Genomic DNA, 372,820 nt, shown 5'->3' with positions numbered 1-372,820 from the left:
GTGAGCGCCAGCGCCGCGGGCAGCGACAGGCCCAGCCCCGCCATGGCCAGGGCGATGAGCAGCAGGCAGGCCGGCGCCACCAGCGAGCGGCGCAGATTGTCAAAGAGTTTCCAGCGGTTGATGGTGCCCAGCGGCCATTGGCGCGACCGCAGCAGGAAGGGCAGCAGCTGCCAGTCGCCGCGCGCCCAGCGGTGCCCGCGCGAGGCGGCGGCGTCGGCGTGGTCGGGGTCGGGCTCGATCAGGGTCACGTCGGTCACCACGGCGCAGCGCACCAGGGCGCCTTCGAGCAGGTCGTGGCTGAGCACCTGCTCGGTCGGCAGGCGTTCGCCCAGCACGGCGTGCAGCGTGGCCACGTGCAGCAGCCCTTTGCCGGTGAAGCTGCCTTCGCCAAACAGGTCCTGGTACACGTCCGAGCTCATGGCGCTGTAGGGGTCGATGCCGGCCTGGCCGTCGAACAGCCATTGCCAGGCGGTGCGCCCGCCCTCGCCCGCCAGCGGCAGCACCACGCGCGGCTGCAGGATGCCGTAGCCCTGCAGCACGCGGCGGCCGCTGGCGTCCAGTCGGGGCTGGTTGTCCGGGTGTTCGGCCACGCCGACCAGGGTGCGCAGGCGCCCGGGCGGCAGCTGGGTGTCACTGTCGAGCGTGAAGAGGTAGCGCGTGTGCGGCGCCATGCGCGAGAGTTCGCCGAGCTCGAAAAAGGGTCCGGGCGACCCGGTGGCCAGCGCGGCCACCAGCTGCTCCAGCTTGCCGCGCTTGCGCTCCCAGCCCAGCCACTGGCCTTGCGTGGCGCTCGGGCTGCGCTCGCGGTGCAGCAGCAGGAAGCGCGGTGGGCTGCCCGGCGCCACCGGGTAACGCGCGTTGAGCGCCGTCAGATGGCTCTGGGCGTGGGACAGCAGGGCCTGGTCTTCGGGCCGGTGCTCGGTGTCGGCATCGGACCAGTCGCTGAGCAGCGCAAACTGGGCGTGGGCTTCGGGGTTGGCCAGGTGGTGCAGGTGCAGGCGGTGCACCGTCTGCGCGATGCCGGCCGGGTGGTTCAGCAGCGCCGGCACCACCACCATCACCCGGGCCTTCGGCGGGATGCCCTCGGCCAGCAACAGGCGCGGCAGGTGCGCGGGCTGGAGCGACTCGCCGATCAGGCGGTTGACCACCGCCACCACGGCTTCGGACGCGGGCAGCAGCACCACCAGCCCCACCAGCACGCTGCCGAGCTGGAACGGCCAGCCCGCGTCCAGCCAGCCGGGCCGGTGCAGCAGCCAGGCCACCAGCAGCAGCGTGCCCACCAGCATGGCGCCGAGGTAGGTGGGCGTGCGCGAGAAACCCGCCACCGAGCGCCACAGACCCGCCACGCGGTGCTTCAGGCCGAGGGCCTGCTCCAGCGTGGCGCGGCCTTCGCCGCGCAGCCAGTGGCCGGCCAGCTCGGCCGGGCCGGTCGCGCTGGCCATCAGGCCCAGCAGCACCTGGGCCACGGCGGCTTCGCCCTGCCCGCTCTGGGTGGACAGGCGCTCGATGCCGTGCAGCGTGGTGTCGCGCGTGGCGTCGTCTTCGGCTTCGAACACCGGCGAGTCCAGCATGACGCGGACGACGCGGCTGGTGCGCGCCACGATGCCGGGCCAGTCGGCCGCGCCGATCAGGCGCAGCGCGGTCACGGCGTTGCCCACGCTCAGGTGGTCGGCGGCCTGCGCGGCGTGGTGTTGTGTCTGCAGCGCGGCCAGGTCGGGCACCACGCCCTGCAGCCACTGGCGCACCTGCGCCATCGGCGAGTCGCCGGCCGCGGTGGCGTGCCCCACCAGGCTTTGCGCCAGGTTGGACAGGAAGACATCGCCCACACCGCGCTGCTCCATGAGCACGTGCATCTCCTTCACCGCATCCAGCGAGAGCTCGTCGACGCGGCTGGCGCACAGGCTGGCGAGGTCGCGCGCGGCCTTGTGGCTGGCGATGCGGTCGGCCAGGCGGCGCAGGTTCTCCACCAGCACCACGCGCAGCGTGGTGGGCAGCGCCCACAGCTCGCCCTGGCTGAGTTCGCGGGCGTCCTGATACGCGTCCAGAAAGTGGACCAGCAGGGTTTCGTCGAAGGCGCTGTCGGTGTGGGCGACAAAGGCCCAGGCCACGCCGTAGATGCGCGGCAGCCCCACCAGCGGGGCGTCCTGCAGCACCGGCAGCGAGCGGTAATAGCGCGCCGGCAGGCCTTCGCGGATTTCCCGCAGCTGGCTTTCGATCAGGTGGAAGTTGTCAAACAGCCATTCGGCCGCCGGGCTGATGTCGTGGCCGTCGTGGGCCTCGACCGCGATGTACTGGTAAGCCGCCCGCAGGCTGCGGATGTTGCTCTGCAGGCGCGGGTAGAACGTGGCCTGACCGAAGCTGGCCCGACCCGCCCGGTGCGATTCGCCCAGGCTGCGCCCGTGCTGCTCAAACCGTGCAACGCCAAAGAGCTCGGAGCGGATCGGTTCGAGCGCGACGCCGCGGGCGGCGTCCAGCATGCGCTCGATCTTCTGCGGTACCCAGGCCCACTGCGCTTGCAAGCGCGCGGTCGCCACTTACAGCATGAGCCAGGAGCCACCAAACATCAGGGTGAGCACCACCGCCGACGTGATCACGCGCCCGGCCAGCAGCCCCTGGAGCTCGTCGGCGCCGCTGCGCAAGGTCTGCAAGGGCCCGCGCTGGGCGCCGCAATGGACCAGGTGATCGCCGAGCGCCGTGCGCTCCAGCGCCGAGAAGTCTGCCGGGTGGCCGTACGAAGAGGTGTCCCAGCTGGGGGACATGGAAGGAATCTTGGACATGGTCTTCTCCGTGAGCGGGTGAGGGGAAACCTGCTGTGGCTTCCGTGTCAACCCTTGTAAGTCCAGGCGCCCCGCCGGTCTGTGCGGCGCCGAACACACCGGTCTTTTGCACGGCACCCCGGGTGTTCGTCAGCGCACAGACAAGGCGCGTTGAAGGCCCTAACTTGAAGCCCGACCCGCAACGTTTCCCACACAAAGGACACCCCATGACACATCCATCACACCGTTTTTCCCTTCGGCAGACAGCCCTCTCGCTGGCCGCCGTCGCCACGCTGGGCCTGGCTGGCTGCGTCGCGCCCTACCCGGTTTACGAACAGCAGCCGATGACACAGGCCCCGGTGCAGGTGCAGCCCTACCCGAGCCAGCGCGAAATGACCCGTGAAGAGCGGCGCGAAGAGCGACGCGACTTCCGCCGCCGCCAGAACGAGCCCCTGTTTGAGGCCGAGGTGCTGTCGGTCCGCGCCGTGATGGGCCAGTCCCAGCAGCGCTGCTGGATCGAACGCGAGCAGGTGCAGCAGCGCCCCGCGCCCAATGTCGGTGGTGCGCTGGTCGGCGCCGTCATCGGCGGCGTGATCGGTCACCAGATCGGTGGCGGCAGTGGTCGGGATCTGGCCACGGCAGGCGGTGTGGTGGCGGGTGCGGCCATCGGTTCCCAGGTGGGCCGCGACCGCTACGGCAACCCGGTGAGCACGCAGGACGTGCAACGCTGCAGCACCGTCAACACCAGCAGCGAACCCGCCTACTGGGACGTGACTTACCGCTTCCGCGGTATCACGCACCGCGCACAGATGCTCTCGCCTCCCGGCCGCACCGTCACGGTGAACCGCGACGGCGAACCACGAGAGTAGAGGTTTCCCCCCGCAGCGCTTCGCGCTACCCCCCAGGGGGCGGCACTGGCCGTCCGGCAAAGCCGGCCCGGCGGTGCCCTGGGCTGGGGCGCTCCGTCTTCCTGAGAACCTGGATTTTCGACCGATGGAATGCAACATCGCTTCTCGCTGCGGCAGGCGCTGTCCGGCGGGGGCGATGTTCCGGGGTGGCTGTGGCCGCCCGTCTGGGGCCGGGCGCGCGAGTGCGCGCTTCGTTGACTGACTCGCGGCCACTGTCTGAGCGGAGAGAGCGCAGCGAACGCAGCGAGTTTGGCCGCGCAGGCCCCGGGCGGGTGGACACAGCGGAGTCGGCGCACTGCGCCGACCACCCCGGATGAGCCCCCACCGGGCAGCGCCTGCCGCAGCGCGAGGGACGTTCCTGCACCCGCAACAAGCCCTCAGCGCAGCGAAGACCCCAGAACCTCAACGCCAAACCCGCGGTAGCCGATCAGCGTGCAACTGGCATCGAACATCGGTGTGCCGCTCACGCGGTACTGCCGGACCACACCGCCGGGCATCACACGGCTCAGCACCATGTCGAGGAACGGGCGGCGCGCCGCGATGCGGGCTCGCAGCGCCTCGCGTTCGGCCAGATTCCAGCCGTCGTCGCTGTGCTCGGTCCCAGCGCCATCGTTCAGGGTGTCCACCTGCAGGCCCAGCATCTCCAGCACCGGACCCGACACCTTGGTGAAGTGGCCCTCGCCGTCCTGCTCCCAGTACCAGTCGGTGGCCAGCTCGGTCAGGGCGCGGTATCGCGCCTCGCTCTCGCGCAGCTCGGCGGTGCGTTCCTGCACCACCTGTTCCAGGTATTGGTTGTGCCGCGCCAGTTGGCGGTGCAGCAGACGCACCTCGATCAGGTTGCTGATGCGCGCCTTGACCTCGACCATGTCGAACGGCTTGCTGATGAAGTCCTTGGCACCGGCCTGCAGCGCGCGCAGCTTGTGGCCCGGCTGGGCGGTGATCACCAGCACCGGCAGGTAGTCGTCGTCGGCGGTGCTGGCCTTGAGCCCTTCCATCACCTGGAAGCCGTCCATGCCCGGCATCTGCAGGTCGAGCAGGATCAGGTCGAACGGCGCCTTGCGGTGCATGGCGCAGACCTTGTCGGGCTCCATGGTGCTGGACACCCGGGTGTAGCCGGCCTCCTCCAGCATGGCTTCCAGCAGGGCCACGTTGGCCGGCTGGTCGTCCACGATCAGGATGCGGGCATTGAGCCGTTCTTGCTGGGTGAGGTTCATGCGGGTTCCTGGTGCGCGGCGGGACCGCTCGTGGTTTCGGCGACCTGCAGCGCAGCGTCGAGCGCGTCCATGAGCTGAGCGACCTTGATGGGTTTGGTGAGGTAGTTGAAGAAGCCCGCCTCCAGCCCCTTCTGGATGTCGCGCGGCACGGCGTTGGCGCTCAGCGCGATGACGGGGATGTGGGCGGTGTCCGGGTCGGCCCGCAGGATCTTCAGCGCTTCGATGCCGCTGATACCGGGCAGGTTGATGTCCATCAGGATCACCTCGGGCTGGTACACGCGGGCGAACTCGATGCCCAGGCTGGCATCGGCCGCGCCGAGCAGGCGCATGTCTTCGCGGCGCGCGACGATCTGCTCGACCAGCTCCAGGTTGGCCGGGTTGTCTTCCACGTACAGCAGGGTGTGCTGGTGTGTGCCGGGAAGCGCTTCGGGGCGCGGTGCGTCGGTGGGCAAGGCGTCGTCCAGCGCCACCATCTGCGGTGCTTCGGTCAGCGCCATCTCGATCCAGAACACGCTGCCCACGCCGGGCGTGCTGTCGGCACCGATCTGGCCACCCATCAGGTGCACCAGCCGCTGCGTCACCACCAGACCGATGCCGGTGCCCTCTTCGGCGCCGGATTCCTGGCCCAGCCGGTTGAAGGGCTGGAACAGCTGGGCCAGCTGTTCGGACGCCAGACCGGGACCGGTGTCGCGCACGCTGATGCGCACCGAATCCGGTGGGCTCAGCGTGCAGGCCACCGTGACATGGCCGCCGCGCTGGTTGTATTTGATGGCGTTGAACAGCAGGTTGATCAGCACCTGCTTGAGGCGGGTGCGGTCGGCCTTCACGTAGCGCGGTGACTCCAGCCGCGCGAACACCATGCCGATGCCGCGCTGCTGCGCCTGCTGCTCGACCATGGCGCGGCACTCGGCCAGCACCTCGGTAAGCGAGACCGGCTCGCCCGAAAGCGAGAGCTTGCCGGACTCGATCAGCGCCAGGTCGAGGATCTCGTTGATCAGCTCCAGCAGGTACCAGCCGGCCTTGAGAATCTGCCCGATGCTGCGCTGCTGCGTCGGCGTGGGCGCGGGCGTGCCCGACTCGACCAGCTGCGCAAAACCCAGGATGGCGTTGAGCGGCGTGCGCAGCTCGTGGCTCATGCTGGAGATGAAATCGGTCTTGGCCAGGTTGGCTTTTTCGGCCGCGACCACGGCTTCGTTGAGCTGCTGCTCCACCCGCTTGCGCACCGAGTTGTCGGTGCCGATCAGCAGGTAGCCAATGATGTCGCCGTAGTCGTCGCGCAGTGCGGTGATCGACACGATGGCCGGGAACCAGCTGCCGTCCTTGCAGATGTAGGTCAGCTCGTAGATGTCTTCGATGCCGCGCGAGGCCTTGAAGGCCAGGGCCTCGAAGCCGGGCGCGATCGGCGTGTCCAGCTCCAGGCTCAGGGCCGTCGCGCGCGCATGCACCTCCAGCGGGTCGTGCATGTCGCTCGGGCGCACGCGGTTGACCACCTCGTCGGCGCGGTAGCCCAGCATGCGCTCGGCACCCACGTTGAAGAGCTGGATGATGCCTTTTTCGTCGGTCGCGATGATCGAGAAATTGGCGCTGTTCAGGATGGCGTTCTGCAGCGCGCCGGCCTTGAGCAAGGCGCTGCGCCGGCTGGACTCGGTCGGTTCACCCGATTTGCCCGGCAGTTCAGGGGCATCGTGGCGGGTATTTGTCTCGGACATCAGGATCTCGGGTGGGTGTCGCCCGTGGCGACATGGGCGGACACTAGCGACCCCCGCGGGCCGCGTCTGTGCGCTGGCCCACACAGCCGCCAGCGCAGCGGGTGATGCCGATTCAGAGCGGACTGCGCCCGCTGATCACACGCAGCAGCACCATGACGACGGCGATCACCAGCAGGATGTGGATGAAGCCGCCCAGGGTGGTGGAGGTGACGAGCCCCAGCAACCAGAGGATGAGCAGGACGACGGCGACGGTGTAGAGCATGGTGATTCCTTGTGTTGAGGTCAGGTGGGAGGACTGCGGTGCCTGCGGCTCCACAGCAGGGCAACACCAGCGATGGCGGCGACCGCCAGGCTGGTCTTGGGATGGCGGCGCACCACGGCCATGGCAGCGCCCAGTGCCTGGGTTTCCAGCGCGGGCCGGGGCGCACCCGGCGTGCGCTGCAGCATGCCCTGGGTCAGGGCGCCGAGCGCGAGCGATACCACGGGCTGGGTGCCCAGGCCTTGGAGCACGGGCCACAGCGATCCCGCCAGCCAGCCAGCGGAAGCCCGTTCAGCCTGGTTCCGGCGGTCCTGTTCGAACCAGCCGGACAGGCGCTCGCGGTTGCGAGCCAGCCGGTCGCGGGCCAGCACGGCCCGCGCACCGGCCGTGAGCGGCGTCGCCGCCGTCTCGGGCGTGACCGGACTCATGGTGTGCCCGGGATGCGCAGGAGCGCGGCATCCTCGGCCAGTTGAATGCGCAGATGGGCGAACCATTCCTCTTCCTCGCGGTCCTGTGCGAGCCACAGGGCCCACAGACCGAGCGCGGCCGGCAGCACGGGCGTGAGCACGAACAGCCAGGGCGCGCGAAAACCGGCATCGGGCAGCGAGGCCCACAGCAGCACGGCCACGCCCAGCAGCACGGCGGCCACCACCAGGCAGGCGGCGCCCGCCAGCTGGAGCGCCAGGCGCCGTTTCAGGCGCGCGCTGCCGATGGTCAACTCTTCGCCCAGCAGGCTTGCGTAAGCTGCCGCGTGCTCCGCCAGCAATAGGGGCTGTGAAGCCGCCAGGCGGAACACGGGGTGGATCATGGCGAGGGCTCCGGGATCAGCGACCGTTGTGACCGCTGTGATGGCGGCTGAACAGGGCCACCAGGCCCATGAGCGCAGCGCCCACGGCGGCGGCCATCAGCATCGACTTGACGGGCTCGTGCTGGATGTAGCTGGCGGTGGCGTCTTTCACGTGCAGCGATTTCTCGCGCAGCTGACCGGCGCCGTCGCGCACGGCGTCCATGCCGCGGTGCGCCAGCGCTTCGGTATCGCTCACCAGGTGGTGCAGCGCGTTGCTGGTCTGGCTGCGCGCGCCGTCCAGGTTGTTGGCCAGCTGGTCGATGCCCTGCTGGGCCGCACGCTGGGTGGTCCGGATCGCTTGCTCGGTGGAGTTGGCGACCGAGGCGGCCAGCGAAGAGGCGTCATCGCCCAAGGTGGTGACGGGATTGCTCATGGCGTTCTTTCAGTGGGTTGAAGTGAAGGGCAACAGGCCGTTCACCTGCGATTGCGGCGATAGCGCTCTTCGTCGGTTTCGATCTGGTTGCCGATGACACCGCCGATGGCTGCGCCACCCAGGGTGCCCAGCGCGCTGCCGTCGGTGAGCACGGCGCCTCCGACGGCACCAACACCCGCACCGATGGCGGTGTTCTGGTCCTGGCGCGACATGCCAGCGCAGGCACTCAGGCCCGCGACCAGGGTCAGCGAAGCGGCCAGCGTCAGCCAGCGGGATTCAAAAGGAATGTGTGTGTTCATGGGGTGACCTCATCAGGTTGGAGAGGCAATGCCGGGGCCGAAGCCCGCCGGTCATTTCATGCGCATGTCGTTCTTGATCGACTTGACGCCGGGCACGCCCTGCGTGACCAGCACGGCGCGGTTGATGTCGGCTTGGGAGTTCACAAAACCGCTGAGCTGAACCGCGCCCTTGAAGGTTTCGACATTGATCTCGGCCGATTTGAGCGAGGCGTCCTTCAGGATCTCGGTCTTCACGCGGGTGGTGATGACGGTGTCGTCCACGTACTGGCCGGTGCTCTCTTGCTTGGCGCCTGCAGCGCAGCCGGCGATGCCGGTGAAGGCCGCGGCGGCGAGCAGGAGGATGGCAAAGCGTTGGTGGGTTGTTTTCATGGAATGCTTTCTGTGCAGAGGTTGAACGGGCTGCGCAACCGGGGGCTGCACCGCATGGCGGACCGGGTTCATTTCCAGTGCCATTGGCGCCACAGTAAAGCCTGACCCGCGAACAGTCTGTGCGCTGCCGCACTCAAACTCAGGGGTATTGAAGGGGCGGCCGTTCAACGCCCTGCCGGGGCGCGATCCGCAACGCATGAAGAGCGCGGCCCAGCCAGCACACACCGTGGAGCTGGCTTTGCCAGGCCACTGGTGTGGTCCCCCCTTGGGGGGAAGACGCGAAGCGGCGCAGGGGGGTTATCGCGTCCTTACGGGCTGCCCGTCAGCAATCGTGCTGCCCGGATAGAGCAGCACGGTCTCACCCGCCTTCACGCCGTCCTTCACCCAGGCCATGTCGGCGTTGCGGTCGTGGATCTGCACCGCGCGTGCACGCGCCTTGCCAGCGTCCACCACGAACACGCGCCACCGCTCGCCATCGCGCACCAGCGCCGCGCTGGGCACGAGCACGGCATCGGCCTGCGACGACACGGTGATGCGCGCGTCCACGCGGAAACCGTCGCCCAGCCGCGCGGCGTCCGAGGGCACCGTCGGCAGCGCCACGACCACGTTCACGCGCTGCTCTTCGATGCCCAGCGCCGACACCTTGGTGAAGGCCACCGGCTCCACCCGCGTCACCGTGCCGGGCAGCGGCGCGGCGCCGCTGCCGGTGGTCAGCAACACCGCGGCCCCGGGCAACACCTGCCGCACCTCGCCCGAGAGCACGTCGATCACCGCTTCCATCGCCGCCGTGTCGCCGATCTCCAGCAGCGACTGCCCCGCGGTCACGGGGGCCGCGCTGTCCAGGTGCAGCTTGAGCACCTGGCCGTTCACCGGGCTTTTGATCTCCCACAGGCCGGCTGGGCGTTCGCCCGCCGTGGGCACAGCCTGGGCCAGCGCGGCGCGGGCTTCGGCCACCGCGAAGTCGGCCATGGCCTGCTCGGCCTGGGCCGCCGTCAGGGCCTGCTGCGCCGAGCGCCGGGCCAGATCGCTCTGGTCGCGGGCCGACGGGGCGATGAAGCCCCGCTGGGCGAGCTGATCGGAGCGCCCCGCCTCCAGCGTGGCCTGCGCCAGCGCGGTCTGTGCGCGTTGCACCTGGGCGGCGGCGGCACGGCGCGCCGCGTCGGCACTGCCCACGCGCTGCTGCAGCACCGTGCGGGTGCGGGCGTCGATCAGTTGCGGTGCGGCGGGTGCGAGCCGGGCGACCACGTCGCCGGCCTGCACCGCATCGCCCACCTTGAGCGTGGGGCGCTGCAATTGGGCCAGGGTGGGCGCGGTGATCACGTAGCGGTTCTTCAGCCGCAACTGGCCGTCTTCCTCGACCACCTGCTCGAATTTCCCGGAGGTCACCTGCGCCACCTCCACGGTGATCGGCCGGGGCCGGTACACCGCGTAAAGCAGCGCGGCGGCGGCCAGCAGCGCCAGCCCGACGATGGCCCAGCGCCGGGGTGTTTTCCAGGGGCTTTTTTGTTCGTTCATTCGCGTACCTTCAAGACAGAAACCAGGTCCAGCCGGTCGATCTGGCGGCGCACCAGCAGCGCGCTGACCACGCCCGCCGCCAGCACGATCAGCGCGGCCGAGGCGTAGGTGGACGGCTCGATCACAACCGGAAAATCGATGCTGTCGGACGCCATCAGCCGCATCATCAGCGAGGCCAGGCCCCAGCCGGTGAGCGCGCCGATGGGCAGGGCCACCAGCAGCTCGGCGCCGAGCTCGGCGAGCAGCAGCACCGAAACCTCGGCCCGCGTCATGCCCAGCACACGAAGGCTCGCCAGTTCCCAGGCGCGCTCGGAGAGCGCGATGCGCGCCGCGTTGTAGATGATGCCCACCGCCATCGCCACCGCAAACAGCGTGAGGATGCCGCTGAACACGCCCATGTTGCGTGAGGTGGTCTTGTTGAACGCGGCCATGGAGCCGGCCTTGTCGAACACCGAGTTGATCACCGGCGCAGCCTTCACCGCGCCCCAGAACGCGTCCATCGCCAAGGGGTCGACCTGCAGCGCGGCGTCGGCCACGCCGTGGCCGTCGCGCGCCAGCGCGTTCATCGCGTCCAGGTTCATGTAAAGCAGTTTGCCGAACATGGTGTGCACGATGTCCACCACCGGCACCTCGACGCGCTGCTGGTTCCAGAGCCGGAACTGCAGCTCGACGCGGTCGCCCACGCGCGCACCGAGCGCACGCGCCAGCAGCGAAGACAGCACCACACCGTGCGACGGCATGGCCACCGCGCCGCGGGTTTCGTCCACCACGCGCATCAGCTGCGCGTCGCTGCGGTAGCCGGTGAGCGCCGTGTCTTCGCTGCGCCCGTGCAGGCGCACACGGACCGGCTCGGTGCGGTAGGGCTCGGCGTCGATCACACCGGGCAGGCGCTTGAGGTCCTGCACCACAGTCAGCGGCACCGGGCGGTGGAAGTTGACCAGCACGTCGCCCTGCTGCACCTGGCGGAACTGCACGTCGACGATGTGCGCAATCGCGTCGATCCAGAAGGCGCCCGAGATCTGCAGCGCCACCGCGAGTGCGATACCGGTCACGGTGAAGGCCGCGCGCATCGGGCGGCGCTCGAAGTTGCGGATCACCATCATCGCGCCGGTGCTGACGAAGCGGCGCAGCCCCAGCCGTTCCACCAGCGTGGGCTGGTAGGCCGGCGGCGCGGGCGGCTGCATGGCCTGCGCCGGCTTGAGCCGCACCACGGCGCGGATCGCGTTCCAGGTGCCCGCCGCAGCGGCGGCCGCCGCGAGCAGGGTCGACACCACCACCAGCCAGACACTGGTCTCGTAGGCCAGGCCGTTGAAGCGGAACACTTCGTCGTACAGGCCGAGCATGCCGCGGCCGATGAGCTGGCTCAAGGCCAGCCCCACCGCCACGCCGAGCCCGGCGATGGCCAGCGCGAGCTGGATGTAGTGCCATGCGATCGCGCCGTCGCTGTAGCCCAGCGCCTTGAGCGCCGCGATCTGGCTGCGCTGCGTGGCCACCTGGCGGCTCAGCACCACGTTGAGGATGAACATCGCCACCGCCAGAAAGATGGCGGGCAGCACCGTGCCCATGACCTTGAGCTGAGCGAGTTCGTCGCTCACGATCTTGGAAGACAACTGCTTGTCGCGCCCGGTTGCGCCGAAAGCACCGTAGGGTTCCAGCAAGCGGTCCACCTGCGGCAGCACCCGCACCAGCATCGAAGTACTGGCCTGGCCCGCGTCGAGCCGCAGCGACACCTGGTTGAAGGCGCCCTGCATGTCGAAGGCCTGGGTCATGCGCGCGCCGTCGATCCACCAGATGCCGAACGACTGGTCGTCGGGCGCGCCGCCCTGCGAGGCGAACACGTACTCGGGCGAGGCGGCCGTGCCCACCAGGTGCACGCGCTCGCGCTTGCCGTTCAGGATCGCGTGCACCGTGTCGCCAGGGTTCAGCCCGCGCGCCGCGGCAAAGCGGTCGCTCACCAGGGCTTCGAGCGCACCGTCGCGCTCGGGCCAGCGCCCGCGCTTGAGCGTGAGCGCGTTCAGGCCCTGGCGGCCGGCGTGGGCGCGCGCGAGGTCGAGCCCGATGAAACGCCCGGTGACCGGCGGCAGCACGCCGGGCAGGTCGATCTGCGCGTCGAACACCACGTCGAGCTTGACCTCGGCCACGCCGTCGAGCGCGGCGAGGCGCTCGCGCAGGTGCACCGGGGCGCGCTTGACGCTGGCGAACACATCGGCCAGGCGGTTGTCGCGGTAGAAGTGATCGCGCGAACCCTGCAGCGACTGGTGCACCGAGAACATGCCCACGAAGCCGGCCACCCCGATCGCCACCACCATCGCAATGGTGACCACCTGCGCGCGCAACCGCTTCAGGTCGCGCCAGAGCTTGATGTGGATGGCCTTCATGCGGGGTTCACCAGCTCAGGCTGGACGCGGGCAGCTTGTTCGCATTGACGCGGGTCTCGACGATGCGGCCGTCGGCCAGGCGCAGCACGCGGTCGGCCATCTCGGCGATCGGCGCGTTGTGCGTGATCACCACCGTGGTCGTGCCCAGTTCCCGGTTCACATGTTCGATCGCCTGCAGCACCATCACGCCGGTGGCGCAGTCGAGCGCGCCGGTGGGTTCGTCGCACAGCAGCACCTCGGGGTTCTTGGCGATGGCGCGCGCGATCGCCACGCGCTGCTGCTCGCCGCCCGAGAGCTGCGACACGAAGTGGTTCATGCGCTCGCCGAGGCCCACCAGCGCGAGTGCGTCTTCGGGCTTCATCGGGTCTTCGGCGAGGTCGGTCACCAGCGCCACGTTTTCGCGCGCGGTCAGGCTGGGAATGAGGTTGTAGAACTGGAACACGAAACCCACGTGTTCGCGCCGGTAGCGCGTGAGTTCGGCGTCGCCTGCGCCGATGAGTTCGTGCGTCTCGCCCGCGTGCGTCCAGCGCGCCGAGCCGGCGGTGGCCGTGTCCAGCCCGCCCAGGATGTTCAGCAAGGTGGACTTGCCGCTGCCCGAGGCGCCGAGCAGCACCACGAATTCGCCGCGCACGATGTCCAGGTCCACACCGCGCAGGGCATGGACCGCGGCTTCGCCTTCGCCATAGACCTTGGTCAGGCCACGGGCGGTGAAAACGGGTTCGACGGGGGGCGGGTTCGAGGTGTCCATGGGGTGCGGAAAACAAGTTGCGCTCAGCATACGCCCGACCACGCGCGCCGACGGTGTGGCATCCGCGACAAGCGCCTGCGTGCCGGGCTTTTACCAGTATTTCAACCCGGGCGGCCGGTCGCCCTGACCTGCGTCAAGGACCGGGGGCCTGCCACTCGCGGAAGAAGCGGATGCGTTCGCCATGGTCGGGGTGGCTGGCGATGGCGATGGGCAGCGACACGCCGCTGCCTTCATGCTCGCCCTGTTCATCCGCCGGCTGGACGGCGCCCTCTTCGGCCAGCATGCGCTCGAAGAAGATCGCCATCACCGCCGGATCGATACCGCTCGCGTGCAGCATCTGCGCCGCGTGGGCGTCGGCTTCGCGTTCGGCATCGCGCGAATACGACTGCGTGGCCAGCGTGGCCGGCACGGTGGCCAGGAAACCACTGGCGTCACCCAGCACCACACCCACCAGCGCGCTGACCAGGCTGGCGCGCACCATCAGGTCCAGCCCGTGGTGGTGCTGCACATGGCCCAGCTCGTGCGCGAGCACGCCCACGAGGGCGTCGGGCTGGTCGTCCAGCAACTTCACCAGATCGTCGGTCATGACCATGCTGCCACCGGGCAGGGCAAAGGCGTTGGCGCCCAGGATCTCGCTCTGGTGAAATCCGAGTTGCCAGGCCGGTGCATCGCCCTCGGGATGGGCCTGTTCAACGACCCGGGCAAAGCGCTGGCGCAGCGCTTCCTGCTGCGCTGCGGGCAGTTGGCTGGGTTTGAGAAACAGGCGATCGAGCTGCGCCAGGCTCTGCTCGCCGATCTGGTTTTCCAGCGACTGCGGCACCAACCCAGCCAGCGTGACACTGAGCCAGGGCACGCCCCAGACCCAGGCCGCGGCAAGAAACACCACGGTGCCTGCCATGGCCGCGAGCGTGGCGCGCCAGCTCTGCATCCAGCCCACCACGGCGCCCTCGCGCAGTCCACTGGCCTGGAACCAGGCGTCCCACTCGGTGGCGTTGGCGTGCTGGATCAGGCCACCGTCGGGCAGCTCGGTCTGGCGCTGGCCGTGGCTGCGGCGTTCGGGCCAGCGCACGCCGCCCAGCGGGTACCGGTGTTCGACGAGTCCGTCGTGCGTGCGCAGCAGCAGCTCGTCGCCCTGCACCCGCAGGCTCACCGAGCGGCCACGCGGGCTGCGCCCGTCAAACCACTGGGTTCGAATCACAGCAGGCTCGTCCGGCGCCATCACAGCCCCATGTCGATGCCGAAGAAATCACCCGCCGCATCACCCAGCACACCCCGGCCCGCCGGCTGCGCTTCGGCCACCCATTCGTCCACGTCACCCTGCACCACCAGCGACATGGCTTCGAGCTTGACGCGCGCCAGGCGCACCTTGGCAAACGGCCAGTAGAGGCCGAGCGTGAGCGCGATCAGCAGCCAGTTGACCAGACCGACGCGAAACAGCGGGCCCAGGCGCAGGTCGCTCTGGAACTCAATCTTCGGGCTGCGGGTGTTGGCCCAGAGCAGGTTCTGCAGGCGCGAGGTGGTGTACGAGCCCACGATCAGCGGCATGAGCACATAGGCCATCAACACGATGACGCCAAAAACCACCGCGGCCAGCAGGCCGGCGAGCGCACCGCCCCCGCTGCTCAGCTCGGCCCAGTTGGTCATGCCCATGAGCATCAGCACGCCGAACGCCGCGCCCATGACGCTGCCGACCACCAGCATCACCGCCAGCGACACGCCCAGGATCTTGAAGAACAGGCCATAGAAACGGCCGGCGCCGACGGTGAGCTCGGTGCGCTCCTGTGCGAAGGCGTAGCCCCCGTGCTGGTACCGCTTGATGCGCGCCCAGAGCCAGGGCAACAACAGCACAAACGCCAGCACCACGGCCCCCACCACCGCGGCGGCGTAGCGCGCGGTCTCTTCGGCGATCTCTTCGCCCTCGACGGGTTCGGGCAGCAGGCCGACAAAAGCCAGCGCCGGCAGGAACATCGGCAACATGGCCAGGTAGGCCGACTTCGTGTCGCCGACAAAATTCAGGCGCACGCCGCGCCAGCTGGTGTTGCGCAGGCGGAACTGCAACGACGAGCGCCACAGCAGCGGCCACAGCCCCATGAACACCACCAGCGCAGCCCAGGAAAACGCCGGCATGAAGTTCGACACCGCCCAGTAACCCACACCGAGCACGAGCACCAGCAAATAGCCACGGAACATCTTCCACGGGTCGGCATGAAAACCCAGCGGGTCACCGCCGACGAGCGTGTTGTTCTGGAAGTAGGCCATGCGCCGCGCGCGCGCGAAAGGCAGGTAGAGGGTGAGCGTGACGAGGGTCAGCAGCAGGTTGACGATCCAGATCCGGAAGTACTCGCTGCCCGATCCGGTGAAGCGGATGTCCAGCGTCTGCGGCCGGTGGGGCGGCGCCGGCGGCAACGCGCCCATCATCACCGTTTCGGCGAAATCTTCTGACTCCCTCATTCCCCGGCCCCTTGTAGTGAAAAGTGGCAGGAATGCTACCACCGGGTTCCGGTCTCACAGGGCCCTCGGGGCGCCCCGGAACAAGGGGTATGGGCTACTGCCAGAGCGATTTCACGCGCGCATCGCGACCGCAGCTGTAGCGGTAGTAGTTGTAGCGCACCGAGTTCTTCTTGTAATAGTCCTGGTGGTAGTCCTCAGCCAGGTAGAAGGCGCTGGCGGGCGCGAGCTCGGTGTGGATCGCCTTGAACCGGCTGCTCATGAGCAGCGCGTCACGGCTGGCTTCCACCACCTGGCGCTCGGCCGGATTGCCCCAGTAGATGCCGCTGCGGTACTGGCTGCCGATGTCGCAGAACTGGCGGTCTTTCACCGTGGGGTCGATGTGGCGCCAGAAGTATTCGACCAGCTCCGCGTAGCTCACCTTGGCCGGGTCGTAGATCACGCGCACCGCCTCGGTGTGGCCGGTGTGGCCGCTGCTCACCTGCTCGTAGGTCGGGTTGACGGTCTTGCCCGCGGTGTAACCCGACTCCACTTCCGTCACGCCGGCGAGCTTCTCGAAGTCCGCCTCGATGCACCAGAAGCAGCCACCGGCAAAGACCGCCGTGGCGGTGGCCGCCTGGGCCGTCGCGGCCACAGCGCTCAGGCAAGCCGAGAGGGCCAGCGCCCGGAAGGTTTTGTTCATGTGGGGGTTCTCCGGTTAGGGCCTGTTCAGGTGCGCAGGGCCGGCAGCGCAGCGCCCTGGGGCACAAAGGCCAGCGCCACGCCGTTGTTGCAATAACGTTTGCCGGTGGGCTTGGGGCCGTCGTTGAACACGTGGCCCTGGTGTCCGCCGCAGCGGCTGCAGTGGTACTCGGTGCGCGGGTAGATCAGCTTGAAGTCGGTGGAGGTGCCGAGCGCGCCGGGCAGCGGTTGCCAGAAGCTCGGCCAGCCGGTGCCGCTCTCGTACTTGTGGGCGGCGTCGAACAGCGGCAGGTTGCAGGCGGCGCAGACATAACGACCCGGACGCTTCTCGGCGTTGAGCGGGCTGCTGCCGGCGCGTTCGGTGCCGTGTTCGAACAGCACGTCGTAGGCCGCTGGCGACACGATCGCCTTCCACTCGGCCGCGGTCTTCTTCAACGGAAATGGGGGTTCGGCGGCGTGCGGGGTTGCGGCCGGCAAGCCGACCGCGGCCAGCACGGCGCCCAGTTGCTTCAGCAGGGTTCTGCGTTCCTTCTTCATCTCGGTGTCCTCGGGTTGGGTAGGGATGAGTCGGGGGGAGGAACAGAACCTTACAGGAAGGCGCACAAATACCGCGGCGGCTCCGCGGAGACCCTGGCAGCAGTGGATGCGTTGAAGGTCCGTCGTCGCGCACCGGAGAACCGGTTCACACCGGGAACGACGAACGCCGTGGTGTCCACAGTTCACTGGCCAGGGCGCGCCGCAGTTGACCGACCAGTGTGGCCGCGGAAAACGCCCGATCGGCCAGGGCGTCGCAAGCCACGGTCACCCGCTGCAGCCACGGCGCATCGCCCGGAAAGCCCAGGGCATCGCACAACAGCGGCCAATCGGGCGCGTGACACAGGGTACCGGCCACCAGCAGCACACCATGGCCCTGCCGCCGCTGGGCCAGCCCCACCACTTTGCGGCCCTCCCCGTCGGTGAGTTCCCAGGGCGCCAGGCTGCCGAAACACGCCCAACGCACACCGCCGCCCCAGCGCTGATTCCCGCGTTCAACGCCTTCGGGCGGTACCGACATCGTGGCCACGCCCAGCCCGCTCAACACAACCGCATGCAAGCGCCCCAGTTGCCGGTATCCCTCCAGCCCGTTGGTCGCCCAAACGTGGTCCGGCGGCAAGGCCACGGAAACGCTGACCATCCAGGGTCCGCTCAACACGGCACCGCCACCCGATGCGCGCTCCACCAGATCCACGCCCCGAGGCGGCAGGCGCGCTGCGATGCCGTCCCGCAGGGCACGCTGCGAACAGCCCAGCACAACGGCAGGCCGGCGGTGGTTCCAGACTCGGAAATCCGGGATGGAAACCGGCCGCTCCAGCTGCTGGCGGTTCCAGTCCTGCTCCTGGGCCGTGGTGTCTATGGCAGGCGCTCCAGCGTTGCAATGGGCTGGCCCCGGTGAAAGGTGTGACCCGCAGTCACCAGGATGTGTGTCACGCGGCCGTTCATGGGCGCTTCAATGTCCTGGCTGGCCTTCACCAGCACCACCGTGGCCAACGGTTGGCACTGACGCACGGTGTCCCCCTCCTGCACCAGCCACCGGTCCACCAGGGCCTCGACCGAGGCCTCGACCCCCTCCCAAGCTGCGTCCGGCAAGGTGATGTTCATCACACCTCCAACGGCTGGCGCACCGAGGCGGTCATCAGCTCGCGCACAGCCGCCACCAGGCCGCCCACCTGCGGAATCACAAAACGCTCCAATGGACGGCTGTACGGAATCGGCACATTGGGCACGGCCACCCGTTTCACCGGCGCCTTCAGCTGCACGGTATCGAGGTTTTCGGCCACGATGGCGGCGATTTCACCGGTGACGCCAAAGCCCAGGTAGTCCTCGTCGGCCACCAGCAGGCGCCCGGTCTTGCGCACCGAGCGCAGCACCGCCTCGCGGTCCAGCGGCACCAGCGTGCGCAGGTCGATCACCTCCACGCTGATGCGCTCGGCCACCAGTTCCTCCGCCGCCAGCAGCGCCTTCTGCACCATCTGGCTGAGGGTGACGATGGTGACGTCGCTGCCCTCGCGCGCCACGCGCGCCTGGCCAAACGGAATGGTGTACGCCGCCTCGGGCACCTCGTTGCTGCTGCCCTCGAAGTACGCCATCCAGGGCAGACCCATGATGCCCTTGTGGTACATGAAGAGCACCGGGTTGTCGTCGCGGATCGCCTGGATCATCAGACCCTTGGCGTCGTAGGCGTTGGACGGCACCACCACCTTCAGCCCCGGCATGTGGGCGAAGGTGGCGTACAGGCATTGCGAGTGCTGCGCAGCATCGTTGTAGCCGCCACCGATGGCCGTGGTCAGCACCACCGGCAGCTTGATGTGGCCGCCCGCCATGTAGGTGTTCTTGGCCAGGTGGTTGTAGATCTGGTCCATGCAGACGCCGAAGAAGTCCACGAACATCAGCTCGGCGATCGGCCGCATCCCCGCGGCAGCGGCCCCGGTGGCGGTGCCGATGAAGGCGGTCTCGGAGATCGGGGTGTCCATGATGCGATCCGGACCGAACCGGTCCAGCAGGCCACCGGTGGCACCGAAGATGCCGCCGTACCTGCCGATGTCTTCGCCCATCACGAAAACCGTGTCGTCGCTTTGCATTTCCTGGCCAATGCCCTCCGCGATGGCCTGCGCCATGGTGAGCTTGCGGGTGTTGCTCATGTCGTGCTCCTGGTGGGATTCGGTGGCGGATCGGCTCAGACAAAGACGTCCTGCAGGGCATCCTGCGGCTCGGGGTCGGGGCTGTTGCGCGCGAACTCGAACGCATCGACCACGCGCCGCCGGGCAAGCGCGACCAGATTGGCTTCCTCGGCGTCGTTCATGTAGCCCTGCAGCTTCAGATGGCTGGCCATCCGCGGGATCGGATCGTTCTTGCGCAGGTTGGCCACCTCGTCTTTCGGACGGTAGACCTCCGGGTCGCCCTGGAAGTGGCCGAGGTAGCGGTCGGTCTTGACCTCGATCAGGCTGGGGCCTTCACCCCGGCGCGCACGCTGCACCGCCGGACCGGCGGCCTCATACACCGCCATGGCGTCGTTGGTCGCGACCTTGATGCCCGGCATGCCATAACCTGCGGCACGGTCGGCCACCCATTCGATCGAAGTGGCGCTGGACTTGGGCACCGAGATGGCCCACTTGTTGTCCTCGCAGACAAAAATAACCGGCAGTTTCCACAAGGCCGCGAGGTTGAGAGACTCGTGCACCGCGCCCTGGTTGGCCGCCCCCTCGCCAAAGAAGGCCACCGCCACCCAGTCCTTGCCCAGCTTCTTCGCCGCCAGCGCCGCGCCGCAGGCCGGCGGCAAGCTGGCACCGATGATGCCGCTGCAGCTGAACCGGTTCACCGGGTCGAACAGGTGCATGTGCCCACCCTTGCCCTTGCCCAGTCCGGTGGCCTTGCCGAACATCTCGGCCGCCATGCGGCCCAGCGGCACGCCCTTGGCGATGGCAAAGTGGTGGGGCCGGTGCGTGCCCACCACCGTGTCGGTCTGCTTCAGGTGCGCGCACACGCCCACCGCCACCGGCTCCTGCCCCGCGGCGAGGTGCATCTCGCCCGGTACCGGCCCCGAGCCGATGTCAAACGCAAGCCCTTTCTGGATCTGCGGCGGCAGCTTGCCTTCCAGATAGACCGTGGCCATGGTCTCCTCGAAATGCCGTATCTCCAGCATTTTTTCGTACATCCACAGCTCTGCTTCTTTGCCTGCTTGCATGGGTACCTCCTGGTCGAAAAAACGAACCGGGGTGCAGCCGGTCGCCAGACCGGACGCACGACAGCGCCACGAGACAGCTTATGGACGAACCGGGTCTGCGCATTGAGTCCGCTCAATGCAGACCATCGAAAGTCGCACGCATCGACACCCGCCTGGCTACGATGAAGTGGCGGCCCGCCGGCATGGCCAGGCATGGGACAACACTTCTTTGAGGCACCTGGCAGAAAGGCGATCGGATGCAACCCCATCAAAAGGTCCAGTGGAATCTGGGCTACTGGCTCCTGGCGCTACTGGCCCTGACGTGGGCCCAGTCCGTCTGGCAAACCGCGCGCACCGTGGAAGCCGTGCCCTACAGCGCGTTCGAGCAGGCACTGGCCGACGGCCGCGTGGCCGAGGTGATCATTGGTGAAACCACGATCACCGGCACCCTGAAGACGAGCGAACCCGACGGCAAGACCACCATCGTCGCCAACCGGGTCGAAGGCGATCTGGTCGAGCGCCTCTCCCGGCACGGGGTGCCCTATCGGCGCGTGGTGGAAAGCACCCTGTTGCGGGACCTGCTGTCCTGGATCGTGCCCGGCCTGGTGTTTGTCGGGGTGTGGTTCTTCCTGATCCGCCGCGTGCTGGACCGGCAGGGTGCGGGCGGATTCATGAGCATTGGCAAGAGCCACGCCAAGGTCTATGTCGAGAAGGACACCGGCGTCAGGTTTGCGGACGTGGCCGGTGTCGACGAAGCCAAGGCCGAGCTGCAGGAGATCGTGACCTTCCTGAAAGACCCGCAGGGCAGCGGCCGACTGGGTGCACGGCTCCCGCGGGGTGTGTTGCTGGTGGGGCCGCCGGGCACCGGCAAGACCCTGCTGGCCAAGGCTGTGGCCGGCGAAGCGGGCGTACCGTTCTTCAGCATCTCGGGCAGCGAGTTCGTCGAAATGTTCGTGGGCGTGGGGGCAGCCCGTGTGCGCGACCTGTTCGAGCAGGCCCGCACCCGGGCCCCCGCCATCATCTTCATCGACGAACTCGATGCGCTGGGTCGCGCACGCGGAGCGGTCTCACCCATCGGTGGCCACGACGAACGCGAGCAGACCCTGAACCAGTTGCTGGCCGAGCTCGACGGCTTTGACAGTTCATCGGGCCTCGTGCTGCTGGCCGCCACCAACCGGCCCGAGGTGCTGGACCCGGCCCTGCTGCGCGCCGGCCGCTTCGACCGCCAGGTGCTGGTCGACCGGCCCGACAAGGCCGGCCGGGTTCAGATCCTGAAAGTGCACACCCGAAAGATCCGTCTGTCGCCGCAAGTGGACATGGAGCAAGTGGCCCAGCTCACCACCGGTTTCTCGGGGGCCGACCTCGCGAACCTGTGCAACGAAGCAGCACTCGCCGCCACGCGGCGCGGCGCGCCCGACATCGCCCTCGAAGACTTCACCACCGCCGTCGAACGCATCGTTGCCGGGCTGGAGAAGAAGAACCGCGTGCTCAACCCGCGCGAACGCGAGGTGGTGGCGTTCCACGAGATGGGCCATGCGCTGGTCGCCATGGCGCTGCCGGGGAGCGACACCGTGCACAAGGTGTCCATCATTCCGCGCGGCATCGGCGCACTCGGCTACACCATCCAGCGGCCCACCGAAGACCGCTTCCTCATGTCCAAGGCGGAGCTGGAACACAAGATCACCGTGCTGCTCGGTGGCCGGGCGGCGGAGATGCTGGTGTTTGGCCAGTTGTCCACCGGGGCCGCTGACGATCTGGTCAAGGCGACCAACATCGCACACGACATGGCCACGCGCTACGGCATGGTCGACACGCTGGGCTACGTGGCCCATGAGCCCCAGCGCCCCGCTTTTCTGGACGTGCCGGGCCTGGTGCAAAACGGCTGGCAGCCGGGGCCTGAAACCCTGCAGCGCATTGATGAAGCGGTGCGAAGCACCGTGATGCAGGCCTTCGAGCAGGCCACCCACCTGCTGCAGGAACGGCGTGAGGTGCTGGAGCGTTGCGCCCGTGCGCTGCTTGAGCAGGAAACGCTCGATGCAGACGCATTGCGCGCTCTGACCAGCCCGCCCGGCGCCAGGCAGCCAGCCCCCGAAGTTCAGGCCAGTTGAGTTCGGGCCGGCGGGTGGTCGCGCCCGCTTGCGGCCCCGGTTCTCACGAAATGGTGAGTCGTCTGGCGGTGGACGTTGTCTTCTTGGGCAGCGTGAGTTCCAGCACGCCGTTTTCGTACTTGGCGACGGACTTGGCCTGGTCCACCGGCTGATCCAGCCAGAGGCTGCGGCTGGCATAGCCGTACTGCCGCTCCGAGCGGATCACGCGGTCGTCTTTTTTCTCTTCGCTTTCTTTCTTCACCTCGGCCGAGATGCTGACCTTGTTGTCGTCGATGTCAATCTGGATATCTTCCTTGCGCACGCCCGGGATATCGGCCTTGAGCTTGTAGTCACCATTGCTTTCAACCAGCTCGACCTTGATATCGGGAGCCGGCTCGACACCACGGGACACCCAGGGACGCAAAAAATTGCGGAACGCATCTTCAAAAGGGTCCGCCGCGAACAGGTCCCGGATTTTGAGCTCGTTCATGAAATTCTCCTTCTGAGGGTTGGAAAACTGAAGAGAGGTCTATGGATCTCCTCAGGCAAAAAATACTGAGCGCGTGGAGGGTTCCGGGCATTGAGTGTGCTCAACAAAAACGCCGAACCCGATGCCGAAACCGACCCAGATCAACCCGTGAAAGTGGCCCGCCTCCAGTACCCAGTCTTCAGTCGCTGGCGGACGAACCGCGTGGCGAACCCTTGCCGCGCATCGGCTGGGTGCCCTCCAGGTGCCAACACATTGAGCGGACGCAATGAATGGGTGAAAACAGCCTCGTATGTTCGCCCGGTGCAGACATGACACCGCAAAGCCCTGCACATCCACTCACCCTCTTCTCAGGAGACCCGAAATGGCAAGACAACAGGCAACCCCCAAGACCCCGGCTCGCGCAGCGAAGGCCATGCGCACGACCACAACACCGGACGCGAACGAAGGCACCGAGGCGACCGCGGCACCATTTGATCGCGAGCTAGCCATCCGCGAGGCCGCCTACGCCTGCTACGAAGCGCGCGGTGGTGAGCCTGGTCACGAACTCGACGACTGGCTCACAGCCGAGGCTCAGGTGCAGCTGGCCCACGACAATCCGGATTTCGACAGTGGTGTTGAACAGGTCAGACACTGAGCGACAAATGCAAGGGTTGGCCGACATGGCAGGGGACTCCACGGGTCATCGGCAGGTCACCAACGGCATGCCCGTTGCGCATACTCAATTCCAGGCCGACAAGCGGTGAAAAAATAACTCCTGTGCTGTCACACAGAATGTTTGGACAAGGGCCGCAGGAGGAACTTCGCATGACCGCCAAGCAACTGCTCTTTCGCGACGAGGCCCGCGACAAGATCCGCCGCGGTGTCGATGCCCTGGCCGAGGCCGTGAAGGTCACGCTCGGCCCGCGCGGGCGCACCGTGATCCTGGACCGCGACTACGGCCCGCCGCAGATCGTCAACTCCGGTGTTCTGGTGGCCAAGTCGGTGGAACTGGAGAACCGCTTCGAAAACATGGGTGCGCAGCTGCTGCGGGAGGTGGCCTCGCGCACCAGCGAGATGGCGGGCGACGGCACCACCACCGCCACCGTGCTCGCGCACGCCATGATCCAGCAGGGCCTGCGCTACCTGGCCGGCGGCATGAACCCGATGGACCTGAAGCGCGGCATGGAGCAGGCCATTGAAGCGGTGGTGGCCGAACTTCACCGCATGGCGCGGCCCTGCGCCAGCTCGCAGGAGATCGCGCACGAGGCCTCGATCTCGGCCAACAACGACCGCTCGATCGGCGAACTGCTGGCGCGCGCGATCGACAGCGTGGGCCGCGAGGGCGCCATCTCCATCGAAGACGGCTCGGGCTTGAGCAGCGAGCTGGAGGTGGTGGAAGGCCTGCAGTTCGACCGCGGCTTTCTCTCGCCCTATTTCATCAACAACCCCGAGCGCCAGAGCGCCACACTGGAAGACGCGGCCATCCTGCTGTACGACAAGCGCCTGTCTTCGCTGAAAGACCTGCTGCCCTTGCTGGAAGAGGTGGTCAAGAGCGGCCAGCCCCTGCTGGTGGTGGCCGAAGAGATCGACAGCGAAGCGCTGGCCACGCTGGTGATCAACACCATGCGCGGCACGCTCAAGGCCTGCGCGGTGAAGGCCCCCGGCTTTGGCGACCGGCGCAAGGCCATGCTGCAGGACATCGCCGTGCTCACCGGCGGCACCGTCATCAGCGATGAACTGGGCCTGACGCTGGCCAAGGCCCAGCTCGCCGATCTGGGGCGCGCCAAACGGGTGGAGGTGGGCAAGGACGACACCACGGTGATCGGTGGCGCCGGCACCACGCATGCGATCCAGGAACGGTTGGCCAGCATCCGCAAGGAACGCGAGGCCGCCACCAGCGACTACGACAAGGAGAAGCTGGAAGAACGCATCTCCAAGCTCTCGGGTGGCGTGGCACTGATCAAGGTGGGCGCGGCGACCGAGACCGAGCTGAAGGAACGCAAGATCCGCGTCGAGGACGCGCTGCACGCCACGCGCGCGGCCATCGAAGAAGGCATCGTGCCCGGTGGTGGTGTGGCGCTGCTGCGCGCCCGGCGTGTGCTGGCCAACCTGCACGGCACATCGCTGGACCACGACTCCGGCATCCGGCTCATCACACAGGCGCTGGAGGAGCCGCTGCGGTGCATCACCCGCAACGCCGGAGACGAACCTTCGGTGGTGCTGCAGCGTGTGGACGATGCCAACGACCCGGCCTTCGGCTACAACGCGGCCACGCGCACCTACGGCGACCTGCTGCAGATGGGCGTCATGGATCCCGCCAAGGTCACACGCCTGGCCTTGCAGAACGCGGGCTCCATTGCCAGCCTGGTGCTGACCACCGACTGCATGATCGCCAACGCGCCCGCGCCCAAGGCTCAGCAGGACATGGGGATACCCGGGGCCACCATGCCGGATATCTGACATGGCCATGTTCAACGAGGCCGTGCTTCTCCAGGAGTCCTCACTGCCGGGCGATCTGGCGGTTCCGGCGCGGGCTCGGGGCCTGGTGCTGTTCGCGCACGGCAGCGGCAGCAGCCGCCTGAGCGAGCGCAACCGCTGGGTGGCCCGCGCACTGCAACGGCAGCGGCTGGCCACCCTGCTGTTCGACCTGCTGACACCGATCGAAGCGCAGGACCGGCACCATGTGTTCGACATAACGCTGCTGGGCCAGCGCGTGCAAGAGGCCACGCGGTGGGCCAGGCAACGCGCGGACACCGCGGGCTTGCCGGTGTGCCTCTTCGGCGCGAGCACGGGTGCGGCGGCCGCGCTGGTGGCCGCGGCAGATCGGCCCCAGGACATCGCCGCGGTGGTCTCCCGCGGTGGGCGCCCGGATCTCGCCCAGGGCCACCTGCACCGGGTGCAGGCCCCGACGCTGCTGATCGTGGGCGGCGACGACGTGGACGTGCTGGAACTCAACCACTGGGCACTGGGTCAGCTGCGCTGCACCAAACGCCTGGAAGTGGTGCCGGGCGCCACCCACCTGTTTGAAGAACCCGGCGCGCTGGAGAGCGTGGCCGCGCTCGCGGCCGAGTGGTTCCTGACGCACTTGCCCGCGCCGGCCGGCACCTGAGATCCACGCTGCCCCTGCCGCGGGGTCTGCGCCACCGGCCTACAGCACCTGGATGCTCAGCAGCACCAGATCGGAGTGGCCGCCCTTTTCGGTCACCCGACGCAGGGAAATTTTCAGATTCTGTTGCCCCAGCGCAGGGAACTCCCGCGCCAGTTCAAGTGCCGTGATCGTGCGCTCGGGTGACCCCATCGCATCGAGCCATTCGTGCATGGCGGCGAAGTCCCACTGCCCGGCGCCGGTCTGGAAAAGACTCTTCCCCACATCGCCGACCGGATTGCCGCCGAAACGGCTCCAGTAGGCGCTGTTGGCGGTCACGATCTGCAGCTGCCGGTCCAGCACCACCAGCGGTTCGTGCACCGTGTCCACGATCGCTTCCGCCAGGTCGCGGGCGCGGCGCGCGGCGATGGCCTGCACCCGCTCGGTCACGTCGTTGAAGGTGAGCACCACGCCTTCGATGACGTTGTCCATGGTGCGGTAGGGCTGGATGCGCGCCAGGTACCAGACGCGGCCCGCCTGCACCTCGCGCTCGATCGGGGTCAAGGTGTCCAGCACGGAGCGCGCGTCCGCGAGCAGGTCCACCTCCTTGAGCTCGCTGCGGATGTCGGCCAGCGGACGGCCCAGGTCGGTGGCCACCAGGCGATACACGCTGGTGGCGTCGTGTGTGAAGCGGCGGATCATCAACTCGCGGTCCAGGAAGATGGCCCCCACACTGATGTTGTCCAGCAGGTTCTTCATGTCGTCCTGCATGCTGGTCAGTTGCTCCACCTTGCTGTGCAACTCGGAGTTGACCGTGACCAGTTCCTCATTGACCGACTGCAATTCTTCCTTGGAAGTTTCCAGCTCCTCGTTGGTGGACTGAAGCTCTTCGTTGGTGGATTGAAGCTCCTCGTTGGTGCTCTGCAGCTCTTCGTTGGACGCCTGCTGCTCCTCGACCATCGCGCCCATGCTCTGCTTGCTCAGCACCAGCTCGCGTTCGAGTTCCTCGATGCGCAGGGCTTCGGCCGACAGGCTCGATTTGCTCCTGCGCCCGCCGCGGCGAGGCACCGGCCGTTCGATTTCGCGAAAACTCACCAGCAGCAGCTTGTGGCCCTGGCCGGACCCTGGCAGCACGCGCACGCTCAGGCCCACTGTCTGGGTTTGGTCGGGGCTGTGCACTGCGATCTCGCGGTCCAGGGTCGGCAGACCTTCGGACTGCGCCTGGTGCATGGCCTCGCGCAGCTCCAGCGCCAGGCCTTCGCGCGCCATGTCGAGAATGTTGTTCGACGGCTGGCCCGGCGCCAGGCGCAGGTATTTGCCCGTCTCGCCGTGCACGAAGAGGATGTCGCCGTTGAGTTCGGTGAGCACCGAAGCCGGCGCAAAGGCCTGCAGCAGCGCGCGCCGCGCCAGCTCGGTCACCGAAGTCTCGCGCAACAGCCGCGGCCTGGCCGCGCCCGATTCGGACGGGGTGCCCTCGGGAGTCCAGGCGATACGGCTGTTGAGCAGGGCTCGGCGCGAGGCCAGGGTGGACTTGGCACGGTAGATGTTGAACTTGCGATCGACCGTTTCAAACAGGTCCTGGTGGCTGCCAATGCTTTCCGAGGGCGACAGGCACAACACGCCGCCAGGCTTGAGCGCGTAGTGGAAGATCGGCATCAGCCGGTCCTGCAGCTCGGGCTCCAGGTAGATCAGCAGGTTGCGGCACGACAGCACGTCAAGACGGGTGAAGGGCGGGTCCTTGATCACGCTTTGCAGCGCAAAAATCACCATCTCGCGAATTTCTTTGCGCACGCGGTAGCCCTTGTCTTCCTTCAGGAAAAACCGGCGCAGGCGCTCGGGCGACACGTCTTCGGTGATGTTGGGCGGGTACAGGCCGGTGCGACCGATGGCGATGGCCTCGGCGTCGATGTCGGTGCTGTAGATCTGCACCGGCAGATCGAGGTGCTGCTCGTCCGCCAGTTCGCGCAACAACATCGCCAGCGAATAGGCTTCTTCCCCGGTGGCACAACCGGCCACCCAGATGCGCAGCGGATCACCCATCGTCCGGTCCGCCATCATGCCGGGCAGCACGTTGGCCTTCAGATACCCGAAAATTTCGGGATCGCGAAAGAAGCTGGTGACGTTGATCAGCAGTTCGTGAAACAAGGCCTGCACCTCACCCGGGTGCTCGGCGAGGTAGCGCTCGTAGGCCGGGATGTCAGCCAGCCCGTGCTGGGCCATGCGCCGCGCGATGCGGCGGCCCAGCGTGCTCTTTTTGTACTGGGAAAAATCGTGGCCGGTGGCCGAGCGCAGACGCATCAGCACGCGCGTCAGGCGCTTGTCGGCCGCAGCGGCGCCCTGGTTCTGCGCCATGAGACGGCGCAACCGCGCGTCGGCCTCCAGCGCCTTGGGCATGTCCTGCACCGCCAGCACCTGGGTGGCGAAACCCGCCTGAATGGCGCTGGTGGGCATGCCGTCGTATTTGGCGGTGGCCGGGTCCTGCACGAGGCAAAGGCCACCGGCGCCGTGGATCGCCCGCAGGCCCAGGGTGCCGTCGGTGCCAGTGCCAGACAAAACGATGCCGACCGCGTACTCGCCCTGGTCTTCGGCCAGCGAGCGGAAGCAGCGATCAATGGCCATCTGCCCCCCGCCGCGCGAGCGCGACGACACGCTCAGGCACAGCGCACCGCGCGTGATCACCATGTCGTGGTTGGGCGGAATCACATACACGCGGTTGGGCTCGATCGGCATCTGCTGGACCGCCTCGACCACCGGCATGGCCGTGCTGCGCTGGAGGATTTCCGAAAGGATGCTGGTGTGCGTGGGGTCCAGGTGCTGCACCAGCACAAAGCCCATGCCGCTGTCCGCCGGCATGGCGCGGAAGAACTGCTCGAAAGCCTCCAGCCCGCCGGCTGAAGCGCCGATCGCCACCACGGGAAAGGTGCTGAATGCCGGGTGGGCAACCCCGTTGGCGTCACGAGTTGCCCTTTGATCGGTGTCGCCGGATGGGCTGGCGGTCGGATTCTTGTGGGTTGTCATCGCACCTCTCAAAACCATCGAATGCCCCAAGCTGGCGCCTGGGGTCTCAATTGTCGTCGACAGGAGGATCGATGAGTTCGCTGCCCAGCCGGTGTTCCAGCCCAAAACGGATCAGGGCTGCGGTGCTGTCCAGCTTGAGTTTTTCCTGGATGCGCTTTTTGTGCGTGCTGATGGTCTTGATCGACAAGTGCAGCGAGTCGGCAATGTCCACCGGGCGCTGCCCGTTCACGATGCGCTGCAGGATGTCGAGTTCCCGGTTGGTGAGCATCTGGAGGTCGGGCACCGGACTCTGGCCGTTGAGCTGCTGCACCACCCGCTCGGCCAGCAGCGCCGAGAGGAACACCCCGCCCGAAGCCACCTTGCGCACGGCGGCCACCAGCTCGGTGGCCGCGCTGTCCTTGGTCACAAAGCCATTGGCACCCGCCTGCAGCGCGCGGATGGCGTACTGCTCTTCGCTGTGCATCGTGAGCACCAGCACCGCCACCGACGGAAACTCGCTCTTGATGCGGCGCGTCAGTTCGAGCCCGCTCATGCCCGGCATGGACAGGTCGACGATGGCCAGGTCAAAAGGCTGGCGGCGCAGGCATTCGATCGCCTGAAAGCCGGTGCCGGCCTCGGTGATGCTCCACTGGTTGGCCTGCGGATCGATCAGCCGCTTGAGGCCTTCGCGCACCACCGTGTGGTCGTCAACCAGCAGCAGGCTGAGCCCGGATTTCGTCGTCAGTTCGTTCATCGGGCATCTCCGTGCCCGGTGTCGGTGTGTTGCGGCTTCGTCAGAGGCATGAACAGTTCCAGGTGGATCCAGCCCAGGGGGTCGCGAGGAAGGTCAATCGCCAGGCGGCCGCCCATCGCCCGCGCCCGGTGCTCCAGGATGCGGGCGGCTTCCGGATCCAGCGGCGGGGTGCCGGGCGTGGCCTGCTGTTGCCACCGGGAACGCAGCACCAGCACAAAATGGTCAGGACCGCAGTGGGTTCCGATGTGAAGTTCGGTGCTGCCCGCGTCCAGCACCAGCAGGGCAATGGCCTGCTGGACAAAACGGTAGAGCGCCAGCCGGGTCTGCTCGCCCAGGTCCGGGGCCACAGCGTCGAGCGACAGCGTGAACGACAACTCCACGCGGCGGGCGATGTCGTGAACAAGCCATTCGATGGCGGCAGCCAGCCCCAGATCGTTGAGCATGGGGGGCCGGAGTTCCTGCGTGATGCGGCGCACGGTGGACACCGCATCGTCGAGCGAAGCCAGCAGGCCGCCAAGGCGCTCGCGGTAGACCTCGCTTTCCTGGCCGGACGACAAGCTCACCAGTTCCATCTTCAGCGCGCTCAGGCGCTGCCCAAGGTCTTCGTGCAGTGCCAGCGCCACCCGCTGCCGCTCTGCCTCGCGCGCATCCGCGTCCTGGGCCGCAACACGTTGGTCAATGCCGGCGCGGAACCGCTCGGTGACGTCGGTCAGCGTGACCCACAGCGCGGGCTCCTGGCCCGGCAGGGTCATCTGCTGGCAGTCGATCTGACCATGCCAGGTATCTGGACTGTCCACTCTCTGCAGCGCCAGTTCAATGCGTTGCGGACCCTCCTCACCCAGCACCTTCCGGGTGTACAGGTGCCAGCGATCGCTGTCGGAGGGCGACACGAAGCGCGAGAAACTGCAGCCCTTCAACTCGGCGCGGCGCGCTCCCACCAACGTTGCACCGGCCCGGTTGCACTCCAGGATGACGCCGCTCCGGTCGAGCGTGAAATAGCCCACCGGCGCGAAGTCGAACAGGTCCTGGTAACGGTCACGTGCTGCCGACAGGTCGGACTTTGTGCGTCGCAACTCTTCGTTCTGCGATTCCAGCTCGATCTGGTGGACATGCAGTTCGTGGGCCAGCTTGTCGACGAGGCCGTCCGGGGGGTGGCTTTGGGATGGCATGGCTCAGCTCAAGGTGTCAAAGGGGGCGGCGCCAGCAAGCAGCTGCAACAGGCTCTCCGCGCTCTCCAGCGGTTCCCCGGTGCTGTCCGTGCCGGACATGGGCAGCTTCACGACCATGCTCGCACCGCCACCCGGCAGGTTGCCCAGGCTCAATTCTCCACCGAGCATGAGCACACGCTCGCGGATGCCGATCAGGCCAAACGATTTGCCCGGCACCCGGAGCGGCTGCTCGGGAAACCCGGCGCCGTTGTCTTCGACACGCAGCTCGATGGACGAGCCCGTGTGGACGATGGAAATCGCCACACGGGTGGCGTTTGCGTGACGCACGATGTTGGTCAGGGCTTCCTGCACGATGCGGTAGAGCGCTGTCAGCACCTTCTGTGGCAACTGGTCCGGCAGCGGGTCGCAGCGCAGCGAAACCTGCAACCCCGCCCGCCGTTCGTATTCATGGGCCAGCCATTCGATGGCCGCGTTCACACCCAGGTCGTCCAGCATCAAAGGTCGCAGATCCATGGAAATCCGCCGCGTGGCGGCCATCGTGTCGTCAACCATCTGGATCATGGATTGGGTGCGCGCCGAAGGGACACATGGTGTTTCGGTGCCCTCCAGCACCGACAACTCCAGCTTCAGGGCCGTGAGCCGCTGACCCAGCTCGTCGTGCAGCTCGCGGGCCATGCGCCGCTGCTCCTCTTCCCGCGTGTCCACCAGGCTCGCGGCGAGGTCCCGCAGGGTGCGCCGCGACGCCAGCAGCGCCCGCCGCTCCTGCGATTGCTTCGTGATGTCGGAGAGCACCATCTGCACCAGGGTGCGCGAGTGATCCGGCAGTGCAGCGACCACCATCTCGACATCGCGGGACGAGCCATCATGGCGGGCGATCTTCCCGTGCATGGGCAGCACCTCGTCCTCCGAGGCCAGCGCGTGGGCCACCTTTTCGCGCACCTGCTCGTGGGTTGCGGGGTGCAGCAGCGCATAGATCGACTGCCCGGTCAGGCTTTCGCGCTGCGCCACGCCGAACAGCCGGGCACAGGCGCTGTTGGCATAGACCACCGACTCGCCTTCGGTGATCCAGATCGCCACGGGCAACAAGTCAAACAGCATGCGCATCCGGCGATTGAGGTGGTCGACCTGGGCCGCGAGCTTCTGTTCGTTGCTCACATCGCGCAGCATCGCCGTGAAGTAGCGATGGCCGCCCAACTTGCTGGAGGCTTCCACCTGGCAGATCGCGGCCTCCAGGGGGAACACGGAGCCATCCGCGCGCAAGCCCATCAGTTGTCCACGCTCGCTCATGGGGCGCTCGGCGACCTCAGAGGCCATGAACTTCTGCACATGCGCCCTGTGCAATTCGCGCAAGGCACCCGGAATCAGGACCGACAGGTCCTGCCCCAGCAGCTGCGCGGCGGGCTGGCCAAACATGCGCTGCGCGGCCGGGTTGATCATCACGATATGCATCGCCTCGTCGATGGTCACGATGCCTTCCAGTGCCGCATGGATCGCACCTGACTGCACAGCAGCATCCATCTCCGTGGGCTCTGTTGACGAGTGGGGGTCGTACATGCCTGCTCCTATTTCAGATTTTTTTATCATAGTGGGACCTCTCATCTTCGGGGGCGCTGATCTGCGGGTGGATTGAGCAAAGTCATTGCAAACCAAAGACCAGGGAAGGTCCATGGTCAGCATTCCAGAATACTCCTACGCGGTATCGGAAAAATTCCCCTATCCATGCCGCGGTTTCCGGGTTCATCTGAATGCCGAGTCCGATAGCCGGGTGGGGCGGTTTGTCTCATGCTGAGCGTTGACTTCTCCTGCCAGCAAGACACCTGAGGAGTTCCCGATGAACTGCGCAGATCCAACGATGGCCGCCAAGGCAGCGCCCCGGTCACGCCCATGAACGCACCCCAAGGCACCCGAACCTGTCTCTACGACAGCGCCAGCCTCGACACCGTCATGGATCGCATGGCACAGCAGGCGGCCGGACTGCTGCACGGCCGCGGCCCGGTGGCGGTGGTGGGCGTGCTGCGCCGGGGCGCGCCGCTGGCCGACCGCCTGAGCCAGCGCATGGTGCAGCGCCATGGCCTGGTCCCGCCGCTGCGGCTGGACCTGTCGGTCAAGCGCTACGCCGACGACCTCACGCTGTTGTTCCCCGACACGCAGTTCGCCGAAGCGCCGCACCACGCCGCGCTCGACCTGCGCGACCACACCCTGCTCGTGGTGGACGATGTGCTCTACACCGGTCACTCCGCGCTGAAGGTGGTGGACTGGCTGACCCGCAAACGCCCTGCGGCCGTGCACCTCGTGGTTCTGGCCGACCGCTGCGTGACCACGTTGCCGCTGCATGCCGACGTGGTGGGGCTGCGGCTGGAAGTCGCGCCCACCGACATCATCGAATGCCATGTGCCCCCCTACGAGCCGGACTTCAGCGTCCAGTTGCTGCGGCCAGCGCCCGCAGGCTGGGCCACTTGAAAGGACCCACCATGTTCCAGGACCGCGAAGACGCTGCCCGCCAGCTGGCGACCCGCCTGGGCGCCTACCGGGGCCAGAAACCGCTGGTGCTCGCCATTCCCCGTGGCGCGGTGCCCATGGGCAAGACCCTGGCCGGTCTGCTTCAGGGCGATTTCGACGTGGTGCTGGTGCGCAAGCTGCACGCGCCCTACCAGCCCGAACTGGCCATCGGCGCCATCGACGAGAGCGGCTGGAGCACCATCGCACCCTATGCGGCCGAGGTCGGCGCCGACCCACACTACATCGCCGAAGAAAAGCGCCAGCAGCTCCGGGCGCTCGATGCGCGCCGTGCGATGTATTCGCCGCTGCGCACCCCCATCGACCCGGCCGGGCGCGTGGTGATCGTGGTGGACGACGGCCTGGCCACCGGCGCGACCATGATCGCCGCGCTGCACAGCGTGCGCCAGCGCCACCCGAAGCGGCTGGTCTGTGCCGTGCCGGTGTCGTCGATCGAAGCACTGGAGCTTGTCCAGCCCCTGGCCGACGAGATGGTCTGCCTGCACGCCCCCGAAGACTTCCAGGCCGTCGGCCAGTTCTACCGCGACTTTCCCCAGGTGGAGGACGACGAGGTGATCGCGCAGCTCAGGGCCTGAACCGCCTGCGCATTCAGGCCGGCGCGTCCATGCGCAGCACGGCCGCGCCCTGGAAAGCGCCGCGACGCAACTGGTCCAGCGCCTCGTTGGCCTGCTCCAGCGCGAACACGTGCACCTCGGTCTGCAGCGGCGCCTGCCGCACCAGTTCGAAGAACTCGTCGCCATCGCGCCGCGTCAGGTTGGCCACCGAGCGCAGCGAGCGCTCGCCCCAGAGCCAGGCGTAGGGAAACGAAGGGATGTCGCTCATGTGGATGCCCGCGCACACCACGCAGCCGCCCCGCTCCACGTGCCGCAGCGCGGCCGGCACCAGCGCACCCGCCGGGGCAAAGATCAGGGCCGCGTCCAGCGGTTCGGGTGGCGTTTCATCCGAGCCACCGGCCCAGGTCGCGCCCAGGCTGCGCGCAAACGCCTGGCTCTCGGCGTCGCCCGGGCGCGTGAGCGCGAACACCTCGCGGCCCTGGCGCCGCGCCACCTGCGTGATCAGGTGCGCCGCCGCGCCGAAGCCGTACACCCCGAGCCGCTGCGGATCGCCCGCCATGCGCAGCGCGCGGTAGCCGATCAGCCCCGCGCACAGCAGCGGTGCCAGGTGCTCGGGCGCGGGTTCCTCGGGCAGCGCGAAGCCATAGCGCGCATCGGCCACGGTGTACTGCGCGTAGCCGCCGGGGATCTGGTAGCCGGTGAAGCGCGCCCGTTCGCACAGGTTTTCCCGTCCGGCACGGCAGAACCGGCAGTGGCCACAGGTCCAACCCAGCCAGGGCACGCCCACGCGTTGTCCGACCTGCCAGCCCTGCACACCGGCCCCCAGCGCCACCACCCGGCCCACGATCTCGTGGCCGGGAATCATGGGCAGCACCGGGTCGGGCAGCTCGCCGTCCACCAGGTGCAGGTCGGTGCGGCACACGCCGCAGGCTTCCACCGCGATCAGGATCTGCCCGGCGCCGGGCTCTGGCACCGCGCAGTGCGTCAGGCGCAGGCGGGTACCGGGCCGCTCCAGCACCATGGCGCGCATTGTGTTGCTCATCTCGTGGCCCTTTCGTCGCCATGTGCGGGAGGGGTCATGGGTGTGTTGCAGCGGCAGCCCTGGTCAAGACAACGCCGCACGGAGCATGCGAAACCCATGCAGTCTCGAGCCCGATTCTCGTGATTTCCGGATACAAAAGTTCGGCCGTGACGAGATCGTCGTTGAATTCCAAAGTTGTCTTTCGGAATACTCCTACTCCGTATAGGTAAAACTCCCTGACCAATAGCGCTGTTTCCGAGCTCATCTGAATGCCCAGTCTGATAGCAGGAACGCGCGCTTTGTCAGATGCTAAAAGCTTCAGACAACGCCAAGAAGTCCCTTTCAGGAGCCACCCGATGAACTGTCCGGACCCATTCCAGATCACCGACCAGAGAACTCCGCATGGCCTGATACCCACGAAGTCTGTTGGGGCCACCATCGCCGATTTGTTGCAACTGTCCGGCGTTCCGGCCGGCTCTTCGGATATCGCTGCGCGCCTACCTGTGACCATTCGCAAGGTGCATACCGGCGAGAGCCTGGTACACGAGGGCGCACCAGCCGATGCCCTCTTCTTCGTCCGCGCAGGCACTTTCAAGGTTTTCCGAACCGACAAGGACGGCTACGAACAGGTGTTGGCCTTTGCCATCCGGAGCGAGTTACTGGGATTTGACGCGCTTTGCATGGCCACATACCCGGTGGCCATTACCGCCCTGGAGGAGTCTGCCGTCTATGTGGTCCCGAGGTGCGACATACCACGCCTGTGTGAAGCGCTTCCGGCCTTTGGCCTGATGCTGCAGCGCTCCGGAAGCCTCACCCTCGCGCGCAGCCGCGAACTCGTGGACATCATGGCGGCGGTCGCGTCCGAGGTGCGCTTGGCGCGTTTCCTTATCCAGCATTCCCGACGCATGGCGGACTGCGGTCAGTCGCCGCGCCGCTTTCTCCTGCGGATGGGGCGGCGCGAGATATCCAGCCTGCTGGGAGTGGCGCACGAAACTGTCAGTCGCAGCTTCACCACCCTCTCTTCACTGGGTCTGGTCCAAGTGTGCGCTCGCGAGGTCGAGATCCTGGACATGGACGGACTCGGCGCCTTCGCTCGCAGCACGCGGCGGCAACTGGATGCGCCCGCGCCCCCCCGCGCTCGAACACCGGCTCACCGCGTGCCTGCGCAAGGCAGGTACGCGCAGGCTCTTAGCCTCGCAGCTTGATACCACCCGCACCTGACCATGACCGCGCTTCAAACCGGATCGCGTCGCGCATGGAGCGCCTCTCGCTTCCACTGGCGCTGGAATGGCCTGGAGGACGGGCGGAAAAGGCGGGGACGCAGGTAACGGCACAAACCGAGTCTTCTGGCCTGGTTGCACATCGACCACCGGGGTTCCCGACTCAGCCCACCGCAGCGCGTAGGCGACCTGCTTCTCTGAAAATCTCGACCTCTTCATCGCTTCTCCTGGCGCCCCTTCGATCATGCCGAAAGCAACCGTACCTCCATGGCCGGAATTCGGGCATGACGTCAACTGAGCCGCGCGGAAAACCAGCGCCTGGATTGAGCATGCTCAATGACGCCCATCCCCGGTCGCAGCACACTGCAACTGCCGATCGGGGAATGTGATGCAAGTCCGTTGACGAGCGGTCAGGTGAGGTTTCCCCTCAGAGGGAAAGGTCGTGGTGTCTCCGACACCACGAGGGGTGAAGGCACCCTCAGACCGGCAGGACGGTCACACGCGATGCCGGGGACCTTCACAGGGCCCGCCACCCGTCAGGGTTTGGCGGGCCTTCTTTTTTGGTGTTGGGTCACCAACCCACGCATGGACAGGGACTCGAAATGACCGACATTGCCATCGATTTCGAAACCGACACTTTCCCGCTCCCACCCCCGGTTCTACCGGTACAGGCTACGCTGGTCGATGCGCTGCGTCAGAGAACGAGCAGCCGCAGCTTTTCCAGAGACCCGTTGTCGGCCGAACAGATTTCGGCCTTGCTCTGGGCCGCCTTCGGCATCAACCGGCCTTCCAGTCATGGCCGCACCGCGCCATCGGCACACAACTGGCAGGAGATGGATCTCTACGTGGTTCTGGCGCAAGGCAGCTTCCGCTACGACGCGCTGTGCCATCGCCTGAATCTGGTGAAGGCCGAAGACCTGCGAGCGATCACCGGCACGCAAGACTTCGTGGGCAGCGCGCCCCTGACCCTGGTCTATGTGGCCGACTTCGCGAAGGCAACGCCGGCTTCACCGGAAGAGCGCCATTTCCTGGTGGGTGCGGACGCGGGGTGCATTGCCCAGAACGTCTACCTCTACTGCGCCAGCGCGGGTCTGGCGACGGTGGTCCGCGGTCTGGTTGACCGCCGGCTGCTGGCGACCCGGCTGGGCCTGAAACCCTCGCAACGCATCGCACTGGCGCAAAGCGTGGGCCTGCCGGCCCTTCAATGACCCCTGTACCGCCCGCTTCCCGAAGTCAACCCGGAGAAAGCCATGCGTGAACCACCGAATGCCGCAGACAGCCGACTCTGCCAGCGCCATCAGTTGATTGAACGCAATTGCACAACCGCCGAAAGGAGCACGATAAGCGCTCGGTCACTCCACTCAAGACGGCTCACAAGGAGGGCACCATGCAAGTCAGCGCCATCTGCAACCGGGATATTGTCACCATCGACGCGCAGCGTTCGCTCATGGAGGCCGCTCGCATGATGCGCGACCACCATGTGGGAACGCTGGTCGTTACCTGCAGCGATGCCAGGGGCGAACAGGTGTGCGGCATCGTGACCGACCGCGATCTGGTCGTTGACGCACTGGCCCGCATGCCGCTGGAGCTGGACATAGAAGTGGGCGATCTGGCCCATGTGGACCTCACGCTGATTGCCGAAAATGCCAGCCTGGACCAGGCGGTTGTCGCCATGCAGGACAGCGGCGTTCGCCGCCTTCTGGTGACCGATGGTGAGCATCACCTGAGTGGCATCATTTCACTGGACGACGTGATCGAAGCCTGTGCGAAGCAGGTCGGCGGACTGGCAAAGATCATCCGCAACGGCATGGACCGCGAACTCGCGATGCACACGCCGAAGGCCGAGTTGGACAAAGCGCCCAGCCTGCCGGGTGCGCCGGAAACCAGCCAAGGACATTGGACCCGCGTGGTGGTGTGATCGCACCAAGTGTCGGTCCTGGCAGCGGCTACGCGCCGGCCCTACTTCACCAGCAGGACCGGCGTCTTGGCAAGATGGACCACCCGCTGTGCAACCGAGCCCATGAACAGGCCTCCGATGGCGCCCATGCCACGGGTACCCATCACGATCTGGTCCACGCCGAGCTCTTCGGCCGCCCGCACGATCTCGGTGGCTTCCGTCCCACTGGGGTCCCGCGTGGCACTGACGGTCAGGCCACTGGCACGGGCCAGTGCAGCGGCTTCCTGAAGCACCCGGGCCTGCTGGGTGAGCACCGCGGCTTCCAGTTCCTGCAGCGCATCGGGTGGCAGTTCAGCGTAATAGATCGGGTCGTTCCTCACGTTCACGAGGATCACCTCCAGCTGTGCTGAAGCACGCGCCAAAGCTGCAACAGCCTCGATGGCGTTCTTCGCGTGCACAGAACCATCCACTGCGATCAGAAATTTCAGCATGACGAGCCCTTGTTGAATGCCTCTCGAAGAATCCACCGCCACAGCCGGGGGACGGGTACACATGCATTCTGGGCATCCCGTCGACGCTGCGATTGAGCCTGCTCAACGCTGGACGTCATACGCCGCCTGGAGGGGTGCCTATGGGGTCTGGCCCTGTCAAGCCGCCGGACCCGACCCACGCCCTGGAACCAACATGACGAAACAATGGATTCTGGTTGCCAACAGTTCCATCGCCCGCATCTTTGTCAGAAACTCGCGCAGCGAACTGAAGGCGGCTCTCAGCCGCCCCGTGGACCAACGCGTCGAGGTGGCCCAGGACATCGATTTCTCGGCATTCGACGTGCGTGAGATCGAAACGCGGATTCAGGGGATTTCGCGGCCAGCATTCTGAGTGCCGGCCAGCGTGTCACCCCAGGGCCGGGCACGCCGGAGCATCCCGCTGCAAACGACCCTGCAGGCATGGCTGTGGGCCCTGAATCCCCACCAACCGACGAATGGATCAGCAAGCTTTCGGAAACCGGGATATGCTGCACTGCAACATGACCGCTTCCACCGCGCCCATCCAGCTCAGTCTCGAGGATCTTCTCGGCGACCTGCAACACGCTCGCCGCAGCGGCGACATGAGCCGTCTGGCCTTGTTGACCTACTGTGAAGTGCGGCGCTGGGCCCGCCAGGCGGGGGAGCAGGCACTGGCCGAACGCTCCACCGCGCTCATCACACAAAGCCCGCTCGCCAGCCGCAACGAGTTCATGGCACAGGTGGACGCGCTCATCGCCGATCTGCAACAGGTCCACGCCCGCATCTCGGGTCCGCTGGCGCACGCCCACGCCTGACCCGTTCGCGCTGGGACCCGCCAGCGAATTACGCCCCGGGCACCTAGACTCCGCACAGCGAGCGATCACACGCTCGACCACGGAAAGAGCCCCATGTCGCACCCCAACCCCTCCGCCACACCCGCCGCGACCCGCCCCCGCACCGAACAGGACCCGCGCGCGTCGCGCCACAACGAAACCGCAGCACGCCATGCGGTGGCCGATGTGCCCCGGGCCAGGCCAGACCAGACGGTGGCCGAGGTGCTGGACGCGCTGCTGGCGCAGCCCAGCGAATGCATCGACCTGGTGTGCGTGCTCGATGCCGGTGACCACTTGGTGGGCGTCGTACCGCTGGCAGCCCTGCTCGCACTGCCCCGTGACACACGGGTTGGCCAGGTCGCCAACCTCCATTTTCCCAAGGTGCACGACGAAACGGACCAGGAGCGCGTGGCATCGCTGGCGCTGCACCACGAACTCAGTGCGATCCCGGTGACCGACGCCCAGGGGCGCCTGGTGGGCGTGGTGCCGGCCCCGGCGCTGCTGCACATCCTGCGGCGCGAACACGTGGAAGACATCCACCGCTTCGCCGGCATCACGCGCGAGACACTGCATGCGCGGGAGGCGATCGAAGAGCCGCCCCTGCGGCGCCTGCGGCACCGGCTGCCCTGGCTGTTGCTGGGCTTGGTGGGCAGCGTGCTGGCAACCTTCATCGTGGTCAGGTTCGAGCGCGCGCTGTCAGTGAATCCGGCGATCGCGTTCTTCGTGCCCGGACTGGTGTACCTGGCCGACGCCATCGGCACACAAACCGAAGCGGTGGCGGTGCGCGGGCTCTCGCTGAGCCACGCCCGCCTGTCCACGCTGATCGGTGGCGAATTGCGCACCGGCGTGCTGATCGGGCTGGTGCTGGGTGGTTTGACGCTGCCCGCCGTGTGGCTGGCCTTTGGCGACTGGTCGCTGGCTTTCGCGGTGTCGGGTGCGCTGGTGGCGGCGGGCGGCATCGCCACCACCATCGGGCTGGCGCTGCCCTGGCTGTTGGGCCGGCTGGGCAGTGACCCGGCCTACGGCAGCGGCCCGCTGGCCACCATCGTGCAGGACCTGCTGAGCCTGCTGACCTACTTCCTGATCGTCAGCGCAGTGGTGCTGTAGCACGGCAGACCAGCCGCCGCCCCGCGCCCAAGGTGATCCCGGGTGAAGCAAGACAAAACCCGGCACACTCCTTCCATGACCGCTGCCGCACCCACCGAACGCCCCAAATCCACCACCCCCACCGCGCTCGGCGGCCTGCGCCCGTTCATGCGACCGTACCGGTTGCAGATAGGGCTGGCGGTGCTGTTCCTGATCGGCGCCGCGGCGGCCACGCTGCTGTTTCCGGTGGCGCTGCGCCACCTGATCGATGGTGGTCTGGTGTCGGGCGACCGCGGCACGCAGGCGGTGGCGCTACGTGGGCATTTCCTGCAGCTGTTCGGTGTGGCGGTCGCGCTGGGCCTGTTCTCGGCCGCGCGTTTCTACCTGGTGAGCTGGCTGGGCGAGCGCATCACCGCGAACCTGCGCAACGCGGTCTACAGCCACGTGCTGCGCCAGAGCCCGCAGTTCTTTGAAACGACACAAACCGGCGAGGTGCTGAGCCGCCTGACCACCGACACCACGCTGGTGCAAACGGTCGTCGGATCCTCACTCTCCATGGGCCTGCGCAACGCCTTCATGGGCGTGGGCGCGGTGGTGATGCTGGTCTGGACCAACCCCTATGTGATGCTGCAGGTGTCGCTGATCATCCTGCTGGTGGTGCTGCCGAGCATGTGGTTCGGCCGGCGCGTGCGCAAACTCTCGCGCGCCAGCCAGGACCGCGTGGCCGACTCCAGCGCGATCGCCGCCGAGGTGCTGAACGCGATCCCCATCGTGCAGAGCTACACCGCCGAAGACCGCGAGGCGCAGCGTTTTGCCGACTCGACCGAGCAGGCCTTCGGCACCGCGGTCAAGCGCAGCCGCGCGCGCGCCGGGCTGGTGGCTTTCATCATCATCAGCACGGCGGCCCTGCTGCTGTGGGGCCTGTACCAGGGCACGCAGGCGGTCATTGCGGGCGAGATCACCGCCGGCCACCTGGGACAGACCGTCGTCTACATCATCATCCTCGCTGGCGCGGTGGCCGTGCTGGGCGAGGTCTACGGCGACCTGCTGCGCGCCGCGGGCGCAAGCGAGCGTCTGATGGAGTTGCTGAGCCTGGAGTCCCCGGTGCAGTCGCCCGGGGCGCCGGTGCCAGCGGTCACACCACAGGGCGGCAGCGCGCTGCGGTTTGAGGACATCACGTTCCACTACCCCTCGCGCCCGGCCCAGGCGGCGCTCGCCGGTTTTTCACTCGAAGTGAAGCCCGGCCAGACCGTGGCATTGGTGGGCCCCAGTGGTGCCGGCAAGAGCACGGTGTTCGGCCTGCTGCTGCGCTACTACGACCCGGCCTCGGGTGTGATCGCGCTCGACGGTGTGCCGATCCACCAGCTGAGCCTTCACGAGCTGCGCTCACACATCGGCATCGTGCCGCAGGACCCGGTGATCTTCTCCAGCAGTGCGCTGGAAAACATCCGCTACGGCAAACCCGGCGCCAGCGACGATGAGGTGCGCGCCGCGGCCCACGCGGCTTTTGCCGACGAGTTCATCGCCCAGCTGCCCGAGGGCTACAACACCTTTCTCGGCGAGCGCGGTGTGCGCCTCTCAGGCGGGCAGCGCCAGCGCATCGCCATCGCGCGCGCCATGTTGAAGAACCCGCCGCTGCTGTTGCTGGACGAAGCCACCAGCGCGCTGGACGCACAGAGTGAACGCATGGTGCAGGCCGCGCTGGAGTCGGCCATGAAGGACCGCACCACCCTCGTGATCGCCCACCGCCTGGCCACGGTGCAGCAGGTCGACCACATCGTGGTGCTGGACCATGGGCGGCTGGTGGAGCAAGGCACACACGCGGAGCTGGTGGCGCAGGGCGGGGTGTACGCGGGTTTGGCTGCGCTGCAGTTCAACGCTTGAACCTTGCGAAGGGGTCCGGGGACTGGTGAGCCAGCACCTCGCGCAGGCCGATGGCGTCACCCCCGTTCTCCGGCCCACGCTCGCCGTCGGCCACCCATGCGGGCATCGGCTACTGCGTCAACACTGTTTGTGCGTGCGGCCTCTGTGGCAACGGCGAATGGGGCCTGCGCCCGGGGGAACCGCCATCGACCTCAAAGACAGAAGGGTGTGCCTGCTGGTTCGCTCGAACATCACTTCGGGGGCAGGTGGTTTGGGTGGGCGGGCGCAGTCCCCATTCGCGGTTGCCCACACCGACGTAAGCCACCACGGTGTTGAAGAAGGGGTGGGTGCGCGCCCGTGCAGACACCCGCGAGGTGTGACGGAGAACGAACACCCGGACCACCTGCCCCTGCCAGCCCGGTCCGAGAGCCGAAGGAGGCCATCGCCCCACTCAAAACTGGAAGACTCAGACGTGGTGGCAAGCCACCTGCCGACCTTCCAGAGGCCGCAACAAAGGCAGCTCACTTTCACAGCGCGCATCCGCCTTCGGGCAGCGCTTGTGGAAGGCGCAGCCCGTGGGCGGGTTGAGCGGGCTGGGCAGCTCGCCGTGGATCTTGATCTTCTTCTGGCGCTGCGCCGGGTCGATGGACGGCGTGGCCGAGAGCAAGGCCTGGGTGTATGGGTGCAACGCGTTGGCGAAGATGGTTGCCTTGGGTCCGGCTTCGACCACACGGCCCAGGTACATCACCATCACATCGTTGGCGATGTGCTCCACCACCGCGAGGTTGTGCGAGACGAACACATAGGCGGTCTGCAACTGCTCCTGCAAATCCATGAACAGGTTGAGCACCTGGGCCTGGATCGACACGTCGAGCGCCGAAGTCGGCTCGTCCGCCACCAGGATCTTCGGCTGCAGCACCATGGCGCGCGCAATCGCGATGCGCTGGCGCTGGCCGCCGGAAAACATGTGGGCATAGCGGTCGTAGTGTTCGGGGCGCAGGCCCACGCGCTTGAGGCTCTCCAGCACCTTGTCCTTGCGCTCGGCGGCGCTCAGCGTCGTGTTGAGCAGCAGGGGCTCGCCGATCTGGTGGCCGATCTTCTGGCGCGGGTTGAGCGACGCATAGGGATTCTGGAACACCATCTGCACCTGGCTGCGCAGGCGCTTGTATTGCACACGGTCACCCGGCGTCACCCATTCGTCGCCCACCTGCAGGCGCCCACCCGTGGGCGGCTCGATCAGGGTGAGCTGGCGCGCCAGCGTGCTCTTTCCGCAGCCGGATTCGCCCACCACGGCCAGGGTCTGCCCGGCCGTGAGCGTGAACGACACGTCGACCAGGGCCTTGACCGTGACCTTCGGTTTCATGAAGCCCTGCGACACGCCGTAATGGCGCGTCAGCGATTCGGCCTGCATCACGGGCGCCGTGGGCGCGGTCATCGGGGTGGCGTTCATAGCGTCTCCTGCGCCGTCATGGGGTAGAAGCAGCGCACCAGAACGCCGTCCTGCGCCAGCAGCTCGGGGCGCTCGACGTGGCAGCGGTCCTGCGCCTTGGGGCAACGCGGCGAGAGCAGGCAACCGGTGGGCCGGTCGAACTGGCCGGGCACGATGCCGGGCAGGGTGTGCAGGCGGCGCGCGCCACGGCTGTGCTCGGGCACGCTGCTGAGCAGTGCGTGGGTGTAGGGGTGTGCCGGTGCGGTGAACAGGCGCTCCACGGCGCCTTGCTCCACCTCCTGGCCCGCGTACATGACCGCGACGCGTTGCGCCACCTCGGCCACCACGGCCAGATCGTGCGTGATCAGGATCAGGGCCATGTTGTGCGCCCGCTGCAGCTGCACCAGCAACTCCATGATCTGGGCCTGGATGGTCACGTCCAGCGCGGTGGTGGGCTCGTCGGCGATCAACAGTTTGGGGTTGCAGGCGATCGCCATCGCGATCATCACGCGCTGCGCCATGCCGCCGGAAAACTGGTGCGGGTAACTCTCCAGCCGGTGCGCGGCCCCGGGGATTTCCACCATCTGCAGCAGCTCGATGGCGCGCGCCCGGGCGGCCGCGCCGCGCAGGCCCATGTGTTCGCGCAGCACCTCCTCGATCTGGAAGCCCACAGTGAAGCTCGGGTTGAGCGAGGTCATGGGGTCCTGGAAGATCATGGCCATGTCCTTGCCCAGGATCTTGCGGCGCTGGCGGTCAGAAATGGTCTGCAGGTCGTGCCCGTCGAACCGCAGGCGATCGGCGCTGACATGGCCCTGTCCGGCCAGCAGGCCCATGACGGCCATCATCGCGACCGACTTGCCCGAACCCGATTCGCCCACGATGCCCAGCACCTGGCCCTGGTCCAGCTGCAGGTCCAGTCCGTCCACCGCGCGAAAGGCACGGCCCTTGGCGCCGAATTCGACGCGCAGGTTTTGAATGTCAAGAAGACTCATGCCAAATCTCTCAAGGGTTGCACCGTCACCGGCGCGAGATGTCTGAGCCAAGGATGCGGCGGAACCGGCTTTGCCGGGCCGCATCGCATCGCCCCCTTGAGGGGGTCGCGCGCAGCGCGGCGGGGGGATTTCATGATGCGGATTTGAGTTTGGGATCGAGCGCATCGCGCAAGCCGTCGCCCACCAGATTGATCGCCAGCACCGACCACAGGATGGTCAGGCCCGGCAGCGTCACCACCCACCAGGCGCGCTCGATGTAGTCGCGCGCCGAGGCGAGCATGGTGCCCCACTCGGGCAGCGGCGGCTGCACGCCCAGCCCCAGGAAGCCCAGCGCCGCGATCTCCAGGATGGCCGCAGAAAAGCTCATGGTGGCGTGCACGATCAGCGGCGCCGTGCAGTTGGGCAACACGGTCACGAACATGAGCCGCAGCGTGCGCGCGCCCGACAGGCGCGCGGCGGTCACGTAGTCGCGCTGCAGCTCGCCGATGGCCGAGGCGCGCACCAGCCGCACGTAGGCCGGCAGCGACACCAGCGCGATGGCGATCATGGCGTTGAGCAGGCCCGGGCCCAGGATGGCCATGATGGCCACCGCCATCAGCAGCGAGGGCAAGGCCATCACGATGTCCATGGCACGCATGATCGCGGCGTCCACCCACTTGCCGGCGAACGCGGCCACCAGCCCCAGGATCACGCCCGGGATCAGCGCCAGCACCACCGACACCAGGCCCACCAGCAAGGACAGCCTCGCGCCATGGATCAGGCGCGAGAGCAGGTCGCGGCCGAGCTCATCCGTCCCCAGCAGGAACTGGCTGGTGCCACCGGCCCACACCGGGCCTTGCAGGAAATGCTCGCGGTATTGTTCGATCGGGTCGTGCGGCGCGACCCAGGGCGCGAAGATCGCCAGCAGGCCCACGATGGTCATGAACACCAGGCCCGCCACGGCGCCTTTGTTTTGCGAGAAGGCTCGCCAGAATTCCTTGAAGTTCATGACTGCACCCGGATGCGAGGATTGGCCACACCGTAGAGCAGGTCCACGATGAAGTTGGTGACGACGACGAGCGTGGCCACGAGCAGGATGCCGTTCTGCACCACGGGGTAGTCGCGCCGGCCGATGGCGTCGATCAGCCACTTGCCGATGCCCGGCCAGGAGAAGATGGTTTCGGTCAGCACCGCGCCGCCCATCAGCGTGCCCACCTGCAGCCCTACCACGGTGAGCACCGGGATGAGCGCGTTGCGCAGCGTGTGCACGAAGATCACGCGCATGGGCGAAAGGCCCTTCGCGCGCGCCGTGCGCACGTAGTCTTCGCGCAGCACTTCCAGCATGCTGGACCGCGTCATGCGCGCGATCACCGCCAGCGGAATCGTGCCGAGCACGATGGCCGGCAGGATCAGGTGGCGCACCGCGTCCCACAGCGCGCCGCTGTTCAGCTCGGGATCGGCACGCTCGGCCAGCCAGGCGTCGATCAGCATGAAGCCTGTCTGCGGCGGCACGTCGAACATCAGGTCGAGCCGGCCGGACACCGGCGTCCAGCCCAGCCCCACCGAGAAGATCAGGATCAGCAGCAGGCCCCACCAGAAGATGGGCATGGAATAACCGGTGAGTGCGGCCGTCATCACCGTGTGGTCCAGCCAGCTGCCTCGCTTGACGGCGGCGAGCACACCCGCGATCAGGCCCAGCACCAGGGCCAGCAGCAGCGCGCACAGCGCCAGCTCCAGTGTGGCCGGGAACAAGGCCTTGAATTCGCTCCACACAGGGGACTGTGTCTTGAGCGATTGCCCCAGGTCACCCTGCACCAGTTGACCCAGGTAACGGCCGTACTGCACGTACAGCGGCTGGTCCAGACCGAGGCGTTTGAGGGCGGCGGCGTGCAGCTCCGGGTCGAGCGTGCGCTCGCCCACCATCACTTCGACCGGGTCGCCGGGGATCAGCCGGATCAGGGAAAAAGTCAGCAGCGTGACGCCCAGGATCGTGGGGATCAGCACCAGCAACTTCTTGAGGAGGTATCTCAGCATGAGGGAGCACCCCTTGTTGTTTTCAACATGCGTAAAAAAGAGCAGACGTCAAGAACTTGACGCCTGCAAATTGACCGGTGTGGCCGATCCAAGAATGCGAGCGGCCCTGCATCGCCAAGCCGCTCGCATTGCCCTCAGGCGCAGCAGGCTACACGCAGTGAGCCTGCTGCCGGACCACCCAGAACGCGGCGGAACCGGCTCCGCCGGGCCGCTCGCGTTGCCCCCCCCCGGGGGGGTGACGCCGCAGGCGGCGCGGGGGGGATCACTTCACACTGACACCCTCGAAGTTGTAGTCGCCAAACGGGCTGATCTTGAAGCCGTTGAGCTCCTTGCGCATGGGCTGGTTCACCGTGGAGTGGGCGATGGTGGACCACGGCATGTCCTTCTTGAACACCTCCTGGGCCTTCATGTACAGCTCGGTGCGCTCCTTCTGGTTCACGCTGTTGCGCGCCTTGAGCACGTAGCCGTCGAACTCCTTGCTGCAGTAGCGCGCGTAGTTGGAGCCGCCGATGGCTTCGCAGGTGAGCAGCACGCCGAGGAAGTTGTCAGGGCTGGCGTAGTCGCCGGTCCAGCCGATCAGGCCGGTGTCGTGCTCGCCTTGCTTCAGGCGCTTGAGGTACTCACCCCACTCGTACTGCGTGATCTTGGCCTTGATGCCCACCTTGGCCCAGTCGGCCTGGATCATCTCGGCCATCAACTTGGCGTTGGGGTTGTAGGGGCGCTGCACCGGCATGGCCCACAAGGTGATTTCGGTGCCCTCGGCCACGCCAGCTTTCTTCAGCAGCTCCTTGGCCTTTTCAGGATTGAAGGCGGCGTTCTTCAGCTTGGCGTTGTAGGACCACAGCGAGGCCGGGAACGGATTGGAAGCCTCTTGGCCCTGCCCCTGGTACACCGCGTCGATGATGGCCTTGCGGTTGATCGCCATGTCCAGCGCCTGGCGCACTTCCACCTTGTTCAGCGGCGCCTTTTCGGTGTTGTAGCTCAGGTAGCCGATGTTGAAGCCCGGTGCCGTGTCCATCTTCAGCTTGGGATCGGCCTTCATGGCCGCAATGTCCTGCGGTTTCGGGTAGGACATGATGTGGCACTCACCGGCCTTGAGCTTCTGGAAGCGCACCGAGGCGTCGGTGGTGATGGCGAAGATCAGGTTGTCCACCAGCACGTCCTTGGCGTTCCAGTAGTCCTTGTGCTTGACGTAGCGGATCTGCGCGTCCTTCTCGTAGCGGCGCAGTGCGAAGGGGCCGGTGCCGATGGGCTGCTGGTTGAGCATGCTGGCCTTGCCTTCGGCCACCAGTTTGTCGGTGTATTCCTTCGACAGGATCGAGGCAAACGGCATGGCGATCTTGACCAGCAAGTCGGGGTCGGGCTTCTTGAGCTTGATCACCACCGTCAGGTCGTCGGTCTTGGTCACCGACTCGGTGTTGCTCTCCAGGCCCACGTCGGAAGCGTAGGGGAACTGGGCCGGATACGCCTTGTTGAACGGATGGTCCTTGTTGACCATGCGCTCGATGGTGAAGATCACGTCATCGGCGGTCATGTCACGGCCCGGCTTGAAATAGTCGGTGGTGTGGAACTTGACGCCCTTGCGCAGCTTGAAGGTATAGGTCAGCCCGTCGGCGGAAATGGTCCAGGATTGCGCCAGGCTGGGCTCAACATCGGTGCCGCCCTTCTTGAACTGCGTCAGGCGGTTGAACATGGCGTGACCGGCGGCGTCGAAGGTGTTGCCGCCCGTGTATTGCGCGGTATCAAAACCCTCCGGACTGCCTTCGGAACAGTAAATCAGCGTGCCGGCAGCCTGCGAGGCCATGGCCACCGCAGACAGGCCCAAAGCCAGGGTCAGTTTCTTCAGTTCAAACATCGGTCATCCTTCGTTGTTGCGGGGACAGCGGTATGCGCCCCTTGTTAAGGAAAAATTCATTATCGGCACAAAACGTCACGGTGCTGTCACTTGCGGTGGTGCCACCCGTTCAAAAAGCGAAAGCTCCACTTGTCACCCGTCAAACCTCGCAAAATCGATGCCGTCGCACGACCCACCCACCCAAGGAAGAAAACCCATGATCCGCTGGGAAGCCCACAGCTGCCTGCCCCTGCACCCCGATGCCAGCTTTGAACCCCTGGAGCGCTACCGCGCCGCGGGCGTGCACCACGTCTGCATCAACGTGGGCATGGACATGAACCCGCTGAGCCAGATCCTGCCGGTGCTCGCCGCTTTCCGTGCGCGGCTTCGGGCCGAACCCGCGCGCTATCTGATCCCGTGCACTGTGGCCGACATCGAACACGCGCGCAACACGGGGAAACTCGCGGTGGGTTTTGACCTGGAGGGCGCCCTGCCCCTGCTGGAACGCCCCGAGATGGTGGCGCTGTACCGCGACCTCGGCGTGCGGCAGATCCACTTCGCCTACAACCGCAACAACAGCGTGGCCGGCGGCTGCCACGACGAACCCCAGGGCCTGACCGCACTCGGGCGCCAGATGGTGCAGGCCGTGAACGGTGCGGGCGTGCTGATGGACTGCGCCCACACCGAGCGGCGCACCACCTTGGACATCATGGCCCACTCGCGCCACCCGGTGGTGTTCAGCCACGCCAACCCGCTGGCGCTGGCCGACCACGGCCGCAACATCACCGACGAACAGATCCGCGCCTGCGCGGCCACCGGTGGCGTGGTCTGCATCTCCGGCGTGTCGAAGTTTCTGGGCTGCGATGCACCCCAGGCGAGCGACCTGGCACGCCACGTGGCCTACGTGGCCAACCTGGTGGGCGCGCAGCACGTGGGCCTGGGCCTGGACATCGGTTTTTCCCAAGCCGGGCTGAACGACGATCCGCCCGGGGCTTTCGATCCGGGCTTCTGGTGGCCCGCGCAGGCGGGCTACGGGAGAGGCATCAGCCAGATGCGCTACGCGCCCATCGAGACCTGGCAAACCCTGCCCGACGCCCTGCGGGCGGTGGGCATGGGTCCACAGGAAGTGAATGGTGTGCTGGGTGACAACATGGTGCGCGTGGCGCGCCAGGTCTGGGGCGCGGAGGCCGACTGAGCACGCCACCCCGCCAGGAAGGTTATGCATCCGTCGCATAAAGGCATGGCAACACAGCCTTGGACAGTCGCCACCGTGCTCCGTACAGTCGCACCGGTTGACCCACCGTTCCGGGTCAGCCCATTCCCCCAGGAGACAACGCACCATGTCACAAGCACCACACCCCGCCGGCGCCGCGGCCAACAGCCCAGCCGCCTTCACCAGCGCCCTGCCCTCGTACCTCGACCCCAACAACCTCGGTCCCTGGGGCATCTACCTGCAGCAGGTGGACCGCGTGGCGCCCTACCTGGGCAACCTGGCCCGCTGGGTGGACACGCTCAAGCGCCCCAAGCGCACGCTGATCGTGGACGTGCCGATCCACCTGGACGACGGCTCGATTGCGCACTTCGAGGGCTACCGCGTGCAGCACAACACCTCGCGCGGCCCGGGCAAGGGCGGCGTGCGTTTCCACCAGAATGTGACGCTGTCCGAAGTGATGGCGCTGTCGGCCTGGATGTCGATCAAGAACGCGGCGGTCAACGTGCCCTACGGTGGAGCCAAGGGTGGCATCCGCGTCGATCCGCGCCAGCTGTCGATCGGTGAGCTGGAGCGCATCACGCGCCGCTACACCAGCGAGATCGGCATCATCATCGGCCCGACCAAAGACATCCCCGCGCCCGACGTGAACACCAACGAACAGGTGATGGCCTGGATGATGGACACGTATTCGATGAACGAAGGCTCCACCGCCACCGGCGTGGTCACCGGCAAGCCGGTGGACCTGGGTGGCTCGCTCGGTCGCCGCGAAGCCACGGGCCGCGGTGTGTTCACGGTCGGCGTCGAAGCGGCCAAACACACGGGCATGGACATCAGCAAGGCGCGCGTGGCCGTGCAGGGCTTCGGCAACGTGGGCGGCGTGGCCGGCAAGCTGTTTGCCGAAGCCGGCGCCAAGGTGGTGGCGGTGCAGGACCACGGCGGCACGATCTACCGCGAAGCGGGCCTGGACGTGCCGTCCCTGCTGGCGCACGTGTCGCGCGTGGGTTCCGTGGCGGGATTCCCGCAGGCCGAGGTGATCGCCAACGACGCCTTCTGGGATGTGCCCTGTGACATCCTGATTCCGGCCGCGCTGGAGCAGCAGATCACCGAAGCCAACGCCGGCCGCATCCAGGCGAAGATGGTGATCGAAGGCGCCAACGGTCCAACCACGCCACAGGCCGACGACATCCTGCACGAGCGCGGCATCCTGGTGTTGCCCGACGTGATCGCCAACGCCGGCGGCGTGACGGTGAGCTACTTCGAATGGGTGCAGGACTTCTCCAGCTTCTTCTGGAGCGAGGACGAGATCAACGAGCGCCTGGTGAAGATCATGAAGGGCGCGTTCGCCGCAGTCTGGCATGTGGCCGAAGAAAACAAGGTCAGCCTGCGCACCGCCACCTTCATCGTGGCCTGCAAGCGCATCCTGCACGCACGCGACCTGCGCGGACTGTATCCGTGATCACCCCTGCGCCGCCTGCGGCGTCACCCCCTCCAGGGGGCGATGCGAGTGGCCCGGCATAGCCGGTTCCACCGCATCCTTGCCGAAGGCGCGAACGCCGGAGGCGCATAGGAACAGGCGAGGGGAAGTTCAACCCAGGGCACCGCAGAACCGGCTTTGCCGGGCCGCCAGTGCCGCCCCCCCTGGGGGTGACGCCGCAGGCGGCGCAGGGGTGGGCACAGTGCTGCGGCGCAGGGGGAGCCAACTATTGCAAGGTTTCCTTGAGCGCCGGCAGCGACGGGAGTGGCATCACCTCGATGCCCTCTTCGATCAGCTCCAGCGCCACTTCGGGGCTGGTGCGGCCGCGGATGTTGCGCTGGTCCATCTCGCCGTGGTGCATGGCACGCGCCTGATCGGCAAAGCGCTCACCCACGTCTTCCGAGTTCACCAGCAACTGGCGCATGGCCCTCAACAACTGGGCCTGCAGCTCCGAACCGGGCGCTGTATGACCGAGTTCAACGCCCTGACCGGGCTCGACCGGCAGGGCCTTGGTCTTGTCTTCGCGGCCGGCCCGCAGGTTCAGCCGCGGCGCAGACAGCATTTTCTGGATCTGCGTATCGCCGCACAGCGGACAACCCACCTGGCCACGCGCGAGCTGGTTGGTGAAGTCGTCTTCGGAACCGAACCAGCCTTCAAATTCGTGCTGGTGGGCGCATTGCAGGTTAAGGACCTTCATACCTTGGATTATCTGGCAATGTCCGCGGGCATGTGGCCCGACCAGTCGAGCGCCCATTCACCGCGCAGGACGTTCTGCAACCAGAGCATGCCAACCAGGGTCTTGCAGTCGAGCACCTCGCCACCGCGGCACCAGGCCTGCAGCTCGGCGGGTGTGGCGGTGAACACGTCGAGAAATTCGCCTTCGTCCAGATGACGCTCGCCCAGGGTGAGCCCGCGTGCAAACCAGATGTCGATGATCTCGTCCGAATAGGCGATGGTGGGCGCCAGCCGGCCGGCAAAGGCCCACTCCCGGGCGCTGTAACCCGTTTCTTCGCGCAGCTCGCGCTGTGCGCAAGCCAGGCTGTTTTCACCCGCATCGAGCTTGCCGGCAGGGAATTCGATCACCACGGTCCGCATCGGATGGCGGAACTGGCGCTCCAGCACCACCCGGCCGTCGTCCAGCAAGCCAATGACCATGACGGCCCCGGGGTGCAACACGTACTCCCGCGTGGCTTCATGACCGGAAGGCAGGCGCACGGTGTCGCGCACCACGTGCAGGAAATGCCCTTTGAGCAGCTCGGTGCGAGAAACCGGCGTCTCGCGCAGGTGGACATCCGCGGTGGGCATCTGAGCCGGCATGACGGGCACCGTCAGCCTCGCCTGTGGTACAGGTAGCGGTACACAAAGCCTGGAAAGGCCAGCGTGAGGAACAGCGCCGCGGTCGTTGCGTAGAACTCCCAGCCCTGCGGGTAGATCTGTCCGGCGGACTGTTCCAGCGCCAGTCCCAGCGCCCCGACCAGCAGGTAACACACCACCAGCTCACCCACGCGCATCCCCAGGGTCTTGGGCCGTTTGCGCGGAATCACGGCGAACCAGCGGTCGTTGAGAAACGGCAGGTTGGCCCCCACGAGGGCGGCCAGCAAAACCAGCCAGACAGACATTGAATGGGTCATATGGAGCAGTAAGACCCGATGGGGACCGGCCGGTTCAACGAACCGGCACCCGGCATCAGGATTTCAGGCCAGCAAGGCGGCGATGGCCTGGGCACACAAGGTCATGAGGCCACCGGGCACGATGCCCAGCACCAGCACCAGCGCACCGTTGAGGGACAGCACCGAACGGGCGTCCGCACCGGCCACAATGTCAGCGGTCTGCGTGGGTGCATCGAAGTACATCACCTTGACCAGGCGCAGGTAGTAGAAGGCACCCACCAGCGACATCATCACCGCGAACACGGCCAGACCGATATAGAGCGGATGGGACGAGGCCAGCAAGGCCTGCAGCACCGAGAGTTTGGCGTAGAAGCCCACCAGCGGCGGCACGCCGGCCAGCGAAAACATGCAGATCGCCATGACACCGGCGTACAGCGGGCTGCGCTGGTTCAAGCCAGCCAGGTCGGTGATGTTTTCCGATTCGAAACCGTTGCGCGAGAGCAGCAGGATGACGCCGAAGGTGCCGAGCGTGGTCAGCACGTAGGTGATGACGTAGAACATGGACGAGCTGTAGGCGTTGGCCATGTTGCCGCTGTCACCCGCCACCACACCGGCGAGCAGGCCCAACAGCATGAAGCCCATCTGCGAGATGGTGGAAAACGCCAGCATGCGCTTGAGGTTGGTCTGGGCAATGGCGGCGAGGTTGCCCACCAGCAGCGAGACCACCGACAGCACCGCCAGCATCTGTTGCCAGTCCACCGCCAGCGGCAGCAGGCCCTCGACCAGCAGACGGATCACGATGGCAAACGCCGCCAGCTTGGGCGCGCCACCGATCATCAGCGTGATGGCCGTCGGAGCGCCGTGGTAGACGTCGGGCACCCACATGTGGAACGGTACGACGCCGAGCTTGAACGCGAGACCGGCCACCACGAACACGAGACCCAGCACCAGCACCTGGGCCGAACCCTTGAGCGTGGCTTCTCCACCGGCGATGGCCTTGAGCACTTCGGCCAGGTCGAGCGAACCGGTGGCGCCGTAGACCATGGACATGCCGTAGAGCAGGAAACCGCTGGCCAGCGCGCCGAGCACGAAGTACTTCATGGCGGCTTCGATGGCCTGCGGGTCGTCCCGGCGCAAGGCCACCAGCGCGTAGCTGGAGAGCGTGAGCAGTTCCAGGCCCAGGTAGATGACCAGGAAGTTGTGCCCCGAAATCATGACGAACATGCCGAGCAGTGCGTAGAGCGCCAGGGAGAACATTTCTCCGCCGCGGGCCAGCATGTCGCGGTCACCAGCGTAGCGGCGGCCATAGACCAGCGTGGCGAACATGGCCAGCGCCGCAAAGCACTTGAGCCATTGCCCCATCGGGTCGCTCACCACCATGTTGTTGAAACTCCGCAGTGTTTCGCCGCTGGCCGCACTCGCGCCCAGCAGGTAGGCGACCACTGCGAGGGTCAATAGCGAGAGCACATAGGTGGTATCGCGCAAGCGTGACTTGACACCCACGTCCACCAGCGAGATCACGGCGGACATGACTAGCAGAAAGATTTCCGGGTAGGCCACCACCCAGCTGATTGGCTCATTCATGAGAAGACTCGCATTGTTGTAGGGGGCGGCAGAGGTCAGTTCAGCTTGGAGATGGCCACGTGGCGCAACAATTCAGCCACCGAGGCGTCCATCACGTCGGTGAAGGGCTTGGGATGCACACCCATGTAGAGCACGGCGATGCCGAGCACGGCCATGACGAGGAACTCACGCGAACCAATGTCGGTCAGCGCCTTGACGTGGTGGTTGCCGGGCGTGCCCAGGTAGACGCGCTTGAACATCCACAGCGAATAGGCGGCACCGAAGATCAGGGCGGTAGCGGCAGCAGCGCCGATCCAGAAGTTGGCCTTGACGGCGGCGAGGATGACCATCCACTCACCCACAAAACCCGCGGTCCCCGGGAGGCCGCAGTTGGCCATGGTGAACAGCAGCGCGAACGCGGCGAAATTGGGCATGGTGTTGACCACGCCGCCATAGGCGGAAATTTCACGCGAGTGCACCCGGTCGTAGAGCACGCCGATGGACAGGAACATGGCGGCTGAGACGAAACCGTGGGCGATCATCTGCACGATGCCACCGGCCACGCCCATGTCGCTGAAGAGGAAGAACCCCAACGTCACGAAGCCCATGTGGGCCACCGACGAATAGGCCACCAGCTTCTTCATGTCCCGCTGGACCATGGCCACCAGACCCACGTAGACCACGGCCACCAGGGACAGCGTGATCATGAGCCAGGCCCATTCGTGCGAAGCGTCGGGCAGGATCGGCAGCGAGAAGCGCAGGAAACCGTAGGCACCCAGTTTCAGCATGATGGCGGCCAGCACGGCCGAGCCACCGGTGGGCGCTTCCACGTGCACGTCGGGCAACCAGGTGTGCACCGGCCACATCGGCACCTTCACCGCGAAGGCGGCGAAGAAGGCGAAGAACAGCAGCGTCTGTGCCGTGACGCCGAGCGGCAGCTTGTGCCAGGTGGCCAGATCAAAACTGCCACCCGACTGGGTGTACAGGTAGATCAGGGCCACCAGCATGAGCAGCGAACCCAGGAGGGTGTAGAGGAAGAACTTGAACGCGGCGTAGATCTTGTTCGGGCCGCCCCAGATACCGATGATCAGGTACATCGGGATCAGCGTGGCTTCGAAGAAGACGTAGAACAGCATCGCGTCCAGCGCAGCAAAAACGCCAATCATCAGACCCGAAAGGATCAGGAAGGCGCCCATGTACTGGTTGACACGGCTGGTGATCGATTCCCAGCTGGCAATCACCACCACGACGGTGATGAAGGCGGTCAGCAGCACCAGCCAGAGCGAGATGCCGTCCACACCGAGGTGGTAGTTGACGTTGAATCGTTCGATCCAGACACCCTGTTCCACGAACTGCATCGCAGCCGTGCCGAGTTCGAACCCGGTGTACAGAGGCACGGTCACGGCCAGTGACACCAGCGCACCAACCAAGGCCATCCAGCGCACGGCGTTCGCGTGTTCGTCCCGGCCCAAGGCCAGCAGCACGACGCCAAAAAGAATCGGCGTCCAGATCGCAAGGCTCAGCAAACCCATCTTGTTCTTCCTCTTATTTCGCGAGCCAGACGAAGTACGTCATGAACAGCAGGATGCCCACGATCATCATCAGCGCATAGTGGTACAGGTAACCGGTCTGCATGCGGCGCACCACGGCAGACACGCCACCGACCAGCTTCCAGCTGGCGTTGACCACGCCGGTTTCGATCACGCCCTGGTCGCCGCCCTTCCACAGTCCGATGCCCAACATGCGCGCGCCCCGGGCAAGCACGTTTTCGTTGAACCAGTCCATGTAGTACTTGTTCTCCAGGAGGGTGACGATCGGCTTGAAGGTGCGACCAATGGCAGTCGGCAACGCCGGATTGACCATGTACATGTACCAGGCGGTCACAGCACCACCCAGCGCCAGGTAGAACGGCGCGGTGGAGAAGGCGTGCAACGCCATGGCCAGCGGGCCGTGGAACTCTTCGGCGAACTTCTCCATCGCCGGATGCAGTTCGAGGTTGATGTGGATCGCGTCCTTGAGGAACTCGCCAAACAGCATCGGCTGGATCGTCATGAAACCGATCACCACCGACGGGATCGCCAGCAGCAGCAGCGGCACGGTCACCACCCAGGGGGTTTCGTGTGGCTTGTGTGCTTCGTGGTGACCGTGGTCATCGTGATGGCCGTGGGCGTCCGCATGGTGGTCGTCGTGGTGGGCATCCGGGTTCTGGTCGTAACGCTCCTGGCCATGGAACACCAGGAAGTAGAGCCGGAACGAATAGAACGCCGTGACAAAGACGCCAGCCAGCACCGCGAAATAGGCGAAACCCGAAGCCGGCAGGTTGCTGAAATGCACCGCCTCGATGATGCTGTCCTTGGAGTAGAAACCGGCGAACAGCGGTGTGCCGATCAGCGCCAGCGTGCCCAGCAGCGAGGTGATCCAGGTAATGGGCATGTACTTGCGCACACCGCCCATCCAGCGGATGTCCTGGTTGTGGTGCATGCCGATGATCACGGAGCCGGCCGCAAGGAACAGCAGGGCCTTGAAGAAGGCGTGCGTCATCAGGTGGAACACCGCGACGCCGTAAGCCGAAGCGCCCAGCGCCACCGTCATGTAGCCGAGCTGGGACAGCGTGGAATAGGCCACCACGCGCTTGATGTCGTTCTGGATGATGCCCAAGAAGCCCATGAACAGGGCCGTGATGGCACCGATCACCATGATGAAGTTGAGCGCTGTGTCCGACAGTTCAAACAGCGGCGACATGCGCGCGACCATGAAAATGCCCGCCGTCACCATGGTGGCGGCGTGGATCAGCGCGGAGATCGGGGTCGGGCCTTCCATGGAGTCGGGCAGCCACACGTGCAGCGGGAACTGGGCCGACTTGCCCATGGCGCCGATGAACAGGCAGATGCAGATCACGGTGATCAGCAGCCAGTCGGTGCCGGGGAAGCCCAGCGCGCCGAGCTCGGGCGCCTTGGCGAATACCTCGGAGTAGTTCAGCGTGCCGGTGTAGGCCACGATCAGGCCGATGCCCAGGATGAAGCCGAAGTCGCCCACGCGGTTGACCAGGAAGGCCTTCATGTTGGCGAAGATCGCCGTGGGCTTGTTGAACCAGAACCCGATCAGCAGGTAGGACACCAGGCCCACCGCTTCCCAGCCGAAGAACAGCTGCAGCAGGTTGTTGCTCATCACCAGCATGAGCATGGAGAACGTGAACAGCGAGATGTAGGCGAAGAAGCGGTTGTAGCCGGCGTCTTCTTCCATGTAGCCGATGGTGTAGATGTGCACCATCAGCGAGACGAAGGTGACCACGCACATCATCATGGCGGTCAGGCCATCGACCATGAAGCCGATTTCCATCTTCATGCCGCCGATCACCATCCATTCGTAGATGGTTTCATTGAATCGGGCGCCGTCCACGGCCACGCTTTTGAGCGTCATGGCCGAAAGGATGAAGGCGATCAGCACGCCCAGGATGGTCAGTGTGTGCGAGGTGCGGCGCCCGATGACGTTGCCGCCAAAGGTGGTGCCCAGGATGCCGGCCAGCGCCGCGCCCACCAGGGGCGCCAGCGGAACCGCCAGGAGTGTGCTTGCAGAAAGGGTGGTGCTCATTTTTTTGCCTGTTCTTTCCCTGTCTTCACCCCTTGAGGGTGTTGAGTTCTTCGACGCCGATGGACGACTTGGCCCGGAACAGCAACACCAGAATGGCCAGACCGATGGCCGACTCGGCCGCCGCCACCGTCAGGATGAAGAACACGAACACCTGCCCATGCATGTCCCCCAGGAAATGGGAGAACGCCACAAAGTTCATGTTGACCGCCAGCAGCATGAGCTCGATGGCCATCAGCAGCACGATCAGGTTCTTGCGGTTGAGGAAGATGCCGATGACCGACAGGGCAAACAGGATCGCCCCCACGGATAGGAAATGTCCCAGTGTGAGGCTCATGCCTGGCCCTCCTCGTTGCTCAATGCCACCGGAGCGGCCTTCTGTGTGGCGGTCATGGGCAACACAACCAGGCGATCGCTGGCGCGCACCTTGACCTGCAGGCCCGGATCGATGGCTTTGCTGTCCTTGCGCTGGCGCAGCGTGAGCGCGATCGCGGCGAACATGGCCACCAGCAGGATCACGGCAGCCACTTCGATGGGGTACAGGTACTCGGTGTACAGCAGCTTGCCCAGCTCTTTGGTGTTCGAGTAGTTGGCCGGAACGGCAGCGATACCCTCTCCCGTGACCGTCGGGAAACCGACCCACAACACCGCAATGATCTCGACCGCCACCAAGGCGCCCAGTGCCGCAGCCAGCGGGAAGTTCTGCCAGAAGCCCCAGCGGTCATCGTCGAGCTTGATGTCGAGCATCATCACCACGAACAGGAACAGCACCATCACCGCGCCCAGGTACACCAGCACCAGGGTCAGTCCCAGGAACTCCGCCTTGAGCAACAGCCACAGGGCAGCCGCCTGGGAGAAGGACAGCATCAGGTACAACACCGCGTGCACGGGGTTGTGCGCGGTCACCACGCGGTAGGCGGCGAACAGCAGCACCGCAGCGAACAGGTAGAAAAAGCCGGTCTGGTAATCCATGGTTCTTGTCTTTCGCCAGCTTCAGCGGTACTTCGCGTCGGCCGCCTTGGCCGCTGCGATCTCGGGTTCGTAGCGGTCACCCACCGCCAGCAGCATGTCTTTGGTGAAGTAGAGGTCGCCGCGCTTCTCGCCGTGGTATTCGAGGATGTGGGTTTCGACGATCGCGTCCACCGGGCAGGCCTCTTCACAGAAGCCGCAGAAGATGCATTTGGTCAGGTCGATGTCGTAGCGGGTGGTGCGGCGCGTGCCGTCGGAGGCGCGCTCACCGGCTTCGATGGTGATGGCCAGGGCCGGACACACGGCCTCGCACAGCTTGCAGGCAATGCAACGCTCTTCACCGTTTTCATACCGGCGTTGGGCGTGCAGACCGCGGAAACGCGGAGACAACGGCGTCTTCTCTTCCGGGAACTGCACCGTCACCTTGCGACGGAAGGCGTAACGACCGGTCAGGGCCAGTCCTTTGACCAGCTCGACCAGCAGGAAGCTCTTGAAAAAGTCGCCGATGGAAAACGGCGCGACGACCGAAGGCGATGCGGAAGGGGATACGGTGGTGGACATGGTCGTTCGCCCTGCTTATTTCCAGATGTTCCACGAGGTCTGCATCAGACCGCCGACGAGCAGCAGCCAGACCAATGTCACAGGAATGAAAATCTTCCAGCCCAGACGCATGATCTGGTCGTAGCGGAAGCGCGGGAAGGTGGCGCGAATCCAGATGAACATGGACACCACGACAAAGGTCTTGATGCCCAGCCAGATCCAGCCGGGAATCCAGTTGAAGAGCGCGCTGTCGATCGGGGGCAACCAGCCGCCCAGGAACATCAGGACCGCCAGGATAGACACCAGCCACATGCTGGCGTATTCAGCCAGGAAGAAGATCGCGAAGCCCATGCCCGAGTACTCGACCATGTGACCGGCCACGATCTCGGCCTCGCCTTCCACCACGTCAAACGGGTGGCGGTTGGTTTCGGCCACGCCGGAAATCAGGTAGACCATGAAAATGGGGAACAGGGGCAGCCAGTTCCAGGACAGGAAGCTCAGACCCATGTCCGCGCCCATGCCACGCGCCTGCGAAGCCACGATTTCACCCAGGTGCAGGCTGCCAGCGGTCATGACGACCACCAGGAAACAGAAGCCGATGGCGATCTCGTAGCTCACCATCTGGGCCGAGGCACGCAGCGCACCCAGGAAGGCGTACTTCGAGTTGGAGGCCCAGCCCGCGATGATCACGCCATAGACCTCGATCGAGGTGATCGCCAGGATCACCAGCAGGCCCGCGTTCACGTTGGCGATCACGGCCTCAGGGCCGAAAGGAACGACCACCCACGCGGCCAGGGCCGGCATGATGGCCATGATGGGGCCCAGGCGGAACAGGCCCGGCGCCGCGGCGCTGGGGCTGATGATTTCTTTGGTCAGCAGCTTGATGGCATCGGCAATCGGCTGCAACAAGCCAAACGGACCCACACGGTTCGGACCCAGGCGCACCTGCATGAAGCCCAGCAGCTTGCGCTCCCACAGCGTGAGGTAGGCCACCGCGCCCATCAGGGGCGCCAGCACGGCCACGATCTTGACCATGCCCCAGATCACCGGCCAAGCGGCCGTGGTCCACCAGGGAGCCGCGATCAGGCCCAAGCCACCGTTGTACATCGCGTCGATCATGCGTGTGCTCCTTCTGCTGCGCGGGCATCGGCCGTGAGCTGCAGCGAGCTGGCGCGCCGCACCAGCGAATCCAGTTGGTAGATGGACGCCACGCAGGGCTGGCTGGCGGCAGGATTCATGTCGATGAAAGCCGCTCCGGCGTTGGACAGGCGCGAAGCCTCCACCACGCTGCCAGCCGTCAGGCCCGGCAAAGCGGCGGCAAGCACGGCCTGCGACGAGTCGGCATCAAAACCAGGCAGGCCGAGCAGGTTGCCCAGCACGCGCAACACCTTCCAGGCCGGACGGGTATCGCCCAGTGGGCGCACCACGGCGTGGAAACTCTGCAGCCGGCCTTCGGCGTTGACAAAAGATCCGGAGGTCTCGGTGAACGGGGCGATGGGCAGCAGCACGTCGCTGATGTCCAGGTTGGCCTTGAACGGGCTGAGCGTGACCACCATGCCGGCGTTGGCCAGACCCTGAGTCCCCACCGCACTGTCAAAGGCCGGCTCGTTGTTCAGCAGCAGCGCCGCCTTGAGCCCGCCACCGAGCATCTGACCGGCGTTCAAGCCGCCCTGCCCCGGCAGGGCGTTCACCAGCTGGGCGCCCACGGTGTTCGCGGCTTCGCTGAGGTAACCCACCACAGCGCCGGTCTGCTGGGCGATCCAGTTGGCCAGCGACAGCAGGCTGGAGGCCTGGACATGGTGCGCGGCCGCGTTGCCCAGCAGGATGGCCTTGTGTTCACCACCGAGCAGCGACTTGGCGATGGCGCGAGCCGCATCGTTCACCTCGGCGGCCACCGGTGCCAGCACGCCCGTTTCGGCGCCCACGGCGTTGGCGATGCCGGCGAGGGCCGACACCCAGTTCGCACTGTCGGCCAGCACGGTGTTCTTCACCGGCATGGCCCAGTCCTGCGACTGGGCGTTGAGCGCGCTCACCTGACCGCCCTTGCGAGCCGCCTGGCGGATGCGCTGGGCAAACAGCGGATGGTCCTTGCGCAGATTCGATCCGACCACCAGCACGCGCTGCAGACCCGACAGGGCTGCGATCGGCATGCCCAGCCAGCGGGCCGCGTTGGGCGATGCCGCGTTGAAGAAGTCGGCATGGCGCAGACGCGTATCAATGTTCTCGCTGCCGAGGCCGCGCACCAGCGCACCGGCCAGGGCCAGCTCTTCCACTGTGCTGTGCGGGCTGGCCAGCACACCGATGGCGCCAGCGCCGTGGTCCGCCTTGACCTGCTTCAGGCCATTGGCCACGTATTCCAGCGCGGTCTGCCAGTCGACCGTTTTCCACTCGCCGCCCTGCTTGAGCATGGGCGCGGTGAGGCGGTCTTCGCTGTTGACGGCTTCGTAGCTGAAGCGGTCGCGGTCGGCAATCCAGCACTCGTTGACGGCATCGTTTTCCAGCGGCACCACGCGCATGACCCTGTGGTTCTTCACCTGAACGATCAGGTTGGCACCGGTGGAGTCGTGCGGGCTCACGCTCTTGCGACGCGAGAGTTCCCAGGTGCGGGCGCTGTAACGGAACGGCTTGCTCGTGAGCGCGCCGACCGGGCAGATGTCGATCATGTTGCCCGACAGCTCGGAATCCACCGACTGCCCGACAAAGGTTTCGATTTCGGCGTGTTCACCGCGGTGCGACATGCCCAGCTCCATCACGCCGGCCACTTCCTGGCCAAAGCGCACGCAGCGGGTGCAGTGGATGCAACGGCTCATTTCCTCCATGGAAATCAGCGGACCGACGTCCTTGTGGAACACCACGCGCTTCTCTTCTTCGTAGCGCGAGGCACCGCCGCCGTAGCCCACGGCCAGATCCTGCAACTGGCATTCACCGCCCTGGTCACAAATGGGGCAATCCAGCGGGTGGTTGATGAGCAGGAACTCCATCACCGACTGCTGGGCCTTGATGGCCTTGTCGGACTTGGTGCGCACGATCATGCCCATGGTCACCGGCGTGGCGCAGGCGGGCATGGGCTTGGGGGCCTTTTCCACTTCCACCAGGCACATGCGGCAACTCGCCGCGATGGACAGCTTCTTGTGATAACAGAAATGGGGAATGTAGGTGCCCGCCTTTTCGGCCGCATGCATGATCATGCTGCCCGGTGGCACTTCGACCTTCTGGCCGTCGAGTTCGATTTCAACCATAGTTTCTCGTCTCGTTTCAGGCGGTGGCGTCGGCCTTGATCATGGCCGCGAACTCGGGCCGGAAATGCTTGAGCATGGCGCGCACCGGCATCGCCGCCGCATCGCCCAGGGCGCAGATGGTGCGGCCCATGATGTTTTCAGCCACGTTGTCCAGCAGCGCCATGTCGGAAGCCTTGGCTTCGCCGCGCTGAATCTTGTCCACCAGACGCCAGAGCCAGCCCGTGCCTTCGCGACAGGGCGTGCACTGCCCGCAGGACTCGTGCATGTAGAAGTACGACAGGCGCTTGAGCGACTCGACCATGCAGCGCGAATCGTCCATCACGATCACGGCACCCGAACCCAGCATCGAGCCGGCCTTGGCGATGGAGTCGTAGTCCATGGTGCAGTCCATGATGATGGACGCGGGCAACACGGGGGACGACGATCCGCCAGGGATCACGGCCTTGAGCTGACGGCCCGTGCGCACACCGCCGGCGAGCTCCAGCAGCTTGGCGAACGGCGTGCCCATCGGCACTTCGTAATTGCCCGGCAGGTTGACGTCGCCACTGACCGAGAAGATCTTGGTGCCGCCGTTGTTGGGCTTTCCGCATTCGAGGTAGGCCGAACCACCGTTGCGGATGATCCAGGGCACCGCTGCGAAGGTCTCGGTGTTGTTGATCGTGGTCGGCTTGCCGTACAGGCCGAAGCTGGCCGGGAACGGTGGCTTGAATCGAGGCTGGCCCTTCTTGCCTTCCAGCGATTCGAGCAGTGCGGTTTCTTCGCCGCAAATGTAGGCACCGAAGCCGTGGAAAGCGTGCAGCTGGAAGCTGAAGCTGCTGCCCATGATGCCGTTGCCGAGGTACCCCGCGGCACGCGCCTCTTCCAGGGCAGCTTCGAAGCGCTCGTAGACCTCGAAAATCTCGCCGTGGATGTAGTTGTAGCCGACGTTGATGCCCATGGCATACGCCGCGATCGCCATGCCTTCGATGACGATGTGCGGGTTGAACATCAGGATGTCGCGGTCCTTGCAGGTGCCCGGCTCACCTTCGTCCGAGTTGCACACCAGGTATTTCTGACCCGGGAACTGGCGCGGCATGAAGCTCCACTTCAAGCCACTCGGGAAGCCCGCGCCGCCACGCCCGCGCAGCGCGGATTCCTTGACGGTCGCGATCACCTGGTCCTGCGACATGCCGGCCAAGCCGGTTTCGGGATTCGGTGCCGAACCATCCTGACCCAGGATCTTGCGCAGGGCCTGGTAGCCACCGCGCGCTTCGTAGTCCTTGAGCGACCAGTTGCTGCCGTTCAGGTCCTTGTAGATCTGCGGTTCGATGTGACGACCATGGAAGCAGGTCTGCACGCCGGTGGCGCTGAACTGGGAAATCACCTGTTCTGCGTTCATGCTTTGCCCTCTGCGGCCTTCAGGCCGTCGACCAGCTGATCGAGCTTCTCATTGCTCATGAAGCTGCACATGTGGCGGTCATTGACCAGCATCACCGGTGAATCGGCACACGCGCCCAGACACTCGCTCTGCTGCAGGGTGAAGAGGCCATCGGCCGTCGTTCCACCCATCTGCACGCCGAGCTTGTGTTCCAGATGCGCCAGCGCCTTGCCGCCATCGCGCAACAGGCACGGCAGGTTGGTGCAGACGTTGAGCTTGAACTTGCCCACCGGCTGCTGGTTGTACATGTTGTAGAAGGTCGTGACCTCGTGCACGGCCATGACCGGCATGCCGAGGTAGTCGGCAATCGCCTTCTCGGCTTCGAGGGCGACATAACCCTGCTCTTGCTGCACGATGGACAGACAGGCCATCACGGCCGACTGCGCCTGCTCGGGCGGGAACTTGGCCACTTCGCGGGCGAAACGCGCCAGCGTGGCTTCGGACAGCTTCATCGCCTGGACGGCGCCGCCGGGGGTCTTGTGCTCAGAGATCATCGGTCAATCTCTCCAAAAACGATGTCCATGGTGCCGATGATGGCGACGGCGTCGGCCAGCATGTGGCCACTCGCCATTTCGTCCAGGGTGGACAGGTGGGCGAAGCCGGGCGCGCGGATTTTCAGACGATAGGGCTTGTTGGCGCCGTCGCTCACGAGGTAGATACCGAACTCGCCCTTGGGGTGCTCGACAGCCGCATAGGCCTCACCTTCGGGAACGTGGAAACCTTCGGTGAAAAGCTTGAAGTGGTGGATCAGCTCTTCCATGCTCGACTTCATCGCTTCGCGAGAAGGCGGCGCCACCTTGTGGTTGTCGGTGATGACTGGGCCGGGGTTGACGCGCAGCCAGTCCACGCACTGCTTGATGATGCGGTTGGACTGCTTCATCTCTTCCATGCGGACGAGGTAGCGGTCGTAGGTATCGCCGGTCTTGCCGACCGGGATGTCGAAGTCCATGCGGTCGTACACGTCGTACGGCTGCTTCTTGCGCAGGTCCCAGGCGATGCCCGAACCGCGCAACATGGGGCCGGTCATGCCGAGGTTGAGCGCACGCTCGGGTGTCACCACACCGATGCCGACCGTGCGCTGTTTCCAGATGCGGTTGTCGGTCAGCAGCGTGTGGTATTCGGCCAGGTAGGTCGGGAAACGCTGGGTGAAGTCGTCGATGAAGTCGAGCAAGGAACCCTGGCGGTTCGTGTTGAGCTCGGCCATCGCCTTGGCGTTGCGGATCTTGCTGTGCCGGTACTGCGGCATGGTGTCTGGCAGGTCGCGGTAGACACCCCCCGGGCGGAAGTAGGCGGCGTGCATGCGCGCACCCGAGACCGCTTCGTACATGTCGAACAGGTCTTCGCGCTCGCGGAACGCGTAGATCAGGATGGTTGAGCTGCCGCAATCGTTGCCGTGCGAGCCGAGCCACATCAGGTGGTTGAGCAGGCGGGTGATCTCGCTGAACATCACGCGGATGTACTGCGCACGGATCGGAACCTCGATACCCAGCAGCTTCTCGATGGCCAGGCAGTAGGCGTGCTCGTTGCACATCATCGACACGTAGTCCAGCCGGTCCATGTAGGGGAGCGACTGGATATAGGTCTTGTGCTCGGCCAGCTTTTCGGTGGCGCGGTGCAGCAGGCCGATGTGTGGATCGGCGCGCTGCACGACTTCGCCGTCGAGCTCCAGCACGAGGCGCAACACGCCGTGTGCGGCCGGGTGCTGCGGCCCGAGGTTCAGGGTGTAGTTCTTGATTTCGGCCATTTCAGTGCAGGCCTCCGTAGTTGTCTTCGCGAATCACGCGCGGTGTGACTTCACGCGGTTCAATGGTGACCGGCTCGTAGACCACCCGCGCGCGCTCGGCGTCGTAACGCATCTCCACGTGCCCCGAGAGCGGGAAGTCCTTGCGAAACGGGTGCCCGATGAAACCGTAGTCGGTCAGGATGCGGCGCAGGTCGTTGTGGCCTTCGAACACGATGCCGTAAAGGTCAAATGCCTCGCGTTCGTACCAGTTCGCCGACGCCCAGAGCGTGCTCACGGAATCGATGACCGGGAAGTCGTCTTCCGGGCAGAACACCCGCACCCGCACCCGCTGGTTCAGGCTGACCGACAGCAGGTGCACCACCGCAGCAAAACGCGGACCCTCCCAACGACCGTCGCCGTAGGTCTGGTAGTCCATGCCACACAGATCGATCATTTGCTCAAATCGCGCTTCGGGCGCGTCCCGCAAGGTCTGCATCACCGCGAGATAGTCGGGCGCAGCCACCACCAGAGTGAGCTCTTCACGCTCAACATCAAGGGATATCACGCGCTCACCCAGCAAGGCAGCAAGGGTGTTTTTCAGCGCTTGGGGATTGGAGGCGTAAAGGTTGGCGGTTTCGCTCATGGACCGTCTTTCTGACAGAAGCCTGTGGGCCGGTGCGGCGCTCAGGCGCGCGCGATGGTGTTGGTGCGACGGATCTTCTGCTGCAACTGGATGATCCCGTACAGCAAGGCCTCGGCAGTCGGCGGGCAGCCGGGCACGTACACGTCAACCGGCACGATGCGATCACAACCACGCACCACCGAATAGCTGTAGTGGTAATAACCGCCGCCATTGGCACAGGAGCCCATGGACAGCACCCAACGCGGCTCAGCCATCTGGTCGTAGACCTTGCGCAGTGCGGGCGCCATCTTGTTGCAGAGCGTGCCGGCCACGATCATCAGATCGGACTGGCGCGGACTGGCGCGGAACACCTCGGCGCCAAAACGGCCCAGGTCGTAGCGCGCAGTGGCCGCGTGCATCATTTCAACGGCGCAACAAGCCAGACCAAAGGTCATGGGCCATAGCGATCCCGTCTTGGCCCAGTTCACCACCGAGTCGTAGCTCGTGGTCACGAAACCTTCTTTGAAAACGCCTTCGATCATCTTGCGCTCCGGTGCGTCGGTGTCTTGTCAGTGGTGCGAGGGATGTGTGTCATTCCCAGTCCAGCGCGCCTTTTTTCCACGCGTAGACAAAGCCCACGAGCAGATCCACCAGGAAGATGACGCCGACCCAGAACCCAGTGGAACCAATGTCGGTGAGGGCCACAGCCCAGGGGATGAGAAACGCGATTTCGAGATCAAACAGAATGAAGAGGATGGCCACCAGGTAGTAGCGCACATCGAACTTCATGCGGGCATCTTCGAAAGCTTCGAAGCCGCATTCGTAAGGCGAATTTTTCTCTGCGTCTGGACGGTTGGGGCCGAGGATGTAGCCCAGAACCTGCGGGATGATCCCGACGGCAATACCCACCAAAATGAACAAGAGCACGGGAAGGTATTGTTCGAGACTCATCTTGGGTAAGTTCCGCTGACATGGCTCACGGGCCATGTTGTCCAAAGATTGGTGCCGACGGCGAGACTCGAACTCGCACAGCTTTCGCCACTACCCCCTCAAGATAGCGTGTCTACCAATTTCACCACGTCGGCTGGGTCTGCATTGTCTGGCTCACGAGGGACCGTGTGAGCCTTGCTGACAACCCATAGAGTTTACCCTGAAACCCCCCTGTTTTTCGGAGGGTGTATCGGATTTTCAAAAGGAAAGGGTTGGATTGCTGCAGCGCAAAAACACAGGCGCGGTGCGGCTTCCCGGCCTGTTGTACTCCCCCCGGTTATTTTCCAGGGATCTGTGCAGCACCAGTCGCCGGGACTGCGGCGGGCGCAGCCGCTGCGGGCGCTTCGGTGCCCGCGGGAATCTGCTGTGCAGCGGGCTGCTGCGCGGGAACGGCGCTCTCGAGCACACTGCCCGAAGGCGCCGCGGTGCGCAGGTTGCCAAAATACGCCAGACCCAGCGTGCAGACCAGGAACACCCCGGCCAGCACAGCCGTTGTGCGCGACAGGAAGTTCGCACCACCCGACGCACCAAACAGACTGGCCGAGCCAGCGCCACCACCGAAGGCAGCGCCCGCATCGGCACCCTTGCCGTGCTGCATCAGGATCAGGCCGATCATGCCGATGGCAGCCAGGATCTGCACCGCCTGAAGAATGGTCAACAAAACGTTCATGTTTTTCTCCGAAAGGGAAAGGATCGTGGGCGACGCTCAGCGAGCCGATGCCACGATTTGAAGGAAGTCGGCCGCCTTGAGCGATGCACCGCCGATCAGGCCGCCGTCGATATCGGGTTGCGCCAGCAGACTGGCGGCGTTGGCCGCGTTCATGCTGCCGCCGTAGAGGATGTGCACCCGCTTGGGGTGGGTGGTAGCTGCTGCAAGCTGGGCACGCAGCACCGCATGCACCGCTTGCGCCATCTCGGGCGTTGCGGTCTTGCCGGTGCCAATGGCCCAGACGGGTTCATAAGCAACAACGATCTCGGTGATGCAGTGCCCCACCGTGTGAATCGCCGCCGCGAGCTGGCGCTTGACCACGGCTTCGGTCTCACCGGCCTCGCGTTGCGCCAGGGTTTCGCCGACGCACACGATGGGGGTGACGCCGGCGGCCAATGCGCGCTGCGCCTTGGCCGCAACCACCTCGTCCGTCTCACCGTGGTACTGGCGGCGCTCCGAGTGACCGACGATGGCGTAGCGGCAACCGAATTCCTTCAGCATGGCCACGCTCACTTCGCCGGTGTAGGCGCCCTGCTCGTGCGCCGACACGTCCTGCGCACCCCAGGCAATGGGACTGCCCTGCAAAAGTGACTGCAATTGAGCCAGGTACGGGGCGGGTGCGCACAACGCCATGTCCGCTGCGGGTTCGGCGCCCTGCAGGCCTTCGAGCATGGCCTTGACCAGCGCTTCGTTGGCGGCCAGCGAGCCGTTCATTTTCCAGTTGCCTGCGATCAGTTTTTTCATCTTGGTCTCCGTGGGACTCATGCCCAGGTGAGGACAATTTTTCCGATGTGCTGGTTGGTTTCCATCAGGACGTGCGCCTGCGCAGCGTTCGAGGCTTCGAACACGCTGTGGATGACGGGCTTGACCCGACCTTGTTCCAGCAACGGCCACACCTTTTCGCGCAGCGAGGCGGCAATCGCCGCCTTGAAAGCCACCGGGCGCGGGCGCAGCGTGGAACCGGTGATGACCAGGCGGCGACGCAGCACCAGACCGGCATTGAACTCGGCCTTGACACCACCCTGCACCGCGATGATCACGAGCCGGCCGTCTTCGGCCAGGCACTCGACCTCGCGCGCCACGTAGCTGCCAGCGACCATGTCCAGAACAACGTCAACACCCTTCCCGTCCGTGAGCTCGCGCGCCACGGCCGAGAAGTCTTGCGTCTTGTAGTTGATGGCATGGTCGGCACCGAGCGCCAGGCAGGCGGCGCACTTCTCGTCGCTGCCGGCTGTGGCGATCACACGCGCACCCAGGGCTTTCGCCAGCTGGATCGCGGTCACACCAATGCCACTCGTGCCACCCTGGATCAACAGGGTTTCGCCCGGCTGCAAACGCGCCCGGTCAAACACATTGCTCCACACCGTGAAGAAGGTCTCGGGCAGCGAAGCCGCCTGAACGTCGTCAAAACCCGCCGGGACCGGCAGGCACTGACCGACGGGAGCCACACAGCATTCGGCGTATCCGCCGCCAGCGACCAGTGCACACACCCTGTCGCCAACCGCGAGGCCGGCTGCCGCCATCGCATCGGCATCACCCGACTCGATCACGCCCGCCACTTCCAGGCCGGGCAGGTCGGAAGCGCCAGGCGGTGGCGGGTAGGCACCGCTGCGTTGCAACACGTCGGGCCGGTTCACGCCCGAAGCACGCACGCGGATCAACACCTCGCCCGCACCCACGACCGGCATCGGACGCTGGGCCAGACGCAGAACCTCAGGTGCGCCAAAAGCGCTGATCTCAACCGCTTGCATGGCTCGGACCCCGCCGCTTATTGCTGCTGTTGCTGAGCTTGCTCGGCAGGCGCAGCGTTGCGGTCGATCAGCGCCTTCATGGACAGCTTGACGCGACCCTTTTCGTCGGTCTCCAGGACCTTGACCTTGACGATCTGGCCTTCGGTCAGGTAGTCGGTCACGCGCTCGACGCGCTCGTGGGCGATCTGGCTGATGTGCAGCAGACCGTCTTTGCCGGGCAGCAGGTTGATCAGGGCGCCGAAGTCCAGGATCTTGGTGACCGGGCCTTCGTAGACCTTGCCGATTTCGACTTCGGCCGTGATCTGCTCGATGCGGCGCTTGGCTTCGTCGGCCTTGGCGCTGTCGGTCGAGGCGATGGTGATGGTGCCGTCTTCGTCGATGTTGATCTGGGTGCCGGTCTCTTCGGTCAGCGCACGGATCACGGCGCCGCCCTTGCCGATCACGTCACGGATTTTCTCGGGGTTGATCTTCATCGTGAACAGCTTGGGCGCGAAGTTCGAGACTTCGGTCTTGGCTTCGCCCATGGCTTCCTGCATCTTGCCCAGGATGTGCATGCGGGCTTCCTTGGCCTGGGCCAGTGCGACCTGCATGATTTCCTTGGTGATGCCCTGGATCTTGATGTCCATCTGCAGCGCAGAGATGCCGTTGGTGGTGCCGGCGACCTTGAAGTCCATGTCGCCCAGGTGGTCTTCGTCACCCAGGATGTCGGTCAGCACGGCGAAGCGGTTGCCGTCCTTGATCAGACCCATGGCGATGCCGGCCACGTGCGCCTTCATGGGCACGCCAGCGTCCATCAGCGCCAGGCAGCCGCCGCAGACCGAAGCCATCGACGAGGAGCCGTTGGACTCGGTGATTTCCGAAACCAGGCGCATGGTGTAGGGGAAGTCTTCCTTGCTCGGCAGCGCGGCGATCAGCGCGCGCTTGGCCAGACGGCCGTGGCCGATTTCGCGGCGCTTGGGCGAGCCAAAACGGCCGGCTTCGCCGGTGGCAAAGGGAGGCATGTTGTAGTGCAGCATGAAGCGGTCTTCGTACTCGCCAGCCAGCGCGTCGATGCGCTGGGCATCGCGGTCGGTACCGAGCGTGGCCACCACCAGCGCCTGGGTTTCACCGCGCGTGAACAGCGACGAACCGTGGGTGCGGGGCAGCACGCTGTTGCGGATTTCGATGGCGCGCACGGTGCGGGTGTCGCGACCGTCGATGCGGGGCTCGCCGGCCAGGATCTGGCCACGAACGATCTTGGCTTCGATCTCGAACAACAAGGCTTCGATGGCCACGCTGTCGAAAGCCACGCCCTCTTCTTTCAGGGCCGACATCACGTCGGCGTAGGCGCTGCGGCAAGCCTGGGTGCGTGCCTGCTTGTTGCGAATCTGGTAGGCGGCCTCGAGCTTGGCTTTGGCCAGGCCGTCGATCTTGGCGATCAGGGCCTCGTCCTTGGCGGGCGGCTGCCAGTCCCAGGCTGGCTTGCCGGCGTCGCGCACCAGCTCGTTGATCGCAGCGATCGCGATGTTGCCCTGCTCGTGACCGAACACCACGGCGCCGAGCATGACTTCTTCGCTCAGCTGCTGGGCTTCGGATTCCACCATCAGCACGGCAGCCTGGGTGCCGGCGACCACGAGGTCAAGCTGGCTGTCCTTGAGCTGGGTCTGACCCGGATTGAGCACGTACTGGCCGTTCACATAGCCCACGCGCGCAGCGCCGATGGGGCCGTTGAACGGGATGCCGCTGACCGACAGGGCGGCCGAGGTGGCGATCATGGCCGCGATATCGGCCTGCACTTCGGGGTTCAGGCTCACCACGTGCACGATCACCTGGACTTCGTTGTAGAAGCCTTCGGGGAACAGCGGGCGGATCGGGCGGTCGATCAGGCGGCAGGTCAGGGTTTCCAGCTCGCTGGGGCGGCCTTCGCGCTTGAAGAAGCTGCCGGGGATCTTGCCGGCGGCGTACGACTTTTCGGTGTAGTCCACCGTCAGGGGGAAGAAGTCCTGGCCGGCCTTGGCCTCGGTCTTGGCGACCACGGTGGCGAGCACCACGGTGTCATCGATGTTGACCAGCACGGCGCCGGTGGCCTGGCGGGCGATTTCACCGGTTTCCATGGTGACCGTGTGCGGGCCCCACTGGAAGGTCTTTGTGACTTTGTTGAACATGCTCATGGTTCTCTCCTATGGACCACCCGCGAATCAAGGGGTGGCATGGCGTGCAGACAATCTGCACAAAACCCGGAGGAACAACCCAGAACACGATGCCATTCCAGAGGGGCTGCCTGCGTGCGACTGGGCACACAGCGCCTTTGGAATGACACAGCTTCGCTCTGTTGTCGCTGCTCCGGAATCAAAAACAGGAACTGACAAGCAAAAAACGCCCGAGCCAGCGAACCAACTCAGGCGTTTTGCGTGTCATGGCGTGGGCCAAATTACTTGCGCAGACCCAGTTTCGCGATCAGGGCGATGTAGCGGTCGGCGTCTTTGGACTTCAGGTAGTCCAGCAGCTTGCGGCGGCGGCTCACCATGCGCAGCAGGCCGCGGCGACCGTGGTGGTCCTTGGCGTGGGTCTTGAAGTGGGGGGTCAGTTCGTTGATGCGTGCGGTCAGGATGGCGACCTGCACTTCGGGACTGCCGGTGTCGTTGGCAGCGCGGGCGTTGTCGGCGACAACGGCGGCTTTGATGGATTTTTCGATCATGTCGGATTCCTAGGGGTTACATGCGTCCCGCCGCAGCCTGCCAGCCTCTGAACGGGGTTCAGATCCGGCCGCCGCAACGGGCGTGAATCGCCATCCAAAAAGACGGCAACCGGCAAGTATAGCGCACGACGCCTGCCCTGTTAAGCCCAGGACAGGATCAGCGGCAGGGGCGCCGGCTCGCTCAACAGCGCCCCGCCGCCCGCAGCAGCGCATTGCATTCACCGCCCCCGGTGGCGGGCACGGCGGATGGCCTGGGCTGGCCGCCCCGGCCCTGGCTACCCACCATGGCGGTGCAGATGGCGTCCGAATGGGGTGTCTGGCCCAAGCTCATGGCCTTCTGAAACCCGGTGGCCGAGTACATGTAGCAGCGGTATGTCACCCTGTCGCGGGTGTTGACCGTGTAGTTGATGCGCCCGCCGGTCTCTTCGCTGCGATCGGTGATGGTGAACTGGCCGACGGATCGCCCGATGGCCTGCGCTGTGCGCTGCTCCAGGCCGCTCTGGTCGATGGTGGCGGCGCAGCCGGACAACAGCGCCAGGGCCATGGTCAGGGGTGTGATCTGTCGAATGCTCATGAACAACTCCGGTGGTTTCAGTGGATGAAGCAGTTGGCCTCGGGCACGGTGCGGAACGCCCCCCAGTGAGCGGCCACGCGCGCGTTCGCCTCGGAGCGCGAGAAGCTCACGCTGCCCAGCCTGGCCGGGCCGGCCAGTTGCGATGCGCCCGCGCATTCGCCGCCGGCGCAGGCGCTCAAGCCCAGGGCGGTGGCGGTGGCGGTGGCGGTGGCGGTGGCGGTGGTCAGGGTGCACGAACGTGCTCCGCCGGGAAAGGACAACCAGGGCATCATGGAAAGATCCTCTGCAAATGAAGCGGGATGAAGAATGGGAAAGGCACGCGAGCTGTCTGCACGCTGCGCCAGGAAGCCGGGGTTTGGGCCTCTGGAGCCGCGATGTGTGCGGGCATCACCCGCCCGACATCCAGCCTGCAGGTCGGCTGCGCTGAAGGCCAGCGCGGTGTCCCCGACGGCCGGTCCGGACACGGTTGCGTCGACGTCGGCCACCCGGAACTCCAGCTGCGGCAGCGGAGGCCGCGGCCACGGCGGGCTGGTCGCCATCGGTGATCACTGGTGAATGCATGAGAGGTCGGTCTGTGCGGGGCTGAAAGAAGGAATCGACAACAGCCCGGATGCTATCCATGCGCATCACCGCAGGGAATTGCGATAAATCGCAGACCGCTTATGCAAATACGTATGGACCAAATGGACTGGAACCTGTGAGGGCTTTTCTGGAAACAGCGGAAACGGGTCCGCTGCCGGCCGCCGCGCGCAAGCTGGGGTTGACCCAACCGACGTTCAGCCGGCAGGTGGCGGCCATCGAGCGCGAACGGCGGTGTGACCCTGTTCGAGCGCGTGGGCGAGGCCAGGGCGCTCACCACCAGCGGCATGGACCTGCTGGAACACGCCCGAGCGATGGGCGCTGCTACCGAAACCCTGGGCCTGGCTGCCCATGGCCGCTCACAGGCGGTGGGAGGTGTGGTCTCGGAGTCTGCGAGCCATGCGGTCGCTGCGCGAACAGGAACCGGGCATTGCCATCGAGGTGATTTCGTCGGATACGGGTGGTGTTCGACGCGCTCGCTCGGGGATTGGCCCCTACTTGGTCAACCACGCCCGCAGTCGGTCCACGCCCTGCGCCAGGCGCTGCGGGTCGCGGCTGGCAAAACACCAGCGCAGCCAGCCCGCGGCCTCGGGGCCGAAAGCGCTGCCGGGCGCCAGACCCAGGCCGGCTTCGAGCACCAGGCGCTTGGCGGTGTCCAGGCAGTCGTTGTGCCCGTCCAGATGGAAGAAGGCGTACATGCCGCCCTTGGGTTCGGCCAGGGTCACGCCGGGCACGGCTTTCAGCAGCGGCACCAGCGTGTCGCGGCAGGTCTGCAGGTGGGCCACCAGTGCGGGCGTGACTTCCGCACCCCGCTGCAGCGCCACCGCGGCGGCGCGCTGGACGAACACCGGCGCGCACGAGGTGTTGAACTCGATCAGCTTGCCCACGGCGTGGGTCAGCGACTGGGGCAGCACCAGCCAGCCCAGCCGCCAGCCGGTCATGAGGAAGCTCTTGGAAAAACTGTGCGCGACGATGAGCCGGTCTTCGGGTTCGGACACATCGAGAAAGCTCGGCGCCGCGCCGTTGGGCGAGTCGGGCGCGAAATACAGGCGCTCGTACACCTCGTCGGCCAGCACCCAGGTGCCGGTGCGGCGGCAGTGGGCGAGGATGGTGGCCTGCTCGTCGCGGCTCAGCGTCCAGCCGGTGGGGTTGTTGGGGGCGTTGACGATCAGCATCCGCGTGGCCGGGGTGATGGCGGCGAGCAGCGCCGCCATGTCCAGTGCCCAGGCACCCGCGTTGTCCCCCTGGTCAACCACCCGCAGCGGCACGGTCCTGACTTTCGCGCCCATGATCTGCGGCTGCGCCACCAGATTGGGCCAGGCCGGCGTGACCACCACCACCTCGTCCCCCGCGTCCACCAGCGCCTGCGACGCCAGCATCAGGCCGTTGACGCCGCCGGAGGTGACGGCGATGCGGTCGAACCAGTGGTCGGTGTTGTGCTGGGGATGCAGGCCGTGGGTGTAGACGGCGATTTCCTGGCGCAGCTCGGTCAGACCGAGGTTGTGGGCGTAGAAGGTTTCGCCCGCGTGCAGCGAGGCGATGGCCGCCTCGCGGATGAAGGCCGGCGTGACCTCGTCGCTCTCGCCGAACCAGAACTTGAGCACATCGCTGCGGCCCAGCCCTTCATTGGCCACCTCGCGGATGCGCGACTCTTCCAGACTCTCCACCACTGCCCGCATGAAAGCTCCCCAATGACAGCCCTCGATCAGGGCCGGGCCATGTTACAGCTGTGCGGCTGCTCGGCCTGCTGCGGCGTGAGCTGGCGGATGACGCGAAAACCGTAGCCCGAACCTTCCACATCGAATTTCACGCCCGGCGCGCCCTGGCGGTCCATCACCGCCACGGCCAGCGGCTGCTGGAACTGGTGGTCTGCGGCGCGCATGCGTGCGGTCTGGCCGGCGAGCTTGACTTCGACCTTTTCCAGTTGCGCCGCCACGGCGGCCGCGTTGACCGAGCCCGCGCGTTCGATGGCCTGCGCCAGCGACTCGACCATCAGCTGCATGCGCATGTGCACGTAGTCGTCGGCCGGGTTGGGGAAGCGCTGGCGGAACGACTGGTAGAACGCTTCGGAATCCTTGGTCGGCACGTTGGGGAACCAGTCGGCCACCGCCACCACCTTGCCGATGCCGGCGTCGCCGATCGCCGCCGGCGCGCCCAGGGCGTTGCCGTAGAAGGTGTAGAACGAACCCTCGAAACCGGCCTCGCGCGCGGCTTTGACCAGCAGCGTCAGGTCGTTGCCCCAGTTGCCGGTCAGCACGGCCTGCGCGGCGCTGGCCTTGATCTTGGCGGCGTAGGGCGCGAAGTCCTTCACGCGCGCCATCGGGTGCAGCTCGTCGCCCACGATCTTCACGTCCGGGCGCTTGGCGGCCAGCTGGCTGCGGGCTTCGCGCAGCACCGACTGGCCAAAGCTGTAGTCCTGCCCGATCAGGTAGATGTTCTTCAGGTCCTTGTCTTCGCGCAGCACGTTCATCAGCGCGGTCATGCGCATGTCGGCGTGGGCGTCGAAGCGGAAATGCCAGTAGCTGCATTTTTCGTTGGTCAGCACCGGGTCCACCGCCGAGTAGTTCAGGAACAGCACCTGGCGCGACGGCTCGCGCTCGTTGTGCTTGTTGATGGCATCGATCAGGCCCGAGGCCGCTGCCGAGGAGTTGCCCTGGGTCACCACCGTGATGTCGCGGTCGATGGCCGAGCGCAGCGCCGACAGCGCCTCTTCGGTCTGGCCCTTGCTGTCGAAGCGTTCGATCACCAGCGGACGGTTGCCGCCGGGCAGCTTCACGCCGCCGCGGGCGTTGACCCGCTCGGTCGCCCAGACCAGATTGCGGTAGACCGCCTCGCCGGTGTTGGCGAACGGGCCGGACAGGCCCTCGATCATGCCGATGCGGATGGGGGCGGCTGCGGATGCCGCCGGGTTCTGGGCCAGCACGGCAGTGGCACAGGAGGCCGCCAGCAGCGCGGCGGCCAGCACGCGGCGGCGCATCAAGAGGGGAAATTTCATGGAAAAGGTCTCCGTTGTTCAATACCTGCCGGCGGGACTGCCCGGTGCCAAGTGTCACTTGAGCGACAGGCCAGGGCAGTGTAATTCATAATTACAACGACTACCCCGCCCGGGTATTTCACCCGGGGGCGGTTTCAGGCGTGATGTTCAGCCGAGCTCCGACAGCGGCCAGCGCGGCCGCACGTCGAAGTGGTAGGCCGGCGCAGCCGCCGCGTCGGGCAGCAGCCCGGCCTGGAAACGCAGGCCAGCGGCGAGCGCGATCATGGCGCCGTTGTCGGTGCACAGGTGCAGCTCGGGGTAGTGCACGCGCACACGCCGCTTCTGGCACGCGGCGTTGAGCTGCTCACGCAGCAAGGCGTTTGCACCCACCCCGCCGGCCACCACCAGGCGGTTCAGCCCGGTGGATTCGATGGCCGCGAGCGACTTCTTCACCAGCACCTCGACGATGGCCGCCTGCACGCTGGCAGCCACGTCGGCGATCTGGGCCGCGTCCAGCGCTTCGGCCAATTGCGGCGTGGCCGGGCCCTCGGGTCGCGCGTGCGCGAGCCGCTTCACCTGGGTCAGCACCGCCGTCTTCAGGCCGGCAAACGAAAAATCCAGGTCGCCGCTGTGCAGCAGCGGGCGCGGGAACTTGTAGGCGGTGGCGCTGCCCTGCTCCGCCCGCTTCGCCAGCGCCGGGCCGCCGGGGTAACCCAGCCCCAGCAGCTTGGCCGATTTGTCGAAGGCCTCGCCGGCCGCGTCGTCGATGGTTTCGCCCAGCAGCTCGTAGCGGCCCACGCCGTCCACCCGCATCAGCTGGGTGTGGCCACCGGAAACCAGCAGCGCCACAAACGGAAACTCGGGCGGGTCGGCGCTCAGGAACGGCGACAGCAGGTGCCCTTCGAGGTGGTGCACCGGCACCACCGGCTTGCCCAGCGCCATGGCCATCGCACACGCCACGCCGGAACCGACCAGCAGCGCACCGGCCAGGCCCGGGCCGCGGGTGTAGGCGATGGCGTCCACGGCCGACAGCGGCAGGCCGGCCTGCGCCAGCACCGCGTCGGTGAGCGGCAGCACGCGGCGGATGTGGTCGCGGCTCGCGAGCTCGGGCACCACGCCCCCGTAGGCCTGGTGCATCTCGATCTGGCTGTGCAGCGCATGGCCAAGCAGCCGCGGCACGGCGCTGCCGCTGGCGTCCACCAGGGCCACGCCGGTTTCGTCGCAAGACGATTCGAATCCCAAGATCAGCATGGCCGGGAGTGTACGTGGCGTCACAATGCCCCTTCGGGCGCTGTCTGCTTCCGCCTCACCGACTGGCGGCATGTTTGTTGCTCCAGTCCCGCGTCACCTCTACACCTCACATGAAATCGGGTCTCAACTTCCTCATCGCCGCCAAACGCTGCGAGATCGACGCGCTGCGCCAGCTCTCGCTCACCAGCGCGCTGGTGAACGTGACCGGGCGGCTGGTGCACGGCCTGCAGCGCGAACGCGGCCTGACCAACCTGTTCCTGGGCTCACAGGGCACCCGCTTCGCCGAGCCGCGCCGCCAGCAGATCACCGAATGCCAGGCCACCGAAGCCGAGCTGCGCCGCTGCTTCGACAGCCTCGACACCCAGGCCGCGCACCTCGGCCACGGCGCGCGCCTGTTCAGCCGCATCGCCTATGTGCTGCACGGGCTGGACGCCCTGCCCGCCCTGCGCGAGCGCATCGACACCCAGGTCTGGACGGCGCGTGACACCACCGAGGCCTTCGTGCGCCTCATTGCCGGCCTGCTGGCAGTGGTGTTCGAAGCCGCCGACAGCGCCAGCGACCCCGCCATCTCGCGCCAGCTGGTGGCGCTGTTCAACTTCATGCAGGGCAAGGAATTTGCCGGCCAGGAGCGCGCTGCCGGTTCGGCCCTGTTCGCCAGCGGCCGCGCCGACAGCGCCGGGCAACAGCGCCTGCTGCACCTGATCGATTCGCAGGAACGCTGCCTGCAGGTGTTCAAGGAATTCGCCAGCGACGAGCTCGCCACGCTCTGGGCCACCGCCGACCGCGACACCGTCGACGCCCGGGCCGAGCTGGAGCGCCTGCGCCGTGTGCTCTGCACCGCCGCCGACGGCAGCCCGCTCGACGCCAACCAGAGCCAGCCGTGGTTCGACTGCTGCAGCCTGCGCATGGACCGCATGAAAACGGTGGAAGACCGGCTGGCCGACAGCCTGCAGCGCCTGTGCGAGCACAAGACCCAGGCCGCCCTGACCGAGCTGCTGGCCTTCGAGGGCATCCACCCGGTTGCGGTCCAGCCCGACGACGCGCTCTCGTTTTTCCACGACCCGGTGCCCGACCACGTGAGCGGCACCAGCCCGGCGCAGGCCTATGGCGTGCAGCTGGACCGCTCGATCCTCGATCTGGTGCAGGACCAGGCGCGCCGCCTGCAGGCTGTCAGCGACGAGCTCGACACCGTGCGCGCCAGCCTCAACGAACGCAAGCTCGTCGAGCGCGCCAAGGGCCTGCTGATGGCGCACCGCAACCTGAGCGAGGCCGAGGCCCACAAGACCCTGCGCCAGATGGCCATGAACCAGAACCGCCGCCTGATCGACGTGGCCGAAGCGGTACTGTCCATGGCCGAGGTGCTGCCCGAGCGGCGGCGCTGAAACCACGCGCGGTGCTGCAGCGCACAAAACCCGTGCCGCACCCCGCCGGTGCACCAAGCTGAGGCCCGACGCACCGGGTTCTGGCCCTGTGGCGGGCATCCGAAGCACCTGCCGGGCCGCCTGCATGGACCGTTTTTTCCTTGAATAACAAGGCTCTTCGTCAGATCACCCGATGGCGCCGGCCATCTGGCACGGTCCCTGCTTGATAAAACGCAAAGGGTGAGCGCCAAAGGCGGCGCGATCCCGAAGTCTCCCGAGACACACAGGACAACGGCGTCCATTTCAAGCCCGCACCAAGCTGGGCTGGAAATGGGCGCCGTTTTGTTTTTGGCCACCGCTTTTTTAATCAGCAAGGAGTTGGACATGACCGCAAGCAGCACCACACCCACCGTGGCGACCGTGCCCGAGACACCGGCACAGGCCTCGCGCCGCGACTTCATCAAGAAGGGTGCGGCCACCGCCACCTTCTTCTCCACCCTGGGTCACAGCGGCGTCTGGGCCGCCGGCTCCGACGCCCCGGAAAAAGAAGAAGTCAAGATCGGCTTCATCCCCCTGACCGACTGCGCCAGCGTGGTGATGGCTTCGGTGCTGGGCTTCGACAAGAAGTACGGCGTCAAGATCATCCCCAGCAAGGAAGCCAGCTGGGCCGGTGTGCGCGACAAGCTGGTCAACGGCGAGCTCGACTTCGCCCACGTGCTCTACGGCCTGGTCTACGGCGTGCACATGGGCACCGCCGGCCCCAAGAAAGACATGGCCGTGCTCATGAGCCTGAACAACAACGGCCAGGCCATCACGCTCTCGAAAGCACTGGCCGACAAGGGCGCCGTGGACGGCCCGTCGCTGGCCAAGTTCATGGCCGCCAACAAGCGCGACTACACCTTCGCCGGCACCTTCCCCACCGGCACGCACGCCATGTGGATGCACTACTGGCTGGCCGCCGCGGGCATCAACCCGCTCTCGGGTGCGCGCCTGATCACCGTGCCGCCGCCACAGATGGTGGCCAACATGCGCATCGGCAACATGGACGGCTTCTGCGTCGGTGAGCCCTGGAACCACCGCGCCATCATGGACGGCGTGGGCGTGACCGCCAACACCACACAGGACATCTGGCGCGACCACCCCGAGAAGGTGCTGGGCACCACGGCCGAGTTCACCAAGAAGTACCCCAACACCACGCGCGCCGTGATGATGGCCGTGCTCGAAGCCAGCCGCTGGATCGACGCCGGCCTGCAGAACAAGATGAAGATGGCCGAGACCGTGGCGCAGAAGTCCTACATCAACACCGGTGTGGACGCGATCAACCAGCGCATCCTGGGCCGCTACCAGAACGGCATGGGCAAGACCTGGGACGACCCCAACCACATGAAGTTCTTCAACGACGGCAAGGTCAACTTCCCCTACCTGTCCGACGGCATGTGGTTCCTCACGCAGCACAAGCGCTGGGGCCTGATCAAGAGCCACCCCGACTACCTCGGCATCGCCAAACAGATCAACCAGATCGATCTGTACAAGTCGGTCGCCAGCGCCATGAACATCAGCGTGCCCAAGGACCCGATGCGCAGCAGCAAGCTGATGGACGGGATCGTCTGGGACGGCAAGGACCCCGCCAAGTACGCCGATGGCTTCGCGATCAAGGCGTGACCCACCCCCGCCGCGCTTCGCGCGGCCCCCTCAAGGGGGCAACGCTGGCGGCCCGGCGAAGCCGGTTCCGCGGCGTTCTGGGTTGTAGGCACTTCGCTCCAAGTTTTGCACTGAAAGGACATTGACCATGGTCAGCGCCGTTTTTCACTCCCCGCTGGAGGCCATCGCGCCGCCCGCTTCCTCCCATGCCAGCCCCGTTGGAAAAGCCATGAGCCCACCCAAGACCGAAGCCCCCGCTGCACCCGCCGCGGTCAGTGCCCGGCCATCGGCCGCGAGCCGCGATCTGCGTGGCTTCTGGATGGCGGTGTTGCCGCCCGTGCTGGGTCTGGCCTGCCTGGTGCTGGTCTGGCACCTGATCGCCAGCACCAGCAACAGCGGCATCCCCAAGCCCGCTGAAACCTGGGCGCAGGCGCTGCAGGTGTTCTCCGATCCGTTTTACAGCAACGGCCCCAACGACCAGGGCGTGGGCTGGAACGTGCTGGCATCGCTCAAGCGCGTGGCCATCGGCTTCGGCCTGGCGGCAGCGGTCGGCATTCCTGCCGGTTTTGCCATTGGCCGCTTCGAGTTTCTGAGCCGCATGTTCAACCCGCTCATCAGCCTGCTGCGCCCGGTCTCGCCGCTGGCCTGGCTGCCGATCGGCCTGCTGGTGTTCAAGGGCGCCGACCCGGCCGCCATCTGGACCATCTTCATCTGTTCGATCTGGCCCATGATCATCAACACCGCGGTGGGCGTGCAGCGCGTGCCACAGGACTACATGAACGTCGCGCGCGTGCTCAACCTCAGCGAGTGGAAGATCTTCACCAAGATCCTGTTCCCCGCCGTGTTGCCCTACCTGCTGACCGGCGTGCGCCTGGCGGTGGGCACGGCCTGGCTGGTGATCGTCGCGGCCGAGATGCTGACCGGCGGTGTGGGCATCGGCTTCTGGGTCTGGGACGAGTGGAACAACCTCAACGTCTCCAGCATCATCATCGCGATCTTCGTCATCGGCATCGTCGGCCTGCTGCTCGAATTCGCCCTGATCAAACTCGCCACCCTGTTCACGTTTGAAGAGGTAAGGACTTAACCACCCCCGCGCCGCGCCCAACGGCGCGTCACCCCCTCAAGGGGGCGCCACCAGCGGCCCGGCAAAGCCGGTTCCGCGGTGGCCCCGAACAAGGAGAAACCCATGAGCAACACCCACACCACCAAGTACATCGACATCCAAGGCGTCGAACAGACCTTCAAGACCAAGAAGGGCCTGTTCCCCGCGCTCAAGGACATCAACCTCACGGTCGCCAAGGGCGAGTTCGTGGCGCTGATCGGCCACTCGGGTTGCGGCAAGTCCACCCTGCTCAACCTGATCGCCGGTTTGACCACGCCCACCAGCGGTGTGCTGCTCTGCGCCGACCGCGAGATCGCCGGCCCCGGCCCGGAGCGCGCGGTGGTGTTCCAGAACCACTCGCTGCTGCCCTGGCTCACCTGCTACGAGAACGTCTTCCTGGCGGTAGAGCGCGTGTTCAGCCGCACCGAAACCCGCATCCAGCTGAAGGTGCGCACCGACGCCGCGCTGGCCCTGGTGGGCCTGACCGCCGCCGCGCAGAAACGCCCCGGCGAAATCTCCGGCGGCATGAAACAACGTGTGGGCATTGCCCGGGCGCTGTCGATGGAACCCAAGGTGCTGCTGATGGACGAACCCTTCGGCGCGCTGGATGCACTGACCCGCGCCAAGCTGCAGGACGAGCTGCTGGAGATCGTCGCCAAGACCCACGCCACCGTGGTCATGGTCACGCACGACGTGGACGAAGCCGTGCTGCTGTCCGACAAGATCGTGATGATGACCAACGGGCCGGCCGCCACCATCGGCGAGGTGCTGCACGTGGACCTGCCGCGCCCGCGCAACCGCGTGGCCCTGGCCGACGATCCGCGATACCAGCACCACCGCAAGGCCGTGATCGACTTCCTCTACACGCGCCAGGCGCACGTCGAAAAAGCGGCTTGAACTGGCAGGCGGCTCGCGCCGCAACCAACCCAAAAAGGGGCATGCTTTCGGGCATGCCCCTTTTCTTTGCGCCACCTGCTCATCGCGACACAAGCTTGGTGCACAGCGGGCCATCCGCGCCCCTTGAAACGCCCCTGAATCGGGCATGAAATCTGCTTGATACGGACAAGGCTAACGAAGGCCTTTTCAGTCGCAGCAGACGGCCGGCTCCGGCCGCCTGGCGCACCCCAAACACCGCACCCGGCCGTCTGGCCCGGACGCTCAGCGGCTTGGGTTTCCATCCCCTCCCACCTCTCTCTCAAAGGTTCACGCCATGGCGGGTTTCCGTACGTTCCTGAAAAGCGGGCACACACCGACGCTGTTTGCAGCGTTCTTCTACCTCACGTTCTCGTTCGTGATCTGGGTCATGAACGGCGCCATGGCGCCCTTCATCAGCGAAGAGTTCAACCTCACGCCGGCCCAGAAGGGCCTGCTGCTGTCCATCCCCATCGTGGCGGGCGCAATCATGCGGTTCCCGCTCGGCCTGCTGGCGCAGTACGTGGGCCGCAAGACGGCGACCCTGGTCGAGCTGGCGCTGATCTGCTTCACGATGGCGTACGGCTACTTCTTCGTGCAGAGCTACGACGACATGCTCAAGATGGCGCTGTTGCTGGGCGTGGCCGGCGCCAGCTTCGGCGTGGCCATGTCGCTGGGCTCGGGCTGGTACCCGCCCAAGTACAAAGGCCTGGCCATGGGCCTGGTGGGCGCGGGCAACGCCGGCACCGCCATCGCCGCGCTGCTGGCGCCGCCACTGGCGCAGGCCTACGGCTGGCAGACGGTGTACGGCTTTGCGGCCATCGCCTCGGTCGTGCCCATGCTGGTGGTGGCCTTCATGGCCAAGGAGCCGCCCGACCGCGACGAACACGCCAAGATCAAAGACCACCTGGCCTGCCTGCTGGAAAAAGACGGCTGGGTCTTCAGCCTGATCTACGTCGTCACCTTTGGCGGCTTCATCGGCATCACCACCTTCCTGCCCACCTACTACTACGACCAGTTCGGCGTGAGCAAGGTGCAGGCCGGTCAGCTGACCATGCTCGCCGCGCTGATGGGCGCGGTGGTGCGCATCTTCGGCGGCTGGATTTCCGACCACTGGGGCGGCGTCAACACGCTGACCGTGGTGCTGGTCGTGGTGTCGTTCGCGCTGGTGGGTGTGGGCCTGTCGTCGCACTCCATCGTGCTGACCACGCTGCTGCTGATCGTCTGCTTCGCCGCGCTGGGCGCGGGCAACGGTGCGCTGTTCCAGCTGGTGCCGCTGCGCTGGCCCACCTCCACCGCCGTGGCCGGCTCCATGATCGGCGAGATCGGCGCGCTGGGCGGCGGCCTCGTGCCGGCCATGATGGGCCAGTCCAAACAGCACACCGACAGCTTCCTCACCGGCTTCGTGATCATGGCGGTGTTCTCGGTGCTGATGCTGGGCGTGATGCGCACGATGCAGGTGCGCTGGACGCGCACCTGGGCAGAAAAGGGAGGGCGTGCGCGCACGGCCTGAGGAATACCGCTCCGTTGGCTTGCGGTTAAATTGCACGGGTTCGCGCCGCCGCACGGCGGCGCGCCTTCCAACCCCTTGCACTCCGGAGTTGCCCGCATGGCGTCCCCCATCCGCATCATTTCTTCCATGGCCACCAAGCAGGTGCTGGCCGACCTGATCGCCCTCTACCGGCAGGTGCACCCGGACACGGTCATCGAACTCGAATCCGTGGGCGGTGTGGACGCCGCCAAACGTGTGCAGGCCGGTGAAGCGTTCGACATCGTGGCCCTCGCGTCCAACGCGGTGGACCAGCTCGTCGCCGACGGCAAGGTCGTGGCGGGCAGCACCGTGGAGGTGGTGCGCTCCGGCGTGGCGCTGGCCGTGCGCAGCGGCGCGCCGCACCCCGACATCGACAGCGAAGCCGCCGTGAAACATGCCGTGCTCGCCGCGCGCACCCTGGGCTACTCCACCGGCCCGAGCGGCGTGCAACTGGCCAAGCTCTTCGAGCGCTGGGGCATCGCCGAACAGATCAAAGACCGCATCGTCACCGCCCCGCCCGGCGTGCCCGTGGGCTCGCTGGTGGCCAAAGGTGAAGTCGAGCTGGGCTTCCAGCAGCTGAGCGAACTCATGAGCCTGGAAGGCATCGACGTGCTCGGCCCGCTGCCCGCCGACATCCAGATCATCACCACCTTCTCGGCCGGCCTGGCCACGGCCTCCACGCAGCCCGACGCGGTGCGCGCGCTGCTGGCGTTCCTCGTGTCGCCCGCGACCGCACCCACCAAACAACGCAACGGGATGGAGGCCGCAGGCTGATCCGGTCAGCGTTGACACACGGTCGCTGAAAGCCCGCCCTTGAATCCGCTGCTGAACTGGCTGCGTTCGTTCTACCCGGCCCCGCTGACCATCGGTCGCGGGGAACTCTGGCTGAGCAGCGTGGGCGTGGGCCTCGGGCTGCTGTGCACCGACTGGCTCAGCCGCCACGCGCTGGGCACGTCCAGCGTCTGGTTCATTGCGCCCATGGGCGCCTCGGCCGTGTTGCTGTTTGCGGTGCCGGCGAGCCCGCTGGCGCAGCCCTGGTCCATCCTGGGCGGCAACGTGCTCTCGGCGCTGATCGGCGTGGCCTGCCACCAGTGGCTGGGCGCCACCGGCCTGGCCGCGGCGGTGGCGGGCACGGGCGCCGTGGCGACCATGTTCGCGCTGCGCTGCCTGCACCCACCCGGCGGCGCGGTGGCGCTCACCGCCGTGCTGGGCGGCCCGGCGATCCACGAACTGGGCTTCGGTTTCGCGCTCTGGCCGGTGGCCGCCGATTCGGCGGTCATGCTGGCGCTGGCCCTGCTGTTCAACAACGCCATGGGGCGCAGCTACCCGCACCACGGCGTGACCAAGAGCCGTCCCCACGACACGCGCGACCCGCTGCCCACCCAGCGCGTGGGCTACAACAAGGAGGATCTGGACGCCGCGCTGGCCTCGTTCGGCGAGCTGCTCGACATCGACCGCCACGACCTTGAAGAAATCATGACGCGCGCGCAACTGCACGCGCAGCGCCGCCACTGGGGCGGCGTGCGGTGCGAGGACATCATGTCGCGCGACGTGGTGAGCGTGGGCCCCGGTGATTCGGTGGACGAAGCCTGGGCGCGCCTGGCACACCACAAGATCAAGGCGCTGCCCGTGGTGGATGCCGGCAACCAGTTGGTGGGCATCGTGTCGCTGCACGACTTTTTCATCGGCCAGAGCGCGCCGGCCCCCAGCCGCGTGCCGCGCATGAACACCGCGCGCCGGGTCGAAGACATCATGACCCGCAAGGTGCGCACCGCCCGCCCCGAACAGGCCATCGCCGACCTGGTGCGCGGGTTCTCCGACGGTGGTCTGCACCACATGCCCGTGCTCGACGCGCAGGACCGTCTGGTGGGCATGGTCACGCAGTCGGACCTGGTGGCCGCCCTGTTCATGGCTCCCGCCGGCCCGGCCTGAAACCCGCGGTGAATCCCCCGCGCGGCGCGGGGACGAAGGCCTCAAAAATGGCCTTGGGCGCCATACCCGACTACATTAGTCAACTATGAACGCCGCCACCACCACCCCGACCCAAGCCGTCCAGACCGGCCCCAAGACCTCCATCGACAAGCACAAGATCCGCTTCCTGCTGCTGGAGGGCATCCACCCTTCGGCCGAGGTGGTGCTGCGCGCGGCGGGCTACAGCCAGATCGAGAGCCTGCCCGGCGCCCTGCCCGACGATCAGCTCTTGGCCAAGATCGCCGACGCGCATTTCGTGGGCATCCGCTCGCGCACCCAGCTCACCGCCGAGGTGCTGAGCCACGCCCAGCGCCTCGCCGCTGTGGGCTGTTTCTGCATCGGCACCAACCAGGTTGACCTGGCCGCGGCGCGCGAGCGCGGCATCGCCGTGTTCAACGCGCCGTTTTCCAACACCCGCTCGGTGGCCGAACTCGTGCTGGCCGAGGCCATCTTGCTGATGCGCGGCATCCCCGAGAAGAACGCCGTGGCGCACCGCGGCGGCTGGTTGAAATCGGCCAGCAACTCGTTCGAGATCCGCGGCAAGACCCTGGGCATCGTGGGCTACGGCGCCATCGGCACGCAGCTCTCGGTGCTGGCCGAGGCCTTGGGCATGAACGTCGTGTTTTTCGACGTGGCGACCAAGCTGCCGCTGGGCAACGCCAAACCGCTCACCAGCCTGGATGAGCTGATGGCCACCGCCGACGTGGTGAGCCTGCACGTGCCCGAAACACCGGCCACGCAATGGATGATCGGCGCGGCGCAACTCGCGCGCATGAAGCCCAGCGCCGTGCTCATCAACGCCTCGCGCGGCACCGTGGTGCAGGTGGACGCGCTGGCCAGCGCGCTGCAAAACCAGGCCCTGCTCGGCGCCGCCATCGACGTCTTCCCCGAAGAACCGCACAGCAACAAGGACATGTTCGAGTCGCCCTTGCGTGGCCTGGACAACGTGATCCTCACGCCGCACATCGGCGGCTCCACGCTGGAGGCGCAGGAAAACATCGGCATCGAGGTGGCGGAAAAACTGGTGAAGTACAGCGACAACGGCACCTCCACCTCGGCCGTCAACTTCCCCGAAGTCGCCCTGCCCGCGCACCCCGGCAAGCACCGCCTGCTGCACATCCACCGCAACGTGCCCGGCGTGCTCTCCGGCATCAACCGCGTTTTTTCCGACCACGGCATCAACATCTCGGCGCAGTACCTGCAGACGCGCGAAGACGTGGGTTACGTGGTGATGGACATCGACGCCGCGCACTCCGAGCTGGCGCTGGCCGAACTCGCGCGCGTGCCCGGCACGCTGCGCAGCCGCGTGCTGTTCTGAAAGCCGGCGCAGCGGCCCGCCAGCCAACAACAGAATGCCAACGAGCGCCAGCGCACAGACCCGGGTTGCAACCGAAGCGAACCATCGGACAATGATCCTGGCGCGGCACCGCGCCTCCCCAAGCAGGAGCCCCTCATGTCCGAGTCATTGCACCCCACACCGGGCGACAGCCCCGCCCTCACCAACGCCGAGCTGGTGCAGCTGCGCGTGCGCGTGATCGCGCTGGAAAACATGGTCATCGCCCTGCTGGCGAACGCACCGCCCGAGCAACAGGCGCTGGTGCGGGAAATGGCCAGTTACATCTCACCCCGGCCGGGCTACACGCCCCACACCGTCACCATGCACGCCGCAGACCAGATGCGCAGCCTGGTGGATCGCGCGGACCGGTTCCAGCCCATGCAGGCGAGCTGAACCCGCTTCCAGCCGCCTCCGGTATGGCGGGAGGGGTTGCTGGCGTACCTCCAGCAACTCAGGGCGCGCGATCGCGCACGTAGACGATCGCCTCCGCCCGCGTGCGCACGCCCAGCTTGTCGAAGATGCTCGACACCTGGTTGCGCACCGTTTTCTCGCTCTTGTTCAACTGCTGCGCGATGGCCGGGTTGTCCAGGCCTTGGGCCACCAGGCGCAACACCTCGCGCTCGGCCGGTGTCAGCGCCACATCACCGGCGCCGTCGGTGGCATCGGCCGGCGCATGGCCGAGAAAGCCGCGCAGTTCGGCCAGGAAGGTGGCCCACGCCGGCTCGGTGTCCAGCAACACGTGGTTGTCGCTCTCCAGCGGCACGAAGCGTGCCCCCGGGATCAGTGCCGCCAGCCGCAGCCCTTCGTCGAACGGCACACGCGCATCGCCGCGCGCGTGCAGCACCAGCGTGGGTACGCGCAACTGGCGCGCCAGGTCGGTCACGTCGACGCGGTGGAAGGCCTCGAGCGTGCGCGCGGCGTTCTCCGGGCTCGCCGTCAGACGCTCCAGCTCGTTCCACCACTGGTGCTGCGCCGGCGTGCCGCCGGGGATGAACTGGTTGGTGAACACCTGGCGGAAGGCGGCGTTGTCGCGCCCCCAACCCAGGCGGATCAGGTTGACCAGGGTCTGTGCTTCAAGCCGCTCGGCATCGCTGGTAGCGCGTTGCAGCGCGCCGCGCGCGTAGGCACCCGGCAGGACCAGATGAGACACCTTGTCGGGGTGTCGCACGGCGTAGGCGATGGCCACCGCACCGCCTTGCGACATGCCGATCAAAGGAAAGCGGCGCAGACCCAGGCTGTCGACCACGGCCTCCAGATCGCCGACCCAGGCGTCAAGCGAGAAGTCGGCCACCGCGCTGTCGGACAGGCCGCAGCCGCGCTGGTCGTAGCGGATGTAGTGGTGATCGCGCGCGAGCTCGGCCAGCCAGGGCCGCCAGACAGGGCTGTGCAGGTCGTGTTCGACATGGCTCAGCCAGTGCGCAGCCCGCAGCAGCGGCGGGCCGGAGCCGATCGAGGCGATCGCGATGCGCGTGCCGTCGGCCGCGGTGCAGAAGCGCAAGCTCTGGCGCAGGTTCGGAGGCGGACGCTGGACAGCGGGCATGCGCGATTGTCTCGCGCATGGGTCGCCCGTCCTAGACCCAGGCGCGCGCCATCCTCCACCCGATGGAGGGAGTGGGACATCCGCCCCATGCGCCAGCACGCGCGCCGGTGGATCCTTCGATCACGTCGACAGGACGTATCCAACCCCGAGAGGAAACACCATGCAAACCCCATCCACCCCCCTGGACATCCCGCGCTACGCCAAGACCATCGAAGTCTCCAAGCGCATCCGCTGGGACATCGACCGCGACGTGATCCGCGGCCGCAGCTTCGACCTGGCCCACACCTTCCTGCCCGACGGTCTGTCGCTGGCCGACGAACTGCCCTTCCTGAGCCCGGCCGAGCACCGGTTCCTGAGCCAGGTGCAGGGCCGCACCTACGCCAACATGTTCGGTCTGGTCGAACGCTTCATCAGCGCCAAGATGCTGGAGGTGAGCCGCGAACACTGGCTCGGCGACCAGACCGCGCTGGAGGCCATCGTGCGCTTCACCGACGAGGAGCTGAAACACCAGGCGCTGTTCCGCCGCATCGAACGGCTGGCGGGCGCCGACATGCCGGCCGGCTACCGCTTCGACGTGTCACCCAACGACGTGGCCGGGTTCGTGCTGGGCAAGAGCAGCTGGGCCGTGCTGGCGCTGATCTGCCACATCGAACTGTTCTCGCAGGCGCACTACCGCGCCAGCATCGACGCCGCCAAGGACCTGTCACCGCTGTTCAAGGACGTGTTCCTGTTCCACTGGAAGGAAGAGTCGCAGCACGCCATCATCGACGAGCTGGAATGGGCGCGTGAAGACGCCCGGCTGGCGTCCGACGCCCAGCGCGATGCGGCGGTGGACGACCTGATCGCGCTGGTCAGCGGGGTCGACGGCATCCTGCAGGGGCAGGCCCAGGCCGATGCGGCGTACTTCCTGACCGTCTGCGGCATGGCCCCGGACGGCGAACGGGCCGCGCAAGTGAACGCCACGCTGCTGAAGGCCTACCGCTGGCAATACATCGTCTCCGGAACCCTGGAGCCGCGCTTCCAGAAGCTGCTGGGCGGGCTGGTCAGCGCGGCGCAGATGGCGCGCATCCAGGCCGCGCTGGCGCCACTGAGCTACGCGGTGCCGGCGCGTGCAGAAGCCCTGCAAGCGATGGGCGCGACGGTGCACTGACGCCCCCCTGCCACTCAAGCCTTCACTTCGACCACCTGTTCGAAGCCGCCGAAGATCATGCGTTTGCCGTCGAAGGGGATGGGCGGATTGCCGGGCGTGGATGGATCCATGCGCGGGTCTTCCGTCATCTTCTTCATGCCGGCGTCGCGCGTGGCCTTGTCCGGCCATTCAACCCACGAAAAGGCCACGGTCTCCTCGGCCGTGGCCTGGACCGCGCGGCGGAAGTCGGTGACCTTGCCATCGGGAACATCATCGCCCCATCCCTCGATCACCCGAATGGCGCCCAGCTCGATGAACAACGAGTCGAAATGGCGCGCGTGTTCGATGAACTTCTGCTTGTTGGCGGTGGGCACCGCGATCACGAAACCATCGATGTATGACATGTCTTCACTCCTGTTGGGTTGATCGGTCAGCGAGCACGCCTGTGGGCGCCTCGTACCCCTATGACGAACAACGGGGTGCCAAATCGACATGGCCTGCCCGACGGGAGGCCACTCGCTCTTTGGCGGCGCTGCAGGAGCAGTACCGCTGCAGCATGTCTGCCACGTCGGCCGCCGCTACGCTCGCGGCGATCTGCCGTCGTTCTCGACCGGCCGATGAACGGCAGGCCAACAACATCGCAGCCATCTTGCCCGCGCCGACAATGCGTTTTGCGCATGCACCGCGCGGCATCAAAAAGGGCCGTCCCCATGACCTTCCGTCCCGCCAATTTCGATCCGTCCATCGATCCCACGGCCGATCAGGTGCGCGCATTACGTGATGCCGGCCCCGACGGCCCGGTGGTAATGCTCAATCTTCTGAAGTTCCGCGAGCAAGCGAACTACCCCGAAGGGTCTCCCCACGCGCCCTGTTCCGGTCCCGAGGCCTACCGCAGGTATCAGACGGCATTCGTGGAAACCGTGGGCGACGTCAGCCATGCCGAGGTGGTATGGGAAGGGAAGATCGACAGACCCTTCATCGGCGATGCCAGCCAGGACTGGGACAAGTGCCTGCTGGTCCGCTACCCGAGCCGCCAGCACTTCCTCGCGATGATGGCCAACGACGCGTACCGCGAGGCGCTGGTCCATCGCTACGCGGGCCTCGAGCGCACCATTCTCTTGCAGATGCAGGGCTGACGACTCGGCCTGCGAGCAAGGAGGCGTGGTACGGCCTGGGCCTCGCGGCTGGACCGTTTTCCCTGTGGACGCGATCTGCCGCCTGAGTGCGTGATGATCGGTCTACCAAGTGCGCGGCGATCGGAGGGCAGTGACTTGGTGCTGCGGCCTGCAAGCCGGCCGGCAGACTTTGCCTTCGTGGCAACTGGAGCAGACAAGGGTGAGCACAGTCGGCCACGAGCGGACCCTCGCGAACGACCGCGTTGGCTTCACGGGAGTGAAGGAGGGGCGTTTGCTCTGGACGGCACTGCAAGCCGGGGCCTCTTCTCTGCTCGACCAGCGCAGTGGCCCGCATCAGTTCCTGGTGCGGGCGGGTGGCTGGTTCGGCAGCGCTTGGGCTCGGCTTGCTCGCGTCTCGCGTGGCTGTGCGTTCAGGTCATAGGCCCAGCGCCGTGAGCCCTGGATGGTCGTCCGGGCGTCGGCCGAGCGGCCAATGGAACTTGCGGTCTTCGGCCTTGATCGGCTGGTCGTTGATGCTCGCGTGGCGATGCGTCATCAATCCCTGTTCGTCGAACGCCCAGTTCTCGTTGCCGTGGCTGCGGAACCAGTTGCCGGCGTCGTCGTGCCACTCGTACACAAACCGCACCGCGATGCGATTGCCGTCGAAGGCCCAAAGCTCCTTGATCAAGCGGTAGTCCAGCTCCCGCGCCCACTTGCGCTCCAGCAGGGCTTGCGCCTCGGCGCGGCCCCGAGGGAACTCCGCCCGGTTGCGCCAAGCCGTGTCGGAGCTGTAGGCAAGCACGATGCGTGCGGGATCGCGGCTGTTCCAGCCGTCTTCGGCAAGGCGAATCTTCTGAATGGCCGTTTCACGGGTGAACGGCGGAAGCGGGGGGCGGGTGTCCATGGCAGTGGCTTTCAGTAGATGGTCAGGATGGGCCGCAGAGCGGCGGCATGTAGACAGATCTGTCTACGTGCGAATTCTTGCACATGTAGACAAGTCTGTCTATATTGCAGGCATGACCCCACGCACTGATGTCAACATCGTCGACCTGCCCGCGAGAGAACGCATCCTGCGCACGGCGCACGACCTCTTCTATGCCGAGGGCCTTCGAGCCACCGGCATCGACCGCGTCATCGCCGAGGCCAGCGTGACCAAGGTGACCTTCTACAGACACTTCCCGAGCAAGAACGACCTGATCCTGGCGTACCTGAACCGTCGACATGACCTGTGGATGACGTGGTTCACGGAGGCTTTGGCCCGCTACGGCGGCGCGTCACGAGGCGCACAGGCGCTGCCGCCAGTGATGAACGAATGGTTCAGCAGCCAGGCGCTCGGCGGTTTCCGCGGCTGTGCCTTTCTCAACGGCGTCAGCGAGATGGGGCCCGCGATACCTGCGGTCGTTGAGGCAACCCGGCTGCACAAGCAGCAGATGACCGATGCCATCGAAACCTTGTTGCCGCCGTCTGGTCAGCGTAGGCAGACGGCCGAGGCCTTGGCCATCGCCGTGGATGGCGCCATCGTGCAGGCCCAGTACAGCGAGGATCCGGTGCTCGCGCTGCGCGCGCTCCAATTCACTGTCGATCAGTTGAACCACAAAGCCTGAATGCGACTGGAGGTCAGCCTGCTCTGCGCATTACAGCCTTGGCAGTGATGGGCTGAGAGATGCGTTCCGGTAAGTGCCACCCCACGCCCTGTCGGTGATCTCGCGCGCTCAAGGGCTGCTTTCCACGGGTCAGTATCCCTGACGCCAACGGCCGCAACGGGTCGACAACCGTCCCCCGCAACACGCGATCAATCCATCACATCCCAGCCATGCTGAACAGGCGGACGCACCGCCCGCCCTACTTCGGCAAAAACAGCAACCAATACACCAGCAACAGGTTGAACAGCACGCTGAAGCCCAACAGCAGTTTCCACAGCATCGTCGGGTCGCGTTGCAGCAGCGCCGACGCGGGCGGCACGGTGAGCGGGCGTGAGGCGCCGCGCTCGAGCGCGAGCAGGAATTCCTCGGCAGTCTCGAAGCGCAGCGACTTGTCGCGCGCCACGGCTTTGAGCACCACGTGGTCGAGCCAGATGGGCACTTCGGGGTTATGGCGGCTGGGGGCGGTGGGGTCGCGGTAGTAGCGGCCGAGCTGGTAGGGCAGCACCTCGCCGTAGGGCAGCTTGCCGGTGAGCAGCTGGTAGAGCGTGACGCCGAGCGCGAACAGGTCGCTCTGGGCGTCGGGCAGTTCGGGTTCGCCTTCGGTGGCGTGGCCATGGGCGGATTTGCCTGCGGCCTTGCCGTGGTGGCCCCACTGCTCGGGGTTGATGTAGCTGGGCGTGCCGGCGTGCAGCCGGCGCATGCTGTCGGGCTCGCGCCCGCTCAGGGCCACGCCGAGATCGAGCACGCGCAGCACGCCGTCGTCGCCCTGGTGCAGGTTGGCGGGTTTGATGTCGCGGTGGATCACGCCCTGGCGGTGCAGCAGGCCGAGCACGCGCAGGGTCTGCATGGCGGCGCTGACGGCCTGCAGGGCGCCGAGTTTGTGTTGCTGGTCGAGGGTCTGCTGCAGGGTTTCGCCGCCGTGCCAGTCGTAGAGCAGGTAGAAGGCCGAGCGCGACTGGCCGGTGGGCAGCTGTTCGTGCACCTGGACCAGGTTGCCAGCGGCGCGGGACGACACCATGCGCCGGGCGAGCCAGGCTTCGTGCGCGAGCATGGCGCGTTCGTCCTGGTCGTGCGCGCGGGCGGGGTGGAGGGTCTTGAGGGCGTAAAGGCTCTGGGTGGCGGGGTCGCGCAGCTGGTAGAGGAGGTTGATGCCGTTGTCGGCCACGAGCGCGGTGACGGTGAAGCCGTCGATGGCTTCGCCCACGCGCAGGCGCGGCGGTATGGGCAGGCTCTGGGCGGCGCGGTTGGCGTCGTGCAGGTTGGCGTCGAGCAGGCCCAGCACGCGCACCACGACGGCGGTGAGGTTGTCGTCGCTGCCGGCGGCGTGGGCGGTGTCCACCAGCCAGCGGGCGGCTTCCTGCGCGGTGGGCAGGGCGGCGCATTCGCGCCAGCGGCGCTCGGGCAGGCGGCCGTGCACGCCGTCGGTGAGCAGCACGAAGCTGTCGCCCACCTGCAGCTCGCCCTGCAGGTAGTCCACGACGAGGTGGTCTTCGGCGCCCACGGAGCGCAGCAGCTGGTGTTTGAAGTCGGGGTGGTTGACGACGTGGTCGTGCGTGAGCTGCTGGGTCTGCCCGTCGCGCAGCAGGTAACAACGCGAATCGCCCACATGGGCCAGCGTGTACGACTGGCCGCGCAGCACCAGCGCGGTGAGCGTGGTCAGGCCCATGGCGGGGTGGCGGCGGCGGTTGATGCCGGCGAGCCAGGCGTTCTGGGCGCCAATGATGCGGTCGAGCGCGACGGTGGTGTCCCAGGTTTCGGGGGTGCCGAAGTAGTCGCGCACGAGGCTGGTGACGGTGGTCTGCGCGGCTTCGCGGCCCATGCCGCCCGCGCTCACGCCGTCGGCGATGGCGACGATGGAGCCCATGTCTTCCTGCCCCTCGGCGGGCAGCATGGCGGCGCAGAAGTCTTCGTTGACGGCTTTGCGGCCCGTGAGGGACACAAAGCCGATGTCGAGTTCAAAGGCCATGCGTCAGCCCATGAGCATCTGCATGCTGCGTTCGTATTGGGCGGAGAGCTGCTCGAACAGGTCAAGCAGGCTTTCGCTGGCGGTGGCCAGGCCCTCGAGCCGCAGCAGGCGGTCGCGGCCGGCCGGGCGGTGCACGTGGTCGGCGCCCGCCAGCAGCGCCTGCCAGCCCTGGGTGGCGTCTTCCAGCGTGCGGCGGATCTCGGGCGTGGACAGGGGCAGGCCATTCAGGTAGGCCAGGCCCTGCTCAAACGCCTGTCGCGCGGCTTCCATGGCGGCCTGGTGTTGCAGCAGGGGATCGCCACGCTCCAGCAGACCCAGTAGCGCCAGCTTGGCAAAGCGCTGCGACAGCATGCGCTGGCGCCCGGCCATGTTGAGCATGCGCAGCGGGCTCACGGAACCGGCGCTCTCCAGGCTGGCGGTCAGGCGTTCGGCGTCCTGCAGCAGCTGCTCGGCGAGCGCGTTGATGGGGCCCACCTGGTCTTGCGCGGGCTCGGCCTTGAGCGCTTTCTTCAGGACTTTCCAGGTGGCCACCACGCGGTCCAGCAGATCGCCAAAAGTGGGCTGCGAGAGGTTCTTGCCGAGAAGCGCGAGGTTGGCGTCGATGCGCTGGGCCGACTCGGTCTGCAGCGTCAGGTGGCGCGCGGCCTGCACGCCCGCGAGCCGCAGCAGCCAGTGTTTGACCAGGCGCTGCGACAACATGCGCAGCTGCCCGGCGCGGTTCACGCCTTCGGCGAAGTGTGCCGACTGGATGATGTGCTGCGCCACCTGGCCGAGGCGCTGGTTGCTGTGCATCGAAGCGGTGCGCAGGATCTCGAAGGCGGCGTCGTCGCTGACCTGGCGCGCGCTCATCAGGATGCCTTTGGCGCGCTCCACGGCCTTGCGCTCCTCAAAACGCGTGGTGACGTCCTTCAGCTCGTCGAGCAGGGCCTGCTCGCGCTTGAAGCGGGCCAGCGCCAATTGAATCAACGGACGCAGGCGCTGCGCGCCATAGCCGTTGACCACCCAGGCGTGGATGCCCGAGGCCACCGCGCGCTCGATGTGGGCGGCGTCGCCGTCGTGCGTGAATACGATCACCGGGCACGGCGCCACGCTGGCCAGCGTTTGGGTGGTCTCAAACAGCGCGTCGCCGGGCTGCGGCACCTCGCCAATCACCAAGTCTGGTGCATGGCGCACCACGCCCTGCACCAATTTGCTGCCGGCATCCAGCACGGCGAGCACCTGGACCCCACAGGCTTCCAGGTCGTTCACCAGCGGTTGAGGCCTCGCGGAACCTTCGAGAAAAACCAGCGCAGAAGTCATATGAATCAAGGACTTGGATAAACCGGAGGATGGCACAAACGGGTCACGCAGCATCGCCGCGGGCGCCCCACTGTGCCACCCGCGGCGAGCGCCGGATCATATGGCACAGCTTTTGCATTGACTGTGGCGAGCGTGACGAAGCGCTCGACCCCGACCGCAGCGTCGTGGGCTCTGCATACAACGACGTGTGCAGCGTGATACCGGTTTTGCAACTTGGCAAGCCCGGCTTTGGCCAACGGCCACTGAATCTGCATTTTCCCCAGACCTTTCCTGGTGCCGCATGGCGCCCGTGCGCCTCTGCGCCGGCCATGGCTTGCACCCCCCTTTTGCGAATCACAACTGGAGTAGCCGCGATGAAAAAATCTAAATTGGTGATGGTGGGCAACGGCATGGCCGGTGTGCGCACGCTCGAAGAGCTGCTGAAGATCGCGCCCGAGTTCTACGACATCACCGTCTTCGGCGCGGAGCCGCACCCCAACTACAACCGCATCCTGCTGTCGCCGGTGCTCGCGGGCGAGCAGACGCTGGAAGAGATCGTGCTGAACGACTGGTCCTGGTACACCGACCACGGCATCACCCTGCACGCCGGCTACAAGGTCACCGAGGTGGACCGCATCAAGCGCATCGTGCACGCGGTCGGCCCCAACGGCGAGAAGGTGTCGGCCGAATACGACCGCCTGATCATGGCGACCGGCTCCAACCCCTTCATCCTGCCCATCCCCGGCAAGGACCTGGAGGGCGTGCTCGCCTACCGCGACATCGCCGACACCCAGGCCATGATCGACGCGGCCACCACCTACAAGCACGCGGTGGTCATCGGCGGCGGCCTGCTGGGCCTGGAAGCGGCCAACGGCCTGATGAAGCGCGGCATGAGCGTGAGCGTGGTGCACGTCGCGCCCTGGCTGATGGAGCGTCAGCTCGACGACGTGGCCGGCAAGATGCTGCAGGCCTCGCTGGAAGAGCGCGGCATGAAGTTCCTCATCGGCGCGCAGACGCAGGAGCTGGTGGGCGACGAGGACGATGGCAAGGGCGGCCGCGTGAAGGCGATCCGTTTCAAGGACGGCACCGAGCTGCCGGCCGACCTGCTGGTGATGGCCGTGGGCATCCGCCCCAACACGGCACTGGCCGAGAGCATGCGCCTGCATGTGAACAAGGGCATCGTGGTGAGCGACACCATGCAGACCGTGACCGACCCGCGCATCTACGCGGTGGGCGAATGCGCGGCCCACCGTGGCATCGCCTACGGCCTGGTGGCGCCGCTGTTCGAGCAGGGCAAGGTGCTGGCCACGCACCTGGCCGAATTCGGCATCGGCCGCTACACCGGCTCGCTCACCTCCACCAAGCTCAAGGTCACAGGCATCGACCTGTTCAGCGCCGGCAACTTCACCGGCGGCGACGACACCGAAGAGATCGTGATGAGCGACCCCTCGGGCGGCGTCTACAAGAAGCTCGTGATCCAGGGCGACAAGCTGATCGGCGCCTGCCTCTACGGCGACACGGTGGACGGCAGCTGGTACTTCAAGCTGCTGCGCGATGGCCGCAGCGTGGCCGACATCCGCGACAAGCTGATGTTTGGCGAGAGCAACATCGGCGACGTGGGCCACCAGGGCCAGAACAAGGCCGCCGCCATGAAGGACAGCGACGAGGTCTGCGGCTGCAACGGCGTGACCAAGGGCACCATCTGCAAGGCGATCCGCGACAAGGGCCTGTTCACGCTGGACGAGGTCAAGAAGCACACCAAGGCCAGTGCGTCCTGCGGTTCCTGCACCGGCCTGGTCGAGCAGATTCTCATGTTCACCGCCGGCGGCGACTACTCGGCCACGCCCAAGCTCAAGGCCATGTGCGGCTGCACCGAACACGGCCACGAGGCGGTGCGCGAAGCGATCCGCACGCCGCTGGCCGACGGCAGCAAGCTGCTGACCACCGCTGCGGTGTTCTCGCACCTGGGCTGGAAGACGCCCAACGGTTGCGCGAGCTGCCGCCCGGCGGTCAACTACTACCTGATCAGCACCTGGCCCAAGGAGGCGAAGGACGATCCGCAGAGCCGCTACATCAACGAGCGCTCGCACGCCAACATCCAGAAAGACGGCACCTACTCGGTCATCCCGCGCATGTGGGGCGGCGAGACCACGGCCGACGAACTGCGCCGCATCGCCGACGCGGTGGACAAGTACAAGATCCCTACTGTCAAAGTCACTGGCGGCCAGCGCATCGACCTGCTGGGCGTGAGGAAGGAAGACCTGGTCAACGTCTGGAAAGACATCGGCATGCCCTCGGGCCACGCCTACGCCAAGGCCCTGCGCACGGTGAAGACCTGCGTGGGCAGCGAGTGGTGCCGCATGGGCACGCAGGACAGCACGCAAATGGGCAAGGACCTGGAGAAAGCCATGTGGCGCATGTACGCGCCGCACAAGGTGAAGTTCGCCGTCTCGGGCTGCCCGCGCAACTGCGCCGAGGCCGGCATCAAGGACGTCGGCATCATCGGCGTGGACTCGGGCTGGGAGATGTACGTGGCCGGCAACGGCGGCATCAAGACCGAGGTGGCGCACTTCTTCGTGAAGCTCAAGACCGCCGAAGAGGTGATGGAGTACACCGGCGCCTTCATGGAGCTGTACCGCACCGAGGGCTGGTACCTCGAACGCACGGTGCACTACATCAACCGCGTGGGGCTGGACTACGTGAAGAAGCGCATCCTCGACGACGCTGCCGGCCGCAAGGCATTGTGGGAACGCCTGCAGTTCGCGCTCGACGGTGAACCCGATCCCTGGTTCGACTTCAAGGAAGCGGCCGTGGACACGCGCCAGTTCATCCCGCTCGTGCCCGCCTGAGGACTGTCGCCATGCAACGCCGACATCTGATGATCCTGGCCGCAGCAGCGGCCGCCACCCCGGGCGTGCAAGCCCAGGTGGTGGACCTCAACGACGCCATCAACAAGGCCGGCCGCCAGCGCATGCTTTCGCAGCGCATGGGAAAGGCCTGGCTGGCGCTGGTGCACAAGACCCAAAGCGCCAACGCGCAGGTGGTGCTCGACAAATCGATGGTCCTGTTCGACCGCCAGCTGGTCGAACTCAAGGCCTACGCGCCCTCGAACGACATCCGCGACACCTACATCCAGCTCGAAGGCGCCTGGAGCGACTACAAGACCGCGCTCGTGGGCGCCGCGCCGGGCAAGCCGGGCGCAGCCGCCGTGCTGCAGGCCGATGCCCGCGTGCTGGCGCTGGCCCACCAGGGCACGCTGCAGTACGAAGCCGCCTCGGGCCGCCCGGTGGGCAAGCTGGTCAACGTGGCCGGTCGCCAGCGCATGTTGTCGCAGCGCATGGCCAAGTTCTACTTCGCCGCCACGCTGCCGGTGGAGGCCCAGACCGCCACCACCGAAATCGGCAAGGCCCGCACCGAGTTCCTGAGCGCCATGGACCTGCTGCGCAACGCCCCCGAGGCAACCAGCCGCATCCGCGACGAACTGGCGCTGGCCGACGGCCAGTGGTTCTTTCTCGACCAGGCCCTGCAGCGCATGCAGACCTCGGGCGCCGCCGCCAAACCTTTGTCCGACGTGTTCGTGACAAGTGAAAACCTGCTGAGCGTGATGGACCGTGTGACCGGTCTGTACGCCGCCATCAAAACCTGAGGACCCCGACATGAACCCATGGAAAGCCATCTGCCGCGTTGAAGACATCCCCGTGCTCGGTTCGCGCCGCGTGGCGCGCGACCAGGGCCTCGATGTCGCCGTGTTCCGCAACGACAAGGACGAGGTGTTCGCCCTGCTCGACCGCTGCCCGCACAAGGGCGGCCCGCTCTCACAGGGCATCGTGTTCGGCACCAGCGTGGCCTGCCCGCTGCACAACTGGACCATCGGCCTGTGCACCGGCCAGGCCGCCGCGCCCGACGAGGGCTGCACGCCGAAGTTCACCGTGAAGGTCGAAGACGGCCAGGTGTTCCTGGACGCCAACGAACTGGCCACACAAGCCATCGATCTGAGCCGCCCCATCGCCGGCCCGGCCCGCCGCACCACCTGCGCATGACCATGAGCACGTCCATCACCCGATCTACCTGCCCCTACTGTGGTGTGGGCTGTGGCGTGCTCATCGAAACCGAGGGGCAGCAGATCACCGGCGTGCGCGGTGACCCGGACCACCCGGCGAACAACGGCCGGCTCTGCACCAAGGGCACCACGCTGCACCTCACGGCCACGCCCGAGCTGACGCGCCAGACCCGGCTGTTGCAACCGCTGCAGCGCCTGACCCGCCAGGCCACCCCCACGCCCATCGACTGGGACGCGGCGCTGGACCTGGCCACCGACCGCTTCGCGAACACCATCGCCACACACGGCCCCGATGCCGTGGGCTTCTACATCAGCGGCCAACTGCTGACCGAGGACTACTACGTCTTCAACAAGCTGGCCAAGGGCCTGATCGGCACCAACAACGTCGACACCAACTCGCGCCTGTGCATGAGCAGCGCGGTGGCCGGCTACAAGGCCACGCTGGGGGCCGACGCGCCACCCGCCTGCTACGACGACGTGAACCACGCCGCCTGCCTGTTCATCGTCGGCAGCAACGCGGCCTACGCCCACCCGGTGCTGTTCCGCCGCATCGAAGAAGCGAAGAAAAAGAACCCGGGCATGAAGGTGATCGTGGCCGACCCGCGCCGCACCGACACCGCCGAGCTGGCCGACCTGTTCCTGCCCATCCAGCCCGGCAGCGACGTGATGCTGTTCCACGGCCTGCTGCACATCATGCTGTGGGAAGGCTGGATCAAGGCCGACTACATCGCCGCACACACCACCGGCTTCGACGCGCTCAAGGCGCTGGTGCGCGAGTGCACGCCCGAGCACGTGGCGCAGGTGTGCGGTGTGCCCAAGGAAGATATCTACACCGCAGCGCAGTGGTTCGCCACCTCGCATGCCACGCTCAGCCTGTATTGCCAGGGCCTGAACCAGAGCAGCAGCGGCACGGCGAAAAACGCGACCCTGATCAACCTGCACCTGGCCACCGGCCAGATCGGCAAACCCGGCGCCGGCCCCTTCAGCCTGACCGGCCAGCCCAACGCCATGGGCGGGCGCGAAGTGGGTGGCCTGGCCAACCTGCTCTCGGCCCACCGCGACCTGGCAAACCCCGCGCACCGCGCCGAAGTGGCCGCGCTCTGGGGCGTGGCCGATGTGCCGTCCAAACCCGGCAAGACCGCCGTGGAGATGTTCCAGGCCGCGGCCGACGGCGAGATCAAGGCGCTGTGGATCGCCTGCACCAACCCGGCGCAGTCCATGCCCGACCAGGCCACCGTGCGCCGCGCGCTGGAGCGCGCCGAGTTCGTCGTGGTGCAGGAGGCCTATGCGAGCGCCGCCACCTGCGACTTCGCCGACCTGCTGCTGCCCGCCACCACCTGGGGCGAAAAGGAAGGCACGGTCACCAACAGCGAACGCCGCATCAGCCGCGTGCGCGCGGCCGTGCCCGCGCCCGGCGAGGCCCGGCACGACTGGCGCACCGTGGTCGACTTCGCTCAGCGGCTCGAAGGCACGCTGCGCCCCGGCCTGCCCACGCTCTTCCCCTACCCCGACGCCGAATCCATCTGGCTCGAACACCGCGAGTCCACCCGCGGCCGCGACCTCGACATCACCGGCCTCTCCTGGCCGATGCTGGACGCGCAGGGCCCGCAGCAATGGCCGCTGCGCGAAGGCGAAACACAAGGCCAAGTCCGCCTCTACGCCGACGGCATCTTCCCCACCGCCGACGGCAAGGCCCGCTTCGCCGCCCTGCCCTGGCAGCCGCTGGCCGAGCCGCGCGATTCGCGCTACCCGTTCTCGCTCACCACCGGCCGCCTGCGCGACCAGTGGCACGGCATGACGCGCACCGGCACCATCGGCCGCCTGTTCGGCCACGTGGCCGAGCCCGCGGTGCAGCTGCACCCTCAGGACATGGAGCGCCGGGGCCTCACCGAAGGCGACCTCGTGCACGTCACCAGCAAACGCGGCTCCATCGTGCTGCCGGTGCAGGCCAGCAAAGAAACCGGTCTGTCGCAGGCCTTCATCGCCATGCACTGGGGCGCGGAATACCTGAGTGGGCGCGGCAGCAACGGCGAGCCGCTGGCGGGCGTCAACGCGCTGACCACCTCGGCCCACTGCCCAACGTCGAAACAGCCCGAGCTCAAACACGCGGCCGTCAAGATCCTCAAGGCCGAGCTGCCCTGGAACCTGCTGGCCGTGGCCTGGCTGCCCGCCGACCGGGCGCTCGCTGCGCAGGCCGAGCTGCGCGCGCTCATGCCCTCGTTCGAGTTCGCGTCGTGTGTGCCGTTCGGCCGCGAGCGCACCGGCGTGCTGTTCCGCGCCGCCGCGCACGAAGCGCCCGACGTGGCCACGGTCGAGCGCATCGAGGCCCTGCTCGGCCTGGGCGGCACCGACGCGCTGCGCTACGTGGACAAACGGCTGGGCCAGCGCCGCACCGCGCGCCTGCTGCGCACCGAAGGCGCCACCCGGCTCGAAGGTTTTGTGCTCGCGGGCGACGTGCGCGCCGAAGCCTGGATCAAACCGCTGCTGCAAGACGAGCTGCCGGCCGAGGCCTACGGCCGCCTGCTGCTGATGCCCGGCGCCAAGGCGCCGGTGGCGGTGGTGGCCCGGGGCAAGCAGGTCTGCACCTGTTTCAACGTGAGCGAAGACGACATCGGCGCGCAGCTGCAGACCAGCCGCGGCAGCGACAACCAGCGCCTGGCCGCACTGCAGAGCGGGCTCAAGTGCGGCACCAACTGCGGCTCCTGCATCCCCGAGTTGCGGCGCCTGGTGCGCGCCCACCCGGCGACCGGGCATGTGCTGCAGGTGACCTGACCCCCACGGACAGCCTGCATATAACCCGAAGTCATCAGGCTTGCCGGACAATCGCCCAACATGAGCATCAGCCACTACATCAAGGACATCGGTCGCGGCAAGGACGGCGCGCGCGCGCTCCAGCGCGAGCCGGCCACCGACCTCTTGGGCCAGGTGCTCGACGGCAGCGTGACCGACCTCGAAATCGGCGGTTTCTGCCTCGCCATGCGCATCAAGGGCGAGACACCGCAGGAGATGGCCGGCTTCCTCGACGCCACGCACGCGCGCCTGCAGCGCGTGCCCGACAACGGCCTCACCACCGTGGTGCTGCCGAGCTACAACGGTGCGCGCAAGCTGCCGGTGCTCACACCCCTGCTGGCCCTGCTGCTGGCGCGCCGCGGCGCGCCGGTGCTGGTACACGGCACGGCCACCGAAGACCGCCGCGTGACCAGCGAGGCCGTGTTCGCGGCACTGGGTATCGCAGCGGCGCGCAATGTGCCCCCGCTCGGTGCGGGCGAGCTGGCTTTTGTGCCCACCGAGGTGCTGCTGCCCGGACTCAAGCGCCTGCTCGACGTGCGCCGCGCGGTCGGCCTGCGCAACCCGGCGCACAGCCTGGTCAAGCTCATGAACCCCTGCCAGGGCCGGGCGCTGATCGTGGGCAGCTACACCCACCCCGAATACGCCGTCTCCATGGCTGAAACTTTCGCCCTGACCGGTGCGCACGCGCTGCTGCTGCGCGGCACCGAAGGCGAGCCGGTGGCCGATGCGCGCCGCACGCCGCAGATGGAAGCCTTCCGCGACGGCCAGCGCCACCTGCTGCAGGCCGCGCAGGACGGCCCACTGGCCAGCCTGCCCGATCTGCCGCGCGACGTGGACGCGGCGAGCACCGCGGCCTACATCCGCTCGGTGCTCGACGGCGAACGCCCGGTGCCCGCACCGATCGCGCTGCAGGTGGAACACATCTTGCGAGAAGTGCAGCGTCAGCCCACAACACCGACCGCAGAGACAACTGCCGTTCCAGAGGTCAGCCCACCATGAACATGCCCGCCACCGTCAACGCTTCCACCACCCGGTTCGACCCCGGCACCGTCACGCTCGTCGGCGCCGGCCCGGGCGACCCGGAACTGCTCACCATCAAGGCCGCCAAGGCCATCGCCGCTGCCACCGTGCTGCTGGTGGACGACCTGGTCAGCGACGCGGTGCTGGAGCACGCATCACCCAAGGCGCGCATCGTGCACGTGGGCAAACGCGGCGGCTGCAAGAGCACGCCGCAGGCCTTCATCGAAAAGCTCATGATCATGGCCGCGCGCGAAGGCGAAGTCGTGGTGCGCTTGAAGGGGGGCGACCCCTTCATCTTCGGCCGCGGCGGCGAAGAGGTCGAACACCTGCGCGAAGCCGGCATCGAGGTGCAGGTGCTCAACGGCATCACCGCCGGCCTGGCCGGCCTGACCTCGCTCGGCGCGCCGCTCACGCACCGCGATCACGCGCACGGCGTGGTCTTCATCACCGGCCATGCCAAGCCCGGCATCTCACACGAATCCCGCGGCACCGACTGGCAGCAGCTCGCCGCGACCGCGCGCGATGCCAAGCTCACGCTGGTGATCTACATGGGCGTGTCCAGCGCCGCGGCCATCCAGGCCGACCTGCTGACGGGCCTGCCCGCCAGCACGCCGCTGGCCATCATCCAGCACGCCAGCCTGCCCCAGCAGCGCCACGCGCTCACCACACTGGGCGAGCTGCCCGCCACCATCGCGCGCGAACAGCTCGGCAGCCCGGCCGTGATCGTGGTCGGTGATGTGGTGCGCGGCGTGGCCGCCATCGCCCAACCCGAGACCTTCCGCGACGCCCCCGATCGACGGGTCGCCAACCTCCGTTTCTGAAGCTTCGCAGCCCGCGCACAGCGCCGTCACGCCGGCGGGCGAGCGTCGCTCAGGAGCGTGGGTCGGGCGCTGCGGCGGGTCTCGGCGAAGACGCTGGTGCCGAGCCAGCGCCACAGGCTTTGCGCCTCGTGATGCGCCCCTTCCACGCGCAGGTCCCGGCTGCTCAGCACCTCTTGCGGTGAGCGGTCGCCGGTCCAGACTTCGGTCAGCGCCCGCACCGTCGAGTCCACGACCAGGGTGAGTTCGCGGCCGGGGTCGTCGCGACACAGATCGGCCGCACCTTCTTCGACCACCAGCCACCAGGTTTTTTCACCCGACCGGGCGTCACGGAACCGGAAATGCACCACCACGGCGTGCGGCGGGCACTCGTCCAGGCGCACGAAGCGCCGGATGTCCCACATCAGCAGCCCCGCGTCCAGCTCGTCATCGCGCAGGCGACTGCCGATCCAGCGCGCACCCCAGTGGCCCAGGGCCATGATGATGGGGCGCAGCTCTTCGCCCGCGTCGGTCAGGGCGTATTCCCAGACCTTGCCCACCGCGCTGCGCCGCACCACACCGATCTCCTCCAGGTGCCGCAGGCGCTGCGCCAGCAGGCTGGTGGACATGCGCGGGACGCCGCGGTGCAGGTCGTTGAAGCGCCGGCTGCCACACAGCAGTTCGCGCACGACCAACGGTGTCCAGCGCTCACACAGCGCTTCGGCGCCCCGCGCCACGGTGCAGAACTGGCTGTAGCTGTCCGTCATCGGGTGCCCCTCGGTTCCGGCTGCTGATCGGCAAACGCTTCAGATTCTGGACTGGTCAAACCGGCCTGTCACGCGCAATCTGGGGCCGTCTCCAGCCCGGAGCGTCCCCAAGGAACAAGTCATGACCACCGTCGCCATCATCCAGCGCCCGCCCGTGTTGCTCGACCAGCGGGCCACCCTGGAACGGGCCATCGAATCCGTCGGCGAAGCCGCTGCGGCGGGTGCCACGCTGGTGGTGCTGCCGGAGTCGTTCATTCCCGGTTATCCGGCCTGGATCTGGCGGCTCGCTGCCGGCAAGGACGGGGCCCTGATCGGGCAGTTGCGCACCCAGCTGCTGGCCCATGCGGTGGACCTGGCCGCCGGCGACCTGCACCCGCTGTGCGAGGCGGCGCGCCAGCAAGCCGTCACGGTCGTCTGCGGCCTCTGCGAAGTGGAGCGCGCCACCGGGGGCGGAACGCTCTACAACAGCGTGGTGGTGATCGGACCCGATGGCCAGGTGCTCAATCGCCACCGCAAGCTCATGCCGACCAACCCGGAGCGCACGGTGCACGGTTTCGGCGATGCCTCGGGCCTGCGCGCCGTGGACACGCCGGCCGGTCGCATCGGCACGCTCATCTGCTGGGAAAACTACATGCCGCTGGCGCGCTACGCGCTCTACGCCCAGGGGGTACAGGTGTATGTGGCGCCCACCTACGACTGCGGCGACGGCTGGATCAGCACCCTGCGGCACATCGCACTGGAAGGCCGGTGCTGGGTGATCGGAAGCGGGGTCGCGCTGCGCGGCAGCGACATCCCCGATGACTTTCCCGGCCGCGCCCAGCTGTTCCCCGACCCGGACGAATGGATCAACGCCGGCGACTCCGCGGTGGTGGACCCGCAGGGCCGGCTGGTCGCCGGACCCATGCGGTGCGAGACCGGCGTCCTGTACGCCGAGATCGACACCGCGCGCGTGGCGCCGGCGCGGCGGGCGCTCGACGTCAGCGGGCACTACGCGCGCCCCGACATCTTCCAGCTCCGGGTGAACCGTGCGCCCGCAGCGGCCGTGCACTTCACCGACGACGACAGCGCCCGTGCCGAGGCGCAGGCGGTTCCTTCACCCTCCCACTGACCTTCAGGAGACACACCATGAACATGCATCTGACAGGCATGGACGGCGGCCCGGTCGAGATCGAGCCCGAGGCCTACCAGACATTCAAGACCGGCTTCAGGGGCGTGCTGCTGGCGCCGCAGGACGCGGCCTTCGACGAGACGCGCAAACTCTGGAACGGCATGATCGACCGCCGCCCCGGGCTGATCGCGCGCTGCACCGGCACGGTCGATGTGGTGCAGGCGGTGCGCTTCGCGGCCCGGCACCGGTTGTTGCTGTCGGTGCGCTCGGGCGGCCACAACATCGCCGGTCTGGCCACCAACGACGGCGGCCTCATGATCGACATGTCGCTGCTGCGCGGCATCTGGGTGGACCCGGCGGGGTGCACGGCCTGCGCGCAGGCCGGCTGCACCCTGGCCGACATGGACCGCGAGACGCAGCTCCACGGCCTGGCGGCGGTGCTCGGCTTCGTGTCCACCACCGGCATCGCCGGGCTCACGCTGGGTGGTGGCTTTGGCTACCTCACCCGCCGCCACGGCTGGACCTGCGACACCCTGGTCTCGATGGAGGTGGTCATGGCCGACGGCCAGGTGGTGCGGGCGTCGGCCGACGAGCACGCCGAGCTGTTCTGGGCCCTGCGCGGCGGGGGCGGCAATTTTGGCGTCGTCACCGCCTTCGAGTACCGGCTGTTCCCGGTCGGGCCCGAGATCGTGGGCGGCGCCATCGCCTGGCACGGCGCCGACGCGCGCCAGGTGCTGCAGGCCTACCGCGACGTCAGCGCCCGGGCGCCGCGGGAGATGACCAGCGTGGCGGTGCTGCGTGTCGCCCCGCCCGCGCCCTGGCTGCCGCCCGAGATCCACGGCCAGCCGATGGCCGCGATCTTCGTCTGCCACACCGGCGACATGGCCGAAGCCGACGCCCTGCTCGCCCCGCTGCGCGAGGTGGCCCGGCCGGTCGCCGACACGGTGATGCGCCGGCCCTATGTGCAGATGCAGAGCCTGCTCGACGCCACCCAGCCCAAAGGCCGGCGCTACTACTGGAAATCGCACTACCTTGCGCACATCGAACCGTCCCTGATGGACCTGGCGGTGGAACACGCCGGGCGCATCGCGTCGCCGTTTTCGGCCCTGCTGATGTTCCAGATCCAGGGCGCGCTGGGCGAGCAGAGCGCCGGCCATTCGCCCGCCGGCAACCGCGACGCCGCCTACGTGCTCAACATCGCAGCGTCCTGGGAGAAGCCCGAGGAGGACGATCTCCAGCTGCGCTGGGCACGCGACTGTTTCGAGGCCACCCGGGGCTGCTCCACCGGCGGAACCTACATCAACTTCCTGACCGAAGAAGAAGGTGCCGAACGCATCCAGGCCGCCTACGGCAGGACCAACCTCGACCGGCTGGCGGCGCTCAAGGCCCGCTACGACCCACACAACCTGTTCCGCGGCACCAAGGGCCTGACCGGTTGAGCCGCGATGGATCTGCCGCAGGCACTGCCGCTGTCGCGCGCCGCCTGGGCGTTCCGCGAGCGCAAAGCCGTGCGCCAAGCTGGTGCGCCGTGCGCCGCCAAAACACGCTCAGCGGTGGCCCGGCGATTGCTTGGTGTCGACCATGACACCCCTCGCCACCCGAAGCCCCGCCCCATCGCGCCAGGACACGCCGGACCACATCGCCGGCCTGTCGCTGGTCAACCTCGCCGCGCGCCAGCGCATGCTCTCGCAGCGCATGATCCTGCAGACCGTGCTGGCCGCCAGCGGTGACGCCGAGTGGCTTCGCGCCGCCCAGCGCAGCCTGCGCATGTTCACCGAAAGCCAGCAACACCTGCAGGCCACCACCGCACAGCTCGATCCCGCCAGCGCGCGCAAGATCACCGAAACCTACCAGGGTCCGCGCGGGGTCGGCCCCGTCGTGCAGGCTTTCATGCAGCTCATGCGCAGCGCGCTCGACCAGATCGAGGTGCACAGCCCGCGCGTGTCCGCCACCACGGCCGAGCTGGTCGGTCACACCGATCGCATCCTCGAAGCCCTCAACACCGCGACCACCGCGTTCGATGAGGTCGCCAAAGCCCACTCGGACGCCCTGATGAAGGAACTAGTGGGCATCGTGGACGACATCCAGAGCGTGGCCAAGGAGGCCAAGGTGGTGAGCTTCAACGCGCAGGTCATGGCCGCGCGGGCCGGGCAACACGGCAGCGAATTCGCCGTGGTGGCCAACGTGCTGTCGGACATCACCGGCGAAATCGACCGGCTCACGCGCAAGGCGGCGGTTCTGGCCGAACGCAGCAGAAGATAAGGAGTCACTCCCGCCGTGCTTCGCACGTCCCCCCTCGAGGGGGCGGCGCCAGCAGCCCGGCGAAGCCGGTTCTGCGGCACCCCTGAGCCGGGCCACCTCGCTCTCATCGAATCGTTCACCGGTCCGTGCGCCTACACTGCGCGCCATGCAAGATTTCGACGCCATCGTCATCGGCGCGGGTGCGGCCGGTCTTTTCTGTGCCGGTGTCGCGGGCCAGCGCGGCCTGCGTGTGCTGGTGCTCGACCACAGCGAGAAGGTGGCGGAAAAGATCCGCATCTCGGGCGGGGGCCGGGCCAACTTCACCAACCGCGACATCGACCCGCGCGCGCCGCACAAACACTTCCTGAGCGAGAACCCGAACTTCTGCCGCTCGGCGCTCTCGCGCTACACGCCGGCCGACTTCATCGCGCTGGTGCAGAAATACGGCATCGGTTTCCATGAGAAGCACAAGGGTCAGTTGTTCTGCGACCGCTCGGCCGAAGACCTGATCGCCCTGCTGCTGGCCGAATGCGAGGCCGGCGGCGTACAACGCTGGCAGCCCTGCGGCGTCAAGGCCCTGCGGGTGGGGAGCGACGGCTCGTACCAGATCGACACCGAGCGCGGCACGGTGTCGAGCCGTGCGGTGGTGGTCGCCACCGGCGGCCTGTCCATCCCGAAGATCGGCGCCACCGATTTCGGCTACCGCATGGCGAAGCAGTTCGGCCTGCGCACCGTCGAGCCGCGCCCCGGTCTGGTGCCGCTGACCTTTGACGGCGAAGCCTGGGCGCCCTACGCGGGTCTGTCCGGACTGTCGTTGCCGGTGCTGATCGAGACCGGCGACAAGAAGACCCGCATGTCCTTCGCCGAAGACCTGCTGTTCACCCACCGCGGCCTCTCCGGCCCAGCCGTGCTGCAGATCTCCAGCTACTGGCGCGAAGGCACGCCGATCCGCATCAACCTGGCGCCCGAGATGGACCTGCCCACGGCGCTGGCGCGCGCCAAGGCCACGTCGCGCAAGCTGATCGCCAACGAGCTGGCCGCCCTCGTGCCCAGCCGGCTGGCCGATGCCTGGGTGGCGCAGGACAAGGATTGGCAGCGCCCCATCAGCGAAGCCTCGGACAAGGCCCTGGCCCGGCTGGCCGAGCGCCTCTCACGCTGGGAGCTCACCCCCACCGGCAGCGAAGGCTACAAAAAGGCCGAGGTCACGCTCGGCGGCGTGGACACGCGCGAGCTCTCGTCCCAGACCATGGAGTCGAAGCAGCCTGGGCTGTACTTCATCGGCGAGGTGGTGGACGTGACCGGCTGGCTGGGTGGCTACAACTTCCAGTGGGCCTGGGCCAGTGCCCACGCCTGCGCCGTGGCCCTTGCGGTACAGAAAACCGCCTGAGACCTGCCGTTGGCGTCACAGAATGCCCGCAAAGGGCTGGAAAATCAGCGCGACAAGGCTATAATCCAAGGCTTTGCTGGCAAACCCCCGTCGGCCAATACTAGTTAACAGGCGGGGGAACTTTGCAGAAACGATGCCTGGGCCCGATCTTCCCGTTCATCCTCTTTCTGTGCATTCTGGAATTTCCTCTTCAATGACGACCATCCGTGTAAAAGACAACGAGCCCTTTGACGTCGCTCTGCGTCGCTTCAAGCGCACCATCGAAAAACTCGGCCTGCTGACCGACCTGCGCGCCCGCGAGTTCTACGAAAAGCCCACCGCTGAGCGCAAGCGCAAGAAGGCCGCCGCCGTCAAGCGCCACTACAAGCGCGTGCGCTCGATGCAGTTGCCCAAGAAGCTGTACTGATCGCTGGCCCGGCCCTGCCGGGACGCACAAAAAAACCCGCTCGGGACGCTGCAGCGGGTTTTTTTACGCCTGTACGGTCCGGCCCAGCCGCGCCTGCAAGGCATCCGCCGCCTCGACCAGCGCCGCTTCGAAGGCGCCCCGCAGCGGGTGTTCGGCCCGCCAGCTAGGCCGGATCAGCGCCACGTGGAACGGGATGCTCACCGACAGTGGCCGCACGACCAAACCCTCGCCCGTCAGCTCCAGCGCCGTCAGCGGGTTGACGATGCCCAGACCCAGCCCCTGGCGTACCAGCGCACACACCGACACCGCGCTCGGCGTCTCCAGCCGCAGGTACCGCTCCACCCCGGCGGCAGCGAACAGCGCGTCCACCTGCTGCCGGTAAGGGTCGGTCGGTGCGAAGCTGATGAAGGACTCGCCCGCGAAGTCGCCCGGCACCAGCCGCGCCTTGCCCGCCAGCGGATGGCTGGCGGGCAACACCGCCACCTCGTCCGCCACCAGCAGCGTCCTCAGGCTGCAGGCGGCCGGCGCCTCAAAGCGCTCGGAGAGGCCCAGGTCGAAGCGCTGCTCCGACAACGCCGCCTCCAGCTGGGGCGACTCGATGGGCGTCAGGCTCACGGCCGCGGCGGGCTGTCGCTGCACAAACCGCCGGACCGCGTCGGGCAGCAAGGCGTGCGACAGCGCGGGCAGGCAGGCCAGCTGCAACCGCCCCTGGGCATAGGCCTGCAAGGCCACCGCCGTGGCCGCGATGCGCTCCAGCCCCACGTAGGACTGCTCGACCTCCTCCATCAGCGCCAGCGCCCGCACCGTGGGTTTGAGGCGCCCCTTGATCCGCTCGAACAGGGCAAAACCCAGCACCTGTTCCAGCCGCGCCAGCTCGCGGCTCACCGTCGGCTGCGAGGTGTGCAGCAGCTCGGCCGCGCGCGTGACGTGGCCGGTGCCCATCACGGCGCGGAAGAAGTCGATCTGGCGGTGGGTCAGTTTCATATCAAATTTGAATGACCATCCAATTATCTGGCATTGCTCAATATGAATGAAACCCGGATCATCGGCGGCATGAATCCCTTTGCCCCCGCCCTCCTCCAGACCCTCGCCCGCCAGCACGGCACCCCGCTGTGGGTCTACGACGCGGCCACCATCCGCCAGCGCATCGCCGAACTGCGTGCCTTCGACACCATCCGTTTCGCCCAGAAGGCCAACTCCAACACCCACCTGCTGCGGCTGATGCGCGAGCAGGGTGTGGTGGTCGACGCGGTGTCGCGCGGCGAGATCCTGCGAGCCCTCGCGGCCGGCTACACCGCGGCGCCCGATGCCCAGGGTGCCTCCGGCATCGTCTTCACCGCCGACCTGTTCGACGCCGCCACGCTGGCCACCGTGGTGCAGCACCGCGTGCCGGTGAACGCCGGTTCCATCGACATGCTGCACCAGCTGGGCGCGGTGTCACCGGGCCACCCGGTCTGGCTGCGCATCAACCCCGGTTTCGGCCACGGCCACAGCAACAAGACCAACACCGGCGGCGAACACAGCAAACACGGCATCTGGCACACCGAACTGCCCGCCGCGCTGGCCGCGGTGGCACAGCACGGTCTGCAGCTCGTGGGCCTGCACATGCACATCGGCTCGGGCGTGGACTACGGCCACCTGCAGCAGGTGTGCAGCGCCATGGTGGATCTGGTGAAAAGCTGCGGCGCGGATATGCAAGCCATCTCGGCCGGCGGCGGCCTGTCCATCCCCTACCGCGAGGGTGAAGCGCCCATCGACACCGCGCACTACTTCAGCCTCTGGGACGCGGCGCGGCGCGAGATCGCCGCCCACCTCGGCCACGCGGTTCACCTGGAGATCGAACCCGGCCGCTACCTGGTGGCCGAGGCCGGCGTGTTGCTGACCGAGGTGCGCGCCACCAAGCCCATGGGCGGCAACCGCTTCACCCTGGTGGACGCGGGCTTTTCGGATCTGATGCGCCCGTCCATGTACGGCGCCTTCCACGGCATGAGCCTGATCCCGGCCGATCAAACGCCTCGCGCCACGGTGGAGACGGTGGTCGCCGGCCCGCTGTGCGAATCGGGCGACGTGTTCACCCAGGCCGAAGGCGGCGTGGTGCTCACGCGCGAGCTGCCCGAAGCCCGCGTGGGCGACCTGCTGGTGCTGCACGACGCGGGCGCGTACGGCGCGTCCATGTCCAGCAACTACAACACCCGGCCTTTGGCAGCGGAGGTGCTGGTGGACGGCGATGCGCAGCGCCTGATCCGGCGCCGGCAGACGGTGGACGAGCTGCTGGCGCTCGAAAACACCTGATCCACAAGACCGTCTGCGAAAATCGCAGGTTTTGCGATTGAACGAGAGCACACCATGAGCCTGAAAGAACAGATCACCGAAGACATGAAGGCCGCCATGCGCGCCAAGGACAGCGAGCGCCTGGGCACCATCCGCCTGCTGACCGCCGCGATGAAGCAGAAGGAAGTGGACGAACGCGTGGAGCTGGACGACACCATGGTCATCGCCATCGTCGACAAGCTGATCAAGCAGCGCAAGGACAGCGTCGAAGCCTTCACCAAGGCCGACCGCATGGACCTGGCCGACAAGGAGTCCGCCGAAATCAAGGTGCTGCAGGCCTACCTGCCCGCGCGACTGTCGGCCGAAGAAGTGGCCGCCGAGGTCAAGGCCATCGTGACCGAGCTGGGCGCCACCGGCCCCGGCGACATGGGCAAGGTCATGGGCACGGTCAAGACCCGCCTGGCCGGCAAGGCCGACATGGGCCAGGTCTCGGCCGCGGTGAAGGCCGCCCTCGCGGGCTGACCCTTTTCCCCGTCAGCGCGGGCACAGCCGACCGAAGCGAAGTGCCTCCCTCCCAGAGCGCGGCGGAACCGGCTTTGCCGGGCCGCATCGCGCTGCCCCCTTGAGAGGGGGTCGCGCGCAGCGCGGCAGGGGTGGGCCCATTCAGCGCAGGATCAGCGCCGTCCCCGCGACCGCCAGCACCGCCCCGCTCCAGGCCCCGACCGCCGGGCGGCGGCGGTAGACCAGCCACAGCAGCGGCAGGATCAGGATCGGCGTCACCGACGAGAGCACGGCCACCAGCCCGGCCTGGCCGTGGCGCATGGCCTGCAGGATCAGCGTCATGCCCAGCGCCATGGCCACCGCGGCACTCAGGAACGTGAGCCAGGCGTCTTTCCAGCGCACCGGTGCCCGGGCCCGCGCCGCCGGCCAGCCTGCCGCCAGCAACAGCCCGTGTGCAGCCAGCGCCAGCGTCATGCGCACCGCCGAAGCGGCCACGGCGTCGATGCCGGTGCTCATGAGCGGCTTGAGCATGAGCGTGGCGACCGACTGGCACAGCGCGGCCAGCAGGCCCAGCGCCACACCCACCGCCAGCCGGCCGCGCGTCTGCTCCCAGCGGTGCGATTCGTCGTCGCGCTTGCCCCAGACGATGGCCAGCATCACGCCACCCACCAGCAGGCTGCTGCCCAGCAGCGCCCAGCCCCAGAGCACCTCGCCCAGCCAGGCCCAGGCCAGCACGCCGGAAAACAGCGCGTGACAGGCGAACAGCACGCCCGAGCGCCGAGGCCCCAGCCGGTTCATGCAGGCGAACAGCGCGGTGTCACCGATGAAGATGCCGATCACACCCGACACGCCGAGCAGCCAGAAGGCCGAGGGATCGAGGCTGCGCCAGCCGCCACTGGCCACCGCCAGCGCCCACAGGATGGCGCTGGCAAACAGCATGCGCCAGCGGCTGAACGCGAATGCACCCAGACGCTGGGCTGGCGGTGCAGAGAACAGACTGGAGATCGCCCAGCAGGCGGCCGCGAACAGGGCCAGGACTTCGGGACGCACAGCCCCTCAGCCGAAAACCGCCAGATCGGTCGCCAGCGAGCGCCCGCCGAAGGCCAGGAATCCGCCAGGCATCAGCTGCCCGCCACCTTCATGCGGTTCACGAGGATCGAGCCCACGGTCTTGGCACCGTAGTTGTAGGCGTCGGCGCCCACGGCCTCGATGCCCTGGAACATGTCCTTCAGGTTGCCGGCGATGGTGATCTCGTGCACCGGGTAGGCGATTTCGCCGTTTTCCACCCAGTACCCGGACGCACCGCGCGAGTAATCGCCGGTCACGTAGTTCACGCCCTGCCCCATCAACTCGGTGACGAACAGGCCGCGGCCCAGCTTCTTCAGCATGGCCTTGAGGTCGTCACCGGGCTGGGTCAGGCGGCTGGTGAGCACGAGGTTGTGCGAGCCGCCCGCGTTGCCGGTGGTGCGCATGCCGAGCTTGCGCGCCGAGTAGGTGGAGAGAAAGTAGCCCAGCACCTTGCCGGCGCTGAGCACCTTGCGTTTCTGTGTGCGCACACCTTCGTCGTCAAACGGCGCGCTGCCCTTGCCGTTGATGACATGCGGGTCTTCGACGATGTCGAGGTGTCTGGCCATCACGCGTTTGCCCAGGCTGTCGGCCAGGAAGGTGGTCTTGCGGTAAAGCGCGCCGCCGCTGGTGGCTTGCACATAGCCGCCCAGCAGTCCCGCAGCCAGCGGCGACTCGAACAGCACCGGGCATTCGGTGGTGGCGATCTTGCGGCCGTTCAGACGCGCCAGCGCGCGCTCGGCGGCGTAGCGGCCCACGGCCTGCGGGCTGGCCAGGTCTTCGGGGGCGCGCATCGAGCTGTACCAGTGGTCGCGCTGCATGTTGGCCCCCTTGCCGGCGATGGGCGCCACCGACAGGCTGTGGCGCGAGCTGGCGTAGCCGCCGCTGAAGATGCCGGGCTTGCCGCGTTCACCGCCGCGCATGTGGGCGGTGAAAAAGTGCGACTGCTGGGCCGACACGCCGGCGCCTTCGCTGTTGCTGATTTTCTTGCTGGTGGCGAAAGCCGCGGCCTCGCATTCGAGCGCGATGCGCAGCGCGTCTTCGGAGTTGATCGCCCAGGGGTGGAACAGGTCCAGGTCGGGGTAGCTGTCGGCGATGTCTTCCGGGTCGGGCAGGCCGGCCACCGGGTCTTCGGCGGTGAAGCGGGCGATGTCGTAGGCCGCCTGCACCGTCTGGCGGATCGCGTCGGGCGAAAAATCGGAGGTGGACGCGTTGCCGCGCTTCTGCCCCAGGTAGACGGTCACGCCGAGCGACTTGTCGCGGTTGCGCTCCACGTTTTCCAGCTCGCCCTTGCGCACGCTCACGCTCAAGCCCGCCCCTTCGGACACCTCGGCGCCCGCGTCAGAGGCACCCAGCTTTTTGGCGTGCCCAAGCGCCATGTCGACCAGTTCCTCGAACTGGCTCCGGGCGTACTGGAAGCCCGCGAGCGGCTGGCTGGCATGGGCGGCGGAAGAAGAAAGGGCTTGGGACGGGGTGTTGGGGGCTTTTTTCATGTCGACGGCTATGATACTTGCCGCCCCCTCTGGCTGCTGCAGGCCCTGCACAAGCCCATTTGAAGAAACCCGATGTCCCGCAAACCCACCAAAGGCTATTTCGTCCGTGGCCAGTTCGTTGCCGAGGGCAGCGAACTCGACCTGGAGCTCAAACGCGAGCTCAAGGGTTCGGTCGACATGAGCAAGACCGACCTGAAGAAGGAGAGCGACCGCCTCCAGTTGCTCGGCGAAAACCTGCTCACGCTCAACGCGGGGTTGATGACGCGCCTGATCGAAAACAACGGTCTGCCCGAGAAGCTGGTGGATGCCGTGAACGATGCCAAACGCATCACCAACTTCGAAGGCCGGCGCCGCCAGATGCAGTTCATCGGCAAGCTCATGCGCAAGCTCGACGAAGCCACCGTGGCCGCCATCGAAGCAGCCATGGAAGAACAGCGCAAGCCTTCGGCCCAGGCCACGCTCGCGCTGCACCAGGCCGAACAGTGGCGCGACAAGCTGATCGCCGACGACAACGCGCTCACGCGCTGGCTGGAGCAGGACCCGGCGGCCGACGTGCAGCACCTGCGCGCCCTGATCCGCCAGGCGCGCAAAGACGCACAGGCCATCACCGAGCGCCCGGGTGAAGCCCTGCGCCACGGCAAGGCCTACCGCGAGATTTTCCAGACCGTGCGCACCGCCCTCACCCCCGCCGACGAATCGGCGGACGGCGCCGACGACACCCAGGAAGACTGATCCATGACCGACCACCTCAACCACGATCCGGTGCGCATCGGCATCGTTTCCATCAGCGACCGCGCCAGCAGCGGCGTCTACGAAGACAAGGGCCTGCCGGCGCTGCAGGACTGGCTCACGCGTGCCTTGAAAAACCCGATCACCTTCGAGCCGCGCCTGATCCCCGACGAACAGGCCACGATCAGCGCGACGCTGATCGAACTGGTGGACGCCGGCTGCGCCCTGGTGCTCACCACCGGCGGCACCGGCCCGGCCAAGCGCGACGTGACGCCCGAGGCCACGCTGGCCGTGGCGCACAAGGAGATGCCCGGTTTTGGCGAGCAGATGCGCCAGATCAGCCTGGCCTTCGTGCCCACCGCCATCCTGTCGCGCCAGGTGGCCGTAATCCGAGACAAAAGCCTGATCATCAACCTGCCGGGCCAGCCCAAGGCGATCGCCGAGACGCTGGAAGGCCTGAAAAACCCGGATGGCAGCCAAAAGGTCAACGGCATCTTCACCGCCGTGCCCTATTGCATCGACCTGATCGAGGGACCCTACCTGGAAACCAATGACGAGGTTTGCAAGGCCTGGCGACCAAAAAACGCCGTTCGTCCGGCTCGCTGAGGGCCATCTGCCTTTACGCACCACGGGCATTGTCAAGACAAAAAAAACCGGTTTCAGGGAAGTTTCTATGCCTGTCTATCGCTGCAACCAGTGCGGCCATGTGAGCGAATCGCCCGTCGCTGGCACACAAGTGCCATGTTCCGCGTGCCAGGCGCCCTGCTCTGTCTTTGATACGGCGTTCTACGTCCGCAAGTTGATTGAGCGCTACGCGGCGGCCATGCGGGAGGTCAAGGCCCTGCAAGCCGAAGAACGGCGATATCCTGAAAATGGCACGGCCACGGCGCCAGAAGAAGCCTCCGTGGCAGAAGCCGGGGAAGAGGCGGGCAACAACGACAACCTGGCCACGGCAGCGCAACACGCGCCCATTGAGAAGTGGCTCAAATCGCTTCAGATTGAAGCCCAGTTCGACCACAGCAATGTGGATACGAGCGGCTATTTTGATGAAGCTGCGCAGCAGATCGGGCGTCAATACGACCTGTATGGTGAGCTCGTCCAGCGGGTTGCCTACGCTTATCGCAAGAGTCACACCGGGCTCAACATCGACCTCACGGGCATGAGTCAGAAGGACGCGCAGGCTTTGAACAACCTGTGCAGGCAGCTCTACAGCCACACGCTGTTCTCACGCTACTTCTACCAAAAGCAGGAGAAGGTGGTTCGGCTTTCACTGCAGCCAGCGCCCAAGGTACGCCAGTTTTTTGCAGGTGCCTGGCTGGAGTGGTATGCGCTGCTGGAGCTGCTGGAATCCTTGCAGAACAAGAAACTGGCCTTCTCTTGCGCTCGGGGCGTGAACGTGCTGTTCCCCAACGAGGATGTGCATGAACTCGATGTCGTGGCGCTGCCCGCTGGCCAGTCGCCGATCTGTATCGAATGCAAGTCTGGTGAATTCCGCCGAGATATCGACAAGTACCAACGCCTGCGCAAGCGCCTGGGCGTCGAGCGCAGCCGATTCATCATCTGTTCGACGGACATCACCGATGAACAGGCGAGCAGCCTCACTGCCATGTACGACCTCACCTTTGTCAGCCTGCAGACCTTGCCTCGCCACCTGGCCAGCATCGTCTGACCCAACCCAGAACGAACCCCATGAAAATCACCAAAGACACCATCGTCACCATCACCTTCCGCGCCACCGATGCGCAGGGCAAATTGCTGGAGGACGGCAAGGAGCCTCGTGCCTACCTGCATGGCGGCTACAACAACACCCTGCCCGGCATCGAGAAGGCGCTGGAAGGCCAGGAGAAGGGCTTTTCGGCCCAGTTGGTGCTGCAGCCCGAAGACGCCTTTGGCGCGCGCGATGAAAGCCTGGTGCACAGCATTCCCAAGAGCGAGTTCCCGCCCGGCGTGAAGGTGGGTGGTCAGCTGCAGGGCACCGACGACCAGGGTCGTGAGCAGGTCTTCACCGTCAAGAAAATCAAGGGTGACACGGTGCACCTGGACGGCAACCATCCGCTGGCCGGGCAGGTGCTGCGCTTTGCGGTGAAGGTGGTGGACGTGCAGGCCGCGTCGGCCGAAGAAGTCGCCCACGGCCACGCGCATGGCGCGCACGGCCATCACCACTGAGCGTCGCGAGACCGGCCCCTTTCCCCCACCTTGCGCGCCGTCATCGATTTCCCGGACACGGCCCCGCAGGCGGTGTCGGGGGGCCGCTTGCGGGCCAGCTTTGACCAGCCCATCGAGGTCGTTGAGGCCTGGTCCCTGGCCGATGTGCTCGAAGCCGTGGAGCGGGTACAGGCCCATGCGGAGGCGGGCCGCTGGTGCGTGGGCGGTCTGGCCTACGAGGCCGCGCCGGCCTTCGATGCCTCGCTGCCCGTCCTGGCACCCGATCCCCGCTGGCCGCTGGTCTGGTTCGGCGTGTACGAGGCCCCGCTGACCACACCCCTCCCCTTGTCGGACCGGCCCCGCGCGGCGCGCTGGACCCTGCCCGAATCGCGCGCGCACTACCTGGCCCAAGTGGAGCGCGCTCAGCAGGCCATGGCCGCGGGCGACTGCTACCAGATCAACCTGACCACGGCCCTGGCAGGCACGCTCACCGGCGAACCCTCGGCCTGGATGCAAGCCCTGCGCGCGCGGCAACCCGAGGGTTACCTGCTGTGGCTGGACGGCGCCCACCGGCATGTCCTGAGCGCTTCACCCGAGCTGTTTTTCGACTGGCAACCCGACGCGCAAGGTAGCCGCCTGCAGTGCCGCCCCATGAAGGGCACCGCGGGCCGGGAGGGCGACCCCGTCCTGGACGCGGCGGCCCGCGAGCGCCTGCTGGCCAGCGCCAAGGAACGCGCCGAAAACGTCATGATCGTGGACCTGCTGCGCAACGACCTGAACCGGATCGCGCGGCCGGGCTCGGTGCGGGTGGACCGGCTGATGGAGGCCGAGGCATGGCCCTCGGTCTGGCAGATGACCTCCAGCCTCTCGGCCCAGGCCCGTGGGGGCACCACGCTCACCGACGTGTTCCGCGCCCTCTTTCCCTGCGGCAGCATCACCGGCGCCCCCAAGCGGCAGGCCATGCGCTGGATCACCCGGCTGGAGTCCGGGCCCCGCGGCTTCTACTGCGGCGCGCTCGGCGTGGTCCGCCCCGGTGGGCATGCCACCTTCAACGTGCCGATCCGCACCCTGGCGCTGCATCACGACCCGGTCACGCCCCCGGCGTGGCAGGCCCGCTATGGCGTGGGCAGCGGGCTGACCGTCTACGCCGACCCTGCCTCCGAATGGGATGAACTGATGACCAAGAGCCACCTCCTGCACCGGGCGAGCGAACCCTTCTCGCTGCTGGAAACCCTGCGCCTGGAAGACGGCGAGTACTGGTTGCTGGAACGCCACCTGCAGCGCCTGCAGGACAGCGCCCGCCACTTCGGTTACCCCTGCGATCCGTCCGTGCTGCGTGAGCGCCTTTCACGACAGGCCGAGGGACATGCCAAGGACCTGTGGCGCGTGCGATTGACCGTGGACGCCCAGGGCGCGATCGATGTGCAGGCCTTCCCCATGGCCGACACGGCACAGCCGGTGCGCGTGGCGCTGGCGCCCGCACCCCTGCCCACGGGCGGTGAGTTGCAGGAGTTCATCCGGTACAAGACCACACGGCGCGCGCACTACGAGGCACTGGCCCCCACGGACCCGGCGGTGTTCGACCACCTGCTGGTCAACGAGCGCGGTGAGATCACCGAGTTCACCCGGGGCAACGTGGCGATTCGGCTCGACGGCGTGTGGCTCACGCCCGCGCTCTCCAGCGGACTGCTGGCAGGAACCTACCGGGCCGCGTTGCTGGTCGAAGAACGCCTCGGCGAGGCGGTGCTCACCACCGGGGACCTGGCGCGGGCGCAGGGCCTGGCCTTCTTCAACGGCCTCAGGGGCTGGCTGGATGCGGTGCTGGTGCCGGGTGCGGACGCGCCACCGGAATCGGCCAACGCACCGCGCGGCGCGTGATTTACTTGCCCACCAGCTGATTCAGCTTCTCGGCCTCGAAGCACTCGCTGCGAGCCGCATCCGAAGGCACACAGTCGCCCTTCTGCTGCGAAGACAGTTTCTCGATCGCCTGCCACAGCAAGGCAATCTGATGCTCCTGTCCGGAAGCGCTGTCGATCAACCCACGCATCGCCTGCGACAGCGGGTCGTCTTCCTGCGTGATGCCGTAGGCCTGGAACTTCGGGTGCGCTTCGGTCACGTCGGCACTCTCGCCGGTTTTGCTCGGAATGATGCGCGCCGGAATGCCAACCGCCGTGGCGCCCGCGGGCACCGGCTTGATCACGACCGCGTTGCTGCCGATCTTGGCGCCGTCGCCCACCTCGAAACCGCCCAGCACTTTCGCGCCCGCGCTGACCACCACGTCCCTGCCCAGCGTCGGGTGCCGCTTGGCGCCTTTGTAGAGCGAGGTGCCGCCGAGCGTCACGCCCTGGTAGATGGTGCAGCCGTCACCGATTTCGGCCGTCTCGCCGACCACCGTGCCCATGGCGTGGTCGAAGAACACCCGGTCGCCGATCTTCGCGCCCGGGTGGATCTCGATGCCGGTCAGCCAGCGCGCGATGTGCGAGGTGAAACGCCCCAGCCACTTGAAGCCATGCGTCCAGCACCAGTGCGCCGGGCGGTGCAGCCAGACGGCGTGCAGACCGGGGTAGCAGGTGATGACCTCCCAGGTGCTGCGCGCCGCGGGGTCGCGCTCGAGGATGCACTGGATGTCGGAGCGGAGTCGGGCAAACATGGAACGGGCCGTCGGTTTTCTGTATCGGGTCGGCCAGTCTAGCGCTTTGCCTGCGCGGCGGTCTGCAGCATGGCCTTGGCCACACCACGCAGGATGTGGATTTCTTCTTCGGTCGGTGCAGCGCGGTTGAAAAGCTGGTTCAGGCGCGGCATGAGCTTTTTCGGCGCCTCGGGGTCCAGAAAGTCCACCGCCACCAGCGCCTGCTCCAGGTGTTGCAGCATGCCGGCCAGGGCCTTGGCGTCGGCCAGCGGGCGTTCGGGCGCGCTGGCGGGTGGCAGGGCGTAGCCGCCCAGCGCCTGGCGCCAGTCGTAGGCGATCAACTGCACCGCGGCGGCCAGGTTGAGCGAGCCAAACTGCGGATCGGTGGGAATGCTCAGGCAGGCGTGGCAGCGGTAGACGTCCTCGTTGCGCATGCCAAAGCGCTCGGAGCCGAAGAGGAAGGCCACGCCGCCGGGGCGGGTGGACGCAGGGGCTTCGGGTGTGCCCAGCAGCGCGGCAAAGTGTTCGCGCGGGTGGCGCGTGGGCGGGCCGAAGTCGCGCGGCGTCATGGCGGTGGCGCACAGATGCTCTATGCCGTCGAGCGCTTCGTCCAGCGTGTCCACGATGCGCGCCTTGGTCAGCACGTCGTTGGCGCCGCTGGCGCGCTGGATGGTCTCTTCGCGCCGCAAGACGTTGGCCCAGCGCGGTGCCACCAGCACCAGGTCGTCAAAACCCATCACCTTCATGGCGCGCGCGGTGCCGCCCACGTTGCCGGCGTGGCTGGTCTGGATCAGGATGAATCTCGTCTTCATTTGGAATCCCCCCGCGCCGCTTCGCGTCACCCCCCAGGGGGCCACACCAGCAGCCTGGCAAAGCCAGTTCTGCGGTGTGTGCTGGGTGGGGCACTTGCTCCGGTGAGGTGTTTGGTGTGTTGAAACGGTAAAATCCCCGATTGTCGCTGCCCCGCATCGCCTGGGGTCCAGCCTTCCCGCTCTTCCACTGTCACGCTCGCAGCCCGCTGCGGCGCAAAGGTTCACAACTTATGTCGTCCACACTCCACCCCATGCTCAACGTGGCCATCAAGGCCGCTCGCCTTGCCGGCACCATCATCAACCGCGCCGCGCTGGACGTGGAGTCGGTCCGGGTCTCGGCCAAGCAGACCAACGATTTCGTGACCGAAGTCGACCACGCGGCCGAAGCCGCGATCATCGACACCCTGCTCACCGCCTACCCCGACCACGCCATCTGGGCCGAAGAGTCGGGCAAGCGCGATGGCAAACACGGTGGCGCAGACCATGTCTGGATCATCGACCCGCTGGACGGCACCACCAACTTCATCCACGGCTTCCCGGTCTACTGCGTGAGCATCGCGCTCATGGTGGGCAACAAGCTGGAACAGGCCGTCATTTACGACCCGAGCCGCAACGACCTCTTCTGCGCCACGCGCGGGCGCGGCGCCTACATGAACGACCGCCGCATCCGCGTGGCCAAGCGCATCGCCATGCGCGAGTGCCTGTTCTCCACCGGTTTTCCGTTCCGCCCGGGCGATGCCTTCCCGACCTACATGCAGATGCTGGGCGACGTGATGCCCAAGTGCGCTGGCGTGCGCCGCCCCGGCTCGGCCGCGCTCGACCTGGCCTATGTGGCCGCCGGCTTCACCGACGGCTTCTTTGAAATGGGCCTTTCGCCCTGGGACGTGGCCGCGGGCGCGCTGCTGGTGACCGAAGCCGGTGGCCTGGTCGGCAACTTCACCGGCGAAGCCAACTTCCTGGAACAGAAGGAATGCCTGGCCGCCAACCCCAAGATCTACGGCCAGCTCGTCAGCACGATCGGCAAGTACAGCAAGTTCGCCAGCGCGGGCGACAAGGCGGCTGTGCGTCAGGCCAGAGGCCCGCTCGCGGCTTCGACCGAAGAAGCTGATGCCAGCGGCCACAACGAGCCGTCTGGGGACGATGCCCCGCCCACCGAGCAAGCCGCTCCCTTCTGAAGCCGCGAGGCCTCAAGGGCCTCAGCGCAGAGGCAACGTCCACCAGAACGTGGCGCCTGCCCCCGCCGTTGCGTTGGCCCAGATGCGTCCGCCGTGGCGCTCGATGATGCGCGCCACGATGGCCAGGCCGACGCCGGTGCCCGGCACCTCGGAGCCCGCATGCAGGCGCTGGAACAGGCCGAACAGCTTGCCGGCATGGGCCATGTCGAAACCCATGCCGTTGTCACGCAGGTAAAAGGCCTGCCGCTCCGCGTCAAAGCCCAGCACCAGCTCGGGCCGCGCCTGGTGGCGTGAGTACTTCAGCCCGTTGTCCATCAGATTGACGAGCACCTGCCGCAGCAAGGTGGCGTCGCCCATGACCGCGGGCAAAGGCTGCAGATCGATGCGCGCCTGCGGTACATCGGGCGCCAGGGTATCGACCACCGAGTGCGCCAGCGCATTCATGTCCACCGGCACGGCGTCCAGATCCACCCGCACCACGCGCAGCAGCTCCAGCATGTCGGTGATCATCTGGCCCATGCTGCGCGACGAGCGGGCGATGCGCCCGAACATGTCGCGAGCCAGCGGGCTCAGGTGCTCGCCCTCTTCTTCCGCGATCAGCGACGCAAAGCCGTTGACCGAGCGCAGCGGCGCGCGCAGGTCGTGCGCGATGGAGTACGAGATCGCCTCCATGTCCTTCATGGAGCGCTCCAGTTCGGCGGTGCGCTCGGCCACGCGCCGCTCCAGGGTGGCGTTGAGCGCACGCACTTCTTCCTGAGCAGCCACCCGGTCGGAGATGTCGAGGTGGGTGCCCGACATGTACAGCGCCTTGCCACTGTCATCGCGCCGGTGAACCCGGCCGCGGTCGTTGATCCAGACCCAGTGACCCGCCTTGTGGCGCATCCGGACGTCGCACTCGTAGTAGGGCAACTCGCCCGACCAGTGCCGCTGCAACACCCGCTGCGCCCGCTCCAGATCCCTGGGGTGAACCAGATCGCGCCAGGTGTCGAACGTGGTGGGCTGCAGTTCCTCGACCGTGTAGCCCAGCATCTCGGCCCAACGGTCGTTGATCGTCATGGCCCAGGTCTCGATATTGGTTTCCCAGATGCCCGGACGCGTGGCCTCCAGCACCCACTGCAGCCGCTGCCGCTCCTCGCGCAGGGCGTCCTCGGTTTCGACATAGGAGGTGACATCGGTGTAGGTGCGCACCATGCCTCCCTCGGGCAGCATGCGGGTGTAAATCTCCAGCACCCGGCCGTCGTGTGTGCGCCGCAGATACGTCTCGGGTGGCACCACTCGCGGCTCCTGCCCGAGAACGGCCCGGAGCGAGACATCCACCAGGCTCAGGTCTTCCCCAAAATCGCCCCGGTTCACCTGAAACGCCGCCACCTCGCTGAAGAGCGGCTGGCTGGCCAGCAACGCCTCCGGCAGGTCCAGCAGCGCCAGCATGCGCTGGTTGTAGAACCGCACCCGCCCGTCCGAGTCCACCATGGTCAGCCCCTGGCTCATGCTGTCGAACGTCACTTGCAGCGCTGCGCTTTTTTCGACCAGCAGGGCACTCGTGGCCTGGAACTGCAGGCGCGCCCGCTTGCGTTCGGCATGCCCGCGCCAGGCCAGCACCAGCTGGCGCACGGCGCCCAGCAGCGGCTGCAGAAACTCCACATCGGTGGGGCTGTAACCACCGGGCTGGTTCGCCAGACCGACCATCGCGACCAGGCGGTCGCCCACAGCGATCGGAATGCCCAGAAAGCTCGTCATGTCCGGGTGGCCGAAAGGCAGTCCACCCGATCGGGGATCGTGGGCCGGGTCGTTGGCGATCACCGTCTCGCCGGTGAGCATGGCGTGGCCGAACAGGGTCTTGAGGTTGCGGAACTCCATGCCCGCATCGACCTGCGCGTCGTACAGGCGCCGCGAGGCTTCGTCCCAGGCGATGTCGGTGATGGCGTGGGTCTTGAGGTAGGGCTGCTCGCGCATGTCGTACATCACCTCGCCCACGAACCCGTAGCCGCTGCCGGTCACGCTCAGGAACGCGTCCAGCAAACCTTCAAAGGCATGCCGCTTGTCATCGGCTTCGATGAAAACCGCTTGCGCCTGGCGCACCGCGTCGAGCATGCGGTGCTGGCGCTCCAGTGCCTGGGCCGCGATCCGGGCCTCGGTGACGTCGAAAGTGAATCCGTGCCAGAGCACCGACCCATCGGCCTCGCGCTGCGGCACCGCCTCCGCGCTGTACCAGCGCAGCCCTGCGCGGGGCAACTGGATGCGATAGACCTGCCGCCACAGGGTGAGATCGCGCGCGGACGCATCCAGGGACGCCACCATCTGCGGAAGATCGTCCGGGTGCACCCGTTCATAAAAGAGTCTGGCGTCGCGCGCGAGGTCGTTGGGGTCCAGTTCCACCATCTCGTGCACCGCGTCGTTCACATACGGAATCGTGCTGCTGCCGTCGGGGTATCGGCGTATCTGGTACACCAGACCCGGCACCCGGGCCGCGATGTTCTGGATGAACCGCAGCTGGCCCGCCAGCGCCTGGGTGGCTTCGCGCTCGGCCGTGATGTCCTGGACCACACCGAAGTCGGTCTGCGGATTGCCCGCTACCGCGGTCTGGCTGATGCGGGTGCGCAACCAGCGCTGCTGGCCATCGGGCCGCTGCCAGCGGTATTCCACCTCGCGACCGTCTTTGGCCTCGCGCGCGCGTTGCCAGGCCGGCATGTCCTCCGGGTGGATGCCGGAGCGGCCTTCGCGGCGGCTCATCAAGGGTGTTGGATCCAGGCCGGTGATGGCGAACAGACCGGGTGACCAGAGCACGTCCTGGTCGTTGGGGGCATTGGTCCAGTGGCCCACGCACGCGAGCTCTTCGATGGCGCCGTGCAGTTCCACCTGTTGCTGCAGCTCCCGGTTGGCCGTCTGCAGGGCGAGTTCGGTCTCCTGTTCCTTGTCGACTTCCGTCAGGTACACCAGCAAGAGTGGCTCGCTACCCATATCGAGCCGCCGGGTTCGAAGACAGATGCGCCGGGTTTTGTGGTGGCTCAAGCGCAGATCGACCACCTTGTCTGCCTGTGACAACGAAGCCACATAGCAGGCGCGGTCCGCAGCGTCAGCCCAGTGACCCAACTCGACCGTCGTGCGGCCCAGCGCCGCCTCGCGGGGCACGCCACACAGTTCAACCCAGGCATCGTTCACGGCCAGGAGCCGGCCGTCCGCCATGCGACTCAGGCTGGCCGCCACGGGCATGGACAGGAACATCGCCTCAAAAAGCGACGGATCGGTGACACAGGCGGCCAAGGAAGACGAGGCAGGCGTCTCGACCGGGCAGTCGCCAGTCGTCAGATGGGTCTCGTTTTCTGGCATGGAGGATAAAGGCGTTTCGCACACGGTGTGCTGCGACAACTTCCTCGCATTCTGTCTCAATTTCTGCACCCGGGTCGGTGGAGCTGGGGCGGGAAAGGCGCCTATTTCCCGGACCCTGCGTCCGCCCGGCGCACCGCCGTTGACGCAAGGGAGGGCAGAGCTGAAGTCAACGCGGTCAAAGGCGCCGCTCGTCAGAACTGGCTGTAGATCTGAACGCTTGCCGTGTAGCGCCGCTTTTGTTCCGGCAACTCACGCAACGCATAGGCGAGCGTCACGCGCGCCGACAGGTAGCGCCCCATGGCCGCTTCCACGCCCCAACCCAGGCTGGTCAGGCGCTTGGTCTTGTCCTGGGTGGAGTCGGGCGGCAGAATCTGCCGGACCTGACCGGTGTCCACGAAGAAAAAGCCCGCGGCCGAATACGCCTGACCGCTGCCCTCGGCGGACGGACCGGTGATCGGGTGGTGCAACTCCAGACTCAGCAAAGCACCCTGGTCACCCGAAAAGGCCCCCACCGGATAACCGCGCACGCTGCCTTCCCCACCCAGGAAAAAATGCTCGCTGGAAGGCAACTCATCGCTGCTGGTGTGCTGCGCCGACAGCGCACCACGCAAAGCCCAGCCGGCGGCCAGAAACTGCGTTCGGCGCAGCGCACCCCGGCCCACCGTGTAGCGTTTGCTCACACCAGCGGTTTTTGCATCGCCCTTGTAGAGCGAGTAGCTCGTCAGCCACTGGCCCGAGTCATCGGCAGACTGGTACTCGAGACCCAGTTGCACATCCTGCGTGGCGGTACTGGACAGAAAGACACCACTGACCTTGTTTTCCACATCGCGCTTGCGCAGGCTGGCGAGCAGGTCGATTTGCGAGCGCTCCCCAAAGTGGATCGGTTGACGCAGCGACAAAGCGGTCGAGGTGGACTCGCCCGTGATGCCCAGGGAGGCAAAGGGCCCGTACTTCAGCTGGGTATCGTCCTGGTTGTGGGCGAGGTTCAGGCGCCCGCCCGAGCGACTGACCGGGATGCCGTAGTCAACGGAATAGCTCTTGAGACCGCTGGCGGACATCGCGGCCAGACTCAACGAATCCCGCCAACCCAGCAAGCTCTGGTTGGAATAGGACAAGCCCACCCGGGTTTCCCCCGTCACCTCGCTGCCCAGGTTGTCGACGCCGATGCGGAAGTTGTGCTGCTTGGGTTCGATGATCCCGATTTCCAGATCGGTGCTGCCAAAACTCTGTCCCGGCTTGAGTTCCGCGCGCAACTGCGCGGTGTTCGTGCGGTTGAAGCGCAAGAGACTGGTCTGCAGGGTGGGCAGATCCACCAGCCGGCCGGGCTCGGCATCCACCCGGCTCAGGACGTAGCTCGCGCGCGTGGATTCGTTGCCCTTGACCCGGACTTCACCCAGCTTGCCTTCGACCAGCTGCAGGGTGATGTTCCCGCTGGAAACATCCTGTGGCGGGATGATGGCGCGCGCGGTCACCACACCGCGCTCGCGGTAGGCCGCGTTGACCTGCTCTGCCAGGCGCTGCAGGTCGGCAAAGCTGACTTCCTTGCCCACGAACGCATCGGCCAGCGCCTTGAGCTCTTCGGCAGAAAGCACCTCGGACGCGGGCGCAAACTTCACCGCATTGACCTTGAAGCGCACCTGGCTGGCCACCGGCGCGGTCGCAGGCGCTTTCGGCGCTTCGATCACCGGCGCCACGGCCGGTGTGCGCTCCAGGCGCTCCTGCTCCAGGCGGCGCTGATCTTCCTCGATGCGGCGTTGCTGCAAGGCGCCCGGATCGGCCGACGGAGGAACGACAACCTGGGCGTAGGTCGAACACGTGACAAGGGCCGCCGCCGCTGCACAGCTGAGTTTCATCAGTTTTCTTCTTTGCATTTGGAGTTATTGGAATCGCCAGCACCTTGGCCCGCTTCAGACCCGCATTCGTCACCACCATTCACCGGCGTGCCCACGAAGGTCACCAGACCGGCCAACGCTTCGGCATCGGGTTGACCGTTAAAGAACCCGTCCGTCGGCGATGGCAAGGTGCCCAGCACCGAGAGTTCGCGATCGCCCAGTTCGGCCGCACTCAGGTTATTGCCATTGGGCGAAATCACCTCGTGACCCGGGCCTCGCGAGATCACGAAAGCCCCCGTCAACACCCGGTTGCCGGTGAGACCAAAGGCAAACGGGCTGCCTGCCGAGTAGAGCTGGACATCAAACGGCTGGATGCTGCGGTCGTTCTGATCGATCAACAACGTGGTCCTGGGGTTGCTGATGGTCAGGCGGTTGCCCACCCGCATGGCGTCAACAAACAGGTCACCGGCCAACACATTGACGTTGCCGGTGGAGGTGGAAAACTCCTGGAACCGGAAGGCAAACGGACTGTTCAAGGCCAGTTCCACGTTCGACGCCATGCCGCCGCCAAAGCCGGTCACCGACCCGCCCACGTCGCCCGCGCCGGTGCTGTTGACGTTCGCTGCAATGTTCTGGCCCGCCAGGTTCAGCCGGCTGCCGACGTTGAGCGTGCGAGCGGTCACCGAACGCGGCGCGCTCAGCGAAACCACATCGGCACTCGCCGTGCCCACGTTGACGCTGCCACCGGTGGAGCCGGCCACAAAGCTGCCGTTGGTGGCGGTGCCCGTGCCCACGTCGATGTTGCGCCGGGCGCTCAATGTGATCGACCCCCGGCGAGCCAGGAGAGTGCCAGCATCGACAGCGCCCCGGGCGCTGGCCAGCGTCACATCTTCTGCGGCCACCACACGATTGGCGGTCACGCCCTGTTGGCCCTCCATGGTCACCGAACCCCGCACCGAGCGGGTGTTGTCGGCGGTCACGGTACCGCGGGTGCTGATCAAAGACACATCGCGGCCCGCCGTCACCGTGCCGGTCTCGATGTTGCCAGCGGTCTCCACCGTGAAGGCGCCGCCCGTGCTCACCTCTCCGGTGCGGATGTCGCCTTCCTCGCTGTCGTACACCACCGTACCACCCGCCGTCGTGCTGCCGGTGTTGATGTCGCCCCGGGCGATGAAGGTCACATTGCCGGTCGTGGCCACCGTGGTGTCGGCCGAGATGGCGCCCGAAGCGGCGCGCATCGTGACATCCTTCCAGGCCTTGGTGACGCCGGCATCGATGTCGCCGCCGTCGGTGTTCAACACCACGCTGCCGGCGGTGCTTTCGACCGTGCCCGTCTGCACACCGGCCTGGCCGTCGACGCTCACGTCACCTCGTGCCGTCAGGCTGCCCAACCGGACATGCCCCGCCGCACTGGTCACCTGGACCGTCCCGCCCGCCACCGTGGTCGTGGCTTCGATATCGCCCAGTGCACTGAGATTCACGTTGCCATCCGTGGCGGTTGTGGTGCCCGCAGTGACCGTGCCCGCTGCCGCTGTCATCGTGACGTCCTGCTGTGCCTTGGTGGTGTCAACCACCACGTTCCCGGCGTTGGAGTTCAGCACCACGCTGCCCCCGGTGCTCTCGACCGAGTTGACGTCGACGCCGGTCTGGCCGTCCACGTTCACCAGACCCGTGCCCGTCACCGAATCAAGGGTCACACGGCCCCCCGTGGACGCCACGCTCACGCTCTTGTCCGGGCCCTGGGTGCCGGCACCCGTGCTGGTCACCGATTGGCCGGTGATGTCGCCGTCTGCGGTGATCTGCACGGCGTCGCCCGCGCTCACCGCTTCGATGTTCACCCCACCGACAGCCGCCAGCGCCACGCTCCCTTGAACAGACGAGGCATTGAGATCGCGCACGCGCACGTCCAGCGGATTGCCGTCCGAGCCCACGCCCAGCAGGCCCGCCACGGTGAACTTCGCCGCCGGTGCGGTGTCTGCGATCACATCGAGACGGGTGTCTCCACCGTCCAGCACACGCCCGCCCGTGCTCACCACCCGCACTGCGCTCGCGGTGCCGTTGCCGCTCTCGATGCCGGTGATCACGGCGTCACCCACCGTCTCGACATCGATCGACCCTGTCCCGGAGCGAACACGCGCCGCGGCAACACCGTTGTCTTCCATGGTCAACGACCCGGCCCGGATCTGGATGTCCGCTGCGGTCGAGTTCACATCGGCCTGCGTGGTCAGGGTGGTCTGGCCGCCCGAGACCAGGCTGATGCTGCCCAGCCCGGTCACGGTGCCGTCGACCTTCATGCTTTCGGCCGCCGACAAGACCGTGGCCCCACCCGAAGTCGACGCCCCCACGTTGAAGTGCTCACCAGAAGGGCCGTTCAGGTAAATCCCCTGACCCACCGTGTCCGCGGTGGCCACGACATGCCCGTCGGGGTTCACGCCCACATCCAGCGCGTTGTCTTCCTCCCCGATGCTGCCCGTGCGCGACACCAGCGTCACGTTGTTGCTGCGGATGTTCACCGCAGGCGTGACCACCGAGTCGCCCGGCATGTCCAGGATCGAACCCACCGCATCCAGACTCACGTTGTTTCGGGAGAAGATGGTGTCCACCGTCAGGTCCGCTGGCGTCTCGATCCAGATGTCACCGGCCGCGCGCGCGATCAGCGATGAGCCCGCGGTCGGGTTGATGCGCAGGGCCGATCCCGCCGCACCGATGCCGCCGTTGGCCGCTTCCAGGATGATGTTGTCACCCACCACGTTGTTCGTGCCGGCCACGGTCGCGGCATTGATCAGGGCCCCCGCCACCTTGATCCGCACGTTGTCGCTCGCGGTGACCTGGTTGATGCGCAAGTCTTTCTCGGACCCGATGAACGCATCCCCCGCAGCCGCGCTGGCGGTGAGCGCTCCGGTTCCGGTCTCCACGTTCACCGCGCGGGGCCGGATGATCGAGATCACGTTGCCGGTCACCGTCGCATCGCCACGCTCCGCCGCCGCCAGCGCCGCCTTCTGATCGGCTGTCAACGCGGCCAGGAAAGCGGCAATCTCCGCGGGTGTCGCACCGGTTGGCAAGGTGATGTCGACATTGGGGTTCATCGAGCCGATCGACGTGCCCGCGACCAGCGTGATGTTGTTGCCCTTGACGTTGGGTTCCTTGACCGAGGTCACCGTGTCGGTGATGTTCTTCAGCAGACCGGCACCCACCGAGAGCGCGAGCTGGGCGTCGGTCCAGGTGGCCCCGGTGCGGATTTGTGTTTCTTCGCCGGTACCGGTCGCCACCGAAGCGTCGTACGCAAAACCGCTGTCAAAGGTCGTGGTCAGGCCGCCCACTTCCGCGTGCAAGGCGTGGTACTGATCCGTGCGGCTCTGGGCAAACTCATCGATCTGCAGGGGTGTCAGACCAGCGGCCTCCAGCGCGCTGCGCTCGCCCACGGAGACGGCGTAGACATACCCCGGATCGTAGACCGCACCCTGATCCGCCTGCCCCTTGCGCAACTGCCAGTACTGGCGGTAGTTGTTGTTCTTGCCGCTCTCGAAGGCCGCGACCGCCTCGTTGGCTTTTTCCACCGATGGCGCACCACGCAGGCGCAGTTCGTCCCAGAGATTGGCCAACTCCGTCTCGGTCCGGGTGTCGATGGTCTCGAACGGGTTGTTGTCGATCACGGCACCGCTGGTCTCGATGCGCACGTCACCCGTTTTCGACTCCGCCGAAATCAGCAACAGGTTGCCGTTGTAGATGGCGGGGTTGGCGGCGTCCGCGAGGTTGCGGATGCTGATCGAGTCGCGTGCCGTCGCCAGCAAGCCGTTGTTGGACCACTGCGACATGTTGGTGGTGTAGCCGGTCCGCACGGTCAGCGGCGCGCCGGTCAAACCGATGCCGCCGTTGTTGGACAGCAGCTCCACGCGCCGGCCCTGGACGTAGGACCCCGCTGCGGCGTCGACGATGTTCTTGTCGGCCTCAAGCACCACATTGCTGACGCCAGCACCGCCAATGGTGCCCACGTTCAGGTTGCCCACCATCTCTTTGATGTGCACCTCGCCCGCGCTGGAGGTGGCGTTGAGCCGGCCGCTGTCGCTGATGTTGGTCTGGACCGCCTGCGTTCCGGAACCGATGCCCGTACCCGCCGCCAGATTGACGTTCACGCCGCTGATGATGTTCAGGTCACCGTTCTGCGTGATGCTGCCCCCCGAGCTGACGCTGGTTTCACCACTGGCGTTGTTGATGGCGCCGTTGAGCACCACATCACCGACCGAAGCCACATTCACCGTGCCCTGATCGAATCCGATGAATTCGATGCCGATGCGCTGGTCGGCCTTGACGCTTTCGGTGATCGTGGTCTTGGTGGCCGTGGTGACCGTGAATTCCTGGTAGTGGGTGGCGTTGGCGCACAGCGTCCACCAGTTGCAGTCACGCCATGAGTTGCCGGGCGTCAGCACGGGGGCTGCGGTGTTGATGGTCTCCTGGTCGCCGCCGGTAATGGTCGAGGCACCATACACGGCACTGGTGGCCGGGGAGTAAACCGTCGAGTTGTCGCCCGACACCACTTGAAGGTACTCCGCCTGCGACAGCGGGTCGTTGCTGCGGACCTGCGAGGCGATGCGGTATTCGTCCAGCACTTTGCTGCTGAGAATGGCGCCGCCAAACCACCCGTTTTGCGAGTAGCGGTAGTAGTCCACACGACCCTCGTCGTAACCGACGGTCATCGTGTAGCGCAAGCCGGCCTGCGGGTCGTAGAAGGCGCTGCGTGACCCACCGGCACCGCGCAGGAACTGGGTGGTGGTGATGATGGGAGCGCCACTGGCGTCAACGCCACTGATGTTGGTGATGTTGATTTCACCCTGCACACCCTTGCCGGTGTCCAGCAGGTTGACCCACATGGGCAGGCTGCTTTCGTTGTCGACCTTGATCTGACCGTAACCATCCATCACCCGCAGCTTCCCGCCGCCGACCTGGTTGGTGTTGAAGATCTGGCCGAACAATTCGATATAGCCGCCCTGCACGCGCACGCCGCTGAGTTCGAGGCGGTTTTCCTTCGCGTTGTAGCTCACCTTGATGTCTTCCCAGGCGCCTTGCTGGTTGCCGCTGAGTCCGCTCACGGTGGCACCGCTGACCTGGAAATACTCCGAGCCCAGCACCGCTTGTTGAGCAGGCGTCAGGCTGTTGTAGTGCGCCTGTGCCTCGGCAAACGACATGTTCACACCACCCACCGACACGGTGGCGCCGGCGGGAATGCGCACACCCCACTCCGGGATGCCGCTCTGGATGGTGCCGTTGATGTTCAGGTAGCGGGCGGCGATCAGCACGCTGCCGTTGGCCACGATGCCCGACCCCACCGCCTCGGGCGTGCGGGAGATCTCGGCGATGTTGTCCGGGAAGGCCAGGTTGGGATCGCCATTGGTGGTCGTCAGCGGGGCGCCGGCCACATGGCTGAACGTGTTGCTGTAACTTTGAACGAAGTCGCCATTGCGCGTCTTCACTTCCACATCGTCGGCCCGGATGCTGGCCGTCTGCTCGATGCGGATGCTGCCCGCGGCGCTGTCGATCTTGACCAGGCCACGCAGGTTGCTGATGTCCCCCTTGAGGATGATGTCTGGGGCCACCGTGGCCGCGCCGCCCGCCAGCGTCTGGCTGCTGTAGAAGGGATCCAGCGGGTCGTACTTGCTTTCGACCACGATCTTGGGTTTGCCCGGCAAGACCGTGCTGCCACTGAAATCGGTGGTGCTGTCCGCCGTGAAGATGTCGAAACCTGCACCCCCGGCGGCGCCATTGATGCCGTTGATCTGGGTGTTGTCCTTGACGTCCACGCTGTTGAAGTAAATCCTCCCGCCCTCATCCGCCGGGATGGTCAGGTCGTTCAGGATCAGGAAGCTCGGGCCATTGTTCGTGATCCTGATCTCGGCGTCACCCGGCGCGTCCAGCACGCCATTGCCTTGCAGCTTGTCGCCCCGAACATAGATGTTGCCCAGCTTGGCCTCTGCATCGCTGATGGTCAGGAACTTCGCCGTTGGACCAAGGGCGGCCACGTCGCTGTACACGTCGTTGGTGATGTCGGTCTGCACATTGACGATCTGCCCATCCAGACTGGTGATGCGGGTGGTCAGCAAGCCGATTTCGGTCGTGTTCGCCTCGATCGTGTCGGTGTTCGCCTCGATGGTGCTGGTGTTTGCATTGATCGTGTTGTTGTTGTTGTTGATCGTCGTGTTCTTGGCATTGATCTGATTCTGGATGGCCTGGCGACCCGCTGTGTCGTCTGCGTCCAAGGCATCGCGCTGAGCGATCAGGGCCGTCACCTCGGTCTGCAGCGTGGCATTCTGGCTGCTCAGGTTGGTGTTGGCCGTGGTCAGGTTGGTGTTGGTCGTCGTCAGGCCCGTGTTGGCCGTGGTCAGGTCGGTCTTGGTGGTCGTCAGACCGGCCTTGGTCGCGGTCATGGCTGTCACCGCTTCCTGCGCCGCCTCCTTGGGACTCAAACCCGCCACGCCCGCAAATCCGCCGCCCAGGGGGTCTGGCTGGAAACCCAGTTCCACCAGCTTGCGCTCCAGGAAACGGATCTCGGACTGGTAGGCCGCCACGGCGATCGCCGCGTCGGATCCCGCCGAACCACCGGAGTATTCCCGGATCAGCTGGTTCAACGCGTCAATGCGGTCAAGGATGTCTTGAGCCAGACTCGCGACGCCCGTGTTGGCAATGCTGATGCCATCGGTCTTGGCGACAACGTTGCCGTTGATGTCAATCTCAAGATTCTGCTTGCGGTGCGTACCCACATGGATCTCGCCGTTCACCGTCACACCTGAAGTCTGGGTCTTCACCGAGTTGCCCGTGCGGGTCTCGAAGGACACATCGCCACCGCCAAACGCGTTGCTGATGGCGCTGCCCACCGCCGCGAGCGCTTCGCGGTAGAGATCCTTGCCAATGCCGACACCCGATGCCGTTGCACCGCCCTTTTCAGCGAACAGTGCGACGTCGCTCACCGAGTTCAACACCGCACCATCGGCGATGGTGATCTGGCTGTCGGTTTCAATGACGGCATCGGCGATGGGATCGCGGTTCACCGGGATCGCGGTGTTGTTGAACACATCGGTTCTTGCAACGACCGAACCCGAATTCAATCCCGTGTTGGAACCCGTCTCCGGGTTGTACAGCGTGCTCGCACCGGCATTGAGGCGGATGTCGTTTTGCGCTTCGAGAGAAGCCGCACCGATTTCAATGCTGTTGCTCGCCTTGAAACGCGAAACGGAGTCGCCCTTGGGTGCCACGCCGACCAGACCCCAGACGTCAACCGAAGTCTGGGTGGAGATGTCGGCAACAGAGCGGGCGCCCATCATCAGGTCACCGGTTGCGCTCAATGCAGCGCCATCGCCCACCTTGACTTTGGCCACATTGGTGTCTGCGAGCACCTTGGAACTGCCGCTGGCGGCCGAAACCGCGCCGCCCGAAGCCATCTTCACCCGGTCTTCGGCGGTCACATCGTTCCACGCATCGAACTTGTAGGCGCCCGGGGCCATGAAGCTGCCCGTCTGTTGCACCGTTGCACCGGCACCCACCTCCGCCACCGCGCTGTTGGTGATCGTGGTCAGGCTGTCGGCAGCGGGCACATCGGCCAGCCCGCCCGAGGCGGAATTCACGTTCCAGCTCGGCACGGCGATGGCCGCGCCCGTCACCGAGGTCACGCCCGGCAAGTTGGCCGTGCCAGGGCCACCTTTTTCAACCGTGTTGCTGGCCTGCACCGATACGCTGTCAGCCTCCACATAGCCGTTGGCACCCACCGTGGAGCTGGTCGTTGCACCGCTGCTGTTGGTGGCCTTGGCGCCGCTCACGCCGATCAGGGAAGCGTTGGTGCTCTGCATCCAGGCATCAAACAGGCCGTCGTAACTGGAGCGCATCACGAACGCATCCACATCGATCTTGCGTCCATCGCCGCCCACGTTGTCGCCACTGCCGGTGCTGGCGCGGGTCTGGCTCGTCGACACCGTTTTGGCTTCAGAGAATGGCGCTGACACCAGGCCACCACTGCCCGCGATGCCGTGCGCAAAGTTGGTGTCCGAGCTGTCGGCCAGCACGCTGAGTGCGGGACCGGTCAGCTTGACGCCGTTGCCCACGGTGGCTTCGGTCAAGGTGTTCGAGGAGGCCTGGGAATAGTCCGCACCGACGGCCAGCAAGCCACCCACCGAAATGCCCACGCCCGAAGACACCTGCTGGGTGTGGCTGTCGGCGTGCACGGTGGTGGCGCCGCCCATGGTCAGCGTGGCGTTGTCGCCAATGGCCGATCGGGTGGTGCCAGCGCTCTCGGCTTTGGCCAGCGTGGCGTTGATGCCGAACAACACACCGCCCGACGCACCAAAGGCCTGAGCGGCCGTGGTGGGGCTGGCGCCGACCAACCGCTGCGCGACCACATCGAGCTTGTCGCCGGAGATGCTGGCATCGCCATCGATACGGGCTTCGACATTCGAGGTGGTGCTGGCGGTCGCCAGCGATGCGCCCACGGAACCCGCACCAATCGAGACACCCTTCGCTTCGGCACGGGTCTCCGGGGTGGCCTCTGCGGTCACGCTCACGTCGTCCTGTGCGACCACCTCCGCGCCACTGCCCATGACGGCGGATACACCCGAAGTGACTTCCGCCGTGGCCACGGCCCCCGACCCCGAGACGATGCCCGCCGCACCGGCGGTGGCGCTGGCAGAGGCCACCGAACCGTCGCTTGCCGAGATCGTCACATCGTTGACCAGCTTGCCAGCGGTCTTGCCCACATCCACATTGGGCTGGAAGTAGGCCGATGTGCTGCCACCAAAGGTGGCGCTCGCCACCGACGCACCAATCGCCAGACCACCGGCTGCAGCGCCGATGGTGGTGGCGGAAGCCCTGCGATCCGTTTCGGCGTTCACCAGCAGTTCATCAGCACGCTCAATGGAAGCGTTGCTGCCCACATAAGCCCGCGTGGTGCTTGAATCCTTGAGCACCGACACCGCGGCGCTCACGCCGATCACACCGCCCGCACCCGCCGTGCTGCGCACCCGGGATCCGGTCGCGTTCAGGTTGCCGGCGGCGGCCGTGATGCTCACGTCGCCGGCGGCATCGACCGCGGTCGACGAGCCCACAAACGCCTCGGTCGTGCTGTGGGTGATGCCCACGCCCACGGCGGCGCCAATGCCCACCGCACCGCCCGCCGCCCCGACGACTTCCAGGTCGAGCTGGGTCTTGTCGGATGCGGTGACATCCACCTGGCCACCCGCCGTCACGCGGCTGTTGTTGCCAATGAAGGCCTGGGTCTTGTCCTGAGAAGCCGTCGAGCTGCTGTTCATGTCACCGGCGACGCCGAGCCCGGCCGCCTTGGTGTTGACCGTCGATTTCGCGCCCGTCAGGTGCGCCGAACCGCTCACATCGTCCAGCTGCGAGCCCGCATTGGTCTGTTGGGCCTGCTGGTCGGCGCGCCCGGCCGTGGCACCATCGCCCAGGCCCTCCTGGGCTTCATCATCCAGGCTGGCGCCGATCACCGCCACCGACGCCGAACCGGCGCCGCCGAACAGGGCGCCCGCCGCGATGGCGATGGCGGTGGACTCCACGTTCTTGCTGGAAGCCGCCGTGACGCCCACATCGCGATCGGCATCCACCAGCGTGCTGTTGCCGATCGACGCGGTGGTCGTGTTGCGCACGATGTTGGTGTCGGACATGGCACCCACGCCAAATCCGCCCACGGCACCCGCCAGGCCACCGCCCTTGAGGTTCACCGTGTCGCTGGCGCTCACCTTGACGTCTTGTGCCGCGCCACCACGCGTCTGGTTGACCCGCGTGTTGTCACCGATCGAGGCGGTCGTGCTGGACGTCAGCACCTTGACACCCACCGATCCGGCCACGCCCACGCCGCCGGCCGCGGCGCTGCCGGTCACGCTGCTCATGGCGGCGCTGGATGTCGCCGCCACTTCGGTGGTGCCACCGGCGTTGAGCGTCGCGGCCTCGGCCGGCGACGCTGCGCCTTCCACATAGGCCTGCGTGGTGTTGTCCACCACGCCGACCGACACCGCGCCCGACACCGCCACCACGCCGCCCGATCCGGCGAGTGTGTACATGTCGATGGCCGTGTCCTGATCCGCGTTCACACGCAGGTCGCCGGTGGCATCCACGTTGGCACCGGCATCGATGCCGGCCGTGGTGGTGTTGGCCACCGAGGCCACACTCACCGCCGCACCAATGCCCGCCGCGCCCACCGACACGTTGGCCGTGGCGAGGAACAGGTCTTCGCTCGCCTCGGCGCGCACGTCGACGTTGCGTGCCTTGACGTCGGCGTCGCCGATGGTGGCGCTGGTCTGCTTGTCCACCACCACGGTGTTGACCGAGCCGCTCACGCCGGCGATACCGCCGGACATCGTGCCCGAGGCCATCACCACCAGGGTGTCGTCCGTGGCGCGCACGCGCACCGATGGCGCGGTTCCGACTGCATCGGCGCCCACGGGGGCACCCGCTGCATCGGTCTTGTTGACCTGGGCGCCATCGCCGATGCGCGCCTGGGTGACCGAAGAAATCACGTTCGAGGTCACCGTGCCGGTGACGCCGGCCGCGCCCGCGGCGGCCACGCCGAGCGAGGCGGTGATGATCTTTTCACTGCCCACGGCCGTGACCGAGAAGCCCTTGACCTGCTCGGTGCCCCGCGTGCCCAGACCGCCGGCGATCCCGGAGATGGCATTGCCTTCCGAGTCCCTGGTGGTTTCCGGGTTGCTGGTGTCGCTGGCGTCGCCACCGCCATCGCCGCTGGCACTCATGTTGAAGCTCGCGCCGTCGTTGACGTCGCCGTCCTTGACACCATCGCCATCGACATCCAGATCGCCCTTGCCCGTCGGCGCCGTTGGCAAGGCGCGCGCGGTCGTCTGGTCGATGCTGCCGTCGTAAACCGTGGCGCCGCTGACCGCATTGCCGCGCGCGTTGACCGACGAGTTGTCCCCCAGATAGGCGAGCGTCTCACTGGTGATCACGTTCACCCCGACCGCGCCCCCCACGGCCGCGATGCCGGAGCCCGTGGCGCTGGCCGACACGCCCATCAACAACGTGTCATCGGCCGCCGAAATGGCCACGTTGCCATCGGAGTCGATGTGGGCCGCTGTCTTGGTCGCATCGTCTTGCGCTGAACCGATGAAGGCCTGGGTGTTGTTGTCGATCACGTTGACCGCCGCCGCACCGCCCACGCTGGCCGCACCGGATCCCTGGACCGAGATGCCCGCGCCGATGATCTGCTGCTGCGAGTCCGCCGCCACGCGCACGTCCAGGTCGGCATCCACGCTGGCCCCTTCGCCGATGTGGGCGCTGGTGTTCTTGGACAGCGTGTTCACGTTGAGCACGCCGCCCACCGCCGCCGCACCACCGCCGCCGCCGGAGCCGGCCACCGTGATCAGTTCGCTGTCGCTCTGGGCTCGCACCAGCACCGACCGGTTGCCGGAACCCGCCACCGACTGGTTGATCTGGGCCGCGCCGATGGCGGCCACCGTTTCCGAAGAGATCACATTGATCGCCACCGAACCGCTCACGCCGGCCGCACCGCCGCCCGCAGCCGATACGCCGATGTTGAGCACCGACTCACGGGTTTCAGCGTTCACGTCCAGCGTGCGCCCGGCGTCCACGTGCGCGCCATCGCCCACCGTGGCCGCCGCTGAATCGCGCAGCAAGGTCACACCCAGCGTGCCGGCCACACCGGCCGCACCGCCGCCCGCCGCACCGCCACCCACCTGCAGGACCTCGGTCGTGTCGCTGGCGGCAACGGTCACATCGCGTCCGGCCTTCACCGTGGCGCCCGTGCCAATGGAAGCGATGGTGTTCTGGTCCGGCACCGGGGCCGAATCGGACACCGCATTGCCAACGGCCATCTTGCCGGTCTGGCTGTCCAGGTCGCTCTTGGTCTGCTGGGATTGCGCCGAGCTGCCGAGCATGTCGCCCACCTTGCTCTTGCCCGTTTCGCTGTCGGTGTTGGTGACGGTGTTGCCCAAACCGCCGCTGGAGTCACCATCCAAAACCATCCCCACGGCCACGATGGAAATCGCACCGGCCACGCCCGCGGCGCCACCACCGGCGCCGGCTGCGGCCACCGAATCGATCAGCTTGTCGGACGAAGCGTCCACGCTGACGTCCTGGCTGGCAGATACCTGCGCGTTGCTGCCAATGTAAGCCTGTGTCGTGTTCTGGGCCACGGTGACCGCCACCGCCGCACCCACGCCCGCCGCGCCACCGCCGGCGGCCGCCCCCGTCACCGACAGGCTTTCAATGCGGTCGGTCGCCTTGACATCCACGCCCTGCCCTGCGGCCGCCAGCGTCTGGTTGACCTGGGCGTTGCTGCCAATGCCGGCCTCGGTGTTCGAGGTCACCACGTTGACGCCGATGCTGCCGGATACACCCGCCGAACCACCGCCCGAGCCCGCCACCGTGATGGTGTTGACGCTCTCCGTGGAATCGGCATGGACCGATGTGATGCCCGTGGCATTCGTTTCGGCGAAATTGCCGATCCGCGCTTGGGTGGTGCTGGCATTCACCGCCACGCTCAGCGAAGCGCCCACGCCTGCGGCGCCGCCGCCGGCGGCGCCGCCCGAAATCATCCAGCTGTTGGCGAACTCGTCCGCTTTCACGGACAGATTCCCGCCCGTCACGTTCACCTGGGCCGCGTCGGCCACCGAAGTGCCATCCTCGATGAGCGCCTGGGTGGTGTTGGCAATGCCGACACCCGCCACCGCACCACCGACGCCCACGCTGCCGCCTCCGGCGAGACCGACCGTGGTCGACAAGGTGGAGTCCAGCGACGCCGCTTCCACTTCAACCGCCTTTTTGGCGTTGACCAGTGTGTCCTTGCCAATCTTCGCCGTGGTGGTCTTGGCGATCACGCCCACGTTGGCCGCCGCGCCGACGCCCGCGCTGCCACCGCCACCTGCGCCACCGGCCGTGTTGATCAGGCTGGTTTCATCGATCGCCTTGACGCGCACTTCCTGGTCCGCGTGCGCCAGGGTATTGGTTTCATTGATGCGCGCCGACCGGCCGATCGAGGCTTCGGTCGTGTTGGCGATCACGTCGGCCGACACCGTGGCCGCCACACCGGTGGTGCCGCCGCCGCCCGCACTGAAAACCGTGGTGATCAGTTCTTCCCGGTTGTACGCCGTGACCGACAGGCCCTTGGCGAGTTCGGTCTTCTTCGCGCCCAGGTCCGCCGGCTCGATCGAGGTATCGCCTCCGGTGGTTTCGCCGGTGTACACGGTGCGGGCGTCGCCCAGGCCGCGTGCATTGACCACGGCGCTGTCGCCGATGGTGGCCCGGGTTGTTCCGAACAAGGTGGCCACGCCGATCGATCCGCCCACGCCCGTGGTGCCGCCGCCAGCGACACCGCCGGCCGCCAGAACCGCCTGGACGTCGTCCTGCGCGTTCACGCCCACGTTGCCGTCGGCATCCACGCCGGCCTGGCTGCCGATCATGGCGTGCACATCGTTCTTCACCACGGCCACCGACACCGCGCCACCCACGCCGGTGGTACCACCGCCACCGAAACCGACCGTGACCGAGGTCAGGTCTTCCGAGGCCGAGGCGTCGATGACCACGTCCTTCTTCGCGTTGACCTGTGTGCCCGCGCCGTCGGCAATGCCAGCCGTCACGGTTTTCGCCATCACGTCCGTGTCCAGCGCCGCGCCCACGCCGGTGGTCCCGCCGCCAGCGCCACCGCCGGTGATCGCCAGAATCGTCGTGTCATCGCTCGCCGTGATGGCCACGCCCTGATCCGCGCTCGAATACCCGGCATCGGTGTTGACCTGCGCACCCTGGTTCACCAGGGCCGTGGTGTCGCCCACGATCACGTTGACCGACAGCGCACCGGCCACCGCCGTGGTGCCCGCACCCGCGCCCGCCACCACCGCGGAGGTCACGCTCTCGTCGGCCTGCGCGGCAACCGTCAACTGCTTCGCCGCCGAGACATCGGCGGCACCGATGGTGGCCGATGTGGCATTGGCCAGAATTTGCGCGGCGATCGACGCACCGATGCCCGTCTGGTTTGCCGCCGACACACCACCGGACACCATCACGCCGGTCACGTCGGTTGTGGCCTTCACGGACACATCGCCCAGGGCCTTCACCGCGGCCCCATCGCCGATCAGGGCTTCGGTCTTGCCCAGTGCGACCACCACGCCCAGCACACCGGCCACGGCGGTGCCGCTGGTCGAGGCGCCCGCACTGACGCCCACGTTGGTCATCTCCTGCAAGGATTCGGCCTGGACCTTCACGCCCGCGCTGGCGCCATTGGCGAGCACGGTCGAGTCGGCACCGATGGCGGCGCGCGTCTCGTCCAGGTTGACGGTGTCGGCGTTGGAAATGCCCACACCGGTCTGCTTGGCGCCGGCGGCTGCACCGGCGATCGTCACGGACTGCATGTCCGAACTGCTGGAAACGTCCACCCCCAGGGATTGCGGCCCGGTGCTGCCGATCGTGGTGACAGCGACGCCCTCACCCAGCTCGGCGATGCTCTTGTTGGTGAACACATTGACCGCAAACGCGCCGGCCACCGCCGTATCGCCCTGGGAAGCGGCGCCGGCGATGGCTTCGGTGTAGTAGTTGTTCGAAGCCAGGTAGTCCGCCGGATCGAAGGTGTCGAAGTCGAGATTCTTGACGCCATCGACGGTGAGGTTCTTCGCGGCCGGCGTCGACACGCGGTTCTTCGTCGCCAACACGGTCAAGGATTCGGCGTTCACCGCGGTCGGGTCGAACGTGTCGCTCTCATCGGCGTCGCGCCCCACCACCGCGTGGTTTTCGTTGAGGGACACCAGCACGGCAAATGAAGCGCCCACGCCGGTCTTGCTTTCACCGCCCTTGGAGAGCGCGCCCGCGCGGGCCTGCGCGGAAATCTTGCTGGTGTCGGTTGCCGTGACCGACACATGCCCCACCTCGTTGCCCGCCGAACCCAGCGTGGCACCTTCGTCGATGGAGGCAAGTGTCTGGTTTTCGTTGACCACCAGGGCCAGTCCGCCGGCCACGGCCGTACCGCCGCCGCTGGCGCCCGAAACGGCCTCGGCGCTCATGGCGGTCTGGAAGGCCGCGTCGCGGTTCTGGCGCGACGCGGCATTGATGTTCACATCCCCCGCCTGGCTCACGGTGGTGCCCGCGCCCAAGGTGGCCTGGGTGACGTTATGGGTCGCCGTGACCGCCACGGCCACGCCCACGGCGTCATCTTCCGACACGGCTTCGCCGCTGGACTTCGTGGTGTAGTTGGTGTCGGACTGCGCGTCGAGCTTGAGCTCGCCGGTACCGGCGTTGATGTTCAGGCCCTGCCCGATCTCGGCCCGGCCCTGGTTGCGCGCCACGCTCACGCCAATGGCGGCGGCCACACTGATCTTCTTGCCCTGCTGGTCCTTGCGGGTCTGCTCGGACGCCTGGGTCGGCTTGTCGGTGCCCGGGGTGCTGCTGCTGGTGTCCGGCGTCTTGGCCTCTGGTGAACTGGTGTCGACAGTCGAGGCACCCGCGTTCTTGTTCTTGGCGAAATCGAGCTGGTTCTTTTTCTGCTCGTCAGCGGTGGTGTTGGCTTCCGGTTCTTCTTCACCCGTGGTGGCGTTGGTCTTGGCCTTCTTGGCGCCTTTGGCACCCGCCGTGGTTTCGGTCGTGATCGAGGTTTCAGACAACGCTATCAGTTCGACCCCGGTGGAGCTGTCGATGTCGCGCTGCAGTTCGGCCGACACATCGTCCACCGCAATCGCCGCCGCCAGCGACGCGCCCACCGCCGTGTCGCCCTGCGCCTGGGCCGTGGCTTTCGTGGTCATCACGTTGCTCTGCTCGGCCGAACTGCTGAACGCACCCGACAGATTCAGGCCCGTGGCCGATGCACCGACGCGTGCCTGCGTGGTGTTCACACCGATCGACACCGCCACCACGGGCGTGATCGAGGTCTTGGCGCCGGCCGAGCCACCCACGAGCTCGGTGCTCATGGTGTGGTCGGCCCTGGCGTTCACCGCCATGTTGGCGCCGCCCGTGAGCACCGCCTGGTCGGCCACCTCGGCCACCGTCTTGTTGACCGCCACGTTCACACCGATGGACGCACCCACGCCCACTTTGGCGGTGGCGCCCGTGCCTTTCACGTCCGCCGCGGCTTTCACCGTGCTGGTCGACGCATTGCCGGCTTCGATCAGGATGTGGCCCGCGTTGGCGTTGGCGGAAGCACCCGTGCCACTGGCATCGGTATCGCCTTCCAGTCGGGCCTGGCTGCTGTTGTCCACGATGTTGATGGCCAGCGAACCCGCCACGCCCACATTGCCCGCGCCCGCGCCACTCTTGGCATCGGCCACGAAGTCGTTCTTCGCCGTGCCATCCATGCCGGCCTGGATCGTCAGGCCTTCGGTGTTGACGACAGCGTTGTCGCTCACGATGGCCGTGTTTTTGGCGGTAGCGGCGTTGACAGCCACGGCCGCGCCAATGCCCACATCGGTGCCGCCGGCATCGGTCTGGCTGCCATCGGCCAAGGCCTTGGCATCGGTTTCGGCCAGGCTGGTCACGCTCAGGGCACCGCCCGTGCTGGTGATGCTGCGGCCTTTGCCGATCGACGCTGTCGTCTCTGAATTGGCCACATTCACGCCCACGGCAGCGGCCACGGCCACGCCTTCACCCGTGCCGTCGCCGTTGCTGTCGGCCTCTGCCTTGCCCGCCTGATTGCCGGTCTTGTTGGCCTCGACGTTCGTGTCGAGCTTCCCGCCGGTCTTGCCGCCCGTGGTCTCGGGCGCATCCGGTGCCTTGTCGGCGTTGGCCTTGCCCTTGTCTTTGGCCGAGTCGCCTTGTGCGGCGACCTGCTCGTCCACACTCTTGCCCGGCGCACCACCGGCTTCAGCCGGTGCATCGCCGTTTTCGTCGGCTTCCTGTCCGCCAGCCACGCTGGCCGTGGCCGAAGTGTCGCTGCGGGCCACCGACATGGCGCCCACCTCCACGCCCCCGTCGGCGCTGATGTCGCGCTCGACCGAGGCGATCACCGTGTCGTTGGCAATGCCCACCGCAATCGAGGCGCCCACCGCCACCTGGTTGCCCTGGGTCTGGCCCGTGGCCACCGTTGTCTGCTCGCTGCTGTGGTCGGCCTGGCTGCTGTACGCACCGCTGATGCCCAGACCCGTCGTGTTTTCGCCCAGGCGCGCCACCGTGGTGTTGTCCCCGACGGAAACGGCCACCACCGGCGTCACGGAGATCTTGGCACCCGAGGCACCGCCCTCGACGCTCGTGCCCATGGTGTGGTCGCTGCTGGCGTTCAGCCCGAAGTTGGCCCCACCCGTGATCGCGGCCTTGTCGGCCACTTCGGCCACCGTCTTGTTGGCCACCACGTTCACGCCAACCGACGCACCCACGCCCACTTTGGCCTCTGCACCGGCCTCAACTTCGGCTCCGGCGGTCACCGTGCTCGTCGAGGCGTTGCCCGCTTCGATCAGGATGTCGCCCGTGCCGGCATTCACCGTGGCACCCACGCCAAAGCCCGCACCTGCGGTGTCGGTGTCGCCCTGCACCAAGGCCGTCGTCGTGTTGGCCACCGTGTTGATCGCCAGCGAGCCGGCCACCCCCACCTTGCCGGCGCCCGCGCCACTCTGGGCCTCGGCCACGAAGTCGTTCTTTGCCGCGCCATCCATGCCAGCCTGGACCGTCAGGCCTTGCGCGTTGACGTTGGCGTTGTCGCTCACGATGGCCGTGTTGGTCGCCGTGGCCGCGTTCACGGCCACCGCCGCGCCGATGCCCACGTTGGTGCCACCGGCGTCGGTCTGGCTGCCGTCGGCCTTGGCCGCCGCGTCGGTCTCGGCCGTGCTGGTCACACTCAGGGCGCCGCCCGTGCTGGTGATGCTGCGGCCGGTGCCGATCGACGCCCTGGTCTCGGAGCTGGCCACGTTGATGCCCACCGCGGCCGCCACGCTCACGCCGCCTTCGCTGGTCTCGGCCTTGGGCGCTTCGTCGCCGGTCGGGTTGGTGGTTTTGTCGAGTTTCTTGCCGGTCTTGCCACCCGAGGTCTCGGGTGCCGCAGGCGCCTTGTCGGCCGTTGCCTTGCCTTTGTCCTTGGCCGAGTCGCCTTGAGCGGCGACCTGCTCGTCCACACTCTTGCCCGGCGCTCCGCCTGCTTCTGCCGGCGCATCGCCGTTGTCATCGGCTTCCTGCCCACCGGCCACGCTGGCCGTGGCCGAGGTGTCGCTCCTGGCCACCGATGTGGCGCCCACGCTCACACCATCAACGGCGCTGACGTTGCGCTCGACCGAAGCGATCACCGTGTCGTTGGCCATGCCCAGCGCCAGCGAGACGCCCACGGACACATCGTTGCCCTGGGTCTGGCCCGTGGCGACGGTGGTCTGTTCGCTGCTTTGATTCGCGTCGCTGCTGTAGGCACCCGTCAGGTTCAGCCCCGCCGCGTTGTCACCCAGGCGCGCGATCGTGGTGTTGTCCCCGATCGAGACCGCCACCAACGGGGTCACGGCAATCCCGGCGCCCGCGGCGCCGCCCGTGACGTCCGTGCCCATGCTGTGTGCGCTCTGGGCGTTCAACCCGAAGTTGGCACCCCCGCTGATCACCGCCAGGTCGGCCACCTCGGCCACGGTCTTGTTGGCCACCACGTTCACGCCCACCGACGCACCGACGCCCACTTTGGCGCTGTCGCCCGTGCCTTGAACCTCGGCGCCAACGGTCACCGTGCTCGTCGAGGCGTTGCCCGCTTCGATCAGGATGTCGCCCGTTCCGGCGTCCACGCTCGCACCGGTTCCGCTGCTGTCGCTGTCGCCCTGGATCAGGGCGGTGGTCGTGCTGGCCAGCGTGTTGATCGCCAGCGAGCCGGCCACGCCGACATTGCTCGCCCCAGCGCCGCTCTTGCTGCTGGTCGCGAAGGTATTCGACTCGCCAGCGGGCACCGTGGCCTGCAAGGTCAGCCCATTGGCCTGGACCTGTGCGTTGTCGCCGATCAGGGCCGTGTTGGTCAGCGCGCCGATGTTGAGCGCAAAAGCGGCGCCAATGCCGACATCCGCGCCTTCGCCCACCGTGCTGCCATCGGCATCCACGGTCGATGCGTTGCTGGCCACACTGGAAACCGTGGCCAGCCCGGTGGTGTTTTGCAGGGCGCTGGATCCAATCGAAGCCTGCGTCTGGCTGTTGAGGCTGACGATCGCCACGGCAGCGGCCACATCGACACTGCCCCCCGATGTCGAACCTTCGACCTTGTAGTCGTCGAGCGCCTTTTCGGTCTCGCTCGGGCCGTCCGCCAGCTTCTCGGCCTCTGTCTGCTTGGTGGCCCCCTTGGCCGCCGCCTTGGCGGTATTGACCACGGTGTTCTTGGACTCCGCACTCACCTTGAGCGAAGCCGCCTGGGTGGTTGCGCTGTCTTCGATCGAGGCCTTGGTCACGGTGGTCAGCACCGTCAAAGCAACCGTTCCGCCCACGGCCGCCGGTTGGCTGGCGGTGATGTCGGCCACGGTGGTGGCTTCTACGGTGTTCTTGGCCGACAGTTCGAGCGCCGCATCTGTCGTGACAGAGGACGATCCGCCCACCTTCACCGTGGCGGTGCTGTTGATGGTGCTGATGGCCACCGCCGCATCGGCCGGCAGCGCGAGGCCCAGGCCGGTGGGCTTGACGTTGGACGTGACAGTGGACTCGGCGTTCAGCGTGGCGTTGCCGGTCGAACTCAGCACCGATGTGCCCGCCACGTTCACCGTGGCGCTTGAATTGACCACGCTGATAGCGAGGGGCGTGCTGCCCAGCGGGCTGGTGTCGACCGAGGCCTTGGCGCCGATCGCCAGTGTGCCGCTGGCAGAAACGGCGGTGTCGGTCAGGCTGATCGAGGCCGTGGCGCTCGGAATCGCGAGCGGCAGCGGCACCAGCGCACCGGTGTCGTCGTAGTCCGATTGCGCTTGCACTGAGACTGACGCGCCCATGATCGTGGCGCCGGTGGCCGTGATGCTCGCATTGCCACCGCCGCCCAATGCGCCACCCGGAGCGCGGGTGGCATTGATGGTGATGTCGCCTCCGTTGAAGCCGCTGTCGGCCGATGCAATCAGCGTGCTGCCGGTGTTGAGCGTGATGCTGCCGGCCTGCAGGTTCAGGTTGCCGGAGTTGCCCACTGATACCGCCGTCGTTTGATTGGCTGTATCACCCCCGTCCACGTTCCGGGTCGACACCACCACGCCGGCGTTCACCGTGATCGTGTTGTCCGCCACGATGTTGTGGTTGGCGCCACCGGAGTAGTAGTCGGCGCTGACCGTGACCGTTTCCGGGTCGATCAGCACGGTGCCCATCGTTCCGGTGGTGGAAGATGCGCGGAACTGGCCACCGGCCAGTTCGACATTTTTCCTGGCGCTGAACTCGATCGCGCCGCCATCGCCCGTCGCACCGGCCGACGTGTTGACCAGCGCGCCGGTCTGGGCCACGGCGCTGTTGGCGGCCATCATGTAGACGGTACCGCCGCTGGAGTTGTTGCCCAGCCCGGCCGCAGAGATGTTGGCGCCCGATTCCAGCGTGATGTTGTTGCCGGCCTGGATGGCGATCTGGCCACCGCTGACACCCTCGCTGCCCTCGTTCCGGATCACGCCCGACACCGAGACGTCCTGGCTGGCCTGGATGTCGACGCTGCCGGTCTGGTTCTCGCTGTCTTCTTCGGCTGCGGACGCCACCGGTGCGACGGCCGCTGCCGGATCGTCTTCGGCCACCACCTGGATCCGGCCGTCCACCTCGACGATCTTGGTCCCGGCGGCCAGCCCGTTGACGTTGACCACGTCGCTGAAATCGGGCGCCAGTCCGACGAACTTCGCGCCGCGATAGACCGTGCCACTGATCCGGACACTGCCGCCCCGGAACCTCACGCCACCCATGGCATTGACCGTGCCATCGATCGTGATGGCGCCGCCTTCGTCCGGTGCGGAGCCATCCAGCAGCGCCCCGACTGACAGGGCGTCGATGTCACCTGTGTCGGTGAAAAAGGTGTCGAGGAAAGAGCGTGTCGGCGTCGACACCGTGAGACTGCCCACGTTGACCACCCCGCCCGACCCCACCAGGAAACCATGGGGGCTGGCGAAGAAGACGTTGCCACCGATCTTGTTGCCCTTGATCGAGTTGAGCATGCCATTGATCGTGACGCGCGAATCGGTGACCATGTTGATCAGGTTGGCGCTGCCCCCCGGCAGGTGCATGTTGACCACCTGCCCGCCCCCTACCGCAAAAGTAGAAAACGAGTTGAAGGCGTTGGACCCGCTGGTGGTCGAGGTGTGCACGCTGGTTGCGCCCCCGCTGGCGCTGACCGTGGTCTGGGTGCGTCCGTCGGGCTGGATGTTGTTGGGGCCGGCTGTCGCGGGTGGCCCGAGCACGAAGCCTGCGTTGAGCGCCAGCAGCGCTGTCATCCTCCGGCGTCCGGTGCCAGATTTGCCTCGCCCCCTCGCGATCTCGGCGACCGCGGTCCAGATCATGAGGGCATCGTTCCAGACAAGGCGGTACAGGCGGTTGACAGACGAATGGCGGTGCATGACAGGGTTCCTTCACATGCACCGCAGTGCCGTTACTTACATTTGGAGACAAAGCTCACGCTTTTGTTGCCCTCAGGATACATACCTTGGTCCTACGGCACAAGCACAACATCCCCCAAAAGGATGAACATTTGACGAAATGGCTTGTAACACCAGTCACATTCAGGTACGTAACAGCGATGGAGGCGCTCGGCGAGGGGCGCGGCGATCAAATGGCAGGCGGCACGGCATAATTTGTCCGTCCTCACCTGCGGTGACAATCAGTCAGGAACCCATCGTCCGATGGCCGGATGGCCAGGCTGGACTCAAAGGGGGATGCCCTGAAAGTGGCCTATGGACGCGCCGGTTGCGAACAGGCGTCCTTTCGGCTCCATGAAATCCCCCGGCCCCCTCAGGGCCACAACGGGGTCAGCCTCATGGAGCACCCAAACACCCCGCCAGGAACTGGCAGAAAATTTTGTTGGATGAGCGGCGTTGATGCGCGAAAACAGGCAACCTGAAGGAGACGGCGAAGCGCCATCCCGGCACACACCCATGATGCAGCAGTACCTCGCCATCAAGGCCGGGTACCCGCACACGCTGGTTTTCTACCGCATGGGGGATTTCTACGAGCTGTTCTTCGGCGACGCCGAAAAGGCCGCGCGCCTGCTCGACATCACGCTCACGCAGCGCGGCCAGTCGGCCGGCGAGCCGGTGGTGATGGCCGGCGTGCCGTTCCACTCCATCGACAACTACCTCGCGCGCCTCATCAAGCTCGGCGAATCGGCCGCCATCTGCGAGCAGGTGGGCGACGTGGCCACGGCCAAAGGCCCGGTGGAGCGCAAGGTGGTGCGGGTGGTCACGCCCGGCACGCTGACCGACAGCGAGCTGCTCTCCGACAAGACCGAAGCGGTCCTCATGGCCGTGCACCCGGGCGCGCGCACCGGCGTCGGCCTGGCCTGGATGTCGGTCACCCAGGGCATCGTGTTCCTCGCCCAGTGCGCGAGCGACGAGCTGGCCGACTGGATTCCGCGCATCGCGCCCGGTGAACTGCTCTACAGCGCCGAAGTCACGCCTGCGTTTGAAAAGAACGTGCAGGCGCTCGCGGCCCAGCCGCTGGCCAGTGGCCAGCGCACCGTGGCCGTGCTGCGCCCGGCCTGGGCGTTTGACGGCGCCTTGGGCGAACGCAAGCTGCTCGAACAACTGGGTGCCGCCAGCCTGGCCGCCTGGGACGCGCAGGGCCTGAGCGACGCGCACGCCGCCGCCGCCGCCCTGCTCGACTACGCCGAACACACGCAGGGCCGCGCGCTCAGCCATGTGAAGAGCCTGCGCGTGGCGCGCAGCGACGAGCTGATCGACCTGCCGATCACCACGCGGCGCAACCTCGAACTCACCCACACCCTGCGCGGCGAGACCAGCCCCACGCTGTTCTCCCTGCTCGACGTCTGCCAGACCGGCATGGGCAGCCGGGCGCTGCGCAGCTGGCTGCTGGAGCCGAAACGTGATCGCTCGGAAGCGCGCGCACGGCTCGACGCCATCGGCCTGCTGCGCGGTGGCCTGGGCCAGACGCTGCGCAGCGCGCTGAAGGGCGCGAGCGACGTGGAACGCATCACCGCGCGCACCGCGCTGCGCCAGGTGCGCCCGCGCGAACTGGTCGGCCTGGGTCAGACGCTGGGCCGCGCGCAGCAGCTCGCCCAGGGCCTGCAACACGGCCTGCCCGCGGGCGGACCGGCCCTGCTGCTGCAGATTGCGGCCGACCTCACACCACCCGCCGGCTGCGCCGAGCTTCTGCTGGCCGCGCTGCTGCCCGAGCCGGCCGCGCTGGTGCGCGACGGTGGCGTGATCAACCACGGCTTCGACGCCGACCTCGACGAGTTGCGATCCATACAGACCAACTGCGACGGCTTCCTGATCGACCTCGAAACCCGCGAGCGCGCCCGCACCGGCATCGCCAACCTGCGCGTGCAGTTCAACAAGGTGCACGGCTTCTACATCGAGGTCACGCAGGGCCAGATCGACAAGGTGCCCGACGACTACCGCCGCCGCCAGACGCTGAAAAACGCCGAGCGCTTCATCACCCCCGAGCTCAAGGCCTTCGAAGACAAGGCGCTCAGTGCACAGGAACGAGCACTGGCGCGCGAGAAGTGGCTCTTCGAACACCTGCTGGACGAGCTGCAGGCTTACATCGACCCGCTCACCCGCCTGGCCCGCGCACTGGCCGCGCTGGACGCGCTGTGCGCGCTGGCCGAACGTTCGCTCACGCTCAACTGGAGCGCGCCGCAGTTCGTCGCCGAGCCCTGCATCGAGATCCGCGGTGGCCGCCACCCGGTGGTCGAGGCGCGCCTGAACGAAACCACCGGCGGCAGCTTCATCGCCAACGACACCGTCATGGGCCCGAAACAGCGCATGCAGGTCATCACCGGCCCCAACATGGGCGGCAAGAGCACCTACATGCGCCAGGTGGCGGTGATCGTGCTGCTCGCCAGCATGGGCAGTTACGTGCCGGCGACGGCCTGCCGCCTCGGCCCGATCGACGCCATCCACACCCGCATCGGCGCGGCCGACGACCTGGCCAACGCGCAGTCCACCTTCATGGTCGAGATGACCGAGGCCGCGCAGATCCTGAACGCCGCCACGCCGCAGAGCCTGGTGCTGATGGACGAGATCGGCCGCGGCACCTCCACCTTCGACGGCCTCGCGCTGGCCGGCGGCATCGCCGCGCACCTGCACGACAAGGCCCGGGCCTTCACGCTCTTCGCCACCCACTACTTCGAGCTCACCGAGTTCCCGGCCGGCCACCACGCTGCAGTGAACGTGCACGTGAGCGCGGTCGAGGGCGGCGGCAAGAGCGGCATCGTGTTCCTGCACCAGATCGAACCCGGCCCGGCCAGCCGCAGCTACGGCATACAAGTTGCAAGACTCGCCGGCGTGCCGGCGGCGGTGGTGCAGCACGCGCGCCACGCGCTGGCCGCACTGGAAAGCCAGAGCGAACAGAGCCGCAGCCAGGTGGACCTGTTTGCCCCGCCGCCGCCAAGCGCCGAACCTGAAACCCATCCCTTGCTGGCCGCCTTGCGAGGCATAGATCCCGACGCACTGAGCCCGCGCGAAGCGCTGGACCAGCTCTACCAACTCAAGAAACTCAGCCTGCAACCATGACCTATTGCGTCGCCGTCAAACTCAACGCCGGACTGGTTTTCCTGTCCGACTCGCGCACCAACGCGGGCCTGGACCAGATCAGCACCTTCCGCAAGATGATCGTCTACGAAAAGCCGGGCGAGCGCTTCATGTGCCTGCTCTCCGCCGGCAACCTGAGCATTTCGCAATCGGTGCGCGAGATCCTGCAGGTGGAACAGGTGGAGGACATCGACGGCGGTGAGCCCATCACCATCTGGAACGCCAAGAGCATGTTCGACGCCGCACGCGTGCTCGGCTCGGCGGTGCGCCACGTGTACGAACGCGACGGCGAATCGCTCAAACGCGCCGGCGTGGAGTTCAACGTCTCCATGATCTTCGGCGGCCAGATTCTGGGCGAAGGCATGCGCCTGTTCCAGGTCTATTCGGCGGGCAACTTCATCGAGGCCACGGCCGAGACGCCCTTCTTCCAGGTCGGTGAATCCAAATACGGCAAGCCGGTGCTCGACCGCGTGATCACGCCCGAGACCCCGCTGGACGAGGCCGCCAAGTGCGTGCTGGTGTCCATGGATTCCACGCTCAAGTCCAACCTCTCGGTGGGTCTGCCGCTGGACCTGGCGGTGTACGAGGTCGACCAGCTGCAGAGCGACAAGATCACCTGCATCGACGAAAACAACCCCTACTTCCGCATGGTCCACAACACCTGGGGCCAGAAGCTGCGCGAGGTGTTCGACAGCATCGAGCACCCCACCTGGGACGGTAGCCACACCGAGGTGCCGCTGATCTGCGGCAGCGCGCGCAACCAGCCGCTGAAGAAGATCAGCAACTCCAAAGAGAAACTGATCTGATCAGGCCATGTCCCTGATCATCTTCTCCCACGCCAACAGCTTCCCCGCCAGCACCTACGGCGTGCTCTTCAAGTCGCTGCGCGCGCGCGGCTATGCGGTGCGTGCGCCCGAGAAATTCGGTCACGACCCGGCCTACCCGGTCACCAGCAACTGGCCGCACCTGGTGCAGCAGCTCGCCGATTTCGCGGCTCCGGAGATTGAACGCCACGGCCAGCCGGCCTGGCTGGTCGGTCATTCGCTGGGCGGTTTCCTGAGCCTCATGTGTGCCGCGCGCCACCCGGCACTCGGCGGCCACGGCGTCAAGGGGGTGTTGCTGCTGGACTCGCCCGTGCTGGGCGGCTGGCGCGCCCGGGCGCTGGAACTGGCCAAGCGCACCCAGCTGGTGGGCTCGATCTCGCCCGGCAAGATCAGCCGCAAGCGCCGCAACGCCTGGCCCGATGCGCAGGCCGCTTTCGACCATTTCGCCCACAAGAAGGCCTTCGCCCGCTGGGAACCGCAGGTGCTGCGCGACTACATTGCACACGGCACACACGACGAGACCACCGCACAAGGCACGCGCCGGGTGCTGGGGTTCGAGCGCGATGTCGAAACCGCGATCTACAACACCCTGCCCCACAACCTCGACCGGCTGCTGCGCCGCCACCCCCTGCCGTGCCCGGTGGCCTTCATCGGCGGCACCGAATCGCTGGAGATGAAACAGGTCGGCATGGCCATGACGCACCGGCTGGTGGGCCGGGACCACCCCGAGCGACTGCTCATGGTGGAAGGCAGCCACCTGTTTCCGATGGAAAAGCCCCAGGAAACGGCCGCCACCATCGACGCCGCCCTGCGCAGCCTGGGCGCCTGACCGGGACAAACAGCGAAACTGCACCGGGTTTCCCCTGCTGTCCCCTTCACCGCCCGGACCCCGGCTCCGGTATAAATGGGACAGGCGTGTACCGCACGCTGGCCCCGGCACACCCCACCCACTTCATGACGATCCCTGCGTCAAGCGCCACACCGCCCATCGCTGCCTCGTCGTGGCAGCGCCTGCTCGACTGGGAACCCCAGTCCCGCAGCGCCTGGCAACGCTTCACGGTGGCCATCCTGCTCACCCTGCTGGCGGCCTGGCTGCGTGTTGCCCTGGCACCGGCGGAGTCGGGCGGGCGCTTCATCACGCTCTCGCTGGCCGCGGCCCTGGCCGCGCTCTACGGCGGATTCTCCGCCGGCATGCTCAGCACCCTGCTCGGCATGGTGCTGATCAATTTTTTCCTCGTCAAACCCTACCTGTCGTTCGCGTTCGACAACCCGGGCGAAGCCTTCTGGCTCAACCTCTGGCACCTGCTGACCCAGCTGGTCGTCGTGGGCGCCATCTGGCTCATGCAGCAGAGAAACCAGCATCTGCGGGAAGCCAGCGAGCTGGCCCGCATCAGCCAGCAGCGCTTTCTCGACACCTTCGAACACGCTTCCGCCGGCATCTCGCACGTGGCACTGGACGGCCGGCTGTTGCGGGTGAACGAGACCTTTTGCCGGATGGTCGGCTACACCGCCGACGAACTGTTGTCCATGCGGTTCCAGGATCTCACCCACCCCGGCGACATCGACCCGGATGAAAAGTTCATCAAACAGGCATTGGCAGGCACACGGGACAGCTACGCGCTGGAAAAGCGCTACATCCACAAAGACGGCCACACCGTGTGGGCGCACCTGACCGTGGCGCTGATGCGCCGGCAGGCCGGGCTGCCCGACTATTTCATCTCCGTGGTGCAGGACATCTCCAACGTCAAGGCCGCCGATGAGGCCGTTCGCACCAACGAGCGCCTGATGCGCCAGGCGCAGGCCCTGGCGGGTTTTGCCAGCTGGGAGGCCGACATCGCCGCCGACCGCTTCCGCGCGCTGAGCGGTTCGTTCCAGCGCCTGGGCCTGCCAGGCGCGGAGCTCACTGGCGCGGAGCTGCACAGCTTCACCCACCCCAAGGACCAGCAGCGTCTGGTCCAGGAGTGGATGGACGCGGTGAAAAACACGGGGGCCTACAACTCGACCTACCGCGCCCGCATCGACGGCACCGATCGCTGGTTCAGCGTGCGCGCCGAATTCGAGCGTGACGCCGAAGGCCGGGCCGTGCGCGCCTTTGGCGTCACGCAGGACATCACCGAGCGCAAGCGCGCCGAACACCAGGTGCGTCGCCTCAACACCTCGCTGGAGCAACGCATCCAGGAGCGCACGCGCGACCTCAAGGCCGCCTACGACGAACTGGAGAGCTATTCCTACGCCGTGGCCCACGACCTGCGTTCGCCGTTGCGCATCATCAACGGTTTCGCCCAGGCGTTGGACGAAGACAACCCCGCGCTCGACGACACCAGCAGAAACCACCTGCAGCGCATCATGGGCGCCAGCAAGAAGATGGGCCTGCTCATCGACGGCCTGCTGCAGCTTTCGCAGATCGGTCGCGGCGAAGTGACGTGCCAACCCGTCAACCTCAGCGCCATCGCCACACGCCTGCTGGAAGAACTGACCGCCGAGTCACCGCAAAGATCGGTCTCCTGGTCGGTGGAACCCGATCTGCACGCCTCAGCCGATCCTTCGCTGGTCGATGCCCTGCTGCAGAACCTGTTGCACAACGCCTGGAAATACACCGCCACCACACCGCAGGCACACATCCGGGTGTTCGCCCGCGAGGCGGACGGTCAGACCCACTTCTGCGTGAGCGACAACGGTGCGGGTTTCGACATGAGCCGCGCCGACAAGCTGTTCCAGCCTTTCCAGCGACTGCACCAGCCGCACGAGTTCAGCGGCCTGGGCATCGGTCTGGCCACGGCGCAGCGCATCGTGCAGCGCCACGGCGGCGTGCTCCAGGCCGAGGGCGCGCCCGGTCAGGGGGCCACGTTCTGTTTCACGCTGCCCGGCGAAGCATCGCCAGATTCGCTGCCCTGAGGTGTTTCAAGCTTTCCAGTCGACCCAGCCGAAATGGGCGGTCAGCAGGATCAGCGCACCAAAGGCGATGCGGTACCAGGCGAACGGAACGAAGCTGTGGCTGGCCACGTAGCGCAGCAGCCAGCGGATGCACACCCAGGCGCTGAGGAACGCGAACAGCAGGCCCACGGCAAACAGCGGCAGATCGGCCATCGAAAGCATGTCGCGCGCCTTGTAGAGGCTGTAGGCGCCGGCGCCGATCAGGATCGGGATGCCCAGGAAGAAGCTGAAATCGGTCGCCACCTTGCGCGACAGGCCGAACAGCATGCCGCCGATGATGGTGGAGCCTGAGCGGCTGGTGCCGGGGATCAGGCCGAAGCACTGCGCCAGACCCACCTTCAGCGCGTCCAGCGGGGTCAGGTCGTCCAGATCGTGCACGCGCACACGGGCCTGCTGGCGCCGCTCCGCCCAGAGGATGACAAAGGCCCCCAGGATGAACGCGGTGGCCACCACCGTCGGCGTGAACAGGTGCGCCTTGATGGCCTTGCCGAGCAGCAGGCCCAGCACCACCGCGGGCAGGCAGCCAATGAACACGTTGAGGGTGAAGCGCTGCGCCGTGGGCTGCGAGGCCAGGCCCAGCAGCGTGGCGCGCAGGCGTTGCCAGTACACGATGATCACCGCGAAGATCGCCCCGGTCTGGATCGCGATCTCGAACACCTTGGCCCGCTCGTCGTGGAAATCCAGCAGGCTTCCGGCCAGGATCAGGTGACCGGTGGAAGAGATCGGCAGGAACTCGGTCAGGCCCTCCACAATGCCCATCAGGGCGGCCTTGATCAGCAACACAACATCCATACAGCATCCGGCGCGCGGGGCGCGCGTCACAAAAAAAGAACAGGCCAACCGCTGGCCTGTTCATGGCGTTCTATCGTACCCGCTGGCGCTGCCGCACCCAGCAGGCGGCGCAGGTTCAACGCGGCAAGGGGTCGAGCTGCAGTTCCAGCCCGCCGGGCACCACGCGCAAGGCGCCGGGCTGGTAGCCCCGGCGCCCGACCGCCTCCAGGTCTTCGGGCTTGAGGCGGTGCACCACCAGATCCGGCAGCAAGCCCTGAACCAGCGCACCACCCAGGCGCTTGAAACGCGCCGCATGCGCCGGCGATGCGTCGGGCAGATCCATGTTTTCCAGCCGCACATCGGTGAGCCGCACCGTGTTGTCGACCGGTTCCAGGCGCAGGCCGTAGCTCAGGCTGAGCGTGCCGCGCTGCGTGCGCGTCTCGACCAGCGGCATGCCCACGGTGAAATCCAGCTGGGTGCCGATGCGGTTCTCCGCCGGCATCAGCCGCAGCCTGGGCGTGTCCAGCGTGACGTCGAACAGCTCCAGGTAGCGGTTGCTGCGCGGGAACTGGCGCGCGATCGCCTCCATCAGCTTCTTCTCGGAAATCTTGACCGTGCGCGGGCCCGGTTGCAGGGCCGCGCAGCCGGTCAGTGCCCCGGTGGACAGCGCGCCAGCCACCAGCATCCCGGACCAAAGCAGCTGTCGTCGGACGGTGTCGGGCATTCGGTGTTCCTTGCAATGGGGGTGGGTCGCGCCCATTGTAGGAACACCACGGCCCGCAAGCGGTTCAGGGCTTCAGCGCTTCGACCGCGGCCCAGGTGTCGGCGCGGTGGCGGAACTTGCGCACCAGTCCCTGCTGGTTGAAATACCAGAGGTGGACCTCGTCCGGCTCGGGCACGACACGACCCGTGGCCTTGACCCGGGCCCGGACATCGATGACGCCCACCACGAGGTCGCCCTGCCCCAGGATGGCCTTGGGCGAAAACTCCGTGATCTCGACCTGCTCGGCGAGCACCTGGAAGAACCCGGTCACCGCCGCACGGCCCTTGCGCGGCTGCAGCCAGGGCACCGGCGCGCCGTTGCTGCCGTATTCCCATTCCACGTCCTCGGCCAGGCGCTCCAGGATTTCGGGGATCGCCCCGCGCCCGAACGCCGCGTACATCTGCTCCACGCGTTCCACGTTGTTCATGATCGGTCTCCGGTTGTGAACCACATGCCGCAGAAGCCCGGGCGGCACGACCGGGATCGGCGAGGCGGCCGTTCGGGCCGGCGGCGCCTGTGGACTGCGGCAAAGCGCAGTGCGTCGACAGGGATACAGGCATCCACCATACGGTCGAACCCACCTGCCCGAACAGATGCCCGGGTCTGCACCGGGGTTGTTCCGACCACCGCCTGCCGGCTCTGCCGTCTGCGCCCGCAGGCAGCATTTCACACCCGCATTCCGTCGTTTCATCTCAAGGGGCTCGCGCCCACAAGGGGCCAACGGCACAGTCACGCCACGGTCCCCGCAACGACCGGCCAACCCAGGAGCCACCCATGAACGCCAGCACCTCTTTCTCGCTCTCGCCCGACCAGGAGCGCCTCGCGCAACGGCGCGTCAAGGCCCGCCTGGGCTGGTACACCCACGCCGTCATCTACGTCTGCGTCATCAGCGGCCTGACCGTGCTGGGCTGGTGGCAGGGCCACCTGTGGCCGGTGGCGCCGGCCCTGGGCTGGGGCTTCGGCTTGCTGATGCACGGCCTGGGCGTGTTTGGCTTCGGCGCCGGATCGGACCTGCGCCAGCGGCTGGTGGAGCAGGAACGCCAGCGCCTGTACGCCGCCTCCAACGGAAAACAACCATGACGAACCGCCCCGACCCTTCCATCGCCTGGTGGACCCTCACCCTGCTCTGCCTCGGCGTGGGCGCCTACGCCTGGTTGCTCTACGGCCTGCTGCCCGAGGTGCCGGCCACCGCGCCCGAGTTCCAGGCCAGCTTCGCGCGCCACCACCCCGCCGTGTTCTACGTGCACGTGATGGCCGCCGCCCTGGCGCTGCTGATCGGCCCCTGGCAGTTCCTGCCCGCGCTGCGCGCGCGGCATCCGCGCCTGCACCGCTGGCTCGGCCGCGTCTACCTCGGCGGCGGCGTGCTGGCCGGTGGCGTCTCCGGCCTGCTGCTGGCGCCCAACACCTTCGGTGGCCCGGTGGCCAACCTGGGTTTTGGCGTGCTCGCCCTGATCTGGCTGTTCAGCGGCTGGCGCGCCTACCGCGCCATCCGCCAGAGCCGGGTCGACGAACACCGGCGCTGGATGCTGCGCAACTTTGCGCTCGCCTGCGCGGCCGTGACGCTGCAGCTCTACCTGCCGTTGTCCTTCGTCAGCGGCCTGCCTCTGGCACCGGCCTACGCCGCCATCGCCTGGCTGTGCTGGGTGCCCAACCTGCTCTGGGCCGAGTGGCACATCTGGCGCACCGCGCCAGCGCCCGTCGCAGCCCGGCGGGGTGCTTTCGCAGGCTGAGGTCAGCGTGCCAGAATCGTCCGCGTCCCACCAACGGCTGCTGCTGCCCATGACCCTGCGCCCCGACCCCGCCCTGCTGCGCTGGCTGCCCCCCGACAGCCGCCGCGGCGTGGCGCAGCGCATGGGCATCGTCTGGGCCGTGGCGCTGCTGATCGCGCTGTTCCAGTGGGGTTCGGGCCACAAGAACCACAGCCTCGACGCGGCCCTGGTCTACAGCTACGCCATCAGCACCGCCATCTGGTTCCTCACCGACCCAGGCCGCATCGCACTGCACCGCCTGCTCGGCACGCAGGGGCCGCACTACTGGGGGCTGTCGCTGCGCATGATGGCCTACCTGCTGGCGGGCGTCGTGGTCGGCTACACGCTCGGCACCTTCGTCGGCGATGCCTACACCGGCCACTCCACCTGGGAGCTGCTGACCGTGTCGCCCCTGCGCTTCTTCGGTTTCTGGCTTTCCACGCTGGGCATCAGCCTGGGCTTCCTGTTCAGCTTCTACCAGCGCGCGCGCAACCAGGACCTGCAGCGCCAGGCCACCGAAGCACGGCTCAAGTTGCTGGAAACCCAGCTCGAACCGCACATGCTGTTCAACACCCTGGCCAACCTGCGCGCGCTGATCGCCACCGACCCGCCACGCGCTGTTCACATGCTCGACCGCCTCAACGACTACCTGCGCGCCACGCTGCGTGCCTCGCGCACCGACGGATCGAGCGGCAGCCACACCCTGGCCGACGAGTTCGCCCGTCTGCGCGACTACCTCGAACTCATGGCCGTGCGCATGGGGCCGCGCCTGTCGTACACGCTGGACCTGCCCGAGGCGCTGCAACGGCATCCGGTGCCGCCGCTGTTGCTGCAGCCGCTGGTGGAAAACGCCATCCGACACGGGCTCGAACCCAAGCTCGACGGTGGCCGCATCGACATCCGCGCCCGCACCGACGGCGCCGGGCAGCTGCTGCTGGAAGTGATCGACACCGGTGTCGGCATGGACACCGGCGGTGCCCCACCGAGCGGCAGCGGCTTCGGTCTGTCGCAGGTGCGCGAGCGCGTGGCCAGCCTGCCCGGCGGCGGACGCGTGGACCTGAGCGCGCAACCCGGCCACGGCGCCACGGTGCGCATCCACTTGCCCTTCGTGAACACACCCCAGCCATGAACGCCACCGCCCTCATCGCCGAAGACGAACCGCTGCTGGCCGCGGCGCTGCAGGCCGAACTCGCGCGCGCCTGGCCCGGGCTGCAGTTGCTCGCCACCGTGGGCAACGGTGCGGCCGCGGTGACGCAGACGCTGGCGCTGCAACCGCAGGTGCTGTTTCTCGACATCCGCATGCCCGGCCTGAGCGGCCTGGAAGCCGCCGTGCAGTTGGCCGAAGAATGGCCGGAAGGAGTCCCGGGCGCGGCGCCTTTCCCGGCCATCGTCTTCGTCACCGCCTACGACCAGTACGCCGTGCAAGCCTTCGAAGCGCAGGCGGTGGACTACCTGCTCAAGCCTGTGCAGCCCGAGCGCCTGGCGCGCACGGTGCAGCGCGTGCAGCAGGTGCTGGCGCAGCGCAACCCCGCCGAGGTCGCCGCGCCGCTCGAACACACGCTGACCCAGCTGCGCGCCCTGCTCGCGCCCGCAATGGCGGCCACGCCCAGCGAGCCCCTGCGCGTGATCCAGGCCAGCGTGGGTCAGCAGATCCGGCTGGTGCCGATCGACGAGGTGCTGGTGTTCGAGGCCGCCGACAAATACGTGCGCGTGCTCACCGCCAGCGAAGAGCTGCTGATCCGCACCCCCCTCAAGGACCTCACGCCGCAGCTCGACGCCAGCCTGTTCTGGCAGATCCACCGCGGCACCGTGGTGCGCTCCACCGCGATTCACAGTGTCAGCCGCGACGAAGCCGGCAAGCTCAGCCTGCGTCTGAGAGGGCGCACGGAGTCGTGGCCCGTGAGCCGGCTGTACGCTGGGCAGTTCAAGGCGATGTGAATGCCTGGCCTGTCGGGGTCTTGGTCGATGCGATGCGGGGGAACATCGGTCTTGTTCTCTCTTGCACCTCGCGATGCCAAGGCGTGTGCGCTCAGGCCACATCGCTTGAGTAAGGCGGTCGGTGCTTTGCACCGACTTCCCTGCGATGCTCGCGGCCGTGGCCCGTCGCACAACTCGCTGCGTTCGCTTCGCTCTCTCCGCTCAGACAAGTGCGACAAATCAGTTGACGAAGCGCGCTGCGCGCGCGGCCACGGCCACTGCGCTTCTCGGCGCCTCACACGGCGCGCTGCGGCCTGAGCGCACACGCCTTGGCAGAAAAGGTGTTGGCGCGCCACCGGGGCGTAACCATTCATCTCCTGCTGCGGCAGGCGCTGTCCGGTGGGGGCGATGTTCCGGGGTGGCTGTGTCCGCCAGCCTGGGGCCGGGCGCGCAAGTGCGCGCTTCGTTTCATGCTCGCGGCCATTGTCTGAGCGTAGAGAGCGCAGCGAACGAAGCGAGTTTGGCCGCGCCGGCCCCAGGCTGGTGGGCGCAGCGGAGTCGGCGCAACGCGCCGACCACCCCGGATGAGACCCCCACCGGGCAGCGCTTGTCGCAGCGCAAGGTGACGCACCACCAAGAAAAAACTAAAAACTGCCGGTGAACCGGTACCGCGCCGCCGGGTGCCACATCGCCGCCACCGACGCCACCTGCCCCTGTGAATGCGTCTGCCGGCGCAGCACCAGACACGGCTCCTCGGGCGCCATGTGCAGCATCTCGGCCACATCGCGCGACGGCAAGCAGGCCTCGATGACGAAGCGCACGCCCTGCAGCGGCGCCACGCGCATCAGGTAGGCGTTGGGCGTCTGGCTGGCGAAGTCTTGCGCAAGGTAGTCCGGCGCCACCGACGGGTTGACGTAGCGGTCTTCGACCTGGATCGGCTCGCCGTCCTCGAAGTGCACCACCACCGAATGGAACAGCGGCTGCTCGGCCTTCAGCCCGAACTGCCGCCCCAGCGCCTCGCCGGCCTTGGTGCGTTCGAGCTTATGCAGCTCGCTGCGGTGCACGTGGCCGCGCGCGGCAATCTCCTCGGCGATGTTGCGAATCTCGACCAGCGTGGCCTGGTACTTCTGCTGCGCCACGTAGGTGCCCGAGCCCTGCACCCGCTCCACGATCTGCTCGTCGCTCAGCTCGCGGATCGCGCGGTTCACCGTCATGCGCGACACGCCGAACTTGCGCGCCAGCGCCTCTTCGCCCGGGATCGCCTCGCCCTCCTGCCAGGTGCCGCTCTGGATCTGCGCCAGCACATGCTGCTTCACCCGCAGATAGGCGGGCTTGCGGTCGTCGGCGGCCGCGGCAGGCAAGGGGGTGGAACCGTTCGACATAGGGTTTTTACGGGGGTATCAACCGATGAAGTGGTATTGACAGGAGGGATTATGGCCAGATAAAGTTGTATATACATATCGTAGACAATAATTTCGATATGTATAGCCATACCGCCGAGACAGACCCGAGGAAACCGCCCATGAACACCCGCACCGCCACAGCGTCCAGCCCGCCCGTCCCCGCCGCCGCCTTCCTGCGCCTGCTGGCCTACAGCAGCATCGGCCTGGTGATGTTTTTCCTGCCGCTGGAGATCGCCGGCAAGACCACCATCCTGTTCGACCACGCCGCCACCTACCTCGCGCAGCAGCAGCGCAGCCTGTCGATCGCGCTGGTGCTGGCGCTCATGGCCTGGGGCGCGGCCGCGCCCTTCGCCCGGGGCAGCTGGCGCGCCAGCACCACCACCGCCGTGTTCAGCGTGCTCAAGGTGCTGGGCCTGGTGCTGGCGCTGATGTATCTGTTGAAACTCGGGCCCGCACCGCTGTTCGAAAAGGACATGCTGCCCTTCCTGTTCGACAAGCTCGCGCTCACCGTCGGCCTGATCGTGCCGCTGGGCGCGGTGGCGCTGGCCTTCCTGGTCGGCTTCGGCCTGCTGGAGCTGGTCGGCGTGCTGATGCAGCCCGTCATGCGGCCGATCTGGCGCACGCCGGGCCACTCCGCCATCGACGCCGTGGCCTCCTTCGTCGGCAGCTATTCGGTCGGCCTGCTGATCACCAACCGCGTCTACGTCGAAGGCAAGTACACGGCGCGTGAAGCGGCCATCATCGCCACCGGCTTTTCCACCGTGTCGGCCGCCTTCATGATCATCGTGGCCAAGACGCTGAACCTGATGGACGCGTGGAACTTCTACTTCTGGTCCACCTTCGTGATCGCGTTCGCCGTCACCGCCATCACCGCCTGGCTGCCGCCGATCTCGCGCATGGACAACAGCGGCGGCGTGAGCGACACCCTGCCCGCCGGGCGCAACCGCTGGCAAGCCGCCTGGGACGCCGGCCTGGCCCAGGCCAACGACGCACCACCCCTGTGGCGCGTGCTGCGCGACAACCTGCGCGACGGCCTGGCCATGGCCAGCGCGGTGGTGCCCACCATCCTCGCCGTCGGCCTGATCGGCCTGCTGCTGGCGCGCTACACCCCGGTGTTCGACGTGCTGGGCCTGTTGCTGCTGCCCTTCGTGTGGCTCGGTGGCCTGGCCGAACCGGTGGCCACCAGCAAGGCCCTGGCCTCGGGCCTGGCCGAGATGTTCCTGCCGGCCCTGATGCTCAAGGGCGCCGACCCGGTGGTGCGCTACGTCGCCGCCGTGGTCTCGGTCAGCTCGGTGCTGTTTTTCTCCGGCTCGATCCCCTGCGTGCTGGCCACGCGCATCCCGATCTCGCTGCGCCAGATGGTCGGCGTCTGGTTCGTGCGCACCGCGCTGAGCATCCTGCTCGCCGCCGGCGCCGGCCACATCGCCTTCGCCCAGGGCTGGATCGCCTGATCCCACCCCCTCTTCACCCCACCGATTTCTTCAAGGAGTTCCCCATGAACACCAACACCGACCCCCGCCTCGACCCCACCCGCGTCATCCGTGCGCCGCGCGGCAACACGCTGACCTGCAAGAACTGGATCGCCGAAGCCGCCTACCGCATGATCCAGAACAACCTCGACCCCGAGGTCGCCGAGAACCCGCAGCACCTCGTGGTCTACGGCGGCATCGGCCGCGCCGCGCGCGACTGGGCCTGCTTCGACCAGATACTCGCTTCGCTGAAAGACCTGAACGACGACGAGACCCTGCTGGTGCAATCAGGCAAGCCGGTGGGCGTGTTCAAGACGCATTCGAACGCCCCGCGCGTGCTGATCGCCAACAGCAACCTGGTGCCCAAGTGGGCGAACTGGGAACACTTCAACGAACTCGACCGCAAGGGCCTGTTCATGTACGGCCAGATGACCGCCGGCAGCTGGATCTACATCGGCAGCCAGGGCATCGTGCAGGGCACGTTTGAGACCTTCGTCGAAGCCGGCAAGCAGCACTATGGCAACGATCTCTCGGGCCGCTGGATCCTCACCGCCGGCCTCGGCGGCATGGGCGGCGCGCAGCCGCTGGCGGCCACACTGGCCGGCGCCTGCTCGCTGAACATCGAGTGCCAGCAGAGCAGCATCGACTTCCGCCTGCGCACGCGCTATGTGGACAAGCAGGCGCGCGACATTCACCACGCGCTGGAGCTCATCAAAGAACACACAGCGAAGAAGGAAGCCGTGTCCATCGCCCTGCTGGGCAACGCAGCCGAGGTGCTGCCCGAGCTGGTCAAGCGCGCGAAAGCCGGTGGCATCCGGCCCGACCTGGTCACCGACCAGACCTCGGCGCACGACCTCATCAACGGCTACCTGCCGGTGGGCTGGAGCGTGGCGCAATGGAAGGCTGCGCAGAAAGACCCGGCGCAGCACAAGCGGCTGACAGATGAAGCCGCACAAGGCTGCGCGGTGCACGTGCAGGCCATGCTCGATTTCCAGAGCATGGGCATCCCCACGGTGGACTACGGCAACAACATCCGCCAGGTCGCGTTCGACCAGGGCGTGAAGAACGCGTTCGATTTCCCCGGCTTCGTGCCGGCCTACATCCGCCCCATGTTCTGCGAGGGCAAGGGCCCGTTCCGCTGGGTCGCGCTGTCCGGCGATCCGGAAGACATCTACAAGACCGACGCCAAGATCAAGGAACTGTTCCCGAACAACCACCACACGCACCGCTGGCTCGACATGGCGCGCGAACGCATCGCCTTCCAGGGCCTGCCCGCGCGCATCTGCTGGCTCGGCCTGGGCGAGCGCCACATCGCCGGCCTGGCCTTCAACGAGATGGTGAAGAACGGCGAACTCAAGGCCCCGATCGTGATCGGCCGCGACCACCTCGACACCGGCTCGGTCGCCAGCCCCAACCGCGAGACCGAGGCCATGAAAGACGGCACCGACGCGGTGAGCGACTGGCCGCTGCTCAACGCCCTGCTCAACACCGCCGGCGGCGCCAGCTGGGTCAGCCTGCACCACGGTGGCGGTGTGGGCATGGGTTACTCGCAACACTCGGGCATGGTGATCGTGGCCGACGGCACCGACGCCGCGGCCGAGCGCCTGGCGCGTGTGCTGGTGAACGACTGCGGATCGGGCGTGATGCGCCACGCGGATGCGGGCTATGAGCTGGCGATTGCCACAGCGAAAAAACAAGGGCTCAAGTTGCCCATGATCGGATGACACTTCACACCATGACCACCTCCCTCACCCTCCACCCCGGCCAGATGAGCCTGGCCAATCTGCGCACCGTCTGGCAACAGGCCGTGCGCGTGGAACTCGGCGGCGAAGCCCAGGCCGCCATCGCGGCCTCGGCCGCCGCCATCCACGCCATCGTGCACATAGGCGACGCGGCCTACGGCATCAACACCGGCTTCGGCAAACTCGCCAAGACGCGCATCCCCGACGACCAGCTGGAGCTGCTGCAGCGCAACCTGATCCTGTCGCACTCGGTGGGGACAGGCGAACCCATGAGCGACGCCACCGTGCGCCTCGTGGTGCTGATGAAGGCCGCGAGCCTCTCACGCGGTTATTCGGGCGTGCGCCCGGTCGTGATCGACACCCTGCTCGCCCTGCTCAACGCCGGCATCACGCCGCGCATCCCGGTCAAGGGCTCGGTCGGCGCATCGGGCGACCTCGCGCCGCTGTCGCACATGACGCTGGCCCTGATGGGCGAAGGCGAGGTGCGCATGAACGGCGAGTGGCTGCCCGCCGCTGCGGCGCTGAAAGCCGCCGGCATCAACCCACTCACGCTCGCGGCCAAGGAAGGCCTGGCGCTGATCAACGGCACCCAGGTCTCCACCGCGCTCGCGCTGCATGGCCTGTTCATGGCCGAGCGCCTGCTCGAAGCCGGCACGGTGACCGGCGCGCTCAGCGTGGACGCGGCCAAGGGCAGCGACGCGCCGTTCGACCCGCGCATCCACGCCGTGCGCGGCCAGCCCGGCCAGATCGCCGTGGCCGCCGCCACGCGCGCCTTGCTCGCGGGCAGTCAGATCCGCCTCTCGCATGTGGTGGACGACGAGCGCGTGCAGGACCCCTACAGCCTGCGCTGCCAGCCGCAGGTCATGGGCGCCTGCCGCGACCTCATCAACAACGCCGCGCGCACCCTGCTCACCGAAGCCAACGCCGTCACCGACAACCCGCTGGTGTTCACCGACACCAACGAGGTGCTCTCGGGCGGCAACTTCCACGCCGAGCCGGTGGCCTTCGCGGCCGACACGCTGGCCCTGGCCATCGCCGAGATCGGCGCGATTTCCGAGCGCCGCATCGCGCTGCTGATCGACAGCACGCTGTCGGGACTGCCGCCCTTCCTGGTTGACAACCCCGGCCTCAACAGCGGCTTCATGATCGCCCACGTCACGGCCGCCGCGCTGGCCTCGGAAAACAAGTCGCACGCCCACCCCGCCAGCGTCGACAGCCTGCCCACCAGCGCCAACCAGGAAGACCACGTGAGCATGGCCACCTACGCCGGGCGCCGCCTGGCCGAGATGGCCGACAACACCGCCACCATCCTCGGCATCGAATGGCTGGCCGCCGCACAGGGCGTGGACTTTCACCGCCCGCTCGCCACCTCGCCGCGCCTGGCGCAGGTGCACGCCGCTCTGCGCGCCGAAGTGCCGTTCTACGACAAGGACCGCCTGTTCGCGCCTGATATCGAGGCCGCCCGCCGGCTGGTGCTGGAGGGTGCGGCCGGTGCAGCGCACCAGGACCTCTTCGCTTCCGTCTGGGCGGGCTGAACACGCGATGACCTCCGCGCGCAGCATCACCGTGGACAGCGCCCCGGCCACGCCGTGGCGCAACGGCGGTGGTGTCACGCGCGAGCTGCTGGCCTGGCCGGACCCGGCGGACTGGCGGCTGCGCATCAGCGTGGCCGACATCGCCGCAGACGGTCCGTTCTCGGCCTTCCCCGGCGTGCGCCGCTGGTTCACGCTGCTCTCGGGTGAAGGCGTGGCGCTGGACTTCGCCGAACAATCGCTGGCGCTGCGCCCGGGCGATACGCCATTGGCCTTCGACGGCGCTGCGGCGCCCGGCTGCCGCCTGATGGGCGGCCCGGTGCGCGACCTCAACCTCATGGTTCGCGGCGGCGCGGGCGGCATGGCCACCGTGTCGCCCGGCACCGCCTGGCAAGCGCCCGCTGGCGCCCAGGCCGGCCTGTTCGCGCGCGTGGCCGGCCGCTGGTCCAGCGGCGACCAGCAGCGCTCCCTGCCCGCCCTCAGCCTGCTCTGGTTCGACGCACCACCGCCGGGCGACTGGCGCTTTGAACCGGACGTCCCCGCACCAGCCATTGGCTGGTGGCTGCACCACATTCCCGAAGGCGTGACCCCATGACCACCACCCTCTGGCACAACGCCCGCATCGCCACGCTCGACCCCGCCCACGGCGCCAACGGCTGGGGCCTGATCGAAGACGGCGCCCTGCTCACCGCAGGCGGCCAGATCGCCTGGGTCGGCCGCAACCGCGGCCTGCCGTCACACGCCCGACCCGCTCACGAAATCGACCTCGGCGGCGCGCTGATCACCCCCGGCCTGGTGGACTGTCACACCCATCTGGTCTACGGCGGTCAGCGCGCGGCCGAATTCGAACAGCGCCTGAATGGCGCGAGCTATGAAGCCATTGCGCGCGCCGGTGGCGGCATCCGCTCCAGCGTCGCCGCCACCCGCGCCGCCAGCGAAGAGGCCCTGCTCGCCAGCGCCACGCAGCGCGCCCGCTGCCTCATGGCCGAGGGTGTGACCACGCTGGAAATCAAGTCGGGCTATGGCCTCTCGCTGGAAGCCGAAGCGCGCTGCCTGCGCGTGGCGCGCCGGCTCGGTGTTGATCAGCGCCTGGATGTGAGAACCACTTTCCTCGGCGCCCACGCCCTGCCACCCGAGTTCGAAGGCCGGCCCGACGACTACATCGCCGCCGTCTGCGCCTGGCTGCCCGACCTGCACGCCCAAGGCCTGGTGGACGCGGTGGATGCCTTCTGCGAGCACATCGGCTTCAGCCCCGCACAAACCCGCCGTGTTTTTGAAGCCGCCAAAGCCCTCGGCCTGCCCGTCAAGCTGCACGCCGAGCAGCTGTCCGACCAGGGCGGCGCCGCGCTCGCGGCCTCGTTCGGCGCGCTCTCGTGCGACCACCTCGAACACCTGAGCGAGGCCGGCATCGCGGCCATGAAAGCGGCCGGCACCGTGGCCGTGCTGCTACCGGGCGCGTATTACTTCCTGCGTGAAACCAAGCTGCCGCCCATCGCGGCACTGCGCGCGGCCGGCGTGCCCATGGCCGTGTCCACCGACCACAACCCCGGCACCTCGCCGGGCCTGTCGCTGCTGCTCATGGCGAGCATGGCCTGCACGCTGTTCCGCCTGACGCCGCTCGAAGCGGTGCAGGGCATCACGCTGCACGCCGCGCGCGCGCTCGGCCTGACGGACCGCGGCCAGCTCGCCGCCGGCCAGCGCGCCGACTTCGTGGCCTGGGAGCTGGACCACCCGAACGAACTGGCCTACTGGTTTGGCCGCAACCCCTGCCGCCGCGTGATCGCGGCGGGCCTGGAGCGCACATGAATCCGACAGAAACTTTTGCATGGCGTGGCCGTGACGACGCCGAAGAAACCGGCGTCAGCACCCGCTGGCACCATCGCGTGCAGCCCGCCGCTGCACACAGCACCGGCGGCGTCACGCTGATCGGTTTTGCCGTGGACGCTCGCGCTGCGCGGTGCGCTGGCCAACCTGCCGGTGCTCGGTGAACCGGCGCTCTGGGACGCGGGCGATGTGGGCTGCGCCGACGGCGCGCTCGAAACCGCGCAGGCGCAACTGGGCGAGCGCGTGGCCGAAGCCATGGCGCGCGGCAGCCTGCCGCTGGTGCTCGGCGGTGGCCACGAAATGGCCTGGGGCACGTTCCAGGGCATCGTGCAGGCCCGGCCCGACGCCAGCCGCCTGCTGGTGGTCAACCTCGACGCGCACTTCGACCTGCGCGTGGCCGCCCAGGCCAACTCGGGCACGCCGTTCCGCCAGATGCACGACTGGTGCGCCGAGCGCGGCCAGACCTTCAACTACCGCGTCTTCGGCATCAGCCGCTTCGCCAACACCCAGGCCCTGTTCGACCGCGCCCACGCCATGGGCGTGCGCTACTGGCTCGACGACAGCCTGCAGGACGCCGCCGGCCTGCGCGATGCGCAGCAGGCGCTGGCGATTGACCTCGCGCGCAGCGACGCGGTGTACCTCACGGTGTGTCTGGATGTCTTGCCCGGTGCGCAGGCGCCGGGGGTCTCGGCGCCAGCGCCGCTGGGCGTTCCGCTGGCGCAGGTGGAGCGGCTGATCGATCAGGTGCTGGCGTCGGGCCGCGTGGTCGCGGCCGACATCGCCGAACTCAACCCGTCGCTGGACCGCGATGGCCTCACCGCCCGGGTGGCGGCGCGGCTGGCGGCGCGCATCGCCCGCAGCCGCGGCGCCTGATCGCTCGAAGCAGCCGGTATCTATTCAATAAGCCGATCTGAAAGGACATATGAAGAATGAAATATGATATTCGGTTATCTATTCATATTTTCATTCAATGCCCGCCACCAACCCGCCTGAAAACGCCGCACTGACCCGCCTGCGCGAACTCGGCGGCGTGGCCAGCAGCGCCGAGCTGCAGGCCCGGCTGGGCGTGAGCCAGGCCACCGTGTCGCGGCTGCTCGCGCCGCTGCTGCGCAGTGGCCGGGTGCTCAAGGTGGGGGCCGCGCGCTCTCAGCGTTACCTGCTGCCGCGCGCCATCGAAGGCGTGGGCAGCGAAGTGCCCATGATGCGGGTGGACGCACAAGGCCGGGCCAGCCCCTTCGGCCGCATGGTGCCGCTGCCCGGCGGGCGCTTCTGGGTCGACGAGGTCGACGGCCTGAGCCAGCTGCACGACGGCCTGCCCTGGTTCCTGAACGACATGCGCCCGCAGGGCTTCATGGGCCGCACCTTCGCGCTCGCCCACCCCGAGCTGCGCCTGCCCGACGACCTGCGCTACTGGAGCGATGACGACGTATTGAAGGCGCTGGTGCAGGCCGGCGACGACCTGCCCGGCAACCTGATCGTCGGCCAGCCCGCGTTCGAGCGCTTCCACACGCTCGCGCAGCGCGCCTCGCGCGTGAGCGACCCCGAGCTTGAGTACCCGGCGCTCGCCGAGCAGGCCATGCAGGGCACGCTGCCCGGCTCGTCGGCAGGCGGCGAACAGCCCAAGTTCTGCACCGTGTTCAACGGGCAGGCGGTGATCGTGAAGTTTTCGCCCGCGGGCGATGCCCCGGCCGACCAGCGGATGCGCGACCTGCTGGTCTGTGAACACCTGGCGCTGCACACGCTGGCGCAGGCTGGCCTGCCGGCGGCGCAAACGCGCATCGTGGCGGCGGGTGGTCGGGTGTTTCTGGAAGCGCAGCGTTTCGACCGCACGGCGCGTGGCCGCATCGGCATGGTCTCGCTGCTGGTCTACGACTCGGAATACGTGGGCCAGATCGACGACTGGGCCGCCACCTCGCTGCGCATGGTGCAGCGGGGCCTGCTGACCGAAGAAGACGCCAGCCACCTGCGCGTGCTCGAAGCCTATGGCGCGCTGATCGCGAACACCGATCGTCACTACGGCAACATATCTTTGCTTCTGGACAACGACGACTGGCGCCTCTCGCCCACCTACGACATGCTGCCCATGCTGTACGCGCCGGTGAACGGCGAACTGGTCGAGCGCCGTTTCAGCGAACGGCCCCTGCACCCCACGGCCAACACCCTGGCCGAATGGCCGCAGGCCCGTGAACTGGCCCTGCGGTTCTGGGCTGCGGCGGCGAGCGACGCCCGCATTTCAGAGGGCTTTCGCGCCACCGCCCGGGCCAACCACGGCACGCTGCGCCAGCTCTGAGCGGCTGGGCGCAGCGGGCCCGTCAGTCTTCAGCGGCGGCGGTCGTCGTCGTCCCAGCGACCATCACGGTGGTCGTGGCGGTCATGGCGCCAATCGCGGCGGTCGTGGCGGCGGTCATGGCGCCAGTGTCGGCGGTCGTCCCAGCGCGGACCGTAGCCCCGGCCCGGGTGGCCCGGGTAGTAATACACCGGCGCTGGCGCCACCACCACCGGCCGCACGTAAGGGTACGGATACGGCTGGTGCTGGATCACATAGGGCTGGTAATACACCGGCGGTGCGTTCGTCACACCCACGGCCACACCGGGGGCGTGCAACCCGATTGAGAATTGGACGTTGTCGCGCGCTTGCGCGGTACCGGTGGTGGCGGCCCAGCCGGCGGCAGCCAGCGCCAACAGCGCCAGACCCTTGGCCAGTCCCGAGCTGCGGCCCCATGGCGTTTTGAAAGTCATCGTGTTCATCGTGGTTGCTCCTGTTGACGGTGCCTGTCTGGTCACCGTGTGTCTATTACAGGAGAATCATCCGCGTTCTGTACCGCATGCACAGTCAAAGACGTTGCCAAAAGTAACGCACGACCGTCAGAAAGGGAGGTAAAAAATGACCGACATCACCACACGGCCGCAGGAAGTGCTCGACTTCTGGTTCGGCGACGGCCTGCTTCGCGACTGGCCCACCAGCGACCGCAATGCGCTGTGGTTCGGCGGTGGCGCCGCGCAGGACGCGCTGATCACGCAAAACTTCGGCGCCCTGGTCGAGAGCGCACTCGGCGGCGGGCTCCACGACTGGGAGGCGCAACTGGCGTCGCGCCTCGCGCTCATCGTGGTGCTCGACCAGTTCACCCGCAATATCTTCCGCGGTCAGGCACGCGCCTTTGCCGGCGACGGCCGCGCGCAGCAGCTCGTGCTGCAGTCCCTCGCGCTGGCGCAAGACGCCGAACTCCCGCGCGTGGGCCGCGTGTTCCTCTACATGCCGCTCATGCACGCCGAGCGGCTGGAGCTGCAGGACGAATGCGTCGCCCGCTTCACCCACCTGCTCGCCACCACCACGCCCGAGCTGCGCGACACGCTGGCCGGCAACCTGCGCTACGCCTACCAGCACCACGACATCATCAAGAAATTCGGCCGCTTCCCGCACCGCAACGCCGCGCTCGGCCGCGTGAGCACGCCCGAAGAAGAAGCCTTCCTGAAAGACGGCCCGCGCTTCGGCCAGTGAAGGCGCGCGGTGCTATCGTGGCGAGCCCCCTGGCCCACGCAACCGACGCCATGCCGAACACCCTGGTCATCCACGCCCACCCGCACCCGCGCCGCTCGCTCGTCACGCAGCGGCTCCGGCGCGTCTTTGACAACGCGCCCGACACCACCGTGCGTTCGCTCTACGAGCTCTACCCCGACTTCGACATCGACGCCACCGCCGAGCGCGAAGCGCTTGCGGGCGCGCAACTCGTGGTGTGGCTCACGCCGATCCACTGGTACAGCGTGCCCTCGCTGATGAAGCACTGGTTTGACCAGGTGCTGGTGCACGGCTGGGCCTATGGCGACGGCGGCAACGCCCTGCGCGGCAAGACCGTCTGGTGGGTCGCCAGCGCCGGCGCCAGCGCGTCGGCCTACACACCCGGCGGTGAACACGGCCGCCCCTTCGCCGACTTCATCGCGCCCATCGAACAGACCGCCCGCTACTGCGGCATGCACTGGCTGCCGCCCTACGTGGTGCACGCCGGTCACATGGTCAGCGACGCCGAGCGCGAGGCCAGCTGCGCCCCGCTGGTGCAGCACCTGCAAGCCCACCGCAGCGCGCTCGCCCTGTCCACCGCCGAAGGGGCCGCAGCATGACCCAGGGCATCCTGTTCCTGCTCGCCGCGCTGGTGTTCGTGCCGATCGCGGTGAAGCTCGGCCTGGGCTCGGTGCTCGGCTATCTGGTGGCCGGCATCGTGATCGGGCCGGTGGGTTTTGCGCTGGTGAGCGACCCGGCCGCCATCCTGCATGTGTCCGAGCTCGGCGTGGTGCTGATGCTCTTCGTCATCGGGCTGGAACTGGAACCCAAGCGCCTGTGGGCCATGCGCGCGGCCGTGTTCGGCGGCGGCGCGCTGCAGATGCTGCTTTGCGCCGCGCTGCTGTTCCCTCTCGGCCTGATGCTGGGCTGGACCTGGCAGGCCGCGCTGGTGGGCAGCCTGGCGATGGCGCTTTCCAGCACCGCCATCGTCGTCGGCCTCCTGCAGGAGCGTCACCTCATGGCCGTGCCCGTGGGGCGCAACGGCTTTTCGATGCTGCTGTTCCAGGACATCGCGGCCATCCCGCTGCTGGGTCTGGCCGCGGCGCTGGGCACACAGTCCGCGCCCGACGTGAACGCGGGCCATGGCAGCGGCGGGCCGTTGCTGCAGATCGCCGCCGTGGTGGGCGTCGTGCTGGCGGGCCGCTACGTGGCCTACCCCGCCATGCGCTTCATCGCGCGCATGCAGGTGCGCGAGCTGTTCACCGGCTTTGCGCTGCTGCTGGTGCTGGGCGTGGCCCTGCTGATGCAGACCGTGGGCCTGTCCATGGGACTGGGCGCCTTCCTGGCCGGTGTGCTGCTGGCCAGCTCCGAATACCGCCACGCGCTGGAGAGCGACATCCTGCCGTTCAAGGGCCTGCTGCTCGGCCTGTTTTTCATCGCGGTCGGCATGAGCATGCAGCTCGGCCTGGTGCTCACGGCGCCGCTGCAGGTGGGCCTGGGGCTGGTGCTGGTGGTGGCGTTGAAGGCGCTGGGCCTGTGGCTGCTCGGCCGCGCGGTCGGCCTGCGCGGCAGCCAGCGCAAGCTGCTCGCCGTGCTGCTTTCACAGGTGGGCGAGTTTGCGTTCGTGGTGCTGGCCGCGGCCAAGGCCTCGGCGGTCATGCCCGCGGCCGATGCCGACCTGCTCACCCTCATTGCCGCGCTGTCCATGGTGAGCACGCCCTTGCTGCTGATCGCCTACGACCGTTGGGGCTGCCCCGAAAGCGAGACCCGCCCCGCCGACACCATCGAAGACGAACACCCGCCCGTGTTGCTCGCCGGCTTCGGCCGCTACGGCCAGATCGTGGCGCGCGTGCTGCTGAGCGCGGGCATCAGGCCCACCGTGATCGACCACGACGCCGACACGGTGGATTCCGCGCGGCGCTTCGGCTTCAAGGTGTATTTCGGCGACGCCACCCAGCCCGACCTGCTGCACGCCGCCGGCATCGCCCACGCGCAGGCGGTGGTGATCGCCATCGACGACCCGGTGCAGTCCAACCAGCTGGTGCACGAGCTGCGCCAGTCACACCCGAACCTGCCCATCCTCGCCCGCGCCTACGACGCCGTGCACGCCATGGAGCTGGAAGAAGCCGAGGTGCACCACGTGCAGCGCGAAGTGTTCGAAAGCTCGCTGCGCAGCGCGCGCGCCACGCTGGAGCTGCTGGGCTTTGACCGCTTCCAGGCGCGCGAACTGGCCGACGACTTCCGCCGCTATTCGAACCACTTCCTGAAAGCCGCGCGCGCCAGCCGGCACGATGAAGACGACTTCGTGCAGCGGGTGCGCGAGTCGCGGGAACAGTTTGAGAAACAGATGCAGCAGGACCTGCAACGCCAGGCCGGCCAACGCGCCGGGACCGGCTGGATCCAAAGTGACTAGGGCCTGTTCACACGGCTTTTCCTAGGCGTGGCCGAGCACCAGCAGCGTCAGCGCCGCCCCCACCAAGGCGGCTATCAACAGCGCCAGCACCTGCATCGGCACCGAACGCTCGACCGGCGCCGGCGCGAGTTCGGCGGCCTCCGTGCGGCTCCAGGGAATGCCCTCCACATCCGTGCCCTCTGACCGCGGTTCACCCGCGCCCACCCGCGTGGGGCTGCCGGGCAAGGCCCAGCTCGCCCACAGCGCATGGGCCTGCGCCGGCACGATGGCGCCCTGGTTGACCGCGTTCTCCACGTCGGACCAGCCCAGCTGCACACGCACCGACGGCAGGAAAACATCCTCCATCTGGGTCGCTTCCCAATGCGTCTGCTCGTCCATCATCACCGTGTCCGGGTTGTCCGTGTTCATTCTTTTTGCAACCTTTTTCATTCGTCCTCAGGCCAGACCCGACGATAGCGGAAAACGCCCGCCACTGGCACCCGGATGAACGCCCCTCGTCGGCTGTCCCGGGGCGCACCCGCGGCATATTGCACACCGCAGACGATTGTGGGCTCCAAAAGCCGGCTTTATGTGACACCTGCATGGCGCCCGCCGCGCGCGGCATAACCTGCCCCGCGCCCTTTCTAGAATGCGCCATGACCCCGCCCCTGCCCGCCCTGCTCGACCAGATCCACACCGAAGCCCAGGCCCTCTACGGCAAGGGCCGCGTGGCCGACTACATCCCCGCGCTGGGCGAAGTGCCGCCGCGCCAGTTCGGCATGGCCGTGGCGCTGGTCAGCGGCGAAAGCCACACCGTGGGCGATGCGCAAGTGCCTTTCTCGCTGCAGAGCATCACCAAACTCTTCACCTTCGTCATCGCCCTCAAGCTCATGGGCGAAGGCCTCTGGCAGCGCGTGGGCCGCGAGCCCTCGGGCGCGGCGTTCAACTCCATCGTGCAGCTCGAAACCGAAAACGGCATCCCGCGCAATCCGTTCATCAACGCCGGCGCGCTGGTCATCACCGACATCCTCACCAGCCGCTACGCGCACCTCGACTACGCCCTGCTCGGCGCCCTGCGCCGCCTGGCCGACGAGCCCAACCTGCACTGGAACCCGCGCGTGGCCAAGAGCGAGCGCGACACCGCCCACCGCAACATGGCCATGGCCTACTTCATGAAGAGCCACGGCAACTTCCAGAACGCGCCCGAGCTGGTGCTCGACAACTACTGCCGCCAGTGCGCCACCGAGATGAACTGCCAGCAGCTCGCCCAGGCCACGCTCTTCCTCGCCAACGGCGGGCGCGACCTCGCCATGGACGGCCAGCCCGACGAACTGTTCCTGGGTGCCGACGACACCCGGCGCGTCAACGCCCTGCTGCTCACCTGCGGCGCCTACGACGCCGCGGGTGACTTCGCCTACCGCATCGGCCTGCCGGTGAAAACCGGCGTGGGCGGCGGCATCGTGGCCGTGGTGCCCGGCGTGGGCACGGTGGCCGTGTGGTCGCCCGAACTCGACGCCAAAGGCAACTCGGTGCTCGGCGCCTTCGCGCTGGAGCGGCTGGTGGCACTCACCGGCTGGGGCCACACCACGCTCTGACGCCTGCGCGGCCTGGCCCGGGGCGAAACGGGGGGTTCTGGACTTTGTTCACTGCTTTATGTAGCAGAATGAACTACAAAATTTCAAAACCCTTCGCCATGCAAAGCCCCAGCCACCCGACCCTTGCCCGCCTTTCTGCGCTGCCTGTCACCGCGCTCCTGGCCCTGACCGTGACCGTGAGCGCTTGCGCCGCCGGCCCCAAGGCAGCCCCAACCGCCACCCCCGTCACCCACCACTGCAAGCCCCAGGAAACCGTGGGCTTCTCCTGCGAGCTGCAAGACCGGCGGGTGCTGTCGTTGTGCGGATCGTCGGATTTCGACCAATTCAAGGGGGAGGCCAAGGACAACCCCGGGTATGCCTATGTCGCCATTGGCACAAAGCAGGGCCAAGTGCAGTTCACCTACCCCCCCAACCCCGAGGACTACAAAAAGCACATGTATTTCTGGGTGTCCATATCCGCGTGGCCTCACATGTTTGTGGCAACGGACAAAGGGTCGTTTATGCACTTCAGCCTGGATATCGAGTCACCAGCCGATGCAAATCCAGAGAACGCGCCTGAAGGCTGGCCACTGAGCGCAATCAAAAGCGGGTCGCTCTGCGCCCGCCGGATCAACCGGGACCACATTGATTCCTACATGGCTCAGATGATCAACAAGGCTGATTGGGAACGCTCCCGCAACAAAAGCACAGGCCAATGACGCCGGAGGTTGAACCATGGCGAACCCGGACATCCCTCACCTGAACAGCGAACAGCAACGCCAGCGCGCAGAAGCGCTTCTGGTGACGGCCTACCTCAGCGGCATCACCGACCCGCGCGAGCTGGCCAACTTCATGGGGCAGGTGCAGCATGAGAGCCAGAACTTCACGCGACTGGAGGAGAACCTCAACTACAGCGGCAGCCGTTTGTATGACGTGTTCCCAAAGCGCAATGGTTTGACGCGCGAAGGCGCTCAATCCATCGCCAACATACGGGACAGAACTGAACGGCAACATGCCGTGGCAGAGCAGGTATACGGAGGCGAATGGGGGAAAGCCGGCCTGGGCAACACCGAGGCAGGCGATGCGTTCACCTTCCGGGGGCGCGGCTACATACAACTCACGGGCAGGAGCAACTACACCGACTCTGGCCCGAAGCTGGGACTGGATCTGGTGCGCCACCCGGAGCTGGCCGCCAATCAGCAAAACGCCGAACGGATTGCGGTTCAGTACTGGAAAGACAACGTCCAACCCGTGCGCAGCGCCCGCACCGACGCCACCCAAGCCGGCTCCATCATCAACACCGGCGGCATCGGGGGCGAAGTCAAAGGCCTTCCCGAACGCCAAGCCAACGCCGCCGCCTGGGAAAGCAATCTGAATCAGGGCTATCTCGAAGCAGCCCTAAAACGCCACCCACAGGCGCAGGTAACCGCCGCCGCGGACCCGCTCAACCAGCCCCTGCAACTCAAACCCACCCACCAGCTCTCCCCCCAAAGCCTGCAGCTGATCCAGCAGAGCGAGCAACAAGTCCGCGCCATCGCCGACCGCCACCAGTTGCCCTGGAACCCCGGCCTGGACAACACCGTGCACGCCGTGGCCCAACAGGCCCGCGAGCAGGGCCTGACCGGCATCACCCACATGAAGGTCCAAAACGGCCAGATCCGGTTCGCCCAGCACGACGGCTACGCCCTCCGGGAGGGCCAGCTGGACGCCCGCTCGGCCGCCAACACCGACGCGCGCGCGTCCCTCACCCGCATGGCGCAGGCCGACCAACGCCCGGCGCACGGCAGTGCCTTCAGCGCCACACCGGCCCGCGCCGCAGAATCGCCCACCATGACGATGTGACGGCGCCCCTAGAATGGGCGAATGAGCTCCAACACACCTCCATCCCCGTCTAAAAACAACGCTGCCGCCCCCAATGCCGAGGGCGAGCACAAGGTCAGCAACTTCCTGCGACAGATCATCGAAAACGATCTGGAAAAAGGCACTTACGCAGGCCGCCGCTGGGCCGGCACCCCGGGCGACGCCGCCCACCACGCCGCCGGCCAGCCCGACCCGGCCAAGATCCGCACCCGCTTCCCCCCCGAGCCCAACGGCTACCTGCACATCGGCCACGCCAAGAGCATCTGCCTCAACTTTGGCCTGGCGCGCGACTACGGCGGCGTCTGCCACATGCGCTTTGACGACACCAACCCCGAGAAGGAAGACACTGAATACGTCAACTCCATCCTCGACGCGGTGCAGTGGCTCGGCTTCAACTGGGAAGCCAACGGCCAGAGCCACCTGTTCCAGGCCAGCGACTACTTCGACTTCATGTACCGCGCGGCGGAATACCTGATCACCGCCGGCCACGCCTATGTGGACGAACAGACCGCCGAACAGATGCGCGCCGCCCGCGGCGACTTCGGCAAACCCGGCGTGGACAGCCCGTTCCGCAGCCGCACGCCCGCCGAGAACCTGGCCCGCTTCCGCGAAATGCGCGACGGCGCGCACGAAGACGGCAGCATGGTGCTGCGCGCCAAGATCGACATGGCCTCGCCCAACATCAACATGCGCGACCCGGCCATCTACCGCATCCGCCGCGCCACGCACCACAACACCGGCGACAAGTGGTGCATCTACCCCATGTACACCTTTGCGCACCCCATCGAAGACGCACTGGAGCAGATCACCCACAGCATCTGCACGCTGGAGTTTGAAGACCAGCGCCCGTTTTACGACTGGCTGATGGACCGCCTGTGCGAAGGCGGCCTGCTCGCCCACCCCGCGCCGCACCAGTACGAATTTGCCCGCCTCAACCTCACCTACGTCATCACCAGCAAGCGCAAGCTCGCGCAGCTCGTGTACGACCACAAGGTCAGCGGCTGGGACGACCCGCGCATGCCCACCATCGTCGGCCTGCGCCGCCGCGGCTACACGCCCGAAAGCATCCAGCTCTTTGCCGAACGCATCGGCGTCACCAAGAGCGACTCCTGGATCGACTACAGCACGCTCGAAGGCTGCCTGCGCGAAGACCTGGAAAACAAGGCCCACCGCGGCATGGCCGTGCTCGACCCCGTCAAGTTGGTGCTCACCAACTGGGCCGAGGCCTTCGGCGCTGACGACTACACCGAAGACTGCACCCAGCCCGCCCTGCCCCACCACGCCGTGCCCGAAGGCCAGACCCCGCCGCCCGACCGCGTGTTCAAGATCGGCAAGGAAGTGTGGATCGAACGCGAAGACTTCGAAGAAGTGCCGCCCAAGGGCTACAAGCGCCTGTTCCCCGGCAACGTGGTGCGCCTCAAAGGCGGCTACGTCATCGAATGCACCGGCTGCGCCAAGGACGCGAACGGCACCGTGACCGAAGTGCACGCCAAGGTGATCCCCGGCACCAAGAGCGGCACCCCCGGCGCCGACATCGTGAAAGCCAAAGCCGCCATCACCTGGGTGAGCGTGGCCAGCGGCGTGAGCGCCGAAGTGCGCCTGTACGACCGCCTGTTCAGCGACCCCAACCCCGACGCCGGCGGCAAAGACTTCATCGAAGCCCTGAACCCCAACAGCCTCAAGGTGGTCACCGCCTACGTGGAGCCCTCACTGGCCTCCGCCCAGCCGGATCAGAAATTCCAGTTCGAGCGGTTTGGGTATTTTGTGGCGGATCGGGTGGATCACGTGGCTGGGAGCAAGCCGGTGTTCAATCGGGTTACGGGGTTGAAGGATTCGTGGGCGAAGTAACAAAACAGCTTTTTCTCAACTAAAAACCCGGTGTTGCTATTCGCAACACCGGGTTTTTTATTGAATAAAAGTTGCCAACGCATAAAACCTCTGCCAAACACCCAACATCCTTCTAAAAAATTAAAAATTAACCAATGAGGAAAATATTAATCTTTACTTCTCCAATCCTTGGTATACAGCAAATTATTATGACTCAAACGAATCACCATAAATTTAGCCAGCAGTCGCTCAGTCAGAGAACCATATTTTTTCGCCTCATCGAAAGACAAGAATATCTGCCTTCGTTTTACAGACGCCAAAATTCTTAGGATTCGAATAGTGGCAGGAACTTCAATATTCTTATAGATTATTGAGTCATGAATGAAGAATGGTAATTTTGTCAGAGAAAGCATAGCAACATCGAACCCTACTAGTCCAGCATACGTCTTCCCGGTCCCAGTATCATCGGGAGATATAAAACTATATGAGCTCGGGCTCTTGAGTCGCAATTCTGAACTATTCCGTCGCGGCCCATATACAACTTTATTAAATGCCGCAAGTTTTGAATTAATGCCACCCTCAATACTCAAAAATATGTTTTCAAATATTGAGTTCAATCTTTGATTAGAACTCTTTATTTCAGCATCCAACTGCGCCTTATGATCATAGTATCCATTTTCCAACGCAGCCCTATCAGTCTTCTCTTTCAAGTCAAGGACTTTTTGAAACAGATCATCCGGCACACCTTTAGAGCGTAAAGCAATTTGAACTTCATCATCCAGTGCAGACAACTCTTTGCCAACAGTTTTTTCGTGATCTACCGCGGAGATCAATTCCTCTTTTAGTTCCCTCTTAACAATGCCGCCAATTTGATGATGAAACGCCTCAACCCTTTCAATTCTTTCAACATTGACGCCGGGAAAAAACTCCTTCACGAGTGCAATGTTGGCAGACAATCTCGGCGTGATACCTGAAATCTCCCTCTGGAGTCTTCTGATTTTATTTTGAAGATCAGTCCTCAAAATGCCAAGCTCATTCTTGCGTAGCTGAATTTTTTTCAGATTTTCATCAAACAGAGTTTCATATACAGAGAGGGCTCCGCCAAAGCCTTGTTTTAACCTTTCAATCTGAACTACTCCATCAGCAATAGTTCCACCATTCTCCTTGTATTGAGTCTTGTTGACACTAGGAATGAGCTCGGCCTTCATTGAGTCAGAAACTAGCTTTCTTCTATCCCGCTGTTTTTCAAGCGTCTTTTTCTCAGCGCTAATTTCATCGCTCCGCTCAAAAAGATCAATTAGTCGACCAACCGCTATGCTCATTGACTCTTGAACATCCCCATCAAACGGGTGATCCGGTCCAATTCACCCTTACCCCAGATTCGAGCGAATGGACTGACCAGCGAGCGAAACGAGCCCTCAGACCCGTCAAGTCCATAAGAATTCTTTAGCCATTCGCGAAACTCTTTGATTGATTGTTCACCTTGCCGGGCATAATCTTTATCACACCTGAACACCAAACTTGATTGGTCTGTAGATCGCGAAAAATGATATATAACACCAGCAAACTGAAAGGCAAAGTCATAGTGGTGATGCCCCAGAGCCTTTATCACACCTGCCTTGTCATCCGTAAGACTGTCTCCTCCAAATGAAAAATCAATGACCATTAACGCCGTAGATTTTCCGATCGAGTTCTTTGCATCGTCATCACCTAATACAACATTTAGACCCTCATGGAATGAGATCTTCGATTGTCGAAAAAATGAGCAAGCTATTTCTTTAAGCATACACAACCACTCCAGAATCAACCTCAACATCAAGAACGTCTAAAACATACAAAACATCCATTGCATGCAAAAATTCGGCTGCGTCGTAAAACTCATCTTTCGTTCGGAGAAATATATCTAAGACCGTCTCTCCGTCGTTCCTGTTGAGCAAGATGTTCTTCATCTTGAAAATAGTGGACTCTTCAAGCCGGGTAAATTTAGTTGGGATCAACATCAAAGACCTCGCAGTTTTGGACAAAGAATGATGTCAACACCTTTGCAGCAAGTATTGGCTTTCCCGCTCTGTCACTTATCCATTGAGCAACATAATTAAAGACCAAATCTTTATTTCCTGGATTTTGCTTGCTCATTTCCAAGTAAAAAGTCTTTATTTGATTCTGCAAAATTCTAACAGCGACTTGGTCTTGTTGCTCAAGAAAACGCAAATGATCTCGAATTCTCACGTAAAAGCTGATGGCATTCTGTTTGATCTCGTGTTTTTGAAGTGGACTCATTCCGGTCTTCAGCTTCTTATCAACAGTCGCCACATCAAAATTCGGAGACCCTAAGTTCAAATCATCAAAATCAAATCCAACTATCGCATCCAGAATTTCACACACCTCTGATTGAATGACATATTGAGATGCAGTTAGCTTTGCCTTACTAACATCCAAGAAGTCATCTTTTATTTTTTGCAGCTTAGCTAACTCAGCAAGCTTAAAGTCCTTGTCGTACCTAGTGTGACATGTGGGACAAAGCGCAATAACATTCTCCAAGGAATTCAAATCAGTGGGCACCGGGTAACCAGTCAGAGCTTGCGCCTGCGCCGCTGTTGGATTCAATGGGTAAATGTGCGCAACCTCATATCCCTTCTTTGGCTTATTCGACCCGGGCTTTTTGAACAAAATAGGCATCATGCAGAGCGGGCAAGCTCCTTTTGTTTCCGCGTAGAGAATGCTGTGCTCTTCGTCACTATAGATATCTCTTTTATTTGCCATTCAAAATCCTACCCAGCGTTGTGATTGATACGGATCGAAAATTAAAACCGAACTTTGGTCAACGAATCCTATGAGAAATTACAGAGTTTAGCTATCGAATCGGTAGCTTGATCAAAAAGCACGCTCATCCAACCATCTCCCATTTGTCGTTTGGATTGCTGTACAGGAACGGTACACCGCCTTCACGGCTGGTTTCCTTTACCCAAAGTCGAAATTGTGTGCCCACAGGCGCCGACTCACGCATCGCGCGAGAGCATTCAACGCGCATCGTTGTAGGAAACCCCTGACCAGCAACCGGGCGAACTCGAATCTTGGCTGATGACGACTCGCCTCCTGCACGAAACGTTTCAACGATCACAAACATATGAACTTCCCTTCAGCGTTGATCGATTGCTAGTCAGGTACCCGGTCTGTTTCTCATGCGGCCAACCGTTGCCCAAACCGCCCGTCCCCACCCAACCCGATGATCAGCCGCTGCGTGGCCCGCGTGGCGCCCACGTAGAACAGCTTGGCTTCTTCGCGCTCGTCTTCGCCCGGGGCGGGCGTATGGCCCGCGCCCACCAACGCCACCACCGGGAACTCCAGCCCTTTGCTGGCGTGCATGGTCAGCACCTTGATGGTGTCGGCCGCCGGGTCGAAGCTGCCCCCGCCTTTGCGCACCTGGTGCGGCACGCCGCGCAGGGCAAGCACGTCGACGCACAGGTCCATCTCGCTTCAGTGTCTGAAGGTATCGGGGTCAGGCTTCAACCAGCGGCACTCAGGGCTTGGTGCGTCCCTGGTTCGCTGTTGGGCTGACCCGGGCCTCGTAGCCGCCTGGCCCGCCGGTGACGGTGTAGGTCATGTAGCGGATATTGCCGTTGATGGAGACGGTCAAAGTACTGTCTGTTCTTTCAACAATGGTGCCCTTGGCCCCTTCGCAGTAGCCCGAGGTGCAATAGGTTTCCCAAGCTTGGTTCACCGCCTGATCGCGAGGATTGGGCGGCGCGGCTGATACACAGGCGGCGAGCAAAAAGGCACTGAGCGTCGCAAACGAAAACCAAGTAGCCGTTTTTTTCATGATCTGTACTCCAGATGGGTGTGAACTCACGGATGACATAGGGATCGCATCTCGGGTGAATGATTAGGACGGGCGGACGAACAAACAGTATCAGCTAGCCATCACTTCTTCGATATCAGAAGCGGAGAAGTTCAGAATTTTTCCGATCTGCTTGATATAGAGCTTTTCGGTGATATGAAAGCGCCCATCCAGTTTTGCCAAGAGGGTCAGGTTGACCAGTAGTGCAATAGCTTCATCTGGTGACCTCTCTAGCGATTTGATGTCGAAGTATTGACTTTCAAGATTGCCTAGACTTGAGATTAAATCGATTTTTTCACCGTGCGTGATGTCCGCTTTATCGATGAAATTTCCAATAAATTCACTCTCCAAATCATCCACTTGGCCATCAATTTTCGCCAGATTGATTAAAATTTGAATTTTTGCATATTCGCTGGAACGAGCTTCATTATTATTCTCTTCTGCGGATATATCCAGAGGTGTGATTAGCTCGATGTCGGTGACATCGTCATTTTGTACAATTTGTTTACTAAAGAGCTCTTTGGACTTATTCCCGATTTTCCTTGTCATGTAGTTGGACCACGCGGCCATCGCTGCGGCACCCACCCCTGGAAGCCACTTGCTGATGGCCGACTTCAGGGCCTGCTGAGTGATTTTTCCACCCAAAATAACAATCAGCTTCTGAAACACTTGTAAGCTTGCCCGCTTCACTAAGAGCTTGCTACCCTGAACTACTAGCAGCCCTCCGGCGGAGGTGCCCATTGCGGAAACGAACACAGCGGCTAGAAGCTCTTTGGTGATAGCCTCTTTTTGACCATGTGCAGCAGCAACGTCATAAATCAATCGAATTTGATTTCTCGTGACCAATACTAACTCGGGGACAATGGCAAGCATTCCAATCGGCCCTGGAACCAAGCTTGAGCCACCCGATATGGCCGCATTAGCCAAAGCCGATGATCTTACAATTGAATCGATCGAGTCAAGGTTTGGAATCTTTCCAGGGTTTTCCTGATAATACTTATTTCTCTCAATAATTACTGCATCAAACGCACTCTCAAGATTTTCGGTAATTTTCGCTTGAATATTTTGCGTAGCGGATTGTTTGTTAGTCATAAGTATCGGGATTTTAGATAATATATTTGCCGCAATAGCTACGAATGTAACTAGGATTTTGGACTGTGTTCTTGCTAGTCTAAAATGTTTGGGGTCAGACTCCAATTCATCACAAAAGGCATCATCGCGAAACTCGCTTCATGCGAATCTGCATGTTGTTGAGTACGACCCCGTCAGGTCGAGTGAATGGCACATCTTTTGTCTCGACGTAGCCCAAAGTTCGCACTAAGTCGCTCAGCTTCTTAAAGCCAAAGTTGCGGGAGTCGAAAGATGGGTCGATTTTCCCGATGTAGCCGCCCACCCCACCCAGGGGTGCCCAGCCATCCTCTCTCGCATTGGCATCAATTGCCGCAATCACCAGCGGTTGAACCACGGCAATCTCAGTTGCGGGCACTGCACTTGGCTCTGCCTCGGGTGTTTCAGCAGGTTTCAGCTTGAGAATTTCTGTGTAAATGAACTTGTCGCATGCCGCGACGAAAGGTTCGGGCGTATGCCGTTCACCAAACCCATATACCGCCAAGCCTGCCTCTCGAATGCGAGTGGCCAAGCGAGTGAAGTCGCTGTCCGACGACACCAAGCAGAATCCATCAACAAGGCCCGCGTGCAGAACATCCATCGCGTCGATGATGAGCGCTGAATCAGTCGCGTTCTTGCCTGTGGTGTAGCGGAACTGCTGCATGGGCTGAATAGCGTTGGCATGGAGTACGTTCTTCCACTGCTGCAGATTGGGCGTTGTCCAATCACCGTAAGCCCGCTTGATGGTGGCGGTGCCGTAGCGCGAGACCTCCGACATGAGTTCGTGCACCAGCGACGCTTGCGCGTTGTCGGCATCGATCATCACTGCCAGCCGCTCGTTGTTTGGCTTTGTTGCCATCTTCGTTTTCCCCCTTTGTCTTCTTTGAAATCGCTCAGACAGCAAAGCGGTTTGCAAACTGCCCGCTGCCACCCAACCCAATGATCAGCCGCTGCGTGGCCCGGGTCGCGCCCACGTAAAACAGCTTGGCTTCTTCGCGCTCGTCTTCACCCGGGGCGGGCATGTGGCCGGCGCCCACCAGCGCCACCACCGGGAACTCCAGCCCTTTGCTGGCGTGCATGGTCAGCACCTTGATGGTGTCGGCGGCCGGGTCGAAGCTGCCCGCGCCTTTGCGCACCTGGTGCGGCAGGCCGCGCTGGCGCAACACGCCGGCGCATTGATCCATCTCGCTGTAGTGCCGGCAGATGATGGCCATGTCGCCCCAGGCGTGGCCTTCCTGGTGGGCGGAGCCCAGGAGCTCGGCCACGCGCGTGGCTTCGGCCCGCAGGCTGGGCAGGCGGATGATGAGCGGCGCCTCGCCGTCGCGCCCGCAGCTCACGGGCTTGAGCATGGGGATGCCGTCTTCGTCTTTGTCTTCGGCGGTCAACAGGTCAGCGGCCACGAGGCTGGCGGTTTGCAGAATCTGCCGCGTGTTGCGGTAGTTGATCTTGAGGATGGTGGTGCGCCCCTGCGCCTGGATGCCCACGCTCTTGAAGCTGAACTGCTTGCTGCGGCTGCGCTCGTAGATGCTCTGCGCGTCGTCGTACAGCACGAGCAGGCTGTTGGTGGCGGGGTCCACCATCTGCGTGATGAGCCTGAGCCACTCGGGCGCGAAGTCGTGGCCTTCGTCGATGAGCACGGCCTGGTATTGCCCGCTGGGGATCTGGCGGCGGTCCACACCGCTGATGACGCGCTGGACCATGTCGGCCATCTTGTCTTTGACCGACTGGTTGTTGGCGGGCAGGGTCTGGCCAAAGGCGACGAGCTGGTCGCGGCACCATTTGTGAAAGTGAACGGCGTGCACGCGGTCGGCAATGCCTTTGGCGGCCATCACGCGGGCGAGCTGCTTGGCCAGCGGCTCGTTGTAGCAAAGCATGAGGATGGGTTTGCTGGCCGCGGTGTGGGCCTTGGCCAGGTGCTCGGCGCGGTAGGCCAGCAGCATGGTCTTGCCCGAGCCGGCCACGCCGTGGATGACGCGGTGCCCGTCGCCCAGGCTGCGCGCCAGCTGCTCTTGCTGGATGTCCATCACACGCATGATGCTGGGCAGGTCGGCGGCCTCGTCGCCCGCATCGGCGGCGAACAGACTTTCCTGGGTGCTGACCCGCACTTCAGGAAACATGATCCAGCGCACGCGGTCCAGCTGCGGCAGCGACATGACGCCGCCCATCATGAATGGGAACATGTCCCACAGGCGGCTTTGCAGCGCCTCCGGGTCGACGTGTTCGCCCATCTCGTCCTGGCAGACCACGCGGTGCGGCTCGATGGCGTGGGCGAGTTCGGCTTTGTCGAACTGCACGCGGGTGATGTTGGGCAGCACCACGCCGTAGCTCCACGGAAAAGCCAGCTTGCCCTGGTGCCGGCCTTCGGGCTGCACCAGTTGCGGGTCGCGCTCCAGTGCCTTGACCACCTGGTGCGCGTACTGCCGCGCCTGCTCCAGCGGGTTGGCAATGGTCTTGGGGCCGTTGTCGCCGTGGATGTCCCAGGTCTGTTTGTTGGCCTGGATGAGGGTGGAGAACCGGAAGTCCTTGACCTCCAGGATCAGGATGCCCCGGCGCGGGTGCATGACCACAAAGTCCGGGTGCTGGTGCTTGGGGCCGACGGCCACGTCGTACCAGAGCAGGTAGTCGGCATCGAGCTTGTCTTCAAGCCGATCTGCGGTGCGGCGCTCGCCCGGAGTCATGCGCGAGACGCAGCTGCCGAGGGCTGGTATCAGTGTGGCCATGAGTTGTAAGTATTTGCTTCCCTGGGGCGGATGATGCCGCAAGTGCTGGCACACAATCTGGACGACCTGCCAATTTCAGCCGCAAGGCTCGGGCGGGTGATGTTGTATGCGGAGGCAAGAAGGGTGAATGTCGGGGCACATATCACTCTCTTGAAATTATCAGAACGGATATAAAATGAAACGCATCCAGTGGCTGGGAACCAGTCTCAATGTGGTCAGGGAGTTTCCTGAAGACGCACGCGCGGCGGTGGGTACGGAGCTGAGGCAAGTTCAGAACGGGTTGATGCCCAGCGACTTCAAGCCCATGCCCACTGTGGGTGGTGGCGCCTTCGAGATCAGGGTCCGTGCGGGCAATCAGTACCGGGTGATCTATGTGGCCAAGTTCGCGGAGGCGGTGTACGTGCTGCACGCGTTCGTGAAGAAGACGCAGAAGACCGCACCGCCCGACCTGGAGTTGGCCCAAAGCCGCTACGCGGCGCTGTTGAATGCAAGAAAGGAAGGCAAGAAGCCATGAGCAAGAAGCTGAATGTGGTGGTGGGCAGCGACAACGTGTTCCACGACTTGGGCTTTGCCGAGCCCGCGGCGCAAAACCTGTTGCTGCGCGCCGATCTGGTGGCGCACATCCGCAAGGTGATCGCCAAGCTCGGCATCACCCAGGCCGAAGCCGCCCAGCGCGCGGGCGTGAGCCAGCCGCGCATGAACGATCTGGTGAAAGGCCGCACCCACAAGTTCACGCTGGACGCGCTGGTGAACGTGGCGGCGCAGCTGGGCTACACGGTCAAGCTGTCGGTGAAGAAGGCGGCTTGAACCATTGCCGATGGACCACGGATACCTGAGTAAACATGCAACTGAAGTCGTCCACAGAGGAAGCGCCCATGCCCATCACCGCAAAATCATTGCGCGAACAGGCGCTGCAGCTCCCGCCAGATGAGCGCCTGGCGCTGGTGGATCAGCTCCTGGACACACTGGATGAGCCGGACGCTACTCTGGATGCCATGTGGGCGAAAGAGGCTGAATCGCGGCTGGCCGCCTACCGCCGAGGGGAGATTCAGGTGGCGTCCTTGTCAGACGTGATTGCGAAGTACCAAGTCAATTCCAGTTCGGCATGAACGTCCGCAAGTCGCATCAACGGGGGTCACCCGCATTCAGACGGCCAGGAGAGCGACATGAACAACCGTTTTTTGACCATCACCCTGCAGCCTGACTGGCAAGCCGGCCTGCGCGCAGCGGCTGTGGCTGCGCAGAAAGGCACTTACCAGGGTGAGGTGCTGAACTTCGAGAGCCCGGGTCATTTCTTCGGCATGCTGACCGAAAAACGCTGGGAGCTGGTGCGCACCGCGCAAGGCAAGGGTGAGCTGTCGGTGCGCGAGCTGGCCCGCCAGGTGGGGCGCGATGTGAAGCGGGTGCATGAAGACGTGGTCGCGCTGGCTGAGCTGGGCCTGCTGGAGCGCACCGAAGCCGGGGGCGTGGTGTGCCCTTTTGCGTCGCTGCACATCGACATGCATTTGAAGGCGGCTTGAGCGCCGCAGACAAATGCGTCAGTGCAGCGTATTCGCCATGATCTGGTGCATTTCCTGCTCCAGACCCTGCGACGGAATGACGACCATCTGCTTGCCGCCGAATTCGGCCGAGTAGCGCGGCGTTTCGCTGGCGTGCTGGTAGGCCTCGCCGAGCCGCACAATCATCTTGCCGACTTCGACTTGCGTCAGATGGTGTTCTTCGGCGAATTCCTTGAGGCCGGTGACCTTGCCATCGTGAATCCAGGCAATGCCAAAGTTCTTGGGTGGCTTGCCGAGGAATACAAAGGCTTCGTGCTCTGCCGGAACCACTTCGAGGTGGTCATGCACCTTGTGCGCCAGCTCTTCCAGCGGCGCTTTCATTTCATCGAGCTGGGCCAGCGCCTCGTTGCCAGCCGGCAGCGGCGGATAGTCCACCTTGCCGCCAAAAAACTTGTCCAGTAGTCCCATGTTGTTCTCCTTTCAGAAGAATAAAAGAGAGCCTGACAACTGCCCGCGGGCGCGGAGCGGGAGGGCACAGAGAGGGCGGAGAGGTCGCCAGACGGTTTCACCATAGACCATCAGGGCGATTTTTTCAAACCGGATCGATGAAATGGTTTTTCAAAGGCCCGCTGGCCGGCCCGGTATGTTGGCGCTGTAGATCAACTCCACCGTGGCGCCGTCGACCATCTGGAGCTGCACCGTCATGCGCCTGAACGCCCACTTGAGGTCGACCGTACCGGGCGCCGCATTCTCCCGCGCCTTGGTGCTGATGGGCAGGCCGTAGCGCGCGCGCAGCGAGGTCTGCAAGGCCCGCAGCAGCGCCTGGGTGCGCTCGCGGGTGCCGGGCTGGGCGCGCAGGTGAATGCGCTGCAGGCGCTCGGACTCGAAATGGAAGGTGGCGGCGAAGTCCTCGTCCGCAATCGGCGTGCTCGGGATTTCGAGCAAGGCGCTGCGGTCCGCCGCGCGCTGGCTGGGTGAGGTTTCGCGGGCGTCGGGCATCAGGGCGCGGATCTCGGCCGGGCTGGCGAGCATCGGTGCGTCGCGCCACAGGGTCTGGGCCGACACACCCAAGGCCATGCCGGCCAGCACGAGAAAGGTCAGGAAGTGCTTCATGGCGCCAAGTGTGACGCAACCGCCCGGTTCCGTTCAGGTCAGTGCTTGAGCACCTGTCGGATGGTGGCGGCCAGTTCGCTGGCCACGAATTTGGCCACGTAGGCGTCGGCGCCCACGGAGCTCACGTGCGCTTCGTTGGCCGTGCCCGTCAGGGACGAATGGATCACCACCGGGATCGATTTGAAGCGCGGGTCCTGCTTGATGTTGCGCGTCAGCGTGAAGCCGTCCATCACCGGCATTTCCAGATCGGTCAGCACCAGCGCCACTTTGTCGTGGGCGGTTTTGCCTTCGGCATGGGCCTCTTCTTCAATCGCCTGCAGACGGTCCCAGGCTTCCTGGCCGGTCTTGGTCATGACGTAGGGCGCGCCCATCGCGCCCAGCCCTTGTTCGATCATCATGCGCGCCACCGGCGAGTCGTCGGCCGCGAGGATGATCGAGCCCTCGGGCAGGTGCACCGCAGTGCCCACCGACTGCGGGGTGATGGCTTCCTGCGCGGTGGGCATGACGTTGCGCAGGATCTGCTCCACGTCCAGCACCTGGACCAGGCGGCCCTTTTCAGCATCGCCGTCGAGCTTGGCGATGCTGGTCACCAGACCGCCGCCATTGCCTTCTGCGGCCAGCACGTTGCCCCATTCGAGCCGCACGATCTCGGCCACCTCTTCAACGGCAAAGGCCTGGGTGGTCCGGGCGAATTCGGTCACCATCAGGATAGTGAGCCCGCGTCGGGGTACGCAGCCCACCACAGCGGGCAGGTCGATCACGGGGATGATCTGCCCGCGAATGTTGGCAACGCCGAGTACGTGGGCCGGTGCGTTCGCGATGGCGGTGATGGTCGGCATGACCAGGATTTCGCGCACCTTGAAGACGTTGATGCCAAACAGTTCGCGGCGGTCCGTACCCGGCGCTTCGCCCAGACGGAACAGCATCAGTTCAAACTTGTTGCTGCCTGTGAGGTTGGTGCGCTCTTCGATGTCGTGCAACGCGGTGGTCATGTGAGGGGATGCTCCAGTTTTAGGTTCTCACAGGATATGGGCAGAGGCCATTTGCCAAAGCGCACATGAGCCCCGCAAATGCTCCGCAGTTTGGGTTTTAGCTGGCAGGGCGACAATGTGTCCATCAACCGCGTGACGCCTCAAGCTGGAGCCTGCATGCCCCGCCCCCACCACCACGTCTACGTGGTCGAACTCTCCAAAGACGTGCTGCAGGAACGCAAATTCCGCAAGTGCAACCCCGGCTATGTGGACGGCAAACCCTGCGTCTACGTGGGCATGACCGGGCTGGACCCGGATGTGCGCTTTGACAAACACAAGGCCGGCATCCAGGCCAATGCCTACGTTCAGAAATACGGCCTGCGCCTGCTGCCCGACCTGTACGAGGGCTTCAACCCAATGCGCTACGAGGACGCGCAGGAGCGCGAGGTGGAGATCGGCATCGACCTGCGCTCGGCCGGGTTTGGGGTGTGGCAGGCCTGACGGCTGACGCAGGTTTTCTGCCTGATGGATACTCCCGGGTGTAGCTGCGTGTGGATCTCATGCCACCGAGCCGGCTTTCCAACCCAAGGAGATGTATGGACTTTTCAGGATTTTTTCAGCAGTACTGGCCGCTCTTGCTGGTGGCGCTGTGGTTTGGCTACAAGTGGTGGAGCGCACGAAGGGTGGTGGCGATGTTGCCGGAGCTCAAGCGAAATGGCGCCATGCTGGTCGACGTCCGTTCCGAGGCGGAGTTCGCTGGCGGGAACGCCCCGGGGTCGGTCAACATCCCGCTGCCGGCGCTGGGAAGCCGGCTCAAGGAAATCCCCAGCTCGGCACCCGTGGTGCTGTGCTGCGCCAGCGGAACGCGCAGCGGGATGGCGAAGATGATGCTGAAGAAGAACGGCTATGGCCAGGTCTTCAACATCGGCAAGTGGACCAACCTGTTGCGCTGAGGGCTTGGCCCCGGGGGTCCGCTGGAAGTCAGGCCCTGTGTCTGCTGCCCGACTGACCCCATCTGCATGCACCAAGGGCATGGATGCGCTTCGCTCGCTTGACGGTTCGCAAGGTGCATGGAGCGCCTGAGGGCCATCCTGCAGGTTCCCCCTTCAGGAGCACACCATGAAACTGTCTTATATGGCCAGCCTGGCCGCCTTGTTCATAGCCTTGCCCGCAGCGGCCCAGCCATCCACGCGCCCCATGGGGCCGGGACCCATGCCCGTCTTCGCCGACTTCGATGGCAACGGCGACGGCCGCATCACCGAGCAGGAGTTCATCGACGCCCGCAGCAAGCGCATCGCCGAGCGCGCCAGCGAAGGCCGCGCCATGCGCGGTCTGAGCCAGGCGCTGGACTTCAAGGAGATCGACACCCATGGCGACGGTGGCCTCAGCCGCGAAGAGTTCGATGCGAACCAGATGCGCCACTTCCAGAATCGTCCCATGCCGCCAGCACGTTGAACACGAACTTTGGCAGGTTTGGGGGTGGCAACCGTAGTGGTGCGTCCCGCCACTGGATCGGACGCGTCCAATCTACAATTATTTGTTTCTCATACTTGACAAATATCTATATTTGAACAAAATGAGAAACAAATGCCAGCCAAACCACCACTCTCCTCCGAACAAAGCGCCGCCCAGCTGCATGCGCTGGGCGAGCAGCTTCGTGCGCGCCGCAAGGTCCTGCGGGTGAGCAGCACAGCGGCTGCAGAGGCGGCGGGCATGTCGCGCGTGACGCTGCACCGGATTGAAAAAGGCGAGCCGTCGGTGACGGCGGGCGCCTGGGCCAATGCGATGGCCGCACTGGGCATGAAGCTGCTGGCGCGCAACGACGAGGACACCGATGCCACGGGCGGAAGCCCCCAGCCAAAGGAGCTGGCCGACTGGATACCGGTGCGCGTGCGCCTGGCTGACTACCCGCAGCTGAAGGCACTGGCCTGGCAGGTGCACGGCACCGACACGCTCACGCCCATGGAGGCCCTGGGCATTTATGAGCGCAATGCGCGCCATCTGGACACGGCGGCCATGTTGCCAGCCGAGCTGGCGCTGCTGCAGGCGCTGCGCACGGGTCTGGGTGGTGGTTCTGCGGTCGTAGGTACACCCGATGTTTGAACGCCCGCACCACCAGCGCATTGCACATGTGCTGGCCGCGCTGGACGGCGAGGTGCTGCGCCAGCATGGCTGCCTGTTTGGCGGCGGTACCTGCATCGCCCTGCGCCACGGCGAATACCGCGAGTCGGTGGACATCGATTTCCTGGTGTCAGACGCTGCAGGCTACCGCGAACTGCGGCAGTTGCTCACGGGCATCGAGGGCATCAACGCCGTGGTTCGGACAGGCGCTCAACCGCTGGTGATGTTGCGCGAGGTGAGGGCCGATCAGTACGGCCTGCGCACGGTGCTGCAGATGGACGGCCAGGCCATCAAGTTCGAAATCGTACGCGAGGCACGCATCGAGCTGGAAGCGCCGGGCAAGGACGATGTGGTTTGCGGCATCGGTACGCTCACGCCGCTGGATCTGGCCACATCCAAGCTGCTGGCCAATTCGGACCGGCAGGCGGATGACGGCGTGTTCAGCCGCGACGTGATCGACCTGGCGATGATGGGCCAGCGCTTGCCGGCGTTGCGTTTGGCGTTGGCCAAGGCACAACAGGCCTATGGCCCCGCGGTGTCGCGCGATCTGGGCAAGGCCATCGACCGCCTGCAAGAACGCCACGGCTGGCTGGAGCGCTGCATGCAGGCCATGGCGATAACCCTGCCCAAGGCGGTGCTCTGGCAAAAGATTCGCGCCCTGCGCAAATTGTTGAAGCCGGTCTGAAAAGCTGAACGCCACCGCTCGAAACAAGCCGAGCGCTTCAGTGCGTGGCGCCACCAGCCAGCAGTGTGTCTTGTGGAGTAGTCAGTGCGGCGCGCACCGCCACGCGCAGACCCCGCACCACGTCGTCCAGCGCCATGCTGGGTGTGCCCTGCTCGGGCAGCCAGGGCACGTGCACGAAGCCGCCGCGCGTGTGGCGCAGTTCGGGGTTGGCGGCGATGGTGTGCATGAGGCCGTAGAACACGTGGTTGCAGACGAAAGTGCCCGCGGTCTGTGACACCTCGGCGGGCAGGCCTTCGCGCTGCAGCGCGGCGAGCATGGCCTTGATGGGCAGGGTGCTGAAATAGGCGGCGGGTGCGCCGGGCGCCACGGGCGCGTCGATGGGCTGGGCCCCGGCGTTGTCGGGGATGGGGGCGTCATCCACGTTGATGGCGATGCGCTCCAGCGAGAGGGCGCTGCGGCCACCGGCCTGCCCCACGCAGATCACCAGCGCGGGCTGGTGCTTGACCAGCAGCACGTGCAGCGCGCGCAGGGCTTCACCAAACACGGTGGGCAACTGGGCCGCCACCACCGCATGCCCTGCCATCTGCCGGCCATGCAGCGCACGCACGGCGAGCCAGCTGGGGTTGATGGCATCGCCACCGAAGGCGTCGAAGCCCGTGAGCAGCACGCGGGGCCGGGAGGGGCGGGTTGGGGTGTACATGCGCGGCAGGGTGTGTCAGGCTGGCAAGGATATGCTGATCAGGCAGGAGCGCCAGGGGCGCGTCACCCGAAGGAGTTTTCATGGCAACCCGCAAGAAACCGGCCACCAAGGTCGAACCGCCCGAGGATTCGGGCTCCCACCTGATCAGCCAGGCGATCCTGTCGCTGGTGGGCCAGGTGCCCAGCTCGAAGGAGCGCAAGAGCCAGACGCCCGCGGACGATGCGCGCAAGAAGGCCAACGCCGCGGCGGCCAAGGCGGCGCTGGCGGCTGGCGCGCTGGCGCTGCCGCCGGGTCCGCTGGGCTGGTTGACGCTGTTGCCCGAAATGGTGGGGGTCTGGAAGATCCAGAAGCAGCTGGTGGCCGACCTGGCGGCCCTGTACGGCCAGCGATCCACGCTGACGTCCGAGCAGGTGGTGTATTGCCTGTTCCAGCACACGGCGGCGCAGGGCGTGCGCGATCTGGTGGTGCGCGTGGGCCAGCGCACGCTGGTGCGGCGCGCTTCGCCGATGCTGATCCGCGCGATCACGCGGCGCATCGGCACAAAGCTGGCGCAGCGGCTGCTGGGCAAGGGCGTGGCGCGCTGGGTGCCGATCGTGGGCGCGGTGGGTGTGGGTGCCTACGCGTATGTCGACACGGCACAGGTGGCGGCCACGGCGATCGACCTGTTCGATGGCGTGATCGAGGTGGAGGCGGTGGAGGTCTGATCGACAGGGCTCCACGCTCGAAAGCCTTGGCGCGTCAGCGCTGCGCGAGCACGAAGTCGATGGCCGCGCACACCGCCGCGGCCTGCGCGGCGTTGCACTGCTCGGGCGTCGCCCGCGGGCTGTCGGGGTAGACCTCGGTGGTCGTGGTGTAGCGGGCGCCCGTGATGCTGGCGCACAGGCCGAGCGACTTCAGCGGGTAGCGGATCACGCCGCGGTCGAACTGGGGCGAGCCGATGAGGCCGCCCTGGGCATCGGACGGCGCGATGTGTGTGACGCGCTCCACCGCCGCGATGATGGCCTGCTGGAATTCGGGCTGCGGGTTCTCGGTGTCGTCCACGAGGTAGAAGCCGTCTGGGATGTGCACGGGGGTGTAGGGCACACCATCGCGCGCCGCCTTCGCCGGGCTGAACTCCGACGCATCGGTGTCGGTGGTTTCGTGCAGGTCGATGTGCACGGCAAACTGGCCCAGCAAGGGCGCCACCAGCCGCATCAGCGCGGCGGATTCCTGCGCCGCGCTGGGTTCCTTGAACGAGCGGTTCGGGTCGATGGCGTCGAAGTTCCAGCGGTGGATGCGTTCGTAGCCCCACGGGCTCACGCAGGGCGCTACCAGCAGGTTCACCCGGCCGGCGTAGACCTCGGCGTGCTGGTCCAGAAAATCCAGCGCACCGTGCACGCCGCTGGTCTCGTAGCCGTGCACGCCACCCGTCACGAGCACGCCCGGCAGGCCGGCTTGCCATTCAAGGCTCTGCAGGGCAAAGAGCGGATACACATCGCTCCCATACAACACCTCCCCATAGGGCAACACCTCGAAGCGCGCACGCAGCCGCTCGAACACGGTCAGCACATCATCGGCGTAGCTGCGCTGGCGCACCAGCTGCGCGCGCCAGGCGGCCACTTCAGCGGGTCCCCAGGCCTGGCCGGGGGTGCCGATGGGATAGAAGGCTGGATGGGTCATGGGTGGTGTTTCCGTCTTTGGCCAGGGCACTCAGGGCTTGGCCACACGCTGGCGGATGTCTTTCAGCTTGGCCTGCAAACGCCGCTGGTTGTCCGGGCCGGTGCGCAGCAGCATCTTTCGCCCGGCCGACAGGGACTCCAGGGCCGGGTCGGCCAGTTCGTAGCGCACCCAGGGGCGCGTTGACGGGACGGTGCCTTTGACGTCCACGAGGGTGACGGCCAGCGGTTCGGTGGGCACCGGTGTGGCGATCAGGTGGTCGAGCACCTGGACCAGCCGGTCGTTGAAATAGCGGCCCGGAAAGCCCAGCTCTTCGTAGGCCTGCTGAAACAGGGGGTAGAGGCTGCGGTACAGGTCCACGGCCTTGCCGGTGTCCACCGATTCGATCATCAGCACCAGCGGCACATAACGCTGGCTGTTGCCGGGGTGGATGGTATCAACGCCGTTCTCACCGCGTTGCGTGGTGAAACGCTGGGGCGTGGGGATGACGGGCCAGACCATCACCGGCGCCTGCGAGCGCGCCAGGTTATCCACCGTGGCCACCGCCCGCCGCACGAAGCCGTCGAGCTGCAGGAAAGTGAGCAGGTTCTTGCGGCTGAGCAAGCCCGAGAGCAACCCGCTGACGTGTTCGTCGGAGCCGTCCAGCGCGGGCAGCGCGGTGGGCTCGCTGGCGGCATCGGCCACCGGCGCCTCGACGGGGTGCTCAATGGCGGGGGCTGTGGGCTCGGGGACCGCGGGCGCAGGTGGCGCTTCCGGTGCGGCGGCCGAGGGCGCAGCGACCGGGGCCAACGGCGCCTGCACGGGTTTGAAGTGCTGCCAGCCGAAGTAGCCCGCCACGGCGAGCGCGACCAGGGCAGCGATGAGTACGGGGAGCCGGGAAGTCGGTGGGTTCATGCCTCGTCACCTGGTTGGTGGTTGGGAGGCTGCCCATCCTACACCGCGGTTTTCATGAGCCAGCGCTGGCGCGCAAGCTTGCGCACAGCGGCCGTCTATGAACGGCACAACAAAATTTCGCATGGTTTACATGAATCGGGAAGAATCGGAGCCACTGCGAAAACCCCGAACCAGCATGAACTTCACCGAGCGACTCAAGACCCTGCCCGCCACCCACCACCTCGCCGCGCTGCAACTGCTGGACGCCCACGGCGCGGTGTTGGCCACGATTGAAAACAGGCCGGGCCAGACCGGTTCGCTGGCGGTGTACGCCGCCCTGGCCGCGATGCACGGCGGCCGCATCACGCCCGAAGCCGCGGCGCTGGGGCTGGACTGGTACGCCGAGCACACCTCCGATGCGCGCACGCACCCGGGCAAACACCCGAACATCGACCGCCTGCTGGTCTGGGCACAAGGCACGGCGAGCTACGCGGTGCGGCCGGTGCCAGCGGCAAGCGCCTGAGGTTGCGTTCAGTCAGCCCAGCTGACCACAGGGCCGAGCCTGCGTTCGGCCAGGAACACGGCCTCGCGCAGCGAGAGGGCCGCGCCGCCGTCCAGCCAGGGCACGGGCGTGTGGGGTTTGTCGAAGCGGATGTAGAAACACTCCACGGCGTGATCGGTGGCGAGTTCGGGCGGGTCGTCGGCGTTGCCGGTACCAAACAAGGTGTGGTGGCGCACGATGCGCACATGGCAGGTGGTCACGCCGCCGTAAAACCACAGCCCTTGCTTGACGGGTGAAAGTTGGTCAACGTCGTTCATGTCGCTGCCCCTTTGAGAGTGAACACCGGAGACGCCAGCCGTGCCACCAGGCGCCTGGCTTTGCGGACCATGATAGGCACAGGTGGCTGTTGCGCCAAGGTGGCTTTCACCCGGCTTGTCGAAACCGGCCACCCCCGTTCGTCGTACCCTTGTGGACGCGCGAGCTGACTGCAGCACCGTCCCGCATCCATCGAACCGCCACCCAGGAGATTCCCCATGACCACCGGCACCGTCACCCTGCACCGCGTCTTGACCGCACCGCCCGAACGCGTCTACCGCGCCTTCCTCGACCCCGACGCGATGGCCAAATGGCTGCCGCCGCACGGCTTCACCGGCCGCGTGCTGGAAATGGACGCGAAGGTGGGCGGCGTCTACCGCATGCAGTTCACCAACCTGAGCAGCGGCCACGTGCACGCCTTTGGCGGCAAGTACCTGGAGCTGGTGCCCAACGAGCGCATCGTGAACACCGACGTGTTCGACGACCCGAACCTGCCCGGCCAGATGATCACCACCATCACGCTCAAGGCGGTGTCGGTGGGCACGGAGCTGACCGCGGTGCAGCAGGGCATTCCGGCCATGATCCCCACCGAAGCCTGCTACCTGGGCTGGCAGCAGTCGCTGCAGTTGCTGGCGCTGCTGGTGGAGCCGGAGATTCCGGGCTGAGCGCGGTCCCGCCCGCGTTTCAGCGCGCGGTCATCGCCAGCGCCTGCAGGCGCTGGTGCGGCTCGCTGGCCCAGTCCAGCGGCAGCTGCTGCCGGATGCTGAGGTAGTGGTCGGTGAACACGTCGAGCCAGGCGGCGAGCGTGTCGGCGGCACGCTGTTCTCCGGCCAGTTCGAAACACAGCGCGGCCACTTCGGAGGTGCAGAAGTGGTGCTCATGCGTGGAGCGGCGCAGCCGGTAGTTGGACACCTGTTCGGGGTGCAGGCTGAGCACGGGCAGGCGGTCCAGATACGGGCTCTTGCGAAACATCTTGCGCGCCTCGGACCAGGTGCCGTCGAGCAGGATGAACAGCGGGCGCTTGCCGCCCTGCCCGGCTTCCTGGTCCTCGGCAGGCGGCAGCGCGGTCAGCACACGCCCGGGTTCCACGTAGTCACCGGGGAACACCACATAGGGTTGCCACTGCGGATCGGCCAGCAGCGCCAGCAGCGCCGGGTCCACCGCGGTGCGGGCCCAGCCGAAGGCCCAGGTGTCGGCCACCACGTCGGCGATCAGCCAGCCGGTGTTGCTGGGCTTGAGCGCTTCGATGTCGCCCATGATCAGGCACACGCCCGCTCGGGTGGGCACCTGCGGGCGCAGCGCGCAGATGCAGTGGCTGGCAACGAGGCGGCAGCAGGGGCAGCGCCCCAGACCGGAGCCGCGGGCCACGTAGGGCTTGGAGCTGACGGCCAGGCGGGCGGTGCGCAGGCGCGAGACGGCGTGAGCGTTCACTGGAGTACCTTCGCCCCGCGGGCTGCGGTGCGAGCTGGCTTGGGAACGGCCCGGCGCGGCGCTCATGCGGTGCACCCGGGCGGGGTGAAGGTGAAGGGGCGGGACATGCAGGGACTGTATGCCAGCCGGAGCGGCAGCGCCCGGTGGCGTCTCTCGCCTTCTCAGGCCCGGGCTCTTTCGCGCGCGGCCACCAGCAGACCCGTGAGCAGGCACACGCCACCGGCCAGCTGGCTGGCGCTGAGCGTGCGGCCGTAGACGAGGGCGTCGAAAGCCACGGCGCTGGCCGGGTACACGAACTGCAGCACGGCCATGCGCCCGGCCGACAGGCGCGCCACGCCGCCATACACCAGCACATAGGCCAGACCGGTGTGCACCACCCCCATGCCCGCCAGCCAGCCCCAGGCGGGCCCGGGCGCCGGCCAGCCCTGCGTGAGCGGCCACCACAGCAGCGCCACGGTTCCGGCCACGCATTGCCACCAGGCCATGACCAATGCGCTGGCGCCGGTGGCACGGCGCAGCAGCAATGGGGCCACGGCGTAGGCCAGCGCGGCGCCGAGCGCGAGCGCGATGCCCTGCAGGTAGCGCGCGTCGGCGCTCTGGTGCCCGAACGCGTGGTCCAGCCCGCCGGTGGCCAGGCCCAGACCGAGCAGCGCCACCAGGGCGGCGCCCCACTGGCGGCGGCTCACGCGCTCGCCCAGCCAGAGCGTGCCCGCCACCATGATGAGGAAGGGTTGCACATGCACCACCAGCGTGGCCACCGACATGGACGTGCGCGGCACGGCCTCGAAGAACAGGGTCCAGCTGAGCACCATGAACAATCCGCCCGAGATGGCCAGCGCGGCATCGCGTCGGCTCAGCAACAGTTCACCCCAGCGGCGCGAGAGCGCGAACCACAGGGTGAGCGCGAGCAGCCCGAAGGCGCAGCGGAACCACACGGCGGTGAGCGCGGGCTGGCCGGCTTCTTCGATGAAGATGCCGAGCGTGCCCAGCAGCAGGCCGCCGCTGACCATGAGCCACTGGCCCTGCGTTTCACGCTCGCGATGCGTGGCCGTGAAGGCAGGGGGGCCGGTGAAGGCCGGGGCGTTTTGCGAATTCATGGGCCGATGTTCCCGGGATCGCATGAACGGGTAAAGCGGATAATTCACATTCCATTCATTCGATAATCGAATTCAATCAAAACGCCCATGGCCCGCACCGACCTGCAGATGGACTGGCTCCGCGCCTTTGTGGCGGTGGTGGACAACGGTTCGCTTTCGGCGGCGGCGCCGCAGGTGCACCGTTCGCAATCGGCGGTGAGCATGCAGTTGCTGAAGCTGGAAGAAGCCGTGGGCGGCGCGGTGCTGCGCCGCGGACCGCGGCACCTGAGCCTCACACCGCTGGGCACCGAGCTGCTGGGCTATGCGCGGCGCATCCTGGCGCTGCACGGCGAAGCGCTGACGGCGCTCACCGGCCCCACGCTCTCGGGCCAGGTGCGCCTGGGCGTGCCCGATGACTACGCCGCCAGCTACCTCACGCCGGTGCTGCGCAGTTACGCGGCACGCCACGCGGCGGTGGAGATCGTGCTGGACTGCGAACAGTCCACCTCGCTCATTCCCAAGGTGCAACGCGGCGAACTGGACCTGGCGCTGGTCTCGCGCGACCACCAGCGTCGCGGCACCCTGCTCTTTCACGAGCCGCTGGTGTGGATCGGGGCGCCCCAGTTCGAGGTCTGGCGCAACACGCCGCTGCCGATCGCGGTGTACGAGCCCAGCAGCCTGGCGCGGCGCTCGACCATCGCGGCGCTGGAGGCGCAGGGGCGCGCCTACCGGGTGGTCTACAACAGCTCCAGCCTGCCCGGTCAGCTGGCGGCGGTGGAAAGTGGGTTGGCGATCGCGGTGCTCACGCGCTGCAGCGCGCCGCCGCACCTGGTGATCCTGGGGGAGCGCCAGGGCTTGCCACCGCTCGATGCCATGGCGGTGGCGGTCTACCGCAGCAAGGCCTCGCGCACGAACCCGGCGGTGGATGCACTCCACGAGCTGGTGTTGCAGACCCTGAGCAAGCCCGCCTGAGCGGTGATGGGGCCTCCTGCGCGTCGCGTGCGCAAACAACCCGGATCTGCCATCATGCCGCGCATGAACGACGCCACCACCCCTCCCCCCGACACCGTCATCCACGGCTGGCACGCCCACGTGTATTTCAACGCCGACACGCTGGCGCAGGCGCGCACGCTGTGCGAAGCGGCCGCCGCCCGGTTCCCGCTGAAGATGGGCCGCGTGCACGAGAAGCCGGTGGGCCCGCACCCGGACTGGAGCTGCCAGCTGGCCTTCAAGGCCGCCCTGTTCGCCGACGTGATCCCCTGGCTGACGCTGCACCGCGGCGGTCTGGTGGTGTTCATCCACCCGATCACCGGCAACGATCTGGTGGACCACCGCGACCGCGCGCTGTGGATGGGCGCGGTGCGCCCGCTGGACCTGAACGTGTTGCCCGAGCGCTCGGTGACCTACGACCTGTAAGCCTTGAAGCAGCCCATGAACATCACCTCGCTTGAAGCGCTGCGCGCGCTGTACGACCCGGTGCGCGAGCGCTCGGCCCTGAAAGAACTGCCGCAGCTGGACGTGCACGCCACGCGCTTCATCGGCCTCTCGCCGCTGGTGGTGTTGTCGAGCGCCGGGGCGAACGGCGCGCTGGACGCGTCGCCGCGCGGCGGTGAGCCGGGCTTCGTGAAAGTGCTGGATCCGCAGACGCTGCTGATCCCCGACGCGCCGGGCAACAACCGGCTCGACACGCTGGAAAACATCGTGCAGACCGGCCAGATCGGCCTGCTGTTCCTGGTGCCGGGCATGGACGAGACGCTGCGCGTGAACGGCCGCGCGATGCTCACCACCGACGAGGCCGACCGGGAGCGCTGCACCGACGCGCGCCGTGTGCCCAAACTCGTGATCCGCGTGACGGTGCAGGCGTCCTACCTGCACTGCGCCAAGGCGCTGATGCGTTCTTCCCTCTGGGACGCGGGCCGCCAGGTGGAGCGCTCGGTGATGCCGAGCATGGGCGAGATGCTGCGCGACCAGATCGGCGACCGCCTGAGCGCGGACGCGCCGGTGGAGACACAGGCGCAGATGCTGGAGCGCTACCGGCAGACCTTGTGAGACTGCTCCACCCGATCCCGCGGCCCCTTGGTCCGCCTGTTCCGCCTGTTCCGTTCACGGACACCTGCTGTGGAACGGCACAGGTGCCTGGCGACCCCGCGACGCGCACCCGCAGATAAAAAGCGCCATCAAATCAGGGACGTTCTCATATTGAGAAAAACCTTGGCGAATCCGTGCGCGATGGCATGGAAATTGACTCGTTGGCCACGCCTGTCCTTTTTGGGACGGGCGTTTTTTTATTCCACCAACGAGGAGACATCAATGACTTTGTTATTTGCACTGGCCATTTCCATCGGCCTGCTGGCCGTCGCCGCCACCTGGCTGTTTTTTGGGCCACTGGCCGCTTTTCAGATGCAGGTGTGGCAAGCCTTCGTGGCCTGGGCCAGCTTCTTTCACAACGGCGGCAAATCGGATGGCCTGGTGAAGACCGTGGTCTGCATGTCGTTTGGTGCGCTGGTGGGCATGGCCTCGGTGATGCTGATCGGGTCGCTGGGCGCGCTGGGTGGCCTCGCGGCACCCGTGGCGGTGGGCCTGGGTGCGGCGGTGATTGTGCTGGCGGCGCACCTGCCGTTTCTGTCGACCATCCCGTCCAGCGTGTACGGCTTCGCCAGCGTCGCCGGCCTGATCCTGCTGGGCAAGGACATGACACCCACGGCCGCGATCCTGCCCACCATCCTGTCGATCGCCGTGGGTGCGGGTTTTGGCTGGTTGTCTGAGCAGTTGGCCGGCAAAATGACCAAGCCCGCCTGAACGGGCACGCACAAACCCCGGGCGGGGGAAGGTGATCCCGCCCAATATGAAAAAGCGTGACAAAACGGGGGGGCACATCCCCCCCGGACTCCACGGGCAGCGCCGCCATAATCGGCCGCATGCCTGTTTCTGAAATCGCCATCTGGTCGGCCATGCTCGGAGGTCTGTTGACGCTGGCGGCGCTGGCGCTGGGCGACGCACTGGGCAGCCGCAGCCGGGGCTCCATACGCAACCTGCTGTTCGTGGTGCTCACCGGCGCGAGCTGCGTGGTCATGACGGGTTTGCCCGAGGCCTTGTTTCCGTTTCTGCCCGGGCACCCGCTGATGGTGCTCAAGGCCAGCCTGGGGCCGCTGGCGGGTGGTGTGGCCCTGTATTACCTGGGCAGCTGGCTGGGCGGGGAGCGCGAAGACCCGCTGGTGCACCGCCTGACCGCCTGGGGCGGCGCTGCCGTGTTCCTGGCCGCGGTGGTGCTGGCGCTGCTGGCCAGCCAGGTGTCCAGCGACCAGTTCCGCCCGGTGCTGCTGGCGGCGGCGGTGGTCAACATGGTGCCGGTGTTGCTGGCGATGGTCGCGGTCATCCGGGCCACCCGGCGGGGCGACCCGCTGGCGCGCTGGATGTTGCTGGCGATCGTGTGCCTGGCGGCCATGGTGAGCGGCCTTTACCTGCGCGGCCTGGACGCACCGGGCCTGGGCTCGGGCTTCTGGTTGTTCACGGCCGTGATCACCATGGTGTATTTCCTCGCGGCCACGGTGCTGGGCATTTTGCGCAACCGGCACAACCGCAAACTGGCCCGCCTCTCACGCGTGCAACAGGGCGCCGACCCGGTCACCGGGCTCCACACCGGTTCGGCCCTGATCGCCGAGGTGGAACACGTGTTCTGGCGCACCGCCCGTCAGCAGGGCGAGTGCTCGGTGATCTGCGTGAACGTGAGCAACCTCTACGAGCTGACCGATTCGGCCGGGCCGGGTGTGGAACACCAGATCCTGGTGACGCTGGCGGCGCGCGTGCGCCGTGCCGCCGGTTTTCGCTGTGTGGTGGGTCAGTACCACCCGCGCTGTTTTGTGGTGGTGATGTTCACCGACAAACACGCCGCACCGCTGAACGAGACGCTGGCCCATCTGCGGTTCATGGTCGGTGAGTCGCTGTCGGTGGTGGATGAAAAACAGGTGCACCACACGTTCCAGCCGCGCCTGGGCATCGGGGTCGTCACGCACGCGCCCGCACACGCCAAGCCGATGGACATCCTCAACGAGGCCGAGCGCCTGGCGCTGGCGCAAATCGCCAACTGGTCCCGCCCTCAGGGACCCGATGCGACCACCGAGCACGAGATCGTGACCGCGCCGCAACCACTGCGCTGAGGCGCGCGGACAACTACTTTTTTTCGACCGGGTTCGCCGTCAGCCAGTTGGCCGGGTAGGCGCGCAGGAACTCGCGCGCCTTCTCGGGGTGGGCGGCGTTGAGCCAGGCGTCGTAGCCCCCTTCGTTCAACACCGCGGGCATGCGTTTTTCGCTGCCGGGCTGCTGGTAGCGGTGCATCAGGGCGTGGCTGTTGGCGTTGACGGTGAGCAGGGTGTAGCTGACGATGGTTTCGCCGCCGGCGCCGGTCCAGCTTTCCCACAGGCCCGCCACGCCCATGGGCTGACCGTCGACACGGCTGATGCGCGTGGGCACGGCCTTGCCGCTGCGAAAGTCGTCTTCAAAAAACGCCATCATCGGCACGATGCAACGCTGCCCGGCAAGCCAGGCTTCGCGCAGGTTGTTGGAGGTGGTCACGGTTTCCGAGCGCGCGTTGACCAGCTTGGGCGAACGCAGCTTGGCGTCCGACGCCGATTTCACCCAGCGCGGCACCAGGCCGAACTGGCCGACCACGAGCTCGCGCACCAGCGGGGGCGATGGCTGTGGTTCCTGCGGTTCCGCCGGTTCCACAGGTTCGGCCACAGCAGCGGCCGCCTTGCGGATGAACACCCCGGGCATGCGCGGCCAGAGTTCGTGCCCCACAGGAGAATCGGGGGCCTCGACATGGAAAACATCGGGAAAAAAGGAGGCGAGCCGCAGGCTCTCGGTATGAACGGTCATGCGGCCATGCTAGCCGACCACGCGCCGCACCACCCGCGGCGCACCACCGGTCCGATCGGTGGCATGCTCGGCGTGCCCGATCTTCCAACCAGCGCACCCGCCTCCCATGCTTCAGAACCCCCTTGTGCCACCAGCTCTGTCGACCCGCTCCCGCCGCTCCGTGGTGCGGGGGGCCGCGGGCGCCGTGGGGCTTCTGCTGTTGGGAAACTGGCGCCTGGCCTCAGGGGCCGGGGAAGCGGCGACCGAGGCGAACCTGCCCCAGGTGGCGCCGGTGCCGGGCGGCATCGTTCGCCTTTCGCTGGGGCCGTCGCAGGAGCGTCCCCGGGCCTGGGCGGGCGAGGTCCCTCTGCTGGTGCTGGGTGACCCGATCGAATGGTCTGCGCTGGTGGGCATCCCGCTGTCGGCCACGCCGGGCGAGGCGCGCATCGTGGTGCAGATCGACGGCCAGGCGCCGCGCGAACAGGCCTACACGGTGGTGCCCAAGCGCTACGCCGAGCAGCGCCTGACGGTCGAGCCGAAGACGGTGGACCTCTCACCCCAGGACCTGGCGCGTTTCGAGCGCGAGCGCGACCACCAGCAGACGGTGATCACCGCGTTCAGCGAACCGCTGCCGGCGAGCCTGCGCATGCGGGTGCCCACGCCAGGGCCGCGCTCCAGTTCCTTCGGGCTGCGGCGTGTGTTCAACGGCCAGTCGCGCAATCCGCACAGTGGCATGGACATCGCCGCACCCAGCGGCACCCCGGTGGTGGCGCCGCTGGCGGGCCGGGTGATCGACACCGGTGACTACTTCTTCAACGGCCAGACGGTCTGGCTCGACCACGGTGGCGGCCTGTTGAGCATGGTGTGCCACCTGAGCGCGATCGACGTGGCAACCGGCGATGTGCTGGACGCGGGCCAGCGCCTGGGCGCCGTGGGCGCCACCGGCCGTGTCACCGGGCCGCACCTGCATTGGGGCGTGATGCTCAACCGAGCCATGGTGGACCCGGCGCTGCTGCTCGCCGAATGACGGACCGCGCCCGACCATGCTGATCCGCTTCAACAAGCCCTACGGGGTGCTCAGCCAGTTCACGCCCGAGGGGCGCTGGCGCGGGCTCAAAGACTTCATCGACCGGCCCGGCGTGTACGTGGCCGGCCGGCTGGACGCCGACAGCGAAGGCCTGCTGCTGCTCACCGACGACGGCCAGGAACAGGCGCGCATCGCCGACCCGCGCCACAAGATGGAGAAAACCTACTGGGTGCAGGTGGAAGGTGTGCCCGACGAAGCCGCGCTGGCCGCCCTGCGCCGCGGCGTGACGCTCAACGACGGCCCCACCCTGCCGGCGCGCGCCCGCGCCATGCCGGAGCCGCCAGGGCTGTGGGAACGCGACCCGCCGATCCGTGTGCGCAAGGCGGTGCCCACGGCCTGGATCGAGCTGGTGATTCGCGAAGGCCGCAACCGCCAGGTGCGTCGCATGACGGCGGCGGTGGGTTTCCCCACGCTGCGCCTGATCCGCGCTGCCATCGGGCCCCACAACCTCGACGGACTGGCACCGGGCACCTGGCGCTGAATCGCCGGCCGGCGACCCGCCAGGAGCCCGGTCTGGCCAGAAACACCCGCGGTCAGGTACCCTGCACCACACCCCGGTATGTTCGACAGCGGACAGATCGCACCGGGTTGGCCCCCTACACTGGGGCCCGACGAAAAACCGCAAAGGACTGCCCATGCCCTCCCGCTGGCGACACACCGAACGCCACCGAACCGACCGCATCGGCTGGCTGCGCGCCGCCGTGCTCGGCGCCAACGACGGCATCGTCTCCACCGCCAGCCTGGTGCTGGGTGTGGCGGCGGCGAGCGCCGACCACAGCAGCATCCTGCTGACCGGGGTCGCCGGGCTGGTCGCGGGCGCCATGTCGATGGCCGCGGGAGAGTATGTGTCGGTGCATTCGCAGGCCGACACCGAGGGGGCCGACCTGGCCCGCGAGCAGGCCGAACTCGATGCCGACCCGGCCGCCGAACACCGTGAACTCAGCGCCATCTACGCCGGGCGCGGGCTGGACGCCGAACTGTCCCGGCAAGTGGCCACCCAGCTCATGGCACACGACGCACTGGGCGCCCATGCGCGCGACGAACTGGGCATTTCAGACACCCTGAGCGCGCGGCCGGTGCAGGCCGCGCTGGCCTCCGCCGCCAGCTTCGCAGCGGGTGCGGCACTGCCGCTGGCGGTGACGGCGCTGGTGCCCGGGCCGGGCCTGATCGGCTGGGTGGCCGCCACCTCGCTGCTGTTCCTTGCCCTGCTCGGCGCCCTGGCCGCACGCGCCGGCGGTGCCCGCATGGGCCTGGGCGCCTGGCGCGTGTGCTTCTGGGGGGCGCTGGCCATGGCCATCACGGCCGGTGTGGGCGCCCTGTTTGGCGCTGTGGTCTGAACCGCCTCTTCAGAAATACCGAACCAGCCATGAACCCCACCTCGCCACCACCCCCCCGCAACGCGACCGCCACGGTGGACCCGCTGTTCCTGGCCGCGCCGCGCGTGTCCACCTTCCTGCGCAGCTACGCGCTCACCAACGCCAGCGGTTTCTTCTTCCAGCGCGACGAGCGCCTCTACCTCGTCACCAGCCGCCATGTGGTGATCGACGAAGCCACCAGCCACCTGCCCGACCGGCTGGAGATCGAGGTGCACCTGGACGCCAGCAACCTCACCCGCTCGACCGGGTTTTCGATGCTGCTCTACAACCAGGGCGCGGCGGTGTGGCGCCAGGGCCGCGACGGCGGCAGCGAGATCGACGTCGCCGTGCTGGAGCTGGACCGCAGCCAGCTGCCGGCCGGCGCGATCATCCGCGCCTTCACCCCGGCCCACCTGCAGACTTCGTTTGCCAGCGTGCCGGTGGACGCCTCGCTGCTGGTGGTCGGTTTTCCGCTCGGCTTTCACGACGCCGTGCACCACCTGCCGGTGGTGCGCCAGGCGGCAATCGCTTCGCCCTATGGCATCCGCTTCCAGGGGCAGGGCTTCTTCCTGACCGACGCGCGCACCCACCGCGGCACCAGCGGCGCGGCGGTGGTGATGCGCGACACCGCGCCCACCCCCGAGACGGCCGAGTTGCCCTGGAAGCTGCTGGGCGTGCATTCGTCGCGCATGGACATGGGCAACCGCGACCGCGTGCTCGACGAGTCGCTGGGCCTGAACTGCGCCTGGTACGCCGACATCCTGCTGACCCTGACCACGCCCCGAACCACCAGCGACCCGGGCTGACCGCCGATCAGAGGTTCCCGAACGCCACCCTGCGGTACTGGCTGAATGCCAGTGCCTGGTGATAAATTGCCAGATTGCCCCGCCCCCCAGCAACCCCCATGGCCACCCTGCCGTTCAGTCCCGCCGCCGACCGCAACAAGCAACCGATTCTGGAAGCCTTGCGCGAGCTGCTGCCGGCCCGGGGCCGGGCGCTGGAGATCGCCTCGGGCACCGGACAACACGCCGCCTGGCTGGGCGCCGGCCTTCCCGGCTGGGAGTGGCAACCCACCGAAGCGAACAGCACCGCCCTGCCCACCATCGCGGCCTGGGTGCGGCAGGCCGGGGCCAGCAACGTGCGCCCGCCCTGTCTGCTCGACGTCATGGAGCCGCAGTGGCCGAGCGACGAAGAGACCCTGGCCAGCGCTTTCGCGCGGCCCTTTGACGCCATCTTCTGCGCCAACATGCTGCACATCTCGCCCTGGACCGCCTGCAAGGCGCTCATGCAGGGCGCACGCCGCCATCTCGCAGCCGACAGTGGCCTGCTGCTGATCTACGGCCCGTTCCTGGAACACGGTGTGCCCACCTCGCCGGGCAATCGGGACTTCGACGCCAGCCTGCGCACGCAGAACCCGGTCTGGGGCCTGCGCCAGCGCGAAGCGGTGGAAGAAGAAGCCACACGTTGCGGACTGCGCCTGCGCCAGCGGCTCGCCATGCCGGCGAACAACCTGCTGCTGGTGTTCGGGTTTCACTGACCCCGGTGCGTCCACCCGGCGGGCCGAAGCCCGGCCGGAACTTCGGGCCGCACGGGCCGCTCCCAAACAGGCCGTCTTTTGAAGCAGGCTCCGCATGCACCCACCGCACCCGCTTTCGCCAGCCCCGGTCGCACCGGACCGCCGCCGCTGGCTGGCCGCTTCGGCGCTCGCCGCTGGCCTGCCCGCCTGGGCCACACGCGCCGCGGCACAGCCCGCGCAAAGCCTCCTGACCCGCCCCATTCCCGCCAGCGGCGAAGCGCTGCCGGTGGTGGGGCTGGGCAGCTGGATCACCTTCAACGTGGGCAACGACCCGGTGGCGCGCGATGCGCGTGCCGAGGTGGTGCGCGCTTTTTTCGCCGAGGGCGGGCGCCTGATCGACAGCTCGCCCATGTACGGCTCCTCGCAACCGGTGATTGGCCATGCGCTGGCGAAACTGGGCCACCCGGCCACGCTGTTTTCTGCCGAAAAGGTGTGGGTGGGTGACGCGGCACGCGGGGCCGGGCAGATGGCCGCTTCGCGGGCGCACTGGGGCGTGCCGCGCTTCGACCTGATGCAGGTGCACAACCTGCTGGCCTGGGAGGAACACCTGCCGCGGCTGCAGGCGATGAAGGCCGCGGGGCAGCTTCGCTACGTCGGCATCAGCACCTCCGAAGGCCGCCGCCACGCCGAGCTGGAGCGCATCCTGCGCACGCAAGCGATCGACTTCGTGCAGCTCACCTACAACCTGCTGGACCGCGAGGCCGAGCGGCGCCTGTTGCCGCTGGCGCAGGAACGGCGCATCGCCGTGATCGTGAACCGGCCGTTCCGCCAGGGGGATCTGCTGGACCAGCTGCGCGGCCACCCGCTGCCGGGCTGGTCGCGCGAGATCGATTGCGACAGCTGGGCGCAGGTGGCGCTGAAATTCGTGGTGTCGCACCCGGCCGTCACCTGCGCCATTCCCGCCACCAGCCAGGTGGCCCATCTGCGGCAGAACATGGGCGCGGCGCGCGGACGCCTGCCCGACGCCACCCTGCGCGCGCGCATGGCGCGGGACGTGGCGGCGCTGTGAACACCCACGCGCTGCACGGCACAGCCACCCCGAGCCAGCCATGAGCGAATGGTGGACCTACCGACCGGCCGATCTGCTGATGTTCGCGCCGCGCACCTATTGGCGCCTGTTCGAGCTGCAGAATCAGGCGCTCTGGCCCATGCCGTTGCTGACCACGCTGGTCTTTCTGGCCGTGGGCCTCGGCCTGCTGCGGCGCAACGACACCGCGCTGCGGGCGGGCATCGCGGCGCTGGCGTTGTGCTGGGCGCTGGTGGCCTGGAGTTTTCACCTGCAGCGCTACGCGCCCATCAACCCGGTGGCCACGGTGTCGGCCGGCGTCTTCGCCGTGCAGGCGCTCGGTCTGCTCGCACTGGCGGGCTCCGGCGGTCTGCGCACCACGGCCCACCCCCTGCGCTGCGAGATCGGCCTCGGCTTGCTGGCCTGGGCGCTGCTGCTGTACCCGCTGCACGCACTGGTCGCGGGCCGTTCGCTGGTGCAGGCCGAGGTGTTTGGTTTTGCGCCCGACCCGACGGCGATCGGCAGCCTGGGTCTGCTGCTGTGCGCGGACGCGAAAGGACGCTTCGCGCGCGGGCTCCTGGGTGCGCTGCAGGGGGTGGCGGTCGCCTGGTGCGTCGTCAGCGCGGCCACTTTGTGGACCATGGCGTCACAACAGGGCTGGGTGCCCTTGATCGCCGCCGTGATCGCGCTGGCCGTGCGCTGGCACTGGCCCCACCCATGGGACCGGCGGCCAACGGGCATCGCCAGCCGCCGATGAAGGGCGCTGGCGTGCCGCGATCCGGTTATCTGGGTGCGGGCATCGGCGCTGGCATGGGGGCTTGCATCGGCGCTTGCATGGGGGCCTGCATTGGCGCCGGCGCCGGAACCACGGTCACCAGTTCCCGCAACACACCGCCGGCGGCCACGGAACCCGTTTCATTGCCTTCGCCCCGCGCCCTGCGCTCGCAGAGCATCTTGTCGTCGGGCGGCAGATCCTTGCAACGCTGGAGAGCGTTGCGGGCCAGCTCTTCGGGCGAGGTCCCGGTCGACCGACGGCCCTTCAGGGCTTCGGCGCGCACCGCACCGGCCTCGCGCAGGCAGGCCGTGCGTTCGTGCATCGATGCACTGTCGAGACAGGCGGCGCGGTCTTGCTGGTAGGCCGCATCGATCGCCGAGCGCGACTGCGCGGAAGCGCCAGGCGACAACATGAGCAGGGCAGCGGTGGCCAGCAGACCGCGGGTCATGGGATGGGACAAGAGGGACATACGGTCTCCTTTGGAACAGGGATGAAAGCGTGCGGTGGCGAGCCACCGCATCACCGGAACAAGGTAACGCCCGCGCGGCGTTCCGTCTGTGCACCAGCGCACAGTGCACGGCAAACGCCGAGCCGCCCGCAGCGGCGGTTCAGGAAGGCATGGCATGTGTGACTGGCGGCGCCTGGAACCCGAACACCTGCTGCAGCGATTTGTGTTCCGGCAACACGTAAATCACGGCATGCCGGCCCGAAAACATCGGGCGGATGTGCGCGTCGTAAAAGTCGGCCGGCACGTTGATGCAGCCGTACGAGATGCGCTTGTCGGCGACGGAGGGCGACGCGAGCCGCTCCAGCCGGCGCTCGGTGGGTTGGGTGGTGCGAACCCGGTGCATCGACACGGCGGCACCGTGATCGACCCACACCACGTCTTCGCCGGTGTGGTTGCGGCCTGACATGCCCAGGAAGCGACCCGCGGGCGTGGTGCGCTCCTCGGGCCTGACCTCGGCGATGGGCCGCGAGCCGATGCCCGGCACGGAGTCGTCGCCCGGCGCCGAGCCCAGCAAGACCGGCGTGGCATCGCGCAGGCGCGCCGCCGCGTCAAACACATAGAGCCGGGCCGCCTTCTTGTCGATGACGACAAACGGCTGGCCACGGTGGTCGCGGGTACCGGCCACCCAGTGGACCACCTGGCGGGTCTCGGTCGAGGCCCCGGTGGTGCCCAAGTCGGGCAGCAGGCCCGCGCTGACCGGAGCGGCCTGCAGCGAGACCCGGTGCGCCGGCGGCATCACCAGCGCCAGGATGGCGACGCCGGCCAGCACACCGCGCTGGATGTCCTCGATCAGGCTCGGGCGGACCGCGTCCGGCGGTCCGGGCGATGGGGTCTGCGCAGAGCTGCCCATGGTGGAACGGCGGGTCACGCCAGATCGAAACGGATCGACCTGGCGCGCCCTTCCCTCGGGTCAGTTGCGGTCGGCGCGGATCACCGGTTCGCTCATCTCGGCGGCGGGGGCCGCGGCGTCCGGTGCGGGTGTGGCGGCGGTGGTGTCCGCAGGCGTGGTCATGGGTGTTTGCGCCTCGGCGGCCGGTGCGGGTGCGGTCTGGGCGTAGGCCCAGCCCACGGCGCCCACAATGGCCAGGGCGGTCACCGATGAGGTGAGAAGTCTGGATGCGGTCATGACAGTTTCCTTCAGCGTTGCTGCACGTGGCAGGGGAATGGTGAAACCCGCCGGAAAAACCGGTTGGGTTCCGCTTGGAACCGGTCATGGGGGCGTGGTTCGCTCCGAACAAAGGTCGTTACGCGTGGTTCGTTTTGAACAACGGGACTTACATAAAAGTACACAGCCAGCGCGGTGCGAACCGCCCCTCGTCATCAATACTCGGGATGAAGGTCCGGTCTTGTTCCAGGCGCCCACCGCTGGACAACCGGAGGGGTCAAGAATGGCCGCATCACATCCCGAGGGCATCGCAGATGGCACAAACCGCACGCATTGTTGGAAAGGTCGAGTACCGCGAAGGCGACGGCCCGAACATCGCCATCCGCCCTGGACCGGTGGAGGTGGTTCAGGGGCTGAACGACGTCACGCTGAGCTGGGTCGATGAAGAGACCCACGGCGTGGCGGCGATGCCCCTGGCCGATTTCAAGCGCTACGTGGCCGAAGGCCAGATCCGCCTGGACGCCTGACCCGGGTCATTGCGCCTCTGCGACCCGCCGGGTTGCCCGCGAGGTCGCTTCGGTCGCCTGAGCACGCCGCAGGAACCCACGGTTGACGGGGCTGTGCGGCCGCAGCGCCAGGCGTTCGTGGGCCAGGGCTTCGGCCATGCCGGTCTGGCCCGCGCGCAGGGCGGACTCGGTCAGCGTCCAGTCGATGATGTCGCGTTGCGCGTGGCTGCCGCCGAAGCGGTTGGCGATGTGCCGCGCGCGGTAGAGGTGTTGCACCGCGCGCTCGTGCTCGCCGCGCCAGTGGGCGACAAAACCTTCGATCAGGTCGTGCCCGGTGTCGGCCGCCCAGCGCGAGACCTCGCTGCTGCCGTCGGCGCTGCGCATGGCGTCGCGCAGGCGCCGCACATCGTGTGCGCGGTCGGCGCCCAGGTAGGCCATCACCGCGTGCCAGTCGTTGAACGGGTAGAGGCGGCCGTCGGCGTGTGCGTCCCAGGTCTGCGCCAGCTCGGTCCAGCGCCCGCCCACGTCCACCCCCGCGAGCTGCAGGCGCCACAGCAGGGCCGAGGCGTCCACCAGGTCCAGCACCACGGCGCTGGGCGTCTGGCGCACGGTGCCGTCGTAGAGCGCGAGCACGGCGTCCGTCTGGCCCAGTTCCAGGTGGCAGAGCGCGCCGTGCCAGGCGTTGTGCACCTTGAAGAAGTTGTCATCGCCCGCCCAGTAGGGCTGGCGCGCGGTCATCCAGCCGATGCCGTCCTGCGCGCGGCCCTGCATTTCCATCACGTGCGCCACCGCGTGGTGCGCCCAGCAGTCCAGCGGCTGCGCATCGAGCGCCTCGCGCCCCACCGCTTCAGCGCGTGCGTAGTCGCCACATTCTTCGAGGCCGAACGCGTACATGCCCAACACGATGGCGTGGCCCGGCATGTCGGCCGACCAGTGCGGCAGCACGCGCGCGATGCGGTCGCGCAGGTTGCGCGCGCTGGCGCGGTAGAAGTCGATCAGGTGCCCGGCCTGCAGCGCCACGATGTCATAAGGGTGCTGCACGTTGTGCCGGTCCATGGCCAGGGCGGCCTCGGTCCATTCGCCCTGCAGCACGCGCTGGATCACCGCGACGTGCGAGGCTTCGCGTTCGTTCATCGGCAGTTGCCGGAGCGTCTGCATCGCTTCCTGCGCCATGGCGACGGCACCGGGCTCGGTGGCCAGCGCCAGCAGGTGGGCCTGGAGGATGTGCGCCATGGCAAACCGCGGCGCGGCAGCGGTGGCCTGCGCCAGGCGGGCCATGGGGTCGCCGCGGTAGAGCTGGAAGGCCGTGACGGCCTGTTCGTAGAAGGTCAAGGCTTCGGTGGTGGCGCCGCTCAACGCGTGGCCCTGGGTGTCGGTGATCATGAAGAGGCTCCTGGTGTGTCTCACTGTTTGCCGGCCCTCATGGCAACGGGCTGCTGGCCGGTGTTGCGCCTGCGGGGCCGGTGGAGGTACTCTAGAAGTTCGCCGGCGCGCGGACAATGTCCAGGGCGCCGGCATTTGTCGCCGAAACGCCGCCATGCTGGAACCGCGCCCCGCCGATCCCCTGACCGACATCCTGCGCGCCATGCGCCTGACCGGTGGCGTGTTTCTGGAAGCGGCCTTCACCGCGCCGTGGTGCGTGGTGTCCCGGGTGTCGCCCGAGGACTGCGCGGGCTACCTGCCACTGCCGCGCCACATCATTGCCTACCATTTCGTGTGCGAGGGCGAGCTCTCGGTGGGTGTGGACGGGGCAGCGCCGGTCACCGCGCGCCGCGGCGAGATCGTGATCCTGCCGCGCAACGACCACCACCTGCTCGGCAGCGATCTGGACATGGCGCCGATCGATGTGAACGACCTGTTCGAACCCGGCGACGCCAGCCGGCCCGGGCGCCTGGTCTATGGCACGACCGCCACCGCGGACACGCGCTTCTTCTGCGGCTTCCTGTCGCACAACCAGCCGGACGACCCGCTCATCAGCGCCCTGCCCCGCGTGCTCAAGTCGCGGATGGAGGACGCGGCCGCGAGCGACTGGGTCGAGAGTTCGTTGCGCTTCGCCTCGCGCCGGCCAACGCCGGACGAGAAGCTGTCGCCGGCCGTGCTCGGCAAGCTGGCCGAGCTGCTGTTCATCGAGGCGGTGCGCCAGTACCTGCAGGACGACCCCGCCACCACCGGCAGCGGCTGGATCGCCGGGCTGCGCGACCCCCGCGTGGGCCGCGCCCTGGCCCTGCTGCACGGCCAGCGGGACCGCGCCTGGACCACCGAAGACCTGGCGCGCGAGGTGGGGCTGTCGCGCTCGGCCTTTGCCGAACGCTTCACCGGTCTGGTGGGCGATCCGCCCATGCGCTACCTGGGCAAGTGGCGCCTGCAGCACGCGGCGCGGCGCCTGCTGGAAACCACCGAGCCCATCGCGCGCATCGCCGGGGAAGCGGGCTACGAGTCCGAGCCGGCGTTCCACCGCGCCTTCAAGCGCGAACACCGGATGACGCCCGCCAGTTGGCGGAAACAACACGCGATGGCCGGCGACGCCTGAACCGGCTGCACGCCAACACGGCGGGCTCGTTCAGCGGTCCAGGGCGTCGAGCTGGCTGGCGATCTCGCCCATCTCAGGTCGCGCGGCCGGGTCGGTGTGCAGGCAGGCGGTGGCGAGACCGGCCAGACGGTCCAGCGTCGGCGATGCCGTGGCGCCAGCGCCCTGCGCATGGGCCACCAGTTCCTCCAGCAGGCAGCCGAAAGCGCGCACGTCCAGCGCCAGCAGGGCGCGGCGCAGCGCGGGCTGGTCGTCGGGCAGCAGCGTCGCACCGCCGAGATCGCTGAGCATGGCGTCGCCGCTGACCGGGTTCCAGAGGATGTTATGGGCGTAGAAATCGCCGTGCATCACGCCGCGCTGGTGCAGGTGGGTCAGCGCGCTGGCCATGGTGCGGGCCACACGCAGCGCGGCGCCGGCGGGCAGGGTGAAGCCGGGCGCGTACACGTCGCGTGTGCAGCTGTCGAAGCTGGGCGGGCCGGCGAGGTTCACCAGCTCGGGCGGCAGCAGCGGCAGCAACATGCCGCGCGCACCTTCGGGGTGCTCGCCCAGCTCGGCGCTGGGCGTGCACAACGCCGGGTGTTGCCCTGCGGCCTGGCAGGCGGCGAGTTCGTGTTCGGGCAGGCCGTCGCTGGTGACCGCTCCCTTGAACAGCTTGAGCGCCAGCGCTTCGCCCGCTGCGTCTTCGAGGTGCACTCGGTGAATGTGGCCGGAAGCGCCCTCGCCCAACCGCTCGGCCATGCGCAGCCGGCCCCAGGCGATGCGGGGCAGCGGCGCGGGTGCCGCGCGGTGCCAACCCAGCGGGTTGCCCGCCAGGGCGAGCCAGGCCAGGCGCGGCAGTCCGGTGAGCCAGCCGGGCAGCGTGCTGAAGCGGTTGGCCGACAGGCGCAGCAGCTCCAGCCGCTGCGCGTTGGCCAGCCCCGGCGGCAGTGCGTCGAGGCGGTTGCCCGCGAGCATGAGCTTCTGCAGCGCCGGGCGCTGGCCCAGTTCGGCGGGCAGCTGTTCGATGGCGTTGTCGGTCAGGATGAGCCAGCGCAGCTTGGTCGGCAGCGCCGCAGCGGGCACGTGCTGAATGCGGTTGGCCTTGAAGCCGACCATCTCCAGCGCCGCGCAGTCGCCCAGCGATGCGGGCAGGTGGGTGAAATGGTTGCTGGAGCAGAAAACGATCTTCAGCCGGTGCAGGCGTCCCAGGTCGGGCGGCAGTTCGCGCAGGCGGTTGCCGGTGAGGTTGAGAATTTCCAGCGTGTCGGCCAGGCCGAACACCTCGGGGGGCAGTTCGGTCAGGCCGCAGCTCAGGTCGAGCCGGCGCGTGCCGGCGAGCGCGCCGCTGCGCAGTTGTTCCAGGGTGTGCATGCAGGTGGACGGTGTAGGACCGCCCGGGTGGGCCGGGCGAAACGCCTGATTATCGAAGCCGGGCGGTCTCAGCGCGCGTTGGCGTTCTCAGGGCGGGTCGGCGTCGGGCTGGTAGACCAGCAGCTCGCCGGGCTGGCACTGCAGGTACTCGCAGATCTTCTCCAGCGTATCGAAGCGCACGCCCTTGACCTTGCCCTGCTTGAGCAGGGACATGTTGGCTTCGGTGATGCCGACGAATTCGGCCAGGTCTTTAGACTTGACCTTGCGCCGCGCGAGCATGACGTCGAGTTGAACCACGATGGCCATCAGACGAAGCCCTCGTTTTCCTCGGCCAGCGCCTGCCCCTGGCCGATGACCGCCGCCATGAGCCACACCAGGCCGGCGAAGAAGAAGGTGAACAGGTGGTTGGAGCCGATGCCCAGCGCGAGGTGGCGCATGCCCGGCGGGTTGTGCAGCGTGAGCAGCACCGAGGTGGCGGCGGACGCGACGATGGCGGCCAGCGCGGCCGCGGCCACCCAGCCCGCGAAACGGCGCAGCAGGTCGGTGGCCTGCTCGGTGAACACCTGGCCCTGCGCAAACTGCTCAAAGCAGCGCTTGGCCTGCCACAGGCCCACGAGCAGCAGGGCCAGCGGCAGCCCCATGACCCCCGCGCCCACCAGCCGCTGCCAGGGCTGCAGGGGCGCACCGATGGCCGAAGCGGGCAGGTTGGCGTGGCTGGCCAGCTGCTCGCCGCCGGCCACGGCCCAGTACCCCACCAGCGCCGCCGGCAGCAGAAGGATCAGGGCCCAGCAGGCCCAGACCATGAGCCGGCTGGTGCGGCGGACATGTCGCAGCGGGTCGGCCGGGTGGAGGGTGCGGTGGTTGCGGTGGGTGGGATGCATGCTGGACTCTCTTGACATGAGGAGATGGGTCGAATGAATGGAGTGATTGTTGATTGACAATAAATTATTGTTTTACGACAATTTATTCTCGTTCAACAAACTCTGTCAAGCCCCATGAAGCGATTTTTCACCTGTCTGGTCCTGTCGGCGGCGCTGGCCGGCTGCGGCGGCATTCCCCTGCGTTCCCTGCCCCGCCTGGTGCAGTTGTCCGAGTCCTTGCTGGAGGCCAACCCGGCCGAGTTCATGGTGGCGCTGCAGGTGGACGCGCGGCTGGTGCCGCCGCCGGGCGCCGTGCCCCTGCTGGTCGTGAAGATCACACCGCGCGAGCCCGGCGCGTTTGAACCCGTCGACAAAAAACTCCCGCTGCAGCTGGCCGTGGCGTCGAGCGCCACGCTGGGTCTGAAGGCACCACCGGCCGGGCGGCGCTGGCTGCTCTACAGCATGCCCCCGGCCACGCAGGCCGAGCTGCGGCGCGTGCAGGCCCTCGTGCGGCAGGCGCAGGCCGCACCCGACAAGAAACGCGGCGGCAGCCTGGGCGTGGGGGTGGAGCAGGACTCGCTGGCGGTCACCGACCCGGCGCTGTCCCGCACCCGCTGGGACACCTGGCTGCGGGTGCGCCAGAGCGAGGGCTTTTTCGAGGTCTGGTCCGGCACGCCCGAGCAACTGCGCCAGGCGGCGCAGAAGCGCTGAGCCTCGGCCGACACCCCCGCGACGTGCACCGGGATGGCCTGAAACGGGCCGCGCGCAACGCCACCGGGGTCTTGCCGCCGGCGTCCGACGCGCCGCAAAGCGCCACGGATAATCGGCGCCCATGGATTCCACTCTTTCCCTCTTCCCCCTGGGCTGGCAGCACTACCTGCTGGGCGGCCTTTTCATTGGCGCTGGCGTGGCGCTGCTGTTCGTGTTCACCGGCCTCGTGGGCGGCATGAGCTCGGTGTTTTCCTCCACCTGGTCTTACCTGCTGCGCCAGCCCTACTTCCAGCAGGCGCGCTACACCGGCTCGCGCGGCTGGCGTCTGGTCTACGCGGCCGGGCTGGTGCTCGGTGCGCTGGTGTGGTGGCTGGGCTTTTCCGACGGCACGCCACTCACCACCGAAGTCCCGGTGTGGGCCCTGCTGGTGGGCGGCTTTCTGGTGGGCTATGGCGCGCGGCTGGGCAACGGCTGCACCTCGGGCCACGGCATCTGCGGCCTGGGCTCGCTGCAATGGCCTTCTCTGCTGGCGGTGCTGACCTTCATGGCCACGGCCTTCATCACGGCCAACCTCGCTGCGGGGTGGATGGCATGAGCACAGCACAGAAGATGACGCTGGGCCAGTTCCTCGCCGTGCTCGCGGGTGGCGCGCTGTTCGGCTTTGGCCTGGCGCTTTCCACCATGGTGCGGCCCGAGGTGGTGCTGAGCTTCCTGCGTTTCCAGGACTTCGGACTGATGCTGGTCATGGGCGGCGCGGTGGCGGTGACGCTGCTGGCCTACCTGCTGTTGCCCCGCCTGCTGGGGCAGCCCCTGCTGGGCGGCTATTTCCACCAGCATGTGGCGCACTGGAACCGCGACACGCTGGTCGGCTCGGCGCTGTTTGGCGTCGGTTGGGGTCTGTGCGGCGTGTGCCCCGGACCGGCCATCGCGGGCCTGGGCACCGGCAACTGGAGCCTGCTGTGGGCGCTGGCCGGCATCGCCCTCGGCGCGCTGGTGCAGGGCCTGCGGGCGAAAGCCTGACCTGCTCACCCCGCGGCGCGGAACCAAAGCATGGCCGCGCAGCTCCACCTGTCCCCAACCCATCGCATTCAGCCACCATGCTCAGAACCCTGAAAGACCTGTTCGATGCCTTCACCGCCCCACCGGCCGGCCAGTCGCCCGCCGATGAGGCGCACGCCCTGCAGCTGGCCACGGCGGTGCTGCTGGTCGAGGTGATGCGGGCCGATCCGGCCATCAACGACGCGGAACGGGACGCGGTGCTGCTCGCGCTGCGCGGCAAGTTCTCGCTCCGCGACGACGAGCTGGAGCGCCTGCTGGAGCTGGCCCATGAAACCGCCCACACCGCCTACGACTACCAGCGCTTCACCAGCCTGCTCAACGAGCGCTTCACGCAGGCGCAGAAGATTCAGGTGGTCGAGGCGATGTGGCAGGTTGCGTACGCCGACGACCACCTGGACGCACACGAAAACCACGTCATCAGCAAGGTGGCCGGTCTGCTGCACGTGACACACGGCGAATACATCGCGGCCAAGATGCGCGCCCGGGAAGCGGCCCAGCCGGCGCCCTGAGGCGGCCAGGCGAACAACTGGCTACCCGGCTTTGCATGTTGAGCGTCGCGCCTTTACCCGGGCGACACAAGCGGCTGTCAGGATTCGCTCACCCCAACCCACCGGAGTTATCCATGACATCCAGAACCCTCATCAGTGCCCTTGTGGCCGCCACGCTCGGCCTCGGCTCGCTGTCGGCCTTTGCCCAGTCGAACGACCGGCGCACCGACAGGCACACCGATGTGCGCGTCGTCGTGCAACCGGTCCAGCACGTCGAGCGGCGCGACGACCGCCGCGATGACCGCTTTGAACGCAGGGAGGACCGCCGTGATGACCGATTCGACCGCCGCAACGACCGTCGCAATGACCGCTTCGACCGCCGGGACGACCGCCGCGATGCACGCAACGACCGGGACTTCCGGCACCACCGCTACTACAACGCGCGCAGCCCCGAGTTCCGCCGCGGTCACTACATCCCCTATGAGTACCGCCATCGCCAGTACTACGTGGTGGACCACCGTGGACACCGCCTGGCACCACCCCCGCGGGGTCACCAGTGGGTGCAGGTGGGCTCCGACTACGTGCTGATCGCGATCACGACCGGCCTGATCGCCAACATCATCCTGAACCACTGACACCCGCCTGGGCATCGGGGGCCACGCCCCCGGTGTCCGATGTCTGCGATGATGGCGGCCTCGCCGGGCCACACCTCGCCAAAACCATGATCTTCAGACACCTCTCTCTCGCCGTTCTGGCCTCGTCCACGCTGCTGCTCGCGGCGTGCTCCAAAGAAGAGGCCGCTGCGCCGGCCGTGTCCACCGTGGCGCCGGCCCAGGCCTACGACGCGGTCGCCGCCAGCGCCAAGGGCTTCACCGTGGGCGCGCTGATGGGCGCCAACCCGGTCTACGTGCTCTTCGACCCACAGTGCCCGCATTGCAGCCAGCTCTGGAAAGCCAGCCAGCCGCTCAACACCAAGGTGAAGTTCATCTGGGTGCCGGTGGCCATCATCGGTCCCAAGAGCCTGCCGCAAGGTGCCGCACTCATGCAGTCCAGCGACCCCGTGCAGGCCATGAGCGCCCACGAAGCATCGCTGCTCGCCGGACAAGGCGGCATGTCGGCTTCGGCGAATGTGCCCGCCGACGTGGAGGCAGCGATCAAGTCCAACACGCAGTTGCTCGACAGCCTGGGCGCCGACTCGGTGCCCTTCATCGTGGCCAAGAACGCGCGCAACGGTCAGGTGGTGACCAAGGCCGGCGCGATGGCCACGCCAGCGCTGGCAGAACTGCTCGGCGTGTCGGCCCCCTGATGCGGCCGCCCGGTCTGCCAGCAGGGGCGCTGGTCGCTTAACATTGGCGTCTACCCGCCGCGCACAGCGGTCACCAACGGAGATCCCCATGGGCAAAGAACAACGCAACGAAAAGCTGTCGAAAAAACCGAAGAAGGACACATCGGCGCCCAAAGGCCCGTCCACTTCGGACCGCCCGACGCCACCCGTCACGGCCGTGTTGCCGCGCGGCAAAGAGAAGAACAAGTGACCCGGGCTTTCGCATGAAAGCCACCTGGAACGGCGTCGTCGTGGCCGAAAGCGACGACACGGTGATCGAGGAAGGCAACCACTACTTCCCCGAAAGCGCCCTCAACCGCGCCTACGTCACCTTCAGCAACCACCGCACCAGTTGTCCCTGGAAGGGCCAGGCGAGCTATTACTCGCTGCTGGTCAATGGCGAACTCAACGCCGACGCCGCCTGGTACTACCCGGACCCGAAACCCGAAGCGGAACACATCCGCGGCCGCGTGGCGTTCTGGAAGGGCGTGAAGGTCGAAGCCTGACGGGACCCTGTCACCTGCGCCCTGCAGCGCCAGGGGTTCTAGCCGGCCTTGAACCGGGGCCAGCGCTGCAGCAAGGCGCTCAGGGCTTCGCGATGGACCGGTTTTCTCAGATGGCCCAGCGTGTTCAGGCCGTGCGCGCGTGCCAGCCGTTCGGCCGTGTCGATCACCCGCGGATCGGGCCCCACCACCAGGGCCAGGGCGCCGGCATAGTGGATGTGCGCCAGGTGGCCGATCAGTTCAACACCGTCCATGTGGGGCATGTTGAGGTCGATCAGCAACAACACCGGCGTGGTATCGACCAGGTCCAGGCGCTCCAGCAAACTGCCGCCTTCGGTGAAGCGCTCGCTCCCGTGCACGCCCAGCGCCTGCAGCTGCTGCTGCAAGGCGTCGAGCTGCACAGGATCGTCGTCCACACAGATCACCCGCCCCACCGGATCGCCACCGCCGGTTTGCAGATGGCGGAAATGCCGGTGCACCGCATCCACCGCTTCACCCAGCCCGGGCATCAGGCGGTGAACGGCTGCACCGTCGTTGTCGCGCCCGGCGGTCTCCATGCCCTCGAACTGCTGGCCCACGCCCAGCGCCCCCACCGCTCGCGATGACGACTTCAGGCGGTGGGCGGTCATGCCCACGGCGCGCCAGTCTTCCGCGGCGACGGCGTGGGCGATTTCGGCCATGGCGGCGTCCAGGCTGCCGAGGTAGCGCTGGCGCAGTTCCAGCTGCACATCGGCTTCCGGTCCGACCAGGCGCTCCAGCGCCTGGTCATCAAACGCCGGCCTGTCGGTGCCGGGTGGCGGCGCTGCAAACCCGTTGGGCGTCGAAGCGGGCGGCGGCGGTGCGGCACTGGGCGCCGAGGTCTGTGTCAGCCAGTAGCGCAGCGTGTCCTGCAGCAGTGTCAGGGGCACGGGCTTGCTCAGGTAGCCGTCCATGCCCGCGGCCAGATACCGCCCGTCTTCGCTGCCCATCTGGTTGGCGGTGAGGGCGATCACGGGCAGGCGCCGGCCCGGGGCTTCCTCGCGGCGGATCGCGGCGGTGAGATCAAACCCGTTGAGCAGGGGCATGTGCAGGTCGGTGAGCAGCAGGCCGTAGCGCGCCGGGTCGGCGCGCCAGCACGCCAGCGCCTCTTCGCCATCGCCCACCTGCTCCGAGGCCAGGCCCATCAGGTCGAGCTGATGACCGATCACCTTGCGGTTGATCAGGTTGTCTTCGGCGACCAGGATGACGCGGCCCTGTGCCACCGCGAGACCACGGTCGACGGCGTCGTGGCTGGGCACGAAGGCGGCTTGCTCGGGCTCGGACAACAGGTCGGGCAACTCGCGCCCCGTGGCCAGCAGCACCGCGCGCAACAGCTGCATGCAGCGCAGCCCTTCGCCATCGAGCTCCACGCGCCCGGGCCCGAGTGTGCGCAGCTCGGTCTGCATGCCGCGGCACACCTCCACGCGGGGCAGGAGGGTGACCAGTGCACCGTCGGTCTCGGCACCCGGCGCCATCAGCCCGCGGTCCAGGATCCACACCACGTTCTCGCCGGCGTTCACCGCCGGCCCGGGCAGCGTGTCGTGGACCGTGGCCGTGCCGCCCGCGGCCACCACGTAGGTGGCCCAGTCGCTGGCCCGCTCGGGGTCATCGAGCCAGAGATGACAGTGCAGGCCGTTCAGTTCGGTGCGCCGGTGCGCGCCGGGCACACCGGTCAGGGGCAGGTCGACGCAGAAGACCGCGCCCGCCCCGGGCTCGCTTTGCACACCGATCGAGCCGCCCATGGCGTCCACCAGCCGCTGGCAGATGACGAGCCCCAGACCGGTGCCGCCGTAGGTGCGTGTGGTGGCGGCTTCGCCCTGCACAAACGGTTGGAAAATGCGCCGCTGCACCTCCTCGGACATGCCGATGCCGTTGTCCGACACCACCAGACGAACACCCCCGCCGGGGGCCGGCAGCGCGCGCAGGGAGACGCGGCCGGGGCGGCCGAGGTCGGCAGAAAACTTGATCGCGTTGCCCACCAGGTTGAGAACGATCTGGCGGATGCGGGCAGCGTCGCCCAGCACCTGCGGGGGCAACGCCGGGTCGACGAAGGCGTGCAGCCGCACGTCGCGCGCCGACGCCATCGGGCTGAGCACATCGCTGGCTTTCTCCACCAGGCTGCGCAGCACCACCGGCACACACTCCAGCTCCAGGCGACCGGCTTCGATTTTGGAGAAATCCAGGATGTCGTCGATCAGGGTCAGCAACACGAAGGCGGACTCGCGCAGCGTGTCGGTGAGGTCCTTCTGGTGCGGTGTGAGGCCGGTTTCGCGCAACACGTCGGCCAGCCCGATCACGCCGTTCATGGGCGTGCGGATCTCGTGGCTCATGGTGGCCAGGAACGCGCTCTTGGCCGCGCTCGCCATCTCGGCGGAGCGGCGCGCGCGTTCCAGCTCGCCGGTGCGCTGTTCCACCAGTTCTTCGAGGTGGTTGCGGTAGCGCTCCAGATCCTCGGACATGCGCCGCTTCTCGGTGATGTCTTCTTTCACCGCGAGGTAGTTGGTGATGCGCCCGTCGGGACCGCGCACCGGTGAGATCACCGCGTATTCGATGTAGTGGCTGCCGTCCTTGCGCCGGTTGCTGAGGAAACCGCGCCAAGGCTGGCCGGCCTGCAGGCGGGCCCAGAGTTTGCGGTAGCGGCTACGGGGTGTCATGCCCGACTGCAGCAGCCGCGAGTTGCGGCCCAGCAGCTCTTCACGCGAGTAGCCCGAGGAGCGTGTCGCGGCCTCGTTGACGTATTCGATGTTGGCGGCCAGATCGGTGATGACGATGGACTCCGAAGCCTGCTCGGCCGCCATCGACAGCTTGCGCAGCCAGCCTTCGTCCTCGCGGCGGCGGCTGATGTCGCGCAAGACCCGCATCTGGTTCCCGTCGTCCAGCGCTGTGATCACCTCTTCAAAACAGCGCATCTCGCCATCGGGGTGCCAGTAGTCCCGCTCGGTGCCCTGCGCGCCATTGACCCGTTGAAACGAATCGCCGTCGGGGGACGACCCACCGGGCGCGCCGACAAACAGGCGCTTGATGGACCGGTTGCTCAGCTCGGCCGCGCTGCGCCCGAGCAGCCGCTCGGCCTGCGGATTGACATCGAGAATGCGCTCCTCTGAATCGACGATCAGGACGCCGAAAGGCAATTGTTTGAAGACCTGGTTGCGCGCCTGCCTGGCCACCTGCCGTTCGGTGACGTCAAACATCACGCCGTTGACGATCATGCCCGGGCCGTTGGCCGGCATCTCGACGCGGACCACGTCCTCGATGTGCCGCCACCCGCCGGACGCATGGCGCAGCCGGTAACGCAGCGCAAAAGGCTCGCCCGCCTCCAGGCCTTCCGCCTGTTCGTCGAGCACGCGTTCGCGGTCATCGGGGTGCAGGGCACGCAACCAGGCATCGGGCTGCTCCAGCCACTGCTCGGGGGTGTAGCCCAGGTCGCGGATGCGTGGGCTCACATAGGGTGTCGAAGGGGCACCGTCGAGCACATCGCGGTAGACGATGCCGGGCAGGTGTTCCGCCAGTTGCCGGAACGCCGCCTCGCGCTGCAGCAGTTGCTCCTGCTGGCTCTGGCTCGCGAGCCAGTGTTCGATGGCCTGCGCCATGTCGAGCATCAGCCCCCGTTCTTCGGCGTCCAGCGTGCGCGGTTGCCGGTCCATGACGCACAGGACCCCGACCTTGCGACCGCCGTGCCGGATCGGCGCACCCGCAAAAAACACCAGACCCAGGGCACCCGTGACGCTGGCGTCGGATGCAAAGCGCGCATCGAGCCGGATGTCGGGCAAAACCAGCACGTCGTGGTCGGGCACGGCGTGGGTGTAGGCCGGCAACCCGACGTCGGACCCACCGTGTTCGATCCCATGGCCGGCCTTGAACCACTGGCGATCCTCATCCACCAGGCTGACCAGTGCCATCGGGCTGCGCAGCGCGTGCGCAGCGACGCGAACGATGTCGTTCAGCGACTGGTCCTGCGTCGTGCGCAGCACACCCCGCGTGCGCATGAACGACAGCTGGGACAACTCGGCGACGGGCAACAAGGTGGTCACGGTACGGAAAGAGATCGGTGGGCATCCGCGCGGCGGACGGCATCGCCGCCGGAAACCATCACGAAGCGTGATGGTGTGCCATGAATATGCGATGAAAATCCCTGCCTGGATGTAGGGAGTTCTGCATACAAGTCGTTACACGCGGACGGATGCGTGACTTTTTCCCTGCAAACCGCGGTGCCGGTCGACCGGGGCACTCACATCTCGTCGGCGCTGATCAGGCCTTCGCGGATCGCCAGGCGCACCAGGGCCGGCACATCCGACACTTCCAGTTTGCCCATCAGGCGGCTGCGGTAAGAGTCCACGGTCTTGGGTGAGAGGTGCAGCAGCTCGGCGATGGCGTTGCTGGAATGACCACGCACCACCAGCAGGATGATCTGTCGCTCGCGGGCCGACAGCTGGCCCAGCGCACCCGGCCGCAGCGTCTGGGTCAGCGCCTTGGCGGCCAGTTCGTCCACGCCGGGGCCGAGGTAACGGCCCTCGCGCACCACGGTGCCCACGGCGGCCAGCACCGTCGATGCGGGCGAGCCCTTGAGCACATAGCCGGCCGCCCCCATGCGCAGGGCCTCGGCCACGTGGTGCGGCTGGGCCGACATGGTGAGCACGATGGTGCGCGTGGCGAGCTTGCGCCGCGGCAGTTGTTCCAGCAGTTCCAGCCCCGAACGTTTGCCCAGGTTCAGGTCGAGCAGCAGCACCCCGGGCGTCAGGCGCTGGATGTCGGCCAGCGCGATGGTGGGGTCGTCGGATTCCCCCACCACGCGATGACCGCCGTGCTCCAGCACCACCCGCAGGCCGTCGCGCATGAGCGCGTGGTCGTCAACGAGGTAGATGTCGCTCACTGAATGACCCTCCGCCCTTCGCCCTGCGGGCTGCGGTGCGAGCTGGCTTGGGAACGGCCCGGCGCGGCGCTCATGGCGTGGCCACTTCCCGCGTGAGCTCCACCACCGTGCCACCCGCCGCCCCGCGCTCCACCAGCAGGTCCGCGCCAATGGCCGCCGCCCGTTCGCGCATGCCGACGATGCCCAGGTGTCCGGGGCGCCCCTGCAGGTCATCGTCTTCAATGCCCTTGCCGTTGTCCTCGATCCGCATGCGCAGATGCCCGGCGTCGCCGTCGAGCGACACCCTCACCCTCGTGGCCTGGGCGTGCCGCACGGCGTTGCCGATGGCTTCGCGCGCGATCATGAAAGCGGCGTATTCCACCGCATCGGTCCAGCGGATGCCGCGCACCGAGGTGCCCAGCTCCAGCTCGACCGCCAGCCCCAGGTCGCTGGCGGGCGAAGCGCGCAGTTCGTTGTCCAGCGCCGCGGCGAGGCCCTGGTCTTCCAGCAGGGGGGGGCGCATCTCGCGCAACACATCGCGCACGTGGGCGATGGCACTGTCGAGCATGCCGGAGGCCTTCGCCAGAGGCCCGGACGCCGCGTTCTGCGCCGGGCCCGGGCGCGCCATGGCCACGTCCAGGTACAGCCGCGCGCTGCTGAGCTGCTGGCCGAGCTGGTCGTGCAGCGACTGGGCGATGCGCCGCGTCGTGAAGCGCTCCTGCGCCATCAGCCGCTGGGACAGATCGGACAAGGTCGCCTTCGACTGCTGCAGTTCATGTTCGGCCTGCTTGCGCGCCGTGATGTCGGTGATGTAGCCGGCGACATGGTCTCCGGCGGGGTACAAGCGCACCTCCAGCCACAGGCCCCAGGGCTGGTACCAGTCTTCCACCACCTCGGATCGTCCACTTTCGCGCGCGCGCCAGTACGCGGCCTCGAAACGTGTTCCCCGGGAATCGGGAAACACGTCCCAGACGATGTGACCCAGCATGTCCTGAGGAGACGCCACGCCCACCAGGCGGGCGGCCCGGTCGTTGGCATACACCAGGCGCTGATCGGGTCCGGCCGACACGAAGGCGTCGGTCACGCGGCTGAGCACGTCCTGCAGCAGCCTGTGGGCGGCGTCGCGCTCCAGCTCCACCCGCTGCTTGGCGGTCACATCGTTGATCAGGCCGATCCGGGCCGAGCGCCCTTCAAATTCGATGTTGCGCCCGGTGATCTCCACGTCAATCACGCGACCGTCCTTCAGCCGGTGGGGCCAGGGGCCAGTGACCTGGTGTGCCACGGAAGGTGCCTTCAGCTTCGCCTCCATGATGCGCTCCAACCCGTTCACCAGATCGGGCGGCGCCACCACCGGCAGGCGCATCGACAGGAACTCATCGCGGCTGTAGCCGTAGTGCGCCACGGCGGCGTCGTTGACGGCGAGGAACTCCAGCGTCTCCAGATCGAGCACCCACATCGGCTGCGGGTTGTTCTCGAACAGCAGCCGGTATCGCTTTTCGCTCTCCTGCAACTGACGCCGCACCGTCACCATGTCCGTGATGTCGCGGGCCATGCCGAACACACCGATGGTGCCGGTCTCATCGCGCAAGGGGCCCTTGATCGAATTGAAGGTGCGACGACCTTCGCTGGTATCGACCTCGTACTCCAGGGTCTCGATACGGCCCTCGCGCATGATGCGGCGCTCGTCCTCCCAGATCTTGTCGGCCTGTTCGACGGGCAGCAGATCCTGGATCCGCAAACCCAGCATCGGCGTCACGCCCTTGCCGACCATGCGCTCGGTTTCCTGGTTGACCAGCAGATAGCGCCCCTGCCGGTCCTTGGCAAAGATCGCATCGGGCGAGCTGTCCATCCAGGCCTGCAGCAGGGCCGCGGTTTGCGCCTCCCGCCGCAGGGCCTCCAGCTCGACTTCGGCCAGCCGCTGCATGCGCGCGTGCACGCGCCGGAGGAACAGGAACAGCAGTCCGGTGGTCACCAGCACGAACAGCAGGCCTTTCCAGGCCTGGGCCGCGGCGAGCAACTCGATGTTCTCGAACAGCAGCTCCACCAGTGCGTCGGACCACAGGATCCAGAGCACGGCCACCACGCCGTAGCCGGCGACCACGCGGCCAAAAGGGGCGAATGAGGAGGCGCTCATGGGCGGTGTATGGGTTGAAGGCATGGTTGGGACCGGGGTTCCGGCGGTACCGAAAGCTGCGCCATTTTCGCTGTTGGACGGCCTCCGCGGACGCGTGGTCTTCCGAGAGGGTATCGGCCGCGCGCACCAGCGACTTGAAGCCTGCGCCACCAGCGCCATGGGCAGTGACTACACTGCATGCCTTCTGCGCTCCGGTTTCGCCATGGATATCTTCACACTCAGCCTGCTGGCCTTTGCCGGTGCCTTCATCCTCAAGACCACAGACCAGCGCCAGCGCATCCTGCTGCTGGGGCGCCATCTCGGCCAGTTCCAGATCGAAAAACTGATGGAACGCCTGAGCGAGGGCTACATGCGGGCACTGAGCGAAAAAGACCCCGAGCGCCGCCAGCAGATCTGGCAACTGCAGGCGTCCACCGAAGCCTCGTTGGCCAGCCAGTTCCAGCGCTTCGCCGCTGGTCTGGCCAAGGACGCGGCCGCACCGTTCCGCGTCAACCGCATCGCCCTGCCCTACGCCGACCGCTGGTTGCCGGGCGCCAGTTTCGACCTGCGTGAAGCCATGCGCATCCACGCCCGCGGCATCCAGCAAACGGTGGACAACACGGCGCAACGCAGCGAACGCGACCGCGCCTACACCCTGCTGGCCGAGCTGTACCTGATGCAGCACACCTGCCACTGGTATTGCCGGACCCGCGCGACCGCCTCCGCGCGCGTGCTCGCCCGCCACCAGACGCCGTATGCCCAACTGGTGGCCTCGGTGTCGCCGGAAACGCGCCAGGCCTACAGCGAGCTGGTGGGATTCAAGGGCTGAGCTCGTCGTCACCGTCCCCCGGTGACAGGCGGGCCATGGCTTCGTCCAGCAAGCTGTGCAGGGCCACCACGCGCTCCACGCCGAGCGCCCGGTTGATGCCCTCTTGCGCCACACGCCAGCGCCGCTGGGCCTCGGCCCGCTTGGCCTGACCGGCCTCGGTGGCGCTGATCAGGTGGCTGCGCGCGTCGACACCCGGCCCCACCGCCAGCCAGCCCGCGGCCACCAGCGGCTGCAGGTTGCGCGACAGGGTGGAGGTGCTGACCTTCATTTCGGCGGCCAGGTCCACGGCCCGGATCGGCCCGAGCTTGACCACGTAGGACAGCAGCGAATACTGCGTGCCCTTCAGCCCCGACTTGCCCACCTCGCTGTCGTAGTGCTGCGCCACGCGGCGCATCAGCTGGCGCAGCTTGAGGTTGGTGCAGCCCTGCGGCTTGACCGCAGCGCCTGTGGGGTTTGACGCGGTGGTGACAGGGTTCATGCGGTTGATTGTATCTACAATTAATGCATATACAACTGTTATGGAGCACCCATGAGCGCCAACGACAACCTGGAAACCTGGCTGGCCCAGGAGCAAGAAATTCAGCAGCGCCTGGCCGCCGGCCCCGGGCCCGGTGTGGCCCGACCCGAACAGATCGCCGGCAAGACCGGTCTGGAAGTGATGCAGGCTTTGCTGCAGGGCGAAATTCCCTATGCCGCCATCGCCCAGACGCTGGACTTCCTGATCGTCGAAGTGGGCGACGGCAGCGCCATCTTCCAGGGCACGCCGGGCCCGCAGCATTTCAACCCCATGGGCACGGTGCACGGCGGCTGGTTCGCCACCCTGCTCGACTCCGCGCTGGGCTGCGCGGTGCACACCAAGATGCCGCCCGGCCGCGCCTACACCACCGCCGAGCTCAGCGTGAACATCGTGCGCGCCCTCACGCCCAAGGTGCCGCGCGTGCGCGCCATCGGCCGCGTGATCCACTGTGGCCGCCAGCTCGCCACCGCCGAGGCGCAACTGGTCGGGCCCGACGGCACGCTCTACGCCCATGCCACCACGACCTGCCTGGTATTCGACCTGCAGCACAAACCCGCGGGCGGTGCGACGACATAATCGCGGTCCACGAACCGACCCGAGAGAACCCGACATGCGATTCCTTCACACCATGCTGCGCGTGGGCAACCTGCAGCGCTCGATCGACTTCTACACCCAGGTGATGGGCATGCAACTGCTGCGTACCTCGGAGAACCCGGAGTACAAATATTCGCTGGCCTTTCTGGGCTTTGAGGGTGGCAACCCCGGCCAGGCAGAGATCGAACTCACCTGGAACTGGGGCACCGACAGCTACGACATGGGCACGGCCTATGGCCACATCGCCCTGGGCGTGCCCGACGCCTACGCCGCCTGCGAAAAGATCAAGGCCGCGGGCGGCAACGTCACGCGCGAGGCCGGCCCGGTCAAAGGCGGCAGCACCGTGATCGCCTTCGTGACCGACCCCGACGGTTACAAGATCGAGCTGATCCAGCGCGCGGAAACCGAAGGCGGTGCCGGCTTGCGCTGATGCGCAGCCTGCACTGCAGGCGCCCACAAAAAAGCCCGGACTGCCGGGCTTTTTTTTGCGGGCGCGAGACACGAGGATCAGTCGACGATCATCACTTCCACGCGGCGGGCTTCGGCGTCGTTGCCGGTGCCGGTGGCTTCTTCGGGTTTCTTGAGTTCCAGCGAAGCGGCGGCCACGCCAGCGCCCACCAAGGCGTCGCGCACCGAGAGGGCGCGCTTCTTGGCCAGCTCGGCGTTCTGGGCCGGGTTGCCGGTGGCGTCGTGGAAGCCGGACAAGACCAGGCGCTTGCCCCCCTTGGCGGCGGCGATCGCATCGCCCAGCGCGTCCAGCGCGCCGGAAGCCAGGTCGGCTTTTCCGGAGGCGAAGTAGAACGTGACCACGCCGTTTTCGATCACCACGCTGGCGTCGTCGGCCACCATCGGGACAACGGCGGCGGGTGCGGCGCTGACGGGTGCATCGGCGGCGGCTGGCGCGTCGGCAACGGGCGCGGCCACCACAGCGGTTGCCGCGGCGCTGCCGGTGCCACGGGCTTTCTGGATGCCGAAGCCCACCGACAGGCCCACGGCCAGCAACACGGCAGCTATCAACACCGCCGCGACGACGCGGCCTTCCTGATCGTCATCTTGAGAAGACATGGTCAAACACTCCCTGAAAAACAATGGGCAAGAGAAAATCGGCACTGTTCGCAGCCGGCCAGGGCAATGACCCCCAAGGCCTGTGCGACCAACCCCGCATTCTAAATGGCCCCACCTGACATGCATCCTGCCCAAAGCATCCCCCGAGCCCGCCGACCCGACACCTGGGACCCGGCCCGCCGCGACGGCGCCCGGATGATGGCCGACACCCTGGCCGAATGGCGCAGCCAGGGGCCCACGCCCGACCTGTGGGTGTTCGGCTACGCCTCACTGGTCTGGCGGCCCGAGTTCGACGCCGCCGAACAGCGCCTGGCCCGGGTGCACGGCTACCACCGCTGCCTGCAGATGTGGAGCCGGGTCAACCGCGGCACACCCGAGCGGCCCGGCCTGGTGTTCGCGCTGATGAGCGGCGGCAGCTGCACGGGACTGGCACTGCGGGTGCCCCACACCCAGGTTGAGGCGCTGTTTCCCACGCTCTGGGCGCGCGAAATGCCCAACCCCGTGTACGACCCGAAGTGGCTGCACTGCCAGACCGCACAAGGCCCGGTGCAGGCGCTGGCCTTCACGCTGTCGCGCCGCAGCCCCAACTACACCGGCACGCTCGACGACGAACGCTACCGCGACATCTTCACGCACTGCCGAGGGCGCTACGGCAGCACGCTGGACTACGCCCGCCAGACGCTGCACGGCCTGCGCGCCCACGGCATCGAAGACCACGCGCTGGAGCGCCTGCTGCGGCTGGCCCCGCCCGAAGCAGCCGATTGACCGCGCGCAAGCACCACGCTCCCCTGGCTGCCTATACTGGCCGCATGAACATCGCCGACCTGCGCAAAAGCTACGAAAAAGCCGAACTCAGCGAATCCGCTTCCCAGGCCGATCCGCTCAAGCAGTTTGACCAGTGGCTCACCGAAGCCATCCACAGCGAAGTGCCCGAACCCAACGCCATGACGCTGGCCACCGTGGGCTCCGACCTGCGGCCGAGCACGCGCGTGGTGCTGATCAAGGGCTACGACGAACAGGGCATCGTCTGGTACACCAACTACCAGAGCCAGAAAGGCCGCGAGCTGGCCGGCAACCCATACGCCGCGCTGCAGTTCCACTGGGTTGAGCTGGAACGCGTGGTGCGCATCGAAGGCCTCGTCGAAAAGGTGAGCGACGCCGAGAGCGATGAATACTTCAAGAGCCGTCCGCTCGACAGCCGCATCGGCGCCTGGGCCAGTCCGCAGAGCGAGGTGATCGAGAGCCGCACCGTGCTGGTGACCAACGCCGCGAAATACGGCGCGCAGTTCCTGCTGCAGCCCCCGCGCCCGCCGCACTGGGGCGGCTACCGCCTCAAACCCGACAACTGGCAGTTCTGGCAAGGCCGCAAGAGCCGGTTGCACGACCGGTTGCGCTACACGCTGCAAGGCGATGGCGGTTGGCTGCGGGAGCGGCTGGCGCCCTGAACGGAGCACCCCCCGCGCCGCTTCGCGTCACCCCCCTCAAGGGGGGCGATGCCTGTGGCCGGGCAAAGCCCGTTCCACGGCATCCTGGGTTCGGGCACGCGCTCCGGCTGCGGCCTCACATGCGCTGGATGCCTTGGCCTGATACCGCGGCCAGTGCTTCGTCAGTCACCCGCTCGGGTGCAATTTCAGATAGCGGTACCAAAACAAACGCCCGCTCCCCCATGCGAGGGTGCGGCACGGTCAGCGTTGGCGAATGGATGCGCGCGCTGCCGTACAGCAGCAGGTCCAGGTCCAGCGTGCGCGGCGCGTTGCGGTAGGGACGCTCTCGCCCGGCGCCCTGCTCGATCGCTTGCAGGGCGGTGAGCAGATCGGGTGCGGTGAGCGTGGTGGCGATCTCGGCCACCGCGTTGAGGTAGTCCGGGCCGCTGGAGTCGATGGGCGCGGTGCGGTACAGGCTGGAGGCCCTCACCAGCCGGACGCCCGGGGTTTCAGACAAGCGCTGCAAGGCTTCTCGCAAGGCCTGCGCCGGATCGCCGAGGTTGGCGCCCAGCGCCACAAAGGCCGTAACTTCAGCGCGCTGTGGCATGCCCAAGGCCTGCACGGATCGAGATCAGTCGCCGGAACCTTCGGTGGCGCCGCCCTGCCCGGCCGCACCACCTGCGCCACCGGGTTTGCGACGGCGGCGGCGGCGCTTCTTGGCGGGTGCCGTGCCATCGGCGGAGGCGCCCGCTTCGGCTGGCGCGTTGTCGTCGTCGCCGTCTTCGTCGTTGTCAGCCTCACCCGCCGTCCGGAAGCGTGTATCCGGCTCGGTCGCGCTGGCCGGGTGATCGGCATCGCTGCGCTTCACGCGGCGCGCGCCGCCAGCTCCGCCTTTGGGCTGGTTGACCTTGCGCTGCGCATCCACCATGTCTTCGCGGATTTCGTCGCTGGCGTTCTGGAAGGTCTCCCACCAGTGGGCGAGTTCTTCTTCGATTTCACCCACCTGGGCGCGCAGGCGCAGGAAGTCGAAGCCGGCGCGGAAGCGCGCCTGGTCCACCAGGCTGAACGGCGATGTGCCCACGCGCTTGTCAAAGCGCGGCTGCATCATCCAGATCTCGCGCATGTCGGCGCCCAGCTTGCCGCGGCCCGACACGTCACCAATGCGGGACTCGAACACCTCGTCCACGGCGTCCTGCAGGGCGCCAAACGCCGGCGGCGGTCGCTGGTTGCCGCGCGGCTGCAGGCGCTGACTCCAGCCCTTGCGCACATCGGCCCACAACACGCAGGCCAGCAGGAAGCTCGGCGCCACCGGCTTGTTCTCGCCCACGCGGCGGTCGGTGTCCTGCAGGGCCAGTTTCACGAACGGATCGTCGGCGCGCTCCACCACCACGTCGAGCAACGGGTAAATGCCGGTATTCAGCCCCAAGGCCCGGAGCTGCTCGACGCTGGCCAGCGAATGCCCGGTCTGCAGCAGCTTGAGCATTTCGTCGAACAGGCGGCTCTGCGGCACGTCGGCCAGCAGCTTGTGCGAGGAAGCCAGCGGCGCCAGGGTCTTGGCGTCGAACTTGAAGCCCAGGCCGCTCAGCTTGGCGGCAAAACGCACGGCGCGGATGATGCGCACCGGGTCTTCGCGGTAGCGCGTGGCGGCGTCGCCGATCATGCGCAGGGTGAGCTTCTTGGCGTCGCGAATGCCGTTGTGGAAATCGACCACGACCTGGGATTCCGGGTCGTAATACATGGCGTTGATGGAGAAGTCGCGGCGCGCCGCGTCCTGCTCGATCGGGCCCCAGACGTTGTCGCGCAGCACACGCCCGCTGGCGTCCACCGCGTGTTTCATGCTGGCGAGCTCACCCTTGCTGGTGCGCTCGTTGCCACTCACCTGCTCGGCGTCGGCGCTGTCGAGGTAGGCGCGGAAGGTCGAGACTTCGATCATCTCGTGCTCGCGGCCACGGCCATAGACCACGTGCACGATGCGGAAACGCCGCCCGATGATGAAGGCGCGGCGGAACAGGCTCTTCACCTGCTCGGGCGTGGCGCTGGTGGCGACGTCGAAGTCTTTCGGACGCAGGCCGAGCAACAGGTCGCGCACCGCGCCGCCCACAATGTAGGCCTCGAACCCGGCCTGCTTGAGCGTGTGCACCACGTCCAGCGCGCGCTGGTCCACCAGGCTGCGGTCGATGCCGTGCACCGACACCGGCACGTCTTCGCGTTTGCCGAACTTGGAGGTCTTGCTGCTCTTGGCGCCACTGGCTTTGCCGAGCAGCTTGTCGATGAATTTTTTGATCATTCGAATAGGTTCAGGATGCGCCAGCCCCGCTCGCTGGCGATGGGCCGGAGCCGGGCGTCCGGGTTGGTCGCGACGGGCTCGTGCACTTTTTCCAGCAGCGGCAGGTCGTTGATGGAGTCGCTGTAGAAGGTGCTGTGCGCCACGCTGGCCCAGGAATGGCCGCGCGCAGCCAGCCATTGTTCCACACGCGCGACCTTGCCCTCGCGAAACGACGGCGTGCCCCGGATCGCACCGGTGGGTTCACCCTGCGCATCGCGCTCCAGATCGATGGCGATCAACTCGTCCACCCCGAAGGCTTCGGCGATCGGACGGGTGACGAATTCGTTGGTGGCGGTGACGATGATCACCGTGTCGCCGGCGTCCTGGTGCTGGCGCACGAGATCGAAAGCAACGGGTTTCATGGCAGGGCGGATCACCTCGTCCATGAAGCGGCGGTGCGCGGCGTCGGATTTTTGAGCGCCGTGCTCGGCCAGGGGCGCCACGGAGAAACGGATGTATTCGTGGATGTCCAGCGTGCCGGCCTTGTACTGCTCGTAAAAGGCGTCGTTCGCCCGGGTGTGGGTTTCGGCATCGCGCCAGCCCAGTGTCACGGTGAACTGACCCCAGGAATAGTCGGAATCGATGGGGATGAGGGTGTGATCGAGGTCAAAGAGTGCGAGGCGCATCGGGTGTCATTCGTTTTCCAGCATGGATTTGATCAGCGGGATGGTGATCGCGCGCTGGGTGCGCAGGGCGTAGGCATCGAGCTGGTCGAGCAGCATCATCAGGCTGGAGAGGTCGCGCGAGAAGCGTGTGAGCATGAAGTCCATGACCTCGTCGCTGAGGAACACGCCGCGCTCGTCGGCCGCCCGGCGCAGCACGGCGCGGCGCTCGGTCTCGCCCAGCGCGTGCAGCTGGAACACATGGCCCCAGCCGAGCCGGGTGCGCAGGTCTTCGCGCAGCTGCAGGTCGGCCGGCGGCCGGTCGGCGGCGGCCAGCACCCAGCGCGCCGGCCCGTGAGCCGGGCTCTGGGCGTTGACAAACCAGTTGAATGCGGCGGCCTGCTGCTCGGCGGTGTAGAGCTGGCAGTCGTCGAGCAACACCACCTCCCAGTGTTCGTCGTATTCGGCGGGGTGCAACGTGGCGGCGTCGATCCAGCCCACCCGGCTGCCGTGGTCGCGCAGGGCTTCGCGCACCGCGCGCAGCAGGTGCGTCTTGCCGCTGCCGCCCTCGCCCCACAGGAAGGTGGGCACGGGCGAGCGCAGCGGGTTGTCGGCCCACAGGCGCAGGTGGGCCAGCGCGGCTTCGTTGCCCGCGGCCACAAAGTTGGCCAGCGTGGGCACGGGCGCCAGGCCAATGTCCAGCGCCATCTGTTTCATGGGGGGATGACCGCTGCTCATGCCGTTCCATCCTGCCCGGGCATGGGGTTGGCCGCTGACGGCTGCCCCGCGCCCTCCAGGTAGAGCTCACTGGACAGGTAGCGGCTCTTGGCCCGGCGGATCGCCACCAGCAACACCGCGCTGGCCGGCAAGGCAATCAGCACGCCCACGAAGCCAAACAGGTGCCCAAAGGCCATCAGGGCAAAAATGACGGCGATGGGGTGCAGGCCGATGCGTTCGCCCAGCAGCCGCGGCGTGACGTACATGCTCTCGACCACCTGGCCGACGGTGTACACCGCCGCCACCAGCGCCACGCCCAGCAGCGCCTGAAACTGCAGCACGGCCGCCAGCAGGCCCATGACCAGCCCCAGACCAAAGCCCAGGTAGGGAATGAACACGGCCAGCCCGGTGAAGACCCCGATGGGCAAGGCGAGCTTCAGACCCACCAGGGCCAGCCCCACGGTGTAGAACACCGCCAGCACCCCCATCACCAGCAACTGCCCACGCAGGTACTGCCCGAGCACGGCATCGGTTTCGTCCAGAAAACCCTGCACCGCCGCACGCCAGCGCGGCGGGATCAGGCCCTTGCTGCGTTCGACCAGATTGGCCCAGTCGAGCAGCAGGTAATAGGCCACGATGGGCGCCAGGATCAGATTGCCAAACACGGCAGCGAGCGCACTGCCACCGATGCGCAGCGACGACAGCAGACCCTGGATGAGTTCACTTTCGTGGCCGGTGATGAGTTCCTGCATCCAGCCGCGCACCAGCGACACGTCCACCTGCAGATCGACCCCGAAACGGGCCAGCAGCGGCACCAGCCGGGTGTTGACACTGTCCAGCAGCGCCGGCACCTGATCCTTGAGCAGGGGCACCTGCTTGGTGATCACCGGCACGATCAGCAACACCACAGCCAGCATCACCAGCGACAGCATCGTGATGGCCAGGCCGGCGCCGAGCCAGCGCGGGATGCGCCGCGCGTGCAGCCGCTCGACCAGCGGGTGCAGCGCATAGGCCAGCACGGCGGCCAGCAGAAAAGGCATGAGCACCGGTGCCAGCAGCGACAGCAGCAGCCAGCTCACCAGCGCGATGGCGGCCCACGAAGCGACACGGATCTGGTTGGGCGTGAAAGTCATGAACAGGTGTGTCGGGGGTGAACGATCGGGCTGCAGGGGCAAACCCTTAAAATCTGGGGCAAATTCTAGTCCGCCACCCCGGGTGGACCCGCAACCGACCGCCAAACCCCGCTGCCCCACCTTGGTGGAGGCTGCTCCATCGACGTTTTCCCCGTCCCAACGCCCGGCCCCGCCGCCGGCACACGCACCCCATGACCTCCAGCAACACTCCCCTTTCCTACAAAGACGCCGGCGTTGACATCGTCGCGGGCGACGCGCTCGTCGAACGCATCAAGCCGCTGGCGAAGAAGACCATGCGCGAAGGCGTGCTGGCCGGTATCGGCGGTTTTGGCGCGCTGTTTGAAGTGCCCAAGCGCTACAAAGAGCCGGTGCTGGTGTCGGGCACCGATGGCGTGGGCACCAAGCTCAAGCTGGCTTTTGAATGGAACATGCACGACACCGTGGGCATCGACCTGGTCGGCATGAGCGTGAACGACGTGCTGGTGCAAGGCGCCGAGCCGCTGTTCTTTCTCGACTACTTCGCCTGCGGCAAGCTGGACGTGGACACCGCCGCGGCCGTGGTCGGCGGTATTGCCCTGGGTTGTGAACTCTCGGGCTGCGCGCTGATCGGCGGCGAAACCGCCGAGATGCCCGGCATGTACCCGGCCGGCGAATACGACCTGGCCGGTTTCTGCGTCGGCGCCGTCGAGAAGGCCAAGATCCTCACCGGCCAGAGCGTGAAGCCCGGCGACGTGGTGCTGGGCCTGGCCTCGCACGGCGTGCATTCCAACGGCTTCTCGCTGGTGCGCAAGTGCATCGAACGCGCCGGCAGCGACCTGCCGGCCACGCTGGACGGCCAGCCGTTCAAGCAGGCCATCATGGCGCCCACCCGCCTCTACGTGAAGAACGTGCTGGCCACCCTCGCGAAGCACCCCGTCAAGGCCCTGGCCCACATCACCGGCGGCGGCCTGCTGGAGAACATCCCGCGCGTGCTGCCCGAGGGCACGGCTGCCCACCTGAAGAAAGGCAGCTGGCCGCAGACCGAGCTGTTCGCCTGGCTGCAGAAGACGGCCGGCATCGACGACATCGAGATGAACCGCACTTTCAACAACGGCATCGGCATGGTGGTGGTGATCGCCGCCGAGGAAGCCGCCGCCTGTGCCGCCACGCTGCGCGAGCTGGGTGAGACGGTGTATCAGATCGGCGTGATCGCAGCCCAGGGCGAGGGTGCGGCCGTCACGGTGAACTGAAGCCACCCCGCTTCGTGCTCAGGAAGGCCCGGCAACGGGCCTTCGCCGTTTCCGGGACCCAACACAACCAGGGAGCGAAGTGTCCGAAAATTCCCTGTCCATGACGACTGTCATGGGCATCTGGAAGACAATGGTCTTGTCCTGAAATGATCGGTTCCTGTCTGGCACCGAGCAGACACCCGTACCGGCCATCGGCATGATCAAGGCTTCAACAACCCCGACGGAGCCCCCATGAAAACCGCCCTGCTGGTCATCGACGTGCAAGAGTCCTTCCGCCACCGCCCCTTCTTCACCGAACGGGACCTGCCCGCCTACCTGGCCGCGCAGAACGCGCTCATCGCAGGCGCCCAGGCGGTTGGCATGCCCATCGTTCGCATCTTCCACGTGGACGGGCCGCAGGTTCCGCAAAACCCCTTCTCGCTGGAGTCGGGCGCCGTGCGGCCGCTGGACGGGCTGGCGCCCTTTGAAGCCGCCGCGACCTTCCACAAGTCGCGCCACAGTGCGCTCGTGGGCACCGGGCTGGAGGTTTGGCTGAACCGGAATGCCGTCCAGCGCCTGATCGTCAGCGGCATCCGCACCGAACAGTGCTGCGAAACCACCACCCGGCACGCGGCCGATCTCGGCTACACGGTGGACTTCGTGACCGACGCCACGCTGACCTTTGACATGGTGCAGCCCGACGGCACGCCGCTGCCGGCCGCCGACATCACGGCCCGTACGGCCACGGTGCTGAAAGACCGCTTCGCGCGCCTGTGCAGCGTGGCCGAAGCGGTAGCGCAACACTCATGAGCATCGCAACACTGACGGTGGCGATCCTGGCCTTCGATGAGGTCGAGGCGCTGGACTTGGCGGGTCCTTACGAGGTGTTCACCACCGCGAGTCGCATGGCCTTGCGCGAAAGGCCTTCAGACCCGGCACCGTTCGCGGTGTTCAGCGTGGCACGCGAGCGCCAGCCCGTGCACGCCCGCGCTGGTTTGACCCTGCTGCCCGACCACGGTTTTTCCGATACACCGCCGGTGCATGTGCTGATCGTGCCGGGCGGTGTCGTGGACGGGGCCATGCGCTGCGCCGAGACTTTGCGCTGGGTGGCGCTGGCCAGCGAACGCGCGCAACTGACGGCCTCGGTCTGCACCGGTGCCTTCGTGCTCGCGGCCAGCGGCGTGCTCACCGGCGGCCCCGTCACCACCCATTGGGAAGACCAGACCGACCTGGCCCGAGCCTTCCCTTCGCTGGACGTGAAAGCGGGCGTGCGCTGGGTCGATCAGGGCCGGATCGTCACCTCCGGCGGCATCAGCGCCGGGATCGACATGAGCCTGCACCTGGTGGCGCGGCTCGCGGGCGAAGCGCTGGCCCTGCGCACCGCGCGGCAGATGGAGTTCCAGTGGACGCGAACGTGAGCGGGCCGATCCGCGTGTCCTTCGTGCTGCTGCCGGGCAGCCTGATCCTCGACTGGGCGGGTCCGGCCGAGGCGTTGCGCATCGCCAACCAGTGCCTGCAGGCCAGCGGCCAACCCGCCGCGTTTGATCTGCGGTTCATCGGTCCGCAGGCGCAGGCCACCAGCTCCGTGGGCGCCTGCATCAGCGGCATCGAACCCCTGCCCGATAGGGTTTCCGAGGCTCCGTCCGCACCCCACTGGGTGGTGTTGCTCGGTCAGCCCGGCGACACCGTCGACGTGCGCAGCCCAGGCGTGCCGGAGCTGCTGCACTGGCTGCGTGGGCTGCGGCTGCAGGCAGGTCTGCTGGAGCTTGTCACGGTGTGCGCGGGCGCGATCCTCGCCGCACACGCCGGCCTGCTCGACGGCCACCGGGCAACCACGCACCACCACCACCTCGACGAATTGCGCCAGGTGGCGCCGCGCTGCGACGCGGTGGCCAACCGGGTGTTCGTGCTCGACGGTGCGGTCAGCAGCAGCGCGGGCGTGACCACCGGCATCGACCTGTTCCTGCACCGCATCGCGGCGGTCTGTGGCCCGGCGCTCGCGGCCCGCGTGGCGCAGACCATGGTCGTCGCGCTGCGGCGCGGCCCCGGCGACCCGGAGCTGTCGCCTTTCCTGCGCCACCGCGCCCACCTGCATCCGGCCATCCACCGGGTGCAGGACGCCATCGGCCAGCAACCGCAGGCCGACTGGTCGCTGCAGCGCATGGCCGAGGTGGCCTGCACCTCGCCGCGCCACCTCGCGCGCCTGTTCATCACCCACGCGGGCATTGCCCCGCTGGCCTACCTGCGCAGCATCCGGCTCGATCTGGCCGACGCCGCGCTGCGATCGGGCCACAGCGTCACGCTGGCCGCCGAGCTCGCCGGCTTCAGCTCCGACACCCAGCTGCGCCGCACCTGGCACCAGCTCGGCAAGGCGGGCTCACCCGCGCACCGCGGCCACTGAGCCTGGAAACGGCCGTTGTCCAGGCTGATTACAGCAACACCTCAGACGGCAGCACATGCACCCCTGGCGTGGCGGCCAGCGCGGCCTGCAGCAGGTGGTGCGCGATGCGCTGGGCGGGGACCACGCGGTAACGCCGCGGCAACAGCGGCTGCACCCACTGGGAGATGCGCACCGCGAGCTGTTCGGCCGGCCGGCTCTCCAGCCGCACGCCCCCGATCAGGCCCGGGCGCACCAGTGTGAGCGAGGGGTAGCCCACGGCCTGCAGATCGCGCTCGGTCTCGCCCTTGGTGCGGGTATAAAAAACGCGCGAGGCCGCGTCCGCGCCCAGGGCCGAGTTGAAGGCAAAGGCCCGCGCGCCGTGGCGCCGCGCGAGGTAAGCCACCTCCAGCGGGTGGTCGTGGTCCACCTTGTAGAAAGCGGCCTGTGAGCCGGCCTTGGCGATGGTGGTGCCCAGGGTGCAGACCACGGCGTCCACCGCCCACCAGTCGGCGTCTTCGGGCAGGCGCTCGAAGTCCACCAGCGGATTGAGCAGCTTGGGGTGCGGCGCCAGCGCCTTGCGGGTCGGGGCGACCACCTGGGCCACAACTGGGTCGGCCAGGGCCTGCTGCAGCACGGCCTGCCCCACCAGGCCGGTGGCACCGACCAGCATCAGACGCGTCATCCGCGGCAGCTCAGTTCAACGCGCGGCGCAGTTCCTGCAGCCGGCGGTCCATGGCGTCGCGATCGAGCGCGTCGTCGGTGTGGGCGATGTAGATTTCCAGATCGCTCACCGCAAGGCGGGCGTCACCCATTTCGGCCCAGGCCAGGCCCCGGTCGCGGTACTCCGTCCAGGCATCGGGCAGCAGCACGAGCAGGCGGTCCTGCACCGCGATCAGGCGCAGCCAGTCTTCCTGCGTGCGGTGGATCTCTTTCAGGTTGCGCAACATGCGCGAGAGGATTTCGCGCGATGGCGCCGCCTGCAGGTAGAGGCCGACCGGCACGTCGAAATCGTCCACCAGTCCGTTGCGCCGCTTGTAGGGCTCCAGCCGCTCGGACAGGTCTTCGCGGCTGAGCGACTGGCCGGTGAACGGATCGATCACCACCTGGCCATTGGGCAGGTTGACCTTCACCATGAAATGCCCGGGGAAGTTGACGCCCCGCGCCTTCAGGCCCAGGCCCTGCGCCAGCTCCAGCCAGAGCACACCCAGGGTGATGGGGATGCCGCGCCGGGTCCGGAGCACCGCGTTGAGGTAGCTGTTGTCGGGGTCGTAGTAATTGTTGACGTTGCCGCCAAACCCCATGTCGCGAAAGAAAAACTGGTTGAGCGCCCGCAGCCGCTGCAGCGGGTCGGTGGCGTCGTCGCAGCGTCGGCGCACGCGGGCCAGCAACTGGTCCACGTCGCCCAGCACTTCCTGCACATCCATCTCGGGGTATTCGTCCTGCGCGATGGCGGTGGCGGCTTCCAGCAACGGCAAGCCGTCATCGTCGGCCACCAGCGCGGCGAAGTAGCCCAGGGGCGTGGGCGTGGGGAATTCAAAGGCTGAAGGCATGGTCAGGGCGGCGGGCAGACCGCTGAACGGCGGGGTGCCGGTGCAGCGGATTTCATTTTCGGACGAATTGGCGAAGTTTCAAACCGGCCACGGTCAGGCTCAGGAAATAGACCAGGGCAGCGCCCACCACGCACAGGGCCAGCAGGCCCACGCGCTGTAGCAACTGACCCTCGAACCCCAGCCAGTTGAAGTGCGCGGCAGACCACATCAGGAACACGGACATCAGCGCGCTGGCGGCGACCACCTGCAGGGCAAAACGCGCCCAGCCGGGTGTGGGCGTGTAGGCCCCGCGGCGCAGCAGGCCGATCAACAGCCACAGCGCGTTCACCATGGCCCCGATGCCGATGGCCAGCGCCAGCCCGGCGTGGGCCAGGTAAGGCACGAACAACAGGTTCATCAACTGGGTCAGCAGCAGCACCACCACCGCGATCTTCACCGGCGTGCGGATGTCCTGGCGGGCGTAAAAGCCGGGCGCCAACACCTTGATGGCGATCAGCCCGATCAGCCCGGCACCGTAGCCCATCAGGGCACCGGTGGTCTGCTGCACGTCGGCCGCGGTGAAGGCACCGTAGTGGTAGAGCACGGCCACCAGCGGTTTGGCAAAAGTCAGCAACGCCACCGCGCAGGGCACCGCCAGCAGCACCACCAGACGCAGACCCCAGTCGAGCAGGTTGCTGTAGCGCTGGGCATCTTCGGCCGCTTTGGCGGCCGCCAGCTGGGGCAGCAGCACCACGCCCAGCGCCACGCCCAGCATGGCGGTGGGAAATTCCATCAGGCGGTCGGCGTAGGTGAGCCAGCTCACACTGCCGGTGGCCAGGTGCGAAGCGATCTGGGTGTTGATCAACAGCGAAATCTGCGCCACGCTGACCCCCAGCAGGGCCGGCAGCATCAGCGTGGTCACGCGGCGCGTGCCGGGGTGGTTCCAGGCGGTTTTCAGCGACGACCAGCGCAAACGGATGCGCGGCATCATGCCCAGCCGCAGCAAGACCGGGATCTGCACGCCCAGCTGCAACGCACCGCCCAGCAACACCCCGCCCGCCATGGCGTAGATGGGCTGGATGCCCAGGCTCTTGAACCAGGGTGCGCCCCAGTACGCGGCCGTGATCATGGCCACGTTGAGCAGCACCGGCGTGGCCGCCGGCACAGCAAAGCGCTTCCAGGTGTTCAGGATGCCGGCCGACAGCGCCACAAACGACATGAAGGCGATGTAGGGGAACATCCAGCGCGTCATGAAAACGGCGGCCTCGAAGCCGTCAGGGCTCTGTTTCAGGCCGCTGGCCATGGCCCAGACCAGCACCGGTGCCCCGGCCACGCCCAGCACGCAGGTAGCGGTCAGCGCCCAGGCCAGCACGGTGGCGATCTGGTCCACCATCTGGCGGGTGGCGGCGTCGCCCTCCTTTTCGCGCACACCGGCCAGCACCGGCACGAACGCCTGGCTGAACGCGCCTTCGGCAAACAGCCGGCGCAGCAGGTTGGGAATGCGGAAAGCGACGTTGAACGCGTCGGTCAGGGCGCTGGCACCAAAGGTGGACGCCATCAGCAGTTCGCGCACCAGCCCGGTGATGCGTGAGGCCAGCGTCAGCAGGGAGACCAGGGAGGCGGATTTGAACAGGGACACGGCCGCCAGTGTAACCATGCGCACCCCACGCCCGGCAGAGACGCTACCCAGGCAGGCGGCGCCATGCTAAAATCGCGGGCTTTGCTGGGCATCATCCCCAAACATCTGAAGGAAATTCACCATGGCAACCAAGCCGAAGAAAAAGAACCCCCGTCTGGCATCTGGCCGCAAACGCGTCCGCCAGGACATCAAGATCAACGCCGCGAACACCTCGCTGCGCTCCAAATACCGCACCGCCGTCAAGAACGTTGAAAAAGCGGTTCTGGCCGGCGACAAGACCAAGGCCACCGAACTCTTCGCCAAAATGCAAGGCGTTGTGGACATCATTGCCGACAAGGGCATCTTCCACAAAAACAAGGCCGCTCGCGACAAGAGCCGCCTGTCCGCCAAGGTCAAGGCACTGGCACTCGCCACCGCCTGACCACCCCACCGGCCTGATCCGTCAGGCCACCAGCCCGGACCCCCTCGGGGTCTGCCGTTTGAAACGGGTGCGCTGCCAGCAAAGAAAAGCAAAAAACCGCCTTCGGGCGGTTTTTTGTTGCCTGTCCAATGCTCAAGTGACGTGGGTCAGGTGGTTCAGGGTTTTGCGGCCGGCTCCGGCAGCACGCAGCCTTCGGACACCTGCAGGTCGTTGTCGCGCGCAAAGTGCATGACGAAGTCCCAGGCCATGGGTTCGGCTTCGCGCAGATCGGTGTGCACGATGACGACTTTCACGCCGTTCATGACCGTGGGCACGCACCAGGGCGAATACGCAATGTGGCTGCCCTGCCGGACCACGCCGCCGCCGGGGCGGAACTGACTCATCACGCCGGCCAGACGTTCGGCCCAGTCGCTGGGGCGAAAGGTGCGGCCACTGCGTGTGACGCCCTGGATGAACACTTGTTTGGCAGTCGGTGAAACCATCGGGGAAGCCTTCGGATGGAGGGCCCTGGAAGGGACGCATGGCCACCGCCAGACCGAGGATCGCTGGCCGGGGTGGATGGCAGGTATTCTATCTTATATAAGACCTGAACTCAGGGATAACCCGGGGCTCCGGTCGGTTGACCACAGGCTGCCATGGCTTCATGACAGCGATGCGGAACAAGCAATGATGATGCCCGCTCCTGCCCCTAAAATCGCTTTTCAACGGCTCAACCTTCGTTGAGCCGCTTTCTTTTGGCCCTTCCCACCGGAGTCCCGCATGAATGCCGCCGCCACCGCCGTCCCCTCGTCGCCCCACGTGATGAACACCTACGGCCGCCTGCCGATCGCGATGTCGCATGGCCGAGGCTGCCGCGTCTGGGACGTGAACGGCAAGGAGTACCTGGACGCGCTGGCCGGCATCGCCGTCAACACCCTGGGCCACGCCCACCCCAAACTGGTGCCCGCGCTGCAGGACCAGGTGGCCAAGCTGATCCACTCGAGCAACTACTACCACGTACCCAACCAGGAAGTGCTGGCCCGGATGCTGGTGGAACGTTCGGGCATGACCAACGTGTTCTTCTGCAGCTCCGGCCTGGAGGCCAACGAGGCCGCGCTGAAACTGGCGCGTAAGTACGGCCACGACAAGGGCATCGAACGCCCGGAGATCGTGGTCTACGAAAAAGCCTTCCACGGTCGCAGCATCGCCACGCTCTCAGCCACCGGCAACCCCAAGGTGCAGGCCGGCTTCGGCCCGCTGGTCGAAGGCTTCATCCGCGTGCCGCTCAACGACATCGAAGCCCTGAAGAAAGCCACCGTGGGCAACCCCAACGTGGTGGCGGTGTTCTTCGAGACCATCCAGGGCGAAGGCGGCGTGAACCCGATGCGCGCGCAGTACCTGCAGGAGGTGCGCGCGCTGTGCGACGCGCAGGACTGGTTGCTGATGATCGACGAGGTGCAGTGCGGCATGGGCCGCACCGGCAAGTGGTTCGCCCACCAGTGGGCCGGCATCCAGCCCGACGTGATGCCGCTGGCCAAGGGCCTGGGCTCGGGCGTGCCCATCGGCGCGGTGGTGGCCGGCCCCAAGGCCGCGAACATCTTCCAGCCGGGCAACCACGGCACCACCTTCGGCGGCAACCCGCTGGCCATGCGCGCCGGGGTGGAGACCATCCGCATCATGGAAGAAGAGGGCCTGCTGGAAAACGCGGCCACCGTGGGCGCGCACCTGCGCGGCCGGCTCGAAGCCGCCCTGCTGGGCAAGCCGGGCGTGAAAGACATCCGTGGCCAGGGCCTGATGCTCGGCATCGAGCTGGACAAGCCCTGCGGCGTGATCACACAGCGCGCGGCCGACGCCGGCCTGCTGCTCTCGGTCACGGCCGACAGCGTGATCCGCCTGGTGCCGCCGCTGATCATGACCACCGCCGAGGCCGACGAAGTCGCGGCCATCCTGTTGCCGATCATTGCTGCATTCCTGGCAGAAAACGCATGAACCTCCGCCACTACCTCCAGTTCAAGGACCTGAGCGCCGACGAGTACGCCTACCTGCTCACGCGCGCCGCCTTCATCAAGCAGAAATTCAAGGCCGTCGAAAAGCACCAGCCGTTCGCCGATCCCGACCGCACGCTGGCCATGATCTTCGAGAAGGCCAGCACGCGCACGCGCGTGAGCTTCGAGGCCGGCATGTACCAGCTCGGCGGCTCGGTGGTGCACCTGACCACGGGCGACAGCCAGCTCGGCCGCGCCGAACCGATCGAAGACAGCGCCAAGGTCATCAGCCGCATGGTGGACCTGGTGATGATCCGCACCTACGAACAGAGCAAGCTGGAGCGCTTCGCGACGCACTCGCGCGTGCCGGTCATCAACGGCCTGACCAACGAGTTCCACCCCTGCCAGATCCTGGCCGACCTGTTCACGATGGTCGAGTACCGACCAGCCGCCAGCGGCAACCCGCTGGATGCCCTCAAGGGCAAGGTCGTGGCCTGGGTCGGTGACGGCAACAACATGGCCAACACCTGGCTGCAGGCGGCCGAGCTGCTGGGCTTCACGGTGCACGTGAGCACGCCCAGCGGCTACGAGGTCGACCCGAAGCTCGCCGGCGTCTCCAACCCGACCTGCTACAAGGTGTTCAAGGACCCGAAGGAAGCCTGCAAAGGCGCCGACCTGGTGACCACCGACGTCTGGACCAGCATGGGCTACGAAGCCGAAAACGAGGTGCGCCGCGCCGCGTTCGCAAAATGGTGCGTGGACGAAGCGATGATGGCCGTGGCCAAACCCGACGCGCTCTTCATGCACTGCCTGCCCGCGCACCGCGGCGAAGAGGTGAGCGCCGAAGTCATCGACGGCCCGCAATCGGTCGTCTGGGACGAGGCGGAGAACCGCATGCACGTGCAGAAGGCGCTGATGGAATACCTGCTGCTGGGGCGCCTGGCCTGATGCGCCGGGCCAGCGCAGCGCGGTCATGAGCGCCGCCCGGCCATTCCGAAGGCAGTGCGCACGGAGGGTCGTCCAGTGAGCGCCTGCACGGCCTGCGGTGCCTGCTGCGCGAGCTTTCGCGTGGACTTCTCGGTCCACGAGACACAGGCCGAAGGGGGCAGCGTGCCCGACGGGCTCGCCGTCACGGTCACCGACACCATCAGCCGCATGCGCGGCACCGACCACGGGCAACCCCGTTGCGCGGCGCTGTCGGGCCGCATCGGCGAACGAGCCATGTGCGGCATCTACGAGTGGCGACCCAACCCCTGCCGCGAGTTCGAAGAGGGCAGCGACGCCTGCGCCCAGGCGCGCCGCCGCCATGGCCTGCCGCCGCTGGGTGACTCGCCGGAACACTGAACATGCAAGCCCTGCTCGACACCATCGCCAGGATGGTCATGCCCACCGATGCCCAGCGCGTCTTCCACGGCCGGGGTGGCCTGCACCCGGGCTGTGAAGCCTGGACGCTGGATGCCTACCCGCCGGTGTGGGTGCTGACCAAATTTGGAGAGGCCAGCGACGACGAACTGGCCACGGTGTCGGCCGCACTCGCCGCGCGCCACGAACTGCTCGCACCCGGTGAGCCGCTGAACTGGGTGTTCCAGAGCCGGCACGAGGGCCGCAGCGAAACCCGGCTGAAGGCCGGCAGCGTGCCCGAACCCCACGTGGTGACCGAACGCGGTGCGCGCTACCTGGTGCACGTGCTCAAAGGGCAGAACCACGGCCTGTTTCTCGACATGGCCGAAGGGCGCCAGTGGGTGCGCGAACACGCCGCGGGCGCCAAGGTGCTCAACCTGTTTGCCTACACCTGCGCCTTCTCGGTGGCGGCGCTGCAGGGCGGCGCGAAGCAGGTGGTCAACGTGGACATGAGCGCGGGGGCCATCGCCATCGGACAACAGAACCACGCGCTCAACGGCCTGCAGGCCGGCGCCAGCTTCCTGGCCCACGACATCTTCAAGACCTGGGGCAAGCTCACGCGATCAGGGCCTTACCACCTCATCGTCGTGGACCCGCCGAGCTACCAGAAAGGCAGTTTCGTCGCCACGAAGGACTACGCCCGCCTCATGCGCCGCCTGCCGGACCTGCTGCGGCCCGACGGCGAGGTGCTGCTGTGTCTCAACGCGCCCGAGCTGGACACCGCGTTTCTGCAGAACCCGATGCGCGAAGCCGCGCCCGAACTGATATTCGTTGAACGCCTGTCCAACCCGGCCAGCTTCGCCGACGTGTCACCCGAGCGCGCCCTCAAGGTGCTGCGTTACCGGGCGCCCGGGCTGGATGCGCCTCGCGCTCAGACCCGGGGTTTGCCGGACGGGCAACCCGAGCAGGCCGAGCAGGCACCGCAAGCACCCGGAGGCTGACCACCCCCGGTGTTCCCGCTGGCCTCACCCGCGGTGCCCCGTTGCAGCCAGCGCCGCAGGCTCGGCCGCAGCACATACGCCAGCGCCACCAGCACACACACGCCGACGATGAGGCCCTGAACGCTCACGGGGTTACCTCCGCGCTTCGCACTGCGGTGCGAGCTCCCTTCGGAACGGTCGGGCGGGAGCTCATGTGGCGCCCCATGCCCCGGCGACCCGGTAGGTGATCCAGGCCATCAGGTAGGCCAGTGCAAACAGGTAGGCCGCCACCCCCAAGGCATGGCGCCAGCGCCCGGTTTCACGCCGCACCGCCGCCAGCATGGCCACGCACTGCGGCGCATAGACAAACCACACCAGCAACGCCAGCGCCGTGGGCAAGGTCCATTGTTCGGCGATCAGGGCGCCCAGGGCCTCGTGCACTTGCTCACCTTGAGCGGACAAGGCGTAGACAGTGCCCAGGGCCGCCACCACGACCTCGCGCGCCGCCATCGCCGGGATCAGCGCCACCACGATGCGCCAGTCAAAACCCAGCGGCGCGAACAGGGGCTCCAGCACGCCACCCAGGCGGCCGGCGAAGCTGTGCGCCACGGCTGACCCTGTGAATCCCTCGGGGGCCGCCGGGTAGCTGGAGAGAAACCACAGCAGCACCATGAGCGCCAGGATGATGCCGCCGACCCGGCGCACAAAAATCAGCCCCCGCTCCCAGAGACCACGCGCGATGTTGCGCGCGCTCGGCCAGCGGTAGGCCGGCAGCTCCATCAGCAGCGGCGTGGGCTGGCCCTTGCCGCTGTGGCGAGACACCACGTAAGCCACGAGCATCGCGCTGACGATGCCCATGACGTACAGCGCAAACAGCACGAGCCCCTGCAGGTTGAACAGCCCCCCTACCGTGCGCTGCGGGATGAAAGCGCCGATCAACAAGGCGTACACCGGTAGCCGCGCCGAGCAGGTCATCAGCGGGGCCACCAGGATGGTCAGCCAGCGGTCACGCCAGTGGGTGATGGTGCGTGTGGCCATGATGCCGGGCACGGCGCAGGCAAAGCTGGACAGCAGCGGAATGAAGGAGCGGCCCGAGAGCCCCACCAGCCCCATCCAGCGGTCCATGAGAAACGCCGCGCGCGGCAGGTAGCCCGAGTCCTCCAGCACGAAGATGAAGAAAAACAGGATCAGGATCTGCGGCAGGAACACCAGCACACCGCCCACGCCCGCGATCACGCCGTCAACCAGCAGGCTGCGCAGCGGACCGTCGCTCATGTGCGTGGCCACCTGCTGGCCCATCAAACCGATGCCCGCTTCAATCGCGTCCATCGGCCAGGCCGCCCAGGCAAACACCGCCTGGAACATGAACAGCAGCAACAGCGCCAGCAAGGCCATGCCCCACAGCGGGTGCAGCGCAAAGCGGTCGATGCGGTCGCTCAGGCCCCAGCGCTTCGCAGGCACCTGCAGGGTCAGCGCCAGCAGTTCGCGCACCCGCTGGTTGAGCGCCACCGGGTCCACCCCGCCGGCGTCGGCCGCGGCAGGCAACGGTGCGGCAAGCCCCTGGGTGAACAGGGCATCCAGTTGCTCCAGCAAGGCGCGCGCGCCGTCTTTCTGCACGCTCACGGCGGGCACCACCGGCATGCCCAGTTCAGCGGCCAGCGCCACGGTGTCGATGCGCATGCCCTGCGCCTGCGCCACGTCGGCCATGTTGAGCACCAGCACCATGGGCAGTCCCTGCGCCTGGGCTTCCAGCACCAGCCGCAGGTTGAGCTGCAGGTGCGTGGCATCGACGACGCAGACGAGCAGATCGGGTCGGGCCTCACCGGCCAGCCGCCCCTGCACCACGTCGCGCGTGACCTGCTCGTCCTGGCTCAGCGGGTCCAGGCTGTAGGTGCCCGGCAGGTCCAGCAGTTGCGCGCGCCGTCCCTGCGGCGTGGTCAGCCAGCCCTGCTTGCGTTCGACGGTCACGCCCGCGTAGTTGGCCACCTTCTGCCGGTGGCCGGTGAGCAGGTTGAACAGCGCGGTTTTGCCGCAGTTCGGGTTGCCGAGCAGGGCCAGCCGGGGAGCCGCGGCGCTCATACTTTTACGGCCCACCGCACCTGCAGCAACGCCGCTTCGTGAGCGCGCAGGGCAAAGGTGGACTGCCCCACACGCACCGCGATCGGCCCGCCGCGCAGCCAGCCCCGCGACACCACCCGAACCGATTCGCCGGGCAGGAACCCGATCTCTGCCATCCGGCGCAAGGTCTTGCGGCTGTCGTCGTCGCGCGCCGGAGCAAAGGCCTGCAACACGCCCGGCGTGTGCAGCGGCCCCTGGTGCAATGCACTCACCCGATCGGCAGGCGCCAGATCATCGTCAACGGGCAAAGGCCAGGAAACCGCTTGGGGAGTGGAGAGGGACACGGTCACATCCATGAATGAACAGAAGTGTGCAGAGCGTACACAAACGAGATTGGTTCTCATTTGCTTTAAATCAAACTTTCACAAAAACCCGGAACGGCACAGGGCATCCTGTCTGGTGGTGTGAATGCCCTATTTTGTTTAGACCTAAAATAATTTCCCTCCGTTGGAAATAACCGACACCATGGTTTTTTCACCGGTGCTACCTTCGCCGGACCATGAAAAAGCTCTGGGACATTTCCCCTCCCGTCAACGCCAGCACGCCGGTTTTCCCGGGCGATACGGCCTACGCCCAGCAGTGGGTGGCGAGCATCGAACCGGGCTGCCCGGTCAACGTGAGCGCCATCACGCTCTCGCCCCACGTGGGCGCACACGCCGACGCCCCGCTGCACTACGACCCCGCGGGCGCCGCCATCGGCGCGGTCGATCTCGACGCCTTTCTCGGTCCGTGCCGCGTGATCCACGCCATCGGTTGCGGCCCCTTGGTGCGGCCGGAACACCTGGCTCACGCGCTTGACCGGCTTCCACCTCGCGTGCTGGTGCGGGTCTACGAACACATGCCGCAAGACCGCTTTGACAACGCCCTGCCGGCTTTTGCCCCGGAAACGGTTGCACTGCTGGCCGACCGCGGCGTGAAGCTCATCGGCATCGACAGCGCCAGCATCGACCCCGCCGACAGCAAGACACTGGAGAGCCACCAGGTGATCCGCCACCGCGGCCTGCGCGTGCTGGAAAACCTGCTGCTCGACGATGTGCCCGAAGGCGACTACGAGCTTATCGCCCTGCCCCTGAAACTGACCACCGCCGACGCCAGCCCGGTGCGCGCCGTGCTTCGTGAACTGTGATTACCCCAGGAGACAAAAATCCATGACCACCCTTCAAGACTGCCAACAGCTCGATGCCCAGGATCCGCTGCGCGACCTGCGCGACCTCTTCACCCTCCCCGATGCCACCATCTACCTCGACGGCAACTCGCTCGGCGTGATGCCCGCCGCCGCCCCGGCCCGCGTGGCCGACGTCGTGACCCGCGAGTGGGGCACCGACCTGATCCAGAGCTGGAACAAGAACGGCTGGTTCGCCATGCCGCAGAAGGTGGGTGACAAGATCGCGCGCCTGATCGGCGCCGCACCGGGCACCGTGGTGGCCACCGACAGCACCTCCGTCAACCTGTTCAAGGTGCTCTCGGCCGCGCTGCACCTGGCCGCAGCCGACGCACCACAGCGCCAACGCATCGTGAGCGAGCGCAGCAACTTTCCGACCGACCTCTACATCGCCGAAGCGCTGTGCAAGGAACGCGGCTACGAGCTGGTGCTGGTCGAGCCCGAGGAGATCGCAGGCGCGCTGAACGATCAGGTCGCGGTCCTGATGCTGACCCACGTGAACTACCGCACCGGCGCCCTGCACGACATGCCCGCCGTGACCGCAGCCGCCCACGCCGCCGGCGCACTCATGGTCTGGGACCTGGCGCACAGCGCAGGCGCGGTGCCGGTGGACCTGACGGGCGCTGGCGCCGACTACGCGGTCGGCTGCGGCTACAAATACCTCAACGGCGGCCCCGGTGCGCCTGCCTTCGTGTGGGTCAACCCGAAACACGCCGACCGTTTCTGGCAACCGCTGGCCGGCTGGTGGGGCCATGCCACCCCGTTCGAATTCACGCCCGACTACCGCCCCGCGCCGGGCATCACGCGCTACCAGTGCGGCACCCAGCCCATGATCAGCCTGGCGGCGCTGGAGTGCGGCGTGGACACGCTGCTCGCGGCCGAAGCCCAGGGCGGCATGACGGCGCTGCGCAGCAAGTCGCTCGCGCTGACCGACCTGTTCATCCAGCTCGTCGAAGAACGCTGCGCGGGTCATGGCCTGGGTCTGGCGACGCCTCGCGAACATGCGCAGCGCGGTTCACAGGTTTGCCTCACCCGAGACGAAGGCGCCTACGCCATCGTGCAGGCGCTGATCGCGCGCGGCGTGGTGGGCGACTACCGCGCCGGCGATGGGGGCCGCCACAAGGACATCCTGCGCTTCGGCTTCACGCCGCTGTACATCGGGTTTGTGGATGTCTGGAACGCGGTCGAACACCTGAAGCAGGTGCTCGAAACAGCGGAGTGGAAACGACCAGAGTTCAACCGCAAACACGCCGTGACATGAAGCACCCCCTGCGCCGCTTCGCGTCTTCCCCCTCCAGGGGGACCACGCCAGCGGCCCGGCAAAGCCGGTTCCGCGGCGTGTGCTGGACCGCGCTCCCCTCTATCGACAAGGATCTTTCATGACCTGCCCCCACCACAACACCAGCGCCCCGACCTCGGCCACCGAAGCCATCGTCGCCGAAGAAAAGGCCCAGCTCGACTTCAGCCGCGACATGAGCTACGGCGACTACCTGCAGCTCGACGCCATCCTCAGCGCACAGAAACCGCTCTCGCCCGCTCACGACGAACTGCTGTTCATCGTGCAGCACCAGACCAGCGAGCTGTGGATGAAGCTCATGCTGCACGAGCTCACCGCCGCGGTGAAAAACATCGCCGAGGACGAACTCAACGCCGCCTTCAAACAGCTCGCGCGCGTGAGCAAGATCATGGAACAGCTGGTGCACGCCTGGGACGTGCTGGCCACCATGACGCCACCCGAATACAGCGCCATCCGGCCCTACCTCGCCAACTCCAGCGGCTTCCAGAGCTTCCAGTACCGCTGCATCGAATTCGCGCTCGGCAACAAGAACGCCGCCATGCTCAAACCCCACGCACACAGCCCCGAGCGGCTGGCGATGGTGCAGACCGCCTTTGAGGCCCCATCGCTGTACGACGAGGCCCTGCGCCTGCTCGCGCGCCGCGGCATCGCCGTGCCGGCGAGCCATACGCAACGCGACTGGACGAAGCCTTATGAGTCCAGCGATGCGGTGGAACAGGCCTGGCTGCAGGTCTACCGCAACCCCAGGGAACACTGGGACCTGTACCAGCTGGGCGAAGAACTCACCGACCTCGAAGACGCCTTCCGCCTCTGGCGCTTCCGCCACGTGACCACGGTCGAACGCGTGATCGGTTTCAAGCGCGGCACCGGCGGCACGGGCGGCGTGAGCTACCTGCGCAAGATGCTGGACGTGGTTCTCTTTCCGGAAATCTGGAAGCTCCGAACAGACTTGTGAAGGTTCCGGCCTGCGGCATCATGGCGCCATGAACGCTCCCACGCTCGCCGACCTGCGCCGCTACGCCGTGGCCCGCAGCCTCTTCACTCCCACCACCCTGCCCAAGGCCATCGAACGGTTGGGTTTTGTGCAGGCAGACCCGATCCGTTCACCGGCCCGCGCGCAGGACCTGACGCTGCGCCACCGGGTCAAGGCGTACCGGGTGGGCGATCTGGAGCGGCACTACCCGCGGCTGGCGGTGGAAGAGGATTTTTTCGTCAACTACGGCTTCGTCACGCCCACGCTGCACGCCCGCATGCACCCGCGCACCGCGCGCGCCGAGTGGCCGCCCGAGCGCATGGCGCAAGCCCAGGCGGTGTGGGCCTTCGTTCAGGAGCGCGGCGAAGTCCACCCGCGCGAGGTGGACGCGCATTTCGCACACGGCCACACCACCAACGGCTTCGGGGGCCAGTCCAAAGCCAGCACCCAGCTGCTCGACGGCATGCACTACCGCGGCTGGCTGCGCGTGGCCCGGCGCGCGAACGGCACCCGGCTGTACGCGGTGCACACCCCGCAGGAAGCGCCTGCCGACGTGCCCGCCACGCTGGACGCGCTGGTGGACACCCTGGTGGCGAAGTACGCCCCGCTGCCCTCGCCCGGCCTGCGCCAGCTGGTGGGCCTGTTGCAGCACGCCGTGCCGCAGTGGAAGGGCCAGTTGCGTCCGGCGCTGCAGCGCGCCTGCGCGCGGCTGCCGCACGCTGAAGTGGGCGGCACGACCTGGTACTGGCCCGAGGAAGAAGACCCGCGTTCGCGCCGCTGGAGAGCGCCCGAGGGTGTGCGCCTGCTGGCGCCGTTCGACCCGGTGGTCTGGGACCGCGACCGTTTCGAACGCCTGTGGGATTGGGCCTACCGTTTTGAGGCCTACACACCGCCAGCCAAGCGCGTGCGCGGCTACTACGCCATGCCGCTGCTGTGGCGCGACCAGGTCATTGGGTGGGGCAACCTGTCGGTGGAAGGTGGGCTCCTGCGTTCGGACCTGGGTTTCGTGCACGGGCAGGCGCCCGAGGACGCCGAGTTCCGCGAAGCGTTGGACACCGAGATGTCGGCCATGGCCACCTGCCTGGGCGTCGAGCGGAATTGAACCGGTCGGGGGATCAGGGTTTTATGTTGTTCTTCTGAATCACCTCGGCCATCGCGGCCGTGTCCTTGCGGATGCGATTGGCCAGGCCTTCGGGCGAGGTGCCCGCCACCTGCCAGCCCTGGGCCAGGATCTTCTGCCGTATCTCGGGCCGGCGAACGATGTCGGCCAGCAACACCGCGAGCCGGTTCACGTGCGCCTTGGGCAGGCTGTTGGGCGCGGCCACGGCGTTCCAGATTTCCAGCTGCAAGTCCTTCACACCGGCCTCGGCCAGGCTGGGCACGTCGGGCACCACGCTGCTGCGCCCGGCCGAGGTCACGCCGATGGCCTTGAGCTTGCCCGCGCGCACCTGGGCCATGGCCAGGCCCGGCGGCAGCAGCGACATCTGGATCTGCGCGCCGAGCAGCGCGGTGATGACCTGCGGGTTGCCCGGGTAGGGCACGTGCACCGGCGCGATGCCGGCGCGCGATTTGATGAGCTCCATGCCCAGGTGGGCCACCGTGCCCACGCCCGGCGTGCCGTAGTTCCAGCGGTCGCCCGACTCGCGCGCGGCGGCGAAGAAAGCGGCGCCGCTGGTGGCGGTGTCGCCCGGCACGCTGAGCACCAGGGGCGCCACGGCGAGCAGCGAGACCGGCGTCAGGTCGGCGAGCGGGTCGTAGGGGGTGGCCGGGTTGAGGATCTTGGCGATCGTCAGGTTGCCGTTGATCATGAGGCCGATGGTGTGGTCGTCGGTGGCACGGGCCACCTGGCTGGCCGCGATGTTGCCACCCGCGCCCGCTTTGTTTTCCACCACCACCGGCTGACCCAGTGCCTGCGACAGCGGCTCGGCGATCAGGCGCGCCATCAGGTCGGGTGACGAGCCGGCCGGGAAACCGACCACCATCTTCAACGGCTTGCTGGGCCAGGGGGTCTGGGCGAACACGGTGGACACACCGCAGGCCATGGCGATGGCGGCGGCGATGACATGGCGGCGTTGGGGTTGGAACATGCGTCGATTCCTCAAGGTGAACAACAGGCCCGCAGATTAACAGGCGAGGTGCTGCACCAGCGCGCCCGCTCACACCGCAGGACTGACCTTTTGCAGGGCGCGGCCGCGTTGTATCGAACCGGCGCGACATGCCCCACCCAGGATGCGGTGGAACCGGCTCCGCCGGGCCACTCGCATCGCCCCCTGGGGGGGTGACGCCGCAGGCGGCGCGGGGGGGTTTACACAGGTACAGGCGGCCCGCGGTAGAGCCAGGGGTTGTCCAGCAGGTTTTCACCCAGCAGGCCCATGGCGGTGTTGCGCCCCCAGCGCAGCAAGCCGTCGGCGTGGAAGATGGTGCCGTTGCGCTGCGAGCGGCTTTGCACACGGGCGTTGCGTTGCCAGCGGGTCTGCGCATACCGCGCAAACAGGGCTGGCCAGTCCACAGGTTCGGCCACGGGCTGCGTCTGCAGCAGCCGGCCGAGCGTCCAGGCGTCTTCGATCGCCATGGCCGCACCCTGCGCGAGGTAGGGTCGCAAGGGGTGCGCGGCGTCGCCGAGCAGGGCCACGCGCCCCTGCGCATGTTCCTGCGCACTGGCCACGGGTGCGCGGTCGTTCAGGGCCCAGAGCTTCCAGTCGGTCACCGCACCCAGCATGTCCTTGAGGTCGCCGCACACCGGGCCCAGCGCGCGCTGCAGGTCGGCGCTGCGCGCCTCGTGGCTCCAGCTCTGCGGATCGCTGCCGGGCGGGCCACCATGGCCTTGCCCGAGCACGCCGTGCACCACCGCCACGACGTTGAACCACTCCCCGCGCTTGACCGGGTAATGCACCACATGCAGCTGAGGCCCCAGCCAGGCGGTCACGCACGAAGCACGCAAGGCCGCAGGCAGGTCTGTTGCGCGCACCATGCCGCGGTAGGCCAGGTGGCCACTCACGCGCACCGGGTGGGCGCCCAGCATCTGGGTGCGCACCCGGCTCCACAAACCGTCGGCCCCAACCAGTGCCGCGCCCTGGAACACCGAGTCGTCTTCGCAGGTGGCGCGCACCGAGACCTGGGTCGGCTCGTACGCCGTCAGGCGTGCGCCCAGGTGCAGGCGCACGGCGTCCTGGCGTTGCACGGCCTGCAACAGCAGTTCGTGGAGGTCGGCGCGGTGGATGGTGGCGTAGGGTTGGCCGTAGCGGGCGCGGATCATGGCGCCCAGCCGCAGGCGACCCAGGTGCACACCCCGGTGGGCGTCACGCACCCGGAGTTCGTCGGGGAAAGCGGCGCGGGCGTGCAATTCGTCGATCAGGCCCCAGTCGTCCAGCACGCGCACCGCGTTCGGACCGAGCTGCAAGCCGGCGCCCACTTCACCCAGGGCACCCGATTGCTCCATCACATCGACCGAGGCACCCGTCCTCGCCAGCGCCAATGCACAGGCCAGCCCACCGATGCCACCCCCCGCCACCAAGACATGCGTATTCATCGGCGCATTTTGCCGTGCGCCCAGTCCCGGTCTTTTGACACAGCGCAGGAATCGGCTGCGCTGGCGCGCTGCCCGGGCCAGCGCAGCGGGGCTACAGCACGCGGTTGAACCAGTAAAGCGACAGGCCCGAGGCGAGCAGCACCAGCAGTGCGGCCACCAGCGCCAGCAGGCCCGAGATCTCGGTTTCCTTTTTCTCCACCGTGAGCCGCGTGCTCAGGGTCTCGTAGACCTTCTTCAGGTTCTCGGCGGTTCCGGCGTAGAAGTACTCGCCCTGGGTCGTGCGGGCGACTTCCTTGAGGGTGTCTTCGTCCAGCCGCACCCGCATGGACCAGCCTTCAAAACCGATCACCTCGCCGCTCACGGTGCCCACGCCCACGGTGTACACGCGCACCCCCCGGTCAGCGGCCATCTTGGTGGCCTCCTCCGTGTCCACGCCGGTGGTGCGCTGGCCGTCGGTGAGCAGGATGATGGCGGCCGAGGTGTAGGAGCCGGGGGGCACCGGTTCGAACGCTTTCTTCTCGGTCTGGGGCTGGTCGATGGCGCGACCCTGGGGCGCAAACGGATCGTTGTGGCGTCCAAAGGTCATGTTGCCCAGGTCGATGCCCTGGTCCGGGAACAGCTCCGAGAGCGCCACCACGATGGCACTGCCGATGGCGGTGGCGCGCTGCAGCTGGAACTTGTCGATCGCGGTCACCAGGTCTTCGCGGCTGAGCGTGATGGGTTGCACCACCTGCGCCGTGCCCGCAAAGGCCACGATGCCGACGCGCACGTGGCGCGGCAACTCGGCCAGAAAAGCCTTGGCGGCGTTCTGCGAAGCGACCAGTCGGTTCGGCTCCACATCGGTGGCGCGCATGCTGCCCGACACATCCATGGCGAGGATGATGGTCTGCTGGGTCGACGGCAGCAGGATGGTCGCCATGGGCCGGGCCGAGGCCAGCAGCATGGCGGCAAAGGCGAACAGCAGCAGCACCGGCGGCACGTGCCGGCGCCAGCCCGGGCCTTTGCCCATGGCCTCGCGCACGATGGACAGGCTGGCAAAACGCAGGGCCGTCTGCCGGCGCCGCCGCAGCAGCCACCAGTACAGCAACACCAGCAGCGGCAGGATCAGCAGCAGCCAGAGCAACTGGGGCCATAGAAAGGACACCGGCGACTGGGCCAGCAGGGCGTTGAGGCTGTTCATGCGCGTGCTCCGAGGTGCGCCGGCAACGGGCGGCGCGGTTGGGCGCGGCGCTTGCGCATGTCCACAAAACGCAGGACGGCGTCGGCCAGGTCGTCGTCGGTGGCGAGCTCCAGGGTGTCCACGCCCGCGCGGGTCAGGCTCTCGCGCAGCTGGGCTTCGCGCTGCGCGGCGATGCGGGCAAAGCGCTGGCGAAAGCCGCTGTCGTGCGTGTCGACCAGCAGTTGCTCGCCGGTTTCGGCGTCGCGCACGGTGACCAGCCCCAGGTCGGGCAGGTTCAGTTCCAGCGGGTCGAGCAGGCGCACGGCCACCACATCGTGGCGCCGCGCGAGTTCACCCAGCGGTTGCTCCCAGCCGGGTTCGCTGATGAAGTCGGACACCACGAACACCGTGCAGCGCTGGCGCACGGTGTGGGTGGCGGCGCGCAGCAGGTCGGCCAGGCGGGTCGTGCCGTCTTTGCCAGCTGTCTTGCTGCCCGAGAGGGCCGGGGGGCGACGGATCATCTGCATCAGTTGCAGCACCTGGTTGCGCCCACCGCGCGCAGGCAGCACCGCGTCCACCACCGGTTGACCACGCGAACCGTACAGCACCGCGCCCACGCGGTTGCCGTGGCGGCTGATCAGTCGCGCGAGCACCGCCACGAAGCCCAGCAGCACCTGGCTCTTGCGCTGCTCGCCCGAGCCGAAATCCACCGAAGGGCTCAAGTCGAGCAGGAACCAGGCCGCCATCTCGCGGTCTTCGGTGAACACGCGCACATGCGGCGTCTGCAGCCGCGCGGTGACGTTCCAGTCGATGTGGCGCACGTCGTCGTGGTGCTGGTATTCGCGCAGGTCGGCCAGGTCCAGGCCACTGCCGCGCATGAGCGTGCGGTAGTCACCCTGCAGCAAACCATCAAGCCGGCGGATCACGGTCCACTCCAGCTCGCGCAGCAGCGCGTCGGCCCGCGCCGCCTGCGCGACCACCGGCGGCTCAGGGGCTTGGGAACGGGATTTGAACAGGCCGAACAACATGGTGGTGCCTCTGTTTCAGGCGGCCTTTTTCTCGTGCTCCAGCGGCTTGGCTGGCGGTGTGACGGTGTCCATGATGCGGGCAATCAGCGCATCGCTGTCCAGCCCCTCGGAGAGGCCCTCGTACGACAGCACGATGCGGTGGCGCAGCACGTCGGGCACCAGATCGCTCATGTCTTCGGGCAACGCGTAGTTGCGCCCGCGCAGCATGGCCAGCGCGCGCGCGCCCTCCACCAGGCCGATGGTGGCGCGCGGGCTGGCGCCGTAGGTGATGAAGCGCGCTGTGTCTTTCAGGCCGTGTTTCTCGGGCGTGCGCGTGGCCGACACGAGCCGCACCGCGTACTGCACCAGCGCCGGGTCCACATAGACCTGGCGGCACAGCGCCTGCAGTGCGGCGAGCTGCTCGGTGGTGGCCACCGCCTGCACCTGCACGGCCGGACCGGTCACGCGCTCGACGATGACGAACTCCTCTTCGTCGGTCGGGTAGTCCACCAGCACCTTCATCATGAAGCGGTCGACCTGGGCCTCGGGCAGCGGGTAAGTGCCTTCGGTCTCGATCGGGTTCTGCGTCGCCATCACCAGGAACGGGCTGGGCACCTTGTGCGACTCGCCGGCGATCGTGACCTGCCGCTCCTGCATCACCTCCAGCAGCGCGCTCTGCACCTTGGCCGGCGCGCGGTTGATCTCGTCGGCCAGCAGCAGGTTGGCAAACACCGGGCCGAGCGCGGTGCTGAAGTCGCCTGTTTTCTGGTTGTAGATGCGCGTGCCCACCAGATCGGCCGGCACCAGGTCGGGCGTGAACTGGATGCGCTTGAACTGCCCCTGCACCACGCTGGCCAGCGTCTTCACGGTCAGCGTCTTGGCCAGCCCGGGCACGCCCTCCACCAGCAGGTGGCCCTGCGCCAGCATGGCCACCATGACGCGCTCCAGAAAGCGGTCCTGGCCGACCACCACGCGCTTCACTTCGTACAGGATCTGCTCCATGAGCTGGGCGGTGTCGGGGGCGTTGTTGTCGCTCATGAAGCACTCCTGTTCAGAATGGGGGAAGACCGACGGCGCCGGCAGCGCTTTCAATCGGCACGGCAAAGCCGATACCGACAAAGGTGCGGTGGTTGGTGGGGTTGAGGATGCCGGTGACGATGCCGACCACCTCGCCGTCCATGGTGACCAGCGGCCCGCCGGAATTGCCCGGGTTCGCCGCCGCGTCGAACTGGATCAGGTTGTCGATCTCCTGTTCGCCTTCGGGCGACTTGAAGGCACGACCCAGCCCGGATATGACACCCGCTGAGGTGGAAGGGCCGATGCCGAACGGAAAGCCCACTGCCACCACGTGGTCACCCGCCACCAGGTCCCCGGTGCTGCGCAGGGTGGCGGCGTGCAGGTCGTCGGGAATGGTGTGGGCCTGCAGCACGGCCAGGTCGTTTTCCGCCTGCACACCGGTCACGGTGGCCGCCGATTCGGAGCCGTCGGCAAACACCAGTTTGACGGTCTGCGCAGACTGCACCACGTGCAGGTTGGTCAGGATGACGCCCTTGTCGAGGATCACCACGCCGGTGCCCACGCCGTGTTCCACCTCTTCGCCCTTTTTGTCCTTCACGAAAGACATCACGCGGACCACGGCGGGGCGGATCTTCTCGGCCGCACGCGCCGCCGCCGAGGGCAGGTTCTGGGTGGTGAGCGTGCGCAGCACCGCGGCATCGATGTCTTTCTGCGTCAGCGCCCTGGCGCCCACCGGGCCTTGCGTCCAGATGCTGGCCAGCAACAGCGCACCGAGCAGGGCCAGCGCAGCCCACATCACGCGCGGGTTGATCGCTGCACGGGCCAGGCCGGCACGCCAGCCGCGCCGGGCAACCCGGATGGGCATGGGCCCAGACACAGGAGCGTCAGCGCTCCCGGATTCAACCGCATCCGCCGGGCGCCCGCCCGCTGGCGCAGGGCCGGCGCGGGCCGATCGGCTGTAGAGGGCAGGCTTGCGCACGGCGGCTCCTGAAACGCTGGGGGCGATGTGGCACATCATGCCGCGTTGCGGCGCGTGGCTCAAGCTCCCAGCAGTTGCCTGAGCACGTAGGGGAGGATTCCGCCCGCGCGGTAATAGTTCACTTCCACCGGCGTGTCGATGCGCAGTGTGAGCGCGACCTCGCTGCGCTGCCCGTCGGGGCGCGTGATCACCATCGTGGCCTCGCTCTGCGGCAGCAGTTGCGGGTGGGGCAACACGTCGATCCGCTCCTCGCCGGTGAGCCCCAGGCGCTCCCAGCTGTCGCCGGGTTTGAACTGCAGCGGCAGCACGCCCATGCCCACCAGGTTGCTGCGGTGGATGCGCTCGAAGCTGCGCGCCACCACCGCCTTGATGCCCAGCAGCTGCGTGCCCTTGGCCGCCCAGTCGCGGCTGGAACCGGTGCCGTATTCCTCGCCCGCGAACACCACGGTGGGCAGGCCCGCGGCCTGGTAGCGCATGGCGGCGTCGAAGATGCTCATCTTCTCCGCCGCACCGCCGCCCTGGTACAGCGTCCAGCCGCCCTCCTCGCGCGAGCCGTCGGGGCCCGGCGGCAGCATCAGGTTCTTGATGCGCACGTTGGCAAAGGTGCCGCGCATCATCACCTCGTGGTGGCCGCGGCGCGCGCCGTAGCTGTTGAAGTCGGCCTTCAGCACGCCACGCGCCAGCAGCCACTGTCCCGCGGGCGAGCGCTCCTGGATCGAGCCCGCGGGGGAAATGTGGTCGGTGGTGATGGAGTCGCCGAACAGGGCCATGACGCGCGCGCCGCGCACGGCCGGGGCCTGCTCGGCCGGCTGGGTCAGTTCAAAGTGTTCGAAGAACGGCGGCTCGGCGATGTAGGAGCTGACCGGCCAGGTGTAGGCGTTGCCGCTCACGCCATGGATGCGTTCCCAGAGCTTGCCAGGCTCGGTGGCGACCCGCGCGTAGTTCTCGCGGTAGGCCTTGCCGTTCATCGCGAACCGCATCAGCTTGTGGATCTCGTCGCTGGTCGGCCAGACGTCGCCCAGGTACACCGGCTTGCCGCCCTTGCCCAGCCCCAGCGGTTCGGTCATGAGGTCTTTCATGACGTTGCCCGCGATGGCATAGGCCACCACCAGCGGGGGGCTGGCCAGGAAGTTGGCCTTGAGGTTGGGGTGGATGCGCGCCTCGAAGTTGCGGTTGCCCGAGAGCACGGCCGCGCACACCAGATCGTTCTGCGTGATCACGGCGTTGAGCTCGGGCGTGAGGTCGCCGGCGTTGCCGATGCAGGTGGTGCAGCCATAGCCCGCGAGCGAAAAACCCAGCTTCTCCAGGTAGGGCAGCAGGCCGGTGGCCGTGAGGTATTCGGTGACGATGCGCGAGCCCGGGGCCAGCGAGGTCTTGATGTGCGGCTGCACCTTCAGGCCAGCCTCCACCGCCTTCTTCGCCAGCAGGCCGGCGGCCAGCAGCACGCCGGGGTTGCTGGTGTTGGTGCAGCTGGTGATGGCGGCGATCAGCACGTCGCCGTTGCCGATGGACAGCTTTTTCAGCACGGCGTGCGACTGCGGCTCGGCCCCGGCATGGGCCGTGGCGCGCGCTGGCTTGTTGGCCTCCATCTCGGCCACGAAGCGCGGTGCGCCGGCCGGGGTGGGTGTCGCCTTCTCGGGCGCCGGGGGGTCGGCCGGTTCGCCCAGCTCGGGCTGGTAGCGCGTGAGCAGCAATTCGGCCGGGCGGTTGAAGCCGTTCTGTGCGTTGGGTTTGCTGAAGAGATCGGCGAACTGCTGCGCCACCTGGCCGAGTTCGATGCGGTCCTGCGGGCGCTTGGGGCCGGCCAGGCTGGGCGTGACCTGGCCCAGATCGAGCCGGACCACCTGCGAATAATGAATATCGCCCGAGGCCTGCGAAGCCCCCGCGGCGCCGGGCACGCCGAACAGGCCCTGGGCGCGGAAGTAGGCCTCGAAGGCTTCGATCTCGGCCTTGCTGCGGCCGGTGCCACGGAAATAGTCGAGCGTCTTGTCGTCCACCGGGAAAAAGCCCATGGTGGCGCCGTATTCGGGCGCCATGTTGGCAATCGTCGCGCGGTCGGGCAGCGCGAGCGAGGCCGTGCCTTCGCCGAAGAACTCGACGAACTTGCCCACCACCTTGTGGCTGCGCAGGATCTCGGTCACGGTGAGCACCAGGTCGGTCGCGGTGCAGCCTTCGCGCAGGCGGCCGGTGAGCTCGAAGCCCACCACGTCGGGCGTGAGGAAGTACACCGGCTGACCCAGCATGGCGGCCTCGGCCTCGATGCCACCCACGCCCCAGCCCACCACGCCGATGCCGTTGATCATGGTGGTGTGGCTGTCGGTACCCACCAGGGTGTCGGGGTAGTACAGGCCGCCCTTCAGGTGCACGCCGCGCGCCAGGTACTCCAGGTTCACCTGGTGCACGATGCCGAAGCCCGGCGGCACCACGCCAAAGGTGTCAAAAGCCTGCATGCCCCATTTCATGAACTCGTAGCGCTCGCGGTTGCGCTGGAATTCCAGCTTCATGTTGAGGTCCAGCGCGTTCTTCGTGCCGTAGTAGTCGACCATCACCGAGTGGTCCACCACCAGGTCCACCGGCACCAGCGGCTCGATGCGTTTGGGGTCCTTGCCCAGGCGCTGGGCCACGCTGCGCATCGCCGCGAGATCGGCCAGCAGCGGCACGCCGGTGAAGTCCTGCAGTACCACACGCGCCACGGTGAACGGGATCTCCTGTGTGCGCGCCGCGCTCGGCTGCCACTGCGCGAGCTGCGCCACATGTTCCGGCGTCACACGCTCGCCATCGCAGTGCCGCAGCACGCTTTCCAGCACGATGCGCAGCGACACCGGCAGGTATTTCACCCCCGGGTACTGTTTCGCCAGCGCCGGCAGCGAATAGAAACGGCCGCTTTTGCCCGAGGCGGTCTTGAAGGTCTTGACCGTGGATGCGAACGGATGGGCGTAGACGGCGCTGGGGGACATGCCTGGCTCCTGAGGGAATCGTCGGTGGAAACTCGGGCCATTCTGTCAGCAGCCTGTTTCACCGTGCTGCCAGTAATGGCATGTCGCGCGGTCGTGCGTCCGCCGGCCTGGCCCGGTCGGCAGCGCGCCCAGGTCGGCGACCGCCCGGGTCGGGCGTGCGCCTGGGCAGGACAAAACCGAATCAGTTCCGGCCGCGGTTGTGCTCTTCGTCCTTGGGCTTGCGTCCCGGATCCTTGCGGGACGGCGGTGCGGCGCGACAGCCCGGTGAACCGGGTTCGCAGGCCTGGGCGGACCGATCGTTCTTCGACGGCTGCCGCTGGGACGGCCCGTCGTTGGAGCGCCGATCGTTGTCGGAGCGCGGCCCGATGCGGGCCGGCTGCTCGCGCGAAGACTCACGGCGCGAATCGGGGCGCGCGTCAGGCTCGACACGCCGCTGCAACACCGGTGCCGGGGCTTTCAGGTGCTGGCGCGACACCGCCTCGCGGGGCACGTACCGGTCGTGCTCCGAGCGGATCGTGCGCTGTTGCTCGACCGCGCGGGGATAGCGGTCGCCGGGGTATTTCTGCTGGTAGCGCGGCAACGGGGCCGCGGCGGGTGTCTTGCGGCGGTCCCAGCGGTCCCATCCGGGTCGGCGCTGCGCCCAGTCACGCCCCCAGTGTTCGTCCCACCGGGGCGGCGCGTCCGCGCGCCAGCCGCTGAAGTAGCTGGGCGGGTGGCGGTAATAACGCACGGGGATGCGCAGCACGAACAGGGGCACGTAGTCCCGGCTGGTCAGCTCCCAGGGGCCGTTGTACCAGCTGCTGGCGTACCAGTTGTCGTCGGTGTAGACCCAGTACAGGCCATCGTAGAAAAAGTAGTTGGCGCTCGCCTGGGGGTCGTAATAGACCGGGTACCCGGGCACCACGACCAGCGTCGGGTACGAAGGCACGTTCACCCCGATCTGGATACCCACACTGACCTGCGCGTGCAGCGCCGTGGCGGGAAGAATGGACAGCGCCAGCGCGATGCCCAGGGTGCGAAGCGAGGTGTTCATGCGAGCCCCTTTGAATTCAAGACAACCGGGCGCAGTCACCTCCAGGGTGACCAGAGGCCTGTTCACCCCATTTTCAGGTTTGAACAGGCCCGTTGAAGGCCGTCAGATGCGGCCCATCAGCAGCAGCACCACCAGGATGATCAACACCAGGCCCAGCCCGCCGCTGGGACCGTAGCCCCAGCCTTTGCTGTGTGGCCAGGTCGGGAAGGCGCCGATCAACATCAGGATCAAGACGATGAGAAGGATGGTTCCGAGGCCCATGGCAGTCTCCTTGTATGACGTGGAAAAGACTCAGTTCGCGGGCGCCGCAGGACGGGGCACCACGATGACGGTGTCGCCGGTCTTGCCGGTATCGCCCGTGCTGCCTGTATTGCCCTGCGCGCCGGTGTCACCCGTGCTGCCCGTGTTGCCCTGTGCGCCTGTATCGCCGGTGCTGCCTGTACTGCCGGTGTTGCCTGTGAAGCCTTGATCGCCGGTGGCGCCGGTGGCACCCTTCGCACCGGATTCGCCAGCAGGACCGGCGGGGCCGGGCACCGTGACGGTGGCGGGCGGCGTGTTGACCACCACAGGTTCGCGGTCACAGGCGGCCAGACCGATTGTGGACAGAAGCGCCAGCAGCAAGAGGGAGTTTTTCATGGGGATTCCTTGAGTGTCAACGGGTGTGGTTCGTGCGGTTGCACCGCTCACACGGATCACCGGTTGGACCAAACTGTCCAATCGGCATGAACCGAGCGTAGCGACCGCTTCGCACCGGGTCTGTGCGCTGGCGAACACGGGCCCGAATTCAGGGCCGCAACCGCCGGTTTGCGGGACAATTCGGGGGTGAACCCCAAAGCCCCCGAACTCCTGCTCCCCGCCGGCACGCTGCAACGCATGCGCGCCGCCTACGACTTTGGCGCCGATGCCGTGTACGCCGGGCAACCGCGCTACTCCTTGCGCGCGCGCAATAACGAGTTCCGCATGGAACAGATCGCACAGGGCATTGAAGAAGCCCACGCGCGTGGCAAAAAATTCTTCGTCACCAGCAACCTGATCGCCCACAACGACAAGCTGCGCACCTACCTGCGCGACCTGCAGCCGGTGGTGGAGCTGCGGCCCGACGCGCTCATCATGGCCGACGCCGGCCTGATCATGCTGGTGCGCGAGCAGATGGAGAAAGGCCTCTGGCCCGAGGTGCCGATCCACCTCTCGGTGCAGGCCAACACCACCAACAGCGCGGCGGTGAAGTTCTGGCAGAAACAGGGCGTGAGCCGCATCATCCTCTCGCGCGAGCTCAGCCTTGATGAAGTGGCCGCGATCCGCAACGACTGCCCGGACATCGAGCTCGAAGTCTTCGTGCACGGCGCGCTGTGCATCGCGTATTCGGGCCGCTGTCTGCTCAGCGGCTACTTCAACCGCCGCGACCCCAACCAGGGCACCTGCACCAACGCCTGCCGCTGGGAATACAAGACCCAGGCCGCGACCACCGACACCGACACGGGTGAAGCCGTTCCGCTGGTCCAGCTCGACGGCTTCAACTTCGCGCAGGAAGACGAAGAAGCGGCGAGCGCCTTCTCCACCGTGGGCAACGGCCAACGCCACCCCGAGGCCAACAAGGTCTGGCTGATCGAAGAAGCCGGCCGCCCGGGCGAGCTCATGCCCATCATGGAAGACGAGCACGGCACCTACATCATGAACAGCAAGGACCTGCGCGCCGTCGAGCACGTGGGCAAGCTGGCGGCCATGGGCATCGACTCGCTCAAGATCGAGGGCCGCACCAAGAGCCACTACTACGTGGCGCGCACCGCGCAGGTCTACCGCCGCGCCATCGACGACGCCGTGGCCGGCAAGCCCTTCAACCCCGAGCTGCTGCTGGAGCTGGAAGGCCTGTCCAACCGCGGCTACACCGGCGGCCTGATGGAGCGCCGCCCGGCGCAGGACTACCAGAACTACATCACCGGCCACTCGGCCAGCCAGCGCAGCCAGTTCGTGGGCGAGGTGCTGCAGGTGCGCGAAGACGGCTGGACCGAGGTCGAGGCCAAGAACCGCTTCGCCGTGGGCGACCGGCTCGAAGTGATCCACCCGAGCGGCAACCGCGTCGTGCAGCTCGACGCCATGCGCAACCAGGACGGCGAGGCCATCGAGGTCGCGCAGGGCAGCCCGATCCGCGTCTGGGTGCCGCTGGGAGCGCCGACCGAAGGCGCACTGATCGCGCGGTTGATCTGAGTTCGAGGGGTCAGGCGACCGCCAGGCTCTGCGCCTGACGGCTGCCGGCCCACTCCAGCTCGGCCAGCCCGAACACGAACGCCGCCTGCAGCAGCACCCACACCGCGCCCAGCGTGGTGAGCGCCAGGCCGGCGCCCCAGACCGCCCACACGCTGGCGGCCACCCACAGGAAATTGCCCGCCGCAAGCAGGCGCACGCCCGCCGCCGGAGGCCGGGTCCGCGACGCCAGCGCGCCCGACAGCAGCGCCGCGCCACAGACGATCACGCCCGACACCTGCAGCCAGGCCAGGGGCAGGCCCAGCCACTCGGACAACAGGTCTGAAAACCCGAAATGGGCCACGGCCATGCCCAGGCCGCTGGCGGCGTCCAGCCAGAGCACGCGACGCAACGCAGAAACCGACAGATTCAACATGGTGAACTCCTTGAAGGGGTTGAAAGGAAGGAACGGGAGCCGCCATGCTCGGCCCGCGCCCGCACCGGGTCCATGACCCCGCAGGTCATGGACCGTCGGCGCGCCCGCTCTACCATGTGCCCATGCACGCGCCCACCGCCCTCGCCGCTCCACCCACGCGCCGCACCAGCGTCGGCGACCACCTGCGCCACTGGCGCCAGCTGCGCCGCCTGAGCCAGCTCGACCTCGCGGCCGAGGCCGAACTGTCCACGCGCCACCTGAGCTGCGTGGAAACCGGCAAGGCCAGCCCCAGCCGCGAGCTGGTGCTGCGGCTGTGCGAGCGGCTGGCGGTGCCGCTGCGCGAGCGCAACGCCTGGCTGGTGGCGGCGGGTTACGCGCCCATGTACCGGGAGCACGCCATGGACGACCCCAGCATGCTGGCCGCGCGACGCGCCGTGCAGCACATCCTGGACAGCCACCAACCCTGGCCCGCCGTGGCCTTTGACCGGCACTGGAACCTGGTGATGGCCAACCGCATGGTCGCGCCGCTGCTGGCCGGCGTGGCGCCCGAGCTGCTGCAGGGGCCCGTCAACCTGCTGCGCATCAGCCTGCACCCGGGCGGCCTGGCGCCGCGCATCGCCAACCTCAACCAGTGGCGCGAACACCTGTTTGCCCGCCTGCGCCAGCAGATCCACCAGACCGGCGACGAAGGGCTGGCCGACCTGCTGACCGAGCTGATGGCCTACCCGGCCCAGCCCGCTGACGCCGCGCAGCTCCTCGACGGCGAACACCCCGGCGTGCTCATGCCATTTTTGTTCCAGACGCCGGGCGGCACGCTGCACCTCATCAGCACCACCACCGTGTTCGGCTCGCCGGTGGACATCACCCTGCAGGAACTGGCGCTCGAAACCTTCTTCCCCGGCGACGAAGCCACGGCCGACGCCTTGCGCGCGATGGCCGCTGGGCTCGGCAACTGAGGGTTTGTGGCAGATCGTGTGGAAGCAGGCCCGGCAGCGCCTCCCAACCGGTCCCCTTGAACGGCGCTCAGCTTTTCTCTGCCCCGGTCGATACAGTGATTCAAGACCACCCGGCACGGTGCGGCGGTGGCCAACGGACCGCAGGAAAGGCTGGATCGTGCTTTCGTGGGAATGGATGGCCCCGTTCTGGTCGGCGTTCATCGTCGAGGCGAACGGGGTCGTGTTCCTGAACCTGCCGGAGTCCCAGCTGCCGGGCCTCAAGGACCAACAAACCCACCTGCGGTGATCGCATGACAACCCCCACCTTCCGCCCCGTCCGTCGCCTGCTCCTGGGCGTTTTGTGCAGCGTGCTGCCCATCGCCTTCGCCGGCACCAGCGACGAAGTGGCACCACCCGACTGGGACCTTTCGAAGGACGGCAGCCTGATTCTCCACCGCAGCGCCCGCGTGGCCTGGCCCCGCTGCGTGGAGGGCATGCAATGGAGCGGCCAGCGTTGCACCGGCCAGGCCTTGCAGCTCGACCACGCCGAAGCGCTTGCGCGGGTCAAGGCGCGCGAGAAGGCCGAAGGCATGGCCTGGCGCCTGCCCCACATGAAAGAGCTGCAGCAACTGGCCCACCAGAACACCCGCCCTGCCCCGGCGGGACAGACGCTGTTGCCAGCGGTCGGTCAAGGCTGGAGCTGGACCGCCTCGACCACCATCAGCACCCCGTCGTTCAACACCTACAGCTACAACAACATCCAGCGCGGCCTGAACGGACAGAACACGAACCAGATGAAGTTCCTGCACGGCTGGGCCGTGAACACCGCCACGGTGCAGGCCCAAGACGACGTGCTCAAACGCAGCAAATTGCTGGTGCGGCTCGTGCGGCCGTGGACGGAATAGCCCCCGCAGCGCCCGCCCGGTGCCAGAATCTGGCCACCGCAGCCCCTGCGCAGCCAGCACCACGCCCGCCCCACGCCCCATGAGCCCGACCCCCGCCATCGCCTCGGCCATCCTCTCGCAGCTCGCGGCCATCGCGCAGCGGCACCCCGCGCCCCGGGTGCGCCGTCTGCACGTGCCCCGCCGACCCGATACCGCGGGCGTCGCGGGTGGGCACGACGCCGAGTTCTGTGCCATCGAACTGGAAGACGGCGGATTTGGCCTGTCCTATGTGTTGCTGGGCGACACGCTGGCCGCGCTGCTGCGCGCGCACGGCGACGGCGACCTGCCCTTGCAGGGCGCAGACCCGCTGGCCCTCGCGCAAGGCCTGACCGGTGGCAGCGCGGTCGAGCGCGCCATTGCACTGGCCGCCGTCAACGCCCTGACCGACTCGGTCTGGCGCCGGGTGGGCTACGAGCCACCGCCCGCGGGCAATTCGCTCGGCGACGTGCAACTGACCGCGCAGGACCACCTGGGCATGATCGGTTTTTTTCCGCCGCTGGTGAAACGCGTGGCCGAGGCCGGCGGGCGGCTCTCGGTGGTGGAAATGAACGCCGAGATGGTCGCGCGCCAGCGCGAGCGTTTCCCGAACGTGCACATCACGCTGGACCGCGCCGACCTCGCCCCCTGCAACGTGGTCGTGGGCACCTCGACCATGTTGCTCAACGACACGCTGGACGCCATGCTCGCCGCGGCGCCGAACGCGAAGCGCTTCGCGGTGATCGGCCCTTCGGCCGGGCTGTGGCCGGATGCCCTGTTCGAGCGCGGTGTCACGCTGCTGGGCGGCACGCGGGTGACCGATCCCGGGGCCTTCAGCGAAGCCATGGCCGTGGGCGCATCGTGGAGTGAAGCCACACGCAAGTTCGCCATTGCGCGCGACGGCTGGCCGGGCTGGCGCACGCTGACCGGCCTGCCCTGACCAACCCCTGCCGGCCCGCATCCACCGCGGCCCGCACCGCAACGGCACCTACAGCCAGCCGGGCCAGGGCCTTGTCCGAGGCTTCGCTGATGGGGCGCTGCCAATCCTTGTCCTGCGCCACCCAGGCATCGGCCAGCCGGCTGGGCACGAGGGCGGCCAGCTCGTTGGCGATCAGAAGCGCCCGGCCCGGTGCTCCCGGGCCGCCTGCAGCGCCTGCGCCACCGCCACCGCCGATGCGGCCCCGGGCAGACCCGGCGTCAGCCGGACCGAGGGCCCGGAGGCCGCCTCGCGGGCATGCAGCGCGTGAAACGCCGTCGTGGCCCGTCCGCTGCTTTGTGTGTAGAGCAGCTTGTGGAACAGGTGATCGAGCGACGCCAGCGGGAACACCCGCGTCCGGCGCCACATCCAGGACGCCAGCTCCCGCTCCACACCGTCGTCGCGCACCCGCAGGCGCCATTGCCGTGTACCCGCGTGCAATACAAACAGCAGCAGGAACGCCACTCCCCACCAGAGGCAGGAGCCCAGCGCATCGGACCAGGAAGCGCGTGGACCCGACGTCCACCGCAGCCCCGAGAGAACCACCACCGGCACCATCGCCAACGCGGCCGCCCAGCGCCACCCGCTCTGCCGGAACCGCATCTCCCAGGCATCGGATTGCTCGACCACCTGGACCTGGTCCGGCCATGGCAGTGGCGATGAAGCATCGCCGGCCGACCACCCTTCGTGGCGCGGCGGAATCGCCTCCTCGTGCCCCCAGAGCGCCCGGCGGTCAAACCGGTCGGGCGCTGCCATCGGGTGGCCCGCAGACCGGGCTGGCGTCTCCTGAACCGGCACGTCGTACGACACCTCGACAGCCCCCTCCGCGGTCAGGATTTCCAGCCGCCAGTCGACCCGTTCCCCCGAGCGCCGGCCGCCGTGCGTGGGCGCATCGGCGGGCAGCTCGAAGCGCGCGTGCCACCGCTCGCCGCCGGCCATGTCCGGCATCGCCGTCGCAGCCCGCTCAAAGGCCTCCACCTGCCGTTCCTGGGTGCCGGAGCCGGAATCGTCCACCCGGTACTGCGCGAGCCGCAGCCGCCGGCCAGCAGGCGCTGAGTTCTGCAGCGCGCGGGACGCCAGCGCCAGCTCCACCTCGAAGGACTCCCCGGCCTGGGGACTGGCCGGTACGAAGCGGACCGAGGTCCCGGCAAAGCGCCACGCCAGCACAGACTGCCGCCAGGCCAGCGTGAGCAGGCCGATACCGATCACCACGAAGACCGACACAAAGACCTTGGCCCACCAGGGCGAACCGCCCATCCAGAACAGCGCCGCCATCGGAAACGAGATGCCGCACCAGAACAGCGCAAAAACCCAGAGCACGCGCTGGCTGCGGCTGGCCGAACTCCGGGCGACGGCGGCATCCAACACGCCGCCATCACGCCCCGACAGCGCGCGCCAGAACACCCACAAGGCCCCCAGGCCAACGCCCGTGAACACCAGCGCAAACGGCAGGTGGAAGATGGTCTTGGCCCAGCGGATGTGAGGATCCAGCACCGACCTCGTCGGGTCTGCGGGGTCCACCCAGACCGTGACCGGTTGACCCCGGTCCCGGGCCGAACTCAGGCGCGCGTGCCATTGCTGGTGCCAGTCCCCGATGTTGTCCGAACCGGCTGCCGGGTCCAGCCCGACGCGGGAGGATTCGTGGGTGCGGCCAGCGGCTGTGTACCGGTAGCGGGCCTGGACCGCATAGGTGGTGCTGTCGCTGCCCTGGTTCGATGTGAGCTGGCTCGACAGCACCTCGGCCGGCACCGCCTGCCAGGACCGGACCTCCCAGGCGGCGCTCATCGTGCGGGCCAGTGGCAGCACGCCGAAATACAGCCCGCCACCGCCAAACGCCAGGGCAAACACCGCGCTGAACAGCAGGGTGCCCAGCCGCGCTGCGATGCTCCATGGCGCCTGTGATGTCCTCATGCGGTCAGCATAACAAGGCGCCTGCGCTCGCCGGGATGGCGACGCATCGGCAAAAAAAAACGGCCCCGGAGGGCCGTTCTCAATCGCTCAGCGCGTGGACGATCAAGCCGTCACGCCCTTGGCGGTTTCTGCGTACTCTTCGATCTGGTCGAAGTTCAGGTACTGGTAGATCTTGCTGCCGTCCTTGTTGATCACGCCCATGTCGGCCTGGTATTCGGCCACGGTGGGAATGCGGCCGATCTTGGAGGCGATGGCGGCCAGCTCGGCCGAGGCCAGGTACACAAACGTGTTCTTGCCCAGGCGGTTCGGGAAGTTGCGGGTCGAGGTGGAGACCACGGTCGCGCCTTCACGCACCTGCGCCTGGTTGCCCATGCACAGCGAGCAGCCCGGCATTTCGGTGCGGGCACCGGCGGCACCGAAGACGCCGTAGTGGCCTTCCTTGGTCAGCTCCGAAGCGTCCATCTTGGTCGGCGGGGCGATCCACAGCTTGACCGGGATGTCGCGCTTGCCTTCGAGCAGCTTGGAGGCGGCGCGGAAGTGACCGATGTTGGTCATGCAGGAGCCGATGAACACTTCGTCGATCTTGGCGCCAGCAACTTCGCTCAGCAGCTTGGCGTCGTCCGGGTCGTTCGGGCAGCACAGCACAGGCTCGGTCAGTTCGTTCAGGTCGATCTCGATCACGGCCGCGTATTCGGCGTCCTTGTCGGCTTCGAGCAGGCTCGGATTGGCCAGCCAGGCTTCGACTTTCTCGATGCGGCGCTGCAGCGTGCGCGCGTCGGCGTAACCGTCGGCGATCATGTTCTTCATCAGCACGATGTTGCTGGTGAGGTATTCCTTGATCGGAGCGGGGTTCAGCTTCACGGTGCAACCAGCGGCCGAGCGCTCAGCGGAAGCGTCGGACAGCTCGAACGCCTGTTCGACCTTCAGGTCGGGCAGGCCTTCGATTTCCAGGATGCGGCCGGAGAACACGTTCTTCTTGCCGGCCTTGGCCACGGTCAGCAGACCGGCCTTGATGGCGTACAGCGGAATGGCGTGCACGAGGTCGCGCAGCGTGATGCCGGGCTGCATCGTGCCCTTGAAGCGCACCAGCACCGATTCGGGCATGTCCAGCGGCATCACGCCGGTGGCGGCGCCGAAGGCCACGAGGCCGGAACCGGCGGGGAAAGAAATGCCGATCGGGAAGCGGGTGTGCGAGTCACCGCCGGTGCCCACGGTGTCGGGCAGCAGCAGGCGGTTGAGCCAGCTGTGGATCACGCCGTCGCCCGGGCGCAGGGCCACGCCGCCACGGCTGGAGATGAACTTGGGCAGTTCGCGGTGCGTCTTCACGTCGACCGGCTTCGGGTAGGCCGCGGTGTGACAGAAGGACTGCATCACCAGGTCGGCGCTGAAGCCCAGGCAGGCCAGGTCTTTCAGCTCGTCGCGCGTCATCGGGCCGGTGGTGTCCTGCGAACCCACGGTGGTCATCTTCGGCTCGCAGTAGGTGCCGGGGCGCACGCCCTGGCCTTCCGGCAGGCCGACCGCGCGGCCGACCATCTTCTGCGCCAGCGTGAAGCCGGCTTTGGTCGCCACGGGTGTGGTCGGCAGGCGGAACAGCGTTGAGGCGGGCAGCCCCAGGAACTCGCGTGCCTTGGCGGTGAGCGAACGGCCGATGATCAGGTTGATACGGCCGCCTGCACGCACTTCGTCGAACAGCACGTCGCTCTTGAGCTTGAACTCGACCACGGTTTCGCCGTTGCGCACGATCTTGCCGTCGTAGGGCATCACGTCAACGACGTCGCCCATTTCCAGCTTGGACACGTCCACTTCGATCGGCAGCGAGCCCGAGTCTTCCTGGGTGTTGAAGAAGATGGGGGCGATCTTGCCGCCCAGCGTGACGCCGCCGAAGCGCTTGTTCGGCACGAACGGGATGTCTTGACCCGTGGCCCAGATCACGCTGTTGGTGGCGGACTTGCGCGAAGAGCCAGTGCCCACCACGTCGCCCACGTAGGCCACGAGGTGGCCCTTCTTCTTCAGGTCTTCGATGAACTGCATCGGGCCGCGCTTGCCGTCTTCTTCGGGCTTGAAGGCAGCGCCTTCGCGGGTGTTCTTCAGCATCGCCAGGTAGTGCAGCGGGATGTCGGGGCGGCTCCAGGCGTCGGGCGCGGGCGACAGGTCGTCGGTGTTGGTTTCGCCCGGCACCTTGAACACGGTGACGGTGATTTTCTTGTCGACTTCGGGGCGGCTGGTGAACCACTCGCCGTCGGCCCAGCTCTGCATCACGTCCTTGGCATGGGCGTTGCCGGCCTTGGCTTTTTCGGCGACGTCGTTGAAGAAGTCGAACATCAGCAACGTCTTCTTCAGCGCGGCGGCGGCCACGGCGGCGACTTCGGCGTCGTCCAGCAGCTCGATCAGCGGGTGCACGTTGTAGCCGCCCACCATGGTGCCGAGCAGCTCGGTGGCCTTGGCCTTGGAGATCAGACCGACCTTTTCATCGCCGTGGGCGACCGCAGCCAGGAACGAGGCCTTGACCTTGGCCGCATCGTCCACGCCCGGGGGCACGCGGTGCGTGAGCAGGTCCATCAGGAACGCGTCTTCACCGGCCGGCGGGGCCTTGATCAGTTCGATCAGGTCGGCGACCTGCTTGGCTTCAAGCGGCAGCGGCGGAATGCCCAGGGCGGCGCGTTCGGCAGCGTGGGCGCGGTAGTCGGTCAGGAAGGTCGACATGGTTTTCTCCAGAGGGGTGGGGAAGGAACTGTTATGGGGGAAAACAGGGTGCGTGGGGACCAAGCAAACTCAGTGCCGCACGGCTTGGACCGCCGCCAGGGGCGCCGGTGGGGCTGATTCGAACCAGTGGCGCACGGATTCGGGCACGGCATGCCCGGTCTGGTGCGCCCGTTCGAGCACCTGCCAGTAGAAGCGGTAACTCGCACGGTCGTGCAGACGGCCGTCGAACTGCACCGGGGCCCAGTCGGCGGCAGCGGCGCGTTCGATGATGCCGGCAGCCGTGTGGATCTCGCGGTCTTCGGGCGCAAACGCGGCCAGGATCGGCCGGATCTGGTCCGGGTGGATGCTCCACATGCGGGTGTAGCCGAGTTCGCGGGCGGCCTTGTGCGCAGCGGTCTGCAACGCGGCCGGGTCCTTGAACTCGGTGACCACGTTGTGCGAGGGCACCTTGCCGTGTGCGTGGCAGGCCGAAGCGATCTCGATCTTGGCGCGCAGCACCAGCGGGTGGCTGAATTGACCGGTCACGCCCATGCCATCGGCCGGGATCGCGCCACCATGGGCCGACACAAAATCCATCAGGCCGAAGCTGAGCGACTGCACGCGCGGGTGCGCGGCGATGTCAAAGGCGCGGTGCACCGCGGCGGGCGACTCGATCAGCACATGCAACGGGAGTGAGGTCGCACCGGCGGCGTCCATGGCCGCGACAGCACGCTGCACATCGGCCACCGACTCGACCTTGGGCACCATCAGGTGCGTCAGGCGGGATGCGGCCTGGCCCGCGATGGTGGACACATCGGCGTCGAACGCCGGGTGGTCCACCGGGTGCACGCGCACGGCCACGCGGGCTTCGGGCGCGGCGGCCAGGGCCAGTCCGGTCACCAGCGCCGCGTGATCGGCCTCGCCGCCCACGGGCGCACCGTCTTCGCAATCCAGCGTGACGTCAAAGACACAGGTACCGAACTCGGCCGTCATCTCGGCCTGCAAATGCAGGCTCTTTCGCATCCGCAACTCCACCCCGCTGTAGTGGTCGCAGACCGGCAGCGCGAACGCGCCGGCCTGGGCACCGAGGAGGATGTCGCGCGGATGGATCACGCCGTGGTTACCAACGGGTTACAGCAGGTGCTTGACGCCGTCCTGCTCGCCCTGCAGCTCGGCCAGGGTCTTGTTGATGCACTCTTGCGAGAAGGCGTCGATGTCCAGGCCTTCGACCACGGTGTATTCGCCGTTGGCACAGGTGACCGGGAAGCCGAACATGACTTCCTTGGGGATGCCGTACCAGCCTTGCGACGGGATGCCCATCGTGACCCATTCGCCGTTGGTGCCCAGGGCCCAGTCGCGCATGTGGTCGATGGCGGCGTTGGCGGCCGAGGCGGCGGAGCTCAGGCCACGTGCTTCGATGATGGCCGCGCCGCGCTTGCCGACGGTGGGCAGGAACACGTCCTTGTTCCAGACCTGGTCGTTGATCATGTCCTTGACCGAAGCGCCGTCGATGGTGGCGAAGCGGTAGTCGGCGTACATCGTGGGCGAGTGGTTGCCCCACACGGCCAGCTTCTTGATGGACGACACGGCCTTGCCGGTTTTGGCGGCCAGCTGGCTGGCGGCACGGTTGTGGTCCAGACGCAGCATGGCGGTGAAGTTGCCCGGCTTCAGATCGGGGGCGGCCTTCATGGCGATGTAGGCGTTGGTGTTGGCGGGGTTGCCGACCACCAGCACCTTGACGTCGCGCGAAGCGACGGCGTTGAGTGCCTTGCCCTGGGTCGTGAAGATGGCGCCGTTGATGGCGAGCAGCTCGGCACGCTCCATGCCGGGGCCGCGCGGACGCGAGCCCACCAGCAGCGCGTAGTCGGTGTCCTTGAAGGCGGTCATCGGATCGCTGTGGGCTTCCATGCCAGCCAGCAGCGGGAAGGCGCAGTCTTCCAATTCCATCATCACGCCCTTGAGCGCCTTCTGGGCCTTCTCGTCGGGGATTTCCAGCAGTTGCAGGATCACAGGCTGGTCTTTGCCCAGCATTTCGCCCGAGGCGATGCGGAACAACAGGGCGTAACCAATTTGACCTGCGGCACCGGTGACGGCAACACGAACGGGCTTCTTGCTCATGGTGAAAACTCCAGAAAAGGACGTTGGATAAATGAAAAGCGGACGGGACGAACCCCGAGTCCGGGACCTCACAAAGCGCGGGTAAACCCGCAAACCGTGAATCAGGCTCAGCCTTGGAGTGTACCCTCGCAAACCCTGATTGGTCAATTTGTCTTATGTCTTATATAAGATATCATTGACCTCGTCGCCGGACACCCACGGTGACACCATCGAGTTCACAAAACCATGGCAACCCCACCCGCCTTTCTGCCCGATCCGTCATCAATGGACACCCGATCCACAGGGGATCCGGGTGCACAGAACAGCGGCGACGCCATCGGTTCACCCGGTCAGGGCGCCCCTGCGTTCAGCCCGCTGTACCAGCAGATCAAGACCCTGATCCTGCGCAGCCTGCAGGCCGGCGAGTGGAAACCGGGCGACATGATTCCCAGCGAGTTCGACCTGGCCGCGCGCTACCGGGTGAGCCAGGGCACGGTGCGCAAGGCCATCGACGAACTTGCCACCGACAACCTGCTCGTGCGCCGCCAGGGCAAGGGCACCTTCGTGGCGACCCACGCCGAACAACACATCCAGTACCGCTTTCTGCGCCTGTTGCCCGACACCGGCACGCTGGAGGCCCAGGGACCCGCCGAGCGGCGCATCATCGAGTGCCGCCGTCTGCGCGCACCGGCGGAAGTCGCGCGCCAGCTCGCCTTGCGCACCGGCGATCCGGTGCTGCAGGTCCGCCGGGTGCTGGCTTTCGGCGGCACGCCGGCCATTCTGGAAGACCTGTGGTTGCCCGGAACAGCCTTCAAGGGACTCACGCTGGAAACGCTGGCCGAAGACAAGGGCCCCATGTATGCGCTGTTCGAGACCCAGTTCGGCGTGCGCATGGTGAGGGCCGTCGAAAAGCTCAAGGCGGTCAACGCCGATGCCGATACCGCGGGCTGGCTCGACATCGAAGCCGGGCATGCCCTGCTCAGTGTCGAACGGCTGGCCTACACCTACAACGATGTGCCCATGGAACTGCGCCGCGGCCTCTACCGCACGGAAACCCGGCACTACCACAACGAATTGAGCTGAGTGCCATGGTCTGCATCACCATCAACACCCGCCACACTCGCCCAGTGTCAGGCAACGGTATGCTGCGTTGCAATAGAATTTGCGGGCCCGTGGTCTGAGTTACCAACGAGTTACAAGAAACCTTCCAACCTCCCTGCATCCTCACCGGAAGAAAGCCCACCATGACCGAGTTGACCAAGAAGCGGCCCGAATTCCGCAACATCAACGCCTTCACAGACCTGACCACCTACCGCCTGCCACTGGCGGGTTGGGTGTCGATCCTGCACCGCGCCAGCGGTGGCCTGATGTTCATCCTGTTGCCGCTGATCGTCTGGCTGTTCGACACCTCGGTGTCGTCCGAGCTGTCCTTTGAACGCTTCAGCGCGGCCTTCGCCGCTGGCATCGGTTTCGTGCCGGGCTGGTTCTTCAAGCTGGTCGTGCTCGCCATCATCTGGGCCTACCTGCACCACCTGATCGCCGGCCTGCGCCACCTGTACATGGACGTGGCCCACGCCGTCAGCAAAGAGTTCGGCAAATCGTCCGCCATCGTCACGCTGGCCCTGAGCATCGGCCTCACGCTGGTCCTGGGCGCCAAGCTGTTCGGCCTGTACTGAGCACGGTCATCAAGAGGAACAACCCCATGTCTGTCAACTTCGGTTCCAAGCGCGTCGTCACCGGCGCCCACTACGGCCTGCGCGACTGGCTCGCCCAGCGCGTCACCGGCGGCCTCGTCGCCCTCTTCACGTTCATCGTGCTCGCGCAGGTGATTTTTTCCAGCGGCCCCATGGGCTACGAAACCTGGGCCGGCATCTTCGCTGCCCAGTGGATGAAGGCCCTGACCTTTGTCGTGTTCGTGGCCCTGGCTTGGCACGTCTGGTTCGGCATGCGCGACATCTGGATGGACTACGTCAAGCCCGCCGGCATCCGCCTTGTGCTGCACATCTTCACCATCGTCTGGCTCGTGGCCTGTCTGGGCTGGGCTGTTCAAGTTCTCTGGAGGCTCTGAAGCCATGACCGTTACTGCAAATCTCCCCAAGCGCCAATTTGACGTCGTGATCGTCGGCGCCGGCGGCTCCGGCATGCGCGCCTCGCTGCAACTCGCCCGCGCCGGCCTGAAAGTGGCCGTGCTCTCCAAAGTGTTCCCGACCCGTTCGCACACCGTGGCGGCCCAGGGCGGCGTGTCCGCCTCGCTCGGCAACATGAGCGAAGACAACTGGCACTACCACTTCTACGACACCATCAAGGGTTCCGACTGGCTGGGCGACCAGGATGCGATCGAGTTCATGTGCCGCGAAGCGCCCAAGGTGGTCTACGAGCTCGAGCACTTCGGCATGCCGTTCGACCGCAACCCCGACGGCACGATCTACCAGCGCCCCTTCGGCGGTCACACCGCCAACTACGGTGAAAAGCCCGTGCAGCGCGCCTGCGCCGCAGCCGACCGCACCGGCCACGCCATGCTGCACACCCTGTACCAGCAGAACGTGCAGGCCCGCACCACCTTCTTCGTCGAATGGATGGCGCTCGACCTGATCCGCGACGCCGACGGCGACGTGATCGGCGTGACCGCGCTGGAAATGGAAACCGGCGAGACCTACATCCTCGAAGCCAAGCAGACCCTGCTGGCCACGGGTGGCGCAGGCCGCATCTTCGCCGCCTCCACCAACGCCTTCATCAACACCGGCGACGGCCTGGGCATGGCGGCGCGTGCTGGTGTGCCGCTGCAGGACATGGAGTTCTGGCAATTCCACCCCACCGGCGTGGCCGGCGCGGGCGTGCTGCTGACCGAAGGCTGCCGCGGCGAAGGCGCGATCCTGCTCAACAGCGAAGGCGAACGTTTCATGGAGCGCTACGCGCCCACCCTGAAGGATCTGGCCCCGCGCGACTTCGTTTCGCGCTGCATGGACCAGGAAATCAAGGAAGGCCGTGGCTGCGGTCCCAACAAGGACTACGTGCTGATGAAGCTCGACCACTTGGGCGCCGAAACGATCCGCAAGCGCCTGCCCTCGGTGGAAGAAATCGGCCACAACTTTGCCAACGTCGACATCACGCGCGAACCGATCCCCGTGGTGCCCACCATCCACTACCAGATGGGTGGCATCCCGACCAACATCAACGGCCAAGTCGTCACGCCCGATGGCAGCGGCTCGCAAAAAATCGTCAACGGCCTCTACGCTGTCGGCGAATGCGCCTGCGTGTCGGTGCACGGCGCCAACCGCCTGGGCACGAACTCGCTGCTGGACCTGCTGGTGTTCGGTCGCGCCGCCGGCAACCACATCGTCGAGAACAACAACAAGCTTCAGGCGCACAAACCCCTGCCCGCCGACGCCGCCGACAAGACCCTGGCCCGCCTCGCGCGCCTGGATGCATCGAGCGAAGGCGAATACGCCCAGGACGTGGCCAACGACATGCGCGCCATCATGCAGCAGCACGCGGGCGTGTTCCGCACCCAGGCCAGCATGGACGAAGGCGTCACCAAGATCAACGCCCTGCGCTCGCGCGTGGCCAAGATCACCCTGGGTGACAAGTCCAAGGTGTTCAACACGGCACGCATCGAAGCGCTGGAAGTGGACAACCTGATGGAAGTGGCGCAAGCCACCATGACCTCGGCCGCGGCCCGCAAGGAATGCCGCGGTGCGCACACCGTGAACGACTACGAGCGCCCCGCCGACGACGCCCAGTTCCCGCTGGGTCGCAACGACGCCGAGTGGATGAAGCACACGCTGTGGGACAGCGCCACCAACAGCCTGTCGTACAAGCCCGTCAACTTGAAGCCGCTGACCGTGGAGTCGGTGCCCCCGAAGGTTCGCACCTTCTAAGCACCCACCCAGAACCGAACCAGCCCGGAGAAAAAACACCATGGCCCTTCGCACATTCAAGATCTACCGCTACGACCCGGAAAAAGACGCCAAGCCCTACATGCAGACCATCGAGGTCGAGCTGGACGGCCACGAGCGCATGCTGCTGGACGCGCTGATGAAACTCAAGAAGGTCGATCCTTCGATCTCGTTCCGCCGCTCCTGCCGCGAAGGCGTCTGCGGCTCGGACGCGATGAACATCAATGGCAAGAACGGTCTGGCCTGCCTGACCAACATGAACACCCTGCCCGGCGTGATCACGCTCAAGCCGCTGCCAGGCCTGCCGGTGGTGCGCGACCTGATCGTGGACATGACGCTGTTCTTCAAGCAGTACAACAGCATCAAGCCCTACCTGATCAACGACACGCCGCCGCCCCAGACCGAGCGCCTGCAGAGTCCTGAAGAGCGCGAAGAGCTCAACGGTCTGTACGAGTGCATCCTGTGCGCCAGCTGCTCGACCAGCTGCCCCAGCTTCTGGTGGAACCCCGACAAGTTTGTCGGCCCGGCCGGCCTGCTCCAAGCCTACCGCTTCATTGCCGACAGCCGCGACGAAGCCACCAGCGAGCGCCTGGACAACCTGGAAGACCCGTACCGCCTGTTCCGCTGCCACACCATCATGAACTGTGTGGACGTCTGCCCCAAGGGACTGAACCCCACGAAGGCCATTGGCAAGATCAAGGAAATGATGGTGATGCGCTCGATCTGAGCGCAGCGCCCGAACCACTATGGATGCCAGCACCTGTGACGCCCTGCTCGATCAACGCGCTCTGAGCAAGCTGCGCTGGCGCTGCCGCCGTGGACTGCTCGAAAACGACCTGTTCATTGACAGCTTCTTCGCCAGGCACGAATCTGGCTTGACTGTCAGGCAGGCTGAAGCTCTGGGGGTTTTAATGGATTTGTCCGACAACGATCTGCTCGATCTGTTGCTGGGAAGAAAGCCACCCCAAGGCGAGCTGGCCCGTGACGACGTCACGCACGTATTGGGCATGCTTCGCGCAGCCCGGCTACCCGTTTAAGCCCCTCAAAAGGAAACCGAATGAAACTCGTAGACAACAAAGCCACCTTGTCGTTCTCCAACGGCAGCCCCAGCGTCGATATGCCGGTGTATGCCGGCAGCATCGGTCCGGACGTGATTGACATCCGCAAGCTGTACGCACAGACCGGCATGTTCACCTACGACCCCGGCTTCCTGTCCACCGCGTCCTGCCAGTCGGCCATCACCTACATCGATGGCGACAAGGGCGAATTGCTGTATCGTGGCTACCCCATCGAACAGCTCGCCACCAACTGCGACTACCTCGACACCTGCTACCTGCTGCTCAACGGTGATCTGCCGAACGACAAGCAACGCGGCGACTTCCACAAGCTCGTGATCAACCACACCATGGTCAACGAGCAGATGCAGTTCTTCCTGCGTGGCTTCCGCCGCGATGCCCACCCCATGGCCGTGCTGACCGGCCTGGTGGGTGGTCTGTCGGCCTTCTACCACGACAGCACCGACATCAACAACCCGGAGCACCGCCACGTCGCGGCCATCCGCCTGATCGCCAAGATGCCCACCCTGGTGGCCATGGCCTACAAGTACGGCGTGGGCCAGCCCTACATGTACCCGAAAAACGACCTGAGCTACTCGGGCAACTTCCTGCGCATGATGTTCGGCACCCCGTGCGAGGAGTACAAAGTCAACCCGGTGCTCGAACGCGCACTGGACCGCATCTTCATCCTGCACGCCGACCACGAGCAGAACGCCTCCACCTCCACCGTGCGCCTGTGCGGTTCGTCGGGCACCAACCCGTTTGCCGCCATCGCTGCCGGCGTGGCCTGCCTCTGGGGCCCCGCTCACGGCGGCGCCAACGAAGCCTGCCTGAACATGCTGGAAGACATCCAGCGCCAGGGCGGCGTGGCCAAGGTCGGCGAGTTCATGGAAAAGGTCAAGGACAAGAACTCCGGCGTGAAGCTGATGGGCTTCGGTCACCGCGTCTACAAGAACTACGATCCCCGCGCCAAGCTGATGCAGGAAACCTGCGACGAAGTGCTGAAGGAACTGGGTCTGGAAAACGACCCCCTGTTCAAGCTGGCCAAGGAACTGGAGCGCATTGCCCTGGAAGACGAGTACTTTGTCTCGCGCAAGCTGTACCCGAACGTGGACTTCTATTCCGGCATCGTGCAGCGCGCCATCGGCATCCCGGTGAACCTGTTCACCGGCATCTTCGCCCTGGCCCGCACCGTCGGCTGGATCGCCCAGCTCAACGAAATGATCAGCGACCCCGAGTACAAGATCGGCCGTCCGCGCCAGCTGTTCACGGGCGCCGAGCGCCGCGACGTCCCCGCTGGTTTCAAGCGATAACCCCCGAGCCGCCTGCGGCGTCTCCCTTCCAGGAAGCGCCAGCAGGGCCTGGCAGAGCCGGTTCCGCGCCGGCCTCGTCACCATCACAAAACCCGCCATCGGCGGGTTTTGTTTTGGCGGGGTCACCCATCGCAAAATGCGATGATCAACCTGCGAACAAGGTGAGAAAATTGGCAACTCATCGTCATTCACGACGAGTCAGCCATGAACACCCCGGACCGCAGCTTCACCCGCCGCCTCGACCTCACCTCGCTCCAGCTCTTTGTGGCGGTGTGCGAGCGCGGCAGCATCGGCAAGGCGGCCGAGCAGGAATTCATGGCCACCTCGGCCGTGAGCAAGCGCCTCTCCGATCTTGAAAGCGCCGTGGGCACCACCCTGCTTTACCGCCATGCCCGGGGCGCCAGCCCCACGCCCGCCGGCCAGAGCCTGCTCCACCACGCGCGCTCGGTGCTCTTCAGCCTGGACAAGATGCAGGGCGAGCTGTCTGAATACGCCGATGGTGTGCGTGGTCATGTGCGCATGCACGCCAACATCTCGGCCATCGTCCAGTTCCTGCCCGAGGACCTGGGCAGCTTCACCCGCCTGCACGACCAGGTCAAGATCGATCTGGAGGAACACCTGTCCAGCGAGGTGGTGCGGGCCGTGCAGGAAGGCGCGGCCGATCTGGGCATCTGCCACACGGGGGTGAGCGGCCCCCTGCCCGACCTGCAGACCCGCCCCTACCGGCAGGACCAGCTGGTGCTGATCGTTCCGCAGGTGCACCCCCTCGCGGGCGAGGAACAACTGGCCTTTGCCGACAGCCTCGACTGGGATCATGTGGGACTGCACGCCAACAGTTCCATCTACCAGGCCATGCACCAGGCCGCCACCACCGCCGGCCGCGGCATCCGGCTGCGCATCCGGGTCACCGGGCTGGACGCCATGTGCCGCATGATCCACAACGGTCTGGGCGTCGGCCTGATGCCCCGGCGTGCTTTCGAGCTGATGCACGGCGTGGGCGAGCTCACCTGTGTGGCGCTGACCGATGACTGGGCCACCCGGCAGATCGACCTGGTGGCCCGCGATTTTTCAACCTTGCCCGTCACCGCCCGGCTGCTCGTTGCCCACCTGGGCGAGCAGTCCGGGCAACACACCGTTACAGACCCCCACGCATAAAATTCCATCAGCAAAGGAACCCCACCCATGGCACGCACGCTCTACGACAAGATCTGGGACGAACACGTCGTCCACACCGAGGAGGATGGCACGTCCGTCCTCTACATCGACCGCCACCTCGTGCACGAAGTGACCAGCCCGCAGGCGTTTGAAGGCCTGCGCCAGGCGGGCCGCAAGGTCTGGCGCGTGAGTTCGATCGTGGCCACCGCCGACCACAACACGCCCACCACCGGTTGGGAACAGGGCTACGACGGCATCACCGACCCGATCAGCAAGGAACAGATCACCACGCTGAACGACAACATCGCCGAATTCGGCGCGGCGGCTTTCTTCCCCTTCATGTCCCAACGCCAGGGCATCGTGCACGTGATCGGCCCGGAGAACGGCGCCACCCTGCCCGGCATGACGGTGGTCTGCGGCGACAGCCACACCAGCACCCACGGGGCGTTTGGCGCACTCGCGCACGGCATCGGTACCAGCGAGGTCGAGCACGTCATGGCGACGCAGACCCTGCTGGCCAAGAAGGCCAAGAACATGCTGGTGCGCGTGGACGGGCAACTCGCCAAGGGCGTGACCGCCAAGGACATCGTGCTGGCCATCATTGGCAAGATCGGCACCGCGGGCGGCACCGGCTACACCATCGAATTCGGCGGCAGCGCGATCCGCGCCCTGTCGATGGAAGGCCGCATGACGGTGTGCAACATGGCCATCGAAGGCGGTGCCCGCGCGGGTCTGGTGGCGGTGGATGAAAAAACCATCGAATACGTCAAGGGTCGCCCGCTCTCCCCCACCGGCGTGGAATGGGAGCAGGCCGTGGCCTACTGGAAGGGTCTGCAATCCGACGCCGATGCGAAGTTCGATGCCGTGGTGGAGCTGGACGCCAGCAGCATCGTGCCGCAGGTCACGTGGGGCACCTCGCCCGAGATGGTGCTTGGCGTGGACGCCCGCGTGCCCGATCCCGAGAAGGAAAAAGACCCGAACAAGCGCGGCGCCATTGAGCGTGCGCTCACCTACATGGCGCTGGAGCCGGGCAAGGCCCTGAACGACATCTTTGTGGACAAGGTGTTCATCGGCTCCTGCACCAACAGCCGCATCGAAGACATGCGCGAGGCCGCAGCGGTGGTGAAGAAGCTGGGCCAGAAAGTGGCCAAAAACATCAAGCTGGCGATGGTCGTTCCCGGCTCCGGTCTGGTCAAGGAACAGGCCGAGCGCGAAGGCCTGCACGAGATCTTCAAGGCTGCCGGCTTCGAGTGGCGTGAACCCGGCTGCTCGATGTGCCTGGCCATGAACGCCGACCGGCTGGAACCCGGCGAACGCTGCGCCTCCACCAGCAACCGCAACTTCGAAGGCCGCCAGGGCGCTGGTGGCCGCACCCACCTGGTTTCCCCAGCGATGGCCGCCGCCGCAGCGATCCATGGCCATTTCATTGACGTGCGCACCATCGCCTGATCCTCCGTCCCGAGTCCTCATCAAGGAGTCCTCACATGTCCTCGACCAAACCCCTGCTCACCCTGCTGGCCACCGGAGCCCTGATGTCCCTGGCCGCCTGCAACACCGTGCAAGGCGTCAAACAGGACGCGCACGTGGTCAAAGACAAGGCCGTGGAAGTCAAGGACGCGGTCGTTGACAAGGCCATTGAGATCAAGGACAAGACCGTCGAAGGCGGCAAGGCCGCTGGTCAGGCCGTCGGCTCCGGGCTGGAGAAGGCTGGCGACGCCGTCAAGGACGCGACCCACTGAGGCCAGCCCAGCAACACACCCCACACCATCATGCAGAAATTCACCATTCACCAGGGCCTCGTGGCCCCCATGGACCGCGAGAACGTCGACACCGACGCCATCATCCCCAAGCAGTTCCTCAAGTCGATCCGCAAGACCGGCTTTGGTCCCAACCTGTTCGACGAGTGGCGCTACCTGGACAAGGGCGAGCCCGGCCAGGACCCCGCCACACGCCAACCGAACCCGGACTTCGTGCTGAACCAGCCGCGCTACGCTGGCGCCTCGGTGCTGCTGACCCGCAAGAACTTCGGCTGCGGCTCCAGCCGCGAACACGCGCCCTGGGCCATCGACCAGTACGGCTTTCGTGCCGTCATTGCACCGAGCTACGCCGACATCTTCTTCAACAACTGTTTCAAGAACGGTCTGCTGCCCATCGTGCTGCCCGAGGCCACGGTCGCCCAGCTGTTCGACGAGGTGTATGCCTTCCCGGGCTACCAGCTGACGATCGACCTGGAGCGCCAGGTGATCGTGAAACCTCAAGGCGAAGAAATCCCGTTCGAGGTGCAGGCCTTCCGCAAGTATTGCCTGCTCAACGGGCTCGACGACATCGGCCTGACCTTGCGCCACAAGGACAAGATACAAGCCTTCGAAGCCCAGCGTCTTGCAACGAAACCGTGGCTCGCCCACACCATGGTGTCCTGATCGGACACCCCATCAACTCCAGACATTCATCTCATGAAAATCGCAGTTCTCCCGGGTGACGGCATCGGCACCGAAATCGTGGCCGAAGCGGTCAAGGTGCTCAAGGCACTCGACCTCCCCTTCGAAATGGAATCGGCCCTGGTGGGCGGTGCCGCCTACGAGGCACACGGCCATCCACTGCCCGAGTCCACGCTCAACCTGGCCAAGGCGGCCGACGCCATCCTGTTCGGCGCCGTCGGCGACTGGAAGTACGACAAGCTCGACCGCCCCTTGCGCCCCGAGCAGGCCATCCTGGGCCTACGCAAACACCTGGGCCTGTTCGCCAACTTCCGTCCCGCCATCTGCTACGAGCAGCTGGTGGGAGCGTCCAGCCTCAAGCCCGAGCTGATCGCGGGCCTGGACATCCTCATCATCCGCGAGCTCACCGGCGACATCTACTTCGGCCAGCCGCGCGGCCGCCGCGTGGCCACCGACGGCCATTTCCCCGGTGCCGAAGAAGCCTTCGACACCATGCGCTACAGCAAGCCGGAGATCGAACGCATCGCCCATGTGGCCTTCCAGGCCGCGCGCAAGCGCAACAAGAAAGTCACCAGCGTGGACAAGGCCAACGTGCTGGAGACCTTCCAGTTCTGGAAAGACGTGGTCACCGAGGTGCACGCCCAGTACCCCGACGTGGAACTGCAGCACATGTACGTGGACAACGCCGCGATGCAACTCGTCAAGGCGCCCAAGGCCTTTGACGTGGTCGTCACCGGCAACATGTTCGGCGACATCCTGAGCGACGAAGCCTCCATGCTCACCGGCTCCATCGGCATGCTGCCCTCGGCCTCGCTGAACTCGAAAAACCAGGGCCTGTACGAGCCCAGCCACGGCAGCGCGCCCGACATCGCCGGCAAGGGTGTGGCCAACCCGCTGGCCACCATCCTGAGCGCGGCCATGATGCTGCGCTTCAGCCTGAACCAGGAAGCCGCTGCGCAACGCATCGAAGCCGCCGTGCAAAAGGTGCTGGTGCAAGGCCTGCGCACGCCCGACATCTACAGCGAAGGCACCACCAAGGTGGGCACCGCACAGATGGGCGACGCGGTGGTCAAGGCGCTGGGCTGATCGCACAGCGCCAGACACAGGCAGCCCGCAGGCTGCCTTTTTTGTGCCCGCGTGTCAGTTTCGCCCAAGCGGCCATCCGGTACAATCTCCACCCATGTTTGCCGCCCACCCGTTCAACCCGAACAAAGCACCCGCCGCCCTGGCCGGTGTGGTCGTGCGCGCAATCACCATCAAAACCACGACCATTAAGGGCTGATCCAGCCTGGTTCGTCGTGCGCCCTCCCCGGCCAGACGAGCCGGGCAAGTCGGTCTGGTCTGGACCTGTTTTATCTACTTGAAAGGGCGTTTGAAATGAGCAAGTTGGTTGGTTTGGTCGGCTGGCGCGGCATGGTTGGCTCGGTGTTGATGGATCGCATGGTCGCGGAAAGCGACTTCGACCTGATCGAGCCGCTGTTCTTCTCCACCTCGAACGCCGGCGGCAAGGCTCCGGCGATGGCGAAAAACGAAACCACGCTGCAGGACGCGCACGACATCGCGGCACTCCAGCGCTGCGACATCATCATCACCGCCCAGGGCGGCGACTACACCAGTGAGGTCTTCCCCAAGCTGCGCGCCGCAGGCTGGAACGGCCACTGGATCGACGCCGCCTCCACGCTGCGCATGGAAAAGGATGCCGTGATCATCCTGGACCCGGTGAACATGCCGGTGATCAAGGTCGCGCTGGCCAACGGTGGCAAGAACTGGGTTGGCGGCAACTGCACCGTGAGCTGCATGCTGATGGGCGTGGGTGCGCTGTACAAAGCCGGGCTGGTGGAGTGGATGAGCACCCAGACCTACCAGGCGGCATCCGGTGGTGGCGCCCAGCACATGCGCGAACTGCTGACGCAGTACGGCACGCTGAACGCCGAAGTGAAAGCCTTGCTGGACGACCCCAAGAGCGCCATCCTGGAGATCGACCGCAAGGTGATCGCCAAGCAGCGCAGCCTGACCGGCGCCGAGACGGCCAACTTCGGCGTGCCGCTGGGTGGTTCGCTGATCCCCTGGATCGACAAGGACCTGGGCAACGGCATGTCCAAGGAAGAGTGGAAGGGCATGGCCGAAACCAACAAGATTCTCGGCATGGGTGAGGGCTTCGGCTCGGCCGCCATCCCGGTGGACGGTTTCTGCGTGCGCGTGGGTGCGATGCGCTGCCACAGCCAGGCGCTGACCTTCAAGCTCAAGAAAGACGTGCCGACTGCCGATATCGAGGCCATGATCGCTGCAGACAATCAGTGGGTCAAAGTGGTGCCCAACACCCGCGAAGCCACCATCAAGGACCTGACGCCCGTGGCGGTCACCGGCACCATGACGATTCCTGTGGGTCGTATCCGCAAGCTGGCCATGGGCCCGGAATACGTGGGCGCCTTCACCATCGGCGACCAGTTGTTGTGGGGCGCTGCCGAACCGCTGCGCCGCATGCTGCGTATCCTGCTGGACGCCTGAGTTCGCGATGGGAGGAACGGTTGTGGCCCTCCACCAAGGTCCACTTCCCGTTGTGCAACAACAACGTCCGCGGGGGTTGAACGCGCGCCACACGCAAGCCGGGAAACTCAAGCGAATTCTCAGCTTGTCACCGTAATGCGTTGATGTTATGGTCAATTCTCGGTTTTTTACGTCGAGGTCAACGTGCCAATTCACACCCGCCACACACCATCCATCCGAACCTGCGCCACCGCCGGCGATACCGGTTCAAAAGGACTTGCGCGGTTACACGCCATAGCGGCCGCGGTGGTTTTGTGCACCGGCCTGCTGCAGGCCAGCGATGCTCAAGCCTTGGCATTGGGGCGCATGGTGGTGCAATCGGCGTTGGGGGAGCCTCTTCGAGCCGAGGTTGATGTGCTTGAAATCACGGCGGAGGAATCGGCCAGTCTGCGTGTGGGCCTGGCCGCAGCAGGCGCGTTCCGCGCAGCCGGCATGGACTTCAATGCTGCGCTGGCCGACCTCCAGGTCGTTCTGCAGCGCCGCCCCGATGGCCGCGCTTTCCTGCGCCTGACAGGCAGCCGCCCAGTCAATGAGCCTTTCATGGACATGATCCTGGAGGCCAACTGGGCATCGGGCCGCATTGTGCGCGACTACACGCTGTTGTTTGACCCCCCCAACCTGCGCCCGCCCGTGCCAGCACCTTTGGCGCCCGCAGTGACAGCACAGACGACGCCTGCACCGGTCACTCCGCCTGCGGCGCCATCGACCGCGGCCGTCCGGCCACCAGAGGCTGTCTCTGCACCGGTCGCCCGCGCACCAGCCCCCGCCCCTGCCCCGCGTCCGGCCGCACCGACATCTGCCGCGCCCGATGCCGACGCTGGCACCGCCGAGCGTGTGCGGGTCAAGGCAGGTGACACCGCTGGACGCATTGCGGCCAGCAACCTGCCCGCCAATGTGTCGCTTGATCAGATGCTCGTGGCCATGTTGCGGGCCAACCCCAATGCCTTCATTGGCGGCAACATCAACCGAATCAAGGCGGGTTCCCTGGTGGAGCTGCCCGATGAGACGGCTGCAGCAGCCACGCCAAGCGGCGAGGCGCGCCAGATCATCGCAGCGCAGAGCAGCGATTTCAATGAGTTCCGCCGTCGACTGGCGAGCCGCGTCCCCGCAGCCGAGGTCGCCGCCGCAGACCGGCAAGCCGCGGGTCGTGTGCAGGCCGAAGTCCAGGACCAGAAGCCAGCGCCTGCAACCCAGGACAAGCTGACGCTGTCCAAGGGTGCCGCGCCAGGTCAGTCCGCACCGGAAGCCAAGATCGCTGAGGAACGTCGCGCAGGCGAAGCGTCAACCCGGGTCGCTGAACTCTCCCGCAACATTGAAGAGCTGAACAAGATCGCTCCAGCCGCGGCGCCAACGGCCGCCGCTGGCAGCGCTCCGGCTGCGCCGGACGCGTCGAAGCCGGCGGCGGTTACCCCGGAAGTGGTTGCAACGCCTGCAGTGACACCTGCGCCCGCGACCCCCACTGCACCCGTTGAACCACCGGCGCCGCCCGTTGCACAAACACCTGCGCCAGCACCCGCGCCCAAACCCGCTGCACCGATGCCTGTTCCGGCAGTCGATGAACCTTCCTTCATGGGACAGTTGCTCGGCAACCCATTCGTGCTGCCTGCGGCCGGTGGATTGCTCGCACTGCTCGCAGGTCTGGGCCTGTACCGCATGCGCCAGCGCAAGAAGACGTCCGCCGCGGACAGCTCCTTCCTCGAAAGCCGGCTGCAACCCGACTCGTTCTTTGGCTCCAGCGGTGGTCAGCGCATCGACACCGCCGAAGCGTCGGCCTCCGGCTCTTCCATGGTGTACTCGCCCAGCCAACTGGACGCCGCGGGTGACGTGGATCCGGTTGCCGAGGCCGACGTCTACCTGGCCTACGGTCGCGACCTTCAGGCCGAAGAGATCCTCAAGGAGGCCATGCGCAGCACCCCCACACGCGTGGCTATCCACAACAAGTTGCTGGAGATCTACGCCAAGCGCCGGGACACCAAGGCTTTTGAAGTGGTGGCCACCGAAGCCTACGGTCTCACCCAGGGGCAAGGGGCTGAGTGGGAACACGCCTGCGGTCTGGGCAAAGAACTGGATCCGAACAATCCGCTGTACCAGCCTGGCGGCAGTCCGGCGGCCAAACCGGGCGCAGTTGTTGCAGGTAGCGCCAACACGATTCCCTTTGGCAACAGCACGCTCTCACAACACACCACCCCCGGGGCACCCATCGGCGCCGACGCTGACGCCGACCTCGGTCTTGACCTTGATCTGGACATCGGGCTGGATGAACCTTCGGCACCGGCCGAACTGCAAATGCCCGCCCGGGTGGAAGCCCAGATGTCCAGCCTGGACGATCTGGCGCAAACGGAGGCGCTCACCAGCGCCCCCGGCGAGGTCAGCGATCTGGCCTCCCGTCCGATGGACTTTGACCTGGATTTCCCCTCGGAGCCTGTGCCTTTGTCGTCGCCAGCGCCAACGGCGAAACCCGTGGTCGCGTCGGCGGAACAGTCCACATTTGACGACAGCGAAGTGCTGCCGGCGTTCGATTTTGATGAACCCTCGTCGCCATCGGTCCAGAGCAGCAACGGACAGGACCACGGCACATCCACAGCCCATCCGCCCACGGCCGAACTGCTGTCCTTTGACCTGAGCGACATTGAACTGGAGTTGAGTGAGCCTGAGCCAGCCACGGGTGAAGAACCCAACAGACTGAGTGCGGAAAATCCGCTGGAAACCAAGCTGTCCCTGGCCGAAGAGTTCCGGGCCATCGGTGACCTTGAAGGCGCGCGATCACTGGCCGAAGAAGTGTTGGCCGAAGCCTCCGGCACTCTGCGAACCAAGGCAGGCACCTTCCTGGCCGACCTCGCCTGACACAAGCCCGCGGTCTGCATTCACCTTTGATCACGGCCACATCTGTCGGCGCTTCACCCCATGAAGCGCCGTCTGTGCGTATCGCGCTGGGGGTCAGCTACCACGGCCATGCCTACGATGGCTGGCAGAGTCAACCCAGCGGCCGCACGGTGCAGGACCGGCTGGAACGGGCTCTGACCGAATTCACAGCGCTCGACAAAGTCAGCACGCTGTGTGCCGGACGCACCGATGCCGGCGTGCACGGACTCATGCAGGTGGTGCATTTCGACACCCCGGTCGTCCGACCGGACAACGCCTGGGTGCGCGGCACCAACCGCTTTCTGCCACCCGACATTGCCGTGCAATGGGCGCAACGCGTGCCAGCCAGCTTTCACGCCCGTGCCAGCGCCCGCTCGCGCCGCTACGCCTATGTGCTGCTTGAATCCCCGGTCAGACCCAGCATCGACCATGGCCAGGTGGGCTGGGTGTTCCGGCCGCTTCAGCTTGAATCCATGCAGCAGGCGGCGCAGGCGCTGGTGGGTGAACACGACTTCACCTCGTTTCGGGCCTCGGCATGCCAGGCTCACAGCCCCGTCAAGCTGATGCAACGCATCGACATCACGCGGCGCGGCGCCTACTGGCGCTTCGAGTTCGAAGCATCCGCCTTCCTGCACCACATGATCCGCAACATCATGGGCTGCCTGATCGCCATTGGCAGCGGCAACCGCCCGGTGGGCTGGATGGCCGAGGTGCTGGCGGCGAAAAGCCGCGACGCGGCGGCGCCCACCTTCTCCCCGGACGGGCTGTATTTTCTGGGTCCCGTGTACGATCAATCGCTGGGCCTGCCCACGCGCACACCGGCGTTCGACTGGCTTCCCTGACCCACCCCCGCGGCGCTTCGCGCCACCCCCTCAAGGGGGCGACACTGGCGGCCCGGCAAAGCCGGTTCCGCGGTGTCCTTGAACAAGTCACTTCTGCTGATGAAACCCTTTCGAACTCGCATCAAGATCTGTGGCCTGACTCGCGAATCCGACGTGGACACCGCCGTCCAGGCCGGTGCGGACGCGGTCGGTTTCGTGCTCTACCCCCAGAGCCCGCGCTTCGTCTTGCCGGAGCGTGCTGGTGAACTGGCGTGCTGCTTGCCGGCTTTCGTCACACCGGTGCTGTTGTTCGTGAACGCCAGCCCCGAATTCATCGCCCAGGGTACTGCTGCCGTGCCCAATGCCCTGCTGCAATTCCACGGCGACGAAACACCCGATGACTGTCTGGCCACTGGCCGCCCGTTCCTGCGCGCGGCGCGCATACCCACCGGCCCCGCCGGGGCGGGCTTTGATCTCCTAAAATACGCGCAAGACTTTTCTGCCGCCCAGGCTATCTTGCTCGACGCCCATGTCGAGGGTTTTGGCGGCGGAGGTCAATCATTCGACTGGAACGCTTTCCCTTGGTCACATCCGCTTCTAAACGCCAGCTCTCGCCTCGTTTTGTCTGGTGGACTCACGCCTGCAAACGTGATCGATGGCATCAGCCGCGTACGGCCCTGGGCCGTTGACGTGAGTTCCGGCGTCGAGGTGTCGAAAGGCATCAAGGACGCCGACAAGATCCACGCATTCGTCGCCGCCGTGCGCGCGGCCGACACCCTCTTATCGCGTCCGAGCTGAGCCCGTTTCCGGGTCGCTCGGGCCATTAAACCGAGACACCCCATGGACACCTACCAGCAACCCGACGCCCGCGGCCACTTTGGCATCTACGGTGGCAGTTTCGTGAGCGAGACGCTCACGCACGCCATCAACGAGCTCAAGGCCGCCTATGCGAAATACCAGCACGACCCCGAGTTCCTAGCCGAATTCAAGAGCGAACTCGCGCACTTCGTGGGCCGCCCTTCTCCGGTCTACCACGCCGCGCGCATGAGCCGCGAGCAAGGTGGCGCGCAGATCTTCCTGAAGCGCGAAGACCTGAACCACACCGGCGCCCACAAGGTCAACAACACCATCGGCCAGGCCATGCTCGCCAAGCGCATGGGCAAGCCGCGTGTGATCGCCGAAACCGGCGCCGGCCAACACGGCGTAGCCACCGCCACCATCTGCGCCCGCTACGGCCTGGAATGTGTGGTCTACATGGGCAGCGAAGACGTCAAGCGCCAGAGCCCCAACGTCTACCGCATGAAGCTGCTCGGTGCCACCGTGGTGCCGGTGGAGAGCGGCAGCAAGACGCTGAAAGACGCGCTCAACGAAGCCATGCGCGACTGGGTCGCCAACGTGGACAACACCTTCTACATCATCGGCACCGTGGCCGGCCCACACCCCTACCCGATGATGGTGCGCGACTTCCAGAGCGTGATCGGCGAAGAATGCCTGGTGCAGATGCCGGAGATGCTCAAGGCCGCCGGTTGCTCGGGCGAACAGCCCGATGTGGTGGTCGCCTGCGTGGGCGGCGGCAGCAACGCCATGGGCATCTTCTACCCGTACATCGACCACGCCGCCACGCGCCTGATCGGCGTGGAAGCGGCGGGCGAAGGCCTGGAGAGCGGCAAACACTCGGCCTCGCTGCAGAAAGGCAGCCCCGGCGTGCTGCACGGCAACCGCACCTATGTGCTGCAGGACGACAACGGCCAGGTCACCGAAACGCACAGCGTCAGCGCGGGTCTGGACTACCCCGGCGTCGGCCCTGAGCATGCGTTCCTGAAAGACATTGGCCGTGCCGAATACGTCGGCATCACCGACAAAGAAGCACTGGAGGCCTTCCACTATCTGTGCCGCACCGAGGGCATCATTCCCGCGCTGGAATCGAGCCATGCCGTGGCCTACGCCATGAAGCTGGCCAGGACCATGAAGCCCACACAATCGATCCTGGTCAACCTCTCCGGTCGGGGCGACAAGGACATCGGCACCGTGGCCGACCTGTCGAATGCCGATTTTTATTGCCGACCGAGCTGCCGTGGGCAGTCCGTCAAAGGCGGCATGGACACCGCCACCATCAAGGTGACCAAATGAGCCGTATCGAAAATACCTTCGCCGAATTGAAGGCGCAAAACCGCAAGGCACTGATCCCCTTCGTCACCGCCGGCTTCCCGTATGCCGACATCACGCCCGATCTCATGCACGGCATGGTGGAAGCTGGCGCCGACGTGATCGAACTGGGCGTGCCGTTCTCCGACCCGTCGGCCGACGGCCCGGTGATCCAGAAGGCGGGCGACCGCGCGCTGGCGCTGGGCATCGGACTGACCCAGGTCATCGCCATGGTGAAAACCTTCCGCGAACGCAACGCCACCACGCCCGTGGTGTTGATGGGTTACGCCAACCCGATCGAGCGCTACGACCAGAAACACGGCGTCGGCAGCTTCGTGCGCGATGCCTCGGCTGCGGGCGTGGACGGCGTGCTGGTGGTGGACTACCCGCCGGAAGAATGCGAGGACTTCGCCGCCGCCCTGCGTGCCGCCCACATGGACCTGATCTTCCTGCTGGCACCCACCAGCACCGACGAGCGCATGGCGCAGGTGGCACGCGTGGCCAGCGGCTACGTGTACTACGTGTCGCTCAAGGGCGTGACCGGCGCTGGCACGCTGGACGTGGGCCAGGTTGAAGCCATGCTGCCGCGCATCCGCGCGCATGTGAGCATCCCGGTGGGCGTGGGCTTTGGCATCCGCGACGCCGAAACCGCCAAGGCCATCGGCAGGACCGCCGACGCGGTGGTGATCGGCAGCAAGATCATCCAGCTGATCGAGAACGAACCACATGAAAAAGTGGTGACGGTCGCCATGCATTTCCTGCGCACCATACGAAAAGCGCTGGACGCATAATTCGACCACTTCGCCGGGCCACCCGTGCCCGGCAACCAGCGAAGGAGACCCTATGTCCTGGCTCGAAAAACTGCTCCCTCCCAAAATCACCCACACCGACCCGACCGAGCGCCGCAGCGTGCCTGAGGGCCTGTGGATCAAGTGTCCGAGCTGCGAGGCCGTGCTCTACAAGACCGATCTGGAAAAAAACCAGAACGTCTGCCCGCACTGCAGCCACCACCACCGCATCGGTGCGCGCGCGCGCCTCAACGCCTTCATGGACGCCGAAGGCCGTTATGAAATCGGTCAGGAGGTGCTGCCGGTCGACGCCCTGAAGTTCAAGGACAGCCGCAAGTACCCTGAGCGGCTGAAAGAAGCGCTGGAGACCACGGGTGAAACCGACGCGCTGGTCGTCATCGGTGGTGCGGTGCAAGGCGTCAGCCTGGTGGCGGCCTGCTTCGAGTTCGACTTCATGGGCGGCTCCATGGGCTCGGTGGTGGGTGAGCGTTTCGTTCGCGGCGTCGAGGAAGCCATTGCCCAGAAAGTGCCCTTCGTCTGCTTCACCGCCACCGGCGGCGCGCGCATGCAGGAAGGTCTGCTCTCGCTGATGCAGATGGCCAAGACCAACGCCGCGCTCACCCGTCTGGCCAAGAAGGGCCTGCCCTACATCAGCGTGCTGACCGACCCGACCATGGGCGGCGTGTCGGCCGGCTTCGCCTTCGTGGGCGACGTGGTGATCGCCGAACCCAAGGCGCTGATCGGCTTTGCCGGCCCACGCGTGATCGAGAACACCGTGCGCGTAAAGTTGCCCGAAGGCTTCCAGCGCGCTGAGTTCCTGATCACCAAGGGCGCGGTCGACTTCATCTGCGACCGGCGCGAACTGCGTGCCACGGTGGCCAGTTGCCTCGCCATGCTGCAGCGCCAGAGTGCCGACGCGGTGGTTGCCGATTGAAGGAACCACCGGAGGCAGCCCCGCTGGCGCTGTCGCAACTGCCCCTGTTTCCGCTGCAGACCGTCCTGTTTCCCGGCGGCTGGATGCCCTTGCGCATTTTTGAGGTGCGCTACCTCGACATGATCAGCCGTTGCCACAAGGCCGGTGCGCCTTTTGGCGTGGTCTGCCTGTCCGAAGGCAGCGAAGTGCGGCGCATCGATCCCAAGGCCCCGCCCCACGGCGATGCTTTTGAACGCGAGGTGTTTTACCCGGTGGGCACACTGGCGCGCATCGAACAGCTGGAGCGGCCGCAGCCCGGACTGCTGGTGATTCACTGCCGCGGCCTGCAACGCTTTCATGTGACCGCCAGCCACCAACTGCCGCACGGCCTGTGGGTGAGCGACGTGCAACTTGACGACACAGAACCTGTGATCCCCGTGCCCGAACATCTCGTGCCCACGCGCGATGCGCTGCAGCGCCTGCTGCACAACCTGCAGGAACGCGAGCCCGACGACATGAACGAGCTGCCGTTGCAACCGCCCTACCAGTGGGACGACAGCGGCTGGGTGGCCAACCGCTGGGCCGAGCTCCTGCCCGCACCGGCCGAACTCAAACACCGGCTGATGACGCTGGACAACCCGATGCTGCGCCTCGAATTGATTTCGGATCTGCTCGACAAACTCGGCGTCGAGCGCTGAACCTGCCGCGCAGCGGCGCAGGGGGTTATGGCAAAGTGCCCAGCGCGTGCATGTAGCGCTCGCTGACCATCAGCGTGTCCCAGTACATGCCCGCAGCGCGCGGCAGCAGCGCAAGACGGCGTTCTTCGCTGGCGGGGTTGGGCTGCCAGTGGCCCTCGATCACCGCTTTGGACAGGTCTTCAATGGCGGCATCGATCGGCGCTCCGCCTTCCACCACCGACTGGTTGCACAACACCACCATGTCACCACCCGCGGTGAGTGCGGCCAGCGCGGCTTCGGCGAAGCTCACGTCGCGCCCGTCGATGTGGCGCGCCGCTTCCATGCTGAGGTCGTCGCTGAAGATGGCGCCGGTGAAACCCAGCTGGTGGCGAAGAACGTCCTGCAACCAGCGCTGCGAAAACCCGGCTGGCCGAGCGTCCACCTTGGGATAGATCACATGAGCTGGCATCACGGCTTGCAGGCTGCTGGAGAGCCAACCGTAGGGCGCGGCGTCTTCGGCCAGGATGACCTTGAGGCTGCGGTTATCGACTGGAATCGCCAGGTGCGAATCCGCCTTGACGAATCCATGGCCGGGGAAGTGCTTGCCGCAGTTGCCCATGCCGCTCTGCTGCAGGCCCAACATCAGGGACTGGGCCAGCAGGGTGACCACGCGCGGATCGCGCGCGAAGGCGCGGTCGCCGATGACCGAGCTTTCGCCGTAATCCAGATCCAGCACCGGGGCAAAGCTCAGGTCCACGCCACAGGCACGCAACTCGGCTCCCAGCACATAGCCAGCGGCCGTGGCGGCGTTGGTCGCGCGCATCGCGGGGCCACCCTCGCCTTCGCCCTTCTTCGGCGCCGACAGCCACAGCGCGCCGAAAGCGGCCATGGGCGGCAGGTGCGTGAAACCGTCGGTGCGAAAGCGCTGCACGCGCCCGCCTTCGTGATCCACCGCAATCAGCAGGTCGGGCCGCACGGCCTTGATCTGGCGGCACAGCCGGGTCAGCTGCGCGCGGTCCTGCCAGTTGCGGGCAAACAGGATGACACCGCCCACCAGGGGATGGGCCAGGCGCTGGCGTTCGGCGGTGGTGAGGCTGTGGCCAGCGACATCGATGATGAGTGGGGCGTGTTGGTGCATTTTTTGGAGGCAGGTGGTCAGGTTTCGTGGACAGGTCGCCCGGAGACGGCACCCGCCGGTGGGGTGTGGGCATCGTCCTTCTCAACCACCACGAAGCTGGCGGCGTAGTCGGTCTCGTCGGTCACGGTCACATGGGCACGCAATCCCTGCGCTTCAAACCAGGTCTTGAGATCGTCGTGCAACACGATCACGGGCTGGCCGCTGGGCAGGTTGGCGATTTCACAGCGCCGCCAGGTCATGGGCAAACGCATGCCCAGACCAATGGCCTTGGAAAACGCTTCCTTGGCAGAAAAACGCGTCGCGAGGTAGCTCAGGCCGCGGTGCGGCCATCGCGCGCTGCGCCGCTGCCAGACGAGGAATTCGGCGTCGCTGAGCACCTTGCGTGCGAACCGCTCACCCTGGCGTTCGAAGGTCGCCGAGATGCGTCGGATGTCGCAGATATCGGTACCAATGCCGAAGATCATGGGCGGGTCAGGCGAACGCCTCGTGAATGCAACGGTTGTACTCGGCGATGGTGGCGGCGTAGCCCAGCTCCAGCGCATCGGCGATCAACGCGTGACCGATCGACACCTCGCTCACGCCCGGTACAGCGCGCAGGAAAGCCGTGAGGTTGTCACGGTTGAGGTCGTGCCCGGCGTTGACACCGAGGCCCGCATCCAGAGCGGCCTGCGCGGCGGCGCGAAAGCGTTCGAGCTGCGCAGCGCGTTCAGGCGTGTGCCATGCGGCGGCGTAGGGTTCAGTGTAGAGCTCCACCCGGTCCGCACCCACGGCTTTGGCCGCGGCCATCTGCGCGGGGTCGGCGTCCATGAACAGGCTCACGCGCGCGCCCAAGGCACGGGCTTCGGCCACGACGGCCTGAAGGCGCTCGGCATCCTGCGGGAAGGTCCAGCCGTGATCGCTGGTGAACTGGCCTTCGCTGTCGGGCACGAAGGTCAGCTGGTGCAGCGGCAGGCCCTTCGCCTTCACCTCGCGCGCGACATCCATGAGGTTGTGAAACGGGTTGCCTTCGATATTGTATTCGCGATCGGGCCAGGCCTTGAGCAGTTCCGCCAGATCGAACACATCGTGGGGCCGGATGTGGCGTTCATCCGGACGGGGATGCACGGTGATGCCGTGTGCCCCGGCCTGCAGGCACAAGCTGGCCGCCCGAGTGACCGACGGGATACCCAGGTGCCGGGTGTTGCGCACCAGGGCGACCTTGTTGAGGTTGACCGACAGCGCGGTGCGGGAAATGGAAGCCGTGGTCATGGCGTGGTCTGGAAGTTGGTGGAGGCCGCTTCGGGCGATGCCCGAGGCCGGCCCATGGCCTGCACATCCAGCATCAGCTGACGGGTCTTGAACACCCGCACGCCGCTATGGTAGTGCAGCAGGTTGCGCAACTGCGGCTGCAGCGCCTGCTGGCAACCGACACAAGCGCGCAGGGTGGCGATGAGGGGATCGGCCTCGTCCAGGGCGATCTGGAGCGAGCACCACTGCTCCCCGGACAGTGCATGGGCATCGTCGCCATGCGCCACACGCAGACCACTCTCCGGACCCAGCACGTAAAACACCCCGTCCTGCAAGGCCGCCAGCGTATTGCCCTCGTGCGCCAGATCGGGCAGCAGGCCGATGTCGCGCAACAGCAGCAACTCGAACGCGCGCAGGATGAGCTGTTGGGCATCGGCCCGCTCCGCCAGCAACTGCACCGCCAGGGTGTAGTGGTCGTACAAGGCGGCGTGCGGATCGTCACGGGCCAGCAGGCGCATGAGCAGTTCGTTGAGATAACAGCCGGAAAGCAGCGCTTCGCCGGTGGGCATGACATGCCCGCCCTGCCACTGGGCGGATTTGAGCGTGCGCACCTCGGCGTCACCGCCCCAGCTCAGGTGCAGCGGTTGCAACGGCAGCAGCACCGGGCGGAACTGGGAGGTGGGTCGTTTGACCCCTTTGGCCACCAGCGCAATCCGGCCATGGTGGCGTGTGAACACTTCCAGCACCAGGCTGGACTCGCTCCAGTCGTAGCGGTGCAGGACGAAAGCAGGTTCTTCAGAAAACCGGCGCGTGGCCATGGTTCGCTTGCGGAGACTTCACTCGTAGCCAAACGAGCGCACGCGCGCATCGTCATCGGCCCAGCCCGAACGCACTTTGACCCACAACTCCAGAAACACCTTGCAATCCCAGAGTTTCTCCAGTTCCTGACGCGCCTCGGTGCCTATGCGCTTGAGCTTCTCGCCCTTGTCGCCGATCACCATGCCCTTGTGACCATCGCGCTCCACCACGATGGTGGCTGCGATGCGCCTGAGCTGACCTTCCTGCTCGAACTTGTCGATGATGACGGTAGAGGTGTAGGGCAGCTCGTCGCCGGTCAGGCGGAAGAGCTTTTCGCGCACCATCTCGCTGGCCATGAAGCGCTCGCTGCGGTCGGTGAGCTCTTCGGGATCGTGCATCCAGGGTTGCTGCGGCAGGTATTTCTCACAGATAGCAAACAGGCGCTGGATGTCCTTGGTGTTCTTGGCCGACATCGGCACGAACTCGGCAAACGCGTGGCGCTCCTGCATGGAGCGCAGCCAGGGTGCGAGGTCGCCACGCCTGTGCACCAGATCGAACTTGTTGGCCAGCAGCACCACGGGCACGTTCGCCGGCAGGAGGTCCAGCACCTTGGCATCGGCCAGGTTGAAATGCCCGGCTTCCACCACGAACAGGATCAGGTCCACATCGTTCACCGCGCCGAGCACAGTTTTGTTGAGTGCCCGGTTCAGCGCATTGCCATGCCGGGTCTGGAACCCCGGCGTGTCCACGAACACGAACTGCGTCGGCCCGACGGTGCGGTATCCGGTGATGCGGTGCCGTGTGGTTTGCGCCTTGCGCGAGGTGATGCTGACTTTCTGGCCCACCAAGGCATTGAGCAGGGTCGATTTGCCCACGTTGGGCTTGCCCACGATGGCCACAAAGCCGCAGTGTTGAGCCGCCGGTTCAACAGGCACAGGCTCGAGCACCGCCGCCTCGGGCTCGGCTGATTCAGCCTCGCCGGGTTTCCCCAGGGCCCGGGCCAGCATGGCGTCGAGCTCAGGATTGGCAACGGCCTCGATAGGCTGTGATGGTGCGGACTTGGGAGGGGATTTTCGGGACATGGATTCGTGCCGGCGGGTCAACGCCAGGAGCAAAGTGGGAAACAGCGCAAGCGGCGTGTTTCAGAAACGGTGGGGCGGGTCACTCCGCCATGAGGTGCTGCAACATGGCCGCCGCTGCGGCCTGCTCACCCGCGCGACGTGAAGCACCGATGCCGCGTTCGCTGCGGCCGGTTTCCGTCACGGTGCATTCGACATCAAACGTCTGTTTATGGGCTTCACCCAGGGTGGCCACCACGCGGTAGACCGGGAGTTTCATTTTGCGCGCCTGCAGCCACTCCTGCAATTCGGTCTTCGGGTCCTTGCCCATGGCGCTCATCTGGGCATTCAGTTCGACATCGCCGTAGAGCCTGCGCACCATCGCGGCAGCAACCTCAAACCCCGCATCCAGGTACACCGCGCCGATGATGGCTTCAAGCGCATCGGCCAGGATCGACGGCCGCTTGTGGCCCCCTGAGCGCTTTTCACCATCGCCAAGGCGCAGACAAGCGGAGAGCCCGAGCACGGATGCGATCTGGAACAGCGTGTCCTGCTTGACCAGGTTCGCCCGCACCCGCGAGAGATCGCCCTCGGGCAACTGGCTGAGTTTTTCGAACAACAGGCCAGAAATGGCCAGATTGAGCACCGAGTCGCCCAGAAACTCCAGGCGCTCGTTGTGGTCGGATGTGAAGCTGCGGTGCGTCAGCGCTCGCTCCAGCAGACGCGGGTTGGCAAATGGGTGCTGGAGGCGCTTTTGCAGCGCGATGAGTTCCGGGTTCAAATCAGGCAGCACCCTTTGCACAAGGCCCTGCTCACTTGGAGCTGCCCGTGTACTTCATCACCAGGTAGGCCGGACCCATCAGTGGGATTTCGCGCTGGTAGTCGAATGAAACCACCACCCGGTCACCCTGCTTGCTCACTTCCAGGTCCTTGCCGGTGATGGTGGTGATGTCATCTATCGTGGCTGCCTTGTCAAAAATGCTGCGCACCTCGGCCACGGTGGTGCCCTCTGATGCCTTTTGAACCGCTTTCTCCACCGCCATGAACTCGATATAGGTGGGCACAAACTGCGCGAAGATCACGCCCGCAAAGGCCAGCAGGATGCCGACGATCAGCAAACCAAAAAATGTCAAGCCTTGTTGCCCTTGCTTCAGTTTCATGGTTCTTTTCTCCAAAGATGGTCAAACTCACTCAAACGATCCGATGCGCCCAAGATCCCCGAAATTCATCCAGACAAAAAAGGCCTTGCCCACAATGTTGGCCTCGGGCACAAAGCCCCAGTAGCGCGAATCCAGGGAATTGTCCCGATTGTCGCCCATCATGAAATAGTGCCCGTCAGGCACTTTACAGACCACACCCTCCACCGAGTAGCGGCAGTTGTCCTTGTAGGCGAACTCCGTGGTGCCCGAGACGAAAGCCGGCCGGTCCTCGTCATTCAGGGTCTTGTAGTTCCGCCCTCCCAGGCTTTCCCCGAACTGTTTGGCGTACCTCATGACATCGCTGTCAAAAAACTCGGGCTCCTGGCTCCGCGGCACGGGCTGCCCGTTGATACTCAGTTGCTTGTTGAGATAGGCCACTTCATCGCCAGGAACACCCACCACTCGCTTGATGTAATCCAGACTGGGTTGCGGGGGATAGCGGAACACCATCACATCGCCACGCTGCGGCTCGTTGTTCGCGATCACCTTGGTGTTGAACACGGGCAGGCGGATGCCGTAGTGGAATTTGTTCACCAGGATCAGGTCACCCACGCGCAAGGTGGGGATCATGGAGCCGGACGGAATCTTGAACGGCTCGAACAGGAACGAACGCAGCACAAACACAGCCAGGATCACGGGGAACAGGCCTGCCGTCCAGTCCAGCCACCACGGCTGCATCAGCAACCGCTGGCGAGCAGGTTCCATGTCGACATCGGTCCCGCCAAAGCCTTGTTGCTGCAGGGCCGCGGCGCGGTCACCTTGAGCTTGCTGCAAGCGCTGCGCATCGCGCTGGCGCTGCGGCAGGAAAACCAGCTTCTCGGCCACCCAGTACAAACCGGTGATGACCGTGGCCAGCATCAGCAACAGGGCGAAGTTGCCTTCGACATAACCAAAGAAAAATGCCCCCGCATAAGCGGCAAAGGCGGCCAGGACCACCGCCGTGATCGCACTCATCGTGGATTGCATCAGTCTTGCACCTGCAAAATCGCGAGGAAAGCCTCTTGGGGCACTTCAACCGAGCCAATCTGTTTCATGCGCTTCTTGCCTGCTTTTTGTTTCTCAAGGAGTTTGCGTTTGCGGCTGATGTCGCCACCGTAACATTTTGCCAGCACGTTCTTGCGCAACGCCTTGATGGTTTCGCGCGCGATCACATTGCCACCGATGGCCGCCTGGATTGCCACGTCAAACATCTGGCGGCTGATGATCTCGCGCATCTTGGCCACCACGGCACGACCCCGGTATTGCGATTGCGAGCGGTGCACGATGATGGACAGCGCATCGACCTTCTCGCCGTTGAGCAGGATGTCGACCTTGACCACATCGGCCGCGCGGTACTCCTTGAACTCATAGTCCATCGACGCGTAGCCACGGCTCACCGATTTGAGCTTGTCGAAGAAGTCCAGCACGATTTCTCCCAACGGCATGTCGTAGGTCAGCATGACCTGTTTGCCGTGGTAGGCCATGTTGAGCTGCATGCCGCGCTTCTGGTTGGCGAGCGTCATGACCGCGCCGACGTATTCCTGTGGCATGTAGAGATGCACGGTCACGATGGGCTCGCGAATCTCTTCCAGCCGGCCCTGGTCGGGCATCTTGGACGGGTTCTCGACCATGATGACCTCGCCATCGGGCTTGACCACCTGGTAGACCACGCTCGGCGCGGTGGTGATCAAGTCCTGATCGAACTCGCGCTCCAGCCGCTCCTGCACGATCTCCATGTGCAGCAGGCCCAGAAAGCCACAGCGGAAGCCAAAGCCCAGCGCCTGCGACACCTCGGGCTCGTACATCAGCGCGGCGTCGTTGAGCTTGAGTTTTTCCAGCGCGTCGCGAAGGCCGTCGTACTGGTTCGCCTCAGTCGGGTACAGACCGGCAAACACCTGTGGCTGCACTTCCTTGAAACCGGGCAGCGCCTCTTCGGCCGGACCGAGGTTGTTGGGCAGCTTCTTTTCCAGCGTGATGGTGTCGCCCACCTTGGCCGCCTGCAGCTCCTTGATGCCTGCAATGATGTAGCCCACCTCACCGGCCTTGAGCGCGTCTCTCGGTTCGTTACCGGGCGTGAAAACACCCAGGTTGTCGGCGTTGTAGACGGTATTGGTGGCCATCATCTTGAACCGCTCGCCCTTGAGCAGCTGACCGTCGACCACGCGCACGAGCATCACCACGCCCACATAGGCGTCGTACCAACTGTCCACAATCATGGCGCGCAGCGGTGCGTTGGGATTGCCCTTGGGCGCCGGTATGCGCGCAACGACGGCCTCCAGGATGTCTTCCACACCCATGCCACTTTTGGCCGAACAGGGAATGGCGTCGGTCGCGTCGATGCCGATCACGTCTTCGATCTCGCTCTTGGCATTTTCGGGATCGGCGTTGGGCAGGTCCATCTTGTTGAGCACCGGCACCACCTCCACACCCAGGTCGAGCGCGGTGTAGCAGTTGGCCACGGTCTGCGCCTCAACGCCCTGGCTGGCGTCCACCACCAGCAGCGCACCTTCGCAGGCTGAGAGGGAGCGGCTCACTTCATAGGAGAAGTCCACGTGACCCGGTGTGTCGATCAGATTCAGGTTGTAGACCTGCCCGTCGCGCGCCTTGTATTGGAGCGCGGCGGTCTGCGCCTTGATGGTGATGCCACGCTCCTTCTCGATGTCCATCGAGTCCAGCACCTGCTCGCTCATCTCGCGATCGGACAGGCCGCCACAGAGGGAAATGATGCGGTCGGCCAGCGTGGACTTGCCGTGATCGATGTGCGCGATGATCGAAAAATTGCGGATGTGGTTCATCAAGAAAAACAGCTCTACCAGGGGAACAAAGTGCCCACGCACAAGGCTGCGGGGAACCATAAAAAAGGGCGCGTCAGCTGTTGACGCGCCCATAACCAACAATCAATGGCAACTGCGATAGTTGGGACTTCATTGTAGGCAAAAAGCCCGGAATTCAAACCCGACAAACGCTCACCGAGACTTGTTGCAGCGCAGCAACATGAAACTTATCCACAATTCATTCACAGGAAATTCGGTGCTCTTGTGAAGCATCTGTGGATGACCGAAGCCATTCGGGCGCGATTCTCACATCGTGGACCGATGCGGTGCCTCGACGACGGAATCGATCCGGAACTGGCCCGATTTTATCGAATTCGGTCAGGAGAAACCGGGGAATGGTGAGTAATCACTCACAACGATGGTGGGCAGACCGGGTACTTCGGCAGACAAGCGGTGTGTGGCGTGCCAGCCACCCCAACCCACAAGCCCTAAATCCCATAAAGATCAGTGGGTTTTTGGCCTCAATTGGGGTGGATTCGAGTTTCGCCCGGCCTCATCGACTCGGGCGGATCACCGCGTACTGTGCCCAATCGCCGCGACGGAACAGCACATTGACCGGGCGTGACTTGTCAAGTTTCACCAGCGCGGCCTCGAGTTCAGCGACGTTGCCGGTGTCCGTGTTGGCGACGGCAACGATCACATCGCCTTCGCGCAAGCCAGCGCGCGCAGCCGGCCCTTCAGCGCTCTCCACGCGCACACCACTCTTGAGGTTCAGCTCTTTCTTGAGCGCCGGGGTGAGATCGGAGAGCGTCAAACCCAGCGCCTTGGCTGTCCCCGCTGGCTGTGGCTTGGCGGGCTCGGGCGCCGACGGGCGCGAGGCTGCGCGCTCGGGCTCCAGCTCGGCCACCGTGATGCTCAGCTCGCGTTGCGAACCGCGACGGAACACCGTCATACGACTCTTGCTGCCGGGTCGCGTATTGCCCACCAGCCGTGGCAGGTCCACCGACTTGTCGATCTCAGTGCCATCGAAACGCAGGATGATGTCACCCGGCTCCAAACCCGCTTTGGCTGCTGGCGAATCGTTTTCGACACCGCGCACCAAGGCGCCCCGAGGCCGCCCCAGGCCAATGGACTCGGCCACTTCCTTGCTGACCTGATCGATCTGCACACCGATGCGCCCCCGAGTCACGCGCCCGGTCGCACGGAGCTGGTCGGACACGCGCACCGCCTCATCGATCGGGATGGCAAACGAAATCCCCTGGAACCCCCCCGAGCGTGAATAGATCTGGCTGTTGATGCCCACCACCTCACCCCGCATGTTGATGAGCGGACCACCCGAGTTGCCGGGATTGATCGCCACGTCGGTCTGGATGAAGGGCAGGAAGTCCCCTGTGTCACGCTTCTTGGCACTCACGATGCCGGCGGTCACCGAATTCTCAAGTCCAAAGGGCGACCCGATGGCCATCACCCATTCGCCGACGCGAAGACGGTTCACGTCACCGATCTTCACGGCACTCAGACCACTTGCCTCGATCTTGACCACCGCCACATCGGTGCGCTTGTCAGTACCCACCACCTTGGCCTTGAACTCACGCTTGTCCGGCAGGGTGACAATCAGCTCGTCAGCGCCTTCCACCACATGCGCGTTGGTCATGATCAGCCCGTCACTGCTGAGAATGAAGCCCGAGCCCACACCGCGAGGCTGCGCCTCTTCGGACGGACCCCGTTCCGCACGCGGGCCGCGAGGCGTCACGCCGGGTGGGATGGGAATCCCAAACCGGCGGAAGAACTCCAGCATCTGCTCATCTGTTCCGGATGCCCCTTCTTCAGGAACACTGGCGCGCTCCAGCGTGCGGATGTTCACCACCGAGGGCCCAACCAGATCGACCAGATCGGTGAAATCAGGCAAGCCACGCACACTGGGCGCGGAGAAGACGCCTTGTGCGGACAACGGCACAGGCGACAACAGCGCCATGGCGCCGGCCAGCGCCACCATCCCTGCGGTGGCCACGCTAACGAAGGGAGTGCGATTCGATTTACTGAATGTCATGTTGATCCTGTTCAGACGGGCAAAACAGCTGAAAACACAAGGGCAAAGGGAACATCCGGGTGCCCGCTCCAACGGGCCGATACTTCAACGCGTTCGCTGAAGTGCCTGGGCGAACCGCTGAAGGGTGACCGGTGGCACTTCCCCCAGGACGGTCAACCAATGGTTGCCCAGTCGCATGCCCAGCGAATGGGTGGCGCCCATCACGGCGCTGGTTTCAGCGCCATGCCGGCGTGCGTCGAGTGGCTCGACAAACAGGGAGACCGAAGCCAGCCCGTCCGAAAAAATGCACTGCATCGGCACGGAAGAAACTTCGTTGGCCTCACCGGCATCCCGGGTGTGGCAGCTCATGCGCAGGAAGCCTGGAACCACATCCTTGAATTGCCATCCTTCGGCCTCGGGCGTGGTCTTTTTCACCACCGGTCGATACACCTCATAGCCGCGGGTGTCTTTCATCATCTTGCGCAGCTTGTCCATGCGCACGGGTGCATCCAGCTGGAGTTCGGAATAGGCGAGCTGCTCCAGCACGACATCCTTTTCACCCAAGGTCTGCAGCTTCACGACCAGACCGGTTTTCTGTTCAGACCAGATACGAAAGCCAAACCGCAAAGGGTCTCTGGGGAGAATCTCGACCACATCGGCCAGATGCCCGGCCACACGCTGCACCCCAGTTTCACGCACCTCGTAGTATTTGGGAATGGCGTTGGCGGGCGTGCGCAACAAATCGGGAAACAACCCCAGCGACTCGCGCTCCTCGATCCACGCGGTTTTGGCGTCGGGAACAAAGGTGATCACTTCGTTGTTGCGGCGGATGGTGGTCCGTGGTGCGCCGGTGAGCGTCTCGATGCGCTCCATCTGCTGCACGCCATCACAGACATGCCAGATGCGCGAGGCCGACATCACCGAGCCCGCCGACACCACCAAGGTGCCGGTGTAGGCCCGCTGCCGCGATGCTTCCTGCATTCGGACGAGCCACTCATTGACACTGCGCGTCGGCACCGCGGCCCCACCCTGCGACTGTGCCTGCACCAAGGGCTGCCAGAGTCCCAAGACCAGCGCCACCAGGACCAGCCCGGACCAAGGTTGCAGCCGTGCACCCCGACCTGAACAGGTCCGGGATGGGGCCACGCCACGCGACAGAAGCCGACCGAACGACAGGTGAGAAACCATGTGCATCAGCGCTGCGGAGCGGTGTCGTAGGTGGCGTTGCGCAGGAAGCCCGCCGGCATCTGCAGCGCAGACATGCCGCCATACTGCCGATGCTCCGCCAGCATCTGCTCAAGCCGCGCATCGCGAATCAAGATGCCCTGCCCGGTGCTCACCGCCACATTGGTTGACCCGGTATCAGAGGCGGCAACCACCGGTTTCGCCGGATCTGTGGGTGGTGCGACCTGCGCCAGCTGGGGCCCTGAAACGGCTGGGTCACCCGGAACCGATGCCCCCTGAATCACGCTCCAGCTCACGGCAACAACGGCCGCCAGGGAGGCCAGACCCGCCGCCATCTTCCAGCGCATCACCGGGTCGTTCGCCGCCGCTCCACGCACCTGAGCCATCACGACCGGGCTCGCTGGCCGGCTCTGGGGCCGCTCGGCAAGCTGGAGTCGCGCACTGATACCGGCCACAAAGGCCTGCGGCGCGACGTTCGACACGGCAGGCGCCGTGCCACGCAGCACATCGCCAATCACCTGGTAGGCATGCCAATCGGCGTGCAGCTCGGAACGGTGGTCGGCATCGGCCAGAAGGGCGTCCAGCTCGTCCGCACCGATCTCACCATCGGTCAACGCAGACAGTGCACCCGCCAGATCGCTATCCGGATCGGAATGAAATGGCACACCAACCCTCGCAGGTTGGCGCACATTCACGTTGTCTTGTTCGGCATTCATGGTTGACATCCAAAAAACTCAAGGGTTCAAGCCCCGTTCACACCGCACCGTATTCGGCATCACCAGCGTTTGCCGGACTGGCGCTCCAGCATCGGTTTGATGCGGCCCGATATCGCTTCGCGCGCCCGGAAGATGCGAGAACGCACCGTACCGATGGGGCAATCCAGTGCCAGCGCAATCTCTTCGTAGCTCAAACCGTCCATTTCCCGCAAGCTGATCGCCATGCGCAACTCTTCCGGCAAAGCGTCCATGGCAGCGTTCACCGCCTCGGCAATTTCCTTGCTGGCCAACACCGCTTCGGGCGTCTCGTGATCAACCGCGTTGGAATTTAGTTCGCGTTCGGAGGAGGAAGTTTCATCATCCTCCGCTGATTTCATCTGGGACTGGAAGATCAGCGGGTCGCGCTTGAGTTCCAGCAGCTGCTTTTTCGCCGTGTTGACGGCGATCCGGTAAAGCCAGGTGTAGAACTGGGCGTCACCCCGAAACTGCGCCAGCGCCCGGTAGGCCCGGATGAAGGTCTCCTGGGCGATATCCTGCACCAGATCAACATCGCGCACCATGCGCCCGATCAGGCGCTCCACCCTTCTCTGGTATTTGATGACCAGCAGCTCGAACGCGCGCTGCTCCCCGGCAAGCGTGCGTTGCACCAGCATGACATCGCTGTCGGGCGGCGGGGGGGCGGTGTGATCTTCGGGTTGTGTCATGCGGCAGGAGCGGGCCGCAGAAATATACCCCAAGCCTGACGATGCCTGAGCGCACGGTCACGCGGGACAGGGAAGTCATGGTTCCGGCAAGGTCGGAACGCGCTGCAATCGGTCATTGGATCGCACAGCCCTGCCGCTGGTGCGCCATCAACGCACGACGAAATTCGTTCCAGCGCAAAGGATCGCGAGCCCGCTCGACCCAGGCCCAGCTGCTGGCGGCGTCCGGGTTGTGCAAACGCAGCAGCACATGGTCTTGCAGATCCAGCACGGCATCGACCCGTAGCAAAGTCACACCGTCTTTGTATGCCTCGCTGTGCCAGACCCAGGCACCTGCAAGGGACGGTCCGACCACTGAATCGGCCAGCGCATCCCACCGCAACAAACCTTCCGGTGTTCGCTGCCAGCTCCACGTGGCGAAGCCCATCCAGAGCAGCCACAAGACAACGCCCGTCATGAGACCACCCGCCTCGGCGGTGGTTCCGCTCACCCACCATCCGCCGGCCACAGCCGCCAAACCCGATGCTCCCAGGCCCAGCATCCACCAGCGGTACAAAGCACAACGCCCCACCGGATACCGAACCGATGGGGCGTTGCGCATGATCAGGCCGTCAGAGCCCTATGGCTGTCAGCAGGCTCAGACGCGTTTGAAGACCAGCGTTCCGTTGGTGCCACCAAAACCAAAGTTGTTCTTCATGGCGAAGTCGATCCTCATGTCACGCGCGACGTTGGCGCAGTAATCGAGATCGCACTCGGGATCCTGATTGAAGATGTTGATGGTTGGCGGACTCTTCTGCTCTTTCAGCGCCAGGATGGTGAACACGCTCTCGATACCACCAGCACCGCCCAGGAGGTGCCCGGTCATGGACTTGGTCGAGTTCACCACCGTCTTCTTGGCGTGATCACCCAACGCGGCCTTGATGGCGTTGGTCTCGTTCACATCACCGAGCGGCGTGGATGTGCCATGGGCATTGAGATAGTCCACCTGATCGGCATTCACACCCGCGTTGCGCAAGGCATTGATCATGGCGCGGCGTGGGCCGTCCATGTTGGGCGCCGTCATGTGACCCGCGTCAGCGCTCATGCCGTAGCCGACCAGTTCGGCATAAATCTTGGCACCACGTGCTTTGGCGTGCTCGTACTCTTCCAGCACCACCACACCCGCACCTTCGCCCAGAACAAAACCGTCACGGTCCTTGTCCCAGGGGCGGGACGCCGTGGAGGGATCGTCGTTGCGGGTGGACAGCGCACGCATGGACGCGAAACCACCCACTCCCAATGGCGAAACGGTGGCTTCGGAGCCGCCGGCCACGATCACGTCGGCGTCGCCGTACTCGATCTTGCGCGCGCCTTCACCGATGCAATGCAACCCGGTGGTACAGGCGGTGACGACCGCGAGGTTGGGTCCTTTGAAGCCGAAGCGTATCGATACATGACCCGAGATCATGTTGATGATGGAGGCCGGCACAAAGAAGGGCGAAATGCGGCGGGCGCCGCGGTTCGTGAACTCGGTGTGCGTCTCTTCGATCATCGGCAGGCCACCGATCCCGGAGCCAATGATGCATCCGATCCGGGTGGCTTCTTCCTCCCCCAGCGCATCGCCCGTGGGCAGACCGGCATCAGCAACCGCCTGAGAGGCCGCAGCGATACCGAAATGGATGAACGTATCCATCGTGCGCGCTTCTTTCGAAGACATGTACGACTCGACACTGAAGCCCTTGACCTCGCCTGCGATCTGGCAGGAAAAGCTGGACGCGTCAAACTTGGTGATGCGATCGATGCCGGGCTTCCCGGCAAGAATGTTGGCCCAGGACTCAGACACCGTGTTACCCACGGGGCTGATGCAACCCAGGCCGGTCACGACAACGCGACGACGACTCATTGAATTCCCCCACGCATCAGAGTGCGTGAAATGCAATGCCCTCCCCGGGGAGCCAGACCCCAAGGGAAGACCCTGCGTTGGACCATGAAGGATCAGGCCTTCTGGTGCGCCATGGCGTAGTCGATGGCGTTTTGCACCGTGGTGATCTTCTCTGCGTCTTCGTCCGGGATCTCGATACCGAATTCGTCTTCCAGGGCCATCACGAGTTCCACCGTGTCGAGCGAGTCGGCGCCCAGATCGGCCACGAACGATTTTTCATGGGTGACCTGGCCTTCTTCCACACCGAGTTGTTCGGCAATGATTTTCTTAACACGTGCTTCGATATCGCTCATAAGTCCCTCTGAGGGTGGTTGGATGACAGACCGTCATTTTAGCCGGGCTAGGGAGAGGCCCCTAGGCGGCCCGCCGGACGGCTTTGTCGGCGTCGAAAATGGAATGGGATGCCTTGCCCGTCAGGACATGAACATGCCACCGTTGACATGCAATTCCTGACCGGTGACATATGCGGCCTGAGGGCTCGCAAGGTACGCCACAGCGTGCGCAATGTCGGCCGGTTTGCCCAGATGACCCAGCGGGATCTGGACCAGCAGCGCCTTTTGCTGCTCTTCCGGCAATGTTGCCGTCATGTCGGTTTCGATGAACCCCGGCGCCACGCAATTGACCGTGATGTTGCGGCTGCCCAGCTCACGGGCCAGCGCGCGCGTCATGCCCGCCACACCGGCCTTGGCCGCCGCGTAGTTGGCTTGTCCGGGGTTGCCCGATGCGCCCACCACGCTGGTGATGCTGATGATGCGGCCATAGCGCTGCTTCATCATGGGACGGATCACGGCGCGGCTCATGCGGAACACGGCCTTCAGGTTGGTGTCGAGCACGGCATCCCAGTCATCGTCCTTGAGGCGCATGGCCAGCATGTCGCGCGTGATGCCGGCGTTGTTCACCAGCACCTGCAGTCCACCATGCGTCTTGGTGATGTCATCGATCAGCGCCTCTGCGGCAGCGACGTTGTTCACATCCAGCGTTGCGCCGCGGCAGCCTGCAGCGGCTCCGGGCACACCCGCGAGCGCCTGCGAGATCTTGGCGGCGCCTTCGTCGCTGGTGGCGGTTCCGATCACGATCAGTCCGCGCGCCACCAGTTCGTGGGCAATGGCCGCACCGATACCGCGCGTTGCACCCGTGACCAGGGCCACCTGGCCCGCAAATTTGATTTCAGACATGTCTTGGTTCTCCGAACGTCAGGCCAGCAGGTTCTTCACTTCGGCCAGTGAAGCCGGATCGTAGAGCGCGGCACCTGTCAGACCCGCATCGATGCGCTTGACCATGCCGGCCAGCACCTTGCCGGGGCCGCATTCCACCAGCGTTGTGAGACCGCGCTCCCGGATGGCGCTCACACATTCAACCCAACGGACCGGCCCGAAAGCCTGGCGGTACAGCGCATCGCGGATGCGATCCGCATCGGTTTCCACAGCGACGTCGATGTTGTTGACCAAGGGAATCAGAGGCGCAGCAAAAGCTGTTGCAGCCAGCTGTTCTTTCAGCTTGTCCGCCGCAGGCTTCATGAGGCTGGAGTGGAACGGCGCAGAAACCGGCAGCGACAGCGCGCGCTTGGCACCGTTGGCCTTGAGGACCTCGCAGGCCTTTTCGACCGCCGCCTTGCTGCCGGCAATCACGGTCTGGGCTGGATCGTTGAAGTTCACCGCCTCCACAACCTCCAGGCTGGCGCCACCGAACGTGGCCTGTGCCTCCGCACAACCCGCAATAACCTTCGCCGCATCCATGCCCAGGATGGCCGCCATCGCACCGGTTCCCACAGGCACCGCTTCCTGCATCGCCGCCGCCCGGAAGCGAACCAGTGGGGTTGCCTGCGCCAGACTCAAGACACCAGAGGCCACGAGCGCCGAATACTCGCCCAGTGAATGCCCGGCAACCACCGCAGGGGCTGCGCCACCTTCGGCGCCCCAGACGCGCCAGGCGGCCACGCCCGCCACCAGCATCACCGGCTGGGTGTTGGTGGTCAGGCCCAGCGCTTCCTTGGGGCCTTCATGGATCAGATGCGCCAGATCCTCGCCCAAGGCATCCGATGCCTCCTGCAAGGTTTCGCGCACGGCAGGGTGGTCACCCCAGGCGTCCAGCATGCCCACAGATTGGGAACCCTGGCCCGGAAAGAGAAATGCAAAAGAAGTCATGACAATGCTGAACGGTAAATGGGGCGTCTGACCGGCTTGGCGGCAGACAGACCCAAAAATTCAAAGATCGAGCAACACGGCGCCCCATGTGAAGCCGCCGCCGACGCCTTCGAGCAAAAGGGTGTCGCCCTTTTTCACCTGACCAGCACGCACCGCATGGTCGAGAGCCAGCGGGATCGATGCCGCCGAGGTGTTGCCCTGCTCGTCCACCGTCACCACCACCTTGTCCATGGGCAGCTTCAGTTTCCGTGCCGTACTCTGCATGATCCGGATGTTGGCCTGGTGAGGAATCAGCCAGTCGATATCGGCCTCGCTGCGCCCCGCCTTGGTCAGCACAGCCCGCGCAGTGTCCTCCAGCACACCCACCGCCAGCTTGAACACCGCCTGCCCATCCATCTTGAGCAGTGGGTCCCCGAGAACCTTGCCGCCAGACACATGCCCCGGCACACACAGGATGCCGGCGTGTTTTCCGTCCGCATGGATATCGGTAGCCAGAATGCCGGGAACATCGCTGGCCTCCAGCACGACCGCTCCCGCGCCGTCTCCGAACAGCACACAGGTGGTCCTGTCGCTGAAGTCGAGCAAACGGGAAAACACTTCAGCACCGACCACCAGCGCCTTTTTTGCGGTGCCCGTGCGAATCATCGCGTCAGCCACCGTGAGGCCGTAAATAAAGCCGCTGCAAACGGCCTGCACGTCAAACACAGGACACCCCGAGATGCCCAGTTTGTGTTGCAGGATGGCCGCCGTGGACGGGAACACCATGTCCGGTGTCGACGTGGCCACGATGATCAGATCGATTTCGTTGCCATCCACCCCCGCGGCATCCATGGCCTTTCGACAGGCCTCGGCGGCCATGTCGCTGGCAAAAACGCCGTCAGCGACGAAATGGCGCGCCCGGATACCGGTGCGCTCGACAATCCACTCGTCGCTCGTCTCGACCCCGCCGGCGGCCAGTCGTTCGACCATGTCGGCATTGGTCAGACGCAGGGGCGGCAGGTAGCTGCCAGTGCCGGAAATGCGGGCGTAGCGTGTCATGCTGGTGAAGGGTGAGCGAATTAGAGGGTGGGAATGCTTTTGATCTCGCTGGGAACCCCGGCTGGCGACAGCAAGGGCGCAGCGTGGGCAATGCGTTCCTGCACACTGCTCAGCAAACCATTATGGGCCGCATCATAAGCCCGCCCCAGCGCTTGCTCGAAAGCGAAGGCATCGGCCGATCCATGGCTCTTGAAAACAAGCCCGCGCAGACCCAACAGTGCAGCACCATTGTATCGACGGTGATCCACCCGCTTTTTAAACGATGATAAGACCGGATAGGCAATGATCGCTGCCATTTTCGTGAGAATGTTCTTTGAGAACGCTTCACGGATGAGGCCACTGATCATCGTGGCCAGACCTTCGCTGGCCTTGAGCGCCACATTGCCCACAAAACCATCGCACACCACGATGTCGGCGCTGCCCTTGAAGATGTCATCGCCCTCCACGTTGCCGAAGAAATTCAGATCACCGGTGTTCGCCGCATTTCGCAACAGGACACCCGCTTTTTTGATGACATCGCTGCCTTTGATCACTTCTTCACCGACGTTGAGCAAACCCACGGTGGGTTCGGGCTTGCCGGTGATCGCGACCACCAGAGCCGACCCCATGACAGCAAACTGCAACAAATGCTCGGCCGTGCAATCCACGTTGGCGCCCAGATCCAGGACCGTGGTCGCGCCACCGCGTGCGTTGGGCAACTGGCTGGCAATCGCCGGCCGGTCAATGCCCTCAAGGGTCTTGAGCAGGTAGCGGGAAATGGCCATGAGCGCACCCGTGTTGCCGGCCGACACCGCCGCTTGCGCAGCTCCATCCTTGACCTGCTGGATCGCGACCCGCATGGAAGAATCTTTCTTCTTGCGCAGCGCAACTTCAATCGGATCGTCCATGGCGACCACTTCGCTGGCGGGCACCACGCGACAGCGCACGTTGTTGAGCAGCTGAGGCCGGGCCTTCTTCAACACCTCGGGCTGACCCACGAGCAGCAGGTGGGCCTGCGGATGGCTGGCCAAAAAGGCCTCACAGGCCGGCAAGGTCACCCCCACACCAACGTCTCCACCCATGCAATCCACAGCAACGGTGATCATGCAAACTTCTCAGTGGTGGCGCCCCAGACGCCACAAGAATGAAAAAAGCCCGCATGGCACATGCGGGCCTGTTCAAGAACAGCGGTCACCACCCCGGACGCGGTATCGCGACGGGGTCGGAGACCCGCCGTCACTTTAGGCTTCGGACTTGTTCTTCAGTACCTGGCGGCCACGGTAGAAACCGTTGGGGCTGATGTGGTGACGCAGGTGCACTTCACCGGTGGTCGGCTCAACGGCAATGCCGGGCACGTTCAGCGCGTTGTGCGAGCGGTGCATGCCGCGCTTGGAAGGGGACTTTTTGTTTTGCTGGACGGCCATGGTGGGCTCCTGAATTCAATAGGGTCAATCGGGGTGCGCCTAGGGTTCGCCTACCACCATATTCGTGTACACCGTACACCTCACAGTGAAATCGATACCAGCGCAAAGCCAAGCATTATAGCCCGAAGATCCCCCTGCGTCACTTTTTCAGGCGGGACAACGCCGCAAACGGGTGCGGGCGCTGTTCTTCTACAGGGCCGTCTGCGGCGGCCACATCGCCGGACTGCATGGACACCGGCACCGGACAGGCGTCGTGCATCGGCACCAGCGGCAACGCCATCAACAGCTCATCTTCCAGCAATTCATACAGGCTGGGACGCGGCTCCAGCGGCAACAGGTCTTCTTCGCAGTCATTGTCTTCTGCCGCGGCCGTGGCTTCGTCGGCCACGAACCGAAACCAGCGATCCACCTGAAGCGGGGCTTCCACCGCTCCCAGACAACGCTGGCAGGTCAAGGGCGCCACCGTTTCCGCCCGCAAATGAAGCCACACTGCAGGCTCGCCCCCCCCGGATGCCGCACGCAAAGCGCCATGCGCCTGCCAATGGACACCCGGCAGATCGGCCGCGCCGCTCTCGGGGTGCAACTCGTCTTTCAGGCGCTCAAACAGCCCCATCGGGTCGTCCGCAGTCACACTGGCACCGGCCTGGGCAAAAGCTCGCACGTCCAGCCGGACCGGGTTCCACGCAGTGTTCGGATTCGGTTTCATGGAGGGCAGTGTAAAAGAATGCGGGGACAATACCGGCATGCCCTTGCACATGCCCACCCCTGAAAACCACTCGAAGAAGCGCCTGATTCTGGGCTCCACGTCGCCCTACCGGCGCGAATTGCTGGCGCGACTGGGCATCGCCTTTGATGTCGAACGCCCTGAGGTCGATGAAACCCCGCAACCGGGCGAAAAGCCCGCCGCACTGGCCATGCGTCTGGCACTGGCCAAGGCGCGCGAGGTGGCCCGGCACCACCCCGAAGCGGTGGTGATCGGTAGCGACCAGGTCGCCGACCTGGACGGCGAACCCCTGGGCAAACCCGGCAATCACGAGCGCGCGGTCGACCAGCTTCGCCGAATGAGCGGCCAGACGGTGGTTTTCCAGACTGCGGTGGCCGTGGTGTGCCTGTCCAGCGGTTTTGAGCAGAGCGATCTGGCCGCCGTCCAGGTGGCATTTCGCACACTGACCGAGGCGGAAATCGAGCACTACCTGCGGACCGAGCAGCCCTACGACTGCGCGGGCAGTGCCAAGAGTGAAGGCCTGGGCATCGCCTTGCTGGAACGCATTGAAAACGACGATCCGACCGCGTTGGTCGGCCTGCCACTGATCCGCACCTGCCGAATGATCCGCGCTGCGGGAGTACCCATTCTGTGAAGCCAGCGCAACCCACGCCCGGTACGCTGTATCTGGTGCCCACACCGTTGGACTTTGGCTGCCTGCCGGAAGGTGCGCATCCCGCACCCATCACCGAATGTCTGCCGATCGAAACGGTGGCGGTCGCGGCGCGGCTGACCCACTGGATCAGCGAAAACGCCAAGAGCACACGCGCCTTTCTCAAGCGTGTGGAAGCGGTGAACGGGCTCGCCGCACCGCTACAAGCCCAGACCATCGTCGAACTCCCCCGGCAGGCGCACAAAAAAGGCGACCACACCCCGGCCGCAGAGGGCGACAGCCAGGCCAAGGCCCTGCTCGCACCGGCATTGCTGGGCCACGACATTGGCCTGGTCAGTGAAGCCGGCATGCCTGCCATTGCCGATCCCGGCAGCTCTGTGGTGCGCGCTGCACACACCCTGGGCATGCCGGTGGTGCCCCTCGTCGGTCCGGTATCGCTGATGCTGGCCCTGGCGGCCAGCGGACTGAATGGACAGGGATTTGCTTTCGTGGGCTACGTGCCTCAGGAAGCCACCGAGCGCACCAAACGCCTGCGCGAACTGGAAGCGCTGGCCTTGAAAACCGGGCAGACCCAGATCCTGATCGAAACGCCTTACCGCAATGCAGCCCTGCTGCAGGCCTTGCTGCAGACCCTGCACCCGCACACGCGGCTGGCCGTCAGTTGCGGTCTCATGTTGCCGCAACAGGTCACCCGCAGTGCCCTGGCGAACGAGTGGAAGAGCCGATCACTTCTGCAGGGCATGCCCCTGGACGCGCCGGCGGTCTTCCTCATCGGCCGTTGAGGAGCGCTCGACGCCCCCCCCTCCCAAGGTCAGCCCAGCGCCTTGACCATGTGGGCACGGACCGCTTCGCGCAGCGACGGATCGGCCAGCGCCAGGTCGATGGTCGCTTCTAGAAAACCCGTCTTGCTGCCGCAGTCGTAACGCCGACCTTCGTAGCGGTAGGCGTACACCTTCTCGGTGCCAATCAGCGCCGCAATGCCATCGGTGAGCTGGATCTCGCCCCCCGCACCACGGGGTTGGCGTCGGATGCTTTCAAACACGGCGGGCGTGAGGATGTAACGCCCGGCCACAGCCAGGGTGGACGGCGCCACTTCGGGCACGGGCTTTTCCACCATGCCGAACACCTCGGCCATCGCCTCGTTGACGCCATGTACATCGACCACACCATAGCGCCGGGTGTCCTCGCGCGGCACGTCCTGCACCGCCAGCACCGTCCCGGGGCTTTTTTCGTAGGCCGCCACCATCTGCTGCAACACCGAAGGGCCGCCCGACAGACCCACCATCAGGTCGTCGGCGAGCAACACGGCAAACGGGTCATTGCCCACCACGCGCTCAGCGCACAGCACCGCATGACCCAGGCCCAGCGGGCGCGGCTGGCGGATGAACACGCAATCCATGTCATCGGGCTTGATGTCGTGTACCAGCTTGAGCAGGTCGGCCTTGTTACCACGCTCCAGTTCGTGTTCCAGCTCGAAAGCCGCATCGTAGTGGTCGCCGATGGCCCGCTTGTGGCGCCCGGTGATGAAGATCATTTCGCGGATGCCCGCCGCGTAGGCCTCGTCCACCGCGTACTGGATCAGCGGCTTGTCCACCACCGGCAGCATTTCCTTGGGGATGGCTTTGGTGGCCGGCAGGAATCGGGTGCCCAGGCCACCGACGGGAAAAACAGCTTTTTCAATTTTCATAATCACCCTGTTCACTGATTGGAGTTGAGTCAATAACCTACTTGAATTGCAATCCGCTCGAGCGGGCCGCCAGGTACATGCCCTCGCCGACGCTGGCACCCAGCTGCCGGGCCAGGCGCATCCCCAGATTCTCGCGCTGCGTGTAGTCCACCACTTCTTCGGCCTTGACCACCTCGCGCGCCACGTAATCGAGACTGCCCAGCCCATCGACGAGCCCCAGCGCGATCGCCTTCTGACCGCTCCAGACCAGGCCGCTGAAGGTGTCCGGCGTCTCCTTGAGCCGGTCGCCACGCCCGGCCCGCACGACGGTGATGAACTGGCTGTGAATCTCGCCGAGCATGGACTGGATATAGGCGGTCTGTTCCGCATCCTGCGGACTGAAGGGATCGAGCATGGCCTTGTTGGCGCCCGCCGTCATCAGGCGGCGCTCGACGCCCAGCTTGTCCATCAAGCCAGTGAAGCCGAAACCATCCATCAGCACGCCGATGCTGCCCACCAGACTGGCCTTGTCCACATAGATGTTGTCAGCGGCGGCGGCAATGTAGTAGGCGGCCGAGGCGCAGGTTTCTTCCACCACCGCATAGACCTTCTTGTTGTGCAGCGCCTTGAGCCGGGTGATCTCGTCGTTGATGATGCCGGCCTGCACCGGACTGCCACCGGGCGAATCGATGAGCAAAACGACGGCTTGTGCGCCAGCGTCTTCAAAAGCCGCATTCAGCGAAGTGACCACGTTGTCGGCACTGGCCTCGGCACCGGCCGCAATTTCGCCCCGAATCTCGATCAGCGCTGTGTGGGGCGTACTCACGGACGCAACGCCAGCGTCCGAGCGGAACACCATCCACAGCACCGCACCGGCCAGCAGCAGCCACATCAGCCGCCAGAAAACGGTCCAGCGTCGCGCCGCGCGCTGCTCCGCCAGGGCGGCAAACGCCAGTTTTTCCAGCGTCGCGCGCTCCCAGCCCACGTCGGAGCGGTGCCCGGTAGCGCCTGGAGATGGTGTTCCCACCAGATCGTCATTCATGTTTCGAAGCTCTCAAAATAAGGGCGGTTTCAACAGGTATTGTGACCGCCAGTGCACGACGCCATCGCGCTCGACCAGTCCGATCTTGATCAGCCCGCCGCGGCAGGGATCGCCGCGACAGGCACCGGTGGTGGGTTCGTAGATGGCGCCGTGGCTGGCGCAGATCAGCCAGCGGCCACTGTCGTCAAAAAAGCGGTCCGGCTGCCAGTCCATTTCCATCGCAACGTGGGCACAACGGTTGAGGTAGGCGTGTGCTTCGCCCTGGTACCGAATGGCAAAAGCCCGACAGGTCTGCCCGGCGTAAACCACATCGAACGACACAGCCAATCCCGAGTCCACGAGATCACGGCTGTTGCACAACGGATGGAGAGGATCCTGCTCCGACGCGTCCATGCGAGGCAACCGCTTCAGGCGTTGGCTGCGAGCCAGTCGCGCAGTTCCTGCACCGAATGCGCCACGTGCAGGGGTGAAAACTCGGCAAAGGTGCCCGGTTCGTGAGCCCCGTAGCTGACGCCCACGCTCGCGCAGCCGGCGTTGAGCGCCATCTGGAGGTCGTGCGTGGTGTCGCCAATCATCAGCGTGCGCGCGGGATCGACCCCGAACTCTCCCATCAGCTCGTGCAGCATGAGCGGGCTGGGTTTGCCTGCGGTTTCGTCCGCTGTGCGCGAGCCGTCAAAGACACCGTGCAATTCCACCGTTCGCAGGGCGGTGTCCAACCCTTGGCGGCTCTTGCCCGTAGCCACCGTCAACCAGTGGTGCCTCTGTTTGAGCTCGGCCAAAAGCGGCAGGACGCCTTCAAAGAGGCTGATGTCGTTTTGGTGTTGCTGGTAGTGGTACCGGTAGCGCTCGCCGAGCAAAGGATATTGAGAAGGCGGCACATCGGGTGCTGCGTGAGCCAGCGCCTGCATCAGACCCATGCCGATCACATAACTGGCCGCCTGATCGGTGGGCAGGCGACCACCCACGTCCGTCACAGCAGCCTGGATGCACCGCACGATGAGGGCGGTGGAGTCAAAAAGCGTGCCATCCCAGTCGAAGGCAATCAGGTCAAATTGGCGCGGGCGCATGCGGCTGAAAAAAGTTTGAGACGGGTTTGCATTATCGATGCCCCGCATGACGACACGATGGCGTCGGACCACCGCTTTTCCCGAGCTGGGGCGATACAAAGAACAAAGGCACCCGAAGGTGCCTTTGCCAAAGCCGTATCCGGATGATCAGATGCGGAAGTCTTCGATGCTCTTGCCCGATGCCAGCACGGCGCGCACCCACTCGGGCTTGCGGCCCGGACCACCCGCCCAGAGCTCCCCCTGAGGGCCACGGAATTTTGCCACGGCGGTGGATTTGGACTTGGCAGGCTTCTTGCCGCCCGATGCACCGCCCAGATCGGCCACCGTGATGCCAAATTGTTTCATTTTGGCTTTGATGTCGGCGATCGTCGAAGCGAGTTCGCTTTTGCGGGCTTCTTCTGCCTGTGCCATCAAAGCCTGTGCCTGCGCCATGAGTTCTGCGTAATTTGCCATTGATCGTCCTTTTGAGTTTGCGGATTGTCTTGGTATGGATTCTGCATCCCAACGATGCAGGTTCTATTGTATAGGGTTATGACGCTGGATGCAGCGTATCAGGCAGCCAGTTTTTTAATTCCGGCGGCAATTCCGAATACAACTCGACACTTTCACCGCTAATCGGGTGCGTCAGCCGCAACCGCCAGGCGTGCAGAAACATGCGCTTGAGGCCCACGCGGCTCAATTGCCGATTGATTTCGAAGTCACCGTATTTGTCATCCCCAGCAATCGGATGACCGGCATGCGCCAGGTGAACACGGATCTGATGGGTGCGTCCGGTCTTGATGGTCACCTCCAGGAGACTGAAGCCGTCGGGGCATGCGGTCGCCAGGGCCGCAGGCGCAGGCATGCGACCGGCGACCTTGATCAGCGAGACCGAACGCATGCCGTCGGGATCATCGGGGCTCACCACTTTCACCCGCCGCTCGCCATCGGGCAACAGGTATTTGTGCAGTGGCTGGTCCAGCACCTTGAGGCGCGCTGGCCAGACCCCTTTGACCAAGGCCAGATAGGTTTTCCCGGTTTCCCGCTCCCGGAATTGATCCTGCAGGCCTTTGAGGGCCGATTTCTTCTTGGCAATCAGCAGCAGGCCGCTGGTTTCGCGGTCCAGCCGGTGCACCAATTCGAGCAAACGCGCGGCGGGGCGAGCCTGCCGCATTTGCTCGATCACGCCAAAGCTCACCCCGCTGCCACCGTGCACCGCCACCCCGGCAGGCTTGTCAATGGCCATGAACGCGTCATCTTCATAAATCACGGGGAATTCGCGGGCGGGCGCCGGATTGGCCGCTTTTTCTTCCACACGTTCAGACAACCGGATCGGCGGAATACGCAACACGTCGCCCGCGGCCACCCGGTCATCAGCCCCGACGCGCCCCTTGTTTCGCCGCACCTCGCCCGAACGGATGATGCGGTAGATGTGCGTTTTCGGCACGCCCTTGAGCAATCGAATGAGAAAATTGTCCAGCCGCTGGCCGGCCGATTCTTCGTCAACAGTGAGGAATTGGACCGCCGCGGCGGTCTGGACAGATGGCTTGGCGTTCAAGGAAAACCCGCTGGAAATACCGGCCCCATGGACAGTGGGAGCACACTATAATGTGCTGTGCCAGTCGTGTGCTGTAAGTGATTGATTTCCTTGAGTTTAAGGCAGTCACCGCAGGCAGGCTCCTCCTGCCCCAGAGGCCGGGGACCCGATTGGCCACAAGTTGCCTCCCGCTGCACCCTGTACCGGCGCCCGCTCCCGAAGCCCTCTCTGAAGAGGCTGGAGCCGCACCGGTCAGGTTGAAGCAGCGGGCGAATCCGTGAGAAAAACTGCGAACCCGAAAACGGAATACCCCAATCGGCCAGCCACGTTCCCGAGAAGCCACCGGCACTCGGTGGATTGGCTGGTTGAGGATGAAGTGAAGCCAGAGACATCACCGGCAAGATCCATGTCGTCGACAGCCATCAAGCCTTCCCTGCTCACCCAAGTCCACGCGCCTACGCCCTGACCCGGCGGTTCAACGCGGCACACACAGCGTGCCCCGTTCCGAACGCTCCCGATCACCTGGCCAACACCGGGTGGGTACCGGGTCGGTGGCTCTCCGGCAATTCCTCCCCCCGTTCGCGCTTTTCCGCTGGTTCACGGCAGGTCGGCGCCTGGGTTCAACCCGGCGCCATGTCAGTGTCAGACCGAAGGAAACGCATCATGAAACGCATGCTGATCAACGCCACGCAGGCCGAAGAGCGCCGCCTGGCGATCGTGGACGGGCAGAAACTGCTCGACTACGAAATCGAAATCGAAGGGCGCGAACAGCGCAAGGGCAATATCTACAAGGCCGTCGTCACGCGCGTCGAGCCGTCGCTTGAAGCCTGCTTCGTCGACTACGGCGAAGACCGCCACGGCTTCCTGCCGTTCAAGGAAATTTCGCGCCAGTATTTCGCTGCGGGCGTGCCGGTCAACCAGGCCCGCATCAACGACGTGATCCGCGAAGGCCAGGAGCTGCTGGTCCAGGTCGAAAAGGAAGAGCGCGGCAACAAGGGCGCAGCCCTCACGACCTTCGTCAGCCTGGCTGGCCGCTACGTGGTGCTGATGCCCAACAACCCGCGCGGCGGTGGCGTGAGCCGCCGCATCGAGGGCGAAGACCGCCAGGAGCTCAAGCAGGCGCTCGACCAACTCGAATACCCCAACGGCATGAGCATCATCGCGCGCACCGCCGGTATCGGCCGTGAAGCGCCCGAACTGCAGTGGGACCTGAACTACCTGCTGAAATTGTGGACCGCCATCGACGGCGCCGCCCAGGGCGGCAAGGGCGCCTACCTGATCTACCAGGAATCCAGCCTGGTGATCCGTGCCATCCGCGACTACTTCAACAGCGACATCGGCGAGATCCTGATCGACACCGACGACATCTTTGAACAGGCGCACCAGTTCATGAGCCACGTGATGCCCGAGCACGGGCACCGCGTGAAGCGCTACCGCGACGACGCACCGCTGTTCAGCCGTTTTCAGATCGAACACCAGATCGAAACCGCTTACAGCCGCACGGTGAACCTGCCCTCCGGCGGCGCCATCGTGATCGACCAGACCGAAGCCCTGGTGGCGGTGGATGTGAACTCGGCGCGCGCCATCAAGGGCGGCGACATCGAGGAAACCGCGACCCGCACCAACCTGGAAGCCGCCGACGAAGTGGCGCGCCAGGCCCGCCTGCGCGATCTGGGCGGTCTAATCGTGATCGACTTCATCGACATGGACGAGTCGAAGAACCGCCGCGAAGTCGAGAACCGCCTGCGCGACGCGCTGCGCCAGGACCGTGCCCGCGTGCAGTTCGGCTCCATCAGCAAGTTCGGCCTGCTCGAAATGAGCCGCCAGCGCCTCAAGCCCATGCTCAGCGAAGGCTCGTCCATCCCCTGCCCGCGCTGCGGTGGCTCGGGCCACATCCGCGACACGGAAAGCTCGGCGCTGCAGATCCTGCGCATCATCCAGGAAGAGTCGCTCAAGGACAGCACGGCCGCCGTGCTGGTGCAGGTGCCGGTCGAAGTGGCCAGCTTCCTGCTGAACGAGAAGCGCACCGAGATCACCAAGATCGAACTCAAGCAACGCATCAACGTGCTGCTGGTGCCCAACAAGTCGCTCGACACGCCCAACTACAAGCTGGAACGCCTGAAGCACGACGACCCGCGCCTGGACAACCTCGACGCCAGCTACAAGCTCGCTGACGAACCCGACGAAGCCACCGGCTTCACGCGCCGCAGCCAGGAGCGCACCAACAAGCAGGAACCGGTGATCAAGGGCGTGCTGCCCGACGGTCCGGCGCCTGTGGCCGCACCCAAGCCGGAAGCGCCTGTTGCGACTCCGGTGGTCGCACCCGTTGCCGCAGCGCCCGTGGCCAAGGTGGCTGCACCGGCTGAAAAGGGTTTCTTCGGTTGGCTCAAGAGCCTGTTTGGCGGTGGTGATGCGCCCGTGGTCACGGCACCGCCGGTGGCTGCACCCGATGCCAAGACCGCTGAGCGCAACGAGCAGCGCCCCGACGGGCGCCGCGAAGGCGGTCGCGACAGCCGTGGCCGTGGTGGTCGCAATGGCAACGAAGGCCGCGCGCCGCGTGAAGGCCGTGAAGGTCGCGAAGCCGGCCGCAACACGCGGGGTGGCGAAGGCCGCAACGTGGAAGGCCGCCCAGAAGGCCGCGAAAGCCGTGAGGGCCGTGAAGGCGCCCGTCGCAACGAAGGTCGGGTGGACGGTCGCGGCGAGGCACGTGGCGAACCGCGTGGTGAATCGCGCAATGGCGGTCGTCGTGACAACCGCCGTGATGCGGCCCCGCTGGACCAGACCCAGGGCACCGAAGTGTTGCTGAATGCCGCGCCGGCGGCGACTGGCGAGACGCCCGACATGGCCGAAGGCCAGCGCCGCGAGCGCCGTCCGCGCAACGACAACCGCCGCCGCCCCCAGGGTGCGGAAGGCGTTGAGGTCGCGCAGCAGGGTGGCATGGACAACGCAGCGCCGCGCCTGGAACCGGACGCCCGTGCCAGCGGCGCAGAAATGCCCGCGGCCGAAGGTGATGCCGACAACGGTGGCCAACGCGCACCCCGCGAACGCCGCAGCCGCGACCGCTATGGCCGTGACCGCCGCGAGCGCGCTCCGCGCGATGCGGCCGAGCAGGGTTCCGAGACCGAAGCCGCGCCAGCGATGTCTGTGGCGTCGGTGGATGAGGTGGCCACCGAAGCACCCGTTCGCAGCAGCTACTTCAGCCTGCCGGTGGAGAGCAGCCCGGTCGCGGTCGAAGAAGTGGTGGCCGAAGTCACACCCGTCGTGATCGAACCCGTGCCGGTGCTCGCCACGCCAGCTCCCCGGCCCGTGGTAGCCCCCGACGTGCGGAAGAGCGTGCCCGCAGCGGCACCCGCAACCCGCGGTCTGCCCAAGGTAGAGCCCTACACGGTGTCGATCGACGAGTTGAACCAGGTGGCGGCAGCCAGTGGCCTGGAGTGGATCAATTCCGATACCGACAAGGTGGCCCAGGTACAGGCAGCGATCGCCGCCGAACCCAAACCCATCCACGTGCCGCGCGAGATCAAACCCGCGGTGGTTCTGGACGAAGGCCCGCTGGTGCTGGTGGAAACGCGCAAGGACCTGCGCAGCATGCCGCTGCCGTTTGAAACCCAGTGACGGGGTGAATGGCCGCGGGTAACCGCGGTCTGATCCAACAAAAAACGCCGGCTTCAAGCCGGCGTTCCTGTTTCTGACTGACTGTCTGTCTCTGGTGATGGCCGTAGCGGACCGCCCACCACGTCAACCTGTGTGGCACCCCGCCACCCGAGCCCCTCAGTCCAGCAAGGCGGCCTTTTTCCAGGCCGCCTGGGCGGCAGCGACGTCGCCGCGCTCTTCGGCCAGGGCCGCGAGCGAGCGCCAGGTTCGTCGCAGCAGGGACGGCTCGGCCAGGCTGTGGCTGGCCTGCCCGAGCAACTGGGCGGCCTTGCCCCAGAGCTGGCGCTGCATGAAAGCCTGGCCGGTCAGGTACTGGAGGTAAGCGTTGTTGGGTAGCTGGCGCTGTGCCTGCTCCAGCCGCGCGAGCCAGGTGGCATCAAGCTGGGCCAGTCCGGGCTCCATCGCGCGCACCAGCTGGCGCTGCTGCGCGGCATCCAGCTCGGCAAACTTGTTCCACACCGGCTCCAGCCAGCTGAGCACCAGCGCCGTGGTGGACGCCTGGTCCCCATCCACAGGTTCGCCGGGTTGCATGCCCAAATGGTTCGCGCGCTGGGCCGCCGCCAGAGCCAGCTCGGGCATGGCGCGCTCACTGGCATCCAGACGGCTCCAGAGCGCCTGCAGCTGCGAGAGATCGTGCGATTCACCCAGGGCATCGAGTGCCAGCCCGCGCACGATGCTGCGCGAAGCATCCGGGGAAAACGCGCGGTGCTTGGCCAGCACCCGGGCCGTTTCCAGCGCTTCACTGGTGGCCCCACCCAGGCGGGCAATGCGCAACTTCAGACGCAGCGCCTGGATGCGACGCGCCGCACCTTGCGGCAGCTCGGCCAGGCGGCTTCGTGCGGCGTTGGCGTCACGGTCCTCGACCGCCCAGCGAACCGCGCGCAGCAACGCGCCTTCGTGGGCCTCGGGTGCGCTCCTGGCGAGCCTGGGATGCAGTGCCGATTGCAGGTGTTCGTCTCTGGCCTTGCGGTTTTGCAGCGACTGCGCGCTCTCGGCGACCAGCAAATGGGCCAGCAACAGCAACTGGTGCCGCCGGGGCCACTGGGCCGACGGCAAGGCATTGAGCTGTTCGAGCGCTGCCAGTCCCGCGGCCTGCGAACGCACAAAACGACCCGACAGCTGATACGACAAAGCGTCGAGCACCGACCCGACAGCCGCACGCTCCACCTGCTGTGCCCGCCAGCGCTGGGCCTGCGCCGGCAACTCACGCAACACATTGATGGCCCTGAGTGCGAGGTACACCAGCACAAAGCCGGCGATCAGGCAGAACACCACAAAGTTGAACGAGACATCAAAACGGTACGGCGGCCAGAACAGCGTGACCATGGCCTGGTTGTGGCCCACCAGCAGCGCCAGCGCCACCGCCAGCGCACCGAGTCCCAGCAGCCAGAACACGCTGCGCATGGCACCCCCCTGCTTGTGATCGGTCATCACCGGCCTCCCGCGGCTGCGGCCAGGGCCGCGAGGCTTTCGTCGGGTCGCGGCAGCTCAACCGTCGACAGCTCGGTCCGCAGTTGGCCCAGGGTCTTCTGCGCCGCCATCACCTGGGGCGCCGTGGTGTCAAAGTACCGACCCAGCGCCGCTTCGGTGGATTTCAGGTCGGCCTCGACGGCGTTGAGCTGACGGCTCATCAAACCAAGCCGCGCATTGAGCAGCCGGAGCTTGATGTTTTCCCGCAGGAAGAAAGCCTGCTCGGGGGCGAGCAGCGCGGCCTCCGGTCTGTCAATGCGGCTGACGCGCACCAGTTCACGACCGCTTCGTGTCACATCGGTCCAGACGCGCTGCCAGAACGATGACCAGGCCTCGGAAACACGCGACCAGCCGCTGTCCTGCACAGGCTGGGAGGGTTCCGCCGGATCCGGAGCCTCGGCTTTGGCAGCGGGCGGGCGCACGGCCCCCTTGCCGGGCGCGCCAATCGGCGCCGGTCGGGCTTTGTTGCTGGCCGTCTTCACACCGACGTCGTTCTGCACCGGCCAATCGTCCACCTGGCGGGCCAGCTCATCCACCCGCAACACCAGCGTGGGCACATCGGTCAGCGCGGCACCCCGGATGCGTTCGATGTCTCGCTGGATGGCGCGCTGCACCGGATTCAGGCGCGGCTGCGCGGCCCTGGCGATGCGCTGATCGGCGGCCTGCAAGGCCGACACCAAGGGCTGCACACTGCCCGTGAGCTGGGTCTGCTGAAACCCGAGCCGCAGAGCCGATTCAATGTCCTGCACCAAGTTGTCATCGCGGGAACGCGAAAGCGCCAGCATGAGTTCTTCGAGCTGGCTGCGCTGCAAGGTCACTTCGGACAATTTGATCTCGGCCACCGCCAGGCGCGCCTGCAGTTCCTGCGTGAGAGCCTCCGCCTGTTTCGCCACGGTGCGCACCTCCACCGCTTGCTCCGTGCTGTCCTGGCTGCGCCGCGCCAGCTCCTGCTGCGTGAACCCGAGCTTCTGCCAGATCAGGCCGGCCAGCACCAGCGAGAGTGCGGCCACCACAAGCGCCAGCACCGACATCCAAGACAGCGGATGGCGGGCGTGCACCACCGGTGGCGCAACCACGGGCGCAACTCCCCCCACCGCCGCGGCGGACGCCTCTTTGACTGGGCTTGGGGGACTGTCGGGGGTATCTGGGTTCATGCGGGACTCCAGTTCGATTCTAGGGCCCGCAACACGTCTGGCAAGGCGGGCCGGGTTTCGATCACACGGCCAAAACCGGCGGCCTTCGCACTGGCAGCGATGCGGGGATGGGTGGCGATGGCGCAGGCAAGCGTCCAGTCTGTGTGGGGTGCGGCCGTTACCAGGTGGTTGACCGCCTCCGAACTGCTGAACAGCCAGGCGCTGCCGGCGGATGCCGCGGCACGGGCCACCGCCGCCTGCGCAGCCGTCCAGCGAGGGGCCGACCGCTCGTAGGCTACGCAGCTTTCCACACGGGCACCGGCGGCTTCACATTGCTGGATCAACCAGTCGCGGCCGTTGCCGGCGTGACGGTTTTGCGGTGGTGGCGATGCTGCCATTGCGGCCCCTTCGGGCGAAGCGCCCCTGACCACCAGGATGCGCCGGCCCGCTCGCACCTGTGGCGCCACCACCGGCCACAGCGCTTCGGAGTCGAACTGCCCGGCATCAGTCGGAGGCGAATCGATGCGCGTTGCGCCCAGTCCCAGACCGCTCAGCGCCTGGGCCAGCACGCGTGCGGTGCCCGGACCGGGCGCCCAGAACCGGGTGCCGCGATCGGGCCGTGTGGGTGGTCGCACATCCCGCGCAAAAAAATGGCCGACAGCGGCCCCGCTCACAAAGAGCAAGGCGTCCATGTCCAGCCAGTGGGCGCGCCAATGCCGCAACAAGGCCAAGGTCGCTGCGTCCTGTGGTTCCGCGATGTCGATCAGGGGCAGCGCCTGGGCCGGCCAGCCCTGCGCCTGCAAGGCCTGCACCCAACTCGCCGCTTCGGCCGCGGGGCGGGTCACGATGAGCCGCTCCAGCGGGCTCACAACGGGCGCCGTGCCGGGCACACCAGACAAGGCGTCAAGCCCCCGCCGCTGGCGGCCGGGCGCCGGCTGCACGCAGGGCCTGCGCCACACGCTGCCCCAGGGCTTCGGCCTGCTCGAGTGTCTGCACATCGGCCTGATCACTCACCTGCACCAAGGACAACGCACCTTCCGGGTCCCCCCAGGCCGAGCGCAACACCAGCTGGCCGGCGTCACCGCCAGTCCACTCGGCGTAGGCCGCCAGCGGCATCGAGCAGCTGCCGCCCATGGCGCGCGACACCGTGCGCTCAGCGGCCACCCGCAGCCAGGTGGGCATGTGCACCAGCGGCTTCAGGGCATCCACCAGATCGCTGCGATCCGCGCGCACTTCGATACCGAGCGCGCCCTGGCCGGCAGCAGGCAACGAGTCGGTGGGTTCAAAAATGTGGCGGATGCGCTCGCCCAGTCCCAGGCGTTTCAGGCCGGCAGAAGCCAGCACGATCGCGTGGTACTGGCCCTCGTCCAGTTTGCGCAGGCGCGTGTCCAGATTGCCCCGCAGCGGCTCGATGCGCACGTCGCTGCGGCCCAGCGCGTCCAGCGCTGCCCGCAACAACACCAGCCGGCGCAGGCTGGAGGTGCCGACCACGGCCCCCTCGGGCAACTCGGCCAGCGTCGCACAGCCGGGCGACACCCAGGCGTCGCGCGGGTCTTCGCGCTCCATCACGCAGGCCAGCGCAAACCCCGCGGGCAGGTCCATGGGCACATCCTTGAGCGAGTGCACGGCGATGTCGGCGCGGCCCTCATCCAGCGCCACCTCCAGTTCCTTCACGAACAGCCCCTTGCCGCCCACCTTGGAGAGACTGCGGTCCAGGATCTGGTCACCCAGGGTCGTCATGCCCAGCAACTCGACGCGATGGCCCAAGTCTTGCAAGAGGGCCTTGACGTGTTCGGCCTGCCACAACGCCAGACGGCTTTCGCGCGTGGCGATGGTGATGGACAGCGCGGAGGAGGGGTTTGAAATGGCCACGATGAAGATTCAAAAAAAGATCAAGCGCCCGGCCTGCGCCGGGAGCGTTTTCGTACCCGCTTGGTAACGGGAAAAGCAACTTTGGATGCTAGCATGACCCCTGCCCAAAAAATCAGCAACCCAAGCCTCAGCGCACCCCTGCCCACCATGAGCCGAACGCCTGCCCGATCCGCCGCCCCGTCCAACCGCTCAGGTGCCGGACGTGCCAAGTCCGGCCCCGACAAAGACCAACCCCTGATCGACGACATCCGCCTGCTGGGTCGTGTGCTGGGTGACGTGATCCGCGAGCAGGAAGGCCAGGCCGCCTACGACCTGATCGAGCAGATCCGCCAGCTTTCGGTGGCCTTCCGCCGCCACGCCGACCAGGACGCCGACAAGGCGCTGAAGAAGCTGCTCAAAGGCCTCTCGGGCCAGCAGACGGTGAGCGTGATCCGCGCCTTCACCTACTTCAGCCACCTGGCCAACCTGGCCGAAGACCGCCACCACATCCGCCGCCGCGCGGTGCACGACCGCGCCGGCGACCTGCAGGAGGGCAGCCTGGCCATGACCCTGCAGCGCCTGAAAAAGGCCGGCATCGCGCCGTCCGACGTGGTGCGCACGCTGGCCGCGGCCCACATCTCGCCGGTGCTCACCGCGCACCCCACCGAGGTGCAGCGCAAGAGCATTCTGGATGCCGAGCGCGCCATCGCCCACCTGCTGGCCGAACGCGAGCAGTTGCTGCCGCGCGACCACGCCGACTTCGAAGCGCAGCTGCGCGCCCGCGTGACGCAGCTCTGGCAAACGCGCCTGCTGCGCTTCACCAAGCTCACCGTGGCCGACGAAATCGAAAACGCACTGAGCTATTACCAGGCCACCTTCCTGTCGGAGATCCCGCGCATCTACCGCGACCTCGAAGAAGGCCTGGAAGATCAGGACGTGGCGCCCTTCCTGCGCATGGGCCAGTGGATCGGCGGCGACCGCGACGGCAACCCCAACGTGACCGCGCAGACCCTGGAGCTGGCGCTGCACAGCCAGGCCGACCTGGTGCTGCGCCACCACCTCACACAACTGCACCACCTGGGTGCCGAGCTGTCGGTGTCGGCCATGCTCGCGAGCGTGAGCCCGGCCATGAAGGCACTGGCCGAGCGCTCTCCCGATCAGAACGCCCACCGCCAGGACGAACCCTACCGGCGCGCGCTCACCGGCATGTACGCCCGCCTGGCCGCCACGCTGACCGCGCTGACCGGCGGAGAAGCCGCGCGCCACGCGGTCGCGCCGCAAGACGCTTACCCCAGCGCCGCCGACCTGCTGGCCGATCTGCGCACCATTGAAGCCTCGCTGGTGGCGAACCACGGCGCGGCGCTCACCCGCTCCCGCCTGCGCCCGCTGATCCGCGCGGTGCAGGTGTTCGGCTTCCACCTGGCCACCATCGACCTGCGCCAAAGCTCGGACAAACACGAGGAAGTGGTGGCCGAATTGCTGGCCACGGCGCGCATCGAGGCGGACTACAGCGCGCTCGACGAAATGGGCAAACGCGCGGTGCTGCTGCGCCAGCTGAACGACGCGCGGCCCCTGCGCGTGCCCGGCACGCCCTACTCGGCCCACACCCTGGACGAACTGGCCATCTTCGATACCGCGCGCAGCGGCCGCAAACGATTCGGCGCTCAGGCCATCCGCCACGCCATCATCAGCCACACCGAAACCGTGAGCGACCTGCTCGAAGTGCTGCTGCTGCAGAAAGAAGCGGGCCTGATGCGCGGCCTGCTCGCCGAAGACGCGGTGGCCGACCTGATCGTGGTGCCGCTGTTCGAAACCATCGAAGACCTGCGCAACGCCGCACCCATCATGCGCGACTACTACGCCCTGCCCGGCGTGCGCGCCATGGTGCACCGCGGGCTGCACGACGGTTACTGCGAGCAGGACATCATGCTCGGCTACTCGGACAGCAACAAGGACGGCGGCATCTTCACCAGCAACTGGGAGCTGTACCGCGCCGAGATCGCGCTCGTGGAGCTGTTCGATTCGCTCAACAAGGACCACGAGAAAACGATCCAGCTGCGCATGTTCCACGGCCGCGGCGGCACGGTGGGCCGTGGCGGTGGTCCGAGCTACCAGGCCATCCTGGCCCAGCCCCCCGGCACGGTGCGCGGCCAGATCCGCCTGACCGAACAGGGCGAGGTGATCGGCTCCAAATACGCCAACCCCGAGATCGGTCGGCGCAACCTGGAAACCCTGGTCGCCGCCACGCTGGAGGCCACGCTGCTGCAGGCCACGCGCAACGCCCCCAAAGCCTTCCTCGACACCGCGGCCGAGCTCTCGACCGCAAGCATGGCCGCTTACCGCGCCCTGGTCTACGACACCCCGCGCTTTGCCGAATATTTCTTCGCCGCCACGCCGATCCGTGAGATCGCCGAACTCAACATCGGCTCGCGTCCGGCCTCGCGCAAGGCCACGCAGAAGATCGAAGACCTGCGCGCCATTCCCTGGGGCTTCAGCTGGGGCCAGTGCCGCCTGACACTGCCGGGCTGGTACGGCTTTGGCTCGGCGGTGCACAGCTTCCTGCACAAGGATGGCCCCAAGGGGGTGGCCAAGCAAAAGGCGCAGCTGCAGAAAATGGTGAAGCAATGGCCGTTTTTCAGCACCCTGCTCTCCAACATGGACATGGTGATGGCCAAAAGCGATCTCGCGCTCGCCACGCGCTATGCCGAGCTGGTCGAAGACAAGCGCCTGCGCACCAAGGTGTTCACCGCCATTGAAGCGGAATGGCACCGCACGGCCGATGCGCTGGCGCTGATCACGGGCGAGAAGCAGCGCCTGGTCAACAACGCCGCACTGCAGCGATCCATGCGCCACCGCTTCCCCTACATCGACCCGCTGCACCACCTGCAGGTCGAACTGGTGCGCCGCTACCGGGCGGGTGAGAACCACGCGGACCGCGACGAAAAGGTTCGCCGCGGCATCCACATCTCGATCAACGGCATCGCGGCCGGGCTGCGGAACACTGGATAACCCCCCCGCGCCGCCTGCGGCGTCACTCCCCTGAGGGGGGCAACACCAGCGGCCGGGCAAAGCCCGTTCCGCGGTGTTCTGGGTTGGAGTCACCTCTGCTGTTACGGGGTTTGCTGGTCCGTTCTGCGCGTTGAACCCTTCAAACCTAAAATGAAGCCGTGACCCACATCCTCAACGCCGATCTCCATTGCCATTCCGTCGTCTCTGACGGCACCCTCAAACCCGAGGAACTGGCGCAGCGTGCCAAAGCCAACGGCGTGGAACTCTGGTCACTGACCGACCACGACGAGATCGGGGGCCAGGACCGGGCCATCGCCGCCGCGCGACAGGCGGGGTTGCCCTACCTCACCGGTGCAGAAGTGTCCGTGACCTTCGCCAACGTCACCGTGCACATCCTGGGCCTGGGTTTCGACCACGCCAACCCGGCGCTGGTCGAAGGCCTGCGCCACACCCGTGGCGGGCGCGAGCAGCGTGCGCGCGCCATGAGCGACGACCTGGCGCGCGTGGGCATCCCGGGCGTCTACGAAGGCGCACTCAAATACGTCGGCAACCCGGAACTGATCTCACGCTCGCACTTCGCGCGCTACATCGTGGAGGCGGGCTATAGCACCGACACCAATGCCGTGTTCCGGAAATACCTGGCCGAAGGCAAACCCGGTTACGTGCCGCACCGATGGGCCACCCTGCGCGACGCCGTGGGCTGGATCACGGGTGCCGGAGGTGTGGCCGTGATCGCCCACCCCGGCCGCTACAACCTCACCGCCAACGAAGAGTTCGCGCTCTTCTCCGAATTCAAGGCCCACGGCGGTCAGGGCGTGGAGGTGGTGACCGGCGCCCACGGGCCGGCCGACTATGTCAAATACGCGGGGTTCTGCAGCGAGTTCGAACTGCTCGCCTCACGTGGCAGCGACTTCCACAGCCCGACCGAAAGCCACACCGATCTGGGCAAGCTGCCCGACCTGCCGGGCAGCGTCACACCGGTGTGGGAGCAGCTCGCAGCGCGTTTCCACTGATGAGCGCCGCCGTTGCCCGACCCGGCGCGCAGGCCGCGTTGGGCATCACGTTCCTGGTGATGGCGGTGGCCTGCTTCGCGGTGCTGGACACCGCGGTCAAGTACGTCGGTGCCTACGTGCCCATCCTGGTGGCGGTCTGGTTCCGCTACGTGTTCCAGGCCGTGGCGGTCAGCACCGTCATGCTCCCCATGCGCGGACGCAGCCTGCTGCTCACCCGGCACCCGCGCTTCCAGGTGCTGCGCGGTTGTCTGCTGCTGATGGTCAGCGTGCTGTCGTTCATCAGCGTGCAATACATGCCCGTGGGCGAATTCACCGCCTTTGTCATGACCACGCCGCTGGTGGTCACCCTGCTGGCGGCGCTGTTCCTGAAAGAGCGCGTCGCACCCATGCGCTGGGCCCTGGTGGGTGGCGGTTTCGTGGGTGCCCTGCTGGTGTTCCAGCCGGGTGGTGACGTGATCGGCTGGGCCAGCCTGTTGCCGTTGCTGATGGTGGTCACCTATGCCTGGTTCCAGATCCTCACCAGCCAGATGGCACGCACCGAAGACCCGATGACCATGCACTTTTACACCGGCTGGGTTGGCGCACTGGTGGCCACTGCGATTCTGCCCCTGGTCTGGCAAACCATCCCGGACACCAACACCTTCGCCCTGCTCTGCCTGGTGGGCCTAATGGGCACGGTCGGTCACTTTCTGCTCATCCTCGCGTTCGCGCGCGCGCCAGCGTCCACACTCACGCCTTACCTGTACACCCAGATCGGGTTTGCCATGTTGTGCGGCTGGCTGGTGTTCAACCACATTCCGGGTCGGCTGGAACTGACCGGCATCGTGCTCATCGTGGTCTGCGGTGCCACCGCCAGCTGGATCACCGCGCGCGAACACCGCCTGCCCGTGGAACCACCCGAGGCCTGAACCAGCGGTGCCGTGGTTGTGCCCACGGGCCGCGCACAATACGCACCATGTCCCAGTATTTCGAAGTCCATCCCGAGAACCCGCAACCCCGGCTGCTCAAGCAGGCGGTGCAACTGCTCGAACGGGGCGGCGTGCTGGCGGTACCCACCGACTCCAGCTACGCGCTGGTCTGCCACATTGACGACAAGGCTGCGGCCGACCGGCTGCGCCGCATCCGCCAGGTCGACGACAAACACCACCTCACCCTGCTTTGCCGCGACCTGAGCGAGCTCGCCAGCTACGCCAAGGTGGACAACCGCCAGTACCGCCTGCTCAAGCAGGCCACGCCGGGCCCCTTCACCTTCATCCTCGAAGCCAGCAAGGAGGTGCCGCGCCGACTGAGCCACCCCTCGCGCAAGACGATTGGCCTGCGCGTGCCGGACCACAACGCCCTGCTGGCCTTGCTGGACCTGCACAACGGCCCCCTGCTGGCCACCACGCTGATCCCGCCCGGCGAGGCGCATCCCCTCAACGATGCGCAGGACATCCGCGATCGTTTCGAACACGATCTCGCTGGCGTCATCGATGCCGGGGCCTGTCCGCTCGAACCCACGACCGTCGTCGATCTCACGCCCATGGGCACGGGCGGAGAACCCGAGCTGGTGCGCGAAGGGCGCGGGTCGCTGGCCACACTGGGCCTGTAAACCCGATACCTGCGCCGCGGGGCCCTGCAGCCACGGGCACCGCACCCCATCTGGGACAATAGGTCTTTTCCCGCCCAACGCCCCTCATGGATTTCGCCCAGATCATTCAAACCGTTGCCCTGTACGCCCTGCCGGTGCTGTTTGCCATCACGGTGCACGAAGCCGCTCACGGCTATGCGGCAAGGCACTTCGGCGACAACACCGCCCACATGCTGGGCCGCATCACGCTCAACCCGCTCAAACACATCGACCCGGTCGGCACGATCGCGATGCCGCTGTTGCTGTACTTCGCCACCTCGGGCGCCTTCCTGTTTGGTTACGCCAAGCCGGTCCCGGTGAATTTCGGGCGCTTGCGCAACCCGAAACGCGACATGGTCTGGGTCGCCCTGGCCGGCCCGGGCGCCAACCTGGTGCAGGCGGTGATGTGGACCGTGGGCCTGTACCTGCTGGTGGCCGCCGGGGTAGAAGAACGCTTCTTCCTGGAGATGTGCCGCGCCGGCGTGCTGGTGAATCTGGTGATGTTTGCCTTCAACCTGTTTCCGCTGCCACCGCTGGACGGCGGGCGCATTCTGGTGGGCCTGCTGCCCAACCACCTCGCTTACCCGGTCTCGCGTGTCGAACCCTGGGGCTTCTTCATCGTGATGGCCCTGGTCATCACCGGCGTCGTGGGCAACCTCTGGCTGCGCCCGCTGATGATGTTCACCGGTGGCGCGATCGAGTTGCTGCTGACGCCGCTGCGCTTCCTGCTGTTTTAATTCCAGACCTTCTTGTTCATGAGCACCCAACGCGTCCTCACCGGCATCACCACTTCGGGCACACCGCACCTGGGCAACTACGTGGGCGCCGTCCGCCCCACGGTGCGCGCCAGCCGCCTGGCCGCGGTCGAGAGCTTCTACTTCCTGGCCGACTACCATGCGCTGATCAAGGTCGGTGACCCAGCGCGCGTGCAGCGTTCCACGCTGGAAATCGCCGCCACCTGGCTGGCCTGCGGCCTGAACCCGGAGAAGGTCACGTTCTACCGCCAGTCCGACATCCCCGAGATCCCCGAACTCACCTGGCTGCTCACCTGCGTGACCGGCAAGGGCCTGCTCAACCGGGCCCACGCCTACAAGGCCTCGGTCGACAAGAACACCGCCAGCGGCGACGAGCCCGACAACGGGGTCACCGCCGGCCTCTTCATGTACCCGGTGCTGATGGCGGCCGACATCCTGATGTTCAACGCCCACCAGGTGCCGGTGGGCCGGGACCAGATCCAACACATCGAGATGGCGCGCGACATCGCGTCCAGCTTCAACCACCTCTACGGCGAACACTTCACCCTGCCCGAAGCGGCGATTGAAGACCACGTGGCCACCCTGCCCGGGCTCGACGGCCGCAAGATGAGCAAGAGCTACGACAACACCATTCCGTTGTTTGCCCCCAAGGAACAGTTGCGCAAGCTCATCATGGGCATCGTCACCGACTCGCGCACGCCCGGCGAGCCCAAGGACACCCAGGGCTCGGCCCTTTTCCAGCTCTACCAGGCCTTTGCCAGCGCTGAAGAGACCGCCGTTCTGGCCAAGGCCTACGCCGACGGCATCGCTTGGGGCGACGCCAAGCAGTTGCTGTTCGAACGCCTGGACGCGGAAATCGCCCCCATGCGCACCATCTACGACGAACTGATCCAGGACCCGGGAAAAATCGAACGCACGCTGCAAGCCGGTGCACACAAGGCGCGCGCCATCGCCACACCGTTCACTGCGCGGCTGCGCCATGCGGTGGGCCTTCGCCCGCTGGACAGCCGGCCGACCGCGACCAAGGCGACCAAAGCCTCTCGGGCGGCGGCACCCAGCTTCAAGCAATACCGGGAACAGGACGGCCAGTTCTATTTCAAGCTGCTCGACGCCCAAGGCCACCTGCTGCTGCAAAGCACCGGCTTTGCGTCGCCGCGGGAAGCGGCACAAACGGTCACCCGTTTGCAGCAGCAAGGTGCTGGCGCCATCGCCGAACTGCAAAGCCAGCTGATCGTGGCGGCCGATCCGCAGGTGCTGGCACAGGCCCTCGGTTGGTTTTCAACGCCAGCTGACTGACACCGCCGACCGGGTTACACATTCGCGAACCTGCGACAATAGCGGTCGGGAGCGAACGCCCACCAGGCACGACCCCAACAAGGCAGCACACCGCGGTGTTTACCGAGTTCCCAACTTCATGGAACCCGGGCATCAAAAACTAAAAACAAGGTGTACAAAAGTGCGCTTTTTGCTATCGCCAAAAGCTGCCAATGCCGATATGCTGTCACTCTGAATACAAAACTTAAACAGCACATCCTGCCATGAGTATCTTTGTCATTGACGATCATCCGCTGATGCGCGAGGCAGTCGTCATGCTTCTGCGTCGTCTCCGGTCTTCCACCCAGGTGGTTGAACTGGAGCGACTGGCCACCGTGAGCAAGGCGATCGCTGAACACGGGGAGCCTGAGCTGGTCTGCCTCGACCTGAAGCTGCCCGACACCCACGGCGTTTCCGGTGTGCGCGAAGTGCGCCAGATGCTGCCCGACACATCGCTGATCGTGCTGTCCGCGTCGCCAGCTTCCGACTACGAAGACCTGGCCCGGGAAGCGGGTGCCGATGCCTACGTCGAAAAATCGGCCGGTGCCGCCCAGATCGGCAAGGTGCTGCGCGAATTCCTGACCGAAGAACCCGAAGACGAAAACGCACCCACCATTCCTGAGAAGCTGTCCAAACGGCAGAAGCAGTTGCTCGTCATGCTGGACCGCGGACTGTCCAACCGCGACATCGCCGAACAACTGCAGATCAGCGAACACACCGTCAAGGTGCACCTGTGGCGCCTGTTCCGCCGCCTCAACGTCAAGAGCCGCTCTCAGGCCAGCCATCTGGCGCGCACCGCGGGCCTGCTCGACCTCTGAGCTTCGCTGGTATCCCCTGAAGCGGGCTGCTTCAGCCGGAAGCCTGTGCCGCCGACCCCGGCACCACGACATCCGGTGTTGTCGCGGTCTCCAGCGCTGACTTCTCTGACTTCTGCGTGTAGGCGGGCAGCAGCACACGAAATACACTGCCCCGCTCCGCTTCGGAGGACAGCGCCAGCTGGTAACCCATCAGCGTGGTCAGCTTGGAAACGATGGTCAGGCCCAGACCCAGACTGTCTTCGGTTCCCTGGTGTTGCGACACCCTGAAGAACTCCTGAAAAATCGCCTGCTGGTGTTCGCGCGCAATCCCCACACCGGTGTCCCAGACTTCAAAGACCAGCACGTCCTCCCGGCGCCTCAGGCCCAGCAGCACGCCACCGCGCCGCGTGTGACGAAACGCGTTCGACAACAGATTGCCCAGAATCCGGCGCAACACCACCGGATCGGCCCACAGGGTCGTGGGCTTGGCATAGGTCCTGAACTTGAGAGACTTGCCCGCCGCAACGGGCTCAAACTGCGTGGCCAGCTCGGCGAAAAGCTGCAACACGTCGACGTTCTGCAAGCGCACCTTGTAGTTGCCCGCATCGATGCGTGTCAGGTCAAACAACGAGTCAAACAGCTCGTTGATGGCCCGGGTCGATTGAAGTATCCGTGGCGAGATATCGCGCGCCATCTCCGGCTCGGTGGCCAGCCAGTCTGCGTACAGGCTCAGGGCATGCACCGGCTGACGCAGGTCGTGAGCAGCCGAGGCCAGAAACCGGTTCTTGGTCGCGACGGCCCGGATCGAAGCGCGCGTCTGCTGGGTCAGCGAATCGATCAGCTCCTGGTTGGAAAACTGCAGTTCGAAACTGGCGCGGTAGATCTGATGCAGGCGATTCCCCGCCACCAGCAAAAGCCACCAGAACACCATCAGCAAAGCCATCAAAGCCAGGCTCTGCTCCGCCATGGGTGTTGGATCGGTGGCCCGCAAGGTGTTGAGCGCAAGGCCCAGGAAGACCGAGAGCACGAGCGCATGCACATACCGGCGAAACACCGGCAAATAGGCACTGAAGGCCGTCAAGGTGAGCAAGCCCTGCCCCAGCACCACGATGCCGCAGACGAACTGCGTCGCCGGACTGGCCTTCAGATAGCTCAGCATCACCCCGCCACCCCAGAGGAAACCCATGACACCCCAGGTCCACTGGTAGCGCTCGACAAACGCCATGCGCTGCGGCCCTTCGGAGCTGTCGTAGCGCAACTGGTAGATCCCGATCAGCCGGTAGCGGTAGACCAGCATGGTCACCAAAAGCCCCGTCCAGATCAGCAAGGAAACAAAGTCCACCTCACCGGCCATCATGAAAATCAACACCGGCAGCGCCAATGTCGCCGCCAGCAGCGATGGGACCATGTTGTCCATCAGGACCCCGATCAACTGGGCGTTCACCCACTGGTCTCTCACCTCGGGCGAAGCGGGCAGATGCTGGTGGGTCGCGGGTTGGGTGTCGACAAGCATGAATAACCACGAACAGACGGTGGACCATTGTCACACCGGAAGGCCTGAAAAATGCAGCGCCCGTCTCCTGCTAGAATACTGAGCTTCGACGCGGAGAGGTGGCAGAGTGGTCGAATGCACCGGATTCGAAATCCGGCGTACAGTTTCAACTGTACCGAGGGTTCGAATCCCTCCTTCTCCGCCACAGACAGGTTTCCGGACTTCCCAAGGAGTCCACAAGACCACCCACAAGCCCCGTACTCCGGGGCTTTTGTGTTTCTGGATGTCCCCCGGTGTCCGCTCAGCCAGCGCTTTCATGGAGACACATCGGGGACACAAACAAAAAAATCCCCTTCACAGCCGCGCCGCGAGGGGATTTTTTGCTGGTGACTCAGCGCCCCACGGGTGCTCAGCTGTCGTTGGCCAGCAGGCGGAAGCCTTTGCCGCGCATGCAATGCGCCACCATGAGTTCCTGTTCCGATTTGGCGACCTTGTTCAGGCCCACCTGAAAACGGCACTCTGACAACTGGGTGTAGGTGTCATCCGAGGAGACGTTGGGCTTGGCCCAAAAGGGTTTCGAAGATGCACAACCCGCGAGCACCAGCACCGCGATCAGCATCCCTGCGTTCTTGATCATCAAAATTCCTTGGAGAATAAACAGGCGGGGGGAGCATATCAAACGCGCCATCCGCCTGTTCACGCCAGGGGCATATCGATCAGGCGGCTATGCCTGGATTGCCCTGCATGCCTTCCACTTTGGGGGTGTTGAGCTTGCGCGTGGTGATGGTTTTGTGGCTCTTGAAATAGGTCTCCATCACGTCCCAGATCGGCTCGCCCTTGGCACCTTCGGCCACCGGCGCCCAGCCGGCCACCTTGTAGGTCTTGCCCGCTTCGATGGTCTTGCCCTTGAGCATCATGTTGCTGATGCGCTTGCCCGAGCCGGCCTTGGGGTCGCAGGTGTAGGCCAGACCGCCCACGCGCACCATGTCGCCGCCCTGCTGGTAGTAGGGGTCGGGGTTGAACAGGTTGTCGCAGACGTCTTCCAGCACGGTCTTGATGGTCTCGCCGCTCATTTCGGTGAGCGTGCTGGTCGGGTAGGTGATCGCCACCTGGTCCATCATGAGTTCGCGCGTGATCGCCTGGCCCGGCAGGATGGTGGTACCCCAGCGGAAGCCGGGCGAGAACGCCATGTCGGCGCCCTTGACTTCCATCAGCGCGTCGACGATGAGCTGGTCCCACGAGCCGTTGAAGTTGCCGCGGCGGTACAGCAGGCCTTCGGACACGGCGAGCTTCTCGTCCAGCTTGGCCTTGTAGGGCGCGCGCACCTTGTCGATGTAGGTCTGCATTTCGGTATCGGCCGGCAGCAGGTTGGCGAACACGGGCAGCAACTTGTAGCGGAAGTCCTGCACCTTGCCACCGCGCACGTCGAAGTCGAGCACGCCGAGGAACTTGCTGTTGGAGCCGGCGTTGGTCACCAGGGTCTGGCCCTTGGCGTTTTTCACCACGATGGGCGCGGGCATGCCATCGTGCGTGTGGCCGCCGAGAATGGCGTCGATGCCGGTCACGCGCGAGGCCATCTTGATGTCCACGTCCATGCCGTTGTGCGAGATCACGACCACCGCCTGCGCGCCCTTGGAGCGCGCCTCGTCCACCATCTTCTGCATGTTCTCGTCCTGGATACCGAAGGTCCAGTTCGACACCATGTAACCGGGGTTGGCGATGGGCGTGTAGGGGAAAGCCTGACCGATCACGGCCACCGGCACGCCGTTCATTTCCTTGATGACGTAGGGTTTGAAAACCGGGTCACCGAAGTCGTTGGTCTTGACGTTCTGCGCCAGGAAGTCGAGCTTGCCGGCAAAGTCCTTCTCGACGATCTCCTGCACGCGCTTTTCGCCCAACGTGAATTCCCAGTGCGGGCACATGGCGTTCACGCCCAGCAGCTTGCAGGCGTCGACCATGTCCTGGCCATTGGTCCAGAGCGCGGTGGCACTGCCCTGCCAGGTGTCGCCACCGTCGAGCAGCATGGCGTAGGGGCGGCTGGCACGCATCTGCTTGATCAGCGTGGCCAGGTGCGCGAAACCGCCGACCTTGCCGTAGGTCTTGGCTGCGCTTTCGAAATTCAGGTAGGTGAAGGCATGGGCCTCGGGGGTCCCGGGGCGGATCTTGAAGTGCTTGAGCAGGCTCTCGCCCACGATGTGCGGTGGGCGGCCCACGGCTTCGGCCACGCCCAGGTTCACATTGGGCTCGCGGAAGTAGATCGGCATCAGCTGCGCATGGCAGTCGGTGAAGTGCAGGAAGCTGACGTTGCCGAACTTGGGCAGGTCGTACATCGCCTGGCCCGCGCCGGGCTTGCCGGCCAGCACATCCTTGTGGTCCAGAGCCATGCCGCCCGCGCTGGCCACGGCGAGCACCTGCATGAATTCACGACGACTGAAGCTCATAAACATTCCTTAACAATTGATTGCTGATATTTGCGCCAAATTTTTTTGCCGACATCCTGCTCCCGGTTCATCACCGGGAGCAGGCCGCACCACAGGTCAGGCGTCCTGTGGGCGTGGTTTTCTCTACTTGTTGACGGGCGATGCAGGGTCCAGCAACAGCGCCATCACGTCCTTGATGTTGTTTTCGCTCAGGATGCCCTTGTGGCCAGCGCGCGGCATTTGCGAGCAGGCGTTGTAGGCACGCGCGTTCCACAGCTTGCCCCAGGTGTATTCCACGATCGCCTTGGCCGCCGGGCTGTTGGGGTCGGTCACGCCCCGGGTCTTGCCGTAGTTGTACAGGCTTGGTCCCAGGTTGCCAAAGGAAATCTCTTCCTTGCTGATCTGGTGGCAGTTGTAGCAGTTGCCACCGTTGACGGTCTTGGCATCATCGGACCAGGTCAGACCGCGTCCGCTCTGTGCAATTTTCTCGCCCGCCTTCCAGTCGCCCAGGAACTTGCCGTCGCTGGGCATCTTGACGGTCTTGAGTTCGGCGGCTTCGATGGCCTTGGTGGTTTTCTCGTCCAGGGGCTTGCCGGCCACGTCGGCCGCGCTGCACAGGCGGTTGGCTTCGTCCTGCTTGAGGTTGTCAAGGCTCACGATGCCTTTGGGCTGAAACGACGAGGCCACCACGGCGGCGGCGGCCTTGTCGTAGTCGTTGCCAGCGGGCGAAGCCGAGCAAGCGGCCAGCACCACGGCAACCAGGGGCAGAACGGCGTAGGTCATGGTTTTTTTCATGTCGTGGTCTCCTGTTCAGCGCTTGATGGCCGGCACGATGGACTCGGCGCCTTTGGAATTGACGCCCATGTAGACGCCCAGAGCGATGGTGGCATCGCTGCCAAACTTGGGCTCGGGAAAGCGCTGCTGACGGTAGCAGTCGTTCAGACGGTGTTGCATGGACCACATCTGGGAATTGGACACGCGGTAGGCCGGCCAGGCCGCAAAGCCGATGCCGTCGCCGGGGTTCTTGGTCAGGTTGGGAAGGTCTTGCAGACGGATGCGTCCACCGTCGACACCATGGCAGGATGAGCACGCAAAATCGTGCGGGCCACCACGCTGGAAGAACAGGCGCTTGCCCACTTCATACATGGTCTTTTCCTGATCGGTGGCCTGAGGCAGGTTGAAGCGCATGCCTTTGGAAGCCGTGGCCACATAGGTGGTGATGGCAACCAGGTTGGCCTTCTCGCCCTTGCCGAACGGCGTCTTGGCGATGTCTTCGCCCTTGAAGCCCTGCAGGGTCTCCATGCAGGTGATGAGGCGGGTTTCCAGATCCTGAACCCGACCGGTGTCCTTGAAATAGCGGGGCAACTCGACGAAGGCACCCTTGATGACCCCCGGACCCTTGCCCAGGTCACACTGTTCCAGCGAGGCGTTTTTTGGACCACGCTTCTGCTTCCAGAGCTCTTCGCCCTTCATTTCGAACAGTTCGGCCGGATTGCCATCCTGCAGCATCTCACGGTACTTGGCGATGCCATCGAGCGCGGCATTGCCCTGGGCAGACGCTGCACCAGCACCCAGGGTCAGTGCGACGGCCACAACAGCGCTGCGGTAAACCACGGCTTGTTTCATCTGGGGGTCTCCTTCTTTTGCAGTGAAAAATCAAAAAACGGCCAGCACCTTGCGTGGCTGGCCGTCTCTTGCCCGCGCCCTGTCAGGCGATGGCAGCTTCGTCGGTGCGGGAGTCGCCCTTGCTGTCGGTCCACTTCACCACGACTTTGTCACCCTTGGCGCCGCCCTTGAACTTGAAGGACAGGAAGGGGTTCTGCGACACCGAGCCACTGAACATGGCCTTGAGCACGGTCTTGCCGGCGCTGGTGGCTTCCACATCCTTGATGAAGTGGGCGGGGATGAGGGCGCCGGCCGCGTCTTTGCGGGTACCGGGTTCCATGGGGTGGGACATGAGCACGCGAACGGTGGTTTCGTCGCCAGCGAGGGCGGCACGGATGCGCATCGGATCAGCCATGATGGACTCCTATCAATTCAAAAAATATGGTTTGCGGGGTTGTGTGGTGTGAGCTCGGGGCGATCAGCCGCCGCAGCCACCCAGCGTCACTTTGGTTTCTTTGGAAGCCGAGAACAGCTTGCCATCGGCCTTGACCACGGCCACCACGTTGGTGCTCTGGCCCATCTTCAGACGGGTCTGCACATCGGCAGCGGTGCCGGCGGGGATCATGAAAGCGCACGACAGCGGGGTCGGGTTCTTCTCGACGATGAGGTACATCTCGGTCGTGTTGGGCAGCTTGCTGGTGGCGCCGACGGGCACGACAGCGCCGTTCTCAGCGATGTCGGGCGACACCACGGAAACCTGATCGCTGGCGGCAGCGGTACCACCGATGGCCTTGAGGGCATCTTCCAGCGTCTTGACCTGGAAGCTGGCGTGGTCCACGGCGGCCTGGGCCTGGCTCTGGGTCACGAGGCCCAGGGCGATCAGGGAGGCGAACGCGCCGGTGGACTTGATGGCTGTGCGACGGGAACTGTTCATGGGGAACTCCTGAAAAAAAGTGGGGGTGAGTTTACTTATCGGGGGCACCGGCCAGCACCCAGGCGGCGAGCAGCTTGAGCTCGTCGTCTTTGAGTGCCGGTTGGGGTGGCATGGGCACAGGACCGTACAGGCCGGAACCGCCAGACTTGATGCGCGCTGCCACTGTGGCTTCGGCGTTGGCCTGACCCTTGTGCTTGGCGGCCACATCCTTGTAGGCGGGGCCCACCAGTTTCTTGTCCGCAGCATGGCAGGCCAGGCAAGCGCTCTTGGACGCGAGTGCCTTGGCGGCGGCGGCGTCCATGGCATGAGCACCTGCGGTGATCAGCAGGGCCGCAGCGGCGAGGACAACCTGTTTGAAATCCATCTTCATAGCTTAGGGTCTCCTTGGTAAAAAACGTATGGGGTTAACGATTAAATGCGCATATTTGGAGGAACGAGCGGAGCAGTCACCTCCGCGGCGAACGCAGGTGGGTTGATTTCGGTTTATTTCGCGCCCTCCACAATCCACTTGGCAAGGGTCTTGGCATCGGCCGCCGAGAGCTGGTCCTGGGCCGGCATGGGCACGGCCCCCCAGACACCCGAACCACCCGACTTGATCTTGCCTTCCAGGTAGGTCTCGGCGTCGGCCTTGCCCTTGTATTTGGCAGAGATTTCGTTGAAGCCCGGGCCGACGATCTTGCTCTTCAAGCCGTGGCAGGCCGTGCAGGCATTGGTGTTCAGCATGCCTTTGGCATCCGCGCCGCCTGAGGCCGTGCGGGCGGCCACCACCACCGGTGCCGCGGCCGACGAACCCACCAGACCCTTGGGCGCTGGCTTGGTGGTGTCGGTACCACGCACCGGGCCGATCACGCGGTTCTGCTCCTGGATGTTGCCGTGGGCGTCGCGGGCAAAGTCCGGCAGGAAAGAATGCACTTTGGGATCGACCGAGCAGTCCTTCATGCAGGCCACATTCTTCACATCGCCCTTGCCATTCGCTTTCCACAGCGGCTCGTAGAACACCATGCCATTGCGGTTGGGCATCCGCTTTTGCACCTCGGCGATGTTCTTGTCGGTCAGGGTGAAGTCCGCCGGAACGATCTCGGCCAGGCTCAGCAGGTAGGCCGTCACGCCATAGACCTCGTTGGTGGTGAGCGTCTTGGGCGCGTTCCAGGGCATGGCGCGGTTGATGTAGTCCCAGATCGTGGAGACCGTGGCCACCTTCATGATGGTGGTCTTCTGGGGCGAAATGCTTTTGCCCTCTTCCAGGCCCTTCACGCGGCCGTTCTTGATGTCGTCCTTGGTGGTGCCGCCGATGATGGGCGTGAACACTTCGTTGGACTCGCCGAAGCTGCCATGGCAAGACGCACACTTCACTTCCCAGACCGCTTCGCCCTGCGAGACGCTGCCCGCACCAGCCGGCAGGCCTTTGAAGTCCGGGCGCACATCGATGTCCCAGGCCTTCACCTCGGCGGCGGTGGCGTCACGGCCCATGTTGTGCCACGGCGCGGTCTGCGCAAAAGCAGTACCCAGCGAGAGCGCAGCCGCCAGAACAACGGCATTCGTCGAAAGTTTAAAAATGGATTTCATCAGTACACCTGCACGTTGGAGACTTCACCGTTTTCAGACACCAGCCAGCTCTGGATGGCGTTCTGGTGATAGACAGACTTGGTGCCGCGCACGGCACGCAGCTGGTTGATCTTGGGCTGCACATAACCGGTGCTGTCGACGGCACGGGCTTGCAGGATGGCGGGCTTGCCGTCCCAGACCCAGTCGATGTTGAAACGGGTCAGCGCCTTGGGCAGCACCGGGCCTTCGATGCGCGCGGTGCGCCAGTTGCGGCCACCATCCACGCTCACGTCCACGCGCTTGATCGCACCGCGGCCCGACCAGGCCAGGCCGGTCACGTTGTAGTAGCCCTTGTCCAGCAGGGTCTGGCCGGCCGAGGGTGTGGTGATGACCGACTTGCACTCCTGGATGCCGGTGTACTGGCGGTGCGTGCCATCGGGCATGTGATCGATGTAGTGCACCGCCTCGTCCTTGGTGGCGTACCGCTGATCGCCCACTTCGATGCGGCGCAGGTACTTGACCCAGCTCACACCCTGCACACCCGGCACCACCAGGCGCAGCGGGTAACCATTCTCCGGGCGCAGCATCTCGCCGTTCATGGCCCAGGCGACGATGCAGTCGTCCATGGCGCGTTCGATGTCGATGGTGCGGGTCATGGAAGAACCGTCGGCACCTTCGGCCAGCACGAACTTGGCGGCCTTCTTGTCGTAACCACACATTTCCAGCAGCGTGGACAGCAGCACGCCGGTGAATTCGGAGCAGCTGACCATGCCGTGCGTGTACTGCACGGTGGGCACGGCCACGTTGCCCCATTCGGTGGCGGTGTTGGCACCGCACTCGATGAAGTGGATGCGCGATACGCTGGGCAGGCGCATCAGGTCGTCCATGGTGAAGACGCGCTGGCGTTTCACGAGGCCGTTGATCATCAGGCGGTGTTTGGAGGGATCGATATCCCACCAGCCCTGGTGGTGGCGTTCGAAGTGCAGGCCGCTGGGCGTGATGATGCCGAACAGGCCCTGCAGCGGCGTGAAGCTCACCGAAGCCTGGTCCACGCGGGTCAGACCCGGGCTCTGGCGGCGCTGCAGGTTGGCTTCCCATTTGCTGGGTTTGCCATAGCCGTCGGTCACCACCGACTGGCCCAGCCCTGTGCTGTGCTCGGGCAACTTCAGAATCGCTTCTTCACCGTCAGCTGCCATGGCCCGGGTGGCCGCGCCCGCCGACGCGGCGACGCCGGCGCCCATGGCCAGTGCTTTGCCCATGAAGCTGCGGCGCGCCTTGCGCGCCTGTTCGAGCTTTTCGGGACTCAGAAAATTTTCGGGCGCGGGGATCACGCGTCCAATCACTTCGCTCAGGTCTTTAGACACTTGCTTTTTCCTTCTGGTTGGCGGGGGGATTGCGTTTGGCCCTGGTTTTGACCTTGGGGCTTTGGCGCGGGGTCATGTCTTCAACAAAATGGTTGAAACTCTCACGGGAAACGGATGCGCTGTCGGCTCGACTGGCCACCTGGGTCGACACCGTGCGACACAGCTCGATGTACATGGGGTCAGCCACCTTGTAAAAAATCTGGGTACCCTCGCGGCGGCGCGACAGCATGCCGGCCTGGTACATCAGGCCGAGATGGCGGGACACATTGGCCTGCGCCAGCGCGGTCACCTTGATGATCTCGTTGACGCACTTTTCTTCCTGACACAGCGCGTGCAAGATGCGCAGCCGCGTAGGCTCGCCGAGCACGCTGAAATAGCGCGCCACGGACTCAAAAACCTCGTGCATGTCATCCACCGGTTGGTCTCCAGATTCGTTTGACTTTGATCAATCAACTATATGATTGAATGCCTATATACAGATTAGTGTAAACCCGAATCCTCGCACTTTTCTGACAAATGGCACCCCGCACCGGGTTCCAAAGCGGGCACCCGTGCAAACGCCTCGCCCGCCAAAAAACCCTTACGGGTCACTGACTTATCGGTCCAAATGCAGACCAAATCTGATAGGGTTTTTACGGTTTGGAGGGCCAGATCACGGTGCTAGGATCAATCATCTAAATATGCGGAAGTACTGATGCTTTGCGCGCCAGAACACCCCCTGCTACAGTTTTAGATGGTGTTTTTCCCAACCACTCTTCTGGAGGTGACGATGATCAAAACAATGAAATGGCTGGCTGTGGGTGCGCTGAGTGCAGCGGCTTTGGGGGCGCAGGCCGAAGTGAGTCAGGTGCGCGCGTGGGCCGCGGCCTGTGCCAACTGCCACGGCACCATGGGCAAGGCCGAGACGGGCAATGAGTCGCTGGCCGGCAAGGACAAGGACGAGCTGATCCAGAAGATGATGGACTTCAAGACCGGCCGCAAGCCCGCCACCATCATGCACCAGCTGACCAAGGGCTACTCCGACGAGCAGCTCCAGCAATTGGCCGCCTACTTCGCCAGCCTGAAAAAATAAGGAGCCCCAACATGCAACGTCGTCAATTTGTACAAACGCTGGGCGCCGGTTCGGCGGTGGCCGGTCTGGGCTTGCTGGGTGGCTGTGCTGCCGGGGGCGCCAGTGGCGCGAAGGTCATCGTCGTCGGAGGCGGCTACGGTGGCGCCACCGCCGCCAAATACGTGCGACTGTTCTCCGACTACGGCATCAACGTCACGCTGATCGAGCCGAATCCGGCTTTCGTCTCCTGCCCGATTTCCAACCTGGTGATCCAGGGCAGCAAGACCATCGCCGACATCACCACCCCCTACGACAACCTGGAAAAGCGCCACGGCGTGAAAGTCGTGCGCGACATGGTCGCCAGCATCGACGCTGAGAAGCGCATGGTGAAACTCGCCAGCGGCGGCGAACTGCCGTATGACCGCCTGATCCTCTCGCCCGGTATCGACTTCATGTGGGACACCCTGCCCGGCATGGCCAAGCCCGGTGCGCAAGACAAGGTGCTGCACGCCTGGAAAGCCGGCGCCCAGACCGTGGCGCTGCGCAAACAGCTCGAAGCCATGCCCGACGGTGGCGTGTATGCGCTCTCGATCCCGCTCGCGCCGTACCGCTGCCCGCCCGGCCCCTACGAGCGCGCCTGCATGGTCGCCAACTACTTCAAGAAGGCCAAGCCCAAGAGCAAGGTCGTGATCTTCGACGCCAACGACGACATCCAGTCCAAGAAGGGCCTGTTCATGAAGGCCTGGAAGGACCATTACGACGGCATGATCGAGTACCGCCCCAAGCACAAGGTGGTCGACGTGGACGCGGCCACCAACACGCTGAAATTCGAGTTCAACGACGACTTCAAGGCCGGTGTCGCCAACGTGGTGCCCAGCATGCGCGCTGGCGCCATCGCCGTCACCACCGGCCTGGCCACCGCCAACAACCGCTGGTGCGATGTCGACTTCCTCACCTTCGAATCCAAGGCCAGGAAGAACATCCACGTGCTCGGCGACTCGATCCAGATCGCGCCCGGCATGCCCAAGTCCGGCCACATGGCCAACCAGCACGGCAAGACCTGTGCCGCGGCCGTGGTGGCTCTGCTGGAAGGCAAGGAGCCGCTCTCGCTGCCGATCTACGCCAACACCTGCTACAGCTTCGTGACCGACGAAGACGTGGTGCACGTGGCCAGCGTGCACCGTTACGACGCCGAGAAGAAGACCATGCTCACGGTGCCTGGCTCGGGCGGTGTGTCGGTGGCGGCCAGCGAACTCGAAGGCCGCTATGCCCACGCCTGGGCACGCAACATCTGGGCTGACACCTTGGCTTGACCCCCCGCGCCGCCTGCGGCGTCACCCCCCTGGAAGGGGGGCGCAGCCAGCGACCCGACAAAGCCGGTTCCGCGGCTGCCGCCGGCGGCGTGCCCTCTCCTCTTCATCCTGTCCGGACATGAACGCTCGCCTTTCGCCCCTGAACACCGTCCGCACGACATTCACGTTGGCCGTGGCGCTCCTTTTCTCGATGAGTGCCTTCGCTCAGGCCGACGAGGCCCGTGCCAAGAAGATCGCGGGCGGCTCCTGCTTCCTGTGCCACGGAGCGCAGGGTGAGTCCACCAGCGAGGTGTTTCCGCGTCTGGCCGGACAGCACGCCGAGTACATCGCCAAGCAGCTCACGGCTTTCAAGAGTGGCCAACGCAAGAGCACCGCCATGGTCGAGATGGTGAGCAAGCTCACGCCCGACGAGATGCTGGCGCTGGGCAAGTACTACGAGAAGATGTCGATCCCGCGCGAGGAGCCCAAGGACCCGCAACTCGCCGCCATGGGCCGCTACATCTTTCACAACGGCAACAAGTTCAGCGGCGTGCCAGCCTGTGTGAACTGCCACGGTACCAACGCCGAGGGCGCAGCCAACCTGCCCCGACTGGCGACCCAGTTCTCAGGCTACATCCACACCCAGCTGAAATCGTTCAACAAGCGCGACCGCACGAACGACAACGCGGTGATGCATGTGGTGGCGGAGAAGATGACGGAGCTGGAGATGGCGGCTGTTGCTGAGTACGTCAGCAGCAAGTAGAGGTTCCCCCCTGCGCCGCTGTGCGGCTTCCCCCCAGGAGGACCACGCCCTTGGACTGGCGAAGCCGGATCTTCGGCGTGTGCTGGGCGGGCTTCCCTTCTTTGGCAGACAGATTTACCCTCCCCCCGCGCCGCGCTTTCAGCGCGTCACCCCCCAAGGGGCGATGCGAGTGGCCCGGCGAAGCCGGTTCCACCGCATCCTGGGTTGGGACATTTCGCGCCGGAGGGGCTGTCGCTGCTCCCTCGCGATTGGCTCAGGCCACCTTGGCGGCGAGCTCACCTTTGTCGTAGCGCTTCTGCATCGTCTCCAGGCTGTGCACCTGGGTGATCTTGCTGGCCATGCCGGCGGCACCGAAGGCCTCGTAGCGTGCTGCACAGATCGCCTGCATCGCCTTGGTGGCTTCCTTGTAGAACTTGCGCGGGTCGAAGTTCTTGCGGTCTTCGGCCAGGTGCTTGCGGATCGCGCCGGTGCTGGCCATGCGCAGGTCGGTGTCGATGTTGACCTTGCGCACGCCGTTCCGGATGCCTTCCACGATCTCTTCCACCGGCACGCCGTAGGTGACGCCCATGTCGCCACCGTACTGGTTGATGATGGCCAGCCAGTCTTCCGGCACGCTGGACGAACCGTGCATCACCAGGTGCACGTTGGGAATGCGCTGGTGGATCTCTTTCACGCGGTCGATGCGCAACACCTTGCCGCTGGGCTTGCTGCTGAACTTGTAGGCGCCGTGGCTGGTGCCGATGGCGATGGCCAGCGCGTCCACCTGGGTCTTGCTCACGAAGTCCGCGGCTTCGTCGGGGTCGGTCAGCAGCATGGAGTGGTCCATCTCGCCTTCGGCGCCGTGGCCGTCCTCTTCGCCGGCCTTGCCGGTTTCCAGCGAACCCAGGCAACCGAGTTCACCTTCGACCGACACGCCGCAGGCGTGGGCCAGGTCCACCACCTGCTTGGTGGTATTGACGTTGTACTCGTAGCTCGACGGCGTCTTGCCGTCGGCCAGCAGGCTGCCGTCCATCATCACCGAGCTGAAGCCCGACTGGATGGAGCGGAAACAGATGGCGGGCGCGGCGCCGTGGTCCTGGTGCATGCAGACGGGGATGTGGGGGTACATCTCGATCGCGGCCGAGATCAGATGGCGCAGGAAGGGCTCGCCCGCATACGAGCGCGCACCGGCCGATCCCTGCAGGATCACGGGGCTGTTCACCTTGTCGGCCGCCTGCATGATGGCCTGCACCTGCTCCATGTTGTTGACGTTGAAGGCCGGCAGGCCGTAGTTGTGCTCGGCGGCGTGGTCGAGCAGCTGGCGAAGGGAGATGAGTGCCATGGGGAATTTCCTTGGAAAGATGAGTTGAAGTCGGAAATCAGGGGGTCTCGGCTCTGCGCGCCAACACCTCGAAGGCCGGTAGTGTCTTGCCCTCCAGCACTTCGAGGAAGGCGCCACCACCGGTGGAGATGTAACCCACGTCCTTCTCGATGCCGTACTTGGCGATCGCCGCCAAGGTGTCGCCACCACCGGCGATGCTGAAGGCGCTGCTCTCGGCGATCGCGTGCGCGATGACCTTGGTGCCGTTCTCGAAGGCGGCGAACTCGAACACGCCCACCGGGCCGTTCCAGACGATGGTGCCGGCCTTCTTGAGTTGTTCGGCCAGCAGCTGCGCGGTCTCAGGGCCGATGTCCAGGATCAGGTCGTCGTCGGCCACGTCGGTGGCGGCCTTGACCGTGGCCACTGCGTCGGGGCTGAAGCTCTTGGCGCAGACCACGTCGGTCGGGATCGGCACCGCCGCGCCGCGCGCTTTCATGGCGTCGATCACGGCTTTGGCTTCGCCGATCAGGTCGGGTTCGGCCAGGCTCTTGCCGATCTTCAGACCGGCGGCGAGCATGAAGGTGTTGGCGATGCCGCCGCCAACGATCAGGCCGTCCACGTTTTTCGCCAGCGCCTGCAGGATGGTGAGCTTGGTGCTCACCTTGCTGCCGGCGACGATGGCGATCAGCGGGCGCTTCGGGTTGGCCAGGGCCTTGCCGATGGCGTCCATCTCGGCGGCGAGCAGCGGGCCGGCGCAGGCGATCGGCGCGGTCTCGGCGATGCCGTAGGTGCTGCCTTCGGCGCGGTGTGCGGTGCCGAAGGCGTCGTGCACGAAGATGTCGCACAAGGCACCGAGCTTCTGGGCGAGTTCGGGGCTGTTCTTCTTCTCGCCTTTGTTCAGACGGCAGTTCTCCAGCATCACCACCTCACCGGGCGCCACGGAGAAGTCGCCGTCCACCCAGTTGGCGACGACGCGGATGTTGCGACCCATGAGCTGGCCCATGCGGGCCGCGACAGGAGTCAATGAGTCGGCAGGTTTGAATTCGCCTTCGGTAGGACGGCCCAGGTGCGAGGTCACCATGACGGCGGCACCGGCGTCCAGCGCCATCTGGATCGCGGGGATGCTGGCGCGGATGCGCGTGTCTTCGGTGATGTTGCCCGCGTCGTCCTGCGGCACGTTGAGGTCGGCGCGGATGAAGATACGTTTGCCGCTGGCAAAGCCGCTGGCACACACGTCGCTGAATCGGAGGAATTTCATGGCGATCACCCGGATCAGTTGCGACCAACGTGCTGCACGAAGCGCATCATGTTGCAGGTGTAGCCGTACTCGTTGTCGTACCAGGCCACGACCTTGACGAAGGTGCTGTCCAGCGCGATGCCGGCTTCGGCGTCGAAGATGGAGGGCATGGAGCAGCCGCGGAAGTCGGTGGACACCACCTTGTCGCTGGTGTAGCCCAGCACGCCCTTGAGCGCCCCTTCCGAAGCCGCCTTCATGGCCTTGCAGATGTCTTCGTAGCTGGCTTCCTGGTTCAGCTCGACGGTCAGGTCCACCACCGACACGTCGGAGGTGGGCACGCGGAAGGCCATGCCGGTAAGCTTCTTGTTCAGCTCGGGGAGCACCACGCCCACAGCCTTGGCCGCGCCAGTGGACGAGGGAATGATGTTCTCCAGGATGCCGCGGCCGCCGCGCCAGTCTTTGCTGGAGGGGCCGTCCACGGTCTTCTGCGTCGCGGTGGCGGCGTGCACGGTGGTCATCAGGCCGCGCTTGATGCCGAAGCTGTCGTTCAGCACCTTGGCCACGGGGGCCAGGCAGTTGGTGGTGCAGGACGCCGCGGAGACGATGGCCTCGCCCGCGTACTTGGCGTGGTTCACGCCGTAGACGAACATCGGTGTCGCATCCTTCGAAGGCGCGGACTGCACCACCTTTTTCGCACCGGCATCAATGTGCTTCTGGCAGGTATCGCCGGTCAGGAAGAAGCCAGTGGACTCGACCACGACGTCGGCACCGATCTCATTCCACTTCAGGTTGGCCGGGTCCTTCTCGGCGGTCAGGCGGATTTTCTTGCCGTTGACGACAAGGTGGTTGCCCTCGACAGCCACTGTGCCCTTGAAACGACCGTGTACGCTGTCGTACTGCAGCATGTAGGCCAGGTACTCGGGCTCCAGCAGGTCGTTGATGCCGACGACCACGATGTCCTTGAATTCGGCTTCCTTCGTGACAGCGCGGAACACCATGCGCCCGATGCGCCCGAAGCCGTTGATACCGATCTTGATGGTCATGAGAAATCTACCTTTGAAGTGAGGAATAAAGAAATGGCGTTCAGCGGCGGGCTGTGGAGTGTCAACCCGCCTACTGGGTGGTCAACGCCGAAAAGTCGGGGATCACGCGGTCGGGGTTGCAGGCCTCGATGGGCTCACCCATGTTGTAGCCATAGGGCAGCGCCCAGACGGCGATGCCCGCGTTGCGCGCGGTGGCCACGTCGATGCTGGAGTCGCCCACGAACAGCGCACGATCGCTGCTCATGCCGAATTGCTTCAGGCAATCGGTGATACCGGCCGGGTTGGGCTTCTTCACCGGCAAGGTGTCGCCGCTGATGACGCGGTCGAACAGGGGTGCCATCTGGTGCGCATCGAGCACCGTCTGGGTGTAACGCCCTTCCTTGTTGGTCATCACCACCAGCTTCACGCCCGCAGCGCGCAGCACCTGCAGGGTTTCGCGCACGTGCGGGTAGAGGTGGCTGCGCGTGCCGCAGCGCTGCTGATAGTGCTTGCCGAACTCGTGCTCGATGAGCTTGAAGCTGTCGGACTGGCGCACCGTGTCGGCCGTGGTGTCACCGGTGAAGGCGAGCGCCTGGATCAGCAGCTCGCGCGTGCCGTGGCCGATCCAGTCGTTCACCTGCTGCTGCGTCACCAGCGGCAGCTGAAACTGGGTGAGCGTGTCGTTGACCGCGTCGGCGATCTCGGGGGCTGTCTCGATCAGCGTGCCGTCGAGGTCGAACAGGATGAGGTCGTAGGGATAAGAGGTACTCACATCAGGCACTCAGGTTCGATGAGGGGAAGCTGGCCCAGAAGCGCCGCGGAACTGGCTTTGCCAGGCCGCAGGCGCTGCCCCTTGAGGGGCGGAGCGCAGCGACGGGGGTGGTTCAGTGCGATCCGGGGACGATGTGCTCGGGCAACGCCTCTTCGCGGCGGTGCGCCGCGCGGTGCACCAGGGTGCGCACGGCATCGCACACGCGCGCGCTGGTGATGCCGAAGTGCTGGTACAGGTCTTTCGCCGGCGCGGATTCGCCAAACGTCGCAATACCCACCACCACACCGGTACGGCCGACATATTTGCGCCAGAAGTCCGGGTGCGCAGCCTCCACCGCCACCGTGGGCAGGGCCAGCGGCAGCACCATGTCCTGGTAGGCCTCGGACTGGCGGTCAAACACGTTGCTGCTGGGCATGGACACCACGCGGGTGCTGATGCCTTCGGCAGCGAGCGCTGCATGGGCTTCCATCGCCAGCGAGGTTTCGGAACCCGTGGCCAGGATCACCGCCTTCGGGTGCTTGCCCTCGGCCAGCACGTAGCCACCCTTGCGGATCTTCGCGACCATGGACACGTCGCTCAGGCGCGGCAGATTCTGGCGCGAGAGGCAAAGCGCGCTCGGGCCGTCACGGCGTTCGATGGCGCAGGCCCAGGCCACGGCGGTCTCCAGGCCATCGGCCGGGCGCCACACGTCCAGGCCGGGAATGAGGCGCAGGCTGGGCACGTGCTCAACGCTCTGGTGCGTTGGTCCGTCTTCGCCGAGGCCGATGGAGTCGTGCGTGAACACGTGGATCACGCGTTGCTTCATCAGCGCGGCCATGCGGATCGCGTTGCGGCTGTAGTCGGAGAACGTGAGGAAGGTGCCACCGTAAGGGATGTAGCCGCCGTGCAGCGCAATGCCGTTCATGATCGCGGCCATGCCGAACTCGCGGACGCCGTAGCTCATGTGGTTGCCCCAGGCGTCGCGCCCGGCCTTCACGCAACCTTTGAAGTTGGTGAGGTTGGAACCGGTCAGGTCGGCGCTGCCGCCGAAGAATTCGGGCACCAGCGGTGCCAGCACGTCGAGGGCGTTCTGGCTGGACTTCCGGGTGGCGAAAGCGTCGGTCTTGGCGGCGATGGCTTCCAGCACCTCGGGCAGTTTGTCGGCGAACGCGGGCAGCAGATCACCGGCCATGCGGCGCTCGAACTCGGCCGCTTCCAGCGGGTACTGCGCGCGGTAGGCCTCGAAGCGTTCGCGCCAGGCGCGTTCGGCCGCAGCGCCGCGCTCGGTGGCGTTCCAGGCGGAGGCGATCTCGGCCGGAATCTCGAACGGTGGTGCGGTCCAGCCCAGTTGCTCGCGGGTGGCCTGCACCTCGGCCGCACCCAGCGCAGCGCCGTGCACGTCGTGCGTGCCGGCCTTGTTGGGCGAGCCCATGCCGATCACGGTCTTGCAGCAGATCAGCGTGGGTTTGCCGTGGGGCAACACACCCTGCTTCTTCGCCTCCAGCAGTGCGGCTTCGATGGCGGCGGGGTTGTGGCCGTCCACGTTGGGGATCACGTGCCAGCCGTAGGCGTCGAAGCGCTTGGGCGTGTCGTCGGTGAACCAGCCTTCGACGTGGCCGTCGATGGAGATGCCGTTGTCGTCGTAGAACGCCACCAGTTTCGAGAGGCGCAGCGTGCCGGCGAGTGCGCAGGCCTCGTGGCTGATGCCTTCCATCATGCAGCCGTCACCGAGGAACGCGTAGGTGAAGTGGTCGACGATGTGGTGGCTGACGGTTTCGTCTTCGCGGTTGAACTCCTGAGCAAGCAGCTTCTCGGCCAGCGCCATGCCCACGGCGTTGGTGATGCCCTGGCCCAGCGGGCCGGTGGTGGTTTCCACACCGGGGGTGATGCCCACTTCGGGGTGGCCTGCGGTCTTGCTGTGCAGCTGGCGGAAATTCTTCAGCTCGCTCATCGGCAGGTCGTAGCCGGTGAGGTGCAGCAGCGCGTAGATCAGCATCGAGCCGTGGCCGTTGGACAGCACGAAACGGTCGCGGTCGGGCCAGTGCGGGTTGCCCGGGTTGTGCTTCAAGTGGCGGTTCCACAGCACCTCGGCAATGTCGGCCATGCCCATGGGCGCGCCGGGGTGGCCGGACTTGGCCTTTTCCACCGCGTCCACGGCGAGCATGCGGATGGCGTTCGCCATCTGGCGGGCGAGTTCGGGGTTGGGAGTTGTCGTCATGGTGTGTCCTCGTGACGGATGTTTGTCTCGTGTCTCAATGGCCGGTCGAGTGAAGTGACTCCGACCGGGAACGCGGTGGAGCCGGCTTTGCCGGGCCACTCGCGTTGCCCCCTGGGGGGTGACGCGCCCCTGGGCGCGGCGCGGGGGGGTCAATTCATGACGCGCTTCTTGCGTTCCACCATCCGCCAGATGAACGGCGTGAAGATCAGCTGCATTGCCAGCTCCATCTTCCCGCCCGGCACCACGATGGTGTTGGCACGGCTCATCATGGAACCGTTGATCATGTTGAGCAGGTACTGGAAGTCGATGCCCTTGGGCTGGGCAAAACGGATCACCACCATGCTCTCGTCGGCGGTGGGCACGTCGCGCGCCACGAAGGGGTTGCTGGTGTCCACGATCGGCACACGCTGGAAGTTCACGTGCGTGTGCTGGAACTGCGGGGTGATGTAGTTCACGTAGTCGGGCATGCGGCGCAGGATGGTGTCGGTCACCGCGTCGGCGCTGTAGCCGCGCATGTTCTTGTCGCGGTAGAGCTTCTGGATCCACTCCAGGTTGATCACGGGCACCACGCCGACCAGCAGATCCGGGTACTGCGCCACGTTGTGCTCGGGCGTGACCACGGCGCCGTGCAGGCCTTCGTAGAACAACATGTCGGTGCCCTGGGGCAGGTCTTCCCAGGCGGTGAACGTGCCCGGTTCCTGCTTGTAGGGCGCTGCCTCTTCGGCGTTGTGCAGGTATTTGCGGCACTTACCCTGGCCGGTTTCGCTGTAGGTGCGGAACAGGTTCTCGATCTCCCCGAACAGGTTGGCCTCGGCGCCGAAGTGGCTGAAGTTGTTGTTGCCGGCTCTCTCGGCCTCAGCCGCCTTGACCTTCATTTCCTTGCGGTCGTAGCGGTGGAAACTGTCGCCCTCGATGATGCCGGCGGTCACGTTCTCGCGGCGGAAGATGTTCTGGAAGGTGCGGGTGACGGTGGACGTACCTGCGCCCGACGAGCCCGTGATGGCGATGATGGGATGGCGTTCAGACATGAAGTTCTCCAAAAAACAAAATCAGTTCAGCAGAGGGGAAGCTCACCAAGGGCGCCGCGGAACCGGCTTTGCCGGGTCGCCAGTGCCGCCCCCTTGAGGGGGTGACGCGCCCTTGGGCGCGGCGCGGTAGTGGTCAATCCCTGAAAAGGGAGCGCTCGGCAAACAGCGGATTCGCGTCGTCCTTGTAGGCGCCTGGCTCGCGGTGGTAACGCTCGATGCGCTCCACTTCGTTCTTGCTGCCGAACACCAGGCCGATGCGCTGGTGCAGCGCGGTGGGCTGCACAGTCAGCATGGGCTCGCGGCCGGTGCTGGCGCGGCCGCCAGCCTGTTCGATGATCATGCCCACCGGGTTGGCTTCGTAGAGCAGGCGCAGGCGGCCGTGCTTGGCGGCGTCCTTGGTATCGCGCGGGTACATGAAAATCCCACCGCGCATGAGGATGCGGTGTGCCTCGGCCACCATGCTGGCGATCCAGCGCATGTTGAAGTCCTTGCCTCGTGCGCCGGTCTTGCCTGCCAAGCACTCGTCCACGTAGCGCTTGACCGGCGCTTCCCAGAAGCGGCTGTTGGAGGCGTTGATGGCGAACTCGTGCGTGTCTTCGGGGATCTGCATGTTCGGGTGCGTCAGCATGAACTGGCCCAGGTTCGGGTCCAGCGTGAAGCCGGCCACGCCATTGCCCACGGTGAGCACCAGCATGGTGGTGGGGCCGTAGAGCGCATAGCCGGCGGCGAGTTGCTCGGTGCCGGGCTGCAGGAAGTCGGCCTCGACCACGTCGCGCCCGCTGTCGATCACGTCCTGCGGCGCGCGCAGCACGCTGAAGATGCTGCCGACCGTGACGTTCACGTCGATGTTGCTGGAGCCGTCGAGCGGGTCGAACACCAGCATGTATTTGCCGCGCTGCATGGTGGCCGGGATCTGGTAGGGGTGGTCCATCTCTTCGGACGCCATGCCCGCGAGGTGACCGCCCCACTCGGTCATCTGCGTGAAGTATTCGTTGCTGATGACGTCGAGCTTCTTCTGCTCTTCACCCTGCACGTTGACGCTGGTCGTGACGTCGGGCGCGGGCTGGCCGAGCATGCTGCCGAGGTCACCAAAGGCCACCGTGCGCGCGATGGCCTTGCAGGCCAGCGCCACGTCGAGCAGCAGCGCGTTGAAGTCACCACTGGCGCTGGGAAAGCGGCGGCGTTGTTCGATCAGGTATTGCGTGAGGGTGAAGCGGCGGCGCGTGGTCATGGAGGGCTTTCGGGAAGTTGCAGAATTCGTTGGGTGGTGGCGCCGTGCTTCAGGCGCTGGCGTTCTTGCGGAGCTGCTTCATGACGGTGTGGTAGCCACCGTTGTTGTCGGGCGCACCAAACACGGCGCTGCCGGCCACCAGGGTGTCGGCACCCGCGGCCACGATCTCGCCGATGTTGTCGACCTTCACGCCGCCGTCCACTTCGAGCCAGATGGTCTGGCCGCCGTTGGCCATGTGGGTGTCGATGCGCTGGCGGGCTTCGAGCAGTTTCGGCAAGGTGCCGGGGATGAACTTCTGCCCGCCAAAACCGGGGTTCACGCTCATGAGCAGCACCACGTCAAGTTTGTCCATCACGTGGTCCATCAGCGACAACGGTGTGGCCGGGTTGAACACCAGGCCGGCCTTGCAGCCGTGGTCGCGGATCAGCTGCAGCGTGCGGTCGACATGGCGGCTGGCTTCGGGGTGGAAGGTGATGATGTTGGCGCCGGCCTTGGCAAACAGCGGGATCAGCGCGTCCACCGGCTCGACCATGAGGTGCACGTCGATCCCGATCTTCACGTGCGGACGGATCGCCTCGCAGACCAGCGGGCCGATGGTGAGGTTGGGCACGTAGTGGTTGTCCATCACGTCAAAGTGCACCAGGTCGGCCCCGGCGGCCTCGATGGCGCGCACTTCTTCACCCAGGCGGGAAAAGTCGGCAGACAGGATGGAAGGAGCGATGCGGATGGTCATGGGAAGCCTGGAAATTGAAGAGAAGGATCGCGGGGCGTTTCAGCGGTTGTGCCATTCCCTGAGCCGCGCCACATTGACCTGGCTCAGGTCGGGCACGACGCGCAACGCGCCCTTGAAATCGTGGTGGGCGGTGAAGCTGTTGGGGGTGATGACCGTGTCGAGCCCGGCGGCGGTGGCGGCGCGCAGGCCGTTGGACGAGTCTTCGAAGGCCACGCAGTCGGCCGCGCGCATGCCCATGTCGGCCAGTACCTTCATGTAGACCTGCGGGTTCGGTTTCTTGATCGGTGCGTTGCTCGCATCGCCAACGGCCAGGAAATGCGAGCGCCAGTCCAGGCCGATGGCCGAGCGCATCAGCGCGGCAATGTTGACCGGCGAGGTGGTGGTGGCAATGGCCAGCTGCAGGCCCTGGGCACGCGCTTCGCTCATGAGCGCCAGCACGCCCGGGCGCAGTGTCACGGCGCCGCTGTTGACGGCGTTTTCGTAGTACGCGGTCTTGATCTCGTGCAGGCGGTTGATGGTGTCGGTGAGCGCACCGGCGTCCACCTCTTTCATGTCGGGGTCCACCGTGCGCCAGTGGTGCAGCATGCGCTCCTTGCCGCCCGAAATGTCGAGCAGCTGGGTGTACTGTTCGGTGCTCCAGTGCCAGTCCAGGCCCTCTTGCCGGAAGGCGTGGTTGAACGCTTCCAGGTGCACGCTTTCCGTGTCGGCCAGGGTGCCATCGACATCAAAAATCAGGGCGTTCAGCATGGATTCACCTGTTCAGAAACCCCGGAAACACGGGGTGATGAACGGACTATAGGGATGGACTTAAATAAGGTAAATTCACGATTTATTGAAATTCAGTTAAGTGATCACTTAATGAAGAACGCCACCTTCCGCCAACTCAGGGTTTTCACTGAGGTCGCCAAACACCTGAGTTTTGCCCGGGCCGCCGAGGTTTTGCACCTCACGCCACCGGCCGTGACCATGCAGGTCAAGGAACTGGAGGGGCACGTGGGCCTGCCCCTGTTCGAGCGCAACGGGCGCCAGGTGGCCCTGACCACGGCGGGCGAATACATGCTGGTCTACGCGCGCAAGGTGATCGCCACCCTCAAGGACGCCGAAGACGCGGCCGCGCGGCTGCAGCGGCTGGAGGTGGGCACGCTGACCATTGGCATGGTCAGCACGGCGAAATACTTCCTCCCGAGGCTGCTGGCCGAGTTCCAGCACGAACACGAGGGGGTGGAAATCCGGCTCGCCGTGGGCAACCGGGAGCAGCTGGTGAAGATGCTGCACGGCAACGAGGTGGACATCGCCGTCATGGGCCGCCCGCCCAAGGAACTGGCCACGCGGGCCGAACCCTTTGCCGCGCACCCGCATGTGTTCGTGGCGCCCACCGACCACCCTCTTCTCAAGGTGGGTCATCCCACGGTGGACAGCCTGCGGCCCTACGGCTTCATCCTGCGCGAGCGTGGTTCTGGCACGCGCGCCGCGATGGAAAAATTTCTGGAGACGTCGCGCATGGAGCCGCGCGTGGTGATGGAGATGGCCAGCAACGAAACCATCAAGCAGGCCGTGATGGCCGGCATGGGCATCAGTTTCCTGTCGCTGCACACCATCGGTCTGGAGCTGGAGCACGGACTGATCGCGACGCTGGACGTGGAAGGCACACCCATCATCCGCGCCTGGAACGTGGTGCACACCTTGTCCAAGCTGCTGTCGCCCGCGGCCGAAGCGTTCCGTTATTTCATGCTGGAGCGGGCCGAGAGCCACCTGGCCGAAAAATACGGCAGCCTGCTCAAGCTGCCGCCCGCGCCGTCCGTGGGGTGAACGGCGGGGCACCACCGCTCTGACGGACCCGCCAGAACGGTGATGACGCTGCCTTTCGTCAGAACTTGTAGCCGACCCCGACCGTCACACCCTTGAGGGTGGTGTCGTCCTTGTCGTGGTAGGTCATGTAGTCGGCGTTGAGCGAGAGCGCGCTGTTGAGCTTGTAGCTCGCGCCGAGGCCATAGGCCACCGAGGTGGCGCTGTCGGTCTCGTTGCCGACGGAGAGCTTGGTGCGTGCCGCACCCAGGCGACCGAAGAGCTCCAGTCCTTCGACCACCTCGATCTTGGGCTTGACGAAGACACCGACCATGTTGTCCACCTCGGCCTTGACACCGGAATTGATGCCGTTCACCTTCACGGACGAGTCCTGCGCGCTGAGACCAAGCATGCCCTCGACGGCCAGGTTGTTGCTCAGCTCATAGCCGATGATGCCGCGCACGTTGGACGGTTTGGAGGAGAAATCGAGACCACCGACACTGCTTTCCAGCTTCAGCGGCGTGTAGCCGACTTCGCCGTACAGGCCCTCGGCTTGAACAGAAGCGGAGGCAGCGGCGAGCGTGGCCACGGCGAACAAAGGAATCAGGCGTTTCATGAACACTCCTTGAGCGTTGTTGAGGAAGCCCCAGTCTAGGGACGAACCTGCGCGAAAACGCCGCATGTGTTCAAGCGTTACCTGCTTTACGGAAGCGACGCAGTCGCAACGGCTGCTCACCTCAGCGGGGACCGTGGCCAGGCATGTGGGCGCCCACGTGCACTTCCCCGCGCGCCTCGGCGAGCTCGACCTGGCGCTGCCGTTCGGCCAGCTGGGCCTTTTGTTCGGGGCTGCGCTGGTCGTGGCAATGGGCACAGCTCACGCCCTTGACGTAGTGCTCCGAGGCTTTGTCCTCCGCGTCCAGCGGCCAGCGGCAGGACCGGCAGAGCTCGTGCGGACCGGTCTGCAGGCCGTGGCCCACGCTCACGCGTTCATCAAACACAAAACACTCGCCCTCCCAGGTGCTCTGTTCGGGAGGCACCTCTTCCAGGTACTTGAGGATGCCGCCTTCCAGGTGGTAGACCTCTTCAAACCCGTGCATCTTCATCAACGCCGTGGACTTCTCGCAGCGGATGCCGCCGGTGCAGAACATCGCCACGCGGGGTTTCTTCTCGCCCTGCAAGGCGGGCTGGGCATCGAGCCAGGCGGGCAGCTCGGTGAAGGTCTTGATGTTCGGGTTGATCGCGCCCTGAAAACTGCCGATGGCAACCTCGTAGTCGTTGCGGGTGTCGATGAGCAGCACGTCCGGGTCGGCCACCAGGGCGTTCCAGTCCTGGGGTTTGACGTACTGGCCCACGGTCTTGTTCGGGTCCAGCCCAGGCACGCGCAAGGTGACGATTTCCTTTTTCAGGCGCACCTTCATGCGCAGGAAAGGCGGCTTGTGGGCCCAGGCCTCCTTGTGTTGCAGCGTCGCCAGGCGGGGATCGGCCCGCAGGTGCGCCAGCACCGCGCGCACGCCCGGCTCCAGGCCTGCGATGGTGCCGTTGATGCCTTCGCTCGCCAGCAGCAGCGTGCCCTTGACCTGGTGCGCCTCGCAACAGGCTTGCAGCGGTTCGCGCAGCGCCTCGAAATCGGGCAGGTCCACGAATTTGTAGAGGGCGGCGGTGAGGTAGCGCGGGGCAGATTCCATGGGCGGAATTATCCCCTCGCACCCGGCCCGCCCTACAACGCCTCGATGCGCGAAAGGTCGGGGCGCTCCAGCCACTGTGCGAACTCGTCGGCGAGTTGCGCGGCGGCAGCGGTGGCACCGCTCCAGACGCGCTGGCGGCTGTTGATGTCCTGGCCGTAGTGCGTGAAGTCGCTGCGGTCGGGCAGTTTGCCGTTGGGCAGGGTCTTGACCCAGGCCGGGTCGGGCGCGATCACCACCATGTGGTCCAGCGCCGGGCTGGAGCGGTGGCGGCGCTTCCAGGACTTGTCGAGCCAGCCGGGCACCACCGCCTGCTGGAAATGCGGGTAGAGCACGAGCGGCGCCGCCGGGTTGCTGCGGTAGCGCAGGTGCAGGTGGTAGTCGGTGATGCCGCCGTCCCAATAGGGCCCCGGTGGCGCACCCGCAATGCCTTGCACGGGCTGGAGCATGAAGGGAATCGAGCAACTGGCCTGCAGCGCGTCCATGAAGTTGTCTTCGCGCAAGGGCGCCTGGCGCGTGCGAAGGTCGGCCGTTTCGAACGGGAGCATGGCATCTGCCCTGGAGACTGGGTCAGCGACCGGCGTCGAGAACACGACACGCTCCAGCCAGCCACCCAGCGCCCGGCGATGCACGGCGTTGGCCATGAACGCACCCAGGTAACCCAGCGGTGTTCGCCATGGCCCGTCGCCCGCGAGCAGGCGGCGCCCCCGCGAGGCAACGACGTGCAGCTGGTAGCGCGGGTGCTGCAGCACCTCACCGACGCGCCCGCCGAAAAAGGCCTGCAGGTTGCCGCGGAAATGGCGACTGATCTGTGCCGCCGTCGCGCGCTTCTGGCCGGACGGCAAGGCGATGTGTTGGGCAATGTAATCGCGCTCCAGCCGTTCCAGCGCGCTGGCGGTGCCCTGCAGGCAGGCGGTGGCCATGCGCCAGGCGCCGATCGAAGCGCCCACCAGATGCACCGGTTGAGCGCTCTGGGTCAGCCAGTGACCAAAAATGAAACGGTCCAGTGGCCCCAGTATCAGGCCCTTGGGGCCTCCGGCTGCGGCCGGCACCGTGCCCACGTCCTGCGGGCGCAGGCCGTGCTGTTCGATGTGTTGCCGTGCCTTGGGGCCGGCATAAAGGCGGAGCGCTTGCATAGGGCCACGATTGTCTCGCAGCCGGCGATCATCGGACGCCAGGAAGGATCAATGCCCCTGGGTCACGGTTTCGGCTTCTTCGGGCTCTTCCACCTCGCGCGTGAGTGAGGGGATTTCTTCACCGATCACGGTATCGGGATCGATGCCGAGCACCAGCCCCACGGGATCGGGGTAGGTGTTGATCAGGCCTTCGCTGCCGATGGCCAGCTCTTCGGCGCGGGCGCGCCACGATGCGATGTGGATCACGCCAGCGATGGGTTCGTACACATCGTTGTCGAACGGTGCCACCTGGTGCTCGATCGCGTTGATCATCTTCTTGGGGAAACGCCACTCCCGCGCCAGCGCGGCGCCCGCCTCGGCGTAGCTGTAGCCGAACAGGCCTTTTTCAGCGCGAGCGCGCTTGAGGTCGAGCATGTGCATGCTGCGGTCCAGATCGAGCATCGCCTCGGGCATGCCGACGTGCATCATCAGCTCGCCGATGCCGTGCACCAGTCCTGCGGTGAAGGCGGTGTTTTCGTCGATCTTGATCGGCAGCGCGATGTAGCGCGAGAGGTTGGCCACGTTGAGGCTGTAGCGCCAGAACTGGTTGAGGTTGATCCCGCCCACGCAGTGAAAGCCTTCGCCCATGGCCGCGCCGATCACCAGCGCCCGCACCTTGATCAGGCCCATCACATTGATGGCATCGCGCGCTGTGGCCACGGAACGGTGCAGGCCGAAGAAGGCCGAGTTCGCCATCTTCAGCAGCTTGGCCGTGAGCACCGGGTCGTCTTCGATGTAGGCCGCCGCCTGGAACAGATCGACCTCTTCCTGATTGAACGTGTCCATCAGTTTGCGAACCACCTTGGGGGCGGACGGCAGCGCCTGGGGCTGCTTGAGAAGTTTGTCGAGCTGCATGGTGACCTGCCAGTGGGTTGGGTTGAAACTCAAAAAGGGTCGGTATGTCTGCTATCGGCTGTTGGCGGCAGGACTGGAGCGGTTTTGCTGGCTTCAGTCCACAAAGGCGCCCAGCGCCTGACTGAACGACCATTCGGAAGGGTCTTTGCCGAGCACACTGTCCAGGTCCAGGCCCAGGGTGAGGCCGACCATGTCCGGAAACGTGGCCACCAGACCGCTGTTGTCCAGTTGCAGCTCTTCGGCCCGTGCGCGCCACGAAGCCAGGTGCAGCAGACCCGCCAGCGGGTCGTAGGCCTCACCCTCGAACGGGCTCACCTGGTTGGCCAATGCAGAGACCATCTCGGACGGAAACTGCCACTTCTCCACCATGCCCGCGCCCACCTCGGCGTAGCTGTAGCCAAATGCCGCCATCTCCGCCGAAGCACGCTGGAGATCCAGCGGAGGTGTCCCCATGTCCACCGGACCGATTTCGTCGGGCATGGCGATGTGCATGATCAGGATGCCGATGCCGTGAATCAGGCCGGCGGTGAAGGCATTGCCCTCGTTCTGGTGCAGCAGGCCGGCCAGCGAGCGGGCGATTTCAGCCGAGCGCAGGCTGTAGCGCCAGAACTGTTTGAGGTCGATGCCGGGCACGTTCTTGAAACTGGAGCCCAGCGCGGCGGCCATGACGAGCGAGCGCACATGGGTGAGCCCGAGCAGCGCCACCGCTTCGTCGGCGCTGCCGATCTTGCGGCTGACACGGAAAAAAGCCGAGTTGGACAGGCGTAGCACCCGCGTGGTGAGCGCCGGATCGCGGCTGATGAGGTCCCCCACCCGCCTGGGGTTGGGGTCCTCCTTGTTCATCTCGGCCAACAGATCCGAAACGGTGCGCGGCATCGCCGGCAGGGCGCGGGGGTAGTTGAGCAGGGCTTCGAGTTGCATGGCGAAGGGAAGTCCGTGAAATGAAAAGGTGTGTGACTGCCTTCCATATCGGCCCTCCGTCCGCCAACTTGAGCCCCGGAATACCCGGCCTCCGGGGTTGGATTCAGCCCTTTTTCATGCCCTGCAGGCGCGCAAACGCCGAGGCCATGGCCGAGGCCGGCTGCGCGGACGAGGTCCCCGCGCTGACCGGGCGCCCCCCGCGGGGTCCTGAACGGGCCGGTTCAAACCTGTTGTCACGCGGCGCCCCGCCCTCCCGC

The 372,820-nt window shown here is 66.2% G+C and carries 353 protein-coding genes, 2 tRNA genes and 3 pseudogenes; 162 read left to right on the top strand and 196 right to left on the bottom strand.

Going from position 1 to position 372,820, the window contains the following annotated elements; translation table 11 throughout:
• Positions 1-2,519 (bottom strand): annotated as a pseudogene (locus F3K02_RS12165) (GH36-type glycosyl hydrolase domain-containing protein); the annotation flags it as partial.
• A 15-nt stretch (positions 2,520-2,534) separates the two neighbouring features.
• On the bottom strand, positions 2,535-2,777 hold the full coding sequence (locus F3K02_RS12160; RefSeq protein ID WP_177135859.1) for a hypothetical protein: 243 nt from the start codon (positions 2,775-2,777) through the stop codon (positions 2,535-2,537).
• 206 nt (positions 2,778-2,983) lie between these two features.
• On the opposite strand from F3K02_RS12160, the gene F3K02_RS27770 reads away from it, so the two are divergent.
• The gene (locus F3K02_RS27770; protein ID WP_281362774.1) at positions 2,984-3,625 is read left to right on the top strand and encodes a glycine zipper 2TM domain-containing protein; all 642 of its coding nucleotides are present in this window, start codon (positions 2,984-2,986) and stop codon (positions 3,623-3,625) included.
• Between the two features lie 416 nt (positions 3,626-4,041).
• Here F3K02_RS27770 and F3K02_RS12150 read toward each other — a convergent pair whose 3' ends face one another.
• From F3K02_RS12150 to F3K02_RS12060, 19 genes are all read right to left on the bottom strand, one after another.
• Entirely contained in the window at positions 4,042-4,878 is an 837-nt protein-coding gene (locus F3K02_RS12150) for a response regulator (protein WP_177135858.1), read from the bottom strand.
• On the bottom strand, positions 4,875-6,587 hold the full coding sequence (locus F3K02_RS12145) for a hybrid sensor histidine kinase/response regulator (RefSeq protein WP_177135857.1): 1,713 nt from the start codon (positions 6,585-6,587) through the stop codon (positions 4,875-4,877). Before F3K02_RS12145 ends, F3K02_RS12150 begins: the two co-directional genes overlap by 4 nt.
• 112 nt (positions 6,588-6,699) lie before the next feature.
• Complete coding sequence (locus tag F3K02_RS12140; RefSeq protein WP_177135856.1) at positions 6,700-6,849, bottom strand: lmo0937 family membrane protein; 150 nt, start codon at positions 6,847-6,849, stop codon at positions 6,700-6,702.
• A 20-nt stretch (positions 6,850-6,869) separates the two neighbouring features.
• Positions 6,870-7,274, bottom strand: coding sequence for a hypothetical protein (locus tag F3K02_RS12135; RefSeq protein WP_177135855.1), 405 nt, complete (start codon positions 7,272-7,274; stop codon positions 6,870-6,872).
• Complete coding sequence (locus F3K02_RS12130; RefSeq protein ID WP_177135854.1) at positions 7,271-7,654, bottom strand: hypothetical protein; 384 nt, start codon at positions 7,652-7,654, stop codon at positions 7,271-7,273. Before F3K02_RS12130 ends, F3K02_RS12135 begins: the two co-directional genes overlap by 4 nt.
• Positions 7,655-7,670: 16 nt before the next feature.
• Entirely contained in the window at positions 7,671-8,066 is a 396-nt protein-coding gene (locus F3K02_RS12125) for a hypothetical protein (RefSeq protein WP_177135853.1), read from the bottom strand.
• A 41-nt stretch (positions 8,067-8,107) separates the two neighbouring features.
• On the bottom strand, positions 8,108-8,365 hold the full coding sequence (locus F3K02_RS12120; protein WP_177135852.1) for a glycine zipper 2TM domain-containing protein: 258 nt from the start codon (positions 8,363-8,365) through the stop codon (positions 8,108-8,110).
• A gap of 51 nt (positions 8,366-8,416) precedes the next feature.
• On the bottom strand, positions 8,417-8,734 hold the full coding sequence (locus tag F3K02_RS12115) for a BON domain-containing protein (RefSeq protein WP_177135851.1): 318 nt from the start codon (positions 8,732-8,734) through the stop codon (positions 8,417-8,419).
• Between the two features lie 297 nt (positions 8,735-9,031).
• The gene (locus F3K02_RS12110) at positions 9,032-10,249 is read right to left on the bottom strand and encodes an efflux RND transporter periplasmic adaptor subunit (protein ID WP_177135850.1); all 1,218 of its coding nucleotides are present in this window, start codon (positions 10,247-10,249) and stop codon (positions 9,032-9,034) included.
• Positions 10,246-12,627 carry an ABC transporter permease gene (locus tag F3K02_RS12105; protein ID WP_177135849.1) on the bottom strand — a complete coding sequence of 794 codons (2,382 nt, stop codon included), beginning with the start codon at positions 12,625-12,627 and terminating at the stop codon, positions 10,246-10,248. Before F3K02_RS12105 ends, F3K02_RS12110 begins: the two co-directional genes overlap by 4 nt.
• A 7-nt stretch (positions 12,628-12,634) precedes the next feature.
• Positions 12,635-13,375 carry an ABC transporter ATP-binding protein gene (locus tag F3K02_RS12100; protein WP_177135848.1) on the bottom strand — a complete coding sequence of 247 codons (741 nt, stop codon included), beginning with the start codon at positions 13,373-13,375 and terminating at the stop codon, positions 12,635-12,637.
• A 133-nt stretch (positions 13,376-13,508) separates the two neighbouring features.
• Positions 13,509-14,573 (bottom strand): M48 family metalloprotease, encoded by a 1,065-nt coding sequence (locus F3K02_RS12095; RefSeq protein ID WP_177135847.1) that lies wholly within the window; start codon positions 14,571-14,573, stop codon positions 13,509-13,511.
• A 20-nt stretch (positions 14,574-14,593) separates the two neighbouring features.
• Positions 14,594-15,826: a YjgN family protein gene (locus tag F3K02_RS12090; protein ID WP_177135846.1), complete on the bottom strand. Its 1,233-nt coding sequence runs from the start codon at positions 15,824-15,826 to the stop codon at positions 14,594-14,596.
• 94 nt (positions 15,827-15,920) lie between these two features.
• Positions 15,921-16,505: a peptide-methionine (S)-S-oxide reductase MsrA gene (gene msrA, locus F3K02_RS12085; RefSeq protein ID WP_177135845.1), complete on the bottom strand. Its 585-nt coding sequence runs from the start codon at positions 16,503-16,505 to the stop codon at positions 15,921-15,923.
• Between the two features lie 26 nt (positions 16,506-16,531).
• Entirely contained in the window at positions 16,532-17,041 is a 510-nt protein-coding gene (msrB, locus tag F3K02_RS12080; protein ID WP_177135844.1) for a peptide-methionine (R)-S-oxide reductase MsrB, read from the bottom strand.
• Between the two features lie 145 nt (positions 17,042-17,186).
• Positions 17,187-17,897 (bottom strand): lipoate--protein ligase family protein, encoded by a 711-nt coding sequence (locus tag F3K02_RS12075; protein WP_425485588.1) that lies wholly within the window; start codon positions 17,895-17,897, stop codon positions 17,187-17,189.
• The gene (locus tag F3K02_RS12070; RefSeq protein ID WP_177135842.1) at positions 17,894-18,142 is read right to left on the bottom strand and encodes a lipoyl domain-containing protein; all 249 of its coding nucleotides are present in this window, start codon (positions 18,140-18,142) and stop codon (positions 17,894-17,896) included. Before F3K02_RS12070 ends, F3K02_RS12075 begins: the two co-directional genes overlap by 4 nt.
• The gene (locus F3K02_RS12065) at positions 18,142-19,182 is read right to left on the bottom strand and encodes an alpha-ketoacid dehydrogenase subunit beta (RefSeq protein ID WP_177135841.1); all 1,041 of its coding nucleotides are present in this window, start codon (positions 19,180-19,182) and stop codon (positions 18,142-18,144) included. The genes F3K02_RS12070 and F3K02_RS12065 overlap by 1 nt, the downstream gene beginning before the upstream one ends.
• Before the next feature lie 35 nt (positions 19,183-19,217).
• Entirely contained in the window at positions 19,218-20,225 is a 1,008-nt protein-coding gene (locus F3K02_RS12060) for a thiamine pyrophosphate-dependent dehydrogenase E1 component subunit alpha (RefSeq protein WP_177135840.1), read from the bottom strand.
• Between the two features lie 236 nt (positions 20,226-20,461).
• Between F3K02_RS12060 and ftsH the strand changes: the two genes are divergently transcribed.
• Positions 20,462-22,312 carry an ATP-dependent zinc metalloprotease FtsH gene (gene ftsH, locus F3K02_RS12055; RefSeq protein WP_177135839.1) on the top strand — a complete coding sequence of 617 codons (1,851 nt, stop codon included), beginning with the start codon at positions 20,462-20,464 and terminating at the stop codon, positions 22,310-22,312.
• A gap of 43 nt (positions 22,313-22,355) precedes the next feature.
• On the opposite strand, the gene F3K02_RS12050 is transcribed toward ftsH, so the two are convergent.
• Positions 22,356-22,781 (bottom strand): Hsp20/alpha crystallin family protein, encoded by a 426-nt coding sequence (locus F3K02_RS12050; RefSeq protein WP_177135838.1) that lies wholly within the window; start codon positions 22,779-22,781, stop codon positions 22,356-22,358.
• Between the two features lie 361 nt (positions 22,782-23,142).
• Between F3K02_RS12050 and F3K02_RS12045 the strand changes: the two genes are divergently transcribed.
• From F3K02_RS12045 to F3K02_RS12035, 3 genes are all read left to right on the top strand, one after another.
• Positions 23,143-23,415 carry a DUF2934 domain-containing protein gene (locus tag F3K02_RS12045; protein WP_177135837.1) on the top strand — a complete coding sequence of 91 codons (273 nt, stop codon included), beginning with the start codon at positions 23,143-23,145 and terminating at the stop codon, positions 23,413-23,415.
• A gap of 170 nt (positions 23,416-23,585) precedes the next feature.
• Entirely contained in the window at positions 23,586-25,220 is a 1,635-nt protein-coding gene (groL, locus tag F3K02_RS12040) for a chaperonin GroEL (RefSeq protein ID WP_177135836.1), read from the top strand.
• Position 25,221: 1 nt separating this feature from the next.
• Positions 25,222-25,869, top strand: coding sequence for a dienelactone hydrolase family protein (locus tag F3K02_RS12035; RefSeq protein ID WP_218179433.1), 648 nt, complete (start codon positions 25,222-25,224; stop codon positions 25,867-25,869).
• A 39-nt stretch (positions 25,870-25,908) separates the two neighbouring features.
• On the opposite strand, the gene F3K02_RS12030 is transcribed toward F3K02_RS12035, so the two are convergent.
• Genes F3K02_RS12030 through F3K02_RS12015 form a run of 4 tightly spaced genes read right to left on the bottom strand, consistent with a single transcriptional unit; the run spans position 25,909 to position 32,319 of the window.
• Complete coding sequence (locus tag F3K02_RS12030; RefSeq protein WP_177135835.1) at positions 25,909-28,863, bottom strand: chemotaxis protein CheB; 2,955 nt, start codon at positions 28,861-28,863, stop codon at positions 25,909-25,911.
• 46 nt (positions 28,864-28,909) lie between these two features.
• Positions 28,910-29,596: a response regulator gene (locus tag F3K02_RS12025; RefSeq protein WP_177135834.1), complete on the bottom strand. Its 687-nt coding sequence runs from the start codon at positions 29,594-29,596 to the stop codon at positions 28,910-28,912.
• The gene (locus F3K02_RS12020; protein WP_177135833.1) at positions 29,593-30,765 is read right to left on the bottom strand and encodes a PAS domain-containing sensor histidine kinase; all 1,173 of its coding nucleotides are present in this window, start codon (positions 30,763-30,765) and stop codon (positions 29,593-29,595) included. The genes F3K02_RS12025 and F3K02_RS12020 overlap by 4 nt, the downstream gene beginning before the upstream one ends.
• A gap of 3 nt (positions 30,766-30,768) precedes the next feature.
• Complete coding sequence (locus tag F3K02_RS12015; protein WP_177135832.1) at positions 30,769-32,319, bottom strand: PAS domain-containing sensor histidine kinase; 1,551 nt, start codon at positions 32,317-32,319, stop codon at positions 30,769-30,771.
• Positions 32,320-32,649: 330 nt separating this feature from the next.
• Here F3K02_RS12015 and F3K02_RS12010 point away from each other — a divergent pair, with 330 nt between their 5' ends.
• Together F3K02_RS12010 and F3K02_RS12005 are read left to right on the top strand one after the other, a co-directional pair.
• Positions 32,650-33,225, top strand: a complete 576-nt coding sequence (locus F3K02_RS12010) for a bifunctional pyr operon transcriptional regulator/uracil phosphoribosyltransferase PyrR (protein ID WP_177135831.1) — start codon at positions 32,650-32,652, stop codon at positions 33,223-33,225.
• 11 nt (positions 33,226-33,236) lie between these two features.
• Positions 33,237-33,857, top strand: coding sequence for a phosphoribosyltransferase (locus tag F3K02_RS12005; protein ID WP_177135830.1), 621 nt, complete (start codon positions 33,237-33,239; stop codon positions 33,855-33,857).
• Between the two features lie 13 nt (positions 33,858-33,870).
• On the opposite strand, the gene F3K02_RS12000 is transcribed toward F3K02_RS12005, so the two are convergent.
• The gene (locus F3K02_RS12000) at positions 33,871-34,866 is read right to left on the bottom strand and encodes a zinc-dependent alcohol dehydrogenase family protein (RefSeq protein WP_177135894.1); all 996 of its coding nucleotides are present in this window, start codon (positions 34,864-34,866) and stop codon (positions 33,871-33,873) included.
• A gap of 347 nt (positions 34,867-35,213) precedes the next feature.
• On the opposite strand from F3K02_RS12000, the gene F3K02_RS11995 reads away from it, so the two are divergent.
• From F3K02_RS11995 to F3K02_RS11985, 3 genes are all read left to right on the top strand, one after another.
• A complete protein-coding gene (locus F3K02_RS11995; protein WP_177135829.1) occupies positions 35,214-36,062 on the top strand; it encodes a Crp/Fnr family transcriptional regulator in 849 nt (282 codons plus the stop codon).
• Between the two features lie 617 nt (positions 36,063-36,679).
• Complete coding sequence (locus F3K02_RS11990) at positions 36,680-37,285, top strand: nitroreductase family protein (RefSeq protein WP_177135828.1); 606 nt, start codon at positions 36,680-36,682, stop codon at positions 37,283-37,285.
• 179 nt (positions 37,286-37,464) lie between these two features.
• The gene (locus F3K02_RS11985) at positions 37,465-37,995 is read left to right on the top strand and encodes a CBS domain-containing protein (RefSeq protein ID WP_177135827.1); all 531 of its coding nucleotides are present in this window, start codon (positions 37,465-37,467) and stop codon (positions 37,993-37,995) included.
• 41 nt (positions 37,996-38,036) lie between these two features.
• Here F3K02_RS11985 and F3K02_RS11980 read toward each other — a convergent pair whose 3' ends face one another.
• A complete protein-coding gene (locus F3K02_RS11980) occupies positions 38,037-38,465 on the bottom strand; it encodes a universal stress protein (protein WP_177135826.1) in 429 nt (142 codons plus the stop codon).
• 193 nt (positions 38,466-38,658) lie between these two features.
• On the opposite strand from F3K02_RS11980, the gene F3K02_RS11975 reads away from it, so the two are divergent.
• The 4 genes from F3K02_RS11975 (at position 38,659) to F3K02_RS11960 (ending at position 42,286) form a co-directional block, all read left to right on the top strand.
• A complete protein-coding gene (locus tag F3K02_RS11975; RefSeq protein WP_177135825.1) occupies positions 38,659-38,856 on the top strand; it encodes a hypothetical protein in 198 nt (65 codons plus the stop codon).
• 148 nt (positions 38,857-39,004) lie between these two features.
• Positions 39,005-39,298: a hypothetical protein gene (locus F3K02_RS11970; protein WP_177135824.1), complete on the top strand. Its 294-nt coding sequence runs from the start codon at positions 39,005-39,007 to the stop codon at positions 39,296-39,298.
• Positions 39,299-39,391: 93 nt separating this feature from the next.
• The gene (locus F3K02_RS11965; protein ID WP_177135823.1) at positions 39,392-40,423 is read left to right on the top strand and encodes a magnesium transporter; all 1,032 of its coding nucleotides are present in this window, start codon (positions 39,392-39,394) and stop codon (positions 40,421-40,423) included.
• A 75-nt stretch (positions 40,424-40,498) separates the two neighbouring features.
• On the top strand, positions 40,499-42,286 hold the full coding sequence (locus tag F3K02_RS11960) for an ABC transporter transmembrane domain-containing protein (RefSeq protein WP_177135822.1): 1,788 nt from the start codon (positions 40,499-40,501) through the stop codon (positions 42,284-42,286).
• A gap of 445 nt (positions 42,287-42,731) precedes the next feature.
• Here F3K02_RS11960 and F3K02_RS11955 read toward each other — a convergent pair whose 3' ends face one another.
• The 5 genes from F3K02_RS11955 to F3K02_RS11935 all read right to left on the bottom strand — a co-directional run bounded on the left by F3K02_RS11955 (position 42,732) and on the right by F3K02_RS11935 (position 48,554).
• On the bottom strand, positions 42,732-43,715 hold the full coding sequence (locus F3K02_RS11955) for a dipeptide ABC transporter ATP-binding protein (protein WP_281362772.1): 984 nt from the start codon (positions 43,713-43,715) through the stop codon (positions 42,732-42,734).
• Complete coding sequence (locus F3K02_RS11950) at positions 43,712-44,686, bottom strand: ABC transporter ATP-binding protein (RefSeq protein ID WP_177135821.1); 975 nt, start codon at positions 44,684-44,686, stop codon at positions 43,712-43,714. Before F3K02_RS11950 ends, F3K02_RS11955 begins: the two co-directional genes overlap by 4 nt.
• 130 nt (positions 44,687-44,816) lie before the next feature.
• Positions 44,817-45,674 carry an ABC transporter permease subunit gene (locus F3K02_RS11945; RefSeq protein ID WP_177135820.1) on the bottom strand — a complete coding sequence of 286 codons (858 nt, stop codon included), beginning with the start codon at positions 45,672-45,674 and terminating at the stop codon, positions 44,817-44,819.
• Positions 45,671-46,699, bottom strand: coding sequence for an ABC transporter permease subunit (locus tag F3K02_RS11940; protein ID WP_177135819.1), 1,029 nt, complete (start codon positions 46,697-46,699; stop codon positions 45,671-45,673). The genes F3K02_RS11945 and F3K02_RS11940 overlap by 4 nt, the downstream gene beginning before the upstream one ends.
• Before the next feature lie 262 nt (positions 46,700-46,961).
• Positions 46,962-48,554 carry an ABC transporter substrate-binding protein gene (locus tag F3K02_RS11935; protein ID WP_177135818.1) on the bottom strand — a complete coding sequence of 531 codons (1,593 nt, stop codon included), beginning with the start codon at positions 48,552-48,554 and terminating at the stop codon, positions 46,962-46,964.
• 196 nt (positions 48,555-48,750) lie between these two features.
• Between F3K02_RS11935 and F3K02_RS11930 the strand changes: the two genes are divergently transcribed.
• Together F3K02_RS11930 and F3K02_RS11925 are read left to right on the top strand one after the other, a co-directional pair.
• Positions 48,751-49,728, top strand: coding sequence for a dipeptidase (locus F3K02_RS11930; RefSeq protein ID WP_177135817.1), 978 nt, complete (start codon positions 48,751-48,753; stop codon positions 49,726-49,728).
• 145 nt (positions 49,729-49,873) lie between these two features.
• Positions 49,874-51,202, top strand: a complete 1,329-nt coding sequence (locus tag F3K02_RS11925; RefSeq protein WP_177135816.1) for a Glu/Leu/Phe/Val family dehydrogenase — start codon at positions 49,874-49,876, stop codon at positions 51,200-51,202.
• Between the two features lie 244 nt (positions 51,203-51,446).
• Here F3K02_RS11925 and F3K02_RS11920 read toward each other — a convergent pair whose 3' ends face one another.
• The 25 genes from F3K02_RS11920 to F3K02_RS11800 all read right to left on the bottom strand — a co-directional run bounded on the left by F3K02_RS11920 (position 51,447) and on the right by F3K02_RS11800 (position 73,464).
• Positions 51,447-51,917: a DUF1178 family protein gene (locus tag F3K02_RS11920; RefSeq protein WP_177135815.1), complete on the bottom strand. Its 471-nt coding sequence runs from the start codon at positions 51,915-51,917 to the stop codon at positions 51,447-51,449.
• 8 nt (positions 51,918-51,925) lie between these two features.
• Positions 51,926-52,537: an NUDIX domain-containing protein gene (locus tag F3K02_RS11915; protein WP_177135814.1), complete on the bottom strand. Its 612-nt coding sequence runs from the start codon at positions 52,535-52,537 to the stop codon at positions 51,926-51,928.
• An 11-nt stretch (positions 52,538-52,548) separates the two neighbouring features.
• Positions 52,549-52,851 (bottom strand): DUF2818 family protein, encoded by a 303-nt coding sequence (locus F3K02_RS11910; RefSeq protein WP_177135813.1) that lies wholly within the window; start codon positions 52,849-52,851, stop codon positions 52,549-52,551.
• A 63-nt stretch (positions 52,852-52,914) separates the two neighbouring features.
• Positions 52,915-54,414, bottom strand: a complete 1,500-nt coding sequence (nuoN, locus tag F3K02_RS11905) for an NADH-quinone oxidoreductase subunit NuoN (protein ID WP_177135812.1) — start codon at positions 54,412-54,414, stop codon at positions 52,915-52,917.
• A 35-nt stretch (positions 54,415-54,449) separates the two neighbouring features.
• Positions 54,450-55,925, bottom strand: a complete 1,476-nt coding sequence (locus F3K02_RS11900; RefSeq protein ID WP_177135811.1) for an NADH-quinone oxidoreductase subunit M — start codon at positions 55,923-55,925, stop codon at positions 54,450-54,452.
• Positions 55,926-55,938: 13 nt separating this feature from the next.
• The gene (nuoL, locus tag F3K02_RS11895; protein WP_177135810.1) at positions 55,939-57,984 is read right to left on the bottom strand and encodes an NADH-quinone oxidoreductase subunit L; all 2,046 of its coding nucleotides are present in this window, start codon (positions 57,982-57,984) and stop codon (positions 55,939-55,941) included.
• 25 nt (positions 57,985-58,009) lie between these two features.
• Positions 58,010-58,318, bottom strand: a complete 309-nt coding sequence (gene nuoK, locus F3K02_RS11890) for an NADH-quinone oxidoreductase subunit NuoK (RefSeq protein ID WP_177135809.1) — start codon at positions 58,316-58,318, stop codon at positions 58,010-58,012.
• On the bottom strand, positions 58,315-58,953 hold the full coding sequence (locus F3K02_RS11885) for an NADH-quinone oxidoreductase subunit J (protein ID WP_177135808.1): 639 nt from the start codon (positions 58,951-58,953) through the stop codon (positions 58,315-58,317). The genes nuoK and F3K02_RS11885 overlap by 4 nt, the downstream gene beginning before the upstream one ends.
• A gap of 21 nt (positions 58,954-58,974) precedes the next feature.
• Positions 58,975-59,511: an NADH-quinone oxidoreductase subunit NuoI gene (gene nuoI, locus F3K02_RS11880; protein ID WP_177135807.1), complete on the bottom strand. Its 537-nt coding sequence runs from the start codon at positions 59,509-59,511 to the stop codon at positions 58,975-58,977.
• Between the two features lie 15 nt (positions 59,512-59,526).
• The gene (gene nuoH / locus F3K02_RS11875; protein WP_177135806.1) at positions 59,527-60,609 is read right to left on the bottom strand and encodes an NADH-quinone oxidoreductase subunit NuoH; all 1,083 of its coding nucleotides are present in this window, start codon (positions 60,607-60,609) and stop codon (positions 59,527-59,529) included.
• Positions 60,606-62,729, bottom strand: a complete 2,124-nt coding sequence (nuoG, locus tag F3K02_RS11870) for an NADH-quinone oxidoreductase subunit NuoG (RefSeq protein ID WP_177135805.1) — start codon at positions 62,727-62,729, stop codon at positions 60,606-60,608. The genes nuoH and nuoG overlap by 4 nt, the downstream gene beginning before the upstream one ends.
• Positions 62,730-62,745: 16 nt before the next feature.
• Entirely contained in the window at positions 62,746-64,107 is a 1,362-nt protein-coding gene (gene nuoF, locus F3K02_RS11865; RefSeq protein WP_177135804.1) for an NADH-quinone oxidoreductase subunit NuoF, read from the bottom strand.
• Positions 64,104-64,640 (bottom strand): NADH-quinone oxidoreductase subunit NuoE family protein, encoded by a 537-nt coding sequence (locus F3K02_RS11860; protein WP_246309384.1) that lies wholly within the window; start codon positions 64,638-64,640, stop codon positions 64,104-64,106. The genes nuoF and F3K02_RS11860 overlap by 4 nt, the downstream gene beginning before the upstream one ends.
• Positions 64,637-65,890: an NADH-quinone oxidoreductase subunit D gene (locus tag F3K02_RS11855; RefSeq protein ID WP_177135803.1), complete on the bottom strand. Its 1,254-nt coding sequence runs from the start codon at positions 65,888-65,890 to the stop codon at positions 64,637-64,639. Before F3K02_RS11855 ends, F3K02_RS11860 begins: the two co-directional genes overlap by 4 nt.
• A 1-nt stretch (position 65,891) precedes the next feature.
• On the bottom strand, positions 65,892-66,512 hold the full coding sequence (locus tag F3K02_RS11850; RefSeq protein WP_177135802.1) for an NADH-quinone oxidoreductase subunit C: 621 nt from the start codon (positions 66,510-66,512) through the stop codon (positions 65,892-65,894).
• A 41-nt stretch (positions 66,513-66,553) separates the two neighbouring features.
• Positions 66,554-67,033: a NuoB/complex I 20 kDa subunit family protein gene (locus tag F3K02_RS11845; protein ID WP_068175390.1), complete on the bottom strand. Its 480-nt coding sequence runs from the start codon at positions 67,031-67,033 to the stop codon at positions 66,554-66,556.
• A gap of 49 nt (positions 67,034-67,082) precedes the next feature.
• Positions 67,083-67,442 (bottom strand): NADH-quinone oxidoreductase subunit A, encoded by a 360-nt coding sequence (locus F3K02_RS11840; RefSeq protein WP_177135801.1) that lies wholly within the window; start codon positions 67,440-67,442, stop codon positions 67,083-67,085.
• Positions 67,443-67,491: 49 nt separating this feature from the next.
• Positions 67,492-67,576 (bottom strand) — tRNA-Leu (locus F3K02_RS11835).
• A 182-nt stretch (positions 67,577-67,758) separates the two neighbouring features.
• Positions 67,759-68,151 carry a preprotein translocase subunit SecG gene (secG, locus tag F3K02_RS11830; protein WP_177135800.1) on the bottom strand — a complete coding sequence of 131 codons (393 nt, stop codon included), beginning with the start codon at positions 68,149-68,151 and terminating at the stop codon, positions 67,759-67,761.
• Positions 68,152-68,187: 36 nt separating this feature from the next.
• Complete coding sequence (tpiA, locus tag F3K02_RS11825; protein ID WP_246309382.1) at positions 68,188-68,934, bottom strand: triose-phosphate isomerase; 747 nt, start codon at positions 68,932-68,934, stop codon at positions 68,188-68,190.
• 17 nt (positions 68,935-68,951) lie between these two features.
• The gene (locus tag F3K02_RS11820; RefSeq protein ID WP_177135798.1) at positions 68,952-69,941 is read right to left on the bottom strand and encodes an NAD(P)H-quinone oxidoreductase; all 990 of its coding nucleotides are present in this window, start codon (positions 69,939-69,941) and stop codon (positions 68,952-68,954) included.
• A gap of 17 nt (positions 69,942-69,958) precedes the next feature.
• Positions 69,959-72,091 (bottom strand): polyribonucleotide nucleotidyltransferase, encoded by a 2,133-nt coding sequence (gene pnp / locus F3K02_RS11815; protein WP_177135797.1) that lies wholly within the window; start codon positions 72,089-72,091, stop codon positions 69,959-69,961.
• A 260-nt stretch (positions 72,092-72,351) separates the two neighbouring features.
• A complete protein-coding gene (gene rpsO / locus F3K02_RS11810) occupies positions 72,352-72,618 on the bottom strand; it encodes a 30S ribosomal protein S15 (protein WP_177135796.1) in 267 nt (88 codons plus the stop codon).
• 181 nt (positions 72,619-72,799) lie between these two features.
• Positions 72,800-73,192, bottom strand: a complete 393-nt coding sequence (locus F3K02_RS11805; RefSeq protein WP_177135795.1) for a hypothetical protein — start codon at positions 73,190-73,192, stop codon at positions 72,800-72,802.
• A 17-nt stretch (positions 73,193-73,209) separates the two neighbouring features.
• Positions 73,210-73,464 (bottom strand): hypothetical protein, encoded by a 255-nt coding sequence (locus F3K02_RS11800; RefSeq protein WP_177135794.1) that lies wholly within the window; start codon positions 73,462-73,464, stop codon positions 73,210-73,212.
• A gap of 338 nt (positions 73,465-73,802) precedes the next feature.
• Here F3K02_RS11800 and F3K02_RS27975 point away from each other — a divergent pair, with 338 nt between their 5' ends.
• Complete coding sequence (locus F3K02_RS27975; RefSeq protein ID WP_425485583.1) at positions 73,803-74,216, top strand: helix-turn-helix domain-containing protein; 414 nt, start codon at positions 73,803-73,805, stop codon at positions 74,214-74,216.
• 49 nt (positions 74,217-74,265) lie between these two features.
• Here F3K02_RS27975 and F3K02_RS11790 read toward each other — a convergent pair whose 3' ends face one another.
• The 3 genes from F3K02_RS11790 to tsaD all read right to left on the bottom strand — a co-directional run bounded on the left by F3K02_RS11790 (position 74,266) and on the right by tsaD (position 77,996).
• A complete protein-coding gene (locus F3K02_RS11790) occupies positions 74,266-75,450 on the bottom strand; it encodes a pyridoxal phosphate-dependent aminotransferase (protein ID WP_177135793.1) in 1,185 nt (394 codons plus the stop codon).
• A 26-nt stretch (positions 75,451-75,476) separates the two neighbouring features.
• Positions 75,477-76,766 carry a branched-chain amino acid ABC transporter substrate-binding protein gene (locus tag F3K02_RS11785; protein WP_177135792.1) on the bottom strand — a complete coding sequence of 430 codons (1,290 nt, stop codon included), beginning with the start codon at positions 76,764-76,766 and terminating at the stop codon, positions 75,477-75,479.
• Between the two features lie 147 nt (positions 76,767-76,913).
• Positions 76,914-77,996, bottom strand: coding sequence for a tRNA (adenosine(37)-N6)-threonylcarbamoyltransferase complex transferase subunit TsaD (gene tsaD, locus F3K02_RS11780; protein WP_177135791.1), 1,083 nt, complete (start codon positions 77,994-77,996; stop codon positions 76,914-76,916).
• 110 nt (positions 77,997-78,106) lie between these two features.
• Between tsaD and F3K02_RS11775 the strand changes: the two genes are divergently transcribed.
• The 9 genes from F3K02_RS11775 to F3K02_RS11735 all read left to right on the top strand — a co-directional run bounded on the left by F3K02_RS11775 (position 78,107) and on the right by F3K02_RS11735 (position 88,243).
• Complete coding sequence (locus F3K02_RS11775; protein WP_177135790.1) at positions 78,107-79,378, top strand: nitrate regulatory protein; 1,272 nt, start codon at positions 78,107-78,109, stop codon at positions 79,376-79,378.
• 363 nt (positions 79,379-79,741) lie between these two features.
• Positions 79,742-81,019 carry a CmpA/NrtA family ABC transporter substrate-binding protein gene (locus F3K02_RS11770; protein WP_177135789.1) on the top strand — a complete coding sequence of 426 codons (1,278 nt, stop codon included), beginning with the start codon at positions 79,742-79,744 and terminating at the stop codon, positions 81,017-81,019.
• Between the two features lie 127 nt (positions 81,020-81,146).
• On the top strand, positions 81,147-82,082 hold the full coding sequence (gene ntrB, locus F3K02_RS11765) for a nitrate ABC transporter permease (protein ID WP_177135788.1): 936 nt from the start codon (positions 81,147-81,149) through the stop codon (positions 82,080-82,082).
• A 102-nt stretch (positions 82,083-82,184) separates the two neighbouring features.
• Positions 82,185-82,997: an ABC transporter ATP-binding protein gene (locus F3K02_RS11760; protein WP_177135787.1), complete on the top strand. Its 813-nt coding sequence runs from the start codon at positions 82,185-82,187 to the stop codon at positions 82,995-82,997.
• 313 nt (positions 82,998-83,310) lie between these two features.
• Positions 83,311-84,525, top strand: a complete 1,215-nt coding sequence (locus F3K02_RS11755; RefSeq protein ID WP_177135786.1) for an MFS transporter — start codon at positions 83,311-83,313, stop codon at positions 84,523-84,525.
• 96 nt (positions 84,526-84,621) lie between these two features.
• The gene (locus F3K02_RS11750; RefSeq protein WP_177135785.1) at positions 84,622-85,317 is read left to right on the top strand and encodes a substrate-binding domain-containing protein; all 696 of its coding nucleotides are present in this window, start codon (positions 84,622-84,624) and stop codon (positions 85,315-85,317) included.
• A gap of 39 nt (positions 85,318-85,356) precedes the next feature.
• On the top strand, positions 85,357-86,475 hold the full coding sequence (locus F3K02_RS11745) for an HPP family protein (protein WP_177135784.1): 1,119 nt from the start codon (positions 85,357-85,359) through the stop codon (positions 86,473-86,475).
• 85 nt (positions 86,476-86,560) lie between these two features.
• Entirely contained in the window at positions 86,561-87,832 is a 1,272-nt protein-coding gene (serA, locus tag F3K02_RS11740) for a phosphoglycerate dehydrogenase (protein WP_177135783.1), read from the top strand.
• Positions 87,833-87,967: 135 nt separating this feature from the next.
• Positions 87,968-88,243, top strand: coding sequence for a hypothetical protein (locus F3K02_RS11735; RefSeq protein WP_177135782.1), 276 nt, complete (start codon positions 87,968-87,970; stop codon positions 88,241-88,243).
• Between the two features lie 58 nt (positions 88,244-88,301).
• Here F3K02_RS11735 and F3K02_RS11730 read toward each other — a convergent pair whose 3' ends face one another.
• Complete coding sequence (locus F3K02_RS11730; RefSeq protein ID WP_177135781.1) at positions 88,302-89,390, bottom strand: alpha/beta fold hydrolase; 1,089 nt, start codon at positions 89,388-89,390, stop codon at positions 88,302-88,304.
• A 160-nt stretch (positions 89,391-89,550) separates the two neighbouring features.
• On the opposite strand from F3K02_RS11730, the gene F3K02_RS11725 reads away from it, so the two are divergent.
• Complete coding sequence (locus F3K02_RS11725) at positions 89,551-90,540, top strand: hypothetical protein (protein ID WP_177135780.1); 990 nt, start codon at positions 89,551-89,553, stop codon at positions 90,538-90,540.
• A gap of 14 nt (positions 90,541-90,554) precedes the next feature.
• Here the strand turns inward: F3K02_RS11725 and F3K02_RS11720 are convergent, their stop codons facing one another.
• Positions 90,555-90,923 carry a DUF1428 domain-containing protein gene (locus tag F3K02_RS11720; RefSeq protein ID WP_177135779.1) on the bottom strand — a complete coding sequence of 123 codons (369 nt, stop codon included), beginning with the start codon at positions 90,921-90,923 and terminating at the stop codon, positions 90,555-90,557.
• Between the two features lie 306 nt (positions 90,924-91,229).
• Between F3K02_RS11720 and F3K02_RS11715 the strand changes: the two genes are divergently transcribed.
• Entirely contained in the window at positions 91,230-91,655 is a 426-nt protein-coding gene (locus tag F3K02_RS11715) for a DUF1330 domain-containing protein (protein ID WP_177135778.1), read from the top strand.
• 415 nt (positions 91,656-92,070) lie between these two features.
• On the opposite strand, the gene F3K02_RS11710 is transcribed toward F3K02_RS11715, so the two are convergent.
• Complete coding sequence (locus F3K02_RS11710) at positions 92,071-92,538, bottom strand: nuclear transport factor 2 family protein (protein ID WP_177135777.1); 468 nt, start codon at positions 92,536-92,538, stop codon at positions 92,071-92,073.
• A gap of 112 nt (positions 92,539-92,650) precedes the next feature.
• On the opposite strand from F3K02_RS11710, the gene F3K02_RS11705 reads away from it, so the two are divergent.
• The gene (locus F3K02_RS11705; RefSeq protein WP_177135776.1) at positions 92,651-93,238 is read left to right on the top strand and encodes a TetR/AcrR family transcriptional regulator; all 588 of its coding nucleotides are present in this window, start codon (positions 92,651-92,653) and stop codon (positions 93,236-93,238) included.
• Between the two features lie 238 nt (positions 93,239-93,476).
• On the opposite strand, the gene F3K02_RS11700 is transcribed toward F3K02_RS11705, so the two are convergent.
• Together F3K02_RS11700 and F3K02_RS11695 are read right to left on the bottom strand one after the other, a co-directional pair.
• Positions 93,477-95,243 carry a bifunctional protein-serine/threonine kinase/phosphatase gene (locus F3K02_RS11700; RefSeq protein ID WP_177135775.1) on the bottom strand — a complete coding sequence of 589 codons (1,767 nt, stop codon included), beginning with the start codon at positions 95,241-95,243 and terminating at the stop codon, positions 93,477-93,479.
• 3 nt (positions 95,244-95,246) lie between these two features.
• The gene (locus tag F3K02_RS11695) at positions 95,247-96,491 is read right to left on the bottom strand and encodes a type IV pili methyl-accepting chemotaxis transducer N-terminal domain-containing protein (RefSeq protein WP_343067075.1); all 1,245 of its coding nucleotides are present in this window, start codon (positions 96,489-96,491) and stop codon (positions 95,247-95,249) included.
• A 404-nt stretch (positions 96,492-96,895) separates the two neighbouring features.
• Here F3K02_RS11695 and nirB point away from each other — a divergent pair, with 404 nt between their 5' ends.
• Genes nirB through cobA form a run of 6 tightly spaced genes read left to right on the top strand, consistent with a single transcriptional unit; the run spans position 96,896 to position 105,212 of the window.
• Positions 96,896-99,370 (top strand): nitrite reductase large subunit NirB, encoded by a 2,475-nt coding sequence (gene nirB, locus F3K02_RS11690; protein ID WP_177135773.1) that lies wholly within the window; start codon positions 96,896-96,898, stop codon positions 99,368-99,370.
• Positions 99,371-99,381: 11 nt separating this feature from the next.
• Entirely contained in the window at positions 99,382-100,167 is a 786-nt protein-coding gene (locus tag F3K02_RS11685; protein ID WP_177135772.1) for a type IV pili methyl-accepting chemotaxis transducer N-terminal domain-containing protein, read from the top strand.
• Positions 100,168-100,177: 10 nt separating this feature from the next.
• Entirely contained in the window at positions 100,178-100,561 is a 384-nt protein-coding gene (gene nirD / locus F3K02_RS11680; RefSeq protein ID WP_177135771.1) for a nitrite reductase small subunit NirD, read from the top strand.
• A gap of 2 nt (positions 100,562-100,563) precedes the next feature.
• A complete protein-coding gene (locus tag F3K02_RS11675; protein ID WP_177135891.1) occupies positions 100,564-103,353 on the top strand; it encodes a nitrate reductase in 2,790 nt (929 codons plus the stop codon).
• Between the two features lie 60 nt (positions 103,354-103,413).
• On the top strand, positions 103,414-104,370 hold the full coding sequence (gene ybiB, locus F3K02_RS11670) for a DNA-binding protein YbiB (protein WP_177135770.1): 957 nt from the start codon (positions 103,414-103,416) through the stop codon (positions 104,368-104,370).
• A gap of 2 nt (positions 104,371-104,372) precedes the next feature.
• Positions 104,373-105,212, top strand: coding sequence for a uroporphyrinogen-III C-methyltransferase (gene cobA, locus F3K02_RS11665; protein WP_425485587.1), 840 nt, complete (start codon positions 104,373-104,375; stop codon positions 105,210-105,212).
• A 26-nt stretch (positions 105,213-105,238) separates the two neighbouring features.
• Here the strand turns inward: cobA and F3K02_RS11660 are convergent, their stop codons facing one another.
• Positions 105,239-105,955 (bottom strand): winged helix-turn-helix transcriptional regulator, encoded by a 717-nt coding sequence (locus F3K02_RS11660; protein ID WP_177135768.1) that lies wholly within the window; start codon positions 105,953-105,955, stop codon positions 105,239-105,241.
• A 121-nt stretch (positions 105,956-106,076) separates the two neighbouring features.
• On the opposite strand from F3K02_RS11660, the gene F3K02_RS11655 reads away from it, so the two are divergent.
• From F3K02_RS11655 to rpsU, 5 genes are all read left to right on the top strand, one after another.
• Positions 106,077-107,063, top strand: a complete 987-nt coding sequence (locus F3K02_RS11655; RefSeq protein ID WP_177135767.1) for a carbon-nitrogen hydrolase family protein — start codon at positions 106,077-106,079, stop codon at positions 107,061-107,063.
• Positions 107,064-107,080: 17 nt separating this feature from the next.
• Positions 107,081-108,502: an FAD-binding oxidoreductase gene (locus tag F3K02_RS11650; RefSeq protein WP_177135766.1), complete on the top strand. Its 1,422-nt coding sequence runs from the start codon at positions 107,081-107,083 to the stop codon at positions 108,500-108,502.
• Positions 108,503-108,644: 142 nt separating this feature from the next.
• Positions 108,645-109,325, top strand: coding sequence for a methyl-accepting chemotaxis protein (locus F3K02_RS11645; protein WP_177135765.1), 681 nt, complete (start codon positions 108,645-108,647; stop codon positions 109,323-109,325).
• A 145-nt stretch (positions 109,326-109,470) separates the two neighbouring features.
• The gene (locus tag F3K02_RS11640) at positions 109,471-110,691 is read left to right on the top strand and encodes a BaiN/RdsA family NAD(P)/FAD-dependent oxidoreductase (protein WP_177135764.1); all 1,221 of its coding nucleotides are present in this window, start codon (positions 109,471-109,473) and stop codon (positions 110,689-110,691) included.
• Between the two features lie 193 nt (positions 110,692-110,884).
• Positions 110,885-111,097 carry a 30S ribosomal protein S21 gene (gene rpsU, locus F3K02_RS11635; protein WP_056273869.1) on the top strand — a complete coding sequence of 71 codons (213 nt, stop codon included), beginning with the start codon at positions 110,885-110,887 and terminating at the stop codon, positions 111,095-111,097.
• Positions 111,098-111,160: 63 nt separating this feature from the next.
• On the opposite strand, the gene F3K02_RS11630 is transcribed toward rpsU, so the two are convergent.
• A complete protein-coding gene (locus F3K02_RS11630) occupies positions 111,161-112,081 on the bottom strand; it encodes a LysR family transcriptional regulator (protein WP_177135763.1) in 921 nt (306 codons plus the stop codon).
• Between the two features lie 42 nt (positions 112,082-112,123).
• Between F3K02_RS11630 and lysA the strand changes: the two genes are divergently transcribed.
• Together lysA and F3K02_RS11620 are read left to right on the top strand one after the other, a co-directional pair.
• Complete coding sequence (gene lysA / locus F3K02_RS11625) at positions 112,124-113,389, top strand: diaminopimelate decarboxylase (protein WP_246309379.1); 1,266 nt, start codon at positions 112,124-112,126, stop codon at positions 113,387-113,389.
• Positions 113,390-113,443: 54 nt separating this feature from the next.
• Positions 113,444-113,890 (top strand): GatB/YqeY domain-containing protein, encoded by a 447-nt coding sequence (locus F3K02_RS11620; protein WP_177135761.1) that lies wholly within the window; start codon positions 113,444-113,446, stop codon positions 113,888-113,890.
• Positions 113,891-114,031: 141 nt separating this feature from the next.
• Here F3K02_RS11620 and F3K02_RS11615 read toward each other — a convergent pair whose 3' ends face one another.
• Positions 114,032-114,919, bottom strand: a complete 888-nt coding sequence (locus tag F3K02_RS11615) for an EamA family transporter (protein WP_177135760.1) — start codon at positions 114,917-114,919, stop codon at positions 114,032-114,034.
• A gap of 71 nt (positions 114,920-114,990) precedes the next feature.
• The gene (gene pmbA / locus F3K02_RS11610; protein ID WP_177135759.1) at positions 114,991-116,427 is read right to left on the bottom strand and encodes a metalloprotease PmbA; all 1,437 of its coding nucleotides are present in this window, start codon (positions 116,425-116,427) and stop codon (positions 114,991-114,993) included.
• A 72-nt stretch (positions 116,428-116,499) separates the two neighbouring features.
• Here pmbA and yjgA point away from each other — a divergent pair, with 72 nt between their 5' ends.
• The 5 genes from yjgA to F3K02_RS11585 all read left to right on the top strand — a co-directional run bounded on the left by yjgA (position 116,500) and on the right by F3K02_RS11585 (position 121,179).
• A complete protein-coding gene (gene yjgA, locus F3K02_RS11605) occupies positions 116,500-117,159 on the top strand; it encodes a ribosome biogenesis factor YjgA (RefSeq protein WP_177135758.1) in 660 nt (219 codons plus the stop codon).
• Between the two features lie 3 nt (positions 117,160-117,162).
• Positions 117,163-117,762, top strand: coding sequence for a molybdopterin adenylyltransferase (mog, locus tag F3K02_RS11600; protein ID WP_177135757.1), 600 nt, complete (start codon positions 117,163-117,165; stop codon positions 117,760-117,762).
• Between the two features lie 67 nt (positions 117,763-117,829).
• Positions 117,830-118,825, top strand: coding sequence for a PDDEXK family nuclease (locus F3K02_RS11595; protein ID WP_177135890.1), 996 nt, complete (start codon positions 117,830-117,832; stop codon positions 118,823-118,825).
• A 20-nt stretch (positions 118,826-118,845) separates the two neighbouring features.
• On the top strand, positions 118,846-119,322 hold the full coding sequence (locus F3K02_RS11590) for an FKBP-type peptidyl-prolyl cis-trans isomerase (RefSeq protein WP_177135756.1): 477 nt from the start codon (positions 118,846-118,848) through the stop codon (positions 119,320-119,322).
• Between the two features lie 30 nt (positions 119,323-119,352).
• The gene (locus F3K02_RS11585) at positions 119,353-121,179 is read left to right on the top strand and encodes a chorismate-binding protein (RefSeq protein WP_177135755.1); all 1,827 of its coding nucleotides are present in this window, start codon (positions 119,353-119,355) and stop codon (positions 121,177-121,179) included.
• A 1-nt stretch (position 121,180) separates the two neighbouring features.
• On the opposite strand, the gene cysE is transcribed toward F3K02_RS11585, so the two are convergent.
• Both cysE and F3K02_RS11575 read right to left on the bottom strand, forming a co-directional pair.
• Entirely contained in the window at positions 121,181-121,951 is a 771-nt protein-coding gene (gene cysE, locus F3K02_RS11580) for a serine O-acetyltransferase (protein WP_177135754.1), read from the bottom strand.
• A 38-nt stretch (positions 121,952-121,989) separates the two neighbouring features.
• The gene (locus F3K02_RS11575; RefSeq protein ID WP_177135753.1) at positions 121,990-122,742 is read right to left on the bottom strand and encodes an RNA methyltransferase; all 753 of its coding nucleotides are present in this window, start codon (positions 122,740-122,742) and stop codon (positions 121,990-121,992) included.
• Between the two features lie 230 nt (positions 122,743-122,972).
• On the opposite strand from F3K02_RS11575, the gene F3K02_RS11570 reads away from it, so the two are divergent.
• Positions 122,973-123,917, top strand: coding sequence for an inositol monophosphatase family protein (locus tag F3K02_RS11570; RefSeq protein WP_177135752.1), 945 nt, complete (start codon positions 122,973-122,975; stop codon positions 123,915-123,917).
• 21 nt (positions 123,918-123,938) lie between these two features.
• On the opposite strand, the gene F3K02_RS11565 is transcribed toward F3K02_RS11570, so the two are convergent.
• The 3 genes from F3K02_RS11565 to F3K02_RS11555 form a co-directional block, all read right to left on the bottom strand.
• Positions 123,939-127,244: a PAS domain-containing protein gene (locus tag F3K02_RS11565; RefSeq protein ID WP_177135751.1), complete on the bottom strand. Its 3,306-nt coding sequence runs from the start codon at positions 127,242-127,244 to the stop codon at positions 123,939-123,941.
• A 191-nt stretch (positions 127,245-127,435) separates the two neighbouring features.
• Positions 127,436-129,097, bottom strand: coding sequence for a ShlB/FhaC/HecB family hemolysin secretion/activation protein (locus F3K02_RS11560; protein WP_177135750.1), 1,662 nt, complete (start codon positions 129,095-129,097; stop codon positions 127,436-127,438).
• Positions 129,097-150,519, bottom strand: a complete 21,423-nt coding sequence (locus tag F3K02_RS11555) for an ESPR-type extended signal peptide-containing protein (RefSeq protein ID WP_177135749.1) — start codon at positions 150,517-150,519, stop codon at positions 129,097-129,099. Before F3K02_RS11555 ends, F3K02_RS11560 begins: the two co-directional genes overlap by 1 nt.
• 477 nt (positions 150,520-150,996) lie before the next feature.
• On the opposite strand from F3K02_RS11555, the gene mutS reads away from it, so the two are divergent.
• The 4 genes from mutS to F3K02_RS11535 all read left to right on the top strand — a co-directional run bounded on the left by mutS (position 150,997) and on the right by F3K02_RS11535 (position 157,391).
• On the top strand, positions 150,997-153,654 hold the full coding sequence (gene mutS / locus F3K02_RS11550) for a DNA mismatch repair protein MutS (protein WP_425485581.1): 2,658 nt from the start codon (positions 150,997-150,999) through the stop codon (positions 153,652-153,654).
• A complete protein-coding gene (locus F3K02_RS11545) occupies positions 153,651-154,478 on the top strand; it encodes a proteasome-type protease (protein ID WP_177135747.1) in 828 nt (275 codons plus the stop codon). Before mutS ends, F3K02_RS11545 begins: the two co-directional genes overlap by 4 nt.
• 7 nt (positions 154,479-154,485) lie before the next feature.
• Complete coding sequence (locus F3K02_RS11540) at positions 154,486-155,325, top strand: alpha/beta fold hydrolase (RefSeq protein WP_177135746.1); 840 nt, start codon at positions 154,486-154,488, stop codon at positions 155,323-155,325.
• 86 nt (positions 155,326-155,411) lie between these two features.
• Entirely contained in the window at positions 155,412-157,391 is a 1,980-nt protein-coding gene (locus tag F3K02_RS11535) for a PAS domain S-box protein (RefSeq protein ID WP_218179432.1), read from the top strand.
• A gap of 6 nt (positions 157,392-157,397) precedes the next feature.
• On the opposite strand, the gene F3K02_RS11530 is transcribed toward F3K02_RS11535, so the two are convergent.
• From F3K02_RS11530 to F3K02_RS11520, 3 genes are all read right to left on the bottom strand, one after another.
• The gene (locus F3K02_RS11530; protein WP_177135744.1) at positions 157,398-158,222 is read right to left on the bottom strand and encodes an undecaprenyl-diphosphate phosphatase; all 825 of its coding nucleotides are present in this window, start codon (positions 158,220-158,222) and stop codon (positions 157,398-157,400) included.
• A gap of 115 nt (positions 158,223-158,337) precedes the next feature.
• Entirely contained in the window at positions 158,338-158,925 is a 588-nt protein-coding gene (locus F3K02_RS11525; RefSeq protein WP_177135743.1) for a hypothetical protein, read from the bottom strand.
• A gap of 64 nt (positions 158,926-158,989) precedes the next feature.
• Positions 158,990-159,391, bottom strand: coding sequence for a nuclear transport factor 2 family protein (locus F3K02_RS11520; RefSeq protein WP_177135742.1), 402 nt, complete (start codon positions 159,389-159,391; stop codon positions 158,990-158,992).
• Between the two features lie 347 nt (positions 159,392-159,738).
• On the opposite strand from F3K02_RS11520, the gene F3K02_RS11515 reads away from it, so the two are divergent.
• The 4 genes from F3K02_RS11515 to F3K02_RS11500 are packed head-to-tail and all read left to right on the top strand — an operon-like array spanning position 159,739 to position 162,650.
• On the top strand, positions 159,739-160,044 hold the full coding sequence (locus tag F3K02_RS11515; protein ID WP_177135741.1) for a 2TM domain-containing protein: 306 nt from the start codon (positions 159,739-159,741) through the stop codon (positions 160,042-160,044).
• Positions 160,041-160,694, top strand: coding sequence for a DUF2306 domain-containing protein (locus tag F3K02_RS11510; RefSeq protein WP_177135740.1), 654 nt, complete (start codon positions 160,041-160,043; stop codon positions 160,692-160,694). Before F3K02_RS11515 ends, F3K02_RS11510 begins: the two co-directional genes overlap by 4 nt.
• Before the next feature lie 7 nt (positions 160,695-160,701).
• Positions 160,702-161,841: a sensor histidine kinase gene (locus tag F3K02_RS11505; protein WP_343067070.1), complete on the top strand. Its 1,140-nt coding sequence runs from the start codon at positions 160,702-160,704 to the stop codon at positions 161,839-161,841.
• Positions 161,838-162,650, top strand: a complete 813-nt coding sequence (locus F3K02_RS11500) for a LytR/AlgR family response regulator transcription factor (protein ID WP_177135739.1) — start codon at positions 161,838-161,840, stop codon at positions 162,648-162,650. The genes F3K02_RS11505 and F3K02_RS11500 overlap by 4 nt, the downstream gene beginning before the upstream one ends.
• A gap of 623 nt (positions 162,651-163,273) precedes the next feature.
• On the opposite strand, the gene hutC is transcribed toward F3K02_RS11500, so the two are convergent.
• On the bottom strand, positions 163,274-164,011 hold the full coding sequence (hutC, locus tag F3K02_RS11495) for a histidine utilization transcriptional repressor HutC (RefSeq protein ID WP_177135738.1): 738 nt from the start codon (positions 164,009-164,011) through the stop codon (positions 163,274-163,276).
• 140 nt (positions 164,012-164,151) lie between these two features.
• Here hutC and F3K02_RS11490 point away from each other — a divergent pair, with 140 nt between their 5' ends.
• The 7 genes and pseudogenes from F3K02_RS11490 to yjjJ all read left to right on the top strand — a co-directional run bounded on the left by F3K02_RS11490 (position 164,152) and on the right by yjjJ (position 172,889).
• Positions 164,152-165,483 (top strand): YjiH family protein, encoded by a 1,332-nt coding sequence (locus tag F3K02_RS11490; RefSeq protein ID WP_177135737.1) that lies wholly within the window; start codon positions 164,152-164,154, stop codon positions 165,481-165,483.
• A gap of 44 nt (positions 165,484-165,527) precedes the next feature.
• A complete protein-coding gene (hutU, locus tag F3K02_RS11485) occupies positions 165,528-167,225 on the top strand; it encodes a urocanate hydratase (RefSeq protein ID WP_177135736.1) in 1,698 nt (565 codons plus the stop codon).
• A gap of 11 nt (positions 167,226-167,236) precedes the next feature.
• Positions 167,237-168,778: a histidine ammonia-lyase gene (gene hutH, locus F3K02_RS11480; protein WP_177135735.1), complete on the top strand. Its 1,542-nt coding sequence runs from the start codon at positions 167,237-167,239 to the stop codon at positions 168,776-168,778.
• 7 nt (positions 168,779-168,785) lie between these two features.
• Positions 168,786-169,370: a HutD/Ves family protein gene (locus F3K02_RS11475; RefSeq protein ID WP_177135734.1), complete on the top strand. Its 585-nt coding sequence runs from the start codon at positions 168,786-168,788 to the stop codon at positions 169,368-169,370.
• Positions 169,367-170,581 (top strand): imidazolonepropionase, encoded by a 1,215-nt coding sequence (hutI, locus tag F3K02_RS11470; protein WP_177135733.1) that lies wholly within the window; start codon positions 169,367-169,369, stop codon positions 170,579-170,581. Before F3K02_RS11475 ends, hutI begins: the two co-directional genes overlap by 4 nt.
• Positions 170,578-171,472 (top strand): annotated as a pseudogene (gene hutG, locus F3K02_RS11465) (formimidoylglutamase). The gene hutI and the pseudogene hutG overlap by 4 nt, the downstream one beginning before the upstream one ends.
• Positions 171,473-171,569: 97 nt before the next feature.
• The gene (gene yjjJ, locus F3K02_RS11460; protein ID WP_177135732.1) at positions 171,570-172,889 is read left to right on the top strand and encodes a type II toxin-antitoxin system HipA family toxin YjjJ; all 1,320 of its coding nucleotides are present in this window, start codon (positions 171,570-171,572) and stop codon (positions 172,887-172,889) included.
• Between the two features lie 29 nt (positions 172,890-172,918).
• Here yjjJ and F3K02_RS11455 read toward each other — a convergent pair whose 3' ends face one another.
• Positions 172,919-173,347, bottom strand: a complete 429-nt coding sequence (locus F3K02_RS11455; protein ID WP_177135731.1) for a hypothetical protein — start codon at positions 173,345-173,347, stop codon at positions 172,919-172,921.
• A 136-nt stretch (positions 173,348-173,483) separates the two neighbouring features.
• On the opposite strand from F3K02_RS11455, the gene F3K02_RS11450 reads away from it, so the two are divergent.
• From F3K02_RS11450 to F3K02_RS11440, 3 genes are read left to right on the top strand one after another with little or no spacing between them, the layout of a single operon-like run.
• The gene (locus tag F3K02_RS11450) at positions 173,484-174,098 is read left to right on the top strand and encodes a DUF924 family protein (RefSeq protein ID WP_177135730.1); all 615 of its coding nucleotides are present in this window, start codon (positions 173,484-173,486) and stop codon (positions 174,096-174,098) included.
• 50 nt (positions 174,099-174,148) lie between these two features.
• On the top strand, positions 174,149-174,715 hold the full coding sequence (gene kefF, locus F3K02_RS11445) for a glutathione-regulated potassium-efflux system oxidoreductase KefF (RefSeq protein WP_177135729.1): 567 nt from the start codon (positions 174,149-174,151) through the stop codon (positions 174,713-174,715).
• The gene (locus F3K02_RS11440; protein WP_177135728.1) at positions 174,712-176,508 is read left to right on the top strand and encodes a monovalent cation:proton antiporter-2 (CPA2) family protein; all 1,797 of its coding nucleotides are present in this window, start codon (positions 174,712-174,714) and stop codon (positions 176,506-176,508) included. The genes kefF and F3K02_RS11440 overlap by 4 nt, the downstream gene beginning before the upstream one ends.
• Positions 176,509-176,529: 21 nt before the next feature.
• Here F3K02_RS11440 and F3K02_RS11435 read toward each other — a convergent pair whose 3' ends face one another.
• Complete coding sequence (locus F3K02_RS11435) at positions 176,530-176,916, bottom strand: hypothetical protein (RefSeq protein ID WP_177135727.1); 387 nt, start codon at positions 176,914-176,916, stop codon at positions 176,530-176,532.
• A 227-nt stretch (positions 176,917-177,143) separates the two neighbouring features.
• Between F3K02_RS11435 and F3K02_RS11430 the strand changes: the two genes are divergently transcribed.
• The 4 genes from F3K02_RS11430 to F3K02_RS11415 all read left to right on the top strand — a co-directional run bounded on the left by F3K02_RS11430 (position 177,144) and on the right by F3K02_RS11415 (position 181,769).
• Positions 177,144-178,082: a glutaminase gene (locus F3K02_RS11430; protein ID WP_177135726.1), complete on the top strand. Its 939-nt coding sequence runs from the start codon at positions 177,144-177,146 to the stop codon at positions 178,080-178,082.
• 68 nt (positions 178,083-178,150) lie between these two features.
• Entirely contained in the window at positions 178,151-178,780 is a 630-nt protein-coding gene (locus F3K02_RS11425) for a hypothetical protein (protein ID WP_177135725.1), read from the top strand.
• A 16-nt stretch (positions 178,781-178,796) separates the two neighbouring features.
• Positions 178,797-179,903, top strand: a complete 1,107-nt coding sequence (locus F3K02_RS11420; protein ID WP_177135724.1) for a glycoside hydrolase family 19 protein — start codon at positions 178,797-178,799, stop codon at positions 179,901-179,903.
• A gap of 21 nt (positions 179,904-179,924) precedes the next feature.
• A complete protein-coding gene (locus F3K02_RS11415; protein ID WP_177135723.1) occupies positions 179,925-181,769 on the top strand; it encodes a glutamine--tRNA ligase/YqeY domain fusion protein in 1,845 nt (614 codons plus the stop codon).
• Between the two features lie 146 nt (positions 181,770-181,915).
• Here F3K02_RS11415 and F3K02_RS11410 read toward each other — a convergent pair whose 3' ends face one another.
• From F3K02_RS11410 to F3K02_RS11380, 9 genes are all read right to left on the bottom strand, one after another.
• Complete coding sequence (locus tag F3K02_RS11410; RefSeq protein WP_218179431.1) at positions 181,916-183,070, bottom strand: DUF2326 domain-containing protein; 1,155 nt, start codon at positions 183,068-183,070, stop codon at positions 181,916-181,918.
• Positions 183,067-183,534, bottom strand: a complete 468-nt coding sequence (locus F3K02_RS27300; RefSeq protein ID WP_218179430.1) for a hypothetical protein — start codon at positions 183,532-183,534, stop codon at positions 183,067-183,069. The genes F3K02_RS11410 and F3K02_RS27300 overlap by 4 nt, the downstream gene beginning before the upstream one ends.
• Positions 183,527-183,697, bottom strand: coding sequence for an ABC-three component system middle component 7 (locus F3K02_RS27970; RefSeq protein ID WP_425485580.1), 171 nt, complete (start codon positions 183,695-183,697; stop codon positions 183,527-183,529). Before F3K02_RS27970 ends, F3K02_RS27300 begins: the two co-directional genes overlap by 8 nt.
• Positions 183,698-183,731: 34 nt before the next feature.
• The gene (locus F3K02_RS11405; RefSeq protein WP_177135722.1) at positions 183,732-184,511 is read right to left on the bottom strand and encodes an ABC-three component system protein; all 780 of its coding nucleotides are present in this window, start codon (positions 184,509-184,511) and stop codon (positions 183,732-183,734) included.
• Positions 184,512-184,928: 417 nt separating this feature from the next.
• Positions 184,929-185,219 (bottom strand): 3'-5' exonuclease, encoded by a 291-nt coding sequence (locus tag F3K02_RS11400; protein ID WP_177135721.1) that lies wholly within the window; start codon positions 185,217-185,219, stop codon positions 184,929-184,931.
• A 49-nt stretch (positions 185,220-185,268) separates the two neighbouring features.
• The gene (locus tag F3K02_RS11395; RefSeq protein WP_177135720.1) at positions 185,269-185,568 is read right to left on the bottom strand and encodes a hypothetical protein; all 300 of its coding nucleotides are present in this window, start codon (positions 185,566-185,568) and stop codon (positions 185,269-185,271) included.
• A 90-nt stretch (positions 185,569-185,658) separates the two neighbouring features.
• Entirely contained in the window at positions 185,659-186,678 is a 1,020-nt protein-coding gene (locus tag F3K02_RS11390) for a tellurite resistance TerB family protein (protein WP_177135719.1), read from the bottom strand.
• A 121-nt stretch (positions 186,679-186,799) separates the two neighbouring features.
• Complete coding sequence (locus tag F3K02_RS11385; RefSeq protein ID WP_177135718.1) at positions 186,800-187,552, bottom strand: NYN domain-containing protein; 753 nt, start codon at positions 187,550-187,552, stop codon at positions 186,800-186,802.
• Between the two features lie 34 nt (positions 187,553-187,586).
• The gene (locus F3K02_RS11380; protein WP_177135717.1) at positions 187,587-189,413 is read right to left on the bottom strand and encodes a 3'-5' exonuclease; all 1,827 of its coding nucleotides are present in this window, start codon (positions 189,411-189,413) and stop codon (positions 187,587-187,589) included.
• A 175-nt stretch (positions 189,414-189,588) separates the two neighbouring features.
• Here F3K02_RS11380 and F3K02_RS11375 point away from each other — a divergent pair, with 175 nt between their 5' ends.
• The 4 genes from F3K02_RS11375 (at position 189,589) to F3K02_RS11360 (ending at position 190,933) form a co-directional block, all read left to right on the top strand.
• Complete coding sequence (locus F3K02_RS11375) at positions 189,589-189,927, top strand: type II toxin-antitoxin system RelE/ParE family toxin (protein ID WP_177135716.1); 339 nt, start codon at positions 189,589-189,591, stop codon at positions 189,925-189,927.
• A complete protein-coding gene (locus F3K02_RS11370) occupies positions 189,924-190,220 on the top strand; it encodes a helix-turn-helix domain-containing protein (RefSeq protein ID WP_177135715.1) in 297 nt (98 codons plus the stop codon). Before F3K02_RS11375 ends, F3K02_RS11370 begins: the two co-directional genes overlap by 4 nt.
• A gap of 68 nt (positions 190,221-190,288) precedes the next feature.
• Positions 190,289-190,522 (top strand): addiction module protein, encoded by a 234-nt coding sequence (locus F3K02_RS11365; RefSeq protein ID WP_177135714.1) that lies wholly within the window; start codon positions 190,289-190,291, stop codon positions 190,520-190,522.
• 57 nt (positions 190,523-190,579) lie between these two features.
• Positions 190,580-190,933 (top strand): HVO_A0114 family putative DNA-binding protein, encoded by a 354-nt coding sequence (locus F3K02_RS11360; protein WP_177135713.1) that lies wholly within the window; start codon positions 190,580-190,582, stop codon positions 190,931-190,933.
• A gap of 18 nt (positions 190,934-190,951) precedes the next feature.
• Here the strand turns inward: F3K02_RS11360 and F3K02_RS11355 are convergent, their stop codons facing one another.
• The 3 genes from F3K02_RS11355 to F3K02_RS11345 all read right to left on the bottom strand — a co-directional run bounded on the left by F3K02_RS11355 (position 190,952) and on the right by F3K02_RS11345 (position 193,017).
• On the bottom strand, positions 190,952-191,380 hold the full coding sequence (locus F3K02_RS11355) for a hypothetical protein (protein WP_177135712.1): 429 nt from the start codon (positions 191,378-191,380) through the stop codon (positions 190,952-190,954).
• Between the two features lie 150 nt (positions 191,381-191,530).
• Positions 191,531-192,025, bottom strand: a complete 495-nt coding sequence (locus F3K02_RS11350) for a hypothetical protein (protein WP_177135711.1) — start codon at positions 192,023-192,025, stop codon at positions 191,531-191,533.
• Positions 192,026-192,063: 38 nt separating this feature from the next.
• Complete coding sequence (locus tag F3K02_RS11345; RefSeq protein WP_177135710.1) at positions 192,064-193,017, bottom strand: chemotaxis protein; 954 nt, start codon at positions 193,015-193,017, stop codon at positions 192,064-192,066.
• A gap of 156 nt (positions 193,018-193,173) precedes the next feature.
• On the opposite strand from F3K02_RS11345, the gene F3K02_RS11340 reads away from it, so the two are divergent.
• The 5 genes from F3K02_RS11340 to F3K02_RS11320 all read left to right on the top strand — a co-directional run bounded on the left by F3K02_RS11340 (position 193,174) and on the right by F3K02_RS11320 (position 195,802).
• Positions 193,174-193,497, top strand: a complete 324-nt coding sequence (locus tag F3K02_RS11340; protein ID WP_177135709.1) for a hypothetical protein — start codon at positions 193,174-193,176, stop codon at positions 193,495-193,497.
• 95 nt (positions 193,498-193,592) lie between these two features.
• Positions 193,593-193,949 carry a rhodanese-like domain-containing protein gene (locus tag F3K02_RS11335; RefSeq protein WP_177135708.1) on the top strand — a complete coding sequence of 119 codons (357 nt, stop codon included), beginning with the start codon at positions 193,593-193,595 and terminating at the stop codon, positions 193,947-193,949.
• Between the two features lie 166 nt (positions 193,950-194,115).
• Positions 194,116-194,451, top strand: a complete 336-nt coding sequence (locus F3K02_RS11330; protein WP_177135707.1) for an EF-hand domain-containing protein — start codon at positions 194,116-194,118, stop codon at positions 194,449-194,451.
• Positions 194,452-194,583: 132 nt separating this feature from the next.
• Positions 194,584-195,099 (top strand): helix-turn-helix domain-containing protein, encoded by a 516-nt coding sequence (locus F3K02_RS11325; protein ID WP_177135706.1) that lies wholly within the window; start codon positions 194,584-194,586, stop codon positions 195,097-195,099.
• Entirely contained in the window at positions 195,092-195,802 is a 711-nt protein-coding gene (locus F3K02_RS11320; RefSeq protein ID WP_177135705.1) for a nucleotidyl transferase AbiEii/AbiGii toxin family protein, read from the top strand. Before F3K02_RS11325 ends, F3K02_RS11320 begins: the two co-directional genes overlap by 8 nt.
• Before the next feature lie 37 nt (positions 195,803-195,839).
• Here F3K02_RS11320 and pcp read toward each other — a convergent pair whose 3' ends face one another.
• A complete protein-coding gene (pcp, locus tag F3K02_RS11315) occupies positions 195,840-196,502 on the bottom strand; it encodes a pyroglutamyl-peptidase I (protein ID WP_177135704.1) in 663 nt (220 codons plus the stop codon).
• Positions 196,503-196,582: 80 nt separating this feature from the next.
• Between pcp and F3K02_RS11310 the strand changes: the two genes are divergently transcribed.
• Complete coding sequence (locus F3K02_RS11310) at positions 196,583-197,206, top strand: hypothetical protein (protein ID WP_218179429.1); 624 nt, start codon at positions 196,583-196,585, stop codon at positions 197,204-197,206.
• 34 nt (positions 197,207-197,240) lie between these two features.
• Here the strand turns inward: F3K02_RS11310 and F3K02_RS11305 are convergent, their stop codons facing one another.
• Together F3K02_RS11305 and F3K02_RS11300 are read right to left on the bottom strand one after the other, a co-directional pair.
• Positions 197,241-198,161: a M14 family metallopeptidase gene (locus F3K02_RS11305; protein WP_177135703.1), complete on the bottom strand. Its 921-nt coding sequence runs from the start codon at positions 198,159-198,161 to the stop codon at positions 197,241-197,243.
• Positions 198,162-198,191: 30 nt separating this feature from the next.
• Positions 198,192-199,052, bottom strand: coding sequence for a DUF3014 domain-containing protein (locus tag F3K02_RS11300; RefSeq protein WP_177135702.1), 861 nt, complete (start codon positions 199,050-199,052; stop codon positions 198,192-198,194).
• A 175-nt stretch (positions 199,053-199,227) separates the two neighbouring features.
• Here F3K02_RS11300 and F3K02_RS11295 point away from each other — a divergent pair, with 175 nt between their 5' ends.
• The gene (locus F3K02_RS11295) at positions 199,228-199,554 is read left to right on the top strand and encodes a DUF2322 family protein (protein WP_177135701.1); all 327 of its coding nucleotides are present in this window, start codon (positions 199,228-199,230) and stop codon (positions 199,552-199,554) included.
• An 8-nt stretch (positions 199,555-199,562) separates the two neighbouring features.
• Here F3K02_RS11295 and F3K02_RS11290 read toward each other — a convergent pair whose 3' ends face one another.
• Complete coding sequence (locus tag F3K02_RS11290) at positions 199,563-199,850, bottom strand: hypothetical protein (RefSeq protein ID WP_177135700.1); 288 nt, start codon at positions 199,848-199,850, stop codon at positions 199,563-199,565.
• Positions 199,851-200,066: 216 nt separating this feature from the next.
• Between F3K02_RS11290 and F3K02_RS11285 the strand changes: the two genes are divergently transcribed.
• Positions 200,067-200,513 (top strand): SRPBCC family protein, encoded by a 447-nt coding sequence (locus tag F3K02_RS11285; RefSeq protein WP_177135699.1) that lies wholly within the window; start codon positions 200,067-200,069, stop codon positions 200,511-200,513.
• A 19-nt stretch (positions 200,514-200,532) separates the two neighbouring features.
• Here the strand turns inward: F3K02_RS11285 and F3K02_RS11280 are convergent, their stop codons facing one another.
• A complete protein-coding gene (locus F3K02_RS11280) occupies positions 200,533-201,279 on the bottom strand; it encodes a tRNA-uridine aminocarboxypropyltransferase (protein ID WP_343067068.1) in 747 nt (248 codons plus the stop codon).
• Between the two features lie 161 nt (positions 201,280-201,440).
• On the bottom strand, positions 201,441-202,376 hold the full coding sequence (locus F3K02_RS11275; protein WP_177135697.1) for a DMT family transporter: 936 nt from the start codon (positions 202,374-202,376) through the stop codon (positions 201,441-201,443).
• Positions 202,377-202,463: 87 nt separating this feature from the next.
• On the opposite strand from F3K02_RS11275, the gene F3K02_RS11270 reads away from it, so the two are divergent.
• The 5 genes from F3K02_RS11270 to F3K02_RS11250 all read left to right on the top strand — a co-directional run bounded on the left by F3K02_RS11270 (position 202,464) and on the right by F3K02_RS11250 (position 206,512).
• Entirely contained in the window at positions 202,464-203,327 is an 864-nt protein-coding gene (locus tag F3K02_RS11270) for a LysR substrate-binding domain-containing protein (RefSeq protein WP_177135696.1), read from the top strand.
• A gap of 63 nt (positions 203,328-203,390) precedes the next feature.
• Entirely contained in the window at positions 203,391-203,771 is a 381-nt protein-coding gene (locus F3K02_RS11265) for a DOPA 4,5-dioxygenase family protein (RefSeq protein WP_177135695.1), read from the top strand.
• A gap of 15 nt (positions 203,772-203,786) precedes the next feature.
• Complete coding sequence (locus F3K02_RS11260) at positions 203,787-204,404, top strand: pyridoxamine 5'-phosphate oxidase family protein (RefSeq protein ID WP_177135694.1); 618 nt, start codon at positions 203,787-203,789, stop codon at positions 204,402-204,404.
• Positions 204,405-204,665: 261 nt separating this feature from the next.
• Positions 204,666-205,154 carry a DUF1097 domain-containing protein gene (locus F3K02_RS11255; RefSeq protein ID WP_177135693.1) on the top strand — a complete coding sequence of 163 codons (489 nt, stop codon included), beginning with the start codon at positions 204,666-204,668 and terminating at the stop codon, positions 205,152-205,154.
• A 119-nt stretch (positions 205,155-205,273) separates the two neighbouring features.
• Positions 205,274-206,512 (top strand): GGDEF domain-containing protein, encoded by a 1,239-nt coding sequence (locus tag F3K02_RS11250; RefSeq protein ID WP_177135692.1) that lies wholly within the window; start codon positions 205,274-205,276, stop codon positions 206,510-206,512.
• Positions 206,513-206,525: 13 nt separating this feature from the next.
• Here the strand turns inward: F3K02_RS11250 and F3K02_RS11245 are convergent, their stop codons facing one another.
• Entirely contained in the window at positions 206,526-207,230 is a 705-nt protein-coding gene (locus F3K02_RS11245) for an SOS response-associated peptidase (protein ID WP_177135691.1), read from the bottom strand.
• 106 nt (positions 207,231-207,336) lie between these two features.
• Between F3K02_RS11245 and F3K02_RS11240 the strand changes: the two genes are divergently transcribed.
• The 7 genes from F3K02_RS11240 to F3K02_RS11210 all read left to right on the top strand — a co-directional run bounded on the left by F3K02_RS11240 (position 207,337) and on the right by F3K02_RS11210 (position 212,990).
• Positions 207,337-208,236 carry a M23 family metallopeptidase gene (locus F3K02_RS11240; RefSeq protein WP_177135690.1) on the top strand — a complete coding sequence of 300 codons (900 nt, stop codon included), beginning with the start codon at positions 207,337-207,339 and terminating at the stop codon, positions 208,234-208,236.
• A 16-nt stretch (positions 208,237-208,252) separates the two neighbouring features.
• Positions 208,253-208,777: a pseudouridine synthase gene (locus tag F3K02_RS11235; RefSeq protein ID WP_177135689.1), complete on the top strand. Its 525-nt coding sequence runs from the start codon at positions 208,253-208,255 to the stop codon at positions 208,775-208,777.
• Positions 208,778-208,931: 154 nt separating this feature from the next.
• A complete protein-coding gene (locus F3K02_RS11230) occupies positions 208,932-209,633 on the top strand; it encodes a VIT1/CCC1 transporter family protein (protein WP_177135688.1) in 702 nt (233 codons plus the stop codon).
• A gap of 29 nt (positions 209,634-209,662) precedes the next feature.
• Positions 209,663-210,457: a S1 family peptidase gene (locus F3K02_RS11225; protein ID WP_177135687.1), complete on the top strand. Its 795-nt coding sequence runs from the start codon at positions 209,663-209,665 to the stop codon at positions 210,455-210,457.
• 98 nt (positions 210,458-210,555) lie between these two features.
• Positions 210,556-211,188 carry a DUF938 domain-containing protein gene (locus F3K02_RS11220; RefSeq protein ID WP_177135686.1) on the top strand — a complete coding sequence of 211 codons (633 nt, stop codon included), beginning with the start codon at positions 210,556-210,558 and terminating at the stop codon, positions 211,186-211,188.
• Between the two features lie 94 nt (positions 211,189-211,282).
• Positions 211,283-212,236: an aldo/keto reductase gene (locus F3K02_RS11215; RefSeq protein WP_177135685.1), complete on the top strand. Its 954-nt coding sequence runs from the start codon at positions 211,283-211,285 to the stop codon at positions 212,234-212,236.
• 40 nt (positions 212,237-212,276) lie between these two features.
• A complete protein-coding gene (locus F3K02_RS11210) occupies positions 212,277-212,990 on the top strand; it encodes a DUF6064 family protein (protein ID WP_177135684.1) in 714 nt (237 codons plus the stop codon).
• A gap of 25 nt (positions 212,991-213,015) precedes the next feature.
• Here F3K02_RS11210 and F3K02_RS11205 read toward each other — a convergent pair whose 3' ends face one another.
• The 3 genes from F3K02_RS11205 to F3K02_RS11195 all read right to left on the bottom strand — a co-directional run bounded on the left by F3K02_RS11205 (position 213,016) and on the right by F3K02_RS11195 (position 214,642).
• Complete coding sequence (locus F3K02_RS11205) at positions 213,016-213,477, bottom strand: hypothetical protein (protein ID WP_177135683.1); 462 nt, start codon at positions 213,475-213,477, stop codon at positions 213,016-213,018.
• A gap of 139 nt (positions 213,478-213,616) precedes the next feature.
• Complete coding sequence (locus tag F3K02_RS11200; protein WP_177135682.1) at positions 213,617-214,384, bottom strand: hypothetical protein; 768 nt, start codon at positions 214,382-214,384, stop codon at positions 213,617-213,619.
• A gap of 42 nt (positions 214,385-214,426) precedes the next feature.
• Positions 214,427-214,642: a hypothetical protein gene (locus tag F3K02_RS11195; protein WP_177135681.1), complete on the bottom strand. Its 216-nt coding sequence runs from the start codon at positions 214,640-214,642 to the stop codon at positions 214,427-214,429.
• 293 nt (positions 214,643-214,935) lie between these two features.
• Here F3K02_RS11195 and F3K02_RS11190 point away from each other — a divergent pair, with 293 nt between their 5' ends.
• Positions 214,936-215,148: a hypothetical protein gene (locus tag F3K02_RS11190; RefSeq protein WP_177135680.1), complete on the top strand. Its 213-nt coding sequence runs from the start codon at positions 214,936-214,938 to the stop codon at positions 215,146-215,148.
• Positions 215,149-215,154: 6 nt separating this feature from the next.
• Here the strand turns inward: F3K02_RS11190 and F3K02_RS11185 are convergent, their stop codons facing one another.
• Positions 215,155-216,510 (bottom strand): tetratricopeptide repeat protein, encoded by a 1,356-nt coding sequence (locus F3K02_RS11185; RefSeq protein WP_177135679.1) that lies wholly within the window; start codon positions 216,508-216,510, stop codon positions 215,155-215,157.
• A gap of 154 nt (positions 216,511-216,664) precedes the next feature.
• Between F3K02_RS11185 and F3K02_RS11180 the strand changes: the two genes are divergently transcribed.
• A complete protein-coding gene (locus F3K02_RS11180; protein ID WP_177135678.1) occupies positions 216,665-217,657 on the top strand; it encodes an AraC family transcriptional regulator in 993 nt (330 codons plus the stop codon).
• Between the two features lie 30 nt (positions 217,658-217,687).
• Here F3K02_RS11180 and F3K02_RS11175 read toward each other — a convergent pair whose 3' ends face one another.
• The 3 genes from F3K02_RS11175 to F3K02_RS11165 form a co-directional block, all read right to left on the bottom strand.
• Positions 217,688-219,004, bottom strand: a complete 1,317-nt coding sequence (locus F3K02_RS11175; RefSeq protein WP_177135677.1) for a leucine-rich repeat-containing protein kinase family protein — start codon at positions 219,002-219,004, stop codon at positions 217,688-217,690.
• A gap of 87 nt (positions 219,005-219,091) precedes the next feature.
• On the bottom strand, positions 219,092-219,310 hold the full coding sequence (locus tag F3K02_RS11170; protein ID WP_177135676.1) for a helix-turn-helix domain-containing protein: 219 nt from the start codon (positions 219,308-219,310) through the stop codon (positions 219,092-219,094).
• On the bottom strand, positions 219,310-219,885 hold the full coding sequence (locus F3K02_RS11165) for a DUF2975 domain-containing protein (RefSeq protein ID WP_068174042.1): 576 nt from the start codon (positions 219,883-219,885) through the stop codon (positions 219,310-219,312). The genes F3K02_RS11170 and F3K02_RS11165 overlap by 1 nt, the downstream gene beginning before the upstream one ends.
• A 114-nt stretch (positions 219,886-219,999) precedes the next feature.
• Between F3K02_RS11165 and F3K02_RS11160 the strand changes: the two genes are divergently transcribed.
• The 8 genes from F3K02_RS11160 to F3K02_RS11125 all read left to right on the top strand — a co-directional run bounded on the left by F3K02_RS11160 (position 220,000) and on the right by F3K02_RS11125 (position 223,952).
• On the top strand, positions 220,000-220,575 hold the full coding sequence (locus tag F3K02_RS11160) for a hypothetical protein (RefSeq protein WP_177135675.1): 576 nt from the start codon (positions 220,000-220,002) through the stop codon (positions 220,573-220,575).
• Between the two features lie 121 nt (positions 220,576-220,696).
• Positions 220,697-221,170 carry a YeeE/YedE family protein gene (locus F3K02_RS11155; protein WP_177135674.1) on the top strand — a complete coding sequence of 158 codons (474 nt, stop codon included), beginning with the start codon at positions 220,697-220,699 and terminating at the stop codon, positions 221,168-221,170.
• Positions 221,167-221,595: a DUF6691 family protein gene (locus tag F3K02_RS11150; RefSeq protein WP_177135673.1), complete on the top strand. Its 429-nt coding sequence runs from the start codon at positions 221,167-221,169 to the stop codon at positions 221,593-221,595. Before F3K02_RS11155 ends, F3K02_RS11150 begins: the two co-directional genes overlap by 4 nt.
• Positions 221,596-221,672: 77 nt before the next feature.
• Positions 221,673-222,143 (top strand): tellurite resistance TerB family protein, encoded by a 471-nt coding sequence (locus F3K02_RS11145; RefSeq protein WP_177135672.1) that lies wholly within the window; start codon positions 221,673-221,675, stop codon positions 222,141-222,143.
• A 113-nt stretch (positions 222,144-222,256) separates the two neighbouring features.
• Positions 222,257-222,757 (top strand): RcnB family protein, encoded by a 501-nt coding sequence (locus F3K02_RS11140; protein WP_177135671.1) that lies wholly within the window; start codon positions 222,257-222,259, stop codon positions 222,755-222,757.
• A gap of 86 nt (positions 222,758-222,843) precedes the next feature.
• The gene (locus F3K02_RS11135) at positions 222,844-223,428 is read left to right on the top strand and encodes a thioredoxin fold domain-containing protein (protein WP_177135670.1); all 585 of its coding nucleotides are present in this window, start codon (positions 222,844-222,846) and stop codon (positions 223,426-223,428) included.
• Between the two features lie 88 nt (positions 223,429-223,516).
• Positions 223,517-223,657 carry a hypothetical protein gene (locus tag F3K02_RS11130; protein WP_177135669.1) on the top strand — a complete coding sequence of 47 codons (141 nt, stop codon included), beginning with the start codon at positions 223,517-223,519 and terminating at the stop codon, positions 223,655-223,657.
• A 13-nt stretch (positions 223,658-223,670) separates the two neighbouring features.
• A complete protein-coding gene (locus F3K02_RS11125; protein ID WP_177135668.1) occupies positions 223,671-223,952 on the top strand; it encodes a DUF427 domain-containing protein in 282 nt (93 codons plus the stop codon).
• Positions 223,953-223,990: 38 nt separating this feature from the next.
• Here the strand turns inward: F3K02_RS11125 and F3K02_RS11120 are convergent, their stop codons facing one another.
• The 3 genes from F3K02_RS11120 to F3K02_RS11110 all read right to left on the bottom strand — a co-directional run bounded on the left by F3K02_RS11120 (position 223,991) and on the right by F3K02_RS11110 (position 230,950).
• The gene (locus F3K02_RS11120; protein WP_177135667.1) at positions 223,991-227,998 is read right to left on the bottom strand and encodes a PAS domain S-box protein; all 4,008 of its coding nucleotides are present in this window, start codon (positions 227,996-227,998) and stop codon (positions 223,991-223,993) included.
• Positions 227,999-228,195: 197 nt separating this feature from the next.
• Positions 228,196-228,837: a response regulator gene (locus F3K02_RS11115; RefSeq protein WP_177135666.1), complete on the bottom strand. Its 642-nt coding sequence runs from the start codon at positions 228,835-228,837 to the stop codon at positions 228,196-228,198.
• A 70-nt stretch (positions 228,838-228,907) separates the two neighbouring features.
• Positions 228,908-230,950, bottom strand: a complete 2,043-nt coding sequence (locus F3K02_RS11110) for a sensor histidine kinase (RefSeq protein ID WP_177135665.1) — start codon at positions 230,948-230,950, stop codon at positions 228,908-228,910.
• A 202-nt stretch (positions 230,951-231,152) separates the two neighbouring features.
• On the opposite strand from F3K02_RS11110, the gene F3K02_RS11105 reads away from it, so the two are divergent.
• The gene (locus F3K02_RS11105) at positions 231,153-231,758 is read left to right on the top strand and encodes a hypothetical protein (protein ID WP_177135664.1); all 606 of its coding nucleotides are present in this window, start codon (positions 231,153-231,155) and stop codon (positions 231,756-231,758) included.
• On the opposite strand, the gene F3K02_RS11100 is transcribed toward F3K02_RS11105, so the two are convergent.
• Positions 231,748-232,236 (bottom strand): MarR family winged helix-turn-helix transcriptional regulator, encoded by a 489-nt coding sequence (locus tag F3K02_RS11100; RefSeq protein ID WP_177135663.1) that lies wholly within the window; start codon positions 232,234-232,236, stop codon positions 231,748-231,750. The genes F3K02_RS11105 and F3K02_RS11100 overlap by 11 nt on opposite strands.
• Positions 232,237-232,287: 51 nt before the next feature.
• On the opposite strand from F3K02_RS11100, the gene F3K02_RS11095 reads away from it, so the two are divergent.
• Both F3K02_RS11095 and gloA read left to right on the top strand, forming a co-directional pair.
• The gene (locus tag F3K02_RS11095; protein WP_177135662.1) at positions 232,288-232,851 is read left to right on the top strand and encodes a PaaI family thioesterase; all 564 of its coding nucleotides are present in this window, start codon (positions 232,288-232,290) and stop codon (positions 232,849-232,851) included.
• Positions 232,852-232,885: 34 nt separating this feature from the next.
• Entirely contained in the window at positions 232,886-233,299 is a 414-nt protein-coding gene (gloA, locus tag F3K02_RS11090) for a lactoylglutathione lyase (protein WP_177135661.1), read from the top strand.
• A 77-nt stretch (positions 233,300-233,376) separates the two neighbouring features.
• On the opposite strand, the gene F3K02_RS11085 is transcribed toward gloA, so the two are convergent.
• Positions 233,377-233,934, bottom strand: a complete 558-nt coding sequence (locus F3K02_RS11085; RefSeq protein ID WP_177135660.1) for an OmpA family protein — start codon at positions 233,932-233,934, stop codon at positions 233,377-233,379.
• 120 nt (positions 233,935-234,054) lie between these two features.
• Between F3K02_RS11085 and F3K02_RS11080 the strand changes: the two genes are divergently transcribed.
• Entirely contained in the window at positions 234,055-234,699 is a 645-nt protein-coding gene (locus F3K02_RS11080) for a gamma-glutamylcyclotransferase (RefSeq protein ID WP_246309377.1), read from the top strand.
• Positions 234,700-234,743: 44 nt separating this feature from the next.
• Positions 234,744-235,379 carry a pyridoxamine 5'-phosphate oxidase gene (pdxH, locus tag F3K02_RS11075; RefSeq protein ID WP_177135659.1) on the top strand — a complete coding sequence of 212 codons (636 nt, stop codon included), beginning with the start codon at positions 234,744-234,746 and terminating at the stop codon, positions 235,377-235,379.
• 115 nt (positions 235,380-235,494) lie between these two features.
• On the opposite strand, the gene folK is transcribed toward pdxH, so the two are convergent.
• The 5 genes from folK to F3K02_RS11050 are packed head-to-tail and all read right to left on the bottom strand — an operon-like array spanning position 235,495 to position 240,136.
• On the bottom strand, positions 235,495-235,965 hold the full coding sequence (gene folK / locus F3K02_RS11070) for a 2-amino-4-hydroxy-6-hydroxymethyldihydropteridine diphosphokinase (protein ID WP_177135658.1): 471 nt from the start codon (positions 235,963-235,965) through the stop codon (positions 235,495-235,497).
• A 24-nt stretch (positions 235,966-235,989) separates the two neighbouring features.
• Complete coding sequence (pcnB, locus tag F3K02_RS11065; RefSeq protein WP_177135657.1) at positions 235,990-237,645, bottom strand: polynucleotide adenylyltransferase PcnB; 1,656 nt, start codon at positions 237,643-237,645, stop codon at positions 235,990-235,992.
• On the bottom strand, positions 237,642-238,310 hold the full coding sequence (locus F3K02_RS11060; protein WP_177135656.1) for a histidinol-phosphatase: 669 nt from the start codon (positions 238,308-238,310) through the stop codon (positions 237,642-237,644). The genes pcnB and F3K02_RS11060 overlap by 4 nt, the downstream gene beginning before the upstream one ends.
• 6 nt (positions 238,311-238,316) lie before the next feature.
• Entirely contained in the window at positions 238,317-239,003 is a 687-nt protein-coding gene (hda, locus tag F3K02_RS11055) for a DnaA regulatory inactivator Hda (RefSeq protein ID WP_177135886.1), read from the bottom strand.
• A gap of 17 nt (positions 239,004-239,020) precedes the next feature.
• Positions 239,021-240,136 (bottom strand): AI-2E family transporter, encoded by a 1,116-nt coding sequence (locus F3K02_RS11050; RefSeq protein WP_177135655.1) that lies wholly within the window; start codon positions 240,134-240,136, stop codon positions 239,021-239,023.
• A gap of 191 nt (positions 240,137-240,327) precedes the next feature.
• Here F3K02_RS11050 and purM point away from each other — a divergent pair, with 191 nt between their 5' ends.
• From purM to F3K02_RS11030, 4 genes are all read left to right on the top strand, one after another.
• Positions 240,328-241,365 (top strand): phosphoribosylformylglycinamidine cyclo-ligase, encoded by a 1,038-nt coding sequence (gene purM, locus F3K02_RS11045; RefSeq protein ID WP_177135654.1) that lies wholly within the window; start codon positions 240,328-240,330, stop codon positions 241,363-241,365.
• A 231-nt stretch (positions 241,366-241,596) separates the two neighbouring features.
• Entirely contained in the window at positions 241,597-242,154 is a 558-nt protein-coding gene (locus F3K02_RS11040; protein ID WP_177135653.1) for an isochorismatase family protein, read from the top strand.
• Positions 242,151-242,762 carry a DJ-1/PfpI family protein gene (locus F3K02_RS11035; RefSeq protein WP_177135652.1) on the top strand — a complete coding sequence of 204 codons (612 nt, stop codon included), beginning with the start codon at positions 242,151-242,153 and terminating at the stop codon, positions 242,760-242,762. Before F3K02_RS11040 ends, F3K02_RS11035 begins: the two co-directional genes overlap by 4 nt.
• Entirely contained in the window at positions 242,747-243,745 is a 999-nt protein-coding gene (locus F3K02_RS11030) for a helix-turn-helix domain-containing protein (protein ID WP_177135651.1), read from the top strand. Before F3K02_RS11035 ends, F3K02_RS11030 begins: the two co-directional genes overlap by 16 nt.
• Before the next feature lie 28 nt (positions 243,746-243,773).
• Here F3K02_RS11030 and F3K02_RS11025 read toward each other — a convergent pair whose 3' ends face one another.
• Genes F3K02_RS11025 through murJ form a run of 3 tightly spaced genes read right to left on the bottom strand, consistent with a single transcriptional unit; the run spans position 243,774 to position 246,892 of the window.
• Positions 243,774-244,406: a Rossmann-fold NAD(P)-binding domain-containing protein gene (locus tag F3K02_RS11025; RefSeq protein ID WP_177135650.1), complete on the bottom strand. Its 633-nt coding sequence runs from the start codon at positions 244,404-244,406 to the stop codon at positions 243,774-243,776.
• Between the two features lie 10 nt (positions 244,407-244,416).
• The gene (locus F3K02_RS11020) at positions 244,417-245,274 is read right to left on the bottom strand and encodes a SirB1 family protein (RefSeq protein ID WP_177135649.1); all 858 of its coding nucleotides are present in this window, start codon (positions 245,272-245,274) and stop codon (positions 244,417-244,419) included.
• Between the two features lie 52 nt (positions 245,275-245,326).
• Positions 245,327-246,892 carry a murein biosynthesis integral membrane protein MurJ gene (murJ, locus tag F3K02_RS11015; protein WP_177135648.1) on the bottom strand — a complete coding sequence of 522 codons (1,566 nt, stop codon included), beginning with the start codon at positions 246,890-246,892 and terminating at the stop codon, positions 245,327-245,329.
• 121 nt (positions 246,893-247,013) lie between these two features.
• Between murJ and rpsT the strand changes: the two genes are divergently transcribed.
• A complete protein-coding gene (gene rpsT, locus F3K02_RS11010) occupies positions 247,014-247,313 on the top strand; it encodes a 30S ribosomal protein S20 (protein WP_177135647.1) in 300 nt (99 codons plus the stop codon).
• 155 nt (positions 247,314-247,468) lie between these two features.
• Here the strand turns inward: rpsT and F3K02_RS11005 are convergent, their stop codons facing one another.
• Positions 247,469-247,795: a DUF3579 domain-containing protein gene (locus tag F3K02_RS11005; RefSeq protein ID WP_177135646.1), complete on the bottom strand. Its 327-nt coding sequence runs from the start codon at positions 247,793-247,795 to the stop codon at positions 247,469-247,471.
• A gap of 277 nt (positions 247,796-248,072) precedes the next feature.
• Between F3K02_RS11005 and F3K02_RS11000 the strand changes: the two genes are divergently transcribed.
• The 4 genes from F3K02_RS11000 (at position 248,073) to F3K02_RS10985 (ending at position 251,619) form a co-directional block, all read left to right on the top strand.
• On the top strand, positions 248,073-249,281 hold the full coding sequence (locus tag F3K02_RS11000) for an aspartate aminotransferase family protein (protein ID WP_177135645.1): 1,209 nt from the start codon (positions 248,073-248,075) through the stop codon (positions 249,279-249,281).
• Complete coding sequence (gene argF, locus F3K02_RS10995) at positions 249,278-250,225, top strand: ornithine carbamoyltransferase (RefSeq protein WP_177135644.1); 948 nt, start codon at positions 249,278-249,280, stop codon at positions 250,223-250,225. Before F3K02_RS11000 ends, argF begins: the two co-directional genes overlap by 4 nt.
• Positions 250,226-250,300: 75 nt before the next feature.
• Complete coding sequence (locus F3K02_RS10990; RefSeq protein ID WP_177135643.1) at positions 250,301-250,621, top strand: YkgJ family cysteine cluster protein; 321 nt, start codon at positions 250,301-250,303, stop codon at positions 250,619-250,621.
• A gap of 2 nt (positions 250,622-250,623) precedes the next feature.
• A complete protein-coding gene (locus F3K02_RS10985; RefSeq protein ID WP_177135642.1) occupies positions 250,624-251,619 on the top strand; it encodes a class I SAM-dependent methyltransferase in 996 nt (331 codons plus the stop codon).
• Between the two features lie 189 nt (positions 251,620-251,808).
• Here the strand turns inward: F3K02_RS10985 and feoB are convergent, their stop codons facing one another.
• A complete protein-coding gene (gene feoB, locus F3K02_RS10980; RefSeq protein WP_177135641.1) occupies positions 251,809-253,677 on the bottom strand; it encodes a ferrous iron transporter B in 1,869 nt (622 codons plus the stop codon).
• Positions 253,674-254,060 carry a FeoA family protein gene (locus F3K02_RS27885; protein ID WP_343067067.1) on the bottom strand — a complete coding sequence of 129 codons (387 nt, stop codon included), beginning with the start codon at positions 254,058-254,060 and terminating at the stop codon, positions 253,674-253,676. Before F3K02_RS27885 ends, feoB begins: the two co-directional genes overlap by 4 nt.
• A gap of 155 nt (positions 254,061-254,215) precedes the next feature.
• Here F3K02_RS27885 and kynB point away from each other — a divergent pair, with 155 nt between their 5' ends.
• From kynB to F3K02_RS10955, 4 genes are all read left to right on the top strand, one after another.
• Positions 254,216-254,842, top strand: coding sequence for an arylformamidase (kynB, locus tag F3K02_RS10970; protein WP_177135639.1), 627 nt, complete (start codon positions 254,216-254,218; stop codon positions 254,840-254,842).
• Between the two features lie 22 nt (positions 254,843-254,864).
• Complete coding sequence (kynU, locus tag F3K02_RS10965; RefSeq protein ID WP_177135638.1) at positions 254,865-256,139, top strand: kynureninase; 1,275 nt, start codon at positions 254,865-254,867, stop codon at positions 256,137-256,139.
• A gap of 118 nt (positions 256,140-256,257) precedes the next feature.
• Positions 256,258-257,130, top strand: coding sequence for a tryptophan 2,3-dioxygenase (gene kynA, locus F3K02_RS10960; protein WP_177135637.1), 873 nt, complete (start codon positions 256,258-256,260; stop codon positions 257,128-257,130).
• A 28-nt stretch (positions 257,131-257,158) separates the two neighbouring features.
• Entirely contained in the window at positions 257,159-258,250 is a 1,092-nt protein-coding gene (locus F3K02_RS10955) for a DNA glycosylase AlkZ-like family protein (RefSeq protein ID WP_177135636.1), read from the top strand.
• A 13-nt stretch (positions 258,251-258,263) separates the two neighbouring features.
• Here F3K02_RS10955 and F3K02_RS10950 read toward each other — a convergent pair whose 3' ends face one another.
• The 10 genes from F3K02_RS10950 to F3K02_RS10905 form a co-directional block, all read right to left on the bottom strand.
• Entirely contained in the window at positions 258,264-259,235 is a 972-nt protein-coding gene (locus F3K02_RS10950; protein ID WP_177135635.1) for a Bug family tripartite tricarboxylate transporter substrate binding protein, read from the bottom strand.
• Between the two features lie 218 nt (positions 259,236-259,453).
• Complete coding sequence (locus F3K02_RS10945) at positions 259,454-260,677, bottom strand: FAD-dependent monooxygenase (protein WP_177135634.1); 1,224 nt, start codon at positions 260,675-260,677, stop codon at positions 259,454-259,456.
• A gap of 91 nt (positions 260,678-260,768) precedes the next feature.
• The gene (locus tag F3K02_RS10940) at positions 260,769-261,821 is read right to left on the bottom strand and encodes a VWA domain-containing protein (RefSeq protein ID WP_177135885.1); all 1,053 of its coding nucleotides are present in this window, start codon (positions 261,819-261,821) and stop codon (positions 260,769-260,771) included.
• 32 nt (positions 261,822-261,853) lie between these two features.
• Complete coding sequence (locus F3K02_RS10935) at positions 261,854-262,864, bottom strand: DUF58 domain-containing protein (RefSeq protein ID WP_177135633.1); 1,011 nt, start codon at positions 262,862-262,864, stop codon at positions 261,854-261,856.
• A gap of 15 nt (positions 262,865-262,879) precedes the next feature.
• A complete protein-coding gene (locus F3K02_RS10930; RefSeq protein WP_177135632.1) occupies positions 262,880-263,881 on the bottom strand; it encodes an AAA family ATPase in 1,002 nt (333 codons plus the stop codon).
• A 13-nt stretch (positions 263,882-263,894) separates the two neighbouring features.
• Positions 263,895-264,839, bottom strand: a complete 945-nt coding sequence (locus F3K02_RS10925; RefSeq protein ID WP_343067066.1) for a S1C family serine protease — start codon at positions 264,837-264,839, stop codon at positions 263,895-263,897.
• A 59-nt stretch (positions 264,840-264,898) separates the two neighbouring features.
• Entirely contained in the window at positions 264,899-267,796 is a 2,898-nt protein-coding gene (locus F3K02_RS10920) for an aconitate hydratase (RefSeq protein ID WP_177135631.1), read from the bottom strand.
• Positions 267,797-267,977: 181 nt separating this feature from the next.
• Positions 267,978-268,829: a chromosomal replication initiator protein DnaA gene (locus F3K02_RS10915; protein ID WP_177135630.1), complete on the bottom strand. Its 852-nt coding sequence runs from the start codon at positions 268,827-268,829 to the stop codon at positions 267,978-267,980.
• A 102-nt stretch (positions 268,830-268,931) separates the two neighbouring features.
• A complete protein-coding gene (locus tag F3K02_RS10910; RefSeq protein ID WP_177135629.1) occupies positions 268,932-269,090 on the bottom strand; it encodes a DUF3309 family protein in 159 nt (52 codons plus the stop codon).
• A gap of 30 nt (positions 269,091-269,120) precedes the next feature.
• Positions 269,121-269,465, bottom strand: a complete 345-nt coding sequence (locus tag F3K02_RS10905; RefSeq protein WP_177135628.1) for a collagen-like protein — start codon at positions 269,463-269,465, stop codon at positions 269,121-269,123.
• Between the two features lie 186 nt (positions 269,466-269,651).
• Between F3K02_RS10905 and trhP the strand changes: the two genes are divergently transcribed.
• Positions 269,652-271,034 (top strand): prephenate-dependent tRNA uridine(34) hydroxylase TrhP, encoded by a 1,383-nt coding sequence (gene trhP, locus F3K02_RS10900; protein WP_177135627.1) that lies wholly within the window; start codon positions 269,652-269,654, stop codon positions 271,032-271,034.
• 10 nt (positions 271,035-271,044) lie between these two features.
• Here trhP and F3K02_RS10895 read toward each other — a convergent pair whose 3' ends face one another.
• The gene (locus F3K02_RS10895) at positions 271,045-271,446 is read right to left on the bottom strand and encodes a hypothetical protein (protein ID WP_177135626.1); all 402 of its coding nucleotides are present in this window, start codon (positions 271,444-271,446) and stop codon (positions 271,045-271,047) included.
• 122 nt (positions 271,447-271,568) lie between these two features.
• Between F3K02_RS10895 and F3K02_RS10890 the strand changes: the two genes are divergently transcribed.
• From F3K02_RS10890 to F3K02_RS10880, 4 genes are all read left to right on the top strand, one after another.
• A complete protein-coding gene (locus F3K02_RS10890) occupies positions 271,569-272,402 on the top strand; it encodes a helix-turn-helix domain-containing protein (RefSeq protein WP_177135625.1) in 834 nt (277 codons plus the stop codon).
• A 157-nt stretch (positions 272,403-272,559) separates the two neighbouring features.
• A complete protein-coding gene (locus F3K02_RS27765) occupies positions 272,560-272,688 on the top strand; it encodes a hypothetical protein (RefSeq protein ID WP_281362764.1) in 129 nt (42 codons plus the stop codon).
• Positions 272,689-272,692: 4 nt separating this feature from the next.
• The gene (locus tag F3K02_RS10885; protein ID WP_177135624.1) at positions 272,693-273,286 is read left to right on the top strand and encodes an Lcl domain-containing protein; all 594 of its coding nucleotides are present in this window, start codon (positions 272,693-272,695) and stop codon (positions 273,284-273,286) included.
• A gap of 79 nt (positions 273,287-273,365) precedes the next feature.
• On the top strand, positions 273,366-274,241 hold the full coding sequence (locus F3K02_RS10880) for a Rossmann-like domain-containing protein (protein ID WP_177135623.1): 876 nt from the start codon (positions 273,366-273,368) through the stop codon (positions 274,239-274,241).
• 52 nt (positions 274,242-274,293) lie between these two features.
• Here the strand turns inward: F3K02_RS10880 and F3K02_RS27485 are convergent.
• From F3K02_RS27485 to F3K02_RS10860, 5 genes and pseudogenes are all read right to left on the bottom strand, one after another.
• Positions 274,294-274,416: pseudogene (locus F3K02_RS27485) on the bottom strand (aminoacetone oxidase family FAD-binding enzyme); the annotation flags it as partial.
• On the bottom strand, positions 274,413-276,062 hold the full coding sequence (locus F3K02_RS10875; protein ID WP_425485586.1) for a DUF3592 domain-containing protein: 1,650 nt from the start codon (positions 276,060-276,062) through the stop codon (positions 274,413-274,415). The pseudogene F3K02_RS27485 and the gene F3K02_RS10875, both read right to left, overlap by 4 nt.
• Positions 276,063-276,290: 228 nt before the next feature.
• Positions 276,291-278,891 (bottom strand): bifunctional aconitate hydratase 2/2-methylisocitrate dehydratase, encoded by a 2,601-nt coding sequence (acnB, locus tag F3K02_RS10870; RefSeq protein ID WP_177135621.1) that lies wholly within the window; start codon positions 278,889-278,891, stop codon positions 276,291-276,293.
• A gap of 69 nt (positions 278,892-278,960) precedes the next feature.
• Positions 278,961-279,983, bottom strand: coding sequence for an HpcH/HpaI aldolase/citrate lyase family protein (locus F3K02_RS10865; RefSeq protein ID WP_343067064.1), 1,023 nt, complete (start codon positions 279,981-279,983; stop codon positions 278,961-278,963).
• An 18-nt stretch (positions 279,984-280,001) separates the two neighbouring features.
• Positions 280,002-280,988: a malate dehydrogenase gene (locus tag F3K02_RS10860; protein ID WP_177135620.1), complete on the bottom strand. Its 987-nt coding sequence runs from the start codon at positions 280,986-280,988 to the stop codon at positions 280,002-280,004.
• Positions 280,989-281,213: 225 nt separating this feature from the next.
• On the opposite strand from F3K02_RS10860, the gene F3K02_RS10855 reads away from it, so the two are divergent.
• The 20 genes from F3K02_RS10855 (at position 281,214) to F3K02_RS10760 (ending at position 301,598) form a co-directional block, all read left to right on the top strand.
• Positions 281,214-282,050 carry a GntR family transcriptional regulator gene (locus tag F3K02_RS10855; protein ID WP_246309373.1) on the top strand — a complete coding sequence of 279 codons (837 nt, stop codon included), beginning with the start codon at positions 281,214-281,216 and terminating at the stop codon, positions 282,048-282,050.
• A 161-nt stretch (positions 282,051-282,211) separates the two neighbouring features.
• Positions 282,212-282,643: a succinate dehydrogenase, cytochrome b556 subunit gene (gene sdhC / locus F3K02_RS10850; protein ID WP_177135619.1), complete on the top strand. Its 432-nt coding sequence runs from the start codon at positions 282,212-282,214 to the stop codon at positions 282,641-282,643.
• Positions 282,644-282,669: 26 nt separating this feature from the next.
• Positions 282,670-283,035 (top strand): succinate dehydrogenase, hydrophobic membrane anchor protein, encoded by a 366-nt coding sequence (gene sdhD, locus F3K02_RS10845; RefSeq protein ID WP_177135618.1) that lies wholly within the window; start codon positions 282,670-282,672, stop codon positions 283,033-283,035.
• Between the two features lie 4 nt (positions 283,036-283,039).
• Complete coding sequence (gene sdhA, locus F3K02_RS10840) at positions 283,040-284,845, top strand: succinate dehydrogenase flavoprotein subunit (RefSeq protein WP_177135617.1); 1,806 nt, start codon at positions 283,040-283,042, stop codon at positions 284,843-284,845.
• A 40-nt stretch (positions 284,846-284,885) separates the two neighbouring features.
• Positions 284,886-285,590, top strand: coding sequence for a succinate dehydrogenase iron-sulfur subunit (locus F3K02_RS10835; RefSeq protein WP_177135616.1), 705 nt, complete (start codon positions 284,886-284,888; stop codon positions 285,588-285,590).
• Between the two features lie 19 nt (positions 285,591-285,609).
• Positions 285,610-285,900 (top strand): FAD assembly factor SdhE, encoded by a 291-nt coding sequence (locus F3K02_RS10830; RefSeq protein WP_177135615.1) that lies wholly within the window; start codon positions 285,610-285,612, stop codon positions 285,898-285,900.
• Positions 285,901-285,920: 20 nt separating this feature from the next.
• Positions 285,921-287,231, top strand: a complete 1,311-nt coding sequence (gene gltA, locus F3K02_RS10825) for a citrate synthase (RefSeq protein ID WP_177135614.1) — start codon at positions 285,921-285,923, stop codon at positions 287,229-287,231.
• A 204-nt stretch (positions 287,232-287,435) separates the two neighbouring features.
• A complete protein-coding gene (locus F3K02_RS10820) occupies positions 287,436-288,386 on the top strand; it encodes a LysR family transcriptional regulator (RefSeq protein WP_177135613.1) in 951 nt (316 codons plus the stop codon).
• A 27-nt stretch (positions 288,387-288,413) separates the two neighbouring features.
• Positions 288,414-289,835 (top strand): 3-isopropylmalate dehydratase large subunit, encoded by a 1,422-nt coding sequence (gene leuC / locus F3K02_RS10815; RefSeq protein WP_177135612.1) that lies wholly within the window; start codon positions 288,414-288,416, stop codon positions 289,833-289,835.
• A 35-nt stretch (positions 289,836-289,870) separates the two neighbouring features.
• Entirely contained in the window at positions 289,871-290,125 is a 255-nt protein-coding gene (locus tag F3K02_RS10810) for a hypothetical protein (protein ID WP_177135611.1), read from the top strand.
• A gap of 30 nt (positions 290,126-290,155) precedes the next feature.
• Positions 290,156-290,806, top strand: coding sequence for a 3-isopropylmalate dehydratase small subunit (gene leuD, locus F3K02_RS10805; protein ID WP_177135610.1), 651 nt, complete (start codon positions 290,156-290,158; stop codon positions 290,804-290,806).
• 33 nt (positions 290,807-290,839) lie between these two features.
• Positions 290,840-291,910: a 3-isopropylmalate dehydrogenase gene (leuB, locus tag F3K02_RS10800; protein ID WP_177135609.1), complete on the top strand. Its 1,071-nt coding sequence runs from the start codon at positions 290,840-290,842 to the stop codon at positions 291,908-291,910.
• Positions 291,911-292,201: 291 nt separating this feature from the next.
• The gene (asd, locus tag F3K02_RS10795; protein ID WP_177135608.1) at positions 292,202-293,332 is read left to right on the top strand and encodes an aspartate-semialdehyde dehydrogenase; all 1,131 of its coding nucleotides are present in this window, start codon (positions 292,202-292,204) and stop codon (positions 293,330-293,332) included.
• A gap of 183 nt (positions 293,333-293,515) precedes the next feature.
• Positions 293,516-296,215: a FimV/HubP family polar landmark protein gene (locus tag F3K02_RS10790; RefSeq protein ID WP_343067063.1), complete on the top strand. Its 2,700-nt coding sequence runs from the start codon at positions 293,516-293,518 to the stop codon at positions 296,213-296,215.
• 74 nt (positions 296,216-296,289) lie between these two features.
• Positions 296,290-297,075 carry a tRNA pseudouridine(38-40) synthase TruA gene (gene truA, locus F3K02_RS10785; protein WP_177135607.1) on the top strand — a complete coding sequence of 262 codons (786 nt, stop codon included), beginning with the start codon at positions 296,290-296,292 and terminating at the stop codon, positions 297,073-297,075.
• Positions 297,076-297,174: 99 nt separating this feature from the next.
• A complete protein-coding gene (locus F3K02_RS10780; protein ID WP_177135880.1) occupies positions 297,175-297,852 on the top strand; it encodes a phosphoribosylanthranilate isomerase in 678 nt (225 codons plus the stop codon).
• A gap of 42 nt (positions 297,853-297,894) precedes the next feature.
• Positions 297,895-299,184: a tryptophan synthase subunit beta gene (trpB, locus tag F3K02_RS10775; protein WP_177135606.1), complete on the top strand. Its 1,290-nt coding sequence runs from the start codon at positions 297,895-297,897 to the stop codon at positions 299,182-299,184.
• Positions 299,181-299,990: a tryptophan synthase subunit alpha gene (trpA, locus tag F3K02_RS10770; protein WP_177135605.1), complete on the top strand. Its 810-nt coding sequence runs from the start codon at positions 299,181-299,183 to the stop codon at positions 299,988-299,990. Before trpB ends, trpA begins: the two co-directional genes overlap by 4 nt.
• A 52-nt stretch (positions 299,991-300,042) precedes the next feature.
• On the top strand, positions 300,043-300,921 hold the full coding sequence (gene accD / locus F3K02_RS10765) for an acetyl-CoA carboxylase, carboxyltransferase subunit beta (protein ID WP_177135604.1): 879 nt from the start codon (positions 300,043-300,045) through the stop codon (positions 300,919-300,921).
• Positions 300,918-301,598: an LON peptidase substrate-binding domain-containing protein gene (locus F3K02_RS10760; RefSeq protein ID WP_177135603.1), complete on the top strand. Its 681-nt coding sequence runs from the start codon at positions 300,918-300,920 to the stop codon at positions 301,596-301,598. Before accD ends, F3K02_RS10760 begins: the two co-directional genes overlap by 4 nt.
• 25 nt (positions 301,599-301,623) lie before the next feature.
• On the opposite strand, the gene nagZ is transcribed toward F3K02_RS10760, so the two are convergent.
• The 22 genes from nagZ to F3K02_RS10650 form a co-directional block, all read right to left on the bottom strand.
• Positions 301,624-302,715, bottom strand: a complete 1,092-nt coding sequence (gene nagZ / locus F3K02_RS10755) for a beta-N-acetylhexosaminidase (RefSeq protein ID WP_177135602.1) — start codon at positions 302,713-302,715, stop codon at positions 301,624-301,626.
• Positions 302,716-302,732: 17 nt separating this feature from the next.
• Complete coding sequence (gene acpS / locus F3K02_RS10750) at positions 302,733-303,179, bottom strand: holo-ACP synthase (RefSeq protein WP_177135601.1); 447 nt, start codon at positions 303,177-303,179, stop codon at positions 302,733-302,735.
• Between the two features lie 7 nt (positions 303,180-303,186).
• Complete coding sequence (locus tag F3K02_RS10745; protein WP_177135600.1) at positions 303,187-303,963, bottom strand: pyridoxine 5'-phosphate synthase; 777 nt, start codon at positions 303,961-303,963, stop codon at positions 303,187-303,189.
• On the bottom strand, positions 303,960-304,760 hold the full coding sequence (recO, locus tag F3K02_RS10740) for a DNA repair protein RecO (protein ID WP_177135599.1): 801 nt from the start codon (positions 304,758-304,760) through the stop codon (positions 303,960-303,962). Before recO ends, F3K02_RS10745 begins: the two co-directional genes overlap by 4 nt.
• An 18-nt stretch (positions 304,761-304,778) precedes the next feature.
• Positions 304,779-305,822, bottom strand: coding sequence for a GTPase Era (gene era, locus F3K02_RS10735; RefSeq protein ID WP_177135598.1), 1,044 nt, complete (start codon positions 305,820-305,822; stop codon positions 304,779-304,781).
• 79 nt (positions 305,823-305,901) lie between these two features.
• Positions 305,902-306,579, bottom strand: coding sequence for a ribonuclease III (rnc, locus tag F3K02_RS10730; protein WP_177135597.1), 678 nt, complete (start codon positions 306,577-306,579; stop codon positions 305,902-305,904).
• Positions 306,580-306,610: 31 nt separating this feature from the next.
• On the bottom strand, positions 306,611-306,958 hold the full coding sequence (locus F3K02_RS10725; RefSeq protein WP_177135596.1) for a DUF4845 domain-containing protein: 348 nt from the start codon (positions 306,956-306,958) through the stop codon (positions 306,611-306,613).
• A gap of 27 nt (positions 306,959-306,985) precedes the next feature.
• Complete coding sequence (lepB, locus tag F3K02_RS10720) at positions 306,986-307,963, bottom strand: signal peptidase I (RefSeq protein ID WP_246309370.1); 978 nt, start codon at positions 307,961-307,963, stop codon at positions 306,986-306,988.
• Entirely contained in the window at positions 307,963-309,771 is a 1,809-nt protein-coding gene (lepA, locus tag F3K02_RS10715) for a translation elongation factor 4 (protein ID WP_177135595.1), read from the bottom strand. Before lepA ends, lepB begins: the two co-directional genes overlap by 1 nt.
• A gap of 532 nt (positions 309,772-310,303) precedes the next feature.
• Entirely contained in the window at positions 310,304-311,800 is a 1,497-nt protein-coding gene (locus F3K02_RS10710) for a DegQ family serine endoprotease (RefSeq protein WP_177135594.1), read from the bottom strand.
• Between the two features lie 84 nt (positions 311,801-311,884).
• A complete protein-coding gene (locus tag F3K02_RS10705; protein ID WP_343067080.1) occupies positions 311,885-312,796 on the bottom strand; it encodes a MucB/RseB C-terminal domain-containing protein in 912 nt (303 codons plus the stop codon).
• 176 nt (positions 312,797-312,972) lie between these two features.
• Entirely contained in the window at positions 312,973-313,680 is a 708-nt protein-coding gene (locus F3K02_RS10700) for a sigma-E factor negative regulatory protein (RefSeq protein ID WP_177135593.1), read from the bottom strand.
• 59 nt (positions 313,681-313,739) lie between these two features.
• Entirely contained in the window at positions 313,740-314,384 is a 645-nt protein-coding gene (gene rpoE / locus F3K02_RS10695) for an RNA polymerase sigma factor RpoE (protein WP_177135592.1), read from the bottom strand.
• A 112-nt stretch (positions 314,385-314,496) separates the two neighbouring features.
• On the bottom strand, positions 314,497-314,898 hold the full coding sequence (locus F3K02_RS10690; protein WP_218179425.1) for a hypothetical protein: 402 nt from the start codon (positions 314,896-314,898) through the stop codon (positions 314,497-314,499).
• Positions 314,899-315,018: 120 nt separating this feature from the next.
• On the bottom strand, positions 315,019-316,263 hold the full coding sequence (fabF, locus tag F3K02_RS10685; protein ID WP_177135590.1) for a beta-ketoacyl-ACP synthase II: 1,245 nt from the start codon (positions 316,261-316,263) through the stop codon (positions 315,019-315,021).
• Positions 316,264-316,355: 92 nt separating this feature from the next.
• Positions 316,356-316,595: an acyl carrier protein gene (gene acpP / locus F3K02_RS10680; RefSeq protein ID WP_177135589.1), complete on the bottom strand. Its 240-nt coding sequence runs from the start codon at positions 316,593-316,595 to the stop codon at positions 316,356-316,358.
• Between the two features lie 120 nt (positions 316,596-316,715).
• Positions 316,716-317,477, bottom strand: a complete 762-nt coding sequence (gene fabG / locus F3K02_RS10675) for a 3-oxoacyl-ACP reductase FabG (RefSeq protein ID WP_177135588.1) — start codon at positions 317,475-317,477, stop codon at positions 316,716-316,718.
• A gap of 18 nt (positions 317,478-317,495) precedes the next feature.
• A complete protein-coding gene (gene fabD / locus F3K02_RS10670; RefSeq protein ID WP_177135587.1) occupies positions 317,496-318,446 on the bottom strand; it encodes an ACP S-malonyltransferase in 951 nt (316 codons plus the stop codon).
• Between the two features lie 60 nt (positions 318,447-318,506).
• Positions 318,507-319,484 carry a beta-ketoacyl-ACP synthase III gene (locus tag F3K02_RS10665; RefSeq protein WP_177135586.1) on the bottom strand — a complete coding sequence of 326 codons (978 nt, stop codon included), beginning with the start codon at positions 319,482-319,484 and terminating at the stop codon, positions 318,507-318,509.
• Between the two features lie 20 nt (positions 319,485-319,504).
• Entirely contained in the window at positions 319,505-320,569 is a 1,065-nt protein-coding gene (plsX, locus tag F3K02_RS10660) for a phosphate acyltransferase PlsX (protein WP_177135585.1), read from the bottom strand.
• Positions 320,570-320,704: 135 nt separating this feature from the next.
• Positions 320,705-320,887, bottom strand: coding sequence for a 50S ribosomal protein L32 (gene rpmF / locus F3K02_RS10655; protein ID WP_066086119.1), 183 nt, complete (start codon positions 320,885-320,887; stop codon positions 320,705-320,707).
• Between the two features lie 139 nt (positions 320,888-321,026).
• The gene (locus F3K02_RS10650; RefSeq protein ID WP_177135877.1) at positions 321,027-321,593 is read right to left on the bottom strand and encodes a YceD family protein; all 567 of its coding nucleotides are present in this window, start codon (positions 321,591-321,593) and stop codon (positions 321,027-321,029) included.
• A gap of 49 nt (positions 321,594-321,642) precedes the next feature.
• Between F3K02_RS10650 and F3K02_RS10645 the strand changes: the two genes are divergently transcribed.
• Both F3K02_RS10645 and F3K02_RS10640 read left to right on the top strand, forming a co-directional pair.
• On the top strand, positions 321,643-322,245 hold the full coding sequence (locus F3K02_RS10645) for a Maf family protein (protein WP_177135584.1): 603 nt from the start codon (positions 321,643-321,645) through the stop codon (positions 322,243-322,245).
• On the top strand, positions 322,242-323,045 hold the full coding sequence (locus F3K02_RS10640; RefSeq protein ID WP_177135583.1) for an SAM-dependent methyltransferase: 804 nt from the start codon (positions 322,242-322,244) through the stop codon (positions 323,043-323,045). Before F3K02_RS10645 ends, F3K02_RS10640 begins: the two co-directional genes overlap by 4 nt.
• A gap of 29 nt (positions 323,046-323,074) precedes the next feature.
• Here F3K02_RS10640 and galU read toward each other — a convergent pair whose 3' ends face one another.
• The 6 genes from galU to F3K02_RS10610 all read right to left on the bottom strand — a co-directional run bounded on the left by galU (position 323,075) and on the right by F3K02_RS10610 (position 327,593).
• Positions 323,075-323,950 carry a UTP--glucose-1-phosphate uridylyltransferase GalU gene (gene galU / locus F3K02_RS10635; protein WP_177135582.1) on the bottom strand — a complete coding sequence of 292 codons (876 nt, stop codon included), beginning with the start codon at positions 323,948-323,950 and terminating at the stop codon, positions 323,075-323,077.
• 37 nt (positions 323,951-323,987) lie between these two features.
• Positions 323,988-324,971 carry a S49 family peptidase gene (locus F3K02_RS10630; RefSeq protein ID WP_177135581.1) on the bottom strand — a complete coding sequence of 328 codons (984 nt, stop codon included), beginning with the start codon at positions 324,969-324,971 and terminating at the stop codon, positions 323,988-323,990.
• Positions 324,972-324,983: 12 nt separating this feature from the next.
• Positions 324,984-325,364, bottom strand: coding sequence for a Rieske (2Fe-2S) protein (locus tag F3K02_RS10625; protein ID WP_177135580.1), 381 nt, complete (start codon positions 325,362-325,364; stop codon positions 324,984-324,986).
• A 14-nt stretch (positions 325,365-325,378) separates the two neighbouring features.
• Positions 325,379-326,038 (bottom strand): HAD-IA family hydrolase, encoded by a 660-nt coding sequence (locus tag F3K02_RS10620; protein ID WP_177135579.1) that lies wholly within the window; start codon positions 326,036-326,038, stop codon positions 325,379-325,381.
• Between the two features lie 147 nt (positions 326,039-326,185).
• Positions 326,186-326,491, bottom strand: a complete 306-nt coding sequence (locus F3K02_RS10615) for an H-NS histone family protein (protein WP_177135578.1) — start codon at positions 326,489-326,491, stop codon at positions 326,186-326,188.
• A gap of 76 nt (positions 326,492-326,567) precedes the next feature.
• Entirely contained in the window at positions 326,568-327,593 is a 1,026-nt protein-coding gene (locus F3K02_RS10610) for an RluA family pseudouridine synthase (protein ID WP_177135876.1), read from the bottom strand.
• Between the two features lie 624 nt (positions 327,594-328,217).
• On the opposite strand from F3K02_RS10610, the gene F3K02_RS10605 reads away from it, so the two are divergent.
• Positions 328,218-331,169, top strand: coding sequence for an Rne/Rng family ribonuclease (locus F3K02_RS10605; RefSeq protein ID WP_177135577.1), 2,952 nt, complete (start codon positions 328,218-328,220; stop codon positions 331,167-331,169).
• Positions 331,170-331,325: 156 nt separating this feature from the next.
• Here F3K02_RS10605 and F3K02_RS10600 read toward each other — a convergent pair whose 3' ends face one another.
• Genes F3K02_RS10600 through hemC form a run of 4 tightly spaced genes read right to left on the bottom strand, consistent with a single transcriptional unit; the run spans position 331,326 to position 335,677 of the window.
• Positions 331,326-332,612: a heme biosynthesis HemY N-terminal domain-containing protein gene (locus F3K02_RS10600; RefSeq protein WP_177135875.1), complete on the bottom strand. Its 1,287-nt coding sequence runs from the start codon at positions 332,610-332,612 to the stop codon at positions 331,326-331,328.
• Between the two features lie 26 nt (positions 332,613-332,638).
• Positions 332,639-333,832 carry a uroporphyrinogen-III C-methyltransferase gene (locus F3K02_RS10595; RefSeq protein WP_177135576.1) on the bottom strand — a complete coding sequence of 398 codons (1,194 nt, stop codon included), beginning with the start codon at positions 333,830-333,832 and terminating at the stop codon, positions 332,639-332,641.
• The gene (locus F3K02_RS10590) at positions 333,829-334,656 is read right to left on the bottom strand and encodes a uroporphyrinogen-III synthase (RefSeq protein ID WP_343067061.1); all 828 of its coding nucleotides are present in this window, start codon (positions 334,654-334,656) and stop codon (positions 333,829-333,831) included. Before F3K02_RS10590 ends, F3K02_RS10595 begins: the two co-directional genes overlap by 4 nt.
• A gap of 58 nt (positions 334,657-334,714) precedes the next feature.
• Positions 334,715-335,677 (bottom strand): hydroxymethylbilane synthase, encoded by a 963-nt coding sequence (gene hemC / locus F3K02_RS10585; RefSeq protein WP_425485585.1) that lies wholly within the window; start codon positions 335,675-335,677, stop codon positions 334,715-334,717.
• 153 nt (positions 335,678-335,830) lie between these two features.
• Between hemC and ppc the strand changes: the two genes are divergently transcribed.
• The 7 genes from ppc (at position 335,831) to F3K02_RS10550 (ending at position 344,180) form a co-directional block, all read left to right on the top strand.
• Positions 335,831-338,671 carry a phosphoenolpyruvate carboxylase gene (ppc, locus tag F3K02_RS10580; RefSeq protein ID WP_177135874.1) on the top strand — a complete coding sequence of 947 codons (2,841 nt, stop codon included), beginning with the start codon at positions 335,831-335,833 and terminating at the stop codon, positions 338,669-338,671.
• 158 nt (positions 338,672-338,829) lie between these two features.
• Entirely contained in the window at positions 338,830-339,684 is an 855-nt protein-coding gene (locus F3K02_RS10575) for a 3',5'-nucleoside bisphosphate phosphatase (RefSeq protein WP_177135573.1), read from the top strand.
• The gene (locus F3K02_RS10570; RefSeq protein WP_177135572.1) at positions 339,684-340,592 is read left to right on the top strand and encodes a DMT family transporter; all 909 of its coding nucleotides are present in this window, start codon (positions 339,684-339,686) and stop codon (positions 340,590-340,592) included. The genes F3K02_RS10575 and F3K02_RS10570 overlap by 1 nt, the downstream gene beginning before the upstream one ends.
• 47 nt (positions 340,593-340,639) lie before the next feature.
• On the top strand, positions 340,640-341,275 hold the full coding sequence (locus tag F3K02_RS10565; RefSeq protein WP_177135571.1) for an L-threonylcarbamoyladenylate synthase: 636 nt from the start codon (positions 340,640-340,642) through the stop codon (positions 341,273-341,275).
• 86 nt (positions 341,276-341,361) lie between these two features.
• Positions 341,362-342,030 (top strand): site-2 protease family protein, encoded by a 669-nt coding sequence (locus F3K02_RS10560; protein ID WP_177135570.1) that lies wholly within the window; start codon positions 341,362-341,364, stop codon positions 342,028-342,030.
• Between the two features lie 18 nt (positions 342,031-342,048).
• Positions 342,049-343,344 (top strand): tryptophan--tRNA ligase, encoded by a 1,296-nt coding sequence (locus F3K02_RS10555; protein WP_177135569.1) that lies wholly within the window; start codon positions 342,049-342,051, stop codon positions 343,342-343,344.
• A gap of 242 nt (positions 343,345-343,586) precedes the next feature.
• Entirely contained in the window at positions 343,587-344,180 is a 594-nt protein-coding gene (locus tag F3K02_RS10550) for a LuxR C-terminal-related transcriptional regulator (protein ID WP_177135568.1), read from the top strand.
• A gap of 31 nt (positions 344,181-344,211) precedes the next feature.
• On the opposite strand, the gene F3K02_RS10545 is transcribed toward F3K02_RS10550, so the two are convergent.
• Positions 344,212-345,672: a sensor histidine kinase gene (locus tag F3K02_RS10545; protein WP_177135567.1), complete on the bottom strand. Its 1,461-nt coding sequence runs from the start codon at positions 345,670-345,672 to the stop codon at positions 344,212-344,214.
• 92 nt (positions 345,673-345,764) lie between these two features.
• Here F3K02_RS10545 and F3K02_RS10540 point away from each other — a divergent pair.
• Positions 345,765-345,856: transfer RNA gene (locus tag F3K02_RS10540), tRNA-Ser, on the top strand.
• A 204-nt stretch (positions 345,857-346,060) separates the two neighbouring features.
• Here the strand turns inward: F3K02_RS10540 and F3K02_RS10535 are convergent.
• From F3K02_RS10535 to F3K02_RS10490, 10 genes are all read right to left on the bottom strand, one after another.
• Positions 346,061-346,288 carry a hypothetical protein gene (locus F3K02_RS10535; RefSeq protein WP_177135566.1) on the bottom strand — a complete coding sequence of 76 codons (228 nt, stop codon included), beginning with the start codon at positions 346,286-346,288 and terminating at the stop codon, positions 346,061-346,063.
• Positions 346,289-346,367: 79 nt separating this feature from the next.
• Positions 346,368-348,092, bottom strand: coding sequence for a thiosulfohydrolase SoxB (soxB, locus tag F3K02_RS10530; RefSeq protein WP_177135565.1), 1,725 nt, complete (start codon positions 348,090-348,092; stop codon positions 346,368-346,370).
• Positions 348,093-348,215: 123 nt separating this feature from the next.
• A complete protein-coding gene (gene soxX, locus F3K02_RS10525; RefSeq protein WP_177135564.1) occupies positions 348,216-348,866 on the bottom strand; it encodes a sulfur oxidation c-type cytochrome SoxX in 651 nt (216 codons plus the stop codon).
• A 15-nt stretch (positions 348,867-348,881) separates the two neighbouring features.
• Positions 348,882-349,697 carry a sulfur oxidation c-type cytochrome SoxA gene (gene soxA, locus F3K02_RS10520; protein ID WP_177135563.1) on the bottom strand — a complete coding sequence of 272 codons (816 nt, stop codon included), beginning with the start codon at positions 349,695-349,697 and terminating at the stop codon, positions 348,882-348,884.
• A gap of 82 nt (positions 349,698-349,779) precedes the next feature.
• A complete protein-coding gene (gene soxZ, locus F3K02_RS10515; protein WP_177135562.1) occupies positions 349,780-350,091 on the bottom strand; it encodes a thiosulfate oxidation carrier complex protein SoxZ in 312 nt (103 codons plus the stop codon).
• A gap of 63 nt (positions 350,092-350,154) precedes the next feature.
• Positions 350,155-350,610 (bottom strand): thiosulfate oxidation carrier protein SoxY, encoded by a 456-nt coding sequence (gene soxY, locus F3K02_RS10510; RefSeq protein WP_177135561.1) that lies wholly within the window; start codon positions 350,608-350,610, stop codon positions 350,155-350,157.
• Positions 350,611-350,641: 31 nt separating this feature from the next.
• Positions 350,642-350,980 carry a c-type cytochrome gene (locus tag F3K02_RS10505; protein WP_177135560.1) on the bottom strand — a complete coding sequence of 113 codons (339 nt, stop codon included), beginning with the start codon at positions 350,978-350,980 and terminating at the stop codon, positions 350,642-350,644.
• A gap of 113 nt (positions 350,981-351,093) precedes the next feature.
• Positions 351,094-352,176: a c-type cytochrome gene (locus tag F3K02_RS10500; protein ID WP_177135559.1), complete on the bottom strand. Its 1,083-nt coding sequence runs from the start codon at positions 352,174-352,176 to the stop codon at positions 351,094-351,096.
• Entirely contained in the window at positions 352,176-353,519 is a 1,344-nt protein-coding gene (gene soxC / locus F3K02_RS10495; protein ID WP_177135558.1) for a sulfite dehydrogenase, read from the bottom strand. The genes F3K02_RS10500 and soxC overlap by 1 nt, the downstream gene beginning before the upstream one ends.
• Entirely contained in the window at positions 353,512-353,925 is a 414-nt protein-coding gene (locus tag F3K02_RS10490) for an ArsR/SmtB family transcription factor (protein WP_218179440.1), read from the bottom strand. Before F3K02_RS10490 ends, soxC begins: the two co-directional genes overlap by 8 nt.
• 363 nt (positions 353,926-354,288) lie before the next feature.
• Here F3K02_RS10490 and F3K02_RS10485 point away from each other — a divergent pair, with 363 nt between their 5' ends.
• The 3 genes from F3K02_RS10485 (at position 354,289) to F3K02_RS10475 (ending at position 356,625) form a co-directional block, all read left to right on the top strand.
• The gene (locus F3K02_RS10485; RefSeq protein WP_246309366.1) at positions 354,289-354,591 is read left to right on the top strand and encodes a c-type cytochrome; all 303 of its coding nucleotides are present in this window, start codon (positions 354,289-354,291) and stop codon (positions 354,589-354,591) included.
• Between the two features lie 11 nt (positions 354,592-354,602).
• Positions 354,603-355,883 carry an NAD(P)/FAD-dependent oxidoreductase gene (locus F3K02_RS10480; RefSeq protein WP_177135556.1) on the top strand — a complete coding sequence of 427 codons (1,281 nt, stop codon included), beginning with the start codon at positions 354,603-354,605 and terminating at the stop codon, positions 355,881-355,883.
• Between the two features lie 118 nt (positions 355,884-356,001).
• A complete protein-coding gene (locus F3K02_RS10475) occupies positions 356,002-356,625 on the top strand; it encodes a c-type cytochrome (RefSeq protein WP_246309364.1) in 624 nt (207 codons plus the stop codon).
• Positions 356,626-356,878: 253 nt separating this feature from the next.
• Here the strand turns inward: F3K02_RS10475 and fba are convergent, their stop codons facing one another.
• The 9 genes from fba to F3K02_RS10430 form a co-directional block, all read right to left on the bottom strand.
• Positions 356,879-357,946: a class II fructose-bisphosphate aldolase gene (gene fba, locus F3K02_RS10470; protein ID WP_177135555.1), complete on the bottom strand. Its 1,068-nt coding sequence runs from the start codon at positions 357,944-357,946 to the stop codon at positions 356,879-356,881.
• A 37-nt stretch (positions 357,947-357,983) separates the two neighbouring features.
• Positions 357,984-359,183 carry a phosphoglycerate kinase gene (locus F3K02_RS10465; RefSeq protein ID WP_177135554.1) on the bottom strand — a complete coding sequence of 400 codons (1,200 nt, stop codon included), beginning with the start codon at positions 359,181-359,183 and terminating at the stop codon, positions 357,984-357,986.
• Between the two features lie 14 nt (positions 359,184-359,197).
• Positions 359,198-360,205: a type I glyceraldehyde-3-phosphate dehydrogenase gene (gene gap, locus F3K02_RS10460; RefSeq protein ID WP_177135553.1), complete on the bottom strand. Its 1,008-nt coding sequence runs from the start codon at positions 360,203-360,205 to the stop codon at positions 359,198-359,200.
• A 70-nt stretch (positions 360,206-360,275) separates the two neighbouring features.
• Entirely contained in the window at positions 360,276-360,956 is a 681-nt protein-coding gene (locus F3K02_RS10455; RefSeq protein ID WP_177135552.1) for a phosphoglycolate phosphatase, read from the bottom strand.
• A gap of 112 nt (positions 360,957-361,068) precedes the next feature.
• Positions 361,069-363,153: a transketolase gene (gene tkt, locus F3K02_RS10450; protein ID WP_177135551.1), complete on the bottom strand. Its 2,085-nt coding sequence runs from the start codon at positions 363,151-363,153 to the stop codon at positions 361,069-361,071.
• 149 nt (positions 363,154-363,302) lie between these two features.
• Entirely contained in the window at positions 363,303-364,181 is an 879-nt protein-coding gene (locus F3K02_RS10445) for a phosphoribulokinase (RefSeq protein ID WP_177135550.1), read from the bottom strand.
• Between the two features lie 133 nt (positions 364,182-364,314).
• A complete protein-coding gene (locus tag F3K02_RS10440; protein ID WP_177135549.1) occupies positions 364,315-365,412 on the bottom strand; it encodes a class 1 fructose-bisphosphatase in 1,098 nt (365 codons plus the stop codon).
• A 49-nt stretch (positions 365,413-365,461) separates the two neighbouring features.
• Positions 365,462-366,145: a ribulose-phosphate 3-epimerase gene (rpe, locus tag F3K02_RS10435; protein WP_177135548.1), complete on the bottom strand. Its 684-nt coding sequence runs from the start codon at positions 366,143-366,145 to the stop codon at positions 365,462-365,464.
• 39 nt (positions 366,146-366,184) lie between these two features.
• Positions 366,185-366,889, bottom strand: coding sequence for an HAD-IA family hydrolase (locus tag F3K02_RS10430; protein WP_425485584.1), 705 nt, complete (start codon positions 366,887-366,889; stop codon positions 366,185-366,187).
• 114 nt (positions 366,890-367,003) lie between these two features.
• Between F3K02_RS10430 and F3K02_RS10425 the strand changes: the two genes are divergently transcribed.
• A complete protein-coding gene (locus F3K02_RS10425; protein WP_177135546.1) occupies positions 367,004-367,954 on the top strand; it encodes a LysR family transcriptional regulator in 951 nt (316 codons plus the stop codon).
• 58 nt (positions 367,955-368,012) lie between these two features.
• Here the strand turns inward: F3K02_RS10425 and F3K02_RS10420 are convergent, their stop codons facing one another.
• The 5 genes from F3K02_RS10420 to F3K02_RS10400 form a co-directional block, all read right to left on the bottom strand.
• Positions 368,013-368,546, bottom strand: coding sequence for a porin family protein (locus F3K02_RS10420; protein ID WP_177135545.1), 534 nt, complete (start codon positions 368,544-368,546; stop codon positions 368,013-368,015).
• A 121-nt stretch (positions 368,547-368,667) separates the two neighbouring features.
• Positions 368,668-369,615 carry an oxygen-dependent tRNA uridine(34) hydroxylase TrhO gene (gene trhO / locus F3K02_RS10415; RefSeq protein WP_177135544.1) on the bottom strand — a complete coding sequence of 316 codons (948 nt, stop codon included), beginning with the start codon at positions 369,613-369,615 and terminating at the stop codon, positions 368,668-368,670.
• A gap of 32 nt (positions 369,616-369,647) precedes the next feature.
• On the bottom strand, positions 369,648-370,748 hold the full coding sequence (locus tag F3K02_RS10410; RefSeq protein ID WP_177135543.1) for a patatin-like phospholipase family protein: 1,101 nt from the start codon (positions 370,746-370,748) through the stop codon (positions 369,648-369,650).
• 48 nt (positions 370,749-370,796) lie between these two features.
• Positions 370,797-371,642 carry an HDOD domain-containing protein gene (locus F3K02_RS10405; RefSeq protein WP_177135871.1) on the bottom strand — a complete coding sequence of 282 codons (846 nt, stop codon included), beginning with the start codon at positions 371,640-371,642 and terminating at the stop codon, positions 370,797-370,799.
• A gap of 93 nt (positions 371,643-371,735) precedes the next feature.
• On the bottom strand, positions 371,736-372,563 hold the full coding sequence (locus tag F3K02_RS10400) for an HDOD domain-containing protein (RefSeq protein ID WP_177135542.1): 828 nt from the start codon (positions 372,561-372,563) through the stop codon (positions 371,736-371,738).
• Positions 372,564-372,820 lie beyond the last annotated feature (257 nt).

The sequence above is a fragment of the Hydrogenophaga aromaticivorans genome (assembly GCF_013387465.1).
In the GTDB taxonomy this organism is placed as follows: Bacteria; Pseudomonadota; Gammaproteobacteria; order Burkholderiales; family Burkholderiaceae_C; genus Hydrogenophaga; species Hydrogenophaga aromaticivorans.
This window is presented reverse-complemented; position numbering and strand designations above follow the sequence as displayed.

Bases quoted from the DNA above. Each gene is read 5' to 3' on its own strand.
- F3K02_RS12160 (WP_177135859.1), bottom strand. From the start codon at position 2,777: ATGTCCAAGATTCCTTCCATGTCCCCCAGCTGGGACACCTCTTCGTAC.
- F3K02_RS27770 (WP_281362774.1), top strand. From the start codon at position 2,984: ATGACACATCCATCACACCGTTTTTCCCTTCGGCAGACAGCCCTCTCG.
- F3K02_RS12150 (WP_177135858.1), bottom strand. From the start codon at position 4,878: ATGAACCTCACCCAGCAAGAACGGCTCAATGCCCGCATCCTGATCGTG.
- F3K02_RS12145 (WP_177135857.1), bottom strand. From the start codon at position 6,587: ATGTCCGAGACAAATACCCGCCACGATGCCCCTGAACTGCCGGGCAAA.
- F3K02_RS12140 (WP_177135856.1), bottom strand. From the start codon at position 6,849: ATGCTCTACACCGTCGCCGTCGTCCTGCTCATCCTCTGGTTGCTGGGG.
- F3K02_RS12135 (WP_177135855.1), bottom strand. From the start codon at position 7,274: ATGAGTCCGGTCACGCCCGAGACGGCGGCGACGCCGCTCACGGCCGGT.
- F3K02_RS12130 (WP_177135854.1), bottom strand. From the start codon at position 7,654: ATGATCCACCCCGTGTTCCGCCTGGCGGCTTCACAGCCCCTATTGCTG.
- F3K02_RS12125 (WP_177135853.1), bottom strand. From the start codon at position 8,066: ATGAGCAATCCCGTCACCACCTTGGGCGATGACGCCTCTTCGCTGGCC.
- F3K02_RS12120 (WP_177135852.1), bottom strand. From the start codon at position 8,365: ATGAACACACACATTCCTTTTGAATCCCGCTGGCTGACGCTGGCCGCT.
- F3K02_RS12115 (WP_177135851.1), bottom strand. From the start codon at position 8,734: ATGAAAACAACCCACCAACGCTTTGCCATCCTCCTGCTCGCCGCCGCG.
- F3K02_RS12110 (WP_177135850.1), bottom strand. From the start codon at position 10,249: ATGAACGAACAAAAAAGCCCCTGGAAAACACCCCGGCGCTGGGCCATC.
- F3K02_RS12105 (WP_177135849.1), bottom strand. From the start codon at position 12,627: ATGAAGGCCATCCACATCAAGCTCTGGCGCGACCTGAAGCGGTTGCGC.
- F3K02_RS12100 (WP_177135848.1), bottom strand. From the start codon at position 13,375: ATGGACACCTCGAACCCGCCCCCCGTCGAACCCGTTTTCACCGCCCGT.
- F3K02_RS12090 (WP_177135846.1), bottom strand. From the start codon at position 15,826: ATGAGGGAGTCAGAAGATTTCGCCGAAACGGTGATGATGGGCGCGTTG.
- msrA (WP_177135845.1), bottom strand. From the start codon at position 16,505: ATGAACAAAACCTTCCGGGCGCTGGCCCTCTCGGCTTGCCTGAGCGCT.
- msrB (WP_177135844.1), bottom strand. From the start codon at position 17,041: ATGAAGAAGGAACGCAGAACCCTGCTGAAGCAACTGGGCGCCGTGCTG.
- F3K02_RS12070 (WP_177135842.1), bottom strand. From the start codon at position 18,142: ATGAACATCACCTTGCCGGACGCAGCTTGGGAGGGGGTCGAGGCCTCG.
- F3K02_RS12065 (WP_177135841.1), bottom strand. From the start codon at position 19,182: ATGAGCAACACCCGCAAGCTCACCATGGCGCAGGCCATCGCGGAGGGC.
- F3K02_RS12060 (WP_177135840.1), bottom strand. From the start codon at position 20,225: ATGCAAGCAGGCAAAGAAGCAGAGCTGTGGATGTACGAAAAAATGCTG.
- ftsH (WP_177135839.1), top strand. From the start codon at position 20,462: ATGCAACCCCATCAAAAGGTCCAGTGGAATCTGGGCTACTGGCTCCTG.
- F3K02_RS12050 (WP_177135838.1), bottom strand. From the start codon at position 22,781: ATGAACGAGCTCAAAATCCGGGACCTGTTCGCGGCGGACCCTTTTGAA.
- F3K02_RS12045 (WP_177135837.1), top strand. From the start codon at position 23,143: ATGGCAAGACAACAGGCAACCCCCAAGACCCCGGCTCGCGCAGCGAAG.
- groL (WP_177135836.1), top strand. From the start codon at position 23,586: ATGACCGCCAAGCAACTGCTCTTTCGCGACGAGGCCCGCGACAAGATC.
- F3K02_RS12035 (WP_218179433.1), top strand. From the start codon at position 25,222: ATGGCCATGTTCAACGAGGCCGTGCTTCTCCAGGAGTCCTCACTGCCG.
- F3K02_RS12030 (WP_177135835.1), bottom strand. From the start codon at position 28,863: ATGACAACCCACAAGAATCCGACCGCCAGCCCATCCGGCGACACCGAT.
- F3K02_RS12025 (WP_177135834.1), bottom strand. From the start codon at position 29,596: ATGAACGAACTGACGACGAAATCCGGGCTCAGCCTGCTGCTGGTTGAC.
- F3K02_RS12020 (WP_177135833.1), bottom strand. From the start codon at position 30,765: ATGCCATCCCAAAGCCACCCCCCGGACGGCCTCGTCGACAAGCTGGCC.
- F3K02_RS12015 (WP_177135832.1), bottom strand. From the start codon at position 32,319: ATGTACGACCCCCACTCGTCAACAGAGCCCACGGAGATGGATGCTGCT.
- F3K02_RS12010 (WP_177135831.1), top strand. From the start codon at position 32,650: ATGAACGCACCCCAAGGCACCCGAACCTGTCTCTACGACAGCGCCAGC.
- F3K02_RS12005 (WP_177135830.1), top strand. From the start codon at position 33,237: ATGTTCCAGGACCGCGAAGACGCTGCCCGCCAGCTGGCGACCCGCCTG.
- F3K02_RS12000 (WP_177135894.1), bottom strand. From the start codon at position 34,866: ATGCGCGCCATGGTGCTGGAGCGGCCCGGTACCCGCCTGCGCCTGACG.
- F3K02_RS11995 (WP_177135829.1), top strand. From the start codon at position 35,214: ATGAACTGTCCGGACCCATTCCAGATCACCGACCAGAGAACTCCGCAT.
- F3K02_RS11990 (WP_177135828.1), top strand. From the start codon at position 36,680: ATGACCGACATTGCCATCGATTTCGAAACCGACACTTTCCCGCTCCCA.
- F3K02_RS11985 (WP_177135827.1), top strand. From the start codon at position 37,465: ATGCAAGTCAGCGCCATCTGCAACCGGGATATTGTCACCATCGACGCG.
- F3K02_RS11980 (WP_177135826.1), bottom strand. From the start codon at position 38,465: ATGCTGAAATTTCTGATCGCAGTGGATGGTTCTGTGCACGCGAAGAAC.
- F3K02_RS11975 (WP_177135825.1), top strand. From the start codon at position 38,659: ATGACGAAACAATGGATTCTGGTTGCCAACAGTTCCATCGCCCGCATC.
- F3K02_RS11970 (WP_177135824.1), top strand. From the start codon at position 39,005: ATGACCGCTTCCACCGCGCCCATCCAGCTCAGTCTCGAGGATCTTCTC.
- F3K02_RS11965 (WP_177135823.1), top strand. From the start codon at position 39,392: ATGTCGCACCCCAACCCCTCCGCCACACCCGCCGCGACCCGCCCCCGC.
- F3K02_RS11960 (WP_177135822.1), top strand. From the start codon at position 40,499: ATGACCGCTGCCGCACCCACCGAACGCCCCAAATCCACCACCCCCACC.
- F3K02_RS11955 (WP_281362772.1), bottom strand. From the start codon at position 43,715: ATGAACGCCACCCCGATGACCGCGCCCACGGCGCCCGTGATGCAGGCC.
- F3K02_RS11950 (WP_177135821.1), bottom strand. From the start codon at position 44,686: ATGAGTCTTCTTGACATTCAAAACCTGCGCGTCGAATTCGGCGCCAAG.
- F3K02_RS11945 (WP_177135820.1), bottom strand. From the start codon at position 45,674: ATGAACTTCAAGGAATTCTGGCGAGCCTTCTCGCAAAACAAAGGCGCC.
- F3K02_RS11940 (WP_177135819.1), bottom strand. From the start codon at position 46,699: ATGCTGAGATACCTCCTCAAGAAGTTGCTGGTGCTGATCCCCACGATC.
- F3K02_RS11935 (WP_177135818.1), bottom strand. From the start codon at position 48,554: ATGTTTGAACTGAAGAAACTGACCCTGGCTTTGGGCCTGTCTGCGGTG.
- F3K02_RS11930 (WP_177135817.1), top strand. From the start codon at position 48,751: ATGATCCGCTGGGAAGCCCACAGCTGCCTGCCCCTGCACCCCGATGCC.
- F3K02_RS11925 (WP_177135816.1), top strand. From the start codon at position 49,874: ATGTCACAAGCACCACACCCCGCCGGCGCCGCGGCCAACAGCCCAGCC.
- F3K02_RS11920 (WP_177135815.1), bottom strand. From the start codon at position 51,917: ATGAAGGTCCTTAACCTGCAATGCGCCCACCAGCACGAATTTGAAGGC.
- F3K02_RS11915 (WP_177135814.1), bottom strand. From the start codon at position 52,537: ATGCCGGCTCAGATGCCCACCGCGGATGTCCACCTGCGCGAGACGCCG.
- F3K02_RS11910 (WP_177135813.1), bottom strand. From the start codon at position 52,851: ATGACCCATTCAATGTCTGTCTGGCTGGTTTTGCTGGCCGCCCTCGTG.
- nuoN (WP_177135812.1), bottom strand. From the start codon at position 54,414: ATGAATGAGCCAATCAGCTGGGTGGTGGCCTACCCGGAAATCTTTCTG.
- F3K02_RS11900 (WP_177135811.1), bottom strand. From the start codon at position 55,925: ATGGGTTTGCTGAGCCTTGCGATCTGGACGCCGATTCTTTTTGGCGTC.
- nuoL (WP_177135810.1), bottom strand. From the start codon at position 57,984: ATGAGCACCACCCTTTCTGCAAGCACACTCCTGGCGGTTCCGCTGGCG.
- nuoK (WP_177135809.1), bottom strand. From the start codon at position 58,318: ATGAGCCTCACACTGGGACATTTCCTATCCGTGGGGGCGATCCTGTTT.
- F3K02_RS11885 (WP_177135808.1), bottom strand. From the start codon at position 58,953: ATGGATTACCAGACCGGCTTTTTCTACCTGTTCGCTGCGGTGCTGCTG.
- nuoI (WP_177135807.1), bottom strand. From the start codon at position 59,511: ATGTCCACCACCGTATCCCCTTCCGCATCGCCTTCGGTCGTCGCGCCG.
- nuoH (WP_177135806.1), bottom strand. From the start codon at position 60,609: ATGATCGACGCGATGTACAACGGTGGCTTGGGCCTGATCGCGGCTCCC.
- nuoG (WP_177135805.1), bottom strand. From the start codon at position 62,729: ATGGTTGAAATCGAACTCGACGGCCAGAAGGTCGAAGTGCCACCGGGC.
- nuoF (WP_177135804.1), bottom strand. From the start codon at position 64,107: ATGAACGCAGAACAGGTGATTTCCCAGTTCAGCGCCACCGGCGTGCAG.
- F3K02_RS11860 (WP_246309384.1), bottom strand. From the start codon at position 64,640: ATGATCTCTGAGCACAAGACCCCCGGCGGCGCCGTCCAGGCGATGAAG.
- F3K02_RS11855 (WP_177135803.1), bottom strand. From the start codon at position 65,890: ATGGCCGAAATCAAGAACTACACCCTGAACCTCGGGCCGCAGCACCCG.
- F3K02_RS11850 (WP_177135802.1), bottom strand. From the start codon at position 66,512: ATGAGCGAAACCGCCAACCTTTACGCCTCCAATCCCCAAGCGCTGAAA.
- F3K02_RS11845 (WP_068175390.1), bottom strand. From the start codon at position 67,033: ATGATCGAAGGCGTTTTCAAAGAAGGTTTCGTGACCACGAGCTACGAC.
- F3K02_RS11840 (WP_177135801.1), bottom strand. From the start codon at position 67,442: ATGAGTCTCGAACAATACCTTCCCGTGCTCTTGTTCATTTTGGTGGGT.
- secG (WP_177135800.1), bottom strand. From the start codon at position 68,151: ATGAACGTTTTGTTGACCATTCTTCAGGCGGTGCAGATCCTGGCTGCC.
- tpiA (WP_246309382.1), bottom strand. From the start codon at position 68,934: ATGAAAAAACTGATCGCAGGCAACTGGAAAATGAACGGCTCGCTGGCC.
- F3K02_RS11820 (WP_177135798.1), bottom strand. From the start codon at position 69,941: ATGCAAGCGGTTGAGATCAGCGCTTTTGGCGCACCTGAGGTTCTGCGT.
- pnp (WP_177135797.1), bottom strand. From the start codon at position 72,091: ATGAGCATGTTCAACAAAGTCACAAAGACCTTCCAGTGGGGCCCGCAC.
- rpsO (WP_177135796.1), bottom strand. From the start codon at position 72,618: ATGATCGAAAAATCCATCAAAGCCGCCGTTGTCGCCGACAACGCCCGC.
- F3K02_RS11805 (WP_177135795.1), bottom strand. From the start codon at position 73,192: ATGAGCATTCGACAGATCACACCCCTGACCATGGCCCTGGCGCTGTTG.
- F3K02_RS11800 (WP_177135794.1), bottom strand. From the start codon at position 73,464: ATGATGCCCTGGTTGTCCTTTCCCGGCGGAGCACGTTCGTGCACCCTG.
- F3K02_RS27975 (WP_425485583.1), top strand. From the start codon at position 73,803: ATGCTATCCATGCGCATCACCGCAGGGAATTGCGATAAATCGCAGACC.
- F3K02_RS11790 (WP_177135793.1), bottom strand. From the start codon at position 75,450: ATGCGGGCAGTGGTGGAGAGTCTGGAAGAGTCGCGCATCCGCGAGGTG.
- F3K02_RS11785 (WP_177135792.1), bottom strand. From the start codon at position 76,766: ATGAAATTTCCCCTCTTGATGCGCCGCCGCGTGCTGGCCGCCGCGCTG.
- tsaD (WP_177135791.1), bottom strand. From the start codon at position 77,996: ATGCTGATCTTGGGATTCGAATCGTCTTGCGACGAAACCGGCGTGGCC.
- F3K02_RS11775 (WP_177135790.1), top strand. From the start codon at position 78,107: ATGAAATCGGGTCTCAACTTCCTCATCGCCGCCAAACGCTGCGAGATC.
- F3K02_RS11770 (WP_177135789.1), top strand. From the start codon at position 79,742: ATGACCGCAAGCAGCACCACACCCACCGTGGCGACCGTGCCCGAGACA.
- ntrB (WP_177135788.1), top strand. From the start codon at position 81,147: ATGGTCAGCGCCGTTTTTCACTCCCCGCTGGAGGCCATCGCGCCGCCC.
- F3K02_RS11760 (WP_177135787.1), top strand. From the start codon at position 82,185: ATGAGCAACACCCACACCACCAAGTACATCGACATCCAAGGCGTCGAA.
- F3K02_RS11755 (WP_177135786.1), top strand. From the start codon at position 83,311: ATGGCGGGTTTCCGTACGTTCCTGAAAAGCGGGCACACACCGACGCTG.
- F3K02_RS11750 (WP_177135785.1), top strand. From the start codon at position 84,622: ATGGCGTCCCCCATCCGCATCATTTCTTCCATGGCCACCAAGCAGGTG.
- serA (WP_177135783.1), top strand. From the start codon at position 86,561: ATGAACGCCGCCACCACCACCCCGACCCAAGCCGTCCAGACCGGCCCC.
- F3K02_RS11735 (WP_177135782.1), top strand. From the start codon at position 87,968: ATGTCCGAGTCATTGCACCCCACACCGGGCGACAGCCCCGCCCTCACC.
- F3K02_RS11730 (WP_177135781.1), bottom strand. From the start codon at position 89,390: ATGCCCGCTGTCCAGCGTCCGCCTCCGAACCTGCGCCAGAGCTTGCGC.
- F3K02_RS11725 (WP_177135780.1), top strand. From the start codon at position 89,551: ATGCAAACCCCATCCACCCCCCTGGACATCCCGCGCTACGCCAAGACC.
- F3K02_RS11720 (WP_177135779.1), bottom strand. From the start codon at position 90,923: ATGTCATACATCGATGGTTTCGTGATCGCGGTGCCCACCGCCAACAAG.
- F3K02_RS11715 (WP_177135778.1), top strand. From the start codon at position 91,230: ATGACCTTCCGTCCCGCCAATTTCGATCCGTCCATCGATCCCACGGCC.
- F3K02_RS11710 (WP_177135777.1), bottom strand. From the start codon at position 92,538: ATGGACACCCGCCCCCCGCTTCCGCCGTTCACCCGTGAAACGGCCATT.
- F3K02_RS11705 (WP_177135776.1), top strand. From the start codon at position 92,651: ATGACCCCACGCACTGATGTCAACATCGTCGACCTGCCCGCGAGAGAA.
- F3K02_RS11700 (WP_177135775.1), bottom strand. From the start codon at position 95,243: ATGGCCTTTGAACTCGACATCGGCTTTGTGTCCCTCACGGGCCGCAAA.
- nirB (WP_177135773.1), top strand. From the start codon at position 96,896: ATGAAAAAATCTAAATTGGTGATGGTGGGCAACGGCATGGCCGGTGTG.
- F3K02_RS11685 (WP_177135772.1), top strand. From the start codon at position 99,382: ATGCAACGCCGACATCTGATGATCCTGGCCGCAGCAGCGGCCGCCACC.
- nirD (WP_177135771.1), top strand. From the start codon at position 100,178: ATGAACCCATGGAAAGCCATCTGCCGCGTTGAAGACATCCCCGTGCTC.
- F3K02_RS11675 (WP_177135891.1), top strand. From the start codon at position 100,564: ATGAGCACGTCCATCACCCGATCTACCTGCCCCTACTGTGGTGTGGGC.
- ybiB (WP_177135770.1), top strand. From the start codon at position 103,414: ATGAGCATCAGCCACTACATCAAGGACATCGGTCGCGGCAAGGACGGC.
- cobA (WP_425485587.1), top strand. From the start codon at position 104,373: ATGCCCGCCACCGTCAACGCTTCCACCACCCGGTTCGACCCCGGCACC.
- F3K02_RS11660 (WP_177135768.1), bottom strand. From the start codon at position 105,955: ATGACGGACAGCTACAGCCAGTTCTGCACCGTGGCGCGGGGCGCCGAA.
- F3K02_RS11655 (WP_177135767.1), top strand. From the start codon at position 106,077: ATGACCACCGTCGCCATCATCCAGCGCCCGCCCGTGTTGCTCGACCAG.
- F3K02_RS11650 (WP_177135766.1), top strand. From the start codon at position 107,081: ATGAACATGCATCTGACAGGCATGGACGGCGGCCCGGTCGAGATCGAG.
- F3K02_RS11645 (WP_177135765.1), top strand. From the start codon at position 108,645: ATGACACCCCTCGCCACCCGAAGCCCCGCCCCATCGCGCCAGGACACG.
- F3K02_RS11640 (WP_177135764.1), top strand. From the start codon at position 109,471: ATGCAAGATTTCGACGCCATCGTCATCGGCGCGGGTGCGGCCGGTCTT.
- rpsU (WP_056273869.1), top strand. From the start codon at position 110,885: ATGACGACCATCCGTGTAAAAGACAACGAGCCCTTTGACGTCGCTCTG.
- F3K02_RS11630 (WP_177135763.1), bottom strand. From the start codon at position 112,081: ATGAAACTGACCCACCGCCAGATCGACTTCTTCCGCGCCGTGATGGGC.
- lysA (WP_246309379.1), top strand. From the start codon at position 112,124: ATGAATGAAACCCGGATCATCGGCGGCATGAATCCCTTTGCCCCCGCC.
- F3K02_RS11620 (WP_177135761.1), top strand. From the start codon at position 113,444: ATGAGCCTGAAAGAACAGATCACCGAAGACATGAAGGCCGCCATGCGC.
- pmbA (WP_177135759.1), bottom strand. From the start codon at position 116,427: ATGAAAAAAGCCCCCAACACCCCGTCCCAAGCCCTTTCTTCTTCCGCC.
- yjgA (WP_177135758.1), top strand. From the start codon at position 116,500: ATGTCCCGCAAACCCACCAAAGGCTATTTCGTCCGTGGCCAGTTCGTT.
- mog (WP_177135757.1), top strand. From the start codon at position 117,163: ATGACCGACCACCTCAACCACGATCCGGTGCGCATCGGCATCGTTTCC.
- F3K02_RS11595 (WP_177135890.1), top strand. From the start codon at position 117,830: ATGCCTGTCTATCGCTGCAACCAGTGCGGCCATGTGAGCGAATCGCCC.
- F3K02_RS11590 (WP_177135756.1), top strand. From the start codon at position 118,846: ATGAAAATCACCAAAGACACCATCGTCACCATCACCTTCCGCGCCACC.
- cysE (WP_177135754.1), bottom strand. From the start codon at position 121,951: ATGTTTGCCCGACTCCGCTCCGACATCCAGTGCATCCTCGAGCGCGAC.
- F3K02_RS11575 (WP_177135753.1), bottom strand. From the start codon at position 122,742: ATGAAGACGAGATTCATCCTGATCCAGACCAGCCACGCCGGCAACGTG.
- F3K02_RS11570 (WP_177135752.1), top strand. From the start codon at position 122,973: ATGTCGTCCACACTCCACCCCATGCTCAACGTGGCCATCAAGGCCGCT.
- F3K02_RS11565 (WP_177135751.1), bottom strand. From the start codon at position 127,244: ATGCCAGAAAACGAGACCCATCTGACGACTGGCGACTGCCCGGTCGAG.
- F3K02_RS11560 (WP_177135750.1), bottom strand. From the start codon at position 129,097: ATGAAACTCAGCTGTGCAGCGGCGGCGGCCCTTGTCACGTGTTCGACC.
- F3K02_RS11555 (WP_177135749.1), bottom strand. From the start codon at position 150,519: ATGCACCGCCATTCGTCTGTCAACCGCCTGTACCGCCTTGTCTGGAAC.
- mutS (WP_425485581.1), top strand. From the start codon at position 150,997: ATGCGCGAAAACAGGCAACCTGAAGGAGACGGCGAAGCGCCATCCCGG.
- F3K02_RS11545 (WP_177135747.1), top strand. From the start codon at position 153,651: ATGACCTATTGCGTCGCCGTCAAACTCAACGCCGGACTGGTTTTCCTG.
- F3K02_RS11540 (WP_177135746.1), top strand. From the start codon at position 154,486: ATGTCCCTGATCATCTTCTCCCACGCCAACAGCTTCCCCGCCAGCACC.
- F3K02_RS11530 (WP_177135744.1), bottom strand. From the start codon at position 158,222: ATGGATGTTGTGTTGCTGATCAAGGCCGCCCTGATGGGCATTGTGGAG.
- F3K02_RS11525 (WP_177135743.1), bottom strand. From the start codon at position 158,925: ATGCCCGACACCGTCCGACGACAGCTGCTTTGGTCCGGGATGCTGGTG.
- F3K02_RS11520 (WP_177135742.1), bottom strand. From the start codon at position 159,391: ATGAACAACGTGGAACGCGTGGAGCAGATGTACGCGGCGTTCGGGCGC.
- F3K02_RS11515 (WP_177135741.1), top strand. From the start codon at position 159,739: ATGAACGCCAGCACCTCTTTCTCGCTCTCGCCCGACCAGGAGCGCCTC.
- F3K02_RS11510 (WP_177135740.1), top strand. From the start codon at position 160,041: ATGACGAACCGCCCCGACCCTTCCATCGCCTGGTGGACCCTCACCCTG.
- F3K02_RS11500 (WP_177135739.1), top strand. From the start codon at position 161,838: ATGAACGCCACCGCCCTCATCGCCGAAGACGAACCGCTGCTGGCCGCG.
- hutC (WP_177135738.1), bottom strand. From the start codon at position 164,011: ATGTCGAACGGTTCCACCCCCTTGCCTGCCGCGGCCGCCGACGACCGC.
- F3K02_RS11490 (WP_177135737.1), top strand. From the start codon at position 164,152: ATGAACACCCGCACCGCCACAGCGTCCAGCCCGCCCGTCCCCGCCGCC.
- hutU (WP_177135736.1), top strand. From the start codon at position 165,528: ATGAACACCAACACCGACCCCCGCCTCGACCCCACCCGCGTCATCCGT.
- hutH (WP_177135735.1), top strand. From the start codon at position 167,237: ATGACCACCTCCCTCACCCTCCACCCCGGCCAGATGAGCCTGGCCAAT.
- F3K02_RS11475 (WP_177135734.1), top strand. From the start codon at position 168,786: ATGACCTCCGCGCGCAGCATCACCGTGGACAGCGCCCCGGCCACGCCG.
- hutI (WP_177135733.1), top strand. From the start codon at position 169,367: ATGACCACCACCCTCTGGCACAACGCCCGCATCGCCACGCTCGACCCC.
- yjjJ (WP_177135732.1), top strand. From the start codon at position 171,570: ATGCCCGCCACCAACCCGCCTGAAAACGCCGCACTGACCCGCCTGCGC.
- F3K02_RS11455 (WP_177135731.1), bottom strand. From the start codon at position 173,347: ATGAACACGATGACTTTCAAAACGCCATGGGGCCGCAGCTCGGGACTG.
- F3K02_RS11450 (WP_177135730.1), top strand. From the start codon at position 173,484: ATGACCGACATCACCACACGGCCGCAGGAAGTGCTCGACTTCTGGTTC.
- kefF (WP_177135729.1), top strand. From the start codon at position 174,149: ATGCCGAACACCCTGGTCATCCACGCCCACCCGCACCCGCGCCGCTCG.
- F3K02_RS11440 (WP_177135728.1), top strand. From the start codon at position 174,712: ATGACCCAGGGCATCCTGTTCCTGCTCGCCGCGCTGGTGTTCGTGCCG.
- F3K02_RS11435 (WP_177135727.1), bottom strand. From the start codon at position 176,916: ATGAACACGGACAACCCGGACACGGTGATGATGGACGAGCAGACGCAT.
- F3K02_RS11430 (WP_177135726.1), top strand. From the start codon at position 177,144: ATGACCCCGCCCCTGCCCGCCCTGCTCGACCAGATCCACACCGAAGCC.
- F3K02_RS11425 (WP_177135725.1), top strand. From the start codon at position 178,151: ATGAACTACAAAATTTCAAAACCCTTCGCCATGCAAAGCCCCAGCCAC.
- F3K02_RS11420 (WP_177135724.1), top strand. From the start codon at position 178,797: ATGGCGAACCCGGACATCCCTCACCTGAACAGCGAACAGCAACGCCAG.
- F3K02_RS11415 (WP_177135723.1), top strand. From the start codon at position 179,925: ATGAGCTCCAACACACCTCCATCCCCGTCTAAAAACAACGCTGCCGCC.
- F3K02_RS11410 (WP_218179431.1), bottom strand. From the start codon at position 183,070: ATGAGCATAGCGGTTGGTCGACTAATTGATCTTTTTGAGCGGAGCGAT.
- F3K02_RS27300 (WP_218179430.1), bottom strand. From the start codon at position 183,534: ATGCTTAAAGAAATAGCTTGCTCATTTTTTCGACAATCGAAGATCTCA.
- F3K02_RS27970 (WP_425485580.1), bottom strand. From the start codon at position 183,697: ATGAAGAACATCTTGCTCAACAGGAACGACGGAGAGACGGTCTTAGAT.
- F3K02_RS11405 (WP_177135722.1), bottom strand. From the start codon at position 184,511: ATGGCAAATAAAAGAGATATCTATAGTGACGAAGAGCACAGCATTCTC.
- F3K02_RS11400 (WP_177135721.1), bottom strand. From the start codon at position 185,219: ATGGACCTGTGCGTCGACGTGCTTGCCCTGCGCGGCGTGCCGCACCAG.
- F3K02_RS11395 (WP_177135720.1), bottom strand. From the start codon at position 185,568: ATGAAAAAAACGGCTACTTGGTTTTCGTTTGCGACGCTCAGTGCCTTT.
- F3K02_RS11390 (WP_177135719.1), bottom strand. From the start codon at position 186,678: ATGACTAACAAACAATCCGCTACGCAAAATATTCAAGCGAAAATTACC.
- F3K02_RS11385 (WP_177135718.1), bottom strand. From the start codon at position 187,552: ATGGCAACAAAGCCAAACAACGAGCGGCTGGCAGTGATGATCGATGCC.
- F3K02_RS11380 (WP_177135717.1), bottom strand. From the start codon at position 189,413: ATGGCCACACTGATACCAGCCCTCGGCAGCTGCGTCTCGCGCATGACT.
- F3K02_RS11375 (WP_177135716.1), top strand. From the start codon at position 189,589: ATGAAACGCATCCAGTGGCTGGGAACCAGTCTCAATGTGGTCAGGGAG.
- F3K02_RS11370 (WP_177135715.1), top strand. From the start codon at position 189,924: ATGAGCAAGAAGCTGAATGTGGTGGTGGGCAGCGACAACGTGTTCCAC.
- F3K02_RS11365 (WP_177135714.1), top strand. From the start codon at position 190,289: ATGCCCATCACCGCAAAATCATTGCGCGAACAGGCGCTGCAGCTCCCG.
- F3K02_RS11360 (WP_177135713.1), top strand. From the start codon at position 190,580: ATGAACAACCGTTTTTTGACCATCACCCTGCAGCCTGACTGGCAAGCC.
- F3K02_RS11355 (WP_177135712.1), bottom strand. From the start codon at position 191,380: ATGGGACTACTGGACAAGTTTTTTGGCGGCAAGGTGGACTATCCGCCG.
- F3K02_RS11350 (WP_177135711.1), bottom strand. From the start codon at position 192,025: ATGAAGCACTTCCTGACCTTTCTCGTGCTGGCCGGCATGGCCTTGGGT.
- F3K02_RS11345 (WP_177135710.1), bottom strand. From the start codon at position 193,017: ATGACCACCGCGTTGCACGACATCGAAGAGCGCACCAACCTCACAGGC.
- F3K02_RS11340 (WP_177135709.1), top strand. From the start codon at position 193,174: ATGCCCCGCCCCCACCACCACGTCTACGTGGTCGAACTCTCCAAAGAC.
- F3K02_RS11335 (WP_177135708.1), top strand. From the start codon at position 193,593: ATGGACTTTTCAGGATTTTTTCAGCAGTACTGGCCGCTCTTGCTGGTG.
- F3K02_RS11330 (WP_177135707.1), top strand. From the start codon at position 194,116: ATGAAACTGTCTTATATGGCCAGCCTGGCCGCCTTGTTCATAGCCTTG.
- F3K02_RS11325 (WP_177135706.1), top strand. From the start codon at position 194,584: ATGCCAGCCAAACCACCACTCTCCTCCGAACAAAGCGCCGCCCAGCTG.
- F3K02_RS11320 (WP_177135705.1), top strand. From the start codon at position 195,092: ATGTTTGAACGCCCGCACCACCAGCGCATTGCACATGTGCTGGCCGCG.
- pcp (WP_177135704.1), bottom strand. From the start codon at position 196,502: ATGTACACCCCAACCCGCCCCTCCCGGCCCCGCGTGCTGCTCACGGGC.
- F3K02_RS11310 (WP_218179429.1), top strand. From the start codon at position 196,583: ATGGCAACCCGCAAGAAACCGGCCACCAAGGTCGAACCGCCCGAGGAT.
- F3K02_RS11305 (WP_177135703.1), bottom strand. From the start codon at position 198,161: ATGACCCATCCAGCCTTCTATCCCATCGGCACCCCCGGCCAGGCCTGG.
- F3K02_RS11300 (WP_177135702.1), bottom strand. From the start codon at position 199,052: ATGAACCCACCGACTTCCCGGCTCCCCGTACTCATCGCTGCCCTGGTC.
- F3K02_RS11295 (WP_177135701.1), top strand. From the start codon at position 199,228: ATGAACTTCACCGAGCGACTCAAGACCCTGCCCGCCACCCACCACCTC.
- F3K02_RS11290 (WP_177135700.1), bottom strand. From the start codon at position 199,850: ATGAACGACGTTGACCAACTTTCACCCGTCAAGCAAGGGCTGTGGTTT.
- F3K02_RS11285 (WP_177135699.1), top strand. From the start codon at position 200,067: ATGACCACCGGCACCGTCACCCTGCACCGCGTCTTGACCGCACCGCCC.
- F3K02_RS11275 (WP_177135697.1), bottom strand. From the start codon at position 202,376: ATGAATTCGCAAAACGCCCCGGCCTTCACCGGCCCCCCTGCCTTCACG.
- F3K02_RS11270 (WP_177135696.1), top strand. From the start codon at position 202,464: ATGGCCCGCACCGACCTGCAGATGGACTGGCTCCGCGCCTTTGTGGCG.
- F3K02_RS11265 (WP_177135695.1), top strand. From the start codon at position 203,391: ATGAACGACGCCACCACCCCTCCCCCCGACACCGTCATCCACGGCTGG.
- F3K02_RS11260 (WP_177135694.1), top strand. From the start codon at position 203,787: ATGAACATCACCTCGCTTGAAGCGCTGCGCGCGCTGTACGACCCGGTG.
- F3K02_RS11255 (WP_177135693.1), top strand. From the start codon at position 204,666: ATGACTTTGTTATTTGCACTGGCCATTTCCATCGGCCTGCTGGCCGTC.
- F3K02_RS11250 (WP_177135692.1), top strand. From the start codon at position 205,274: ATGCCTGTTTCTGAAATCGCCATCTGGTCGGCCATGCTCGGAGGTCTG.
- F3K02_RS11245 (WP_177135691.1), bottom strand. From the start codon at position 207,230: ATGACCGTTCATACCGAGAGCCTGCGGCTCGCCTCCTTTTTTCCCGAT.
- F3K02_RS11240 (WP_177135690.1), top strand. From the start codon at position 207,337: ATGCTTCAGAACCCCCTTGTGCCACCAGCTCTGTCGACCCGCTCCCGC.
- F3K02_RS11235 (WP_177135689.1), top strand. From the start codon at position 208,253: ATGCTGATCCGCTTCAACAAGCCCTACGGGGTGCTCAGCCAGTTCACG.
- F3K02_RS11230 (WP_177135688.1), top strand. From the start codon at position 208,932: ATGCCCTCCCGCTGGCGACACACCGAACGCCACCGAACCGACCGCATC.
- F3K02_RS11225 (WP_177135687.1), top strand. From the start codon at position 209,663: ATGAACCCCACCTCGCCACCACCCCCCCGCAACGCGACCGCCACGGTG.
- F3K02_RS11220 (WP_177135686.1), top strand. From the start codon at position 210,556: ATGGCCACCCTGCCGTTCAGTCCCGCCGCCGACCGCAACAAGCAACCG.
- F3K02_RS11215 (WP_177135685.1), top strand. From the start codon at position 211,283: ATGCACCCACCGCACCCGCTTTCGCCAGCCCCGGTCGCACCGGACCGC.
- F3K02_RS11210 (WP_177135684.1), top strand. From the start codon at position 212,277: ATGAGCGAATGGTGGACCTACCGACCGGCCGATCTGCTGATGTTCGCG.
- F3K02_RS11205 (WP_177135683.1), bottom strand. From the start codon at position 213,477: ATGTCCCTCTTGTCCCATCCCATGACCCGCGGTCTGCTGGCCACCGCT.
- F3K02_RS11195 (WP_177135681.1), bottom strand. From the start codon at position 214,642: ATGACCGCATCCAGACTTCTCACCTCATCGGTGACCGCCCTGGCCATT.
- F3K02_RS11190 (WP_177135680.1), top strand. From the start codon at position 214,936: ATGGCACAAACCGCACGCATTGTTGGAAAGGTCGAGTACCGCGAAGGC.
- F3K02_RS11185 (WP_177135679.1), bottom strand. From the start codon at position 216,510: ATGATCACCGACACCCAGGGCCACGCGTTGAGCGGCGCCACCACCGAA.
- F3K02_RS11180 (WP_177135678.1), top strand. From the start codon at position 216,665: ATGCTGGAACCGCGCCCCGCCGATCCCCTGACCGACATCCTGCGCGCC.
- F3K02_RS11175 (WP_177135677.1), bottom strand. From the start codon at position 219,004: ATGCACACCCTGGAACAACTGCGCAGCGGCGCGCTCGCCGGCACGCGC.
- F3K02_RS11170 (WP_177135676.1), bottom strand. From the start codon at position 219,310: ATGGCCATCGTGGTTCAACTCGACGTCATGCTCGCGCGGCGCAAGGTC.
- F3K02_RS11165 (WP_068174042.1), bottom strand. From the start codon at position 219,885: ATGCATCCCACCCACCGCAACCACCGCACCCTCCACCCGGCCGACCCG.
- F3K02_RS11160 (WP_177135675.1), top strand. From the start codon at position 220,000: ATGAAGCGATTTTTCACCTGTCTGGTCCTGTCGGCGGCGCTGGCCGGC.
- F3K02_RS11155 (WP_177135674.1), top strand. From the start codon at position 220,697: ATGGATTCCACTCTTTCCCTCTTCCCCCTGGGCTGGCAGCACTACCTG.
- F3K02_RS11150 (WP_177135673.1), top strand. From the start codon at position 221,167: ATGAGCACAGCACAGAAGATGACGCTGGGCCAGTTCCTCGCCGTGCTC.
- F3K02_RS11145 (WP_177135672.1), top strand. From the start codon at position 221,673: ATGCTCAGAACCCTGAAAGACCTGTTCGATGCCTTCACCGCCCCACCG.
- F3K02_RS11140 (WP_177135671.1), top strand. From the start codon at position 222,257: ATGACATCCAGAACCCTCATCAGTGCCCTTGTGGCCGCCACGCTCGGC.
- F3K02_RS11135 (WP_177135670.1), top strand. From the start codon at position 222,844: ATGATCTTCAGACACCTCTCTCTCGCCGTTCTGGCCTCGTCCACGCTG.
- F3K02_RS11130 (WP_177135669.1), top strand. From the start codon at position 223,517: ATGGGCAAAGAACAACGCAACGAAAAGCTGTCGAAAAAACCGAAGAAG.
- F3K02_RS11125 (WP_177135668.1), top strand. From the start codon at position 223,671: ATGAAAGCCACCTGGAACGGCGTCGTCGTGGCCGAAAGCGACGACACG.
- F3K02_RS11110 (WP_177135665.1), bottom strand. From the start codon at position 230,950: ATGAGCGCCTCCTCATTCGCCCCTTTTGGCCGCGTGGTCGCCGGCTAC.
- F3K02_RS11105 (WP_177135664.1), top strand. From the start codon at position 231,153: ATGGATATCTTCACACTCAGCCTGCTGGCCTTTGCCGGTGCCTTCATC.
- F3K02_RS11100 (WP_177135663.1), bottom strand. From the start codon at position 232,236: ATGAACCCTGTCACCACCGCGTCAAACCCCACAGGCGCTGCGGTCAAG.
- F3K02_RS11095 (WP_177135662.1), top strand. From the start codon at position 232,288: ATGAGCGCCAACGACAACCTGGAAACCTGGCTGGCCCAGGAGCAAGAA.
- gloA (WP_177135661.1), top strand. From the start codon at position 232,886: ATGCGATTCCTTCACACCATGCTGCGCGTGGGCAACCTGCAGCGCTCG.
- F3K02_RS11085 (WP_177135660.1), bottom strand. From the start codon at position 233,934: ATGTCTTCTCAAGATGACGATCAGGAAGGCCGCGTCGTCGCGGCGGTG.
- F3K02_RS11080 (WP_246309377.1), top strand. From the start codon at position 234,055: ATGCATCCTGCCCAAAGCATCCCCCGAGCCCGCCGACCCGACACCTGG.
- pdxH (WP_177135659.1), top strand. From the start codon at position 234,744: ATGAACATCGCCGACCTGCGCAAAAGCTACGAAAAAGCCGAACTCAGC.
- folK (WP_177135658.1), bottom strand. From the start codon at position 235,965: ATGCCACAGCGCGCTGAAGTTACGGCCTTTGTGGCGCTGGGCGCCAAC.
- pcnB (WP_177135657.1), bottom strand. From the start codon at position 237,645: ATGATCAAAAAATTCATCGACAAGCTGCTCGGCAAAGCCAGTGGCGCC.
- F3K02_RS11060 (WP_177135656.1), bottom strand. From the start codon at position 238,310: ATGCGCCTCGCACTCTTTGACCTCGATCACACCCTCATCCCCATCGAT.
- hda (WP_177135886.1), bottom strand. From the start codon at position 239,003: ATGAAACAGATGGCGCTGGACATTGGCCTGGCGCCCGTGCCCACGCTG.
- F3K02_RS11050 (WP_177135655.1), bottom strand. From the start codon at position 240,136: ATGACTTTCACGCCCAACCAGATCCGTGTCGCTTCGTGGGCCGCCATC.
- purM (WP_177135654.1), top strand. From the start codon at position 240,328: ATGACCTCCAGCAACACTCCCCTTTCCTACAAAGACGCCGGCGTTGAC.
- F3K02_RS11040 (WP_177135653.1), top strand. From the start codon at position 241,597: ATGAAAACCGCCCTGCTGGTCATCGACGTGCAAGAGTCCTTCCGCCAC.
- F3K02_RS11035 (WP_177135652.1), top strand. From the start codon at position 242,151: ATGAGCATCGCAACACTGACGGTGGCGATCCTGGCCTTCGATGAGGTC.
- F3K02_RS11025 (WP_177135650.1), bottom strand. From the start codon at position 244,406: ATGACGCGTCTGATGCTGGTCGGTGCCACCGGCCTGGTGGGGCAGGCC.
- F3K02_RS11020 (WP_177135649.1), bottom strand. From the start codon at position 245,274: ATGCCTTCAGCCTTTGAATTCCCCACGCCCACGCCCCTGGGCTACTTC.
- rpsT (WP_177135647.1), top strand. From the start codon at position 247,014: ATGGCAACCAAGCCGAAGAAAAAGAACCCCCGTCTGGCATCTGGCCGC.
- F3K02_RS11005 (WP_177135646.1), bottom strand. From the start codon at position 247,795: ATGGTTTCACCGACTGCCAAACAAGTGTTCATCCAGGGCGTCACACGC.
- F3K02_RS11000 (WP_177135645.1), top strand. From the start codon at position 248,073: ATGAATGCCGCCGCCACCGCCGTCCCCTCGTCGCCCCACGTGATGAAC.
- argF (WP_177135644.1), top strand. From the start codon at position 249,278: ATGAACCTCCGCCACTACCTCCAGTTCAAGGACCTGAGCGCCGACGAG.
- F3K02_RS10985 (WP_177135642.1), top strand. From the start codon at position 250,624: ATGCAAGCCCTGCTCGACACCATCGCCAGGATGGTCATGCCCACCGAT.
- feoB (WP_177135641.1), bottom strand. From the start codon at position 253,677: ATGAGCGCCGCGGCTCCCCGGCTGGCCCTGCTCGGCAACCCGAACTGC.
- F3K02_RS27885 (WP_343067067.1), bottom strand. From the start codon at position 254,060: ATGAGAACCAATCTCGTTTGTGTACGCTCTGCACACTTCTGTTCATTC.
- kynB (WP_177135639.1), top strand. From the start codon at position 254,216: ATGAAAAAGCTCTGGGACATTTCCCCTCCCGTCAACGCCAGCACGCCG.
- kynU (WP_177135638.1), top strand. From the start codon at position 254,865: ATGACCACCCTTCAAGACTGCCAACAGCTCGATGCCCAGGATCCGCTG.
- kynA (WP_177135637.1), top strand. From the start codon at position 256,258: ATGACCTGCCCCCACCACAACACCAGCGCCCCGACCTCGGCCACCGAA.
- F3K02_RS10955 (WP_177135636.1), top strand. From the start codon at position 257,159: ATGAACGCTCCCACGCTCGCCGACCTGCGCCGCTACGCCGTGGCCCGC.
- F3K02_RS10950 (WP_177135635.1), bottom strand. From the start codon at position 259,235: ATGTTCCAACCCCAACGCCGCCATGTCATCGCCGCCGCCATCGCCATG.
- F3K02_RS10945 (WP_177135634.1), bottom strand. From the start codon at position 260,677: ATGAATACGCATGTCTTGGTGGCGGGGGGTGGCATCGGTGGGCTGGCC.
- F3K02_RS10935 (WP_177135633.1), bottom strand. From the start codon at position 262,864: ATGTTGTTCGGCCTGTTCAAATCCCGTTCCCAAGCCCCTGAGCCGCCG.
- F3K02_RS10930 (WP_177135632.1), bottom strand. From the start codon at position 263,881: ATGAGCGACAACAACGCCCCCGACACCGCCCAGCTCATGGAGCAGATC.
- F3K02_RS10920 (WP_177135631.1), bottom strand. From the start codon at position 267,796: ATGTCCCCCAGCGCCGTCTACGCCCATCCGTTCGCATCCACGGTCAAG.
- F3K02_RS10915 (WP_177135630.1), bottom strand. From the start codon at position 268,829: ATGAACACCTCGCTTCGCACCCTGGGCATCGCGCTGGCGCTGTCCATT.
- F3K02_RS10910 (WP_177135629.1), bottom strand. From the start codon at position 269,090: ATGGGCCTCGGAACCATCCTTCTCATCGTCTTGATCCTGATGTTGATC.
- F3K02_RS10905 (WP_177135628.1), bottom strand. From the start codon at position 269,465: ATGAAAAACTCCCTCTTGCTGCTGGCGCTTCTGTCCACAATCGGTCTG.
- F3K02_RS10895 (WP_177135626.1), bottom strand. From the start codon at position 271,446: ATGTTGAATCTGTCGGTTTCTGCGTTGCGTCGCGTGCTCTGGCTGGAC.
- F3K02_RS10890 (WP_177135625.1), top strand. From the start codon at position 271,569: ATGCACGCGCCCACCGCCCTCGCCGCTCCACCCACGCGCCGCACCAGC.
- F3K02_RS10885 (WP_177135624.1), top strand. From the start codon at position 272,693: ATGACAACCCCCACCTTCCGCCCCGTCCGTCGCCTGCTCCTGGGCGTT.
- F3K02_RS10880 (WP_177135623.1), top strand. From the start codon at position 273,366: ATGAGCCCGACCCCCGCCATCGCCTCGGCCATCCTCTCGCAGCTCGCG.
- F3K02_RS10875 (WP_425485586.1), bottom strand. From the start codon at position 276,062: ATGAGCGCCGCCTGGGAGGTCCGGTCCTGGCAGGCGGTGCCGGCCGAG.
- acnB (WP_177135621.1), bottom strand. From the start codon at position 278,891: ATGTCGACCTTCCTGACCGACTACCGCGCCCACGCTGCCGAACGCGCC.
- F3K02_RS10860 (WP_177135620.1), bottom strand. From the start codon at position 280,988: ATGAGCAAGAAGCCCGTTCGTGTTGCCGTCACCGGTGCCGCAGGTCAA.
- F3K02_RS10855 (WP_246309373.1), top strand. From the start codon at position 281,214: ATGGCAACCCCACCCGCCTTTCTGCCCGATCCGTCATCAATGGACACC.
- sdhC (WP_177135619.1), top strand. From the start codon at position 282,212: ATGACCGAGTTGACCAAGAAGCGGCCCGAATTCCGCAACATCAACGCC.
- sdhD (WP_177135618.1), top strand. From the start codon at position 282,670: ATGTCTGTCAACTTCGGTTCCAAGCGCGTCGTCACCGGCGCCCACTAC.
- sdhA (WP_177135617.1), top strand. From the start codon at position 283,040: ATGACCGTTACTGCAAATCTCCCCAAGCGCCAATTTGACGTCGTGATC.
- F3K02_RS10835 (WP_177135616.1), top strand. From the start codon at position 284,886: ATGGCCCTTCGCACATTCAAGATCTACCGCTACGACCCGGAAAAAGAC.
- F3K02_RS10830 (WP_177135615.1), top strand. From the start codon at position 285,610: ATGGATGCCAGCACCTGTGACGCCCTGCTCGATCAACGCGCTCTGAGC.
- gltA (WP_177135614.1), top strand. From the start codon at position 285,921: ATGAAACTCGTAGACAACAAAGCCACCTTGTCGTTCTCCAACGGCAGC.
- F3K02_RS10820 (WP_177135613.1), top strand. From the start codon at position 287,436: ATGAACACCCCGGACCGCAGCTTCACCCGCCGCCTCGACCTCACCTCG.
- leuC (WP_177135612.1), top strand. From the start codon at position 288,414: ATGGCACGCACGCTCTACGACAAGATCTGGGACGAACACGTCGTCCAC.
- F3K02_RS10810 (WP_177135611.1), top strand. From the start codon at position 289,871: ATGTCCTCGACCAAACCCCTGCTCACCCTGCTGGCCACCGGAGCCCTG.
- leuD (WP_177135610.1), top strand. From the start codon at position 290,156: ATGCAGAAATTCACCATTCACCAGGGCCTCGTGGCCCCCATGGACCGC.
- leuB (WP_177135609.1), top strand. From the start codon at position 290,840: ATGAAAATCGCAGTTCTCCCGGGTGACGGCATCGGCACCGAAATCGTG.
- asd (WP_177135608.1), top strand. From the start codon at position 292,202: ATGAGCAAGTTGGTTGGTTTGGTCGGCTGGCGCGGCATGGTTGGCTCG.
- F3K02_RS10780 (WP_177135880.1), top strand. From the start codon at position 297,175: ATGAAACCCTTTCGAACTCGCATCAAGATCTGTGGCCTGACTCGCGAA.
- trpB (WP_177135606.1), top strand. From the start codon at position 297,895: ATGGACACCTACCAGCAACCCGACGCCCGCGGCCACTTTGGCATCTAC.
- trpA (WP_177135605.1), top strand. From the start codon at position 299,181: ATGAGCCGTATCGAAAATACCTTCGCCGAATTGAAGGCGCAAAACCGC.
- accD (WP_177135604.1), top strand. From the start codon at position 300,043: ATGTCCTGGCTCGAAAAACTGCTCCCTCCCAAAATCACCCACACCGAC.
- nagZ (WP_177135602.1), bottom strand. From the start codon at position 302,715: ATGCACCAACACGCCCCACTCATCATCGATGTCGCTGGCCACAGCCTC.
- acpS (WP_177135601.1), bottom strand. From the start codon at position 303,179: ATGATCTTCGGCATTGGTACCGATATCTGCGACATCCGACGCATCTCG.
- F3K02_RS10745 (WP_177135600.1), bottom strand. From the start codon at position 303,963: ATGACCACGGCTTCCATTTCCCGCACCGCGCTGTCGGTCAACCTCAAC.
- recO (WP_177135599.1), bottom strand. From the start codon at position 304,760: ATGGCCACGCGCCGGTTTTCTGAAGAACCTGCTTTCGTCCTGCACCGC.
- era (WP_177135598.1), bottom strand. From the start codon at position 305,822: ATGTCCCGAAAATCCCCTCCCAAGTCCGCACCATCACAGCCTATCGAG.
- F3K02_RS10725 (WP_177135596.1), bottom strand. From the start codon at position 306,958: ATGAAACTGAAGCAAGGGCAACAAGGCTTGACATTTTTTGGTTTGCTG.
- lepB (WP_246309370.1), bottom strand. From the start codon at position 307,963: ATGCAATCCACGATGAGTGCGATCACGGCGGTGGTCCTGGCCGCCTTT.
- lepA (WP_177135595.1), bottom strand. From the start codon at position 309,771: ATGAACCACATCCGCAATTTTTCGATCATCGCGCACATCGATCACGGC.
- F3K02_RS10710 (WP_177135594.1), bottom strand. From the start codon at position 311,800: ATGACATTCAGTAAATCGAATCGCACTCCCTTCGTTAGCGTGGCCACC.
- F3K02_RS10700 (WP_177135593.1), bottom strand. From the start codon at position 313,680: ATGAATGCCGAACAAGACAACGTGAATGTGCGCCAACCTGCGAGGGTT.
- rpoE (WP_177135592.1), bottom strand. From the start codon at position 314,384: ATGACACAACCCGAAGATCACACCGCCCCCCCGCCGCCCGACAGCGAT.
- fabF (WP_177135590.1), bottom strand. From the start codon at position 316,263: ATGAGTCGTCGTCGCGTTGTCGTGACCGGCCTGGGTTGCATCAGCCCC.
- acpP (WP_177135589.1), bottom strand. From the start codon at position 316,595: ATGAGCGATATCGAAGCACGTGTTAAGAAAATCATTGCCGAACAACTC.
- fabG (WP_177135588.1), bottom strand. From the start codon at position 317,477: ATGTCTGAAATCAAATTTGCGGGCCAGGTGGCCCTGGTCACGGGTGCA.
- fabD (WP_177135587.1), bottom strand. From the start codon at position 318,446: ATGACTTCTTTTGCATTTCTCTTTCCGGGCCAGGGTTCCCAATCTGTG.
- F3K02_RS10665 (WP_177135586.1), bottom strand. From the start codon at position 319,484: ATGACACGCTACGCCCGCATTTCCGGCACTGGCAGCTACCTGCCGCCC.
- plsX (WP_177135585.1), bottom strand. From the start codon at position 320,569: ATGATCACCGTTGCTGTGGATTGCATGGGTGGAGACGTTGGTGTGGGG.
- rpmF (WP_066086119.1), bottom strand. From the start codon at position 320,887: ATGGCCGTCCAGCAAAACAAAAAGTCCCCTTCCAAGCGCGGCATGCAC.
- F3K02_RS10650 (WP_177135877.1), bottom strand. From the start codon at position 321,593: ATGAAACCGAATCCGAACACTGCGTGGAACCCGGTCCGGCTGGACGTG.
- F3K02_RS10645 (WP_177135584.1), top strand. From the start codon at position 321,643: ATGCCCACCCCTGAAAACCACTCGAAGAAGCGCCTGATTCTGGGCTCC.
- galU (WP_177135582.1), bottom strand. From the start codon at position 323,950: ATGAAAATTGAAAAAGCTGTTTTTCCCGTCGGTGGCCTGGGCACCCGA.
- F3K02_RS10630 (WP_177135581.1), bottom strand. From the start codon at position 324,971: ATGAATGACGATCTGGTGGGAACACCATCTCCAGGCGCTACCGGGCAC.
- F3K02_RS10625 (WP_177135580.1), bottom strand. From the start codon at position 325,364: ATGGACGCGTCGGAGCAGGATCCTCTCCATCCGTTGTGCAACAGCCGT.
- F3K02_RS10620 (WP_177135579.1), bottom strand. From the start codon at position 326,038: ATGCGCCCGCGCCAATTTGACCTGATTGCCTTCGACTGGGATGGCACG.
- F3K02_RS10615 (WP_177135578.1), bottom strand. From the start codon at position 326,491: ATGGCAAATTACGCAGAACTCATGGCGCAGGCACAGGCTTTGATGGCA.
- F3K02_RS10605 (WP_177135577.1), top strand. From the start codon at position 328,218: ATGAAACGCATGCTGATCAACGCCACGCAGGCCGAAGAGCGCCGCCTG.
- F3K02_RS10600 (WP_177135875.1), bottom strand. From the start codon at position 332,612: ATGCGCAGCGTGTTCTGGCTGCTGGGACTCGGTGCGCTGGCGGTGGCG.
- F3K02_RS10595 (WP_177135576.1), bottom strand. From the start codon at position 333,832: ATGAACCCAGATACCCCCGACAGTCCCCCAAGCCCAGTCAAAGAGGCG.
- ppc (WP_177135874.1), top strand. From the start codon at position 335,831: ATGAGCCGAACGCCTGCCCGATCCGCCGCCCCGTCCAACCGCTCAGGT.
- F3K02_RS10570 (WP_177135572.1), top strand. From the start codon at position 339,684: ATGAGCGCCGCCGTTGCCCGACCCGGCGCGCAGGCCGCGTTGGGCATC.
- F3K02_RS10565 (WP_177135571.1), top strand. From the start codon at position 340,640: ATGTCCCAGTATTTCGAAGTCCATCCCGAGAACCCGCAACCCCGGCTG.
- F3K02_RS10560 (WP_177135570.1), top strand. From the start codon at position 341,362: ATGGATTTCGCCCAGATCATTCAAACCGTTGCCCTGTACGCCCTGCCG.
- F3K02_RS10555 (WP_177135569.1), top strand. From the start codon at position 342,049: ATGAGCACCCAACGCGTCCTCACCGGCATCACCACTTCGGGCACACCG.
- F3K02_RS10550 (WP_177135568.1), top strand. From the start codon at position 343,587: ATGAGTATCTTTGTCATTGACGATCATCCGCTGATGCGCGAGGCAGTC.
- F3K02_RS10545 (WP_177135567.1), bottom strand. From the start codon at position 345,672: ATGCTTGTCGACACCCAACCCGCGACCCACCAGCATCTGCCCGCTTCG.
- F3K02_RS10535 (WP_177135566.1), bottom strand. From the start codon at position 346,288: ATGATCAAGAACGCAGGGATGCTGATCGCGGTGCTGGTGCTCGCGGGT.
- soxB (WP_177135565.1), bottom strand. From the start codon at position 348,092: ATGAGCTTCAGTCGTCGTGAATTCATGCAGGTGCTCGCCGTGGCCAGC.
- soxX (WP_177135564.1), bottom strand. From the start codon at position 348,866: ATGAAAAAAACCATGACCTACGCCGTTCTGCCCCTGGTTGCCGTGGTG.
- soxA (WP_177135563.1), bottom strand. From the start codon at position 349,697: ATGAAACAAGCCGTGGTTTACCGCAGCGCTGTTGTGGCCGTCGCACTG.
- soxZ (WP_177135562.1), bottom strand. From the start codon at position 350,091: ATGGCTGATCCGATGCGCATCCGTGCCGCCCTCGCTGGCGACGAAACC.
- soxY (WP_177135561.1), bottom strand. From the start codon at position 350,610: ATGAACAGTTCCCGTCGCACAGCCATCAAGTCCACCGGCGCGTTCGCC.
- F3K02_RS10505 (WP_177135560.1), bottom strand. From the start codon at position 350,980: ATGAAGATGGATTTCAAACAGGTTGTCCTCGCCGCTGCGGCCCTGCTG.
- F3K02_RS10500 (WP_177135559.1), bottom strand. From the start codon at position 352,176: ATGAAATCCATTTTTAAACTTTCGACGAATGCCGTTGTTCTGGCGGCT.
- F3K02_RS10490 (WP_218179440.1), bottom strand. From the start codon at position 353,925: ATGCACGAGGTTTTTGAGTCCGTGGCGCGCTATTTCAGCGTGCTCGGC.
- F3K02_RS10485 (WP_246309366.1), top strand. From the start codon at position 354,289: ATGATCAAAACAATGAAATGGCTGGCTGTGGGTGCGCTGAGTGCAGCG.
- F3K02_RS10480 (WP_177135556.1), top strand. From the start codon at position 354,603: ATGCAACGTCGTCAATTTGTACAAACGCTGGGCGCCGGTTCGGCGGTG.
- F3K02_RS10475 (WP_246309364.1), top strand. From the start codon at position 356,002: ATGAACGCTCGCCTTTCGCCCCTGAACACCGTCCGCACGACATTCACG.
- fba (WP_177135555.1), bottom strand. From the start codon at position 357,946: ATGGCACTCATCTCCCTTCGCCAGCTGCTCGACCACGCCGCCGAGCAC.
- F3K02_RS10465 (WP_177135554.1), bottom strand. From the start codon at position 359,183: ATGAAATTCCTCCGATTCAGCGACGTGTGTGCCAGCGGCTTTGCCAGC.
- gap (WP_177135553.1), bottom strand. From the start codon at position 360,205: ATGACCATCAAGATCGGTATCAACGGCTTCGGGCGCATCGGGCGCATG.
- tkt (WP_177135551.1), bottom strand. From the start codon at position 363,153: ATGACGACAACTCCCAACCCCGAACTCGCCCGCCAGATGGCGAACGCC.
- F3K02_RS10445 (WP_177135550.1), bottom strand. From the start codon at position 364,181: ATGTCTGAACGCCATCCCATCATCGCCATCACGGGCTCGTCGGGCGCA.
- F3K02_RS10440 (WP_177135549.1), bottom strand. From the start codon at position 365,412: ATGACCACGCGCCGCCGCTTCACCCTCACGCAATACCTGATCGAACAA.
- rpe (WP_177135548.1), bottom strand. From the start codon at position 366,145: ATGACCATCCGCATCGCTCCTTCCATCCTGTCTGCCGACTTTTCCCGC.
- F3K02_RS10425 (WP_177135546.1), top strand. From the start codon at position 367,004: ATGAAGAACGCCACCTTCCGCCAACTCAGGGTTTTCACTGAGGTCGCC.
- F3K02_RS10420 (WP_177135545.1), bottom strand. From the start codon at position 368,546: ATGAAACGCCTGATTCCTTTGTTCGCCGTGGCCACGCTCGCCGCTGCC.
- trhO (WP_177135544.1), bottom strand. From the start codon at position 369,615: ATGGAATCTGCCCCGCGCTACCTCACCGCCGCCCTCTACAAATTCGTG.
- F3K02_RS10410 (WP_177135543.1), bottom strand. From the start codon at position 370,748: ATGCAAGCGCTCCGCCTTTATGCCGGCCCCAAGGCACGGCAACACATC.
- F3K02_RS10405 (WP_177135871.1), bottom strand. From the start codon at position 371,642: ATGCAGCTCGACAAACTTCTCAAGCAGCCCCAGGCGCTGCCGTCCGCC.
- F3K02_RS10400 (WP_177135542.1), bottom strand. From the start codon at position 372,563: ATGCAACTCGAAGCCCTGCTCAACTACCCCCGCGCCCTGCCGGCGATG.